The sequence below is a fragment of the Arthrobacter sp. MW3 TE3886 genome, from assembly GCF_041262145.1.
Classification (GTDB): domain Bacteria; phylum Actinomycetota; class Actinomycetes; order Actinomycetales; family Micrococcaceae; genus Arthrobacter.
This window is the reverse complement of record NZ_JBGCAN010000001.1, coordinates 795,770-1,257,142: the sequence shown is the minus strand read 5'-3', so window position 1 is coordinate 1,257,142 and position 461,373 is coordinate 795,770. Positions and strand designations below refer to the sequence as shown.

Genomic DNA, 461,373 nt, shown 5'->3' with positions numbered 1-461,373 from the left:
AACGGCAATCAAGACCAACGAGAGCAACGGCTCCTTTGACCTGCAGGCGCACCGCGGAGGCCGCGGCGAGTGGACCGAGGAATCCCTCGCCGCGTTCGCCAACTCGCTGAAGCTTGGCGTGACCACTCTGGAACTGGACACCCACCTGACCTCCGACGGCAAGGTGATCGTCTGGCATGACGACACCATCCAGGCGGACAAGTGCCGCGACACCGCGCCGGTGACTCCCGGCGACGCCGCTTTCCCGTATGTCGCTGACCGGGTGGCCGACCTGTCGCTCGCGCAGATCAAGACCCTGGACTGCGGGTTCACCCAGCTCAAGGGATACCCGGAGCAGGACGTCATCGAGGGCAACCGGATCGCCGAGCTTAAGGACGTCTTCCAGCTGGTCCGCGACGCCGACGCCAAGAAGGTCCGCTTCAACATCGAAACGAAGGTGGAGGACGGGAAGTCCGGCGGCGAGGGCATGGTGGCCCTGACCAAGGCCGTGGTCACCGAGATCTACACCGCCGGCATGGCCGGGCGCAGCACCGTGCAGTCGTTCGACTGGTCCTCGCTGAACCTGACCAAGAAGATCGCCCCGCAGCTGCCGCTCGTCGCCTTGTCCAGCGGCGACGCCTGGCTCGAGGTCGGCAAGCCCGGCGCCAGCCCCAACCTCGGCGGCGTCGACATCGACACCTACGGCGGCTCGCTCGCCAAAGCCGCGGCTGCCCAGGGCTACGACGTCATCTCGCCCGCCTTTAGTTCCGTCACCGCGGCCATGATCAAGGAAGCCCACGAGCTCGGCCTGCCCGTCGTCCCCTGGACCGTCAACACCACGGCGGACATGACGCGGCTGATGGACCTCGGCGTGGACGGCATCATCACCGACTACCCCACCCGTCTGCGCACCGTCATGGACCAGCGCGGCCTGAAGCTCCCCAAGACCTACGAGTTCAAGGGCTGATTCACTGATTTCCAGGGGCCCGCGTTCTGGGCTCTCGTGGGTACGCTGAAACCAGCTCCCGCCTTGAAGGCGGGGGCCGGTTCCGTCCGGGCCGTCCGTCGCCGCGATCGCTCAGTCGATGAGATGTCTCCGGCGAAACCACCCTTGACTTTTCTGCTGACCGTCGTCAGTCTTTTCGACAAGCTGTCCCGCCAGGCCGTGACGGAAGGCAAGCTGCTGCAGCTCGCAACGTGATTGGCGCGGCCAGCTGAGTCCGCTTCCGTGAGTGTCCGGGGGATGCCAGAGTTGAAGGATGAATGAGGCAAGCGGGAACGAGGAAACCGGGAACCGGGCAACCGGCGGGCTGGCCCTGAACCTGGAGTGCACGCTCGCCGCGCTCCCGGAAGAAGTCTTCAGGATGCTGACGGAGTCGACCGAAGTGGTGAAGTGGTGGGGTCCGCACGGCTTCGTCATCCCGCAGCCGAACTGAACCTCACGGAAGGCGGCCGCTACCGCTTCGCCATGACGCCACCGGACGGCGAAACGTTCCACCTCTCCGGCGAGTTCCTCGAGATCGATCCCCCCGGGGCCTAATTTACACATTCCGCTGGGAGGAACCGACGCCGGACGAACGGGACACCGTCGTCGACCTCTCACTCGGGAGTTCCGGCAAAGGCACGCACCTGATGCTCTCGCGGCAGCCGTTCCTGACGGAGGAACGGCTGGAACTGCACCGCAACGGATGGACCGAATCGTTCGAGAAATTGCAGGGGGTCCTAGCTACCCGCACCTGAAGCCCCGGGAGGAAACGAGGCCAAAGCGCCCTCTCCTCAAGTCAGGAGATTTGCAACTCCCGTTTGACGAACTTCACCAGGAGTTCGCGGGCCATGTCCACGGGTATGACAGATCCCCGGGAGTAGCACTGCACTGCCAGCCCATCCACCATGGCGGCCGTCTCGACCGCGAACCGGCGGGGATCAGCGCAACGAAACGCCCCCGCGCGAACCCCACGCTCGGTCACATCCTGCAGGGCGTCGCGCCAGGCCGTGTAGTGATCGTTCATCCACTGGCCGTACTGTTCGTCACGCGCTGCTGCGGACCAGAAGTCGAGCCAAATCAGCCAGTGCCGACGGGAGTTGGCGTCGGACCCGAACATTCCCTCAAGGAAATACAGGAGTTCCTTGCCCGGATCCCCGGATCCTTGAGCGCTTTGCTGCAAAGGAACATAGAAATCGGCTGTCTCCGCCTTCACCACTTCCATCAGCACTTCGTCGAGACCTTTGAAATGATAGGAAATTGTGCCGGGCGAAACTCCGCAAGCCTTGGAGATATCCCGGATCAGCACATTGAACAGCCCTTTGTCGGCTATTAGGTCGCGGGCGGCGTCCACCACCAATTGCCGGCGAACCTCGGTTGGGTGGCGCTGACGCTCCCCCGCCGTCTTGGCGCGCGGACGGTCAGAGTGATCCTGTTCGGCCGAGGCCATGTTGTGCTCGCTCTCCCGTAATTTAAGCGGACGTCCGGTCAATGTTTTTCTCAAAGGTTTTTTCAAAGAATACTTCTTCGCCCTTGAAGGCACGGACGGTATTGCAAAGTTGATATTGCTTAGCCGAGGCCGTCACCGTGGCATGAGTTTCGATCCGGACAGCCCAGTCATCCTTGCGCAGGCTGATCTTCCACTGTGATTCAGCCTTGGCGCTCAAGGGGTCATTATCCGAAATGAAATAGGATTCCAAAGCGTCCTCGCCGAAATGCAGCCCATCGGGATAGATCCGGTTTCCGCCGTAATTCGGATCCACGGTAAGAGTCCAGCCTTCCGACTGCGGCTCGTATCGAACTTCGCGTTCAGGCCGGGCCGGAAGCGCGGGGCCGGGTTGGATCGGCAGCGCTGGCGCCTGTTCCGCCTCCTGAAAGCGGACGTCCGTTCCGATGGCCGACAGATCAAGTGCATCCAGCGTCAGCTCGCTGGCAGCAGCATCGATGGTCACAGCTCCCCGGTCCCCGTGCGGCCAGATCCAGGGCCAGTACGTGGTTGACAGGGCGAGCCGCACCTTGTGCCCGGCCGGAATCTGCCACGACATGGCCACGAACTGGATATGCGCGTCCACAAATTCGCCGGGAGTAAGGTCGTCCGCCCGGTCCATCCCGTAACGATGTGCGAGGTTGATGGCTCCCCGGGTAATGAGCGTTGACGACCCGTCGGGCGCGACATCGCATAGCCGCGCAATAATATTCGCCCGCGCGGTTGAGGCGGCAACCCGCAATCCCAGGCGCGCAAAGCCGAAGAGATTGATGTCCTCATCCAGAACGCCGGTTTCGAAGATCACCGATCGCCCGTCCTCAGCCCGCTGGTCCGGCGGGAGGTCCGAGGCGTTGCCGAACGGGAACCAGCGGGCGGCGTCCGCGCCGTTGTGCTGGGGGGTGTCCACAACCGCGTGCTGGCGGTGGTCCAATGCAAGGCTGCGCAAGTCGGTAGCCAGGTTGAAAGTGGAGCGTCCGACGGCGGTCGAGGGCCAGCCTTCCAGACCCAGCCAGGAGCCGGCACGTTCCGGGTAGTTCGTGGCCGGTCGCACCGAGTCCTGGTGATAGGCCCGCAGTGCCGGTTCATCCATGATCTTGGTGTCGATGTCCTTGAGCCAGTAATCCCACCAGCGCAGCGTTTCCTGCAGGAAACCGATGGTGGGCCCGGGAGTGCGGGCGATGTCGGGGTACTGGTGGGACCACGGCCCAATGAGACCCTGCACGGGCGACTCGAGGTTTTCCAGCAACCGGAACACAGTATTCCGGTAGGGATCCGCCCAGCCCCCGACTGCCATCACCGCAGCGGTGATCTTGGAGTAGTCCTCATTAACAGACCCGTGACGCCAGTAATCGTCCCGTTCCTGATGATCCATCCAGATTTCGGAGAACGGCTGGAGGGCTTCCAGCCTCTCCTTCCACATGATCTCCCAATTCTCCCCAACCCGCCACGGCGCCGGCGGCCGGCACTGAAAGGCCAGCATGGTGCCCGCCCACGAGGTCATGTCGATGCCCAACATAGCCCCGCCGAAGTAATGAACGTCATCCGCAAAGCGGTCGTCGGTGGAGCAAACGGTGACAATCGCCTTCAGTGCTTCGGGCTGCTCGGCAGCGAGTTGCAGTGAATTAAAGCCTCCCCAGGAGATGCCGAACATTCCGACTTTCCCGGTGCACCACGGCTGGGCAGCCAACCACTCGATGACCTCGACGCCGTCGGCCTGTTCCTGCTCATGGTATTCATCGAGCATCACGCCTTCCGAGTCACCACATCCACGCATGTCGACGCGCACTGAGGCGTAGCCGTGGCCGGCATACCACGGGTGCCGCTGGGCATCGCGGGGCGCCGTCCAGTCTCCTCGGCGGTACGGCAGATATTCCAGCAGCGCCGGTACCGGCTCCGCAGCGCTGTTTTCCGGCAGCCAGATAGTCGCGGCCAGCTTGGTGCCGTCTTTGAGGGGGATGACAACGTTCTCCATCACACTGACGGTGTGGGGAAAGTCTGTGCGGATCAGCACGTCCGGTTTCCTTCCAAGGCTGGAGTTGATGTGCCAGCGAGCTCGGCCACGTCTGCGTGGCATTGAATATTGTGGCCGGCACTTACTGCGATGGTGGGCGGGGCGACGGTGTGGCAAACGTCCCGGACCAGGGGGCAGCGGCTGGCGAAGGGACACCCGTGCTCGGGCGGGGCGGCCGGAATTTCGTCTTGGATGTCCTTGGTCTTGGCCTCATGGTTATCCCCGAGCTCAATGACAGAGTCCAGGAGCAGTCTGGTGTACGGGTGGGAAACAAACCCGAAGATCTCCTCCACCGTCCCTTCCTCCACCACGCGGCCCAGGTACAGCACCACGACGCGATCGGCGATAGCCCGCACAACAGCGAGGTCGTGGGTAATGAACAGAAAGCCGAGGGATTTTTCCCGGCTCAAATTATCCATCAGCCGGAGGATGGATGACTGCACCGAGACGTCAAGCGCGGACACCACCTCATCCGCCAGTACTAGGGCAGGCGCTGCCGCCACGGCCCGGGCGATGCCTACCCGCTGGCGTTGGCCGCCGGAGAGCTGGCCGGGTAGGCGCTGCGCAAAGCCCGCGGGCAGGTCCACGTCCGCCAGGGATTGCTGCACGCTGGCGTCCTTGACGCCGAACAGATTGATGGGCCGCTGGACAGCGGTCCGGACGGTGTGGCGCGGATTCAGGGAAGTATCAGCATTTTGAAAAATAAGCTGTATGGCCTGCCTGAGGTTCTTGGGTCGGCCGGACACCGTCTTGGCCAGTTCGCCGCCATTCGCCAAGACAATCCGGCCTCCAACGGTTTTCTGCAGTCCGGCGATCGCATTGGCTATGGATGACTTGCCGGAGCCGGATTCGCCCACCAAAGCCACTACTTCGCCGGCGTTGACCATGAAACTGACATCCTTCACGGTGGCTCCGGTGCCGGGAACGTGCTTGCGGCGGTAGTCGATGCTCAATGACTCCACAGTCAGCACGGGTTGTGACATGCCCGGCGCCGTCCGTCGGTAGACGTTTTGGTCCTGGACTGAGTCGATGCCGGCATCGATAGCTGCATGGTCCATGCTGGGCGGTATGCCAGGGACGTCGATGCGCGGCACGCTCGCCAACAGCCCGCGGGTATAGGCGTGCCGGGGATTTTCCAGCACCTCTCGGGTGGCACCAGCTTCCACGATTTCGCCGCGCCGCAAGACAGCAACGTCGGTGCACATTTTGTCGATGACACCCAGGTCGTGGCTGACTATCACCATGGACATGCCGAGCGAATCCTGCAACTCCGTAAGCAGGTTTAGGATCGCGGCCTGCGTCACCACGTCCAATCCGGTAGTGGGTTCGTCGAGCACCAGCAGGGTGGGGTCGGCTGCCAGCGCGACGGCGATCCCGATCCTCTGCTGCTGTCCGCCTGAAAATTGGTGGGGGTAGCGGTCAAGGGCCTGGCTGGGATTGGGCAGGCGTACTAGCCGCAGCAGGTCTTCGGCACGCTGGCGCTGGGCGGCCTTGTTCCCCTTGAGTGAGTGCAGCGCCTCTGCGATCTGCTCATGGATTTTCATGGTCGGCGTAAGGGCGCTGCCCGCGTTTTGCGGGACCATGGCCACTTCGCGGATCCGGAACTGGCGGAGTTGTTTCGGCCGGAGGGCGAAAACGTCCTGACCGGAAACGCTGGCGGTCCCGGTGGCAACGAAGGAGCCGGCGCGCAGGGATCCCAGCAGTGCACCAGCGAGCGTGGACTTTCCCGAACCGGATTCACCCACGAGGCCCAGGACGCGGCCGCGGCCTAGCCTGAGGGTGATGTCCTTGAGGACGGGAATCTCGCGGTTGCCGGTCCGGTAGGAAATGCCCAGGTTTTGGATCTGCACCACGCTATCGGCGAAGTCCTCATCGAGGCCCTGCACCGATCGGCGACGGCTGTTGGAGGTTGTGGTCTCTGGTGTCATCAGCCCAACACTTCTTTCATACGGTCAACACCGAGGCTCTTGGCGAGCCCGTCGGCTGCAAGGTTTAGGCCGACGATCAAGGTGGCGAGGGCCACGATCGGGGACAGGGTGGCCAGTGGCACGACCGACATCAGGTTTCGGTTTTCCGCCACCATCAGGCCCCAGTCAGGCGTGGGAGGACTGGCACCGAAGCCGAGGAAGGATAGCGAGCTGATCAGCAGCACCACCCAGGAGGCGCGCATGGCGAACTCCACAAGGATGATGTCCAAGACATTCGGCAACACTTCGCGGGCCAGGACGGAAAACATTCCCTCGCCACGGGCTTTGGCAGCGGTGATGTAATCCTTGGGGAGCACATCCATGACCGTTGCCCGGACGATGCGTGTCACCCCGCCGGTATAGACCACCACTACCGCCAGGATGATTACCCACGGACCGGTCCCGAAGATGGTGACCACCACCAGCATGGACAAGATAGCCGGGACGGCAAGCACGGAGTCCAGTATCCGGGTGATGACGTCGTCCACGATGCCGCCGCGGTAGGCGGCGATGCCGGCGATGACGGATCCCAGCAGTACTGTCAGTGCGGTGGCCGCGAAGCTGACGGCCAGAGCGTACTGGCCGCCGAACAACGTTCGGGTGAGAGTGTCTCTGCCGAGCGCGTCCGTGCCCAGCAGGTGCGCGCCGGAACTCTCCTGCAGCGCGCCCATCGCGTCCGTGGCTACAGGATCGTATGCAGTCAGCAACGGCGCGAACAGCGCAAGCAGGATGTTCAGAATCACCAGCCCGAAACCGAAACTGGCAGAACGTGACTTCAGGATGGACCGGACCACCCGTGACATGTTCCCGGGCGGGGCCGATGCTGGGGCTGCCGTGGTGGTCATGGCACTCATTTGGCGCTCCTCGGGTAGCGCAGACGTGGATTAAGCAGGAACGCGGCAAAGTCGGCCAATAGATTGCATACCACGTAGGTCAGTGCGCTCATCACCGTGATCAACAGGATGGCGGGGAGATCGCGCGTCTGGACTGAACGGATCATCAGGGTGCCGATGCCCGGATAGTTGAAGATGCTCTCCACCACCACCACCCCGCCCACCAGCCACGCGACGTTCATGGCAATTACGTTAAGCGTAGGAAGCATCGCACTCGGCAGGATGTGCTTGAACACAATCCGTGGCGTGGAGTTCCCCTTCAGAATGGCGGTGCGGACGAACTCGCTGTCCATTACATCAATCACCGACGTGCGCATCATGCGGATGATGTAGGCCGCCAAGACACAGATCAGCGCCGCCGCGGGTAGCCACACGGAGGGCAGGATCTCGGCCAGCGAGGCGTTCTGGCCGGCAATCACGACGGCCGGAAAGATCGGAATGTAGATGGAGAACAGCAAAACGAGCACCGTTGCCACAACAAACTCCGGAACGCTCATCCCTACGAGCGCCAGCGTGGAAATCGAGATGTCAGGCCAGCGGTCGCGGGTCAGCCCGGCCACCAGGCCCAAGACCAGGGAAAGCAGGATGCCGATCACGATGGTTATCCCGGCCAGGATCGAGGTATTCACCAGCGCCGAACCTACTTCTGCCCCCACGCTGCCGCCGCTGACAAGGGAATTCCCGAAATTGCCCTGCAGCGCGTTGCCCAGCCAGCTGAGGAACCGTGAGACGGGGGGCTCGTCGAGCCCCAGTTGCTGGCGCATTGTGGCAACTGCCGCGGGTGTCGCGTTCTGCCCCAGCAGCTGGCTGGCCGCGTCTCCCGGCAAGGACTGGATGGCGCTGAAGACCAGCACCGTCGCCAGCAGAACCGTGAAGGCGGACCAGCCTACCCGCTTGGTAAAAAACGTCAGCATCAGGCCCGCAGCCCGATGTTGATGTAGTCGAACTCGAACCCGTGCTCGCTGTAGTTGACCACCTTCTTGCTCAATCCGGTGATCCGATCGGAGAAGAACGGGGTCAGTGAGCCACCGTCATCGACCAGGATCTTCTGCGCGTCCTGGTAGAGCGTCTTGCGCTTGCCGGCGTCGACCGTTGCACGGGCCGCGTCCAGTGTCTGGTCGAACAGTGCGTTGGAGTAGGCCGTCTCGTTGTAGGAGGAGCCGGTGCGGAATATCTGGTTGAGCAGCTGGTCGATCGGCCGCCCTGTGTACCAGTAGGTGGTCATCAGCGGCTTCTTCATCCAGACATCCGTGAAGTAGGAATCCGCGGGCGAGTTGGTTACCGTCAGGTTGATATTGGCGGACTTCATGGAGCTCTGCAGGGCCAGCGCGAGCGGGGACAGCACGGGGTCGTAGCTGGACGTGTAGACGGGCACGTCAAAGCTGTCGAAGCCTTTCGTCTTGAGCAGGGACTTCGACTTTTCCGGGTCATAACCCAGACCGTAGTCGAGGTAGTACGCCTCGGTGGGCGGCACCGGGTTGTTGTGCGCGATGGTTCCATTGCCCTGCACAGCCAGCTTGAAAACCTCGTCCGGGTTGTAGGCATGGGCGAAGGCACGTCGGATGTCAGCGTCCTTGAACTGCTCGCTGGTGTTCAGCATGGGAACCGGGTACCACTGCGCGTTCTTGACGCTGGACACAGTGGCCACGGACGACGCGGAAACCGTCTTGGCGGTGGCGAAATCCAGGTTGGTCTGGGCGATGAGGTCAACTTGTCCGGCCAGCAGTGCGTTTACGCGCGCCTGAGTGTCAGCAATGCTGGAGAACTCGATGCCGTCCAGCTTGGGCTTGTCGCCGAAGTAGTTCTCGTTTCGCAAAATAGCGCCGGGACCCGCAGCCGTGAAGCTCTTCAGCTTGAACGGACCGGTGCCGATGCCGCTGGCACCGATCGTCGCCGCGGACCCGGCGGGAATGATGTAGCAGTTGTAGCCGGTCAGAAGGCTGGCAAATTCCGCGTTCGGGGATTTGAGCGCAAAGACCACCGTGTTGGCGTTCGGGGCTGTGATGGAATTGCCGTCGACGAAGGGCGACAGCACCCCCGCTTGGGGCGATTTTGTGGCCGGATCCAGGATGTGCTGGATGGAGTAGATAACGTCCTGGGCGTTGAACGGCTTGCCGTCATGCCAGGTCACACCCTTTCGCAGCACAAACGTCCAGCTCAACGCGTCCGCCGACAGGCTCCAGGAATCTGCCAGATCCTTGACGATCTCCCCGGTGGGCGAGAGCTTGACCAGGCGGCTATAGAGGGCACCCAGGTATTCATAGGCGGACAGGGAGCTGGCCGGGTCCAGCGTTTCGGCCTTTGACGCAGGCGGCCGGGCGATGCGCAAAGTCCCGCCCTGGCGGGCAGTGCCGGTCGCAGTACCGGCAGCCGACGGCGACGGACTGACCCCGCACGCGGAGAGCAGTGCGGGCGCCAACAGAAGGGCCGAACCGGCGAAGAGGGTCCGCCGGGAAAGCTGCCCTGAGGATGCTTCGATCCTTGAATCCATCGTCCTGAATCCTTTACTTTTTGCTTTCGTGAACAAGCTAATTCATGTACTGTACGAATAAATCGTTCGGGAGAGCAATAGTTCGACGACAAATTAACAGCCCGGAAACAAAGGGCAATTCCGATCGAAAGGCCTGCAGTGACGGGTTGGTACAGAAGACCAGACGTGTTGATGGTCATTACATCTGCATTTACCTATGTGGCCACGCGGGAGGCTCTCAAGGTACTTTCGCCCCAGGACCTGACTCCGGTTCGGTTCCTGATGTCCGCCGGCATAGTGGGCACGTTCCTACTGATTCGGCGGCAACGGCTGGCCATGACACGCGCCGACGTCCCCCGCATGCTGCTCACCGGGCTTCTTGGCTACGCCGGCTACGGCTTCTTGCTCAATCTCGGCCAAGCAACCGTGCCGGCTGGCACCACCAGTCTGCTGTTGAACATATCTCCGGTTTTCGCCTTCATGCTTAGTTACCTGGTACTAAGGGAACGAACCACGGGACTTGGCTACATCGGCATCGTGACCGCCGTGCTGGGCGTCGCGGTGATTACGCTGGGGGACAGCAGCGCCGTCGGCTTCAACGGTGACGCCATGTACATCGTGACCGCCGCTTTGGTTCTGTCGGTCTTCCTCATTGTCCAGCAGCCGCTGTTCAAACGAATCCCCCCGGTTGAGGTGGTGTTCTGGGGCAGCGTCACCGGCGGTGTGGCAACCCTGCCCACCGCGACATTCACGGCTGATCCCAACGAGTTCACCCCGATGTTCTGGACCGCGCTCCTGGTCCTGGCCGGGGTATGCACCGCCGTTGCCTACGCCTTCTGGAACATCTCCTTGGCCCGCACGAGCGTTGCGGAAGGAGGCGCACTGCTCTATGTGGTCCCGGTGCTTTCCTTGCTTCTGGGCTGGGTCTTGCTCGGGGAAGTGCCCACCGTCGCATCTCTGGTGGGTGGGGCCGCGGCACTCACGGGCGTCGTGCTTCTTTCCCGGGCAACTCCCCCGGCATCCCAAATGAGTGAACTGAGGCCCGTCCCGTGACTCCGGAACAGACGCCTGCGTCCACGCAGCGCCCTCAATCCACCGGCTTGGGACCTGTCTCGGAGGTCATCATGGAGTTCATCATTCCCCGGCAGGCGGTTCTGGCCATGGAGTCCGTGGCGAACGCGGCATTCCACCTGGTTGGTGGGCGGCTTATCACCGTCTCGTTGTGGCGCCCTGCCATGCAGGATCTCGTACGCGTCTACTCCAACATGCCCGAGATCTACCCGGTGGGCGGAGTCTCGAGTGCGTTGGGAGCAGAATGGACACGGCGGTGTGTGGGACAGTTGGAATCCTTTCTGGCGGAAGATGAGCATGCCATCAATTCCGACGCCTTCGAACATCAGGACACGTTGGGGGCGCTGCAGTTGGAGGCCGCGGTGAATGCCGTGGTGGCCAAGGACGGCACTTTCCTTGGATGCCTGAACTTGCTGGGCAGCCGAGGCTCGTACACGGAGCAGAGTGTTCGCGATGCCGACAACCTGGCCGGCCAGTTGGCTGACATACTGACCGCGCTCCGAAGTCATCTGACTGGCTAGGCTCTCTGGCTACGGCACCGATCGCCAGCGTCAGAGCGCTGCTGGGGTACTCGCACAGCCGACTCGCCGCTTGCCAGGGCAACTTAGGATTCAACGTCGGCCGCTGCAATTGCCTTATCCGTGAGGATGGGCATCATCTCGAGTAGGGCGAGGGTCAGCCCTCCCATGATCCCGAACATGACCTGCAGGCCCACCGGGCCAGGATTCGGGGACGATGCTCTATCACGTGCGGCAACTGCTCTCCACGGGATTCCTTGAACCCGCCGAGGTCCGGACGGGAGAAAGTGGTGCGCTAGAGAAGTCGTATCGTTCCACCGGACGGTCCTGGAATCTGGACACCGCACTACGTGAAGCTGGCCCGGACGGGCCGCTGACACCGATCGAGGTGTTTCGGGAAGAGCTGACGGAAGCAGGACCGGACGCCCTCGCCAGCCTCCCACGCTTCGTCCTGCACCTCTCCGAGGCAGACGCTGAGGACCTCATCACGCGCATTCACGCCGTGCTGAGCGAATACACCGGCAGCGACCGGAAGCGATCGGACCAGCCCGCATACGGCGGCATCTTCGTCCTTCACCGGTCGCCAGACTGGGTCATCAGACTAGGTCTCGGCCCCTTCGCGAGAGACGCCCATAGCGCTACTTCTGCAGCACCGGGCTCGGCGACATCTCCGCGGCTTGGCGCAGGGCCTCGATCATGCTGCGCACATCCACGATGCCCTTGCCGGCGATGTCGAACGCCGTGCCGTGGTCCACGGAGGTGCGGATCACGGGCAGGCCCACGGTGATGTTGACGCCGGCCTCGATGCCCAGGACCTTCACCGGGCCGTGTCCCTGGTCGTGGTACATCGCGACAATCAGGTCGAAGTCGCCCCGGCCGGCCAGGAAGAACGCGGTGTCCGCTGGGAGCGGGCCGCGGGCGTCGATGCCGTCGGCCTGCAGCTTCTCGATGGCCGGGGTGATCTTCTCCGCTTCCTCGCCGTAGCCGAACAGGCCGTTCTCTCCCGCGTGCGGGTTGATGGCGCAGACGCCGATCTTCGGGTTGGCGATGCCGGCGCGCTGCATGGCGCTGTGCCCGCGCCGGACGGTGCGTTCCACCAGGCCGGGCTCGATCTTGTTGATCGCATCGATCAGGCCGATGTGCGTGGTCACATGGATGACCTTGACCTTGGGTGTGGAGAGCATCATGGACACTTCCTCGATCCCCATGAAGTGCGCCAGCAGCTCCGTGTGGCCCGGGTAGATGTGGCCGGCCTTGTGCAGTGCGGCCTTGTTCAGCGGCGCGGTGCAGATCCCCTGCACGTCCCCCTTCATTCCGAGCTCGCAGGCGATCCGGATGTAGTGGTACGCGGCGTTGCCGGCCTCGGCGGATTCAATACCCCAGGGCAGGTCGTGCGAGAGCAGTTTCGGGTCAATCACGTTGATGCGGCCCGGTTCGAACACGGCGTCGGCCACGTCCTGGATCTCCACGATGTCGGCCTGGACTCCGAGTGCCTTCGCACCAAGTTCCAGCCGGTACACGTCCCCGATGACGACGGGGCGGCAGTCCCGGTAGGCGTTTTCGGCCAGCAGCGCGCCCACCGTGACTTCGGGGCCGACGCCGGCGCCGTCGCCCATGGTGACGGCGATGACGGGGCGAGTGTCGGGTTTGGTGGCATTCAACTCGGTGGCATTCAAGACTGAATTCATGGTTTCTCCAGATATTGCGGAAGGGTCGAGTGGTTTTTGGGATGCAGTGCCGGCAGGTTCGCTGGTCCGGCGGCTTTGGATTGAGTGGTAGAGCTGAAGGAGGGCGTGGTCGTCGCCGAAGCTGCCGGGTTTGGTGCCCACCAGCCGGCCGTCGTCGGCGAGACTGACCACGGCACCGTGCTGTTCGGCGCCGAGCGGTTCCAGCGCCCGGATGCCGAGGCGCTCCAGCACCTCGCGGGCGGTCTCGCCGCCGGTCAGGATTAGATCGGGCAGGACGACGTCGAAGGCGGCGCCCGGCGACTGTGCGCCCGAAAGATGAGGGTCCAGGACGCCGGAAACGATTTGGCCCAGGCTACGGACGATCGAGCCGGCTTCGCGGGGATCCACTTGCTCGGCGACGACCGTCAGGGCCAAGGGTTCGCCAACGGCCAGAGCCTCCCGGACCGTTTGGATCTTCCGGGCCGTCCCGGGCTGCCGCAGTTCCTCCGGGCTCAGCCCGACGAGCGTAAAGCCTCCGGCCTGAAGCTCCCGCAGTTGCCTGCGTGCGGCCCCGGACGCTGAGCCGACGACGGCGAGCACCGGCCGGGCGCCAGAGCTTCCGGTAGAAGTAGAGGTACTTGAGTCCCCAGGGCCAGCCTGCGCGTTTCGCGCAGGGAACTGGATTCCTCTGCTCGCCCCAGCGCGCGCTCCTGGTCGTAAAGTCTGCGCGAGCACGGCAGCGATGCCGCCAGTGCCCACCAGGACAATCCCCCGGCCGCCGGCGGAATACTCCAACTGCGTCAGGGCATCGACCACGGCTTCCAGGTCTGCCTCAGTCTCGCCGTCGGCCACCACGGTCACGGCGTCATCGCCTGAGAACAACTGGCGGAGCCGTTCGGCCAGGTCCGGCGAGCGCACCGCGGTTAGATCCAGCGCCTGTGCGGAGCTTTGAGCCAGGACGTCTGCCACGCGGGAAGGCGGCGACGCCGATTCCGCGTGCCAGAGTCCGGTGTCGGCCAGCGGCACGCCGTCGGCGTAGGGACGTCCGTCCACCACGGTCCGCCCCAGCTGCGGGAGGGCACCGGCAACCAGCACGTGGCAGCCGAGGTCCGTCAGGGCCGCCACTTCAGCGCCCACGTTGCCGCGCCACAGCGAATCGATCTTCTTGAACAGCACGGGTGTACGCGCCGCCTCCCGGCTTCCAAAGACGCGTGCCACGGCGGCCGCCGCTTCCTCCGTGGAGGATGACCTGGAATGGGTGTCAACGACGACCACGTCGGAAGTCGCGGAAGCTGGTTCGAGCAGGATCCGCGTGTCGAACCCCTGCCGGGCAAAGCACTCCCCTACTTCAGCGGCGCCGGAAAAGTCATCGGCCTGTACGAGCACTGTTGCCATGTCCCCTCCTCCCTTGGATTGAGCTGGCACTTGAATTGGCGATTCAACTGGCATTTGAACTGGCCAGCGGGCAAGTAATGAAGCTGGTCATCGAGCTCTTCATCAAGCTCTCGATGTCCTCATCATGACACAACTGCGCGAATCGCGCTATGACTATTGCGCATAACGCGCATTCGTGGCAAGGTGATCCATGTAACACGGCGCAGGCCATCCGGTCCCCAGCCGTTCCCCGTTCTACCGAGAGGTCAACGATGACCGTTCTTCCTCAAGGAAGTGAGATTTCCCGGCGCCGCCTGCTGCAATTCGGCGGACTGGCCGGACTTCTCCTGGGCACAGGCACCGTCGCCGGATGTGCCGGCCCCACCGGCCTGCCGGGCCCCAGCACCCTGACGCTGGCGCTCAACCGGTCCCTGGTCAGCCTGGACAACAAACTTAACCAGTTCGACGCCGCCGTCACGGTCCAGCGCGCCGTACGCCAGGGCCTCACCGCCATCGGCCCCGAGACCAAACCAGTGCTGGTCCTGGCCGAAAGCTTCGTGATGACCTCGCCCACCACGTGGACGGTCCGCCTCCGCGAAGGCATCAAATACTCCGACGGCACGCCCCTGAAGATCGAGGACGTCGCCACGGCACTGAAGATGTACCAGCAGGTCCAGGGCTCCTTCGTGGCCGGCTTCTTCCCCGAATTCCCCACCGTGGTGCCCGTGGATGACCGGACGTTCCGGATGGAATCCAAGAAGCCCATCCCCATCCTGGATTCGCTCATGAGCATGATCCTGATCAGCCCCGCGGCCAAGAACAAGCCCCAGGAGCTGCAGGACGGCGTGGGCACCGGCCCCTACGTCGTGACCAAGTTCAACCGCGGCGCCGGCACTTACAGCCTCAAGCGGAACGAGAACTACTGGGGCCCGGCCCCCAAGGTGGACAACGTCGAGGTCAGGTTCCTCCCGGAGGAATCCAGCCGCGTCATTGCGCTGCGCAGCGGCGAGGTGGATGTCATCGACTCCATCACGCCCGACTCGCGCGAACAGCTGGCCGGACTTCCCGGCGTCGTCCTTAAAGAGGCATCCAGCCTGCGCCTGAACCAGATCTTCTACAACTTCCGCAAGCCGGCCGGGCACCCGTTGGCCGATGCCCGGGTCCGTGAGGCGCTCAGTTGGGCCATCAACGGCGAAGCGCTGGTCAAGGACGTGCTGGTGAACTCCGTCAGCCAGGCCGAGGGCGTCACCCCGTCCAGCCTGACCGGCTTCGCCAAGACCGGCACCTACATCTACGATCCGGAGAAGGCCAAGGCCAAGCTCAAGGAGCTCGGCGTCAACGACCTGACCCTGAAGATCATCTGGGAAACCGGCGAGTTCGCGTCCGACACCTCCGTGATGGAGGCCCTCGTGGAGATGTTCGGCAACATCGGCGTCAAGGCCCAGCTCCAGCAGTTCGAACCCGGCGGCAACATCCTGGCCTGGCGCCAGGGCAAGGAAGGCGACTGGGACCTGCTGGGCAACGGCTTCAGCAGCCCCACCGGCCTGGCCATCACCATGATGCAGGGCATGTACGCCGGTACCGCGGAGAAGGAAAAGACCCGCGACACCTACCAGGGGTATGTGGTGCCCGCTGTGCAGGCCAAGATCCAGGCCGCCGCCTCCGAAGTCGATCCCGTCCGCCGGCAGCAGCTGATGGACGTTGCCCAGCAGGCCATCTGGGAGACCTGGCCGTGCGCCTGGGCGTTCGTGCCCAAGTCCGTGCTGGCCCACCGGGAGCGGGTGGGCGGCCTCTCGCTGGCGCCCACCAACTCCTACCCGCTTGCTGACGTCCGGCTGGAGGCCTGAACCATGACCAAGTACATCCTCAAGAGGCTCGGGCAGGGCCTGCTGACCGTGTTCCTCACGGTCTCCACCGTGTTCGTCCTGGTCCGGCTCGCCCCGGGCGACCCTGCCGTGGCCTACGCGGGACCGCTGGCCACCACCGAAGAGCTCGCCAAGGTCCGGACGCAGTTCGGCCTGGACCTGCCCCTGATCCAGCAGTACTGGATCTTCCTGCAGCAGCTGTTCACCGGCAACCTCGGCACCTCGTACTCCTTCCAGGCCCCGGCCATTCAGGTGGTGCTGGAACGGCTGCCGTACACGCTGACCTTGGCCACCGCCTCGATCCTGCTCACCGCGGTGGTCGCCATCCCGCTGGGCGTCTGGATGTCCCGCAGGCCGGATACCAAGAAGGAATTCGGCGTCAACGTCCTGACCATCGCCGGGCAGTCCATGCCGGACTTCTGGACCGGCATCATGCTGCTCACCTTCTTCGCAGTGCTCATCCCGATTTTCCCGGCCTCCGGCTTCGCCACCTGGAGCGCGCTGGTCCTGCCGACCGTCACCATCGCCATCCTGCAGATTGCCCTGATCTCGCGGATGGTCCGGCGGGAAATGACCACGAATTTCGCCGCGCCCTACCTGACGGTGGCCCGTTCCCGCGGCGTCCGGAATTCCCTGCTGACGTGGCGCTACGCCATGGGTAACTCCGCCATCCCGGTCTTCACCGCCCTCGGCACCCGCTTCGCGGCCATGCTCAACGGCGTGGTGGTGGTGGAAGTGGTGTTCGCGTGGCCCGGCGTCGGCTCCCTGATTGTCCGGGCGCTGGAAACCCGCGACTACCCGCTGATCGTTGCCACCGTCCTGGTCACAGCAGTGCTGGCGGTTGGAGTCCAGCTGCTCATCGACCTCGCCTACCCCCTGCTTGATCCCCGCATTCGTCTTGGAAAGGCGGCCACCGCATGAGCCTCAGCGACACCGCATTGCCCCCTGCAGGAGGACCCTCGGACCTCCCCGCCGAGCCTCCGGCCAAAAAGTCCTCCCCCAGCGCCGTCACCAAGGAGCTGATCGCCAAGGCCGGCGCCACCCGCCGTCGGGCCGGCGCCAAGTTCAAGATCCGCACCGGCGTCATCTGCACGCTGCTGGTGGTCGTTCCCATCGTGCTGGCCGCATTCCTGCCGCTACCTGACCCCAGCCACCAGGACCTTGCCCAGCGCCTGCTTCCCCCGCTGTCCGAGGGACATCTGTTCGGTACCGACCAGCTGGGCCGCGACCTGCTTTCCCGGATCCTGCACGGCGGGCAGGTTTCGCTGACCATCGGCGTCCTGGCCGTGGTGGTGTCCGGCACCATCGGCATCATCTTCGGCGCGGCCGCCGGTTACTTCGGCGGCAAGCTGGACAGCGTGGTCTCCCGCCTGATCGAGGCGCAGATGTCCCTCCCGCTGCTGATGATGCTGCTCCTGGTGGTGGCCCTGTTCGGGGCGTCCATTCCGGTCATCACGTTCGTCATCGCCATCGCCCAATGGCCCGAGGTGGCGCGCCTGACCCGGTCCATGGTGCTCGTGGAACGCGAAAAGCCCTACGTCTCGGCCGCCCGGATCTTGGGCCTGCACCGCGTCCAGATCCTGATCCAGCACATCATCCCGAACGTCATCAAGCAGGCCACGCTGGTGGTGCTGCTCCTCCTGGCCCAGGCCGTGCTGCTGGAGAGCGCCCTCGCCTTCCTCGGTGCCGGCCCGCAGCGGCCGTTCGCCACGTGGGGGCGCATCATCTCCGACGGCCAGGACTACCTCACCACCGCCTGGTGGCTGGTGACGGTGCCCGGCCTGGTAATCGCGGTCATGGTGGTGGGCGTGAACCTGCTGGGCGACGGCCTCCGCGACCGTCCCCGCCGCAAGAAGAAGGGTGCTTGAGATGAACGCACTGCCTGTCAACGAACACGTTGAACAGCCGCTTTTGGAGGTCCGCGACTTCCAGGTGGAACTGATCACCGACGCCGGCATTGTCCGCGCAGTGGATTGCGTCAGCTTCTCGATCCACCGGGGCGAGACGGTCACGATCATCGGTGAGTCCGGTTCCGGTAAGTCGACGACGGCGATGGGCATCCTCAGGCTCCTGCCGGATGACCTCGCAGTACTCTCGGGAACGGTCCGGATCGACGGCGTGGACGTGATCGCCGACCCCAAGGCCATAGATAAGGTCCGGGGCAGGACGCTCGCGCTGATCCCGCAGGACCCCATGACGGCCCTGAGCCCCGTGCATTCGATCGGCAACCAGCTCTCCGAGGCCATTCGGATCGCGGGAGCCGCCTCCAAAGACCCGGGCGCCGTCCATGCCCGCGCCATCCGGCTGCTGGAACAGGTCCACATCCCCACCCCGGATGCGCAGCTGAAGAAATACCCGCACCAGCTCTCCGGCGGCATGCTCCAGCGCGTCCTGATCGCCATCGCGCTCGCCAGCGAACCGCAGCTGCTGGTGGCCGATGAGCCCACCTCCGCCCTGGACGTCACCGTCCAGGCCGGCATACTGGACCTGCTGCTCGAACTGCAGGAACAGCGCGGCATCGGCATCCTGATGATCACGCACGACCTCGGGGTGGCCCGGCTCATCTCGGACCGGATCCACGTCATGAAGGACGGCGCGTTTGTCGAGTCCGGCGAGGTCCAGCAGATCGTGGAGAACCCAGCCACGGAGTACACCCAAAAACTGCTCGCCGCCGTGCCCGTCCTGGGCCCGTGGGACGAATCGCCGGAGGCCACCGCCCTGACCAGCACTGGAGCCAGCAATGACTAAGCCGTTCCTGTCCGTCGAAAACCTCGTGGTGGACTACCACGTCTCGAAGGGAACCTTCCGGGCCGTGGACGATGTCTCCTTCTCGGTCGAGAAAGGCAAGACGATCGCCGTCGTCGGAGAATCCGGTTGCGGGAAGTCCACCATCGCCAAGGCGCTCATGCGCCTGGTGACCCCCAGCAGTGGCCGGATCGAACTGGACGGCACGGACCTGGCGCGGCTGAGCGAAGCCCAGCTCCGGCCCCTGCGCTCCAAATTCCAGATGGTCTTCCAGGACCCTTACGGTTCCCTCGACCCGCACCTCACAGCCCAGGAAATCGTGGCCGAACCGCTGAAGCTCCAGGGTGTCCGGTCGCGGGCCGAGCGGCACAAGGCGGCCGCCCAGCTGATCGATCAGGTGGGCCTGCCGGCCAATTCCCTGGAAAAGCACCCGTCTGAGTTCTCGGGCGGTCAGCGGCAGCGGATCGGGATTGCCCGGGCGCTGGCGTCCAAGCCCGAACTGCTGGTCTGCGATGAGGCCACGAGTGCGCTCGACGTCTCCGTGCAGGCCCAGGTGCTGCGCCTGCTCAAATCCATCCAGGAGGAAACCGGCATCACCTACGTCTTCATTTCGCACAACCTCGGCGTGGTGCAGGAGATCAGCGATACCGTGATGGTCATGCAGCGCGGCAAGCTCGTGGAGCACGGAACGACGGCGCAGGTGCTGACCGCGCCGAAGGAGGACTACACCCGCAGGCTCCGCCGTGCCGCCCTGGACCCGTCCACCATGAGCGGGCTGAAGCCGCGGCACCTGGTGTCCTCGCTGGCGCTGAAGACCGCCTGAGCACGCCGTTCATCCAACCGCCAGCGATCCCCCCGTCAACTCAACTCCGTCAATGCAACCGCGAGGAATCAACCAATGAGCATCCAGTCCGAAGGTACGCCAGTAGACGGCCTGAAGCTACCCATCTCCAGGCTCGTCCTGGGCACCATGACGTTCGGTGACACCGCCGATGAAGCCACCGCGGGGCGGATGGTGGACGAGGCGCTCGCCGCCGGCATCACCACCATCGACACCGCCAACGCCTACGTCGGCGGAGCCACCGAGGAGATGCTGTCCCGCCTCCTGAAGGACCGCCGGGCCGACGTCGTCCTCGCCTCCAAAGCGGGCATGCCGCATCCGGACCACGGCCAGCACGCCCCGCTGTCCAAGGAAGGGTTGCGCAACAGCGTGGAGGGCAGCCTCCGCCGGCTCGGCGTGGACAGCATCGACCTGTTCTACCTGCACCAGCCGGACCGGGCCACCCCGCTGCAGGAAACCCTGGGCACCGTGGCCGAGCTCGCCGCCGAGGGCAAAATCGGCGCCCTGGGCGTGTCCAACTTCGCCGCCTGGCAGATCGCCGACGTCATCCACGTGGCCGGCGAAGTGGGCGCACCGCGTCCGGTGGTCGCGCAACAGCTCTACAACCTCGTGGCCCGCCGCGTCGAGGAGGAATACCTCGAATTCGCCGCCACCCACGATGTTCACACCATGGTCTACAACCCCTTGGGCGGCGGGCTGCTGACCGGCAAGCACAGCTTCGACGCCAAGCCCTCCGAAGGCCGGTTCGGCGACTCCAAGTTGGCCGCCATGTACACCCAGCGGTACTGGGACAAGCAGCTCTTCGAGGCCATCAACGAACTGTCCCTCATTGCGCAGGAACTTGGCATCAGCCTGGCGGAGCTGTCCCTGCGCTGGCTCGCATATCGCAACGGCGTCGGCTCCATGCTGCTCGGCGGATCGAAGGTGGAGCAACTGCAGGCCAATATCTCCGCCGTGGCCAAGGGCCCGCTGCCGGAAGACGTCTCCGCCGCGTGCGACGCCGTCGGCGCCGGGCTCCGCGGCCCCATGCCCGCCTATAACCGCTGACATACGAAACCATTCCCCCGACTGAACTCCCTGACTGAAGGCAGAAGACACGACATGACATCCGAACTCGCTACCGAATTTGCCCGCAAGATCCGCGCCCGCGAGCAGGCCGTCGGCTACTGGGCGGTCCTGGACGCGCCCGTGGCGACCGAGCGCATCAGCCGGCTCGGCTATGACTACGTGGCGCTGGACGCCCAGCACGGACTGCTCGGCTACTCGGGCGTGCTGAACGGGCTCATGGCGATCGACGCCGGGCATACCGCCGTCGGCATGGTGCGCGTGGAGGGCAACGACTTCACCGCGATCGGCAAGGCGCTCGACGCCGGCGCGGTCGGCGTGATCGTCCCGCTCGTGAACACTGCGGCCGATGCCGCCGCCGCGGTCGCCGCGGCCAAGTACCCGCCGCAAGGCGGCCGGTCCTACGGACCCATGCGCTCGGCCCTGCGGATCGGCCCGGTTCCCGCCGACGCAAACGCGGCCACCCTGGTCTTCGCCATGATTGAGACCCCGGAAGGGCTGGCCAACGTCAAGGAAATCTGTGCAACGCCGGGACTGGATGGCATCTACGTGGGCCCCTCGGACCTTGCGATCGCCGTCGGCGCCGCCTACCCGGGCGACCCCGCGGTCGACGCCGAGTTCAACGCCGCGCTGGAGACAATCGCGGACGCGGCAGCGGCCGCAGGGGTGGCCGCGGGCATCCACACCCCGGCCGGTGAGGTGGCCGCGCTCCGGCTGCGCCAGGGCTACACGTTCACCACGATCGCCTCCGACCTGACCCACCTGGAGCAGGTTGCCAAGGCCCACCTGGCAGCCGCAACGGCAAAGGACTGACCTGTGACTTCAACAGATGTGCCCGCAACTGACGCTCTCCGCACCGGCTCGCCCAACACGCAGGCTCCCGGCTACTCCACCATCACACCCGACGGCGAGGTCAGGGAAGCCGGCGGCAGCCAGTACGCGTACCTGCCGGCACCCACCGTGCAGAGCCACGCCGCGAACCTCCTGACCCTCCCGGACGGCCGGCTCGGCTGCGTCTGGTTCGGCGGCACCCAGGAAGGCGTGCCGGACATCTCGATCTGGTTCTCCACCCTGGACCCGGGCAGCCGCCAGTGGTCGCCGGCCGAGCAGCTCTCTAACGACTCCGCCCGCTCGGAACAGAACCCCATCCTGTTCGCGGCCCCGGACAACCGGCTGTGGCTGCTGTACACCGCGCAGAAGGCCGGCAACCAGGACACCGCCGAGGTCCGCCGCCGCATCTCCACAGACAGCGGCCGCACCTGGGGCCCGGTGGAGACCCTGTTCCCCGCCAACGAGTCCGGCGGCGTGTTCGTCCGGCAGCTGCCCGTGGTGCTGCCGTCCGGCCGCTGGATCATCCCGATCTTCCGCTGCATCACCACCCCGGGCGAGAAATGGGTGGGCAACAGCGACGACAGCGCCGTCATGATTTCTGACGACGCCGGCGCCAGCTGGAGTGAGCATGTCCTCCCCGGCAGCCTGGGCTGCGTGCACATGAACATCCAGCCGGTGGCCGACGGCTCCCTGCTGGCCCTGTTCCGCAGCCGCTGGGCCGACTCGATCTACGAATCCCGGTCCACCGACGGCGGCACCACCTGGAGTGAGCCCGTTCCCACCGAGCTGCCGAACAACAACTCCTCCATTCAGTTCGTTGCCCTGACGGACGGCCGGCTGGCGCTGGTCTACAACCACAGCCGGGCCGAGGCCGCCACCGAGCGGCGGCTCTCGCTTTACGACGAGATTGACGACGACGGCCTGGCCGAGGAACAGGGGCAGATCACCGAACCCGTAATCACGGCAGGGCCGGAGACCGGCTCCGCTGCCGGAGCGGCTGCCGGCGAACGGAAGGCCTTCTGGGGCACCCCGCGGTCCCCCATGACGCTCGCGATCTCCGAGGATTCCGGCCGCAGCTGGCCCATCCGGCGCAACCTCGACGTCGGCGACGGCTACTGCCTGTCCAACAACTCCCGCGACGGCCTGAACCGCGAATACTCCTACCCCTCCATCCACCAGGGCCCGGACGGCGCACTCAACATCGCCTACACGTACTTCCGGCAGGCCATCAAGTACGTCCGCGTGGATCCCCAGTGGGCCTACGAGGGCGCAGGCACGCCAGGCGAAACGTCTGCCGAATTAGCCGGCCGGGCAGGCGACGGAGAGTAATAAAGGATGGAGAGCAGTAATGGATGGGGCGCAGTAATGACCGAAACAACAGCGGCCGCTGAGCTGACAACGGCGGCGCCGCACGCCGTCGTCACCGGCTGCAGCTCGGGCATCGGCAAGGCCATTGCCGTCCGGCTGCTGGCGGACGGCTGGCACGTGACCGGGCTCAGCCGCAGCGAACCCGCGCTGGGGCCGGGCTTCCAGTGGCGGCAGGCGGACCTCTCGGACCCGGCGTCCCTGGCCGAGTGCCTCGACGGTCTGGCCCCGGTGAATGCCTTGGTCCACGCCGCCGGCTTCCAGCGGACCGCCGTCCTGGGTGAACTGGACCCGGAGGCGTTGGCCGGGATGTTCACGGTCCATGTGGCGGCCGCGAGCAGCCTGGCCAACGCCCTAGTTCCCCGGATGCCGGACGGTGGCCGGGTGCTGCTGGTGGGCAGCCGGACCTCGACCGGTTCGCCCGGCAAGAGCCAGTACGCGGCCACCAAGGCCGCGCTGCTCGGCCTGGGACGGACGTGGGCGCAGGAACTGGCACCCCGCGGGATCACGGTAAACGTGCTGTCTCCCGGACCCACGGACACGCCGATGCTCGCCGACCCGGGCCGGTCCGGCACGCCGCCGATCCTGCCCGCACTCGGCCGGCTCGTGGACCCGGAAGACGTGGCAGCACTGGCCGGATTCCTGCTGGGGCGCCACGGGAAATCCATCACGGGACAGAACTATGTGATCTGCGGCGGCGCGTCCCTATGAACGGATGCGCGCCGGGTCCGCATAGCATGAGGACAGCGATGTACCGCTCGGTACAGCTACGGTTGCGCGAGCACCCGGTGAAGGAGAGCCAACGATGACTACCGCGAAAGCCAGGCGCGAAGAGATCTACCACCTCGCCGTGACCACGGGCCTGGCGTCCGTGGAAGAGCTGTCGCGGCATTTTGCCGTGACCGCCTCCACGATCCGGCGGGACCTGGCCCAGCTCAACGAGCAGGGAAAACTCGCCCGGACCTACGGCGGCGCCGTGGCGCTGGGCGCACACCCCGAGCCGTCCCTGCGCCAGCGGACCGGCGAGGCCTTCGAACAGAAACAGGCCATCGCCGCATGGGCGGCCGCCGAGGTCAAGGAGGGCGAAAGCATCCTGCTCGACGGCGGTTCGACCGTCGGGGCCATGGCGCACGCCCTCCGGGACAGGGAGAACCTGTCGGTCACCACGCCGGGCATCAACACCCTCCAGGAACTCGCCGATTCCCCGGGCATCCAGGTGGACTGCCTGGGCGGACGACTCCGCGGGCTCAGCCAGACCTTCGTGGGTCCCATCGCCGAGGCAGCCCTGGAGCGGATGAGCTTCGACCGGGTGTTCCTCGGCGCGGACGCCGTCACGGTGGACGCCGGCCTGTGCGAGGCCGACCAGGCACAGACGCGCCTCAAGGAACTGATGGCACGCCGCGGCAACACCGTCTACGTCCTGGCGGATTCCACAAAGCTCGGCAAACGCCCCTTCCATGCCTGGGTGCGGCTTCCCGCCCCCTGGGTCCTCGTCACGGACAACCGCGCGGACCCGGAGCAGGTTGAGCTCTTCAGGCAATCCGGCGTGACTGTCGAACTCGTTGACGTGGCGCCGGCGCAGGCCGCCTGACCGGACTTTCGACGTCGAACGGCTGTCCGCGTTTCCCTGTGGGGAACGTGGACAGCCATTTTTTGCGCGGTTTTTGTTGCGCGGTCCGGCCGCGAGCCCGCCGGCCCTGTTGTTGGTCGCCTGGTTCAGGCAACGGCCACGGCGCCGATCTGCTGCATGAGGCTCAGGTTGTCCGTGGTGCCCCAGTGCTCGGCCACTTTTCCGTCCTCGACACGGATGATGTCAGTGCAATCGAACTCGACGCTCTTGCCCGTTGCCGGGATGCCGGCCAGGTCCCCGCGATGCGTACCCGTGAGAATCACATGGCACGCCTCCAGGTTTCCGGCGAGCACCTTCGGCTCGATCTCCTTGACCTTAATGTCCGGGAACGCCGTCCGCATTGCGTTCACGAAGAACTTCACGCCATCCTTGCCCGCCGGCTGCCCGGGCATAGCCTCTTCGTGATCCACATAGCTGTCCGTGGCCAGCTCATCAACGAGGGCGAGGTTTCCGCTCTCAATGACTTCCTTGTAAAACCGCTCAATCAATCCAACACCTTCAGACATTTCCGACTCCTTGTAGGCGAGAGACCGGATTTGGATCCCCCCAGACCATTCCCCAGGAAGTCCACCTCTTCGGGCGGCCTCGGCAGGCGGAAAGCCCGCGCGGAGCGCCGAGATTACTGTGGAGATGCCAGTGGGGATCGGGCGAAACGCCTCGTTAAGGCAGAAGATATTCCGGGGTTTCGAGGGTGTCAAGATGCGCCGATTACCGCCGTTCCCGGCCAGGCGGCGACACGACAAACACCACGATGGCAGAGGGCCCTTCCGCCGCCGTCGGGCGTCACATACCTCCCGGACGCAACGGAACCGACTCATAAATGGTCCAGTGAGTCGGCCAAAAATCGTCCGTGTAACCGCCATGTTAAACCCCGTTTCGCACCCGTAAAATGCTCCTAACCCCCGGAAAATCAAGGGTTTTTGCCCCTGGCGACCCCCTAGCTTGGTACTTGGTTCGACCAATGAACCAATCAGCCGAGAGCCTCCAGGAGCATCCCTTGAACGTTTCCACCGCAGAAAAGCCGGCCACCGCCGGCGTCATGCCGGCGGGGTCTGGTGCCACCCCGCCCGCCGCCCGCCGCCGGCTGCTGCCTGTCCGCGGCAAACGCCCCGGCCCGGTCGCCGTCACCGTCCTGTTTTCACTGGGCTGGGTCTTCATGTACGCGGACCGCAACATCCTCTCCCCCGTGATGAGCGTCATCCAGGAACAGTGGGGTCTGAACAAGGGCCAGCTCGGCCTGATGTCCACCGTGTTCTTCCTGACCTATGCCCTGATGCAGATTCCCACCGGCTACCTCGCGGACAGGATCGGCCGCGTCAAAGTGGTGGTCGCCGGCTACGTGATCTTCGGCATCGGAACCATCCTCAGCGGCTTCGCCCCCGGCTTCATGGTCTTTCTACTGATGCGCGCCTTCACCGGGATCGGCGAAGGAACGTTCTACAGCCCGGTCTACGGCATCTCCTCCAGCTACATCTCCGACAAATGGCGCGGGGTTTCCGCCGCCCTCATCAACAGCGGCATGGCCGTGGGCATCTCGCTCGGCTTCATCGGTTCCAGCTACTTCACCTTCACGCTCGGCCTGCCGTGGCACGCATCATTCCTCATCTTCGGTGCCGCCACCTTGGCTGTAGCCTTCCTGATCAACTACTTCCTCGCCCCGATCGACGCGGAGCACAAGGCCCAGGCTGCCAAGACCGCCGAGTCAGAACGGAACGGCGCGGCCCCGGCCGCCAAGGAATCGAACAAGGCGCTCTTCACCCGCAACCACCTCCTCACCTACGTGCTGATCTTCTGCTCCCTCTACGGCTTCTTCTCGATGCTGACCTGGTTGCCTACCTACCTACAGCAGGCCCGCGACGTCGCCCCGTCCCAGACCGGCATCATCGCCTCGCTGGTTCCCTGGGCTTCCATCCCCGGCGCCATCCTGCTGAGCATGCTGGCCCGGCGCCTGAGCAACACGCGCCCGTTGATTGTTCTGCTGGCCGTCCTCGGCGGCGCGTGCCAGATCCTGGTCCCGTTGACCGGCGAATACTCCCTGATGATCGTGGGCTTGGTGGTGTACGGCCTGGTCGGCAAACTCGCCCTGGACCCGATCCTGATCGCCTTCCTGGCCGACAACACCCCGCGCTCCATGTACTCCCGTGCCTACGGCTACTTCAACTTCGCCGGGATGCTGTCCTCCATCTTCGCCCCCTACATCACTGGCGCCCTCGCCGACGCGACCGGGGCCCTGGAAGCCGGCTTCTACCTCTCCGCCGTCCTGCTCCTGGTCGGTGCGGTCGCCTTCTGCTTCACCAAGCCGGCGGCAGTGCTTGAGCCCGCCGTCACCTCCGACGTCGAGCCCGAACCGGCCCTTCAGGGCGGCAAGTAGCGCCCGACGTCGGCCCCGCCTGAGCGTTCTCCGCACCACCGCTTTCCGAACCACAGCGTTTTCCCACTGAAAGGCCGCACCGTGACCCCGAGTACCGAGCCCCGCCCCACCCTTCGGCGCAGCGCCCCGATGGGCGCGGAGGTGGCCGCCTACCTCGAACGTGAAATTGCCTCCCGGGGCCTGCTCCCGGGCGACAAGCTGCCCACTGAGCGCGAACTGGCAGCCAAGCTTTCGGTATCCCGGGGCACGGTGCGTTCTGCCTTGCAGGATCTGGAAAGCAAGCATTTGCTGGAACGGGCCCCCGGCCGGGGCACCCGGGTGGCAGCTCCGCCGGCTCCTGTCAGCGAGCTCTATGCCCGTCTCGCCGGCGTCGATCAAGCCCAGCAGGACGTGGCGGAGCTGCGCGGCTCAATGGAACCGCTGGTGGCCGAGCTGGCCGCCCTGCGCTCCAGCGCCGCGGACCTGATCCAGCTCCAGGACGTCCTTAGCGCCTCCAACGAACACCTCTCGCCCGAAGAGGCCCTGCGCCTGGACATCCAGTTCCACACCCTCCTGGCGCAGGCCGCCCGCAACCAGCTCATGGCCACGGTCCTCACGCTGACCGCCTCGTGGACCACCGAGGTCCGGCTCCGCTCGCACTCCACCCCCGAGGGACGGCGGAGTTCCATCGAGGGCCATCGCCACATCCTCGAGGCCATCCAGACCAGGGACGCCACCGGCGCAGGCATCGCCATGCGTGACCACCTGGCGGACGTCGCTATCCTCATCCGCGGCCACCAGCACTGACCACACCCCGGCCACCAGCACTGACACCGAAGAACCCGACCGGAGACCAACCGTGACCACATCCTTCATCCCGCCCGTCCCCACAGCCACGCCGTCCACTTCCCCACAGTCCACCGGCGCCGCGGTCCTGCAGCCGTGGGACGGCATCCGGGACGGGACGCACTACCTTCCCTCCGCCAAGGAGAACGTCCTCTGGGGAGCCCTCCCCTGCGCCGGCGACCGCCCGGTCCTCAGCATCGACCCCGGCGCCGACGTCACCATCGACACCATCAGCCACGAAGGAATCCTCGAAGACCAGGGCCGGGACCCCCTCGCCTTCTTCGGATCGCACGGTGTCAGCGGGCACCAGGTCCTGGCGGACGCCGTCGAACTCGCCGCCTCGGACATTCAGCGGCTTCCCGGCGGCCTGGGCCCGCACGTCGTAACCGGACCCATCGCCGTCAAGGGCGCCCGCCCCGGAGATCTCCTGAAGATTACGGTGCTGGAAACCACGCCGCGGGTGCCGTACGGCGTGATCTCCAGCCGCCACGGCAGGGGGTCGCTCAACGGCGAATTCCCGCTCGGCCCCGATACCTACAGCGCCTTCGCCACCGTCCGGGACACCGACGACGGAACGCCGTCCGGCTGGCTGCCCCTGCGCCCCGGCGCCGAACCGACCGTACATTTTCCGCTCAAGCCCTTCCTGGGCATCATGGGGGTCGCGGTGGACGGCGCGCGCCGGCCGCACTCCGTCCCGCCCGGCGCCCACGGCGGCAACATCGACATCAACCTCCTCACCACCGGCAGCTCCCTTTACCTGCCGGTCCAGGTGGCCGACGCCCTGGCCTATGTGGGCGATCCCCACTTCGCCCAAGGCGACGGGGAGGTCTCCCTGACCGCTATGGAGGCCTCGCTCCGGGTCAAGCTCCGGTTCGACGTCGTCCCGCAGGACGAGGCCGTCCGGAACTTCGGCGTCCTGGCCGGGCCGATGGCGCAAACCCCGGAGTTCCTGGTTCCCACCGGCATGGACGAGGACCTCGATACGGCGGTGCAGAACTGCGTCCGCGCCGCCGTCGCCCTGCTCCAGGCCCGCTACGGCATGGACGCCAGCCTCGCCTACGCCTACCTCAGCGCCGCCACGGACTTCAACATCTCCCAGGTGGTCGACGTCGTCAAAGGGGTGCACGCGCGCATCCGGGTTGAGGACTTCCGCCCGTGACGGCCCAGTGCCCGACGCCGCCGCAGCCGGCCGACGCGACCGTGTGGCGTGAAGTGGGCGCTCCCCTCCTGCCTGCAAACGGAACCGGGCCGCTGACGGGCATGTCCGTCGCGGTCAAGGACCTGTTCACGCTGGAAGGACATCCCATCGGCGCCGGCAACGAGGAATGGCTCGCCCAGAGATCGCCGGAAACCACGACGGCGCCCGCGGCCGCTGCGCTAATGACGGCCGGCGCCGTAGTCGCCGGCATCGCCCGCACCGATGAGTTCGCGTACAGCCTGGCCGGCACGAACGCGCACTATGGCACCCCGCCGAACCCAAAGGCACCGGATCGGATTAGCGGCGGCTCCTCGTCCGGGTCCGCGAGCGCCGTGGCTTTGGGCCAGGCCACCATCGGCCTGGGAACGGATACCGGCGGGTCCATCCGGGTGCCGTCCGCGTATCAAGGGCTCTTCGGCATCCGCACCACCCACGGCGCGGTGTCCAGAGAGGGTCTGCTTCCTGCTGGCGCCGTCCTTCGATACCGTCGGCTGGATGACCCGCGACGCCGCCACGCTGGCCGCCGTCGGAAGCGTTCTGCTGCCACAGCACGAGCCCGCCGCAGCGCTGGACGGAGCACCGTTTGCGGGGGCGCTGTTTGAGCCGGGCCTGCTTGCCTTGGCGGAGCCTGACGTCGTCCACGCCGTGGAGGATTCCATCGACGCGTGGGCCGGAGCAGCGGCCCTCCCTGCCTTGGACTGGGCCGGCCTACGGACGGACGAGCTCCCCGCCTGGCTCGCGGCGTTCCAGACCGTGCAGGGGTACGAGGCCTGGCAGCAGCACGGTCCGTGGATCAGCGGGCACTGGAGCGCGCTCGGCGCCGACGTGGCCGTCCGGTTCAGGACGGCCTCCCAGATCGAGCGGCACCAGGCCGAGGCTGCGCGGGACACGCTCCGGGCGGCCCGGCAACATATCCGGTCCGTGGTGGGCGGCGCGCTGTTAGTACTGCCGTCGGCGTCGTCCGTGGCGCCGCTGCTGGCCGAGGCGTCGCTCGGCGGCGAGGCCATCGAGCGGGTGCGCCGGTCCACCATGCAACTGACGTGCATCGCGGGGATCGCCGGGCTTCCTGCGGTGAATGTGCCGCTATCCACCGATGCCGGCCTGCCCTGCGGCGTGAGTATCGTTGGTCCTGCCCACCGCGACACCGAGCTCATCACCGTGGCGATCCGCCTCAGCGAGTCGCTCCTCCCTCACCGAAAGACGTCGAATGCTTAACCGCCTCAAGTCCGCCGAGCCTGCCCGGCTCCACTTGGTTCTCATGCTCGTGTTGACGTTCTCCACCGGCGTCATCGACGCCGTCGGCTACCTGGGCCTCGACCGGGTCTTCACCGGCAACATGACCGGCAACGTCGTGATTCTTGGCATGGCGCTGATCGGCGCCGACAATTTGCCCGTCGTCGGCCCGTCGATAGCCTTGGCCGGATTCGTGGTCGGCGCCGTTATCGCCGGGCGGGTCCTCAAGCCCGAGGCCGCTGGCTGGAGTAAGCGGACCACGGCCCTGCTCACCGCCGTCGGCGTCACGATGGCGGCCGTCGCCGTCGTACTGTTTGCCCATGCCCCGCACGCCGGCGACCCAGTCACCCTGATCATTACCGGAGCCCTGGCCATCGCGATGGGCTTGCAGGCGGCCACGGCACGTCACCTCAGCGTCAAGGACGTGACCACCGTGGTGGTGACATCCACGCTCACGGGCCTGGCCGCGGATTCACGCCTCGGTGGCGGAACCGGGGTGCACTGGGGCAGGAGGCTGGGGGCCGTCGTCCTCATCCTGGCCGGCGCAACGGCGGGCGCAGCCCTGCTCCACGTGCATGCCGGTCTTGGTGTCCTGCTGACAGCCGCGCTCACCCTAGTGGTAGCAGCAGCGGGCGGGTTCGCCCCGGCCTGGACCCAGGTTGGGGATCCGGCCGCAATCGAACCAGCTGCTTCAAACCACTGACCGCCTAGCGCCGGTCCCAAAAACATGGTGCCAACTGTTATTCCGGAAGGGCTCCGATCTGCTGCATGAGGCTCATGGTGTCCGTGCTACCCCAATGCTCGGCGATCTTACCGTCCTGGACACGGACGATGTCGGTCCCGCCGAATTCGACCGTTTTGCCGGTCGCCGCAAAACCCAGCAGGTCGCCCGTGTGGGTACCGGTCATCACAACATGGGCAGCCTCGAGGTTTCCATCGGAAAGGGTCGGTTCGGCTTCCTTGACCGCGATGTCGGGGAATGCGGTTCGGATGGTGCTCGCGAAGAACCGTGCGCCCTCTTTGCCGGGCGGCTGTCCGGGAAGCGCCAGTTCATGGTCGATGAAGTCGTCCGTGACCATTTCATCGACGAGGGCGAGGTTGCCGCCGGCGAGAACTTCCGAGTAAAAGCGATTGATCAACGTGATGGACATGGTGGGCTCCTTCAGGTGCAAGAGACCGTTGTGGCTGTCCGCCGGCACTGTCCATAGGCCCCGGCAGATGCGCCCGGGCTGAGCGCTGAAATTGATGGGAAACGGAGCGAATCGCCTCGTTAAGGCAGAAGATATTCCGGCACTTCGAGGGTGTCAAGATGCGCTGATTACCCCCGTTTGCGGCGCCCGCCCCGGCCCCGAATATTGTCACACCGGCCACGTAGTCTGCCTTCACGAGCATGAACCGTCCGGCAGGGGATGACATGGCTGACCCAAACCACGAGGCAATCGGCAGGGCACCTTCCCTGCCCGCGGCAGGTGCTTGGGTCCCCGAAGCGTCCGATCCGAACGCCGGCCGGCCGGAACAACTGCCCGCCCGCGGTGTCACGGACGACGCCGTCGCGGACTACCTGCGCCGGCTGGGCCAATACGATTTGCTCACCGCCGAGCAGGAAGTGGAACTGGCGCAAGAAATCGAGGCAGGGCTTTTCGCGGAGCGGCTTTTGGCGGAAGGCACATCGCGGGCCGGCCAGGACATAAGGGAGCTTCGGACCATCGTCGCGTTGGGCCAGCGTGCCGCCGACGCACTGCTCCACGCCAACCTCCGGCTCGTAGTGTCGATCGCCAAGCACTACACCCACCGGGGCCTCGACTTTCAGGACCTCATCCAGGAAGGAAACCTGGGACTGCTCAAAGCAGTCCGCAGGTTCGACTTCACTATGGGTTTCAGATTCTCCACCCACGCCACCTTGTTCATCCGCGGCGGCATCCTCAGGGCGCTGGCTGAACAGGCACGCCTCATCCGGCTGCCGGGGAACGTCGTCAACCAGCTGCAGAAGATGCGGTCAGCGCAACGGACGGCCGCCTTGACAGGGACCGTCTGCAGCAAAGAAGATCTCAGCCAACTGACCGGAATTCCGATCGGGAAGGTTGAGTGTCTGCTCTCCGTGGACCAGCCGGTCTGTTCCTTGGACTCGTGGGTGCCCGACGGCCGGGGCGGGACCGAAGCCCTCGCCGAACAGCTGTTGGATTCCTCCGACGTCGACGCAACCGATGCGCTCTTCCATCAACAGATGAAGGCGCAGGTATATGCCGTGCTCGGCACGCTCGAGGTCCGGGAAGCCCAGATCATCGCGATGCGCTTCGGCATGACGGGCGGGGCAGGGAAATCCCTGGACGCCGTCGCGAATGCGCTCGGCATGACCCGGGAACGCGTCCGCCAGATCGAGGTCACCGCGATGGAGAAGCTCAAACACCCGTCCCGGTCTGACGCACTGCGGCAGTATCAGTTCGACAGCGGGAGCCACGCTCGAGTTTCCCCGAAACGCTCCTCGTTCTGAACGTCGGGACTCGATGGTTTCCGGAAGTGTTGCAACTTCGGCGAACGAAGAAGGGCGGCCGGATAATCCGGCCGCCCTTCTTGTGAGCATTATCTGGTCTGGAGCACGTTCCAGAGGATCAGGGGTCTGTCGCGGATGATCTGAGTCAAAGTACTGCCCCCTAGTATTCGAAGAATTGGTGGATGACGCAGGCGCGGTCAGTCGCGCAGCGGGATTCCCCTGGCGTCGTTCCGGAAATAGGACGCGCCGGCGAAGATCATGATGCCCTCAACAAAGCCCCACAGCGCAACGAGGCCAAACGTGAAGATGCCGACGAAGATTGTCAGGAGAATTTGGACAATACCGATGGTGGTGTAGCCCAAGTAGAAGCGGTGGATACCCAGTCCGCCCAGGAAGATGCCCAAGAGCCCGGCGACAAGCCTGGACTTTGGCTGCGGGTAGCCGTAAGCCTGATTCGGCATCGGAGGCTGCTGGGAGGTCTGGGGGTACTGCATCTGATACTGCTGCTGGGCAGCGGGCGGGTACCCCTGGTTCTGCTGGCCCGGGTACGGCTGCGCCTGCGGCTGGGGATTCTGATACTGCGCGGGATACTGCTCCTGGTACTGCGGAGGGGCGACCGGCGGGTATTGAACCGGAGAAGCCGGCGCATACGGCTGCGTCGCCTGGACGGCACTATCGGCGGGATACGCCGCTTTGGCTTCGCCGCTGTTCGGCTCGGAGTGCTGCTGGGTCATGCTGGTGCCTTTCGATGAGGTGAAGATGCTGCCCGCGCCCGGGCGGCAGCTCACCGTCAAGAAACGGCATCCCCCCAAGAATCCACGAACCGGATTCATTCTGACGGAACTACTGAGAAATTCCGCTTCTTTGCGCTGTGAGTCATGGCATTGATCGAAAATGCTCCTGAATCGAGACGATCCTCCCGGCTGCCGACGTCGTTGGCGCCAGCAGCGCCGGACCTCAGCCCCGCCGCTCCCGCCACCGCAGCGACACCGCAAACACCACCGCACCCAGCCCCAGCATGACAAACACCATCAGCCCCCAGTTCGCTTGTGTGACCCCACTGCCGTAGAAGATGCCGATCAGCACGGTGGCCGTGATGGCGCCAAGGTAGCGGCAGGTCTGGAAGATCCCCGCGGCCACCCCGCGCTCCTCCGGCCGGGTGGACACGTACATGCCCTGGCTCGAGGCAATGGCGACCACGCAATACGGCACACCCAGCAGGGCGGTCAGCGCGAGCACCAGCGGGACGGCCAGGGACACCGTCAGGAGCCACATGGCCGCCGACGCGACGAGGAGCAGCACGACGCCGGCGATCAGCACCCGCCGCACGCCAAACCGGTCGATCGCGCGGACCGCGAACGGCGTCCCGACCACGGAGATCGCGGCGAGCGGCAGCATCAGCAGGCCCACGACGCCGGGATTGTAGCCGCCGGCGGTTTGCAGCAGCTGCGGCAGGCCGAAGAACGCGAAGTAGTAGACGCCGTTGAACAGCGCGAAGCCCAGGTAGACCAGCAGCAGCGGCCGGTTGCGGCCCAGCAGCCGCAGGTCCAGGAACGGCGGGCTGAAGCGCAGCTCCCGCCACGCGAACAGCGCCGCGAGGACCAGCCCGCCGCCCAGCAGCCACCACCGGTAGTCGGGCAGCACATTCAGCATCGCCATCATCACCAGCACCAAGGCACCGATGAAGGCCCCGATCCCGGGCAGGTCCGAGTCGCGCAGCAGCTCCGACACGCGGCCGCGTTCCCGGGCACCGTCGGCCGGGGCAAAGCGCCGGCCCACGAGGATCGCCAGCAGCGAGAGCGGGACGTTGATGAGGAACAGCGCCTGCCATCCCACCAGGCTCACCAGCAGGCCGCCCACCACGGGCCCGACGGCGGCCGCCGAGGTGTTCGCCATCTGGATCCGGCCCAGCGGCCGGGTGGACTTCACGTTCGCCTCCCGTGCCAGCGCGGCGACCATGACGACGGCGCTCGGGTACGCCGTCGCGGTGCCGAGGGCCATGAACGCCCGCGCCACGCAGAGCAACGCGAAGTTCGGCGCAAAGGGCGCGAGCGCACAGGTCACTGCCACCAGCCCCATGCCCAGCAGGAACAGCCGCCGCGGGCCGAAGCGGTCCGCGAGCCGGCCCATCAGCGGCTGGCCGGCCGCGGAGGTGAGGTAGAACGCCGTGATCACCCAGGTGACCGTGGCGACGTCGAGCCCGAAGTCCTCGCGCAGCACCACCAGGGCGACGGCGATCATCGAGGAGTTCAACGGGTTCAGCGACGTGCCGAGGCTGAGTCCGGCGACGGCCAGGCCTGCACGGGGAGAGTTGCTCACGGCAACAGTCTGTCCTACGACGCCAGCCGAAATCGAACCAGACGTCACGTGCCGCCGTCGTCGACCGGTTGGTGCGTGACGCCCCGGGCCAGGATCCGGCCGGGCTCCGGCGTCAGGGTTTCCGGGCGATGACGTCGAAGATGTGCCAGTGCTTGGGACCGCGGAAGGATTGGCCGTCGGCGTCGTAGACCTCGAACGTGAGGATATCCAGTCCCTCGAACAAGGCCCTGGCCTCGGCTTCGGTGTGGAAGTTCCATTCTGGAATGGCGGCCCAGGAGTCCCGCTCGCCGAACAGATTCACGGCAATGACGCCGGAAGGGCCCAGGGCCCCCAGCAGCATCCGCCAGACGCGGACGAACTTTTCCGGGTGAACGAAGGGCAGCGAATAGCTGGCCAGGATGAGCCCCGCCTCCGGGAGCGGCGGAAGGTCCTCGAACGGGCGCACCTCGACGTCCAGGTGCTCGGCGAGCGCCGCGGGCACTGTTGCGAGCAGCTGGTCCCGGGTGTCCGGCTGTGAATCCACGGCGAGGACCCGCCAGCCGCCGTCGAGCAGTGCCAGTGTTTCCTTGCCCGCGCCGCAGCCCAGATCGATGGCGCGGCGGCCGTTTCCCGGGCCGGCGAAGGCCATGGCGTCGAGGCACAGCGTGCGCACCCCTCGGGTTGCCTGGGCGGCGTTGTAGTCCGCCCAGATCTTGCTGTCCTCGAGTCCCTCCACGGATTCAGTGTTGCACCGGCGCGGCGGTGAAGCCACCGCCGCCGGAGAGGCCACGGCCCACCGCCGCGCGGTCAGCCCGCGATGTCACAGCACCTTGGAAAGGAACGCCTTGGTCCGGTCGTGCTGCGGATCGTTCAGGATCTGGCGGGGAGCCCCGGCCTCGACCACCACGCCGTCGTCCATGAAGACCAGGGTGTCGGCCACCTCGCGGGCAAACCCCATCTCGTGGGTCACCACAATCATGGTCATGCCGCTCTTGGCCAGTCCCTTCATGACATCGAGGACCTCGCCCACCAGCTCCGGGTCCAGGGCACTGGTCGGTTCGTCGAAGAGCATCAGCTTGGGGTCCATGGCCAAGGCACGGGCGATGGCCACGCGCTGCTGCTGGCCGCCCGAAAGGTGCGCCGGGTAGGCGTCGCCCTTGTCCCCCAGCCCCACGCGCTCCAGCAGTTCCATGGCCCTTGCCGTGGCAGCTGCCTTGGAAATCTTCTTCACCCGCATGGGCGCAAGAATGATGTTCTCCACCGCGGTCAGGTGCGGGAACAGGTTGAAGCGCTGGAAAACCATTCCGATTTCCTGGCGCTGGAAAGCGGCTTCCTTGAGCTTGAGTTCGTAGAGCTTCTCGCCTTTTTGTCGGTAGCCGACCAGCTGTCCGTCGACCGAAAGCCTTCCGCCGTCAACCACTTCCAGGTGGTTGATGCAGCGCAGGAACGTGGACTTACCCGAACCACTGGGCCCCACGATGCAGAGGACCTCCCCGGGGTCTACCTCCAGGCTGATCCCACGCAGGACCCTGTTGGATCCGAAATTCTTGGAAACCTTCTCCGCAAGAACCATTGGCACGCCCGTCATCCCTTACCTCCAAAATCTGTGCCGAGCGGTGTACCCGGCGCCCCAGGTCCGGCCGTCGGCGCCGGTTCGGGCGCGGTGGGCGCCTTGTCTGTCTTGGCCCGCCCGGTTCCGCGGGAGAACCGCTTTTCTATGAAGTGCTGCCCGACCATCAGGACGGAAGTGAAGAGCAGGTACCAGAGCGAAGCCACAATCAGCAGCGGGACCGGGGTGAACGTCACGGCCGAAATGCCGCGGGACACCCCGTACAGGTCAATGCTCAACGGGATCGCGGCCACCAGCGAGGTGGTTTTGAGCATTGAAATCACTTCGTTGCCGGTTGGCGGAATGATGATCTTCATGGCCTGCGGAACCACGACATACCGCATGGTCTGGCCCCAGGACATGGCCAGGGCCGTGGAAGCCTCCGCCTGGCCCTCGTCCACGGACAACAGGCCGGCACGCACGATTTCCGACATGTAGGCGGCTTCGTTCAAGGCCAGCCCGATCACGGCGGTGATGAACAGGTTTGTGAAGATCTCATTCGGGACGGTGACCCACGGCGTCGTGAACGGAATCCCCAGCGTGAACACCGGGTAGATCAGGGCCACGATGCCCCAGAACACCAACTGCACATAGACAGGGGTTCCGCGGAAGATCCAGATGTACAGCCAGGCAACGCTCTTGAGCACCGGATTTGGTGAGAGCCGCATGATGGCCAGCAGCAGGCCGATGACGATCGCGCCAATCATCGAGTAGATGGTCAGCCACAACGTTACCCACGCGGCCTGGCTGATCCGGCGGTCAAAAATGTACTTGCCCACATCCGGCCAGCCATAGTCCGGGCGCTGGGCGGCGTCCAAGACAAAGATGGCCAACCCGAGCAAAAGAACCACAGCAATCACGATCCGCCACGGGTGCCGCAGCGGGATCGCCACGATCGCCTCCGCCGGCGAGTTGTCCGTGCCCTGTCCGCTCCGGTCCCGAAGCTTCCTGTCAGGTTCCGACTCAATCATCCTGTCGGATTCCGGCTCGCTCATTTGCTATCACCCTTTGGCTGCCACGTTGAGAGTTGCTGTCTTGACGCCACCTGATTCGACGCCCCACTTGGACAGGATCTTGTTGTACGTGCCGTCGTCGATCAGAGCCTGCAACGCCTTCTGCAGGACCGGGGTAAATTCGCTCCCCTTGGCCACGGGCATCCCGTACGGCGCCACCTCAAAGGCGTCGCCGGCGGTCTGCAGCTTGTCCTTGGTCTTGGAGATCGCATAAAGAGTCACGGGCGAATCGGCGCTCATCGCATCGACCTGTCCCACCACGAGGGCGTTGGTTGCCTGGTCCTGCGCGTCGTACTTGAAAATGGTGATGGCCGGCTTGCCTGCATCCGTGCACGCCTTCGACTTGGCCGGCACCTCATGCGTGTCCTCATACGTGGTGGCCTGGACGGCGACCTTGAGCCCGCACGCGTTGTTCGGGTCCACATTCTTGCCCTTGGGGGAAGCCCACTGGATGCCGGCCGAGTAGTAATTCACGAAATCCACCTGCTTTTCGCGTTCCAGCGTGTCGGAGAACGACGACATTCCCATGTCATCCTTCCCTGCCTTCACGGCCGGCAGAATGTTATCGAAGGTGCCGATGTCGAAGTTGACTTTCAACCCCATAACCTTGCCCAGGGCATTGGTGAGGTCCACAGACCAGCCTGCCGGTTCGCCGTTATCGTCCTTGAACTCGTTGGGCGGGTAGTTATTGGCCATGCCGACGTTGAGCACGCCGGAGCTCTTCATTTTTTCCGGGAGCGAGGCGGCAATGGAGTCATTCTTTTGCACATCGATCGCGTCAGCGGTACCGGATGCCGAGCCGGTGGCGGCGGGTTCGCTGTTGTTGACACAGCCCGAGAGCGAGAGCGCCGTGGCTATGGTCAGAACGGGAAGAAGGTATCGGGTGCGCATGGTTTCCTTAGCTGTTCAGGGATTCTCTAGGCTCCCGCAACGCTGCGGGAGGGCACTGCGTGACTGCTTATTCAGAACTCATGAATTCGTGTTTTCCGACGCTCTCGTCTCAAGAAGGTCTCCGGAATGACGAATGTCCCGAAGAATTTCCCCGCCCCGGGTTTTCAACTCGGAAATGCTGGAGACGCCCACTAACGTCATCGTACGCCGCAGTTCGTCCCCGAAGATGTCAATGATGCGTCCGACGCCCGGTGAGCCGGCCGCCACCAGTCCGTACAGGTACGCCCGGCCGATCGAACAGGCATCGGCTCCCAGTGCCAGCGCCTTAAGAACGTCGCTCCCCCGGCGGATGCCGGAGTCCACGTAGATCTCGATCGAATCGCCCACCCGCTGGCGCGATTCCTGCAGGACGTCCATGGGGCTCAGCATGTGATCGAGTTGGCGGCCGCCATGATTGCTCAATTGGACGGCGTCCAGGCCAATACGGGAAGCCTTCGCGACGTCGGCCGGGTTGACGCAGCCCTTGAGCACGATTTTGCCGTGCCAGGCCTGCCGCAGGGCCTCGAGTTCCTTCCAGCCGCTGCTGGCATCCGAGTGGCCCAGGATGTGCTGCCACATGGTCGGGGTCACCACGGAGGAAGCGGCGGGGCTCTGCGGATCCAGGTTCGGGAAGCTGATGCCGTCCGACTTCAAGAAGTTGATCCACCAGGAAGGGCGCCGGGCGATGTCCGCGATGGTTGACAGCGTGAGCGCGGGAGGGGCGGTGAATCCGTTGTGGAGGTCCCGTTCCCGGGAGCCCAGTGCCCGCGTGTCGACGCCGACAATCAGGGTGTTGAATCCGGCTGCCTGGCAGCGGGCCAGTTTGTTCTTCATCGCCTGGGCGTCGGAGGTGAGCCCGAAGTTGAACCAGCGGTCAAGGGACGGGTGGCGCTCTGCGATGGTTTCCATGGGCACGGTACTCAGCCCGGCCAGCCCATAGGGGATGCGGGCCCGGTCCGCGGCGGCCGCGACGGCCAGCTCGCCCTCGGGATGGAACAGCCGGGTCGCCCCGGTGGGGGTCAAGGTCAGCGGCAAGGCGCTTTCTTTTCCGAGCAGGGTCGTGGTCGTATCGGGTCCGGACACCGGGCCCCAACTGGGCATGAGGGCCCAGGCATCGAAGACGGCACGGTTTCGGCGGAGCGTCACTTCGTCTTCGGATCCGCCGTCGAGATAGTCGAAAATCCCGGCCGGCAGGACCTTGCGTGCCGCTTTCCGGAATTCCTCCACGTTGTAGGCCCCCGCCAGCACACGCCGTTGGCGGGACAGGACGGGGGCCTTCACCTGGACGAGTTGCCTGGCTTCGCTGATTTTCAATGACGGCCTTCCGTTGAACTGTCCTGCGTTATGGTTCAGCGTAGGAAATGAAGCTCCGCATCACCATGGAGTTATCGACAAATTGAGGGGCCAGACATTAGTAGCGAATACCAAACAGCATCGTCGGCATCCCGGTGACGACACCGGAGGTGGAGACGCACGCGCTGCCCACGCTGGCCGACGTCGCCCGCTCGGCGGGCTCGGAAATCCTCAGCCTCGTGGAAATGCCGTCCGATGACCGGCAGATCGTCGCCGGCTCTGTTCTCTATGACTCGACGGCGCGGCCGGCCAGGTTCCCGGGTGCCGTGGCCCTGGCCATTGGTTTGTCCCTTTCCGGGAAGCGTCTGGGCGCGAAAGTGCGGGAGCTCAGCGACGCCGGGTACGTGGCGATCGTGTACAAATCCAACGGCACCTCAGACGAAGTCCTGCGCGCAGCCGCCCGGGACAACGGGATGGCGCTTTTCCGGGCCTCCGACTCGGTGCCCTGGAACCAGCTCGCGGAGATCATGGACGCCGCAGTGGTTCCGCACCGGCAGTCGGGGCGGACCCTGGTGGACATCCGGCCCGGGGACCTGTTCGACCTCGCCAACACCGTGGCGGCCCAGGCCGGCGGTGCCATCGCGATCGCCGATCCCGAGCAGACGATCCTGGCGTATTCGACCCTCCCGGACCAGCCTATTGATGAGACGCGCAGGAGTTCCATCCTGAGCCTGCAGGTGCCGCATTCGGTGGAAACGGACAACGATTACCGCCGGGTCCATGCCGCCACCGATGCGCTGGATGTGGCCACGCAGGATCCCTCGCTCCGGCGCACGGCCATCGCGATCCGGGCCGGCGACTCCGTTCTGGGCTCGCTCTGGCTCCTTGAACTGGCGGACCACCACAACGAGGACGCCAACCGGATCCTGCGCGAAGCCGCCAACGTGGCCGCGCTCCATATCCTGCACAAACGCACCACCTACGTCTCGAACCTGACCCGCCAGATCGATCTGGTCCAGCCGCTGCTGTTCGATCCGAAACGCGCCGAACTGGCGGCCATCAGGCTCGGGATCTCGGCGCCGTCGATCCGGGTTGCGGCCCTGGGCGTCTGGCCGTCCGAGGCCATCGCGGCCGAAACGCTGCAGTCCCGCCTCCGGCTCTTCGACACCATCCGGACCGCCTGCGCCATCCGGCTGCCCTCGGCCGTCTGCGGGTTCTCGGACAACATCGTGTACATCGTCCTGCCGCAAACCACCGAAACTTCACGCCAATTCCAGCGCGCCGCGATTCTGAAAATTGTGCAGAATGCGCGCCGGCTGCTCGCACGCCCGGTCCTGGCCGCGCTCGGCGCCGCGGCGACGATCGACCGGCTCGAGGACTCCAGGGTCAACGCGGAACTGGTCCTGTCCGAACTTGTGCGCAACGTCGCGGAAGGGCGCATCGCCGCCGATTCCGATGACATCGTGGCCGACGACGACTCCCTCGGCTCGCGTCTGCTGCTGCGCCAGTTCGTCTCGGCGCTGACGGCCGCCGGCCAGCTGCCCGGATCGCACGCGCTCAGTATCGCGGCGTACGACGAACAGCATAAGAAATCCTTCGAGGAGACCATCTACGCCTACCTCAGCTGCGGCGGAAACGCGATCGACGCCGCCAAGTCGCTGGACGTGCACGTCAACACGGTCCGATACCGCCTGTCCCGGGTAGAGCCGCTCTTCGGCATAGACCTCGACGACGCCGAAACGCGCCTGCTCGTGTGGCTGCAGTTGTGGGCACGGCACAACTAGTCGCCGTCGTTCACGCTTCAGGCCAGATCTGCCGAGGCTACGATCCCCCGCCGGCGGGCGGAGGAACGGCAGGCGGAGGAACGGCGGACGACGGCGTGGAGGGTTCAGGCGGCACCGGCGGCGCGGACACATGCCGGCCCCACGCCAGCTCGCGGAGCCGGACCAGGTCCAACGCCGGCTGGGCCGGCGGGACGCCCGGCCGCTTCCGCGGCACCAGGACCCGCAGCGCGCGCGGTTCGATGGTGCACCGCACCGGGGTGGTCATGATCAGGGCCTCGCCGTCCACGCCGACAGGGATCTCGGGCACGTCGGCGCCGACAACCACTTCCGCCGCGGTGCGCTGGATCAGGCCGTGTTTCGTCGCCCGGCGCAGCAGGCCCACAGCTTCCCGCGTGCTGGCGGCAGAGATCGTCACCGCACCGAGCACGCCGCGGTCCAGCCTGGTCCGGCGGCCCAAGCCCACGACGTCGTTGCTTCCGTAGGGCCCGTTGCTCACCAGCACCGCCTGCGGGCCGTCCACCGTGATGCCGTCCATCTGGGCGCGCAGGCGCGCGCCCTTGTCGCCCCTGATCAAGTCCGGGAGCATCTCCAGCACGGTCCCGGTCTTGTCGTCGCGATACTCCGGGCTCTGCACCACCTCGGCGTAGACGCCGAAGGATGCGTTGTTCACAAAGGTACGGCCGTTGATCTTGCCGAGGTCAACATGGAGCTCCGTCCCGTCGCGGAGGGCATCCAAGCAGCCCGTGGGGTCCTCCCGGTCCAGTCCGAGATCCAGGGCGAAGTGGTTGCGGGTACCGGCACTGATCACCAGGAACGGAAGGTTGTGCTCGGCCGCGATGCCGGCCACCAGTGCCTGGGTACCGTCGCCACCGGCGACGCCGAGCAGGTCGGCCCCGCGTTCCACGGCCTGCCGGGCGAGCGCGTCGACGTCCACCTGGCCCGGCCCCTCAAGAAGTGCCACCTCGGCGCCGAGTTCCTCTGCTTTCCGCCGGAGATCGAACTTCACCACTTTGCCCCCGCCGGAACGCGGGTTCATCACCAGGAAGGCATGCCGCCAGGTGGGTGCGGGGTGCTCGGCCATGGCCTTGCCCTCGCCCCTTTCGCGGAGGGCGGCGCGGGCACACACCAACGCAACAAACCCCAGCGCCAGGGTGAGGATGACCTCCCACAACAGGCCGGCCTGAATGAACAGGACCAGGACCACCAGCGGGGCGAGCACCGCCAGCCCCAGCGCACACCAGCGCATCACACCGCGGCTGATGAGGAACCAGTAGATCCCGGCCACGGTCACCACGAGGCCGCCGGCACCGGTCAGGAGCAGCGCAATGGTGCCCGCCAAACCCGCAGCCACCAGCGGGACGAGCGCCGCGCAGACGACCGCGGCATAGGCCGCCCTCGCCCACCAGCGCCGGGTTTGCGGGACCTCGTCGAAAGGGATGACAGTCATGTCCTGCTCCTTGCGGTAATCCGGCCCCTACAGTCGCTTCAACCGGTCTCCCCGCCTGCGGCTGGGCCGTCAGGTCTTGATTTTCGCCACGGTCATGAGGATCGCCGAGTCTTCCTCGGCCTCAAGGCTGTGCAGCCCCTCGGGCACGATCAGCAAGTCGCCGGTCTTGCCCTGCCAGGATTCGTTGCCGGCCCGCAGGCGCACACAGCCGCGGAGCACAAACACGGTAGCCTCGCCGGGGTTCTGGTGCTCGCTCAGCTGCGTCCCGGCCCTGAACGCCATCACGGTCTGGCGCAGAACCTTCTCGTGACCGCCAAACGCAGTGTCCGCTGCCCGTCCGCTGGGTGCCGCCACCGCGGCGGCCAACTGCTGCCGGGCAAGGGCATCGAGCGATATCTTCTGCATGGGGCCACCCTACTCAGAAACCGGGCCGCTGCCGAGGGCCATTCGCCCCGGACCGGCCACGATACAGGCCGCCGGAAAGCTTCAGCCCTAGTACGCCACGTCGAATCCGCCGAACTCCCCCGTCGCGGCCGAGACCGATTCTTCGACGCTTTCCACCCGGCCGGGCGCCTCCGGCGAGCGCAGCCAGCGCCGCAGCTCCAGCACCACGGACTGCGGCCCCTCGGCCACGATGCCCACGGAGCCGTCGGTGTTGTTCCGGACTGTGCCGCTGAGCCCCAGTTCCTCGGCCTTCCGGACGGTCCAGTAGCGGAAGCCGACCGCCTGGACCACACCGGACACCCGCGCGTTCAGCCGCACGGGCTCGCCGGAATCCGCCGGAAACTGCACAGGATGTTTGCCAGCCATGCTCCCAATGTAGCGCCCATCCGGGCACCCGGTTTCGTCACGCCCGCTTTCGTCTTACAGGCTGTGGGACTGCCGGCCCAGTCTCATCCGCCAGACACCAAGGGACCTTTGCCTCTTTCCCGGGGCGGCCGTCCGCGAAAGGCTGGCTTCCGGCACTGGAGCGATTTGTCGAAGACCCGGCAACAGCACAAAGAAGTGCTCTTACCCTCCATCGGCGGTCACCACTGCCAGACAAGGACAAGACAATGGCTGGACAGTTCGAAATCTTCACCGACGCGGAATCCAATGTACGGTTCCGGCTTCTCGCCGCCGACGGGACCGTGTTGGCCATTTCCACAGCATTCGACGACAAACGCCAGGCGGCAAACGGCATCATGGCCGTGCGCGAGTGCGCCGGCACCGGGCTGATCCGTGAGGCCAGCAGCAACCCGTGGACTGGGCAGCGCGGCGGTAGGAACGCCTCGCCGACATCTGCGGTCCGTGAACACCGTCATCTCCACCGGCACCTGCCCGCTGTCTAGCCCAGTTACTTCGCCGGTTCCGTCACGGCGCCAGTCCCCGTGCCCGTGCCCGCGCCGTTGCCGGTCGGACGCAGCGACGTGATCATCTTCCGGACATCCTGGTACTCCGCCGTGCTGGCGTAGAGCTTCGCCTTCTCCAGGTACGGCAGCCCGGGGTCCCCCGGCGTCGTGTTTTTCGCGGGGTCGTACGCCTGGCCGAACAGCGCGCCGCTGGGCGGCCAGAGGAAGAGCTGGAACATCGGACACGACGTGGGTCCGGTCTCCTCCGGCATCATGGTGATGCCATACGACGCGTAAGTGGGCGGCGAAGCCTCCTTCGCAGCGAAGTCACCCCGGGCCTCGAACACGTAGCGCGGCGGGCTCTGGTCCGCCGCACCGGGTTCGGCGAGCGCCTGCATCGGCTGGGAGTCGATGAGCAGGTAGGGCTGTTGATCGCCGCATTCGGCGCCCGTGACGATGTTCGTGCGCAGCGCAGCCATCTGCTTCCCGGCGGCGTTCACAACATCCACGAACTCACCGCCCAGCGGCGCCTCCCCCGCAGGGTCCCGGATCGCCCACGCGGCCGGATAGTCGAAACTCAGCGTCCCGTCCGACGTCGTGAATGTCTTCCAGCCGGACGACGACGGCGGGGCCGCCGTCGTTGTCGGGGTTGCCGCCGCGGTGCTCCCCGAAGCCGTTCCCGATGCTGTGTCCGTGGCTGACCCCGACGGCGTGGTCCCCTGTGTTCCCTGCGAAGAGTCTCCCGACTGGGTGTTCCCCGACTGGGTGCCTCCGGCAGGCGGGCCTGCGGACGTTGCCTCGCCCGCGGCGCCGGAGGTCGCAGGGGGCGCCGTGGGTGACCCGCAGCCGGCCAGCAGCAGGACCGCGAGCACCAGCGCTGAAACAACCGGAGCCGGAACCGCAACCAGTGTGAGCCGTCGCCTCGCCATGAGCCCGGGCCGGCCCTACTGCCCCGCCGGGCGCAGGGAGGTGAGCATCTTCCTGATGTCCTGGTATTCGGAGGTCTCCAGGTAGGCCTCCGGGGTGTCGACAAAGGGCTCGTTGCCCGGGGTGGTGTCGAAGGGGTTGTAGACGCCGCCGAACGACGCTCCGCTGGGCGGCCAGGTGAAGAACTGGAAGATCGGGCAGGCATCGGGCCCGGACGGCTTGGGCGCGGAGCTGATGCCGTAGGCCATGACGTTGGCTTTCGTGGGGTCCTTCTCGGCCGGATACAGCCGCAATTCAAAGATGAAGTGCGGTGTGACGCCCTGCTGGGCCAACGCCGGAACTTCCACGAAATCGAGCACCGAGTAGGGGATCCGTTGCGTGCATTCCGCGCCCGGGGCCACATTGGTCTTCAAGGTCGCCAGCGACTTGCCGCCCGCATTGAGGACCTCCAGGAACACGCCGCCGGGTGCGGCCTCGGCGCCGCGGTCCTTGACGGTCCATTCGGCGGGGTAATCGAACTCGAGCTTCCCGTCCGGGGTCTTGAAGATCTGCCAGTCCGCCGCCGTCGGCTCCTGCGTGCCCGGCGCCGACGGCGGCTCGGTCGGCGCGGGCATCGACGGCGCTGCTGCTGGACGGCGCGGACGTCAGCGGCGGCACGGTGGGCATCGACGGCGACGTCGGTCCCGGGCCCGCGGGCGCACCGCAGGCGCCGAGCAGCACCGCAACCAAGAAGCCGGCCGATGCTGCCGTGCCAAACGCCGCGAGTCGACGCATGTCACCCTCCCCCTGGGATTCAAGTGGTTCGACCATTGTGGAGCGTTCGTCAGCAAAATCAAGAGGCAAAAGTCCCGGAGTGGCGGGCGGACTGTGCTGGGCCGCGGCCGGACCGCGCGGACCGCACCGGAGACCTGCCGGAACCTGCCGGGCTCGTCGGCTCCGGCACCGGCGTGAGGAGACCCACGTTGACATCCGGGCGATTTCAGTTGCCCGTGGAAGCTTGCTAGAGCTTAAGTAATGCAAGAGTTCCTTACCCAAGCAATGCCGTTCCTGGCCATGGCCCTCGCCGTGGTTGCCGGCCTCGTCCTGTCCTGGCTGGTGCGCAAGATTGTGCTCCGGCTCAACCGCAGCAAGCCCGAACTGCGCGAGACGTCCCGCGTGGCCCGGTTGCCGTTGCGCTTGTCACTGTGCCTGATCGCCGTCCGGATCGCGCTGGCCACCAGCGGCGGGGAGCTCGAATGGCGCCACGGCCTGGACCATTTGCTGCTGATTGCGCTCATCGGTTCGCTGGCCTGGCTGGCCGTCGCCATGCTGCTCATCATCGAGGCAATGGTGCTCACCCGGTACCGGGTGGATGTGGCGGACAACCGCCGCGCCCGGCGGCTGCGCACCCAGGTGATCCTGGCCCGGCGGATCGGCGTCGCACTGATCGTGGTGGTGGCCCTGGGCAGCATGATGCTGACGTTCCCCGCGATCCAGGCGCTCGGCGCCGGGCTTCTTGCGTCCGCGGGCGTGATCTCCATTGTCGCCGGCCTCGCCGCGCAGACCTCGCTGGTCAACGTCTTCGCCGGCATCCAGCTCGCGTTCACGGACGCGATCCGGGTGGACGACGTGGTGGTGGTCCAGAAGGAATGGGGCCGGATCGAGGAGATCACCCTGACCTACGTGGTGGTCCACATCTGGGATGACCGCCGGCTGATCCTGCCCTCGACGTACTTCACCACCACCCCGTTCGAGAACTGGACCCGGCGGCAGTCCGAGGTCATGGGCACCGTGGAGTTCGACCTCGACTGGCGCGCTCCCGTCGAAGCGATGCGCGGCGAGTTGAAGAAGGTCCTGGCCGAGACGCCGTTGTGGGACAAGCGCGTGGGGATCCTGCAGATCACGGACGCCACCGCCGGCTTTGTCCGCGTGCGCATCCTGGTCAGCGCGGCCGACAGCGCCTCCCTGTTCGACCTCCGCTGCCTGATCCGCGAGGAACTGGTGCTGTTCCTGCAGCAGGACCACCCGACGGCGCTCCCCCACGTCCGCCTCGAATCGCTGCCGTCGGCACTGGCGGGTTCCACCTCCGGGAACGCATCCGACGCCGCCACGGGGTCCAAGCGCCCCGGCAAGGCTGCTGCTACGGCCGAGCACCCCCGGCACCCGGACCCGCACGACTCCCAGCTGTTCACCGGGTCCATCGAGGCGATCCAGCGCTCCAAGGCCTTCTCCGGTCCCGGCGAGGACGTCTTCGAGGACCGGGACAACGCCATCGCCTCGCAGAACTAGCGAAGGTCGGCGGCTGCGACCGGACAGGTCTTCCCAGCCCCCGCCAACTGGTCAATAATCAGACGTTGGCGGGTCAGCAACGCGCTGCCCCATTGTCTGCCGGACCAGCTGAGGAGTCCCCATGACGGTCGAAGAAGCCCCCACGGAAACACCGAAGGCGACTGCCGGCGACTGGTTCCAGCGCGCCGTCGTCTATCAGATCTATCCGCGCAGCTTTGCCGACTCCAACGGCGATGGCATCGGCGACCTCCGCGGCATCATCGGCAGGCTGGACTACCTCCAGCGGCTGGGGGTCGACGTCGTCTGGCTCTCCCCGATCTACACCTCCCCGCAGGACGACAACGGCTATGACATCAGCGACTACCGGAACGTGGACCCGCTCTTCGGCACCCTCGAGGAGCTCCGGGAACTGACCGACGGGCTGCACGCGCGCGGCATGAAGCTGGTGATGGACCTGGTGGTCAACCACACCTCGGACGAACACCCCTGGTTCGTGGAATCCCGGTCCTCGAAGGATAACCCGAAGCGCGACTGGTACTGGTGGCGGCCGCCGCGGGACGTCGACGCCGGGGCCTCCCCACGGCGCACGGCGGCGGAGCCGACCAACTGGGGATCGGCGTTCTCCGGGCCCGCGTGGGAGTTCGACCAGGCCAGCGGGGAGTACTACCTCCACATCTTTTCGAAGAAGCAGCCGGACCTGAACTGGGAGAATCCCGAGGTCCGGGCGGCGGTCTACGAGATGATGAACTGGTGGCTGGACCGGGGCGTGGACGGGTTCCGGATGGACGTCATCAACTTCATCTCCAAGGACACCTCGCTCCCGGACGGGCCGGTGGCCGACGGCAAGCTCTTTGGCGACGGCTCCCCGTTCTACATCGACGGCCCCCGCATGCACGAGTTCCTGCAGGAGATGCACCGGGAAGTCTTCGCGAACCGCACCGGCGAGCTGCTCACCGTCGGCGAAATGCCCGGCGTGACCGTGGCGGACGCCATCCTGTACACCGACCCCGCCCGGGCCGAGGTGGACATGGTGTTCCAGTTCGAGCACGTGGCACTGGACCAGGAGGAGGGCGACAAGTGGCGGCCCAAGAAACTCCTGCTCACCGAGCTGAAGCAGACCCTGGGCCGCTGGCAGGACGGCCTGGCCGAGACCGGCTGGAACAGCCTGTACTGGGGCAACCACGACCAGGCCCGCGCCGTGTCCCGCTTCGGCGACGACAGCCCCCGATACCGCGAGCTCTCGGCCAAAATGCTGGCCGGCATCCTGCACCTGCACCGCGGCACGCCCTACGTCTACCAGGGCGAAGAACTGGGCATGACCAACATGACGTTCGGCGCGATCAGCGATTACCGCGACATCGAGGTCCTCAACCACCACCGCGAAGCCACCACGCACCTGGGCCACACCGATGCCGAGGTCCTCGCCGCCCTCGCGCCGCTGAACCGGGACAACGCGCGCACCCCGGTCCAGTGGGACGCCTCCCGGCATGCCGGCTTCACCACCGGGGCGCCGTGGATCGCGGTGAACCCGAATGCCAACCACATCAACGCCGCCGCCCAGGTGGATGATCCGGATTCGGTCTACAGCTTCTACCGCCAGGTGATAGCGCTGCGGCATGCGGAGCCGGTTGTCTCGCACGGGAATTTCACCATGCTGCTGCCGGATGACCCGCACGTCTATGCGTTCACCCGGGCGCTGGCCGGGTCCGGTTCGGCCGTTTCTTCCGGCAGTCCCTCAGACAGTCAGCCAGCCGGCGCCGGGATCCCGGAGCTGCTGGTGCTGGGCAACTTCTCCGGCGAGGAGCGCGACGCGGACCTCGGGGACCAGGTCTGGGCTGACGCGGAGCTGGTGGAGCTGGTCTTGGGCAACTATCCGTCCGACGCCTCCGACGGCGGCTCTGCCGCGGGTTCCGCCGTGGGTGCGGCGCGCGATGGTCTTGCCGCGGGCGGAGTGCGCCTGCGGCCCTGGGAACTGCGGGTGTTGCGCCGGCGCCGCGGCGCCTGATCGAGGATCCTGAACGCCAGCCCAAGAAAGGAAGCCACGCATGACTATTCCCCCACCCCCAGGACCCGATCCGTTTCCGCCGGAACCCGGCCCCACGACGCCGCCGCCCGAGCCCGGAGACCCGTTCCCGCCGGAACCCGGTCCGGTCACGCCGCCGCCGGTTCCGGGACCCGAGCCGGTACCGGGCCCCGCGCCCACGCCGTCACCGGAACCGGGGCCGTTCCCGACGCCGCCCGGTCCCCTCCCGATTCCGGATCCCGGCCCGGTTCCGCCACGGCCGGACCCGACCAGGTTCTAGCGGCCGTCACCGCGCGGAGAGTCCGTGCAGGAACCGGCGAACTTCTGCGTTGAAGGCAACCGGCGCTTCGACGGCCGCCATGTGCCCGACGTCGGGAATCATCACCAGCGTCGAGCCCGGGATCCGCCGGTTCATTTCGTGGGCCACGCTCGGCGTCGAACGGACGTCCTCCGTGCCGTACAGCAGCAGGGTGGGCACCGCGATGGTGGGCAGGACGTCCCGGTAGTCGGCGTGGGCGTTCGCGTTCAGCAGTGCCCGCATGCCGCCCGGATGGAAGTCGGCCATGATCGCGCTGGTTTCCTGGACCGCCGCCGGATCGGCATGTTCCGTGAACAAGGTGGGCAGCCACGCGGGGATGAATTGCTCTGCCGGCTGCTCGAGTTCGGCGAGGACCTGGGCGTAGCGGCGCTCGACTTCCTCGGGCGGCAAGGATCCGGCCCAACCGGCATACGCCGAGACCAGCAGCAGCGAGGCGGGCACTGACGGGTGCGTCCGGTAGAGCTCCAGTGCAATGCCGGAGCCCATGGACAGCCCGAGGATGTGCGGCCTGCCGGGCACCGCTTCCCGCAGAAATCCTGCCAGGGCGTCGCCCAGGTCCTGTCCGGTGAAGCCCGGCGGCGGATCGTCCGAGCCGCCGCACCCCGGTGCATCCCAGGCGAAGACCGTGAAGTCAGCCGACAGGTCCTCGAACTGCCGCCGCCAGATGCGGCTGTCCTCGTAGGCGCCGTGCAGCAGGACCAGCGGCTGACCCTGGCCCGCACGCCGGTACCGGATGCGCAGGCCCGCAACCTCGACGGTCTCCATGAGGCAATGCTAGGTCGGACCGCCGCCGCTGGGCAGGTTCAGGCGGGGCAGGTTCAGGATGCGCAAAGCCGCCGCGACGCGCAAATGACCCTGCGACACCCGAATTCGGGTGTCGCAGGGTCATTTGCGCGTTGGCAGGAAGGTTGCGCGTCGGTGCTACGGCAGGACGATGTCCCGAGTGCGGTGATCGTACTGGATGACCAGGAGACCGCCGCCGTGGTGGACTTCGTGGTTGGGTCCGTCGAAGACGCCAAACGCACCGTAGTTTTCGTCCCAGGAGCGGTTCAACGCGATCTTGAAGGAGTAGAAGCCGGCAGGAATGTCCGCGGCGATCTTCCAGAGCTGATCCACCTGGTCCAGTTCCATCTGGACTTCGTCGTACTGCGGCGCCCAGTTGGCGGGCGCGCCCAGCAGAATGCTGAAGTCGCCGGCAACCGCGACGGCGTCCGGCTGCTCGATCGTGTCGACGCTGACAGCAGAGGCCGCAGCCGCCGGGGCTTCTGCCGGCGCTGCTGCAGCAGGCTGCGCGGCCTTCGCTGCGGGCTTGCGCTTGCGCACCGCCTTGGCCACGGGGGCCACGGCCTCCTCGATGAGCTTGGCGGCCTTGCCGGCAACCTTGGAAGTTTTCGACGGGGCTTCCTCGGCCGTGACGGCCGGCGTTGCTGCTGCCTTTGCTGCCTTCTCCGACTTTGCCGGCTTTGCCACGGGGGCAGTCGGCAGCGGCGTGCCCGCCGGAACGGGAGTGCCGGCGTCGAGCGCTGTAGCGAAAACGGCGGGCTCGGCGAACGCCACAGTGGCGCGCTGGCCGTCGTCGGTAATGGACCAGCCGGAGCGGCCCTTGACCAGCCAGCCTGCCTTGACCAGCTTGGCCGTGGCGGTGGTCAGCGTCTTGTGGCCGCGGGGAATGCCCCCGCTGAGCAGTTCGCGTTCGTGGTCGTTGAGGGGCACCCGTGCGATTGCCTCGCCCAGGACGGCTCCGGCGTTCAACTTCTCGCCCGTCCATACCTCCTCTGCCAGGACATCCAGCACGGCCTTGAGCCGAAGGTTGGTGTTTTCCGCGGTGTTCGCGCCCATGGGTCTCCTTTAGAAGCAATTGATCCACCTGCATTTTGCCAAGGAAATGTTAGTTTTTGCGAGCGGATCCGGTTAACTCTGTGTGTCGTGACCCACTATGACAGGGCTGGGCGGGGGTCGCGAGGGACCAACTCGGCCCTACCCGCGAGTAGAAAAGCAACGCGGGGTCACTTACCGCCCATGGAAGGGCCTTGGACCGGCCGTAAGTGACCCCGCGTTGTTCAGGGGTTACTCCTCGGCGCTCCATTTGGCGCCGGTCTGGGCCATGTAGGCGGCAACCGCTGCTTCGGTGGTGGGATAGAAGTGCTCCGGCTCGATTTCGCGGGTCAGTCCGTAGCGTTCGATCTTCTCCCGGGTCCTGTGCTTGAGCTCGGCGAACACCAGCGAGATGCCCTGCTCGTTCAGCTCGACGTCCAGATCGAGCAAGACGTCCGCGGCGGTGGTGTCCACGTCCGTGATCGGTTCGGCCGCGATGACGATCCATCGCGGTTTGGGGTCGGTATGGGCCAGGTGCCGGATGTTGTCGCGGAAGGGCCGGACGTTGGCGAAGAACAGCGGGGCGTCCCACCGGTAGATGACCAGGCCGGGCAGGTGTTTGGCGTCCGGGTGGACGTTGATGTCATGAAAGCCGTCATAGCCGGGCACCCGCCCGATCACGGTCTCGTAGGGCCACCACGCCCGGCGGAAGATGTTCAGGATGGACAGCCCCACCGCAATGCCGATGCCGGGCAGGACGCCCAGGAACGCGACGCCGAGGAAGGCGGCCATGCACAGGTAGAACTCGGTGCGCCGCTGGCGCAAGAGACGAATCGTTCCGGGAATGTCGGCAAGGGAGATCGACGCCGTCATCACCACAGCTGCCAGAGCCGGCTGTGGCAGGTTCCGGAACAGCCCGGGCAAGAACACCAGCATGAGGAGGATCAGCACGGCGCCCGTCACGCCCGTGAGCTGCGACTTCGAGCCGGAACGTTCTGCGACGGCGGTCCGGGATCCGCTGGTGCTGACCGGGAAGCCCTGGAAGAGGCCCGCGGCCAGGTTCGCGGCTCCGATGCCAATCATCTCCTGGTTGCCGCGGATTTCCTGTCCGGTGCGTGCGGCGAACGCCGTCGACGTCGAGATCGTGTCCGTCAACGAAACCAGCGCAATCCCCAGGGCGCCGGCGAACATCAGCCCGAGGTCCGCGACGTCCACCCGGGGGATGGTGAACGGCGGGAAGCCCCGCGGGAGTTCCCCGACCAGCGAGACGCCCTTGGCGGCCAGGTCGAAGATCGCCGTCGCCGCGATCGCGGCGACCACCATGACAAGTACCGCCGGGACCTTGGGCAGCCACCGCTGCAGGACCAGTATCAGCACAATCCCGCCGATGCCGACCGCCGCCGCGGCGACCACGGTCTCGCCGTTGGCCACGCCCTCGACGAATCCGACCAGGTCACCAATGAAGTTTTCGCTTTCGATCTTGAACCCGAAGAGTTTCGGGAGCTGGCCGACCAGGATGGTGATCGCGAGACCGTTCATGTAGCCGATCATCGTCGGCTTGGAGATGAGGTCGGCGATGAAGCCTAGCTTGGCCACGGACGCCAAAACCATGATGGCGCCGACCATGAGGGCCAGCATCGACGCGAGCGCGATCGCCTTCTGCGGGTCGCCGTCGGACGCGACAAGGGGCAGGACCGTCGCGGCGATCATGGGCCCGAGTGCAGAGTCGGGCCCAAGGACCAGGACACGGGACGGGCCGAAGACCGCGTAGGCGAGCAAGCAAAGGATGCTGGTGTACAGCCCGGTGATCGGGGGCAGCCCAGCCAGCTCGGCATAGGCCATGCCTTGCGGAACGAGCAACGTCGTCAGGACGACCCCGGCGATGATGTCCTTGCCGAACCAGTCCTTCTGGTACGTCGCGACGGCATCGAATCCAGGCGCCGCCCGGCGCAGCCAGCCCTTGCGCCGCTCGCGAGTCTTCGTCATAGCTGCACTCTGCCGCCCGTCCCCGCCCGGCACATCCCCCGGCAAGGGTGAACCGCGCCGGCCGGGCGCCGTCCCCGATGCCCAATCACTTATGGTGCCCAACCGCCGGTTTTGGCAACCACAGGTGACAGGGCAAGTGGAAATCGGAACCCGGCCCCCTGGCCCAGCGGGCCGTTGTGTCCCCGGCCCGATGGGCCTAGAGTTGCGGTCTGCCCACCGCGCGCTGTCCCGCCGCTGACCATGCACCGGATCGGGTGCCGGACTGGGCATCCCACCGTTCCCACTGTTCCCACTGTTCCCACTGAGGAGATATCTATGGAAACCCGCACGCTCGGTTCACTCACCGTCTCGGCCCTGGGATTGGGCTGCATGGGCATGAGCGAGTTCTACGGCCACGGCGAGGACAACGAGTCCATCGCCACCATCCAGGCGTTTCTCGACGCCGGCGGAAGCCTGCTCGACACCGCTGACATGTACGGCCCCTTCACCAATGAAGAGCTGGTGGGCCGGGCCATCGCGGGCCGGCGCGACGACGTCGTCCTGGCCACCAAATTCGGCAACGAACGGCGGCCCGACGGATCCTGGGTGGGCATCAACGGCTCCCCCGACTACGTGCGCGCCGCCTGCGATGCCAGCCTGCAGCGGCTGGGCGTGGACCACATCGACCTGTACTACCAGCACCGGGTGGACAAGACCGTTCCGATCGAGGACACCGTCGGGGCCATGGCTGAGCTGGTGCAGGCTGGCAAGGTCCGGCACCTGGGCCTGTCCGAGGCCAGCGCCGACACCGTGCGCCGGGCCCACGCGGTACACCCCATCACCGCCCTGCAGACTGAATACTCGCTGTGGGAGCGTGAGCCGGAGACCAAGGTCTTCCCGGTCCTCGCCGAGCTCGGCATCGGCTTTGTGCCCTACAGCCCGCTGGGCCGCGGTTTCCTGACCGGCCAGTTCCGCAGCCCCGAGGACTTTGCGGCAGACGATTTCCGCCGGCACTCCCCGCGTTTCCAGGGCGAGAACTTTGACCGCAACCTGCAGCTCGTGGACCGGGTCAAAGAGCTCGCGGACGCGAAGGGCTGCACCCCGGGGCAACTGGCGCTAGCCTGGCTGCTGGCCCAGGGCGAGCACATCGTTCCCATCCCGGGCACCAAGAAGGTCGACCGCCTGCGGGAAAACTTGGGCGCTGCCGACGTCGAACTCTCCGCCGAGGACCTGAACCGCCTGGACGAACTGGCTCCGGCCGGGGTGGCCGCCGGGGCGCGCTACCCGCACATGGATTCGATCGACGTCTAAGCCGACCGAAGCGGAACCAAGCAACGCGGGGTCACTTACAGCCCATCCCGGGGCGCCGGATGGGCCGTAAGTGACCCCGCGTTGCTTTGGTGGCTAGTGTCCGGACGCGGCGAGCTCGGCCAGCAGCTCGGCCTTGCGTTCCTCGCTCGCGAAGGAGGACCGGATCGAGTTCGCGGCCATCCGGACGCAGTCGAACTCGGACAGGCCGATCACCGATTTCAGCTGCGCGAAGTTGTCGTCCACGTAGCCGCCGAAGTACGCCGGGTCGTCCGAGTTCACGCAGACGTTCAGCCCCGCCGCGAGCATCGCCGGCAGCGGGTGCTCGGCCAGGGTGTCCACCGCGCGGAGCCGAACGTTGGACAGCGGGCACACGGTCAGCGGCACGAGCTCGTCCACGAGCCGTTCCACGAGCTCCGGGTCCTCCATGCAGCGGATGCCGTGATCGATCCGCTCGACTTCCAAGAGGTCCAGCGCGTCGATGATGTACGACGGCGGGCCCTCCTCGCCGGCGTGCGCGATCCGGTGCAGCCCGGCGTCCTTGGCCCGGGCGAAGAGCCGCTCGAACTTGGCCGGCGGGTTGCCCACCTCGGCGGAATCGAGCCCGATGCCGGCGATCGGGGCGCCCATGGCAAGCATCTGCTCCAGCACCTCGAGGGCGGATTCTTCGGTGAGGTCGCGCAGGAAGGCCGCGATCAGGAGGGTGGAGATGCCGAACTCTTCGCGGGATCCGGCCAGCACCGAGGCCACGCCGTTGACGCACGTCGCCAGCGGTATCCCGCGGGACAGGTGGGCCTGCGGGTCCAGCATGATCTCGGCATGCCGGACCCCGGCGAGCGCCGCCCGGGCCAGGTAGGCGCGGGTCATGTCGGCGAAGTCCTGCTCCGTCTGCAGCACGGCCATGTTGGCGTAGTACAGGTCCAAAAAGGATTGCAGGTCAGTGAATTCGTAGCGCGAGCGCAACTCGTCCAGGTCCGCATAGGGCAGTTCGATCCCGTTGCGTTCCGCCAGCGCGAAGATCAGCTCCGGTTCCAGGGTTCCCTCGATATGCAGGTGCAGCTCGGCGACCGGGAGTGCGTGGGGTTCGCCGGCCTCCGGCTCGTCCGGTTCTTCCGGTTCGTTCGGCTCTTTCTCGGCAAACCCTGCCCCGTCGTCGTGTGTTTCCATCCGGTAAGGATATGCCCGGTGCTCCCCCGAGCGGATAGAGTCGAACCAATGCAAAGTAAACAGCATGCTTCCCATTTGCCGCGCCCGGCCGGCCGGGACCTCATTCCTGATCTCGCTCCCGGCAATCCGACGGACGGTTTTGTCCGGGTGCGCGGCGCCCGGGAGAACAACCTGCGCAACGTGGACGTGGACGTGCCCCGCGACGCGATTGTCGCCTTCACCGGCGTCTCCGGCTCCGGCAAGTCCTCCCTCGCCTTCGGCACCATCTATGCCGAGGCGCAGCGCCGCTACTTCGAATCCGTGGCCCCCTACGCCCGCCGGCTCATCCAGCAGGGGCACAACCCCAAGGTGGAAATGATCACCGGGCTGCCGCCCGCCGTCGCGCTCCAGCAGCGCCGCGGGACGCCGAGTTCGCGGTCCACGGTGGGCACCCTCACCACACTGTCCAACTCGCTGCGCATGCTCTTCTCCCGCGCCGGCAGCTATCCGGACGGCGCCAGCCCGCTGGACTCGGACGCGTTTTCGCCGAACACGGCCGCCGGCGCCTGCCCGGAGTGCCACGGCCTGGGGATCGCGCACACCGTCACCGAGTCCTCGCTGGTCCCGGACACTTCGCTGAGCATCCGCGACGGCGCCATCGCCGCCTGGCCCGGGGCCTGGCAGGGCAAGAACCTGCGCGACATCCTGACCCACCTGGGCCACGACGTCGACACCCCCTGGCGGAAGCTGCCCAAGAAAGACCGCGACTGGATCCTGTTCACCGAGGAACAACCCGTGGTGGAAGTGACGCCCCAGCGCGACCGCGTCGCCAAGCCGTACAAGGGCCGGTTCTGGAGCGCCAAGAGCTACGTGCTGCATACGCTCTCCGATTCCAAGAGCACCACCATGCGCGAGAAGGTGCTGCGCTTCATGGAAACCGGCCCGTGCCCGGTCTGCGGCGGCAGTGGCCTGACTCCGGCCGCGCTCGCCGTCACCTTCGCCGGGCACACCATCGCCGAACTCAACGCCGTCCCCATGACCGAACTGGCGGACATCATCCGCCCCACCACCGAACTCACGGAGGCCGGGACCGCGTCCCGCAAGCAGTCCTCCGGCGAGGGCAACGAGGTGGCCGTCGCCATCACCCGTGACCTCCTGCAGCGCGTCACCGTGCTGCTGGACCTCGGCCTAGGCTACCTGGCTCTGGGCCGGTCCACGCCCACGCTCTCCCCCGGAGAAATGCAACGGCTCCGGATCGCCACCCAGCTCCGCTCCGGGCTGTTCGGCGTGATCTACGTGCTGGACGAGCCCTCCGCCGGGCTGCACCCCGCCGACGCCGAGCCCCTCCTCGCAGTCCTGGACCAGCTCAAGTCCTCCGGCAACTCGGTGTTCGTGGTGGAGCACAACATGGACATCGTCCGCCGCGCCGACTGGCTGGTGGATGTCGGTCCCCGCGCCGGTGAAGGCGGCGGCGAGGTGCTCTACAGCGGTCCCGTGGCCGGCCTCGCCGAGGTGGATGCGTCCGTGACCCGGCCGTTCCTGTTCCCGGACGGTTCGGCCGGTACGGCCGGTACGTCTGACGGTTCCGGCACTGCGGACGACGGCGATGCCCGCGGCAGCGCGGACGACGGCGGCGCTTCCGCCGCCAGCGGCACGCGCCGGGAAGCTGCCGGCTGGCTGGAACTGCGCGACATCAGCCGCCACAACCTGCGCGAACTCGACGCCGACTTCCCGCTCGGCGTGCTGACCGCGGTCACGGGCGTCTCCGGCTCCGGCAAGTCCACGCTGGTTAGCCAGGTTCTGGCCGAGGTGGTCGGCGCCAGGCTGCACCCGGAGCCAGACGTTGCCAAGGCCCCCGAGGACCTGGAGGCCGACGCCGGTGAGTCCACCGAGCTGCTCAGTGTCGGACCGGTCTCAGGCCTCGACCAGCTGGACCGGCTCGTCAAGGTTGACCAGAAACCGATCGGCCGCACACCGCGCTCCAACCTCGCCACCTACACCGGCCTCTTCGACGCAGTGCGCAAGGAATTCGCGGCCACGGACGAGGCGAAGGCGCGGGGCTTCGGCGCCGGCCGCTTCTCCTTCAACGTTGCCGGCGGCCGCTGCGAGACCTGCCAAGGCGAGGGCTTCGTCGCCGTCGAACTGCTGTTCCTGCCCGGCAGCTACGGCCCTTGCCCCGAGTGCGATGGCTCGCGCTACAACCCGGAAACCCTTGAGGTGACGTACCAGGGCAAGAACGTGGCGGAGGTGCTGGGCCTGACGGTCAACGCCGCCGCCGAGTTCCTCGAAGGGGTGCCGGCAGCGGCGCGCAGCCTGCAAACGCTGCGCGAGGTGGGCCTGGGCTATCTCCGCCTCGGCCAGCCGGCCACTGAGCTCTCCGGCGGTGAGGCCCAGCGCATCAAACTGGCCACCGAACTGCAGCGCGCCCAGCGCGGCCACTCCCTCTACCTGCTGGACGAGCCCACCACCGGACTGCACCCGGCCGATGTCCAGCTCCTCATGGCCCAACTGCACCGGCTCGTGGACGCCGGGAACACCGTCATTGTGGTGGAACACGACATGGATGTGGTGGCCGCGGCGGACTGGGTGATCGATCTCGGCCCGGCAGGCGGGGACGCGGGCGGCGAGATCGTGGCGATTGGGACTCCCGCCGCCGTCGCGCGCTCCACAGCGAGCCGGACCGCTCCGTATCTGGCCGCAATGCTCGGAAGCTGCTTCACGCGAACATGGTCGCAGGCGTCAGCGCGGACCAGATGATAACGGCAGAAGCAGCCAAAGTAACGTCTTGATAACGGACCGGGGCTGACTTAGCCTAGTGTCCATGCCCGGCAACCGGGTATTGCATGCCCGGTGCTACCACCACCAGATACTGCCCGACCGGTAGACACCGCTATGACCTCTATTGTCAGGGGCGGGCAGTGGCGTAAAAACGTCCGGGGACGGACCGAGCGCTGGTGGGCCTCAGGAGCATCTAAACCATGAAGAAATCAACCTATGGCACTGCCGCGCGCCGCGGCATCTCCCTGGTGGCTGTTTCGATTGCCGCCGTCGCACTGTCCGCCTCGGCCGCTAACGCGGCCGTACCAACCACAGCCCCTGCCTCCACGTGGGATTCACTGGCCCAATGCGAAAGTGGCGGGAATTGGGCCACCAACACAGGAAACGGATACGCGGGCGGGCTGCAATTCAGCGCCAGCACCTGGGCGGCCCATGGCGGCACGGGGTCCCCGGCCAATGCAAGCCGTGCGCAGCAGATCGCCGTCGCCGAGAGAGTGCAGGCCAGCCAGGGCTGGGGCGCGTGGCCAGCATGCGCCGCCAAGCTCGGCCTGCGCGGCGGCGCCGCGGCCCCGCAGAGCGCGGCCACAGCACAGCGGCCCGCCGCGATTCCCGTCGCAGCCAAGGCTCCCGCCAGATACGCCCCCAAGGCAGCCGTGCCTGCACCCCGGCACGCAGCACCGGTATCCGTAAGTGGCCAGACCTACACCATCCGGAGCGGCGAAACCCTGAGCACGATCGCCGCGAAGCTCAACATCGCCGGGGGCTGGCACGCGCTGGCCGACGCCAACACAGCGACCATCAGCAACCCCCATCTGGTGTTCCCGGGCCAAGTGCTGCAACTGCCCGCATAAGGCGTTTACGGCACGTGGCGTACAGCAAGCCACACAGCACGACGCCGGAGCGATCCCGCAAGGGGACGCTCCGGCGTCGTGGTGCTTCAGTTAGCCGTGGGTTGAGCCGTGCGTTGAGCCCTGCGGGCTCAGGCGGCCTGTGGGATTTCGCGGATAATCCGCACCTTCCAGGCGGCGTCGTCGCTCGTGTCCAGCAGGGCAACTGTGCCCATGGCCAGGTGCAGCGCTACCCGCTTGGCGGCGAGGAGCTCAAGGTAAAGGCTTTCGTTCATCCGAGCCGGGGCGTCAATGACGTACTTCACGGCGTCGCGGACTTTGCGGTAGTTGGCGCTGCGCTCGCGGTGCAGGTGCAATTCCAGCATCCTGCGCTGCTTGATCTTTGGCTCGTGACGGTTCAGCCAGGACACCGCGGCGTGGACGGCTACCACCAGGGTCAGTGAGATTACGTAGATCTCCCAGCCACTCGAGAGCAGGAACAGGGGCAGGTTGGCGATCGCTACGGCGGCGATGAAGAGGCGGAGGGCCACCAGGCGCCGCATGGTCAGGGCCACGGCAGCCATGGCCGCTCGGAACCCGCGCTGCTCGTCGCGTGCGGCGACCGGATCCAGCGTGAATTCCTCCAGCACCACTATTCCGTGGGCGTCGGGGCTGAGCATTTGTCCGTACTTGGGCACGAACGGCGCCGGTGCAACGCTTGCTGTTCGTGGCGCTGCGGTAAAGGGCAGTGCTGTGATGGGCTCCGTAAGCGATGATTCTGCAGAATTAGGCATGGGCGTGTCTTCCGTGGCGGCGGGAGTGGTTCATGTTATTTTAGCGGCTCTCCCGCACCCCTGTCTGCCCTGTTCCGTCATGTGAGCACGCTCACCGGCCCGCGCCAGCAATTGGCGCATTTGACCCGTGGCCTCAAACTGGAAAGATGCAGACTTTCCTCCCCTTCCCCGATTTCCAGCAGAGCGCCGCGGTTTTGGACCGTGTGCGGCTCGGCAAGCAGCGCGTCGAAGCGCTGCAGATCCTGCGTGCGCTGGTGATCCCGGAGTACGGCTGGCAGTCGCACCCGGCGATCCGGATGTGGATGGGGTATGTTCCTGCGCTGACAATGTACGGCCTGGCCATGGTGGATGAATGGACGGCCCGCGGCGGCGAGGACACCACGCGCGAGAAGATCATGGAGTTCGCCCCGCAGGCGGCCCACCCCGACTACGCCGCCAAGATCCCGATGCCGCCATGGCTGGGCAATGAGGATTTCCACCTCAGTCACCGGTCCCGGTTGATCGCCAAGGATCCGCGGTTCTATACAGAGGTCTTTCCGGGAACGGACCCGGACCTGGAGTACATCTGGCCCGAACCGAAGCACGAGTTGGTGCCCGAGGATCCCGCCGGGGACCGCATGTGGGTCCTGCGCCTGCCCCTGGGCGACACCGAGCCCGCACAGCTGAAGACCGTCAGCCTGCCGCCGGTTGGCCGCAGCAAGGCCCCCGCGGACGACGACTACCAGTTCGTCTACGCCGACTCGGGCTCCCGCCGTCCCGGCAAGGTGCGCAAGCTGCCCCCGAAGCAGCTCGTCAAGAAGCCCACCCGCAAGCGCCAGCAGCAGGAAGAGGCGTTCACCACCCTGCCCGGCAACTCCGTGGTTGCCATCCCGGTCAACGACGGCGCCGCCTTCGCCGTCGGCAAGGTCCTGGGCCGCCCGATCACGGTTGATGGCCAGTTCGCGCGCAACTTCCAGGTCGACGAGATCGTGGACCGCTCCGCCTTCGATTACCCTGCACTGATGCAGGACCCGCGGGCCTTCTTCCCAATCCCGGCGAGGTAGCCAAAAGGCAGCAGCGAACGACGCCGGGCGGGTCCCGGCGTCGTTCGCTTAGTTCGCTTCGTTCGCTGCGACCGCCGCGATGGCTCCGGCGGAGGCCGGTGGAGTGCGCCGGCACGTCGTTCGCCGGCACGCGGTTCAGCAGGTGACAGATTGTTGCAGTTCCGGCCCGGTCCAAGGGCCTACCCGGGCGGAGAAAGTGAACGTGTAGGTTCCCTTGCCGTTGCCCTTGCTGAGAACCTTGACCTCATGCGTGGTGTCCTCGGGGGCGATCTCGCTCACTGCCTGGGGCCCGGTGGGAGACGTCAACGTCGCCGTATATGCCGTGGCCCGGGCCACGGCGGCGAAACCCGTGAAACTGATGGCTGCACCCTTCTTCCCTTGGATGGTGGTGCATTCCAGCGTGCCGTTGATGGATGCCGGGGCCGGGACCGTGTAGGTGCCCACGTTCAGGGCGGCGGTGGTTCGGGCCGTGAACGCCGCGGAGGCCAGCCCGGGAGCCCCCAGCAACAGGGCCACCGCCAGAGGGGCGGCCAGCAGCCCGGACCGATGAGCCAACCACCCGGACGAGACCCGCGGGGCCGCCGCAGAGTGCTTGGCGAGGTTCACTGGTGGCACTTTCTCTCCGGGCAGTTAATCGTTGCTTCAACTCTGACAGCCGAGCTTCAACACCGGGCCGGGTTAAACTTCAACTTTTGCTCAAGAAAACCTGTTAGCCTGACCTCCAGTGTTACGCATGTGGCTTGTGTCACACCCCGTGACGCATGGGGTGGTTGCTACTCACGGGTCTCTTGGTCTTAGAAGCTGGGGTTATGTTGGATTCACAGAGTCAGCTCCGCGCTGTGGTTGTAGATGGCGACGACGACGTTCGACTCCTCATCTGCCGGACACTTCAGTTGCAGGGCTTCGCTGTTTTTGAGGCCGGTTCCGGAGCCGAAGGCCTCCTGAAGATCCAGGAACACCGCCCGGACCTTGTCACGCTGGAGCTGGACCTTCCAGATTTGGACGGCGTGGAGGTGTGCCGCCGGCTGCGCAAATTCTCCGACGCCTACGTCGTCATGATCACGGCCCGGTCGGACGAGATCGACGAGGTGATGGGACTGGAGATCGGAGCAGATGATTTCATTCGCAAGCCGTTCAGCCCGCGCTCAGTCCAGGCCCGTGTGACGGCAGTGATGCGGCGCCACCGGCCAACCGCGCAACGCCCCACGCCGCGGCGCCGCGCAACGGATTTCATGCCGGCCGCTTTCACACCGGCCGCGCCCGGCGACTCGGCGCACGGCGACACAGCGTCCGGTACGCCGGGGGCGCCCGGCGTTCCTGGGGCGCCTCCCCGCCGTCGTGCGAGCGACGGCGGCGCCGTGCCCCCGGTGTCCTTTCCGGCCGGCGCCGCCGCGCCCGCAGCGTCCGCAGCGTCCGCAGCCACAGGTTCCGGCTTCCGGCACTCAGATGCCAACGGCGTCCTCCGGCACGGCCCGCTGGTTGTCGAGGCAGAAGGACGGGTGGCGTCCCTTCATGGTGTCGAACTGGAATTGACGCGCACCGAATTTGATCTCCTGGAGGCCTTGGCCGGGGCACCGCGTCGGGTGTGGACCCGGAAGGCCCTGTTGACCCAGGTCTGGGGCAACGAATGGCCCCGGGAGGAGCACCTCGTGGAGGTGCACGTCGGCAACCTGCGCAAGAAGCTTGGCGACAAAGGCCGCGAACCGCGGTTCATCCGCACCGTGCGCGGAGTTGGCTACCGCATGGCGCCGGTGGCAGCAGCGGGCAATCCCGCCGACCTGCGCGGAATTCAGGATCACGCCTCCGCCGGTTAGCGAGGCTTCCGCCAGATCGCCGTCAGTACGACGACGACGAACAGGGCAGAGGCGCCGTAGAGGAGTACCGACTGGGCAAGCGGCTCACGCAACGCCCTGATGCCGTGGCCCAGATATGGCACGACTCCGGCCTGCGTGTAGACGTAGTCCTCAGACAACACCGCAGTCCACGGGTCGGGCCCGGGGTTGGCGTCACCCTTGGTCGTCACCGACGTCGCACCGGCGTTGTCCCGCTTGATGCTCGCCACCCGGTGGGTTTCAATCCGGTGATCGCCAATAGGGATGCTGTAGGTGATGACGTCGCCGACCTTCAGATCGGAGACCGGCGTCCTCACGCTGACGACGACGTCCCCCGGGTTGATCCCCGGCGACATGCTCCCCGTGAGCATGGTGGACGTCTGGTAGTTCAGGAAACGCGGCCCGACGGCGAGGAAGAGGAATACCAGGGCAGCGGCGACGAGAAGGACTGTGAGCAAGGCACTCCCGGCGGCACCAACCGCCTTGGACAACAGGCGCCCGCGGGCCGGCGGAACCGGTTGGGCTCGACGTCGTCCGCGGCTGGAAACGGAATGGTCCTGGACCGGACCGCCCTGCACGGGGCCGTCTGCTGACGGGAGGTCGGCGGAGTCCCTCGAATCTGCGGTGATTGCTGCGCTCACGGGACGGTACCTCCTGTCGGCGTTGCTGGTAAGGGTAAAACCGGGGGCTCAGTACGGCCGAGACCAGGCCGCACTGAGCCCCCGAGCATGGCCTACTTGGCGCCCGCCTGGCGGAAGGTGGCATCGAAACTGAACTTGATGGAGCTGTTCTTGCCCTGGAAGGTGTTGTCCGCCGAGGCCGGAACAGACATGGTGACGCGAAGGAAGTCGGTGCTGCCAGCAGTCAGGGACTTCAGCGTATTCGGCAGCGCATAGACCCCGACCACCCGGCGAAGGGACAGGACAGTGGTGGGAGCGCCAGCCGAGCACGTGTAGGTGAAGGACGGGGACGCCCCGGCTTCCGTCCACGCCACCGGACAGCTCTCAATCAGCAGCTGCAGGCCGTTCGTGGCGTCGGTGTCCAGGATGGACGACGTCGTGGCGGTGGTGGTGAGGGTAAGCCCCGTCAGGTTCTGGTCGCCATTGTTGACCAGGGTGACAGCGCGCTGCATCGAGTCGCCCGGAATGGTTCCTGTGGCAGCCACGTTGAGCCGGTCGTTGGTGCCACCGGCCAGGTTCACAGTGGCGGAATTGACCGCTGCGGAAGCTGACGTGCTGGCGGTGAAGCCACCGTAGGTACCCATCCCGGCCACGCCGGCGGCTGCGGCGAGGAGTGCTGCGGAAGCAAGAACCTTGCTGGAGGTGGAATTGAGGTTGAGACCCATCAGAGTTCCGTTTCGTGGGGCCGGCCGTGGCTGGCCGGGCAACGTATGTAGCATCCGCCAGCCCCCTGGCTGACCCTTACAACGATGCCCGGACACCTTCAAGGCAAGGCTGCAGCGGGCGACAAGATCACTTCAAGATTTCCTCAAGCCTGTCCGTGGCGCTTCCCGAAGGCTGGCAGACTGGCTTCATGACTGTTCTGCTGGCCGGTTGCGGCGATCTAGGCACCGAGGCCGGGCTGCGTTTCGCGGCGGCCGGCCACCGCGTGATGGGGTGGCGCCGCTCGCCGGAGAAACTCCCGGCCGCCATCGAGGGGGTCGCCGCTGACCTGGGCTCCGCCGAGCTGCCGCCCATCCCGGCGGACACCACCGCCGTCGTCGTCGCGATTGCCGCGGATTCCCCGACCGAAGAGGCTTACCGTGCCGCCTACGTGGACGGGCTGTCGAACGTCCTGGACGCGGTCCTCGCCTCAGGGGCAAGCGTCCGCCGGGTCCTGTTTGTGTCCTCGACAGCCGTCTACGGCGACGCCGGCGGCGGCTGGATTGATGAACGCACGACGCCGGAACCCGGCGGGTTCTCGGGCCGCATCATCCGCGAAGCAGAGGAACTCCTCCACAGCCGCCTGCGCGGCACCGGCATCACCCCCGTAGTGCTGCGGCTCGGCGGAATCTACGGCCCCGGCCGGACGCGACTGATCGACCAGGTGCGCAGTGGAACCGCCGTCATTCCTGCCGCGTCGCGTTTCACCAACCGGATCCACCGCGACGACGCCGCAGCCGCGATCGTCCATTTGTGCACCATGGACACGGTTCCGGCGCCGGTCTATTTGGGCGTGGACAATGAACCGGCCGAACTCGGCGACGTGCTGGATTTCCTGGCCACGGAGCTGGGTCTCCCCCGGCCGCCGTCGGAGTCCGCTGGTGCGGTTGCGGCTGGTGCAGCCGGTGCAGCTGCGGACGGCGCTTCGGCGTCGGGCGGCAAAGCGGCGGGCGGCGCTTCGGTGTCGGGCGGCAAAGCGGCGGGCGGCGCTGCGGCGTCGGGCGGCAAAGCGGCGGGCGGCGCTGCGGCGTCGGGCGGCAAAGCGGCGGGCGGCGAACCCTCCCGGGGTGGCAATAAGCGGGCCAGTAACGGGCTGCTCCGCAGCACCCGGTTTCGAGTTTCAGTACCCGAGTTTTCGAGAAGGCTACCGCGCTGTTCTCGCCGGGGTAGGCGCCCGGCACCCATAAAGTTTCGTTGTGAACGTCGCCGTCTATTTCTCTGAGGAGAACCATGGAAATTCAGCACATCATTGAGACGGCCGGCAGCCTCATGGACTTCGCCGGGGTGGCCGTCATGGTGCTCGGCGCCCTAGTGTCCGTTCCTATGGCGCTGCGCGGATTCCAGCCCAGGCGCCTGCCGGCGGGTTCCGCACCGCTGTCCTTCTACCGCTCGTACCGGCAACTGCTGGGACGCTCCATCCTCCTCGGGCTGGAGCTGCTGGTTGCGGCCGACATCATCAGGTCTGTCGCCATCACACCAACCTTCGAGAGCGTCGGCGTGCTGGCCATTATCGTGCTGATTCGGACGTTCCTGAGTTTCTCACTCGAATTGGAAATCTCCGGACGCTGGCCCTGGCAGAGTCAGCGCGAGGGTTCCGCTGCCGCGCCGGCGGCCAGCTGAACCCTTTCGAGTGTCGGCGGCTCCAGTTAGGCTCGGGGCATGACAGACAACGCGCGTTCTCTTGCCCCCAAAGCCACCGAACTGCTCCGTCTCCATCACGCACCGGAAATTCTTCAAGTCATCAACGTCTGGGACGCCATCACCGCGAAAGTGGTTGCCGATGTTCCGGGGACCAAAGCGTTGGCCACGGCCAGCCACTCCATCGCTGCGTCCCGCGGCTACGAAGACGGTGAGAACATCCCGCTGGACGAAATGATCGCCGCCGTCGGGGTGATTGCCGCCGCCACGTCGCTGCCCGTCAGCGCTGACCTCGAAGCGGGCTACGGCAATCCCGGCGAAACGGTACGCAAGGCCATTGGCGCCGGCGCCGTCGGGGCAAACATCGAAGACCAGATGCGCCCGCTCGCCGATGCCGTTGAACAGATGAGCGCTGTCATCCGCGCCGCCGAGGCCGAGGGCATCGACTTCGTCCTCAACGCCCGCACCGACGCCTTCTTGAAGGGCAAGGACCGGGACCCTGCCGCGGTGCTTGCCGACGCCATTGAGCGCGGCCGGGCCTTCCTCGACGTCGGCGCGACCACGGTGTTCGTGCCGGGCCTGCTGGACGAGCCGACTGTCACCGCGTTGGTGGAAGGAATTGGGTGGAACAAGGTCTCGGTCATCAATGTGCCCGGATCCCTGGCCCCGGCCAAATTGCAGGACCTTGGCGTGGCGCGCATTTCCTACGGCCCGTGGACCCAGCGCGTGGCGCTGACAGCCCTGGCCGATGCGACGGCGGCGCTGCTGGCCGGCGGAGCCCTTCCGGAAGGCACCCGGGCACTGAACTGACCTGCGTCCGCGAACCTTCAGCCGATGCCAGCTGACTCTCACCGTGCGTTCGATTCTCATGATGACGACCGACTCGTACCCTGCCGACCGACTCGTACCCTGCCGACCGACTCGTACCCTGCTGACCGACTCGTACCCTGCCGACCGAAGGAGGCTGATCCGATTGGGCGTTGATCCTTGGCCGGCTGCACCCGAGCTTCCGGCGCCAATCATCATGGACCAGCGGTGGCTGGAAGCCGTCTTCCTGCACTGGCGCATTCCTGCGGCAGTGGCGGCGCGGTTCATGCCACCGGGCGTCGCGCCCGATGTGTTCGATGGCTCCGCCTGGGTGGGGTTAATCGGCTTCCGCATGCAGGGTGCCGGAGTCGGCCGCGGCCCTGGCATCCCCTATTTCGGAAGCTTCAACGAGATCAATGTGCGCCTCTACTCCCGCGAGCCGGACGGCACCCGTGGTGTAGTTTTCCGCAGCCTGGATGCTTCACGTTTGGCGGTGGTCCTGGCCGCGCGGGCGGCCGGGATTCCCTATGTGTGGTCGCGGTCGAGCTACGTGGGCGCCGATGGGTTTGTGGGGCCGGCGTCGGTTGGGTATTCCGTCCGGCGTTTCCGGGGAGGCGCCCGGAGCGACTTCTCCGTTGTCCCGGACCCCGACGCCGCAGCCACCGACGCGCTGTCGATCCACCTCACGGCCCGGTTCGGTCTGCATTCACGGTTCAGGGGCAGGACCATCTATGTTCCCAACACGCACAGTCCATGGCCGCTGTACCGCGCACAGTTGGACGGTCTTGAGGACCAACTCGTGCGCGCCGCGGGAATCGAAGTGACCGGTCGACCCGAATCCGTGCTTTTCTCGCCCGGAGTTCACACGCAGTTTGGCCGGCCACGGGTCCTGCCCAGCACGACGTGAAACCTGCCTGATCGCCCGTCGATCCGCGGGCAGGTGGCGCCGCGATCTCAAAGTGATGACGCACGGTGCCCTCCTAAACACGGTGCCCTCCTAATATTGTCGGCGGTCGCAAATAGACTCGTTTCATGGAAGCCGTCAGGGATTTCATCAGGGATTTCAGCCCTTGCGGGGACGAGGCGCAGGGCACGGACCGGGGTGCAGCTACGGTCCGGCAATCCGGTATGGACGCCGCCGTGGCCGCGCTGCGGGCGGTGAGTTCGACGGCGGTGGAGGAGGCGGGCTCGTGGGGATTTCGGGCCGCGGCGGACTTCGCCGGCAGCGTGGAGGAACTCTCCCGCACGGTGGAGTATCTGCAGCTCGTCGCGGCCGCCGCCGTGGACCGGACCAGGAAGCAGTCCGCCGCCGCGGCCTCCGGGGTTGCGGCGGGGTCGGTCACGGCGTGGACCACGGGCTGGCGCGAGAGCGGCGGCGGATGGCAGACCGGAGCGGCCGGAACCTCCTTGGCCGCGGGGCCTGCCGGCGCAACCGGCGCCTTAGAGCCTGCCTGCGGGTCCGGTACCGCGGCGTCTGCCGGCGTGTCCGTGCCGGCGGTGCCGGGATCGGTGCTGGATGACGGGTACCGGAACACGGTGGAGTTCCTGCGGGCGCGGCTGCGGATCGGCGCCGCGGAGGCCAAGCGCCGGCTCTGCCTCGCCGACACGCTGCTGCCCCGGCAAGGACTCTCCGGCGGGCCCATGCCGGCCGTGCACCCGGAGCTCGGAGCCGCCGTCGCGGCCGGCGAGGTCGCGTCCCGGGCCGCGACAGTCATCACGCTCGCCCTGGACCGGGTCCGGCACGGCTGCCTCCCCGAGGCCGCGGCGGCGATGGAGCACGCCCTGACCCGCACCGCGGCCGAGAACGACGCCGACTTCCTTGCCCGGGTCAGCCGCAGCTGGGCCGAGGCGCTGGACCAGGACGGCGCCGAACCCTCCGAGGAACTGCTCCGCCAGCTCCAGGGCGCCTTCCTCCGCAAACCCCGCCACGGCCTGCAGCACCTGGAAATCTTCGCCACCGCGGACCAGTTCGAACACCTGATCACCGTGATGAACACCGCCACCAACCCCCGCACCGGCGAGGGCACCGCCTCCGGCCACACGGCACAGGCCGGACCGGGCGAGGCGGGCGAGGACGGGGCGGCGGCCGGTGAAGCCGCCGGGAACAGCCCTGCTGGCACTGACGCCGCCTGCGGCACGAGTGCTGCCGGCGTTGGCACTCCCGGGGCCGTCCGGGCCGGCACCGGCCCGGCGGACCAGCCCGGCCCGGCTGGTGAGCCCGCCACCGCGGAAGAGGACCCCTCGCTGCCGTCCCTGGACCTCCGCTCCCGGCCGCAACGGCTGCTCGACGGGCTGGTCGGCGCCTGCAAGGCGGCACTGGCAACCGGCGGGCTGCCCGCGGCCGGCGGGCTCCGGCCCCAGGTCATGGCCACCATCGACTACCGCGACCTGCTCACCCGGCTCCAGGACTCCTCCGGCGCCACAGCAGGCGCCCCGCGCCTCGGACCCCGCTCCCCGCACAGCACAGGGGCGCCGCAGCAGACCGGCTCGCTGCTGTTCACCGGCCCCGTCACCGCCGGCACCATCCGCAAAATCGCCTGCGACGCCGACATCATCCCCGTCCTCCTCGGCGGGAAGGGCCAGGTCCTGGACATCGGCCGCGCCTCCCGGGTCTTCCCGCCGCACATCCGCAAGGCCATCACCGCCCGGGACCGCGGCTGCGCCTTCCCGCAATGCACCATTCCCGCACCCTGGTGCGAGGCCCACCACATCACCTACTGGTCCCGCGGCGGAACCACCGGAACCGGGAACGGAACCCTGCTCTGCTCCCATCACCACCACGTGATCCACAAGGAACACTGGAACATCCAGATGCGGACCGGCATCCCCTGGTTCATCCCACCACCCCACCTCGACCCCGCCCAGACACCCCGCCGGAACAGATACTTCCGTCCCACAGATCCCGTGGTCGCCGCGTGACAGCGGCCCGGGTGGCCGGGTGGGCCGTGCGGCTCGGACGGCAACGGCCCCGACGATCGGGCGAGTCGTGCGGCTCGGGCGACAGCGGCCCGGCGGCCGTGCGGCTCGGGCGACAGCGGCCCGGGTGGCCGGGTGGGCCGTGCGGCTCGCGTGACAGCGGCCCGGACGGCCTGGCGGCCGTGCGGCTCGGCGGGCCGTGCGGCGCGCACATCCACGTCAGAGTAATGGCCCGGGGGCAACCCCCGGGGCCCTTAGTCCTACGATCCCTCAGCCCTACGAGCCCTCGGTCTTACGAGTTCTCCCGGGACGTGATTCCGAAGCTCGGAGACTGCAGTTCGGTGAAGTTCCCGACGCTGGCGCGCACGGTGCACTGGGGCGTGATCTGCAGGGCCGTCACGGTGAGTCCCGCGCTGTCCACTGCGAGCGCCCCGCCGCAGCCGTCGGAGAACCGTACCCCCTTCTCGCCGCCGCTCACCGCGGCGAGCATCTGCGAGGGCTTGCCCGACGCGGGACTGACATAGAGCGGGTTCAGCTCGTCGGCGCCGCCGGCCCACACTGGCACCAAGGTGATCTTCAGCGGGCTGGGAGTCACGACGCGCGCCGGGGTACGCACCTCCACGCCCTTCAGGCGCTGGACGGGATAGGCCGTGCCCTTGACGGCAGGGTCCTGCGTCGCGGCCGTCGTCGCCTCGGACCCGGCCCGCAGCCAGGCATCGAGGGCCTGCTGGTCCGCGGGCGACACTGACACCTTGGCGGTGACCTGGACTGCCCCTCCCGCCGGGACCTCCAACCCCGAGACCTTCCAGCCACATTCGACATCAAGGCCGGTGATCGAGGCCTGATTCCTGCTCACCGAAGCCCCGTCCCACGTGACCGCCGGGCACGCTTCCCCATCGGCCAGGCCCGGGATCACCTCAAGGAATTCACCGGATAACGGCGCCTTCTGCGCCGCGTACGACACAGTCAAGCGGATCTGACCGGAGGACGGCTCATAGGAGGCCTCCCGCGAGATTGTCAGGCCGGTCGGAAGCGCCGCGTCCTGCAGTTGCTTGGACATCTGGCCGCCTTCCGCGGTGGGCGGCAGTTGCTGACCTGAAGGGGCGAGGACAACGAACCCCACGACCATCGCGACGACGAGCAGGGCCGCGCCACCGGCGAGCAGCAGCGCTTTGCGGGTGCGCCAGAACGGGGTGGAGACCTGTTCCTCCAGCCGGGCCTCGGCCCGGGGCCGCACTTCCCGACGCGGGATTGGACGGGCGATGGTGGCGCTGTCCGCCTCCCCGAGCTCGGGAGCCTTCCCGGCGTGGTCAACTGGCGAGCCAGACGCGAAGGCCGTGAGGTCCTCGTCCGTGAAGGCGCCCCGGACGACGGTGGCCGAGCGTTCGACGGCGTCGAAGTCCTCCGGCGCCTCGGTTCGCGTGATCGGGCTGCTGCCGGCAAGGCGGGGTGCGAGACGCCGGAGCGTCGCCGCGGCCTCACTCGCCGTCGGGCGTTGGGCGGGGTCTTTGGACAGCAACCGGTCGAGTACGTTCCATACCTCGTCGTCAACGGGGATCCGTGGCGGACGCGAGGAAACGTGACGATACGCGACGCTGAAGTCCGTCCCCGGCCCGGCGAAAGGAGTGCGTCCGGCGAGGAGCTCGTAGAGCAGGACGCCCGTTGAGTACACATCGCCCGGAGGGCCGGACCGGCCCTGGCTGATGAGCTCGGGAGGCATGTAGTGCGGGGTGCCGATGAGACCGGTCGTCTGGCGAATCTTCTCGCCCACGACGTCGGAGATGCCGAAGTCGGAGACCCGTACGTCGCCCGCGCCACACTCGGGCCAGGGGCGGGCGAGGAGCACATTGTCCGGCTTAATGTCGCGATGCGTCACGCCTCGCGAGTGCGCGAAAGCCAGTGCGTCGAACACTTCGGCGACGACGTTGAACGCGTCCAGGGGACGCAGCGGGCCGGCCTCCTTCACCGCGTCACGCAGCGAGCCGCCCGCGACGTAGTCCATGACGATGGCCAACCGCGCGCCCTCCACCACCATGTCGCGCACGGTGACGATGTGCGAGTCCTGCAGGCCAAGCAGGACGGATCGCTCGCGGACAAACCGCTCCACGAGGGAGGGATCGTCGGCGTGCTCCGGGCGCAGGACTTTGGCGGCAAACGTCCGGCCGTCGACCGAGGTGACGGTCCAGACCTCGCCGACGGCGCCGGAGCCCACCCGTTCGCCGAAGCGGTAGGACGCTCCCAGAGCCTGCCCCGTCTGTGCGAATTGCATACCGTACTCTCCAACGCTATCGATTTGATTCCTCAAGGCCCCCCGCCGTCCACTCGTTCCTCGTAGGCGCTCGTAGCCGGGCTCAGCCCTCAGCGCTCATCGACTGGATCAGTGCCAATTGCCCGCCGACGCCGATGTATCCACGCCCGGCAGTCAGCGCCACGGGCGCCCTGCGCGGGAGTGCGGCGCCCAGCAGTTCGCCGTCGTAATCCACATCCGGTTGCAGCAGCACGCCCAGGCGGGATTTGCGGAGCGTCTTGGTCCAGTGACTGTATAGCCCGCGGAGATCCCCGGCCCGTCCGGCCGCGATGACGCACAACCCCGGCTGCCCGGAGGTCACGGCCCCCGCGATGGATTGATCGGCGTCCTCGAAGCGCTCTGCGTCGTCGATCAGCAGGAACACCGGGCCGCGCTCGAGGCGCAGGGAGGCGAGGAGGGCCGGCACATCATCCGTGCCGACGGCCATGCGATCCAGATCGGCGAGGGCCAGGGGCGAGCGGCGATCGCAGATGCCCCACACCTGAGCCGGCCCGCGGGAGGTGGCCGCGCCGCGCAGGGCTGCGGCCAGGGCCAGCAACAGCGTGGACTTGCCCGAACGGGCGGGTCCGGCGACGAGCGCGTGCTCGCCCTCGTAGATCTCCAGGAACGCAGGTGAGAGGTCCGCCTCCTGTATTCCCACCGGGATGAGCCAAGGTTCGGCCTCCAGCCGGGGTTCCACGCCTAGCTCCTGCATCGTGACGCTGGAGGGCAGGCGCCTGATTGCCGGGGTCTTCGCGGGCGCCTGCGCCCAGCTTTGCCGCACGCGATCCACCGCGGCCTCGATCCCGATGCCGGGGGTGGCGACATGCATCTGGAGCGACGTGCGCGGATCCACGCAGCGCCCAGGAAGCGCAGCGGGGATTTCCTTGCCCCGGACACCGAGCGAGGAGTAGTCGTAGGCGTCCGCCAGCCGGAAGAGCCACTTCTGCAGCGTCACCTCGTTCATGGCCGAGGGCACCGCCTTGGCGCGTGTGGTGGAGACCGCGAAGGACAGTCCCAGCGCCGGGCCGTCCGCGTATGCCCGATAAAGCAGAGCCAGCAGCTGCTGCCCTTCGAAGTCCTGGAACTCGTCCCGCAGCGAGGCCAGGCCGTCCAAGAGCACGACGGCGCGGCGGTGCCTGCCAGGGGCGGCGCGGCGGCTCTCGAGCTCGGTGTGCAGGTGCCGCAGGAAGCGGGCCTGCTGCTCCTTGGCGCCGGCCCCGGTTCCCACATACGCCACGGTGTGCGGCAGGCGTTCCAGGGCTTCGAGCTCACGGGAGCCCATGTCGAGGATCATCAGGTCCAGCTCGGCCGGATCGGCGTCCTTCGCCAGTGTCAGCGCGATCGAGGCCAGTGTGGTGCTCGTGCCGGAGCCGGCCACGCCCATGAGCATCAGGTTGCCCACGGACATGTCCCATCCCGCCGCGGACTGGCGCTGCAGCTCCGGCTCGTCCACGATGGCTACCTGGACGGTGGAACCTCGGACGGCGCCCACCATCGGCAGCAGCCGGGGTGCGGTGTCGTTGGAAGAGTCTGACGCTGCGGCGGGACGGCCGCCGTCCGGCTGGGGAAGATACCCCTCCAGCTCCACGCGCTCGCCCAGGGCCTCCGGCCAGACCTGCCGCGGCTGGGCGTACCCTGCCTCGGCGTTGGCTTCGACAACGGCGTCGATGAGGAGTTCGAGGTCGTCCACGGCCGCGGACCGTGGCGGCGCCGCCGCGGGCACGGGGACGCCGAACTGGCGGATCTCCCGCACGTCCACGGCGGGGCCGCCGCCGAGCTGCGCCCGTCCGGTCACGAGGGCTGTCTGCACGGGCGTGATGTCGTCCTGGCCCAGTTTCACAAATGCGCGGCCCATCTGGGCCCGGCCGATCGCCGAGGCGGCGGGCACACCGATGACGTTGTTGGAGTCGTCGCGGCTCTGCACGCGCAGGGCCACCCGAAGGTTGGTGTTCGCGAGGATGTCGTCGCTGACGACGCCCGCGGGGCGCTGCGTCGCGAGGATCATGTGCACACCCAGGGTGCGGCCCACTGCACCCACGCTGACGAGCGCCTTGAGCACGTCCGGGAAGTCCTTGGCCAGCATGGCGAACTCGTCGATCACGAGCAGCAGCCGGGGCATGGGCTCGGCCGGGTTCGTGGCCAGATAGGCGTTCAGGTTGTCGATGCCCTCGCCGGCCTCGGCGAAGACCCGCTGGCGGCGTTCCATCTCCGCCTCCAGGGCGCGGAGAGCCCGGTCGGCGAGCTGCTCGTCCAGATTGGAGATTGTGCCGATGGTGTGCGGAAGGCGTTCGCATGCCTTGAAGGCGGCTCCGCCTTTGAAGTCGACGAGGATAAAGTTCAGGCGGGTCGGATCGTTGCGTGCTGCGAGCCCGGCCACGAGCGAGCGGAGGAACTCGGATTTGCCGGAGCCGGTGGTGCCGCCCACCAGGCCGTGCGGGCCGTCCTTGACCAGGTCCAGGGTCAGGGTGCCGTTCTCCCCTGTGCCGATCGGCGTGGACACGCCCGTGGGAGCCTGCCACAGGCGACGGATCGTGGTCGAGTCCGGGCGGTCGTAGCCGAGGAGTCCGGGCAGCCGCACGAGCGGGGGCAGCGAGGCCCCGGGCACGCTCAGCTCCGGATCATCGAAGTGCGCCACCCGCATCGCGCAACGCAGGGCCTCCTCTTGGTCCAGGCCCGCCAGGATGACGTCCTCCACACGGGTCAGGTCCTCCGGCTGGTCCACAGTGGCCGCGGCGTCTGCCCCGACCCTGATGATGGTGGTGCAGGTGGCCGGCAACTGCTCCTCCGAGGTCGCGATGACGATGCCCGCCACCCGTGAAGGGCGCTGCTGCGGGTTCACATGGACCCCGGGTACGGAGCGGCCCGTGCCGAGCAGCGCGCGTGCCGGCGCATCCCTACCCTCCGTGAGCACCTCGGAGTCCAAGACCACCAGCATCGCTGGTGTAGGCAGCTCCTGCACCGTGTCCTTGAGCGTGCGCAGCATGGCCAGGCTCGTCTCGCGGTGCGCGGACATCCACCGCTCGCCCGTGCTGCTGCCGGCCTGGCGCGTGTGCGGCAGCCACGAGGCCCACTCCCACTCGTCAGCTCGCCCGGCGTCGCAGAAGACGCCGATGGTCAGGTCGGCTGGACCGACGTGCACCGCGGCCTGGGCCAGGAGCGATCGCGCGAGCGCCAGAGTCCCCTCCCGGGGCCCGACGATACCCACGACGCCGGCGTCGGTCAGGTCTACGAGCACGGGCGCGGCCTGCAGGCGCGCGGCCGCGAGGGAGTCCTTCACCTGCTCATCCAGCCGCGATCCGGCTGTGCGGTCCACCTCGGGCTTCCAGGGGACGTCACCGGTGCCGGCGTGCAGGGCCAGGAAGTCGTCGGCGTCTGCGCGGCGCTGCCACAAGGACGTGGCGGGGAGTGCGGGGCGCCGGACTACGGTCGCGGGATCGGGGATCATCCGATGGCGTCGTGCGGTCTCCGTCGCTGCGGCTGCGCGGACCTGCTGCTCGAATCCCTGGAGCGCGCCGGCGAAACGCTCGTCCTCTTCCTTGAGGCCCCGGGCGTAGCGGCGCTTTTGTTCGAACCACATGCCCACAGCCATGACCGGACTGAGCATGGCGAACATCGCGAAGCGCAAATCCCGCAGGATCAAGACCATCGCCGCCGCCATCACGAGGGGCGCGAGCACCGTGATGTAGCTGAACTTGCTGGCTGGCGGCACGTCCTTGCGGCTCGGCGGGACCAGGGGCTCGCCCGCCGGGGCCTGCCCGGGGCGGGGAGGCCGGTTGAAGGGCGCTGTCGCCGCCGGTGTGAGGTTGTGCAGGCTGCCGGGTGCCGGGGCGGGCGTCTCGTCCAGGGACCGGCGCAGGAGGAGCACCGTGCCGCCCGCCGTGATCGTGGCGGTTTCGGTGACCAGGACCCCGTCCTCCCCCACCGGCTCGCCATTGACGAGAGTGCCGTTCGTGGATCCGCCATCGAGCACCCGCAGCCCGTCCTCCTCCCGGCGCAGGCGGCAGTGGTCCCATGACGCGCTTTCGGTGGGAAGGCTCAGATCGGCGTGAGGGGACCGGCCGATGAGCATCTCTCGCCCTTGCGGAACGTCAACCACGCCGCCGGTGCGCTGGCCGCCGGCGAGCGTCACGCTCCATCCGCGCACGCGCTGCGGAATCTGCCACGGCGCCCGCGAGACGCGGCTGCCCTCCAGGAAGATCAGTTCTGAGACGGGGGTGGAACCACGCACCTCGGCCTCGTTCACGAACACGGCCTCATCCGGTGCCAGGCGCGGGCCACCGGCGGCCTCCACGAGGTCTGTCAGCGTCGTGGCGGGCGCGGCGTGAGCCACGTCGCACTCAAAGCGACGCTCGTCCAGGTCGATCAGCACACGCACCGGGGCGCTCCTTCAGTGGTGGATGGTCCCGGCCTGCTCAAGGGCGAGCCGGGGGCAGGTGGTCAGGGGTTTGCCGGCGCCGGCACCCAGACGAGCCGCGGAGCGGCCTCGTCCGGCGGGCGCAGGCCCAGGTCCTGAGGGGAAGCGTAGACCGGGATTGCCTCCGCGGTCAGCGCCGCGGAGCGCGAGAAATCCAGCTCCGGCCCGGCGAGGCCGTCACCAGGGCCAAACGACATGGCGCGCAACGCCGGGCCGACTTTGGACGGCTCGCCGCTTCCAGCCGACGCGGCCGCCCTGACGAGGGCGACGACGGCGTCGTGGCTGCGTGCGTCCGCTGCCCATGCGTCGGCGGAGAACGGGGCATCGCCCGTCAGGTTCTGGACCTTCGGGTCGCCGGACGCCAGGCGCACGGCGGACAGGAATGCGGACATCCCCCGCCCTTGGGCGTCCTTCTGGAGCGCCGTGGCATCGCCGCCGGCCGGGGCAACGCTGACCAGCTGCCCGGAGGCGGCGCCGTCGAGTTCGGCGAGCGTGGAGGCGAAGGCCGGGGCGGTGGCGCCGTCCGGTATGACGACGGGGACGGACACGTCGCGGGACTGTAGGGCCTGAACCAACCGGGCCAGCCGCTGCGGGGTGGCGGCCGAGACGACCACGGCGTCCGCGGGCTCGGCGACCCTCGTGGACTCGGCGCCTGCGGGGGCGTCTTCGGCAGGCGGGCGCAGCTGGGCGCCTGTTTGGATGGCGGCCTCCTGTGCCAGGCCCGTCACGTCGTCGAAGCTGTCGAGGTTCAGCGTCTGGGAGATCCCGACCGAGGCAGGGACCTCGCCGCCGTCCCCGACGAGCAGCACCCTGTTCTTGCCGTTCAGCGCGGTGCGAAGCCCGGCCGCGACGGATGCGCCCGATGGCCCCGTGGTCCAGGTGGCCTGCGCGGGGTCCGACGGTTCGGCATAGGGCAGAATCACCGGGAGGCCGAGCTCCTCGGCGGTCTTGGCCGCGGCCCGGGCCTGCGCCCCTGCGGTCGCCACGATGACACCCGACGCCCCCTGCTCGGCGAGCGCGCGGACGGCGGCGCGCGCGCCGTCCTCCGTGCCGCGGTCGTTTTGGGCCGAGAGGGCGACGGCGGCGCCGCCCTGGGCGAAGCGCTGTGCGGCGACGATTGCGCCCTGTGCTGCGCGGTTGTACTCGGAGCCGGGCTCGCCGGACTGGCCCAGCGTGAGGACGACGCCGATGGAGAAGTCCTTCGGCAGGCCCTCGGCTTTCAGCGCAACGGGAACCGTCGCGGCTACCGGATCGGGCCGCGAAGCCTCCTTGGGACGGCTCAGCGCCAGGGTCGTCAGGGCGATCGCAGCCGCGAGGACGACAGTGATGCCGGCGACGATCAGGGTCGTGAGCCTGGTGTGGGAGCTCATGCGGCGCCGCCGATCTTCAGTGTGTACAGGGTCTGCGACGTGGCGCCGGCCGGCACCTCGAGGTGGAACGGTGGCAGTTCGTCGACCGCGGTGAGTGAGGCCTTGAACTGTGCCTGGCGCAGCAGCAGCCCCGCCACGTCCCTGGAGCGGATGTTGGCATAGCCCTCAGCGTTCTGTGATGCCAGTGCCAGCTGATAGTCGGCGGTGTCGGCCTTGGCGGCGCTGGTGGCCATGGAGCCAAGCAGGCCGGATCCGTTCACCGAGCGGTCGCCCAGGTCGAGCATCACCTTGGTCAGGCTTGAGGACAGGAGGGCGCTGGCGCCCTCGACGTCGCGGGTTGAGCCGGAAGTGCTGGAGGCGATGTTCGCGAGCGAGGACTGGGTGCTCTTGTCCAGGGACGCGGCCAGTGCGTCGCTCTGATCCAGCAGTTCATCCCGCTGCTTGTTCACCGTGCCCTCGGCGTCGTTCACGACCTCGTCCGACGTGGACTTCAAGCCGGAGATGGACCGGTTGAACGCCGTGGTTACAGCTTCGGAGCCCGCGTCGCCGATCTCGGCAACCTGGCGCACTTGCTCGTCCACGGTCTTGTAGACCTCGGCGGCGGTCTCGGCCGAGACATCGCGGAGGGACTGCTTGATCTTGTCGCCGAGCCCGTCCTGTTGCTCCTTGAGCTTCGCGAGCGTCGAGCCGACCCGGCCGGAGGAGTCGATCGCCTCGCCGAGCGCGGCGTCCAGGGCAAGAAGTTCGCGCTTGTTGCTGTTGATGTCTCCCGTGGCGGCGCCGTCGAGGGCCTTCGTGGCTTTGTTGATTTCGTCCAGCTTGGCGTCGATGTCGTCGATCGTCGTCGCCAATGTGGTGAACGCCTGGCCGATCTCCTCGTCCGGGGCGGTGGTGTCGGTGGCCGCCAGGACCGCGTCCCAGGCGGCCGCCTGGGACTCCAGCCGATCGTCCAGCGGGTCCTTGAACCCCAGCGGCGGGCGCAGGTCCTGTGCCGGGTTTCCGTTTTCATCCGTGGGCTCGCACGGTGCGGACGTCAAGTAGGAACGCAGCCGCTCCGCTTGCTCGGCGGACAATCGGCCATCGCGGGGCAAGCCGCCGTCGGCCATCTTGCACAGCTCGTCGGCGAGCCGCTGGGTTTGCTGCGTCATCGAGCCGTTCAGCAGCGAGCGGTCACCCAACTCGCCCCGGGCGTCCTGTGCGGTCTTCTTGATGTCGCCCAGCTTTTGCCGCAGGCCGTCGATGCTGGCGCGGACCGCAGCGGCAGCGTCCCGGGTCGCGGCGACGGAGGCCCGGGCGGACTTGATCGCCTCATCCACGTTTGCGAGGGCAGTCTTGTAGTCTTCGGTGGTCTCGGCGCCGTCGAGGACCGCAGCGAAATCGGCGCGCACCTTCTCCAGGGTGACGGCGGCGGCCTCCTGATCCTTGATTGCGCCCTCGACCATCTGCGGCTGCAGGTCCGCCACGAGCTCGTCGCCCTTCTTCACCAGGCCCAGCAAGGCACCGGTGACGGTCACGGCAGAGCCGTAGAGGGAGCATGTCATCGAGCCCTGCTCCGCACATTCCTCCGCGGTAGGGTCCTCGGGGCCCATGGTGGCCTTGATGGCGCCCGCCACGATATCCCGGCAGCCAGCGCTCACCTTCGCGTAGGCGTCGAGCTGCGAGGCCATGGTCTGGATGCTGGAGTAGACCGTGGCCGCCTTCCCCGATTTGGGCACCTCCGCGGTGCAGCCGTCACCGTTGATGGGAGCCGTCGCGGGCACGGCCGAAGTGTCGCCCAGCATCGCGTCCACGGCGGCGACGGTCACCTTCAGCTGGGACGCAGTCGTGGACTGCGTTGACTTCGTCGCGGTCTCCAGGTCGGCGCCGAGAGTCTTCAACTGTTCCTTCAGGTCCACCATGGTCGCGGCCAGGGCCTGGGAGTTATCGCGCAGCTCGCCCGCGGTCTTCGCGCCCAGGGTCTGCGAGGTCACCTGCAGGTTCCGCCGGACCTCGGTGATGGTGGATCCGGCCTTGGTTAACACGGTGTTGACGTCCGAGACCAGCGAGATGGTGCGGCGTTGCAGCCCCATCTCGGAGCCCGTGCCGGAGGAGAACGCGCCGGCGAGCACGCCGTCCGCGCTGAGGTCGGTGTTGAGGCCCGGCTGGACCGCCACGTCGAAGGCAGGGACCTGAAAGTCCCTGACATCGGCAACGAGGCGCAGCGTGGTGCTCGCCCCGGAACGCGGCGGGGCCAGCACGGTTGCCCACTGCACCACGGTGGCACCGTCCTCGGTGCTGCTCAGGACGCCGTTGGTGCCGGTTCCGCCGTCCGCAGAGCCGGCCGTGACGTCGTCGGCCCGTACCCCGGTTAGCTTCGTTGAGGCGGCGATAGTCAGCGGGGCGCCCACCAGGGCGGTGTCGGAGCGGGTTTGGCCCGCGGCATCGTACTCGATGACCCGCGGCTTGACCGTGAGGTTCTCCAGTGTCAGGTCGATCTCGACCGGCCCGGTGTGGCCTTGAAGCTCGGTGAGGTCCGAGCCGGACTTCTCGCCGGCCCGGTACTGCAGGCTCACTCGCACCGGCAGTTCGCCCACGGCCTGCGCGGCGTCGTACTTCGTGTCCGCTGCGGAGGAGTCGCCGGCCGCGGACACGGAGATGGTGGTGCCTTCGATCGTCTCGACCCCGGCGGCCGGGGACATGCCCACGCGCACGCTCTGCAGGAGCTTGACCGGATTGGACACCGACTCCGGCTCGGGGGCCGGGCCGCACGACGTCGTCGCGATCAGCCCCAGGGCCGCAAGGAATACGCCCAACGCCCGGCCCGGCGCGATGAGGCGCCCGGGCGTGTGCTGGTGCGTGTTAGTCCGTCTGGGCATGATCGTCCCCTCTTCCGTTCATGGTGCCTTCAGCATGATACGGGGTTTGGCTCACGAATGGACTAATCGCGATTTGCACGTGTCATGCGCGTGACCCGGGTTGTCATGTCCGGTCCCCCTAGTTTTTCTTTTTGTTGGATTTATTGGCTGGTGTTGGTAGCGTCGGCACCGTCCGGTCGCCGGCGGTGCTGTGTCCGGCGGAGAAGCGGTTGTCTCTTGGGAGGAATTTCTATGTCGCGTGTGTTGTCTACTGAGCAAGCCAAGGCTGCCATTGGGCAGGTGCAGTCGATCATTAACGGTGGTTTCACGGATCAGATCTCGGCGCTGGATGCGCAGGGAAGGGTTTTGTCGGATCCGAACGTTTGGGATGGTCCTTTGGCTGCGCAGTTCCGTGGTTCGACCTGGCCGGAGACGAAGGCTGCTCTGGATAAGGCCCGGGAGGAGCTGGAGCAGTTGCGGGGGCAGTTGCAGAAGATCTCGCAGGACATCTTCTCCGCCGGCGGCGGCGCCTGAGTCTGTATTTGCTTGCGTGAAGGCCGGGTGACGGCGCCGCTCTGGTGAGTGGTACGGTCACCCGGCCGATGCACGGTTTGGTGGTTTGTCTTTCTGTTCCGGTTCTTGTTCTGTGGGGGGCTTTGGTTGTGACCGAGTTCGTTGAGATGCCGCTGTTGCCGGCTTCGGATGCTTCTGATGGTGGGCGGTTCAGTTACGCCGTGGCCGGGTCGGTGAGGTCGGCGTTCGAGTCGGCGGCGTCAAGGCTTGAGGAGCAGTCGGGCTCGCGGGCATCGCACGTCGCCTCGGCGAAGGAAGACTTCAAGGGGCACTTCTCGGAGGTTTTCGAGGCCAACGCTGCCACGGCGAGGAATGATGCGAACGCGCTGGTGTCGGCGTTGCGTACGGTGGCCGGCTACGTAGGGCAAATGATCGACGCCGGGCATGAGGAGGACGCCCGGCGCGACAGAAACAACGAGTGGGTCCGGCGGCACAATGACCGGAATCTGCTCGAGCAGGCCGGTGATTTTTTGTTCGGTGAGGAAGAACGGCCGAACGCGGCACCGGGGAAGGCTCCGACATTCGCCCCGGCCGATGCCAGGACGGGATCGCGGAATACCCCGGCACCCGGCGGCGGGTACGGGGGCGGGACGTCCTCGGCGCGTCCGGCTCTTCTGCGGTCCTTCGCGGCGAACTCCCGCGGCCTGGATGACGGATTGTCGTCGGCTCCCGGCACCTTGGAAGATCACATTGCCTCGTTCGGGTCCAGTTGCTACTGGGGATCGCTTGATGCTTCAGGGGTGCTCGCTGCTTACCGGGAGTATTTGAGGGCCAACGAGAACGACGCGAAGTGGGCGGTAACGGTCGCGGACGCGTTTGCGGCCGCCGGGGGCGAGGGAAACATCTCGACTCTCTCGGACGCGGCCGTGAATGAGGCGTTGGCAGCGGCAGGCGTGAGCGCGAACCGGTCCGGGCTGGTGATCGATCCGCCGACGGCGGCGGGCGCGATGGCCACCAGCGGGTACGCGAATGATCCCGTGAACACCGCGACCGGAAACTTCATCGAGCCAGAGTCAGATCTGGGTTTCGCCGGGGTTTCCTCGAATCTGTTCTTATCCCGGATGTACAACTCGCTGGCGTCGGGTTTGGAGATGCCCGGGGTGTTCGGTCCGGGGTGGGCCTCGGTTCTGGATCAGTACCTCACGGTCTCGGATGAGGGCTGCCGGTGGGTGATGGCCGACGGACGGGCGGTCGATTTCCCCCGAGAGGGCGCCGGCTGGGGCCGCGGGGTGGGCGAGAATTACTGGCTCACCGCAGAACCTGTGACCGCGGCTGACCTCAGGGAGTTAAGCTCCCTGCCGGACGGTACGTCCGAGGCCCTGGTGGTCCGGGACAATCAGGGTGCCTGGTGGGCTTACAGCCTCGCCGGCGTGTGGCTCGGTGCCGGGTCAGGGCCCGGGCGGACGGTGTCGGTAGTCCGGGAAAGGCCGGGCGACGGCACAGGCGCCGGCAGTGCCGGACTGGTGACGCGGCTGGCACACGTGCGGGGACGTTTCCTTGACGTCGAGTACGCGGACGGGCTCGTTGCCGTTGTGCGGGCCTCGGACGGGCGCCGGGTCGAGTACGCGTACGACGCCGCTGGCAGGCTGACGCGTGTCGCTACCGAACTGGGGGCGCGCACATACCGGTGGAATGAGCAGGGCCTGATCGAAGCCGTGGTCTCGGCCGCGGGTGTTCTCGAGGCGGAGAACACCTACGACGAACACGGCAGGGTGGTCCTGCAGGTCACGCAGCATGGGCGCCGGACCAGGTTTGCGTATCTGCCGGGCCGGGTCACGGTCGTTTCGGATGAGGACGGTACCCGGTCGAACTCGTGGATCGCCGATGCGAAGGGCCGCCTGGTCGGCGTGCTCGATTCTCACGACCAGCGGCAGTCCATGGCTTATGACGGCCACGGAAACCTGGTTTCCTTCACGGAGCGCGACGGGACCGTCACGGTCAATGCCTACGACGGGCGGGGCCGGAAGATCCGGACCGTTACCCCGGAAGGCGCGGACCTCACCTACGGCTGGGATGAGCAGGACCGCATCACCACCCTGGTGACGGAGTCCGGGTCTGTCGTCTCGTATGAGTATGCCGACGAGGTGTCGCGGGACCCCTCGGTGATCCTGGACCCGCTGGGCGGGCGCACCGAGCTGGAGTGGCAGAACGGGCAGCTGGCCCGGGTGGTGGACCCGGCCGGGGTGGCGGTCGACTTTGAGTACGACGAGTTCGGGGACCTGGTCGCGACCCGGAATGCTGCAGGGGACGTCGCTCGGATCGTCCGTGACCATGCGGGCCGCCCGGTTGCGGCGCTCAGCCCGTCCGGGGCGGAGACCCAGTGCAGCTATGACGCTGCGGGCGTTCTGGTGCGGCGTGAAGACCCGGACGGCGCGGTCTGGACCTTCGAGCACGACCACGCGGGGCGGACGACGGCGTTCGTCGCCCCGGACGGCGGGCGGACCGAACTCGAATACGCCGCCAACGGTGAACTGGTCCGGACAATCGATCCATTGGGCCGGGCCATCGAGCGGGTGTTCGATGAGCTGGGCAACGTCACCGGCGCGGTACTGCCCGACGGCGCCCGCTGGGGCTTTGTCCATGACACGCTGTCCCGGCTGGTCGGGATCACGGACCCCGCTGGTCACAACTGGGTGCGGGAGTACGACAAGATCGGCGCCCTGACCGCCGTCGTCGACCCCACCGGGGTCCGCACAGACGCGACCGCGGACCGCAAGGCCGGGACGGCGACCCTGACGGATGCGTTCGCGTCCTCAACGTTCAGCTTCGATGAGTACGGGCGCCCCACCCGGGTTGAGTCTGGGGACGGCTCCGCGGAGCTGGTCTCCTATGACGCCGCGGGCAATCCGGTGGAGCTCGTCGATGGCGAAGGCGGCCTGACGGTCCTGGGCCGGGACGTGGCCGGGAAGATCACCTCGATCACCTCCCCTAACGGCGCCGTCACCAGGTATGAGTACGACGGCTGCGGGCGGCCCTGGAAAACCACGGACCCGCTTGGTGCGGTCACGGAACTGGCCTACGACGCGGACCAGCGCGTCACCGCCCGGACCCTGCCCACGGGTGAGGTGGAGACGTTCGGGTACGACCGTTGCGGGCGGCTCCTGTCCCGCCGCTCCCCCGGCCAGGGCGTGTCCCGGTACGGCTACGACAAGGCCGGGCGGCTGACCTTCTCCCAGGACCCCTGGTACGGCACCCGCCGGTTCAAATACAACACCGCCGGGGAACTGACCGAAACCGTCAACGGCGTCGGCGGACGGACCCGGTTCGAGTACGACCTCCGCGGCCGGCTGGTCCGGATCACCGATCCCCTGGGCGGGGTGACCACCCGGACCTACACGGCCACGGACCAGGTCGATTCCGTCACCGACCCGCTCGGCCGGGTGACCACCGCGACCTACGATCCCGCCGGCCGGCAGCTGTCCCAGACCGATCCGGACGGGCACACCACCACCTGGACCTACGATTCGGCCGGCCGGGAATCCTCCACCTCGGTCGACGGGAAGCTGCTTGCCGCCGTCGAGCGTGACCTGATCCGCCGCCGCATGATCATCACCGACTACACGGGTGCCGACGGGCTGGCGGTGGAGCACGAGCTGGCGTTTGACCGGCGCGGGCAGCTGACCTCCCGCACCCGCGGCAGCCGGGGAATGTCCTGGGAGTACGACGCCGACGGGAACCGCACCGGATTCACCGACGCGCACGGAACCACCACCACGTTCGTCCGGGACGCCGCGGGCCGGGTGACCGCCGTCAGCAACCCACGGCTCGGGAAGGCCGTGTTCACCCACGACGCCTCGGGCCGTATCACCTCCGCCACCGCCGGGGAACTGGTCCAGGAATGGGGCTACCGCTACGGGAGCCTGTCCGAGCACAGCCGCACGGACCGCGCCGATCCTCTCTCGGCCGATGCCACCCTGATCGGCCGGGACGGGGACGGCCGGATCACGGCCCTGACCCGCGCCGGTGCCGGGACCCGCTACGGCTACGACGGGGCCGGGCAGATGGTCTCGGCCGCCACTACCCGGAATGGAGACCCGGAGGCTTCCGCTCCGGCTGCGGTGCCGGCTTTGGTTTCGGAGTGGGTGTACGACGCCGGCGGGCGCCTTATCCGGGAATCCGCACCGGGCGGGTCCCGGACCTATGCGTACGACGCCGCGGGGCAGCTCCTTGCCGTCACGGATGCTGACGGCACTAGGACGGAGTACGTCCACGACGGGCTGGGGCGCCGTACCCGGCTGATCCGCCCGGACGGGTCCTGGACCGAGTACGCGTGGGGTCAGAGCGGCCAGCTGAAGAGCGTTGCCGACCGCACTTCCGACGGCATGGAAACCTCCCGGCATGAGCTGTGGGTGGATGCCCTGGGCGAGCTGGCTGCCATCGATGGTTCGGAGCTGTGGTGGGATACCGCCAACCCGATCCCCACCCTCGCCGGCATCGGCGGTGACCAGGTCCTTTCGCTGCCAGGTGGTGTCACCGGTATCGCGGACGCCTGGATAACGCCGGGCTGGCGCGCCGCCCGGCCCACCGACCAGACCGATCCCTGGGCCGTCCTCGGCGCGCCGGCAGTCCCTGGCCCGGGTCCGGGTGGCACTGCCGGTGGTGGTGCCGCTGGTTTGGGTGCGGTGTCCGGGCTTGCCGGTGTGCTGCCCGCCGGGATCACCCTGACCGGCAACGGCGGCCTGGACATCGCTGGCCTGGAGTGGCTCGGGGCACGTGCGTACGACCCCGCTACACGTGGTTTCCTCTCCACCGATCCTCTCTCCCCCGTCCTCGGTGCGGGATGGGACGGCAACCCCTACGCCTACGCAGGCAACAATCCCCTGAACACCACCGACCCCACCGGACTGCGCCCGCTCACCGATGACGAGCTGAAGGCCTACGACGGCTCCGCCCGAGGAGCGTTCGCCGCGGCAGGGAACTGGATCAACGAAAACAAGGAATATATCGCCGCCGCCGTATTAGTCGCCGCCGGCGTTGCGCTGATGTGCACCGGGGTGGGTGGCCCGGTGGGGCTCGTCCTCCTCGGTGCAGCATCCGGGGCATTGGTCAGTGCAGGTGCGTCAATTGGGATGCAGAAGGCCACGACTGGAACAGTGGACTGGGGACACGTCGGCCGCGATGCCCTTATTGGTGGCGCGGCTGGTGCTGTTGGCGGCGGTGCGGCCCTCGCGGCTAAGGCACTAACTGCGTCGGCGCCGGTCGGTAGGGTGGCGACCGCATTTGGTGCCAGTAGGGTCGGTACCGCAGTGTCGAGCGCCAGTTCAAGAGTCGGATCCTTCGTGACCTCGGGAATTTCCCGCGTCAGCTCGGGGGCCGGGAGCTATGTGTCGGGGTTGCCGGGCCAGCAGATGGTCAGGTCTGCAGTCACCAATGGAATATCCGGGGGTGCAGGCAACACCGGAATGTATTTTGTGACGAATCCCCAGAAAGACTGGACAACAAGGGGTGCCCTCGGTGCACTTACCAACGGCGTCGTCAGCGGGGCCTTGGGGTCTCAAGGCGGTCATCTCACCGGTTCTCTGACGAGTTCAGCGTCGAAAGCAGTCCAAATCGTCGTAGGCGGAGGAGGATCTCTGGCTGGCGGCTCTGTTGATAGTTTGATCAGTGGGGATTCCTATCAATTCACCGAAATGGTATTCGATGCCTCTGCGGGTTCGCTTACTTCACGCTTTCCGGGGGCTTCCGACCTGAACCCGAACCCGGGCTGGATGACCCATTCGTTCGCTGCCTACGGTGGCGCCCACGTTGGAGCTATTGTTGAAAGCGTGAAAAGTGTAAGCGGAGAACTTATAAATCAAGGAACTGGAGCTAAGCCGTGGTGAGTAATGGAATGAGTTCCGGCACTGGCAAAGATGAGCCGCAGGTTGCACTCAGCGATGAAGACCTCCTCTTGGGCAGAAAAGCCGCCAAGTATATGAATGTTCTTTGTGCAGTTGGCATTGCAGCTTGTATCGGCATTGCTCTATTCGTTTTCGCAAATGTTCCATGGGACACTCGAATGCCTTACGACGGAAAATACAATAGAGCTGGCACAGGGATTCCCATGCAGATTGCCATGCTTCCTATTGCAATTGTAATTATAGGTCTATGGCGGTCGGCGCGAAAAGCTGATTCACACGAAATGAACAAAGCATCTCGTGCGGTGTCATATACTCTCGGAACAGCTATCGTTCTGGGCGGGATTCTGGGGCAGTGGGCCATGGGGCAATCAATTCTGGTTTCTGGCGGGTATCTTCCCGGCTAGGGCGTGCCTCCCAATTGGTTCTCGTCTGCTTTGGCATGCTGGATCCGTATGGGCGGCCGCTTCGTGACTGAATATCGGTCGAGGATCGGTGATGCCTCGGACCGAAGGGTGCATACGCCTGGAGTCAACTCGCTGCAGCTTGTATCGGGATCGCTATTTTCGTTTTTATGAATGTTCCATGGGACACCCGAATGCCGTATGACGGAAAGTACAACCGGAGCGGGAATGGGATTCCGATGCAGATCGCAATGCTTCCCATTTTGGTTGTTCTCTTTGGTTTTTGGCGGTCTGGGAAGAAACCTTATGCGCATCATATGGGCAGAGGGTCGCGAGTCGCCTACCACATCCTGGCGCCGGCGATCATCATGGCTTGTGGCGTTGGCCAGTGGTGACGGGCCAATCAATTCTGACTAACGGTGGATATTTCACTGGGTAGTGCACGTCGGGTTCCTGTGAATTCCGATTCCGGAGTGATGGCGGACTCTGGTGCGACTTTTGCGGGACCTGGAACGGCATGGCCAGTTTCAACCAGACAAAGACCGCGGGCCTGTGCGGTGGCGCCTTTGGAGGTGGCCCGGTCGGCTTCGGTGGCGACCTTCCGCAGAGCAGACCCGGATGGTGAGCAAAACAAGCCCAGAAAGTGTGGTTGTTGTGGGAAGAAACGCTGAGCATCCGGTGAGGAATGCCCTGATCCTTAGCGGCGTGCTGTTGAGCGCCACGGTCGCGGTGATGCTGGTAGGACCTCAGGACCACGTGCCACAGGAGGTCGTTGCATTACTCGCAGGTCTGGCCGTGGGTGTGTGGTTGCTGCGTTTCTCGCCGCCCTGGCGATGGCTTGCCATGCTGGTTTTGGCGCTGTCCCTCGTCCTCTGTTTGGTGTTGGGCCCAGCCGGAATCGCCTGGTTCGGTGGGTTTATTTCGGGCACTCAGGCAGGACTGGCCTGGCAGCATGCGAGGAAAGCATATGGAAAAGACGCTGCCGGTTCACGATAGGGCAACTGGGGTCACCAGGAAGCGTCATTCCCTGATATTTGCTGCAAGGGGCCTGTTTTAGGCCCGTGAGCGGATCGCCGCCCCCTCTTGGCTTCGCAAATTTACGCGCGTATCGTTGACTATCGCTGTATATCGTTCACGGTTTTCCAGAGGAGAGCATGATGCGCAGTTCTTACCCGGCAGGCGGATTTCGCGGCAGCAACGTAGACAGCATGTGGCAGGCCGTAGAGGAGTTGCGTTCGAGGTTCGAGAAGCGCTCGGGTTCCAGGGCGGGGCGCGGCGAGGTGCGCTCGGCTGTGCTGGCACTGCTCGCTGAGCGGCCGATGCACGGCTATCAGATTATTCGTGAAATCGAGGAGCGCAGCGGCGGCACTTGGAAGCCCAGCGCTGGCTCCGTCTATCCAACCCTCCAGCTGCTGGCCGACGAGGGCCTTATCCATGCTGAGGAATCCAACGGCCGCAAGATTTATTCCCTGACGGACGCGGGCCGCGAGGAGATGGCGGGTGCCGGCATGTCAGCGCCCTGGGAATCGGCTGGTCCGGAGTCGGGCTCGGGGTTCGCGGCGCTGCCCAAGGCAGGCGTCGAGCTCGCGCAGGCCGCCGCCCAGGTGGGACGCACCGGAACGCCGGAGCAGGTGCAGGAAGCCGTGGCAGTGCTCGATGAAGCACGCCGCCGGCTGTACGCGATTCTCGCCAAGGGCTGACGGGGGTGAGATCGGTTCGCCGGGACCGGGCAGCTCCGGTACCCGGCGCCCGGGACTACCGGGCCCGTTACCGCCGCATCCTGCGCTTCGCCGCATGGCATCTCGCGGTTACCTGGTGGTTTGAGCTGCTCCTCCCCCGCGTCGGGCTGGTGAAGATTGCCGAGCGCACCAGGGCGAAGAGGATGCGGCGCTTCGCGCAGCGCTTCCATGCGCTGGCGGTGGACCTCGGCGGGCTCATGATCAAAGTCGGACAGTTCCTGTCCTCCAGGCTCGATGTCCTGCCGCCCGAGATCACCAAGGAACTCGAGGGGCTGCAGGACGAGGTGCCTCCGGTTTCGTTCTCCGCGATCCGCGCCCTGGCCGAAGCTGAGCTGGGTGCGCCGCTGGAGCAGTTGTTCGCCTCGGTCGAGGAGACACCGATCGCAGCAGCGTCCCTCGGGCAGGCGCACCGCGCGAGGCTTGGCCCGGGCGACGCCGCCGACACCGGGCTCGACCGCGTGGTGGTGAAGGTGCAGCGGCCGGGCATCAACGCCATTGTCGACGTCGATCTGGCGGCACTGCGCAAAGTGGGCGGATGGCTCAGCCGCGTGCGCCTGGTGTCCGATCGTGCCGACATGCCCGCCCTGGTCGAGGAGTTTGCGCAGACCAGTCTTGAGGAGATCGACTACCTGAATGAGGCCGCGAATTCTGGGCGGTTCGCTGCTGATTTCGCCGACGACAGCCGTGTGGAGGTGCCCGACGTCGTCTGGGAACGGAGCACCCGCCGCGTTCTCACCCTGGAAGACGTCACGGCGATCAAGATCACGGACTCGGAGGCACTGCTGGCGGCGGGCATCGATCCGGCCCAGGTTGCCCCTGTATTTGCCTCGGTCATGTTCGACCAGATTTTTGCGAACGGCTTTTTTCATGCCGATCCGCACCCGGGGAACATCTTTGTCACGCCGGTTACCGATTCATCCACGGAGCGCCCCTGGAAGCTGACCTTCATCGACTTCGGCATGATGGGCGAGGTTCCGGCGAGCACACGCAGCGGTCTGCGGAAACTGCTCATCGCGGCCGCTTCGCGTGACGGCAAGGGCTTGATGTCCGCGATCAGCGACGTGGGGGTATTGGTGCCCTCGGCCGACACGGTCGAGCTTGAGCGGGCGATGACACACCTCTTTGCCCGCTTTGGCGGGATGGGCTTCGCCGAGCTTCGCGAGGTTGACCCCCGGGAGTTCCGTGATTTTGCCGTGGAGTTCGGTGACGTGGTCCGTTCATTGCCGTTCCAGATGCCGGAGAACTTCCTGCTCATTATCCGGGCGATGTCACTGACGTCGGGTGTGTGCAGCTCGCTGGACGCCCGGTTCAATCTGTGGGACTCGGTCGAACCCTACGCGGCGCAGCTGCTGCGCGACGAGCGCGGCAACATCGTGCAGGACGTTGCCCAGCAGGCCCTCGATGCCGCCGGGATGGCGCTGGGTCTGCCGAAACGCCTGGACGGGCTGCTAACCCGGCTTGAGGACGGTTCACTGTCGGTGGCAAATCCGCGCCTTGAGCGGCAGCTGGGACGGCTTGACCGCACGGCACAGCGATCGGCATCGGCGCTGATCTTCGGCGCCCTGCTGGTTTCCGGCTCCGTGGTCCGCGCGGATGACATGGTGCTCAGCAATGTCCTGATGATCGCGTCGGTGCTTCCGCTGCTGCATGGGCTGTGGGTGGGGCGCAGCGGCCTCTGATCGAGCCGGCAACGGGGTTTTCCCCCGCCCGGACACCACAGGGTTCCGCTGCCGGGGGATATCATCAAGCCGTGAAGGAAGGCCCGCCTTTTCGTCCAGCGAACCCCACCCAAACCCCCGGCCCCGTCCCCACAGGGCCCAATCCCGCTTCCTGGAAGTCCTCGATCCTGAACTGGGGCGGCGCTCTCGCGGCCGCCGCCCTGACAGTGATCCCCCTCTGGATGGTGCTCAGCAACCCGGCCGTCCTCGGCGGGCACCCCGCCCTGCCGGCTCTCCTGGTGGCCGCCATCGCATTGGGGATCCTTTGGGCGCTGCTTCTGGTCAGACGCTGGTTGTTCGGCGGCAAACAGCAGCGTAGCGGTGATATTTCCACCTGGCAGTTGGTCCGCGGGATCGCAGGCAGGCTCACAGTCCTCGGTTTGGTGGCGGCGCTGATGTGGCTCAGCCCGTTCCCCCACCAACCCGACCGCGAGAAGACGGTCCCGGCCAATGGATCCAGCGCGACGGCGCCAGCCGGGTCAAGGGTTGCAGAAGACGCCACTTCGATCACCCTTGCCCCGGCGGGTACAGCCACCACGGGGCTCGTCTTCTACCCCGGCGCCAGGGTAGACGCGCACGCCTATCAGGACCTGTTGCAGCCGCTCGCGGCCGCGGGTCACCTAGTCGTCATCCTGAAAGTACCCCTCGGCGTCTCCCTGTTGGACACCAACCAGGCCCGCGCAGCCATGGACCGGCATCCCGAAGTCGCCTCCTGGGCCGTCGGTGGCCATTCATTGGGCGGAGTGAGTGCATCATCCTTCGCGGCGTCGAATCACGACGTCGCCGGGCTGCTGCTCTTTGCTTCGTACCCCGCAGAAACCATGACGGACGCGCAGGGCCTCTCGGTGCTCTCCATCTCCGGCTCAAACGACGGCCTGAGCACCCCGGACAAAATCGCGGCGTCGAGGTCCCTGCTCCCGCCAACCACCACCTACGCAACGGTTGTGGGCGGCGTGCACGCGTTCTTCGGTGACTACGGTGAGCAGCCCGGGGACGGCGACGCGGGCATCAGCCGCAACGAGGCGCAGCAGCAGATCGTCGCCGAGTCGCTGCGCTTCATGGACCGGCTCAAGGCTTCCGGCTGACAGAAGAAGCAAAACCACGGCCCCTCCGAAGCCGCACGCATTCACCCCACCCGCCAGGTGAGCGCCGCAACTGCTACCGGCCCGCCGCGTACCCCTGCGCACCACGCGGATTCGCGGCAGCCTGCAGGACCCCGGTCTCGGGATCCCGCACGACGGCGGACAGCCGCCCCAGCGCCCAATCGCCGGCCCGGGTGACCACATGCCCGCGCCGCTCCAGACCTTCGATGACGTCCGCCCCGAGCCGGTCCTCGACGACGGCGCCGCCGGGTTCCCAGGTGCGCGGCCAGAATGAGCCGGGCATCGACGTCGTATGGAAGGTCGGCGCGTCGATGGCCTGCTGCGGCGAGTACCCGCCCACGATGGTCCGCAGCAGGTACGGCAGCTGCCACTGGTCCTGCTGGTCGCCGCCGGGCGAACCCAGCGCGGCCACCGCGTAGCCGTCCCGCAGCACGAGAGTCGGCGTCAGCGTGGTGCGCGGGCGTTTGCCGGGCGTCAGCGTGGACGGCGTGCCGGGCTCCAGCCAGGTCATCTGCAACCGGGTGCCCAGGCAGAAACCCAGCTCCGGGATCGCCGGGGAGGACTGCAGCCAGCCGCCGGACGGAGTCGCGGAGACCATGTTGCCCCAGCGGTCCACGACGTCGATATGGCAGGTATCACCGCGGGTCTCCCCCGTCGGCGCCACGGTGGGCTCGCCGACGCCCAGGCCCGCCGCGGACGCATCCCCTGCGAGCGCCGGCGGCGTGTAGTCGGTGCGCAGTGGTGGCCTGTATGGCTCCCGCCCGGGCACGGTGCCGGGCCGGAAGTCGTGGGACGCCCGCTCCGTGATCAGGGCCCGGCGGCCGGCACAGTAGTCCTCCGACAGCAGGTAGTCCAGCGGCACGTCCGTGTCGCCGTAGTACGCCTCCCGGTCCGCGAGCGCAAGCTTTTGCGCCTCCAGGATGGTGTGGGCCCCCATCTCGGTGGACGGATCAAGGAACCGGTCCTCGAAACCGGACAGGATGGCCAGGGTCTGCAGCAGCGCCGGCCCCTGGCCCCAGGGCCCGGTCTTGGCGATCGTGTGGCCCCGGAACTCGACGGTGGCGGCGGCCTCATACCCGGCTTCGAATCCGGCCAGATCGTCCAGGGCGAGCACTCCGCGGTGATCCGTGCCCGAGGAATGCCGGTGCGGGGACTGAACCGAATCCACCATGGCGCGGGCCACGAACCCCTCCCGCCACTCGCGGCGGGCCGCATCAATTCCCGCCTCGCGGGTGGATGCCTTAACTCCGGCCTGCACGAGCCGTTCCAGGGTGCGGGCATAGGCCGGGTTCCACACCAGCTCACCCTCAACCGGGATTCGGCCGCCCGGCATCCACAGCTCAGCCGACGTGGGCCAATGCGCCTCGAACAGCGCGGACACGGCCGCGATGGTGGTTCCGACCCGGCCGAGCATCGGGTGCCCGTCCCGGGCGTAGCCGATCGCGAAGTCCAGCACCGCGTCCAGCTCCCACGTCCCGTGGTCGCGGAGCAGCAGGAGCCAGGCGTCCACGGCGGCAGGCACCGCGGCGGCCAAGGCACCCGAGCCTGGAACGAGGTCCAGGCCTTCGGCCAGGTAGTGCTCCACGGTGGCCCCGGCCGGCGCCGGGCCCTGCCCCATCAGGACTATGGGCTGCTCCGGCCGGTCCGCGGTGACGAAGATCCCGGTCATGTCTCCGCCGGGCCCGTTGAGGTGCGGTTCCACCACATGGAGTACAAACGCTCCCGCCACCGCGGCGTCGAAGGCGTTCCCGCCGCGCTCCAACACGGACTGGGCCGCCGCCGTCGCAAGCCAATGCGTGGACGCGCTCATCCCGAAGGTGCCCTGCAGCGTGGGGCGGGTGGTGAACGCTTCCGGGCGCGTGAACGGAACACTCACCGCGCTAGGACGACCACCGAACATTTCTGTCACCACGGTGTCAGCCAAACAGGGCCGCCACGCGGGTGAGGGTCTCATAGACGCCATAGGCGAGCGGCACGCCGACAAGCGCCCAGGCGATGACCAGCTTCCCGGTGGACGGTGTTACCGGTGTCTGTGCACTACTCATTTCAGCCCTCCAAGGCAGGTTCTTCGGACCGGACGCGGCCAGGACGTGGTTCGTGGAATCGTGCGTCCACCGGCGAGACCAGCAGGTTCGCCACGAAGCCGATCACCAGCAGCCCCACCATGGTCAGCAGGGCGGGCTGGTAGGACGCGGCGTTGAGCGCGCCGGGCTTGCCCTGCGCGTCCAGGAAAGCATTGACGATCAGCGGCCCGGCGACGCCCGCCGCGGACCAGGCCGTCAGGAGCCGGCCGTGGATGGCCCCGACCTGGAAGGTGCCGAAGAGGTCGCGCAGGTAGGCGGGGGCCGTCGCGAACCCGCCGCCGTAGAAGGAGATGATGACGAACGCGAGGGCCACGTAGAGGACGGTAGACGTCGAGCCGGCCAGCGCCAGCACGGTGTAGAGCAGCGCGCCGACGCCGAGGTAGACCATGTAGATGCGCTTGCGGCCGGTGACATCGGAGGTGGCGGACCAGGCAAAGCGGCCGGACATGTTGCCGATCGAGAGGAGCCCCACGAAGCCGGCGGCCACCGCGGCGCTGGCCAGGGACGTGCCGTCGGGCTGGCGGAAGAAGTCCTGGATCATCGGGGCGGCCTGTTCAAGGATGCCGATTCCCGCGGTGACATTGCAGAACAGGGCGATCCAGACGAGCCAGAACTGCCTGGTCTTGACCGCATTCCGGGCCGAGACGTTCTCCGTGGTGACCAGCGAGGCGGCCTTGACCTTTGCGGGGTCGAAGCCTGCCGGTTGCCATCCCTCGGCCGGGACTTTGATGGTGAACGCGCCGAACATCATGTAGGCCAGATAGACGACGGCGAGGGTCAGGAAGAGCTTGCCCACCGATTCGCCACTGGCCACCCAGCCCTTGGCCCCGGAGTTGGGATCGTACATCTTCAGCAGGGCCGTGGAGACCGGGCTGGCGATCAGGGCGCCACCGCCGAACCCCATGATCGCCATGCCTGTGGCCAGTCCGGGCCGGTCCGGGAACCATTTGATCAGGGTGGAGACCGGGGAGATGTAACCGATCCCCAGGCCAATGCCGCCGACGACGCCGTAACCGAGGTAGACGAGCCAGAGCTGGTGGCTGAAGATGCCCAGGGAGCCGATCAGGAAGCCGCTCGCCCAGAACGCGGCGGAGGTGAACATTGCCTTGCGGGGACCGTTCCTGTCCACCCAGGTGCCCATGATGGCGGCCGAGAGGCCCAGCATCACGATCGCGATGGAGAAGATCACGCCGATCTCGGTCAGGCTCGCGCCGAAGTGCTTCACCAGCGCGGTCTTGTAGACGCTCGTCGCGTAGGCCTGGCCGATGCACAGGTGCACCGCGAGGGCTGCCGGGGGTACGAGCCACCGGTTAAATCCGGGCGGGGCGATGGTTCGTTCGCGGTCCAGCCAGCCCATAAGTACTCCCCTGCTCGTCAACGACATCGGTGTCCAGCACATTGCGGAAACGGCCCCCTGCCAGGGCCTCTGACCGAGCTTCCGGCAGAGGGCCGTTGCCTCCGGCAATCATGGTGCAAATCGTCAGCAAACGTACTAGTTATGCGCCAAGCGGTAGGGAATCCGCGACCAACGGTAGGAGTGGTGCGGCAGCCGCGCCCCTGGGAGCGCTACTTGGCCAGGCCGGCCTTCCGGAGCGCCTCCGCCATCGCCGTGTTGACCGGCGACGGCGCGGGGGCCGGCTTCTGCGGTTGCCTGCCCGGCGTCCGCCGGTCGGGTGCCGGTTTCCCGGATGACTGCTTTCCGGCCGGCTGATTCGCCGGCTGATTCAACGGCTGTTTCGACGGCGCCTGCGACGCCGGCTGCCGCGGACGTTCCGGCCGCGAGTCCGCACGACCGCCAGCCGCACGACCGCCCGCCGGGCGATCTCCGGCCGCACGTCCGCCAGCGGCGCGACCGCCGGAGGCTGCCGGTTCGTCGTCGAGCCTGAGGGTGAGCGAGATGCGCTTCCGCTCCGGATCCGCCTCGAGCACCTTGACCCGGACCACCTGCCCGGATTTCACCACCTCGCGGGGGTCGGAGACGAAACGGTTCGCCAGTGCCGACACGTGCACGAGCCCGTCCTGGTGCACCCCGACGTCGACGAACGCGCCGAATGCCGCCACGTTGGTCACCGTTCCCTCCAGCACCATGCCGGGCCTGAGGTCGGAGATCTTCTCGATGCCTTCCGAGAACGCTGCCGCCGCGAAGGCCGGGCGCGGGTCGCGGCCCGGCTTCTCGAGTTCGGCGATGATGTCCTGCACTGTGGGCAGACCGAAGGAGCCGTCCACAAAGTCCTGCGGGTTCAGCGCCGCATAGCTTCCCGGGGCCGGCGCTTTGCCCGCGGCCGCCTTGATTTTCCGGGCCACCGGGTAGGCCTCCGGGTGCACGCTGGAGGCGTCCAGCGGCTCCGCTCCCCCAGTGATCCGCAGGAAGCCGGCGCACTGCTCAAACGCCTTGGCGCCCAGCCGCGGGACCTTCTTCAGCTCGCTGCGTTTGGTGAAGGGCCCGTGCTCGTTCCGGTATGCCACAATGTTCTCGCTCAGCAGCGGCCCGACGCCGGCCACCCGGCTCAGCAGTGCGGGCGAGGCGGTGTTGACGTCAACGCCCACCGCGTTCACGCAGTCTTCGACCACCGCGTCCAGGCTGCGGTCCAGCTTCGCGGCCGTGACGTCGTGCTGGTACTGCCCGACGCCGATCGATTTCGGCTCGATTTTTACAAGCTCCGCGAGCGGGTCCTGCAGCCGCCGGGCGATCGAGACGGCACCGCGCAGGGACACGTCCATGCCGGGCAGTTCCGCCGCGGCGAGCGCCGACGCCGAATACACCGACGCCCCGGCCTCGGACACCACAATTTTCTGCGGCTTGTTTTCTGACCCGGCGGAGAGTTGCTTGAGCAGTTCGGCGGCGAGCTTGTCCGTCTCCCTTGAGGCGGTGCCGTTGCCGATCGCGACGAGTTCCACGCCGTGCTTCGTGGCGAGGCCCACGAGGGTCCGCAGCGCCTCGTCCCATTTCCGGGCCGGGGCGTGCGGGTAGACGGTGTCCGTCGCGACCACCTTGCCGGTGCCGTCCACCACGGCGACCTTTACGCCGGTGCGCAGTCCCGGGTCCAGGCCCAGGGTGGCGCGGTTCCCGGCTGGCGCGGCGAGCAGCACATCGCGCAGGTTCGCGGCGAACACCCGCACGGCCTCGTCCTCGGCGGCGGCGAACATCCGGCTGCGCAGATCTGCCGTCAGCCGGGCCAGGACCCGCGAGCGCCAGGCCAGCTGAGCGGTCTGCAACAGCCAGGCATCGGCGGGCCGGCCGCGGTCGGCAACCCCAAGGAACCTGGCCACGGCGGCTTCGTAGCGGCCGCGCGCCGCGGTGAGGGCGGCGTCGTCGTTCGGATCAGCCTCGGCGAGGTCCAGCTCCAGCGCGCCGTCCTTTTCTCCTCGCAGCAGCGCCAGGACACGGTGCGAAGGCATTCCGGCCGGCTGCTGGGAGAACTCGAAGTAGTCCTTGAATTTCTTGCCCTCGGCTTCCTTGCCTTTCTTCACCCGGGACACCATCCGGCCCTGGGTCCACAGCCGCTCCCGGAGCGTGGCGGCCAGGTCGGCATCCTGGGCGACGCGTTCCACCAGGATGGAGCGGGCGCCGGCGAGCGCTGCGGCCGCGTCCCCGATCGAGTGTTCGGCGTTGAGGAATTTGGCGGCTTCGCGGTCCGGGTCCAGTTCCGGGCGCTTGAGCAGGGCGTCGGCGAGCGGCTCCAGCCCGGCTTCACGGGCGATCTGCGCCTTGGTGCGCCGCTTGGTTTTGAACGGGAGGTAGATGTCCTCCAGCCGCGATTTCGTGTCGGCGCCGACGACGGCGGCCTGCAGTTCCGGGGTCAGCGCACCCTGGGCGGCGATCGCTTCGAGGATAGTCCGGCGGCGGTCCTCGAGCTCGCGCAAATAGCGCAGCCGCTCCTCCAGCTCGCGGAGCTGGGTATCGTCCAGCGTCCCGGTGGCTTCCTTGCGGTAGCGGGCGATGAACGGCACGGTGGACCCGGCGTCGAGCAGCTCCACGGCGGCCTTGACCTGCCAGGGCTGCACGCCGAGCTCGCCGGCGATCTGGGCGGCGATGCCGGACTCCTGCGTTTCTGAGGTGCCTGCCTGCGGCATGCCGGTCTGTGGTGAGCCGGTCTTTGGTGAGCCGGTCTTTGGGGACGGGCCGGAGGCGGGCGAGACGGGTGAGGCGGGGCGCTGCGGGTGTTGGGTCACCCTGCCATTTTGCCTTACACCGGTCAGCGGCCGGGCTCGCCCGGAGGAAGAAGGGGCTCCTGCACGTCCTGAACAACCTCGTTGCGGCGCAGGAACCACGGCTTGAACGGCGGATCAAAGCGGGCGAACCGTGGCGGCCCCACGGCCTTCAGCCCTGCTAGCTTCAGTGCCTCTTGGAGGCCGTCGTTTCGCCGTCGAAAGGCCGACTCCGACCCGCTGCCCGAGAACCGAAGGGCGGCCGCCAGGGATCCTGGCAGGGCCCGGACTCTGACGTCGGGGTTCGCCGGGACCGGCGCCGTCTCCGCTGTCACCCCAGCCGGGAGCACAAAGGCAACGACGAAATCAGCGGGCTCTGCGCTTCCCGGCAGCGGGCCGCTTTGCAGAACCGGGGCGGTCATCGCCACCTTTTGCGACGGCCCGGGTTCCTGGATCACCGGGGCCGTCATCGCCAGCTTCCGTTGCGCCGTGTTGCTGCCGCTGATGTAGTTGAACAGGTGTCGGAAGGCGGCATTTCCGGCGCGGTCGAATGTCGCGTTGACCTCTATTTCCGCCACAGCGTACGGAGGATAGCGGCGCAGCTCGAAGTGCGCGTAGCGCTGGACCAGCTCATAGGGTTGCTGTTCGGTCATAGTCCTCAGACCCTACGCCGGTCCTACGACAGGAACCAGCGGTACCTAGCCTCTTTACAGGTGCCTGGTACCCGGTTCCTGGCTGGTGCTTGATTGTCAGAGGGCTTTGATAGCTTGAATAGCGGAGGTCAACAACAACGGGGGCACCAACAACGGGGGCACAGTGTTTTTTCTTGAACCTGAAGTACCGGGGTCATCACGGGACCTGGTCTACTCCGCGAGCGACCTCGTGGTGGCCGCGAGTTGCGAGTTTCAGCTGCTGCGGAAACTCGACGAGAAGCTGGGCCGCTGCCCCAAGGCGGTCTTCGACGAGGACGAGATGCTCCAGCACGCAGCGGTGTTGGGTGACCTCCACGAGCGCAAGGTCCTTAACGGTTTCGTTGCGGAGTTCGGTCCCTGGGATCCGGCCACCGGGCACGGCGTGTACGACGTCGCTACTGCCTCCACGATGGACCGCGCCACGTTGGCGGCCAAGCACGCCGAGTCCATCGGAGCGCTGCGCGCGGGGGCCGACGTCGTCTTCCAGGCCGCATTCTTCGATGGGCAGTTCCACGGCCGCTCCGACTTCCTCGTGCGGCAGGGCAGACGGCAGCTATGCGGTGTTCGACACCAAACTGGCCCGCCACGCGAAGGTCACCGCCTTGCTGCAGCTGGCCGCCTACGGCGAGCAGCTGCTGAAGGCCGGAATCCCGGTGGATCCGGCGGTAACACTCGTTCTTGGCTCGACGGTGCAGCTGGCCGACGGCGGATTTGACTACGTGCGAAGCCACCACAAACTCTCCGAGATCCTGCCGGTTTTCCGTGAGCGCCGGGATCGTTTCCTCGCGTTGACCGCCGAGCACATCGCGCAGCCGGGAACAGTGGGCTGGGGCGCGCCCGGTCTCACCGCCTGCGGACGCTGCGACTACTGCCAGGAGCAGGTCAAAGCCACCGATGATCTCCTTCTCGTGGCCCGAATGAACTCCGTGCAGCGCAAGAACCTCCACGAACGTGGGATTTGGACAGTCACTGACCTGGCGCAAGCGACGCTGGCCAAGCCCACCACTACGCTCCTGCGCCTGCAGGAACAGGCACGGATGCAGAGCGGCGTTGGCCCTGCCGACGGAGCAGTCTGCTACCTCAAGGACGGCGAAGAGCACACCATCCGCTACGGCGTCCTGCCCGGGAACACCCTGGCCGAGCTGCCCCCACCGAGCCGAGGCGATATCTTCTTCGACTTCGAGGGCGATCCGCTGTGGCAGGATCGCGCCACGGGGGTGTGGGGGCTGGAGTACCTGTTCGGCGTGATCGAGGCGCCCACCGAGCCCGGCGGCGAAGGCGTGTTCAAACCGTTCTGGGCCCACAGCCGGAAGGCGGAGAAGCAGGCGTTCCTCGATTTCCTGGACTATGTCGAGAAACGCCGCCGGGAGCACCCGGACATGCACGTCTATCACTACGCACCATATGAAAAGACGGCGCTTCGAAAACTCTCGGTGATGCATGTTGCCGGGGAGGACATCGTGGACGAGTGGCTCCGCGAAGGCCTTCTGGTAGACCTGTACCAAACGGTCCGGAACAGTATCAGGATCTCCGAGAACTCGTACAGCATCAAGAGGCTCGAGCCGCTCTACATGGGGACGAACCTTCGAACCGGCGACGTGAAGGACGCCGGCGCCTCCGTGATTGCCTACGCACGGTTCTGCGACGCGAGGGACAATGAGCGGCCCGACGAAGCGGCCACAATCCTCGCCGGGATCTCCGACTACAACCAATACGACTGCCTCTCCACCCTAGAGCTCCGGAACTGGCTGCTCGGGCTGGCCAAGGAACGCCGGCTGACGCCGGACGCCCCGGAGACGGGCCCCGCCGGGTCCGGCCCCGTCCGGACTGGCGCCGCGTCCGGCGCGGAGGAATTAGCGGAGGATGGCCCCGACGGCGGCGGCTCGGCAGGAGCCGATGCCGCGCTTGACCCGGCTGAGCTGGCACTTTTGCAATTCGCTGAGCCGGGCAGCGGCTTGTCCGAGGACGACCGTAAGGCCGTCGCCATGCTGGCCGCGGCCGTGAGCTACCACCGCCGGGAGCGCAAGTCGTTCTGGTGGGCGCACTTCGACCGGTGTGAGCACGGTCCGGACACACACGAACGGGACCGGAACGTTTTCCTCGTCGAATCCGCGGAAATCCTCGACGACTGGCAACAGACGGGGACCAAGCTTCCGGAGCGGCGGGTCAAGCTGTCCGGCTCCGTGAGTCCCGGCTCGGACCTCCGCGAGGGCAGCAAGTGGTTCCGCATGTATGAGCTGCCTCTTCCCGCCGGGTTGGAGGGTACCGGCAAGAACGGCACCGGACGGAGCGGATGGTTCGGCACGGAGGTCCTGGAGCTGGGGCATGAGGACGGCAAGGACACCGTCATCATCCGGGATCGGCTGCACCGGAAGATCCCGCCCCACAATGATCTCCCCATTGCGCTGACGGAAGACCAACCCCTCGCCACCAAGAGCCTCGAGCAAGCACTGGCAGCCCTCGCTGACACGGTGGTCGCCGGCCTGGGGTCCGGATCCCTCCCCCGCCATCCTGCGCTTGACCTCGTCCGGCGTCAGCCGCCGAGGCTGGCCGCCGGAGCTTCGCTGCCGCAGCCTGGCGTCGGACCGGACCGCTTCATTGAAGCCATCACGGCGGCGGTGCTGGCCCTTGACCACTCCTACCTGGCAGTGCAGGGTCCACCCGGGACGGGCAAGACCCATGTGGGGTCCCACGTCATCGCCCGGCTCGTGGCCCGCGGATGGAAGGTCGGTGTCGTCGGCCAGTCCCACGCGGTGGTGGAAAACCTGCTGAAGACCGCCGTCACCAAGGCCGGAGTCGACCCGGCGCTGGTGGCCAAAGACGTGAAGCACAACGACGCCCTGCCGTGGGCCCGCCGTACCGGCAAGGACGTTGCGGAACTGCTGGGTGCATCTGGAGGCGCCCTCGTCGGCGGCACGGCGTGGACAATGACCGGCGCCACCGTCCCGGCCGGCTCCCTGGATCTCCTGGTGATCGACGAGGCCGGCCAGTTCTCGCTGGCCAACACCCTCGCTGTGGCTCAGGCGAGCAGCCGGCTGCTTTTACTCGGCGACCCGCAGCAGTTGCCGCAGGTCAGCCAGGGCAGGCACCCCGAGCCGGTCGACGAGTCGGCGCTGGGCTGGATTTCGGCAGGCCACGCCACGCTGCCGCCCGAGCTTGGCTATTTTTTGGCCGACTCATGGCGGATGAACTCCGAGCTGTGCCTGGCCGTCTCGGAATTGTCCTACGAACGCCGGTTGCGTTCCGCCCCGTCCGCGGACCTGCGCCGTCTGGAGGGTGTGCCCGCGGGGATTGAGACGGTGATGGTGCCGCACAGCGGGAACACGACATCGTCGGCCGAGGAGGCTGCCGAGGTCGTCGGGCAAGTGCGCCGCCATTTGGGCCTTTCCTGGCACACCGCTGACGGAGCCCGGCCATTGGAGGCATCCGACATTCTGGTGGTGGCCGCCTACAACGCCCAGGTCAACGTCATCCGCGATGCCCTGGACGCCGCGAATCTCTCCGGCGTGCGGGTGGGGACCGTGGACAAGTTCCAGGGTCAGGAGGCCGCGGTCGTTATTGTATCCATGGCGTGTTCTGCGGTGGCCGAGGCCCCGCGGGGCATGGAGTTCCTGCTCTCGCGGAACCGGATCAATGTGGCGGTGTCCCGCGGCCAATGGCGTGCCGTGATCGTCCGCGCACCCGAACTGACCAACTACCTGCCCACGCATCCGGAGGGCCTGGAGCAGCTCGGCGGCTTCATCGGCCTGTGCCAAAGGTCAGTCAGCGCGTAGCTGTCCTCACCCAGTAAGGGGACATGCTCATTCCTCCGTGGCTACCCAAGGGGACATGCTCATTCTTGGCCTCGAGCAACGGACATCATGGCATCGTGCCCATCACTCGCGGCCAGGGCGGGACATGTCCACTCTTCGCCAGCCACCCCACGGAACATGCCCATTCCCCGGCAGCCACCCCAGAGGACATGCTCATTCTTCCGTAGCATGCGGGACGTGCTCATTCTTGGCCTCGAGCAACGGACATTAGGGCATCGTGCCCATCACTGGCGGCCAGGGCTGGACATGTCCACTCTTCGCCAGCCACCCCAGAGGACATGCTCATTCTTGGCCTCGGGCAACGGACATCAAGGCATCGTGCCCATCACTGGCGGCCAGGGCGGGACATGTCCACTCTTCGCCAGCCACCCCACGGAACATGCCCATTTCTCGCCAGCCACCCCGTGGGACATGCTCATTCTTCCGTGGCATGCGGGACATGCTCATTCTTGGCCACGAGCAACGGACATCATGGCATCGTGCCCATCACTCGCGGTCAGGGCTGGACATGTCCCACGGTGGCGGGGTCCGTCGCGGGGAGGCCTTCGGCCAGCAGCAGCGCCTCATCGAGCACGCGGCCGAAGTTCACCGGATCGTGCGCGAACCTGCCCAGGAACAAGCCGGAGACGCCCTCAAGGGTTGGCAGCAGTCCCGGTTTGGCCGATCCGCCGTAGATGACCGGCAGCCCTGGCACGCCGGCGGCGGTGAGCCGGTCGCCGAGCTGCTGGACGACGTCGGACACGTACGCGGCGGCGGCGGGCTCGGCCGCGCCGATGGCCCAGACCGGTTCGTACGCCACCACCAGGCGCCCGGCGAGGTCCCAGTCGCCGTCGACGGCCGACTCGATCTGGCGGTACACAAAATCCGCTGCGGCCGCCGGCTGCCCGCCGCCGCGCTCCCCCACGCACAGCAGCGGGGTGAGCCCGGCCTCGGCCGCGGACCGGACCTTGCGGGCCACCATGGCATCGTCCTCGTTGAAGTGCCGCCGGCGCTCGGCGTGGCCGATCTCCACGAGCCGGACGCCGAGTTCCGCGAGCATGGATGGGGCCACTTCCCCGGTCCAGGGCCCGTCCGCCCAGCCGCAGTTCTGCGCGCCGAGCAGCAGCTGCGAACCCGTCAGGAGCCGGGCCGCCGCGGGCAGGACGGGGAAGGACGGAATGACAAACGGGACAACCCGCCCGGCCGCGAGGGCCGGGCGGGTGTCCACTTCGTGCTGCAGGCGTTCCAGCCAGTCCAGGCTGTCCCGGTAGCCGAGGTACATCTTGGTGCTGACCCCCACCAGGATGCGGGTGCTGGAGGTCTGGCTGCCGGGGCTCTGCTGCATGTGTTGGTGCTTTCTGCTGGATCCAGTGGATGGGCGCCGGACGTCGCGCTGGAAGGGAGGCCGGGGGCCTTTACTGCTCCAGCAGCTCGTCGGCCTTGTTCTTGAAGCGGCGGGTCGCGAACATCATGGCCGCTGCCAGGAACGGGAGCACGCCGAGGGCGTAGACGCCCATGGTCCCGGTCTCCGAGGCGGTGATCTGGTTGACCGAGGTACGCAGGATCGGCGCGACGAAGCCGCCGAGGTTTCCGAGCGAGTTGATCAGGCCGATCCCCGCGGCCGCGGCCGTTCCGGTGAGGAACGCCGTCGGGTAGGACCACGCGATGGGGCCGATGGAGAGGAACGAGCACACGGCGAGGGTGATGAAGATGATGCCGAGCGCCGGAATGTGGTTGGCGCCGGCCCACGCGGAGCCGAAGATGCAGAGTCCGGTGGAGATGAACAGCCCGGTGCCCCAGACCCGGCGGCGGATCACGGTGTTCGCGGCCTTGCCGATGAAGTAGCAGGCGAAGATGCCGAAGAACCACGGGATGGCTGCCATCAGGCCGACGGCGATGCCCACCTTCTGGCCGGTCAGCTGGGCCACCTGCTGCGGCAGGTAGAAGGTGACGCCGTAGACGGCGATCTGCAGGCAGAAGTAGATGATGGTGAAGTACCAGACCTTGCCGTTCTTCATGGCGGCCAGGACGCCGTGCGGGCCGGACTCTTCCTTGACGGTGTCTTCCAGGGCCATGACTTCCAGGAGCGCGTTCTTCTCGTCCTTGTTCAGGAACTTGGCGTCCTGCGGGCTGTTGATCAGGAAGAAGTAGGCGGCGATGCCGGCGATGACCGCCAGCATGCCTTCGACGAAGAACATGACCTGCCAGCCCTGGACTCCGGGGACCTGGTCGCCGATGTTGATCAGCCAGCCGGACAGCGGGGCGCCCAGCATCTGGGAGAACGGCTGGGCCAGGTAGAAGATGGCGAACATCTTGACGCGGACCTTGTTGGGGAACCATGCGGCCAGGAACATGATGACGCCGGGGAACAGCCCGGCCTCGGTGACACCCAGCAGGAAACGCAGGATGATGAAGGACGTCTCGCCCTGGACGAACGCGAAGCAGGCCGAGACGATGCCCCAGGTGATGGCGATGCGGGCCAGCCACACCTTGGCCCCGAACTTGGTCAGGAGCAGGTTGCTCGGGATTTCGAACAGTGCGTAGCCGATGAAGAAGATCCCGGCGCCCAGCGCGTAGGCGCCGGCGGTGATGCCTTTGTCGACGCCCAGGGCAGCCTCGGCGAAGCCCACGTTGGTGCGGTCCAGGAAGGCGACCACATAGAGAATCACCAGCATGGGCATGAGCCGGCGGGAGGCCTTGGAGATGGCCGATTTAAGGACCGGCGTCTCCAGGAGGTCCCGGGTGGACGTTGTTGTTACGGACATAAAAACTCCTCGTCGAGCAATCAGCGGTGTAACTCAGTGGTGTATGTCAGTGGGGTGAATCAGTGGCGTGGAGAGCGGCCGGATCAAGCCAAAGCCAGCCAGGCCAGCCACGCCGGATCCGGCCAGGCCAAAGCAGGCCAGGCCGGATCCGGTCGGAGAAAGCTAGCGCGAAAAAACCATCATCAGGACGCCGGCCACGCAGGCCAGGATCCCGACGGCCAGGTAGATCTTCCGTCCCTTGCTCCAGGCTGCGAATCCGGAGGCGGGGGTTTGGCTGTGTTGTGCCACGAGGCTTCTTCCTTAGTGCATGTAGAGTCCGCCATCCACATTCAGCGTCTGGCCGGAGATGTAACCGGCGTCCTCGCTGATGAGGAAGGCGATGGCCGCTGCGATGTCCCGGGTGGAGCCAACGCGGTTGACCACGAGGTCTTTGGTGAGTTCGTCCTTGCGTTCCTCGCTGAGGGTGCCGCCCATGATGTCGGTGTCGATGGGGCCCGGGGAGATGGCGTTGACCGTGATGTCGTATTCGCCCAGTTCACGGGCCGTGGCCCGGGTCAGGCCGATCACGCCGGCCTTCGCCACGGAGTACGGCGTCTTGGAGAACGTGCCGCCGCCACGCTGCGCGGAGACCGAGGAGATGTTCACGATGCGCCCGATCCTGTTCTTCACCATGGATTCTGCGACGCGGCGGGTGGCGTAGTGGACGCCGTTGAGGTTGATGTTCAGCACCCGGTCCCATTCCGCGGCGTCGAGTTCCAGGTACGGCACCGGAGAGCTGACGCCGGCCACGTTGGCGAGCGCGACGATCTGCGGCAGTTCCGCCTCGATGGCGTCGATTGCCGCGCGGACCGAACCCTCGTCGGAAACATTGGCGCCGGCGCCGAAGGCCTTGACGCCGTGCTCGGCTGCCAGTTCCTTGGCCGCCGCCTTGCAGAGTGCGTCATCGAGGTCGATGATGCCGATGTTCCAGCCCTGGGCCGCCAGGTAGCTGGCGGTGGCGCGGCCGATGCCGCGCTCGGACACGGCGCCGGTGATGATGGCGGTGCGTTCTGTGGGGAAAGTGCTCATGGGTACTCCTTGATGAAGACGGGAACGGGAATTAGCTGATGGGGGCGGGGCCGAGCTCGTCGATGAGCTTCTGCATGGCCACGTACGCCTTGTTCCGGTAGGCGATCAGTTCCGGTGTGCGCTCTGCCGGGACGTTCAGGAAGCCCGCACCGGTCTTGGTGCCCAGCTTTCCGGCCTCCACCAGGTCGGTGAGGATTTTCGGGGTGGCGAACCGTTCCGGGAAATCGGTCTGCAGCGACTTGTAGCAGAAGTTGTAGACGTCCAGTCCGGCCATGTCGGCGATCGCGAACGGCCCGAAGAACGGCAGCCGGAAGCCGAAGGTCGTGCGGACCAGGGTGTCGACGTCCTCCGCGGTCGCGATCTCCTGCTCCACCAGCTGGGCGGCCTCGTGGAACAGGGCGTACTGGAGCCGGTTGAGCACGAATCCGGTGACGTCCTTGACGACGGCGGTCTGCTTGTTGGCCGCGTGCACGAGATCGCGGACGGCGCCGACCGTGGCGGCCGAGGTGCCGGCGTGGGGGATGATTTCCACACCGGGGATGAACGGGGACGGGTTGGAGAAGTGCACGCCCAGGAAGCGTTCCGGGTTGGTGACCGGCTCGGACAGGTCGGCGATGGAGATCGTGGACGTGTTGGACCCGATAATCGCGTCCGGGCGGGCGGCCGCGCTAATGCGGGCGAGGGTCTGGTGCTTGATCTCGATGACCTCGGGGACGGCTTCTTCGATGAAGTCGGCATCCGCCACGGCCTCCTCGATGTCCTTGGCGGCCCAGAGGTTTTCCTTCAGGATGGCGGTGGCGCCTTCCGGGAAGAGCCCGGCGGCCACGAATTCGTCGGATTCGGCCAGGAGCCGCTCGTAGTTCTTCTGGGCCACTTCCGCGGACACATCCGCGAGCGCCACCCGGGCGCCGCCGAGCGCCAGGACCTGCGCGATCCCGCCGCCCATGTAGCCGGAGCCGACGACGGCGATCTTGCGGGCGGCGTTAATGGCGGCTGCGGTTGTTGTTGATTCGGTCATGTTCAGACTGCCTTCGTGTATTCGGGTTCGTACGAGCAGATGGCGTCCACCTTCGCGGCGGAGGAGGAGTTTTCGTCGAAGCGGTGGCTCAGCCATTCGCCCACGAGCTTCTTGGCCAGTTCCAGCCCGATGACGCGCTGCCCGAGGGTGAGCACCTGGGCGTTGTTGCTCAGGACGGACCGCTCCACCGAGTAGCTGTCGTGGGCGGTGACGGCGCGGATGCCGGGGACCTTGTTGGCCGCGATCGCCACGCCCAGGCCGGTGCCGCAGATCAGCAGCGCCCGGTCGGCGTCGCCGTCGGCGATCTTGCGGGCCGCGTCGACGGCGACGTGCGGATACGCGGTGGAGTCGTTGGCGCCGACTCCCACGTCCTGGACGGACGCCACGCGGGGGTCGGCTTCGAGGAGCGCCTTCAGCGCGTTCTTGTATTCGACGCCGGCCTCATCGTTGCCGATGACCACGCGCCAGCCTGTTGCTGTGCTCATGCTTGTGCTCCTTGTTCCGCCGGCTCGGGGTTGCCGGGCCGGGATGCTGTGTCTGCGGTGTCGGTGTGGGTGGATATCCGGGTGGCGATGAGGGCGAAGGACACCGCGCCGGGGTCGGGGTGGCCGAGGCTCTTCTCGGCGAGCGGGCGGGCCCGGCCTTTGAGCGGACGCAGCCCGGCGGTCCGCTCTGCGGCGGCTGTGGCGGCGGACGCCGCCGCGGCGAGGGAGCCGGCCACCGGTGTGCCGGCGTCGAACGCGGTGAGGAACGCGTCCTGGAACGGCAGGAGGGCGTCCACCATGGTCTTGTCCCCCGGCTCGGCCTTGCCGAGCGCGGTGATGGCGTCCACGAAGGCCGTGACCGCGGCGGCCGCGTCCTCGCCGCTGTAGCTGTCCTGGTTGCCCAGGGCCTGTCCGGCGGCGATGATCGCCGAGCCCCAGAGCGCGCCCGAGGTGCCGCCGGCGCGTTCGCTCCAGGCCTCCCCCGCAGCGGTCAGGACCCTCGACGGCGAGGCGCCGCCGTCGTTCGCGGCAGCCTGTTCGGCCGCGGTGACTGCCGCGTCCACGCCGCGGCGCATGCCGATCCCGTGGTCGCCGTCGCCGGCGATGGCATCGAGCCGGCCCAGTTCTTCCTCATGCTCGACCACCACGTCCCGCACCTGCCCGAGCAAGTCGGCGGCCAGTTGGCCGAGGGCTGCCGCCGCAGCGGTGGGCCGTTCGACGTCGGCGGTCTCCTCGGCGTCCGGACCGGCGAGTTCGCGGCGGGCGCGGGGCGCCAGGTTTCCCTTGCGGAACGCCGGGGTGTCGGCCGGGGCGGCCCAGTACTGCTCGAGTTCCTCGTCCAGCCACAGCAGGGTCAGGGACAGTCCGGACATGTCCAGGCTGGTGACGAGCTCGCCGCATTCGGGTTCGACGACGGTGAGCCCGGCGGCGGTGAGGAGCTTTTCGATCTTGCCGAACAGCAGGAAGAGTTCGTCGTACTTGACCGTGCCGAGGCCGTTCACGATTGCGACCACGCGGGTGCCGGCGTCGTCCGGTTTGTCGGCCAGGAGCCGGGTGACCAGGAGTTCGGCCAGTTCGGAGGCGGTGGGCATGGGGTGATCGGAGATCCCCGGTTCGCCGTGGATGCCCAGGCCCAGGGACATGTGCCCCGCGGGGACCGAGAACAGCGGGGCCTCCGCGCCGGGCAGGGTGCAGCCGTCGAAGGCCACGCCGAGGGAGCGGGTGCGGTAGTTGGTCCGGATGGCCAGCCGTTCGACGTCGTCCAGGCTCAGTCCCGCCTCCGCGGCGGCGCCGGCGATCTTGAAGACTGTCAGGTCCCCGGCGATGCCGCGGCGCTTCTCGATCTGGTCCAGCGGGGCGCTGGCGATGTCGTCGGTGACCAGGACGGTGCGGGTTTCGATGCCCTCGGCGTTGAGGCGCAGCTGCGCCTGGCCGAAGTGCAGGACGTCGCCGGCGTAGTTGCCGTAGCTCAGCAGGACGCCGCCGCCGGCGTTGGCCGCCTTGGCCACTCGGTAGACCTGGCCGGCCGCGGGCGAGGCGAACATGTTGCCGCAGGCCGAGGCGGTGGCCAGTCCCGGCCCGACGAGCCCTGCGAATGCCGGGTAGTGCCCGGAGCCGCCGCCGACCACCAGGGCCACCTGACCGGCCGGGACTTCGGTGGAGCGGACGACGCCGCCGTCGACTCGGGCCACGTAGCCGCGGTTGGCCGCAACGAAGCCGTCCAGTGCCTCATCCGCGAAATCAGCGGGATTGTCGAAGATCTGGGTCATGGTTCCTCATTGAATCCGTGTTGGAGAACTAATGCTGTGGGTAAAGAGCTGGGGTGAAACTGGAGTGGTGCGGCCGCCCCCAAATGGTTTGACGGCCGCACCACGCACCGGTGCCGGCGCTCCTTCAGCGCCCGTTCAGCGCCCGTTCAGACGCTGAGTTCAGATGCTGGCTTTTCAGATGCCCGGTCAGACGCTGGCGAGTGCCGTGGCTGCCGGCAGCTGCCGGCCCTGGGCCACCTGGCTGGTGCCGAGGGCATAACCGTCGGTCTTCGGCAAGACCTGGCGGCGGAGGTAGTCCTGGTTGCTGGCCGTGACGCTGAGGCCGTCGCCGCCGTAGTGCTCGGTGCAGAGGATGCCCTGGAAGCCGACGGAGAGTGCGGTCTTGAACGCCTCGCGGTAGTTGATGAGGCCGCTTTCCATCGGGGCCGGCATCGCGACGTAGGTGTCCCGGGCTACGTCCTCGTCGCGGATGTAGTTCTTCATGTGCCAGTAGTTGGAGTACGGGAGGGTCTTGGCGACCATTTCGCGCCAGTCCTCGATCGGGCGGTGCAGCCGGATGAGGTTGCCGATGTCCGGGTTGATGCCGACGTTGGCCAGGCCGATGTCCTGGACCAGCTGGACCGAGGAATCCGCGGTGCCCAGGTACGTGTCCTCGTACATTTCGAGCGAGAGCAGGACGCCGACCTCGGCCGCGTGCTGGCCAAGTTCGCGCAGGCGGCTTACGGCCTTGCCCCAGGTTTCCTTATCCCCCACCGGGTCCTTGTACCCTTCGACGGTCCAGAACCAGAGCTGCTTCTGCTGCTCGGCGGTGATGGCCTGGTGCAGTCCGAACGAGACAACCTCGCAGCCCAGCTCGGCGGCGGCCTCGATGGTGCGGTGGCTGTACGCCAGATTGGCTTCCCAGTTTCCTTCCTCGATGACACTGCGGCGGATGGCAGAGATGACAGGGATACCGATGCCGACGTTGTCCGCGGTCTGCTTGAACTCGGCAAGCCGGGCGGAGCTCAGGTCGCCGGGGCGGACCCAGCTGTCTGTGAGGTCGGCATTGGCGAAGCCGGCGTCCTTGACCTCGGTGAGGACCTCGGCCCAGGCGGAGGCGTCGGCGTCGTTGATGTGGTTGCCCTGCGCATCGGTTCCCGGGAACTGCAGGAGCGCTGCTGTGATGGGCCAGTTTTCGGCTGTATAGGCCATGGGGTTCACTCCTTCGTGGAATCCTGTTTCCTATAGGATTTACTATCTGAGGGGATGTTGTCAAGGTCACATCCCGGATTACGCCCCTTTCGCGGCGAAGGCCGCGGTTGCGAAGACCTCCGGATTTAGGACGTTGGCAGGGCGCTCCCCCGCCGCGACCGCCAGGATCGAGGCAATGGCGCTGGCCGCGACGTCCCGTGTGAAGTCCTCGGTCCAGCACAGGGAATGCGGGGAAAGCACGACGTTGTCCAAGGTCAGGAGCTCGTCGTCGGGAAGCAGGGGTTCCGGCTCAAAGACGTCGAGGCCGGCGCCGGCGATCCGGCCGTCCCGCAGGGCGTCCCGGAGGGCATCCGTGTCCACGAGTTTTCCGCGGCCGATATTGATCAGGTAGGCGCTTGGCTTCATCCGGGCCAACTCAGCGGCGCCGATCAGTTTTTCGGTCGCCGGTGTCAGCGCGGCGCAGAGCACGACGTAATCCGAGCGCTCCAGGAGCTCATTCAGGCCCAGCAACTCGACGCCGAGTCCGGCGGCCTCCGCGTGGCGGCCGCTGCGGTTGTTGCCCACGACTTTCATCCCGAGCGGGGACAAGAGGCGGGCGAGCTCAGCGCCCACGCTGCCGAAGCCCACGATGCCGACCGTCTGGCCCACGAGCGGCGCGCCGCGGTAGTGCTCGCGTTGCGCCCAGTCAGAGGTCCGGGTCAGCCTGTCCTTGGCCAGGAGCTTGTGCGAGAGCGCCAGGAGCAGCGTCAGTCCCGCCACTGCCAACGGCCGCCGGATGGCATCCGGGGTGTTGGTGACAACGATGCCGGCGCGGGTGCAGGCGTCCAAGTCGATGGTTTCGTAGCCGGCTCCGAACCGTGCAATCAGCCTCAGGTCCGGGGCATGGTCCACGGTGCGTGAATCGAAGGCAATGTGTCCCAGGGACAGCACGGCCTGGACCCCGGCGAGGTCGGCCAGCGGAACCGGATCCGTGTAACTGGGCAGGACGCTCCAGCTGATGCCGTGCTCGCTGAGCCGCTGCAGCCCTAAATCCCCGTGAATGGAGCTTCCGTCCGGCCGCGCGGCGTCGGCCGTGACGGCCACGGTGAACGGCGAGCGGGCGGTTCCCGCAGTGGCGGTTCCCGCCGTGGTGGTTCCCGCCGCCGGGGCGGCCGCCGTGGTGGCGACCGCCGTCGTCGTCAATGCATTTGTTGCTGTGCTCATGCGTCGGTTCGGCTTTCTGTCTGCGTTGCTGCGGTCTTGTCCTTGATGGGTTCGCGGACCAGCACTGTGTAGGCCACTGCGGCCAAGGCCGCGATGATGCCTCCGATCACGAACGACGGCGCGTAGGAACCGGTGGCATCGGCGATCACACCGGTCAGCAGCGGGGCAAAGGCGCCGCCGAAGTAGCCGCCGAAGTTCTGGATGGCACCGACGGAGGCAACCTGTGAGTTGTCCACGATGTCGCCGGGCATGGCCCAGGCGGCCGCCTGCATGGTGGCCACGAAGCCCAGTGCCACGGTCATGACAGCGATGGCGAGCGGGAGGGAATCCACGAACGGGATGAGGCAGATCAGGATGCCGGCGGCAATCGCTGCTACGGACATCACGTGGCGCTTGGCCAGCAGCGGATCACGGCCTGCCTTCTTCGAGTAGCGCGTCATGACCCAGCCGCCGGTGATGCCGAGGATGGCTGCGCCGAGGTACGGGACAGCCGCGAGCCAGCCGGAGCTGGCGATGCTGGCACCGCGTTCTTCCTGCAGGTAGAGCGGCAGGAAGACGATGAAGATGTTCCAGATCCAGATGACGCAGAAGAATCCGGCCATCATGCCCCAGATTTGGCGGTGCTTGAAGAGTCCGAGCCACGAAACCTTCTTGGCAGTCAGGAGCTGGGTGGTGCGCTGGCTTTCGATGTAGTCCAGTTCCTTCGCGCTGATGCGCTTGTGCTCTTCGGGAGCGCGGTAGTAGAGGAAAAAGGCCAGTGCCAGCACGAGGCCTGCGACGCCGAGGAAGAGGAAGATGGCCTGCCAGCCGAACGCGAGCATGATGGCGGTCAGGACGGGCGGCGCGATGGCGGGTCCCCATTTGGAACCGCTGTCCCAGATAGCGGTGGCCTGCCCGCGCTCGGCCCGCGGGAACCAGTCAGCGGTCAGCTTTGCCGACGCCGGCCCGTTGGGGGCTTCGGTGATGCCGAGCAGGAAGCGGAAGGTGATGAACTGCCACATCTTGGTGCCGACGGCCATCAGCGCGGTCGCGATGCTCCAGCCCGCGATTGCGAGGAAGTACATCCGTCGGGCACCCAGCTTGTCCACGAGCCAGCCCGCGGGCAGCTGGGCAAATGCGTAGGTCCAGGAGAACACGGTGCCCAGGAGGCCAATGTCCGTCCGGGTCATGCCGAACTCTTTGATCAGCTGCGGCGCGGCGATGGAGATCGCGCTGCGGTCCATGTAGTTGATGATGCCGGCGGCCAGCGCCCAGCCGAGGATCCACCACCGCAGATTCTTGATGGTGCGGCGTGTTGCGGATTCCTTGGGCCCTGCGGCCAAAGTTTCTGTTTGCACTCTTCACTCCCTTGTGACTCCCAATGCCGGCACCGTAGCCGTCACAATCGAAGATCCTATAGGGTCTTCGATCAGCTGTGAAGAGGGTCACAAAAAGATGGCACAGGAGCCGGTTGCGCTGTTCCGCGGTGTTGGGCCCGCGTGCGTCAGCCTGGGAGGGAGACCTATTCCGCGGGAGCGTCGGCGATGGCGCGGCCGCGCACCTTTTGCACGTGCTCGGCCATGGCGGCTGCCGCCTTCTCAGGGTCGCCCGTCGCGAGGGCATCCAGGACCGCCTGATGCTCGGCGATCGCGTGGTCGGCGTCGGTGATGCCCACTCCCCCGAACAGGCGGAACCGCTGAATCTGTCCGCCGAGGGCGGCGTAGGCGGCCACCATGAACTGGTTGCCCGTCTGCTCCGCGATCAGCCGGTGGAACCGTTCATCGGCCTCGAGGTAGCCGCGGAATTCGGCAAAGGACGGCCCGCGCGGGGCGTCCTTGAGATCGGCGACTGCCCGTTCCAGTTCGGCCAGGTGGCCGGGCGTCAGCCGGGCACACGCCAGGCGGGCGTTGACGGGTTCGATCGCGAGGCGGGCTTCCATGAGCTCGGCGAAGTCTTCCCGGGTGAACACCGGAGCAACCCGGTAGCCCTTGAGGGCCACGCGGCGCACCATTCCGGTGTGTTCCAGCCTGGCGAGTGCCTCCCGCACGGGGGTGGGCGAGACGTCGAGTTCCCGGGCGGTCCCGTCGATGCTGACCGCAGCCCCGGGTTCCAGCCGGCCGTCCATCAGAGACGCCAGAAGTTCTTCATAGACGTGGTCTGCCAGGACCTGCCGGCTGACGGCGCGGCCGGCGGGGCGCCCCTCAGAGTGGCTGCCGGTGGAAGCGAATTGCATCTTCAGATCCTATAGGAGCGGGTGCGGCGAGATCCCTCCGGGACATGCCCATTTGCCGCCGCCACCAATGGACATGCCCCTCGCTGCGCGTCATGGGCCCACGGGGACATGCCCAATCCCGGCACCAGCCACGGGACATGTCCAGTGGCCCGTTCGTCCAAGGAGCCTGTCCGGTGGCCCCGCTATGCAGGACGGGACATGCCCACCCGCACATTCCAGCGAGGAACATTGTCCAGCCTCTGGCCAAACCAGCGAGCGACATGCTCATTGTTAAGCGCGATCAGTGGGCAGAATGGCATTCTGCCCACTGATCATGGCTGCGGCTGGGCATGTCCCGTGGTCATGATGCGCCGCGAGGAACATGCTCTTTCGTGCACCTCACCGCTGAGCATGTTCCGTCTCGGATCTGCCCTGCGAGGGACATGCTCATTGTTAAATGCGATCAGTGGGCAGAGTGGCATTCTGCCCACTGATCGTGACTGCGGCTGAGCATGTCCAGCCGAGCGTGCGCTGCGACTCGGTGCTGCGACTCGGTGCTGCAACTCGGTGCTGCAACTCGGCGCGGCGCGGCGCCGCGACCCACCGCGCGCAGTTGGCCCTAGTTCTGGTAGGCCGGGTAGTCGGTGTAGCCCGTGGCGCCGTCGGCGTAGAACGTGGACGCGTCGGGCTCGTTGACCGGCAGGCCTTCGCGCCAGCGGCGGGCGAGGTCCGGGTTCGCGATGGCCGGGCGTCCGACGACGACGGCGTCTGCGTGGCCGTCGGCAACCAGCGAGATAGCCTCATCCCGGGTGGTGATGACGCCGAATCCTGTATTGACGAGGAAGGCTCCGCTGAAGCGTGAACGCAGGTCCTGGACCAGTTCGCCGGTGGGGTCCTTGTGCAGGATGCTCAGGTAGGCCAGGTTCAGCGGCGCAATAGCATCCACCAGCAGGCGGTACGTCTCGCGGACGTCTGCGGCGTCCAGTTCGGTGACCCCCTGGACGTTGTGCTCCGGTGAGATCCGGATGCCGACGCGTTCGGCGCCCACGGCCTCAACCACAGCCTTCACAACCTCGATCACGAAGCGCGCCCGGTTCTCCGGGGAGCCGCCGTAGAGGTCGTCACGCTGGTTCGATGACGGCGCCAGGAATTCGTGCAGCAGGTAACCGTTGGCGGAGTGCAGCTCCACGCCGTCGAACCCTGCCTCGATCGCGTTCCGCGATCCCTGGACAAATTCCTGGAGGATGCCGGGCAGTTCGTCGGCGGTCAGGGCGTGCGGCACGGGGTGCGCCTGCTTGCCCTTGGACGTGCGGGTCTCTGCCTCGACGGCGATGGCGCTCGGCGCAACCACTTGGTGGCCGCCGGTGATGTCCTCATGCGAAACCCGGCCACCGTGCATGATCTGCGCGAAGATCCGGCCGCCTTCGGCGTGAACGGCTTCCGTGACCTTCTTCCAGCCGGCAATCTGGTCCGGGGTGACGATGCCGGGCTGGCCCGGGTACGAGCGCCCGGCCGGGCTCGGGTAGGTGCCCTCGCTGACGATCAGGCCGAGCGAGGCGCGCTGGCGGTAGTGCTCGGCAACCAAGGGCCCCGGGATACCTTCCTGGCCGGAACGGAGACGGGTCAGCGGCGCCATGACGAGTCGGTTGGGCAGTTCCAGCTCGCCGAGGGTCATCGGGGAAAACAGCATGCGCAATTCCTTTCGCAGTAAATGGGTTCACTGGCGGCAACTGCGAGGCGTCTGCAACTATTCCCTGGTGAGACTCGGATCACTACGGGTGGACGATGATCTTCACCGCGGTGTCGTTGTGGTTGATCAGCGTGTCGAACCCCTTGTCCACCAAGTCGTCCAAGGCGATCCGCCCCGTGATGAAGGGCTTCAGGTCGACTTTTCCTTCCTGGACGAGCTTGATGGCGGCTTCGTGGTCGCCGCAGTAGGCGATGGTGCCGCGCAGGTCGATTTCCTTGAGCACCACTTTCTGCATGTCGACCGTGGCCGGGTGCCCCCAGATCGAGACGTTGACGACGACGCCGGCGGGCCTCACGACGTCGAGCATGGTGTCCAGCACCGCATTCACGCCGGCACATTCAAACGCCGCGTCGGCCCCCGCACCGCTCGTCAGTTCCAGCACGCGCGCCTTGACGTCGTCGGCACTCGGGTCGAGCACGTGATCCGCGACCCCGGAGGAAGCCGCCTTGTCTTTGCGGGCGGCCGACAGCTCGGTAACGATCGTGGTGACGCCGACGCCCTTGAGGACCGCGGCGGTGAGCAGGCCGATGGGTCCGGCACCCCCAACGACGGCGACGTCCCCGGCTTTGACGCCGCTCCGTCCTACGGCGTGATAAGCCACCGCAAGGGGTTCGATGAGTGCGGCCTCGTCCAGGGGGATGTCGCCGACGGGGTGCACCCACCGGGTGTCGACGACGATCTTCTCGCTCAAGCCGCCACCGCCGCCCGCCAGGCCGATGAAGCCCAACTTGGTACACAGGTTGTAGTGGCCGCTGAGGCAGGGACCGCATTCATTGCAGACGTAGTACGGCTCCACGACGACGTTGTCTCCGACGGCCAGACCGCTGACGCCTTCCCCCAGTTCTTCGACGGTGCCGGAGAACTCGTGGCCGAGGGTGACCGGGGCGGCCTCGTGGGTGAGCCCGTGGGGGTGGCCCGGCGGCGGGGTGAAGATGGGTCCTTCCAGGAATTCATGGAGGTCGGTGCCGCAGATGCCGCACCAGGCCACGGCGATCTTCACCGTTCCCGGACGCAGCTCCGGCTCTTGAATGTCTTCGATCCGGAGATCCTCGCGGGCGTGGAATCGTGCTGCTTTCATGGTGTTTCACCTTCGCAGTCCAGGACCGTGGATGCGCCCGGTCAGGCGCATCCACGGAATAAAAGTTGGATTTTCACAGGGGGCCGTAGCCCCAGTCTGGTGGCCGTGCCAGAGATTGTCACGACCCGCGTAAGTCAGCGCGTGCGGTTAGCGTGCGTGGTGCGTGGGCTGCAGCTCGAAGACCGGCGTCGGCAGTCCTTCCATCCTTGCCTTGAGCTGCAGGGCAAGATAGTTCGAATAGTGCCGGCTCTGGTGAAGGTTACCGCCATGGATCCACAGGTTGTCCACGTTGGTAGGCTTCCACATGTTGCGCAGCTCCCCCTCCCACGGCCCCGGATCCTTGGGCGTATCCGATCCGAACCCCCAGCACTTGCCGACGGCGTCCGCCACCTCGGGCGAGACCAGATCAGCCAGCCAGCCGTTCATCGACCCATAGCCGGTGGCGTAAATAATGACGTCGGCATCCAGCTCCGTTCCGTTGGCCATCACGACGGAGTTGCCGGTGATCTTGCTGACCTGGCCATTGGCCAGCTTGACCCGGCCGTCGATGATCAGCTGCGAAGCGCCGACGTCGATGTAGTAGCCGGAGCCGCGCCTCAGGTATTTCAGGAACAGGCCGGAGCCGTCAACGCCGAAGTCCAGGTCAAAGCCGGCAGCCTCGAGCTGGGAGTAGAAGTCCGCGTCCCGGCGGGCCATCTCCGCATAGACCGGGATCTGGGCTTCGGGCAGAATCCGGTACGGCAACGAGGCAAACAGCAGGTCGGCTTTCTCCGTGGTGACGCCGTTGGCCAGGGCCTCTTCGGAGTACAGACCGCCGAGGGCCAGATCCATGAGGGATTCACTGCGGGCAATATGCGTCGAGGACCGCTGGACCATGGTGACATCGGCGCCGTGTTCCCAGAGATCGGCGCAGATATCGTGAGCCGAATTGTTGGAGCCGATGACCACGGCCTTCTTGCCCGTCCAGTCGCCGCCGCCCGGGTGCTTGGACGAGTGGTACTGCTCCCCCAGGAAGGACTCGGCGCCGTCGAACGTGGGGACGCTCGGGTACCCCGACACTCCCAAGGCGAAGACGAGCTGCTTCGGGCGCAGGGTGACCGGTTCGCCGTCGCGCATCACCTCCACCACCCACTCCTGGGACGTTTCGTCGAAGCGGGCGCTGGTGCACTCGGTCTTGGACCAGTAGTTCAGTTCCATGATCCGGGTGTAGTTTTCCAGCCAGTCGCCGATCTTGTCCTTGGCAGCGAAAACCGGCCAGTCGTCGGGGAACTTCATGTAGGGCAGGTGGTCGTACCAGACAGGATCGTGCAGGTGGAGGGATTTGTAGCGGTTGCGCCAGGAGTCACCCGCGCGCTCGTTCTTTTCGATGATGATGGTGGGTACTCCGAGCCTGCGCAGCCGCGCGCCCAGACCGATCCCGCCCTGGCCGCCGCCGATGATGACGGTGTAGGGCTGGTCTTCGTAGCCGAGCCGCGCCTCCTGCTCTTCCTTCAGTTCCAGCCAGGATTTGCGGCCCTTGGTGATCTCGTGGGCGACACCCTTGTCCCGGTTGGGACCCTTCCTTTCCTCAAAGCCCTTCAGTTCCTGCATGGTGGTGAGCAGGGTCCAGCATTTGCCATTCCTGAGGCGCAGATGGGCGTAGCCCCGGGCTTGGGCGGTCTCGAAGTTCACCCAGGCCTCGGCGTTGGCCACATCGCCGGTGGCGTCCTCGGCCAGGGTCCAGTTGCTGGGCTGCACCTCGTCCAGGGTCGCCTCGAGCATGCGCTGGATGTCCTCTTTGCCCTCCAGGGTCTTGAGGTTCCAGGTGAAGGAGACGAAGTCGCGCCAGTACGAATCGTCGTCGAAAAGTTCCAGTGCGGCGTCCGTGTTGTGGCTGCGCAGTGCCTCATCGAACTGCGCCAACCACGCCCCGACGACGCCGTTTGGTGTCTCAGGCATGATTCCTCTTTTCATTGCTGACAGTGGGTCGCTCCCGTTGCGTGCCGCGTAGACCACGCAGTGACCCGCATCACAAGTAAAAGTCGCTGGGGGTTACAATCGGGTTACACGGAGCTCTCAAGCTGTCGGCAGGCGCGCAGGTTGGCCGGCGGCGGCAGGGACCCAGCCGGGTGCGACGATTCGAGGGCGAGTTGAGAGAATGAGCATGCGGCAGGGCAACGGCTCCATCACGCATCCCTCGGACCTCAGGTTTTCCGCGCCGGCGGAGTATGCCCGAATCCTCCGTGCGGCGCACGAGACCACGATTTCGGGCACTCCGGATCCGCGCCTCTCGCCGTCGCTTATCAAGTCCTGGCAGCGTTCCCTGGCGCTAGGCATCAATCCGGACCAGCACCGGCCGCTGCACCGGCATGAAGTCTCCGAGGCACGATCCCTCAGCGCCGGCCATCGGCTGGCTGCGGTGATGCCCGCGCTGTCACAGCTTCTGGCCGATGAGACCGTGACCGGGCGCCATCTGCTGATCGTGACCGACCACGAGGGCGAAGTGCTGTGGCGCGTCGGCAGCAAGCAGGCCTTGCGGCTCGCGGACTCGCTGGAGTTCGTGGAGGGCGCCGACTGGTCCGAGTCCGGGGTCGGCACCAACGCCATCAGCGAGGCCTTGGTAACCGGTGCGCCGGCGCAGCTCTTCTCGGCCGAGCACCTCGTGCGGACCCACCATGACTGGGCTTGCACCGCGTCCCCCATTCGCGACCCTTTGACCGGCCACGTCGTCGGCGTTCTGGACGTCTCCGGCCCGTTCGAATCGGTGACGCCGGACAGCCTGCGGCTGGTGCGTTGCGGAGTGCGGCTCGCAGAGGAACTTCTGAAATCGGCCCCGTTTCCCGACGGCGGCGCCGGGCGCTCGGGGCAGCGGGCACCGGGCGGCGAGCGGACGGCGCGCGACGGCGGCGCCCGGTCACAGATCATGCTGCGGCTCTTGGGGGACGCGCCATCCGCGGCGGTCGACGGCGGCATCAGCCGCCCGCTGACGGTGCGCCGCGCCGAGATCCTGGCCCTGCTGGCCTCGCGTGACCAGGGCTGGAGTGCCGAAGAATTGGCGTATGAGATCCATGGTGATGCGGGCACCGGTGCGGCGATCCGGACCGAGATGCACCGGATCCGCGCCATTCTGGGCGATGTCCTGGAAGCGAACCCCTACCGGTTCTCGTCAACCGTCAACGTCGTGACGGACGCTTCCGTCGTGGCCGGTCATCTGCGGGACGGTCGGGTTGCCGAGGCGTTCGCGGCGTACCCGGCAAAACTGCTCACCCGTTCGGTCAATCTGGCGATCGGGTTCATGCGCGACGAGCTCAACTCAGCCGTGGGAGCGTCCATACGGTCAAGTGGTGATGCCCGGCTGATGTTGCAGTGGTGCACGAGCGACATGGGGTCCTTCGATGCGGCGACTGCGGCTGCCGTGGCTGCGCTGATAGGGCCGGACGACCCGCGTTGCCAGCTCGTGAATGCCCGGATGGAACGGGTGGACCGGGAGCTGCGAGCCTAGCTACGGGGCAGGAGGCGGCGGGGCGACGCCGGGGCAGCCTTGGCCTTGGGGATTCTGCAGGCACGTGTCTGCGTAGTTCCTTGTGATCGTCCGCCAGACACTGACTCTCTGTGGCGGCGAGCTGAATTGTCCTTGGCCGGGGATGGGCAGCGGCGGGCCGCCATTCACGGAGTAGGTTCCCTGGAAGTGGGTGGTCAGAACCACCGGGAAATCGCCGGTCTGGGTATACACGTGACTCGTCAAGGTCTTCTCGCCCCAGCGGTCCTGCGGCAGCGGCCCGCCGGCCGCCGTTTGCGGGCCGAGAGAGGTGCCGTCGCCATAGCTCCAGGCGTACTGGACGGGCTTGGCGGTGACATGGACGGACTGGGCCAGGATCGTGATGTCGAACTCCTGATCCGCGGCGCTGGCGAAGAAGTTGGTCTCGGCTCCCCGGAGTGTGTTGGGGCTGGGCTGGGCCGTGGACGTGCCCGCAGATATTGGAAGCCGCTGGAACTCCCGCTGGATCATTGCGGCAATTCTGGGCAGCAAGTCCGCCGGCCTGGGATCGAAGAGGCACGTTGGGCCGGAGTGAAATGACCATGTCGGGTTGGGCACGCCAGCCGGCGCTTTTAGCCAGACCACGGGAATGCCGGCCTTTCCGTCAGGACCGCTGGAACAGTCCACTGCGGCGGCGAGACAGTCGGCGTCAAAGTCGCCTCCGCCCAGGTGGCACTGGAGTTCGTATTTGTACTGGAAGGGGTCGGCAGATACAGATCCGGGTTTATTCCGGACGAACGTTTTCAAAGCACTGTCCCATGCCCATCCGTTGACGTTGAGACTGTCTGGATGCCAATCTCCGAAGATGTCTGGATCATCGGCACGCGCGGCGTTCACCCCAAAGACTGCGACTAAACCCATCACGACCAATAGCATTTGCGCGATTCGCGACATCTTGGACAGTCGCATCCTTCACGCCACGATTCTGCCGACATCAACAAGGCTCCATGCGCCGTTTTTGAAGGCTACAAACAGCAGATTTCCGGTGTCATCAGGTTGCGGATCACGGCGAGCTATTGAGCCGTCCGCCCGCACATACGTCAATGGCGTCTGGTGGGCCTGAACCACAACTTGGTACGTGGCCTCAGCGCTCTTAGTGAATTCTGTACTTATGGAGGGCGTCGATATTTTTCCTCCCACGAGCCACCGCCCCTCCGAATGCCATGCTTGGATCACATCTTTGGCCTTTTCGCATGGTTCACATGCCGACGAGGTCACAGTCCCTAGAATCTTCAGATCGCCTGATTCATACCCGTAGCTGAGAAGGCTGAACCAATAGCTGGCGAAGGCCATTGCACCTTCCTTCGTCTCCGCCTTCGCAGCCTCCGGCAACTCCGGCACTGGCACGTTCCGCGCCTTGCCGGTCGCGTCGGCGGGCTTGTAGCTGGCGGTAGGTGTGGGAGTTGCGCTCGGGGTGGGCGACCCGGCGGGGTTTTGCGAAGCAGTAGGTGGAGATCCAGGAGGAGGGGTTGAACCCCCGCTGCACGCTGTGACCGACATCAGGGAGATCGACAACAAGGCGACCGCACAGGCTCGCCAGGGACCGGAAAGCAAAGTGCGCGTTGTCATGGTCAGCTACTCCCCCGATAGAAAATCAAGACGATTGAAGCCAATTTGTGGCTTAAGGGTAACCGAGATCACATTTTGCTGGTCAAGATTATCCACAGGCATCATGTGCCCGCCCCGCATACCGGCAGACCCCCGGCAGACCACCCCGGCAGTTCTTTGCCAGTCCTTTAGCCCCTAGCCATTTCACTCGGGAGGACAGAACAATGAAGCCATGATGTTCGAACACGAAGATGGCAATCCGATTCTCAAACTGGACGACGATCAAGCCTGGGCATTGATTGAGGGCACCAAGCACGGCAGGCTCGTGGTCACGGTGGCCGGCGAACCCGACATCTTCCCGGTGAACTACGCGGTCGGCGGCCGGAAGTTGTTTCTCCGCACCGCCCCGGGAAACAAGCTGGCCGAGCTCACCATCAATTCGAAGGTGCTCTTCGAAACGGACGGCATCCTGTCCGAGGAAGCATGGTCAGTAGTCCTGCGCGGCACTGCGCGCGTCCTCGACCAATCAGCCGATATCGCCGAGGCCGACGCCCTCGGGCTGAAACCGTGGGTTCCAACGTTGAAGGACTTCTACGTGGAAATTACGCCGACGTCCCTCAGCGGCCGCCACTTCCAGTTCGGCGAACACCCGGAGCGGGAGATCTAGCGCCCGACGGCGACTACCGGCCCGCCGACGCCGGTCCACCCCAGACGCCCGGCCCGCCGACGCCGGTCCACCCCAGACGCCCGGCCCGCCGACGCCGGTCCACCCCAGACGCCCGGCCCGCCGACGCCGGTCCACCCCAGACGCCCGGCCCGGCTACGTGCCGGCCGGCGCCTAGACCTTGCACCCGCCTAGACTTAAATGATGGCGGACAAGCTGACTCCGGAGCGGCGCAGCTGGAACATGTCCCGGATCCGGGGCAAGAACACCAAGCCGGAAATGCTGGTCCGCAGGCTGCTGCACGCGAAGGGTTACCGCTACCGCCTGCACGGCACCGCGGCCGGCGGCAAACTCCCGGGCAACCCCGACCTCGTCTTCGCCGGCCGGCACAAAGTCATCTTCGTCAACGGCTGCTTCTGGCATTTCCACGACTGCCGGGTGGGCCAGCACGCGCCCCAGGCAAACGCCGAGTTCTGGGAAACCAAGCGCACGCGCACCCGGAACCGCGACGCCGCCCAGCGGCTTCAGCTCGAAGGCGATGGCTGGGAAGTCCTCACCGTGTGGGAGTGCGAGCTGAAGGATCGATCGGCGTTGGAGCTCCGCCTCGATGCTTTCCTTCAAGGCCGTCTCCTCCAGGGCCCCTTCCGCCAAGGCCCGGCCCGGGACGAGCCCTCCTGAGGACCTGCTGAGCAGCAACGCCCCGCGTGTCGCGCGGCTTACCTCCGGTGCAAGCTGAACAGCCTCCGCTAATATTCGACTCCGGGGGCGATAGGCATTATTCGGTCAGTACCAACGCGTACTGCAAACACGGGAGAGCGCACGATGCCGCACTTGCTGATGTCCAACGACCAGCCCGAAACGGCTGTTGCGCCAACAGATTCCAGTCCCACAGATTCCAGCCCCGCAGTTTCAGATCCCACAGTTCTGCCGTTCCGTCGCGTCGGCCACACGAGACTCCGCGGCGTCCGGCCCCGCCAGTTCCGCGGAGCGAACCCGGATCTGGAGCCGCTGCGCCGGCAGGCGGCCTCGATCATTGATGAGGTTCTGGCCGGTACCAACCCGGAAGAAGCTGAAGTGCGGGAGAAACTCCAGTGGCACGTCGCTAACAACCCCGGCCAGCCGGAAAAGGCGCTCCTGGAGCATTTGCGGACAGTGGCCGACCAGGAGGAATCCGCCTAGCCGGCGGACCTGTCGATACTGGCCTGCCGGAGCACTTCGCCCCAGGACTGCTGGGCAAGATCTGCCACGGCGGCCAGGATTTCCGACGGCGGCAGCGACAGATCCAGCGGGAACTCGACAATGTCGATGTCGGTATTGAGAATCCGGCGCAGCTTGATTTCCCCGGCTCCCGGGTAAACGATCCACGCCGTCGGCACCCGCAAGGATGTGCAGTAGGCCAGCATCCGGTAGTGGTCGCCCGAGAGGGACGCGCCGACGTCGGCCGCGGCCTTGTACTTGGCGTCGTACACCATCACGGGCCGGCCGCCGAGGAAGTGGACGGCACCGGGCCGCACCACAATGCGGTCCGAGTCGCGGACGGCCTCGTTCAGCAGTGCGTTGTAACGCAACCGCATTTCTCCGGGGTAGGCGGCCATGGCTTCGCGGAGGGCCGTCCCCACGAAGTCCTCGAACACCTTTGCCATGTCCACCACGAACGACGCCGACTGCTGCTTGCCGTCGCCGGCCTCCGCCGAGGCGTTCCGCAGGATCAGTTCGGCGAGCCGGAGAGCGGCGTGGTAGCGGGTGTTCATCCGACTGGGCCGCCACTGCGGCAGCGGGGCGCCGGACTGAAGGCGCGTCACGGCGTCGAGCTTTCCCTTGAGCTGGCGCAGGCGGCTCAGGACCTCCGGCCGCACCCGCGGCACCTGGGACATCCGCTCCAGCGCGGCGCGCAGAATCCGGTTCTCCGCGATGTCCTCGGTGAACTCGTCATAGGAGACTTCCAGCGGAACCAGCATGCCGGGACGGCGGGAAATCTGGTCCGACATCCGGATCCGGCCCTTGACGGTCCGGAGGGATTCTTCCACCATGAGGTACCCCTGCAGCACGCCGCGGCTCAGCGCCCGGTCCGCGAGCTGCGCCAGGGATTCGGCCAGGGCGCTCCAAAGGTCGGTATGCTCCACCGCGGCGACGGAATCGTCCCGGAACCCTTGGTCCCCCGCGTAGCCGAGCAGGAACAGCAAACGGCTCAGCCCGAGCCGACCCTTCGGCCGCACCTCCAGCTGCACAGCGGGGGTGCGCACCGACCCGACGGTGCCCACCGGTTCGATCCGGTACAGTCCCATGCCCATCGGCGAGGCCTTCGCCAGGCCGCTGGCGTTGACGTAGGCGGCAGTGTCCGGATCAAGCCGCTCCACGACGCCGACGGAGAGTTCGTCCAGGACAATGTGCCGGCAGTTCTCCGCGGCGCCGCCGCGCCCGGATGAACCGGGTCGGGATGAGCCGCGCCCGGATGAACCGCGCCCGACCGTCCCGCGGTCCGAGGCCTTGCGGTCCTGCGCTACGGCGTCCCCGGCCAGCCTAGGCATGTGCCAGGCGGCCCAGGAGTTGTTCCAGTCCGAACCGTTCCTCGAGCTGGGCGCGGTTGAGCTGGCCGTGGTAGTGCTCCTCCAGCAGCGGCATGAGCTCGTACTTCCAGATTCTGCGCAGGCCCTTGGGCGTCTGCGCGGACTTCTTCATGAAGTAGGAGGGCCCGATCATGAGGTCGCGGTCCCATTCATCAATCGCGTCGTTCAAGGCGTCAAGCAGCAGGGCGGGCGTCGTGTCCAGGTCGCGGGCCTCGAGGAATCGCAGCAGCGAGCCCTTCACGGGTTCCGTCTTCGGGTGCAGCTCGATGAAGGAGAACCGCCGCCGGATGGCCGCGTCCATCATCGCGATGGAACGGTCCGCGGTGTTCATGGTGCCGATGATGTACAGGTTGTCCGGCAGGGTGAAGGGCTCGTTGGGGCTGTACTGCAGGTAAATGCGGTCATCGCGGTATTCGAGCAGGAAGTACAGCTCGCCGAACACCTTGGCGAGGTTGGCCCGGTTCATCTCGTCGATGATCAGGAAGTACGGTTTGCTCTCGTTGCCGGGTTTGGCCGCTTCCTCGGCGAGCCGGCGCAGCGGGCCCGCCACGAGCTTGAAGGACACCTGGCCCTCGTCCGTCTTGTCCGGGCGGAAGCCCTCGAAGAAGTCCTCATAGGCGTACGACGGGTGGAATTGGACCAGCTTGACCCGCTCGTCCGTGGTGTCGCCGGCGAGCTCGGCGGCGAGGTGTTTGGCGAGGTAGGTCTTGCCCGTCCCCGGCGGACCGTAGAGCACCAGCTGCCGGTTCTCCTCGAGGAGTTCGGCGATTTCCTGCAGCGGCTCCAGGTCCATGTGCAGGGACGCGGCGAACTCCTGCGTCAGCGGCCGGAACCCGTCACAGACCGGTTCGACGGCGGCATCCGGCGCGGCGCCGTCGCCGTCCTCGGCTTCCGCTTCAGCCGGCAGCAGCGCCTCAAGCGCCTGGATCACGCGGGTGATGTCCACGATGTTGCCGGAAGTGGTCAGCTGGCGCTGCACGTGGCGGGGCAGCCCCGTGGCGTCATGTTCCTCATCGAACCAGCGGACCTTGCGGCGGAGCTGGCGGTTGTCTTTGGCATGCTCAGGTTCGCCGAGGACAACGCCGATCCGGACCTTGCCCGAGCTCTGGTAGAGCGCGAGGTCGCCCGGTTTCATGACGGTCAGGAAGGCGAAGACTGCGGTTTTGGTGTCCTCACGCTCCACATAGCCGAGGTGCTTGTAGTCCTCGTCAACCGCGTTCTGGACCAGCCCCGCGGTGACGCCGGGGTCCAGCAGGCGGAGGTGCTCGACGTCGAGCGTCACCGCTTCCTCGTCCCGCCACTCCCCCAGCAGCTCGGCGTTGTCGTGGTGGGTGCGCAGGAGCCAGGCGCGGCGGCCGGGGTCGCCGACCTTCCGCCACTGGCTCACCAGCTGGCGCGAATACCAGTCGATCCGCTGCCCGGCCTGCTGGTCCAGGTGCAGGCGGATCCGGTGGATGTCCGCCGAAATGTCCTCGTCGCTGTCCCCCTTGGCCCCGCCCACCAGGGAAGCGAAAGCGTCGCGGATCTCCTGCCGTTCGACGTCGGCCACCACAGGTTCGAAGTAGCTGGGCCAGACCAAAAACTCAATGCTGCGGCGGATGGCCGGCTGGTCATCTGGGGTCCCGGCGACCAGCCGGTGGAAGGCCAGCGGATCCTTGACCGCGGCCTGGACGACGTGGGCCGGCCGCTGTGCGACGTGCTGCACGAAGCGGCAAAGCCATTTCAGGTGGTCCCAGATGGTCCAGTTGAATTCCGCGGTGCGGTCCCGGATCACGCCGTGGTCCGTCATGCCCGCGTAAAGCTCGTCGGGGAGTTCCAGCGCAGGCTCCAGCCACGACGCCGCCTCGGCGACGCGCGCCCGCTTGACCTTCAGCGACTTGACCTCGTGGGCCAGCGGCAAGGACTGGAGGAAGAGCAGCTCCACGGCCAGTTGCTTCGCCCCGCGGCTGGCGTCTTCCAGGTTCTGGCGCAGGTTGGTCATCATCGGCGCCTTGGGATCTGGAACGCCCCGTTCGAGGCGTTCCAGCAGCTCTGCGGCAGCCTGGACCGACCAAGTTTTGGTTCGGCCGTCCAGGGGGGACGCCTTGCCGAGCAACCCCGGGCCCAGCACAAACCACGCCGCGTCTTCAATCTCCTTGGAGATACCGAGGGCGCGGTGCAGGGCAGGCTTCTTGGTTGGGGTCATACGTTCAATTTACAGGCTTAAACTGAACGCGCCCATTTAACGCCGCCCCCTAAACTACCGGCCAGTAGATTATGGTCGGGCGGGCAGCAGACCCGATTTCGCGCCGGGCCCGCGCTTCACGCCGAAGGTGAAATACGTGGCCGGACCGATGAAATTCACCAGAGTGGCAAGCCGCCACATGGCCTTGCTGCCGCGAATCTGCGCAGCCGGGCGTCGGCTGATGTCCGTCTGGGCCGCGACCAGCAGCGAGAGTTGGACGATGGCAGCCGAGATGGTTCCGAACCGTGCCATCGGCGAGAGTTCGTTCCACTTCTTCTTGCGTGTGTGCTTCTTGTGCATGTTCTGGCCCATGTTCACAACGACCACGCCTCCTTATGCGTCGGGATTGTTCATTCTAGGAGCCGGGCCGAGCACCGGGGTAGAGGCTATTGGACCGGGTGGGCGCGGGTGTAGGGGGCCATCCGGTCCTTCTGCTCCGGCGTCAGCCGCAGCACCCGGCCGGTTGCTTCGTCCACGAAGGCAAGATGGCTCGTGGCCCGGACGCAGTCCTCCCGCGTGACGGGATCCTGCACCAGGTAGTGGATGTCGAAGCTGGCGCCCTTGACCGCCCCGATCCACAGCTGGACCACGGCGGGCACGTTCCGGTATTCAAGGGTCCTGACGTACCTGATTTTGTGCTCGACCACGAGTGCCAGCGTCCCTTCCGGAATTTCATTGAAGAGCGGCACCAGGGGTTCGGTTCCCGGCAGCCCGGGACCCCTGGGCGGGCCGAAGGCGGCGATCCGTGCTTCTTCGAGGATCCGGACAATCTGCACGTTGTTGATATGCCCGTAGGCATCCATGTCGCTCCAGCGCATCGGCACCTCCACCTCAAGGCGCCGAGGCTCCGTGGCTGTGTTCTCCCCAGCGGGGCCGTCCCCAGCGGGGCCGTCCCCCGCGGGGCCGTTCCCGGCGGCTGTGCCCTCCCCGGCGGGGCCTGCGGCGCTCAGCTGTGCACCGCCGTCGCGTCCTCCGCGGAATCCGCCAAGGCGGCGTCCGCGTCCTCGCCGGCGAACTGGGACATGTACAGCCGGTAGTACGCGCCCTGCAGGGCCAGCAGTTGGGCGTGCCGGCCCTGTTCGACGATCTGCCCGTCCTCCATGACAAGGATGGTGTCCGCGTCCCGGATGGTGGAGAGGCGGTGGGCAATGACGAAGCTGGTGCGTTCCGTCCGCAACGCCGCCATGGCCTTCTGGACCAGGGCTTCGGTACGGGTATCCACGGAACTCGTGGCCTCGTCCAGGATCAGCAGCGACGGGTTCGCTACAAAGGCCCGGGCGATGGTGATCAGCTGCTTTTCGCCGGCACTGACGTTGTTGCCCTCTTCGTCGATCACCGTGTTGTAGCCGTCCGGCAGCGCCCGGACGAAGCGGTCCACGAACGTGGCCTTGGCCGCCGCCATGATCTGCTCTTCGGTGGCGTCCAGCTTGCCGTAGCGGATGTTCTCGTAGATGGTTCCGCCGAACAGCCAGGCGTCCTGCAGCACCATACCGACCTTGGCACGCAGCTCTGAACGGCTCAGCCGGGTGATGTCCACACCGTCCAGGGTGATGCCGCCGGCGTTGAGTTCGTAGAAGCGCATCACGAGGTTGACGAGGGTGGTCTTGCCCGCCCCGGTCGGTCCCACGATCGCGACCGTGTGACCGGGCTCGGCCGTGAAGGACAGGTCCTCGATCAGCGGCTTGTCCGGCGTGTAGCTGAAGGTGACGTGCTTGAACTCGACGTGTCCGTCGGTCTTGGCCGGGAGGTGCTCGGTGGCGGTCTCGGCGTCCTGTTCGTCGGCGTCGAGGAATTCAAAGACGCGCTCGGCGGAGGCGACACCGGACTGCAGCATGTTGGCCATGCCGGCCATCTGGCCCAGCGGCTGGGTGAATTCGCGCGAGTACTGGATGAACGCCGTGGCGTCGCCCAGGCTCATGCTGCCCGAGGCCACCCGCAGCCCACCGACGACGGCGATCCCCACATAGCTGAGGTAGGAGACAAACTGCATGACCGGCATGATCATGCCGGAAACGAACTGGGCCCCGAAGCTGGCCTTGTAGAGTTCCTCGTTGCGCTCGTCGAAGCGGGCCAGCATGTCCGCGTCGCGGCCGAACACGCGGACGAGGTCGTGGCCGGAGAACGATTCCTCGATCTGGCCGTTGAGCTCCCCGGTGTTCTTCCACTGGGCGGCGAAGAGCTTCTGGCTGCGGGCGCCAATGATGCCGGCGGCCACCCCGGAGAGCGGCAGGGCGACGAGCGCGATCAGGGCCAGCTGCCAGGACACGATAAACATCATGATCACGATCCCGATGACCGTCAGCGCCGAGTTCACGAGCTGGGCGAAGGCCTGCTGGAGCGCCTGCTGGATGTTGTCGACGTCGTTCGTGACGCGGGAGAGGATGTCGCCGCGCTGGCGGGTATCGAAGTAGTTCAGCGGCAGCTTGTTGAGTTTCTTCTCGGTGTCATCGCGCAGCGTGCGGACCACGCGCATGACCAGCACGTTGAGGACATAGCCCTGGAGCCACAGGAAGATGTTGGCGACGAAGTACATCACCAGCACCACGCTGATGAGGAACGCGAGCTTCTGGAAATCGATGCCCGCGCCCGGCACGACATCCATCTTCGAGAGCATGTCGGCGAAGTTGTCCTGGCCCTGGGAGCGCAGTCCTTCAATGAACTGCTCCTTGGTGGCCCCGGCCGGGAGCTGCTTGCCGACCACTCCGGCGAAGATCACGTCCATCGCCTGGCCCAGGATCCTCGGGGCAATAACGTTGAGGACGACGGCGACCGTCACCATGGCGAGCACGGCGATGATGCCGGCGCGCTCGGGTTTCAGCAGCCCCATGAGCCGTTTGGCCGAAGGCCAGAAGTGCTGGGCCTTCTTGGCCGGCACGGCGCCGAACATGCCGCCGTCGGCCTCGCCGGGCGTGTACTCCTCCTCGAGGAAGTCATCCTCGATCAGGTCGGTTGCGTCCGTCCCGGCTGCTGCCTGGTCGGCTGCGGTGGCCGAAGTGGTGGAGACTTTCTCGTTGGTGCTCATGCCACTGCCTCCGCGCTCAGCTGGGATTCGACGATTTCCTGGTAGGTGCTGGAGCTTTCCAACAGTTCCTCATGTGTTCCGCGGTCCACGATCCTGCCGTTGTCCAGCACGAGGATCTGGTCCGCATCGGCGATGGTGGAGACGCGCTGGCCGACGATGATCACCGTGGCATCGGCCGTCTTGGCCTTGAGCGCCCGGCGGAGCCTGGCATCGGTGGCGACGTCGAGGGCCGAGAACGAGTCGTCGAACAGGAAGACCTTGGGTTCGGTGACGAGGGCGCGGGCGATGCACAGCCGCTGCCGCTGGCCGCCGGAGACGTTGGTGCCGCCCTGGGCGATCCGCGCTGCGAGGCCGCCCTTCTTTTCGCGCACGAAGTCCGCGGCCTGGGCGACGGTCAGGGCCTCCCACAGGTCCGAGTCCGTGGCCTCGGGCTTGCCGAAGCGGAGGTTGTGCTCAATGGTTCCGGAGAACAGGTAGGGCCGTTGCGGCACCATGGCCACGCGCTGCGTGATCTCGGCCCGGTCCAGCTGGGTGACGGGGACGCCGTCGAGCAGGACCTCGCCCGACTCGGCATCGTAGAGCCGCGGGAGCAGGGCCAGCAGGCTGGATTTGCCGGCTCCCGTGGAGCCGATGATCGCCACTGTCTGTCCGGGCTCGGCCGTAAAGCTGATGTTACTGAGCACGGGCGCCTCGGCACCGGGGTAAGCGAAGGTCACGTTGCGGAATTCAACGCGACCGGCCTTGGCCGCCGGCGTCACCGGGGTGAGCGCTTCATGGATGGAGGGTTCGACGTCGAGTACTTCACCGATCCGGTCGGCGCAGACCGAGGCGCGGGGAATCATCATGGCCATGAAGGTGCCCATCATGACGGCCATGAGGATCTGCAGGAGGTACTGGAGGAAGGCAGTCAGCGAACCGACCTGCATCTCGCCGGCGTCGACGCGCTGGCCACCGAACCAGAGCACGGCGGCCGTGGAGATGTGCAGGATCATGCCGATGGCGGGGAACATCAGCACAAACAGGGAACCGATTTTCAGCGAGACGTCGGTGAGGTCCTTGTTGGCCGCGCCGAAGCGCTCGGCCTCGTGGGGTTCGCGCACGAACGCCCGGACCACCCGGATGCCGATGATCTGCTCGCGGAGGACACCGTTGAGCCGGTCGATCTTCTCCTGCATGGAACGGAAGAGGGGCATCAGGCGGACCACAAGGTAGCCCACCACGACGACGAGCAGGGGCACGGACACCCAGACGAGCCAGGACAGGTTGAGGTCCTCGCGCAGGGCCATGAAGATTCCGCCGATGCACATGATGGGCGTGGCCACCATGAAGTTCAGCGCCATGAGCATGAGCATCTGGACCTGCTGCACATCGTTGGTGCCCCGGGTGATCAGGGTGGGGGCGCCGAAGACGTTGACGTCCCGCGCCGAGAAGCTGCTCACCTTGCGGAACACGCCGCGGCGCAGGTCCCGGCCGAACGCCATCGCCGCCTTCGAGCCGAAGTAGACGCCGGCGATCGCGGTGGCCACCTGGATCAGGGCGACGCCGAGCATGACGCCGCCGGTCCGCCAAATGTAGTCCGTGTCGCCGCGGGAGACGCCCTCGTCGATGATCTGGGCATTGAGGCTGGGCAGGTACAGAGCCGCGATGGTCGAGGCCAGCTGGAAGATGACCACAGCCGCGATGTATGGCAGATACGGCTTGGAATAGCGCCGCATGAGGGTAACGAGCATGCCCACGAGTCCTTTAGGAAGGCCGGACGATACGAAGACCGGAAATGAAGTGAGTTGAAAAGCTGATTGAAGACTATCCGTTGGGGCCGACAGCCTTGGCCACCCAACTCTACGAAATCCCCTGCCCGGGTGGAACACGGGACGCTGAAGATCATCCAAACGGTGTAGTTTAGCGGCGGCCGCTGCCTCGCACGCAACCGTCTTGCCGCGCAAAGGGCCCCGCTGCCGCCCCTGGGGGCAGCCGCGGGGCCTCTGCGGTCCGGTGCTGCGAGCCGGCGCTATTGGGTGCGGTGCCGGCCGTGGGTGGCGATGTAGTCGGCAGCCGCGCGCTGCATCTTACGCTGCTTGGCGAGCTGCCGGCGCAGTGCCGTGAGCTCCTCGGCAACCCGGGCCTGTTCGGCGGCGACGGCACGCTGCTCGGCGGCCTGCTCGTGCACGGCGCGCAGCGCGTCCGCCAGCAGCAGCTGCTGCTCCGCGAGCAGCTGCTGGGTCTGGAGCATCACAGGTACGACGTCGGCGGCCTCGGGCCGGTCCTCGGCCACCAAGGTCCGGGTCCGCTGGCGGGCGGCGTCGGGGAAGCGGGATTCGGCGCGCTCCCGGCTGAGCACCTCGATGAATTCCCGGTCCAGGTCCACGATGCCGGTTCCGCCGGCGGACGGAGCTGCCACGGCGGCATCGGTCCCCGTGTTCCCGGTGTCACGGGTTTTCCCGGTGGTTCCGGTGTTCCCCGTGTTGCCCGGCGTCGTCGCCGCGGCACCGGCCATAGCGAGATCCGGGGCGTCCGCTGTGAGTTCGGCGGGTTCCGGCCGGACGTCGACGGTGCGGCGCAGCGGGCGTTCCTTGATGAACAGGATGGCCACCAACGCCACGAGGCCGACAACCGCAGAGATCAGGAAGACCTCGGCGATCGCGTCACCGTAGGCGGCCCGCATGATGTCGCGGATCGGTGCCGGCATGTCTTTGAGGTCCATGCTGGCCCCCGCGGACCCGGCGGGAACCTGGATCCCGGCGGACGCGAGCCCCTCCACGACGAGCTCCTTGACCCGGTTGCCCAGCACTGCGCCGAGGACCGAGACGCCGATCGCCCCGCCGACGGACCGGAAGAAGGCAACAGAGGCACTGGCCGTGCCGATGTCCTTGGCCTGGACGGTGTTCTGGACGGCGAGGACGAGGTTCTGCATCAGCAGGCCCAGGCCGACGCCGAGGATGGCGGTGTAGATACCGGTCAGCCACAGGTCAGTGGTGTGGTCCATACTGCCGGCCAGGCCCAGGCCGCCGATCAGCAAGATGGCACCGGCCACGAGGTACCGCTTCCACTTGCCGGTGCGGCTGATCAGCATGCCGGAGGCAACCGACCCGATCAGGTTGCCGGCGATCATGGGCAGCGTGAGCAGCCCGGCCTCGGTGGGGGTGGCGCCGCGTGCCACCTGGAAGTACTGGCCAAGGAAGGTCGAGGAGCCGAACATGCCCACGCCGACGGCCACCGAGGCGAGGATCGCGAGGGCGGTGGTCCGCTCCGAGATGATCTTGAGCGGGATGATCGGCTGGGCTACCCGGGATTCCACCAGCACCAGCAGGCCCAGGAGCAGGACGCCGCCGCCCACCATGGCCACCGTCTGCCACGACCACCAGTCGTAGTAGTCGGGGTTGCCGGCGAAGGAGACCCAGATAAGCAGCAGGCTGACACCGGAGGTCAACAGGATGGAGCCGAGCCAGTCGATCTTGGCGGGGCGCTTGACGTGCTGGATCTTCAGGGTGACCTGCAGCAGGATCAGCGCGACCACCGCGAGCGGGACGCAGACGAAGAAGGTCCAGCGCCATCCCAGCGGGCTGTCGACAATGAAGCCGCCAAGCAGCGGGCCGCCTGCCGTGCCCACGGCCATGACGCCGCCCATGTAGCCGGAGTACTTTCCACGGTCACGCGGCGGGATCATGGAGCCGATGATGGCCTGGGCAAGGGCGGTGAGCCCGCCCATGGCGATGCCCTGGATGACACGGGCGGTCAGCAGCAGCGGGATGGTCTCGGACAGGCCGGCCATGACGGAGCCGGCCACGAAGATCACGATGCTCAGCTGGACGAGGACCTTCTTGTTGAAGAGGTCCGCGAGCTTGCCCCAGATCGGGGTGGTTGCCGCGTTGGCCAGGAGCGCGGCGGTGATCACCCAGGCGAAGTCCGTCTGGGTGCCCTTGAGCTCGGACATGATGGTGGGCAGCGCGTTGGCGACGATCGTGCTGCTCAGGATGGCGGTGAAGAACGCTGCCAGCAGCCCGGTGAGGGCCTCCATGATCTGGCGGTGGGTCATCGCCACAGGTTCTGCGGCGGTCTGGGATGCGCGGGATGCCCCCTGCGCAAGGTCGGACGGGGCCGGGGACGGCCCTGTGGCGGCGGCGTGGCTAGCCATATATCTACTCCTCAACAATTTCGGTCGTCTTCGTGGGTCCGGCCGTCGTTGCCCGGGCTGAGGTCCTGAGGGACTCAGCAAGTTTTTCGAGGGTGCGCGCCGTCAGTTCGACGTCGTCCTGGCTCCAGTCCCGCAACAGGTCCTGGATGGTGGCCGTCCGCTGGTCCTCGATGACACGCAGCTTCTCCGTGCCGGCGGCGGACAGGGCGATCAGCTGCGCGCGGCCGTCTTCCGGGTCCGGCCGGCGGACCACATAGCCGTGCTCTTCGAGGTCGGCGATGTGCCGGCTGAGGACCGGGGCGCTGACGCCGAGCCGCTCCGCAAGATGCGTGGCACGGGATTCGCCCTCCCCCACAAAGCGCAGAACGCCCTGCAGCGCCACTCCGGTGTCCTGCCCGCGCAGGCTGGCGGCGGCAACGCAGCGGACCGCGCGCTGGAGGTCGAAGATCTGGTACACGAGTTTGGCTGCAGCGTTGGATTCAACTGACATGATGGACACCCCTCTTTTGTTTGCCCAAGGCAACTATATACGAAATTGGTTACTTCGGGAAACTAACTCTCTCGTGGGAGGTGCCGCGCGGCCCCGAAAGGGCGCTTAAATGCCGAACGCGGACCGGCCGGGCCTGCCCCTCGCGTGAGGGGCAGACCCGGCCGGGTCCGCGCTGTGCACTGCTGATTCTGAAGTGCTGCTACTGAAGTGCTGTTACTGCAATGCTGCTGTGTTGTTGAGGTCCCGGCTAGGTTGCCAGGTGGGTGGGGCCGAACATGTGGAGCAGGGTTTCGACGACGACGACGTTGGGGCCGTCCGCGGCGAAGCCCGCCCTCAGGGCGTCCCCGACGCCCTCCGGGGCCACCCGGACGGCCGGGACGCCGAAGGACTCTGCCAGTTTGACGAAGTCGGGCCGGGCGAGCTCGGTGGCCGTGGCCTTGCCGAAGGCGCCCACCATGTATTCGCGCAGGATGCCGTAGCCGCCGTCGTCCACAATCAGCCAGGTGACCGGGACGTTGTGCTGCTTGGCGGTGGCGAGCTCGGAGATGGAGTACATCGCCGAGCCGTCGCCGGAGACGGCCAGCACTCTGGCGTGTCCGGCAGCTGCGCCGGCGGAAGTGCCGGTGGTTTCGAGCCCGACGGCGCCGCCGATCGCCGCGGGGAAGCCGAAGCCCAGCCCGCCGGCGCCCTGCGCAGAGTGGAACTGGCCCTCGCGCGCATCCCAGCAGCTCCAGCCCCAGTAGGCCGAGATGGTCATGTCCCAGAACGTCTGCATGGCCGCGGGAACGGCCTCACGGATGTCGGCCATGAACTTCAGTTCCTTGCCGAGGTCCTGGGACTCGAGGCGGGCCTTGACCTTGGCCAGGGTGTCCTTGACGAGCACCTCGGGAGCCGTGCCGTGCCAGTCCGCGCGTTCGCCGTGCGGTTCGGTCAGGGCGGCGTCGAGGGCGGCCAGGGCCTGGCCGGCGTCCGCCCGGATGCCCAGACCCGGACGGTTGGACTCCAGGACGCGGGGTTCGGCGTCGATCTGGATGATCCGGCCGCGCGGTTCAAAGGTGAAGTAGTTGGAGGTGACCTCGCCCAGGGAGGAACCGATGACGATCAGCACGTCGGCGTCCTCGAGCACCTCCGTCATGTACTGGTCCTCGATCCAGGACTGCAGCGAGAGCTCATGGTTCCAGGGGAACGCGCCGTTGCCGCCCGGGGTGCAGATCACCGGCGCCCGCAGCTTCTCCGCAATCGAGAGCAGCGACTTTTCGGCCCGGCCGCGGCGGGTGCCGCCGCCGGCGATGATGGCGGGACGTTCCGCCGTCGAGAGCCATTTCACGGCTTCGCGGACCAGTTCCACGCGGGGCGGGTTGTCGGCCGCTTCGGCGAGGGCGTCCTCCACGGGAGGCACCATGATGGGGTCCAGCAGGACGTTCTGCGGGATTTCGAGCCACACGGGGCCCTGCGGCGAGGAGATCGCCTCGGTCCAGGCATCCTGGATGGCCGAGGGGATGCCGGAGGCGTGCTGGATCAGCCGCTGGGATTTGGTGACGTTCGCGGCCGAGGCCTTCTGGTCATCGAGCTGGTGCAGCATGCCCTTGCGCCGGGCGCCGAGGCCCTCGAGCGGGATCTGGCTGGCCACGACCACCATGGGAACGCCGGTGGCGTAGGCCTCCTGCAGCCCGGCCAGGGACGTCAGCGCGCCCGGACCGGTGGACAGGAACAGCACGCCGACCTCGCCGGTGGCGCGGGAGTAGCCGTCCGCGGCGAACGCCGAGTTGTTCTCGACCCGGGAGGAGACGAAGTGCAGGTTCCCGCGGCCCATCGCATCGAACAGGCCCAGGGCGTGCTGGCCCGGGATGCCGAAGACCGTCTTGGCGCCGAGCGCCTCAAGGGTCTCGACGACGAGGTCCCCGCCGTTGCGCACGCCGGTCATCGTGATGCCACCGGCGAAGCCACCGGGGAGCCGAAGCCGGCGGTGCGGCGCGATTCCTGGCCGAGGGCCTGGGCCGCGTAGCCGTTCGGGGCGCCGAAGCGGTCCCCTTCGACGGCGCGGTCCGCCATCAGCGTCACGAGTTCGTAGGCGACGTGGCTTGCCGCCACGCCGGTGATCTCGGCGTGGTCGTACGCCGGGGCAACCTCGACGACGTCGGCACCGACGAGGTTCATGCCGCGGAACCCGCGGATGATTTCCAGCAGCTCGCGGCTCGTGATGCCGCCGGCTTCCGGCGTGCCGGTGCCGGGGGCGTGCGCGGGGTCAAGGACGTCGATGTCCACCGAAATATAGAGCGGGCGGTTGCCGATCCGATCCCGGACCTTGGCGACCGTCTCCAGGACGCCCTGGTAGTAGACGTCGGCGGAGGTGACGATGCCGAAGCCGAAGCGGTGGTCGTCGTCGAGGTCCTTCTTGCCGTAGAGCGGGCCGCGGGTGCCGATGTGGCTGATGGCCTCGGTATCCAGGATGCCTTCCTCGACGGCGCGGCGGAAGGGTGTGCCGTGGGTGTACTCGGCGCCGAAGTAAGTGTCCCAGGTGTCCAGGTGCGCGTCGAAGTGCAACATGGCGATGGGCCCGCCGGCGCGCTCGGCGGCGGCGCGCAGCAGCGGCAGGGCGATGGTGTGGTCGCCGCCGAGGGTCACCAGCTTGCTGCCGGTCGCCGTCAGGTCCAGGGCGTTCTGCTGGATGGTTTCGATGGCGTCGTTGATGTTGAAGGGGTTGACCGCCATGTCGCCGGCGTCGGCAACCTGGATGTTCTCGAAGGGGCTGACGTCCCACGCCGGGTTGTACGGGCGCAGCAGGCGGCTGGCCTCGCGGATGTGGTTGGCCCCGAAGCGGGCGCCGGGGCGGTAGGAGACGCCGGTGTCGAACGGCACGCCGACCACCGTGACGTCTGCCTTGGCCACCTGGTCCAGGCGCGGCAGGCGGGCATAGGTGGCAGCCCCGGCGTAGCGTGGGACGCGGGATGAATCGATGGGGCCAAGGTTGCCATTGGCCTCGATGCGCAGCTCTTCCAAAAGAAGCCTCTCCTTCGAGGATTGACCGACGGTTGTGACACCCATCATACACTCGAAGTTTCGTATTGCGCATCATTTGTTTACCAACCGCTTCACGCGATGGCCGAGGCGCCCCGCTCCCCTGTCCGGACGCGGACGGCGTCGCGCACCTCGATAATCCAGATCTTGCCGTCGCCGAAGCGGCCCGTGCGCCCGCCCTCTTCAACGGCCGCCATGACGGCGCCGAGGGCGTCCTCTTCGACCAGGACTTCCAGCCGCACTTTGGGCAACAGGTCCGAACTGTATTCGGCGCCCCGGTACACCTCGGTATGGCCCCGCTGCCGGCCGTAGCCGCTGGCCTGGCTCACGGTCAGGCCGTTGACTCCGGCCCGTTCCAGGGCCGCGCTGACGGCGGCGACCCGCTCCGGCCGAACAATGGCCGTGACGAGCTTCATGACGACACCCTGCCGCGGACGGCCTCACCTTCGGCCCCGGCCTGGGTCTCGGCCTGGGCTTCGGCCTGGGTCCCGGCGTGGGCGTGGGCCGCGGCACCATCAGTCCGGGCATGCGGGTCACCGGGGTGGAAGCTGCCGCCGACCATGAGGAGTTCGTAGGCTGTTTCGGCGTGCTCCGTCACGTCAATGCCGGAGAGCTCGTCGGCCTCGGAAACGCGCATGCCGATGCTCTTGTGGATCGCGAAACCAATCAGCGTGGTCATGGCGGCGCTCCATGCCGTGACAATCAGGGCGGTGAGAATCTGTGGCCAGAACTGCGCCAGGCCACCGCCGTAGAAGAGGCCGCCGGCCGTCTTGGCGGACGGCAGCGCGAAGAATCCGAGGGCCAGGGTCCCCCACAGGCCGCCCACGAAGTGCACAGCCACGACGTCCAGGGAGTCGTCGAGCCCGATCTTGAACTTCAGCCCGACGGCGAGCGCGCAGACGGCTCCGGCGATTGTGCCGATCAGGATTGCCCCGACAGGGTCGACGAACCCACAGGCCGGGGTCACTGCCACGAGTCCCGCGACGGCACCCGAGGCGGCTCCGAGCGAGGTGGCATGCCCGTCGCGCAACCGCTCCACGAGCAACCAACCCAGCAGGGCGGCGCAGGTGGCAAGCAGCGTGTTCATCCAGGCCAGGGCGGCCGTGGCGTCGGCAGCGAGTTCCGAGCCCGCATTGAACCCGAACCAGCCGAACCAGAGCAGCCCTGCGCCGAGCATGACGAAAGGCAGGTTGTGCGGGCGGATGTTGGGGTCTTTCATGAAGCCGAGCCGCTTGCCCAGAACCACCGCCAGCATGAGCCCGGCTATGCCGGCGTTCATGTGGACCACCGTGCCACCGGCGAAGTCGAGGGCTGAGATCTTGCTGCCAATGATGCCGGTGGGCCCGAACAGGCCGCCGCCCCAGACCCAGTGCGCGATCGGCGCGTAGACGAGCGTGACCCAGAGGGCGGCAAAGAGCAGCCAGGGTCCAAACCTGACGCGCTCGGCCACCGCCCCACTGATCAGCGCGACAGTGATGATGGCGAACGTGGCCTGGAAGCCGACAAATATCATGTCCGGCAGTCCTGGCGCTTTGGTGCCGATGCTGGTGGTCAGCCCGCTCAGGCCGAAATTAGTGAAGGGATCCCCAACGAATCCGCCCAGCGCATCCGGGCCGAAGGCCAGTCCGTAGCCCCACAGGGCCCAGACGACGCCCACCACGCCCATGGCGCCGAAGCTCATCATCATGATGTTGAGGACGGACTTCATCCTGACGAGCCCGCCGTAGAAGAACGCAAGTCCGGGGGTCATCAGGAGGACCAGGGCGGACGCCGTGAGCATCCACGCGGTCGATCCGGGGTCAAGGACCTGCGGATCTACTGCCATTCCTACTGCAAGCACAGAGAACTTCATAGCGGGAGCCTTCCTCGAGTGCCGGCGCTCCGAGGGCGCCGATTCGGCGAGACCATGTCACCTTGGGACAGTTGTACGTCCCCCCGCGGATGACGCTACCCACGGCGTGTTTCGGGAAGGCTTTCCGATTCTTGCCGGCACGTTACGCGGTGGCTCTGGGCATTAATTTGCCGTTTCCGGCAGATTGCCGGAATGTGACGTACATCTCACCAAGGGCCCGGGGGTCAGTTGTACTTGAGAGTGAGCAGCAGGCGCTTGAGCTGGATGTACTGCTCCGTGGTCATCCAGGCCTTGGCAGCGTCGACGGAGGCAAACGCCGGGCTGCCGAAGAGCACCTTGGCTTCCGCCCCGCCGTTTGCGAAGCTGACATAGGCGGAGCCGGAGTCAGCGACCCCGGGCGCGAAGTCACGTTCCTTGCGGACGCTCATGTGGAAATCGGACTGGTCAGCAATGGAATCGAATGCGAAGCCGAAGGCCAGCTGTTCACCGTCCACATCCTTTAGCCCCGGCACCGGAGCGGTGTCCAGCACGGTACGGGCCACCGGGCCGGAGGCGTTGCTGGCACTGGTGCTGCTGATGATGGAAGCCAGTTCGTTGCCGGTGGCGTCGGCGATGACCGCCTGCACGCCCCGCAGCTTGGTGGCGTCCTCGGGTGAGCCCACCAACCGGATGGACCAGCCGTTCGGGTAGGAGAAGGAAAGGTGCCCGTCCGGGAAAGTGAAGGTTTTCACGCCGGCCACGGCACTGGCCGTCGGCGTGGCCGCGGCGGGGGTGCCGGAGGCGCTGGAGGTCGGCGCGGGCGTGGCCGAAGCGGCGGTGGACGCGGCTGTGGCGGCCGGGCCGGATTCCTGCTGCGCCGGGGCCGCAGTTTCGCTGGCGGGGCCGCTTGCCGTTTCGCCGGCACGCTGGCCCGCTGCGGCGCAGGAGCTAAGGCCAAGGGCAACCGCGAGCGCGGCGGCCAGGGCCAGGGACAGAAAGACGTTGTTGTTGCGGTTCATGGATCCCCCAGTTGATGACGCGAGCGGCTTGCGCCCGTCCTGTGGTGCCGGATTGCGCCGTGTGGATACGTTCATGGTGGTTATTGTTGCGGTCCTGCCCTCAGCGGCTGGCGGCGGGTACCAGCACCCACAGCACCTCGACGGCGTCGTCGGTGGGATTGACCCAGGTGTGGGGTTCCCGGCCGGGGAACGTTACAGTGTCTCCGGTGCTGAGCTCGAATTCCTCATTCGTGAGGATCAGGCGGATGCTTCCCTTGACCACATGCAGGACGTCGACATCGCAGTCCACAGCATAGAGTTCGGACTCGCCGCGCCCGCGCGGCTCGATCACGGCCTGGATGATCTGGACGCGGCGCTCGGACCGGGCGGTCAGCAGCCGCTCGACGATCCCCTCGCCGCCGAGGGAGATTCGAGGACCCTCATTCTGCTTCGTGAGGTGCGTTTCGGGGGCGGCAAAGAGGTCGCCAATGGAGATGGAAAGAACCTGGCACAGCGTTACCAGGGAGGCAACCGAGGGCGAGGTCAGGTCCCGCTCGACCCGGCTGAGGAATCCCTTGGTGAGCCCGGTGGCGTCTGCGACCTGTTCAATGGTGAGCCGCTGGGACTGCCGGGCGGCGCGGATCCGCGAACCGATGGCAACGGGAACATTGCTCGGTTCAACTGGTAGTGCCTTCATTTAGGAACCTTTCACGGCCGGCCGCTTGGCCCCATTATTGGAGCAATCCTAGCGGGAGCGGGCCTTCGTGACGCGGAGGCGGCGGCACCACGCCCTGCGCCTTGACTGTTACCGGAGTCACAGCATACTCTTCTGGGCAACATGTGTTGCCTATAGGGCAAAACCGGAGGTTCCGACGGAAATCCTCCTCTATCCACGTCACGCAGCAGCAGCCTTGCCGACCATTCTGTTGAGGCCCGGCAAGCCCGCATCCGCTGCCAACCCGCTCCAAGGAGCCTTTAATGGACGCAACTTTCGTCAACATCGCAATCGTGGTGGTGTACCTGGCCGCCATGCTGGCGTTCGGGTGGTGGGGCAAGTCCCGCACCAAGAACAATAGCGACTTCCTCGTCGCCGGCCGCCGCCTCGGCCCGTTCCTCTACACCGGCACCATGGCCGCCGTCGTCCTGGGCGGCGCGTCGACCGTCGGCGGTGTGGGCCTGGGCTACAAGTTCGGCATCTCCGGCATGTGGCTCGTCGTCGCAATCGGCGCCGGCGTCCTGCTGCTGAGCCTGCTCTTCGCCAGCACCATCCAGAAGCTGAAGATCTACACCGTCTCCCAGATGCTGACCCTGCGCTACGGCAGCAACGCCACGCAGACCTCGGGCATCGTCATGCTCGCCTACACGCTGATGCTCTGCGCCACCTCCACGGGCGCCTACGCCACCATTTTCGTGGTGCTCTTCGGCTGGGACCGCGCCGTCGCGATCGCCGTCGGCGGGGCAATCGTGCTGGTGTACTCGACCATCGGCGGCATGTGGTCCATCACGCTGGCCGACCAGGTCCAGTTCGTCATCAAGACGGTCGGCATCTTCTTCCTGATGCTGCCGTTCACGCTCAACGCCGCCGGCGGCCTCGACGGGATCCGCAGCCGGGTGGACGCCACGTTTTTCCAGATCGACGGCATCGGCGCCCAGACGATCATCACGTACTTTGTGGTCTACACCCTCGGCCTGCTGATCGGCCAGGACATCTGGCAGCGTGTGTTCACCGCCAAGACGCCTGAAGTTGCGCGCTGGGGCGGCGCGACAGCCGGCATCTACTGCATCCTCTACGGCGCAGCCGGCGCCCTGATCGGCCTCGGCGCCCGGGTGGCCCTGCCGCAGATCGACGTCAAGGCCCTGGGCAAGGACGTTGTCTACGCCGAGGTCGCCACCCACCTGTTGCCCATCGGCATCGGCGGCCTCGTGCTGGCCGCCGCCGTCGCTGCCATGATGTCCACCGCCTCCGGTGCCCTGATCGCAGCCGCCACCGTGGCCCGCGCCGATGTGCTGCCGTTCGTTGCCGGCTGGTTCGGCAAGACCGTCAACACCGATGACACCGACAACCCGGAACACGACGTCAAGGCCAACCGCATGTGGGTCCTGGGCCTGGGCATCGTGGCAATCGTGATCGCCATCGTCACCAAGGACGTTGTCGCGGCCCTGACCATTGCCTACGACATCCTTGTCGGCGGCCTGCTGGTGGCCATCCTCGGCGGTCTGGTCTGGAAGCGCGGCACCGGCGTCGCCGCCGCGGCGTCCATGGCGGTCGGCTCGGTCATCACGCTCGGCACCATGATCATCCTGGAAGTCAACGCCGAGGTTCCGCTGGACGGCATCTACGCCAACGAGCCGATCTACTACGGCCTGGCGGCTTCCGCGGCCGTCTACATCGCCGTGTCGCTGCTGACCAAGCCGACGGATCCCGCGGTCATGCAGAACTGGCGCCGGCGTGTCGCCGGCGGCGCGGCCGAGGAAGACAAGGCCCCGGCCCTCACGCACTAGGGCCCTCACGCACTAGGGCCCTCACGCACTAGGGTCTTGACCGGTCCGGGTCCTGACCGCGAGTTGCAGGTCGACGGCGGCGCTCCCCACGCGGGGGCCCCGCCGTCGGCCTTTGGGCCATTTATTCGGCTTCGGGCTATCTAACGGGCCGCGGGAGAATCACTCGTTTTCCTCAGTGGCAAGGAATTCTTCCCCCTCCAGGGGCACCACCGGCGTCTCGTCGCCCAGGAAGTCGTCCGCGTCCAGGGGAACGAGCCGATCGGCCTCTTCGAGAAGCTCCTCGTCCTCGGTCTCCGCGGCATCACTGACGGGCGCGTCCTCGGCGTAGTCGTAGGCGGGATCGGACTCGAGGGAGTCCCGGGCCGGCTGGATGGGATGTGATGCGGTGCTGTCCATGGTGCAACCTCCATGCGGCTTCGGCGGCGGCAGGGCCCCGGGGAGCCCGCCCTGGGTTTCATTCGAACACCGCGGACCCGGGCGGTCAAGGGCTCACAATTGCGGCCGGAAAGCGGCTGCGGGCGGCCCCGCCACGCAGGGCAGTTACGGCCTCCCTAAACTTTCCGCTGAGGATGGCCAGCCGGAAAGGCGCGGAAATACCGGGTACTCTGGAGTCGCAATGGGGCCGGACCATGCCCGACCAAACCCAGGAGTTCTTCGTGTCTCAGCACACCGAATCGGACCGCAACGATTCTTCGCAGCACCACCCGACACAGCCCTCCCCGGTCCCCGAGACGGACCCGCGCCCCGCCCCGCCGCACGCCTCCCCTGCCCCGGGCGAGGCTCCCCGTACCGCACCCGCCGTCAGCGCGCCCAGCCCGGAGCCCGGAACAGACCCGAGCGCGGCGCCCAGCGCGGCCGCCGGAACAGACGCGAGCGCGGCGCCCAGCGCAGCGGACATCAAGCGCTGGCGCCAGTATCTGGCCGATGAACGTGCCGAGGCGGCCGTCTACCGGGACCTGGCGCAGAACCGTGCCGGCGAGGAACGCGCCATCCTGCTGGCGCTGGCCGAGGCCGAGGGACGCCATGAGGCGCACTGGCTCCAGTTGCTGGGCGATCATGCCGGCAAGGACCGGCATGCCTCACTCCGGAGCCGGTTGTTGGGCTTCCTGGCCCGGCATTTCGGCTCGGTCTTCGTCCTGGCCCTGGCCCAGCGGGCGGAGAGCCGCTCCCCGTACGCCACCGAATCGTTCGCCACCCCAGCCATGGTCGCCGACGAGCAGATCCATGAGGAAGTGGTCCGCGGGCTGGCCACCCGGGGCCGCAACCGGCTGGCCGGAACGTTCCGCGCCGCCGTCTTCGGCGCCAACGACGGCCTGGTCAGCAACCTGTCCCTCGTCATGGGCATGGCGGCCTCGGGCGTGGGAAGCCAGGTAGTGCTCCTCAGCGGCGTCGCCGGGCTGCTGGCGGGCGCATTGTCCATGGGGGCCGGGGAGTTTATTTCCGTCCGGTCGCAGCGGGAGCTCCTCGCCGCGACCCGTCCCACCCAGATCACGTTGGCGGCGGCGCCGCTGCTCGATATCGAGCACAACGAACTCCTGCTCGTCTATCTGGCCCGCGGCATGTCCCGGGAGGCCGCTGAGCACCGCGTCGCGGAGCGGATGGGCCTGCTGGACTGCGACTGCGATCCCAGCCTGTCCCTGCGGCCGGAACTGCCCGAAAGCGAGGACCAGCACGAGGCGGTCGGCACCGCCTGGGGCGCGGCGGCGTCGAGCTTCTGCTTCTTCGCCTCCGGCGCGATCGTGCCCATCATTCCTTTCCTGCTGGGCATGACAGGGCTCGCCGCACTGGTGGTTTCCGCGGCCCTCGTCGGCGTGGCGCTGCTGCTCACCGGCGGCGTCGTGGGCCTGCTCTCCGGCACGTCGCCTGCCACCCGTGGCCTGCGCCAGCTGGCCATCGGCATGGGTGCCGCCGGCGTGACGTACCTGCTGGGCATGGCCTTTGGCGCCGTGGTTGGCTAGTGGACGGTCCTGAGTTTCGGGACCGCGGATCACGGCACAGCCGGCCAGCCACCGCGCTGCGGATCGTCAGGAACCTGGCCGCCGCCGCGGTGATCGCCGGCGGAGCCTTCCTCACCGCGGGACTCGTATACGGCGATCCCCGGTTCACGGGTCTCTTCGAGGTCACCCGCGGAACGGGGAACAACGCGGGGCACAATTCAGGAAGTGACGTGCACGCACAGCCGCAGGCTGGCCAGGCTTCCGGCCAGCCTGCCGTGCCGGCCGGAGGAGACCGGACGGATACTCCCCCGCCCGGGCTCGAGGAGCAGGACCAGCCCCTCGGCGTGCCCCGGAAACCGGAGGCCGCCAGCACTTCGTACAAGTTCCTCGCAACGAATGACGACGGGACTCCGGTGGGTTACTCGCCGTGCCGCCCGCTGCACTATGTCATCAATGCCGCCCTGGCCCCGCAGGGTGCCGAGCGGCTCGTTGAGGACTCGATCCGGACGATCTCGGAGGCCACCGGAATCACGTTCATCAATGACGGCCCCACGTCCGAGGCCCCCTCGCCCACCCGGGCGCCCTACCAGAAGGACCGCTACGGGGACCGGTGGGCGCCGCTGCTAATCGCCTGGACCACACCGGAGCAGGCACCGCAGCTCAAAGGCCCGGTGATCGGCACGGGCGGGAGCACACACTTCAGTTTCGGCGACGGTCCCAAGAGCTTCGTCACGGGCAGCCTGGAACTGGATGCGCCGCAAATCGCGGAAGACCTGGACCGCGCCGAGGGCGCGGCCTATGCCACGGCCGTGATCCTGCACGAGCTCGGCCATGTGATGGGCCTGGAACATGTCGATGACCCGGCCCAGCTGATGTACCCCGAGATCGGAGCCCCGGACGGGCTTGCCGACGGCGACCTGAACGGACTCTACGAGCTCGGCCACGCCCAGTGCCGCAAGGATCTCTGACCCGCTAGCGCTCCAGCGCCTCAAGGGCTTCCGCGACCGAATCGACCAGGAAGATCCTTCCCTCCATCCGGCGCCCTGACGCCAGGCTCTGTAAGAGGGGCCACGCCGGGAACCGCCGCAGCCAGTGCTCGTACCCCACCAGGACCATGGGGGTGACGGTTTCCGGAGCGGCGTAGTAGTTCTCGCAGGCGTCCTGGAAGATCTCCTGGACGGTGCCGCCGGAACCCGGCAAAAAGAAGATGCCGCCGTTGCACAGTTCCAGCAGGATGGCTTCCCGGATGGCATTCGCGAAGTATTTGGCCACGTGGGTGGCGAAGAAGTTCGGTGGTTCATGACCGTAGAACCACGTGGGAATCCCCAGCGACGGCATACCCTCCGGGTGGCGTTGGGCGACCGCCGCAGCCGCCCGCGCCCAGGCGGACACCGAGGGGCGGAAGGACGGCACCGCCGCGAGGTCGGCCAGGGCCCGCCGGAAGTCCGGCTCGGGGGCTTCGCTGAGGAAGGCGCCCAGGTTCGCGGCCTCCATGGCCCCGGGGCCGCCGCCCGTGGCTACCACCCGTCCGCTCCGGGCCAGCATCCGGCCCAGCAGTGCGGCTTCCTCAAATACGGCGGTGCCGCGGCGGGCAATATGGCCGCCCATGACCCCCACCATCGTGCGGCCGGCGCGGAGATAGGTGCCGGCCAGCTCGTCGAGGGCCACGCCGATCGAATGGTCATGCAGGGCGGCGGCCAGTGTCGCATCGAGCCGGCGGCGCTGACCCGGCCGGATGCTCCACTGGTACACCCGCGCGTCGAGCGTGTCCTCATAGGGCGACGCGGCGATCCCGGCATAAAGTTCCTGCGGCGTGTACAGCTGCCCGCGGTAGGGGTTGAACGGCACCGCCGTGAGCCGGGGAAAGATGAGGGCGCCCCGGCCGCGCAGCAAATCCTCCACACCCTGATCGAACCTGCAGCCCAGGAAGACCGCGCCCTGGGCCTCCAGCGCCTCCAACTGTGTCCGGCGGCCCCGCAGATCCAGGGACTGGACATGCCAGCCGTGCATGCTGCGCGCCCCCGCCGCGACCAGCCGGTCGAAACCGGCAACGCTCTCGACCTCCAACGTGCGGGGGCTGGGGTAAAGGCTGCGGGCGGCGCTCATGGAGCCAGCCTAGACCGTGGCCGGGCCGCCGCTGCGGATAGACCTCGCCGCCGCCCTAACCCCGGATCCCTCCCCCGTCACCTGGCGCTCCGGCGGCCTCATCGCGGGAATGAAAGTGGCTCTCGTCATGTCCGATACACCCGGAAGGACCGGCGGTGCCTGCTTTCCGGGTGTACCGGTGTGCGGCTCCGCCGGCCCCCCCTGCTGCCAGCCGGTCCATGATCCGGCGGCCCGCCGGCGGCGGCCATGCCGCCGGACGATTTTCGTTTATTTCAGCGGCGCCATGACGAACCGGTTGGGGAGCGCCCGCGTGAAGGCGTTCCTGATCTGCGGATCTGTCGTGGTTCTCCAGTCGACCACGGGATTTCCGGGCTGGTTTTCCTGTTTGGAGAATTCGAACCAGACGGCAAGTTTGAGCTGGGGGAACTTGGCCCGCAGTCCTGGGTCAAAGAGCTGGTTCCACCAGGTTTCCTTGATCGCCAGGGCCGGTGCGCCGTCGCTGCGCGAGGTGTTGTAAAAGGCTCCCGTCTCGGAGATCGCGAACGGCTTGTCGTGCCCGGCCGCGTACGTGGCGTAGAAGTCCGGCAGAGCGGTTTCGTCCACACGGCCGCTCTTGTACGTCCCGGAAATCTTGGCGGCGAGCTTTCCCGGTTCCGGGATGGTGTTCTCTCCCCAAGGATAGGCGTTGCCGAAGTGATAGACGGACAGCCCGACCCAGTCCACGGCGTCGTCCCCTGGCCAGTACGGGGCGTAGGGGTCATCGTCCATAGTGAGTTTCCCGTCGTGGTTGGTGTCCAGGACCTGGAAGTCCGGGCTGCCGGGCTGGACTCCGTGCGATCCACCTTCGAAGGGGTAGCCGCCGGCCTCGTTCGGGGACCAGAGCATCCCCGAAGCGGGGGCCTTGTGGACGGCGGCGGCGACCTGGCGGAACTTCTCGATATAGGCCGTGGGCTGCTGGGCCCACGGATACCAGGAGCCGTTCATCTCATGTCCGAACCGGACCATGACCGGCACGCCCTTGCGGTTCCAGGCTTGGAGGTCTCGGGTCAGGTCCGTCAGGGACTGCGGGGTGACGGCGCTGAGGTCCTTCCTCGGTTCGAGGGTGAGCATGAGCGACGAATGGTAGTCGGCGAGGTCTTGGACCTCGTTGCCGATTGATGCCTCGTCGGAGGCCCCGAGCGGAAAGTTCACGTAGCTCCCGTAAAGCGCGGGTGTGGCTCCCAGGCGGGCCGCGTAATCTCCCACCGTGTCGAATTCGGAATCCAACTGGATGCCGAAGTCGGTCCGGCCATCCACGGGAACGGGGAACCCGGCGGATGTCTCATTGAAGATTGCTGTGAGTCCGCCCGCGCTCAATGCGATCGCTGACATCAGGAGTGTGAGCTGTCTGAAGATTGTGGGCTGAACCATTGCTTACTCCTCTGGGCCTTCGGTTTTCAGGATGATGAACGTCACCATCAGGGCAACTTCGGTCAGGATCGCTGCGGCGATCACGACTGACAGGAAGACCGGGTGCATGGCGACGTGCACGGCCATCGCGAGGGGCACGAGGATGTACGCTGCCGCGACCGCCAGCGCGGCGAAGAGTAAGGCGGCACAGCTGACCTGTGCCCTGAGGACGGCCCGGCGCCGGGCCATCGGTGCCAGCAGATGGACCACTTCCAGGGGTGAGTGGAGGTGCGTCTCTAACAGGAAGTTATTCTCGACACCTGTCTGCGCGCTGCTCATGAGGACTGATGTGCTGTGTTCCATGGCTATACACCGCTCCTGATGCTTTGAAGGTCTGCTGTCTTGGTCTTGGGGGTGGGAACCCAATTGACTTCCCGTTTTCCGCCGGTCCACTCGAGCACGGCCCAGAGCGCGGCGGAACTTTCAATGAATCCCGCGACGGGGGCGATGACGAGGGCGCGGGCTATCTCCGCGGCGCGGGTCCACCGGTCCAGGCCCGCGTCGGCGACGTTGTGCCAGGCCCCGATGAAGACCGAGCCCATCCACATGATGCCCACCAGGGAGAGCCAGACGCTGCCCCCGGCCGGCAAGGGCGCCTCATCGTCCAGCAGCAGCGACTTCATGGCGAGAACCAGAAACATCGGAAAGATGAGCGCGGACAGGCCGCCGACGACGGCCCCGAGCGCGAAGGTGCCGATCCGGTAGCGGGTCCCCCACACCAGGCCCGTTCGGGTTCTCCAGGGCAGCGACGCGAACAGCGGGTTGCGGCTCGTGGCAGTCAAGCCCTGCAGAACACCGAATATCCAGCGGTAGCGCTGCTTGAAGGCGCTGTGGACGGAGAAGGGAGGTTGTTCGAGCATGACGCATCCATGCCAGCCGAACACGTCCTTCCCGTACCCGGTGAACGCTTTCATGCCGAACACGTAGTCCTCGGCGATGAACGGCTGCCCGTCCAAACGCCCGATGTCCCAGCCGATAGCATTCTCCAGCGACTCCTCGATCACCAGGTTGGACCCATGCAGATGCAGGGGTGCCCCGGATTCCATGACATGCCGACACTCGTAGCATCCGATCGGCCGGTTGGCTTCCATCGCACGGCAGAGCGCGGAAGCCCGCATGTACTCGAGGGGGTAGTAGATGGGGCCTTCGAGGATTGACTTGTCGGTCGTGGCCAAGCAGTCGATGAGCTTGCGCAGCTCCGACGGAACCATGACGGATTCCTCGTCATAGTGGACGATGAATGTCCGTCCCGGCTTCCGGTTCCATAGGGCGCGTCGCTTCTCCACGACATAGTGCATGCCTCGGGCCTTCATCATGGTTCCGTTAGGAGTTTCGTAGTCCCGCGGCACCACCAGGACATCCACGGTGACCGGGGAACCGTGAAAGGCCGTCCGGAGGCTTTCGGACTGGTCCGCCGATTCGGTCACCACTTCAACAGAAAGGAACCGGCCATAGAATGCCGGGTCCTCCAGAGCCAGCGCGACGACGTTCCGGATTCCCCGCGCAATCACCTCAGTGCTACCCTCCGACCCACGCGTGGTGATCTGAATTTTGACAAAGGGCACATCGAGGGTGCGGAGGGCGCCGGTTGACACTGAGTCGCCGCGCCGGTAGCGCCTCCAGCGGAAGAGGAAACTCCACCAGTAGAAGGCCATCCGCACTCCGATGATCGAAACACCGACGAACACGACAGGGCCGAGGATGGACAGGACAGGGCTAATCGAATCGGGCATGGGGCACCGTTCCAGTGAGTTGGCAGCATTGCAGGGGAATGAGGAAGACGCTCAGATGCACCGCTACCGGATGGCCGCCGGTCCGCGGGGATCGATATCGCACGGGGAATCGATGAACGCCAGAAACAAGAGAGCGGCCCGACAACTTTGGACCCCGGAGGTCTCGACCGGGAACCTAGTATCGGGACTCGCTCCGACTCTGTTAGCCGGCCGCTTCCTCAATGCCTCGACCCTACGGACGCCGAGGTCACGCCCACACGAGTAGCGACTACTCGAAAAATTTGCTTCAACTACCCGCCACGTAACTTCGCCTGGGCGCCACGGTTTGGTGGTGACACCTATTTCGGGCCCGCGGCTACTCCCACGGAAGCCGGCGAGGCCCTGAAACGCAGGTAGCACACGGCTAACCCCTAGGGTCGGTTACTTGGAGCCGTCGCGGCACCGCCGCCGCCGCGTACACGGGAACCCTGCCCGCGCCCGTGCAGAAGGCCGCCCAGATCATCACCGGCGTGCCCGCTGCTTCCGCCGCGGTGACCACCCAGACAGCCGCCACTAACGAAGCCACGCCCACAGCCGAGGCAACGGCCGATACCGCAGAGAAGACGACTGCCACGGACAGCTCGTCGGCAACCCCAGTGGGGCCGGACGCGACGGGACCGGCCGCTGACGGGCTCTGCCAGTCCTCACCCACGGCGAACTGGACACCTCATCCACGGCCTACAAGTCCCTCGCGGTAGCAGCCGATGGGCAGGCCGTCATTCCGTTCGCCCCCAACTGCCCGTCCAGGCCGTCGTTCCGTCCGCACCGCAGCAGGCTGCGACCGGCACGGCGCACAAGCCCGCTGCGGCTGGCCGCCCGTAGCAAGGTACTACCTACCTTGTTGCAGTTCGAGAAGTGCGTCGGGGCATTTCCCTGGCAGTAGCGGGGCGCATGAAGACAGAAGAGCCCGACCAACAGGCTCTTGTGCCGATCGGATAAGTTAGCTGCCGGGGGTCGTTCGTGAAGGCATCGGCGACAGACACAGCCGATCTGGCACCCACAGACCGGTCTTCGCTGTTTAGCGATGCATACCGGGAGTACTCACCTGGTGTCTGCGACTATTTGCGAACCCGCGGGATGCAAGATCCAGAGGCCGTGACCCAGGACGTGTTCGTCGCCCTCTACCCACGGCCTGGGGACGTCCGCGGCGGCCCGTTCGGGCTGCGTGTCATCGGCGAATTGTCCATTGAGTCCACCGCCCGGATTATGAACAAATCACCCGGCGCCATCAAGCAACCGCAACGCCGGGGAAGCGGAATGAACCACCCGGCCGATGTGGAGCTTCTCGGGCCGGCACTGATGCATGTCCGAAGTACCGCCCACGGGCCGCAGCCGACGCCCTCGGGCGAACTCGCCGACCTCCTCGCGGCCGTGGCGAGCGGAAAGCCGACGGACAGCGGCACCGTCTCCAGCCTCGCAGCACACCGCGGGAAACGGCACACGCGGTTGGTTATCGCCGCGGCGGCCCTCTCCCTTTCACTGGGAGCCGGCGCAACGGCGGCCGTGGCGAGCCCGGATTTCCGCGATACCGTCCAGAAAACCATCGCCACCCTCGTCGACCCCTCCCCAACCCGGACGCCCCTGACCCGGCCCGAGGGCTCGGCCAAAAAAACAGGAGCTCCCCGTTGCGCTATCACTGGTGGCGGCCATTCCAGGGCCAAAGATGATAGCGCAACGGGGAGGGTGGGAGGGTGCGTGCAGATTAGGAGACCTGGAGGCCGCCGTTGATGTCGTAGGTGGCCGCGGTGATGTAACCGGCGTCCGGGCCGAGCAGGAAGGCGATCAGGGCCGCCACTTCCTCGCGGCTGCCGACCCGCCCCATCATGATGCCCTCCGACATCTGCGCCTTGCGTTCCTCGCTCAGAGTGCCGCCCATGATGTCGGTGTCGATGGGGCCGGGGGCGATCGCGTTGACCGTGACCCCGAACTCGCCTACCTCGCGGGCCAGGGCGCGGGTGAATCCGATGATCCCGGCCTTGGAGGCGCTGTAGGCAACCTTGGAGTAGGTGCCGCCGCCCCGCTGTGCCGAAATCGAGGAGATGCTCACGATCCGGCCGAGCTTGCGCTCGATCATGCCCTTGAGCACGCGCTGGGAAACGATGAAGGATCCGCGCATGTTGATGGCGAAGACCTTGTCCCATTCCTCGACCGTGGTGTCCATGAACGGCGTCGGGGAACTGATGCCGGCCAGGTTGGCCAGCGCGACGATCGGGGGCAGCGAGCCCTCGATCTCGGTGATGGCCCGGTCAACGGACGCGGCGTCGGAGACGTCCGCACCGACGCCGATGGCCTTGACCGCACGGTTGGAACCGATCTCGGCGGCAGCGGCGCTGGCGTCCTCGGCATTGATGTCCAGGATTGCGATGGACCAGCCCTCGCTGGCCAGGCGGTCCGCGGCGGCACGGCCGATGCCGCGGGCTGACGCGGCTCCGGTCAGGACCACAGTGCGTTCAGTGGGGAACGGGGTAGTTGATGTCATGGTGAAGATTCCTTCAGGGGTTCGGATCAGGATACTTTGGCCGGGTCGACGGCGGCAGCCGCTGCGACCGCGGGGTCAAGGCCGGCGTCGCCTTCGGGGCGCCGGCGGGCGTAGAGGTAGGTGGCCACGGCGGTGAGGCACAGGCAGAGGGACAGGAACAGCAGCCCGCTCTGGTTGCTTCCGGTGGCGTCCTTGAGGAGGCCGACGGCGTACGGGGAGATGAAGCCGCCGAGGTTTCCGAGGGAGTTCACCAGGGCCAGTCCGGAAGCGGCAGCCGCACCGGTCAGTGCCGCGGAGGGCATCGAGAGGAACGGGGCGATGGCCCCGTAGATCCCCATGGCCGAGACCGTCAGGCCGATCATCGCGAGGAAGGGGTTGACCGGCAGCAGGTAGCCGGCGGCCAGGAGTCCGACGCCCGCGAGCACCATGCTGACCGAGGCGTGCCAGGCACGCTTGCCGGTCCGGTCCGCGCGCTTGCTCCAGAAGTAGACGAATACTGCGGCCACGGCATAGGGGATGAAGACGATGAAACCGATCTCGGCCGTGGAGAACTTGCCGAGGGCCGCGACGATGGTGGGCATCCACAGGCCCAGGCCGTAGATTCCGCACACGAGGCCGAAATAGAGGGCGGAGTAGACCAGGGTGCGCTTGTCCTTGAGCCCGGCCAGGAAGTTGTGCTTGCCCGACTGGGACTTGGCCGCCAGTTCGGCGTCCATGGTGGCCGTGAGCCAGTTGCGCTCGTCGGGCTCGAGCCATTTGGCGTCCCGCGGCCGGTCCGTCATGAGGATGGGCGTCAGCAGGCCGAGGGCGATCGCCGGGATGCCTTCGATGATGTAGAGCCACTGCCAGCCCTGGAGTCCCATGATGCCGTCCATCTGGAGCAGGAGCCCGGATACCGGGGCGCCGAGCGCGTTGGATACAGGCTGGGCAAGGATGAAGATGCCCAGCACGGTGACGCGCTGCGCGGCGGGGAACCACAGCGTCAGGTAGAACAGGATCGCCGGGAAGAATCCGGCCTCGGCGGCACCGAGCAGGAACCGGATGATGTAGTAGGTGGTTTCACCGTTCACCAGGCACATGGCGGTGGCGAAGATGCCCCACGTGATCAGGATGCGGGCCAGCCATTTCCGGGCTCCGAACCGGTACATGCCGGCGTTGCTGGGAACCTCCAGGAGGGCGTAGCCAAGGAAGAAGATGCCGGCGCCCAGTCCGTAGGCAGCGGAGTTCAGGCCGATGTCCTCGCTCATGGTGAGTTTGGCGAATCCGACGTTGTTGCGGTCCAGGTAGGCAACGAAGTAGAGCAGGACAATCAGGGGCATGACGCGGCGGCGGACCTTGCGGAGCGTGCGGTCGCCCAGTTCGCCGAGTCCGAAGGACTTGGGGGCTAATGAAGTCATCATCGACCTTCTTATGTGTTTTCCTGCCCTGCGGCTGTGCCGGGTGAGGAAATCGGTGGATTGGGGTGGTCATCCTGCCCGCTTGGAAGCGCGTGCTGCAGGATACTTGTTGAGTCAGATGTCAGACATCTGATTCAGGAACTAGGCAAAATCTTAGGATGTGATTCGGATTACGTCAAGAGTAAGGAGGTGGACGTCAGGACTTGGCGCCCCGGACGTAGCGTTCGTAGTCCGCATTGGTCTGGTCCATGTGCTCATCCATCGCCTGCCGCGAGCGCTCGGCGTCGCCGCTCAGGATGCTGTCCAGGACCCGCTGGTGGTAATCGATGGCATGCTGCTGGATCACCTCGACGGCCGATGTTTCGCGTCGGGTCACGTACAGCAGCTGGCCCAACTGGGCGAACAGGGCCCGCACAAAGGGGTTGCCGGACGCCTTCAGGACGGCGTCGTGGAAGCCAATGTCCGCCTCCACGAAGCGGTCCAGGTCCCCGGAGTCGTGGAAGCGCTTCATGTCCGCGATGCACTCGCGCATGCGCTCGGCCTGCTCCGGGGTATAGCGTTTGGCGGCGAGCGCGGCCGCCCCGGTCTCCACCATCCGGCGCATCTCGATCAGTCCCACCGAGACCTGGTCGGCCGCATTGCCATGCGAGGCCGCCTTGAAAATCGCGTCCAGGCCGGTCCAGTTGTCCGTGGGATTGACGAAGGTTCCCCGGCCGGCCTTCACATAGAGGATGTTTTGCGCGCGGAGCGCTTTGAGGGCCTCACGCACGGTGAGCCGGCTGACGCCGTAGGCCTTGGCGATGTCGGCCTCGGGCGGAATCGGGTTATGGGGCTGGAGCTTGCCGTCAAGGATTTCGGTCAGCAGGCCGTCGACGAGATCGTCGACCAGTGTCCTGCGGCCCATCCCAGTTCCCACCTTCAGTCTCGTTTCGTGCTGCCATCCACATTACCCATGTCCGGGTGCGCAGCCATGTAGGCGTCGAGCTTGGCCAGCGTCTGTTCCAGGTTGGCCGGATGGCGGCGCAGGTAGCCGGCCAGCCGGAGCAGGCTCTTGCCGCGGACCCGGCGCGCGTCCCATTGCTCGGTGACCAGCGTGCCCGCGGTGCCGTCCTTGCCCGTGGATGGTTCGAGCAGATAGCGCCACACATGGCCGTAGAAGTGCCGCCACGCAATCCGGTGGCCTTCCTCGAATTCGCAGACGGTATTGAGGATCTTGTAGTTCACCCGCATGTTCATTTGCATGCCGAACCTCGCGCGGAGGTACAGCCGCCGTGGCCCGCGCGGCTGGGCGCCCTTCACCGTGTCCGAGCCGTCGATCACGCTGTGCAGGGCAGGCGTGGCGAGCACCTCGAAGATGGCCTCGGGGGCGGCGGCAATGTACCGGCTGCGGGACACGAGATAGCGGGGATTCATCTAGTAATCCTAGTCCGCGATCGTGTTGCAGAATGAGGCATGCAGACTTCCCGCAACCCCCTCCGCGGCCGGCCGCGCATCGGCGTTCCCGTCCGCCTCAGCAGTTCCGCCGATCCCGACCCGCGCGTGGCGGAAGCCAACGCATTGTTCGAGTACATCGTGGAGCTGCTGCGCGAGGGCGGCGGCGAACCGGTGCTGCTCGACGCTTTGGGGCCCGACGACGGCGGCCTCGCCGCGGCGCTGGCCTCCCTTGACGGCGTCGTCCTTCCCGGCGGCGGCGATCTCGACCCCGCCCTCTATGGCGAGCTGCGCGGCGACGTCTGCTACGACGTCAGCCCTGCCCAGGACGCCCTGGATCTCGCCGTGGCGCGTCTTGCGATCGACGCCGGGCTGCCTGTGTTCGGCATCTGCCGCGGGCATCAGCTGCTCAATGTGCTCTACGGCGGGACGCTCATCCAGGACATGGCACCGGGGACGGTGGCGCACCGCGAGCCCGCGCCGGTGCACGGGGCCGGACCGTGGGCCTGGCACGAGGTGGGGGTGCGGGCCGGCTCCAGGGTGGCCGCCCTCTACGGCGGCGGTTCGAGTGCCGTGAACGTGAAGATCGCCTCCGGCCACCATCAGGCCGTGGCCCGGGTGGCCGGAGGGTTGCGGGTGACGGCCGTGGCCGAGGACGGGACTGTCGAGGCGCTCGAGGATCCGGAGCGCTGGGTGGCCTCGGTCCAGTGGCACCCCGAGGCCCTGGAACTCCCGGCCGGGGAGCGGCTCGCGCCGTTCCGGGCCTTCGTCGAGGTGTGCCGGGCCCGGCCCTGACCGCTCAGGACCGGCAACCCCCGGGCCGTGGTCAGCTGGCGACGCTCACCGTCACCTTGACCGGGGCACCGGTGGCCAGCGATTCCTGGGCGGCATCGGCAACCCGGGAGGCCGCGACGGCGTCTTCCGGGGTGCAGGGATTCTCCCGGCGGCCAAGGATCAGTTCGACGAACGCCTCCATCTCGGAGCGGTACGCCGTCTCGAACCGCTCGGCAAACGTCCGATGCGGCTTCCCCGCGGGGAACGTGATCCCGGCCTCGGCGGAGGCCAGCGCCGTCTTGTCGTCCAGGCCCACTATCAGGGAGCCGCGGGAGCCCTGGATTTCCAGCCGGACATCATGGCCCGCCCCGTTGTAGCGGGTGGCCGAAACCGTTCCCACGGTGCCGTCGTCGAACGTCACCAGCGCGAGGGCCGTGTCCACATCGCCGGCTTCACCGATCGCCGGATCCCCGTTGTTGGAGCCCTTGGCGAAGACCTCGACGATTTCGCGGCCTGTGAGCCAGCGCAGGATGTCGAAATCGTGGACCGAGCAGTCCCGGAAGAGCCCGCCGGAGCTGGCCAGGAACTCGACCGGGGGCGGCGTCATGTCGCACGTGACGGCACGCAGGGAATGGATCCAGCCCAGCTCGCCGGCCTGAAAGGCGCGGCGGGCTTCCAGGTACCCGGCATCGAACCGGCGCTGATGCCCGATCTGCACCACGCCGTTCCGGTCCCGGATGTAGTCGAGCACCGGCAGGGCGTCGGCCACGTTCAGGGCCACGGGCTTTTCGCAGAAGACCGGGATCCCGGCGTCCACGCCGGCCTTGATGAGCTCGGGGTGGGTCCCGGTTCCGGTGGCGATGACCAGGCCGTCCAGCCCCGAGGCCAGCAGCGCCTCGACCGAGGGCAGGAATTCGGCACCGAGACCGCTTGCCACCGTCCGGGCGTGCTCTTCGGCGACGTCGGTGAGGCGGAGCCGGACACGGATCCCCTGCGGGTTCAGGACCTCGTTGAGGGCGGCGATGTTGTTGGCGTGCATGACCCCGATCCGCCCGACGCCGACGAGTCCAAGGATTACGTCTTTCATACTTCCACTCTCAGGTTTGGTGCGGGCACGGTGAACGCCGCACGGAAGGCCTCCAGGGCCGCATAACTGTCGCCACTGGCCCACGCTTCCATGCCCACGGTCCCTTCGTAGCCTGCGTCCGCGAGCGCCCTGGCGACGGCCGCGTAGTTGATTTCCCCGGTTCCGGGTTCGCAGCGGCCCGGAACGTCCGCCACCTGGATCTCGCCGATGTATGGCAGGGCGGTCCGGACGAGCTCGACCAGGTTCCCCTCCCCCATTTGGGCGTGGTAGAGGTCCAGCATGAGCCTGGCGTTCGGGTGTCCGGCGGCCTGCACGAGCGCCAGGGTGTCCTTGGCCCGTGCCAGCGGGATGCCGGGGTGGTCCAGGATGGTGTTGAGGTTCTCGAGGCAGAACGTCACCCCGTACTTCTCACCGAGCTTCCCGAGCCGTTCCAGGGTCCGGGCGCCGGTGGCCCACATCTGGCCGGTGGCCCGGTAGACCGGGCGGGCCGCGTGGCCGTCGATGAGTTCCGCCGGGTGGACCACCAGCCGGCTGACGCCAAGTTCCAGGGCGGTGGGGATCAGGGACTCGGCGGTCCGCACTACCTCGTCCGCCGTGTCCGGGTCCACGAGGCTGCCGGAGCTGTATCCGGTCATGGAGGAGAACACCGCCCCGGTGGCCTTGAGCGCGCCGATGTCCTTGGGCCGCGAGTCCCAGAGTTCGACGTCGAAGCCGGCCTCGTGGAGCCGGCGCACCCGCTCCGTGAACGGCAGGTCCGTAAAGACCATCTCAGCGCACACGGCGAGCCGCATCAGAGGACCACGCTCTCGTTGACGGCCACCGTGTTGACCGTTGCCGGGGTCCCCTGCTTGACGGACTCGATGCAGGCCAGCGCCATGGCCAGTGCGCGCCGGGCGTCACTGGCTCCCGGAGTGAGAGTGAAGGGCTTCGGCTCGGGCGCGGTACGGTCACGCCGGGCGCGCACGGCGTCGGCGAAGTCCACCAGCTCGTCCGTGTAGGCCTGCCGGAAGAGCTCGACGTTCAGCCGTGGGGTGTCGGCGGACATCCCCTCGGCGGTGAACCGGCGGGCGGCGGTTTCGGTGGCGCGGCCGGCCTGGACCATGCCCTTGGAGCCGAAGACCTCGCCGCGGATGTCGTAGCCGTACAGTGCACTGAAGTTTGCCTCGGCGACGGCGATCGCGCCGTTGCTGTAGCGGATGGTTACGATGGCGGTGTCCAGGAACCCATGGTCCCGCAGTCCCGGCTCCACAAGCGCGTCGGCAACCGCATAGACCTCCACAGGTTCGGCGCCTTCGTTGAACCAGTTCAGGGTGTCGAAGTCGTGGATCAGGGTTTCGAGGAAGATGGTCCACGCAGGGATCCTTGCGGCGTGGCCGATGCTCCCGGTGCCCGGGTCCCGGGTCAGCGAACGCAGCAGTTGCGGCTGCCCCACGATTCCGGCGGCGAGGTCCTTCTTGGCCGCCTGGAAGTCTGCGGCGTACCGGCGGTTGAAGCCGATCTGGAAGTGCACCCCGGCGGCGGCGACGGCGTCAAGGGCGGCGCCGAGCTCCTGGAGCCCCTGACCGGCGGGCTTCTCGCAGAAGACGTGCTTTCCGGCCGCTGCGGCCTGGCCGATCAGGGAGGAATGGAAACGCGCGGGGCTGGCGATGACGACGGCGTCAATCGCCGGGTCGGCCAGGAGGTCGGCGGCGTCGGCGGTCACCTTCGTGGTGCCCAGGGCGTCGGCCAGCGCCCCGGCGGATTCCAGGTTCGGATCCGCGATGGCGGCAAGGACGGCGCCGGGGACCCGGCGGGCAATGCTCTCGGCGTGGAAGGCGCCCATCCAGCCCGAGCCGATGAGTCCGATCCGCACCGGCAGGGCGGCGTCGGACGGGGTGCGGTTGAGGTAAGCCAAAGGCTTGTCCTTTCAGGAGTGGGGCGGCCGTTACTGGTAGGTCGTGCCGGTGGTCTGGGCGACGTCGGCGACTTCTCCCTGGACTTCCTTGACGATGTCGCCGTGGCCGCCGAGTTGTTCGAGTTCGTGGGCGAGTTCGGCGAGTTCGGCGCCGCCGGCCATCTGGGCGGTGAGTTCGTCCAGGGTGATGTCTTTTTTGTCGTAGTAGCCGATTGATTTGCCGCGTTTGAGCAGCAGGAACCGGTCCCCGACGGGGAAGGCGTGGTGCGGGTTGTGGGTGATGAAGATGACCCCGAGGCCGCGATCGCGGGCCTGCAGGATGTAGCGGAGCACCACGCCGGACTGCTTCACGCCCAGGGCCGCGGTGGGCTCGTCCAGGATCAGGACCTTCGCGCCGAAGTACACGGCCCGGGCGATCGCGACGCACTGGCGTTCACCGCCGGAGAGCTGGCCGATGGGCTGTTCGACGTCGCGCAGGTCGATGCCCATCGCGGCGAGTTCCTTGAGCGTGATGTCCTTCATCTTCTCGACGTCCATGCTCTTGAACGGGCCGAACCCGCTCGTCAGTTCCGAGCCGAGGAAGAAGTTCCGCCAGATCGGCATCAGGGGCACCACCGCGAGGTCCTGGTAGACGGTCGCGATGCCGACGTCGAGGGCGTCCCGGGGGGAGCTGAACTTCCGTTCCTCGCCCATGACTTTCAGGACCCCGGCGTCGTGCTGGTGCAGGCCGGCAATGATCTTGATCAGGGTGGACTTGCCCGCGCCGTTGTCGCCCAGGACGCAGGTGACGCGGCCGTTGTCCACGGCCATGGTGACCTCGGAGAGGGCGATGATGTTCCCGTAGTGCTTCCCGACCCCGTCGAGGGAGAGCAGGTGCACCGGGGTGTGGGTGAGCGGGTCTTTTTCGTTCTGCAGCAGGGTCTGCTGGTCGATCTCTTTGGCATTCATGGTTCCGGGCCCCTTTTACTTCAGTTCCGCGCGGCGCTTGACGATGAGGTTGACGATGGTGGCCAGCAGCAGCATCAGGCCCAGGAAGAACTTGAACCAGTCCGGGTTCCACTGCGCGTAGACGATGCCCTTGTTGGCCATGCCGAAGATAAACGCGCCGATCGCGCCGCCGATCGCCGAGCCGTAGCCGCCGGTGAGGAGGCAGCCGCCGATCACCGCGGCGATGATGTAGAGGAACTCGTTGCCCACGCCCTCACCGGACTGCACGGTGTCGAAGGCGAAGAGGTTGTGCATGCCCAGGATCCAGGCGCAGAACCCCACGGCCATGAACAGGCCGATCTTGGTGGCCTTGACCGGCACGCCCACGGCGCGGGCCGCGTTCGCGTCCCCGCCGACGGCGAAGATCCAGTTCCCCACCCGGGTCCGCATCAGCACCCAGGTCGCGACCGCGACGAGCGCAAACCAGTAGAACACGGTGATTTTGATGTCGACGTTGCCGATGGTCACCGAGGACGCGAAGACCGCCCGGGCAGAGGCGAAGCCGTCCATGTTCGAGATCGAGGGCGAGGACACCGAGCCGCCGATCAGCCGGGTCAGGCCCAGGTTCAGGCCGGTCAGCATCAGGAACGTCGCGAGGGTCACGATGAAGGACGGCAGCTTGGTCTTGATCAGGATCCAGCCGTTGATGAACCCGACGGACAAGGACACCACCAGGGCCAGGCCGACGCCGACCCAGACGTTCGTGGTGAAGTACCAGCTGAACAGCGACGCGGTCAGCGCCGAGGTGATCACGGCGACGCCGGTGGAAAGGTCAAACTCCCCGCCGATCATCAGCAACGACACCCCCACGGCCATGATCCCGATCGTGGAGGAACCGTACAGGATGGTCGCCAGGGCACCGGGCTGGGTGAAGGTCGGGGACACCAACGCGAAGAAAATGAAGAGGACGATCGCGCCCACCAGGGCACCGACCTCGGGACGTCCGAGCAACTTCTGGAACGGACTGCGCTTGGCGACGCGCTCATCGGGCGCCGCTGACTCTGTCTTGGTCTGGGTGACGGTCATGATAATTCTCCTAGCTGCCGGGCCGGCCAGGGCCGGCCCGGCCAGCGGACTGTTAGCGGATACCCTGCTCGGCGAACTTCAGAACATCAGCCGCATTGGACTTGTCAACGATCGCGGGTCCCGTCAGGACGGGCTGGCCGCCGCCGATCTTGAATCCGCCGCGCTTGGTCTGCCAGATGGCGTCAACGGCTCCGTAGCCCTGCAGCCATGGCTGCTGGTCCACCGTGAACAGCACGCTGCCGTCGTCGATCTTCTGGGCTAGTTCCTTATTCAGGTCGAAACTGGCAACCTTGGCCGAACTTCCGGCGGTCGCCACGGACTTCAGGAGGGTCAGGGTGATGGGAGCGCCCAGCCCGATGATGACATCAGCATCCTTGGATGCCTGCAGCTTTGCGGTCGCCGTCGACTCGACCGACGTCATGTCCGCACCGTTGACGTAAAGGATCTCCGTTCCGGGCACCTTGGCCTTCACACCGGCACACCGGGCTTCCAGGCCTACGTGGCCCTGTGCCTGGATGACGCAGACGGGGTGCTTGTAACCCTCGGCAGCGAGCCTTGTGCCCACGGCCTGACCGGCGAGCTGCTCGTTGGAGCCGAAGTGGGTGAAGGCTCCGAGTGCCTGGGAGACCCCTTCTCCGGCGTTCAGGCTGACAATCGGGATGCCCGCGTCAGCGGCCTTCTTCAGCGAGTCTTTCAGCGCGTCCGGAGTGGCCAGGGTGACAGCGATGCCGTCCACCTTCTGGTCTATGGCCTGCTGGATCAGCTGTGCCTGCCGGCCGGCTTCCGGATCGCCGGTGTACAGCAGTTCCACGTTGTCCTTAGCCGCCGCTTCCTCGGCACCCTTGCGGACGGTGTCCCAGAACGTGTCACCGGCTGGAGCGTGGGTGATCAAGGCGACCTTAATCCGGGGCGTCGAGGCGACTTGGCCTCCGCCAGCCGCATTGCCTGAGTCTGCGGGCTTGCCGCCGGTGCTGGAACACGCGCTCAGGGCCAGCATGGGTACAACGGCAGCCACGAGGGTTGCCTTCCGCCACGAGAACTTGGTCACGATCAATCTCCTTTGATTCCGGGCCACGCCGGCCGCTTCATCGCGTCGGTCCATGAGCCATCTACAACCGATCATGGTGACTCCAATCACAGTTGTCAATAGTTTGTCCTGACATTAGGATGTTTTGACGTAGCGCTACGCGATGAAATGACCGAATTCGCGGGCTCCACCTGCGCAAAGCGGTCAGCCCGACTCCCACCCCCGCGGCCCCAGACAACACCCCTTGGCTCCCTTCGGCAGCCCTGCTACCATCAGAAAAAGGCAGTATGTCCTATCAAGCGAACATGCGCCTGACATACGCGGAAAGACCGGCACCTCGGCCACCGCGGAGCACAAGGGAGCACGCCCAGTGGCGAATCAACTGAATCTGCAGATCGACCGCTCGTCACCGATACCCCTGTACCACCAAGTGGTACAGGGCATCGAGGCCGCCATCCACACCGGGCTGCTGGAACCTGGCAGCCGGCTGGAAAATGAGATCGACCTGGCCGCCCAGCTCAACCTGTCCCGCCCCACGATGCGCAAGGCCATGGATGAGCTGGTCCGCTCCGGCCTCCTGGTCCGCAAGCGCGGCGTGGGCACCCAAGTGGTGTCCAGCCAGGTCCGCCGACCGCTGGAACTCTCGAGCCTCTATGACGACTTGAGCAACAACGGCAGCAAGCCCACCACCGATGTGCTGAGCTTCTCTCATGAGGAGGCGGACGCCTCGATCCGGAAGGCGCTCCAGCTTCCCGCCGGCGCCAAGGTCTACCACTTCACCAGGCTCCGGAAAGTGGGCGGCAAACCGCTGGCCCTGATGGAGAACTGGGTGCGCGACGACATCACCGCCCTTGACGAGGCAAGCCTTGCGTCGCAGGGCCTCTACGGCATCCTGCGCAACGGCGGCGTGAACTTCCGCCTCGCCTCACAGCGGATCGGCGCCATGATCGCCAACGACTACCAGGCACCGCTGCTCGAAACCACCCCGGGCTCCGCGCTCGTCACCATGGAGCGCACAGCCGTGGATGACACCGGGCGCATGGTGGAAACCGGCCACCACGTCTACCGGGCAGATTCTTACAGCTTTGAGATGACGCTGGTTCAACGATAGGCGTTCACACCACGGCATCAGCGGGCGTCCAGAACTAGGCGCCTCGCGCAAGGCGTCCACCGACGAGCGCTCACCAACGAGCGCCACCGGCTCCAACAACGCACACATGCGCGCCTCTCCGGCGCGACAACGAAAGGGCAGCTTCCATGGCCAACTGGGTCTATCCGCTCGGCACCGCAGCCGAAGGCAAGTGGGACATTTCCATTGGGACGTCCGATTCCGGGCTGGAGGTGGACGGGTGGGCACATACCGGGCTGAAGGTTGCCACGCTGGCGGCCGGCGGCGGCGTAGTGCTGGACGCCGCGGCGGAGGAACGCATCGTAATCCCGCTCAACGGTTCGTTCGTGGCGACCGTGGACGGGCAGGACTATCCCTTGGCCGGCCGGGACAGCGTCTTCAGCGGCCCCAGTGATGTGCTGTACACGGGAGCCGGCAGGGCGGTGGCCATCACCTCGGCCGCCGGCGGACGCGTGGCAGTCGCCACCGCCCCGGCCAAGGCCGCCTACCCGACCCGGCTCATCACGGCGGCCGAGACGCCGGTGGAGCTGCGCGGGGCGGGCAACTGCTCCCGCCAGGTCCACAACTTCGGCACCCCCGCCGCGCTGGAGGCGGACCGGTTCATCGTCTGCGAGGTCCTCACCCCGGGCGGCAACTGGTCCTCCTATCCCCCGCACAAGCACGATGAGGAAAAAGACGGCGAGACCAACCTCGAGGAGATCTACTACTTCGAAACCCGCGTGACGCCCGGGGCCCCGCAACGCCCGGGCGCCGACGACGCCATCGGCTACCAGCGCGTCTATGCCTCCGACGAGCGGCCCATCGATGTTGCGGCCGAGGTCCGGACCGGCGACGTCGTCCTGGTGCCGTACGGCTGGCACGGGCCCGCCATGGCCGCCCCCGGTTACGACTTGTACTACCTCAACGTCATGGCCGGCCCGGGCCCCGTCCGCGACTGGCTCATCAGCGACGACCCGCACCATGGCTGGATCCGCCAGACCTGGGAGGGCCAGGACCTGGACCCGCGGCTGCCGTTCGGCCGGTAGGCCGGTAGGCCGGCTGCCGTTCGGCCGGTAGGCCGGCTGCCGTTCGGCCGCTAGGCCGGCTGCAGCTCAGACTCGCTGTCCTTCTCGGGGCTGTCGACGTCGGCCGGCCGGCCGGCGTCGTGCTTCTTCGCAGCAGCTGCGGCGAACGCCATCACCACCAGGCCCAGCAGGGTGATCCCGGCACCGGCCCAGATCGGCGAGGTGTAACCCAGGCCCGCGGTGATCGTGACGCCGCCCATCCACGCCCCCAGGGCGTTGCCGACGTTGAAGGCGCCGATGTTGGCGCCGGAGGCCAGGGTGGGAGCGCTGCTGGCGTACTTCATGACGCGCATCTGCAGCCCCGGAACGGTGGCGAAGCCGAAGCCGCCCAGCAGCACCATGGAGGCGATGGTCACCGGCTGGTTGCCCGCGGTCAGGGCGAAGAGCACGAGCACCAGCACCAGGATGGCGAGGACCACCACCAGGGTGCGGTCCACATTCTTGTCCGCAGCCTTGCCGCCGAGGGTATTGCCGATGAAGAGCCCGACGCCGAAGAGGATCAGCAGCCACGGGACCGTGGTGGCGGAGAAACCGGTGACCTCGGTGAGGGTGAAGGCGATGTAGGTGAAGGCGCCGAACATGCCGCCGTAGCCGAGGATGGTCACGAGGATGGAGAGCCAGACCTGCCCGGACCGGAAGGCGCGGAGTTCGCCGCGCAGCCCGCCAGAGGCAGAGCCAGCGGCAGAACGACCGTCAGATTCGCCTGATCCCGTCTTCGGCACAAGGGCCAGAATGCCGGCCAGGGCGAGGACACCGATCACCGTGATGGCCCAGAATGTGGAGCGCCAGCCCGCAGCTTGACCCAGCATGGTGCCGAACGGGACGCCCAGCACATTTGCCGCCGTCAGGCCGGTGAACATGATCGCGATCGCGCCGGCTTTCTTGTTGGGCGCCACCATGCTGGCGGCCACCACGGCGCCGATGCCGAAGAACGCGCCGTGCGACAGAGCGGCAATGATGCGGCCGATCATTATGACCGGGTAATCCGGCGCGAGCGCCGAGACGAGGTTGCCGGCGATGAAGAGCACCATCAGCACGGCCAGCACGGGCTTGCGTTCGAAGCGAGTCACGGCCGCGGTGAGGCCCAGCGCCCCGACCACGACGGCGAGCGCGTAGCCGGAGATGAGCCAGCCCGCGGTGGCCTCGGTGACGTGGAAGTCTGCGGCCACTTGCGGCAGCAGGCCCATGATGACGAACTCGGTGAGTCCGATGCCGAACCCGCCGAGGGCGAGGGCTATCAGGCCAACAGGCATGGAGGTGCTCCTTACAAAGCTGTACGGGATGGGGGTATGGCGCGTAAGCTAGTAGTTGCAGACGCGTTATTTATTGTTGCACAAGCAGATACAGCGCGCAAGCAACTATTATTTAATGTGCCCGTCACCACCCCGCCGGGCACGCGAGTTGAAGGGAAACACCTGATGGGCATCAAGGACGACGCCGTCGAGGTCCGGGCGCAAGGCTGGCGGACCCTGGCGGCCCTGCACGGGCTGATCGAGGCCGAGCTGGAGCGTTCCCTGCAGGCCGAGGCCCAGCTCTCCGTCGTGGAGTACACCGTGCTGGATGCGCTGAGCCGGCAGGACGGCTGGCACATGCGGATGCAGCAGCTGGCCCGCGCCACGGCGCTGAGCGCCAGCGCCACCACGCGCCTGGTCAACCGGCTCGAGGACCGCGGGCTGCTGACCCGGATCCTCTGCGCGGATGACCGCCGCGGGATCTACACCGAGCTCACGCCCAGCGGCATCGCACTGCTCGAGCAGACCCGGCCGGTTCACGACGCCACGCTGGAGCGGGCGCTGGCCGAGGCCCAGGAAGTCCCCGAACTGGCACCGCTGGTTGACGCCCTCCCCCGGCTGCATGCCGGAGTCTGAGGCCACAACGGAAAAGCGCTAACGCACGAAAGCCCCGCCCGATGACGTCGCGGGCGGGGCTTTGTGGTGGAACGACTAAGCGTTGACAGGCTGCTTGACGGCCGCCTGTTTGAAGAAGTGTTCCAGGTCCTCCAGGCTCTTTCCCTGGGTCTCCGGAACCACGCGCTTCACCCAGACGATGGCTGCCAGCTGGATCGCGACGAAGATGAAGAACGTCACCGAGACGCCAATCCAGGACACCATCTGCGGGAAGAAGAACCCGATCAGGAAGTTGATCATCCAGAGCACGAAGACACAGATGCCCATGCCGATGCCGCGGACGTGCAGCGGGAAAATTTCGGCCATCGTCAGCCACGTCACCGTGCCAATGCAGGACTGCATCGAGGCCAGGAACGTCACCATGAATAGCAAAACGAGATAGCCGCGGAGGGTGCCCTCCGGGATGAGCATGGAGATGACGCCGATGGCCAGCAGGGACGCCGCCGTGCCGGTCAGGCCGGCGATCAGCATGGACTTGCGCGGCAGCCGCGACATGAGGGACATCCCGACGACGACGGCGACCACCGAGGTGACACCGTTGACGACGTTGGCAATGAGGGCGCCCTGGTCGCCGAAGCCCGAGCTGGAGAGGATGGACGTGCCGTAGTACATGATGGCGTTGACGCCGCTGATCTGGTTGATCACGGCCATGCCGAGTCCGACGACGAAGATGCGGCGGATCCACGGAACCGTGAGGTCGCGGAAGGTGCCGAGCTTGGATTGGTAGTCTTCCCGCGCGGCCTGCCGGACTTCGTCGAACTCGGCGGAAATATCCTCCGTGGCGCGTGTCCGGCGCAGCACCTCAAGGACTTCACCGAAGCGGCCGGCCGACGCCAGCCAGCGTGGGCTTTCAGGCAGCAGCAGCATGCCGAACCACAGGACGACGGCCGGCAGCGTGGCAATGACGAGCATCCACCGCCAGACGTGGGAGGCCTCCGGGAAGGCGTTGCCCAGCACGGCGTTAAACGTGAAGGCCAGAAACTGTCCCGTGACAATCATGAGCTCGTTCTGCGTCACGATTCGTCCGCGCTGGGCTGCCGGGGACATCTCCGCGAGGTAGACCGGAACGATCACCGATGCCCCGCCGACGGCGAGGCCCAGCAGGGTGCGGGAGGCTATGAGCATCTCGGTGCTCGGCGAGACGGAGCAGGCGATGGTGGCCACGGCAAAGATCAGCGCGAGCCCCATAATGGTCCTGCGCCGGCCGAAACGGTCCGAGAGCCGGCCCGCCGAGATGGCGCCGAACGCCGCGCCGAAGAGCAGGGTGGAGGTCACGAGCCCCTCGGTCAGCGGGGTGAGGCCGAGGTCCCGCTGCATGAACGGCAGGGCGCCGTTGATGACGCCGGTGTCATAGCCGAAGAGGAGGCCGCCAAACGTGGAGAAGAACGCCACGCGCCGCATGAAACCCTTGGGATTCGAGGCGCCGGCGGTTCGGGCCGCGGTTTCCCCGGCCGTGGGTACCCGGGCCGCGGCTTCCCGGGCCGTGGAGTCGGCCTCGGACGGAGCTGAGCTGGTCAGTGTGCCGTCAGGCTTCGTCATAGGCTCGCCTTCTCGATGCGCTGCGTCATGGTCTCCAGCTGGTAGCGGGAGACCTCCGCGGCGTTGTCGTCCTCGGCGAATACGCTCGAGACCATCACCGTGTCGTCGCGGTCCAGGAAACCGATTTCCTTCAGGCCGCCGAAGAACTCGTCCCAGTTGACGTCGCCGTCGCCGATCTTCAGGTGCTGGTGCACGCGGACGGGGTTGCCGGGCGGGTTGGTGATGTAGCGCAGGCCGTGTGAGGCGTGGTGGTCCATGGTGTCGGCGACATGGACCAGGCGCAGCTTGTCCCCCGCGGCCCGCATGATCTCCAGAGGGGCGTTCTTCATGTGGAAGCTGTGCGAGGCCACATAAACCAGGCCCACGTTATTCGAGTTCAGCCCGCGGATCACCCGGATCGCGGCCAGGCCCTCCTCAACGAAGTCATCCGGGTGCGGATCGATCAGCAGGTCGATCCCCTCCCGCTCGATGATGGGGAGCAGCTCCTCCATGGAGCGGTAGAAGGCCCGTTCGGATTCCTCGGCCTTCTCCGGCCGGCCGCTGAACTCGGTGTTCATGGTGCCTACGCCCAGGTCCACGGTGATCTGGATGGCGCGCTTCCAGTAGCGGACGGCGGCCTCGCGGGCGTCCTCGTCCGGCCCGGACCAGCGCAGCACGGGCAGCACCGAGGCGATTTCGATCCCGGCATCCTTGCAGGCCGCCTTCAGCTGGCCCACCAGTGCGTCGTCGGCCTTCGGGTGGTTGTAGAAGGGGATGAAATCGGCGTGCGGGGTCATCTGCATGTACTTGTAGCCGAGGTCGGCCACCACGCGCGGGAACTCCAAAAGTCCGTGGCTGTGGTGGAACGGCGTGGGGTCAAGGGCGATTTTCACGTTGAACACTCCATTGTGGATCTGGTGGGCGTGCGGGCGGCCGGCGCCCCGAACTTGTCAGGAGGGGGCGCCGGCCGGCAGGGTCCCTAGCGGTAGAGGGCGGGCTTGGCGTTGAGCTTCACGGCGACCTTTTCGCCGTTCTTCTGCGCCTCGACGCCGGCCTCGCAGCAGGCGGCCGTGGCGTAGCCGTCCCAGGCGGTGGGGCCGCCGATCTCACCGCGCAGGGCCGCGTCCACCCAGGACTGGATTTCGACGTCGTACGCTGCCCCGAAACGCTCCTCGAAGCCGGGGGTGACGTTGCCGCCCCAGTGGCCATTGCTGCGGGTGTAGGGGCCCTTGTCCCCGCCGATGCTGACGATGCCGTCCTCGAAGGAGGCCTGGGTGGCCACTTCGTAGCCGAACTTGGCGTTGACGTAGATCTCGACGTCGGCCAGCACGCCGGACTCGGTCTCGATCAGGACGTGCTGCGGGTCGTGCTGCCCGGCCGGGGCGTTCCGCGTGGCTTTACCGAGGCGGACCTGGACCGAGGTGATTTCCTCGCCGGTGAAGTACCGGATGGCGTCGAACTCGTGGACCACGGAGTCGTTGATCAGCATCTCGTTGGTGAAGCCCGGCGGGGTGGTGGGGTTCCGGTGCTGGTGGTGGAGCATGAGCAGCTCGCCGAGTTCGGAGTCGCGGATGATGTTGCCCAGGGCGGCGTATTCGGCGTCGAAGCGGCGCATGAAGCCGACCTGGATGCGCTTGTGGCCGAGCTTTTCTTCGGCTTCGACGATCTTCCAGGAGGATTCGGCATCCGGGGTGAGCGGCTTCTCGCAGAGGATCGGGATGTCCTTGGCGATCGCCTTGAGCAGGATGTCCTCGTGCAGGAAGCCGGGAGTGGCGATCAGCACGGCGTTCACGTCGCCGTTGTTGAGGGCTTCCTCGGCGTCGGCCAGGGCGACGGCGCCGGGGATGCCCTCGATGGCGGCCTGGGCGCGGGCGAGGTCGACGTCGACGACGGCGGCCACTTCGGCGCCGTGGATGCGGGTGTTGAGCCGCTGGATGTGGTCTGCGCCCATACGGCCGGCGCCGATGACAGCTACGCGGAGGGTCTTGGTCATGATCTTGTCCTCAGTTCTAGTTGACGGCGGTGCGGGAGCCGCAGGAGAGCAGGTAGTTCCGGGTGCGCTTGGCGATCGGCATCGGGACGTCGAAGGCCACCGGGTACATGTCCTGTTCCACAATGCCAAAGATCGGCCGGTTGAGCGCCTCCACGGCTTCGATGACGGCGCGCAGGTCCGGCAGGCCGTTTGGCGGTTCGGTCATGACGCCGGCCAGGTTGGCGGCCGCCCAGGTCATGTTTTCCTCGTTGACCTTTTTGAGGATGTCCGGGTTGATCTGCTTGAGGTGCAGGTAGCCGATCCGGTCCGGGTAGTTCTTGATCAGGTCGAGGCTGGAGGCGCCGCAGTATTCGGCGTGGCCGGTGTCCAGGCAGAGGTTGAGGTACTGGGCGTCCGTGGCGGCGAGGAGAGTCTCGATGTCCGCCTGGGCGCCGACATGGGAGTCGGCGTGCGAGTGGAACTGCTGCTTCAGGCCGAAGTCCTCCAGCAGGGTCTTGCCCAGGCGGTTGTGGCCCGTGAAGAGGTCACTCCAGGCCTTTTCGGTGAGCGTGCCGCTTTCCACGGCCTCGCCGGTGACGTCGTCTCGCCACATGGCCGGGATGACCACGATGTGTTCCCCGCCCATCGCGGCGGTGAGTTCGGCAACCTTGCGGGCAGGTTCCCACGCGGTTTCCCACTGGTCCAGGCCGCGGTGAAAGGCGGTGAACACGGTGCCGGCCGAGATCTGCAGGTCACGCTGCTTGAGCTCTTCGGCGAGGCGGGCCGGGTCGGTGGGGAGGTAGCCGTAGGGGCCCAGCTCGATCCACTTGTAGCCGGATTCGGCCACTTCGTCCAGGAAGCGTTCCCACGGGGTCTGCTGCGGGTCATCCGGGAACCAGACGCCCCAGGAGTCCGGCGCGGTGCCGATGATCAGCTTGTTCTCTGTCATTTCCATTCCTTCTCATCGATTGCTCCGCAGGTGCCCTTTTGGACGCTCAAAACGGCGGTTGCGGAGCAGTCGATCGTGGTTGTTGGGTGCCGGTGGGTGGGCCCACGCCGCCAGGGTTCCCTGGCCGAGCTTGCGAGGCGAGGGTGCCGGTGGGGACTAGTTGGACGGGAAGTTGTAGGAGGCTCCTGAGGCGTGCGTGGGTTCGGGCCAGCGGGAGGTGACCACCTTGCCGCGGGTGTAGAAGGAGACGCCTTCGGGGCCGTAGATGTGCTTGTCGCCGAACAGCGAGGCCTTCCAGCCGCCGAAGGAGTGGTAGGCCACCGGCACGGGCAGCGGCACGTTGATGCCGATCATGCCCACCGTGACGCTGCGCTGGAACTTCCGGGCCGCGGCGCCGGAGGAGGTGAAGATGGCGGTGCCGTTGCCGTAGGGGTTGGAGTTGATCAGGGCGATGCCGGCGTCGAGGTCCTCCACCCGGACCACAACCAGGACGGGGCCGAAGATTTCCTCGGTGTAGGCGGTCATTTCGGTCTTGACGTGGTCCAGGACGGTGGGGCCGACCCAGAACCCGTCCTCGTGGCCGGGGACCACGAGGTCGCGGCCGTCCACCACCATGGCGGCGCCGGCGGTTTCGGCCTCGGTGACGATCTTCACGATGCGTTCCTTCGACGCCGGCGTGATGACCGGGCCCATTTCGGCGTCGGGCACGGTGCCGTTGTTGACCTTGACGGCCAGGGCACGCTCCTCGACCTTTTTGACCAGCAGGTCGGCGGCTTCGCCGACGGCGACGGCGACGGAGATGGCCATGCAGCGTTCCCCGGCGGAGCCGAAGGCGGCGGCGGCGAGGTGGTCGGCGGCGTTGTCGAGGTCGGCGTCGGGCAGGATGATCGCGTGGTTCTTCGCCCCGCCCAAGGCCTGGACGCGCTTGCCGTGCGCGGTGGCGGTCTCGTGAACGTACCGGGCGATCGGGGTGGAACCGACGAAGGAGATGCCGTCCACGTCCGGGTGGGTCAGGAGTCCGTCGACCGTTTCCTTGTCGCCGTGCAGGACCTGGAAGACGCCGTCGGGCAGCCCGGCCTGCTTCCACAGCTTGGCGAGCAGCATCGAGGCGGAGGGGTCGCGCTCGGAGGGCTTGAGAATGAAGGCGTTGCCGGTGGCGATCGCCATCGGCGCCATCCACAGCGGCACCATGACCGGGAAGTTGAACGGCGTGATGCCGGCGACCACGCCGAGCGGCTCGCGGAAGGAGAACACGTCAATGCCGGTGGAGACCTGGTCCGAGTAGTCGCCCTTGAGCAGCTGCGGGATGCCGCAGGCGAACTCGATGACCTCGAGGCCGCGGCCGATCTCGCCCTTCGCGTCGGAGAGGACCTTGCCGTGTTCGGCCGTGATCAGCTCGGCAAGCTCGTCGATGTGGGAGGCGACGAGTTCGCGGAACTTGAACAGCACGGCGGTGCGCTTGGCCAGGGAAATGTCGCCCCAGGTGTCGGCGGCGGCGCGGGCGGCGGCGACCGTGGCGTCCAGGTCCTCCCGGTTGGCCAGCCGCAGCTCTGCGGAGACGGCGCCGGTGGCGGGGTTGTAGACGGGCTGGGTGCGGGTGCCGACGCCTGCGGTTTCGGCGCCGTTGATGAAGTGGCTGATGGTCGAGACGGTCGTCGTTGACATGGTGATGGACTTCCTTGGTCTGTGGCTTGTTCGTTTGCTGGTGATGAAGGGGGTCAGCCGAGCAGCTTGCGCTGGCGGCTCTTGTGGTCGGCGTAGGTCTGGAAGGCCTGCTTCGTGGAGTCGAGCTCGGAGACCTGGGAGACCGGAACGTCCCACCACGACTCGGAGCTGGGGGCATCCAGCAGCGGGTCGGATTCAACGTGGATGACGATCGGGCCGCCGCGTTCGGGGGCAGCCTTGGCGTCGCGGATGGCCTGCTCGAGCTCGGCGATGACCTTCTCCCCCGGTTCGATCCGGATCACCTTCACGCCGAGGCTTTCGGCGTTCAGGGCCAGGTCGACCGGGAGCCGGTCGCCGTCGTCGAAGCTGTGGTGCTCCTCATCCAGGGCCCGGTACTGGGTGCCGAAGCGCTGCGAGCCGAGGGACTCGGAGAGCGAGCCGATCGAGGCGTAGCCGTGGTTCTGGATCAGGACCACGATCAGCTTGATCCGCTCGGCGACGGCGGTGACGAGTTCGGTGTGCATCATCAGGTAGGAGCCGTCCCCCACCATCACGACGACGTCGCGCTGCGCCCCGCCCTTCGCGGCTTCGGCGAGGGCGGCCCGCTTGACGCCGAGGCCGCCGGGGATTTCGTAGCCCATGCAGGAGTAGGCGTATTCGACGTGGTAGCCGAACGGATCCCGGACGCGCCACATCTTGTGCAGGTCACCGGGCAGGGACCCGGCGGCGCAGATGACGACGTCCTGGGCGTCCATGGCGCGGCTGGTGGCACCGATGATTTCGTTCTGCGCCGGCAGCGGGGTGAAGCGCGTGTCGAAGGCCGCGTCCACCGTGGCGTTCCAGCGGGTCTTCTCGTTCGCGATCCGCTGCTCGAGGTCCGCGCCGATCCGGTAGCCGCCGAGGGCCTGGTTCAGCTTGACCAGGGCCTTGCGGGCGTCCGCCACGATCGGCAGTGAAGTGCCGTGCTTGTAGGCGTCGATGGCGGCGACGTTGATGTTGATGAATTTCACGTCCGGGTTCTGGAACGCGGTCCGGGACGCGGTGGTGAAGTCCTCGTAGCGGGTGCCGATGCCGATGATGAGGTCCGCCCCGGCGGCGATGGCGTTGGCCGCCGTCGTGCCTGTTGAGCCGATCGCGCCGAGCGAGAACTTGTGGTCCCACGGCAGCACGCCGACGCCCGCCTGGGTGTTGCCCACCGGGATCCCGGTGAGCTCGACGAACTTCGCGAGTTCCTCGTTGGCGTAGGCGTAGAGCACGCCGCCGCCGGCTATGATCAGCGGGCGCTTGGCGGCGCGGATCGCCTCGGCGGCGCGGCGGATGTCCTCGTCGTCGGCGTCGGGACGGCGGATCCGCCACTCGCGCTCGGCGAGGAACTCCTCGGGCACGTCGAAGGCCTCGGCCTGGACGTCCTGGGGCAGCGAGATCGTGACCGCGCCGGTCTCGGCCGGGTCGGTCAGGACCCGCAGGCCGTGGTGGAACGCGGAGAACAGCTGCTCGGGCCGGGAGACCCGGTCGAAGAACTTGGACAGCGGCCGGAAAGCGTCGTTGACGGTGATGTCGTAGGCTTCCGGGCGTTCGAGCTGCTGCAGCACCGGGTCGGCGGCGCGGGTGGCGAAGGTGTCGCTGGGCAGCAGCAGCACGGGGAGCCGGTTGGTGGTGGCCAGCGCCGCGCCGGTGAGCAGGTTCGAGGAACCCGGGCCGATCGAGGTGCTGATCGCGAAGGTCTGGCGGCGCCGGGTGTGCCGGGCATAGCCGACGGCCTGGTGCGCCTGGGCCTGTTCGTTGCGGCCCTGGTAGTACGGCATGATCGTCGGATCGAGCTGCTGGTACTGCTTCAGGGCCTGGCCGACGCCGGCAACGTTGCCGTGGCCGAAGATGCCGAACGTGCCCGGAATCAGGCGTTCCCGGAAGTCCTGGCCGCCGATCGAATCGACGGTGTACTGCTTGGACAGGTATTCGACGACGGCCTGGGCGACGGTCATTCTGCGTGTTCCTGATGCAGTGCTCATTCCCATGGGAAACTACTCCGATACTTCTGTGGTGCGGGTGGATTCTGAGGCGGCGTGGTGCAGCAGCGACGCGGCGGTCGCCACGGCGCCGGCGACGTCGCCGTCCTGCGGGTAGAGCAGGGTCCGGCCGACGGTGAGGCCCTGGACGCCCGGCAGGGCCAGGGCGGCCTGCCAGCTGGCGAACACCTCGTCCTGGCCGGCGTCCGGGTCTCCGCCGAGGAGCACGGTGGGCATGGTGGTGGACGCCATGACGCGTTCCATCTCGGCCACGACGGGCAGCTTCATCCAGGTGTAGGCGCTGCTCGCGCCGAGGCCTTCGGCGATGGCGACTGACTTGATGACGGCGTTGGTGGAGAGGTCGTTGCGGACCTTGCCGTTCTCGCGGACGGAGAGGAACGGTTCCACCATGGCGATCAGCCTGCGCTCGGCGAGGGAATCGATCGCCCGCGCGGTTGCTTCGAGGGTCACCACCGTGTCCGGGTCGCCGAGGCAGATGCGGGTGAGCATCTTTCCGCCGTCGGCGCCCAGGGCCTCGAGCGCGGCCGCGGTGTGGCCGGTGAAGCGGTCATCGAATTCGTTCACGAGGCCGGAGAGGCCGCCGCGGTTCATGGAGCCGAAGAGCAGCTTGCCCTCGAGCGCGCCGAGCAGGAGCAGATCGTCCATGATGTCCGGCGAGGCGAGGACGCCGTCGACGTCCGGGTTGGCCAGCGCGATCTGCAGGCGGTCCAGGAGCTGGCGGCGGTCGGCCATGGCCACGGGATCATTCCCGACGGCGAGCGCGCCGCGGGCCGGGTGGTCGGCGGCCACAATGAAGTTCTGCCGGTGGGCCCGGACACCGGGGTGGCGGCGCCGTGCCTTGGCGGCGCGGGCGATCGCTTCCGGGTCTTCGAGCCGGATAATGCTCAGGTGCTCGTAGCGGCGGGGATCATCGTTCACCGCACGGGCGGCGACGGCTGGGTTTGCACTCACAGTGCTGCTCCTTCGGTGGCGTAGGTACCCGGCAGCAGGCGGCCGCGTTCGGCGAGCAGGCCCGTGACTTCGTCCGGCGTCGGCATCGCGTCCGCGCAGGACAGGCGGGACGCGACGAGGGCGCCGGCGGCGTTGGCGAAGTCGAGGACCTGGGCGAGCGGCCAGCCCGAGAGCAGGCCGTGGCAGAAGGCCCCGCCGAACGAGTCGCCGGCACCGAGGCCGTTGACGGTTTCCACGGGCACCGGGGCGGAGACCACACGCTCGGTGCGGGTCTTGGCCATGACCCCTTCCGGGCCCAGCTTCACGACGGCGATTTCGACGCCGGCGGCAAGCAGCCGGTCCGCCTGTTCGTCCGGGGTGCCCTCGCCGACGGCGACGGCGCATTCCTTGTCATTGCCGATCGCCACGGTGACGTGCGGCAGGATCTTGGCGACCTGCTCCCGGGCTTCCTCCTCGGAGGCCCAGAACATCGGCCGGTAGTCGAGGTCCAGAATGGTGAACTGGCCGGGCTTCAGCCCGGTGCGGGGCCGCGCCTCGTGGGCCTTGAGGTGCGCGGCGCGGCTCGGCTCCTGGCAGAGACCGGTGACGGTGGACCAGAAGATGCCCGCGTCCCTGATGGCGCCCAGGTCCAACTCCTCGGCCTTGATCTGCAGATCCGGGGCCGTGGGGAAGCGTCCGTAGAAGTAGAGCGGAAAGTCCTCCGGCGGCTTGATCGCGCAGAACGTGACCGCGGTGGGCCATTCCTTGACCGGGGTGACGAAGGAGTCGTCCACGTTGAACTTGCGCAGTTCGCGGTGCAGGTATTTGCCGAAGGCGTCGTCGCCGGTGCGGGTGATGACGGCGGTGCGGCGGCCGTGGCGGGCAGCGGCGACCGCCACGTTGGACGGTGATCCGCCAAGGTACTTTCCGAAGGACGTGACATCCTCCAGATCCACCCCGATGTCATTCGGGTAGATATCAACGCTGATGCGCCCGATCGTGAGCAGTTCGTGGGTCACGGTGATCGCGGACCTTTCTGGTGTGAACTCGGTACCTTTGCGCAGCCTGAGCTTCGGTGCTTAGGGGGCCGGCGTGAGCCGGGCCACAACCACTACTTTGCCTCAGAATCCATGTACTGTCAAAGGTTTGTACTGACATATTTACAACATGACACAGGAGCACCAAATGCCGCCCCGCGCGGGTGTCGCTGCGGCGCAAGCGCCGGAACCACCCCGGTAGTTACTTGGCGGGAATGCCGAGCTCACCCGTTATGTACTGGGCCTGGCCAAAACCGAAGGACCAGTCCCCCGCCGTGTTCTCGACATATCCGATAAAGACGTCCTCGCCGGCGACCCCCGCGGCGGCCAGCTTGTCCGCAATGGCGGCAAACAGGGACTGCTTGGCGGGCTGGCTGCGCCCGGCCTGGGTGAAAATCTGGATCATCACCACGTCCGGCGTCCGCTCGAAGCCGAGCCCGGCATCCTGGGCGACAATCTGCCCCGCGGGATGCTCGGTCAGCACGTGGAAGTAGTCCCGCTCCGGGATGCCGTATTCGGCCACGATGGCGGCATGGATTCCCTGGCTGAGCCCGCGGAGCTGCTCCGGGGTGCGGCCTTGATTGACGTCGATTCGCACGAGAGGCACTCGCATCTCCTTCAGTAGTTTGTCCTGACATACTAACAAACTAAATTTAGGCGGTGCAAGGATTTTCCGCGTGGACACAGCAGCGCGGGGTCACCTGGCGCCCATCCCGGGGTTCGGGACGGCGCCAGGTGACCCCGCGCTGGGGTATTGCGCTTGCCGGAGCGGCAGGCCGGACTAGCCGGTAAAAGCAGAACTCCGGGCCGTGCCGTCGTAGCCGCCGGCGGGCGGTTTCAGCCCGTAAATTCCGCCGATGGTCGGTGCGACGTCCACTGTCCTGGCGGCCTCGGAGGACACAACACTCTTGGCCACCAGCGGGCTGCCTCCGGAGACGAAGAACGGAATCGGCTCCGTGGCCGGGTGTCCGTGGTTGCCCGGGATGGGGTTAGAGGCAACGTAGGGGTCGGAGAAACGCCAGCCCGCGCGGCAGTAGGCCACCAGGTCGCCGGCTTCGGCCCCCAGGCGCAGCTCCCCCGGCCTGTTCACCGAGAACACCCCCTCATGGGCGCCGACCAACTGTTCGACGGCGGCCAGTCCGGCCGCACGGTCGGCGTCGGCGCCGGTCCAGTAGAGCAGGTCCGCCCCGCCGTTCTGGGCGATTTTGACGTTGGACTGCAGTTCCGGACGGGACTGGAGGATCAGGTCGATGGAAATGACATTGCTCGGGACCGACCAGTCCATCGAGTGGTCGGCCAGCACCATCACTACGCTGGAGTCCCATTTACCGGCGCTCTTGAGGTGGTCGATAAAGCGCCCCACCTGCACGTCGGTGTCCGCGAGGGCAGTTTCACGTGCTGCCCGCAGCGTGGTTCCCGAAAGGTCGGAGTGGCCGACGCGGTCAATGTCACCCAAGTTAGTGAAAACGAAGTCGGGGTCGGGCCCGCTCACCATCGCCAGAAGGGCGTCCATTGTGGCGGCGTCCGGCGCGTGTCCGGTTACCGGAAGCACTGGCTGGGGTTCCCAGCGGTAGCTGGCCCGGGCACCGAAGACGCCGTACAGGTACTTCTTGCTGAGCACCGACCCGGTGGTAAGCCCGCGTTCCTGCAGCCGCTCCAAGAGAGTCGGGAAGTGCAGGTCGGTAGAGCGGTCGAGGTCTCGGACCACGCCTTCGGCGCGGTCGAAGATGGCGTTGGCCGGAACTCCCGAGCGGTCCGGGCGGACCCCGGTCATCATCATGACATGGTTGGGTATGGTCTCCATGACCGGCAGGGAGCGTGCCGCCGGGAAATTGCACCCTGCGGCCCGCAGAGCGGCGAGCCTCGGCGTCAGGGCGGGTGTGATCTCGTCCGGGCGGCAGCCGTCCACCACGAGTACGTAGCTCCTGGTCCGGACTGCGGCAGGGGCGGCCCAGGTGGTGCCCGGCGCTGCGGAAAGGACGACGGCGGCACCGCCGGCGGCGGCGAGTTGCAGGAACTGCCGGCGGCCCGGTGTCAGGCGGTAAGTGGCGGAGCGACTCACTGAAGGCCTCCTTGCATCCGAGTGACTTTGCCGGAGGTGGACTGCACTTGGAATGACGTGGATCGCGCGGCCTGGGACCCCGGGTCCGTTCGCTCCGCGAGGACGTACCAGTCCATCCGGACGCCGGCGGGCGTCACCTCGAGGACTGAGAAGCCGTGCGAGTCGAAGTCCAGATACTTCACGTGCGGGTTGGCTGCCTTGATGGCGTTCTCAACGCCGACGGATCCGGTCCGGGGCGGAACGTTGAGGATGTCATCGAGGTTGTCGCTCGTGACGGAGGTGCAGACCAGTTCCGCGGCCACGGAATCGCCGGTGGCCGGGTAGCTGGCCGGATCCGCGGGGATGTCGCAGGCCCAGCCGGAATGGATGTCGCCGGTGAGGAACACGGTGTCCTTGACGGCGTTGTCGCGCAGGTGGCGGACCACGCGGTTGCGGTCGGCCTCGTAACCGTCCCACTGGTCCACGTTGTAGGGCACGCCATTGATGCTTGTCCCGCCCATCAGCTTCTGCACACCAGCCAATTCAGCGGTGCTCAGGGTCGAGGGAACCCGGACCGGGGCAATCATGACGGGGTTGCCGACGAGCTTCCATTGCGGACCATCGGACTTAAGGTTGCCCAGCAGCCAGTCCATCTGGGCGGTGCCGGTGATGGTGCGGGCGGGGTTGCTGATTGAGGAGTCCGCGCCGCTGGCCGCCTGCTGGTCACGGTAGGAGCGCAGGTCAAGCATGGCCAGGCTAGCCAGCGAGCCGAACTCCAGGCGGCGGTAGATTTGGCCACCGGGCTCGTAGCGGACGGGCATCCACTCGGCGTAGGCCTGGTGCGCGGCGGCGAAGCGCTCGCTCCAGGCGCCTTCGACGCCTGGAGTGTGGTTTTCGGCGCCGCCCTGCCAGGCGTCGTTGGCCGATTCGTGGTCGTCCCAGGTAACGATAAACGGGGCCGCAGCGTGCAGGGCCTGGAGGTCCGGGTCGGTCTTGTACTGGGCGTGGCGTCGGCGGTAGTGCTCCAGGCGGGTCATCTCGACGGCCGGCTCGTGCGGCCGGACCACGACGTCGCGGGCCTGGTAGTCGCCGGGTGCGTATTCGTAGAGGTAGTCACCCAGGTGGAGGACGGCGTCGAGGTCGCCGCGCGCGGCCAGATGGCGGTAGGAGGAGAAGTAGCCAGCCTGCCAGTTCGCGCAGGAAACCACCCCGAATGTCAGCCGGTCCACCGCTGCCCCCGCGGCCGGCGCGGTTCGCGTGCGGCCCACGGGTGAGGTCTCCTGCCCCAGGGTGAACCGATACCAGTAGTTCGTGGCGGGCAACAGCCGGCCCGCAACGACCTTGACGGTATGGTCGCGGGCCGGGCCGGTGGAGGCAGTACCGCTGGCAGCTACTTTCGTAAACGCTTGATCGGCGGATATCTCCCAGCGGACAGAGACGTCCGGACCGGAACCGCTGCCGGGGAGCGATTCCGGGGTGGGCGTGACGCGGGTCCACAGCAGCACGCTGCCCGGCATGGGATCTCCTGACGCGATCCCGTGGCCAAAGAGGCCGATTGGGGAGGCTGAAAATGCGTTCTCGGAGGTGCTGGCGGCCATGGCCCCGGCAACGGCGGCGACCCCCGCTGAACGCAATACTTGACGACGAGAAAAGGTAGTCATGCGTTCCAGTATGTCCACGCCCGGCCGGCCAAAAATCGATTTTTGCGCCCCATTGGCCGGACGTTCGCCGAGAGTTCACCGCGGCGCGGTGCCCCCTTTCGCCACGGGAGCGATACCGTCCTTGCCTTGCCGCGGGTCCCGTCTTATCCTTAAACAATCAAATGGTTGATCAATCTATGGATTGATTAGCCGAGCGACGAGGAGGTCCCACCCCATGGATTCCAGCGACGACGGTGAGCTCGACGCGGCCTTCCTGGCCCTCGCCGATCCGGTCCGCCGCCGCATCATTGCCCGGCTCAGCCGGGGCCCGGCTACCGTCAACGAACTGGCGGAGCCCTTCGCGATCACCAAGCAGGCGGTCTCGAAACACATCCAGGTCCTCGAGCAGGCGCAACTTGTCACGCGCACCCGTGACGCCCAGCGCCGGCCCGTGCACCTGAACCCTGCACGGCTGGAAGCGCTCACTGCCTGGATCGACCAGTACCGGCTGGTCCGCGAGGGGCAATTCCGCAGCCTTGACGCCGTGCTTGAAATCCGCGCCGCCCAGAGCGGCACTCAGGCAAAGGATGCATCATGAGCAACGCACTGAAACTGACAGTCCCCGAAGGGCTGCCCTTCATCGACTTTGAGCGCGACTTCGACTTTCCCGTTTCCGAGGTCTTCAGGGCGCACAAGGACCCCGAGCTCGTCGCCCAGTGGCTCGGTCCGCGGCGGATGACCATGGCCATTGACCACTACGACTTCCGGACCGGCGGCAGCTACCGTTACACCCACACCGCACCGGACGGCAGCGCGTATGTCTTCAGCGGCGTCTTCCACACTGTCCGCGAGAACGACTTCGCCATCCAAACCTTCGAATTCGACGGCTACCCGGATGTGGTGAGCATTGAGTTCCTGACCTTCGAAGATCTCGGCGGCGGCCGTTGCCGCCTCCGCGCCCGGGCGGTCTACCCCAGCATGGAGGCTCGCGATGGCATGGCGCAGTCCGGAATGGAGGGCGGCATGATCGAAGCCTACGAGCGGCTCGAGGAAGTCATCAGCGGGGCCAAGGTCTAGGACGCAGCCTTAAACAAGCAACGCGGGGTCACTCCGCGCCCATCCCACCGAGTGGAATGGGCCGTGAGTGACCCCGCGTTGCTGTGGTGCTGTGGTGCTTCGGACCTAGAGGGTCGCGAAGACTTCGCGCAGGAGCTTGGCGGTCTCGGACGGGGTCTTGCCGACCTTGACGCCGGCAGCCTCGAGGGCTTCCTTCTTGGCCTGGGCGGTGCCCGCGGAACCCGAGACGATGGCGCCTGCGTGGCCCATGGTCTTGCCTTCCGGAGCGGTGAAGCCGGCCACGTAGCCGACAACCGGCTTCGTGACGTGGGCCTTGATGTAGTCCGCGGCACGCTCTTCGGCGTCGCCACCGATTTCGCCGATCATGACGATCGCCTTGGTCTCCGGGTCGGCCTCGAAGGCTTCGAGGGCGTCGATGTGCGTGGTGCCGATGACCGGGTCGCCGCCGATGCCGATGGCGGTGGAGAAGCCGAGGTCGCGCAGCTCGTACATCATCTGGTAGGTCAGGGTGCCCGACTTGGAGACCAGGCCGATGGGGCCCTTGCCCGTGATGTTGGCCGGGGTGATGCCGACGAGGGCCTCACCCGGGGTGATGATGCCGGGGCAGTTCGGTCCGATGATGCGCGTGACCTGCTTGCCGTTGGCGTCAACCTTGGACTGGGCCAGTGCCCAGAACTCAGCGGAGTCCTGGACCGGCACGCCTTCGGTGATGACGACAACCAGGCCGATGCCGGCCTCGATGGCTTCAACGACGGCGTCCTTGGTGAAGGCCGGCGGTACGAAGACGATGGAAACGTCAGCGCCGGTCTCGGCCATGGCTTCCTTGACGGTGCCGAAAACGGTGATCTCGGTGTCGCCGTGCAGGACCGTGGTGCCGGCCTTGCGGGCGTTGACGCCCGCCAACAACGTTGGTGCCGGCCTTGAGCATCAGGGCGGTGTGCTTGGTGCCTTCGCCGCCGGTGATGCCCTGGACGATGACTTTGGAGTCCTTGTTCAGATAAATAGACATAGTCGAGTCCTTCTACTTCGCTGCGTTGGCGAGCTCGGCAGCCTTGTCGGCGCCCTCGTCCATGGTGGCGGCCAGGGTAACCAGCGGGTGGTTGGCCTCGGCCAGGATGCGGCGGCCTTCCTCAACGTTGTTGCCGTCGAGGCGGACGACCAGCGGCTTGTTCGCGGAGTGGCCCAACTCGGCCAGTGCACCGACGATGCCCTTGGCGACGGCGTCACAGGCGGTGATGCCGCCGAAGACGTTGACGAAGACGGACTTGACCTGCGGGTCGCCCAGGATGACGTCGAGGCCCGCTGCCATGACCTCGGCGGACGCTCCGCCGCCGATGTCCAGGAAGTTGGCGGGCTTGACGTTGCCGTGGTTCTCGCCGGCGTAGGCAACGACGTCGAGGGTGGACATGACCAGGCCGGCACCGTTACCGATGATGCCGACTTCGCCGTCCAGCTTGACGTAGTTGAGGTCCTGCGCCTTGGCCTTGGCCTCGAGCGGGTCAGCAGCGTCCTTGTCTTCAAGGTGAGCGTGCTTGGGGTGGCGGAAGTCGGCGTTCTCGTCGAGGGAGACCTTGCCGTCGAGGGCAACGATGTCGCCGGCGCCGGTCAGGACCAGCGGGTTGACCTCCACGAGGGTGGCGTCTTCCTTCTTGAAAACGTCCCAGAGCTTCAGGATTACGCTGGCGACCTTGCCACGCAGTTCCTCGGCGAAGCCTGCAGCGGCGACGATTTCGTCGGCCTTGGCCTGGTCGATGCCCACGGCCGGGTCGATCGAGATCTTGGCCAGGGCTTCGGGGCGCTCAACGGCGAGCTGCTCGATTTCCATGCCGCCTTCAACCGAGCACATGGCCAGGTAGTTGCGGTTGGCCCGATCCAGAAGGACGGAGAAGTAGTATTCCTCGGCGATGTCTGCGCCCTGGGCGATCATCACCCGGTGGACGGTGTGGCCCTTGATGTCCATCCCGAGGATGTTGGTGGAGTGTTCAAACGCTTCGTCAGCGGTCTTCGCGACCTTGACGCCGCCGGCCTTGCCGCGGCCTCCGGCCTTGACCTGCGCCTTTACGACAGTTACGCCGCCGATTTTCTCGGCAGCTGCCTTTGCTTCTTCAGGGGTGTGCGCCACGATGCCAGCAAGCACGGGTACACCGTGCGCCTCGAACATATCGCGCGCCTGATATTCAAACAGGTCCACGGTTTAGTGTCCTTCTACGTCGAAGTAGTTTCTGTACAGCCGGACCCCACGTACTCGCGGTTACCGGGCTGCGGAATAAACGCACCCTGCGACAAGCTTGGAAACGAGCCACACGGCGCAATGCTCCTTTGGGAACTCTAGTCCTTCGATCGGACCAGCCCGTTCCAGAGTACCGGTTATGTGAGTAAGGACACTATTCTATGGAGCGTAGAAAAACCGCTAGATTACGGGGTTTTTGGGGTGTTCGACGGCGCTCCGAAGGCCGGCGCGGCCCTGCCAGACGCGCGTTCGTAACGTACGGCGAACGCCCGTGCATCCGGCAGCGTGGGGTGCCGGCGGACCGGTCTCCGGGTTCCGCTCCCGGCTCCCGCCAGGTCTTCGGCCGAACGTCCAGCTGTGCGGTCAGCTAGGCGTCCAGCTTGGTCAGCGGCGCATAGCGCAGCAGCAGCCGCTTCTCGCCGACGTCGAACTTGACCTTGGCGACCGTCTTGTCCCCGGCACCCTCGACCGCCAGGACGGTCCCGTTGCCGAAGCTGGTGTGGTTGACCTTGTCCCCGACGCTGACGGCGACGACTTCCTTCTGCGGCTGGACCCTGTTCTTGGCCACGGCGGCGGGAACATCGGCGTTGAATCCGGCGGACGGGCTGGCCGCGGCACCGCGGGCGGTTCCGGCACCCCAGAACGATCCGCCGTAGCGGCTGGACCCGATCCCGGCACCGCTCCCCCAGCCTCCGCTCTGGCGGCTGGCGCCCTCCCGCTTCCACTCGACAAGCTCGGCCGGGATCTCCTCAATGAACTGGCTCGCGGGGTTGTACTGGCTCTGGCCCCACATGCTGCGGACTTCGGAGCGGGTCAGGTACAGCCGCTTGCGGGCGCGGGTCAGGCCGACGTAGGCCAGCCGGCGTTCCTCGGCCAGTTCCTTGGGATCCGTGGCGGAGCGCTGGTGCGGGAACAGCCCGTGTTCCATGCCGGTGAGGAACACCACCGGGAATTCCAGGCCCTTGGCGGTGTGCAGCGTCATGAGGGTGACGACGCCGAGCCGCTTGGCTTCTGCGACGGCGGCGGCTGTGTCTTGGGCGTCACCGCCGGGGGCGTCCGGGATCTGGTCGGCGTCGGCCACGAGGGAGACCTGCTCCAGGAAGGCGCCGAGCGAGCCTTCGGGGTTGTCCCGTTCGTATTCCCGGACGACGGCGACCAGTTCGGCGAGGTTCTCCACCCTGGACTCGTCCTGCGGGTCGGTGCTGGACCGCAGCCCGGCAAGGTAGCCGGTCTGTTCGAGCACGGCTTCGAGGGCCGCGGCGGCGCCGGAGCCGGAAGCGACCTCGGCGAGGTCGTCGAGGAGTTTCACGAAGCCCAGCACGGCGTTGACCGACCGGGTCGCCATGCCCGGGGCCTCGTCGGCGCGCCTCGCGGCGGCCATGAACGAGGTGCGCTCACGCTCGGCGAGGGCGGCGACGGCACCCTCGGCACGGTCACCGATCCCGCGCTTGGGTTCGTTGAGGATGCGGCGGAGGTTGACGTCGTCGTCCGGGTTGACCAGGACGCGCAAGTAGGCGAGGGCGTCCTTGATCTCCTTGCGCTCGTAGAAGCGGGTGCCGCCGACCACCTTGTAGGGCAGCCCCACGCGGACCAGGACGTCCTCGATCGAGCGGGACTGGGCGTTGGTGCGGTAGAAAATGGCGACGTCGCCGGGGCGCAGATCGCCCTCGTCCTGGAGCCGGTCGATTTCCTTCGCGATGAACTGGGCCTCGTCGTGTTCGTTCTCGCCGACGTAGCCGACGATCTTCTCGCCGTCGCCCTCGGCCGTCCAGAGCCGTTTCTCCGGCCGGTTGGGGTTGCGGGAGATCACCGAGTTGGCGGCGCTGAGGATGGTCTGGGTGGAGCGGTAGTTCTGCTCGAGCTTGATGGTGCGGGCGTCCGGGTAGTCCTTCTCGAACTCCACGATGTTGCGGATGTCCGCGCCGCGGAAGGCGTAGATGGACTGGTCTGAATCGCCGACGACGGTGAGCTCGGCGGCGTCGGGGCCTTCGCCGACGATCTCGCGCACCAGGGCGTACTGGGCGTGGTTGGTGTCCTGGTATTCGTCCACGAGGACGTGCCGGAAGCGGCGCCGGTAGGAGTCGGCGAGCGCCGGGAAGGCCCGGAACATGTAGACGGTCTCGGCGATCAGGTCATCGAAGTCCATGGCGTTGGCCTGGCGCAGCCGCTGGGTGTAGCCCTTGAAGACCTCGGCGACGGCCTGCTCGAAGGGGTCGTTGTAGTTGGCGCTGGAGGAGTAGCTGTCGGCGTCGATCAGCTCGTTCTTGAGCGCGGAAATCTTGTGCTGGATGGCCTTGGGCGCGAAGCGCTTGGGGTCGAGGTCCAGGTTCTTGGCGACAAGGGTGATCAGGCGCAGCGAGTCGGCGGAGTCGTAGATCGAGAAGTTGGAGTTCAGCCCGACGTTCTTGGCCTCGCGGCGCAGGATCCGGACGCAGGAGGAGTGGAAGGTGGAGATCCACATGGTCTTGGCCCGGCCGCCGACCAGCGCCTCGATCCGTTCCCGCATTTCGGCCGCGGCCTTGTTGGTGAAGGTGATGGCCAGGATCTCGCCGTGGTGCGCCCGCCTCGTGGCGATCAGGTAGGCGATCCGGTTACTGAGCACACGGGTTTTGCCCGAGCCGGCCCCGGCCACAATCAGCAGGGCGCTGCCGGCGTGCTTGACTGCTTCTTCCTGCTGGGGGTTCAGCCCCTCGAGGAGTTCGCCGGCGTTCGGAAGCTGCGGGCGGTCCCAGCCGCCGTCGGGCCCGTCGCCGTGTGCGCTTCCGCTGTGCGGGGCGCCGTGCGGGCCTCCGTGCGGAGCGAAATCCGGCCCTGAATCCAGGCCCGCCAGACCGGACCCGGCCCGCGCTTTAGTGCCTGCCGCCGCCTTGGAGGCAGCTTGGAAGGGTCCGTCGGCGTAAGGGTCAAACAACATATCCATGGTGTATCTAAGTCTAGGCGGTGGCGCTGACAGCCGTGTCCGCCCTCCGGGACATGCCCTCCCCTGCCCGCGCCCAGTGGACATAATCCCCTTGTGCCCACTCCTGGCCGCGAAGAATGGACATGCCCCGCGGAAGCTGCCCTGGAGAAGACCCGGGTTGTTCTGAAGACCGCCGAGGTTGTTCTGAAGAATGGGCATGTCCCACGGACACGGCCGCGCGGAACGAGCATGCCCTCCGCCACCCGTGGCCAATGGACATACTCCCCTTGTGCCCAGTCCTAGCCGCGAAGAATGAGCATGCCCCACGGAAGCAGCCCTGGAGAAGACCCGGGTTGTTCTGAAGACCGCCGAGGTTGTTCTGAAGAAGGGGCATGTCCCACGGACACGGCCCAGCGGAACGAGCATGTCCTCCGCTACCCGTGGCCAATGGACATACTCCCCTTGTGCCCAGTCCTAGCCGCGAACAATGAGCATGTCCCACGGTCACCGCAGTGAAAAATGAGCATGTCCCCCGGGAGTTCCGGCAGGCGGGAAGCTAGCCGACGCCCCCGGAGCTGAGCGCGGCGCGCAGTTGCTGGACCGCCGTCGCGCCTCCCGCGATGAACCAGTCCAGCCCGTTGACGCGCACGACGTCGGTCGCGCCGCCGGCCGCCTCTACGATCGCCTTGCCGGGCAGCCAGTCCCACTCGGGGCAGCTGTGCTGGAACCAGCAGCCGAGCTCTCCGTCCGCGACCCGGCCGAGGTCGCAGGAGCCGGACCCGAACATGCGCAGCGCGGCGGCCGACGTCGCTGCCGCGTGCCAGGGCATGGCACACATCGGATCGGCCAGCCACGTCGGGTGGATATAGGTTGCCGCGCCGAGGTCGGACAGCGGCGTGTCGGAGCGTCCGGTGCCACCGGACGCAGCGGGCAGAAAGGCCACCAGTTTTTCGCCGTTGAGCGTCGCCGCCCGGGACGTCCCGCCCAGCCAGAGTTTGTCCTCCTCCGGCTGGAAGATGGCGCCGAGCCCTGCACCGGAGGAATCCTTGAGGGCAATGGCCGAGCACCAGTACGTGGATCCATGCAGGAAGTTGAAGGTCCCGTCGACGGGGTCAATGACCCAGGTCCGGCCACTGCTGCCCGCCACGGAGGCGCCCTCCTCGCCCAGGACGGCGTCATCGGGCCGGCACCGCCGAAGCTGTTCCAGGACATAAGACTCGGCGGCGTGGTCAGCGGCCGTGACCACGTCCGAGACAGAGGTCTTCTGCCGGCCCTCAAGCCCCGCCTGCCGCATCAACAGCGCCAGCGTGCCGGCCTCGCGGACCAGGGCCTCGGCCAGTTGGTAGTCATCCAGTGACGGGTCGAGTTCTGCGGTGCTGTGCCGGCCGAGCCGGTGTTTTCCTAGTTCGGTCACGCGTCCCAGACTATCGGCGCCCGTTGGCAGTGAACAGCCGGTGCGGACAGCCGGGCTGACGGCGGCGCGGAGGGGCGTGCAGGGCGGGCGATAATGGAGTCATGGCCAAGACACCCGCGCAGCGGATCAAAAAGCACGGCGCCAACGCGGCGGTCCCCCAGCACCATCTCCCTCCGGTGATCAATCCGACCACCAGCCGGACACCGCAGAAGGCACAGAGCAACAGCAACCTGATTGTCATCGCCGGAGTCGTGGCCAGCCTGTTCCTGTTCTGGTATCTGCACCTGCTCACCCTCAACCAACTCATGCAGTTGTCGGGCGGCCAGGCAATGCCCGACTCGTTGGTCGGCGGCTTTGACCTGGGATTCGTGGAGCAACTGCGCGCGGCCATGGACGCCGATGCCCGGGGCCAGCTGAACTATGTCCACAAGACGGCCGGCATGCTCTTCCCGCTGATCTTTGGCTTCACCTGGCTGCTGCTGATCGGAACCAACGTGGCCCGGAAATCCCTGCGCTGGGCGCTGTGGTCGCTGCCGCTACTCTTTGCAGCGGTCCGGCTGTGGGGCAACTCGGTGATCGACGAAATGATGTCCGCCGACACCCTCGACGGCGGTCAGGTCGCCCTGGCCTCCGGTCTCACCGTGGCCGGCTGGGTACTTCTGGCGCTGAGCGTCGTGGCCGGCGTCGCCGCCGTAATAGTTGGCCGCAAGGCAGCCGCAGCTTCCCCCACCCCGGGACATGTCCAGCCCTGATCCGCGCGGCAGGGCTATTTCCCTGCACCCGGCTTTGAACCAGGGACATGTCCATACTTGGCCGCGGCGGCGGGGCTAGTTCTCTATTCCCGGCTTCGGACGCGGGACATGTCCAGCGTCCGGCCCGGCCGGAGGACATCTTGCCATTATGTCCAGCCCTCAAGTCCAGCGGAGGGCATGTCCTCTTCAGCGCGAAGTCAGGGTACTTCGTTCAGGAACTCAAGGGCTTGCTCCGCACGTTGCGAGGCTCCCGCCTTCTCAAAGTAGTCGGCGGCTTGCAGTAAGTATTTGCGCGCTTCGACCCCGTTCCCCAAAGCGGCATGCGACCGTCCTAGAAGCAGATAGGCCTCGCCCAGTATTTGCGGCGACGTCTTTTCGGGGACCGGGAAGATGTCGTCGAGAGTATCGACCGCCGATTTCTGATCCCCTGCCAGGAAATTCCAGTGGCCGCGGTTCAGCTTGAGCAATATGTGATCTTCCTCAGTGCCGCCAATAACATCTGTGGCTAGTTCCGCGCGTTCAATGCAGCGTAGGGTGTCCGCATCCGCGACATCGGCGGCGAGCCGCATGGCAGCTGAAGCCTTATTGAACTTTGCCCAGACGGTCAGGTTCCGGGCCGGTGAAAAGGTGGCAGCGGCGAGCTCGTGATAGTGCAGCCCCTCGGCGACTTTGCTGCAAAGGAACGCGACGTTTCCAATGACCCAATAGGCCTTGCCCACCAACTGGTCATCGACTTCGCCCGAAATAATGTCGGCCATGACAAGGCTTTCCGCCCACGCTTCGTCAAGCCTCCCGCTATCAGCAAGTGCCGCAATGAGAGCCTGCCGGGCCTTGACCGCAATTTCGACGTCGTCTTCGCCGTCCATGAGGTCCGCTGCGATTCTCGCCTCATCGGCGGCCTCTTCGAGCAGACCCATGCCCCGTCGGGTCAGGGCCAGAAGGATGTGTACCTGGGCCTGAAGCTGCCGGTTCCCCTCCCAGGGTTCAGCAATCAATGTGCTGGCGAGTTCTGCGCAAGCTTCGATTTCTCCGGCGGCAATGAGGCTTTCGGCCCGGAACAACGTCATGTGCCACCACGACGACGTATCACCTTCGGCACTGGCAATATCCGCGGCCGCCTGCGCGGCGTTCGCGGCCTCGCTGAAGTCGTGACTGGACCGGAACTCGCGCGCCTGCAGCTCTGCAGCGGCGTACGAGGGTGAAACGGAACTTTGTTGCATGCCTCAATTATCCGTTGCCGCGGGAGCGGAAACGAACAAACCGCGCAAGCAAGACCTGCGCAATATTGCCTCAGGACTTCCGAAGCTTCGCGCGAATAACACGAAACCACTCGTTGCGGAGCGAATCGTTATACAGCGGCGTGTCGTTTGGCCCTATACTAAATCTGCACCACAAGTCACATGAGTCACATCAGCCTCTTACGTATCAGGAGTCCTAATGAAGAAGACCCTCGCAACACTCCTCGTCGCCGGTGCGCTGGCTGTCGCGGGAATGTCCGCCTCCGCAGCGATTTCTGCTGCAGCTGACACCTCCGGACACAGCTCAGTCGCCGCTATCGGCTGGTGGCCGGACTCCACCAAGAAGTAACGGAGACTGCATTGACAGGCGGCGGGTGTCGGAAGTGATTCCGGCGCCCGCCGTCAGTGTTTAATCTTCGTTCACCCCGCCCAACATCCACCGGGGCCGGAGCTACAACAGCTTTCCATTCCCCGCAAACAACGCCACGATCTCGCCCGCCGGCGCAGGCCTGCCAAAGTAATAGCCCTGGCCGCTGCCGCAGCCCATCTCTCGCAAGACTTCCGCCTGTTCCGCCGTCTCTATCCCCTCGGCCAGCGCCTTCAGGCCGCAGGCGTGGATGAGGTGCAGCACCGCGGCGACGAAGTCCCGCTGCTGCTCGTCGTCGCCAAGGCCGCTGATCAGGCTGCGGTCGATCTTGACCACGTTCACTGGCAGCTTCCGCAGGTAGCTGATGGAGGAATAGCCGGTCCCGAAGTCATCGATCTCAAGCTGCACGCCGAGCCGGCGGAGGCCGTTGAGCGAATACTGGTCGACGTCGCCGCCGTTGACCGCCATGGACTCGGTCAGCTCCACGATCAGGTTTGATGCATCCACGCCGGTCTCCCTGAGGATGTCCCGCACATGTTCGATCAGCTCGAGGTTTTGCAGTTCGGTGGTGGAGATGTTGACCCGGACGTTAAAGCTGCTGTCCACCTGCAGGTCCTGCTGCCATTTCCGCAATTGGCGCACGGCATTGCGCAGCACCCAGTGGCCCAGGTCCACGATCATGCCGGTTTCCTCGGCCAGGGGAATGAACTGGTCCGGCATGAGCAGACCGCGCTCGGGGTGGTTCCACCGGACCAGCGCCTCCACGCCCTCGATCCTGCCGGTCGCGAGGTCCACCACCGGCTGGTAGTGCAGGGTCAGCTGGTCCTGCCGGATGGCCTCGCGCATTTCCGTAATCATGACGCTCTGCAGCCGGCGCGCGTACAGGAGGGCGGGTTCGAAGACTTTGATGCTGCTGTGCTGCTGCGCCTTGGCCGCGTACATGGCCGTGTCGGCCTCCATGACCAGGTCATCGACGGACTGGCCGGGTTCCGCGATCCGCAGGCCGATGCTCGTTCCGCACGTGACTTTCAGGTCCCCGACGTCGAGGCTCTCGCTGAGGGCCTTGAGGATCCTGTTCGCCACCCGGCGTGCCCGGACCAGATTGGACTTCGGCAGCATGACGGCGAATTCGTCGCCGCCAAGGCGCGCCACGGTATCCGTTTCGCGGACGGCGTCCTGGAGCCGGCGTGCGATGGCCCGCAGGACGTCGTCGCCGGCGCTGTGCCCCAGGGTGTCGTTAATGCCCTTGAAGGAATCGAGATCCAGAATCAGGAGGGCCGGCGGCATCTCGCCGCGCGAGGATTCCGCCAGGGCATGGCTCAGGACCGAGTTCAGTGCCGTCCGGTTGGCGAGCTGGGTCAGGGGGTCGGTCAGCGCCATGCGTTCGAGCTCCACCTGCGCCTCGCGCAGCATGGCCGTCCGGCTTTCGACCCGCTCCTCCAGCTCCTGGTAAATGGTCTGCAGGTCATCGGCCATCAGGTTGATGCCGGCGATGACGGCGGCGACGTCGTCGCGGGCTCCCGAATGCGGGATCCGGGTGCTCAGATCGCCTCCGGCGATCCGCACGATGCCCTCCACGAGGGCGTGCAGCCTGGGGTCCGGTGCTTCATTCTTCACGGGTGTACTGCCTTAGCCACTCGACAGCCGCGGATTCTGAGGTGAAGAACTGGGCCGGGATGGTCTCGCTTCGGGACCGCAGCAGGTAGTGGGCAATGACCCGGTCCACCGGGCTCTCCCCCACCAGGGCGAACGCCGTCGCCGCTATGGAACCGCTGTAAACCTGGCGGGCCTCCATGCTGACACCGACGACGCCGGTGATCACCAGGAGCACCGGCAAACGCCGACCCGCGGCGAGCGTGCGGACGATATCACCGGCGATGCGTGCCTCCGGACCCTCGATCTCCTGGTTGGCGGGCAGCAGGACCTCGATGATTCCGCCGTCGATCATCCGCACGCCGATGCTCCGGGCGGCACCGCCGTCGGCAGGCGCCCCGTCGGTTGCCCGGGCCGCGGCCACCGCCGCCGCCCCCAGGAGGGCGCCGGCTGCCGCTGCCGTGTCCGGCAGCCCCTCCGGAAGCCGTCCTTCGGGCCCGGCCAGGGCCTCGAGCGTCATCGGACCGCAATTCGACGGCGGCGGTCGGCGGAGCCCCGGAGGTCACGGTTCAGCCGTCGGTCGCCGTGATAGAGAATCGTTTCCCAGTCGACTTCCTCAGCTGTCTTGGCTATCACGGGGCTCTCCTTCTCTTTCTTGGGCCTGGGACTGACATACAGCCAGTTAACCACCCCGAGGAAGACATCCACGGCGGAGTTGAAGACTCCGATGTAAGCGCGGATCGCGCCCGCAGCCAGGATGGCGTTGACGGAGGCGAAGGCCACGTTGCCCCAGTTCCCCACTTGCGCGTCCCGCCATACGGTCAGCAGCGAGAAGGCGACGATCGCGTACGGCGTCAGGACGTAGATCGCCGGGGCGGCGGTGCGGTCCTTGACCTTGGGCGTGCGGGCGAAGGGAATCTTGTCGCCTGTGACGGCCTGCTGCAGCGATTTCAGCACGCCCGCCAGGTTGACCGGCAGCAGCACGAGGTTGAAGCCGTAGATCCGGAGGATGTCACTGAAGCGGTGCCCGCAGTCGCGCAGGTCGCTGCCCATGGCCAGGAAGTACGGCAGGGCGGCGATGAACACGATCGGGCTCAGCAGCCGGCTGTCGTAGGGGTACGCCAGGAGGAAGACGAGGCCAAAGCTGGCCCACGCGATGGACGCCATGTAGTTCACCCGCAGCAGCACCTCCCGGAACAGGATCGCGCGGCGCTCGGACCGGTGCTGGCGGAGCTGGACCCACAGTTTGGGCAGGATCAGCAAGCCGCCGTTCGCCCAGCGCCGGCGCTGGACCACGAGGGAGCCGAAATCCGGGGGTGTGGCGCTGTAGCTGAGCCGTTCCGGATAGTTCACCAGGGTCCAGCCGTGCTGGCCGAGATCGATGCTGGATTCGGTATCTTCGATGACGGTTCGGTCCTGGATGTAAGTCCGGACCTCGAAGCCGCCGGAGGTCTCCACCTCGACGATGTCCTCCAGGGCGCGTTTGCGGATGACGGCGTTGGCGCCCACCCAGAAGGTCGCACCGTAGTAGGTCATGCCCTGGTGGAGGATGTGCTGGAGGTCAGTGGTGGCTCCGGCGACCCGCTCGATGCGGGTGGGGGCCCCACGGAAGGAGGAGTACGGCGTCTGGGTGACCGCGACGCGCTCGTTGCCCGCCGATTCCAGGAAGTAGACCAGCCGGAGGCAGTAGTCGCGCAAAAGCAGCGAGTCGGCGTCGAGCGTCAACAGATAGGTCGTGTCCGGGACGTCCATGATCTCGCCGTCCAGGTCAGGAACGACGCCGGCGCCCACCTTGCGCAGGACCACGCCGTCGGCGGTGGTTTCCTTCTGCCAGGTGTGGCCCATCAGCGAAATGTAGGCGTTGAGGTTCATGGCCTTGTTCGCCTCGTGGGAAAGGCTCGCGTACTTTTTGCGTTCAAACGTTTCGGTGGAGACGTTGAAGATCCAGGTCAGCCGGAGGTACAGCTCTTCGATCCGCGTGCGCGGCGGCGAGGTCTGCTGGGCCAGCGCAGCGTTCAGTCCCAGGAGCACCAGCCTCAGCTCGCGGGCCAGGCCCATCAGGACGAGGTCGACGAAGAACTCGTCGACGTGGTCCTCCACTGTTTCGGCAGCGGCCATCGCTTCGAGCCATTCGGCGGCTGCCTCATATTCGGCGATCAGCAGGGCCACCTCGGCCGCAGTACCGCGCCCGTGCGCCTTTGCCCGGCTGCGGAAATCGGCCAGGGCAGTGTTGAAGCGCGCGGCCGGGACGCTGAGCTCTGCGGCGATCTCGTCGGTCAGCGCTCGGGTCTTGTCCAGCCGGACCCGGTCACCCAGGTCCGAGGGATGCGGCGGGTCATCGAGCAGCAGCACCACTTTGAGATCCGGGAACTCCTGCAGCGCCGCGGACCACAGCGTCGCCCGCACCACCTGGGGCTCTTCGGCATAGGAGGGCACCAGCACGGTGACGCCCTCGGAGTACTCGGCGAAGTGCCGGTCCAGCTCGCCGCGCGGCACCCTGGCATGGTCGCGGAACCGGTACAGGGCGCCCTGCCGGGCCATCAGGTACATGAGGGCGGAAAACGTCAGAAATGTTACGACAATGAGGTAGGAAACCGTCTCAAACTGAAACCTGAAACCCGCATTGGGATTGTCAGCGAGTTCTTTCAGAATAGTGGAAATGACGTACGTTACCCAAGCCGCCAGCGTCGTGAGAATTCCCAGGCGGCCAAGGATTATTTTGCGCCGGGATGGTCTCGGATGAACAATTGACAGCGGCTCGGAACGCCGCTCTGCCCCCCATTGACGGCGCCGGACCGCACCTTTTTGTTCGGTGGTCGCGCTTTCCGAATCCAAGCGCGGCAAGACAAGCTGATCTGGCATTAGTCCCCATAAGACTGCAAAGTCGGCATATTGGCGCGCGCCTACGGCAAAACCCGCACGCCGCACCGGAATGTTCCGGTGAGTGCCCTTATGATAATGCAAGGTCAGAGGCTTGCCGGACATCAGACACCCCGGAAATTTCACGAGCTGATGCCGGCTGCCGGCGCGTGCCCGGCTGCCCAACGAAAGACGCACAAGGGGGACCCCGTGTCCGAACGATTCCCAGGCCGCAAACTATCAGTGGTCCGGCTGGGTGTACTCATCGGCGCCGTGGTGGCGGCCGCCGCCGGCGGCGTTGCCGCATGGGGCAACTTCCAGGACGTCCGGGCGGCCGAGGCCATCCCGTCCGTTTTCTCGGGATACGTCGATGTCACGGCGACGCCCCGGTACGCATTCGAGGACCCGGCGTCCAAGGAAGCTGAAAAGGTCGTGCTGTCCTTCGTGGTGGCTGATCCCAAGGATCCGTGCTCGCCTTCCTGGGGGGCCGCCTACTCCCTCTCGGACGCCGCCGCTTCGCTGGACCTGGACCGGCGGGTGGCCCGGCTTCAGCAGCTCGGCGGCACCGTGGCGGTGTCCTTCGGCGGGCTGGCCAACCAGGAGCTGGCCGTTGCGTGCACCGATCCCGCACAGCTCAAGTCGGCTTACCGGACCGTCGTCGACCGCTATCAGGTCAACAGCATCGACCTCGACGTGGAAGGCGAGGCCCTGTCCGACCCCGCGGCCCTTCAGCGGCGCTCGGTGGCCATCGCCGCGCTCCAGCAGGACCGCCAGCGCGAGGGCAAGTCCCTGAGCGTCTGGCTGACGCTGCCGGCGGATCCCAACGGCGTCACGGCGGCGGGCAGCGACGCCGTCCAGAAGATGATCACCGCGGGGGTCGACCTTGCCGGGGTGAACGCCATGACCATGGATTACGGCGGGAGCATGCTGCCGGGCCGGTCCATGTACGAGAACGCTGTGTCCGCCGCGGAAGCCACCCATCAGCAACTGACCGGCCTGTACCGGGCCGCCGGCACCGAACTCGGCAGCGGAACGGTGTGGCGCAAGGTCGGCCTGACGCCGATGATCGGCCAGAACGACGTCGCCGGCGAGATCTTCACGCTCAAGGACGCGCAGGAACTCAGCGCCTACGCCAGTGCCCGCGGCATCGGCCGGCTTTCCATGTGGTCCCTGAACCGTGACCGCACCTGCAGCCAGAATTTCCCGGACGTCACGAAGGTTTCCGATGGCTGCAGCGGCGTGGACCAGGGAAGCTCATCCTTCGCCACGATCCTTGGCGCGGGCGTCATGGCCAGCCCGTCGGCTGCGCCGTCCGCCGCGGCGGCGCAGACGCCGGTCCCGGCCGTCAGCGACAACCCCTCCACCAGCCCGTACCCGGTGTGGTCCGAGGCCACTGCCTACACCGCCGGGGAGCGGATCGTGTGGCATTCGAACGTTTACGAGGCCAAATGGTGGACCCGCGCCGACACCCCGGATAACCCCGTCCTGCAGGGCACCGCGACCCCCTGGCGCATTATCGGTCCGGTCCTGGCCGCTGACCGGCCGACGCCGCAGTTGACGGCACCGGCCGGGACTGCCCCGGCCTGGCAGCCGGCCACCGTCTACCGCAAGGGCGCCCGGGTGCTCTTCGAAGGCCGGGTGTTCGAAGCAAAATGGTGGACCCAGACCGACAGCCCCGAAGCTGCACTGCAGGGATCGCCGGAGTCGCCGTGGTCAAAGCTGCGGGACGAGGAACTGATGAAGATCATGGCCCAGGCGACGGCGACCGCCGCCCCGGCTCCCAGCGCGACGGCGCCGGCGCCCTAAGGGCACTCCCCGACGGGCCAGAGGGCCCGGGCCCTGGCCCGGCCCCTGTCGCGCGGCCCTGGGGCCTGAACCGCCGGCCTGCCCCACCGGCCCGCCACAGCCGGCCCGCCACCGCCAGCCCGCGACAGCCGGCCCGCCTCAGCGGGCCTGGGCCTGGGCCTTGGCCCGGGCCCGGGCGAGCTTGCGCACCGTGCGTTCATGCTGGACCCGCTGGGCGATGACAAGACCGGCCGCGGCGACGCCGACGGTGATGGGATAGCCCATGAGCCGCTCCAGGGTGCCGGGTTCCGGCACGTGCATGTCCGTCAGCCCGCCTGCAATGAGCGCCGCCAGGGACACAACCCCGCAGCCCAGGATGAACCACCCGAGCGGCGTCTGCCGGAGCCAAAGCCAACCGAGGACCAGGAGTGCCAGTGCCCCGGCGGCGAAGTACATCAGGGCACCGGCCACGTGCCAGGCCGATCCCGCGTCCTCGGGCACCAGCCCCACGATGACCGTTCCTGCCCCGGCCGTGCCGGTCAGCAGCCGGGCGGCGACCGCTGCCACCACCCCCGCGCCCCAGCGCGCGCGGCCGTGCGCCCGCCCCGGCACCCGGCCGCGCCTGAGGGGCACTCCGGTCCGCGCGGCGCAGCACAGGAGCGCCGAGCCGAGCAGCAGCGCGCCGACCATCATGCCAAGGCCTTGGACCACAAACGACGCGTTCATCAGCAGGTGCGCCGGCGAGCAGACGTCCCGGCCGGAGAACTCTCCACACGCCACGGCGCCGAGGTCGCTGATGTAGCCCGTGCGGCGGCTGTATGGCTCCGCTCCCGCCCAGGCGCCGATCACAGCCGCCTCGGCCACGAAATACTGCAGCACGCTCAGCTTCGCCAGGGCCCCGACGTAAAACCTGGTCGCGGCCACATCGGGGTAGTAGAGGGCTCCGGCGGACAGCTCGGCGGTTCCTGCAGTCATGCCAAGAGCGTAGTACGCGCGCTCACCTTGTATGCTTATATCCGTGTCCGACCGGACCGGCCCCGGCCGCCCGCGGATACCCGCCCTCGTAGCTCAGTGGATAGAGCACGGCTCTCCTAAAGCCGGTGTCGTTGGTTCGATTCCAATCGAGGGCACTTGAACATTCCTGCCCCGGACGAAACCCCGGACACGGGTCCGGACTTTGACCTCCGCGCCTACCTGCGCGGCTCCTGGTCCGTCGACCGCACCCTGCTGGACCGCAAAACCGGGATCAGCGGAACCTTCACCGGCGTCGTCCGCTTCACCGCCCACGACGACGGCGGCCTGTGGTGGCGTGAAGAAGGCACCGTGCGCTGGGCACCCGTGGACGGCGCACCGTTCACCGGCCCGGCGAGCCGGGAATATCTGCTGCGGCCCGCGGACACTCCCGAGGTCCTGGACGTGTACTTCCCGGACGGCCGCCCCTTCCACCGCATGGGCTTCGCCGGGCAGGCCAACCAGGACGAGCACTGGTGCGACCCAGACACCTACCGCGTGACGTACACGTTCCGCGGACCGGACCAATGCGGCTACCGCTGGGATGTCACCGGCCCCGCCAAGGACCAGCTGCTGGAGTCCGTCCTGCACAGGCTGGAAGCAACACCAGGAGCAGGACCAGGCCCAGTTCCGGATCCAAGGCCAGGCGTAACGCCGGACGCGGCGCCCGATGCAGGGCGCGCCGGATGAACCCGCGCATCGTCGTCTCCGCGGTCTGCGTTTTCGATCGCTCCGGACGTCTCCTGACCGTCCGGAAACGGGGCACGGACAAGTTCATGCACCCCGGCGGCAAACCCGAGGCCGGCGAAACGGCGGCCCAGGCGGCGGCGCGCGAGCTCCAGGAAGAAGTGGGGATCGTGCTGGCCCCGGACCGGCTGGACCTGCTGGGCTGCTGGCTGGCGGATGCCGCTAACGAGGCGGCCACCCAGATCGAGGCCACGGTCTTCACGGCGCCCGGGGTGTGGAGCGCCCGGCCGTCGGCGGAAATCGCCGAGATCCGCTGGCTGGACCTGTCCGCCGAACTGCCGGCCGACCTCGCCCCGCTGCTGACGGACCATGTGCTGCCGGCCCTGTCCGCCAAGCCGTCCGCGGGCTAGGACCGTACCGGCCAGAGGCCTCCAACACCAGCCTCCAACACCGGCCACCAACACCGGCTCAGTAGCCGGGCACGGCCTCCTGGGCGACCGCGCTGGCCTCAGAGAACTGCGTCCGGTACAGCTCCGCATAGCGGCCCTCGGCGGCGAGGAGCTCCCGGTGGGTACCGCGCTCCACGATCGAGCCGTCCTCCACCACCAGGATCGCGTCCGCCGCACGGATCGTCGAGAGACGGTGGGCGATCACGACGGCGGTACGGCCTTCGAGCGCGGCGCCCAGCGCCTCCTGGACGGCGGCCTCGTTGGTCGAATCCAGCGCGGCGGTGGCTTCGTCGAGGATGACCACCCGCGGCTGCGCGATCAGCAGGCGGGCGATTGTCAGGCGTTGCCGCTCGCCGCCGGAGAGCCGGTAGCCGCGCTCCCCCACCACGGTGTCCAGCCCATCGGGCAGGGACCGGATCATGTCTTCGAGCCGGGCACGCCGCAACGCATCCCACATCTGCTCTTCGGTGGCCTCCGGGCGGGCCAGGCGCAGGTTGGAGGCGATGCTCTCGTGAAACAGGTGACCGTCCTGCGTCACCATGCCGAGGGTCGCGCGCATCGAGTCGAACGTGAGGTCGCGGACGTCCACGCCGGTGCCGGGTGTGGTGCCGCCGAAGCGGATGGCGCCGGAGTCGACGTCGTACAGGCGCGACAGGAGCTGCGCAATGGTGGACTTGCCCGCTCCGGAGGAGCCGACGAGGGCCACTGTCTGGCCCGGTTCCACCCGGAAGCTGATGCCGTGCAGCACTTCCTCGCCACCGCGGGTGTCCAGGGTCAGCACGTCCTCCAGGGAGGCCAGCGAGACCTTCTCCGCCGAGGGGTAGGCGAAGCGGACGTCGTCGAACTCCACCGAGAGCGGACCCGGCGGGGAGGCCACCGCATCCGGCTTCTGCTGGATGAGCGGCTTGAGGTCCAGGATCTCAAAGACGCGCTCGAAGCTGACCAGGGCGCTCATGACCTCCACCCGCGCGCTCGAAAGTGCCGTGAGCGGCGCGTACAGGCGGGTGAGCAGCAGCGCGAGCACGACGACGTCGCCCGCGGCCAGCTGCCCCTCGAGCGCGAGCCAGCCGCCCAGTCCGTAGACCAGTGCCAGGGCCAAGGCAGAGACCAGCGTCAGCGCCGTGACGAAGGTGAACTGCAGCATGGCGGTGCGGACGCCGATGTCCCGGACGCGGCCGGCCCGGAGGGCGAACTCGCGGGATTCCTCGTCGGGGCGGCCGAAGAGCTTGACCAGCGTGGCACCGGGCGCGGAGAAGCGCTCGGTCATCTGGGTGCCCATGGTGGCGTTGTGTTCGGCGGCTTCGCGCCGCAGATCGGCCAGTTTGGAGCCCATCCGGCGGGCCGGGATCAGGAAGATCGGCAGCAGGATCATGGCGAGCACCGTCACAAGCCACGATTTGTTCAGCATCACCGCGAGGGTCAGCGCCAGGGCCACGACATTGCTGACCACGCCGGAGAGCGTGCCGGCGAAGGCCGACTGCGCGCCAATGACATCGTTGTTCAGCCGGCTGACCAGGGCCCCGGTCCGGGTCCTGGTGAAGAAGGCGATCGGCATTTTCTGGACGTGGTCGAAGACCTTCGTGCGCAGGTCCACGATCACGCCTTCGCCGATCGTCGAGGACAGCCAGCGCGTCACGAGGCCCAGGCCCGCCTCCGCCACCGCGACAATGGCGATCAGGATGGCCAGCCAGATCACGGTTGAGGCCTCCGCGTGGGCGATGATCTCGTCAACCACCTGCCCGGCGAGGACCGGGGTGGCGACAGCCAGGAAGGCCATCACGATGGACAGCAGTACGAAGGCGATCAGCTTGCCGCGGTGGGGGCGGGCAAAACTGAAGACGCGCTTCAGGGTCTCTTTCGAGAACGGCTTGGACCCGTTGGAGGCGCGGGTGATGTTGTAGAGGGAGCTCCAGGCGACCCGGTCCATGCTCATTTGGTGTTGCCTTTCGGGGCATCGGCGTGCAGCTCGGTGACGACGCCGTTCTCGACGTTCCAGCGCACGTCCAGGCGGACGTTTTCCAGCAGCCGGCGGTCGTGTGTGACCAGCAGCAGCGCGCCGTCATAGCTGTCGAGGGCTTCCTCGAGCTGTTCGATGGCGGGCAGGTCAAGGTGGTTGGTGGGTTCGTCCAGCACCAGCAGGTTCGCGCCGCGGGCCTGCAGCAGCGCCAGGGCGGCCCGGGTCCGTTCCCCCGGGGAAAGGGAGTCCACGGCCCGGTTGGTGTGATCGGCTTTGAGGCCGAATTTGGCCAGCAGGGTGCGCACCTCGGCCGGGGTCTGGTCCGTCAGGACGGCCTCGACGGCGTCTGCGAGCAACAGGTCGCCGGCCAAGAGGCCGCGCGCCTGGTCGATCTCCCCGACGGCCACGGACGCGCCCATGGAGGCGTCACCGGAGTCGGGCTGCTGGACGCCGAGCAGGAGCCGGAGCAGGGTGGACTTGCCGGCGCCGTTGGGACCCGTGATCCCGATCCGCTCGCCCGCGTTCAGCTGAAGATTCACCGGCCCCAGGGTGAAGTCGCCCTGCACCGCGACGGCGTCGCGCAGGGTGGCGACGACGGCACTGGAGCGGGGTGCCGCCCCGATGCTGAACTGCAGCTGCCATTCCTTGCGCGGCTCTTCAACTTCTTCGAGCCGGGCAATGCGGGACTCCATCTGCCGGACCTTCTGGCCCTGCTTCTCGGAGGACTCTGTGCTGGCCGCCCGGCGGATCTTGTCATTGTCCGGGTTCTTCTTCATGGCATTGCGGACACCCTGGGAGCTCCACTCGCGCTGGGTGCGGGCGCGGGAGACGAGGTCCGCCTTGGTGTTCGCGTACTCCTCGAAACGTTCCCGGGCGTGCCGGCGGGCGACGGCGCGTTCCTCCAGGTAGGCCTCGTAGCCGCCGTCGTACACCGCCACCGAGTTCTGGGCCAGATCCAGTTCCACGATGGTGGTGACGCAGCGGGCCAGGAACTCGCGGTCATGCGAGACCAGGACGGCGCCGCCGCGCAGGCCCTGCACGAAGGCCTCGAGCTTGGCCAGGCCGTTGAGGTCCAGGTCGTTGGTGGGTTCGTCCAGGAGCACGATGTCGAACCGGCTCAGCAGCAGGGCGGCGAGCGCCACGCGGGCCGCCTGGCCACCGGACAGGCCAGTCATTCCGGCGTCCGGGCCCACATCGAGGCCAAGGTCCGCCAGGACGGACGGGATCCGGTCCTCCAGGTCGGCGGCACCAGAGGCCATCCAGCGGTCGAAGGCCAGGGAGTAGGCGTCGTCGGAGCCCGGAGCGCCGGAGCCCAGCGCCTCCGCGGTGGATTCCATCTCCAGGGTCGCCTGGGCGCAGCCGGTGCGCCGGGCGATATAGCCCGCGACCGTTTCGCCGGCAATCCGTTCGTGCTCCTGCGGCAGCCAGCCGACAAAGGCGTCGGCGGGGGCCAGGCTCACTGTGCCTTCCTGCGGACCGTCGACGCCGGCCAACAGCCGCAGCAGGGTTGATTTGCCGGCACCATTGGCGCCGACCACGCCGACGACGTCACCGGGCGCTACGGTCAGGGACAGCTTCGAGAAGAGTGTGCGGTGATCGTGTCCACCGGAAAGGTCCTTGGCAACAAGGGTTGCAGTCATTACTTCATCCTCTCACTGCGGCCCAAAACGGACCGTCCCGACTGGGGAGAAACTGCGCGTCCCGACGGGACCGAAACCAGCCGGGCATAGAAGAACCCGCCGGTCCGGACTTGGGGGGTGTACGGACCAGCGGGTTCGACCATTTAGCATAGTTGAATTAGCACCTCACGTAAAATCCCAGCCCACTCCGTGACGCCCCCGTCACCGCCCGCCCCGATCGACGCTGCCCGACCGCATGCCAGTAGCCATACTGCCCGCCGACTCCGCAGGAAGCCCTAGATGCCACTACCCGCAAAGGCGTTCCAACTCTGGCTTCACCGCGTTGCCCCGTCCGCGAGCACGGCCGATCTCTGCAGAATCTCGGGGATCAAGCGCACCACCTTCGCGCAGCAGCTGGTGCGCGGAAAGGTAGCCGAAACCACTCTGGTCAGCATCAGCCGGGCCCTTGGCTTGAGCCCGCTGGCGGAGCTCGCGTCCTTCGAGCACTACGTGGAGCTGGCCGCCCCGCCGCAGCCGCCCACTCCGGCCGAACTCGTCAGCCAGGTTGCCACCATGGACCTGTTGCGCGCAGTCATTTCCCGGTCCTCCCCTGCCTACGGCGGCTATGGCGACCAGGGCAGCTCAATGACTCCGGCGTTGAGCCCCGCCCCGCACGCCACGTCTGTCCGGAACTGGGTGGATGCGATTGACGACGGTGAGTTGCGTCACCGGGTTTCGGCTGCCACCGGCGTGGCCCCGCAAAATTATTCGGCCCAGCTCACGGCCAACCGGCTCTCCCCGGAGCTGGCGGTCGCGACCGCCCGCGCGGCGGGCGTAGGCTTCACGGGCGGGCTCGTCGCCACGGGCCTGCTCACCGAGGCCGAGGCCGGCTGGACGCCAGGGGCGAAGCAGGCAGCCTTGGATGCCCTTTCCGACGGTGAACTTAGTTCCCTGGCCGGGGAGCGACTTCAGGCGCTCGGGAAATCGCTGCGGCGCCACGAGCAGGAGCAGGCACAAACAGAAAAGATTTGGGAGAACCTCGGATGATCGCGATCCTGCAGTGGACCACGCTGGCGCTGTGCTGCGTCGTCACGCTTGTCCGCGTGCCCAGCGTTCTCCGCGGTGAAAACCGGTCCCTGTTCTGGATCTTTGCGCTCATGACCCTGGCGATCCTGCTCAGCATCGATGCCCCTTATCTGGCCGTGGACCAGGTCCTGGGAGGCATGAACTTCGCCAACCTGGTGCTGCGCTTCGTCATCTTCGGCGGCATCTTCTTTCTTGGAATCCGGTTGGCCCGGGGCTTCAGCGCGTGCGACGCCCTGAAGCTCATCACCGGCCCCATTGGAATCGCGATCGCCGCGGCCGCCTCCCTTGCGGTGGTGGCGGTCTTCCTCATGATGGACACGGCCGGTTCCTCGGCGGGGCTGGTCGCCGTGTTCGCCAAGGACGGCCACAATGCCGCCCTGGTGGAGTATTACGGGGCCGCCGGCCGCCTGTACCCGGCATTCATCACCGCGGCCCTGTTTCCGGCCATGCTGCGGACCCTGCGCAGCGGACTCCCGGCCCTTGTGCGCTCCAGCGCCGCGTTGCTGGCCCTGGGCACCGTGGCCATCTGCCTCAGCCTGCTTTCCCCGGTCATTCCTTCGTCCCTGGGATTCATGAAGTTCGTCTTCAACTACTCGGCGGTCCTGTGCCTGGTCCTGGGACTGTCCCTGATCCGGCTGGCCAAGACACTTGCGAAGCGGGCGCCGAAGAAGCAAGCTGGCATGGCCTGACCATCTTGGGGATGAGCAGGAAAGCGACGTGGGGGAACCCGGAATGATTGCAATCCTCCAGTGGGGCACGCTGATCACTTGCACCGTGGTGCTCCTTCTCCGCGTTCCGGATGCGATCCGGGGCCGGAACAGGGCCGTTTTCTGGATCCTGGTGCTCGCAACCCTGTGCAGCCTGCTCTCCGTGACCGGCCCCTATGAGGCGATCGACGGGGCGCTGGGGGGTTGGAACCTCACCCATCTCCTCCTGCGGTTCCTCGTGTTCGCGGCCGTCCTGCTGGTGGGTCTGCGCGTGGCGACGGGCCTGGAGGATGGGCGCGGCTACCGCTTCATTGCGGGCCCGGCCGGCCGCTGGGCCCTGGCGCTCAGCGCCGTCGTCGTGGCGGTGACCTTCTTCCTCATGGACACCCGCGGGTCCTCGTCGGGCCTGCTGGGCATCGAGGACAAGGGCGGGCAGAATGCAGTCCTGGCGCCGTTCTACGCCGCGGCCGGCCGCACCTATCCTGCCTTTGTCTCCCTCGCCCTGCTGCCCGCGTTGCTGGCCACCGCCAGGAGCCAATTGCCGCGGCTCGTGCGTGCGGGGGCCCTCCTGACCTGCCTCGGCGCCCTCGCCACCGCGTTCACCGTGCCCGCCTCCTTCGCCCCGGAAGACTGGCTCCTCGCGCAGCAGACGGTCAACTATCTGGCCGTCGTGGGCTACGTCCTGGGCCTGGGCCTGTTCTGGGCGTCGGGGCTCGTTGCGAAGAAATCTGGTGACATTCGCGCAACATTCCGTAAGAACGAAACCTAGGGCATTCACAAAATCATTAGATCGTGAAAGAATCATGAATGTGTGAAAGCGGCAACCGCTTCGTGTACGGAAGTCAGCCGTGCGAAGCAGAGGCAGTCGTCCAAGCGCCATTGGGGGGATGAGTGGTAGCGGTCCGGAAGGACCGCTCCCACTCAGCCTGTTTAAGGGTATTTCCGGGTGTTCCGGACAGTGTCGTCCGGATGCCCCGACAGCGCCGGCCGGATGCCCCGCGGGAAAGGCGTGTCAGGCGGCCCGGTCTTTCAGCGCACAAACCTCAGCGTGACCAGCTGGAAGGGCCGCAGGGTAAGCTCGGCCGAATCGCGGCCTGCCGTCACTCCCGGGGCGTCGACGGGCCGTTCCAACAGATCCACGGCGTGCAGCCCGCGGACCGGGAAATTGGCCTTCACCGCGCCGTTGGACCGCTCCCCCAGCGCTTCGTACAGCCGGACAATCACATCTCCGGAGCCGTCTTCAGCGAGTTTGACCGCTTCAATGACAAGGGCCTGGTTGACGATGGTGACCAGCGGTTCCACCCCGTGCGCCCCGCGCACCACCCGCGGCGCCAGGTTGGTGCGGTAGCCCTCTTCGACGGCGTCCGCAATCGTGGCACCCGGACGGACCGTGACGTGCAACTCGTGCCTGCCCTGGTCCGCGCCGGGATCCGGAAACTTCGGTGCCCGCAGGAGTGAGAGCCGCACGGTGGTGGTGGTGCCGCCGTCGCCCTCCCGGACGTTGCGGGTGACGTCGTGGCCGTAGCTGGAAGCGTTGGAGATCGCCACCCCGTAGCCCGGCTCGGCGACGTGGATCCAGCGGTGGGCGCAGATTTCGAATTTCGCGGCCTCCCAGGACGTGTTGACATGGGTGGGGCGGAACACGTGCCCGAACTGCGTCTCCGCCGCCGACCGGTCCGCCCTGACATCCAGCGCAAAGCCCAGCTTGAGGAGCTTCTCGCTCTCCTGCCAGTCCACGACTGTGGTGATCGCAAGCGAGTCTGCACCCGCCGCGAGCGTAATCTGTTGGGTCACGGCAGAGGACCCGGCCATCCGCTCCACCACCACGACGGCGTCCGGGCTTTCGCCCTGGAGGCCGCGCTCCAGTGTCACCGACCGCGCCTCAACCAGACGGACGACGTTCCTGCGGTAGAAGGCGTCGATGTCCCACGCGTCCCACTCATTGGGCGTGTCCCGGTGCAGCTCCAGGAGGTTGCCGGCCTCGCCGGGAGCAATCGCCTCGCGTCCGGTGGCGCGGTCCGCGAGGGAGACCAGCAGTCCGTTGGCATCCACCACGGCCCGGATGATGCCATTGTCCAGGATGTAGCCGCCGCCGGCCTCGGTGACCTCTACCGGCCGCCCGGGCCGGACCGGTTCGGCAGCGGCCAGGGCCGGCACGCCCAGGCGCTCGTGCGGGGCCGCGTTGAGCAGGAATTCCCGGCTGCCGGCGCCGAGGGCCGCCGCCGCGGCGTTCGTGATGATCGCTTCCAGCCCCCGTTCGACGGCGGCGTAGTTCCGTTCGGCGTCCTGGTGGACCCACGCGATGGAGCTCCCCGGCAGGATGTCGTGAAACTGCTGCAGCAGGACCAGCCGCCAGAGGCGTTTGAGCTCCGCAGCCGGGTAGCTGTGCCCGGTCCGCACAGCCGCGGTGGCACTCCAGAGCTCGGCTTCCCGGAGCAGGTGCTCGCTGCGCCTGTTCCCCAGCTTGGTCTTGGCCTGGCTGGTGTAGGTCCCGCGGTGCAGTTCCAGGTACATCTCCCCCACCCAGACCGGCAGGGGCTCATACTCGGCCTGGGCCTGGCTAAAGAAGCTGGCAGCCGAGCCGATCCGCACCTTCGGGGATCCTTCCAGGTCCGCCGTGCGCTCCGCTGCGGCCAGCATCTCGCGGGTTGGGCCCCCACCGCCGTCGCCGTACCCGAACGGAACCAGCGACGTGCCTCCGCGTCCGTGGTCCCGGTAGTTCCGTTCAGCGTGCGCCAGGTCCCGGGCGCTGAGGTCGGAGTTGTAGCTGTCCACCGGCGGGAAATGGGTGAACACCCTGGTGCCGTCGATTCCCTCCCAGTTGAAGGTGTGGTGGGGCATCCTGTTGACCTGGTTCCAGGAGATCTTTTGGGTCAGGAACCAGCGGCTGCCTGCGGCCTTGATGATCTGCGGCAGGGCCGCGGAATACCCGAAGGTGTCCGGAAGCCACGCCTCCTGGCAATCGACGCCGAATTCGGCCAGGAAGAAGCTCTTGCCCTCGAGGAACTGCCGTGCCATGGCCTCGCCGCCGGGCATGTTGGAGTCGGATTCGACCCACATCCCGCCGACGGGAACGAACCTGCCGGCCCGGACCTTGTCCCTGATACGCCCGAAGAGCTCCGGATAGTACTCCTTCATCCACGCGAGCTGCTGGGCGGAGGAGCACGAAAAGACGAACTCTGGATTCTCGTCCATCAGCGCGACGACGTTGGAGAACGTCCGGGCGCACTTGCGGATGGTTTCCCCGGACCGGCCACAACCAGGCCGAATCGATGTGGGCGTGGCCCGTGGCCACGAGCTGGTGCGCCGAGGCATAGGCCGGCCGGGACAGGACATCAGCCAGGGCGGCCCGTCCGGCCACCGCGGTCCCGGCAACGTCGTCGGGGTCCATGATGTCCAGCATGCGTTCGAGCGCCCGCAGGATGTCGTGGCGGCGTGGCAGGTCCATGGGCAGCTCGTGCATGAGCCCGCTGAGCGTGAGGATGTCCTGCTGCAGTTCCCAGACTGCCTGGTTGCGTTCGGCGATGGCGATCCTGCCGAGGCGGTACTTCGGCTCGCTGCCCGACGTCGCTTTGTCGCCGTAGGGGGTGGCGGCGAATGTCCAGTTCTGGGACAAGTCCGGGTTGGCCGCGGCTTCGACGTAGAAGTCGACGGCCATGCCACTGCCCAGGAGCTTGAGCGGGATGTACTGGTTCCGTGGCGAGATCGCCTTGATGATGGTCCCGTCGGACCGCCAGGCAATGCCTTCGCACTGGAAGCCCGGGAGGTCGCCGCTGAAGCCGAGGTCCACGAGGATCTCCACCGAGGTGCCGGCCGAGGTTCCCCAGGCGTCCGGCACTTCACCCCGGAGCCGGAGCCACTTGGTGCTCCAGGGCCGGCCCCAGGCCGCGCCGTGTTCCTGGGGTGTGAACTCCTGCCGCAGGGCCTCGAGCACCGGTACGGGTTCGTCCGGCGCGTCCCAGCTGCTCAGTGTCAGCGGCACGCTGCGCGGGTAGACGGCCGGGCCGATCCGGTCACGCAGAAAGCGGTCCAGCCGGACTTCCGTAAGACGGCGGTCGTCGTGCAATGTGATCCTCTTCAGCGCTGGGGGGTCCGATCGATTTCCAATCGATGGATAAAACTTACGCCGCGGAGAACCTGTTGGCCAACTGTTGCCGCTAGCCGGCCGCGGGAGCCGGAACCGCGACGCGCTGCTGGCCCGCGTACACGTTCAGGCTGGTCCCGCGGCTGAATCCGGCCAGGGTCATCCCGCTGGCCTCGGCGAGCTCGACGGCCAGGCTGGAGGGGGCACTGACCGCGGCGAGGACCGGGATTCCGGCGAGGGCAGCCTTTTGGACCAGCTCGAACGATGCCCTGCCGGACACCTGCAACACGGTGCCCCGGAGCGGGAGCAGGCCTTCGCGGAGCGCCCAGCCCACCACCTTGTCCACCGCGTTGTGCCGGCCCACGTCTTCGCGCAGGCACAGCAACTCGGCCGAGCCGTCGTCGGAGATCCTGAAGAGTCCTGCGGCGTGCACGCCGCCGGTGACCTCGAAGACCTCCTGGGCGGACCGGAGGGCATCCGGGAGGGCCGCCAGCGTTTCCACGGGGACGGTCAGCGGATCCTGTGCCGGGCTGTAGTGCGAGGACTTCCGCACGGCATCGATCGAGTCCGTCCCGCAGATGCCGCAGGAACTGGAGGTGAAGACGTTGCGTCCCGTCTCGGGCCGTACGACGTCGGGCCGGAGCTGCGCCTCCACCACGTTGAACGTCTGCATGCCGTCGGCGTCTTCGCCGGCGCAGAACCTGAGCGAGACCAGCTGTTCGGGAGCCCAGATGATCCCCTCCGAGACGAGGAAGCCGGCGACGAGGTCGAAGTCATTTCCCGGTGTTCGCATGGTGACGGAGAACGACATGTTGCCGAGCCGGATTTCCAGCGGTTCCTCGACGGCAAGGACGTCCTCCCGGTGCCGGACCGGGAATTCGAGGGCCTGCGGGGACCCGTCCAGGACGATCTTGTGCACCTTGCGGCGCTGTGTCACACGACCCATCCGGTGCTCCTAAGCAACATGTTGTGCCGCTGTTTGAATCTTGCGGCAGTTTGAATCTTTGGCTGGTTCCATCATTGTAAGTGTCTGATCCTGATGGCGTGTCCCGCCCTGACGCCGGCGCTGCGGGCCAGGACTCAGCCCAAAAGGGCACTCCAGTCCACCGGCCCGTCGCTGGCCGCGGTCTTCCTGGCGGTCCGCTTCGCCGCCGGCTTCTGCGCGGCGGCCGCTGCCGAAGCGTCAGGCAGCGGCGCACCCCACGGGAGGGCGAAGGCGGGGACCAATTCCCCCAGCTGCACGCCATGGGGCGGGACCACCAGCACACCGTCGGCGGCGGCCAGGCCCCGCATCATTCCCGGACCGGTGTGCTGCGCCGGCGATGCCATGCCATAGAGCAACCGGAAGGGCATGAGCCGGGTCCGGCCCGGATCGGCGTCAATGGTCGAGCCGCAGGGCACCTCGCTCAGCGGGGGGACCGCGCCGTGCCCCAGGGCTGCGAGCAGTGGGGCCCCGATCGTGGACAGCGCCATCATGGCCGCGAGCGGGTTTCCAGGCAGGCCCAGGATGTAACGGCCGTCCGGCAGCTCGGCCAGCACGGCGGGGTGGCCCGGCCGCATGGCGATTCCGTCGATCAGCAGGCGGCCGCCGAGTTCGGCGACCGAGCGCCGGAGGTGGTCCGTTCCGGAGCGTCCCGTGCCGCCGGTGGTGATCACGACGTCGGCGGGCAGGTTTTCACCGGCCGGATCGGTGTCCTCCAGCGCCGCGAGCCATTCGGCGTAGGTGTCGCCAACTTTCACTTCTTCGGTGCAGATCCCGCCGAGCATTCCCACCACGGCGGCCAGTTGGGGTCCGAAGGTGTCACGGACCTGCCCTGGTGCCGGCATCCCGCTCGTCACGACCTCGGAGCCAGTGAAGACGAGGCGCACCACGGCCTTGCCGAGCACGGGAAGGGTATCGCTTCCGGCCAGCGCGGCGAGGGCAAGATGTGCGGGGTTCAGGACCGTGCCGCGCTTGATCAGGACGTCCCCGGCGGCGGCTTCCTCTCCGGCCTTCCTGATGTGGTCGCCGTTGCGTGGGTCCCCTGGTTTCGCGGTGCCGCCCAGCTTCAGGACGGGCAGGCCGTCCTCGTCGGCACCGATGATGCCGCTTTCGCTGCGCAACACCGCCCTGGCCCCGGGCGGGATGAGCCCGCCGGTGGCAATCGGGCTGGCCTGATGCGGTGCCAGCCGCTGGCCAGGTTCGGCCAGGATCCAGGGGCCGCTGCCGTTGACGGCCCAGCCGTCCATGGCGGAAGAAGCGTAATGGGGCATGTCCTGCTGAGCAACGACGTCCGCCGCGAGGGTCCGGCCCAGCGCGTGCCGCAGCGGGACAGGGGCGGCCGGGATGGGAACGGCGCAGTCGAACGCGAGTTGCCGGGCCTCCTGCCACGTGTGGGCCAGGTGTCTGTGCGGCTCCGCCGCGGTGTCCTCGTCCGCCGCATCCTGGCCCGCTGCATCTTGGTCCGCGGTGTCCTGGTCCGCTACATCCTGGTCAGCGGTGTCCCGGCCCCCTGCATCCTCGCCCGCAGTGATGCGGGGATCGCCGAAGTCATCTCGGACTCCGCCTCCACCGCCATCTCTGACCCCATCTCCACCGCCGTTTCTGACTCCGTCTCCACCGCCATCTCTGCCAGGGGCAGTGGGTCCGCTGCCGTCCGGGGCCGCAGCCGTCATGCCCCGGAAGTTTCGGCGGCTGCGTAGTCCTTGGCGAGCCGGCGGGCCACGGCCATCGCGGCCTCCATGGACACGGAGTCCGTGGCCTGCCCGGAGCCCGAGGCCAGTCCGGCGGCAAAGCCGGCAATGAACGTAGTCAGCGGCGCCGCCGGGCGCACCACGGAATGGGCGGCCACGCCGGCCAGGGCGAGGACCTCATTCACGTCAATCTCAACGTCGTCCAGCTCCAGGGCCTGGAGCAGGGCACGGCACCAGTCTTCCAGCGTTTCATCCTGGCTTTTCACCGTTTGCCTCCATGGTCGAGTTCAGCTGCGCAGAGCCGGGCCGGAGCCCGGACCGCCGTCGGGAATCCTGCCGGATACCCCTAGTGCGGACGCGTCATCCCAGGTATCGACGTCGTCGGTGGAACCCGGGGGAACGCGAACTTCCCGCACGTCCAGCCTAGCAAGAAGGGCGAAGACCGACGCGTTTTCCAGCCTGTTCCGGGACGCGGCGTCGGCGACGGAACGTTGTAGCACGGCCGTGCTATAAAAGCCCGCGAGCGGCTGCTTCCGGCCGTCGGCCGAGACTGCCATGACGCCGTCGGGCCCGTCCCGTTCCGGAGTACCTGCGGCAGGCGCGGCCAGCGCCTCGGCCAGGGCGCGGACCGCGTCGGCGGACCGCGGCATGTCGCACGCCAGAACCAGGGTAAAGGGCGCGGCGGCTGCGCGACGGCCTGCGCGGTCGGCGGCCAGGGCAGCCAGGCCCGCGGCGATGGCTGCGGCCGGCCCCGCGAAGGGCGGGTCCTCACGGCAGGTCAGGACGCCGCCGGGCAGGCCCCCGGGGTCGGGTCCGACGACGACGGTGCGCACCGCCGCGCCCGCTGCCCGCAGTGACCGCTCCAGGAGGGTGGCGCCGTCGAAGATAAGCCCGGATTTGGGCACGCCGCCTAGGCGGGAGGCCCGTCCCCCGGCGAGAATGATGGCATCGAACTCCATCGCTTCAGCGTAGCGCGGCGCCGGCCGCCGCCGAGCAAGCCGTGACGTGCGCCGGCAGCAATCCCACCAGTTGACCAGGCAGCAGGCCAGGAGGCGGGTCAGGCAGCCGATTCAGGCAGCAGGAACGGATCCCAGGCCGGCGTCGGCTTCTCGAGTTCCTTGATCTGCCAGATGGCGCCCTTTGGCGGGCCCGGAACAAAACCGATCTTCCAGCCCATCTCCGCCGGCGTATGGTCGCTCTTGGCGTTGTTGCACCGCAGGCAGGCCGCCACCAGGTTCTCCCAGGAGTCGGCTCCGCCCCGCGACTTGGGCTGGATGTGGTCGATGGTGTGGGCAGCCTTGCCGCAGTACGCGCAGCGGTGGGCATCCCGGCGCAGCACGCCGCGGCGGCTCACCGCAGTCATCGTGTTGTACCTGGGCCGGATGTAGCGGTTCAGCAGGATCACGGACGGGCGGCCCAAAATGTCCTGGGGGCCGACCACAGGGTCGTCCCCTTCGGCCACCACGCTGGCCTTTCCGGTCAGGACAAGGACGAGCGCCCGGCGGAAGGTGATGACCGCCAGCGGTTCATATCCAGCATTCAGAACGAGAGTGCGCATCCGCATACCTCTTCACGGCCGCACCCGCCAGCGGCACGAGGGCCGGCTGCCCTCTGCATGGTCGGGCTATGGATCGACAACACAAGAGTAAACACTCAAGTGCCGGATCACCGAATATTTTTTCGCCGGCGCAGTCCCCGGCGCGGAAAGTTCACTGCGCGGCAACGCAAAAGACCCCCGCCTGCAGGCGGGGGTCTTTCGAAAAGCTGGGGTTCGTGCTTAGGCGCCGACGCGGATGAATACCGGGCCGGAGCCGACGTTTACGCTGTACAGCGCGGTGGTGCCGCCGTTCCAGCCGCCGTGCACTGCCATGCCGTTGCCGACGTAGACCGCGATGTGAGCCATGCCCACGCCGCCGTTCTGGTAGTAGGCGAGGTCGCCCGGGCGTGCCTCGCCGGCGCTCACGGTGCGGCCCAGGGACAGGTAACCTGCCGGCCAGCCGTGGTAGTGGATGCCGGCCGCGGCCAGTGCGTTGGTGGCGAGGGCGGTGCAGTCCTGCGCCACGCCGATCTGTGCGTAGGCAGCGGCGGCGATGGTCGCGCCAGCGCCGCTTCCGATGCCGGCCGGAGCCTGGGCAGCGACGCCGCCGCTGACGCCAAGCTCGGTGCCGCCGGCGCGGGAGGCCGTAGCGTCCTGGACCTTCACGACGGGCTTGGGTGCCTCGACTACGGGAGCCGGCGTGGTGGTCACTGCGGGCTTCTCGTAGGAGATCGCGATGGTGGAAGCGGCCGAGATGGTGGCCGGAGCTGCGGACTGGACTTCCAGGGCCGAAGCGGAGGTGGATTCGCGCTGAACATTGGTTTCAGCAGCGTTGGCTGCGATTCCGCTGGTCAGGACCAGACCGGAAGCTGCGGCGATGACCGCGGCCTGACGGCCCACGCCGCCGGCGTTGTCGCCGACAGCCTTAGCAATAACAGCCAGCGAGTTGGTCTTGGTGACCTCGGCGCGGTGCCGTGCAACGTTTGCACGAGTAGTCATTAAGTTCTCTCTTTCGTGATCCTTGGACCGCGCGCTTTCGGGCACGGGCTGAGGACGCTCCGGCATCTTGGGGGTACGCCGGATCGCCCCGAAATGGGTTACTTAGCGAAGGGTGTACTGCGAAGACGCGCCAAAAGCGGAAACTGCATGCTGTCCGGGCTCGGTAGAGATTGAGCCTGCGGAACGTGATCCAATCCGGACGCCGGCAAGGGCGTCACGTGATGTGGATTCCAGCGGGCTCGACAGAGCCTCGCCGGTGCGCATGCGCGCAGAATTGTGGCGTGAAGACACGAAAGTAGCCTCTCCCAATGCCTACGAGGTGAGCTGTCGGATTCGGATGGGAGTCACCCGGCCGCGCTGCTTCCTGGGAAGCTTTGCGACTTAACCCCAAGGCCTTCTTTCGAAGGCCAAAATTGGTTCCCCCGCCCCTGCCAGACGATGTAATGCGAACGGACCTTGAGCGGTGGCAGAGCTAGGCAATCCACTCAAGAGCGCCAACTTCGGAAAAGTTGGCGTGCTTCAAACCCTACAGCAGTCCGGATTCAATGTCACATTCAGATCACGGCGTGTCACGGGAACTTGAGAGCAGCCCATCGTCTTGTCTAGAGCCAGCCGAGCGGATCAACGACGTCGCCGTTGACCATCACTTCAAAGTGAAGGTGGCAGCCCGTGGAGGCGCCGGTGGTCCCACTCATGGCGACGACGTCACCGCGGGAAACCTTCTGGCCAACCTGGACCGAGGCCGAGGACAGGTGGTTGTACGTGGTCTCCAGGCCGTTGCCGTGATCGATGACCACGCGGTTTCCGCCGCCGAAGGGATGCCAACCGTTGAAGGTCACGGTGCCGCTGGCGGCCGCGTGGACCGCCGTGCCGCACTGGGCGGCGAAATCCTGGCCGCGGTGGAACTCCCCCGCGCCCCCAGTGATGGGGCTGACGCGGTAGCCGAAGGGTGAGGCCGTGACCAGCTGGTCCAGCGGCGCACCAAGGGTGCCCGCCGATGCCGCGCGGGTGATGGTGCCCACAGACTGGGCGCTCAGCAACTGCTTGAGCTTCCCGTCCGGATCACCCTTCGTGGTGACGGCCGTGCGGTTGAAGTCAACCTTTGCGGCGGCGGCAGCCGTGACATCCGGCTGCACGGCAGCGGTGAGCGCGCCGGATCCGCTCGGATTCGAAGCCATCACCGGGCTCGTGACGGGAACCGTCACGGTGAGAACCAGACCAGTCGCGGCCAGCGCGATCCCGGCTTTCTGCCCGACTCCGCTGGCCGCGGCAAAGTCCGTAACCTGGCGGAACGGGCTGCGCCGGTGACGCCGTTCATCGCGGTGCACGTCACGCGGGCGTTCGGCCGTGTGAGCGACGACGGGCCGCGGCTCCGGAGCGGGACCGGTCGCGCGGCGACGGCCCCTGGCGGTCTGGGTGGTCAAGAACGGTTCCTCTCTGGATGGCCTGCGGAGTTAGCTGTCGGATTCGGGTCAGAGAGATCAAAGACCCGGTCCGCCGTTGCAAGCGGCCAGGCACAGAGGCATCCCCATGGGATCCTTCGGTGGAAGCTGCTTGCCGCTGACGGACTTCACCCCAAGGCTGCCGAAGTAGCAGCCGAAAGTGGTTCCCCCGCCCCTGCCAGGAGGTGGTTCTGCGACTGATCCGCTGGCAGGGCTCGGCTTCGGATCAGGTAACGCTTTGGTATCGGTACTGGCCACTAACTATAGGTGATTAAGCCGCCCGGTAATAAATCCGTAATCGCAATTGTGCACAACTCATGGGTCGTCCCATGACCGGCGCGGAGTGGCGGGTCAGGCGACTGTTACAAAGACGTGTGCGGCTACCTCGGGCGGCAGCTCCAGGGCACCTTCGATATCGGGGACGCGGACCGAGATGTACTCCCCCACCCGCTCCAGCGAGACCAGCGCGCCTGGCCTGATTCCGCCCTCGTCGAGCTGGGCCAGAAGCTCCGGTTCCACCTGGATCGGCTCCGCGAGCCGGTTGACCGTAACCCGGGAGCTCACACCGTAGCCGGCCATGGCCTCCAGCAGGTTCACGGCCCTGTCCACGGGGGCGCCGTTGGGCACGCCGCCAAGATCCGCAAGCCCTGGAATCGGGTTTCCGTAGGGTGAGACTGTCGGGTGGTCGAGCATCTCGAAGATTCTGCGCTCGACGCGTTCGCTCATGACATGCTCCCAGCGGCACGCTTCCTCATGGACGTAGGCCCAGTCGAGCCCGATCACGTCCGCGAGGAGGCGTTCGGCCAGACGGTGCTTGCGCATGACGCCGATTGCGCGTTTCCGTCCGGTTTCCGTCAGCTCAAGGTGCCGGTCGCCGGAAACAACCACCAGCCCGTCGCGCTCCATCCGGCCGATGGTCTGGGACACAGTGGGACCGGAGTGGCGGAGCCGTTCGGCGATGCGGGCGCGGAGGGCAACGATGTTTTCTTCTTCAAGTTCCAGAATGGTCCGAAGATACATCTCCGTGGTATCGATCAGATCCGTCATTCAGCTCAGCTCCTCGAGCGCAGTCCTAGCGTCATTCCCACCGTACCGCGTGCGGGCTGCATGCAGGATGCGCCCTGGCGGGAACCGCCGTACGTTCGCATGCCAGCCTAGCCTATTTTGAATTACTCCGGATAATCTTTCGATCGGGCTGGAGCTATTGCCTCAGCCCCAGCCGGCCAGCCGTCCCCTGGTGTCTCAATGACCGGACTATGACAGGCCTTTTTCCGTATCGCCGGGAGCTGTCAGGCAAAATAGAACAGGCAGTATGAAAAGGGGTGTCCGTGGTGGCCATCCCTCCCGCCACCTCCCAGCCACGCTACGAACCAGCCGAAAATTGGAGCCACTGTGAGCGACACCAGCATCACGATCCCCGCCAACCTCCTGCCCAAGGACGGACGGTTCGGCGCCGGCCCGTCGAAAGTCCGGCCGGAACAGATGGATGCCCTGGCCGCGGCCTCGTCGAAGCTGTTGGGGACCTCGCACCGCCAGGCACCCGTGAAGAACCTGGTCGGCTCGGTCCGCAACGGCCTCAGCGAATTCTTCCGGGCACCGGAAGGCTATGAAGTGGTGCTGGGCGTCGGCGGATCCACCGCGTTCTGGGACATTGCCAGCTTCGGGCTCGTGGAGAACAAGGCGCAGCACCTGTCCTTCGGCGAGTTCGGCTCGAAGTTCGCCTCCGCCACCAACAAGGCACCCTTCCTTGCCGAGTCCTCCATCATCAAGGCAGAACCCGGCACCCGCCCCACCGCCCGGGCGGAGGCCGGCGTCGACGTCTACGCGTGGCCGCAGAACGAGACCTCAACCGGCGTTGCCGCACCCGTCCAGCGCGTGGCCGGCGCCGACGAGGGCTCGCTGGTGCTGGTGGACGCGACCTCGGCCGCGGGCGGGCTGGACGTGGACGTGGCGGAGGCGGACGTGTACTACTTTGCGCCGCAGAAGAACTTCGCATCCGACGGCGGCCTGTGGCTGGGCCTGTTCTCCCCGGCTGCGCTTGAGCGGGCGGCACGGATCAAGGCCGGCGGCCGCTGGATCCCCGATTTCCTGGACCTCCAGACGGCGATCGACAACTCCCGGCTGAACCAGACCTACAACACCCCCGCGCTGGCCACCCTGGTGACGCTCGATGCCCAGGTGCAGTGGCTCAACGCCAACGGCGGCCTGGACTTCGCCGCCGGCCGGACCGCGGACTCTGCCGGCCGCATCTACCGCTGGGCCGAGGCGTCCGGATACGCCACGCCGTTCGTGGCCAAGGCTGAGGACCGTTCCAACGTGATCGCCACGATCGACTTCGACGAATCAATCGACGCCTCGGCCATCGCCAAGGTGCTCCGCGCCAACGGCGTCGTCGATACCGAGCCGTACCGCAAGCTGGGCCGAAACCAGCTGCGCATCGCCACCTTCGTGGCGATCGAGCCCGACGATGTCTCGGCACTGCTCGAGTGCATCGACTTCGTCGTGGCGGAACTGAAGAAGTAGCCCTGCGTCCGGCGTCGTCACGGCCGCACAGAACCCAAACCGTGACGGCGCCGTCGTCGTTTCAGGCCCGTCCGCCCGGCTGTGCCTCCGGCCGCGCGTCCCGGCCGGCACCGGCCGCGCCCGTCCCGCTTTCGACGCGGAAGTACCGCAGCCCGCGGGCGCGGCGGTTGAAGTGGAGCCGCAGGTGCTTCGCGCGGATGATCCACACCAGCCCGATCAGGGCCGCCAGCAGGCCGGCGCCGGCCGCGACCGCCATGGACCAGCGGGGGCCCGCGGTGTTTGCCACCCAGCCGACGAGCGGCGCACCAAGGGGAGTTCCGCCCATGAAGATCGCCATGTAGAGGGCCATCACCCGGCCCCGCATCACGGGCTCCGTGGTGGTCTGGACGTACCCGTTGGCGCTGGTCATCATGGTGATCGCGAACAGCCCCACGGGCACAAGCGCGACCCCGTACCAGAAGTAGCTCGGGGCCATCGCTGCGATGCCCGAGGTCACGCCGAAGGCGGCGGCCGCCCCGAAAATGACCCGCAGCCGTGGCTTGCCGCGGCCGGCGGACAACAGTGCCCCGGCGACGGAACCGATGGCCATGATCGAATTCATCAAGCCGAAGGCCCCCGCATCGAGGCCGAATTCCGTCCCCACCATGGCCGCGATGAACAGGGCGAAATTCAGCCCCAGGGTTCCCACGATGAAGATCGCCACCAGCACCACGACCAGGTCCGGACGGTACCTCACATAGCGCAGCCCCTCCCGGATCCTGCCCTTGCCCGCAGGTGCACGCGGCAGCCGGCGCAGCGACGACGACGGGATTTTCGCCAGGCTGAGCAACAGGGGCACGAAGGTGAGTGTATTGATGAGGAAAACCCAGCCGGGCCCGACGGCGGCCGTGAGCACGCCGGCGACGGCCGGGCCGATCATCCGGGCAACGTTGAAGGACGCGCTGTTCAGGGCCACCGCATTGGGCAGGTAGTCGTCCTGGACCAGCTCCGAGACGAAGGTCTGCCGGACGGGGGCGTCCAGGGCCGAGACCACCCCGAGCATCAGGGCGAACGCGTAGACCTGCCAGAGCTGCGCCGCACCTGTGACCACCAGGATGCCCAGCCCCGCGCTCAGCAGCGCCATGGCGGACTGGGTCAGCACCAGGAGCCGCTTGCGGTTGAACCGATCGGCGACCAGCCCGGCCACGGGTGCCAGGAAGAGCTGCGGACCCAGCTGCAGGGCCATCGTGATCCCCACCGCCCCGGCATCGTGCGCCGTCAGGTGGGCGAACACCAGCCAGTCCTGGGCGGTGCGCTGCATCCAGGTGCCAACGTTGGAAATAAGGGCGCCGACGAACCAGATCCGGTAGTTCAGGATGTGCAGGGATTTGAACGTGGACATCAGCCCCAGCCCTCCCCAGACACTCTCCCGGACGCTTCCAACCGCTAGTCGGCCTCGCCCGCGGAGCGTTCCCGCTCGTCGTCGTTCGGTTCGTCGTCGTTGGCGTCGTCGTCGTTCATCGCAGCTGCGTCGGCGTCGGCGTCGGCAGCATCCGGCTGGTCGGCGTCGGACACCTGCGACGGCGCCTCGGAACCGGACGGCGTCTCGGCCTCGTCAGCCTGCGCGTCTTCCGGGCGGACCCGCTCGGCCCAGGGAACCCAGGCCGGCGCCAGGATGGAGTCCTCGGAGGGCAGGAGACCGAGTTCGTCCACCGTGACCACCTTGGACCGCGAGTTGCGGGTCAGCACGGCGTACCACTGCCAGCCGCCGTAGCCGGGCAGCCTGGATTCGAAGAGGTGGGTCACCAGGCGGTCGCCCTCGCTGCGGGCACCGATGTGCTCGCCGATCTGCTCGGCGGGGGCAATGCCCTCCACCGCGGCGCGGGCGACGTCGACGGCGGCGGCCAGGAAAGCGTCAGGCTTGCCGGTGCGCCAGACGGGCACGCCGGCGCGCGGGCGGATTCCCTGCTTGGGGCCGGTTGCTTTGGCCCCGGCGGGCGCTGTGGATCCGGCATCCGGCGCCGGCAACTGATCAGGTTCCTGAGTCATCAAAAGCCTTATACGTCCAGCTCGTCGGCAACCTTACGGAGGGCCGCTGCGATCGCCTTGCCCTTGTTGCCTTCCGGGTACTTGCCCGCAGACAGGGTCCCTGAGAGGTTGTCCAGCACGCTGACGAGGTCCTGGACCAGCGGGGCAAGGTCCCGGGCACTGGGCCGCTTTGCCTTGGCGATGGACGGCGTCTTGTCCAGCACGCGCAGGCCCAGCGCCTGGGCACCCTTGCGCCCGTCGGCTACACCAAATTCAACACGCGTGCCGGCCTTGAGCTCCGTGATGCCTTCGGGCAGCGCGGACTTGGGCAGGAAGACTTCCTGGCCGTCCTCGCCCGCGAGGAATCCGAAGCCTTTTTCCTTGTCATACCACTTGACCTTGCCGGTAGGCACGTAATCAACCTTCTTCGTTCTGCGGGGACACGGCCGGCGGTCACCGCATCCGCATGGATACGCGGGTTCAGGGTATGACTGCCCGGACCGTGTTGGTCTGTATCTTTCAAGGTTATCCTGCCTGGTTCACTTTAGCGGCTTGAGGCGCGGGCGATGCCGGACTGTTAGCGTTGCCCACATGACACTGACGCGTTACCGGCGGCCCCTGATGATCGCAGCGGCCACCCTTGCTGTGCTGTCCCTGGTTGCCGTCGCCGCTGTCATGGCCATGGCCTTCAACAATGCCGTGGCGCCCGCCTGGATTACTTCGACGGCCCTCTACGGCCTCCCGGTGGCCTTCCTGCTCATGCTGGCGCTCGTTGTAGACGCGGTGGCAGCACGTCGCCGCCCGCGCGGGCCCGGCGAAAGGTAACGTTGGAGCGATGTCCCTCATCCGCGCGCTCAGCAAGGAACTTCAGGCACGAAGCGACGAATCGTTGCGGGCCCTGTTCTCCGCGCGGCCGGACCTGATTTCTCCGGGCGTTCCGGACTTCGCCGCCCTCGCCGCCCGTGCCAGCGGACGTGTCAGCGTGCAGCGGGCACTCGAACGGCTCAACCGCCCGCAGATGCAGGTCTTGGAAACCCTGCACCTGTGCACCAACGCCGATACCGGGCACAGCGCGTCGGCGGCGATGCTGAAGAAACTGATCAACGGCTCCTCGGTTGCCGCCGTCGACCGGATCCTCCATTCCCTGCAGGAACTGGCCCTCGTCCACCGCGCCGATCCGCCGCACGGCGCGACTCCCGCCGCCGCCAAGCAGCGCCACTACCTTCCGGTCGGCAGCCTCAAGGACGTGATCGGCATTTACCCTGCGGGGCTGGGCCGCAGCTACACCGAACTTGTGCGGCTCCAGCCGGCTTTTGCGCAGCGCGTGGTGCAGCTGGTGGGGGAACTGCACCGCGGCGGGGCGACCATCTCCCCCGCCACGACGCCGATGGAAGCCGCCCTGTCCCTGCAGCACTGGACGGCAACACCGGAATCGCTCCAGCAAATCCTGGCCACCGCACCGGATCGGACCGCAGCCCTTCTGGCCCGCTTCGGGAACTGGGCCATGGGCGCCGTTCCGCAGGCGCAGCGCCGGGCGTCCGTGCTGCACGAAAGCGCCGACGTCGGCCCCGTGGACTGGCTGCTGGCGCGCGGGCTGCTGGTGCCGCTGGACGCCGCCCACGTCGAACTGCCGCACAGCGTCGGGGTGTCGCTGCGCGGCGGGTATGTCATCGAGAACTTTTCGCTCGCGCCGCCCGTCCCCCGGCTGGGCCACACAAGCGCGGGGCTGCGCCGGAACGCCGCGTTGGGTGCTATCGCCGAGACGCTGCGGCTCGTGGGCGAAGTGCTCTACACCGTGCGCGAACAGCCGCTGGCGACGCTGCGCAGCGGGGGCGTCGGGGTCCGGGAGATGAAGCGGCTGGCGGATTCGCTGCGGATAGACGTGCACGAGACGGGCGTCCTCGCGGAGCTCTGCGGAATGGCGGGTCTGCTGCGGCTGGACGTCGACAGTTCTGCGTGGGTGCAGCCGCCGCAGCTGGAGTGGCTGTCGCTGCCGCGCCAGGAGCAATGGCTGTGGCTGGTCAACGCCTGGCTGGCCAGCGAGCGCGCGCCGTCCCTCGTGGGCCAGCCGGTGAATGCTGCCGCGCCGGGCCCGGCCGGGCACCGGGGCCCGGCCGGGACCACCATCAATGCGCTCTCTGCCGAGGCGCAGCGGCCGGACGCCCCGGTGGTCCGCAAACGGGTCCTGGAAATTCTGCACGAACTCACCCTCGAGGCCGCGGCGCCCGACGGGCAGGCCCCCGTCCTCGATGCCGCCGCAGTGCTGGAGCGTGCCGAGTGGACGCAGCCCCGGATGGCCAGGCGCTTCAGCTCGCTGATCCGCGGCATCCTCGCTGAGGCCGAGATGCTCGGCCTCATCGGCTCCGGGGCGCTCAGCCAGCTGGGCGCCGCAATCGCCGCCGAGCAGCCGGATGATGCCCTGGGGATCCTGGGCGAACACCTGCCCGCGGCCCTGCAGCATGTGTTGCTGCAGGCGGACCTGACGGCGGTGGCGCCGGGCTACCTCGACCCCGAACTGAGCGAACGGCTCCTGACCATGGCCGCGGCCGAAGGGCAGGGACCGGCCACCATTTACCGTTTCTCCGTCACCTCCGTGCGCCGGGCCCTCGACGCCGGCCAGGACGCCGCGGCGATGCTGGACTTCCTGCGCCAGCATTCGGCCACCGCCATCCCGCAGCCCCTCCAGTACCTCATCGAAGACACCGCCGCGCGCCATTCCCGGCTCCGGGTGGGGGCCGCTGCCAGCTTCGTCCAGAGCGAGGACGAGGCCGCCCTGCTGGAGCTGCTCAACGCCCCGGCCGCCGCCGGCCTCGGGCTGGTGCGCATCGCGCCCACCGTGGTCGTCTCCCACGCCGCGCCCCGGGAAACCGCCCAGGTCCTCCGGGGCCTGGGCCTCGCCCCCGTCCTTGAGGAAGCTGCCTCCGCCGTCGTCCGGCTGCGCCGCAGCACCCCTGCGCCCGGCAGCGGCCGGCCGGTCTACACCGCCCCGCGGACCGCCCCGCCGGAGGCCGACATCGAGGCCCAACTGGCCGTGCTGCGCGCCAACGGGTCCCGGGCGCCCGGCTCCGGCGCCAACCCGCCGGCGGCCCCGGGCAGCGAGGAGGCGACCCAGCTGGGGCTCGAAACCCTGCTGAAGGCGATCCGCCTCAGGCAGCGGGTCATCATGAACGTCGTGGACAGCATGGGGAATGCCACCCGCGAGACCGTTGTTCCGGTAGCAGTGAATGGCGGGCGGGTGCGGGTGTTCGATCCGGACAAGGAGATCGAGCGGGTCCTGTCCATCCACCGGATTATCGACGTTGAAGCTACAGAGGAATTGTTCCAGTGAATGACGGGCCCCTGATCGTCCAGAGTGACAAGACCATCCTGCTGGAGGTCGACCACGAACTCGCAACGGAGGCCCGGCACGCCATCGCGGCGTTCGCCGAACTGGAACGGGCCCCCGAGCATGTGCACAGCTACCGGTTGACGCCGCTGGGGCTCTGGAATGCCCGGGCGGCCGGGCTGGACGCCGAAAAGGTGCTGGACACCCTGCTCACGTACTCCCGGTTCCCCGTGCCCCACTCCCTGCTGATCGACATCGAAGAGACCATGTCCCGGTACGGCCGGCTCCGGCTGGAGAAGGACCCGCAGCACGGCCTGGTCATGCGCACCTCCGACTACCCGGTGCTCGAAGAAGTCAGCCGCGCCAAGAAGATCGCCCCGCTGCTCGGGCCACGGATCGACGGCGAAACGGTGGTGGTGCATTCCTCCCAGCGCGGGCAGCTCAAGCAGCTGCTGCTCAAGCTGGGCTGGCCGGCCGAGGACCTGGCCGGCTACGTGGACGGCACCCCCCACCCCATCATGCTCAACGAATCCGGCTGGAAGCTGCGGCCCTACCAGCAACTGGCCGCGGAGAACTTCTGGGCCGGCGGCAGCGGCGTCGTCGTCCTTCCCTGCGGTGCCGGCAAGACGCTGGTCGGGGCGGCCGCCATGGCCACCAGCTCCACCACCACGCTGATCCTGGTGACCAACACCGTCGCCGCGCGGCAGTGGAAGGACGAGCTGCTCAAACGCACGTCGCTGACCGAGGAAGAGATCGGCGAGTACTCCGGCTCCGTCAAGGAAGTCCGGCCGGTCACGATCGCCACCTACCAGGTCCTGACCACGAAGCGCGGCGGGCTGTACCCGCACCTGGAGCTCGTGGACGGCAACGATTGGGGCCTGATCATCTACGACGAGGTCCACCTGCTGCCCGCGCCGATCTTCCGGATGACGGCAGACCTGCAGGCCCGCCGCCGGCTCGGGCTGACCGCCACGTTGGTGCGCGAGGACGGCCGGGAGGGCGAAGTCTTCAGCCTGATCGGTCCGAAACGCTACGACGCGCCGTGGAAGGACATCGAGGCCCAGGGCTACATCGCCCCGGCCGATTGCGTGGAAGTCCGGGTGGACCTGCCTCGGGACGAGCGGGTGGCCTATGCCATGGCGGAGGACGCCGACAAATACCGCCTGTGCGCCACCTCCGAGACGAAGACCCGGGTGGTCGAAGAACTCGTCGCCGAACATGCCGGGGAGCAGCTCCTGGTGATCGGGCAGTACATCGACCAGCTCGACGAGATCGGCGAGCGCCTGGGCGCGCCGGTGATCAAGGGCGACACGTCGGTGAAGGAACGCCAGCGGCTCTTCGACGCCTTCCGAGCCGGCGAGGTGCAGACCCTGGTGGTTTCCAAGGTCGCCAACTTCTCCATCGACCTGCCCGAGGCGTCGGTCGCGATCCAGGTCTCCGGTTCGTTCGGTTCCCGCCAGGAGGAAGCCCAGCGCCTGGGCCGGCTGCTGCGCCCGAAGAAGGACGGCCGCTCCGCCCGGTTCTACTCGCTCGTGGCCCGGGACACCCTGGACCAGGATTTCGCCGCGAAGCGGCAGCGGTTCCTCGCCGAGCAGGGCTACGCCTACCGGATCATGGACGCCAAGGACGTCGGCACCGCGGGCTAGCGGGTGCGGGGCGCGGCCATGCAACACACAACGTCCATTCAGAAAACTCCCAGAGTCTGGGAGCATCATGGGAACATGAAGAAGAACGGTCCCGAAGCCAAGCTGCTCGTCGTCGATGACGAACCGAACATCCGCGAGCTGCTCTCCACGTCCCTGCGCTTTGCTGGTTTCGAAGTCGTCTCGGCCGGCAGCGGACGCGAGGCACTGGCTGCTGCTGAGTTGCACTCCCCCGATCTGGCGGTGCTGGACGTCATGCTGCCGGACATGGACGGCTTCACCGTCACCCGCCGCCTGCGCGCCGCCGGCAAGCACTTCCCCGTCCTGTTCCTCACGGCCAAGGACGACACCGAAGACAAAGTCACCGGCTTGACCGTGGGCGGAGACGATTACGTCACCAAGCCCTTCAGCCTCGACGAGGTGGTGGCCCGCATCCGCGCCGTACTCCGGCGCACGCAGCCCCAGGTCGACGACGACGCCGTGATCCGGGTCGATGACCTCCAGCTCGACGACGACGCCCACGAAGTCCGCCGCGGCGGCACCGTGATCGAGCTCTCGCCCACGGAATTCAAGCTCCTGCGCTACCTCATGCTCAATCCGAACCGGGTCCTGTCCAAGGCCCAGATCCTCGACCATGTGTGGGAGTACGACTTCAACGGTGACGCCTCGATCGTGGAGTCCTACATCTCCTACCTGCGCCGCAAGGTGGATATCGATCCCGACGCCCCGGCACTGATCCAGACCAAGCGCGGCGTCGGCTACGTTCTGCGGACTGCCGAGAAGCGCTGACCTTGCTGTACCGCTGGAAATCGGCGTCGCTGCGCTCTCAGCTCGTGGCCATCATGATGGCACTCATGCTGGTGGCCCTCACGGCCACCGGGGCGGGCACACTGACGCTGCTGCACAGCTTCCTGCAGGGCCAGGTGGATGACAAGCTCCGGGCCGCCGTCGAATCCGCGCGCCAGCAGCAGTCTTTCAGCCAGCTGCAGGAGACCAACTCCACCGTCCCCACCGACTACTCGCTGATGCTCTTCAGCCCCGGTCTTCCGCCCTACACATTCGGGGGCGACAAGGAATCCCACCCCGCCATCAGCACCTTTTCCTCGGTCGAGGCCCGGGAACGCCAGCAGATGCCCTTCCAGGTCCGCGGATCCGAGGGCGGCAACTGGCGGGTCGTGGCCGTCAGCGTGGTGGACAACAACAACCGCGGCGCCGTCGTCGTGATCGGGCTGCCGCTGGACCCCGTGGACTCGGTGATGGAACATGCGGCCCTGGTGGTGGTGGGCGTGGGCCTGCTGACGCTCGTACTGGCGTTCTTCATCGCCACGTGGACCGTCTCGCGGTCCTTCCGGCCGCTGGCGCGGGTGGAGAAGACGGCCGCCGCGATCGCCGCCGGAGACCTGTCCCAGCGAGTGGAAGTGGAGAACCCGGGCACGGAAGTGGGCCGGCTCGGGAGCTCGCTCAACGCCATGCTCGCGCACATTGAGACCGCCTTCGCCGCCCGGATGGCGTCCGAGGCGCGGATGCGGCGCTTCGCCGCCGACGCCTCGCACGAACTGCGCACCCCGCTGGTGACCATCCGCGGGTTCTCCGAGCTGTACCGGCATGGGGCGCTGTCCACTCCGGAAGACGTGGCCACTGCGATGGGGCGGATCGAAAGCGAAGCCAAACGCATGGGTGCCATGGTGGAAGACCTGCTGCTGCTGGCCAGGATCGATGAACAGCGCCCGCTGCAGCAAAAACCCGCAGACCTGCTGCTGCTGGCCAACGACGCCGTGGTGGACACCCAGGCCAGCGACCGCAGCCGCACCATCACCCTCACCGGACTTGACGGCGCGGCCCCCGCCGCCGCCCCGGTGCTGGGCGACGAAGCCAAACTGCGCCAGGTGGTCAGCAACCTGGTCGGCAATGCCCTGCGCTACACGCCGGAGGGCACCCCGGTCGAAATTGGCGTCGGGGTCCGGACCGCACCGGACGGAACACGGCAGTCCGTGATCGAGGTCCGGGACCACGGGCCGGGCGTCCCGGATGATGAGGCGGCCAGGATTTTCGAGCGCTTCTACCGGGCCGACACCTCCCGGACCAGGGAGACCGGCGGCAGCGGACTTGGCCTGGCGATCGTGGCCGCCATCGTCGGCTCGCATTCCGGTTCCGTGCGGGTCGGGAAGACCGACGGCGGCGGTGCCACGCTGGTGGTCAGCATCCCGTTCCTGGACGAAAACGCCACGGAACGGTCCACAGCAGACTTATCCACATAGGAGCCGACGGCGGTGTCCGGCCGGCGCGCCGCCCGCCTACGCTCGAGGTGTCCGGAAGATCCGGACGAGGCAGCCGCTCCCCGCCAGCCCTCACCGCAGGCCCACCGCTGACGGTCACCGTGCTCCGCCGGGCCGCGGCCGCCTCCCGAACATTTCGAGAGGCATTTCCATGAGCATCATCTCCGTCGATACGGAACTCCTCCAGCTGAAGTCCGCCAACGTGCAGGCCACGGTGGAGCGGATCAGCGCGGACGTCCACGCCATGAAACGGGGGCTGGACGAGCTCCAGGGCAGCTGGCGGGGCTCCGCGGCGACCAATTTCCAAACCCTGGTGGCCGAGTGGACGCTGACCCAGGGCAGGGTCGAGGCTTCCCTGGCGTCCATCAACCTCGCACTGAATTCCGCTGCCGCCACCTATGCGCAGGCGGAACTGGGCAACGCGCAGCGCTTCACGTGAGCCGCACGCGCCCTCAGGCCTCGGGTGTGCCCTGGTGGAAGCGCAGACGCCATTGGGCGCCTTCAAGGACCCACAGGGAGCTGCGCAGGGCTGATCCCTCGCGCGTGTGGCTGCGGTAGGTCAAGAGCATGGTCTTCTCACCCAGCCGGTCCGCGCCCAGCAGCTCCAGCTCCCCGGCTCCGCCCGGGTTGTCCTCGAGTGACATCATCATGGCGTCGCGGGTCCAGATCCGGCCGGAGCTGCCGATTTCGGTGAAGTCCGGATGGAGCAGGACGCCCGTGCGGCCCAGGTCCGCCCGGGTTTCGGGGCGGAGCAGTTCCCGTTCGAGGGACTCGACGACGGCTTCGGCGCTGGCCTCCGCCAGGTCCACGGCAGGTTCTTCTTCGAGTTCGCTGAAGAGGTCCGGCTCGTCGTAGGTCCCTGGCGCGCCAAAGAGTTCCTGCTGGCCGGAAGGCGCCGGGGCTGCCTGCGGCCGGGTCGCGGCCTGCGGGGCGGCGGGCTGTGGTGCGGGGGTCTTGGCGGCCTGCGCGGCCGGTGCGGCCGGCTGGGCTGCCGGCGGCTCCGTGGAGGCCGGCTGGCCTGCCGGCTGTGTCCCGCCCTGCTGCGGCCCGAACCCGGGGCCCTGGCGGACGGCCACGCCCTGCTGGTACGCCGTGGCCGCTGCCCGGGCGCGGACGTCTGCCGCCTCGTTGAGCTCGTGGCCCGCGTGGCCCCGCACCCACTCGAAGGTGTACTTGCGGCCCACGAGCGCCTGGTCGATGTCCTTGAGGAGGTCCACGTTCAGCACCGGTTTGCCGTCGGCTTTGCGCCAGCCCTTGCGTTTCCAGCCGGGCATCCATTTGGTCACGGCGTTGATGACGTACTGGCTGTCGCAGAGGATCAGCAGGTCTTCCCCGGGCATGTGCGCCGTTGCCCGGAACAGGTCCAGCACCGCCATCAGTTCGCCCTGGTTGTTCGTGCCGTGGGGCCATCCGCCGGCCCGCCAGCAGTCGTCGTTTACGTACCAGGCCCAGCCGGCCGGGCCAGGATTTCCTAAGGCCGAACCGTCGGCCGCTGCTGTAATCGTCACTGACCTATCCTGCCAGAACCCGCCGACGCCCACCGACGCTCCCTTGGACGGGGACCGCGCTTAACGGGCAACGGCGGCCCCACCCGAAGGTGGGACCGCCGTCGTCGAACAGCCGGTGATGGCTGGCGCGGGTGGTTAGAAACCGCCCATGCCGCCCATGCCGCCCATGTCGTCGCCGCCGCCCATCGGGGCGCCAGCCTTTTCGGGCTTGTCGGCTACAACGGCCTCGGTGGTGAGGAACAGGCCGGCGATGGAAGCCGCGTTCTGCAGGGCAGAGCGGGTTACCTTGACCGGGTCGTTGATGCCGGCGGCCAGCAGGTCGACGTACTCGCCGGTGGCGGCGTTGAGGCCGTGGCCTGCGGGCAGGCCGCGGACCTTGTCCACGACGACGCCGGGCTCGAGGCCGGCGTTGAAGGCGATCTGCTTCAGCGGGGCGTCGATGGCAACGCGGACGATGTTCGCGCCCGTTGCCTCGTCACCGGAGAGCTGCAGGTTCGCGAATGCCTTGGCGCCGGCCTGGATCAGGGCAACGCCACCGCCGGCGACGATGCCCTCTTCGACAGCTGCCTTGGCGTTGCGGACGGCGTCCTCAATGCGGTGCTTGCGTTCCTTGAGCTCGACCTCGGTTGCGGCGCCGGCTTTGATGACTGCAACGCCGCCGGCCAGCTTGGCCAGGCGCTCCTGCAGCTTCTCGCGGTCGTAGTCGGAATCGGAGTTCTCGATCTCGGCGCGGATCTGGGACACGCGGCCGGCGATCTGGTCGGCGTCGCCTGCACCCTCGACGATCGTGGTCTCATCCTTGGTGACAACAACCTTGCGGGCCTTGCCAAGCAGTTCGAGTCCGGCGGTCTCAAGCTTGAGGCCGACTTCCTCGGAGATGACCTGGCCACCGGTGAGGATGGCGATGTCGGCCAGCTGCGCCTTGCGGCGGTCGCCGAAGCCCGGAGCCTTGACGGCGACGGACTTGAAGGTGCCGCGGATCTTGTTGACGATCAGGGTGGCCAGGGCCTCGCCCTCGATGTCTTCGGCAATGATCAGCAGCGGCTTGTTGGACTGCATGACCTTTTCCAGGACAGCAACCAGTTCCTTGACGTTGGAGATCTTGGAGTTGACGATCAGGATGTACGGATCCTCAAGGACCGTTTCCTGGCGCTCGGCGTCGGTGACGAAGTAGGCGGAGATGTAGCCCTTGTCGAAGCGCATGCCTTCGGTCAGCTCCAGCTCAAGGCCGAACGTGTTCGACTCCTCGACCGTGATGACGCCTTCCTTGCCGACCTTGTCGAGGGCTTCGGCGATCAGGGCGCCGATCTCGTTGTCGCCGGCGGAGATGGACGCGGTCGCGGCGATCTCTTCCTTGGTCTCGATTTCCTTGGCGGAGGCCAGGAGCTCGACGGTGACGGCGTCAACAGCCTTCTCGATGCCGCGCTTGAGGGACAGCGGGTCAGCGCCGGCCGCGACGTTGCGCAGGCCTTCCTTGACCAGGGCCTGTGCCAGCACGGTTGCCGTGGTGGTGCCGTCGCCTGCGACGTCATCCGTCTTCTTGGCAACTTCCTTGACCAGCTCGGCGCCGATCTTCTCGTAAGGATCGTCCAGCTCGATCTCCTTGGCGATGGAAACACCATCGTTGGTGATCGTGGGGGCGCCCCACTTCTTTTCGAGGACGACGTTGCGTCCCCGCGGGCCGAGGGTGACCTTGACGGCGTCGGCGAGGATGTTCAGGCCCCGCTCAAGACCGCGGCGTGCCTCTTCATCAAATGCAATGATCTTGGCCATAACGGCAGTAGTCCTTTCGGGACAGTCGTTAAGAATGAACCTTCGCTGTGGTGCCCGCGACGGACGATCCCTACCCCGCGGCCTCTGTATGCCGCCAGGTCCGGGATCTCACCCCAGCAAGGTGTTTCTTTAGCTCCTGGACCGGCTGCCCCACTTCGCGGCCGGACGGACCGGGCGTCGTGTTAGCAGTCAGTGCGCTGGAGTGCTAACACAATAATTAGCACTCCCCCGGGGAGAGTGCAAGCAGTGCCCGGCCCGAACCGCACGCCACGCGGGCACAATACGCTACGAGCGATCAGCCGCCGCTGCTGCTCGCGGCTTCCGTGCCGCTCACCGTGGGCAGGTTGTCCTCGCCGTAGGTGGAGACCATGTAGTTCGCTTCGGTGATGTCGCCGTGGGAATCAAAGTTGATCCGTCCGGACTGGCCGTCATAGTCCGGACGCTGCCCCGCCCGGAGGACCCCGATGCAGTCCTGGTAGCTGGTGCACGACTTGCCGGGCGGCTGGCTGCCGGCCGCGCCCGGTCCGCCGGCTGCCGGGGTTCCGCCGGAGACCGCGACGAGGGACGCCGCGATGGAGGTTCCGGCGTCGTCCTCTGCCTCGGCGGCGGCGACGGCGGCCAGGACGACGGCGTCGTACGTCTCGGCGGCAAACACCATGTCCTTCAGCCCGGGATCAACGGCCACGAGGTCCGCCTGGAAGGTGGCGGAGGGGAACACTCCGGGCAGGATCCCGCGTGCGCCCTCAAGCGCCCGGGCGCCCAGGCCGGAGCCATACTTGTTGACTGCTCCGTCGCTGAGGACCAGTTTCTTGCCGGCGAGGCCGGCGTTGTTCAGCTCGGCGATGGCGCCCTGGGCGCCGTCGCGCGCGACCAGGACGACGGCATCGGGGTTGGCGGCCCTCGCGGCGGCGGCAGCCTGCTGCGCCTGTCCGGGAGTGAACTCCGCGTCCGCCACGACTTCCAGCCCGGACTGTTTCGCCGCACCGCCGACGGCGGCGGCGACGTCTTTGCCGTAGTCGCCTTCCTCGTGGACCACCGCCAAGGTCTTGGCGCCGCCGTCTTTGACCAGCTTGGCGAGGACGGATGCCTGGGCGATGTCGGCCGCCGAGGTGCGGAAATAGTAGCCGCCGCTCTTGTAGTTGCTGAGCGCGGCGGCGGTGTTGGCCGGGGAGATGACAGCTACCTTGGCGTTGGCCAGCACGTCGACGGCGGCCGGGGCACGGCTGGAATCGGTCGGGCCGATCACGACGTCGGCCTTGGCGGCAACCAGCGCCTTCGCCTGGGCGGCGGTGTCCGTGCTGATGGTTTCCGGCAGCAGCTCCACCGGTTTGCCTTTGTGCCCGCCGGCAGCGTTGATCTCCTTGACGGCAAGTTTGGCCGCTGCGAGCTGCGAGGCGTTGAGGAAGTTCTGCTTGCCCGTGTTGTCCAGGACCAGGCCGATGCGCAGGGTGCCGTCACCGCTCGCGTCGGCGCTGGCCACACGGGCACTGCCCGCCGGGCCCAGGCAGCCCGTCAGGGCCAGGGCCGCTACTGTGGCCGCCACCAGGGCGCGGCCCAGCGGCAAAGTTCCTCCCGGGCGCCTCGCCGCGTTCCGCGGGGCGTTCGTGACGGCAGCCAGTGCCACTAGGCCGGCCGGACGCTTTCAGCCTGCGGGCCCTTTTCGCCCTCGCCGACTTCCAGTTCCACCCGCTGGCCCTCGTCCAGGGCGCGGTAGCCTTCCCCGACGATCGCGGACCAGTGCACGAAGACGTCGTTCTCGGAACCGTCCACGGTGATGAAGCCGTAGCCCTTTTCGGCGTTGAACCATTTGACGGTTCCCAGTGCCATGGTGTCCACACTTTCAGCTAGCTTGCGTGCGGCCCACCTCGATGTGCGCCGCGGACTGCGAAGAGAAATCCGCAGATACTGTACCCACAGCGTCCCCCAGGAACGCCGGCGGCGGGCAGGGCCGCCGCCTAATAGTTATTGAGGCGTAACCGGATTTGGCTACTGGTAGCCCGGTCCGAGCACGACGACAAGGGGCATGTTGAACTCAGCGGAGTCCACGAGGGTGTCGATGCCGAGGAGGGTTCCGAGTGCCTCCGCGTTGTCCTTCTGCTCGACGCCGCTGTAGAAGATCACCGACGTCTGCTGCGGCACACCGCCCCAGTTGCCTGCCTCGCCCAGGACCCAGCCGTCGGAGGTGACGGTGCCGCCGACCCGGGTGGCCAGGCCAGCGGTGGTGGTCGCGTTGTAGACCGTCACCGGCTGCGTCTTGTCCACGGCGGCGGCTGTGGCGCTGGGCGTCGCTGAAGGCGATGCCGCCGGCGCCGCGGCGGATTCCGTGCCGGCCGGCTCCGGGCTCGTCGGCGCGGGGCTGGGGCTCACGGGGCTCGAGGCGGACGCGCTGCTTCCGGCAGAGGCGGACGCGCTGTCTCCGGCAGTCACGGCCGCGGCCTGGCCTGCGGAGAAGCCGAGCTTCGGCAGGATCAGGAAGGCCACCAGGCCGATCGCCAGGGCTACGCAGCCGGCTGCCAAGATGGGCGCCAGGCTCCGGCGCCGTGATGCTGCGACGGCCCGGTGGACTCCCTGCCGGGTAGAGGTCTCCGGGACCCGATCAAATTCATCCCGAGCGTATTTGGTCATGGTAAAACGACGTCCTTGCTGATTTCATACGGGGTGCCCGAGGCCGGAATGGACGCAACAGGACGTGCGCATCCGGCTGCTCGTGACGCGACTTTACGAATCTGTTCCCAGACGACGGGCAGTGCGGGCACGTTGGCGTGATGTACGTAGTCTACGCAATCTCTTGACCAGCATGGGATCGTGGGCCAGCGCATCCTCGGTATCGATGAGGGCATTGAGGATCTGGTAGTAGTGCGTGGCGGACAGATCGAACAGCTCGCGGATGGCCTGTTCCTTGGCCCCGGCGTACTTCCACCATTGCCGCTCCAAGGCCAGCATCTGTTGGTCGCGGGCGCTCAGCGCAGACTCCGCGGACACCCCGTCCAGGCCCGCACCGGCGGTGGGGAAGACAGCAGAATCCCCCGCGAGCACGTACTCTTGCGCTGTTTCGGCCACGACACACTCCCTGGCTGGATCCGGTAAAAAGTCAGTCCCCATGCTACGGCCGAATGACAGGGTTGTCATTCGGGCTGGCGCCGAAACGGACGGCAGCTGGGGAAGAATGGGTGCTGTGTTTGATTCCGAGTTTGACTCCGCCAGTGAACCCGACGCTTTGTTCGAGCTGGAGCCCGCAGCCGCCGACGCCCTGAGCTTCGCGGACCTGGCCCGCCGGCCGCTGGACGCGCTGGTTGCTCCGGACTGGGCGGAGACGCTGGCGCCGGTGGAGGCGCAGTTGCGCGAAGCCCTGGCCTTTGTCGCGGGTGAAGTGGCCGCCGGGCATGGCGTGTTGCCCTCGCCGGCGAACCTGCTGCGGGCTTTCCGGCAGCCGCTGGCCGGAGTCCGGGTGCTGGTGGTGGGCCAGGACCCGTACCCGACGCCGGGGCACGCCGTGGGGCTGTCCTTCGCCGTGGACGGCGCCACCCGGCCGATCCCCCGCAGCCTGGCAAACATCTACAAGGAACTTCAGGCCGATCTCGGCTTCCCCCCGCGAGTCCACGGGGACCTCAGCCGCTGGGCGGAGCAGGGCGTACTGCTGCTCAACAGGGTGCTCAGCGTCCGTGCCGGGGCGGCAGGCTCGCACCGGAACAAGGGCTGGGAGGCCGTCACGGCGGCGGCCATCCGGGCAGTCGCCGACCGCGCCTCCGCCTCTGGTACGGGCCATGCCCCACTGGTGGCGATCCTGTGGGGGAAGGATGCCGAGTCGGTGCGGCCGCTGCTGGGGTCCGCCGCCGTGATCACCAGTGCCCACCCCAGCCCGCTCTCGGCCTCGCGGGGCTTCTTCGGGTCCCGGCCGTTCAGCCGGGCCAACGCCCTGCTGCTGGAACAGGGCAACGGGACGGTCGACTGGGAACTGCCGCCGCTGCCGTAACAGGCCTCCGCGCAAAGCTCCCGGCGGGGGTTCTTGGTTAGGCTTAGCTGCATGACATCCGTCCCCGCTGCCACCACCGCCACCCGGAATTCGCGCCCCCAGACCGACCTGACGGTCCTGCGCAGGGAGCAGCTCTCCCCGCACATGGTCCGGATTATCGCCGGCGGCCCTGGCTTCGCCGGGTTCGTCAACAACGACTACGTGGACCGGTACGTCAAGATCGTGTTTCCGCAACCCGGCGTCGAATACCCGGAACCGCTGGACTTGTGGGCCATCCGGGAAACCATGCCGCGCAGTCAGTGGCCGCACACCCGGACCTACACGGTCCGCTGGGTGGACGCGGCGGCGCAGGAACTGGCCATTGACTTTGTGATCCACGGCGACGAGGGCCTCGCCGGCCCCTGGGCGGCCTCGGCCCAGCCCGGCGATCGCCTGACTTTCACCGGCCCGGGCGGCGGGTATAACCCGGATCCGGCCGCGGACTGGTACCTGTTCGCCGGCGATGAATCAGCGTTGCCGGCCATCGGCGCAGCGATCGAATCCCTGCCGGAGGATGCCCGCGGCCTGGCCCTGCTCGAAGTGGACAGCGAGGCCGACGTCCAGGACATCGCCGGGCCGGCCGGCGTCGAACTGCGCTGGCTGCTGCGCGGCGGCGCCCCCGCCGGTGAGAGCGGACTGCTGGTCACGGCGGTGCGCGACGCCGAGTGGCCCGAGGGCCAGGTGCACGTCTTTGCCCACGGCGAGCGGGGCTACATGAAGGGCCTGCGGGACGTCTTCTACGTGCAGCGCGGGCTGGAGCGGGCCCAGGTGTCGCTCTCGGGCTACTGGGCCAGGGGCCGGGTGGAGGACGACTTCCAGGCGGAGAAGAAGCTCCCCATCGGCAAGATCTAAGCTGCAAGATCTAAGCTGCAACGTCTGACGCCGCAAGAGCTAGCGGCGGCGGGCCCTGCGCCGTTCGTTGCTCGCCAGGCTCCGCGTCAGGGGCCGCGCCAGAGTGTCGCCGAGCACGATACCGGCTGCGACACCGAGCACGATCGCCCCGGCGTTGAGCATCCCGCCGGCGCCCATGAGAATCTCCGATTCCTCGATGGTCAATACATACATGGACCGGAATATAGTGAGCCCGGGGAGCAGAATCAGGGCTGCGGGGACGGCCACCACCAGCTGCGGGGCGCCCATCCGGAGGGCCACGACGCGGGCCAGCAGGCCGATCACCACGGCGGCCAGGGCGGGGGCGAAGCGGGACCCGATGCCCAGGGCGTCGCCGCCGATGAGGACCAGATAGCCCACCACGCCCACGGCCGCCGTCGGCAGCAGCAGCTTCCAGCTGGTCTGTTCCGTAATGCCGATCATCAGCACCGCGATGGCGATCAGGATGACGATCACCCACAAGTCATACTTGGGCGGGAATGTCTTGGTGACGTCTATGGGATCCATGCCGGTCATGTCCCCCACGACGAACCCGACGGCGATGCCGGCTACCAGCGCCCCGAAAGTCAGCATGGTGGACAAAAACCGGCCGGCCGCCGTGACCGGGAAGCCGTTGATCGCATCCTGCACCGAGGACACGAGGCGTCCCGTCGGCAGGAGCAGCAGGATCCCGCCGACCACCACGATCTCGGGGGCAATCTGCACCCCCAGCGGGGTGCCGAAGCGCCACAAGAGCAGGGCGATGATGGTCACCAGGAACGAACACGAGGCAGTGATGAAGAAGTCCGGCGTACGCCAGCGGCCCAGCTGGCGGGCCAGCAGGCTGACCAGCAGATTGGAGAGGAACGCGACGATTGAGGCGCCCGGCCCGCCGCCCAAGACACCGACGAAGACGGCGGAGAACACGCCGAATGCCACCGTGACCATCCACCGCGGGAACGGCTTGGGGCTGCGGGTGATGTCATCGAGCCGTCGCGCGGCTTCCTCGCGGCCGACGCCGCCCGCCACAATGTCCGTGACCAGCTGGTGCACTTGCGAGAGGCCGGCGTAGTTGTTGGTCCAGGACCGCACCACGCGCAGCAGTGAGATGGGCGTCTGGTCCTTCGGGGCATAGTTGATGGCCACCGACTGGTTGGTGATGTCCACTTCGATGTTCTTGAGCCCCAGCGCGGCAGTGATGGCAATGATGCTGGTCTCGACTTCCAGGGCGCCTGCCCCGTACCGGAACATGGACTCTGCCAGCTTCAGGGCGAAGTCGATGGTCTTGCGGGCAGCGGCGTCCACCCCGCCGACCTGGATCATCGGGTTGGCGTAGGGGCTGCCGGCGAGCCGGTCCACAATGCTCATCGGCGCAGTGGGCGGGTTTTCGCCTTGGACCAGGCGGCGCAGCATCCTCTTGGCGGCGGCGTTCTGGCGAACCTGCATGGCCGACATTGGCTGCGTCCGGGGCAGGCCGTCCGTGGATGGCCTGCGGTGGCCGTCGTTTCCGTTGTTCATTCCGGCCTCCTCACTGTCCTTGACTGACCTTGATTGTCTTTGGCTCGGTTTAGTAAAACTGCTGGCCCGTGCGCCGGGTGTAGACCTGGCGTGCCACGCGCTCCCCCGCCGCCATCCAGGCCTTGTACTTCAGCGGGCTCAGGACCTGGTCATAGCAGCCGACAAAGTCGGTCACCGTCTTGCTGAAGCTGGTTTTGAAAAGCCCCAGCCCATGGAACGGGTTCGACGTGTCCTTGAGCTTGTCGCTCGGCGGCGTGCCGCAGAAGTCGTATTCGGTGCAGCCGAGGTCCTTGACCTGGTTGATCGCGGTCCACTGCACAAGGTGCGAGTCACCGTACTGGCCACGTTTCTGCAGGGAGCCGCCGTCCTTGTACGTTCCCTTGCGGCCGTAGTTGATCACGAACGCGCCCACCGAGGGCACGCCGTTTTCGTACACGAAGAGCAGCCTGCCCTGGTCCCGGGCCAGGAAGTTGGTCCAGAACTGGCGGTAGTACTCGTACTCGCGCACCCGGACCTGGGACTTGGCTTCCACCGTGGTGGTCATCAGGGCATACATGGCCCGGAAGTTCTCTTCCGTGGGCTCGACATTGTGGACTTCCACGCCCTCGCGGATGGCGCGGCGCACGGCGTTGCGGCCCCGGGAGTGCAGGTTGCGCAGCAGCTGGTTTTCCTCGGGCGCAATATCGAGCAGCGCCGTGGAGTCGTTCGGCTGCAGGTTGTGGGTCTTGACCAGGCCGGCCCCCTCAAGGATCCGCGCGGCGTCGTCGGACAAGACAACGTCCGGTTCGATCTTGATCGCGAACACGCCCAGCTTGGCCCGTTTGACGAAGTCCGCGTTCGCCGCGACGATCCCGGGGATGTCCTCGACGGACGCCACGTCGGGTCCCTTGATCAGGTACCAGAGCTTGCCGAGCACCGGAAAGGACTTCTCCAGGACCAGGTTGTAGCTCGTGTAATCGGCAGACTCGTACACCAGGTGCAAGGGCTTCCAGCCAAAGTGCTGCTTGACCTCGGCGAAGGCTTCCGATTGCAGGAGATTGCCGCCGTTGGGGTTCGCGGTGACGTGGGCATCCCAGTTGGCAATCTCTTCGGCAGAGGCAAAGCGGGCAGTGAATTCTCGCAAGGGTGCGGTATCCAATCATTGCGGTACGAGCTTCGGCGGCATGCGGACATGCAGCCCCAAGTCTATCGGTCCGCACCCTGCCGCCGGGCCGGTTCAGGCGGTTACGCTGGTCTCATGCAGGCTCAGCAACAACCGCTGGAAGGACGTCCCGGGACGCCAGGCCGCCGCTCCTCGCGGGGCGCGGGCAGCGGCTTCTCCCAGGTGGTCGCGCTGCTGCTGTTCCTCGGCGCGTCGGCGCTCGTTGCGGGCCTCGGCGGCCTGGCCACGGCCAACCACGTCAACGGCTGGTACGCGACCGCCGACAAGGCCCCTTGGTCCCCGCCGAACTGGGTTTTCGGGCCCGTCTGGACGGTACTGTACGCCGCCATGGCCGTTGCGGCGTGGCTCGTCTGGCGCAGCCGCGCCCCGGGGTCCAAAGCGGCCCTGACAGCCTACGGCGTGCAGTTGGGGCTGAACCTGCTCTGGACGCCGGTTTTCTTTGCCCTGTATCCGGCTCTAGGGACGACGGCGCTGTGGATCGCGTTCGGGATCATCGTGGCTTTGGCCGTGGCCGTGGCCGTGACGGTGGTGCTCTTCGGGCCGATCAGCCGGACGGCAGGACTGCTGATGCTGCCCTACCTGTCGTGGATCGTGTACGCGTCCTCGCTGAACCTCTGGGCGGCGCTGCACAACTAACGCCTGCACAGCTGGGCCGCACAGCCGGAGCAGCCGGCCAGCGCCAACTCAGCCCCGGCCGGCGGCGGTCAGCTTCCTAGCACTCCACGACGTTGACGGCGAGGCCGCCCATCGCGGTTTCCTTGTACTTGGAGCTCATGTCGCGGCCGGTTTCGCGCATGGTCACAATGACCTCGTCCAGGGAGACCCGGTGCGTGCCGTCACCCCAGAGCGCCATCTTGGCGGCGTTGATGGCCTTGGCGGCGGCGATCGCGTTGCGTTCGATGCACGGGACCTGCACGAGCCCGCCGATCGGATCGCAGGTCAGGCCCAGGTTGTGTTCCATCGCGATTTCCGCGGCGTTCTCCACCTGTTGGGGGGTGCCGCCCATGACTTCGGCCAGGCCGGCGGCCGCCATCGAGGACGCCGAGCCGACCTCGCCCTGGCAGCCGACCTCGGCACCGGAGATCGAGGCCTGCTCCTTGTAGAGCACCCCGATGGCGCCGGCGGTCAGCAGGAACTTGACGATCGTCTCGTCGCGGTCGGCCTGGGTGGCCTTGTCCATGCCGGGGGCGAAATGCAGCGCGTAGTAGAGCACGGCCGGGATGATGCCGGCGGCGCCGTTGGTGGGGGCGGTGACCACCCGGCCGCCGGAGGCGTTTTCCTCGTTCACGGCCAGGGCGATCAGGTTGACCCATTCCTGCCAGTACTTCGGGTCCCGGAAGTCGGGGTCCTGACCGCGGGTTTCCTTCATCAGCCGCTCGTGCCAGTCCGGGGCGCGGCGCCGGACCTTCAGCCCGCCCGGCAGCAGCCCGGTGCGTTTGAGGCTGACCTCGACGCAGCCCTCCATCACGGAGTAGATGTGCAGCAGCCCTTCGCGGATCTCGGCCTCGGTGCGGGAGGCGCGCTCGTTGACGAACATGATCTCGCCGATCGAGAGGCCCTTGGACTGGCAGCGGCCCAGCAGTTCCGCGGCCGTGCGGAAGGGCAGCGGCAGTTCCTTCTTGGATTCGTCGAGCTCCTTCAGCGCCGCGTCCTCCTCGCCCTCGCGGACAATGAAGCCGCCGCCCACGGAGAAGAACGTGGCCCGGTGCAGGGTTTCGCCCGCGGCGTCGGAGACAGTGAACGTCAACCCGTTGGTGTGCCGGGGCAGGATGGTCAGCGGCCGCAGGACCATGTCCTTCACCCCGTACGGCAGGGCGACGGATCCGGCCAGCTGCAGCGTGCCGGTCTCGGCGATCGCGGCCAGCCGGTCCTCCACTTCCTCGGGCAGGATCTGCTCGGGATGGAAGCCTTCAAGTCCGAGCAGGATGGCCGTCATGGTGCCGTGGCCGTGGCCCGTGGCAGCGAGGGAGCCGTAAAGGTCCACCCGCAGCGACGCCACCTCTGCCAGCTTGCCGAGGGACTTGAGTTCTTCGGCGAAGACGGCGGCGGCCCGCATGGGGCCCACGGTGTGCGAGCTGGACGGCCCAATTCCGATGGAAAAGAGATCGAAGACTCCAACAGCCATTGTCGGTTCCTAACTAGGTCTTTCTGTGGCCCGGCAGAGGGTCCTGCCGGAAGGCGGTACGGGCGCCGGTAGGCGGTGCGTTCCACCGGTAGGCGGTGCGTTCCGCCGGTAGGCGGTGCGTGCCGCCGGAGGCACGACGCCGGGCGGCAGCTTGTGGCGGCGGCCCGGCGTCGTGATCTGCACTGCGTCTACTTCTGCACTGCGTCTACTTCTGCACTGCGTCTACTTCTGTCATACGTCGCTTAGGCGAGGTTATCAACCGAGGGGTAGAGCGGGTGGGCGGCGGCGAGGGCCTGAACCCTCGAGCGCAGACCGGACAGGTCCGCGCCGGCGTCGGCGGTCAACGCCTCAGCGATGATATCGGCAACCTCGGCGAAAGCCGCCCCGCCGAAACCGCGGGTGGCCAGCGCGGGCGTGCCGATCCGCAGCCCCGAGGTCACCATCGGCGGCCGCGGGTCGAACGGCACCGCGTTGCGGTTGACCGTGATGTCGATCGCCGCGAGGCGGTCCTCGGCCTCCTGCCCGTTGAGCTCGCAGTCGCGCAGGTCCACCAGGACCAGGTGCACGTCGGTGCCGCCGGAGATCACGTTGATCCCCTTCGCGGTCACGTCCGGCTGGACCAGGCGGCCGGCGAGGATCCTGGCGCCGGCCAGGACCCGCTCCTGGCGCTCCCTGAACTCCGCGGACGCGGCGATCTTGAAGGCCACGGCCTTCCCGGCGATCACGTGCTCCAGCGGGCCGCCCTGCTGGCCGGGGAACACCGCCGAGTTGATCTTCTTGGCGATGTCGGCATCGTTGGAGAGGATAATGCCGCCGCGCGGACCGGCCAGGGTCTTGTGCGTCGTGGAGGTGGTCACATGCGCGTGCGGCACCGGGGACGGGTGCAGCCCGGCCGCCACCAGCCCGGCGAAGTGCGCCATGTCCACCATCAGGTAGGCGCCCACCGAGTCCGCGATCCGGCGGAACTCCGCGAAGTCGAGCTGGCGGGCATACGCCGACCAGCCGGCCACGATCAGCGCCGGCTTGTGCTCCAGGGCCAGGCGCTCGACCTCGGCCATGTCGATCCGGTGGTCCTCTTCCCGGACCTGGTACGGAATGACGTTGTAGAGCCGGCCGGAGAAGTTAATCCTCATGCCGTGCGTCAGGTGCCCGCCGTGCGCCAGGTTCAGGCCCATGATGGTGTCCCCGGGCCGGATCAGGGCATGCATCACCGAGGCGTTGGCCTGCGCCCCGGAGTGCGGCTGGACGTTCGCGTACCCGGCGCCGAACAGGGCCTTGACCCGGTCAATCGCGAGCTGCTCGATCACATCAACGTGCTCGCAGCCGCCGTAATAGCGCTTGCCCGGGTAACCCTCGGCGTACTTGTTCGTCAGCACCGAACCCTGCGCCTGCATCACCGCCCTGGCCGTGTGGTTCTCCGACGCGATCATCTCCAGCCCGTCGCGCTGGCGGGTCAGCTCGGCGTCGATCCTCGCGGCGATCTCCGGATCCAGCGCCGACAGGTCCGCGTCCAGACTCGGGGAAACAACCTGCTCAAACGTGGTTACCTGCGCCGCGCTCACAGTTCGCCACCGTTCTTGGACGCGTACTCCTGGGCCGAGAGCAGCGGGCCGTCCGATTCGGCGGCCACTTTGAAGAGCCAGCCGGCACCGTACGGATCGCTGTTGATCAACGCGGGATCATCGACGACCGCCGCGTTGATTTCGGTGACCTCGCCCGTCACCGGAGCGTACAGGTCCGAAACGGACTTAGTCGACTCAACCTCGCCACAGGTCTCCCCCGCGGTCACCGTCGACCCGACCTCCGGCAGGTCCACGTACACAATGTCGCCCAGGGCATCAGTGGCGACAGCGGAGATGCCGATGGACACAACGTTTGATCCGGCGTTGCCGGAATCCCGCGCAACCCACTCGTGCTCGTCGGAGTACTGCAGTTCAGGGGCAACTTTTGCCATGTGTTTTTCCTTTACGTTTGAAAAGTCGTGGGCTAAATCAATTGTGGCTGGGATGCCTACCGACCGTGGCCGGGTTGGGTGGCGGATGAGCGAATTCCTCCCCACCATCTCCCTAACCTCGCAAGCTCGGTCAGGGAACCCTGATGGCGTGGGCCCACGCGTGCTCGGTCGCGAGGGCGCCCGCTGAGCGGACGCGACGCTCCCTTAGACGCACGCTTCCGGAATCCCCTCACCCGCCGCTATTCAGTTCAGTTTTCAGGGCCAACGGTTCCTCGGAAGAAACTGTGGCCTTTCGATATCTTCCAGAGCCGGGCTGCTCCTTGGCCTCAAGGGTGTCATCAAGCTCAACCCCCAATGATCGAGCTTGCGTGGCACACCGTTGGGACAAGCCAACCCGCGGCAGGCGGTTCATCCCCCAGCACCTTTGGCTTTCGAAGGCGCCCGCAACGACGCTTGGAACTCGAGGTGAGTTGAACCCGAGGTGAGCTGCAGGGCCCCTTCGGGCCCGACATCCGGGAGCATGCGTCTAAGGGAGCGTTACGTCCGCTCAGCGGGCGTCTTCGCGACCGAGCATGCAGAGGATGCCGGGTCCGACGGGCTGACGCAACCACAGTCACGCAGCCCCCGGGACAGCTTCGGCTACTTTTGGCGCTTGTAGAACGGCAGTGCGACCACTTCGAAGGGCTCGGCCTTGCCGCGGAGGTCGATGTCCAGTGCGGTGCCGGGTTCGGTGAATTCGACGTCGACGTAGGCCATCGCGACCGGGTAACCGAGGCTCGGGCTGGGCTGGCCGGAGGTGACTTCGCCGACGACGTTGCCGTCCTTGAGGACCGGGTAGTGGCCGCGGCCGGCCCGGCGCCCGAGGCCCTTGAGCCCGACGAGCTTGCGGCCCGTGGTGGTGCCGGCGCCGGCTTCTTTCTTGGCGGCGAGGGCGGCCTTGCCGATGAAGTCGCCTTCCTTGGACAGCGCCACGACGGGGCCCAGACCGGCGGCGAACGGGTCGCCTTCGAGCGAGAGCTCGTTGCCGTAGAGCGGCATGCCGGCCTCGAGGCGCAGCGAGTCGCGGGACGCGAGCCCGGCGGGGGTCAGCTCGCCGTCCTCGGCGATGGCGACGAGTGCCTGCCAGAGGGCGGCGGCGTCGTCGTTCGCGACGAAGATCTCGAAGCCGTCTTCACCGGTGTAGCCGGTGCGGGCCAGCAGGAGGTCCTGGCTGGCGCCGCCGAACATGAACGGGACGTCCACTGCGGCGTAGTACTTCAGGTCGGTGACGAGTTCGTGCTGCGCGGCGGGGACCAGGCGGAGCAGGATTTCCTGGGCCTTGGGTCCCTGCACGGCGATCAGCGAGGTTTCGGCGGACGCGTCACGGACGGTGACGTCGAATCCGCCGTTTTTTCCGGATCCGGCCCGCTCGGCGAGGGCCTCGGCGACTACCTTGGCGTTGCCGGCGTTGGGGACCACGAGGAACTTCTGGTCGCCCCGGCGGTACGTGATGAGGTCGTCGATGATGCCGCCGTCCTCGTTGCAGATCAGCGAGTACTTGGCCTTGCCGATCGCCATCGCGGAGATCTTGCCGACGAGGGCGTAGTCCAGGAAGGCTGCGGCGTCGGGGCCGGTGACCCAGACTTCGCCCATGTGGGAGAGGTCGAACAGGCCCGCGGACTTGCGGACGGCGTGGTGCTCGGCGAGTTCGGAGCTGTACTTCAGGGGCATCTGCCAGCCGCCGAAGTCCGTGAAGGAGGCGCCGAGCTTCTTGTGCTCTTCGTAAAGTGCCGTGTAGTTCTCAGTCATCGTTGGCTGTCCCTAGTTGTTAGAGGCGGAGTTGGCGGAGTCGTCGGAGTGGGCTGCTGTGTCTTCTTCGAAGGCTTCGAGGGGTGGGCAGGAGCAGATCAGGTTGCGGTCACCGGCAGCGCCGTCGATCCGGCCGACCGGAGGGAAGTACTTGTCCTGCCTGAGCGTGTGGACCGGGAAGACGGCCTGTTCGCGCGGGTACTCGCGGGTCCAGTCGGTGCTGATCACGGCGGCAGCGGTGTGCGGGGCGTTGCGCAGCGGGCTGTGCTCCACGGTGAAGTCGCCGTGGGCCACCTGGTCGATCTCGGCGCGGATGGCGACCATGGCCGTGATGAAGCGGTCGATCTCGCCGAGGTCCTCGGATTCGGTGGGCTCCACCATCAGGGTGCCGGCCACCGGGAACGCCAGCGTGGGGGCGTGGAAGCCGTAGTCGATCAGGCGCTTGGCCACGTCCTCGGCGGTCACGCCGGTCTTGGCCGTGAGTTCGCGCAGGTCCAGGATGCACTCGTGCGCCACCAGGCCGCCTTCGCCGGTGTAGAGCACCGGGAAGGAGTCGTTCAGGCGGGCCGCGATGTAGTTCGCCGCCAGCAGGGCCGACTTGGTGGCCTCGGTGAGTCCGCGGCCGCCCATGAGCTTCACGTAGGCCCAGGAGATCGGCAGGACGCCGGCCGAGCCGTAGCGGGAGGCGGAGATCGGGGTGCCGTCGGCGCCGTTGGCCGGGTCCGCCGCGTTGCCCGGCATGAACGGTGCCAGGTGCGCCTTGGCTGCGACCGGGCCGACGCCGGGTCCGCCGCCGCCGTGCGGGATGCAGAAGGTCTTGTGCAGGTTCAGGTGCGAGACGTCGCCGCCGAACATGCCCGGCTGGGCCAGTCCGACCAGGGCGTTGAGGTTGGCGCCGTCGATGTAGACCTGGCCGCCGGCGGCGTGGACCGCGTCGCAGACCTCGCGGACGTCGGCGTCGTACACCCCGTGCGTGGAGGGGTAGGTGATCATGATGCAGGACAGGGCGTCCTTGTGCAGCTCGATCTTGGCGGTCAGGTCCGCGTGGTCGATCGTGCCGTCGGAGGCGGTGGCCACGACCACGACCTTCATGCCCGCGAGCACCGCGGAGGCCGCGTTCGTGCCGTGCGCGGACGCCGGGATCAGGCAGACGGTGCGCTGCTCATCGCCGCGGGAGAGGTGGTAGCCGCGGATCGCCAGCAGCCCGGCGAGCTCGCCCTGGGAGCCGGCGTTGGGCTGGATGGAGACCTGGTCGTAGCCGGTGATCTCGGTCAGCTGGGCCTCGAGGTCCTCGATCAGTTCACGCCAGCCGGCGGTCTGGGATTCCGGGGCGAAGGGGTGGATCGAGGCGAACTCCGGCCAGGAGATGGCTTCCATCTCGGCCGTGGCGTTCAGCTTCATGGTGCACGAACCCAGCGGGATCATGGTGCGGTCCAGGGCCAGGTCACGGTCCGAGAGGCGGCGGATGTAGCGCAGCAGCTGGGTTTCGGAACGGTGGGTGTTGAACACCGGGTGCTGGAGGTAGTCGGAGGTGCGCGCCACGGCGGGGTCCAGGCCGAAGCCATCAGTCGAGTCAGTCACGGACGCGCCGAACGCGGCAATGACGTCGGCGACGACTTCCACGGTCGTGGCCTCGTCGGCGGAGATGCCGACGGTGTCGGCGTCGATGGCGCGCAGGTTGACGCCCTTGGCGTCAGCGGCCGCGATGATCTCAGCTGCCCGGCCCGGCACGGAAACGGTGATGGTGTCGAAGAAGGAGGTGTGCAGCACGTCCAGGCCGGCGGCCTTCAGGGAGGCGGCGATGGTCTTGGCGTGGACGTGGACCGACTCTGCGATTGCCTTCAGCCCGTCCGGGCCGTGGTAGACGGCGTAGAAGGAAGCCACGATGGCCAGCAGGGCCTGGGCGGTGCAGATGTTGGAGGTGGCCTTCTCGCGGCGGATGTGCTGCTCACGGGTCTGCAGGGCCAGGCGGTAGGCGGGAACGCCGGCGGAGTCCTTGGAGACACCCACGAGGCGGCCGGGCATAGAGCGCTCGAGCCCCTTCTGCACGGCCATGTAGGCCGCGTGCGGGCCGCCGAAGAACAGCGGCACGCCGAAGCGCTGGGCGGAGCCGACGGCGATGTCCGCGCCCTGCTCGCCCGGGGACGTGATCAGGGTCAGGGCCAACAAGTCCGCTGCCACGGTGACCAGGGCACCGCGTTCCTTGGCATCGGCGATCACGGCGGTGTGGTCGAACACGCGGCCGGAGACGCCCGGCTGCTGCAGGACGACGCCGTTGATGACGCCGTCGGGCAGGCCCTTGGAGAGGTCAGCGACCTCGACCTCGAAGCCGAGCGCCTCGGCGCGGCCCTTGACGATCGCGATGGTCTGCGGCAGGCAGTCGGCGTCGAGGACGGTCTTGCCGTCGTGGGCGGCCTTGTTCTTGTTGGCGCGGCGCATCATCAGCACGGCCTCGGCGACGGCGGTGGCTTCGTCCAGCAGGGAGGCGTTGGCGATCGGCAGGCCGACGAGGTCCTGGACCATGGTCTGGAAGTTCAGCAGCGCCTCGAGCCGGCCCTGGGAGATCTCCGGCTGGTAGGGCGTATACGCGGTGTACCAGGCCGGGGCCTCAAGGATGTTGCGGCGGATCACCGGCGGGGTGAGGGTGTCGTAGTAGCCCTGCCCGATCATCTGCACGGCGGTCTTGTTCTTCGACGCCAGCTTGCGCAGCTCGGCGAGGACTTCGACCTCGCTCAAGGCCGCGGCGAGCGCGAGGTCGGCGTCCTGACGGATGTCCTTCGGAACGGCGGTGTCCACCAGGGCGTCGACGGTGTCGTAGCCGACAGCCTTCAGCATGGCGTCGACGTCGGCCTGGCGGCGCGCGCCGATGTGCCGGTCAACGAAGGACGTGGAGGCTGGGGTAACAGTCACAAGGAACTCCATAACTCAGGCGGCGCAGGGTACGCCACATTGATTCGGGTTCCTCCCCGCTCTGTATTGGACCTGAGAGTTTCCGCGCAGCCTGCGTTTCAAGGCTCCGCTTGCACCGTCGGTGAGCACAGCATGTCCGGGACACGCCTGCTACTTTCCAGAGATGCCTTGCCGCGGCGGTACGTGGGCCTGAGAGATTCCTGGGGAGGGTTTGCTCCTACGGCGCCTGCTTGTACCTACTTGCAGGACTCTCCCGCCGCAGATCAAAGGCGTATTCAATTGGGGGTGACAACAGTCACAGCTCTCATTGTCCTATGCCGGGCGCGCGTCCGCAAACTCCCTCCCGGCGGCGGACCCAGGTTACGGCCATCGAGCCGCCCGCCGGGAAATCCGGCGGCGCGAATTCGCCGGAAACGTCCGGGGTCGCGGCAACCTTCCGGCGACCTCGGCGGGGGCGTCAGCCGCGCAGGCGCTCGACGGCGGCCAGCAGGCCCTGGACGTCCGCCTCGACTTCCGGCAGGGGCCCGCCGGGGCCCCGGGTCAGCATCGCGTTGAAATACAGCCCGTCCCCCATATACAGGACGGCCTTCGCCATGGCGGGCCCGACGTCGGCGGCCAGCAGTTCCAGCCAGCTCGCCTGGCCGGCGGCGAAGCGGCGGAGAGTTTCCCCGTGTGCCACCTCGGCGAGCCGCGTGGCCGCCACGAAGACCCGGTCCATGGGCGTGTCCGCCCACACCGAGGACTTGATGAAGTATGCCGCCGCCCCCTCGGGGGCTGCCGCCATGGCCGCAACATCCGCGGCCAGAAGCCGGTCCAGCCGTTCCAGCAGGACCGCGATCATCGCCTCCTTGGTCGGGAAGTGGTAGAGCAGGCCGCCCTTGGAGACGCCGGCCCGGCGCGCGACGGCGTCGAGCGTCGCGGCGCGTTCGCCGACTTCGATGAGCAGGGATTCAAAGGCATCGAGTACGGCCTCGCGGGCGACGGGTTTCCTGGGCATGCCTCCCATCATGCCTGTCCGACCGCGCATTTCTTAACTGTACCGTCCAGACGGTATAGTTACGTTCATGAGCATCACATCGATCACCGCAGCCACCAGCACTCCGGCGACCACCGCGCCCCGGGCACCGTGGCGTGACTGGGTGGCCCTGGCCCTGCTGATGTTCCCCGTCCTGCTCGTGGCCGTGGACAACACCGCGCTCACGTTCGCCCTGCCGGCCATCGCCAGCAGCCTGACCGCTTCCGGCGTCGAACTGCTCTGGATCGTCGACGCCTATCCCCTGGTCCTGGCCGGACTCCTGGTTGCGATGGGCTCCCTGGGCGACAGGATCGGCCGGCGCCGGCTGCTTTTCGTCGGCAGCGCGGGTTTCGCCGCCGTGTCGGCAGTGACGGCGTTCGCGCCGAGCGCCGAATGGCTGATCGCCGGCCGCGCCGGGCTTGGCCTGTTCGGCGCCATGCTCATGCCGTCCACACTGTCGCTGATCCGGAACATCTTTCCGCAGCCCAACCGGCGCAGGCTGGCGGTGGCGATCTGGGCCGCAGGCTTCTCCGGCGGCGCTGCCCTCGGCCCGATTGCCGGCGGCTGGCTGGTGGAACACTTCTGGTGGGGCGCCGTCCTGCTGGTTGCGGTGCCGATCATCCTGCCCCTGCTGCTGCTCGGCCCGGCGCTGATCCCGGAATCCCGCGACCCGCAGCCGGGCCGGGTGGACGTGCCCAGCATTGTCCTGTCCCTGCTGGTCATGGTGCCGGTGGTCTACGGGATCAAGTCCCTCGCCACCCACGGGCCTGCTCCCGAGGCCTTCGCGAGCATCGGAACCGGCCTGCTCATGGGGTACGTGTTCATCCGGCGGCAGCGTAACCTGGCCAGAGGCCACAGCACAGTCCACAGGACAGACCGCAGCACCGCGCCAATGCTCGATGTCAGCCTGTTTGGCAACCGGATCTTCAGTACGGCCATCGTGGCCAACGTCCTGGCGCTGTTCTCCTTCAATGGCTTCATTCTCTTCCTGGCCCAGCACCTGCAGCTGCTGGAAGGCCAGTCCCCCTCGGCGTCCGGCGTCGCCATGGTCCCGGCCCTCATCGCCACGGTCGCAGCGGGGCTGCTCGTGGTCCCGCTGGTGCGCAAGGTGCGGCCCGGCTTTGTGGTGGCCGGCGGCCTGCTGCTGAGCGCGGCGGGCTATTTCCTGGTGGCATTCGGCGACCACAGCCAGGGCCCCTCGCTGCTCCTTGCCGCCCTGCTGGTGCTCTGCCTGGGGGTGGGCGCCGCGGAGACGATCTCCAATGACCTGATCCTGGGCGCCGCGCCCGCCGACAAGTCGGGGGCCGCGGCCGCCATCTCCGAGACCGGCTACGAAGTGGGGTCCCTGCTGGGAACGGCGATCCTCGGCTCAATCCTGACTGCCTCCTACCAGGGCAATCTCCGGCTCCCCGCGGGCGTGTCCGAGCTCGCCCCGGCCGCGGCCACCAGCCAGGCCGGTGAAACCCTGGCCGGCGCTGTGGATCTGGCCCGGATGCTGCCGGCGCCCCTGGCGGAGGCCGTGACGGCGGCCGCGCGCACCGCCTTCGACTCGGGCGTGCACGTCACGGCGTCAATTGCGCTGGTCCTGATGTCCGGGGCCTGCGTCCTGGCCGCCGTCGTCCTACGGTCGGTGCCGAAGGCCAAATAGGGCTCAGCGGCCGGCGTCAGCGTCACGGGTTTCCGCCGGTTAAACACGAGCGTCCGGCGCCGGGAGGATACCCGGCGCCGGACGCTCGTGTTTTAGGGTCGGCCTGGTGGGAGCCGGTCCCTACTTGCTGTCCGGAGTAGTCACGCTGGCCGTGGCCCGCATGGTCTCGGCATTCACCATCCAGGCATACTGCTCAAACTTGGCGATGAACTCGTGCAGCAGATCCGCGGTGGTGGGATCTTCCTCGTCCACTTCGTCATGGACCTTGCGCATGGTGCCGACGGCCGCCTCAAGCGCGGCGACAATCCGCTCGATGGCGTCCTTCGTGTTGATCAGGCCCGCCGGGAACTCGGCCAGTGCGGTGGACTTGGAAACCGTGGAGCTTCGGCCGTCCGGGAGGGCGTGGAGGGCACGCATGCGCTCGGCGAGGTCGTCCGCGAATCCCCGGGCGGCGTCGATGATCTCGTCCAGCTGGAGGTGAAGGTCCCGGAAGTTGGTCCCGACGATGTTCCAGTGCGCCTGCTTGCCCTGAACGTGGAGTTCGATCAGGTCCACCAGGACTGCCTGCAGGTTGGTCGTCAATGTCGGTGATGCTTTCATGAATCCTCCTCGATAGAACCGGTGCCGTGCGGGGCCGCGCGTGCCGCTTGCTGGCACCCCGGCCGATGCTTTCGACGCTACCGCAGGGCGGCGCCGGGCCGCGACGGTTCAGGGAGGAATTTCTCGGTCAGCTTACTAAGTCGGCTTACTAACCGTTCTTGGGGCGGTTTAGACGGCCTCGTTGAGGATGGGCCCCCGGGGGAACACGGCCCGCGTGATGCCGCCGGAGGTGGATTCGGACAGCTGGGTGAGGTAGTCGTTGCGCCGCCTCGGGGTGATCCTGGACTGGGGCTGGAACGGCTGCTCGGGGTCGTCGGCGTAGTGGGCGGTCAGGCCGTCACGCATGAGCCGGATGGCCTCCGAACGCTGCTGGGACACCGCTGCGTGCGTGGATCCGAGTTCCGCGGCGAGGTCTTTGACCGTGCGGTCGCCGAAGTAAATCTCCTCCACCACGTAGCGCATCCGTTCCGGGAGGGACTTCACGGCGGCCCGCAGGTACTGGAGCCGTTCATCCGCGAGCACGGAGTGTTCCGGCGTCAGGGTTTCGGCGGCCAGGGTATCCACGACTGCCTCGTCGAGGGGCGTCAAGGTGCGTGAGGCATCCGCGAGCGCGGCCTCCACAACGCTCTGCTGGACACCCAGGGCAGAGGCGATCTCGTCCACAGTGGGGGTGCGGCCCAAGGCGGACGCCAGGGTTTCCTGCACGGACATGGTTTCCTTGATCCGCCGGCGGGCGGATCGGGTGGCCCAGTCGCTGGCCCGCATCTCGTCCGCGAAGGCACCAAGGATGCGCCGGCGCGCGAAAGCGCCGAACGGCACCCCGAGGCCTGGATCGAACGAATCGGCCGAGGTGATCAGGGCAATAGCGCCGGCTGAAGCCAAATCATCGCGAGAAAGGTGTGACGCCTTCGAGCACAAATCTGAGACGAGATACCCCACCAGCGGAAGGTGCTGCGTGACCATCTCGTTGCGTTCCACGCGATTCAATACTGTGTCCCCCCATGAGACCGGATCCGAAGGGTCCTCGACCCTTAAAACGCCGAGAGCCGCACCCAAAACCGACCGGTGCTCCCCCCATAGGAGTCAGCGTTCGCAAGTAGGGCGCAGCACCCATGGAGGAAACCTATCACCTGTTCCAAGATCTGCGTGTACCCTCAGGGAAAAGCTGTGCGAAAAATGCGGTGACCGCCCCGAAGCTGTGATTCACAGGGCGGAAAGAGAATGGGGCCCATGAGCGCAAGTGATCTCTCCGCGGCACTGTGGCAGGAGCGGCGGCAGCTGGAGCTGCTCCTCTTCAGGCTGGAAACGCAGCGTCTGCATGTCGTGGCCGGGAATCTGGAATGGCTCAACTTCATGGCCTCCGAGATTGAAACCGTGCTGGACCGCCTGCGCTTCGAGGCCCTGGCCCGGAGCGTCGAATCTGCTACCGTGGCGGCCGAATGGGGTTTGCCGGCACAGACCACGCTCGTCGAACTGGTTGCGGCCGCGCCCGCCGGGCCCTGGCCCGAGATCCTGCGCGAGCATCTGGACGCCCTGCACACACTCCTGGACCGGCTCAGCGAGGCTTCCAGCGTGAACGAGGAGGCACTGCGGAGCCTCCCGATGCCGGGACGCCCCGGCCCGGCGGGCGCGGCCGGGCTGCTGGACCAGTTGACCACGGGCGGAAACCTGGAGCGGTCCTTGGCTGTGGTCAGGCGTTCAGCCCAGCCGCTCCTGGCCCAGTATCTCGGCGGGGACCACGTCTGATCCGGAGCGGGTCCTCAGCCGTCGGCGGGAGTTGCGCGCGGCGGCATGAGTCCGCGCAGCGCATCCTCGGCGTCCGGGCCCGCTTCCGCCGCCGCGAGGTTCGCCGCCGCGATGGCTTCAATGACTTCCCGGCGCTGGATCGGCACACCCCGGGGCGCCTCAATGCCTATCCGAACACCGTCGCCGCGGCCTTCCAGAACAGTGATGACGATGCCGTCGCCGATCATGATCTGTTCGCCCGGCTTGCGTGTAAGTACCAGCATCCTCTCAATCTACCCTTCAGCCCGGGGAGCATCGTACGATTCCCGCCGGTTCTGCCATGTCGGTGCCGGCCCGGCGGGGCGCCCGTCGATCCAGCCCACGGGCAGTGCCAGTCCGTTGACGCTTTCAGGTGACCCGGTCTCCGACGCACCCACCACCGCCACAGCGGTCACGTTGAGCCGGGCGGACAGCACACCGACCCAGCGCGCCGTGTCCTCGTGCTTGCGTCCGGCGTCGACTACTACCCAGACCTGGTCGGCGGAGAGCGCCGCCACGGACTGCACCCGGGCCAGGGCGTTGCGGGCTTTGCCCAGTCCGAACGCGACCAGGACGGTGCGCTCCGTCACCACGGCGTGGGCGCGCGCGGCCGTGGCGCTTTGACGTCCGTCGACGTGCAGGTGGCCATAGGCGGAGAGCTCGCCGGCGGTCCGCACATCGGCACCCCCGGACGCCATGGACATGGCCAGGGCGGCATCCATCGCGTCCTCCCCCAGCCCGACCAGGACCACGAGATCGCCGACGCCGGTCAGCGGAGCCGGAACCGGGGCATCCGCAGCCCTGCCCCGCCCGGTGGCGGGCGCCGGTTCCGCCGAGTTACCGGCGGCGGGGGCCGGGTGCACGGGGGTCCCGACGGCGGCCGGCCCGGCGGCGGGCGCCGGTTCCGCCGGGGTCCGGAGCCCGGCGCCGAGCTGTTCCAGCAGCTCGGCGAAGTCCGGCGATTCGGTGGACACACCGGCAGGAGCGGGCCGGTGCAGGCTCCGCTCAGCGGCGTCCGCTTCTTCCAGGAGTGCGGCGATGGCGGCGCCCTGCAGGTGATGGGACGGGGCGGCGGGCCGTGCCGGCCCTCCGTCGAGGCCGGCCGGCGCTGAGCTCCGTGCCGCCGGCGGGGCTGCCGGCGGGGCCGATGCTGCCGCCGCGGCTCCGGCGTCGTACTTCCCGGCGGGGGGCACGCCGCCCGTAACAGTGCCCGCGGAAGCCGCTCCGGCGGCGGCCTCCCTGGCGGGACCACCAGTTACCGGGCCGGAATCGGTCCCGGCCAGGATGTCGGCGTCGGGCACTACCTCACCGGTGACGACCTCGTGCTTGGACTGGATCTCGATCATGGCCTCGTAGCGGTCCTGGGCGAAGAGCCCGGCGATTCCGGGGCTGCTGACGCGTTCGGCGGACACGATCCGGGCCGCCGGACCGTACAGCTGTTCTGCTTTGCGGCGGATTTCCTCGAGCGAGGCTCCCTTAAGCCGATAGCGGTTCGGCATGGCGCACCACTCCTACTGTTTCGATCCGGACGTTGGCGGAGGTCACCTCGCGGTAGGACAACACGGGCACGGATCCCGGCTGCGCGCCGACGAGGCGGTAGATGGCGGGCCGGAGCGCGGGGGCGCAGACCAGCACGGCCTGGCGGTTGGCGGCGGCCGCGGCGTCGACGGCGGACCGCACCGAGCGCAGCACGGCGTCGAGCCGTTCCTGGCCCATGACGATCTGGCTGCCGCCCTCGGCGGGCCGCATGTCCTCGAGCATGTGTTGTTCCAGGACGGGGTCGATCATGATGACGTTGAGCACCGGGCCGTCCATGAACTTGGCCGTGAGGGCGGGGCCCAGGGCCTGCCGGGCCGCTTCCACGAGCGATTCCGGATCCGTGGAAATCTTGGCGCGGAGCGTGAGTGCCTCGTAGATCCGGGCGAGGTCATTGATGGGCACCTGCTCATCCAGCAGGCCCTGGAGGACGCGCTGCAGCTCGGCGAGGGAGAGTAGCGCCGGGGTCAGTTCGTCGACGGCGGAGGGGCTCTGCTTGCGCACGCCCTCGGTCAGCACGCGGACGTCCTCGCGGGACAGCAGCCGGGCAGCGTTCGACGCGACGATCGAGGAAAGGTGGGTGACCAGGACGGAGACCCGGTCGATGACCGTGGCCCCGGTCATTTCGGCGTTGTGGCGCATCTCCCCCGGAATCCATTTCCCGGCGAGCCCAAACACGGGCTCGATCATCGCCGGGCCCGGGAGCGAGTCCAGGTTCTCGCCCAGGGCCAGCATCTGGCCGCTGGGGGCCGTGCCGCGGCCGGCTTCCACGCCGGCAATCCGGATGGCGTACGTCGCCGGCGGCAGGTCCACACTGTCCCGGGTGCGCACCGGCGGGATGACCAGGCCCAGTTCCATGGCGATCTTGTGCCGCAGGGACCGGACCCGGGCCAGGAGGTCATCGGAGGCGCCGGAGACCATGTCCACCAGGTCAGGTGCCAGCAGGATCTCCACGGGGTGGATGCGCATGTCTTCCAGCAGCTTCTCGTTGGGATCCTGTTCCGGGAAGTTCAGCGCGGTCGACTCAGCCTCCCGGGCCGTTTCCGCAAGCTGTTGGCTTGCCGCGGTCCGGCGGGAGGCGATGAACAGGCCGGCCCCGACGACGACGAACGGGATCGGCGGCATGCCGGGGATCAGTGCCATGGCGACGGCGGCGACGCCGGCGATCATGAGCGCGTTCGGTGACTGCAGCAGTTGCGTGGAGGCAGTCCGGCCCATGTCCGACTCGGCGTTGGACCGGGTCACGATCATGCCCGTGGAGACGGCCATGAGCAATGCCGGGATCTGGGTGACGAGCCCGTCGCCCATGGTCAGCAGGCCGTACGTGTTCAGGGCGTCGCCGATTTCCAGGCCGCGCTGGACCATGCCGATGGCGATGCCGCCGACGAAGTTGATGATGATAATGATGATGCCCGCGATCGCGTCGCCCTTGACGAACTTCGAGGCGCCGTCCATGGCACCGTAGAAGTCGGCCTCGGCAGAGACTTCGGCGCGCCTCTCCCGGGCCTGGGTGTCGGTGAGGAGTCCGGCGTTGAGGTCGGCGTCGATCGCCATCTGCTTGCCGGGCATGGCGTCGAGGGTGAAGCGCGCGCCCACCTCGGCCACGCGCTCGGCGCCCTTGGTGACCACGACGAACTGGATCACCACGAGGATGAGGAACACGACGGCGCCGATGATCATGGAGCCGCCGACCGTCACCTTGCCGAAGGCTTCAATGACCTGCCCGGCGTAGCCGTTGCCCAGGACCAGGCGGGTGGACGCGACGTTGAGGCCGAGCCGGAACAGCGTCGCCACCAGCAGCAGGGACGGGAACACCGAGAAGTCCAGCGGCTTTTTGACGAACATGCTGGTCAGCAGGACCAGCAGCGCCAGCAGGATGTTGCAGACGATGAGGAAGTCGAGCAGCGGCGCGGGTACGGGAACCACCAGCAGGAGCACGATCCCCACGATGCCGATGGGCACCACCAGCCGGTTCAGCCTGTTGTTCATGGTGCTGTCCTTTCACAGACGCTGATTCCCGAAGTTTTCGTGCCGTGTTTCACGCTCTGGTGCCTGCCGTGTTTCATACGGTGGCCACCGTGGCGGCCATGCGGTGCATCCCGGCGGCGGCGCCCCGGGCCTTGAGCGCCATGACGAACGCGAGGACGCCGGCCACCGCCCGGTAGAAGTCCACCGGGATCTCGTCCCCCAGCTCACAGGCCCCGTGGAGAGCCCTGGTCAGCGGGATGTCCTGGACCATGGGCACGTTCTTTTCCTCGGCCTCTTCCCTGATCCTCGCAGCCACGTGGCCGGCGCCCTTGGCCACCACGCGGGGCGCGGACTTGCCGGGCTCGTATTTGAGGGCCACCGCCACGTGCGTCGGGTTGACCAGGACGACGTCGGCGTCCCCGATCGCAGCGATCATGCGGTTGCGGCTCATGGCCATCTGGCGCGCCCGGCGTTGGGACCGGATAAGCGGATCGCCCTCGCTGTTCTTGTTCTCGTCCTGGACTTCCTTCTTGGACATCCGGGTCTTCTTGCGGTTGCGCCGCATGACGACGAAGAAGTCGGCCGCGGCCAGAACGATTCCGGCGGCCACCGCGAACTGGACCAGGGCGGCTATCCCGCCGGCGGCGGCCTGCACCACCCCGGCGACGGGCAGCCCGCCGGCGGTCAGCAGCACCGGAACCAGTCCCTGGACGACGGTGTAGAGCACCAGCCCCACGACGCTTGCCTTGAGCAGCGCCTTGAGCCCGCCCCACACGGCCTGGGCGCCGAACAGCCGCTTGATCCCGCCGAGCAGGTTGAAGTGTTCGAATTCGAGCCTGAATTTCTTCAGGTGCACACCGCCCTGGAGGGCCGAGCCGGCGAGGACGGCCAGGAACACGACGATCAGCAGGGGTCCAACGATCCCGGCAATGGACGCGAAGCCGGCTTCCAGCGCCCGGACGGCTTTGCCGGGGTCGGGGGCGGACACGATCCCGCGGATGCTGAAGAGCTGGTCCGTGGCGGCGTTGGCGGCCCGGTCCACCGTGCTGGGCAGCATCAGCGCCGCGGCGCCGACGCCAAGCCAAGCGGTGAGGTCCTGGGAACGGGACAGCTGGCCCTTGGAGCGGACCTCCCGCATCCGTTTCTCGGTGGCTTGCTCGGTCTTTTCCTGTGAATCCGCCATCAGCCCACCCCCAGCACGGCTTTGGCCGCCTGCCCGGCGAGGCTGGAAACGATCCGCGGCAGGGCCAGGAACATGAAGCCGGCCAGCGTCAGGGTGAGCAGGATCTTCAGCGGGAAGCCGAGGGAGAAGGCGTTCAGCGCCGGCGCCACACGGGTCAGCAGGCCGAGCCCGACGTCGGCAAGGAACAGCACCACCAGGAGGGGGCCGGCGATCTGCACGGCGGCGAGGAACATGCCGGACACTGCCGCGATCATGGCCTGTACCGGCTGGGAAAGGTCGATCCCCCCGGCCAGCGGCAAGGCAGCAAAGCTGCCGGTGAGGCCGGTGATGACCAGCTGGTAGCCGTCGGAGGCGAAGAGCAGGGCCAGCGCCGCCATCTGCAGGAGCCGGGTGAACTGTGCGCCGTTGACCATCATTTGGGGGTCGTAGGCCTGGGCCATCTGGAACCCGCTGAACAGGTCGATCAGGCTGCCGGCGGACTGGATGGCGGAGAAGACGACGAGGACCAGGAAGCCCAGGACCAGCCCGGTGACCAGCTCCAGGACCACACCGGTGAGGAACCCGGCGGTGTCCCGGGGTGTGTAGCCGCCGGCCAGGCGCTGCGTCACCGCCAGGCCCAGGCCCAGGCCCAGCATGGCCTTGACGCGCCCGGGAATGGCTTGGTGCGAGAAGGGCGGTGCCACGACCAGGAAGGCGGTCATCCGGACCGTGGCCAGCAGCAGGACTTCAAGCCAGGCCGGGTCGATCGGGATGCCCACCTCACAGGCCTCCGAGCAGGGACGGAATCTTCGCGAAGAGGTCGTTGGTGAAGGCGACCATCTCCGAAATCATCCAGTGTCCGCAGACAATCAGGGCCACGGCCACCGCGGCCGCCTTCGGCACGAAGGACAGGGTCGCTTCCTGCAGCTGCGTGATGGACTGCAGCAGGGAGATGGCCAGGCCCACCACCAGCGCCGTGACCAGCACGGGGGCGGAGAGTTTGGCGGCCACGATCATGGCCTGGAGGCAGATGTCCAGGACCGCGTTGGCGTTCATCCTGAACCCGCATAGCTCTGGACGAGCGCGGTGATGATCAGGCCCCAGCCGTCGACGAGCACGAAGAGCAGGATTTTGAAGGGCAGCGAGATCATGACCGGCGGGAGCATCATCATGCCCATGGACATCAGGGCCGCGGACACCACGAGGTCGATCACGAGGAACGGGATGAAGATGACGAAGCCGATGATGAACGCGGCGCGGAGTTCGGAGATCATGAACGCCGGGATGAGGGTCTGCAGCGGGACGGCCTCAGGAGTGGCCGGGTTCTCGGCTCCGGCGGCGCGGGACATCAGGGCGATGTCCTCCTCGCGTGTGTGGGCGAGCATGAAGTGCTGCAACGGACCCGACGCGGCGCTGACCGCCCCGTTGAAGTCCAGTGTGCCGTTGAGGTAGGGCTGGATGCCGAGGGTGTTCATCTCGTTGATGACGGGCCACATCACAAAGATCGAGAGGAACAGGGCCAGCCCGGCCAGGACCTGGTTCGGCGGGATGGAGGGCAGGGACAGCGCGTTGCGGGTCATTGCCAGGACCACAAAGATCTTGGTGAAGGACGTCATCATCAGCAGCAGCGAGGGCGCAACGGCCAGGAGGGTGATGCCGATCAGGGTCAGGACGGCGGTGGAAGGTTTCCCGTCCATCCCGTTGATCTGGATGTTGACGTTCCCGCCGTCGGGAGTGGCGGGGTCGGTCGGCGGCACCGGCGCAACAGGGTCGATGGGTGCGGCGTGGCCTGCCGAGGCATTGAGCCACAGCAGGAGGACGGCAAAGAGCACGGCGGCGAGCCCCAGGGCCAGGAGCCTGAGGGGCCTTGCGCCAGCTGTTCGCGGGCGGGTGGTGCTGGTGGGGAGCGGGAAGATCAATTGCGGCGTCCGCTCCTGAGCGCGGCGGCAGCCTGCTTCCAGGTGGAGCCGGCCAGGATGGAGCCGTGCAGCGGCGGATGGCCCGCGGCGCCGCCGGCGCTGCCACGGCCGGCGTGGCCGGCGGCCGGCGGGTTCCGGTGAAGGGAGCTGCGGCGGGACGGCGGCAGGTCCCGGACACCGTCCGGACCGTCGGCGAAATCGTCGGCGTCGCCGGCGTCGCCCGAACCGTCGACGGCGGCCCTGGCCTGGCCGCTGAAGTGATTGCCGGCGAGCGGGCTGGCGTCAGCGAGTATCCGGGCGAAATCCCCGAGGCCGCGGCTGGTGCCGGGGACCGGGACTTCTTCGGGTTCGGGCGGGATGTCGCCGGTGTGCAGGACGTTGACGGCGTGCTCGGTGACGCCCAGTAGGAAGCGCTGCCCGGCGGCGTCGACCACCACCACGGAGGCTTTTTGTCCCAGGCTCTGCCGGCTGACGATGGTCAAGGCGCGGTCGGCCCGGCGCCGTCCGGTGCCCTTGCCCAGCCGGCGCTGCAGGAACCACATGAGGCCAAGCACCGCGCCCAGGGCCACGACTACCCGCAGCCCGAGGATCAGTGCATCCATTCAGCTGAGCCCCTCGGCGACGTCGAGGATCCGGGTGATCCGCACCGCGTAGTCCTGGTCGAGGACCACAACTTCGCCGTGCGCGATCAGGCGGCCGTTGAGCAGGACATCGGCCGGGGCGCCGGCGGAGCGGTCCAGTTCGATGATCTTGCCCGGTTCCAGCGACAGCACGTCCCGCACCGACATCCGGGTGCGTCCGATCTCCACGGTCAGGGCCATTTCGATGTTGTTGATCCGGCCGAGCCGGCCGGCCACGGTGTCTCCGCCGGCGAACAGGTCTCCGCCGCGTTCCTGGCTGTTGCCGTGCTCGCGGAGCCGGACGGCAAACCAGGCCGCGGCGTTGCTGCCGTCGGAGAGTTCAAAGACGGCCGTGTCGGGATCCGAGAGGAGCCCGGAGACGTCGGATTCACGCAGGTCGGACAGGACACCGGCCCCGAAGACTGAGCTGGCGCTTTCCATCGCGGGGCGCAGCACGTCGGTCACGGAGACGTGTCCCAGCTGGGAGCCTGCGCCGGCGGCCTCGTCAAGGAAGGTGCGGTCGCTGAGCATGAGGGCGAGGTCGGCGGTCACCGCGCCGACGAAGGTCGCCGTGACCGCCTGCCGTGCGTAGGCCGCCGCGGACCGGGCGGGAACCAGGGCGACAACCTTCAGGGCCACCGGGCTCGGCAGCTCCTCGACGAGCCGCTCCGCCGACATTTCGTGCTTGGTCAGGGTGATGCTCATCGTTGGTTCTCCTCGATTGTGACAATTACTGCGGCCGCGCGGGAGCCGTTGCGGGCCGGGGCGGCAGTGGCCAGCCGGGTTCCGTCCAGGGTGAGGTCAAAGGGCCGGTTTTCCAGGTGCGGAAGGGTCAGGACGTCACCGACGGCGAGGCCCAGGACCTGGCTCGGGGTAACGAACGACGTCGAGAGCCGCACCGAGAGTTCCACCGGGACCTGCTCCAGTTGGGCGCTGACGCGGGCGGCCGCGTCTTCGCGGGAGTCGGTCGGGTTGACCTTCTTCAGCCGCCCCAACAGGATGCCGGCCGGAACGGCCAGGGTGGCGGGGGCGTTGACGTCGCCGACGCTCATGGTGAAGGAGGCGACGATCATCAGTTCGCTGGGTGCGGCGGCCTGGGCGAACTGGGAGTTGTATTGGATGGTGTCCACCCGGACGGCCTCGCTGAGCAGCGGGCCCAGGGAATAGCCGAGGTCTTCGAGGGCCTCGTCCATGAGGCCCTTGATCAGCGCCTGCTCGATCTGGGTGAACTTGCGGTCCGGCATGGGCGAATCGTTGGAGGCGCCGAGCATGCGGTTGACCCAGCCGAGGGCGGCCGGGCCGGGGAACTGCACCACGAGCTTGGAATCGTGGGCCTCCACGGTGCACAGGACCATGGCGGTGACGGCGGGCAGCGAGGCGGCGTACTCGTCGTAGCTGAGCATGCTGACGTCTTCCAGGCGCACCACGGACTTGACCCGGACCTTGGCGGTGAGCTGGGTCCCCCACTGGCGGGCGAAGGTTTCGAAGGCGAGCTCCAGCACCCGGCTGTGTTCGCGCGCGAGCGTCGCGGGACGGCGGAAGTCATAGACGCTGACGGTCCGCTCCCGTGCCACTTCCCGCTCATCCAGAACACTCACGGTTGCCACTATCGGCAAGGGAAGCCGCGGCGTAAGCCATCCGCCGCAGGCAAAAACTCAGGCAAAATACTGCAGGCAAAAACACAGGCAAAGAACGCGGCAGTCCGCCGTAGCCGGGAACGGCTATTTACCGCTGAGTTTCAAGGCCTCCGGAATCAGTGCCCGGACGACGTCGGGCTTGTCGGAAACGACCACGATGTCCACCCGGCGGTTCCGCTCCATCAGCGCCGGTGTGGAGTCGTCGTTGACCTGGCGGGCGGAACCGAACGCAACGGCACCGATGGTGGCGGGGGCTATGCCGCCGCGGTCCACCATGTACCGCAGGACGTTGACGGCGCGCGCCGAGGACAGTTCCCACGTCGAGGGGTAGGCCGTGATGCCGTTCGCGGCATGGCCCTCGACCATGATTTCCATGCCGGCCGGCTTGAGCACCGGTGAGATGACCTGCAGCACCCGGGAGGCCCGGGAGGTGAGCTCGGGCCGGTCCGGTTCGAAGAATGCCTGCGATCCGACGAGTTTGACCGTCAGGCCGCGCTGGTCGATCTGGAACTCGACGTTCTCGCTCAGCCCGGCGGCCGCCAGGCCGGCCTGCATTTTCTGCTGCAGCGCCTTGAGCTTATCCACTTCCTTGATCGCTTCAGCCATGTTCTCGGGGGATGCGGTGGCCGCGCCCTTGACGGCGGCGAACGCCTCAAGGTCCTCCTTCACGAGTTCCGGCGGCACCACTGTGCCCGACGCCGTGTCCACCGTTTCCGTCGCGACCGCGCCGAATCCCGTGGCCAGGGAGTTGCGGAGTTTTTCAAACTTGTTGGCGTCCACCGTGGACATCGCGAAGAGGACGATGAACATGCACATCAGCACGGTGACCATGTCCATGTAGGACGCCATCCAGCGTTCGTCGACGTGGTGTTCTTCCGGCTTCTTCCGCCCGCGCCGCCTGGGGCTCACGCGGCCTCGTCCATCCTGTCGGACTTGTCAGCGCCGGTCTTCTTGCCGGTGCTCTTGAGCTGGTGCTCGGGGACCATGGCGCGGAGCCGTTCGGCCAGCAGGAGCGGCTGGGCGCCGGACTGGACCGACAGCATGCCTTCCATGAGCAGCGTCATCCGTTCGATGTCCAGTTCCGAGAGCCGGGCCATCCGGGCGCTGAAGGGAAGCCAGATGAAGTTGGCGGACAGCAGGCCCCACAGGGTGGCGACGAAGGCTGCCGCGATCATTGGGCCGAGGTGGTCCGGGGTGGACAGGTTTTCCAGGACGTGGGTCAGGGACACCACGGTGCCGATGATGCCCACGGTGGGGGCGTATCCGCCGAGGCTCGCGAAGAATTTGGAGTTGGCGTGATCGCTCCGGGACTTGGAGTCGATCTCGTCCTCCATGAGCATCCGGAGGTCCTCGGCGTCGGTGCCGTCGGCGATGTTCTGCAGGGCACGGGCCAGGAAGGGGTCCTTGACGCTGGCCGCTTCCTCTTCGAGGGACAGCAGGCCCTCGCTGCGGGCCTTTTCGGCGAAGCGGACCATCTGGTCAATGCTTTCCTGCGGCTTGGCGGTTTTGCCGAGGAACATCTTGGGGAGGGCTTTGAAGGCCTGGACGACGTCTTTGAGGGTGTTTCCGGCGATCCCGACGGCGAGCGTGGCGCCGAAGACCAGGATCATGGGGGCCGGGAGGAGTAACGCCGACAGGCTGGCGCCCTCGAGCGACACCATGGCGATAACGGAGCCGAAGGCGAGGAGCAGTCCGATGACTGTTGCGGGATCCATCGTTACTTTCTGGGTTGTGCGGGCGCCGTGGGGCCGGCGCCGTCGTCGTAGGGGTCATCGTCCGGGTCTTCAGTCCGGACCAGGCTGAGCGGATAGCCGGTGATGGCCGGAAAGTCCCGGGCTTTGCTCAGGATGTACGCCCGGTACTCCGCGATGAGCTCGACCACTTCGGCGAGGCTTTCGAGCACCACATAGGCGGCGCCGTCGAGCGTCACCAAGTGCGTATCCGGGCTCTCGTGGATGCGTTCAATGAGGTCCGGATTGACCGCGAAGCGCGTTCCGTTGAGGCGTGTGACGACGATCATGGGCCGATTCTGCTCTGTGAGGGGAAGGGTGTTCTCCTCCGTACTGTCGGCAGGCCGGGCCCCTTCGTTAGGCGCCGTCGTCAGGCGCTGTAGCAGAGTGCCGGTTCCCCGGCGCGGCCGCCGCGGCAAGATTCCCCGTGCCAAGGCCGCCGCCCGGTATTAGGGTGGGAGCTGACGGGGCCACCCGGCCCGCCCCGTTGGACGCCTGCCCTGTTGCAATTTGCCCGGTGCGGTTCGTCCCTTGCAGTTGGTCCAGTGCCAGGAAACGACGGCCGCCCGCCTCATCAGGAAGGCCAGCCATGGCGCCATTTCCGGATTTTGAGCAGCCGTTGAACCCGTTTCCCCGCTACGCAGCCATGCGGGACAGTGAACCCGTTTTCCAGGACCAGGAGACCGGCGTGTGGCACGTGTTCCGCTACGACGACGTGCAGCGGGTCCTGTCCGAGCACGCCACGTTTTCTTCCCGGATCGGCGGGGACAACCCCTCCGAAACGGGCCAGCTCTTCGCCGCCAGCCTGGTCAACACGGACCCGCCGCGGCACCGCCAGCTGCGTTCGCTCGTGACGCAGGCGTTCACGCCGCGGGCAGTCGAAGCGCTCGCCCCGCGCATCTCGGAACTGACCGACGAGTTGCTGGACCCGGTGGTTGCCCGCGGCGCCACCGACCTGATCGAACAGCTCGCCTATCCGCTTCCGGTGATCGTGATCGCCGAGCTCATGGGCATTCCGTCCTCAGACCGGGACCGGTTCAAGCAGTGGTCCGACGTGATCGTGAGCCAAACCCGCCCGGGCGCCGATGAGTCCGTCCACACGGCAGCCAACCGTGAAATGGCGGAGTACTTCATGGGCATGATCGAGGAGCGGCGGCACCGGCCGGGCAATGATCTGATCAGCGCGCTCCTCGCGGCCGAGATCGACGGGCAGAAACTCAGTCCCATCGAGTTGCTGGGATTCTGCAGCCTGCTGCTCGTGGCGGGAAACGAGACCACCACCAACCTGATCGGCAATGCGGTGCTGTGCTTCACCGAATCGCCGGGCACAGCGGAACGCCTCGTCGCCGAGCCGGCCCTGCTCCCGCACGCCATCGAAGAGGTGCTGCGCTACCGCTCCCCCGTCCAGTCCATGTACCGGCTCTCAGCCGTCGACACGACCGTGCGCGGCCGCACCATTCCGGCAGGCTCGCCGATCGTTGCCTGGATCGGCTCGGCGAACCGCGACGGGGAGCAGTTCCCGCGCCCGGACGAGTTCGACGTCGAACGCTCACCCAACCGTCACCTCGCCTTCGGGCTGGGCATCCATTTCTGCCTCGGGGCGCCCCTGGCACGGCTGGAGGCCAGGATCGCGCTGGAGGCCGTGCTCTCACGGCTGCCGGGGCTTGCGGTTGAACCCGACGCGCAGTTGGAGCGGATGGAAAGCATGATCGTCTACGGGGCGAAACAGCTCCCCGTGACCTGGCAGGCTGCCTGACGCCGAGCGCGGCGTCAGGGGCGATCGTGACTGTCGTCAGCGCCCTCGAGGGCGGCCCCGAACCATGTCGGCAGGTGGTGGACCAGGTCCTTCTGGTCCGCGCCGATCCATGCGACGTGGCCGTCCGGTCGGAGCAGGACCGCGGGCGCGTCCAGTTCCCCGCTGACGTCCGCGACGTGGTCGATCCGATCCGCCCATCCTGTGACGGAGAGTTCGCCGGTCTGGTCCAGCAGGAGTCCGCGGCCTTTTCGGGTGAGCTCGTAGAGACGGCCCCGCGACAGAGGGATGTCGCGCAGTCGTCTGCCGAGCAGCTCGGGTCCTTCGCCGAAGTCGTAGCGGATCCCGATCGCGGTGATCTTCTCGGCCAGGAAACGGCTGACGTCCTCGAAGTCCATCAGCTCGGTCAGCAGCCGGCGCACGGCCTGCGGGCCGGGCTCGGTGGACAGCAGCTCGCTCTGGGCGCGGGTGACGGTCAGCACGCTCTCGGCGACCGGGTGACGCTCGGCGTAGTAACTCTCCAGCAGCCCGTCCGGTGCCCACCCGTTGAGCTCGGCGGCGAGCTTCCAGCCGAGGTTGAAGGCGTCCTGGATGCCGAGGTTCAGTCCCTGCCCTCCCAGCGGCGGGTGGACGTGCGCCGCGTCGCCGGCGAGAAGAACCCGGCCCACCCGGTATCGTTCGGCAAGCCGGGTGGCGTCGCTGAAACGGGACAGGGAGCGTGGTGAGTGGACGCCGAAGTCGGTGCCCGTGAACGCCCGCAGCTGCGTCCGGAACTCCTCCAGGGTCGGCGGCACGGAGCGGTCTTCGGCCACGGCCGCCGCGGGCACGACGGCGCGGTACAGGCCGTTTCCGGCGGGGCCGATGCCGAACCCCTTGTGGGTCTTGCGCACCTCGTCCGCTACCTTGGCCAGCTCGTCCGGCGGCGCGGTCACCTCCACCTCGCCCAGGAGCCACTCGGTCGTGGCCGGCTCGCCGGGGAAGCCGATGCCGAGCAGTCTGCGCACCAGGCTGCGTCCGCCGTCGCAGCCGACCAGCCAGCGCGAGCGCAGCCGTGAGCCGTCAGCGAGCTCGACGCTCACCGCGTCCTGGTCCTGTTCGACCCCTGTCACCTCGCAGCCGCGGCGGATCTGGGCGCCGAGCTCCCCGGCGCGCTCGGCCAGCAGGCGATCGGTGACCGGCTGGGGGATGCCAAGGACGTAGCCGTGTGCGGTGTCCAGGTTCGCCGGCGGGGGCTTGTCGATCCCGGCGAAGCGTCCGACGCCGCCGGGATACTGCTGCCCGTGGGCGAGGAACCGGTCCAGCAGCCCGCGCTGGTCCATGATCTCGATGCTGCGCGGGTGCAGGCCGAGCGAGCGGACCGCCTGGCTCGGCTCCGCGTCCCTCTCCAGCACGAGCACGTCCACGTCGTGCAGCCGCAACTCGCTGGCCAGCATCATCCCCGTCGGGCCGCCGCCGCTGATGATCACGTCGAAAATGTGGAACCCCAATCCCAGAAACTCACTTACCGGATTGCCCGGCTGCGCCCCGCCCCTGAAATGCGGGGGTGAGCCCGATCAGTACTCGCCCTTGATCACGAAGTAGGAGCCGCGGATAACGCCCGCCAGCTTCGATTTTTGGCGGGCGAACTTGAAGCGGGGCGCCAATTCCTCCGGAATTTCCATGCCGTCGGCAAGTTTGAACCCGACCGCTCTCTTCCCGCCGCTCTCGATGCTGTACATGACGTTGACCGACAGTCCCGATTCGTAGAAAACGTAGGCCATCCGCAAACCGTCGACTTCGAAGGCGGTCGCTTCCAGCGGGTTGGATCCGATCACGATGTCACGTTCGTCCCGGAGGATCCGGCTCACCCGGTCAACCACGTCAGGAACTTCGCTTGCAGGGCTCATCGTGAAGACGTGGCCGTACTTATTCCGGTAATAGCGGGCCTCGTTGGCGCGCAACCCGGCGAGGGCCTCGGCGACCGGAGACGCTTCCAATCCGACAGTAGAAACGGCCTCGAAGTCAACGACGTACGGCATGTACCCTCCTGGACAGACGTGTTGGGACCAATGCTAACGCGACGACGTGCTGCACGGATGACGGAACGTACGTGCCCTTTTGTGGGTGTGATCCAAGGAGACAGCTCCGGGTCCGGCAATACCTGAAACCCAAAGCTGTCCCCCGAATCCTGAAGGGGCGATCAAGACTTCCCTGATCAGCGCTTGAGCTGGGTCAGTTCCTGGAGGACCTCGTCCGAGGTGGTGATGATGCGGGCGTTGGCCTGGAAGCCACGCTGGGCGACGATCAGGTTGGTGAATTCCTGGGACAGGTCCACGTTCGACATTTCCAGCGAGCCGCCGGTCAGGCTGCCAAGGCCGGGATCGCCCGCAGCACCGAGCTGCACTCCGCCGGAGTTGCCGGTCGCGACGTAAGAGGAGCCGCCGGCCTTCTCCAGGCCGCCCGGGTTGGTGAACTTGGCGAGGGCGATCTTGGCGAGGACCTGCTTGATGCCGTTGCTGAACGACCCGATCAGGGAGCCGTCGCTTCCCAGCGTGTAGGACTCGAGCTTGCCGACGGGGGCACCGTTCTGGCCGCTGATGGTCAGCGAGCTCATGGCGGCGTAGCCGGAGACCTTGGAGACGTCGATGGTGATGCCGTTGACGGTGAAGTTGCCGCCGGCGGTGGGCTTGCCGTTCGTGTAGGTCACGGATCCGGTGGCTGTGGTGCCGTTGTCGTCAGCGGCGATGTTCCAGGTGCTTCCGGCCTTGGTGAAAGTCATTGACACGCTGCGTTCGGTGCCGGCGGCGTCGTAAACCTTGACGAGGCGGTCCAGCTTGGTGCCGTCGGCGGCGTCGCTGGGCAGGTTTCCGTCCAGCGTCACCGTGTCGGTCCTCTTGGCCACCATGGTGTTGGGGTTCAGCGTGATGTCGCCGACGGGGCCACCCGCGTTGATCACACCGTTGGTGGCGGTCCAGCCCTGGAGTATGCCGCCGTCGGGGCTTACCAGCTGGTTGGCCGCGTCCGGGCTGAACGCGCCGGCGCGGGTGAAGAGCTGGCTGCCGCCCTTGCTGGTGACGAAGAAGCCGTCGCCGGAAATCATCAGGTCGGTGGCCCGGCCGGTGCTCTGCGAAGAGCCCTGGGAGAAGTTGGTGGTGACACCGGCAACCCGGACGCCGAGACCGATCTGGGCGGGGTTGCTGCCGCCGGTCTCAGCCTGCGGGCCGGTGGCGCCCTGCTGCAACTGGGACAGGGTGTCCTGGAACTGGGTGGAGGAGGCCTTGAAGCCGGCGGTGTTGACGTTGGCGATGTTGTTGCCGGTGACATCCAGCATGGTCTGGTGGGCGCGGAGGCCCGAGATTCCGGAGTACAGCGAGCGGAGCATGGGAACTGCCTTTCTACGGGTGAAGAAGTGGTTAGGAAGCGGCCGGAGCAGTAAGCCCGGTGATGGAGTCGAGGGGAACGGAAAGATCGCCGATCGTGACGGACGGGACCGATCCCGCATAGCTGACGGAACTGGCGACGCCGGTCCCGGTGGTGCCGTCCGCGAGGGTGTAGCCGACCGAGTGTCCGATCAGCTGGGCCGCCGCCGTCCGCATCTGGAGGGAGAAGCCCTCCTTGCTGTTGGTGGTCAGTTCGGTCATTTTTTCCATCATGGAGAGCTGGAGGGTCTGGCTCATCATCTGGTTGGTGTCCATGGGCGCGCTCGGGTTCTGGTTCTTGAGCTGCGTCACGAGCAGGGACATGAACACGTTGGCATCCATGGTCTGCGAGGGCGTCCGCACGGCAGAAGCCTGGGTGGCCTCCCCCGCCGCTGTTACCGGCTGGGATGCGATCGGCTGAATGGTCATAAGTCGCGTTCCTTCGTGTCAGACAAGAATGTCGAGGGTGGTCTGGGGGCCGTTCAACAGCCTGGCGGTGCGGATGGCCTGATCATCGGCCAGCGCATCCCAGCGGTTTCCGGGCCGCGGCTCGGCCGGCCCGTTCCGGCCGCCCGGGCCGGAGCCGCTGCCGCCGGGGTCCCGGCCGGCGGCGAACTGGCCGCCGGTACCGGCCCGGTCCTGGCCCGTGCCGTGCTGGGCACCGTGCTGTCCGAACCCGGGGCCGCTGTGATCGGAGAGGTCAAGGCTGGCCCCGAATCCGGCGCCGTGGAGTTCCCTGCGGAGTTCGGGCAGGATTCCGCGGACCGCTTCACGTCCCGCCTCCCCCGGGGCGAACAGCTCAATCCGCACGCCCGCGGCGTCGATCTGGGCCCGGACCGTCAGCGGACCGAGATCTTCCGGGCTGACCTTGAGCGTCATGATGTGCTGGCCATGGGGTGCCCCCACGAGGGTGAAAAGCGGTTTGGCCAGTTGGGGCTGGAGGGGTGCCGCGGCTTGGGGTGCCGGCGCGGACACCGGCTGGAACGCCGGCTGGGCAGCAATCTGGGCAGCCGGCTGGGGCACGGCCTGGGCGACGGTTGGCGCCGCCACAGTTTGCTGGACGGGTATTGCGGCGGCCGCAGGGGCTCCGCTTTCCGGATCGGACGGAGCCTGTGCGGCGGTGGGCCCGGGTGCCGCGGCGGGGTCCGCCAGGACGCCGGCGTGCACCGGCGCAGGTGCGGGTGCAGGTGTGGCTGCCGGTGTGGATGCGGTTTCGGGTGCGGTGCCGGGAGACGTGCTGCCGGAGGGTGTGGTGCCGGCCTGGGCGCTGCTGGACGGGGCAGTACCGGGGGCGGGGGTCGGCGCCGACGGCGCTTGTCCGCGCGCGGACGCGGCGACGGCGGCGACGGCGGCGACGCCCGCGTCGTTGAGCGCCGGCGCGGGCACGGCCGCGGCGGTGGCCGCCGGCGAAGCGTCAAGCACGGGACCAAGTCCCTGGGCGGTCTGTGCCGCCGCTGCCCCGCTCGGTGCTGCCGACGCGGCCGACGCTGTGGCGGTGGCCTGCGCCGGCGCTGCCGGGGTTTGCCCTGCCGGTGCAGCCTTGGGCGGTACCGCGGACAGCGGCGCTGCGGCAACTGTAGCCGGTGCGGTGTTCACGGCATTGACGGGCGCAGCCGTCAGGGCAGGATCCTGCCCAGTCCGGCCGGCGGCCGCATTGGACCCGTCGGATGTGTCGGCAAAGGCGTCTGCGCCCGCGGTCTGCGAGGCCACAACGGCGCTCGGCTTACCGTCCGGCATGGTCGCAGCGGGCACGGCGGCCGGAGTGTGGCGCCGCCAGGCGGCCAATCCCGGGGTCGCGACGGCCGGGGCCTGCGCAGCGGCGGCTAGGGTGTGCGCGGCGGCGGCCGGCACTTCGTCGGGAAGAACCGCCGAGGTCGCGGACGCAGTGGCGTCCGGTGCGGCAGTGCGGGAGCCGTCGTTGCTGTCCGCCGCCGGGGCAACGGCAGGTGCCGACTGTCCGGGCAGCGCAGTCTGACCAAGTTGCGCAACCTGGCCAACCTGCCCAAACGAGACAAACTGGGCCGGCGGGAAGTCGGCCGGGGCGAACTGGGCCGGGAGGAATTCGGCCGTGCCGTACTGGGCTGGCTGGAATTCGGCAGGGGCGAACTGGGCCGCAAGGCTGGCGCTGCCGGACGAAACGGCGTCGGTCCCCGGTACGGCCGCGGAAGCAGCATCGGCCGGCGGAGCAGGGGTCGCGGCGGTGCCGGTCTTAGAAGCACTGTCCGTGTCGCCGTCGTGCTGCGGCGTTTCGGCCGCCGCGTCGTCGGGCGCCGGCACGGCCTTCGCGGCGCCGGGCTCTGCCGCGGTGCTGTTGCCTGCTGCACCCTGGACGTCATTGAGGACCGAGTCGAAGGACGCGGCGGCTGTGTTTGCGTTGTCGTTGCCGGGCCGCGGGTCCGCGCCCTGCCGGGCCGCCCGGACCGGCGCCGCCAGCGCGGCCGCAAGCTCCGTCGATGCCGCCTTCATGATGCCGCCCCTGCGGGAACGATGCGCCGGATGGAGGTCAGGTTGGACTGCTGCTCCCAGGCATCGCGGATCTGGACGGTTTTGCCGGGCACGGGCGCGTCGATCGCCTTGCCGTTGCCCAGGTAGATGGAAATGTGGTTGCCGCCGAAGCTCACCAGGAGGTCCCCGGGTTTCGCTTCGGCGAGGGACGCCACCGGGGTGCCCTGGCGCATCTGGTCGCTCACCACACGGGGAAGCTCCACGCCGAGGTCCTTGAAGACCCGCTGGGTGAAGCCGGAGCAGTCCATGCCGGTGGCCGGGTTGGTGCCGCCCCACACGTAGGGAACACCGATGTACTTCTTCGCCACGGCCACCACGTCATTGCCCGTCGCTGACCCACCGGTGTGTACGGATCCGGCTGCCTGGGCGCCGGTCAGCGCCGCGGTCCCGGCCGCCGCAGCGCTACCCAGTCCCGATGTGCCGCCAAGACCCAATGAGGTGCCCAGAGAGGCGCCCAGAGAGGCGCCCAGGCCGAGGCTGTCCGTGAGGGAGGCGGTGTCCGTTGCGCCGCTGCCGCCCAGTGCCGCGGCCAGTGCCTGGGTGAACGTGGCGGAGTCGCCGGTGCCGGTTGCGGTCGCGAGCGAGGCCGCAGCCGCAGCCTTGGCCGCGGCGGCGCTGGTTTCGGTGGCCGCGGGCCGGCTCAATTCCGCGATCATCGACTGGATGCCCTGCATCCGGCCGATCGCCTCGGTCATGCTCATGGCTTCACCTGCTGCTCATCGCGGTGCCAGAGCGTCGAGGCAATCTCGTCCAGGGCCGACTGTTCGGCGCGCAGGTCCGCGGAGTTGACCTCGGCGTCGTGCCGGGCTTGCAGTTTTTCCAGGCCCACGGACCGCGTGCGGGCAGCGATGAACTCGGCGCGGGCGTTGGCTTCGTCGGCCTCGGCCAGGTGGGTGAGGTTTTGCAGGTCCGCGAGCATGCTGTGCGCGGACGACCGGGCCGCGGCGACGGCGCGCAGGGAGGCCGAGCTGGAGATGGGGTCATCCGTGGCGGCAAGTTCGCGGCGGGCGGCGGCTTCGCGGACCCGGACGGAGCTGGAACGTGAGCGGGCGCGCGCCAGCCCGGTTGCCGCCTGGTCCTGCTGGAGCTGGCGAAGGCGCAGGAGGCCGGCCAGTGAGAATTCGCGGTTCATGCTGCTGCTCCCAGGATCGAAGTGAGGTGGCCGAGCCGTTGCCAGGACTCGGGGTGGGCCGTGGATTCGTCCATCGGCTGCTGGAGGAATCCGCTGACGGCGTGCTCGTGGTTCAGCGCTGCGTCCACCAGCGGGTTGGTCCCGGCCTGGTAGGCGCCGACGTCGATCAGGTCCTGTGCCGCCTTGCGAGCCGCGAGGACCCGGCGGAGTGTGGCGGCGGCGTCGAGGTGCGGCCGGGAATTGACCTTGCTGGCCACCCGGGACACGGATCCGAGCACGTCCACGGACGGGAAGTGCCCGGTGACGGCGAGTTTGCGGTCCAGCACCACGTGGCCGTCCAGGATGGAACGGGCGGCGTCGGCGATGGGCTCGTTGTGGTCATCGCCGTCCACCAGCACGGTGTAAATGCCGGTGACGGAGCCGGTTTCGGCCGTGCCGGCGCGCTCCAGCAGCCGCGCCAGGATGGAAAAGGTCGACGGCGGGTAGCCGCGGGTGGCAGGGGGCTCGCCGGCCGAGAGGCCAATCTCGCGCTGCGCCATGGCCACCCGGGTCAGGGAGTCCATCATGAGGACCACATCCTGGCCCTGGTCGCGGAAGGACTCGGCGATGCGGGTGGCGGTGAAGGCTGCGCGCATGCGCATGAGGGCGGGTTCGTCGGAGGTGGCGACCACCACCACGGAGCGGGCCAGGCCGGCGGCGCCGAGGTCGTCTTCGAGGAACTCGCGGACTTCGCGGCCGCGTTCGCCAACGAGGGCGATCACCGAGACCTCGGCGTCGGTACCGCGGGCAATCATCGAGAGCAGGGAGGATTTGCCGACCCCGGAGCCGGCAAACAGGCCCATGCGCTGGCCCTTCCCGAGCGTGGTCATGGTGTCCAGGACGCGCACGCCGGTCTGCAGCGCGGTGTCGATGCGGGCGCGTTTCATGGCGTTCGGTGCCTCGTTGTCGATCGGCACGCGCGGCCCGCTGAGCAGCGGACCCTTGCCGTCGATCGGGCGTCCCAGGCCGTCCAGGACCCGGCCAAACAGGCCCTGCCCGGTGGGAACCAATACCGCGCTGCCTTTGGCGCGAACCGGGTCACCGGCAGCCACGCCGGCCAGCCGGCCCAGCGGCATGCAGCGCACGGAGCCGTCCAGCGCCGCGACGACTTCGGCGTCGAGGCCCGGGTTCTCTCCCACGGTCACGAGGTCACCCAGGGCGCAGTCCAGACCCGACACTTCCAGGCCCAGCCCGATGACCGAGGTGACGACGCCGACCCGTTGCGGGGCGGCCGCGGCCAGCGCGGCGGCATAGTCGGCGCCCGTGGGCCGCCACTCGGCGATCATGCCTGGCCCCGGTAGGCGCCGGCGTCGAATTCTGCGTGGCCGGACTCTCCCAGCACTGTGTCTCCCAACACTGTGTCTCCCAACAAGGCGTCTCCCGGCAGGGCTTCTGCCGACGCTGCCTCTCCCAGCAGCGCCGCGCGGGCACGCCCCAGGGCTGTGCGGAGGCTGGCGTCGAACCAGCCCTGCTGGTATTCGACCTTCGCGTCGCCGCGGCCGAGGGAGGGGTCCGCGATGAGCGGCAGACCGGCGGGCAGTTCCTGGCCTTCCCGGCTGAGGACGTCAATGTCCGCCGGGTGCAGCCGGATTGCCAGCACCGTGGCGGAGTCATTCCCGGAGAGGGCGCGGGCCAGGGCGGCCCGGGCGGTCCGGGTGCCTTCGGACAGTTCGTAGCCGAGGATGGCCTCGGCCAGTTCCAGCGCCGTGCGGGCCAGGATTTCTTCGGCATCCTGCAGCGCCTGCACGTTGCGGTGCGCAAAGTCTGTCCTGGCGACGGCGAGGGCGCGCACGGCACGGTCCAGGTCCTGCTGTCCGGCGGCCAGGGACGCAGCCTGTTCGGCGGACATCCGGTCCCGCCAACGGCGCTGTTCCTTCGCGGCGGCGCGCACCCCGGCGGCGTAGCCCGCGGCGTGGCCTTCGGTGTAGCCAGCCTGCTCGGCGGCCGGGCCGTTGGCCCGCAGCGACGGGAAGACGACGCGCGCCGGGGCGTTGTCAGTAGACATAGTCTTCTTCGTCCCCGCGCTGGATGGTGATCTGGCCTTCGGCCTCGAGTTCGCGGATGGACCGGACGACGGCGGCACGGGCCTCTTCGATCTGCGAGGCCCGCAGCGGTCCCAGGGCGGCGATCTCGGATTCGAGGATTTCCAGGTTGCGCCCGGAGACGTTCGTGGTGATGGTTTCCAGGACCGGCTCGGAGGCGCCCTTCATCGCCATCGCCAGGACGGCCGCGTCGAGTCCGCGCAGCACCAGCTGCACGTCGCGGCGTTCCAGCTTCACGATGTCGTCGAACGTCACCATCTGGGCCCGGATCTCCACCGCGAGGTCGGGATCGAGCAGGTCCAGGCCGTCCAGCACGGATCGTTCCGTGCCGGCGTCGGTCCGGTTGATGATCTCCAGCAGCGGCTGGATGCCGCCCACCACCTTCGAGGCCTGCTGGGATACGGCGGCGCCGCCGCGGAGTTTGAGGGTGTCGGCGACAATCCCGATCGCCTCAGGCGCGCCGGATCCCATGGTGGCGATGCTGAGGGCGACGTCGGCCCGCAGCGAGCCGGGCAGCCCGGACATCACGGCCGAGGCCTTGCGCGGGCTGAGGTGGGCGAGGACCAGGGCGATGGTCTGCGGCAGTTCGCCGTCGATCAGGGCCAGGATCTGCACGGGTTCGATGTCCTCGAGGAACTCGAAGGACTTGCCGGCCATGTTGACGGTCAGGCGGTTGATGAGCCCGGCGGCCTTCTCCGAGCCGAAGGAGGCCTCCAGCAGGCCCTCGGCGAGTTCCCGCCCGCCCCGGGCCTGGCGCGTGGTTGTCAGCGCGGCCTGGTGGAAGTCCTTCATGATCTGCTCGGTGACGTCCGAGTCCACTTTCCGGAGCTTGACGATCTCGCCGGCAATCTCCTCCGCCTCGGTGTCCGTGAGCTGGGCCATGACCTTGGCGGCGTTCTCGGGGCTCATCTGCATCAGGACGACGGCGGCGCGCTGGGTGCCGGTCAGGGGCGTATCGGTTGCTTTCATGCCGGTTGCCTGTCATCCATGAGGCTGCGCAGGTAGTCGGCGGCCCGTTCCGGGTTGGCGGCGACCATGTTGTCGATTTCAAACCGGCGGCGCTCGGATTCCAGCTGCTCGGTGCTCGGGCCCGGAAGCGGGGGCAGGGCGGTGATCGGGATCGCCGACGTCGCCGGCGGAAGGGCCACCACGGGCGGGGCCACCGGCATGATCTCCAGGTCCAGGCGTTCGCCGAGGTCCACGGGCTCGCGCTTCTGGCGGCGCCGCAGGATGATGGTGACCACCAGGGCCAGGATCAGCAGGCCGAGCAGGATGCTGCCTGCGGTGACGAGGGTTCCGAAGAACGCGGCCTGCTTTTCGGCTTCGGCGTTGGCCTGGGCCTCGGCGAGCGCCTTGGCGGCGTCGTCGGCGGCGGCGGTGCTGAACGGCACAACCTCGACCGTGACCACATCGCCGCGCGCGGTGTCGGCCCCGGCGGCGGAGGTGACGAGGTTCTTCAGCGAGGCCAGGTTCAGGCCGCCGGCGGCAGCCTGGCTGACGGCCACCGAAATGGTCTGCCGCTTGATGGCACCGGCCGGGATGACCCGGTCCTCGGTGACCTTGTTGACCGCGTTGTTCTTGGTCTCGGTGGAGGAATCGAAGTTGCCGTTGCCGCTCGTGCCGCCGGGAACAGCGATGTTGTCCGGGGCCGAGGACGCCCGCGGCGCCTCCCCCGGTTCCGGTGTAGGTCTCGGTCTTGGACGATTCACTGAGCGGCAGGGCACCCTCGGCGTTGGAGAAGGTCTCGCTCTTCTGCTGGGCCGATTCGCCCGTCACGTCGGCGGCAACGGCGACCGTGGAGTTGCCCGGACCCACCACACGGTCCATGACGGCCCGGACGGCGTCGGAGGTCCGCTGCTGGTAGTCGCTGGCCTGCTTGGTGGACGATCCCGCGGTCCCGCCGCCGACGGTGGAGAGCACGTTGCCCTGGGAATCGACCACGGAGACGTTGGAGGGCTTGAGGTTTTCGATGGCGGCGGAGGTCAGGTGGACGATTGCCTGCACCCTGTCGCTGGACAGGGTGGCGCCGGCGTCGGTCTCGATGAACACCGAGGCGGTGGTGTCCGGGGCCTTGGACACAAACACTGTCTTCTCGGGGATGGCGAGCCGGACGGCGGCGGTCTTCACGCCGTCCATGGCGGAGATGGTGCTGGCAAGTTCGCCTTCGAGGGCGCGCTTGTAGGTGACGGACTGCTGGAACTCCGAGGACGTCACGCCCATCTTGTCCAGCAGGGAGTACCCGGTGGCGGCGGCAGTCGGCAGGCCCGCGGCCGCTGCCTTGAGGCGCTCGTCGTAGACCTTGTCCTGCGGCACCAGAATGGTGGATCCGCCGTCGCTGAGCTCGTACGGAACGTTGTCCTTGCGGAGCTGTTCGACGATGCCGTTGGCGTCGGTGGTCTGGAGGCCGGAGAACAGCGGGGTCAGCACGGGGCGGGTAAGCCAGGCGGACAGGGCCACAATGCCCACCACCAGCAGGGCGGCGCCAATCACGGCGATGGTGCGCTGGCCGGCGGTGAAGCTCTTCAAGCCCGCGCCGAAGCGCTGGAAGAAAGCGGTAATCTGCGGAGGCATCAGGCCTGCATCCTCATGATCTCGTTGAACGCGTCAACGCCCTTGTTGCGCACGGTGGCCATGAGCTCGAGCGTCACCTGGGCGCGGGTCGCGGCAAGCGTGGCGTTGTGGATGTCATCCAGGTTGCCGGTCACGGCGGAGACAGCCAGCTGGTTCGACGTCGACTGCAGCTGCTGGAGGTTATCCACCGCGCCGGTGAGGGAAGCGGCAAAGGCGGAGCCGTCAGTGCCGGCAACGGGGGCCGCTCCGGCGCCTGTCACATAGTTTGTCGGCAGGACGCCCTGGACGGGTGCGAGGGGGGCGACAGTCATTAGGAGCGTCCAATCTCAAGGGCGGCCATGTAGGTCTCGCGGGCGCGATCCACCACCTGCGCGTTGGCCTGGTAGCCGCGCTGGGCAATGATGAGCGCACCCATCTGTTCGGCCATGTCGATGTCCGGGTACTTCACGTTGCCGTTGGCGTCCGCCAGCGGGTGGTCCGGCTGGTAGACGATCCTGCCCTCGGCGTTGCCGAGCTGGGTGCTCTTGACGTACACGCCCGAGCCCTGCGAGCCCTCTGCGGCCTCAACATACCGGGCCTGGAAGGCGGGGCCGGAGGTGGCGGAGGCGTTGTTCATGTTGGCGAGGTTGTCCGAGACGGCATCGAGCCACTTGCGGTGGACGGTGAGGGCGGAGCCGGCGATGCCGATTGCGTCGAAGGTCATCAGCTGGTCCTCAGGGCGGAGCGCACGGCGGTGAATTCGGTGTTGACGGCGCGGGCAGCGAACTGGAACCGCAGCACGGTGTCGATGTTGGACAGGGTCTCGGTGTCCAGGTTGACGTTGTTGCCGTTCAGCTGGGTGGGCTCCAGGGATTCCGCCGTGGTTGCCTGGACGCGGCCGCTCCCGGACTGCACCGACGCAGCGAGGGCGTCCTCGAAGCTGACCCGCTTCGCGTGGTAATTCGGCGTGTTGACGTTCGCGATGTTGTTCGCGATGGTCCGCTGGCGCAGTGCCAGCCCGTCCATGGCGCTGGCCAGGGCGGCGGAAGTCACGGATTCGAGCACAGAGTCCTGCCTGGGAAAGGTGGGGGTGGCCGATCCGTGGCCGGTAATCGAGCGATCCGTGCTCTTACAGTGGTTATCGGCACTGCTCAGCGCCGCGTTAGGTGAAATCAGGAGAGGATTTCAGATGTTTTGGAACCCGGGATTCCTAGCCGTTGACATCCAGGTACAGGGCCCCGGCGGACTCCCCCACACCGGGCACGGACGAGACCGCCTGCAGCTGCCGGGCGACGCCCAGCCGCGCCTCTTCCAGCCGGAGGGCAACGCGTTCCTGGGCCGCTGCCAGGGCGACGGCGCGGCGCCGGGCGGTCGCGGGCAACGGCCCGGTCATCGACGGCGGAGACCAGCGCTTTTCCGGCCGGGGTTCCGCCACCGATCCCGCGGGCGCGGACAGCGGGCCCAGCGGATCTTTCAGGGTCCGCTCGGCGGCCTGCACCGCCATTTCAAGTACATCCAGGACGGCCATCCAAGCTGCCAGGGTGGTGTCTTCAGGGATCTTGCCGGGAAGGGATGAAGCGGCGTCGTTGGATCCGGCTCCCCCTAGGCCGATATCCGAGTATGCCTGTTCAGCCAAAGCCGAGACTCCCGCCGCCTGTTCCGGGCCCGGCGTTCCAGGCCCCTGCTGCCGGGAAACCGGCTGGAGCTGCGGCGGGAAACGCCGCGGGGGTTGCGGGCACGGGTGCCGCGGCAGCGGCCTCGTGCCAGGTCTGCCGCAGGGGCTCCAAGAGTTCGATCGCTTCCCGGGTCAGGGCCGCGTCCCGCTGGATGTTCGCGTTGATCAGTGCCGTGGAGACGTAGTTGTAGACCCCCAGCAGCCCGCTGGCGCCGTCCCATGCGTCGACCTTGAGGGAGGAGGACAGCTCGGACACGATGGCCTGGGCGTGCAGCAGGTTTTCCGATGCGGTGGCCCAGTCGGCAGCGTGCTGCGCCGTTTCCGCCCGGCCCAAGTCCAGCAGGAGCCGGTCGTAGAGCATGGTGAGCAGGCGTGCCGGCGGAGCCGACAGGACCGAGTCCGCGAGGTACTGGTTCCGCTGGCCGGCACTGCCGTATCCGCCGCCGAAGGAGGTCAGAGTCATGATGAAGAGCTTCCTGAAGAGAGTCCTGCGAGTTGGGAGGACAGCCAGGACGACTGCGCTTTCATGCCGCTGAGAGCGACCTCCAGCGCGGAGTAGGTCCGCTGCAGGGTGGTCCGGCGCATCTCCAGGCGGTCGTCCCAGTCGGCGATCTGCTCGGTGTAGTCCTTCGCGGCGGTCTGCTGTCCCTTGATCTTGGTGCTGAGCAGTCCAGTGGCGGGATCGGAGGCCTGCCTGGCAGCGTCCGCCACGCGACCGGCAATGGTGGCCACGGCCGCCATCGTTCCGGCCGGGTCCTTCGCCAAGGCATCGCCGAACTTGGTGGCGTCGAATTCCATCGACCCGGTCTTGGTGACGCTGATGCCAAGCTCAGACGGCGACTTTCCGTTCAACGGCTGGGACGCCGCGGCGAGGATCGCGGCGTTGACATTGCGGATGGTGCTGTCTCCGGTGAACACGCCGCCTGAGGTGACGGGGTTGCCGGCGGCGTCGGTGCTGCTGACCACGGCGCTCTTGGTGCCGATCTGTGCCAGGACTGCGTTGACGGAGCTGACCAGATCAGAGGCGGCCTTGCTGATCTGGGCGTTGTCACGGGCAACTGTGACCCGTGTCGGAGTGGTAGAGACCTCGGAGACGGTGATCGAGACCCCGCTGAGGACATCCGCGAAGGTGTTGGTGGCGGAGCTGAGCGTCGCTTCGGCAGCTGTTCCCGCCCACAGCTTGATCTGCGCGTCCTGCGCAGGCTGCACTTTGGTCAGGCCGGCGGTGCCGTCCGGATCGGCGATGCTGAACCCGCCGGCGACGCCGGTCTTGGACGAGGCAAACTGCAGTCTGTACTCGCCGCCGCCCACGGAAACTTTCGATGCGACAATGCCGGCGCCGGAGAGGTTCACGGCGGAAACGACGTCGTCCAGGGAGGAGGTGAGCGGGGTGACTGTGATGGCCTGGCCGCCTTCACCGGTGACCGTCATTGTGGTGTAAGGCCACGCGGCGAGGTTCTTGCTGACGGAGACCTGCGTCTGGGCCAGCTGCGAGACCGTGAAATCAACCGCACCGGGTTTCGCCCCGGTACCGACCGTGGTGGTGACTTTGGCGGAGCTGCTCGAGGCGGAATACAGTTCCAGGCTCTTGGGGTCGGAGAGCTTGCCGGCTTTGGTTGCGAGGTCCGCGACGGCGGTATTGAGTCCTTGCAGGGCCGAGATGCGGGTTTGGACAGTTGCGGCCTTGTTCTTGATGAGGCTTTGCGGGATTGCTTCCACGGCCATGAGGGAATTGATCAGGGCTGTGGTGTCCAAACCGCTGGAAAGTCCGTCAATAGAAAGTCCCATGCCTACAACTCCTTAGAACAATGGCTGGCTGAATCAGTAATGGCTGGTGGTACTGCACAGCGCCCGGGGAGAAGAATTCTCTCCCCGGGCGCCACGTGCAGTCTGAACTACCTAGCGGAAGTCACCGGAGTGATCGCTTCCCGCAGGGGTTTAGCGCAGGAGCTGCAGTACACCCTGGTTGGACTGGTTTGCCTGGGCCAGCATTGCGGTGCCGGCCTGGGACAGGATGTTGTTGCGGGTGAACTTGACCATTTCCTCAGCCATGTCCGTGTCGCGGATACGGGAGTTGGAAGCCGTCAGGTTTTCCTTGGCCACGTTGATGGTCTGTACGGCGGACTCGAGGCGGTTCTGGGTGGCACCCAGGTCTGCACGAGCCGTCGAAACGGACTTGATCTGGGCATCGATCAGGGTGATGGAAGCCTGCGCGTTGGCCGCGCTGTCGAACTTCAGACCACCGGTAAGGGCGGTGCCGGTGGAGCCACCCGTCGCCAGACCCGCTGCCGGTGCCGCCGTCGTGGAGACGGTGCCGCCGTCCAGGGCGGTGACGACGATGCCGGTGCCCGCACCGTTGGCGTCCTTGGTCACTGCAACGGTGAAGTTGGCAGCGAAGTTGGCGTCACTGCGCAGGGCGCCGGCGTACTCTTCCACACTCTGGAAGCTAGCGGCGGATCCGTCGGCAGTATCGGCGAGCACCGCGGTGGTGACCGTGGTCTTCACGCCGGCCGCAGTGGTGCTCTCGAACGTTGCAGCAGCCGTGGTCAGCGAACCGACTGTAGCGGCGAAGGAGGAGCCCGTGGTGGTCAGGCTTCCGCCCGCGAGCGCGTTGGCGATGGTCTTGACGTTGGCGCCGCCGAGGTTGACGTCGATCTGGCTGTTGGCGTCCGAGTTGGCGCCAACCTGCAGGGACATCTTCGCCTTGGAGCCGTCCAGCAACTGTGCGCCGTTGAAGTTCGTCGAACCGGCGATGCGGTCCAGTTCCTTCACGAGGCTGTCAGCTTCGGTTTTGATGGCACCGCGGGACTCGGAGCTGTTGGTGTCGTTCGCGGCCTGGACACTCAGGTCGCGGAGGCGCTGCAGGATGGAGTGTGCCTGGTTCAGGCCGCCTTCGGCGGTCTGGACTGCACCGATGCCGTCCTGGGCGTTGCGAGCGGCGACCGTGAGGCCACCGATCTGGGACTTCAGGCCCTCGGAGATTGCCAGGCCGGCCGCGTCGTCACCGGCGCGGTTGATGCGCAGGCCGCTGGAAAGCTTTTCCAGCGACTTGGACAGGTCGGTCTGGGTGTTGCTGAGGCTGCGGTAAGCGTTGTTCGCAGCCATGTTGGTGTTGATCTGCATTCCCATGATGTTTCCTCCATGATTGGGACGATGTGCGATGGCCCATCCGTGGGCCTTCAGGAGTAGTTATCGCCATTTGGCCAGCACGCGTAAGGAAGATTCCAAAAAGAGTTTCCAGTTCAACGCCGGGCCACTCCTGACTGTTATCAGCCTTATTGCCGCTAACGAATCCCGCGCCCCTGCCGATAGTTTCTACGAACCCTGCTGGAGGCTGAATCGTCCGCACGATGAAATCGACGCCCCGGCACCACCGCACCAGCCATTCGCACCATTCACAGATGAGGGAGCCGTCCGGACCATGGCCATCCACGAACTTTCAGCCCTGCTGTGGCGGGAGCGTGAACTCCTGGACGTTCTCACCTTCAAGCTGGAGGAAGAGCAGTTGCTGCTCACCGCCGGGAAATCCCGCTGGCTGCCCCACGGCACCAAGGAAGTCGAGCAGGTCCTGGAACACCTCTCCAAGGCGAGCCTGGCCCGCACCATCGAAGCCGCCGTTGTGGCCGAAACCTGGGGGCTGCCCACTGACGCGTCCCTCGGCGAACTCGCCGCTGCCGCGCCGGAAGGCGCCTGGTCCGAGATCCTCACGGCTCATCTGACGGCATTGACCCACCAAACGACACTGATCAAGGAACTGCGCGACTCCAACGAGCAGTATCTGCGCACCGCAGTCCGTTCCACCCAGGAATCCCTCGCCGATCTGCGGCCCACCGCTGCGGCCGGCACCTATGACGCCCAGGGTAAGACCGGGGAAACTGCAGCCTCGCGTATTTTCGACAAGCAATTCTAAGGAAGCGACCATGAGTACCTTCGGCGCCCTGAACACCGCCTACCGTGGCTTGACCGCCGCCCAGCAGGGCATGAACGTGGCCGGGCAGAACATTGCCAACGCCGCCACCGAGGGTTACACCCGGCAGCGCGTTCAGCAGTCGTCAATCGCGGCTCCCGCGCAGGGCCTGTTCGGCTCGGGCCGCCCCGAGGCCGGGAACGGCGTCTCCGTGGACGGCATCGCACGCTTGGGCAGCAGCTTCCTTGACTCGGGCGTCCGATCGACGGCGGCCCAGTCCGGCTACGCCAGCGCCCGGTCCTCGGCGCTCCAGGGGATCGAAGGCATGCTGCAGGAACCCGGCGAAAACGGCATCTCCACCGCGCTCCAGGGCTTCTGGTCGGCCTGGCAAGGCGCCGCCAACCAGCCCAACGACTCCGCCGCCAAGGGACTGGTCCTGCAGGCCGGCAACGACCTCGCCACCAAGGTCTCCTCTTCCTACCGCTCCCTTGAGGACCAGTGGAGCAGCGTCCGTGGCCAGGCCCAGGGCGCCGTAGACGCCGTCAATGCCGCCGCCACGCAGGTGGCCGCCTTCAACACCAGCATCCGCTCAACCCTCGCCGCAGGAGGATCCGCCAACGAGCTGATCGACGCCCGGGCCAAGCTCACCGAGACCATCTCCCGGCTGACCGGCGGCACCGTCAGGGAACAGGCCGACGGCACTGTGGATGTCCACGTCGGCGGAAACGCCCTCGTGATGGGCAGCTCCGTCCGGGCCCTCGCCCTCTCCGGAAGCCAGACGTCGGACAAGCTCGGCACCGCCGTGCAGCTTGAGTGGGCGGACCGGCCGGGCGCGGCAATCGCCGTCGCCGACGGCGAGATCGCCGGCGCGTTGTCCGTCCTGGCCCCTGCAGCGAACGGCGGTGCCATCGATTCGGCCGCGCAGTCACTGAACAAGTTCGCCGGCGACCTGCGGGACGCGGTCAACGCCCTTCACTTCGGCGGACGGACCTCAGACGGTACTTCATCGGGCAACTTTTTCGACCCGGCGGCCGCGGGCCCTGCTGCCCTCGCCCTGGCCGTTGTGCCCAAGGCCGCCGCGGAAGTCGCGGTCGGCGTGGCGGGTGCGGGGAACCTGGACGGCAGCCTCGCCGACAAGATCTCACAGCTTGGCACTGGGCCGGGGTCTCCGGACAGCGCCTGGGCAAACATCGTCACCGGGATCGGTGTGCAGTCCCGCGGCGCCCAGCAGCATGAAGCGTTGAGCTTGGCAGCGGAGATCTCCGCGCAGTCCAACCGCGCCTCGCAGGCGTCCGTCAGCCTGGACGAGGAAAACGTCAGCCTGCTCACCAACCAGCACGCGTACCAGGCCGCGGCCCGCGTCATGACGGCTGTGGATGAAGCCCTGGACGTCCTGATCAACCGCACCGGACTGGTAGGAAGGTAGACATGCTGAACCGGGTAACAAACCTGACCATGAGCACAACCGCCCAGCGGACCCTGCAGGCCCAGCAGTCCAAGCTGGCCCAGCTGCAGGAAAAGGCCACCACGCTGGACAAGATTTCGCGTCCTTCCGACGATCCTGCCGCCACCGCGCAGGCTCTCGATACGCGCGCACGGCTCGCCGCCAACGCCCAGTACGGCAGGAACATCGACGACGGCGCCGGCTGGCTCAACGCGGCCGACTCCGCCCTCAGCCAGGCCACCAACGTCATGAACCGCATCCTCGACCTCACGGTCCAGGCCGGCAACGGGGCACTCAACCAGGCGGGCAAGGACGCGATCGCCGTCGAGCTCGAAGGGCTGAACAAGGATCTGCTGTCAACCGCCAACAGCAAGCACCTTGGCCGCAACATTTTTGCTGGAAGTTCTGACGCGGCCACGGCCTTCAGCCCGGCCATCCCGGCCGACCCGACGGTTCCGGGTGACACCGGGACTCCCCCGGTCTTCAACGGCGTCGCCGGCGGTTCAGTGGAACGGCGCATCAGTGCCGACAGAACCGTCCAGGTCGACGCGGACGGCGCCGCGATCTTCGGCAGCGGCTCCGGCTCCGTCTTCGACGCCGTCACCAAGACCATCGAGTCCCTGCGCAAAGGTGAGGATGCCACTGTGAACCTCACAAACCTGCAAGCGTCTTTCAAGAACATCGTCAGCGGGCGTGCTGAAATAGGAACACGGCAGGTGCAGCTGGAACGCGCCGGCAACGTCAACACCGAACTGGAGGCCACCTTGGATGCACAGAAGATGGGCATTGAAAAGGCAGATCTCGGCAGCGTCATCATGGACCTGAAGCTTCAGGAAACCAACTACCAGGTGGCCCTCGCGGCGACGGCCCGGGTGCTTCAGCCCACCCTGATGGACTTCCTGCGGTGAGCACCCCGGTCATGGACACTCCGGTCGCCAGCCTGCCCCTCTCTTTCACCGCACCCATGCCGGGATTCGAGGAGCTGCACGATTTCGCGTTGCGGAGCGTCGAGGGCGCGGCCGGCCTGTACGCCCTGGAGGCAGGTTCGAGCCCGGTGCGGCTGTTCCTGGCCGACGCCGCCGTGTTTGCACCCAGCTACGCTCCGCCGGTCCCGGCGGCATCGCTGGAGGCCCTGGAACTCGACGAGCGGGAGGCCGCCCAGGTCCTGGTCGTGGTCAACCACTCCCCCGGTTCCACGACCGTCAACCTCATGGCTCCGATCATTCTGAACCGCGCCACAGGACGCTGCACGCAGCTTGTGCTGGACGGCCGGGACTTCCCGCTCCGCGCCGAACTCAACTCCCTCTAGTCGGCCGCCCGGCAAGCGCGCGGCCCTGCCCTGCGCCTCTCCAGCTTCACGAGCTTCACCGGCTTCACCAGAAGTGCGCCACGTCCACTACGAGCCGCGACCCGGCGTCCGGCCCGGGCAGGGTCAGGACCCGGAACGGCAGCCGGGCGCGTACCCCCAGGCCAATGGTCGAATAGCCCTCGAAGCTGCCCGCCCACGCCACCTGCCGGAAGGTCTGGTAGCCGGCCACGTCAGCCAGTTCATTCTTGTTCGGCGGGTTGTAGGTGGGATTGCCGGCGTCGTCATATGCGGGTGCATTGACCGTGAGCTGAATGAAGGCCTGGCCCCGCAGCGGGACCGGCAGGCCGGACCCGTCCTGCACTACCCCGGGTACGTAGCGGACGCTGTAGCCGGCCACGGGGCCGTTGAGGTCAATGACCAGCCGGTCAAAACAGTAGTGCTGACCGGTCCGGACGTTCACCACCTTGGCCTGGCTCATGGCGGGATCCGCTTTGGCCAGCGACCCCCAGGCCTGTCCGCAGTAGGGGTCCGCGGCGGCAGGCGCCGGCGCAAGAATCCCGAGACCGACGGCCATCAGCACTGATGCGAGCAACGCGCGGAACTTCCGCGACTGGGTCTTCTGCAACTGGGTCTTCTGCAACCCCGCCACCCCCTCGTACTGCCTGGGCCCTTGGGCTGGCGGAACGGTCAGCGCAGGTCAGACGCTTCCAGCGTAGGCGGCCCCGACCCGGCGGGCGAGGTCCTCCACGGTTTCGGCGCCCAACCGTTAGCGTGGCCCGTTGCTGATCACAGACGGATTTCACGGACACAACCAGTGAATATCGTTCACGAACAGATAACGCCGCCAGCCCCGGGCCAGGCCGGGAACGGCGAAGCGCCGGCACCCTCGCGGGTCCGGCGCTTCTTACGGCCTGGCTGTTGCTTGGAAGGTTTTAGCCTTCGCAGTCGCGGCAGTACTTCATGCCGTTCTTCTCAAGGGCCACCTGGGACCTGTGACGGACCAGGAAGCAGGAGGAGCAGGTGAATTCATCGGACTGCTCCGGAACAACAATGACCGTCAGCTCTTCGCCGGACAGATCCGCACCGGGAAGATCGATGCCCTCAGCGGTGTCATTCTCATCGACGTCGATCACGGCGGTCTGCGCGCCGCCGCCGCGGGACGCCTGAAGCGCCTCCAGCGACTCAGCGGGAGATTCTTCTTCTGTCTTGCGTGGGGCGTCGTAATCGGTAGCCATATCGGGGTTCACTTTCGTTGCTGCGCAGCGCCATTTCAGGCACCTCAGTGAAGCAGTTTAGGACATTATGCATGGAGTTGAGCAATAGTGTGGCCTATCAGACACAATGAGTCGGACAGGCCCTGGAAAACCGGTGCAGCGGACCCCTGCGGCGAGTCTCCGAGCTTCGAACGGGCAGTTCAGGTGCGGCAGTTCAGGCAACCGGCCAGACCACCAGGGTCTGCCATTTCGCCGGGTCGGGTTCGACGCCGGGATCGGTGAGGTAGTACTCCCACATCGCCACCCCCGGGTTCGCGCCGTCCTGCCGCATCCGCGCCATGATCGCGCTGTAGGTGTGCTGCAGTGATTCGTAAGGGCCGATGTGCATCGCCTCGTAGCCCTGGCCTGCGGGGAGGATCCCGGCGATGACCGCAGTGTCCGCGCCGCCGGGATTCGTGAAAGGTGCGGCGAGCGGAAACCCCGCCTCGACGTCGACGACGTCGGTCGGCGTGCCGCGGTACAGCGCGAACGGCGGTCCGGCCAACTGGACGTGCTGCTCCTGCACCGCACCCATGACGGCGGAGAAGGCACGGCCGAAAAATTCCCGCAATGCATCCATCGGGACTGTCTCACGCACCACCGCAGTGGGCTGTTCCTTGAGTTGGGCGGCCCTGATGTCCGGAGCCGACCCCGGGTTCGTTTGAGTCATACCCCAGACTCTGCCGGGTCCAATCCACGGTCTAGGGCCTTACGGCCCGCACCCCCGGGGAGGTCCGCGCCGCGGGTTGGCAGCGGTCCGGCCGCCGGTCCCGGGACGCCGCAGGTTGCACCGCGAATAAATAAATGAACTTTATTCATATTAGGTCTTGCCCCGCGCGCCCGTCACCCTCAAACTAAATGAACACTGTTCATTAATGTGACGCCCGTCTCACTGGAGTAGCCATGATCGAAATCACGTCCCTCGACACCCCGCCCTCCCTGGCCCGCACCGCCTCGTCCCCTACCGCGCCGTCCAGCACAACGCAGTCCAGCCGGCCCGCGCTGCGGGGTCGGCGTCGTGCAGCATCGCTGGCATCCTGACGCCGAAGCCCTGCACGCAGAACTGGACGAAGGCATCGGGCGGGCGGCCCGGCTGGGAGCCGCCGTCGTCTTCCTCCCCGAGCTCACACTGTCCCGCTACCCCGCGGACACGCTTCCCGAAAATGACGCCGCCCGGGGCGGGACCACGCGCCCGCGGCCCTCGGACATCGCCGAGGACCTTTTCACCGGCCCCACGTTCCGCTTCGCGGCGGACGCGGCCCGGAAACACGGAATCTGCGTCCACGCCTCGCTCTACCAGAAGGCGGAGAATCCGGACGGCACTGACGACGGCCTGGGCCTGAACACCGCCATCCTGGTGTCCCCCGGGGGCGAACTCCTGGCCCGCACCCACAAGCTCCACATTCCCGTCACGGCCGGCTACTACGAGGACAAATTCTTCCGCCAGGGCCCGGACGGCGACGACGCCTACGAGGTCCATGCCCCCGACGAACTCGGCGGCGCACGGTTGGGCATGCCCACCTGCTGGGACGAGTGGTTCCCGGAGCTGGCGCGGATTTACTCCCTCGGCGGGGCGGAGCTCCTGGTCTACCCCACCGCCATCGGCTCCGAGCCGGACCACCCGGACTTCGACACCCAGCCGCTGTGGCAGCAGGTCATTGTGGGCAACGGCATCGCCAACGGGCTGTTCATGGTGGTCCCCAACCGCTGGGGCAGCGAAGGCACGCTGAACTTCTACGGTTCCTCCTTCGTCTCCGACCCCTACGGCCGTATCCTCGCCCAGGCACCGCGGGACGAATCCGCAGTGATTGTCGCGGACCTCGATCTCGACCAGCGCCGGGACTGGCTGACGCTCTTCCCCTTCCTGGCCACCCGCCGCCCGGACACGTACGGGCGCCTGACCGAACCGGTACGCGCCGACGCCCCGCTCGGCTCCGACACCAGCAAGGCCAACGCATGAGCGCCTGGCGGATGCCGTCCGAAACGGCACCCCAGGACCGGGTCTGGATGGCGTTCCCCACCGGCGGCTACACCCTGGGCGACACAGAGGCAGAAGCCCACGCCGCCCGCTCCGTCTGGGCCGCCGTCGCGAACGCCGTCGTGGAATTCGAACCGGTCACCATGCTGGTGGCGCCGGCGGATGTGCAGACCGCGGCGGACTACCTCCACCCGGACATCGAGGTGGTCCCCGCCGCCCTGAACGACGCCTGGATGCGGGACATCGGCCCCACGTTCGTCCTCGACGACGGCGGCCGGCTCGGCGCCGTCGACTGGGTCTTCAACGGCTGGGGCGGCCAGGACTGGGCCGCCTGGGACAGGGATTCGCTCGTGGCGGCGGACGTCGCGGCCCGCTCGGGAGCCAGCCACCTCGTCTCCGCGCTGGTGAACGAGGGCGGCGGCATCCACGTCGACGGGGAAGGCACGGTCCTCGTCACCGAGACGGTCCAGCTCGACCCGGGCCGCAACCCCGGGCTCGGCAAGGCCGACGTCGAGGCCGAGCTGGCCCGGACCCTCGGTGTCAGCCACGTCGTCTGGCTTCCCCGCGGGCTGACCCGGGATTCGGAACGGTTCGGCACCCGAGGCCACGTCGACATCGTCGCGGCCATCCCGTCCCCCGGCACCGTGTTGGTCCATTCCCAGCAGAACCCGGCACACCCCGATTTCGAGGTCAGCCGGGACATCATCAGCCACCTCGCCACCACCCGGGACGCGGCCGGCCGCGAATGGAACATCATCGAGGTCCCCGCCCCGGAAACCCTGACGGACGAGGAGGGTTTCGTCGACTACAGCTACATCAACCATCTCGTGGTCAACGGCGGCGTCATCGCCTGCACCTTCGGCGACCCGATGGACGAAAAGGCCTTGCGCATCCTTGGCGACGCCTACCCCGGCCGCAGGGTAGTCGGCATCGACGCCCGCGAGCTCTTCGCCCGCGGCGGCGGCATCCACTGCATCACCCAACAGCAACCGTCCGTCCCCCAGAAGACAGGTCAGCCATGAGTCAAACTATCGGCCGCGAAGACGGCATCACTACCGCGCCCGACGTCGTCGATCCGGCCGGTTCCAAGCACGGCATCACGGGCAAGGGACTCAGGGGCGGCCAGCTGGGCCTGCTCGCCGTCGTCGTCCTCGGCATCTCCTCCGTGGCCCCCGCCTACAGCCTGACCAGTTCGCTGGGACCCGCCGTCGGGGCCGTGGGCCTGCAGCTGCCGGCGATCTTCATTGTCGCGTTCATCCCGATGATCCTGGTGGCGTTCGCCTACCGTGAGCTCAACGCCGATTCACCGGACAGCGGCACCACCTTCACGTGGGCCACGAAGGCGTTCGGCCCGTTCGTCGGCTGGCTGGGCGGCTGGGGCCTGCTGGCCGCCAACATCATCGTCCTGTCCAACCTGGCCGGCGTCGCGGTGGACTTCTTCTATCTCTTCCTGGCCCAGATGTTCAACAATCCCGAACTCGCGGACCTGACCTCCAACACGGCCTTAAACATCGTGACGTGCCTGGTGTTCGTGGCACTGGCCGTCTGGGTCAGCTACCGTGGCCTGCACGCCACCAAGCTGGTGCAGTACACCATGGTCGGATTCCAGGTCCTCGTCCTGGGCATCTTCGTCGTCATGGCACTCACCCACGCTGCCTCGGGCGACTCGGGCACCGCGATCGCCTTCAGCTGGGACTGGTTCAACCCGATGAAGATCGGCAGCTTCGAGCAGTTCGCCGCCGGCATGTCACTGGCCGTCTTCGTCTACTGGGGCTGGGACGTCTGCCTCACCGTGAACGAGGAAACCAAGGGCGGCAAGGGCACCGCCGGCCGGGCAGGAACCACGACGGCGGTCGCCGTCCTGGCCCTGTACCTCGTCGCGATCGTGGCCACCATGATGGTTGCCGGCACCGGAACCGACGGCATCGGCCTGAACAACCCGGACAACCAGTCGAATATCTTTGCAGCGCTGGCTTCTCCCGTCATGGGCCCGCTGGCCATCCTGATGTCCCTGGCCGTGCTCTCCGGCACCGCGTCGTCCCTGCAGTCCACCATGGCCTCCCCCGCCCGCAGCCTGCTGGCGATGGGCCACTACGGGGCGCTGCCGCCGCGCTTCGCTTCCGTCAGCAAGCGGTTCGGATCCCCCGGTTTCGCCACGGTGATTGCCGGTGTGATCTCCGGCGGCTTCTATGCCGTCATGAAGGTGGTCAGCGAGAACGTCCTGAACGACACCATCATGGCCCTGGGCCTGATGATCTGCTTCTACTACGGCCTCACGGCGTTCGCCTGCACCTGGTACTTCCGGCACAGCCTGTTCTCCAGCGTCCGCAACTTCTTCATGCGGCTGCTGTTCCCGGTGCTGGGCGGCCTGGTCCTCACCGTGGTCTTCTTCCAGACCGCCGTGGACAGCTGGGCACCGGAATTCGGCAGCGGCTCGGAGGTCTTCGGGGTGGGCCTGGTGTTCATCCTGGGGATCGGCATCCTCGCCCTCGGCGTCGTGATCATGCTGGTCGCCGCGAAACTGCATCCGGGCTTCTTCCGGGGCGAGACGATCCGGAAGGACACGCCCGCGCTGGTGGTTCCGGAGTAGCCTCCCAGCGGCAATGGACGGCGCACGGCTTTGCCCCCTGTTGCGGGGGCAAAGCCGTGCGTTTGCTGCGAATAGGGCCGAACGAATCTTCCTAACACCGATACGACGGCGTAGCGTGACTCGCGTCAGATCCTGGTCTCGACCCGCTTCGCATCGAGAGAAGGAATACAATGGAACGCCGGACATTTCTCGCCTTACCGCTGGCCGCCCTGACTCTTCCGGGCGTCCTTTCCGCGGCCCCTGCCTCCGCGGTGGTTCCCCGGCCCCTGGCGCTCAAGGGCGCAGCCCGCGGAGGCACAGACGCACTGGCGCTTCGGCAGATCCGGGACCTCAACGCCAGCTGGTACTACTCGTGGGGATCGACATATACCGTCACCACCAACCCAGGATTCGTCCCGATGGTCTGGAGCGGAAAAGCCCTGATCCGGAATGATTCTGTCGGCGAGGTGATCCGCCAGCTTCCCGTGACGAGGACCAAGAACCTTCTCGGCTTCAACGAGCCTGACTATTCCAGCCAGGCCAACATGTCCGTTGACGAGGCCATCCGTCTATGGCCCCTGCTCCAGTCCACCGGCCTGAGACTGGGGTCCCCGTGCACCGTCAGCGCGACCAGCCCGTGGCTGGATAAGTTCATGACCAAGGCGGCCAGGGCCAACCTGCGCGTGGACTTCATGACGATGCACAGCTACGGCTGGCCAAATGCTGAGAGCTTCCTTTCGAAGGTCCGGAATCTGCACGACAAGTATGAAAGGCCCGTGTGGGTTACCGAATTTTCCGTCGCGGACTGGTCTGCGACCCCCTCGCGCCCCTCCCGGTACACCCGAAGCGAAGTGCACAGTTTCATGCGGGCTGCTGTCGCCGGGATGCGGGCGATGCCGTTCGTTGAACGGTTCGCGTGGTATGCCAAGGGGCCCTCCGATCCGTGTTTGGGCCCTTCGGCCCTCTACCAAACGAACGGCCAACTGACAGTAGCCGGCAGGATCTACGCATCGCTCTAAGCCGGTGGGGCCCTGCACCTATTGATGGGACTACTGGTATTGATGGGACTACTGGCCAGTTCAGTAGTCCGGGTAGAGCTCCGCGGATGCGGTAACGGGGTTGAGGGGCTCGGCAATCATTTCCGGGTCGCCGAGGGCCGCGTCCGCGAGCGCTTCGCACGTCGAGAAGCGGACGTCGCCGCGTTCCAGCGCCGTTTCGATAACCGTCCGCAGGGCTTCCAGCCGTCCTGCCCGTCCAGTGAGAAACGGGTGGCACGTGAGCATGAATAGCGCTCCGTGACGTCGCATTGCGTCGATCTCGTGAATCCACATATCAGCGACCACCAGAGGCGACTGGATGATTTCACCGATCCTGGGTTCAGGAAGGAAGGCATACTGCTCCCAGTCGTCCAGGCTCCAATGCGGGGGAAGCTCCGCAACCGTTCCTGCGGGGGTTTCAATGAGATACGGCACGTCCGCGTCCATCAGGCTGGAATCGTATTTGAGCCCGTACTCAGCTACGAGCGTCGGCGTCTGCCAAGAGGGCTCCCACAGCGCGGCGCGGTGCCCCTTTGGAGTAATGCCGAAGCGCCCGAGTGAGGCAAGCGCCAGGTCGAAGTCGGCGCGTTCATCGTCGAAACTCATGTTCACCGCGGTCCGGTGAGTGTGTGAGTGGTGCGCGATCTCGTGCCCCGATTCCAGGACCTGTTCAACCATGCGGGGATATCGTTCCGCAGTTACCCCTGGAATGAAGAATGTCGCCGGCTGCTGGACCTCTTCCAACATTTGGAGAATCCGGGGAACCCCCACTTTGGGTCCAAACGCCTGGTGCGTCATCGCCATCGCGTTCCCGGCATAGCGGCGGCCGGCCGCCAGGATGGGGGACTCGGCGTCGACGTCGAACGTCAACGCGGCAACGCACGCCGCCCCCTGCCTCCATCCTCCCTTTACAAGGTCAGAAGTCATGGCCGGAGAGCCAGTCTGCATAATCGCCGAGGGCCCGCTGCAGCGGCCAGGCCGATTCGTAGCCTAGGTCCGTGGCCGCGGAAGCGATGCTGAAGTGGCCCTGCAAGTCCAAGGTTGGATCCGTCCCGGGCCCGATCTCCACGGTGGCGTCCGGGAACGCCAATCGGACTTCTTTGACGACGTCGCTCAGTGTCCAGTATTCGCTGCCGGAGATGTTGTAAGCCAGGGGCCTGGCTGAGGCTGTTTGCGGTGCCTGGACTGCTGCCAGCGCGGCAAGAGCGACGTCGCGGACGTAGACCAGGTTGTAGCGGTGATCGGCACCGTGGTCGAGCGAGAATGAACCGTCACGGACCACGCCGCGCATGATGTCCCGCATGACTTCGTCCATCCGGTTTCCGGGTCCGTAAACCTGGCCGATGCGCAGGGAGATAACGTCGATGCCAAACCTGTAGCCGTAGACCTGGCCGAGCCATTCCCCGGTAACCTTCGTTACGGCGTACGGCGTCGTGGGATTTACGGGCTCCGATTCGAGAACCACTGGCGCTGAGGTTTTTCCGTACACGCACTCGGAAGAGAAGAAAACGATCCGTTTGACGCCGTGGAGCCGTGCCGCCTCGAAAACCGCCACAGTTCCCTCGACGTTGGCAGCAAAGGTTGCCAAGGGAAAGCTCAGCGAATACGTCGGGTGGGATATTGCGGCGGTATGGACGATGGTGTCCACGTCGTGCTCCTTGAGAACCTCGAGGAGACGAGGGATATCGAAGAGCTCGCCCTGAACGGACATGACATCTGGGCGCGGCGCCTCGAGGAAGTCCCGGTTGTAGCTGACGGTTTGATGACCGGCGTCGGAGAGTTCGTTGACTATGTGGCGGCCGGTGAATCCGGCACCACCTGTGACCAGGACAGAGCTCATGTGATTTTGCCTTTCAGCACATGTGTTGGATGGGGGTCAATGCCCAAGCGGGAAGGTTGTCGTTCGACCACCGTCGACCACCAGGTTTGTTCCCGTGACATACGAGGACTCAGGACCCAGTAGCCACAGCGCCGCGGCTGCAATCTCCTCCGGCAGGGCGAATCGGCCAAGCGGTACTGAAGCTTCGTCTCGAGCTCTCTCTTCTTCGTTCGCGAACTCGGCCGCGAGCATAGGCGTATCCGTCGTGCCCGGCGAGAGTGCGTTGACCCGGACGCCGGCGGGAGCTAGTTCGGCGGCCAAGGACCGCATCATCGAAAGCACGCCGCCCTTGGTGGCGGTGTACGCGGAGTAGCCCGTCTGGCCGACCAGTGACAGCTCGCTGGCAGTGCAGACCAGCGATCCGCCGCCGCTGGATGTGAGCGTTCGCGCCGCTGCCCTGGCGAAGTGGAAAGTGCCGGTCAAATTCACCTGGATCAGCCTTTGCCACAGCTCGTCGGACGTTTCGGCGATCGGCGCCACGCTGGAGATCCCTGCAGCGTTGAAGGCACCGCTCAGTGGTCCGAGTTCAGCTTCGGCCTGGGCGAAGGCGGTATCGACCTGCACGGACTCAGCCACGTTGGCTTCGATGAAGATCACAGCGCCCGTCAGCTGGCGTTTTGCATCATCAAGCAACCGGTCAGGCAGCCCTACTGCCGCAACTTTGGCACCGTGCGCCAGAAGGGCTCGAGTGGTCGCGAGACCGATGCCGGAGCTGGCTCCGGCGACAAGGTAGGCCCTGTCCTGAAAATGGCTCATGTCGTCTCTTCCCGCGTCGAATTGGTGGTTAGCCCACGAGGGCCCGCGTGTGGTCGTTGAGGAACATCCCGCGGGGGTCGAATTCCCGGCGGATTTGGATGAAGGTGTCGAGCTCCGGGTAGAGACGCTCCAGGCGGCTTCTGGTCATGAAGTGGATCTTGCCCCAGTGTGCACGTGGCTCGAATTCCTGCAGCACCGCATCGGCGTCCCGGAAAAAGGGCCAGTAGTCGGTCCCAGGTTCGGTGGTCAGCGTGATGACGGTGGTGTCGCGTCCCTGGAACTGTGACATATAGCCCTCGTCGGCTTTCACCCAGCGGACCTCAACGGGGTACTTCTGATCGGAGTGCTTGGTGCGGATCAGGTCCTGGACAGCCTCGACGGCCGCCAGGCCGTGTTCGCTGGGAACGAAGTACTCGAGTTCGTGGAACGGTGTGGTGAATCCGCCCGGGTAGATGCGGTACGACCGGTCCAGCCGGGCGCCCTCCGTGCCGGAAATTTCGCGCTCGTCCTGGACGTCGGCGATGTTGTACCGCTTGGTGTAGCTGCGGTTTGCCATGCTCTGGCCCGGCGATCCGGGCAGGTCCAGGAGCTCACAGGAACCGTTGTCCGGGCACCAGAGGAACGAGTAGTGCCTGTTCCCGTCGATATCGGCCTGCCAGGTTGCCGCGGTCTCTGCCCAGGTGGGATACGTGATCTGCTCCTGCAGGTAATAGCGGTCCTCGACCGCCAGTTCGACCTCCAGGAAAATTCCGAGGGTCCCGAGGGCGACCTGGGCTGCCCTGAGTTCGCGGGAGTTGCCCCTCACCGATTTCGACGATTTCGCCGTAGCCGTTGATCAGCCGGACCCAGCGAAGGGCTGATGAGAAGCTGCCCAGGTTCTTTCCGGAGCCGTGCGTGCTGGTCGCCAGTGCCCCGGCGATCTGCTGCTTGTCGATGTCGCCCTGGTTGCCCAGTGCCAGCCCCTGCTCCCACAGCGGATCGCCAAAGGCGTTGATGGTGGTGCCGGCCAGGGCCCGTGCGCGGCGCCGCACGAGGTCGGTTCCGGTGATTGCCGAGAGTGCGGACATGTCCATCAGGACGCCGCCCGTCTGAACAAGCGGAGAGGACGAATGCCCTGAGCCGACCGCGCGTACTGGCAGGCCTTCCCGGATGGCGAACCGGACGGCGTCGAGGGCCTCCTGTTCATTCCGCGGCCGGACGGTGAAGGCTGGCGTGGCGCTCTGGTTTCCGCCCCAATTGGTCCACGTTACGTCGGTTCCGAAGGGAGCGGACGGCGTTGCGGCACGGGCGGACGACGCGGTGTGGTGATGATTCGTGGTGGTCATTGCTGAGCTCCGATGCTGGTCTTAAGGCTCATGCGCCGTGGTTGATCATGACGTGCTTGGTGCGGGAGTAATCGTCCAAGGCATACAGCGAGAGGTCGCGGCCGTAGCCGGATCCCTTGAATCCGCCCCAGGGAACCTCGCAGGCCAACACCAGGTGCGAATTGACCCAGACGGTGCCGAAATCGAGTTGCTTCGGAACCCTGAGCGAGAGGCTCGAATCCCGCGTCCATACCGAGGCGGAAAGGCCGTAGGGACTCTCGTTTGCCCGGGTGATGGCCTCTTCAGTGGAGCGGAAGGACTCCACGGTGACCACGGGGCCAAAGATTTCGTGGGTAGCAATATGCGCCCCGGCCGGGACGTTGCTGATTACGGTGGGTTCAATGAAGTAACCGGGGCCGTCCAAGGCCGAGCCGCCGATGGCCACCTGAAGCCCCGCAGCCTTTGCCTCGGCAAGAGCTTCCTTGACGCGTTCGAAGTGCGGGCGCGAAATCATGGGACCGATTTCCACGTCCTCCCCTGCGCCCGGAGCGCCGACGACGAGCGTGCTGACTTCGCCTACCAGGTGTGCGGTGAACTCCTCGGCCACGGACTCGTGCACGAGCACCCGGCAGGCGGCGCCGCAGTCCTGGCCCGCATTCCAGAAGCCGGCGTTTCGCACGCCGGCGGCGGCCGCGCGGAGGTCGGCGTCGGGGAAGACGACAACCGGGGCTTTGCCGCCGAGTTCCAGGTGGACGCGCTTGACAGACTTGGCCGCGGTCTCCGCCACTGCCTGTCCGCTGACGACGCTACCCGTCAACGCAATGAGCGCCACATCAGGGTGTTCGGAGAGTCGCTGCCCGACGGTTCGGCCTTTTCCTGTCACGACGTTGAGGATTCCATCGGGGATGCGTCCGGCGACAAGCTCTGCCAGCTTCAGCGTCGAGAGCGGCGTCTGTTCCGAGGGCTTGAGGACGATGCTGTTTCCGGCGGCGAGGATGGGCGCGATCTTCCAGGCAGCCATCAGCAGCGGGTAGTTCCAAGGGGTGATGACGCCGACGACGCCGACGGGTTCCCTGAGGATGACCGAGGTGTGTCCGGTGGCGTAGTCGCCGCCTGCCATGGAGGTCAGTGTGCGGGAAGCACCGGCCATGAATCGGAACGTATCGATGGTGCTGGAGACATCGTCCTCCGCGACGGTTCGCGGCTTACCGGTGTTGGCGGACTCGATGATTTCGAAGGCTTCACGGTTGGCTTCAATGATGTTGGCGATCAGGGAGAGCACCTCGGAGCGTTCCTTCGGTGTCGTGGTACCCCAGGACTTTTGGGCCGCCACGGCTGCTTCAACCGCAACGTCCACATCCGCGGCCGTGCCGGCCTGAACCGACGCGATGACCTGTTCCGTGGTGGGGTCCACGACGTCGATCAGCCGGGTCGCGGAACCGAGGACAAACGATCCACCGATGAAGTGCCCCGTCGGAGGCAAAACGGGTGGCAAGAAACTGGTGCTGCTTTGCTCCGCTGCAGAGCGTCGGACTGTGAACCGCTCGAGGTCAGTGAGTGTCATGATTTTTTGCCTTTGTTTCTGCGCCGATCGCGGCGCCGGGAGTCTGGTGTGGGGGTGGGCGGTACGTGCCCGGGATGCGCGGAGCGTGCGTTACGCCCGCTCCGCCTCAATCAGGTCAGTTGCGAATGCGGGAGACTGAAAGGGGGCGGCTTCCGGCGTTTTCCGGAACACACGTGCCGCGAAGTAGTACAGAGGTGCAACAACCACCAGACCGACAATCCAGGAGAGGTCCACGCCGTTCATCGCTGCGGCGGCGGGTCCTGTGAACATCGCCGTGGCCGAGAACGGAACCTGGATCAGTGCGCCGGCAACGTAGGCTCCGATCGCAACCCAGTTGAACCTTCCGTAAACCCCGCCGTCGCGCTTGAAGAAGTCTTCAACCCGGTACTCGCCGTGCCGCAGGAGGTAGTAATCGACCAGGTTGATGGCCGTCCAGGGAACCAGGACGTACATCAGGAAGGAGAGGAAGTTCGTGTAGAAGAAGATGAAATTGTCGCGGGCGAACAGCGCGATCAAGAGGGCGAGGGTGAAGATGAGGATCGCCGCTATGGTTCGGGTCTTGGCGTGGGGCAACCAGGCCGGCCTGAACGTCTGCCCAATGGTGAGGGTGCACAGGACCCCGCAATAGAGGTTCATCGCGTTTGACGCCGCAACGCCGAGGCAGAAGATTCCGATGATCACCATGGTCCAGGGCCCGAGCATGGCTCCCAGGCTCCCGACTATTTCGACGCTGCTGCCATCGTTGATCAGGGCCAGTGCGAGCGTTCCCACCAGGGCTCCCAAGACCATCGGGAAGAGTGTTCCCAAGACGCAGCCTGAGTAGGAGGCCCAGAACGCCGGGGCCGAACCGGTGCCCTGGGGCATGTAGCGGGAGTAGTCAGAGACGTAGGGAGCGTAGGCGAGCTGCCATAGCGCGGAGACCGAGATGGTGGCCATGAAGCCGACCCAGTTGAAGTTTCCCTGGTCCATGAAGCTGGCCGGCAATCCGTAGACCGCCAGGATCCAGACGAAGGCCAGCACCAGCGCCAGACCGGCCACGACGCTCAAGAAGCGTGCATAGGCGTGGATGAGCCGGTAGCCGAAGATGGTGGCCACGACGCTCACGACGCCAATGACAATGATGCCCGCATCAACGCTGATGCCCGGGGTGACGGCGGCCAGTGCTTGGCCGCCAAAGACGAGGTTCGCCGCGAAGAAACCGACGTACATGATCACCACGATGACCACGATCAGCAGCGCCCCGTACGAACCGAACTGGCCGCGGGTCTGAATCATCTGCGCCACGCCCAGCTGCGGGCCCTGGGCCGAATGCAGTGCCATGAAAATGCCACCGACGAGGTTCCCAACGATGATTCCGACGATTGCCGGCACAAAGCTGAGCCCGAACACCGTCGTCGCGAGTCCCCCGGTCACGATTGTCATGATCATGATGTTGGAACCGAACCAGATGGTGAAGAGGTCCCGTGCTTTTCCGTGGCGTTCGTGGGCCGGGATGGGTTGAATGGTCTTGTCCTCGAGCCGGGGTACTTCGGCTGTGACGGCGTGGGTGGGTCGAGCGTTCATGATGCGTTCCTGGAGTTCATGGGAACCTCTTTGTTCTGTCCCGGCGCTTCGTCGAGCACGGGATCTGATGTATCAATCATTCGTGACTTTTGTCACAGTGGTAATCCGGCGATTGAATAGTTGCCGTAGACCTGTTCATACATATGTATAAATCAGGTGCGAGAGCCCAGCAGTTATGGTTCAGACGGTGGCCGCTTGCAGCTCCTCGGTGACGTTGGCGGTGGCCTTGCTGCGGTTCACCATCAGTGCGAGGAGGTCAAAGACGAGCGTCGCCGCGGCGACTGTGGTGATGTCTGCGTGGTCATAGGCCGGAGCGACCTCGACGACGTCGGCGCCCACGATGTTGATGCCATTCAGTCCGCGGAGCAGCGCCAGCAGTTCGCGGGAGTGGAGCCCGCCCATTTCCGGAGTGCCGGTCCCCGGGGCGTAGGCCGGATCCAGGACATCGATGTCGATGGAGACATAGACCGGGGTGTCGCCCAGCCGCTCCTTGACCCGCTGGATCGCGGCCGGAACCCCGATGACGTCCAGGTCCGAGCAGCGGATGATCTGGAAGCCGAACTCGTGGTCGCGAAGGAAATCGTTGCGGTCGTAAACCGGGCCGCGGATGCCGACGTGCATCGACTTGTCCTCGACCAGGAGGCCTTCCTCGAAGGCCCGGCGGAAGATGGTTCCGTGCGTGACCGGCTGGTCGAAATAGGTGTCCCAGGTGTCCAGATGTGCGTCGAAGTGGAGCAGTGCCACGGGGCCGTGGACCTTGTTCAAGGCCCGCAGCATCGGGAGCGCAATGGTGTGGTCGCCGCCGATGGAGATGAGCCTCTTGCCGGAGCCGGCGTCGCCAAGGAGCGGGAGGGCCTGCTCCTCGATCTCGCGGACTGCGCGGGCGATGTCGTAGGGGGTGCAGGCGATGTCGCCGGCGTCCACAACCTGGGCTTCGTAGACGGGCTCGACGTCGAGCTCCGGGTGGTAGCCGGGGCGCAGGAGCCGCGACGCTTCACGGACAGCAGCCGGACCGAAGCGGGCCCCTGGACGGTAGGAGGTACCGCCGTCGAACGGGACACCAACGATCGCAATGTCATAGTCCGGGACGCGGTCAATCTGAGGAAGCCGGGCAAAGGTGCCCAGGCCCGCGTAGCGGGGAACTTTTGTTGCGTCGACGGGGCCGATTGGCTTGTGCGTGGTCATGACTGGGGTCCTCCGGTTGCTCTGGTTTCAGTCGGCCTGGCAATTTCTTCCTGCGCCGGTTGAGGTCTATGCCTTAACTATTAGTGATCGGCGTCACGCGGTATATCCGCCGATTGACTACAAACAGCCGAGAGGCTTATACATATGTATAAGCGGCCTGGGGACGGCCTCCGGACTCATGAACAGGAACCGCGCATGGCGATCACCGTGGCCGAACTGCTTGCCGAACCCCAGCTGGGATTGAGCCTTCTGGCGGGCTCCGCCGGCCTGGGCAACCGGGTCACCTGGGCCCACACCTCGGACCTCCCGCGCCTGTGGGAATGGGTCACCGGCGGCGAGCTCATGATGACTAACGGGCTCTCCATTCCGGCCGATCCCGAGGGGCAGGTTGAGCTTGCCGAGGCACTGGTCAACGCAGGTGCGAGTGCCCTGGCGATCGGCGAGCAGATGCATGCCCCTGAACTCTGTCCCGAGTTCCTCGAAGCCTGTGACCGCTTGCCGTTGCCGGTCATCAGCATCCCCTACCCGCTTCCGTTCATCGCCATCGCACGTTCGGTCGCTGAGTCTTCGTTGCTTGAGGAGTCCCGCAGGCTGCGCCAGACGGCCCGTATTTATGACCTGCTGCGGCTGGCGGGTCCATCTGAGGACAACTGGCTGGGACTGATCCTGGGTATCGAAGCTGAACTCGACGCCAGCCTCTTCGTCATTGATCGACGGTGCCTGCACGCCTGGCACCCCGGAGGCCAGCCGCTGCCGCCGGGCCTCAGGCGGCAGCTGGAACCGCTGACCAGCAAGTCACCGGTGGCAAGCAAGAAGTTCCAGTGGCATCGCTTGGGGGAAGGCCACCTTCTGATGATGGATATTCCGACTCACGCCAATGCGCTTCTGGTGGTGCTGCCGAAATCCGAACCGCTCCCGGACGCGGTAGTCCTGCTCCATGCGGCCACAGTCCTGGGACTCGAGCTGTCGCGGACGGTGCTGTCCCTCGAGAACCAGCGCCGGCTGGGTGCGGAGTTCCTTTTGCAGGCCTTTGACGGGCGCCTGGGCATAGCCGACATTGAAAGCCGGCTGCCTGAGTTCGGAATTCCGTCACGGGAATTCCTCATCATCTCCATGTCCAGCGACGACGGTGAGCGCCTGGCAGGGATCCACGTTGATCTTTGGCGACACGGCTACCCGACGGCGTGCCAGCGCAGATTCGACACAATCCATTTGGCCGTCGCAACAGACTGCACCGATGATCTGCTGCGACACACGGTTCCCTTGGACGTCAGGATCGGAATCAGCCGGCCGTCCACGGCCGCTGGTGTGCAGAGAGCACTTCAGGAATCAATGTGGGCACTTGGGACCGCATCAAGCACCGGCGAGCCGTTGGTCCGCTATGCCGAGGGACCTTCGTGGCTAGGGCTTACCAGCTTTGAGGAAGGCAACGCCCTGGTCCAGCGGCTCCTCGGACCCATTTTCGAGTACGAACAGCGGGAAAACGGGGACCTGATCGTCACGCTCAAGACGTTCCTCGACACGCAACGGTCCTGGCAGAAGACGGCGGCCGCCCTGTTCGCGCATCGGCAGACCATCATCTATCGCATCCGAAAGATCAGTGAGCTGACAGGCCTTGATATGACCGAAACCTCCACGCTGGCGCAACTGTGGTTTGCCCTGCAGATCCATGAAGCCATGGACCTGCACGACAATCCGCGGCGCCTGCCGTCGGCTGAGGTCAGCACTCCACGACGTTGACGGCGAGGCCGCCCATGGCGGTTTCCTTGTATTTGGAGCTCATGTCCTTGCCGGTTTCGCGCATGGTGACGATGACCTCGTCGAGGGAGACCCGGTGTGTGCCGTCGCCCCAGAGCGCCATCTTGGCGGCGTTGATGGCCTTGGCGGCGGCGATCGCGTTGCGTTCGATGCAGGGGACCTGCACGAGCCCGCCGATCGGGTCGCAGGTCAGGCCCAGGTTGTGTTCCATCGCGATTTCCGCGGCGTTCTCCACCTGCTGGGGCGTGCCGCCCATGACCTCGGCCAGGCCGGCGGCCGCCATCGAGGACGCCGAGCCCACCTCGCCCTGGCAGCCGACCTCCGCACCGGAGATGGAGGCCTGTTCCTTGTAGAGCACCCCGATCGCGCCCGCGGTCAGCAGGAACTTGACGATCGTCTCGTCGCGGTCGGCCTGGGTGGCCTTGTCCATGCCGGGGGCGAAGTGCAGGGCGTAGTAGAGCACGGCCGGGATGATGCCGGCGGCGCCGTTGGTGGGGGCGGTGACCACGCGCCCGCCGGAGGCGTTTTCCTCGTTCACGGCCAGCGCGATCAGGTTGACCCATTCCTGCCAGTACTTCGGGTCCCGGAAGTCGGGGTCCTGGCCGAGGGTTTCCTTCATGAGGCGTTTGTGCCAGTCCGGGGCCCGGCGGCGGACCTTGAGCCCGCCGGGCAGCAGCCCCTCGCGTTTGAGGCTGACCTCGACGCAGCCCTCCATCACGGAGTAGATGTGCAGCAGCCCGTCGCGGATCTCTTCCTCGGTCCGGGAGGCGCGCTCGTTGACGAACATGATCTCGCCGATCGAGAGGCCCTTGGACTGGCAGCGGCCCAGCAGTTCCGCGGCGGTGCGGAACGGCAGGGGCAGTTCCTTCTTCGATTCGTCGAGTTCCTTCAGCGCCGCGTCCTCCTCGCCCTCGCGGACGATGAAGCCGCCGCCGACGGAGAAGAACGTGGCGGTGTGCAGGACTTCGCCGTCGGCGCCGGAAACCGTGAACGTCATGCCGTTGGTGTGCCGGGGCAGGATGGTCAGGGGGCGCAGGATCATGTCCTTCACCCCGTAGGGCAGCTGCACGGAGCCGGCCAGCTGCAGTTTCCCGGTTTCGGCGATCGCGGCGAGCCGTTCCTCGACTTCCTCGGGCAGGATCAGCTCGGGGTGGAAGCCCTCCAGGCCGAGCAGGATCGCGGTCATGGTGCCGTGGCCGTGCCCGGTGGCGGCCAGGGAACCGTACAGGTCCACGCGCAGCGACGCCACCTTCTCCAGGTCTCCGGAGGCTTTGAGTTCCTCGGCGAAGACGGCGGCGGCCCGCATGGGCCCCACCGTGTGCGAGCTGGACGGCCCTATTCCGATGGAAAAGAGGTCGAAGACTCCAACAGCCATTGTCGGTTCCTAACTAGGTCTTGCTGTGGCCCGGCAGAGGGTCCTGCCGGAAGGCGGTGCGGCCGCCGGTAAGCGGCAGTGCCGCCGGAGTCACGACGCCGGGCGGCAGCTTGTGGCGGCGGCCCGGCGTCGTGATCTGCACTGCGTCTACTGCTGCACTGCGTCTACGTCTGTACTGCGTCTACTTCTGTCATACGTCCCTTAGGCGAGGTTATCAACCGAGGGGTAGAGCGGGTGGGCGGCGGCGAGGGCCTGAACCCTCGAGCGCAGACCGGACAGGTCGGCGCCGGCGTCGGCGGTCAACGCCTCGGCGATGATATCGGCAACCTCGGCGAAGGCCGCCCCGCCGAAACCGCGGGTGGCCAGCGCGGGGGTGCCGATCCGCAGCCCCGAGGTCACCATCGGCGGGCGCGGGTCGAACGGGACCGCGTTGCGGTTGACGGTGATGTCGATCGCCGCGAGGCGGTCCTCGGCTTCCTGACCGTTGAGCTCGCAGTGGCGCAGGTCCACGAGGACCAGGTGGACGTCGGTGCCGCCGGAGATCACGTTGATTCCCTTCGCGGTCACGTCGGGCTGGACCAGGCGCTCGGCGAGGATCCGGGCGCCGGCGAGGACACGTTCCTGGCGTTCCCTGAACTCCGCGGACGCGGCGATCTTGAACGCCACCGCCTTCCCGGCGATGACGTGCTCGAGCGGTCCGCCCTGCTGGCCGGGGAACACCGCCGAGTTGATCTTCTTGGCGATCTCGGCGTCGTTGGACAGGATGATGCCGCCGCGCGGACCGGCGAGGGTCTTGTGCGTCGTGGAGGTCGTCACGTGCGCGTGCGGCACCGGTGAGGGGTGCAACCCGGCCGCGACGAGCCCGGCGAAGTGGGCCATGTCCACCATCAGGTAGGCGCCCACCGAGTCCGCGATCCGGCGGAACTCCGCGAAGTCGAGCTGGCGGGCATACGCCGACCAGCCGGCCACGATCAGCGCCGGCTTGTGCTCCAGGGCCAGGCGCTCGACCTCGGCCATGTCGATCCGGTGGTCCTCTTCACGGACCTGGTACGGGATCACGTTGTAGAGCCGGCCGGAGAAGTTAATCCTCATGCCGTGCGTCAGGTGCCCGCCGTGCGCCAGGTTCAGGCCCATAATCGTGTCGCCCGGCCGGATCAGGGCATGCATCACCGAGGCGTTGGCCTGCGCGCCCGAGTGCGGCTGGACGTTCGCGTACCCGGCGCCGAACAGGGCCTTGACCCGGTCGATCGCGAGCTGCTCGATCACATCAACGTGCTCGCAGCCGCCGTAATAGCGCTTGCCCGGGTAACCCTCGGCGTACTTGTTCGTCAGCACCGAACCCTGCGCCTGCATGACAGCCCTGGCGGTGTGGTTCTCCGAGGCGATCATCTCCAGCCCGTCCCGCTGACGGGACAGTTCGGCGTCGATCTTCGCGGCGATCTCCGGATCCAGCGCCGACAGGTCCGCGTCCAGACTCGGGGAAACAACCTGCTCAAACGTGGTTACCTGCGCCGCGCTCACAGTTCGCCGCCGTTCTTGGAAGCGTACTCCTGGGCCGAGAGCAGCGGGCCCTCTTCAGCGACCGCCACCTTGAAGAGCCACCCGGCGCCGTACGGATCGCTGTTGATCAGGGAGGGATCATCGACGACCGCCGGGTTGATTTCGGTGACCTCGCCCGTCACCGGAGCGTACAGGTCCGAAACGGACTTAGTCGACTCAACCTCGCCGCAGGTCTCCCCCGCGGTCACCGTCGACCCGACCTCCGGCAGGTCCACGTACACAATGTCCCCGAGGGCGTCCGCGGCCACGGCGGAAATACCAATACCCGCGGGGCCCGCCCCATCTGTGGCAACCCACTCATGCTCGGCCGAATACTTCAGTTCAGCAACTACTTTGCTCATCTCAAATCCTTCTTTCTGCTGGTTCGTAAAGCTTGTTTGCCGTCGGCCCCGAAGGGCCAAAAAGGCGACCCGAGGGGACCTACTTTTGGCGCTTGTAGAAAGGCAGTGCGACCACTTCGAAGGGCTCGGCCTTGCCGCGGAGGTCGATGTCCAGTGCGGTGCCGGGTTCGGTGAATTCGACGTCGACGTAGGCCATCGCGACCGGGTAACCGAGGCTCGGGCTGGGCTGGCCGGAGGTGACTTCGCCGACGACGTTGCCGTCCTTGAGGACCGGGTAGTGGCCGCGGCCGGCCCGGCGTCCGAGGCCCTTGAGCCCGACGAGCTTGCGGCCCGTGGTGGTGCCGGCGCCGGCTTCTTTCTTGGCGGCGAGGGCGGCCTTGCCGATGAAGTCGCCTTCCTTGGACAGCGCGACGACGGGGCCCAGGCCGGCGGCGAACGGTTCGCCTTCGAGGGAGAGCTCGTTGCCGTAGAGCGGCATGCCGGCCTCGAGGCGCAGCGAGTCGCGGGACGCGAGCCCGGCGGGGGTCAGCTCGCCGTCCTCGGCGATGGCGACGAGTGCCTGCCAGAGGGCGGCGGCGTCGTCGTTCGCGACGAAGATCTCGAAGCCGTCTTCACCGGTGTAGCCGGTGCGGGCCAGCAGGAGGTCCTGGCTGGCGCCGCCGAACATGAACGGGACGTCCACTGCGGCGTAGTACTTCAGGTCGGTGACGAGTTCGTGCTGCGCGGCGGGGACCAGGCGGAGCAGGATTTCCTGCGCCTTGGGTCCCTGGACCGCGATCAGTGAGGTCTCTGCGGACGCGTCCTGAACGGTGACGTCGAACCCGCCTTCTTTGCCGGAACCGGCCCGCTCAGCGAGGGCCGCGGCGACTATCTTGGCGTTGCCCGCGTTGGGGACCACGAGGAACTTTTGCTCGCCACGGCGGTAGGTGATGAGGTCGTCGATAATGCCACCGTCGGTGTTGCAGATCAGCGAGTACTTGGCCTTGCCGATGGCCATCGCGGAGATCTTGCCCACGAGGGCGTAGTCCAGGAAGGCTGCGGCGTCGGGGCCAGTGACCCAGACTTCGCCCATGTGGGAGAGGTCGAACAGGCCAGCGGAGTTGCGGACGGCGTGGTGCTCTGCAAGTTCCGACTCGTACTTGAGCGGCATCTGCCAGCCACCGAAGTCCGTGAAGGCGGCGCCGGCTTTTTTGTGCTGCTCGTAGAGAGCGGTGTAGTTCTCAGTCATTGGTTCAATCCTCTAGTTTTCGAACGCTGCGGTGTTGTCTTGGAAAGCTGCTGGGCTTTCCTCGAAGGCCTCGAGGGGTGGGCAGGAGCAGATCAGGTTGCGGTCGCCGGCGGCGCCGTCGATGCGGCCGACGGGCGGGAAGTATTTGTCCTGCTTCAGGTGGAGGACCGGGAACGCCGCCTGCTCGCGCGGGTATGCGCGGTTCCAGTCAGAGCCGACGACGGCGGCAGCGGTGTGCGGTGCGTTGCGCAGCGGGCTGTGCTCCACGGTGAAGTCGCCGTGGGCCACCTGGTCGATTTCCTTCCGGATGGTGATCATCGCTTCAATGAAACGGTCGATCTCCACCAGGTCCTCGGATTCGGTGGGCTCCACCATCAGGGTGCCGGCCACCGGGAACGCCAGCGTGGGGGCGTGGAAGCCGTAGTCGATCAGGCGCTTGGCCACATCCTCGGCGGTCACGCCGGTCTTGGCCGTGAGTTCGCGCAGGTCCAGGATGCACTCGTGCGCCACCAGGCCACCCGCGCCCATGTAGAGCACCGGGAAGGAGTCGTTCAGGCGGGCCGCGATGTAGTTCGCCGCCAGCAGGGCCGACTTGGTGGCCTCGGTGAGTCCGCGGCCGCCCATGAGCTTCACGTAGGCCCAGGAGATCGGCAGGACGCCGGCCGAGCCGTAGCGGGAGGCGGAGATCGGGGTGCCGTCGGCGCCGTTGGCCGGGTCCGCCGCGTTGCCCGGCATGAACGGTGCCAGGTGCGCCTTGGCTGCGACCGGGCCGACGCCGGGTCCGCCGCCGCCGTGCGGGATGCAGAAGGTCTTGTGCAGGTTCAGGTGCGAGACGTCGCCGCCGAACATGCCCGGCTGGGCCAGTCCGACCAGGGCGTTGAGGTTGGCGCCGTCGATGTAGACCTGGCCGCCGGGCGGCGTGGACCGCGTCGCAGACCTCGCGGACGTCGGCGTCGTACACCCCGTGCGTGGAGGGGTAGGTGATCATGATGCAGGACAGGGCGTCCTTGTGCAGCTCGATCTTGGCGGTCAGGTCCGCGTGGTCGATCGTGCCGTCGGAGGCGGTGGCCACGACCACGACCTTCATGCCGGCCAGCACCGCGGAGGCCGCGTTCGTGCCGTGGGCCGAGGCCGGGATCAGGCAGATGTTGCGCTGCACGTCACCGCGGGAGAGGTGGTAGCCGCGGATCGCCAGCAGCCCGGCGAGCTCGCCCTGGGAGCCGGCGTTGGGCTGGATGGAGACCTGGTCGTAGCCCGTGATCTCGGTCAGCTGGGCCTCGAGGTCCTCGATCAGTTCACGCCAGCCGGCGGTCTGGGATTCCGGGGCGAAGGGGTGGATGGAGGCGAACTCCGGCCAGGAGATGGCTTCCATCTCGGCCGTGGCGTTCAGCTTCATGGTGCACGAACCCAGCGGGATCATGGTGCGGTCCAGGGCCAGGTCACGGTCCGAAAGGCGGCGGATGTAGCGCAGCAGCTGGGTTTCGGAACGGTGGGTGTTGAACACCGGGTGCTGGAGGTAGTCGGAGGTGCGCTCCACGGCAGGGTCCAGGCCAAAACTGCCCGTAGAGCTGCCCGCATCTCCGATCAGCCTCGCGCCGTAGGCGGCGACAATGGAAAAGGACGACATGACCGCCTGCATGGTCTCGGTTGTCGTTCTTTCGTCGATGGAAACCCCGACGAGATCGTTGTCGATCAAGCGCAGGTTAATGCCCTTGGCCGCGGCGGCTGCGATCACCTGGTTGGCTTTCCCCGGCACCGAAACTGTCACGGTATCGAAGAAGCTCTTGTGCAGCACCTCAATACCCGCAGCCTGGAGGGACACGGCAAGCCAACGGGCATGGCTGTGTGCCGTTTCCGCGATCGCCTTCAGCCCGTCGGGGCCGTGGTAAACGGCGTACATCGAGGAGACGATGGCCAGCAGGGCCTGGGCGGTGCAGATGTTGGAGGTGGCCTTCTCGCGGCGGATGTGCTGCTCGCGGGTCTGCAGGGCCAGGCGGTAGGCGGGAACGCCGGCGGAGTCCTTGGAGACACCGACGATGCGGCCCGGGAGCGTGCGTTCCATGCCTTGACGCACGGCCATGTAGGCCGCGTGCGGGCCGCCGAAGAACAGCGGCACGCCGAAGCGCTGGGCGGAGCCGACGGCGATGTCCGCGCCCTGCTCGCCCGGAGGAGTAATCAGGGTCAGGGCCAACAAGTCCGCTGCCACGGTGACCAGGGCACCGCGTTCCTTGGCGTCGGCGATCACGGCGGTGTGGTCGAACACGCGGCCGGAGACGCCCGGCTGCTGCAGCACGACGCCGTTGATGACGCCCTCGGGCAGGCCCTTGGAGAGGTCAGCGACCTCGACCTCGAAGCCGAGGGCCTCGGCGCGGCCCTTGACGATCGCGATGGTCTGCGGCAGGCAGTCGGCGTCGAGGACGGTCTTGCCGTCGCGGGCACCTGCGTTCTGTCCTGCGGCCTTATTTGCCCTGCGCATCAGCAGCACGGCCTCGGCAACCGCAGTGGCTTCATCCAGCAGGGAAGCATTCGCGACCGGAAGGCCGACGAGGTCCTGGACCATGGTCTGGAAGTTCAGCAGCGCCTCAAGCCGGCCCTGGGAGATCTCCGGCTGGTATGGGGTGTACGCGGTGTACCAGGCCGGGGCCTCAAGGATGTTGCGGCGGATCACCGGCGGCGTCACCGTGTCGTAATAGCCCTGGCCGATCATCTGCACCGCCGTCTTGTTCTTGGACGCCAGGCGGCGCAGCTCCGCCAGCACCTCGACCTCGCTCAGCGCGCCGCCCAGGTTGAGCGGCCTTTGCTGGCGGATGGAGTCGGGCACGGCAGTGTCCACGAGGCCATCAACGCTGTCGTAGCCGATCGCCTTGAGCATGGTGTCGATGTCGGTCTGGCGGCGAGCGCCGATGTGACGGTCTGCGAAGGCAGAGGGATGGGAGTGAACGGTCATATGGAACTCCAGGGTCGGGCCGGCCCGCAGGACACGGCTGTGGATCACGTTCCTCCCCGCTCTGTCGTGGACCTGAGAGATTCCGCAGACACGGGCCTGCTTGCACCGTCGGTGAGTTCGCCCTTCGTGGTGAAGAGCGAGCTACTTTCCAGAGTTGCCTCGTCGCGGCGGTACGTGGGCCTGAGAGATTCCTGGGGAGGATTTGCTCCTACGGCGCCCGCATCAGTTTGCTTGCAGGACTCTCCCGCCGCAGATCAAAAGCGTGTCGCTTGTGCCGTGACCGGGGTCACAGCGATGTTGTCCTTCATCATCCGGCAGGGCCTGAACGGCTGACTACAGCAACCTGGTTAATTTTGTCGATACCCTTTATCCATATGTATGAAAGCCGCTCCGGTGGGCGGACTTTGGACGATTGTCTAGACACACTGGCAAAACCGCACAGTTCATTCGTAGACGGGACCGGGGCCAAGCCTCGACCATGGAGTTGCCCGGAAACACCCCGCCCGTCCAGCCCAGAAGGAGCTCTACTGTGACACTGGCACCAGAAGGCCGGAAGATGCTGCGCATTGAGCAGCGAAACGCGGCCACACCGGTGGAACGGAAGCCGGAATGGATCAAGGCCAAGGTCCAGATGGGCCCCGAGTTCGTCCAGCTCAAGAACCTCGTCAAGAAGGAGGGCCTCCACACGGTGTGTGAGGAGGCCGGCTGCCCCAATATCTTCGAATGCTGGGAAGACAAGGAAGCCACCTTCCTGATTGGCGGCTCCGAATGCACCCGGCGCTGCGACTTCTGCCAGATCGACACCGGCAAGCCCTCCCCCGTGGACATGTTCGAGCCCACCAAGGTGGCCCGCTCGGTCCAGGCCATGCAGCTGCGCTACGCCACCGTCACCGGCGTGGCCCGCGACGACCTCGCCGACGAGGGCGTCTGGCTGTACGCCGAGACGGTCCGCAAGATCCACGAACTCAACCCGGGCACCGGCGTCGAACTGCTGATCCCCGATTTCTCCGGCAAGCCCGAGCACATCGAGGCGATCTGCGACTCCAAGCCCGAGGTCTTCGCCCACAACGTCGAAACCGTGCCCCGGATCTTCAAGCGGATCCGCCCGGCGTTCCGCTACGACCGCTCCCTGGACGTCATCACCCAGGGCCGCAAGCTCGGCATGGTGACCAAGTCCAACCTGATCCTCGGCATGGGCGAGACCCGCGAGGAAATCTCCGAGGCGCTGCGGGACCTGCACGAGGCCGGCTGTGACCTGATCACCATCACCCAGTACCTCCGCCCCTCCGAGCGGCACCTGCCGGTGGACCGCTGGGTCAAGCCGCAGGAATTCGTGGACCTGCAAAATGAAGCCGACGAGATCGGCTTCCTGGGCGTCATGTCCGGACCCCTGGTGCGTTCCTCCTACCGCGCCGGCCGGCTCTGGGCCACCGCGATGCGCAAGAAGGGCCGGGAAATCCCGGCCGAACTCGCCCACATCGAAAGCTCCGGAAGCACCCGCCAGGAAGCCAGCTCGCTGATCGGCGCCCACGCCGGCGCCTGACATCCATAGAGGATCAAGAATGTTTCCCACACGACTTGAAATCATTCCTTCCGAGGGAATCGCCGAAAAGATCCAGGCGGCAGTGCCGCTGACCACGACGCTCACCATCACGTGTCTGCCTCACCACGGGACCGGGCGGACCATGCGCACGGCCGCCCAGCTCAGTTCGCTCGGCTACACCGTGGTGCCGCACATCGCGGCCCGCAGCCTGGCGGGCCGCTCCCAGCTGGCCGGCATCATCCGGGAATGTGGTGGGTCCGGCATCTCGGAAGTGTTCGCGGTTGGCGGTGACGCCCCGCAGCCCGCGGGTCCCTTCGCCAATGGCGGCGAGCTGCTGCGCGAGATCGCGGACATCAGCGGCGGCCAGATGGCCGTTGGGATCGCCGGGTATCCGGAGGGTCATGCCGGCATCGGCCCGCTGCAGCTGCTCGAATCGCTGTTGGCCAAACAGGAACTTGCCTCTAACGTCGTCACCCAGATGTGCTTCTCGGCGGAGAGTATCCATAGCTACACGGCGATGCTGCGGCGCGAGGGGGTCACGCTTCCGGTCCTGGCTGGGGTTGCCGGGGCCGTGCAGAGAACCAGGCTGATTGCACTGGCAACGAAGATCGGCGTCGGAACGTCCGTGCGGTTCCTTAGCGGGAAACGACCGCTCGCCCGCCGCCTCCTGAGCGGCGAACGCTACTCGCCCGGCACACTCATCAACGAGCTGACCGCCCAGCCCGTTGTCGACGGCATCCATCTCTATAGCTTCAATTGTTTTGACGAGTTACCCGGTACGGTCGCCGCTTCGTCGACGGAACTCTCCGCCACGACCAGCCACGGAAACACGCATGTGTGATACGCCGTTCCGGCCCGCAACCGCCAACAACGTTAAGGGCAGCAGGCGCGTCAAGCGCGGCATGGGCGAGGCCATGGTCGGCATCAACGTCGACGAGATCCCACAGCTGCACCGCCTCGCCGAGAGCGGCTGGTAGCGTTCGGGCGAACATCGGCGACGTCCGCGCCTAACCCTCTTGGCTTAATAAGAGAGACTGCAGAGGCTCCAGAAACGAGGCGCCCTGGCGCCGAGTTTGTGGAGAAGCAGCCGAACGCGGACGGCGCTGATCCTCGGCGTGCTATTCCCCGCGCCTTGTTGGCGGCTAAGAGGCTGCTCGGGGCGCGGGGCCCCTTTTACGCACGCTGCCGGATCACACCGCCCTTCGCTGGACGCTCCTGATTGACGACGCCGGGCGGTCACCTTCTTGGGTGGCCGCCCGGCGTCGTTGGTTTTCCCCGTCGGCTGCTCCGTAGACGCCCTTTTGAGCGTTCAAAAGGGCGTCTACGGAGCAGTCGATGAGGGGTCAGTCGATGAGGGGTCAGTCGAGGCCGCGGCGCATCGCGCCGGCACCGAACGTTCTCACCGGCCAGAAACCCTGCGCCCGAGTGCTTGCGGTCGCGCTGTTGGTCTTCGGCGGTGGCCTGACATCGGCAACCGCGGCGCCGCCGGCACCGACGGACACGGCGGTCGCCCCCACTCCGGAGAACGCCAAGAAGGCCGAGCGCATTTCGCGTGAGGTCGGGTCCTCGGCCAACCCCAAGGCTGCCGAAAAGGCGCTCAACGCTTCAGACCGGGCCCTCCTCAAAGCCTTCAATACCGTCACCCGCACCGAAGTCCTGCCAGAAGTCACGACACCCGCGGCCGGACCCGGAGCAGGTTCGACGCCGGTCACGGCCGGCACCGGACCGACCATGACGCTTATGGCGGCCAGCGGCTGCTGGAACGTCTCGCGGTCCTCCGTCGCGAGGAATGTCTTCGGATCCTGGCTGTACACGCTGACGGTCAGCGGCGGCTTCTGCACCAACGGGTCATACGTCTACTCCAAGTGGTTCAACGGGTCCTGGGGCGAGACGTTCTGGATTGGTTGGCGCGACGGCGGACAGACGTACAGCAACTCCGTCATTGCAGGCGGGTCGGCTAGAATCGTCGGACAACGCGTCTTCATCTACGGCGTGGGCGGCTGGGACGTTCAGTCCTCATACCCCTGTGTGAGGTTGTTCGGCTACTGGAACGGATCAACGGGAGCGGATACATCATGCAACCCCTGGTAACCCCTAAAGCCGGCCGCATCCCGGCATGGACGTATTTCCTGGTCGCCGCAGCAGCCCTCATGCTCATCCCGGTGTTTCCCATAACAGGTGTGTCGGCGGCGCTGTCTGCGACCGGCCTGATCCTGGCTATCCGTGAGACACCGGGCCGGAACCGGATCATCGCCATCGTGCTGGCATCGGTTCTGCTGGCGGCGGCAGTCGGCATCACTCTGCTGTCGCTGCAGGCCGGTGTCATTGAACCGGGTCCTCCGATAGTCGAACCCCGGTAGATTTCTCAGTAGGAAGGCCCCGCTGTCAGTTGACGGCGGGGCCTTTCTGCGTCCGCACCCGGATGTCCTACTGCAGGTAGGCCGGGCGGGGCCGCTCGTGCGAGTTCCGGCCGCCGGCGGTCGCGACGGCGCCCAAGACAAAGTCGCGGAATTCCCGGTCCGGGTCGGACTTACCGACGCCGATCAGGCCACCGTTCGTGCCCGTCAAGAGCGACTCCATGCCCATCATGACGATCTCGGTGACCCTGTCGTATTCCTTGCCCATGTCGGCCAGGGCCTTGGTCGGACGGGGACCAGGCAGTCCGGGCTCGTGCCGCCAGCTTCGCACCGCTTGACGTACTTCCTCCATTTCAGAGTCGTTCAGCCCGACGGGCTTCTTACGGCGTCTGCCCAAGCGGTCGACCTCGGCCACTGGGTTCCCTCCGGCATAAAAATCGTGCCGAATGGCATACGACATGATCTGCTTCAGCACCGTCTTGGCCAAGCGAGCGTTCGTGTAACCCTTCCCATCCACGACGAGCGAGGGAAAAAAGTGGTCGCAAGTAGACGTTCTGATTTCATTGACTTTCAGGGCACCAAGGTGAGGCTGAATGAGACGTTGGACGACGCCTCCGTACTGGTCCCACGTCTGCCGGCGAATTCCGCCGCTAAAGGCAGGTGTGACCATATTTCCGTTGGCATCGACGACTACTGGCGGGACCTCGATGAAGCGTCCTTCTTGGCGCTCACACTGCCCCATGCCCCCACGGGCAAGCTAGACCTGCCCATCAGGCTGCCGCCTTCGAGATTTGGTCGATCCATGCCTCGACCGCCGCACGTTCGTAACGGACGGCACTATAGAACTTGACGGTTGGGGGGCCGAGTCCTGAAGACCGCCAGTTCCGGAGGGTTTTCTGTGCGACCCGGAGCCAGTCGGCCACTTCCTCGGTGGTCATGTATTGAACCGGCTTGCCTTGGTCCGTATTCGGTCCCAAGGACTTGCTGCTTATCTGCATATTTTCTTCTATGCGGCCACGATGGCGACGGGGGTCATCGGTACTTTTCCAAAGCGTGTTGTAAGCGTGTCGCGCCCCGTTTTCGCGCACAAGAAACCCCTCCGTTCCGGGAAAAATCACCGGAAAGGAGGGGTTCGTGGGGCCCCCTGTCGGATTCGAACCGACGACCCCCGCTTTACAAGAGCGGTGCTCTGGCCAACTGAGCTAAGGAGGCATTCCTGCTTCCTGACACAACTCCGGGCCACAAAATGGCGCGGATGTCAGGACGCTAGACAAGATTAGCCCACCGACGCCCGGTGAGAAAAACCCAGAGAAAACGCGCAACGCCCCTCCCGCACAGCGAAGGCCAAAGCGACGGCCACAGCAAAGACCAAAAGCGAAGGCCAAAAGCGAAGGCCCGGCCCCGGAACGATCCGGGGCCGGGCATTCAACCACGGCCACCTACTGCGGCCTTCAACGGCATGTGCCGTGGACGGTTACTTCTTGGCGTCGACTGCGGCCTGCAGGTACTGGTCGAACGGGGTCTGCGCGCTGTCGCCGACGCCCCACTGCTTGCCTTCAACGAACACAGTGGGCGTGCCGGTTATGCCGATCACCGTTGCCTCCTGGGTAGTGTGCTTCACCCACGGGCGGTAGGTCTTGCCATCCACGCACTGGTCGATGCTCTTGGCCCCGACGTCGGTGGCCAGCGTCTTCAGCTCGTTGTCGGAGAGTCCGGCGCTGCCTTCGGCCGGCTGCTTGGCGAACAGCAGGTCGACGAAGGCCGAGTACTTCTCCGGGGATTCGTTGACCACGCAGGCTGCGGCGTTGGCCGCGCGGGAGGAGTAGTTCGTGGTGGACCGGCTGTCAAGGAATCCGAGCGGCCGGTACTCCACGCTGATCTTGCCCTCGTTACGCAGCTTGGTGAGCGTCTCGTTGTACTGCGCCTCGAAGTTCTTGCAGACGGGGCAGATGAAGTCGATGTAGAGGACCACCTTGACCGGCTTGCCGGCCTCAGCCTCGGCGCCCGGGGCCGTGACCGGGGACGGCGGCGTGGCCGGAGCGGACGGAAGATCGGACAGCTTCACGGTTGCGGGATCGGTCTTCGCAACCTCGGTGTTCGCCAGCAGGGTGACACCGCCGTGGATGTTGCCGTTGGCCGGAGTGGGTCCCTCATCGGCAACCGGGGCGTTGTTCTTGATGTTGGAGGTGACAACCAGCGCGACAATCACGATGATGGCGACGACGGCGGCAACGATGCCCCAGCCGATCAGCAGCTTGTTGCGCTTCTCCTTCTTCAGCTGCGCCTCGCGGATCTCGCGGGCTTTCTCGCGCGCCGCGGCAGTGCGCTCTGCCTTAGACAGTCGGGGTTCGTTTGCGGGGCTCATTTGTTCCTCGGGTCGTTCGGCCAGGGACGGTCCACTCAGTGGCAACGTCATCATTTTAGGGGAGAAACCCGAGAACTTGCGCTTTCAAGTTTCCTTCCGCCTGCCCAACGGACGAATAGCCCGGAAGATTCCGGGCGGCTAGGGTTGATGGAGAGCCACGAGCGGACCCCAGGGGGCACCAATGCAAGCAACGGACAGCGCCGGCCACGGCACACAGAGCACCACTGAAGCGACGCGGCCGGCAGCCGACGGCGCCACCACCGGCGCCGCGGCGGGGGATCAGTTCGACTTCATGGTGGTGTCCAACCGGCTGCCCGTCGACCGCTGCTCGTCCGACGAAACCGGCTGCGAGGACGGCTGGCGCCGCTCCCCCGGCGGACTCGTCACAGCGCTGGCCCCAATGATGACCAAGACCGACGGCGCGTGGGTGGGCTGGCACGGCGCCCCCGATGAGACGGTCAAGCCTTTCAGCCACGGCGGCATTGACCTGATCCCCGTCCAGCTGAGCACCGAGGACATTGAGCTCTTCTACGAGGGCTTTTCGAACGCCACGCTGTGGCCGCTCTACCATGACGTGATCGCCCCGCCGGAATTCCACCGGACCTGGTGGGATTCCTACCGGAAGGTCAACCGCAGGTTCGCCGACGCCGTCATCCGCCATGCGGCGGAGGGTGCCACCGTCTGGGTGCAGGACTACCAGCTCCAGCTGGTTCCCAAGCTGCTCCGGGAGGCCCGGCCTGATCTGAAGATCGGATTCTTCAACCACATCCCGTTCCCGCCGCCGGAGATCTTTGCCCAGCTCCCGTGGCGCCGCGCGATCATCGACGGCCTGCTGGGCGCGGACCTGGTGGGCTTCCAGCGCAGCAGCGATGCCGGAAACTTCATGCGCTCCGCGCGGCGCTTCCTGGGCGCGAGCGTCAAGCAGCAGCAGGTCCATGTCAGGGGCGCCGACGGCGAGACCACCCACATCGCGAGGGCCCAGGCGTTCCCTATCTCCATTGACGTCAAGCAGATCAGCGAGCTGGCGAAGAAGCCGGAGGTTATCGAGCGGGCGCAGCAGATCCGCCGGGACCTCGGCAACCCCAAGACCATCCTGCTCGGCGTCGACCGCCTCGACTACACCAAGGGCATCCGGCACCGGCTCAAGGCGTACGAGGAACTGCTGCAGGACGCCAAGGTCACCGTCGAGGACGCGACCCTGATCCAGGTGGCCAGCCCCAGCCGGGAGCGCGTGGAGCAGTACCGCCTGCTCCGCGAGGAGGTCGAGGGCACAGTGGGCCACATCAACGGCACCTTCGACACCATGGAGAGCACGGCAGTCCGCTACCTGCACCACAGCTACCCCATCGAAGAGATGGTCTCCCTGTACCTGGCCGCGGACGTCATGCTGGTCACCGCCTTGCGCGACGGCATGAACCTCGTCGCCAAGGAATACGTCACGGCCCGGACAAACAACGACGGCGCCCTGGTACTGAGTGAGTTCGCCGGCGCCGCCGACCAGCTCAAGCAGGCCCTGCTGATGAACCCGCACGACATTGACGGGCTCAAGGACACGATCATGAGGGCCGTCAACATGCAGCCGGCCGAGGCATCGCGCCGCATGCGGGCCATGCGCAAGCAGATTCTGGACCACGACGTCGACCTCTGGTCCTCCGACTTCCTGAAAGCCCTCGCCGAAAAGGTTGTACGCGATGACTCCTGACGCCGCCGGTACCAACGACCCAGACACCAACACCCCAGACACCGCCCGGCTCTCGCTCGCCCCTGAGCTGCTGGCGGCCGTGCGCCGCGTCGCCGGCACCGAGCACCTGCTCGTGGCGATGGACTTCGACGGCACCATGGCGCCGCTCGTGGACCATGCCGGCGACGCCCGGGCGCTCCCGCGCTCCGCGGCCGCCTTCGCGGCGCTGACGGAACTCCCCCGGACGACGACGGCGCTCATCTCCGGCCGGGCGCTGGACAGCCTGCGGGCCGTCGCCTCCCCGCCGGAGGAGACGCTGCTGATCGGCAGCCACGGCGCAGAGGTCTGGATGGGGCCCGGCTCCTCGCAGCTCATGCTCGACGAGGCTCAACGCGAACTCCTGGCCGAGGTCCGCAAGGAGCTTGAGGGAATCGTGGAACAGGCCCCGGGGACCCTTTTGGAGGACAAGCCGGCCGGCGTCGTGCTGCACACGCGGCTCGCGGCAGACGACGTCGCCGAGGACGCCGTCGCCGCGGCGCGGGCGGTCCTGCAGGACCGCAGCGGCGTCTTCCTCAAGACGGGCAACCGCGTCCTGGAGACCTCAGTGGTGAACGCCTCCAAGGGCGAGGGCATTGCCTTCCTGCGGCAGGCCACCGGAGCCACGGCTGTGGCCTTCGCCGGAGACGACACCACCGACGAGGACGCCCTGGCCAGCCTCGTCCCCGGCGATCTCGGCGTAAAAGTGGGGCTCGATTTCACGCAGGCCGAGTTCCGGGTGGAGGCGCCGGTCCACATCTGCGAACTGCTGGAGGCACTGCTGCGTGAGCGGAAGAAGTCCGTCGACTCTGGGAGCTAAAGCGGGCTCACCGAGCGGTCAACCGGGCGTCGGTCACGACTGAAGTTCGTAGCCGATCAGCCAGTGCAGTCCGTAACGGTCGACGACCTGGCCATCTGTTGCGCCCCAGGGCTTCGGGGCCAGGGGGTCGATCACCCTGCCGTCAACGGCGAGCGTGTCGAACCACTCGTGGAGAACTGCCGGTTCGGCGGTACCTAGCAGCGAGAGCATGAGGCCCTCGAACCGGACGCTTTTCTCTCCCGCTGCCGCATCCGAGCCCGCCAAAGCGACTGCGCCGTTCAGCTGTCCGTGGGCAATGGCGTCCGGCGGGCCGTCGCTGCGGTTGAACTCTTCGTACGTGAACAAGGCAAGCTCTCCGCCGAAGAGGTCGGCGTAGAAGCCCAGTGCTTCACGCGCCGTGCCCGGGAAACTGACATAGATCTGCAGTGCCGTCATGCGCACAGCCTACACACCCATTTCTGGCGCCACGTGACGGACCCCACGTGTGACATCCGTAACATTTTGGCCCAAATGCCATAAATCTGACATACTCTGTATGTGATGTGGCGCACAACTACCGTGCGGCGTCATTGGATACTCCTCGGCTTCGGCCGAGGAGTATGCGCACGATAACCCAAAATTGAATTAACAACTGCATAAAACGACCATTCACTACGGATCGTCCGGCACGTACCTGCCGGTGAAGGGATTGATAACTGTGGCTACAGTTACTTTTGACAACGCAACACGCTTGTACCCGGGCACCGAGAAGCCCGCTGTTGACAAGCTCAACATTGATATCGCCGATGGCGAATTCCTGGTCCTCGTTGGACCCTCCGGCTGCGGAAAGTCGACCTCCCTGCGCATGCTCGCAGGTCTCGAGGACGTCAACTCCGGCCGCATCCTCATCGGCGACCGCGACGTCACGGACGTCCCGCCGAAGGATCGCGACATCGCCATGGTGTTCCAGAACTACGCCCTGTACCCGCACATGACCGTGGCGGACAACATGGGCTTCGCGCTGAAGATCGCCGGCGTCAGCAAGGAAGAGCGCGCCGAGCGCGTCCGTGAGGCCGCCAAGCTGCTCGACCTCGAACCGTACCTGGACCGCAAGCCGAAGGCCCTCTCCGGCGGCCAGCGTCAGCGTGTTGCCATGGGCCGCGCCATTGTGCGTAACCCGCAGGTCTTCCTGATGGATGAGCCGCTGTCCAACCTGGATGCCAAGCTGCGCGTGCAGACCCGCACCCAGATCGCGTCCCTGACCCGCCGCCTCGGCGTCACCACGGTCTACGTGACCCACGACCAGGTCGAGGCCATGACCATGGGTGACCGCGTCGCCGTGCTGAAGGACGGCCTGCTGATGCAGGTCGACACCCCGCGCAACCTCTACGACAAGCCCAAGAACGTCTTCGTGGCCGGCTTCATCGGCTCCCCCGCCATGAACCTGCTCGAACTCCCCGTCGTCGACGGCGGCGTGCAGTTCGGCGGAACCGTTTACCCGGTACCGCGCGACGTCCTCGAGGAAGCCCACGGCCAGACCGTGACCCTCGGTTCCCGCCCGGAAGACCTGGAGACTGTTGCCCAGGGTGAAGGCCTCCAGGTCGAGGTCGACGTCGTCGAAGAACTCGGCGCCGACGCCTACGTCTACGGCCACACCACGCTCGACGGCCAGAGCCACGACATCGTGGCCCGCGTTGACGGCCGCCGCCCCCCGATGAAGGGCGAGTCCATCTGGGTCCGCCCCCAGTCAGGCCACGTACACCTGTTCGACACCAAGACCGGCCTGCGCCTCGGCGACTAGCCCCACCGGTTCCCTAACCTCGCTTCGCTTCGGTTAGGGAACCCTACCGGCGTGGGCCCACCCACCGGTTCGAATGACGGCGGTCCTCCCCACTGGAGGGCCGCCGTCGGGCGTTAACTGCCCCACTTTAGGTGCGGCCCGCCAAATACGGAAGAATTGATATATGAGCGAGGAAAACAGTGCCCAGTGGCACGACGAGCCCACCGACTATGGTCAGATCGGGAAACTGCCCCGGTATGAGGCCGCCAGCGCCAATGACGACAAGGCCTCGATGGTGTCCAGCTCGCTGAGCATCACGGCCGCCGCCACCGAGCCCGAGCTGCTGGACCTGCCCTGGCACATTGCCCTCGAGGACTGGCCGGCAGAGTATCTGGCAGCGCTCCCCCGCGGCATCTCCCGGCACATTGTGCGTTTCGCCCACCTCGGCGGCTCCGTGATCGCCATCAAGGAAACCTCCGAGCACGTGGCCCGCCACGAGTACCATATGCTCCGCAAGCTCGCCCGGCTGGACGTTCCCGGCGTGGAGCCGGTGGCCGTCATCACCGGACGCACCACCCCCGAGGGCCGGCCGCTGAACCCCGTGCTGGTGACCCGGCACCTGAAGTTCTCCATGCCCTACCGCGCGCTCTTCTCCCAGATGCTGCGCAAAGACACCCTGACCCGGCTCATCGACGCCCAGGCGCTGCTGCTGGTCCGGCTGCACCTGATCGGCTTCTACTGGGGCGACGTCTCGCTCTCGAACACCTTGTTCCGCCGCGACGCCGGCGCGTTCGCCGCCTACCTCGTCGATGCCGAGACCGGCGAACTGTACCCGGATTTGTCCACCGGCCAGCGCGAGTACGACCTCGAAATCGCCCGCGTCAACATCGCCGGGGAGCTCATGGACCTGCTCGACGGCGGCCTGATCGAGGAGAAAGTGGATCCGGTGGCCACCAGCGAGCTGATCATGGACAGCTACCGGCGGCTGTGGACCGAGCTGACGGCGAAGGAGTCGTTTGAGATCGGGGAACGCTGGCGCGTGGCCGCCCGGATCCGGCGGCTCAACGAGCTGGGGTTCGACGTCGAGGAATACGCGATCAAGACCACGCAGAACGGCTCCACCATCCAGCTCCAGCCGAAGGTCGTCGACGCCGGGCACCACCAGCGCCGGCTGCTGCGCCTGACCGGCCTGGACGCCCAGGAAAACCAGGCCCGCCGGCTCCTGAACGACATGGATTCATTCCGGGCCGACAACAACCCGGGCATGGACGAGGAATACAGCGCGCACCTGTGGGTCAGCCAGATCTTCGAGCCGATCGTCCGGGCCATCCCCCGCGACCTCTCCGGCAAGCTTGAGCCGGCCGAGGCGGTGCACGAGGTCCTGGAGCACCGCTGGTACATGTCCGAGAAGGAGAACCGGCACATCCCCCTGGCGGAGGCCGTCCAGTCCTACATCGACAACGAACTCCGTCACCGCCGGGACGAGGCTGCGATCATGCTCAACCCGGACACGGGATTGCTCAAGATCCTTGAGGTGGAAACCGAGGAATCGCGGTACGGCGCCGACGAATCCGTGGACGAATACCCGGACTCCGACGACTAGGCCGCGCGCCGGGCAGGTTGTGGCACGCCCGGTTTAAATCGCGTCAGCTAAATCGCCTTGCCCGGGTTCAGGATCCCGGCCGGGTCGAAGAGTTCCTTGATCCGGCGCTGCAGTTCCCGCACGGGTTCCTTCTGCTCCAGGCCAAGCCAACGCAGCTTGTACTGCCCGATCCCGTGTTCGCCGGTGATGGTGCCGCCCATGGCCAGGGCCACGGCAATCGACCGGTCCAGGGCGGCGCCGAGGCGGGCCATGGCATCGGGGTCCACGGTGTTGTCCACCCGGTCGACCCAGAAGGTGGGGTGCAGATTGCCGTCGCCGGCGTGTGCCACGACCTTGAGCTGGACCCGGTGCTCCGCCGCCATGGCTTCGAGCTCGGCGACGTAATCCACCAGGCGTGAGCGCGGCACGGCCACGTCCTCGCCCACCCGGTATTCGTCGTCCACCTCGGTCCCGCGGCTGTTGCGGCGCAGTTCGACGAGCTGTTCGGCCTCCGCGTCCGCCTCCATGGTCACCACCGCTCCTCCCGCGACCAGGACCGGGCGGATGGCCGCGGCTTCCGCCGCCGCGCCGAAACCGTCGGTCTGGATCAGCAGCAGGGCTGCCCCGCGCGCGGCCAGGTCCGAGCCGTGGAGGTCATCGAGCTGGGCGAGCGAGCCGCCGTCGAGCAGTTCCATGATGGCCGGCTGCACGCGGGCCCGGCCCACGGCGAGGACCCCGGCCGCGGCGCTGCGGAAGTCCGGGTAGAAGGCGGCGATGGTGTGCACGTCCCGCGGCAGGTACTTCAGCCGCACGGTGACACCGACCACGATCCCCAGGGTCCCCTCCGAGCCGACGAACAGCCCCGTGAGGTCATAGCCGGCGACGCCCTTGAAGGTCTGGTGGCCCGTGTGGATGAGGGAGCCGTCCGCGAGGACGACGTCGAGCGCCAGGACCGAGTCCCGGGTCACCCCGTACTTCGCGCAGCGCAGCCCGCCGGCGTTGGTGGCCACGTTGCCGCCGATGGTGGACATCTTGAAGCTCGCAGGATCCGGGGCGTACATGAGCCCGTGCACGGCGGCGGCCGCGTTCAGGTCGGCGTTGATGACGCCGGGTTCCACGACGGCGGTCTCGTCGTCCGGGTTCAGGTCCAGGATGCGGTTCATCCCCTGGAGCGTGAGCACCACGCAGCCCGCGCTCGCGTGGGCGCCCCCGGAGACCCCGGTCCCGGCTCCGCGCGCCACGAGCGCGACGCCGAGGGCGGCGCAGGCACGCACCGTTGCCTGCACGTCGGCGACCGATTCGGCGCGGACCACGGCCTGCGGGAGCTGATAGTCCAGGACGGGGGCCTGGTCCACGGCATAGGCGGCCAGCGTGGTCGCGTCCACGGCAATTTTCGCCGCGCCCAGGGAAGAGGTCAGCTCATCGATGATGCTGCGCATGCGGTCTCCAGTTCGGTCGAATCCGGATCCCAGTCTATGTCCGCGGGACGGGCACGCGGGTCCCGGGCAACACCCACGCGGCGGCCGCCGGCCCTCGGGTGCAGATCAGGGCGGTTCCGCCGGCGTCCTCCGACCTGATCTGCCCGCCCGGTTGCCCCGGCGACGGGATCAGTGCCACGTCGACGTCGGCCGTCGCGTAGGCCGGCCGCCCGGCAAGGGCAGCCAGCTGGGCCGCCGCGAGTGTTCCGGGCTCCAGTTTCACTTCGGCGGCCGCCCGGGCCACTACCACCAGCACGGAGCTCCGCGCGGTTTCGCGAACAAACGCCAGGGCATCCCCGCGGGCGTGCAGCCACCGCACACCGCCGCCGGTGAGCGCGGGCTGTTCCCGGCGCAGTGTGCTGAGCGCCGTGTAATCCGCCCGGAGGTCGCTGAGGATGCGGCCGGGGTCGTTCCAGGGCATGGGCGTGCGGGAGGACTCCCCGTTGTCGCCTTTGAGGCCGAACTCGTCCCCGGCGAACACCACGGGAACCCCCGGCAGGGTGAACATCAGCAGCGCGCCGAGCCGCTGGCCGCCGTCGATCATCACCGTGGCGGCGCGTGCGGTGTCGTGACTGTTCAGGGCGTTCATGTTCTGCTGCCGGACGTCCCAGCTGAACGCGGCGGCGAGGTCCAGATGGGTGGCCAGGAAATCCTCGGCGGCGGTCCGGTTCGGCCCCGGCAGCGGGGTTCCGAAGAAGTTGACGTGTCCGGCGTCGCCGGCCAGCCAGGACCACAGTGGCCGGGTGAAGTTGGAGTAGGTCATGGCGCCGTGCCAGTGCTCGCCGCTGAAGTCAGGGGCGGCATCGTTGGTGGCCTCGGCGAGCAGCGCCGCGTCCGGGTTGATCGAACGGACCCGGCCCGCGATCAGGCGGGCGACGTCCTGGTTGAGATCGGTGCCGCCGAGCCGGCCGGTCATATTGCCGACGTCGATCCGCCATCCGTCGAGGTTGAACGGCGGCCGGAGCCAGCGTGCCACGGGGGAATCGTCGTCCAGGACGAATTTCTCGCGCAGGCCCTGAGACGACCAGTTCAGTTTGGGCAGGGATCTGACGCCGTACCAGGACTCGTATTCCGTGTGCTCCGCGTTGAAGTAGTAGTATCCGGACTCCTCAGAGGCCGGGTCGGCCAGGGCCCGTCGGAACCATTCGTGGGCATCGCCGGAATGGTTGGCCGTGAGGTCGCCCATCACGCGCAGGCCGCGCGCGTGGGCGGCTTCGACGAGTTCCACGAGGGCCTCGTCCCCGCCCAGCAGCGGATCCACGCAACTGAAGGTGGCGGCGTCGTAGCGGTGGTTGGAACGGGCCGGGAAGAACGGCGTCAGGTAGATGACATCGGCCCCGAGCTGCTGGATGTGGTCCAGCCGCTCGGTGATGCCGCGGAGGTCCCCGCCGTAGTACTGGTACGGGGTCTGCGGGCCGGAGCCGTCCACCTCAGTGGAGTCCCAGTTGCACGGCACGGCCCAGTCCGGAGCGGGGCGCTCCGGGACCGGACCTGACGCGGACAGGTTTTCTGCGGACAGGTTTTGCGCCGGCAGGTTTTGCGCCGGCAGGTTTTGCGACGGCAGGTCTTGCGCCGAAAGCGCGGAGCGGGCGAAGCGGTCCGGGAAGATCTGGTACATCGTTCCCCGGCGCAGCCATTCAGGTGCGGGCCGGAAGGTCGTGATCCGGAAGTCGGCGTAGTCGGACACATCCCGGCTGAATAACCCCTGCGCGTTCAGGCTCCAGTACCGCAGGCTGCCGGCGGTCCCGGCTGCCCCGACCCCGCCGGCTGCCGTGGCCCCGCCGTTTGCGGCCCCGCCCGTGGCGGCACCGCTGGCGTCCGGGACTTCCAGCAGGAACCGGTACCGGGCCACCGGGTTGGTCGCCACGGTGGCAGCCTCCCACCAGGCCCAGCCGTCGGCCTCGCCCAGGGGCCGGGCGGGGTCGTAGCGGGGTTCGCCGTCGTGGATGGACCGCAGCCAGACCCGGGCGGCCCGCCCCCAGACGGCGGGGACGCGGAGCCGCAGGCGGAGCTCCGCCCCCTGCTCGACGTGCCCGGGCGCGTAAAGGGCCGAGCCGTCATGGTGCGGAAGCGGGCCCGCGCTGCCCGGCAGCTCCATGCCTAGCCCTTCACCGAGCCCTGGGTGAGGCCGCTGACGATATAGCGTTGCAAGTACAGGAACAAAGCCATCACGGGGACGGCGGACAGCACCGCCCCGGCGGCAAAGACGCCCCAGTTTTCCGAGCGCTGCTGCGCTACAAAGGAGTACAGCCCGACGGCGAGGGTCTGGCTGTCCGGGTCCGTGAGCACAACGGAAGCGATTACGAACTCGCCGGAGATGGCGATGAACGTCAGCAGGCCCACCACGGCCAGGATCGGGGTGACGAGCCGCATGATGATGCCGAAGAAGATCTGCGCGTGGCTGGCGCCGTCGATCTTGGCCGCCTCGTCCAGGGACTGCGGCACGGTGTTGAAGAAGCCGTACATGAGGTAGGTGTTCACGCCCAGGGCCCCGCCGAGGTACACCATGATCAGGCCCAGCTGGCTGCCCAGCCCAAGGGCCGGGATGACCTCGGAAATCCCGCTCAGCAGCAGGAAGATGGCCACAACGGCGAGCAGTTGCGGGAACATCTGCAGCAGCAGCAGGCTCAGCAGGCCAATCCGGCGCCCGGTGAAGCGCATTCGGGAGAACGCGTACGCCGCCATGGCGCCCAGGAACACGGTGGACGCAGAGGTCACGCCGCCCACCACCATGGTGTTGACGAACCAGCGCGCGAAGGGGCGCGAGGGGTTGTTCAGCAGTTCGGTGAAGTTGCCGAAGTCGATCCGGCTGAACAAGGCGTTGGATCCCACCAATGTGCCGGTGGAGTTGAAGGCCGCGGAAAGCACATACAGCAGCGGGAAGACCGCAAAGATGGTGACGACGATCCCCACCAGGTGCCGCCAGCCCTTGTCCTTGAGCCAGGCGCCGAAGGACTTGCGCCGCCGGAGGACCTTGGGCCCGCCGGCGGTGTCGCCGGTGCCGTTGCGGGGTCCGGCACCGTCCCTGTCGCGTGCTTCTTCGGCCGTCCGGTCGCCGGAGGCAAGGCGCTGCGGCTGGTCAGTGGTGGAGACGACGCGTGCTGCGGGCCCGTTCATGAGTTCACTTCCTCAAGTGCCTTGGTCTGCTTGAAGCTGATGGCCGAAACAGTGGCCACGATGATGAAGATGATGATCGCCAGGGCGCTGGCCAGGCCGTAGTCACGGCCGGTGCCCTGCCCGAACGCCACCTTGTAGACGAGCGTGATCAGGATGTCTGTGGCCCCGATGTCCCGGTCCGTGTCCGCGAACCGCGGGCCGCCGCCGGTGAGCATGAAGATCACATTGAAGTTGTTGAAGTTGAAGGCGAAGGATGAGATCAGCAGCGGCGCGATCGAGACCAGCAGGAGCGGCAGTTTGATGGAGCGGAACACCCGCCAGGGGCCGGCGCCGTCCATCCTGGCCGCCTCGTCCAACTCCGTGGGCAGGGACTGCAGGGCCCCGGTGCAGACGAGGAACATGTACGGGAAGCCGAGCCAGAGGTTGACCACCAGCACGCTGATCTTGGCCAGGACCGGGTCCGTCAGCCAGCCGATCGTGGCCCCGCCCAGCAGGGTCTGGTTGAGCCAGCCGAACTGCGGGTTCAGGATGCCGGACCACACCAGTCCGGACAGGAATGCCGGGAAGGCGTAGGGCAGGATCATGAGGATCCGGTAGATCTTCTTGCCTCGCAGGTCCTCGCGGTTGAACGTGATCGCCAGGAACAGTCCCAGGGCGAAGGTCAGCGCCACCGAGGCGACGGCGAAGGTGAAGGTCCACAGGATGACGCCCAGCAGCGGGCCGCGGAGGCTCGGATCGGTGAAGGCGCGCGCGAAGTTCTCCATGCCGACGTCGATCTTCCAGCCCGTAGTCAGCGTCTCTCCGCTGTCCGTGGCGAACGCTCCCTTGCCGTTGTCCCGGTAGACGGAACCGGTGTCCGTGTCCGTGAAGGTGCCGGCGTCGGCGTCGTACTTCAGGGCCGGCTTGAACTGGTAAGCGGAGCTGCCGTCAGCGGTCCGCAGGGTACCGTCAGCGGGATCGGCGGAGACCGGAACGGTGATGCCCAGGATCTGCTGCTGGTTTGCGACGATCTCCTGGAAGTTCAGGGTCCGGTAGCCTGCCAGGGCGTTGGCCTTGCCGGTGGAGTCCGTTCCCGCGCCGGAGACCTGTTCCAACGGCGTGCCGGTGCTCCCCAGTGAGGTCTTGCCGTCCGGGTCCGTGAACAGCAGGTAGAAGGAGCCGTCCTTGGACAGCACGGCTGCCTTGTAGGCCGGCGAGTCAGGGACCCGCTTCTGCGCCGTGAGCTGGATGGCCGCGATCGCGTCATCCTTGGTGCTGTTGTGCCCGTCGCCGTAGTTGGTGAAGGCAATGTAGCCGCTGAAGAGCACCACGAACACCTGGAACACGAGCAGGAACAGCACGCCGGGCGCGAGATACTTCGCCGGCAGCCCGCCCTTGCGCAGGTAGATCCAGTTGATCGCTGCCACGACGACGGCGGAAACAGCCAGCGCGCCCCAGGACTGGCTGAGGAACAGCATCATGAGCACGTAGACGGCGACGGCATCCACGATGCCCAGCAGGACGATCTTGGCGATCGTTCCCTTGGTGGTATCGGGGCCGAAGGTTCGGCGGCGGGAGCCGTTTCGTTTCCGGGAGGGGGTCCTGGCGGGGCCGCCGGGAGCTGCAGGGGCGGAATCGCCGGCCTGGCGGAGTTCGGTGTCTGTCATGGATGTGTTCGGTCCTCGGAAGAAAGCTGGGGTGGTGCAGGAACGGGCCGGGCGGCATGCTCTGCCGCCCGGCCCGGGCTGTGCGGTGCCGCGGACCCTCAACGGGATCCGCTGGAACCGCGCGAGGGCTAACCCGCGATCTTGGCCTTGATGCTGGCGGCCATCTTGGCCCAGTCAGCGGCGGGATCGCCCTGGCCCTTGATGAGGGCGAGCTCGGTGGCTCCCCAGTCAGCCCAGACGGCACTCATTTCCGGGATGGCCGGCATCGGGACGCCGGCGGCGCCGATCTTGCCGAAGGCTGCCACGACCGGATCGCTGGCGGCCTTCTCGAACGAGGCCTTCAGGGCCGGCGGACGGCCTCCGGCCTTGTACATGGAGTCCTGTGCTGCCTCGGTGGTGAGGTAGTTGGTGACGAACTCGTTGGTGGCCAGGGCGTTGGCGCTCTTGGCGCTGATGAAGAAGCCGTTGACGCCGATGAACGGCTGGGCGGGCTTGTCGCCGGCGGTGGGCAGCTCGTCGACAGCGAACTTGATGCCCTTCTTCTGCACGTCCGGCACGTTCCACGGGCCGGTCAGGTAGTACGGGGACTCGCCGGCCAGGAACTTCTCCTTGGCGATGTCGCCGGTGATGTTGGAGTTGATGATCTTCTCTCCGGCGTCGCCCCAGGCGGCCAGCTTCTTGGCGAACGCGACGCCGGCGGCGTCGCCGATCAGGAGCTGCTTGGGATCGTAGCCGCCGTCGGCAGCCTTGCCGAAGACCTCCGAGCCCATGGAGGACTGCAGCGGGTACAGGTGGTAGGGGTCGCCCTGCTTCGGGTCCATGCCCACCAGGAACGGGAATTTCGCTTTGCCGTCGGCCACGGCCTTCTTGCCGTTGGCGATGACCTCATCCAGGGTCTTGGCACTCTGGGGCACGAGGTCCGTGTTGCGCAGCAGGGCGATGTTCTCGATCGCGTACGGAACACCGTAGACGGAGCCGTTGTAGGTCATGGCCTTGACGGCGGAGTCCTGGAACCCGGCCTTCTTGTCACCGAGCTCCACGGGCGCGATCACGCCGTTCTGGACGAACTTGCCGACCCAGTCGTGCGGACCGACGATAAGGTCCGGGCCCTTGCCGGTGGGGACCTGGGTGATGAAGTCGTCGCGGACTGCGGCGAAGTCCTTGACCACGAGCTTGACCGCGATGCCGGTATCGGCCTGGAATTTGGCCGTGATGTCCTTCAGCGCGGGTGAACGCTCGGCATCGACCCACATGGTGATCGTGCTGGCCCCGGAAGCCTTCAGGTCCGGCTTGGCCGTCGCGGTGGCCGGCGCGGTGGCTGCGGCGCCGCCGCAAGCGCTGAGGGCCAGCGCGGCCACTACGGAGATCGCGCCTGCGGTGAATACCCGCCGGCTCGTCCCGTTCGTGAGGGTGTTCTGCACCTTCATTGGTGTCCCTTTCATAAAATCCTGCATCCACGCGTAAGGCCCTGGAATTCCATTCCAGAGCCCCGTGGCATCGTCGGTGATGTGGCTCACAGCTGCAAGCGCTTCCAAAGTACATGCTCGGCGGCGCTTTGAAAAGTCAGGCTACCGGCCGGTAGTGGGACCAGCCTCCTGCGGCTGGGGTGCGACGCGCCACGATCCGTCGCTCAGGTTTCTAGCTGTCGTCGGCCGTCAGGCCGCACTCCCCTCCCGCGATAATCCAATTGCTGGCCAAACACGCGGGCTGGAATGTGGCTGGAAGCGTTTTCATTTTGGGTGCGCGGGACTTACCATTACGGTCATGTCCGTAGATGCAGCTCTCTTCTCCCCCGCCGCGATGGCCGGCACCCCCACCGGTCCCCTGACGGGCCCGTTGACCCCGGTGCACGCCGCTGACCACCTTCCCGGCTGGTGGCGTTCCGCCGTCATTTACCAGGTGTATCCGCGTTCGTTCCGGGACCTGAACGGCGACGGCGTCGGCGACCTCGCCGGTATCACGGCCGAGCTGCCTCGCCTCGCCGAACTCGACATCGACGCCGTCTGGCTGTCCCCGTTCTACCGGTCACCCCAGCGTGACGCCGGCTACGACGTCAGCGACTACTGCGACGTCGACCCCCTGTTCGGCACGCTGGACGATTTCGACACCATGATGGCCGAGGCCATCCGGCTGGGGCTGCGGATGATCGTTGACCTGGTGCCCAACCACTGCTCGGACCAGCACCCGGCTTTCCAGGCCGCCCTCGCCGCGCCGGCCGGCAGTCCCGAACGGGACATGTTCATTTTCCGCGACGGCCGCGGCACGTTCGGCGAGGAGCCGCCGAACAACTGGCAGTCCCACTTTGGCGGTTCGGCCTGGACCCGGATCACCGAACCCGACGGCGCGCCGGGCCAGTGGTACCTGCACCTGTTCGATTCCTCCCAGCCGGACTTCAACTGGGACAACCGCGCCGTTCACGAGGAATTCGAGCGCGTCCTGCGCTTCTGGCTCGAACGCGGGGTCTCCGGGTTCCGGGTGGACGTGGCGCATGCCCTCGTCAAGGCCCCCGGCCTGCCCGAGTGGGGCGGCCGCGCCGACGGCAACAGCTGCGACGGATTCCCCGGACACGACGCACCGATGTTCGGACAGCCCGCACTTCATGAGATCTACCGCCAGTGGCGGCGGATTCTTGCGGAGTACGGCCCCGACCGGATCCTCTGTGCCGAGGCTAATGTGGACCCGCTTCCCCGGCTGGCCGATTGGGTCCGTCCGGATGAAATGCACCAGGCCTTCAACTTCCCCTACCTTCACGCAGGACTTGACGTGCACCGCATGCGCAACGTCATCACCGAGTCGCTGACGGCGCTGGACGCCGTCGGTGCCCCCAGCACCTGGGTGCTCTCCAACCACGACGTCGTCCGCCACGCCACCCGTTTCGGGTACACGGGTCAGGCGCCGCGTGACGGCGACGGAATCGGCACCTGGGATCCGCAGCCGGATGAGGACCTCGGACGGTCCCGGGCGGCTGCCGCGTCCATGTTCATGCTGGGACTGCCCGGCGGCGCCTACCTCTACCAGGGCGAGGAACTCGGTCTCCCAGACGGGATCGACATCCCGGACACCCGGCGGCAGGACCCCACCTTTGCCCGCACCGGCGGTGAGCGGCTTGGCCGCGACGGCTGCCGGGTCCCGCTGCCCTGGCGGGCTGGCGAGCTCCATGCCGGGTTCGGCGACGGGCAGGACCCCTGGCTGCCGCAGCCGGACAGCTTTGCCGGACTTGCGCGTGATCTGCAGGCCGCGTCGCCATCGTCGCATCTGAGCCTCTACAAGCGGATGCTGGATCTCCGGCGCGGGCTGGAACTCGGCCACGGCTCGCTGTCCTGGTACGAGGACCTCTGCACGGACACGAGCCTGGCCTTCCTCAACGGGACCACGCTGGTGCTGCTCAACACGGGATCCGAACCCCTGGACATGCCGGCCGGACGGGTGCTGTTGCGAAGCTCGACGAGGCCCGGGTCCGGCTACGCCACGGAGGACATGTCCAGCACCGGTGATCAGTTAAGCTCAGGTGAAACAGTTTGGCTGGAAACCTACATAGAGGACACGGAGGGGTAGAAATGCCCGGCATCAAGGACGTCGCGGAACGGGCCGGCCTCTCCATCGCTACCGTTTCGCGCGCCTTGAGCGGCAAGGGCAACGTCTCGCCGAGGAGCCGGGAGCGTGCCCGGGCCGCCGCCGCCGAGCTCGGATTCGTCCTGTCCTACCACGCCTCGAGCCTGGCCTCTGGACGCAACCACAACGTCGGCGTCGTTGTGCCCTCGGTCCACCGGTGGTTCTTTTCCTCGGTCGTCGAAGGCGTCTCGGCGACGCTGCTGGATGCCGGCTACGACCTCACGCTGTACAACGTCAGCGAGGGGCAGGAGCGCCGTCACAGCGTGCTGAACGACTTCCTGCTCCGCAAACGCGTGGATGCCGTCATCGCGGTGTCTTTGGAGCTCTCCGAAGCGGAGATTGACCAACTGCTGGCCATCCACCGCCCAATCGTGGGAATCGGCGGTCCGTTGCCCGGGGCGTCGACAATCCGCATCAATGATTCCGGCATCGCGGAGGCCGCGGCCCGGCACCTGATCCAGCTTGGTCACAGCCGGATCGCCCACATGACCGGGGACGCCGCCTACGAACAAGACTTCCGCCTGCCCGGGACGCGTCAGGCCGGCTTCAAGAAAGCCATGCGCGATGCGGGACTGGCGGTCCGGCCGGAGTGGCAGGTCTCCGCCGATTTCACGATTCAAGGCGCATATGCCAGTGCCCGCCAACTGCTCGGTGGATCGCCGGAGCGTCCGACGGCCGTCTTTGCCGCCTCGGACGAAATGGCGATCGGCACGATCCTCGCCGCCCGGGACTTCGGCCTGCGGGTGCCGCAGGATCTCTCTGTCATCGGCATCGACGGCCACGAGCTGGGTGAGGTCTTCGGACTGACCACGATCGACCAGGACGCTCGGGGGCAGGGCGCGTTGGCCGTCAGGCGTCTGCTGGCGGGACTCAACGGCGACGCTGACTCATCGGCGGCGGACTCCGAATACCCTACACAGTTCGTGATCCGTTCCAGCACTGCCGTTCCGCCGGTAGACCAGGCACCACTGCGGGGCTAAGGTCCGCGCCAGCCGTCCCGGAACGGCCGCCGGCCTGAGCGCCAGCCTGAGCGCCAGCCTTAATGCCTGATGGTACGGGCGCGCCGGTCTCAGGACGTTCAGGGGTTGGGGCCGACCGCGCCGGCACCACCCATGAACCGAACGAAGCGGTCCAGGACGGCGGGCCAGCCTGCCGCGTACTCTGCCCGGGCCGCAGCGGGGTCCTCGGCGCCTTCCCAACCGCTGTGAACCAGGCGGAGCTCTGTCCCTTCGCCCACCGCCCTGAACGCCACCCGGAGTTCGGTGGACCACATGGCAGTGGTTCCGGGGTGCCAGCTGGCGTGGAAGGAGAGCGGCGGCTGCCAGTCGTCAATCGATCCCCACACCGCCGTCCTGCCGTCATCCGAGGACTCCATGATCAGGTTCTCCTCGAACTCGACATAGGAGCCCGCGCCGTAGACGCTGTGGTCCTCGAGCGGCCACCAGAGGTGCGTGTGTTCCGTAAATCCCATGAAGGCCCGGGCGACTGCGCCCGGCACCACGACGCTGACGACGACGGGATCGAGTTCGTCCGCCGCTGCGGGCTCCGGTGCGCCGGACGGGGCATGGCTGAAGAGGTTATCCATGGGCAACAACTCTACCCGCGTGGCCTTCTTCCCCGGATCCTGGCCTGGACTCGGCAGCGGCCTAAAGGGGGTTTAAATGCGGGAGGACCCCAACCTGGTGGTTGGGGTCCTCGACCTGAATGGTGTTCCGGCGGTGACCTACTCTCCCACACCCTCCCGGGTGCAGTACCATCGGCGCTGTGGGTCTTAGCTTCCGGGTTCGGGATGGGACCGGGCGTTTCCCCCACGCTATGACCGCCGTAACCCTTGCTCCGCCACGCACCCGTGTGTTGGGGGTGGGGAAAACTAGTGGTTACAACATCTGTGGTGTTGTTATTTGGTTGTGGTTTTGTTCCTCAAGCAACGGGTTTGTTGTTTGGGAACCACATAGTGGACGCAAGCAGTCTTGTTTCTTTGTACCACCCCTGGGTGCAAACCCCTTTTGAAGGTGGGTTTGCGGGGTGGTGTGTGGTGTAAGTTATCGGCCTATTAGTACCGGTCAGCTTCACGAGTCGTTAGTCCTCGCTTCCACATCCGGCCTATCAACCCAGTGGTCTGGCTGGGGGCCTCTCACACGCAAGGTGTATGGAAATCTCATCTCGAAGCGAGCTTCCCGCTTAGATGCTTTCAGCGGTTATCCCATCCGAACGTAGCTAATCAGCGGTGCACTTGGCAGTACAACTGACACACCAGAGGTTCGTCCGTCCCGGTCCTCTCGTACTAAGGACAGCCCTTCTCAAATTTCCTGCGCGCGCAGCGGATAGGGACCGAACTGTCTCACGACGTTCTAAACCCAGCTCGCGTACCGCTTTAATGGGCGAACAGCCCAACCCTTGGGACCTACTCCAGCCCCAGGATGCGACGAGCCGACATCGAGGTGCCAAACCATGCCGTCGATATGGACTCTTGGGCAAGATCAGCCTGTTATCCCCGAGGTACCTTTTATCCGTTGAGCGACGGCCATTCCACAATGTACCGCCGGATCACTAGTCCCGACTTTCGTCCCTGCTCGAGATGTCTCTCTCACAGTCAAGCTCCCTTGTGCACTTACACTCGACACCTGATTGCCAACCAGGCTGAGGGAACCTTTGGGCGCCTCCGTTACTTTTTAGGAGGCAACCGCCCCAGTTAAACTACCCATCAGGCACTGTCCCTGACCCGGATTACGGGCCGAAGTTAGATGTCCAAAGTGACCAGAGTGGTATTTCAACGATGACTCCACCCGAACTGGCGTCCGGGCTTCAACGTCTCCCACCTATCCTACACAAGCCACTCCGAACACCAATACCAAACTATAGTAAAGGTCTCGGGGTCTTTCCGTCCTGCTGCGCGTAACGAGCATCTTTACTCGTACTGCAATTTCGCCGAGTTTATGGTTGAGACAGCGGGGAAGTCGTTACTCCATTCGTGCAGGTCGGAACTTACCCGACAAGGAATTTCGCTACCTTAGGATGGTTATAGTTACCACCGCCGTTTACTGGGGCTTAAATTCTCAGCTTCGCCTTGCGGCTAACCGGTCCTCTTAACCTTCCAGCACCGGGCAGGAGTCAGTCCGTATACATCGTCTTGCGACTTCGCACGGACCTGTGTTTTTAGTAAACAGTCGCTTCCCCCTGGTCTCTGCGGCCCCGATCCCCTCCCACCAGCAAGTGGTGTTCAAGGTTGGGGCCCCCCTTCTCCCGAAGTTACGGGGGCATTTTGCCGAGTTCCTTAACCATAATTCTCTCGATCGCCTTAGTATTCTCTACCTGATCACCTGTGTCGGTTTGGGGTACGGGCGGCTAAAACCTCGCGTCGATGCTTTTCTCGGCAGCATAGGATCACCGAATCCCCCCATACGGGGGTCCCGTCAGATCTCAGGCATCATGAACGGCGGATTTGCCTACCGTTCGCCCTACATCCTTAGACCGGGACAACCATCGCCCGGCTCGGCTACCTTCCTGCGTCACACCTGTTAATACGCTTGCCTCCCAGGATCAGGTCCCGCGCTCCACCAAAACCCTTCCACCACAAGGGCGGTCAGGCAGGTTTCGGGCGGTTAGTATCCCCTGTTCAGCATGGGCGGTTTTTCGCCGGTACGGGAATATCAACCCGTTGTCCATCGACTACGCCTGTCGGCCTCGCCTTAGGTCCCGACTTACCCAGGGCAGATTAGCTTGACCCTGGAACCCTTGATCATCCGGCGGACGGGTTTCTCACCCGTCTTTCGCTACTCATGCCTGCATTCTCACTCGTGTAGGCTCCACCGCTGGTTTCCACCGCGACTTCACTGCCCACACGACGCTCCCCTACCACTCCAGACGCCTGAACCAACCCCACAAGGGAGCGGCTGGGCTATTGTCTGAAATCCACAACTTCGGCGGTGTACTTGAGCCCCGCTACATTGTCGGCGCGGAATCACTTGACCAGTGAGCTATTACGCACTCTTTTAAGGATGGCTGCTTCTAAGCCAACCTCCTGGTTGTCTTCGCAACTCCACATCCTTTCCCACTTAGCACACGCTTAGGGGCCTTAGTTGGTGGTCTGGGCTGTTTCCCTCTCGACTATGAAGCTTATCCCCCACAGTCTCACTGCTGCGCTCTCACTTACCGGCATTCGGAGTTTGGCTGACGTCAGTAACCTTGTAGGGCCCATTAGCCATCCAGTAGCTCTACCTCCGGTAAGAAACACGCAACGCTGCACCTAAATGCATTTCGGGGAGAACCAGCTATCACGAAGTTTGATTGGCCTTTCACCCCTACCCACAGCTCATCCCCTCCATTTTCAACTGAAGTGGGTTCGGTCCTCCACGACGTCTTACCGTCGCTTCAACCTGGCCATGGGTAGATCACTTCGCTTCGGGTCTAGATCACGCCACTGCAACGCCCTATTCAGACTCGCTTTCGCTACGGCTTCCCCACACGGGTTAACCTCGCGACGTAACACTAACTCGCAGGCTCATTCTTCAAAAGGCACGCCGTCACCCCTACACAGCAAGCTGCGGAGGCTCCGACGGATTGTAAGCACACGGTTTCAGGTACTGTTTCACTCCCCTCCCGGGGTACTTTTCACCTTTCCCTCACGGTACTGGTCCGCTATCGGTCATTAGGGAGTATTTAGGCTTATCAGGTGGTCCTGACAGATTCGCACGGGATTTCTCGGGCCCCGTGCTACTTGGGATACTTCACCAGGCGGTGCACAACATTTCGGTTACGGGGCTCACACCCTCTACGGCCGGCCTTTCAAGACCGTTCACCTATGCCAGCACTCTCACCTTCCCAGCCCGGCAGAGCTGGAGTGGGAAGTCCCACAACCCCGACCATGCAACGCCCGCCGGCTATCACACATGGAACGGTTTAGCCTGATCCGCGTTCGCTCGCCACTACTGACGGAATCACTATTGTTTTCTCTTCCTGCGGGTACTGAGATGTTTCACTTCCCCGCGTTCCCTCCACGCACCCTATGTGTTCAGATGCGGGTCACCAGGCAGCTCGCGCCCCTGGCGGGGTTTCCCCATTCGGACACCCTGGGATCACAGTCCGGTTATCGACTCCCCCAGGCTTATCGCAGATTCCTACGTCCTTCTTCGGCTCCTAATGCCAAGGCATCCACCGTGTGCTCTTAAAAACTTGACCACAAAAGATCAAGGAGTAATTTTCGAGAGAACCACAGAAACCACACCATCACCACAGCAACACCCAAAAGGGCACCACCGCAGCAACAGCACAGATCCAGGTTCATATTCTTGGAAATTGCTTCTTATAAAAGATGCTCGCGTCCACTATGTAGTTCTCAAACAACAACCCCGTACCACACACCCCACACACACAACCCCAAGGGGCCGAAACATGCATGCTCGGTGCAGCCAGGAAACCAGAAACACAAGTCCCACACCCCGCACCCCGCGCACCCTCCCCGAAGGGAAGAGAACGCGGCCCGCAGGCCATGGTCCTGTTGTCTCAGGACCCAACAGTGTGCCAAACACTAAACCGCTGATCCCCTCTCCCGCACCGTTCCAGGACCACCGCCGCAAAGGGCGGGTGTCCGTACTGGGTGCCGGCGAAGAACCGGCGGCCGCTATTTGTTGATATTCCACCCGTGAGCACCCGCCGCAGAACTAGCGTCTGCGCAACGGGCGTACTCCTGACAACCCCACCACACGGACATAACGCCCGGCGAGGTGGTTGTAGGTGCTCCTTAGAAAGGAGGTGATCCAGCCGCACCTTCCGGTACGGCTACCTTGTTACGACTTAGTCCCAATCGCCAGTCCCACCTTCGACAGCTCCCTCCCACAAGGGGTTAGGCCACCGGCTTCGGGTGTTACCAACTTTCGTGACTTGACGGGCGGTGTGTACAAGGCCCGGGAACGTATTCACCGCAGCGTTGCTGATCTGCGATTACTAGCGACTCCGACTTCATGGGGTCGAGTTGCAGACCCCAATCCGAACTGAGACCGGCTTTTTGGGATTAGCTCCACCTCACAGTATCGCAACCCTTTGTACCGGCCATTGTAGCATGCGTGAAGCCCAAGACATAAGGGGCATGATGATTTGACGTCGTCCCCACCTTCCTCCGAGTTGACCCCGGCAGTCTCCCATGAGTCCCCGCCATTACGCGCTGGCAACATGGAACGAGGGTTGCGCTCGTTGCGGGACTTAACCCAACATCTCACGACACGAGCTGACGACAACCATGCACCACCTGTGAACCGGCCCCAAAGGGGAAGGACTGTTTCCAGCCCGGTCCGGCCCATGTCAAGCCTTGGTAAGGTTCTTCGCGTTGCATCGAATTAATCCGCATGCTCCGCCGCTTGTGCGGGCCCCCGTCAATTCCTTTGAGTTTTAGCCTTGCGGCCGTACTCCCCAGGCGGGGCACTTAATGCGTTAGCTACGGCGCGGAAAACGTGGAATGTCCCCCACACCTAGTGCCCAACGTTTACGGCATGGACTACCAGGGTATCTAATCCTGTTCGCTCCCCATGCTTTCGCTCCTCAGCGTCAGTTAATGCCCAGAGACCTGCCTTCGCCATCGGTGTTCCTCCTGATATCTGCGCATTTCACCGCTACACCAGGAATTCCAGTCTCCCCTACATCACTCTAGTCTGCCCGTACCCACCGCAGATCCGGAGTTGAGCCCCGGACTTTCACGGCAGACGCGACAAACCGCCTACGAGCTCTTTACGCCCAATAATTCCGGATAACGCTTGCGCCCTACGTATTACCGCGGCTGCTGGCACGTAGTTAGCCGGCGCTTCTTCTGCAGGTACCGTCACTTTCGCTTCTTCCCTACTGAAAGAGGTTTACAACCCGAAGGCCGTCATCCCTCACGCGGCGTCGCTGCATCAGGCTTGCGCCCATTGTGCAATATTCCCCACTGCTGCCTCCCGTAGGAGTCTGGGCCGTGTCTCAGTCCCAGTGTGGCCGGTCACCCTCTCAGGCCGGCTACCCGTCGTCGCCTTGGTGAGCCATTACCTCACCAACAAGCTGATAGGCCGCGAGTCCATCCAAAACCACAATAAAGCTTTCCACCCCCCACCATGCGATGAGGAGTCATATCCGGTATTAGACCCAGTTTCCCAGGCTTATCCCAGAGTTAAGGGCAGGTTACTCACGTGTTACTCACCCGTTCGCCACTAATCCCCGGTGCAAGCACCGGATCATCGTTCGACTTGCATGTGTTAAGCACGCCGCCAGCGTTCATCCTGAGCCAGGATCAAACTCTCCGTTGAAGTAAAACAGACACAACATGCGCCCCCGGGAAAACGGGACACACACGCTGCACAAAATTTGAAACCAGCCAAATAACACCAGACCACACCACGGGGTGGCGGGCCCGGCAAATTCAACCAATTCAATACAATAAATTGGTATCAACAAACTTGGCACACTATTGAGTTCTCAAACAACAGACACACCCGGCACCACCACAACCATTTCGGTCGAGGATCGCTCCGGAGCAACTTTTCAAACTTACCCGGCCGCTTCACCCTAGTCAAATCGGCGATCCAAACTCAGTCTTGCCATTGGCTTCTGGGTCTTGGTGGCCGTTCAACTCCGGGGAGCAGCGCGGAAATAAACTCTACCACCACTTGGCCCGGCTGACAAAGCCGCCCTGAAGGCGGTGCAGAAAAGCCCGGAATCAAGGGGATTCCGGGCCTCTCGCAGACACCCCTCGACGCGCGCCCGGTGAGGTGTCCGGGCGTTGCGCCTAGCCCAGCGGCTTGAAGTACGCGGCCCCGAGCGGAGGCAGGGTGACGGTAAGCATGGCCGGCTGTCCGTCCAGGCCTTCCTTCGTCGCGATCAGGGTTCCGGTGTTCTCCACCCCGGAACCGCCGTAGGTGGCGGCGTCGGTGTTGAGCACTTCCTGCCACTCACCGGCCGACGGGACACCGAGGAGGTAGTCCGTGTGCGGGCCGCCGGAGAAGTTCACGGCGCAGACCAGCGGGTTGCCGTCGGCGTCGCGGCGGATGAACGTCAGCACGTTGCGGTCGGAGTCTCCCCCGTTGATCCATTGGAAACCTTCGGGCTGGTTGTCCTGCTCGTACAGCGCCGGCGTGGAACGGTACAGCTCATTGAGGTCCTTGGTCAGGAGCTGCATGCCGTTGTGCGCCGGGATGTCCGCGAGCCACCAGTCCAGGCCATACTGCTCCGACCACTCCGCTTCCTGGCCGAATTCGGTGCCCATGAAGATCAGCTGCTTGCCCGGGTGGGCCCACTGATATCCCAGGAACGCGCGTAGGTTTGCCAGTTGCTGCCACCGGTCCCCGGGCATCTTGCGCAGCATGGAGCCCTTGCCGTGCACAACTTCATCGTGGCTGATCGGCAGCAGGAAGTTTTCGGTGAAGGCGTAGACCATGGAGAACGTGATGGTGCCGTGGTGCCACCGCCGGTTGTACGGGTCCTCGGCCATGTACTTGAGCGAGTCGTGCATCCAGCCCATGTTCCATTTGAGGCCGAAGCCCAGGCCGCCGCCGCTCGTGGGCGCCGTGACGCCCGGGAATGCGGTGGATTCCTCGGCGATCATGACCGCGCCGGGGTGGGTTTTGTAGACCGTGGCGTTGACCTCCTGGAGGAAGGAGATCGCTTCGAGGTTTTCGCGGCCGCCAAAACGGTTTGGCTGCCACTGGCCCTCTTCGCGGGAGTAGTCGAGGTAGAGCATGGAGGCGACCGCGTCCACGCGGAGCCCGTCGATGTGGAACTCATCGAGCCAGTACAGCGCGTTGGCAACCAGAAAGTTGCGCACCTCCCTGCGGCCGAAGTCGAAGATCAGTGTTCCCCAGTCCGGGTGTTCGCCCAGGTTCGGATCGGCGTGCTCGTACAGGGCTTCGCCGTCAAACCGGGCCAGGGCCCACTCGTCCTTGGGGAAGTGCGCCGGGACCCAGTCCAGGAGGACGCCGATCCCGGCTTGGTGGAGTTCGTCGACGAGGTGGCGGAATTCGTCCGGGTGCCCGAAGCGCGAGGTCGGCGCGAAGTACGAGGTGACCTGGTAGCCCCACGAGCCGCCGAAGGGGTGCTCGGCCACGGGCATGAACTCCACGTGGGTGAAGCCGAGCCACTTGACGTATTCCACGAGTTCCTTGGCCAGTTCGCGGTAACCCAGCCCCACCTTCCAGGAGCCGAGGTGGACCTCGTAGACGCTCATGGCCGAGTTGTGCGGATCGCGGGCGGCGCGGGCCTGCATCCACTCGGCATCCTTGAAGACATACGAGGGCTCCACCACCCGGGATGCCGTCAGCGGCGGGACCTCGGTGCCGAAGGCCAGCGGGTCCGCCTTTTCCACCCAGTATCCGTGCCGGGTCCTGAGTTCAAACTTGTAGCACGCCCCTGCTACAACCCCTGGGATGAAGACTTCCCACACACCGGTGGAACCGAGGGAGCGCATGGAGTGTTCGCGGCCGTCCCAGCCGTTGAAGTCACCCTTGACGCGCACTGCCTGCGCATTCGGGGCCCAGACGGCGAAGGACACGCCGTCGACGTCGCCCAGCGAGGACTTGTAGTGCTGCACATGCGCGCCCAGCACATCCCACAGGCGCTCGTGCCGGCCCTCACCGATCAGGTGCAGGTCCACTTCACCGACGGTCGGCAGGTAACGGTAGGGGTCGTCCATGACCTGGGGCTCGTGGTCCTTGTAGGTCACCTCGAGCCGGTAGTCCGGCACATGGCCGCGCTCGAGCGGCTCCATCACGGCCACCCAGACGCCGCTCGCTTCGTGCGTCATGGGCGTCGAGCCTGCGGTCGTCACGACCGACACCGCTTCCGCCAGGTGCTTGACCGTCCGGATGGTGACGTGGCCGTGGTCATCAAGGTGGGCGCCCAGGACCGAGTGGGGCGCGTGGTGTTCGCCGCTGGAGACCCTCGCAAGGGTCTCGCCATCCACAGGCAGTGGCGTGCCCGGCCGATCGATACGTGCTGATCCTGTCATTTTTATACCTTCCGCTGCGGCTTCGGCGGCGACGCCGGAACCTGTACTGCCGAGGAGACGACGCGATGCGTTCACCGGGATGGAGAGCCAGTCCGGCCTGTTCCGTAGTTCGTAGATGACTTCGTAGAGGGCTTTGTCGAGCCACAGCGCCACAAAGAGCGGCGAGTCCCGGTCGATGCTGCCGGGAATGACGTCGGCGTAGCCGGCCAGGAAGGCCTCAGCGCAGTCGTCCACCCAGGTTCCGGGCACCACGGCACCGGGGTTTTCGCGCACGGCGGCGCCGGCGGCGTAGTCGAAGGACCGCAGCATTCCAACAACGTCGCGAAGGGCGACGTCGGGGAAGTTGCGCTCGGAGATGGGGCGCAGGGGCTCGCCCTCGAAGTCGAGGATGGCCCAGCGCGGGGGGACCCCCGGCTCGCCCGGGACCATGCTGCCGGGAACCTGCAGGATCTGCCCGAGATGGAGGTCGCCGTGGATACGCTGGAGCGGCCCTGCACTGGTGCCCTCGAGCCGGCCGAGGAGACCGTCCAGCGCTTCCTCGTAAGGCCCGACGGCCTGGCCGGCCTGGGCCCAGGACTGGCGGACGCGCTCGGCTACTCCCGGCGCGATGTCCTGCCCCGGCGCAGATTCGGCGGCTGTGCCCAGGGCCTCGGCGAGCCTGCGGTGCACGGTGGCCGTCGCCGCGCCCAGCGCGTGGGCTTCGGCAGTGAACCCGATCCCCCGGCTGGCCGCGTCCACGGCGAGCCGCCAGGCATCGAGTCCGCCGGCGAGGAATTCGTGCGCCACAGCAAGCTCGCCGGAGGCGAGACGGACAGTGGCGGGACGGACAGTGGCAGGACCGGCGGTACCGGGCTGGCCCGCTCCGGCTGCAGCCGCCGGCGTCTCCCACTCGCCGGACACCCAGCCCAGGGTGGCCGGAACCTCCGAGGTGTGCCCTGCAGTCAGCGCCGCGCCGATTTCAACCTCGGGATTGTGGCCCTCGGACAGCACCCGGAAGAACTTCACGATGGCGACTGTGCCGCCGTCGTCGTCGTCCACGATCACCGAGCTGTTCGATTGCTCGCCGGAGAGGACCTTGACCTTGCCTGTTCCGGACGGCAGGCGGTAGCCGGACTCCACCAGGTGGCCGGTGGCGTTGCCGGAGGGCGTCGTTCCGCCGTGTCGCATGAGCTCCAGCCAGGCGGCGACGAATGAGGCGTCATGGACGCCGTCGTAGACCCACTGGTGGGCGGCATCAGCGCGGGTGCCGGGCAGTTCGCCGATCAGCGCGCGCTCTGCCCCCGGCAGGGGTTCTGGCCGGAAACTGAGCGGCACCTGGACGACGTCGGTGCGGCTGCCGCCGGGCGTGGGGTAGGACACCGCGAGCAGCAACACCTCGAACGTGGCCGCACCGGCTGCCCCGCCGGCGGGTTCCAGGCGCAGGCCGCCCGCTGGTTCGAAGGTGAACTCGGCGGTCTTGACAGGGAACCACCGCTGGCGCGGCAGCCATGCGCCGAGCAGTCCGCTCAAGGCCGGGGCAAGGGCTGGTCGAGTCATCTCAGCCCTCGATGGACAGGACGGGCATCGCCTGCGTGAACGGGGATGCCGGGTTGGAGGCGGCGGAACGGATCCGCAACCAGAAGAAATCGTGGCTGCCCAGGGTCAGCGTCAGCGTTCCGTCATCGCCGATGGCCGGGAAGGCCTGGCCGCCAAAGACGTCCCGGAGGCCACGGCCGGCGAAGTTCGGCACCCGCAGCGTGGCCGCCACGGGGTGCTGTGAGAGGTTGAAGGCGCAGAGGATGGTCTCGGCGTCCTCGCCGGCGGCGTTGCCTTCCGGGAGTTCACGCAGGTAAGCGAGAACGACGTCGTGGTCAGCCTCCACATGCTTGAATCCGCCAAGCCCGAAGGCGGGGTGGTTCTTGCGGACGCTCAGGATCTGGCGGGTCCAGCGCAGCAGGGACCCCGAATGTGCGGCCTCGGCCTCCACGTTCGCCATGCTGTAGTTGTAGACCAGCGACTGGATCACCGGCAGGTACAGCTTGCCCGGGTCAGCGCTGGAGAACCCGGCGTTCCGGTCCGGGTTCCATTGCATCGGGGTGCGGACCGCGTCACGGTCCTCGAGCCAGATATTGTCCCCCATGCCGATCTCGTCCCCGTAGTACAGGAACGGGCTGCCTGGCAGGGACAGCAGCAGGGCGTTGATCAGCTCGATCTCGGAGCGGGAGTTATCCAGCAGCGGGGCCAGCCGGCGGCGGATGCCGATGTTGGCGCGCATGCGCGGATCCGGCGCGTACCAGCCGAGCATCGCGGCGCGTTCGTCGGAGGTGACCATTTCCAGCGTCAGTTCGTCGTGGTTGCGCAGGAACGTGCCCCACTGGGCGCCCTCGGGAATATCAGGCGTGTCCTTCATCGTCTCGATGATGGGGGACGCCTTCTGGTCCCGCAGCGCGTAGTACAGGCGCGGCATGATCGGGAAGTGGAACGCCATGTGGCACTCGGGTTCCTCTTCGGTGCCGAAGTACTCCACCACTTCGGCGGGCGGCTGGTTGGCCTCGGCGATGATCACGCGGCCCGGGTAGCTTTCATCGACCATCCGGCGCAGCTGGCGGAGGAATTCGTGGGTCTGCGGCAGGTTCTCGCAGTTGGTGCCCTCCTCCTCGAACAGGTACGGGATGGCGTCGGCCCGGAAGCCGTCGATGCCCTGGTCCAGCCAGAACCGCACGACGTCGAAGAGCGCGTCGATGACCTTGGGGTTCTCGAAGTTGAGGTCGGGCTGGTGGCTGAAGAACCGGTGCCAGAAGAACTGCCGGCGGATGGGGTCGAAGGTCCAGTTGGATTCCTCCGTGTCCACGAAGATGATGCGGGCGTCTTCGTACTTCTCGTCCGTGTCGCTCCACACGTAGAAGTCGCCGAACGGACCGTCGGGGTCCTTCCGCGACTCCTGGAACCACGGGTGCTGATCGGACGTGTGGTTCAGCGGAAGGTCGATGATCACCCGGACGCCCCTGGCATGGGCCTCGGCCACGAGCCGTTTGAAGTCGCTGATGGTGCCGAACTCGTCCAGCACGGAATTGTAGTCCGAGATGTCGTAACCGCCGTCGCGCAGCGGTGACTGGAAGAACGGCGGGAGCCAGAGGCAGTCCACCCCGAGCCACTGCAGGTAGTCCAGTTTCTCGATCAGGCCGTGGAAGTCGCCCGAGCCATCTCCGTTGCCGTCGGCGAAGCCCCGGACGAGGACCTCGTAGAAGACCGCCTTGCGGTACCAGAGGGGATCGTGCTGGAGGCCCGGGGCATTCAGTTCGAAGCTCCCCCTCGGGCTGAAGTGCTGGCTCGGGTTCTGCGGGCTGAAACTCACTGGCACTACCTCCGGATGCTAAGAATGTGAACGGGCTCGACGTGCGGGTCCAGGCGGACGTAGTTGTATTCCCCCCATTCCCAACTCTCGCCGGTCAGCAGGTCATCAACCATGAAACGGCCGTTGTGCGTGAAGTTCTCGGGGTCCAGTTCCAGCGCCGGCAGGTCCAGGGACACCGTGCTCTCCCGGGTGCCGTGCGGGTCCACGTTGACGACGATGATCAGGGTGTCCTTGGTCCCGTCCGCGAGGTTCTTGTGCTTGGAGTACACCACGGTGGAGCTGTCCGAGCTCTGGTGCACCGTCAGGTTCTGCAGGTCCCCCAGGGCCGGGTGCGCGCGCCGGATCCCGTTGAGCCGGGTCAGGTACGGGGCCAGGCTACGGCCCGATTCTGCCGCCGCGTCCCAGTCGCGGGATTTGTACTCAAACTTCTCGTTGTCGATGTATTCCTCGGCGCCGGGACGCGCCACGTGTTCGTAGAGCTCAAAGCCGGCGTAGACGCCCCAGATGGGGCTTGCCGTCGCGGCCAGGGCGGCACGGATTTTGAAGGCCGCCGGGCCGCCGAACTGCAGGTATTCGGTAAGGATGTCCGGGGTGTTGACGAAGAAGTTCGGCCGGAAGTAGGCCGCCGATTCGTGGCTGACCTCCTGGAAGTACTTCTCCAGTTCTTCCTTGGTGTTCCGCCAGGTGAAGTAGGTGTAGGACTGCTGGAAGCCGGCCCGGCCAAGGGCGTGCATCATGGCCGGGCGGGTGAACGCCTCGGCGAGGAAGACGACGTCGGGGTGCTTCTTGTTAACCTTGCCGATCAGCCACTCCCAGAACCACACGGGTTTGGTGTGCGGATTGTCCACCCGAAACACCTTGACCCCGTGGCTGACCCAAAGCATCACAACCCGGAGAATTTCGTTGGACAGCCCCGCGGGGTCGTTGTCGAAATTCAGCGGGAAAATATCCTGGTATTTCTTTGGCGGATTCTCCGCGTAGGCAATACTGCCGTCGACGCGCGTGGTGAACCATTCCGGGTGGCTTTGCACCCACGGGTGGTCCGGCGCAGCCTGCAGGGCCAGGTCCAAGGCCACCTCGAGTCCCAGTTCGCCGGCCCGCGCCACGAAGGCGTCGAAGTCCTCGAATGTGCCCAGGTCCGGGTGGATGGCGTCGTGGCCGCCCTCGTGGGATCCGATGGCCCACGGCGAACCGGGATCGTGGGGTCCGGCGATCAGGGTGTTGTTCGGTCCCTTGCGGTGCTGGACGCCGATCGGGTGGATCGGCGGCATGTAGATGATGTCAAAGCCCATGGCGGCGACGGCGTCGAGGCGCTGAGCGGCGGTGCGGAAGGTGCCGGAGGTCCATTCCCCCGTGTCGTGGTTGCGCACGGCGCCTTCGGAGCGCGGGAAGAATTCGTACCAGGCGCCGGACCCGGCAAGCTTTCGCTCCACCAGCAGCGGGTAGGGCTCGGACACCGTCACAAGTTCGCGGATGGGCTGGCGTTCGACGACGGCGGCGACGTCGGCGCCGAAGCCGGCGGCGAGGCGTTCCTCGGGTGTCCGGGAGGTGTCTGAGAGGACGACGACGGCCATCCGCAGCGTCCTGCGGTCACCGGAGGGGCGGGAGGCGTCTTCGGAGGCCTCCGCCAGCAGGGCGGCACCTTCGGACAGCATGAGCTCGACGTCGATGCCGGCCTCCACCTTGACCTCGGCGTTGTGGTGCCATGTGCCGTAGCGGTCGTGCCAGGCCTCGATGACGAAGGACCAGTTGCCGGTGGCGGGCGGGGTCAGGAGGCCTTCCCAGCGGTCCGTGCCCATTCCCCGGGGTCCGCGCGGCGGGGCGAGGCGGACCCGCTGCCGCTCTTTGCCGCGGGGGTCGAGCAGGACGGCGCTGACGCCGAGCTGGTCGTGTCCCTCCCGGAACGCAGTGGCTCCTACGACTATGGTTTGGCCCTCGACTGCTTTGGCGGGAAACTTTCCGCCCTCCACCGAAGGCTGCACGGCGGTGATCGGAAAGCGGCCAAATCGAAGGCCATCCGTGATCAGGGCCTTGGGCTTTTGCTTGGACACGGCGCTGGTTCGCGAGTTATTCGTCACAGCCTCGACGTTATCTACAAAACGGCCAGAATGCTAAGGCCTCGAACGTTTTGCGGAGGTTTCCGGTTCTGGCGGACCGATATTCGTCATTTACCGGAAAGAATCTTAAAGCGGTTCCGGGGCACCGACTTGTCCGTTAGTGTTTCGCTGGTGAAGGCAATCCGCAGATTTACTGTCCGAACCGTTCTTCCGGAGTCGATCCGGCCGCTGGCCCGGCTCGCCACCAATCTCCGGTGGTCCTGGCATCGGCCTACCCGGGAGCTTTTTGAGGGGCTCAACCCCGGGATCTGGGCGGAGAGCGCCCACGACCCCGTGACTTTCCTAGGCCTGGTCAGCCGGGAAGAGCTGCAGCGCCTCGCCGCGGACCAGGACGTGGTGCGGCGTGTGCACGCGGCAGCCGACGACCTCGACCGGTACCTGGAACAGCCGCGCTGGTACCAGAGCCTGGGCGACGGCGCGCCGGCGTGCATCGCGTACTTCTCGCCCGAATTCGGCATCACCGAGGTCCTGCCCCAATACTCGGGCGGCCTGGGCATCCTGGCCGGGGACCACCTGAAAGCAGCCTCGGACCTTGGCGTGCCGCTGATCGGCGTCGGCCTCCTGTACCAGGCCGGCTACTTCAAGCAGTCGCTCTCCCGGGACGCCTGGCAGCAGGAAACGTACCCTGTCCTCGACCCCGACGGGCTGCCCCTGACGCTGCTGCGCGAGGCCTCCCCGGACGGCAACGGCAAACCGGTCCAGATCTCGCTGCCGCTTCCCCAGGGCCGGCGCCTGCTGGCGCACGTGTGGCGGGCCGACGTCGGACGCGTGCCGCTGCTGCTGCTGGATTCCAACGTTCCGGGCAACGACGAAGCCGCCCGCGGCATCACCGACCGCCTCTACGGCGGCGGCGGCGACCACCGGTTGCAGCAGGAACTCCTGCTCGGCATGGGCGGGGTCAAGGCGCTGCGGGAATTCCAGCGGCTCACGGGCGTCCCCGCGCCGGAGGTCTTCCACACCAACGAGGGCCACGCAGGGTTCCTCGGCGTCGAGCGGATCCAGGAACTGATGTCCGGCGCGGCGCCGCTGAGCTGGGACGAAGCCCTGGCCGCCGGGCGGGCGTCCACGGTGTTCACCACCCACACGCCGGTGCCGGCAGGGATCGACCGCTTCGAAATCTCCCAGATTCAGCACTTCTTCGAAGCCGGCCTCGCCCCGGACGTCCCGGTGGCCAAGATCCTGGACCTGGGCCGCGAGGACTTCGCCGACGGCAACCCGTTCGTGTTCAACATGGCCGTGATGGGGCTGCGGCTGGCCCAGCGGGCCAACGGTGTGGCCAAACTGCACGGCGTGGTCTCACGCGGGATGTTCTCCGCCCTCTGGCCGGGCTTCGACCACTCCGAAATCCCCATCACCTCCGTCACCAACGGCGTGCACGTCCCCACCTGGGTGGACCCCCGCATCTCCGCGCTGGCGCGGGACCAGTTCGGCGCCGAGGCGGAGGCGCAGGGCCGGTGGGACCTGGCCTACAACGTCACCGACGAGGACCTCTGGGCGTTGCGGCGCGAGATGCGGGTGTCCCTGGTGGAGGATGTCCGGCGCCGGCTCCGGGCCGCGTGGAAGAAGCGCGGCGCGGCCGACGCCGAGCTGGCGTGGACGGACTCCGTCCTGGACCCGGACATCCTGACGATCGGCTTTGCCCGCCGCGTGCCGACCTACAAGCGGCTGACCCTGATGCTGCGCGACCCGGAACGGCTCAAGGCGCTGCTGCTGCACAAGACGCACCCCATCCAGCTGGTCATCGCCGGGAAGTCGCACCCGGCGGACGACGCCGGCAAGAAGATGATCCAGGACCTCGTCCGGTTCACCGACGACCCCGCCGTCCGGCACCGGATCGCGTTCCTGCCCAACTACGACATCGCCATGGCCCGGACCCTGTTCCCCGGCTGCGATGTGTGGCTGAACAACCCGCTGCGCCCGCTGGAGGCCTGCGGCACGTCCGGCATGAAGGCCGCCCTGAACGGTTCGCTGAACCTCTCGGTCATGGACGGCTGGTGGGATGAGATGTACGACGGCGAGAACGGCTGGGCGATCCCGACCGCCAACAACGATGCCTCCCCGGAAGAACGCGACGACATCGAGGCGGCGGCACTGTACGAGCTGCTCGAAACGCAGGTGGCACCGCGCTTCTACGGCCTGACCGTGTCCGACGCCGCCGGCGCTGCCGGACCGTCCCAGCCCGGCCCGCAGGCGGTTCCCACGCACTGGGTCTCGATGATCAAGCACACCATGTCCCACCTGGGCCCGGCGGTTTCCGCGGAACGGATGCTCCGGGACTACGTCAACGTCCTGTACCGGCCCGCCGCGATCGCGGGACGCCGCGCTGTGGCGGACAACTATGCACAGGCCAAGGCCCTGGCAGCGTGGAGCTCACGGGTCCGGGCCGCGTGGCCGCATATCCAGGTCGAACACGTCGACTCGGTGGGGGTCTCCGAGGATCCGCAGATCGGCGATCTGCTCCAGGTCAACGCGTATGTGGCGCTGCGTGAGCTCTCACCGGAGGACGTCTATGTTGAGGTGGCCTACGGCCGGGCCGAGGACACCGACGAACTGACGGACATCACGGTCGCGGAGCTGAAAGCCGCCGAAGACCTCGGCAAGGGCCGGCACCTCTTCAGCGGCACGCTGGTGATCGACCGTTCGGGGTCCTTCGGCTACACCGTGCGCGTGCTCCCCAAGAACGAGGCGCTGGCCTCCAAGGCGGAACTGGGCCTGATCGTCAACGCCTGACCGTCAACGCCTGCCGTCATGTTCCAGCGCCTTTTTAGAGGCAGACGGCAATGACGTCCAGGCTCTTGCCGGCGTAGCCTTCGGCGTCCTGCAGCGTTTCGCAGATCACGGCGAAGGAGCGGTCCGCCCGGAGCGCGGCAGGCACCTGCCAGATAAAGGTGACGGGAGCCTCGCCGTCGTCCGTGACGGCATCCGCGACGTCGTGCAGCGAATCGTGCAGGGCATCCAGGTCCGTGCCGTAGTCCTCGGGGACGTCCAGGAGTTCGCCGAACGTGTCCAGGACCGCCTGCTTGGTGTCGGCGGCGGGGACCACCAGGGCGCGCCGGCCGGCGTCTCCGATTTGCGCCGTGAGTTCGTCGATGGTCCAGGTCTCTGCCGAGTAAATCTTCATGGGGTCCTTAGTCTCGAATTAATTAGGTGCGGTAGATATTGATCGTGTTGGCCTGGACGAGGTCGCGCTCACCGGAGGCGACGCGGGCGCCCTGACGCCGGTCATGGAGTTCGGACGTGGTCACCCGGAGTTCGAAGAGCCGGTGCCCGGTGCCGTCCTCGTTGCTCAGCCGCGGCAAGGTGACCTTGACGTCGTCGGCGCCGCCGTTGACCACCACGAGGCCGTCGACGTGCCCGTCGTCGGACCCGAGCAGGAGCTGGATCACCCGGTGGCCGGGGTCATGCCACGTGTCTGCTGACATGGGCTTGCCGTCCACATCGAACCAGTGGAAGTAGGACTGGTTGTCACGCGCCGGGTAATCATGCGGCTGGCTGGCCAGAAACTCCTTACGCAGCCGGATGACGCGCTTGGTGGTGCGCAGCATCGCATGGGATTCCGTGGTGCTGGTCCAGTCGATCCAGGCGAGCGCATTGTCCTGGCAGTAGGCGTTGTTGTTGCCCTGCTGGGTCCGGCAGATCTCGTCCCCGGCGGTGATCATGGGTACGCCCTGGGAAATCATCAGGCAGGCCATCAGGTTCCGCCTGCTTTGGGCGCGCCGGGCGAGGATGTCGCCGTCTTCGGTGGGGCCCTCGAAGCCGTGGTTGTAGCTGCGGTTGTCGCCGTGGCCGTCCCGGTTCTGCTCGCCGTTGGCCTCGTTGTGCTTGCGGTCGTAGGCCGTCAGGTCGGCCAGGGTGAAGCCATCGTGGGCCGTGATCAGGTTCAGCGAGGCCAGCCGGGACCGGCCCGAGGACTCGAACAGCCGGGCGGAACCGGAGAGGGCGTCCGCGAGGCGGGCCACCGGGCCGCCGCTGCCGCCGCCGTCGATCGCGGCGCGGTCGGCGAGCCAGAAGCTGCGGACGGCATCGCGGAAATGATCGTTCCAGTCCACCCACCCGGCGGGAAACCGGCCGGTCTGCCAGCCGCCGTAGCCCACGTCCCAGGGTTCGGAAATCAGCTTGACGCCGGACAGGACCGGATCGGCTCCCACGGCGACGAGGAAGGGGTGCCGCGGATCGAATTCGTTGGCGCTGTTGCGGCAGAGCGTGACGGCAAGGTCGAAGCGGAACCCGTCGATGTGGAACTCGCTCACCCAGTAGCGCAGGGAATCCAGCACCAGCTGCACCACGCGCGGTTCGCCGAAGTTCAGGCTGTTGCCGCAGCCCGTGGTGTCCACGTACCTGCCGTGGCCGTCGTTGCGGTAGTACTGCATCTCGCCCAGGCCGCGGAAGCTCAGGGTGGGACCGTCCGTGCCGCCCTCGGCGGTGTGGTTGTAGACGACGTCGAGGATGACCTCGAGCCCGGCGGCATGCAGCAGCTTGACCATGCCCTTGAACTCGTCCTGGACCGCGTGGGCGCCGGCGGCCTGGGCTGCCTCGGTGGCGTAGCCGGGATGCGGGGCGAAGAACGCGGCCGTGTTGTAGCCCCAGTAATTCGTCAGCCCGAGCTGCTGCAGGTGCGGCTCGTCCACGTGGAAATGCACGGGCAGGAGCTGGACCGCCGTGACGCCCAGCGAGATCAGGTGCTCGATCATGGCCGGGTGGGCCATCCCGGCGTAGGTCCCCTGCAGGTCCTCCGGAATATCCGGATGCAGCTTCGTCTGCCCCCGCACGTGGGCCTCGTAGACGATGGTGTTGCGCCACGGAACCCGCGGGCTGCGGTCCAGGCCCCAGTCAAAATCGTTGCCGACCCGGACGCTGGTGATCAGACCCTCGCGTTCGTCGACGGCCCGGCCGTAGGGGTCCATCAGCAACGGCTGCTCGCCGACGGCATCGAAGTCCGTGCCGGGCATGGACAGCGGGAGGGCCTCATGTTCAGGGGATGCCCGGAAGCCGTAGCGCGAACCGGCGGGGATGCCCTCAACAATTCCGTGGTGGACGCCGTCCGTGAAGTTGGGCAGGGTCTTCACCTGCCAGGTTCCACCGGGCGGCTGATATGCGATCTCCAGGGTGGTCACGCCGGGCGCGTAGACGGCCACGTTGGCGAACGCGCCCCGGGGATCGTCCACTGCCGGCGACCCGGTATGTGGAACGCTGATCCCCAGCGGAAACGCCCGCGAAGCGTCTACGGTGGAAGCGGTATCTATGTAAGACATAACCATTGCTTAAAGCTTAGCCGGGCCAGACAAATGGCCCCCGTTTTCGTTTTCATGACGTTTTGCAGTGTACGGACCGCCGCACTGCATACTGTAATGGAGCGCCGAGTTGGAGGTAATTGTGCGCGTTGCACTAGCCCAAATCATTACCGGCCGTGACTTGGCCGCAAACCTGGACCTCGTGGACGCCTACGCGCGCCAGGCCAAGGCCGGCGGCGCGGACCTGGTGGTGTTCCCGGAAGCCACCATGCGGGCCTTCGGCAATTCGCTCCTGGATATCGCCGAGCCGCTGGACGGCCCGTGGGCATCCCGCGTCCGCGCCCTCGCCGCGGAGCTCGGCCTCGTGATCGTCGCCGGCATGTTCACTCCCGGCACCGCCGGCAACGGCGCCAAGGTGCGAAACACCCTGCTGGTCACCGGCCGCGGCCTCGAGGCCAGCTACGACAAGATCCACCTGTTCGATGCTTTCGGTTTCGCCGAGTCGGACACGGTTGACGCCGGTACGGCCCCCGTCACCTTCGAGCTCGACGGCGTGACGTTCGGCCTTGCCACGTGCTACGACGTCCGTTTCCCGGACCTGTTCACGGAAAACGCGGACCGCGGCGCCGAAGTCAACATTGTGTGCGCCTCCTGGGGCTCGGGCCCCGGCAAGGCCGAGCAATGGAAGCTCCTGGCCCGCGCCCGCGCCCTGGACTCCACCACTGTGGTCCTCGCCTGCGGCCAGGGCGACCCCGTCAGCGTGGGTCACCCGGTCAAGGGGTCCGCCCCCACTGGCGTCGGGCACTCCGTGGTGGTCTCCCCCATGGGCGACGTCCTCGAAGAGCTCGACGGCGCCCCCGGCCTCCTCTTCGCCGACCTGGACACCGCCGCCGTCCAGGAAGCCCGCACCAAACTCCCGGTCCTGGCCAACCGGCGCAAGTTCTAGGCGGCACCAGCCGTTCGTGGTTACCTTCGCCGAGGTCACCTTCCGCGTTCACCGGCGCCGTTTCCATGGTCACCTCCGCGGGCACCGGCGCCCTGCCGTCGCTTAGACACCTCCCGCCGCCTACTTCAGCAACAGCAACGCGGGGTCACTTCGCGCCCATCTTGGGGCCTCGGATGGGCGCGAAGTGACCCCGCGTTGCTGTGGTCGTTCTCGCCTTAAACGGAAACGCTCCCCCACAAGATGTGAGGAAGCGCTTGTCGTTTACTAATAAAGGTGAGCGAGGTTCATCGCCGGAACCGGGGTTTTACTTGGCTGCGCGCTGGCGGGAGATTTCGTAGAGGGAGATGCCGACGGCCATGGAGGCGTTGAGGGATTCCATGGCGGAGTCGATCGGGATGGAGACGATCTGGTCGCAGTTTTCGCGGACCAGGCGGCTCAGGCCCTTGCCCTCGGAACCGACGACGATGCACACCGGTTCGGTGGCCAGGGTCAGCTCGGGCAGCGAGACGTCGCCGTCGCCGTCGAGCCCCAGGACGTAGATGCCCATGTTCTTGAACGCCTTGAGCGTGTTGTTCAAGTTGGCCGCGCGGGCGACGGGGACGCGGACGGCTGCACCGGCGCTGGTCTTCCAGGCCGAGGCGGTGACGCCCACGGAGCGGCGCTCCGGGACGACGACGCCGTGGCCGCTGAAGGCCGAGACGGAGCGGATGATCGCGCCGAGGTTGCGGGGATCGGTGATGCCGTCGAGCGCGACGAAGAGCGGGGCGTTGGCTACGTGGCCCTTCTTCCAGGCCGCGAGGGTTTCTTCGGCGAGCTCGTACGCGTCCTGGTATTCGTACGGCGGGATCTGCAGCACGAGGCCCTGGTGGATGGCGTCGTCGGTCATCCGGTCGAGCTCGGGCTTGCCGGTTTCCATCAGCGGGATGCCGCGTTCGGCGGCCAGCTTCAGGGATTCCTTGACACGGTCGTCCATTTCGATGCGGACGGCGACGTGCAGGGCCTTGGCCGGGATGCCGGCGCGCAGGGCTTCGACCACCGAGTTGCGTCCGGTGACGACCTCTTCGGTGGCGCGGCCCTTGGGACCGGAGCGGCCCGTCCGGGCGGCGGCGCTGGTGGTGCGGCTTCCGCTGGCGCGCTTGGCCTCGGAGCGTTCCGAGAGCTGCTTGTTCTTGAACGCCTTGTGGTAGGGGCGGTCCTCCGCCTTCGGCGTGGGGCCCTTGCCCTCCAGAGCCTTGCGGCCGTGACCGCCGGTTCCGACGGTGGGGCCCTTCTTCAATTTGACCGACCGGCGACCGTTGTTGGCCATGATTTCCACCCCTGCTTGTTACGTACTTCGTTGATAAGTCTGACCTCCAGTCTACTGACTCGAGTAAAATCCACGATTTCGGGGTGGCCCGGGAGGGACGTCAGGCGGGGTGGGAGGCTCCGTTCAGCCGCGCTTGAGGCTCCAGCTCGCCCCGTCCGGGCCGTCCTCGACGACGACGCCGGCCGCGGCGAGGGTGTCCCGGATGGCGTCCGACGCCGCCCAGTCCTTGGCGGCCCGGGCGTGGGCCCGCGCCTCCAGCTGAGCCTCGACCAGGACGCCAAGGGCGGTGTTGGCTTGTTCGTCGGCCGCCGGCGTTGCGGTGGCGTTGAGGCCGAGGACATCCAGCATGGCGGTGACGCTGGCCAGCGCCTGACCCGCGGCGTCGAGGTCGCCGTCGGTGAGCGCCGTGTTGCCGGCCCGGACGGTCTCGTGGAGCACTGCCAGTGCCTGCGGGACGTTAAGGTCATCGTCCATGGCCACCCCAAAAGGCTCCGGGACAGAACCAGCGGATGCATCCGGCCCCGGGTCAGGGAGGACGCGGCTTGCGCGGCTGAGGAAGCCGTCGATCCGCTCGACGGCGGCGGCTGCTTCCTGCAGCGACGTCGGCTGGTAGTCCAGGACCGAGCGGTACTGCGCCTGTCCGAGGTAGTACCGGACAACGCGCGGCGGGGCGATCTCGAGCATTTCCGTCGGGCTGACGGTGTTGCCGATGGACTTGGACATCTTCTCGCCGGCGTAGGTGACCATGCCGTTGTGCATCCAGAAGTTGGCGAAGCCGTGGCCCGCCGCCTGGGACTGCGCCATCTCGTTTTCGTGGTGCGGGAAGCGCAGGTCCAGGCCGCCGCCGTGGATGTCGAACTCGGTGCCGAGGTATTTGGTGACCATCGCGGAGCATTCGAGGTGCCAGCCCGGGCGTCCGGCGCCCCACGGCGAAGCCCAGCTCGCCGTCGTCGGCTCCCCATCCTTGTAGCCCTTCCACAGCGCGAAGTCGCGGGGGTCCCGCTTCCTGTTGCTGAACTGAGGTTCGACGTCCGCGGCGCCCTGCATGTCGTCGAGTCGTTGGCGCGTCAGCGAGCCGTACTTGGACCACGAACGCACGTCGAAGTAGACGTCGCCGGAGTCGTCGAGGGCCGGGTAGGCGTGGCCGCGGTCGATCAGCTGCTGGATGAGGGCGTGCATTTCCGGGATGTGGCCGGTGGCGCGGGGCTCATAGGTGGGGCGGGAGACGCCCAGGGTGTCGTAGGCCTTCAGGAATTCCTGCTCGTAGCGGTAGGCCAGGGCCCACCATTCCTCGTTGCGGAGAGCCCCGGGCTCGTCTTCGAAGTCGGGGCCGAAGGACGCGGCGGACTTGGCCAGGATCTTGTCATCAATGTCCGTGACGTTACGGACGGCCGTCACCCGGAAGCCGCGGTACTGCAGCCAGCGGGTCAGCTGGTCGAATGCGATGGCCGAGCGGATGTGGCCGACGTGCGGCATGCCCTGCACGGTGGCTCCGCAGTAGTACAGGCTCACCTTGCCGGGTACCAGGGGGACGAAGTCGCGGACTTCGGCGGATGCAGTGTCGTAAAAGCGCAGGGTCACCGCTCCAGATTAGCTGATGGCGCTCCGCGGCCTGACCCGAGGCGTTGCCGGCGGGCCGGCCGCCGGGGACCACCGGCCCGGCGACCTACTTGGCGACCTACTTGCAGTATTGCCCGATCTTGTTGATCTGCTCGGTGAGCTGGGCTGTCTGTTCGTCCGTCTTGGTTCCCGTGGGGCTCGCCGCAACCTGCTTCATGATCTCGGCCATCTGCTGGATCGGGGCGCCCACCTCCGGCGCCACCTTGTCCGCGACCTCCTGGTAGTGCTGGCCTATCTGCCCTGCCTGCTCCTTCGCGCTCCCGGAGGGCACAAAGGTGTCGGTGTTGAGGAACTTACAGCTTTCCTCGACACTGAGCCTCGGAGTGGGGCTAGGCGTCTGGGGCGTCGTCGTGGAGGCGGCACAGCCGCTCAGCATGGTCCCTGCCACGAGTACGACGGCGGTCAGCAGCTTCTTCACGGGAGGTCTCCTGGCGGTTCGGAACGGGTGTCTCGGTTTGGCCTTCCCCTCAAGCGTAGGGGAACGCGGCCTGCGGTGCTTAGCCTGCCGGGTAGACGAGCGCTGTTGCCACGGCCGAGATCCCCTCGCCGCGGCCGGTGAACCCGAGCCCGTCGCTCGTGGTGGCCGTGACGCTCACCGGCGCCGCGGCAGCGGCGCTAAGGACCTGCTGGGATTCCTCCCGCCGCGGGCCGAACTTTGGCCGGTTGGCCACGAACTGGACGGCGATGTTGCCGATTTCGAATCCGTGGGCGCGAACTATCCGGGCGGCCTCGGCCAGCAGGGTCACGCCGGACGCCCCGGCATATTCGGGCCGGTCCGTACCGAAGTGTGTGCCCAGATCCCCGATCCCGCAGGCCGAGAAGAGCGCGTCGGCGGCGGCGTGCGCCACGGGGTCGCCGTCTGAATGGCCGGACAGCCCCCGTTCCCCCTCCCAGAAGAGGCCGCCGAGCCATAGCGGCTGCGGCTCGTCCTCGGCGGCGAAGGCATGGACATCGATTCCGATCCCGGTCCTGGGAATGACCGGGGGAAAGGCCGGCGGGTTGGTGGACATGCTCATCCCTCCACCCAGCGTGCGCCCAGGGGGCCTTCGAGGAGGCCTTCGGCCAGGATCAGGTCCAGGGGCGTGGTGATCTTCAGGGACTGGCTGGCGCCGCGCACCGCGTGGACGGGGACACCGATGAGCTCCACGAGCATCGCGTCATCCGTGACGAGGGCGGCCTGGCCGGCGTCGAACCCGGCGGCAGCCTCGTGGGCGCGCTTGAGGGTGCTCAAGGCGAATCCCTGCGGTGTCTGCACGGCGCGGAGCGAATCCCGGGGCGCCGTCCCGGTGACCAGTTCGGGGGCCACCGCGGCGCCGTCGCCGGTGGTCGGTTCGACGGTCTTGACGGTATCGACGACCGGTATCACCGGAATGACGGCCGAGGCGCCGGCGCCGAGCGCCGCTGCCACGCGGTGGAAGACGGCCTCAGGCGTCAGTGCCCGGGCGGCGTCGTGGACCAGCACCGATTCGGTATCGGGCAGGAGGGCCGCCATCGCGGCGCGGACTGAATCGGCGCGGTCCGCACCGCCGTCGACGACCGTCACGACGGGAATCAGGACGCCGTGGCCCGACGCCGCGCCGGCGTGCCCGGCCGCGAGTTCCTGCGTGAAGGCCTCGCACAGCGCCCGCAACTCGGCGTCTCCCGGAGGGAGCGCAATGCAAATCTGCCGTGCGATCCCGGCTGCCGCCACGCCGCGAAGGGCGTGGGTGAGGATGCTGTCCCCGCCGAGGGGAACTTTTGCTTTCGGCATGCCGTAGCCCAGGCGCTGGCCGGAGCCGGCGGCCACAACAATGACCGCTGTGGCGGGACCGGCCGGTGACGTATTCGTCGGTGCAGTATCCATGGGCACAAGACTACGTCCCCGCGCCTCAGACCATCCCGTTGCGCTATCAGTCGTGGCTGTCTTGGAACTCAGGGGACCCCAAGTGACAGTGCAACCGAGGGGCGGCGGCTGAAAGAGGGCAAAAAGAAGCCCCGGCGGCTGACGCCACCGGGGTTCGATTCTTATCTGCGCCGGCCCTGCTGGGGGCCGGCCCTGTGCTAGGAAGCCAGGACCTCGTCGAGAACGCTTGCAGCCTTCTCTTCATCAGTCTTTTCAGCCAGTGCCAGTTCCGAAATCAGGATCTGACGGGCCTTGGCCAGCATGCGCTTCTCTCCCGCGGAGAGACCCCGGTCGTGATCACGGCGCCAGAGGTCGCGGACGACCTCTGCTACCTTGATGACGTCACCGGAAGCAAGCTTTTCCAGGTTTGCCTTGTAACGACGCGACCAGTTGGTGGGTTCTTCAGTGAACTCGGCCCGCAGCACGTCGAACACGTGCTCCAAGCCTTCCTTGCCCACTACGTCCCGAACCCCTACCAGGTCAACGTTTTCTGCTGGAACTTCAATGGTCAGATCACCCTGAGCCACCTTGAGCTTGAGATACATCTTCTCTTCGCCCTTGACGGTACGCATCTTGATTTCTTCAATTTTGGCTGCACCGTGGTGAGGGTAAACTACTGTCTCGCCGACCTCAAAAACCATGTGGACATTCCCCTTTCCCGCAGACCAGTTTATCACGATTAAGGCATACAACTGGCATCAAAAGGTGCCCGGAACCGCATGAATCCGGGGAAAATGGCCTCAATCCACCCCCTCAAACCCCTTGACGAATGCGGATAATAGTGCCTGCGGCCCTAACTGCCAAGAGGTTTCCGGCCCCCGCCAAGCCGGGTCCCGTCGCCGGAGGGGCAGTCTTGGCGGCACTTGTGTGTAGTCGCCGAATCCTTGTTTGCGGCCGATTGCGGCTAGGCTATGGCTGAATAATGTTCCAAGACTCTCAAGGAGTGCGTGACGTGCGTTTCACTGCGATGAACCGGGGCCAGCGCGGCAAGCTGGCAATGGCAACGGTTGCACTTGGCATCGGCCTGTTGTCCCTGACCGGCTGCGGCTACATCAACGCCCAGCAGACCACGGAGCAGTACTCGGCCTCGGACGGAACCCGGACTGATCTCGGGGCGCTGCAGCTGCGCAACTTCATCATCGTCTCCGATGGCGAGGACAAGCCGGGCCGCGTGATCGGCGCCGTGTACAACACGTCCTCCAACGACGTGGTGCTGACCATCAAGGGTGCGGAGGGCTCGCAGACCCAGGTTCCGGTCAAGAAGAACTCCTACACCATGCTCAACGACTCCTCCGACGCGGTGATCCTGGACCCGGCCGGCGCCAAGCCGGGCGCCGTCATCGACGTCACCATCTCCGAGAACGGCACCAACAAGGACGCCAAGTTCACGGTTCCGGTCATGGACGGCACGATCGTCGACTACAAGACGTACCTGCCGACGCCGGAGCCCACCGACTCCAGCACGGCCACGTCCACCGAGACGGCAACCTCGACTGAGACGGCCACGCCGACGCCAAGCAGCACCGACGGCCACTAGCCTCAAGGCCTGAGGACACGCAAAAGGAGGGGCACCTGCAGGTGCCCCTCCTTTTGCGTGTCCCCTGATGTTCAACTGCGCCGGTCTTCCAGCTGCCCGGCGCACTGGCGGCCGGGCAGCTTCTTCAGACCCTTTAGGGCTCCCTTTAGGGCTCGAACTTGTAGCCCAGCCCACGGACGGTGATCAGGTACCGCGGCGCGGAGGCATCCGGCTCGATCTTGCTGCGCAGCCGCTTAACGTGGACGTCGAGGGTCTTGGTGTCCCCCACATAGTCGGAGCCCCAGACCCTGTCGATCAGCTGGCCGCGGGTCAGGACCCGGCCGGAGTTCCGCAGCAGCATTTCCAGCAGCTCAAACTCTTTGAGCGGCAAGGCGATCTGCTCGCCCCCGACGCTGACCACGTGGCGTTCGATGTCCATCCGCACGGGACCGGCCTGCACCGTGGTGGAGACAAGTTCCTCCGGCTCGCTCTGGCGCCGCAGGACGGCCCGGACCCGGGCCACGAGCTCCCGCGAGGAGTAGGGCTTGGTGACATAGTCGTCGGCGCCCAGTTCCAGCCCCACCACCTTGTCGATTTCCGAGTCCTTGGCCGTCAGCATGATCACGGGCACCCCGGAGCGCTGCCGGAGTTGGCGGCAGACCTCCGTGCCGGACTGGCCGGGCAGCTGCAGGTCCAGGAGCACGAGGTCGGCGCCGTTGCGGTCGAATTCGGTGATGGCGTCCAGTCCGTTGTCCACCACCTCGACCTCGAACCCTTCTTTACCCAACAGGTAGGACAGGGGGTCGCTGAAGGACTCCTCGTCCTCGACAATCAGAATCCTGCTCAAGCGGTAGCTCCTTGCTCATGGACGCCTGCGGCGTCACGTCGTTGCGGTCTGAGGTCCCGGCTGGGCTTTTGGGCAGCGGGCTTGCCCGCTTCGGGGGCGTCGGCGTCGTCCTGCCCTTCTATCTCGGGAAGCCGAATGGTGAACGTGGAACCCTGCCCGAGCCGGGACCACAGGGTCACCTCGCCGCCGTGGTTGGAAATGACGTGCTTGACGATGCTCAGGCCAAGTCCGGTGCCTCCGGTCTGCCGCGAACGGGCAGCATCCACACGGTAGAAGCGTTCGAAGACACGTTCCTGGTCCTCGGCGCTGAGCCCATCGCCCTGGTCCGTCACCGAGACCGCCACGAGGCCGTCCTTGGCCCGGATGCCCACACCCACCTTGGTGTTCTCCGGGGAGTAGCGGATGGCGTTGTCGATCAGGTTGCGCAGGGCGGTCACGAGGAGGTCCTGGTCGCCGTAGACCATGGCATCGGCGTGTCCGCCGACCACGAGCTGGATGTTCTTGCTCTCGGCCGGCAGCTGGGACCGGTCCACGGCCTCGCTGACGACTGTGTTGATGTCCACCGGGCGGCCCTGCTGCGCGACGTTGGCGCCCTGGAGCCGGGAGAGTTCGATGATGTCCTGGACCAGGGCCGCGAGCCGGGTCGATTCCTTGTGCATGCGCTTGGCGAACCGCTTGACCGCCTCGGGGTCGTCAGCGGACGACTCGAGGGCCTCGGCCAGGAGGGAGATCGCCCCGACCGGGGTCTTCAGCTCGTGGGACACGTTCGCGACGAAGTCGTTGCGGACTTCCTCGGTGCGGGTGAATTCCGTCCGGTCATCGGCCAGCAGGAGGACATATTCCTCCGTGATGACGGCGGCCCGGACCTGGACAACGATCGTTCCCTGGCCGAGCGGGCCACGCGGCAGCTCCAACTGCTCTTCGAGGATGACGCCGTCCCGCCGCACCTTGGCCGTCAGGTCCAGCAGCTGCTGGTGCACCACCGTGTGCCCGCGGACCAGGCCGTAGGCGTAGGCGGCCGGGCTGGCACGGACCACGCCGTCGATCGCATCCACCACAACGAAAGCGCGGCCGAGGACGGCGAGCACCTCCGCGGCGCCCTCGGGCAGCGAGGGATCCTCGACGTCGACGTCGACAATGTGCCGCTGCTGCTCACTCACCCGGAACGCGAGTACGCCGAACATGCCAAACGAGAGGCCGATCAGGCCGGCGATCACGCCGATGAGCATTGGATCCACGGCTCCAGCTTATGCTCTGCCACGTGGCCGAAACCGAAATCTTCTGCGATTCGGGCGCCGGTTCAGCTAACGTTCACCTATTGGGGCGTAACAGTTCACCGGACACTGCAAGAGTTGACAGTTGGAGCGCCGGTAGGTGAACCGAAATAGGCCCGCCACTTCGATTGCAGGCAATATTTCCGAGGAAAGGACGCACACGTGCGTAAGGTTTTTCAGGAGGAGCTCGCCCAGGTAAGGGAACAGCTCGTCGAGATCTCAACGCTGGTCACAGAGGCCATCGACAAGGCCACGACAGCTTTCCAGGGCGCCGATATCGACCTCGCCGAGGACGTGATTGCCGCCGATGCCCGCATCGACTTCCTGCAGAACAGCCTCGACGAGCGTGCCATCGACATCCTCGCCCTCCAGGGCCCGGTGGCGAGCGATCTGCGCATGCTGGTTGGTTCGCTCCGGATGAGCGCCTCGCTCGAACGCATGGGCGACCTCGCCCGCCACTTGGCGCAGCTGGCGCGTCTGCGCTATCCGGCGTCGGTGGTCCCGGACCAGCTGCGGGAGACCTTCAAGGCTTTCGCCGAACAGGACCTGCTGATCGCCCAGAAGCTCACGGAGCTGCTGGCAACCCGCGACCTCGGCGTGGCCCGGGAGATCATGAAGGCCAACGGCGCCGTCAACGACCTTCACCTGAGCGTTTTCCAGGCGATCGCCCGCAGCGACTGGCAGGAGTCGCCGGCCACTACGGTGGACGTTGCCTTGGCCAGCCGCTACTTCGAGCGCTTCGCGGACCACGGCGTCTCCGTGGCCCAGAAGGTCACGTACCTGGTGACCGGCGCGTGGCAGCCGAGCACCATCGAACACAACTAACTCCGGCCAACCGCGCCTGATCCAGCCGCCGGTACGACTGCGCTGATAGCAACCGCACTGGCCCAACTGCGCTGATACAAAACGACGGCGTCCGGTCACCTTGGGGGTGGCCGGACGCCGTCGTTTGTGCTCAGTGCCCTGCTCAGTGCCTAATCAGGCGGGAGCCGGTTACTTCTTGCCCTGGTTGGCTACTGCCTTGATGGCCTCGGCGGCGGCCTCGGGATCGAGGTAGGTGCCGCCCGGGTTCAGCGGCTTGAAGTCCTCATCCAGCTCGTAGACCAACGGGATGCCGGTGGGGATGTTCAGGCCGGCGATGTCCTCGTCGCTGATCCCGTCAAGGTGTTTGACGAGGGCGCGGAGCGAGTTGCCGTGGGCGGTGACCAGGACGGTCTTCCCGGCCCTGAGGTCTTCCTTGATGTCAGATTCCCAGTACGGCATGAGCCGGATCAGGACATCCTTGAGGCATTCGGTGCGCGGGACGGCGTCGCCGAGGTCCGCGTAGCGCGGGTCCCCCACCTGGGAGAACTCGGAATCGTCGGCCAGGGGCGGCGGCGGGGTGTCGTAGGACCGGCGCCACAGCATGAACTGCTCCTCGCCGAATTCGGCGAGCGTCTGGGCCTTGTCCTTGCCCTGCAGCGCGCCGTAGTGGCGCTCGTTGAGCCGCCAGTCGCGCTTGACGTCGATCCAGCCGCGGTCGGCTTTATCCAGGGCCAGGTTTGCAGTGTTGATGGCCCGCTTCAACCGCGAGGTGTAGAGGATGTCGGGGAGGATGTTGTTTTCCACGAGCAGCTCGCCGCCGCGCACCGCCTCGGCACGGCCCTGGTCATTGAGGTCAACGTCCACCCAGCCGGTGAACAGGTTCTTGGCATTCCAGTCGCTGTGGCCGTGGCGCAGCAGAATCAGCTTGTAAGTCATGGTTTTCATCCTAGCCGAGCGGTTGGCGGCGGCGCCGAGCGTTACACCGTGCGCGTTTCAAAGCGTGCTTCAGGGCAACGCGGGGTCACTTCCGGCCCATCCCGCGGCCCACTACGGGACACAAGTGACCCCGCGTTGGAGGATAGGCTTGGGCGGTGGTGCAGAAGGCTGAACGGGTGCTGGCCCCCCGAAACCAGGGCGGAACGAGAAGCGGCGCGCGCGGCGGCAGGCCCGTGGGCAACGTGACCCGCGGAACCACGAACCCCAACCGGATGCGCCGCGTGGACCGCTGGCTGACCGGGCCGCAGGGCTGGCGGCTGCGGGCCGCGGCCGATCCCCTCGCCGTTGACCTCGGTTACGGCGCCTCGCCGGCCACCGCCGTCGAACTCTTCGAACGCCTCGCCGCGGTCCGCGCGGACGTACAGATGGTGGGGATCGAAATCGAACCGGAGCGCGTCCGGCAGGCCCACGCCCTGGAGCGCCCGGGCCTGAAGTTCCAGCTGGGCGGCTTCGAGCTGCCCGTGACCGGAAAACCCGTGTTGGTCCGCGCCTTCAACGTGCTGCGGCAATACGAGGAAGCCGACGTGGCGGGCATCTGGCGGCTGGTGCAGGACCGGCTGGCCCCGGGCGGGCTGTTCATCGACGGCACGTGCGATGAAATCGGGCGGCGCGCCGCCTGGGTGGCGCTCGACGTCGAGCGGCCGCTGAGCCTGAGCCTGTCCTTGCGGTTTGGCGCCTTCGCGCTGCCCTCCGACGTTGCCGAAAGGCTGCCGAAGGCCCTGATCCACCGCAACGTCCCCGGCGAGAAAATCCACGCCTACCTGCAGGCGATGGACAAAGCCTGGCTGGAAGCGGCGCCGCTGGCGGCCTTCGGAAACCGGCAGCGCTTCGGGGCGATGTGCCGCGCACTGCTCGACGCCGGCTGGCCGATCCAGGACGGCCCGTCCCGCTGGCGAATGGGCGAAGTGACGGTCGACTGGGAAGCCGTGGCCCCGGGACCTTAGGCGGTCAGGCCGGTGGGCCCACGCCGGCGGGGTTCCCTGAGCGAGCTTGCGAGCTTAGGGGGCCGGTGGGGATTACCAGGGGCCGTAGGGGCCCATGTTGCGACCCCGGCCGGCGTCTTTGACCGCGGGACGGACGTCGGCGAGGTACACGGACGCGGCCGTCACGGCTGCAAGGCCGAAAATCCCGAGCGAACTGGCACCACCGCCGCTGCCCAGCTGCGCGAGCAGGGAGAACAGGCCCACGGCGAACGCGCCGCCGGTCAGGGCCAGCCAGAAGGTCTTGGTCCGCTTCGATACGGCCTCGAACGCGTTGGCCTTGTGCCGGAGGCAGTCGAAAAACGCCCATGCCTCCAGGGCAAAGGCCACGACAGCCAGGACCAGGTAAACCCCGGATTCGACAAAGTAAATGAGTATGCGTCCGTCCACTCCCCCAGCCTAGCCGTCCAGAGTGCCCAATGCCTGCTCCAAATCGGCCCAAAGGTCTTCGACGTTCTCAATACCCACGCTCATCCGGACCAGGTTGTCCGGCACGCTCTCCGGCTCGGCGGCGTGCCGGCGCCGGCGTTCGATCAGGGATTCCACCCCACCCAGGGACGTCGCGGGGAGCCAAAGCTGCAGGGCCCGGATCATGCGGTCCGCGGCTTCCGCGCCGCTGAGGCCACCGTCCTGCCCCGCTACCGGAGCCACCTCGATGCACAGCACAGAACCGAACCCCTTCATCTGCGCCTTAGCCCGCGCGTGGCCGGGGTCCGAGGCCAGCCCGGGGAAGCGGACGCCGGCTACCTTCGGATGGCCGTCGAGCCGCTCGGCCAGGATCTGGGCCGAGGCCTGCGAACGCTCGATCCGCAGCGCCAGGGTACGCAGGCCGCGCAGCGCCAGCCACGCCTCGAACGGCCCGGCGATCCCGCCGTGGATCGTGCGGTGGTGCAGCAGGGCTGCGCGGAGACCGGCGTCGGAGGTCACCAGCGCACCGAGCACGACGTCGGAGTGGCCAGAGAGGTATTTGGTCACCGAATGCAGCACGACGTCGGAGCCCAGGCTCAGGGGCTGCTGCACCAGGGGCGTGGAAAAGGTGTTGTCCGTGACGACGATGGCGCCGGCCTCGTGGGCCGCGGCGGTCAGGGCCCGCATGTCCGCGACGCCGAGCATGGGGTTCGTGGGGCTCTCCAGCCAGAGCATGCTGGCGGCGCGCCCGCCGGCCGGGGCAACCGCCGCAAGTACGGCGTCGGTGTCCGCGATGTCCACCGTCCGCAGCTCGAGGAACCCCTTGGCCGCCAGTTCGGTGGCCATCGTGACCGATCCCGCGTAGCTGTGCGACGGCATCACGAGCACGCCCTGGGCGGGCACCAGGGACAGGGCCGAACTCACGGCGGCGAGTCCCGAGGCGTAGAGCAGGCCCGGCAGTTCCGCGCCTTCCAACTGGCCCAAAGCCTCTTCAAAGGGGTCCCACGTGGGGTTGGAATACCGGCCGTAGCCGCGGTCGCCGTCGCCCAGCGGTCCCGTGCCGAAGTAGGTCGAGGACAGCACCAGCGGCGGGTTGACCGGTTCGTCGCGGGTGCGCGGCGGGCGCCCTGCCGCCACAACCAGGGAATCCGGCGAAAGCGTGGCGGCCTGTTCTTCAGTAAGACTCATGAGGACAGGGTACGTGGGCGCCCGGCAGGGTACCCAAGCCGTTACGCCGCAGACGATGCGCAGACTAGAGTGTCGGGGATTGTCGGTAGTCTAGAACCGTGACTACCCAGAGCCCCGGAGCGTCCCCTCGACAGTTGTCCGGTCAGTTGCCCGGACTGTTTATTGCCTTCGAGGGCGGCGACGGCGCCGGCAAGTCCACGCAGGCGGCTGAACTCGCCAAAGCGCTGGAATCCGGCGGCTTCACAGTGCTGCGGACCCGCGAACCGGGCGGCACGGCGATCGGCGAGAAGCTGCGTTCCCTCGTGCTCGATCACGGCCACGGCCACATCGATGCCCATACCGAGGCCCTGATTTTCGCGGCATCCCGTGCCGCGCACGCGAGCCAGGTCATCCGGCCCGCCCTGGAACGCGGCGAGATCGTCCTCACGGACCGGTACATCGACTCCTCGGTCGCGTACCAGGGCGCCGGCCGAGGCCTCGGAACGCAGGCGGTCCGGGACATCAACGCCTGGGCAACATCGGACCTGCAGCCGGACCTGACCGTACTCCTCGACGTCGAACCCGCCGTTGGCCGGCAACGGCGCACCGCCGGCGAGGCCGCCGAAGACCGCCTCGAGTCCGAGGCCGACGAATTCCACGCCAAGATCCGGACGGCCTTCCTGGACCTTGCCTCGGCCCGGCCCGAGGCGTATCTGGTGCTGCCCGCCCGCCTGCCCGTCGCCGAACTCGCCGCCCGGATCCTCGAGCGCGTCGAATCCCTGCTGGCCGTCACCCAAAGCAGCACAGCATGAGCGTCTGGGACGACCTCCAGGGCCAGGACGCCGTCGTGGCCCAGCTGCGCCAGGCGGCCCAGAACGAAGGGCTCACGCACGCGTGGCTTTTCACCGGCCCGCCCGGCTCCGGCCGTTCCAACGCCGCGAAGGCGTTCGCCGCGGCCTTGAACTGCGACCAGGAGGACGTCAGCCTGCGCGGCTGCGGCGAGTGCCCGGCGTGCCTGACCATCCTCGGAGAAACCCACTCCGACGTCGCGTTCGTGCGCACGGAGAAGGTCACCATCACGATCGATGAGGCCCGCGAGCTCGTTTCCACCGCAGGGAACCGGCCGTCGTCGGGCCGGTGGCGGATCATCGTGGTAGAGGACGCGGACCGGATGGCCGAGCGGACCACCAACGTGCTGCTCAAGGCCATCGAGGAACCCACGCCCCGCACCGTCTGGATGCTCTGCGCGCCCTCCCCCGCCGATGTCCTCGTGACCATCCGCTCCCGCTGCCGCCCGGTCGCGTTGCGGCTTCCGCCCGCCGCAGCCGTAGCGGCCCTGCTGGTCAAGCGCGACGGCGTGGACCCGGCGGTTGCCGAGCGTGCCGCCCGTGCGGCGCAAAGCCACGTCGGGATCGCCCGCCGCCTGGCCCGGGACCCGGAGGCCCGGGAGCGCCGGCTCGAGACGGTGCGGTTCCCGCTGTCCCTTCGCGGCGTCACGGCGGCGGTCATGATGGCCGAGAAACTGGTCAAGATCGCCACCGAGGAAGCCAACAGCTCCAACGACGAGCGCGACGCCGCCGAGAAAACCGCGCTTCTGGCCACCCTCGGGGCGCCCGAAAGCGGCACACTGCCGCCGGCCATGCGGAGCCAGGTCAAGCAACTCGAGGACGACCAGAAGCGCCGCGCCAAGCGTTCCGTCACCGATTCCCTTGACCGCACCCTGACGGACCTGTTGTCCTTTTACCGGGATGTCCTGATCATCCAGATGGGGAACGCTGTGGAACTCGTCAACGTTGAACTCAGAAGCGAACTCGAAGACTTCGCCTCCCGTTCCACCGCCGAAGTGACCCTTGCCCGCATGGACGCCATCAACAAGGCCCGCACGCGAATCACCACCACCAACGTGGCCCCGCTGCTGACGATCGAGTCCATGGCTTCCAGCCTTATTTGATGGTCCCTGCCGCTCAACGACATCAACGCTTTCGTTCCTAGCCTCCAAGGAGAACCGCATGAAGCCTGCTCGACCCCAGCCCGCTAGATCCCGATCCCTGGCGATCGGCATGCGGGCCGTCGGCGCCGTGGCCCTGGTCCTAACGCTGGCCTCGTGCACCCTTTTCGGCGGCGGGGGCGAGAGCGGGTCCAGTGCACCGACCTCGGGGGCAGCGGGGCAGGCGGACCCGTCGATAGTGGCGGCGGCGCCGGCCGAACTGCGCAGCTACTACTCCCAGCAGGTCGACTGGAAACCGTGTGAGGGCAGCTTCGAGTGTTCCAAGATCAAGGTCCCGCTGGACTACAGCAAGCCCGACGGCGAGCGCATCGAGCTGGCCGCCATCAAGCTCGCCACGACAGGTGACAAGAAGGGCACCCTGATGGTCAATCCGGGCGGCCCGGGCGGCTCGGGGTACGACTTCGTCAGGGACGCGGCCAACACCAACATTTCGGACAAGGTCCGGTCCGCCTACGACATCGTGGGCTTCGACCCCCGCGGGGTGAAGCGCTCCGCCCCGGTCACCTGCCTGACGGACAAGGAACGCGACGCGTCCCGCGCCAAGACCTACGCCTTGGATACCGACGCCGGACTGGACGCGGCCCTGGCCGACAACAAGGCCATCGCCGCCAAGTGCGTGGAGAAGACCGGCCCGGTTCTGGCCCACATCGACACCGCCAGTGCCGCGAAGGACCTCGATATCCTGCGCGGGGTGGCCAACGACTCGAAGCTGAACTACCTCGGCTACTCCTACGGAACTCTGCTGGGCTCCACCTACGCGTCGCTGTTTCCGGACAATGTGGGCCGGCTGGTCCTCGACGGTGCCGTTGACCCGTCGTTGAGCGCCGAGGAACAGACCAGCGGCCAGGCCGTGGCCTTCGAAAAGGCCCTGCACGCCTACGTCGCCAAATGCCAGCAGACGTCCGGATGCCCGCTCACGGGAAGCACCGAGGAAGGCATCCAGCAGATCCGCAATGCCATCGCTGCCGCGGAAGCCAACCCGTTGCCGGCCCAGGACGGCCGGAAGGTCTCGGGGTCGACGTTCGTCAGCGGCCTCATCATCCCGCTCTACAACGATGACAACTGGCCGATTCTCACCCGGGCGCTCGCGACAGCCCTAGCTGGCGACGGGACCGGCATGCTGCAACTTGCCGACTTCGGCGCCGACCGCGATCCCAGCGGCACCTACACGTCAAACAGCACCTTCGCCTTCAATGCCATCAACTGCCTGGACTACCCTATGGTGTCCGACACCGCGTCCATGCGGGCCGAAGACCAGAAGCTGCGCCAGCTGTCGCCCACGTTTGGTTACTACTTCGCCTATGGCGGCAGCAATTGCAAGGACTGGCCGTACAAGAACGTCCGGACCCCTGCCCCAGTCGAGTACAAGGGCTCGGCCCCGATTGTCGTCATTGGAACCACCGGCGATCCGGCTACCCCCGTGGAATCGGCCAGCTCCCTGCGCAAGCAGCTTGGGAACGCCTCGCTGCTGACCTGGAAGGGCGAGGGCCACACGGCTTACGGCCGCTCCAACAGCTGCATCGGCACCGCCGTCGATGACTATCTGGTGGACGGAAAGGTCCCGGCGGACAACACCGTCTGCTAGGTCCCCGACGGCGCCGCAAGGCGGCTTCCGTCGCTCATTTTGACCCGGACGCCGGGACTCTATTACAGTTGTCTCTTGCATGATCCGCCCGGTTCGCCGGGCATTCATGTGGTTGCTTCCTTAGCTCAGTTGGTAGAGCGTCTCACTCGTAATGAGAAGGTCGCCAGTTCGATTCTGGCAGGAAGCTCGGGAAGAACCCCGTATCACCGCTGACTCAGCGGTGATACGGGGTTTTTTATTGGTTTCGGCTAGATGGCCGTGTGAAGTTAGGGCGCGGGCGCCTTCGCTACTTGCAAGCGGCGAGGATCCCGGCGATGGCCTCGTGCTCGGGACGGGTCATCCACAACCTGTACTTGGCCTTCACAGCCGTCTGGCGGGCGACGTATTCACACCGGAACGCCTTGTTGGCGGGGAGCCAGGCATCGGCCGAGGAATCTGACTTCTGCTGGTTCGCGGGGCCGTCGGCGGCCATCAGGTTCAGCGGATCGTTGGCGAGCTGGAGGCGCTGGCTTGCGCTGATCTGCTGGGCGCCGGTCTGCCAGGCCAGGGACAGTGGGATGAGGTGGTCAATCTGGACGTCGGCGGAGTTCTCGCCGCGGGTGAAGTTGATGGTCTTGCCGGTGTATTTGTCGGCAAGCTTGCCGGAGGCGATGACGCAATCCCTGGTGCCCGGCTTGGTCGTCACCTCGGTGAGGTCACGGCGGAGCATGTCGTTGCGCGTGTCGCAGCCGTTGTGGTCCACATCTGACCAGGCGGGACCGAACTGCCCGCGGCTGTAACCGGTCTTCGGGGCCTTGCCCTTCACCGGAATGGACGCCAGCTGGGCTACGGCCGCGGCGGCCTCGCCCGGGTGCGCGGAACCAATGGCGGGAGCTTGGGACGCCGCTGCGCTGTGCACGGCGTCTGCGACTTTGGCGCCAGCGTGGGCTGCGGCATCACAGCCGGCGAGGGAGCCTGCGAGGAGCAATCCGGTAAGGACGGTCAGGGACTTCGTGGCGGCGGAGCGGGAGATGTTAATGCCAATCATGAGTGCGGCGAAAATGACCAGATTACCCGTACTCCGTTTCGCGGCCGCGCAGGCCGAGCATGGAGTCGCTCAGACGGCACAAAAAGGGGACCCCCGGAAGTCAACGATTTCCGCGGGTCCCCTTGGATCAGGCGCCGGGACTGGTACGCCGAACGTCCTCGCGTGCCCGGCTACTTCAGGGTGAGCACCGGGTTGACTGGAGCCTTCAGCGAATCCACCTGCAGGCCCACGGACAGTTTCTGGCCGGCGGCCACCTTGGTGGCCCAGTCCGAGCCGCTGCAGGTTACCGACACCTTGGGGAGGACCGTGCACGTGATGCCCCAGGAGTTGGCCACCCGGGTGACGTTCGGATCGGGCCAGCTCACGCTCCAACCGGACGCCGCCCGGAGGCCTGTGACCTCAATATTGGCCACGTAGCCGCCGGTCCACGAACTGCCGAGCTTCCAGACCGCGCTGATCGGCGCGCCCGACGTCGGCGCGGGAGATGCCGTTGGCGACGGCGTCGGGGTCGGCGTCGGCGTCGGCGTCGCAGTGGCGGTGGCGGTCGCAGTGGCAGTGGCGGTCGCAGTGGCAGTGGCGGTCGCAGTGGCAGTCGGCGACGGCGTCACGGTCGGCGTCGGCGTGCCCGTCAGGATGGGCGCGAGCGCGGCGAGTTTGGCGGCCTCCGGGGTGCGCCAGTCCGCCTGGACAAGTCCGCCGGTGATGCCGCTGTTCGGGTTGAACGACCAATACGCGAAGCTCATGGAATTGGTCCCCAGGTAGGAGACGATTTTCTCCATCCACTGCTTGTCCGAGGTGGTTTGCAGCGCCGTCCCGAACTCCCCGAGCAGTACCGGGGCGATGCCCTGCTTCTGGATGTAACCCCAGTTGGCATCCCACACGGCCGGCAGGTTGTTGGGATAGCTGGGGTCGCTGAACCACTTCTGCGCAAACAACGACGCCGGGTAGTCGTGCGGGGAATAGACCACCCGGTTGGGCGTGGCCAGCGTGACCGGCTTGTTCTTGACGTCGGCCAGGCCGCCGCCCCACCAGGTGGAGGTGCCGTTGCTCTGGTTCTCGATGCCCTCAACGATGATCAGTAGGTTGGGGTTGGAGGCCAAGACGGCGTTGCCGCCGCGGGTGGCCGCAGCCTGCCAGTCGGTGGCGGCGGCGCCGCCCCACGTCGCCGCCCCGGCCGGCTCATTGTGAAGGTCGGCGCCAATGACAGTGGGATCGTTCTTGTAGCGGGCGGCGAGCATCTTCCAGTCAGCAATCCACCTCGACTCAGGGTAGGCGGAGGTGTACCAGAGCGGGGACTGGTCGGCAGAGGACGGCCGGTGCCGGTCCAGGATGATCTGCAGGCCGTTGGCCTTCGCGCGGGCGATCACCGTGTCCATCAGGACCAGGGGCGTCTTGCCCTCCAGCGCGTAGGCGCGGTTGGCCCAGTAGTTCAGGTTGCCCTTGATGGATGTCGCGGCCAGGCACTCGTTGGAGAACGGCAGGCGGACGGTGTTGAATCCCATCGATTTGATGTTGGCCAAGGCGTCGTCGATGGTCAGGGTCCCCCAGAGCCCGTGCGGCATGCAGTCCGGAGTTTCCATGCCAAACCAGGACGCGGCCTTGATGGTGTGCGGGGCGTTGTTCGAGTCCAGGATCCTGCCGCCGGAGGTGTGCAGCCAGCCGGTGGGCGGCGGCGTAGTGGCGGCGGTGGCCAGGGGAAGCGAGGCCGCGGCGACGCCGGTGAGGGCCAGTCCGGCAGCCACAGCGATGCCCATAAGTGTGGCAGTCACGCTCGGGCGTCTTCCCCCGACGTGGAGTGGCGGATTCGAAAACGGTTTCACAGTTCCTCCGTGAGAGTGGCGTGCGGGTGCGGCCTGGTATTGGTGCGGCTCTTGGCGCGTGGGGCTGCAGCAAGGATGCAGAGGGCACCTTCCGGCCGGTGCCGGAAGGTGCCCTCTGGCCGGGTCTTAGCGGTTCGCGGCCGCCGAGCCCATGATGACAACGATCAGGATGACGGCCAAGGCGATCGACACATAGCCGATGACCAGTGCGGCGATGGCCAGGCCGCGGCCGCCCTCACCGGTGGTCTTGATCTGGTTCAGGGCGACGTGACCCAGGATGATGCCGAGCAGGCTGATGAAAAAGGATGAGACCAGCGCTGCGATTGCAAGTCCATTTGTCTTCGCGGCAGCGGGTGCGGGCGCGTAGCCCTGGTACTGGGGTGAGCTCATGGGTGTGTTGCCTTTCAGTCCGTCAATGTGGGTCCCCCCGTCCCGCACAATGCGGATCGGCTCTCAAAAAGTACCAAGCTGCCGCCAAGAAAGAACCCCTTTGGCCAATATTTCCTTCTGCGCCTCGACGCGACTGCAGGGCCCTGACCTGCGTATTGTCTTTTTCCGGGCCGTCCGTCAGCCTTAGGGAATGGAACGGCCCGGGCGCAGGCGGCCAGCCAGCCAGCAACTCCCGGCGCCGCCGCCAGGAGTCCAAACCGAGAATTGGCGGCACCGGCTGTGGGGCCCGGTTGTCGGCTTCGGCCTGGTCAGCCTGGCCGCGGACATGGTGTCCGACGGCGCCCGCCCGCTGGGGGGTCCCCTGCTGGCCCAGCTCGGTGCGTCCGCGCTTTTCGTCGGCCTCGTGACCGGCGCCGCGGAGGCCGCGTCCCAGGGGCTCCGGCTGGTGTTCGGCCCCTGGGCGGACCGCACCGGGAAGTACTGGACTTTCACGATGGCCGGCTATGTGCTCACAGCGGTGTGCATCCCGCTGCTCGCGTTGACGCCGTTCGCCGGGACCGCCGGGATGGCCCTGGCGGCCGTGCTCATCATCGGGGACAGGGTTGGCAAAGCCGTCCGCAGCCCGGCGAAAACCGTGCTGCTCGCCGCCGTCGCCGGGCCGGTTGGCCGGGGCCGCGGCTTCGCCGTCCACAAGTCCCTCGATCTGGCCGGGGCGCTTTTGGGCCCGCTGCTCGTCTCGGCGGTGCTGGTTGCCACCGGCTCACTGTCGGCAGCCTTTGCGGTGCTTGTCATTCCGGCGGCGGCGGCGGTGGCGATTCTCGTTTGGCTGCGTCGCCGCGTCCGGGATCCCGGCGCGGACAAGCCCGCGCCCGACGCCTCCGGCGTGCCGGAGGCGTCCCGCGGGAAGCCCGCCGGGCGGCCGCCGTCGGCGTTCTCCAGCGTCTTCATCTTGTTCGCCGTGGCCGCATTCTTCTGGAGCGCCGGGCTGGTGGCCTTCGGCGTCATCTCCTATCACCTGACGACCGACGTGGCGGTCCCCGTCTCGGTGGTTCCGCTGCTGTACGCCGGCGCCATGGGGACCGCCGCCGTCGGGGCGCTCGCCAGTGGCGTCATTTACGACCGCGCCGGTGCGGCCGTGCTCCTGGCGCTGCCCGTGCTGATTATGGCGGTGCCGGTGCTGGCCCTGGCACCGAGCGCCGGACTCGTGTTCGCTGGCGTCCTGGTCTGGGGCGCCGCCACGGGCATCCAGGACTCCACGGTCAAGGCGCTGGTCGCCGATCTGGTGCCCCAGCCCCGGCAGGGCACGGCGTACGGGGTGTTCGCGGCGTTCGAGGGGGCCGGCGCGTTGGCGGGCGGGGCCCTGTACGGGTCACTCTACGGCGCGCGACCGGCGCTTATCGCTGCCGTGGCCGCACTCCAGGCGACGGCCCTTGTCCTGCTGTTCGTCACGCTGCACCGGGTCCGGCACGCGTCACCTGGCCTTGGGCCCGCGGATGGGCGGAGCTAACGCGCCCAGACCGAGGCCGCGCCGGAATGTCCCGTGATGATGCTCTGGTAAATGAAGAAGGCCCCCGCCAGGGCGCCGGCAACCAGGACGACTCCCCGGACAATCCGGTTGCTCCGAAGTCCGCCGAGGAACGCCAAGCGCCGTCCAAAGGGCTCGTAAGTGACTATCAACATTGCCGCGACCAGGATGAAAAAGATCACGGAAACCACTTTGAGCACGTCGCCTTGCTGGGCGTGCTCGTGGGCCAGCGCCGACGCCGGACGGATTTTCTCCAACTGCTCCCCTGCCTGTGCGGTCAGGAGTGTCACTGGCACCAGCCCCAGTGACAACACGCCCAGGGGCCAGGCCAGGTAAGCCCACCAGCGCCGAGCCACGGCATAAATGATGGCACCGAGACCTGCGATCGGCGCAAGGACCACTACGGCGTGGACCAGCAGGACATGGGCCGGGAGCCCACCAATTTCGATCACGTGAATCTCCTCCAGAACGTGAGGGCACCGGGTCTGATGACGGGGCCGCGAACCCGTGGCGGGGCCGGACTCCTATGATTCTTGCATGGGATCGCGGGAACTAGCGGGCATTGCCGGGCCGCTCTATGCATTGCCCTACGGGGAGTTCGTGGCTGCAAGGACGGCCGCGGCCAAAGAGGTCAGTTCCGTGGGCGTCACCGCCGCCGAGCAGCGTGCCTTGGCGGCCGAAGTCCGTGCCCTGCCCAAGCCGTCGGTGGCGGCATGGGCGGTGAACATGCTGGCCGCGCACAGCCCCGAAATCCTGCGCGAGGTCGCTGGACTGGGAACGTCGATGCAGGAGGCGCAGGACGCCCTGAATGCAGCGGACCTCCGCCTCCTCGCCCAGCAGCGGCGCCAGCTCCTCGCCAGCGCGGTAAAGGCGGCGCACGCCCTGGCGGCCCAGCACGGACGGGCCATCAGCGCCACCGTCGCGACGGAAGTGGAGCAGACCCTGCGGGCCGCCACCGCCGACCCGGGCGCCGCAGCCGCTGTGCAAAGCGGCTGTCTGCTCCGGGGGCTCTCGGCGGACGGGGTCGACGTCGTTGATCTCACCGGCGCCGTGGCTGTCCCGGGGAGCCATGCCGCCGCGGCGGCCGGTACTGGAGCCGTGCCGGCAACGGCCGGCGTCCGCGGGACCGAACCGGCGTCCGCCGGCCGCGGGACCGAACCGGCGCACCGGACCGCACAGGGCGGCGGAACTGCCGGCGGAAAACCGCCAACGGAACAGCCCCGCCTCCGGGCCGTCGGGACAGCCCGGGTGACGCCCACGCCGTCGGCGGTGGAACGGGCACGGGCCGGCCTGGAGGCAGCCAAAGTGGCCGCCGCGGAGGCCGACGAGGAAGCAGGCCGCGCGGCCGCGGAGCTGGCCGAGGCGACGGCGGAAACCACGCTGCTGGCCGATGAGGTGCGCGGACTCAGGCGGCGTCTGGACACGGCAGAAGCCGGGCTCAAAACGGCCCGGAAGCGTCACGAGCTGGCAGCGGCCCTGGCGCAGCAGACGGCACGGGCCGCCGACCGGCAGCGCCGCAAGGAAGTCCTGGCGCGGGAGCGGGTGCTGCGGCTCGGCAACACGCCGGAGGAGTGAAGTCTTAGTGTCGGGGGTCGGTTGCACACTGGAATCATGGAGAACAACCAGAATTTCCAGCAGAGTTTCCACCAAGAGGCGGATTTCAACGACGCACAGGACGGCGTTCTGTATTTCGCGGTCACCTACCTGGACACCGATTGCGGCCGGATCCGCACCGAGAGCTTCGATGACGCTGCCGCCGCGGACCGCTTCGCCAGCCGGTGCGTTGCCGGCGAAGACGGCTGGGCCGTGGTCGATGCGATCCCGGCGAAAGAGCGCCGGGCCGCCGCCTGACTCGGTAGTCCTTCCAGGCCGGCGCCTGGGTCCGGGCCCTCAGTCTCCGAGCGCGCGGGGTTGGCCGGTCACGGTCACTGTCCCGGATGGCGGTAGGGGGCCGGACGCTCGAAGGGCCTCCACCCCGTGCGGGGTGAAGGCCCTGCGCAAACGCCGGCTGGCAGCCGGCGTCGCGGGAGTTACTTAGGCGAAGTCGGAGACGGCCGGATCCGGACCGATCCGGCCGGCGTCTTCGGCGGAGCGGTCAAGCCCGTTGATGGCCTGGATGTCGGTCTCGTCGAGGCTAACGTCCAGGGCCGCGTAGTTCTCGCGGATCCGGGACTCGGTCACCGACTTCGGAATAACCACGTTGCCGATGGCCAAGTGCCACGCGATGACAACCTGGGCCGGGGTGGCGCCGTGCTTGGCGGCAATCTCGGCAATGACAGGGCTCTCGAGGAGCTCGCCGCCCTGGCCCAGCGGCGACCACGCCTGGGTGAGGATGCCCTTGGACGCGTTGAATTCGCGCAGGTCGGCCTGGCTGAAGAACGGGTGCAGTTCGACCTGGTTGATGGCCGGAACCACGCCGGTCTCATCGATCAGGCGCTGCAGCCCCTCCTTGGTGAAGTTGGAGACGCCGATGGTCTTGACCCGGCCCTGCTTCTGCAGCTCGATGAGGGCCTTCCAGGTGTCAACGTATTTGTCCTGCTTGGGCTGCATCCAGTGGATCAGGTACAGGTCCAGGGTTTCGAGGCCGAGGCGCTCCATGGATTCCTCGAACGCCTTCAGAGTGGACTCGTAGCCCTGATCCGCGTTCCACAGCTTGGTGGTGATGAAAATTTCCTCGGGCTTAAGGCCGGAACGCTCAATGGCGCGGCCCACGCCTGCTTCGTTGCCGTAGATCTTTGCCGTGTCGATGTGGCGGAAGCCGGCCTCAAACGCCTGGACAACCACCTTTTCGGCCACGTCATCTTCAACCTGCCACACCCCGTAGCCAAGCTGGGGGATGGTGTTGCCGTCATTGAAAGTCAGTTCCGGTGAAAAAGTCATATAAGTATCCTGCCAACTTCGGCGCCCTCCGGCCAGCGGCAGGGCGCCGCTAAGCTAGGCGCGTAACCGGGAATACCCTGGATTTCAGGGAAATACAGGGAATATCGGGAACGCCGGCCACGCCGGGACGGTCCTGCGCAAAGACCAATCCGCGAAGCGGCTCAGGCCGGCGTCGGTCCGCTGCCGTCGGCCTCGGCAAGCCGCCGCTCGGCGTCGTGGACCTGTTCCAGCACGGAATCGGCGCGCCGGCGCACCGACGCGGCACCCGCCGGGACCCGCCCCACGGCGAGCCGGAGCATCGCGGCCGCCTCGGCCGTCATGGCCAGCGAATTGCCTGCCGTCGACAAGGCCCGGTGAACGCCTGCCAGTGGTCCCGGAATATCCAACCCGTTGCTGGGAAACCGTCGCTGGGCCTCCACGCAGACCACCCTGACCCGGGGCGCGAGCGCGGAGAGTTGGTTGGCGATCTCGACGAGTTCGCCGTACAGCGCCTCGTCCTCGACCCCCTCGAGGACCTGGTGGTAGCGGTCAAGTCCGCGGTTGAACCGGTCATGGGCGCGCCGCCAGAGCCCTTTGCCGAGTTCGGCGTCGTCCCTGCGGCCCTGCAGTGCTGCGCTGAAGAAGCCCAAGGTCGCGCTAAAGGTACTGGCCCGGACCGTGGTCCGAGTCCATGGGTTCGGGCGGCTCCGAGGGATCAGCACCGCGACGCGGTGCTGCGGCCCGGACCGGTTCGCCGTTCTCCCCGATGATGACGCCCGGCGCGATCACTGTTCCGGGGGGCAGCTGGCGCAGCTGCATCTGGGCGTAGGCGTGCTCCCTGGCGGCGTGCTGCGCCGCGATGGCCGTCTGGATGCCGTGGAAGAGTCCCTCAAGCCAGCCGACCAGCTGGGCCTGGGCTATCCTCAGTTCCGCGTCGGAGGGGGTTGCGTTCTCCGGAAAGGGAAGGTTAATCCGTTCGAGCTCCTCAACGAGCTCCGGGGCCAGGCCGTCCTCGAGTTCCTTGATGGAACGGTCGTGGATTTCAGCCAGCCGGACGCGGGCCGCGTCGTCCAGCGGCGCGGACCTCACCTCGTCCAGCAGCTGCTTGACCATCGTGCCGATCCGCATGACCTTCGCGGGTTGGTCCACGAGGTCCTGAAGTTCGCTGCCCCGGGGCGGCCTGGGCCCGGCACTGGATCCATCGGCGCGGCCGGACGGCACTGCAGCCGGTGAGGCCAAGGGCGTACCGGGCAGGGCGTCATCCAGGGGCGTGCCTTCGACGGGCACGTCGTCCGCAGTTTGGGCGCCGGACTGAGTGTCGTGCTGATCGCTCATGGCTTCATACTCTCACGCGCCCGGCGGCGCGGACCCGGCGTCCGCCGGAAGCGGAAGGGGCGGCGCCGGACACTCTCGTGCCCAACACCGCCCCCTCCCCCGGCCCGAGCGGCACCCGCTCCGCAACACAGTTCAGCAGCACCGCCCTTGCGGGTTGGTGTCCTGCCGGTCGGTCTTCTCACGCCAAAACTCCCGCTCGGTGAGGGGAGGGCCGGTGTGTCCAGAGGCCTCATGGTGCTCCAGGTACTTCTCGTAGGCGTCGGCGCCCAGCACCCCGCCGAGGTACCCGGCAAACCCGCGGAAGCCGGCGAGGACCGCGTTCACGCCCGGCTCCGCATCAGTGGTGTCCGGACTTTTCGAGCCGCTCTCCGGCCGGGAGCTGGTTCCACGCGGCCGCGAGGTCACGCTCCGCCGCCGTGGGGACAAACCCTGCCGGGGCGAAGACACGGGAAGCCTGCGCGGGGTCTTCGTGCTCGGCGTTGGGCAGCCCCGCGGCCGTGTTCCGCAGGGCCTTGATGGTTGCCATTACTGCAGTGATGATGACGATGATGCTCAGCACCACGAAGACGATCGAGAGCCATCCCTGGATCATCGTGTTGCGGACCACGGCCTCCATGGCGGCCTGGGTCTTGGCGGTGCCGAAGGAGGTCTTGCCGTCCGCCAGCGCCTTGGTGAAGGCAGCATTGTTGGCGAAGTAGCCCACCGCCGGAACGGGCGAGAAGATCTTGTAGAAGCTCGCCGTGATGGTCACGACGGCGGCGAACGCCAGCGGCGCCGCCACGATCCACAGGTACTTCGGGGCGGTGCGTTTGGCAGCAATGGCCAGGCAGACCGAGAGGGCGATGGCCGCGAGCAGCTGGTTGGCGATCCCGAACAGCGGGAACAGGGTGTTAATGCCGCCCAGCGGGTCGGTGACGCCCATCAGCAGGACCGCGCCCCAGGCGGCCACCATGATGGCAGTGCAGAGCCAGGCGCCCGGGCGCCAGGAGTGCTCCTTGAACTTCGGAACGAAGTTGCCGATCGAGTCCTGGAGCATGAAGCGGGCAACGCGGGTGCCGGCGTCGACGGCCGTGAGGATGAAGAGGGCCTCGAACATGATGGCGAAGTGGTACCAGAAAGCCATCATCGCGGTGCCGCCGATGAACTGCTGCATGATGTGGGCAAGGCCGACGGCGAGGGTGGGCGCCCCGCCCGAGCGCGACACGATGCTTTGCTCCCCCACGTCCTTGGCCGTCTGCGCGAGATCACCGGCCGTGATGTTGACGCCGGACAGGCCCAGGCCGTTGACCCACGCGGCCGCGGTCTCGACGGTCCCGCCGGTAAGCGCCACAGGGGCGTTCATGGCGAAGTAGATGCCGCGGTCAATGGAGATTGCGGCCACGAGGGCCATGATGGCCACGAAGGACTCCATGAGCATGCCGCCGTAGCCGATCAGGCGCGTCTGGCGCTCCTTCTCGATCAGCTTCGGCGTGGTGCCGGAGGCGATCAGCGCGTGGAACCCGGACAGTGCGCCGCAGGCGATTGTGACGAACAGGAACGGGAAGAGGGCGCCGGAGAACACCGGACCGTTGTCCCGGCCGGCGAACTCGCTGAAGGCCGGCACGGTAATTTCGGGGCGGACCACGATGATGGCCAGGGCCAGCATCACGATCACGCCGATCTTCATGAACGTGGAGAGATAGTCGCGGGGGGCCAGGAGCAGCCACACGGGCAGGATGGCTGCGATGAAGCCGTAGACGATGAGGCCCCACGCGATGGTGACCTTGTCCAGGTGGAAGAACGCGGCACCCCATTCGGTGCCCGCCACGGCACCGCCGCCGATGATGGCGGCCATGAGCAGCACGAAACCGATCAGGGACACCTCCATGACCTTGCCCGGCCGGATGAAGCGCAAGTACACGCCCATGAAGAGGGCGATCGGGATGGTCATGCCCACCGAGAAGACGCCCCAGGGGCTCTCGCCGAGGGCGTTGACAACCACAAGGGCCAGGATGGCGACGATGATCACCATGATGAGCAGGGTCGCGACGAGGGCGGCCGTGCCGCCGATGACGCCGAGTTCCTCGCGGGCCATCTGGCCCAGGGAACGGCCGCCGCGGCGCATGGAGAAGAACAGGACGAGGTAATCCTGGACGGCACCGGCAAGGACGACGCCGATGATGATCCAGATCGTGCCGGGGAGGTAGCCCATCTGGGCCGCGATGACCGGGCCCACCAGGGGGCCGGCGCCGGCGATGGCGGCGAAGTGGTGGCCGAAGAGGACGTTGCGGTCCGTGCGGACGTAGTCCTTGCCGTCGGCCTTGTATTCGGCCGGGGTGGCCCGGCGGTCATTGGGCTTGGTCAGGTAACGCTCTATGACCTTGGAGTAGAAGCGGTAGCCGATCAGGTAGGTGCAGACCGACGCAAAAACAAACCAGATGGCGTTGACGGTCTCGCCGCGGACGATTGCGAGCATGAACCAGGCGACGCCGCCCAGCAGCGCGATGGCCGCCCACAGCGCGATCTTGGCGGGCGTCCAGGTGCGGTCCGCAGCGTCGCGGACGGACTCATCCACCGACGTCGGCGGGAGGGACGGGTCCGGAACGACCCCGTCGTCGAGTTGTGCGGTGCCGTGCGTGCTGGCGCCTCGCATGCTCCCGTGCGTGCTGTCGCCTTGTGTGCCATCTGGCATTGTGCCCATGTCTCCTCCTTGAGAAACCCAACGGGCAGTCCACCGGTACAGAACTGCCCCCCGCACCCTACCAATGCGGGCGGCCCCGGGCGGCAGTCCTGCGCCCGGCGGTGGGGATTGCGCGACGAGCGGTCGGCCGGGCTACGCCTGGAGGTTGCTGAGCTGCAAGAGGCGGGCCTCGCAGAGGTCCAGCCAGCGCACTTCGGCTTCGGTCTGGAAGATGAGGGAGTCCAGCACCAGGAGCCGGGCGGTGTCGGCCGGGCGCTGGAGTGCGGCCGTGTCGCGGCGGGACTTGGTGTAGTCCTGCAGCGCCCGGATGGATACCGCCCGCTGTGCCTGGATGATGGCGCCGACGTCGGTCCCGGGAATCGTCAGGCCGAGGGCGAGCTTGATGGCCAACTCGTTGCGGGGCGGATTCGCGCGGGACACCGGGGCCATGAACCAGGCGCCGACTTCAGTACGGCCGGCCGTCGTGATGCTGTAGATGACGTGGCCGTCGCCGTCGCCGCCGTCTTTGCGGACCAGCCCGTCGCGTTCCAGCCGGTCCAGGGTGGTGTAGACCTGCCCGATGTTCAGCGGCCAGGAGGATCCGGTGCGGTCCTCGAATTCGGTCCTGAGCTGGTAGCCGTAGCGCGGGCGGTCCTGCAAGAGGGCGAGGAGACTGTGACGGATAGACATGGCGCCCCCGGAATCGCGAAGTCACGAAAATCACACAGCATACACGCGCCCCAAGACGCGTGTATACCGCGTATGGACCTACGTTATCGTCATTGTTGCCCCGGCCGCAAAACATTGCATGCTCCGACCGGAATAAGTAGGCCCCGACCTGCGGTTTAAGCCGGATCCGGCTTCCCGCTACATGACCAGCAGGACCTTGCCCACGTGGTCGCCGGAATCGAAATAGGCGTGTGCGGCGGCGACCTGGTCCAGCGGGAAGGTCTTGGCCACGAGGGGCCTGATCCTGCCGTCGGTCAGCATCGGCCACACGGCGTCACGGACGGCGTTCATGATCACGGTCTTTTCCTCGACCGGGCGGGGACGCAGCGCGGTGGCGATGATGGCGGCCCGCTTCCGCAGCAGCTGGCCAAGGTCCAGTTCCGCCTTCGCGCCGCCCTGCAGCCCGATCACCACGAGGCGTCCGTAGTCGGCGAGCGCGTCGATGTTCTGTTCGAGGTACTTGGCCCCGACGACGTCGAGGATGACGTCCGCGCCTTTGCCGCCGTTTTGCGCGCGCAGGCTCGCCGGGAAACTCTCCTCCGCGTAGTTGATGGCGATGTCCGCCCCGAGGAAGGCCTTGGCGGTACCGACTTTTTCCGCGTTCCCGGCCGTCGTGGCAACCCGGGCGCCCATGGCCTTGGCAAGCTGGATGGCCATGGTGCCGATGCCGCCCGTGGCTCCGTGGATGAGGACAGTTTCGCCCGGCTGCAGCTGCGCCGTCATGATCAAGTTGGAATAGACCGTCGCCGCGACCTCGGGCAACGATGCCGCCGTGACCAGATCCACGCCGTCGGGGATCCTCAGGACCTGGCCCGCGGGCACGGCCACCTGCTGGGCGTAGCCGCCGCCGGCGAGCAGCGCCACCACCTTGTCCCCCACGGAAAACGCCTTGGTCACGCCCGGACCGAACCCTGCAATCCGGCCGGAGACCTCCAACCCGGGGATCTCGGAGGCGCCCGGGGGCGGCGGGTAGAAGCCCCTGCGCTGCTGGACGTCGGCACGGTTAAGGCCCGCGGCCACGACGTCGATCAGCACCTCGCCGGGGCCGGCCACCGGGGCCTGGACCTCACGGACCTCCAGGACCTCGGGTCCGCCGGGCTCTGAGATATAGACAGCCTTCATGGAGCACTCCCGATTCCTAACTGGCTCCGCGCACGTTCGCCGCGATCGCCAGGTCCGATCAACATCACTCCCCAGAATATGGCGGGGAGCTGCACACGGCCGCAAGCGCACCGTGTTTATGGTTTTTGTGGCAGCCGACTGCCTATGAAAGACTACTCGTTAGGGAAGGTTGTCCGAGCGGCCGATGGAGCTGGTCTTGAAAACCAGTGTGCGGTAACCCCGTACCAAGAGTTCGAATCTCTTACCTTCCGCGGGAGCGCAGATCTTGCGCGGTTCTAGAGGCCGGCCCGGGGCGATCGAAAGATCGTTCCGGCCGGCCTTACTCGTCTCACGGGCGCGGCGTGAACCTCCTCACCGGGCTCAGAATCATCAGCCTGGCAACGGGGAACGGCGGGCTCTTAAGGCGCTGCTCATCAGCCTGAACTACGTTTAAGGCAACTCTGGCGCCGGGTAACATGCTCCCTGGCGGGCACGGAACGTGCCCTCCCGTCAGCTGGTTGCCCGGCGCCGTTCGATGGTGGCGTCTTCGCCTACACTCCAGCTGGCCAGGAGGTGCAGCCGTTCCGCTGAGGGCGAGCCCGGCTCGGCGGTGTAGACCAAGAGGACCAGTCCCGGCTCCGCGGTGATCGCAAGTTCCTCGTAGGCCAGCGTGAGTTCGCCGGCCACGGGGTGGTGAAAGCGTTTGGTGCCGGAACCGTGGGTGCGCACATTATGGGCGCCCCACAGTGTCCGAAACGTCTCACTGCGGGTCGACAGTTCGCCGACCAGGTCCTGCATGGTGCGGTCGTGGGGGTCGCGGCCGGCTTCAGCGCGCATGATGCCGACGCACATCTCAGCGAACAAGTCCCAGTCGGGGTAGAAGTCGCGCGAGGCGGGGTCGAGGAACTGGAACCGCGCCAGGTTCGGGGTTCGGCCGCCGTCCCCGAGCACCGGGGAGTAGAACGCCCGGCCCAACGCGTTCGTCGCGAGCAGGTTCTGGTACGGGTCGCGGACGAATGCGACGCCCTCGGTGATCGCTTCCAGCGCCCACTGCAGGCTCAGACGCGACCCGGCCTGGACGGTCGCGCGCCTGCGCGACCGTCCAGGGGCCGGGATGCCGTCTGCGGCGCGGGCCAGGTCGAACAAGTGCGCACGCTCGGTGTCGTCAAGCCGGAGGGCACGGGCGATGGATTCGAGCACGGACGAGGACGCACCGGCGATCGAACCGCGCTCCAGCTTGGCGTAATACTCCACGCTGACGTCGGCGAGGACCGCAACCTCGCTGCGCCTCAATCCAGCCACCCGTCGGTTCGAGCCTGCCACAAGGCCCGCTTCTGCCGGCGTGAGTCGTGCACGGCGCGACATCAGGAACTCACGCACTTCACCCCGGTTATCCATGCATCAAGGGTAAATCGCTGCGGCCGCACAAGGGGTTCCCTCCCGGTACACGTCTCACCGGGGACTCCCCCGCCCGCGAAAATCGGGCTTGACTGGCCGGAGGGTTGAGCAGTGCTTCCCGGCCTGCGGAACGGTTGACGCCGTCGGGCGGGGCGCCACTTCCTGTGGCTGCGCAGCCGCGCTTGACCAACCCCAACGCTGAGGCATTACCGCCACGCACGAAAGGAACCGCATGACGACCGCCCCCACCCGGACACCGGCACAGGAAGCCAGTGCATTAGGCGACGGCATACGAGAGGACAGCTCACGAGAAGACCATGCACGGCAAAGACTGCCCCTGACCGCACTCGTGGTCCTGGCCGCCATGGGATTTATCCTCGTCGCCACCGAGACGATGCCGGCCGGCCTGCTTCCTGTCATTGCCGCCGGCCTCCACACGGGCGAAGGCACGGTGGGTCTGCTGGTCAGCGCGTACGCCCTTGGAACGGTCGTTGTCACCATCCCCGCGATCATGCTGACGCGTGGCATGCGACGAAAGCCGCTCCTGCTTGGCGGTATCGCCGGTCTCGTGCTTGCCACCACGGTCACCGCAGTCTCACCCGATGTGACGTTGTCACTCGTGTCACGATTCGTTGCGGGCGCGTTCTCGGGAATCATCTGGGGAATGCTCGCCGCTTACGGGCGCCGCATCAGCCCGCCCCGGTACGCAGGGCTGTCCTTGGCCATCGTGTCCACCGGTGCGCCCCTCGGATTCGCGTTCGGCACCCCACTCGGCGCCTGGATCGGAACAGCTTTCGATTGGCGCTGGTCTTTCGGTGCCCTGTCCGTCCTCGGGGTCATCGTGGCTGCGCTGATCCTCGGATGCGTCCCCGACGCCGCCGGCCAACCGCCAGCGTCACGGCTCCCGCTGGGCCGGGTGTTCAGAATCCCCGGCGTCGCCATCATCCTGGCCGTCATCGTCGCCTGGATGATCGCCCACAGCACCATCTACACCTACATCGCCCCCTACCTCCGGGCCACCGACACCGGCCTCTCCGCCAGCCTGGTCCTGCTGGTCTACGGCATTGCGTCCGTCGTCGGGGTCGCCGTCACCGGCGCGCTGCTGGACCGCCATCCGAGGCCCCTCCTTCACCTCAGCGTCACCGTGTTCGTCGCTTCCGGACTCATTCTGCTGATCGGACATGCATCGGCAATGGCCATCCTGATCGCCGCCGCGCTCTGGGGCCTTACCTTCGGCGGCGCTTCAGCCCAAGTCCAGGGACCCCTCACCACCGCCGGAGGCGACAACGCCGACGTCGCGAATGCATTCCTCCCGGTAGCCTTCAACCTGGCCATCTTCGGCGCGGGCATTCTCGGTGCGCTCCTCCTGACGCCATTCGACGGGCTGGTGCTCCCGGTCGTCATGATCGCCCTCGGCATCACTGCCCTGCTGCTCACCCTGTACGGCCGGCGCTCGGCATTCCCGCGCCGGCTCTGACCGGCTATGCATTGAAACTGTCGGTGCCCCGTCATAGTCTCTCTGTGTCTCCACCCCGTCGCCACCACAAACCAGAGTCCGGCGGCCGCACGTCAACGGCCGCCACAGAGAGCAGGAGCTTCCATGCCCACACCCGAGCACTCCAACGGCGCGCCATGTTGGATCGACCTCATGACATCCGATGCTGAAAAGGCCAAGTCGTTCTACGGTGCGCTGTTCGGCTGGACGTACCAGACCGGCGACGAAGCAAAATACGGTGGCTACATCACTGCCTGGAAGGACGGCAAGTCCGTCGCCGGCCTGATGCAGAAGCAGGAAGATCAGGCCGCGTGGCCGGACATGTGGTCCACGTACCTGCGCTCGGAGGACGCCGCTGCCACCGTCAAGGCTGCAACGGAACACGGCGGCCAGGTCTACATGGCGCCCATGGACGTCCCCGAACAGGGCAGCATGGCCATGATCGCCGACGCCACGGGCGCGTCGGTCGGCGTGTGGCAGCCGGCTGAGATGAAGGGCTATGAGCTGGAGGCCGAGCCCGGCGCCCCGGCGTGGCACGAGCTCCACGCCAAGGACTACGCCGGCGCCGTCAAGTTCTACCAGGACGTGTTCGGCTGGGACACCGACGTCATGAGTGACACCCCGGAGTTCCGCTACACCACCCTGGGCGCGGGCCCGGCGGCCAAGGCCGGGATCATGGACGCGTCGGCCTACCTCCCCGCCGAGGTCCCGTCCAACTGGCAGGTCTACTTCGCCGTGGACGACGCCGATGCCTCCATCGAGACGGCAGTGTCCCTCGGCGCCAAAGTGATTGACGGGCCGGACGACACCCCGTTCGGCAGGCTCGCGACGCTGGCTGACCCCACCGGCGCGATGTTCAAGATCGTGGCTGACACCGGACGGGGTGGGCAGTCCGCCACGGACGCCTAACTGCCTAACCGGCAAAGACCCCGAAGCTCTTCCCACCTAATTACAAAAATTGTTGTAGGAAATACCGGCCGGACCCTTCCCCAAGGGCTACTGGCCGGTATTCTGCTGTGGAGCGTCCGGTGGAGGCACCCGGACACCGCTCACCCGCATCACCAGTCACCATTGCCCGGGGCTTTCGAGCCGCTCCGGGAAGGCTGCGGCGCGTCCCGCTGGGGGACGTCCCGCCGAATGCACGTGTAGTCCATACGTTGTTCATTCACCCCTGTTTGGATGGGCCCGGCACGACTTGACCAGGAGTTCTGGCCGGCCACTGTCCGCTGCACCCTGCGGACGCCCTGCACCCTGCCCTTTACCCGGGGCACCCTAATGAGAGTCAGAGCGGATGAAACAAACACCCTGGAAAACAGCGCTGGGCACAGCACTGTCGGCGGCGCTGATCGCAGCCCCACTGGCGGCCGTGCCGGCTAATGCCACGGAACCCTCGCCGGCGGCGACCGGAACCTCGCCGGTGGTCATCAACGAGGCCTACCTCAGCGGCGGCAGCGCCGGCGCGGCCTTCAAGAACAAGTTTGTCGAGCTGTACAACGGCTCCGACGCGCCGGTCTCGCTGGAGGGCTGGAGTCTCCAGTACCGCTCAGCCCCAGGCACCGGGGCACCGAGTTCGGTGGCAGCCCTGGCCGGCAGCATTCCCGCCAAGGGCTACTACCTGCTCAAGGGCGGCAGCAACGGCACGGCCGGCGCCGACCTGCCGGCTGCCGACGCCACCGCCACCGGCTTCAACCCTGCCGGCGGCGGCGGCACGATCGTGCTGGCCAAACAGGCCGCCGCGCTCAACCCGCTGCCCACGGGCTCGGTGATCGAACCGGCCAACGTCGCGGACCTCCTCGGCTACGGCACCTCCAACACCTTTGAGGCCCAGGCAGCCGCTGCGCCGTCGGGCAACACCGACGTCAAGAGCCTGAACCGCAGCAGCGGCGCGGACACCAACAACAACGCCGCTGACGTCACCCTCAACGCAGCCATCACGCCGAAGACCGCCAATGGAGCCGCGGGCCCCGTGGACCCGCCGGTGGACCCACCCGTGGACCCGGGCACTCCCCCCGCCAGCAAGACCATCGCCGAAATCCAGGGCACCGGTGCCGCGAGCCCGCTGGCAGGATCCTCCTTCACCACGCGCGGCCGCGTCACCGCGACGTTCCCCACCGGCGGCTTCGCCGGCTACTACGTCCAGACCCCCGGCACCGGCGGCGATCTCACGCCCGCCAACCACGCGGCGTCGGACGCGGTGTTCGTCTACTCGCCGTCCACGGTCGACTCCGTCCGGATCGGCGACTACGTCGAACTCACCGGTGCCGTCAGTGAATTCTTCGGCATGACGCAGCTGACCGTCGCCGCGGCGGCCGATCTGAAGAAGCTCACCGAGGCCGCCCCCGAGGTCAAGGCCACCGGCTTCGCCCTCCCCGCCGACGAAGCGTTCCGCGAATCCCTGGAGGGCATGCTGCTGACGCCGCAGGGCCCGGTTACCGTCGCGGACAACTTCTCACTGAACCAGTACGGCGAGATCGGCCTGGCCGGCGGCACCACCGCGCTGGAACAGCCCACCGCCGTCGCGGCCTTCGGCTCCGCGGAGTACACCGCCACGGTCGCGGCGAATGCCGCCCGCGGCATCAAGCTCGACGACGGCGCCACCACGAACTTCCTCAAGGACGCCGCCACCAAGGCCCAGGTGCTCCCATACCTGACCACGGCCGATCACGTCCGGGTCGGCGCGCCGGTGACGTTCAAAACCAACGTGGTGCTCAGCTACGCGAACAGCGCCTGGAAGTTCCAGCCCCTGACCCAGCTGACGGCGGCCAACGCGGACACCGTGCAGCCGGCCAGCTTCGGCGCCACCCGGGCCGAGACCCCCGCCGCCGTGGGCGGCAACCTCAAGCTCGCCTCCTTCAACGTACTGAACTACTTCCCCACCACCGGCGACCAGGTGGCCGGCTGCACCTTCTACCCGGACCGGGACGGCAACCCCATCACAGTCAAGGGCGGCTGCGATGTCCGCGGCGCCGCGAACGCCGAGAACCTCAAGCGGCAGCAGGACAAGATCGTCGCCGCCATCTCCAAGTCCGGGGCCGACGTCGTCACCCTGATGGAGGTCGAAAACTCGGCCCAGTTCGGCAAAACCCGGGACGACGCGCTCGCCAAGCTGGTGGACGCCCTGAACATCGCCACACCGGGGATCTGGGACTACGTCCGCACGCCCGCCAACGCACCCCCGCTGGCCGACGAGGACATGATCCGCACCGCGTTCATCTACAAGTTGGCCGCCGCCGAACCAATCGGCGAGTCCATCATCCACAACGACACGGTCGCTTTCGCCAGCGCCCGCAAGCCGATGGCCCAGGTCTTCAAGCCCGTGGGCGCCGCGGATGACAAGAAATTCATCGCGATCGCCAACCACTTCAAGTCCAAGGGTTCCGCCGCCACACCGGAGGACACCGACAAGGGCCAGGGCGCCTCTAACCTCGCCCGCACCGCCCAGGCCAAGTCCCTGCTGGCGTTTTCCGACGATCTGCAGAAGTCCAAGGGCACCGACAAGGTCTTCCTGATCGGCGACTTCAACTCCTACGCCAAGGAGGACCCGATCAACGTCCTCACGGGCGCCGGGTACGTCAACCAGGACGAGAAGGCGACAAACGCCGACGGTTCCGCCAAGCATTCCTACCTGTTCGGCGGCCTCGTGGGCTCACTGGACCACGTCCTCGCCTCGCCGGCGGCCAACGCCGCCGTCACCGGCGCGGACATCTGGAACATCAACTCCGTGGAGTCCGTGGCCCTGGAGTACAGCCGCTACAACAACAACGTCACCGATTACTACGCTCCGGACCAGTTCCGCGCCAGCGACCACGATCCGGTGGTGGTGGGCCTGGACTTGCCCGTCACCCCGGCCAGCATGGAGCTGAACTTCCTGGGCATCAACGACTTCCACGGCCGCATCGACTCCAACACCGTGTTCTTCGCGGGGACCATCGAGAAGCTGCGCGCCGCTGCCGCCCCGGGCGCCACGGCGTTCATTTCGGCCGGCGACAACATCGGCGCCTCCCTGTTCGCCTCGGCCATCGCCAAGGACCAGCCGACCATCGACGTGCTGAACGCGCTGGAGCTGCGCACTTCCGCGGTGGGCAACCACGAGTTCGACGGCGGCTGGGCTGACCTGCGCGACCGCGTCACCGCCGGCGGGACCAACGCCAAATTCCCGTACCTGGGCGCCAATGTCTATGCGAAGGGCACGACCACCCCGGCCCTGCCGGAATACACGGTCCTGGACATGAACGGCGTCAAGGTCGCCGTGATCGGCACGGTCACGCAGGAAGTGCCGTCCCTGGTCACGCCGTCGGGCATCGCGGACCTTGAGTTCGGTGACCCCGTTGACGCGATCAACCGGGTCGCGGCAAAGATCAAGGCGGACAAGCTCGCCGACGTCATCATCGTGGAGAACCACGACGGCGCCGGATCAGGCGCACCCGACGGCGCCACTTTGGAGCAGGAAATTGCCGCCGGCGGCCCCTTCGCCAAGATGGTCCAGAAGGTCACCCCGGATGTGGCGGCGATCTTCAACGGCCACACCCACAAGCAGTACGCCTGGGACGCCCCCGTCCTGGACGCGGCGGGCCAGCCCACGGGCAAGACCCGCCCGATCGTCCAGACCGGAAACTACGGCGAGTTCATCGGCCAGATCCAGCTGACCATCGACACCAAGACCATGGCGGTGACCGGGTACAAGTCCGGCAACGTCCAGCGCACCACGAGTGCCGCGCAGCCCGCGGCCGATCTCGTGGCCGCCTACCCGCGGGTCGCGGCCGTCAAGGCCATCGTGGACAAGGCCCTGGCCGACGCCGCCGTGGTGGGCAACCAGCCGGTCGGCAAGGTCACCGCGGACATCACGACGGCGTTCGCCGGTTCCCCGGCCGTGCGCGATGACCGGTCCAGCGAGTCCACCCTCGGCAACCTGGTGGCGGACTCCCTGGTTGATGCGCTGAAGGCGCCGGACCTCGGCGCCGCCGAAATCGGCGTCGTCAACCCGGGCGGCCTGCGCAACGAGCTGTACTACGCACCCGACGGCACGATCACGTACGCCGAGGCCAACGCGGTGCTGCCGTTCGTGAACAATCTGTGGACCACGTCCCTCACGGGCGCGCAGTTCAAGACCCTGCTGGAGCAGCAGTGGCAGACCAACCCGGACGGCACCGTCCCCAGCCGCGCCTACCAGCAGCTGGGCCTGTCGAAGAACGTGAACTACACCTACGACGCCGCCCGTGCCGCCGGTGACCGGATCACCTCGATCCGGGTCAACGGTGCACTGATCGACCCGGCGAAGTCCTACCGGATCGGGACGTTCAACTTCCTGGCCACCGGCGGCGACAACTTCCGCATCTTCAAGGAAGGCGCCGGTACCAAGGACTCCGGACTCGTGGACCGCGACGCGTGGATCAAGTACCTGCAGGGCCACAACCCGGTCTCGCCGGACTTCGCCCGCCGCTCCGTGGCCGTTGTGAACACGACGGCGGCCGAGGTCAAGGGCGGCGAACCCATCACCCTGGCGGTTTCGAAGCTGGACCTCACCTCGCTGGGCAGCCCGGTGAATGCCTCGCTGCGCGCCGAATTCACGGATGCTGCCGGCACCGTGACGGCCCTGGGCACGGTACCGGTGACCGCCGGCGCCGCCACGGTGAGCGTGTCGGTTCCCGCCGGCGCCGCCGCAGGCACGGGCACCCTGGTGCTCACCGCCGTCGAATCCGGCACGGTGGTGAAAACGGCGGTGAAGGTCGCGGCCAGCGTCCCCGTCCCGCCGAAGTGCACGCCGCCGGTCAAGCCGACCAGGCCCGGGGATGTCGTGGGCCAGGTGAACTACGGGACAGCCATGGCCGCCTACCGGAAGTGCCTCAAGGGCTGATGCCTTAGCCCGGACGTCCTGGTCCCGCACCACGGCACATGCCCTCCCCTGGCCCGCAGCACTGGACATATGCACCAAGTGTCCACTGCCCGGCCCCACGGGAGGGCATGTCCACTCGTGGAGACATACGGGCCACAGGGCATGCCCACCCCTGGCCCGCAGCACTGGACATATGCACCAAGTGTCCACTGCCCGGCCCCACGGGAGGGCATGTCCATTCTTGATGGTCGGGCGAGCGGAGGGCATGCCCTCCCATGCCCATTTTCTGAGCGGCGTGCGGGGCGGGCTAGTGGTCCAGGATGTCGCGGGCGATCTCGTCGGCGTCGCGCAGGGTGCGCTGGCCGCTGCGGTAGACCGGGCCGGTCTTCGGCCGGGCCTCGGCGGCGATGGCCGTGCCCCATTGCGTGGCGGAGAGCTGGAGCCCGAGCACGTAAAGCCCTGGTGTAACGGACCCGTTGGCACCCAGCGGGCGGTAGGGATGCGGGACGACGTCGAGCCCGGTGGTCTGCACCGGGGTCCCCTCCACGGTCATCATGAGGCGCGGCCGCACCAGCCCCTCGGCGAGCAACTGTTCCAACAGGGGCGAGGAGTTGACGGCCACGCGGTTGGCCGGGGCCAGCGCCTCGATCATCGCTGACGCGGACACGGCGCCCGCCACTGCGTTCTCCATCCGCGCCCTCACTGCACCGGCATTCGCCGTCCCCGAGGCGGCACCGATCACGCCGGCACTGCCCACAAAACCGCGGACACCAGCACCGCCCGCGGCGGTACCACCGACGCCGGCAGGCTCCATTGCGGCACCTTCGGCCCCGCCGTCGGCGCTTTCATCCGTTCCGCCGCCCACCCACGGCGAGGCCGCGGTGAATGTCCGGGCCCGGCGATTCACGCCGAACTTGGGGTCCGGGCCCACGAAACGCACGATTCCCGCCCGTGCCAGTGCCGCGAGCTGCGCGGAGCGCAGCGCCGGCGGCCCGCTCGCCAGGCCTTCCACGAATGATTCGAACCAGCCCCGGAGGCCCGCGACCCAGGATTCGTCCGTGATGCCGCTATCGGCCACGGCGGTCTTGAGGACTGCCCGGCCGTGGTGCAGCGCGCCGATCGCCATTTTCACGGGGTCGTCCTCGCCAAGGGCCGAGCGCCGGGCGTCGTCGAGCAGGTAATCGACGACGGCGGCGTCCAGTTCGGCTCTGGAGTCGAACGAGCGCCCGGCCAGGGGCGCCGCGAGGCCGAGCAGGTCCAGGCGGTGGGCGGCCCGGACATGGACGGCAATCACCGATTCCGCGGTGTGCTCCCACTTGGCGGTCGAATGCGCGTGCGGCCGCAAGGACTCGTCCAGGGCGCGCAGGAACTCGGCCGGTTCGGTCAGGATGGCATCGGGCTGCGAGCGCGCGAGCGTGGAGTAGTAGGCCCAGACCGCGTCCCGGTGCAGGAGCGGCCAGAGGTCGTAGTCGAAGGAGGGCCGGATTCCGGAGCCGGCGAACTTCGCGACCGCGTCCTCGGTGCAGTAGCGCAGCCGTACCGTCCCCGGGTAGTAGCCGGTGAGTGTCGCCTTCGCCCGGTAGGGGGTGCCGCGGCGTGAGGCGGCGATGATGAGCGGTTCGCGGCCGGACGGCAGATACGTCAGTTCACCGTTGTCCTCGCCGGCAACGAACCGGCCGCCGCGCCCTTCCGTCAGCTGTCCCATCACGTCAAAGAAGTTCAGGCCCATGCCGCGCACCAGGACCGGTTTGCCGGCCGGCACCCGGGACCAGTCGACGTCGGCGGGCGCCGCCGGCGGCACGTACAGGAGGCCGAGTTCTTCCGCCGCGGAAAGCAGCTCCCGCTGTTCAGGGTTCAACCGCGCGTCGAGGTGGCCCACGGCCAGCACCACGGAGTCGACGGTAAGCACGGTGCCGTCGACGAGCACGACGTCGAACCGCACCGAAGCTTCCGCCGCAGCGGCCGGCCCGGAGGCGGCCGCAAGCACGGAGGCGGCGGCCGGCCCCCCGGCGGCGTGGCGGACGGACGTCGCCGTGGCCGCGTGGAAATCCACGCTGACGCCGGCCGGCAGCACGGTGAGCAGTTCCTCGAGGGTGGACCGCAGGTAACGGCCGTAAAGGGCCCGGCTGGGGAAGTCCGCCTCGCCGAGCCGGGAGACCTCGGCCCGTTCCTCGTCTGTGAGCGAAGGGTGCGGGTGGGCCTGCTGGCGTTCGCGCCACTGGTCGAACGTGTGCCCGGCCAGGGGCGGCGCGAGTTCGGGGTCCTCGGGGACCACGGTGGGATAGAAGGACTGCGTGTTCATCAGGTACAGCCGCGACTGTCCGGGCTGCCAGACGTGCCCCGGGCCCGCCGGATAAGGGTCGACCACGTCGATGTGCAGGGTGCCCGCGGAGCCGGCGGAGGCCCAGTTGGCGAGGAGCCGTTCCAGCACGCTCGTGCCCCGGGGACCGGCGCCTATCACTGCCGTCCGGATGCTTCGAGATATGCCCACGGCATCCAGCGTATCGGCAACCCGGCCGCCGGCTTGCCCTCCGTGTGACTTGCCACTGCCGCACCGATGTTCTTGGATGGGAAAATGACCACCACAGAAGCTGACCACCCGTCCGCGTCCGGCGAGACCACCGGCGCCCTCCCGGCTGGAGGGACTTCCCCCGAACCCGTCGACGAGAACATCTGGCTGGAGGACATCTACGGCCAGGAGCAGCTGGCGTGGGTCCGTGAACAGAACGCGCGCACCGAGGAGCTCCTCGAGGATGCCGACTACGCCGACCTCGAAGGCCGGATCCTGGAGGTCCTCGATTCCACCGACCGGATCCCCATGGTGGGCAAGCACGGCGAGTGGTACTACAACTTCTGGAAGGACCGGGACAACCCGAGGGGCTTGTGGCGGCGCACCAGCTGGGACAGCTACCGGGCCGGGACCCCCGCGTGGGATGTCCTGCTGGATGTCGACGCCCTCGCCGCCGCCGAAGGCCAGGACTGGGTCTTCCACGGCGCCAACTTCCTCCGCCCGGCCCCGGGTGAACCCCACCGGCGGGCCCTGCTGGCCTTCTCCCCCGACGGCGGGGACGCGAACCGCCACCGGGAGTTCGACGTCGAGGCCCGCGGCTTCGTGGACCCGGCCGACGGCGGCTTCGACCTCCCGACCGGCAAGGGCAACGCGTCCTGGCTGGACGGGGACACCCTGCTGGTCGCCACCACCGCCCAGGACCTGCCGCGGACCACCTCGTCCTATGCCCGCACCGGGGTAAAGCTGCGCCGCGGCGGCTCCCTGGCGCAGGCCGAGCAGATCTTCGACATTCCCGAGGACCACATGATGGCGATCGTGGCCCACGACTCCACTCCGGGCTTCGAACGCACGTTCGCCGTCGACTGGATCAGTTTTTTCGAGAAGAACACCTCGGTGCTGCGCGATGGTGCGTGGGTGCAGCTCGACGTGCCGGCAGACGTGAACCTGAGCTCGCACCGCGAATGGCTGCTGTTCCGCCCGCAGCGTGACTGGACCGTCAACGGCACCACCCACCCGGCGGGCTCCCTGCTCGCGGCCGGGTTCGAGGACTTCCTCGCCGGCTCCCGGGACCTCGCCGTGCTCTTCACGCCCGATCGGCACACCTCCCTGCAGTCCTGGAGCTGGACGCGGGACTTCCTGCTGCTGAACCTGCTCCGGGACGTGTCCTCGGAAATCCACGTCCTGGATCCGCGGCGTCCGGGCACGGACGCCGCATGGGCGGCCACCGTGCTGGACGCCTGCCCGCCGCTGCACGACGTCAATGCCTTCGCGGTGGATGACGAGGACGACGCCGAGGGCACGGACGACGACGGTACCGGCGGCGCCGCCTCGGTCGCCGAGGGCGAGGCGCCGGGCGCCGGGAACGACTTCTGGCTGGTGGCCACCGGCTTCACGACGCCGACCACCCTGACCCGCGGGACACTCACCCGCGACGGCGGATCGGTAACCAGCACGCACGAGGTAATCCGGACCTCGCCGTCGTTCTTCAACGAGGACGACTACGAAGTCCAGCAACACTTCGCCGCCTCCAGCGACGGCACGAAGATTCCGTACTTCCAGGTGGCCGCGAAGGACCTGGTGCTGGACGGCCAGAACCCGACCCAGCTTTCCGGCTACGGCGGCTTCGAGATTTCGCGGACGCCGGCGTACAGCGGCGCGATCGGCCGGGCGTGGCTGGAGCGGCGCACCGCTGAGTCCGGCGGCGCCGAGGGCGAGGGCACGCACCGCCGCGGCGGCGTCTACGTGGTGGCGAACATCCGCGGCGGCGGCGAGTACGGGCCGGACTGGCACCGCGCCGCCCTGCAGGGCAACCGCCACCGGGCGTACGAGGACTTCGCCGCCGTCGCGAAGGACCTGATCTCCCGCGGCGTCACGTCCCGTCAGCGGCTCGGCTGCGTGGGCGGCTCCAACGGCGGGCTGCTGGTGGGCAACATGCTCACGCAGTACCCGGAGCTGTTCGGCGCCGTGTCCTGCGGGGTCCCGCTCCTGGACATGCGCCGGTACACCAAGCTGTCCGCGGGCTATTCGTGGATCGGCGAATACGGCGACCCCGACGTGCCGGAGCAGTGGGAGTTCCTGAAGACGTTCTCCCCGTACCACCTGCTCAAGGACGGTGTGGACTACCCGGAGACGTTTATCTGGACGGCGACCTCGGATGACCGGGTGGGCCCGGTCCAGGCCCGGAAGATGGCGGCCCGCATGCAGGCCATGGGCATCCCCAATGTCTGGTTCCACGAAGCCCTCGAGGGCGGCCACGCGGGGGCCTCGGACAACCGGCAGGCCGCGGCCCTGCAGAGCCGCAGCCAGCATTTCCTGTGGCGTGCCCTGGCCGGCCGGGAGGCCTGATCCCCGCCCCTGCCGCCGACGGCAACGCGGGGTCATATCCGGCCGATCCGGCGCCCCGTCATGGACCGGAAGTGACCCCGTGTTGTTCTGGAGCGGCCGTTTTGCACTGCGTGGCACCTTCTGCGTATCCTTGGTTGGCTAGTTAATAGCAATTGGAGACGTGCCAGAGCGGCCGAATGGGCTTCACTGCTAATGAAGTGTGGGGCACAACTCCACCGGGGGTTCAAATCCCCCCGTCTCCGCGTTTGGCCCCGGTCCTCGGACCGGGGCCTTTTGCGTTCCCGGGCAGGCCACGACGACTCGACGCAGTTAAGACGTCGTTCGTTCGCCTTGGTCTGCCCCCGGCAGTCACGTCCCGCAGCCCAGCCCGTCCGGTGGCCGGACGCCTCACGCCCGCCGGCGGATCCGGATGGCAGGATAGGCCCATGTCGAGCAACCCCATGAGCATCAGTGCGTTTGACGCCATCATCGTCGGCGGCGGCCACAACGGCCTGGCCGCGGCCGCGTACCTGGCCAAGGCCGGGCGCGACGTCCTGGTCCTGGAAAAGCTGGAACACCCCGGCGGCGCCGCGGTATCCGCGCACGCGTTCGACGGCGTCGACGCCCGCCTCTCGCGCTATTCGTACCTCGTCAGCCTCCTGCCCCGGCAGATCATCGACGACCTCGGCCTGCGCATCACGCTGGCGCGGCGGCGCTATTCCTCCTACACCCCGGACCCCGCGGACGGCAGCCGGGCCCTGCTGGTGGACAACGGGGACGAGGCCGCCACGGCCGCGTCGTTCGCCGCCGTCGGCGCTCCCGACGGCGATTTCGGCGCCTTCACCGCGTTCTACGCCGCCTGCCGGAAGCTCACGGAGGCTCTCTGGCCCACCATGACCGCGCCGCTGCTGGCGCGGTCCGACGCGCGGGCCCTCGCCGCCCGGGCCGGGGCCGACGCGGCGTGGGAGGCCATGATCGAACATCCCATCGGACAGGCGATCAGCCGGGAACTGGGCAGCGACCTGGTCCGCGGTGTGGTCCTGACGGATGCGCTGATCGGGACCTTCGCCCGGGCTGACGATGAGGACCTGCAGCAGAACATCTGCTTCCTCTACCACCTGATCGGCGGCGGGACTGGGGACTGGGACGTGCCCGTCGGCGGCATGGGCGCGGTCTCCGGCGAGCTGGAACGGGCCGCGCGCGACGCCGGCGCGACCATCCTGACCTCCGCGGACGTCACGGCCGTCCGGCCCGGCGGCACCGTGGACTACCGCCACGGAGGGCAGGACCACTCGTCTTCGGCCCGGTGGGTGTTGTCCAATGTGGCACCGGCGGTCCTCGACCGGCTACGCAGCCGGCCCGCCACCGTCAGTTCCGCGGGCGCCGTCACTTCCGCGGGCGCCGTCACTTCCGCGGGCGCCGCTGCCGGCCCCAACCCGAATCATCGCCGCGAGGGCGCGCAGGTCAAGGTCAACCTCCTCCTCAAACGCCTCCCCCGGCTCCTGGACGGATCCGTCAGCCCCGAGGCCGCGTTCGGCGGGACGTTCCACATCAACGAGACCTGGTCCCAGCTCGCCGCCGCCTACCGCGCCGCGGCCGCCGGGTTCGTGCCCTCGCCGCTGCCGTGCGAAATCTACTGCCATTCGCTGACCGACCCCAGCATCCTGTCCCCGGAGCTGCAGGCCGCCGGCGCCCAGACGTTGACGGTCTTTGGCCTGCACGTCCCGGACCGGCTGGTCACGGCGGAGAACAACGAGGACCGCCGCGCCGAACTGCAGGCGGCTGTGCTGGCCTCCCTGAACTCCGTCCTGGCCGAACCCATTGAGGATCTGCTCCTGACGGATCCGGACGGGCGGCCCTGCATCGAAACCAAGACCACCCTGGACATTGAACGCGCGGTCGGGATGCCCCGGGGCAACATCTTCCACGGCGGCCTCGACTGGCCGTTCGTGGAGGACGGCGAACCGCTGGACACCCCGGCGCGCCGCTGGGGCGTGGCGACGGACGATCCGCAGATCCTGCTCTGCGGCTCCGGCGCCCGCCGCGGCGGCGCCGTCAGTGCCATCGGCGGACACAACGCCGCCATGGCCGTGCTGGAATCGGAACCGCCCCTCCGCAATGGGTGATCCTGCGCAATGGGTGAACCGGACCGTGGAGAAACGCGCATGAACGCCGCCCCGCGCGGGGCGGACCCGGCCGGGGTCGGCTGGAGCCCGCGGCTGGCCCTGCTGGTGGCCGCGACGTTCTTCATGGAATTCCTCGACGGGACCGTCCTGACCACGGCCATACCCAGTATCGCCGCCGATTTCTCGGTGCCGCCCGCCGACGTGAACATCACCATGACGGCCTACCTGATGACGGTGGCGATGGGCATCCCGCTCAGCAGCTGGCTCGCGGAGCGGCTCGGTGCCCGCCGGGTGTTCTGTCTCGCCATCGCCATCTTCACGGCGGCGTCCCTGCTGTGCGCGCTCAGCCAGGACCTGACCATGCTGACCCTGAGCCGTGTCCTGCAGGGTGCCGGCGGCGCCATGATGGTCCCCGTGGGCACGCTGGTGGTGCTCCGCGGCACCCCGAAGAAGGACCTGCTGCGGGCGACGGCCTTCCTGGTGTGGCCCGGGCTGCTGGCCCCGGTCCTCGCCCCGCTGGTGGGCGGGGCGCTGACGACCTACCTGTCCTGGCACTGGATCTTCCTGGTCAACCTCCCCCTGGGCCTGGCGGCCTTCCTGGCCGCGCTGCGCCTGGTCCCCGCAGTGGGCGGGGACAGCACGCGGCGCCTCGACTGGCTCGGCCTGGCCCTGACAACGCTCGGGGTGGGCTCGCTGCTGGTCGGGCTGGAACTCATCGGGGGCCGGGACGCCGGGCTGCTGGCGGCCGCCGGCATCGGGGCGGGCCTGCTGTTCCTGGCCGCCGCCGCTGCCTGGATGCGGCGGACCAGCACGCCGTTGTTCAATCTGTCCGTCTTCGGCGCGCGGACGTTCCGTGCGACGGCGACGGGAGGCTTTGTGTACCGCCTGACCATCAGCGCGGTGCCGTTCCTGCTGCCGCTGATGTTCCAGGCCGGTTTCGGCTGGGACCCGCTGCAGGCCGGGGCGATGGTGTCGGCCGTGTTCATGGGGAACATCGGGATCAAGCCCGCCACGACGCCCCTGATCCGGCGTTTCGGGTTCAAACCCGTCCTGGTGTTCGCCTCACTGGCCTCCGCAGCCACCTTTGGGCTGTGCGCGCTGCTCGACGCCGGCACGCCGGAGCCGCTGATTGTCGCCGTGCTGGTGGCCAGCGGGGCGTTCCGTTCGATCGGGTTCTCGGCCTACGCGTCCGTCCAGTACGCCGACGTCCTCCCGGCACAACTGCCGTCCGCCAACGCCGTCTCCGCGACGCTCGTGCAGCTCGCCACCGCGGCCGGGATCGCGGTCGGGGCGCTCCTGCTGCGGGTTTTCGAGGCCGGCAGTGAGGCAGCATCCACCGGGGTCGCCGGGGATCCGGCGGCACCGTACCGGGCGGCGTTCCTGGCCATCGCCGTCCTGATGCTCCTGAGCACCCTGGACAGCCTGGCCCTCCCCCGCAACGCCGGCGCGGAGGTCAGCCGGCCTGGCCCAGCACCAGGGGCAGAACGGCGCCGGCGCCCGCGAGCCTGAGGGCCCGCCCTGACACGGTCAGGGTCCAGCGGCTGTCCACGAGGTCGTCCACGAGCATGACGCTCTGGCCACGGATTCCGGCCAGGGCCTCCTCCAGCTCCGGCCCCACCACCAGGCGCTCCCAGACGCCGGCGAGCCGGTACGCGCTGTTCCCGCCGCGGCCGCCGGTGGGCCCGCCGTGACTGAGCTGCAGCTGGCCAAGATACGGGATGCGGCCGATCTCGGAGATCCCTCGGGCCAGGGAATCCACCAGCAACGGCTTCCCGCGGGAGGGCAGGCTGATGATCGCGGCAGGCCGGCCGGCCCCGCTCCAGCCCGGGGTGCGGGCATCTCCCGTGCCCCACTCCCGGAGCACCTGGACGCAGGCCTGCAGCATGCCGGGGTCCACGGGCCGGTCGGGCGCGCCGGCGGCGAAGGCCTCCCGCAGGGCCCCGCCCCAGCCTAGGTCCGTCAGGCGCGCCAGCACCCGGCCGTCGGCGAGGGCCTCTTCCGGTTTGATCTTGCCCTTGACCGGCACGCCCAGGCGGTCCATGCCGCTGGGCCACTGCAGCCGCGGTTCCAGGACGACGCCGGCCCGGCGCAGCGTCTGCCCGGCGGTCTCCGTGGCGTCCTCGGCGATATCGGCCCGGAACCAGCGGCCCGCGCAGTTGTCGCAGCGGCCGCAGGCGCGGGCTGTTTCATCGTCCAGCACCGAGGTGATGTATTCCATCCGGCACCCGGCCGTGTCCTGGTAGATGACCATGGAGTCCTGTTCATCCACCCGGGCCTCGGCGATCCGGCCGTACCGCTCGGCGTCGTAGTTCCACGGCTGTCCCGTGGAGCGCCAGCCTCCGCCGACGCGTTCGACGGCGCCGTCCACCGCCAGGACCTTCAGCAGCAGCTCCAGCGGGGTGCGGCGCAGGTCCACCCGGGCCTCGAGCGCCACTGTGGACACCGCCGTGCCTGCTTCGGCGAGGGCGGTCAGGACCGCGGCGGCCTTCTCCTCGGACGGCATGGATGCGGTGGCGAAATACTGCCAGATGTCGCGGTCCTCGGAACCCGGCAGCAGCAGCACGTCGGCGTTCGCCGCGCCACGCCCGGCGCGGCCCACCTGCTGGTAGTACGCCACCGGGGACGACGGCGCGCCAAGGTGCACCACGAAGCCGAGGTCCGGCTTGTCGAAGCCCATGCCGAGGGCCGAGGTGGCCACGAGCGCCTTGACCTGGTTGTCCTTCAGGAGCTGCTCGGCGCGTTCCCGGTCTGCGGGGTCCGTGCGGCCGGTGTAGGCGAGCACCTCGTGTCCCGCCTCGGCCAGCAGGCGTGCGGTGTCCTCGGCGGCCGAGACGGTGAGCGTGTAGATGATGCCGCTGCCCTGCAGATCCTGCAGGTGGGTCAGCAGCCAGCCCAGCCGTTCGCGGGAATCGGGCAGGGTCAGGACACCGAGCCGGAGCGAGTCCCGGCCCAGGGCGCCCCGGATGGTGAGCACGTCCTTGCCGAGCTGTTCCTCGATGTCGTGCACCACCCGGGAATTGGCCGTGGCGGTGGTGGCGAGCACCGGGACGGTGTCCGGGAGCTGCGTGATGAGGTCAGCGATGCGCCGGTAGTCGGGCCGGAAGTCGTGGCCCCAGTCCGAGATGCAGTGGGCCTCGTCAATCACCAGCAGCCCGGTCCGGCGCACGAGCTCGGGGAGCTGGTTTTCCCGGAAGGACGGGTTGGTGAGGCGTTCCGGCGAGACCAGCAGGACGTCCACTTCGTCGGCGGCGAGCTGCTCGCGGACGGTGTCCCAGTCCAGCTGGTTCGCGGAGTTGATCGCCACCGCCCGCACCCCGGCCCGCGCCGCGGCGGCGACCTGGTCCCGCATGAGGGCCAGGAGCGGGGACACGATCAGGGTGGGCCCGGCGCCGCGGCGGCGCAGCAGCAGGGAGGCGACGAAGTACACGGCCGATTTCCCCCAGCCGGTGCGTTGCACCACCAGGGCCCGCCTGCCGCCGTCGACCAGGGCCTCAATGGCCTCGAACTGGCCGTCATGGAACTCGGCTTCAGGATGGCCCACGAGTTCCCGCAGTACATTCTGGGCCTGTTCCCGGGTCGAGGATGTGGTGCCGGCTGGGGCGGTGCTGGAAAGGGCGTTCTGGTTACTGGCCATTGCTTCAGTATCCCAGCCCCCTCCGACAGCCATGAAGCCGGTTCCCGCAATGTGCACAATTCCGGGTGCGGACAGGCCGGCACGTCAGGGCCGCAACGTAAGATAAGACGCGTGACTACGGACAAGACAAAGACTTTTGACCTCTCGACCTCGTTCAAGGCCTACGATGTGCGCGGAATCGTGGGGCAATCCATCACCGCGGAGATCGTCGAAGCCGTCGGCGCCGCCTTCGTCGACGTCCTGGAACTCACCGGGCAGACCGTGCTGGTGGGCGGGGACATGCGCCCCTCCTCCCCCGAGTTCGCCAAAGCCTTCGCCAACGGCGCAGCCACCCGCGGCGCCAACGTCCAGCTGCTGGACCTGATCTCCACCGACGAGCTCTACTACGCGTGCGGGGCCCTCAACGCCGCCGGCGCCACGTTCACTGCGAGCCACAACCCGGCCGAATACAACGGCATCAAGATGGCCAAGGCCGGCGCCGTGCCGATCTCCTCCGAAACCGGGCTCATGGAAATCCAGGCCCGCGCCGAGGAGTACCTCAACGCCGGCGCCATCCCCGCGGCCGGCAGCACTGGCCTGATTGGCGTGCAGGACGTCCTCAAGGGCTACGCGGAGTACCTTCGCAGCCTGGTGGACCTGCGCGGTTCCCGGCCGCTGAATGTTGTGGTGGATGCCGGCAACGGCATGGCCGGCCTCACCACCCCGGCCGTGCTTGGCGATGCCCTGCTGCCCAAGCTTCCCCTGGAGATCGTGCCGCTGTACTTCGAGCTCGACGGGTCCTTCCCGAACCACCCGGCCAACCCGCTGGAGCCGGAAAACCTGCGCGACCTGCAGGCCGCCGTGATCGAACACGGCGCGGACATCGGGCTGGCCTTCGACGGCGACGCCGACCGCTGCTTCGTGATCGACGAAAAGGGCGAGCCCGTCTCGCCGTCGGCCATCACGGGCATGGTGGCCCGCCGCGAAATCGCCCGCGCCCAGGGCCTTGGTGAAGACACGCCCACCGTCATCCACAACCTGCTGACCTCCCGCGCGGTTCCCGAACTCGTCGAACGCCACGGCGGCCGGCCCGTCCGCACCCGCGTCGGGCACTCCTTCATCAAGGCCGTCATGGCCGCGGAAGGGGCCATCTTCGGCGGGGAGCACTCGGCCCACTTCTACTTCCGCGACTTCTGGAATGCGGACACCGGCATGCTGGCCGCCATGCACGTCCTGGCTGCCCTGGGCGAACAGGAGGGCCCGCTCTCCGAGCTCGGCCGCGAATACGAGCCGTACCGGTCATCCGGCGAGATCAACTCGGAAATCGAGGACAAGGCCGCCGCCGTCGAGCGGGTCCGGAAGGACTTCCACGACGAGGACGTCGAGGTCGACTACCTCGACGGCAGCACCTTCATCGCCACCGACGGCAGCTACTGGTTCAATCTGCGCCCGTCCAACACCGAACCGTTCCTGCGCCTCAACGTCGAAGCCACGGACACCGCCACCATGGAACGCGTCCGCGACCGCGTCCTGGCGCTGGTCCGGGGCTAGCCGTGGCAGCCCACCCGGAAGAATCCGCCAACACCGGGTCCTGGCGCGAGTCCGTGCCGGACGCCAGCGCCACGGACCTGGAGAACCTGCTCGGCACCGGCGTCGGCGCCGCGCAGGAGCAGCTGGAACGCAACGGCGGCTTCCTGCCGTTCGCCCTGGTGGTGCAGAACGACGGCGAAGTCCGGCTGGTGGCCGTGACACCCGCGGACGCGAGCGACGGATCGGACGCCGACTTCGACGCGGACGCCATGATCCGGGACCTGCATGAGCTGCTCCGGCAGCACCGGGAGGAATTCCGGGCCGCCGCCGTCGTCTGCGACATCACGCTGCTCGAGGAAGACTCGGACGCCATCCACGTCGCGGCAGAGCACCAGGACGGCTCCCTGTTCGCCGCCGTGCTGCCCTACGCCGCGAACGCCGGGACGCACGAACTCGAGTTCGGCCAGCTGGCCGCCGATACCAACGAGCCCGCCGTCTGGGTGGACTAGACCGCCCTAAGGCTGGGGATATGAAGATCAATGCGTTCGCCGATGTGAGCCTGCGCGCTCTGCTGGTACTGGCGGCCGCTCCGGACGGCGGCCGCCTGACCACCCAGAGCATCGCCGACGCCGTCGGCACGCCGTACAACCACGTCAGCAAGGCGATGGCGAAACTGCGCGCACTGGGCCTGATCGACGTCGAACGCGGCCGCAACGGCGGATCCCGGCTGAGCAGCGCCGGCCGGACCGCAACGGTCGGCCAGCTGCTGCGGCAACTCGACACCCGCCTGGACCCGGCCGACTGCATCGCTACGGGCGGTACGTGCCCGCTCATCACCGAATGCCGGCTCCGGGCCGCGCTGGCCCGGGCCCGGGAAGCCTTTTATGGCGAACTCGACGGGATCGTGATCGCGTCGCTGCCGACCTCCCGGCAGATGGCGCCCGTTTTTGCGGCGATCGGGCTGCGCCCGGGGCTCTGAGCGGCCCAGCAGTCCGGCCCGCATCCCGCGGAAATCCGGCCCAATCTGGGGAAAACCTTTGGTTTGGCGTCCAAATGCCCGTCCTGGCGAGCCTGCCCATTGACGTCAAGCAGGCATGAGATGACAAAGTACCCCTAGGGAACGTCACCAAGCCGGTATTTTTTGTCTTTCCGGCCAGTCGAAGGGCCGCTGATGAAAAGTATCCGCTGGTTTAGCTCTGTCGGCGCCGCGGCGCTCCTGCTCACGTTCATCACGGCCCCCACCGCCCTCGCGGTGCCGACTGTGCTGGCGGTGGAGAGTGCGGCCGATACCTACACGTCCTCGTCGGCGCCCACCACGGACTTCGGCACGAGCGGCTCGCTCGCGGTCTACGGCTCACCGGATGCCACGGCGGTGCTCCGGTTCCAGTTCCCGCCAGCCCCGGCCGGGCAAACCCTGACCCGCGCGATCCTGCGCCTCCGCACCACCAGCCTGGCCTCCGCCGGCTCCGCCAACACCCTCAACATCCGCTCAGCGGCCGACTCCTGGTCCGAAACCGGCACCCTCTACGCCAACCGCCCCGCGGTATCCGGACCCACCCTCGGATCCCTGCCCGGCGGCACGGCCGCCAACACGGCCTACGACATCACCCTGGACACCAGCCTGATGGCCGGCTGGACCGGATCCCGGACCCTGGCCCTGACCGGCACCGGCACCGACAGCTCCTGGTTCTGGTCACGCCAGGCCTCCGCCACGCTGCGCCCCACCCTCACCCTCACCTACACGGACGCGGCCCCGCCCGACACCACCGCCCCGGGCGCGCCCGGTGCCCTCGCCGCCACAGTCACCGGAACCGCCGTCGCCCTGTCCTGGACCGCAGCAACCGACAACACCGCCGTCACCGGCTACACCATCCACCGCTCCACCACGGCAGGCTTCACCCCAGCCACCACCACCAGGATCGCCGACACCACCGGACTCAGCTACACCGACACCAACCGGCCCGCCGGAACCTGGTACTACCGCGTCACCGCCACCGACGCCGCCGGAAACACCGGCACCGGCTCCAACGAAGCCACCGCCACCATCCAACCCCCGCCCGACACCACCGCCCCGGGCGCGCCCGGGGCCCTGGCCGCCACAGTCACCGGAACCGCCGTCGCCCTGTCCTGGACCGCAGCAACCGACAACACCGGTGTCACCGGCTACACCGTCCACCGCTCCGCCACGGCAGGCTTCACCCCAGCCACCACCAGCAGGATCGCCGACACCACCGGACTCAGCTACACCGACACCAACCGGCCCGCCGGAACCTGGTACTACCGCGTCACCGCCACCGACGCCGCCGGAAACACCGGCACCGGCTCCAACGAAACCACCGCCACCATCCAACCGGCCGCTCCGCCGACGGTGCTGGCGGTGGAGAGTGCGGCCGATACCTACACCTCCTCGTCGGCGCCCACCACAGACTTCGGCACCAGCGGCTCGCTGGCGGTCTACGGCTCACCGGATGCCACGGCGGTGCTCCGGTTCCAGTTCCCGCCAGCCCCGGCCGGGCAAACCCTGACCCGCGCGATCCTGCGCCTCCGCACCACCAGCCTGGCCTCCGCCGGCTCCGCCAACACCCTCAACATCCGCTCAGCGGCCGACTCCTGGTCCGAAACCGGCACCCTCTACGCCAACCGCCCCGCGGTATCCGGACCCACCCTCGGATCCCTGCCCGGCGGCACGGCCGCCAACACGGCCTACGACATCACCCTGGACACCAGCCTGATGGCCGGCTGGACCGGATCCCGGACCCTGGCCCTGACCGGCACCGGCACCGACAGCTCCTGGTTCTGGTCACGCCAGGCCTCCGCCACGCTGCGCCCCACCCTCACCCTCACCTACACGGACGCGGCCCCGCCCGACACCACCGCCCCGGGCGCGCCCGGTGCCCTCGCCGCCACAGTCACCGGAACCGCCGTCGCCCTGTCCTGGACCGCAGCAACCGACAACACCGCCGTCACCGGCTACACCATCCACCGCTCCACCACGGCAGGCTTCACCCCAGCCACCACCACCAGGATCGCCGACACCACCGGACTCAGCTACACCGACACCAACCGGCCCGCCGGAACCTGGTACTACCGCGTCACCGCCACCGACGCCGCCGGAAACACCGGCACCGGCTCCAACGAAGCCACCGCCACCATCCAACCCGGTGCCGCTGGGACGGCGACCGTGCTGGCTGTCGGCGACATCGCCTGTGCCCCCGGCGCAGTTGTCACCACGTCGGCGTGCCGCCATGGCGACGTCGCCGCGGTGGTCACGGCCCAGTCGCCCGACAGGTTCATCGCCCTTGGGGATCTGCAGTACCAGAACGCCACTCTTGCCGAGTTCATGGGGGCCGGCGGCTACAACGACTCGTTCGGCGCCCTTAAGGGCATCACTTCTCCGGTGCTCGGCAACCATGAATATCTTGACAACACCCGCGGCTATTTCGACTACTTCTATGGCCCCGGCGTCACCACGGGCGGCTTCGGGTCCCGGCCGGACGGCTACTACTCGACGACGATCGGGGCCTGGACCTTCATCGCCCTGAACAGTGAGTGCGGGCCCGGCGGGGTGGCGGGTGGATGCGGGGTCGGCAGCCCGGAATATTTGTGGCTGCAGGACCGTCTCACGAATTCCCCGACCGCGTGCACCTTGGTGGCGGCGCACCATCCGCGCTGGTCAACGGGCGTGAACCACGGCTCCTACCCGGAACTGGGACCGATGTGGGACCTCATGGCCAGCCACGGTGTCGACGTCATGATCTCCGGGCACAACCACGTCAGTGAGATCTTCAAGCCGATCGGCGCGTCCGGCTCAGGCACGGTTCCGGCGCTCTCCCCGACCGGGATCCGGTCCTTTACCGCAGGCGCCGGCGGGGCGGATCTCCAGGCGTTGTCGGCGAACACCGATCCCCTCCTGACCGCCATGGTGGCCCGGAGCCGGAGCGCCTTCGGGCCGCTCAAATTGACCCTGAACGAGACGTCCTACTCCTGGCAGTTCCTCCCGCTTCCCGGCATGACGTTCACGAACATGGGCACAACCGGTTCCTTCTCCGGCAGCGACACGTGCCACTGACACCGCCCATTCACACCGGCCGCCACGCCCGGGATCCCGCCGATTTGGCACAGATTTCTACGCAGTGTAGAACTGAGGCATAGATATTTGTATTTCAAATGCAAGTATCGCCGCGGGCCCGGTTGAAGACGCCGGGCCACTACCTCAGGAGTCAACATGCTCTCGGACAAGTCCTTCCCGGTCATCGAGGCCACCCTGCCGCTGGTCGGTTCCCGGATCGGGGAGATCACCCCCAAGTTCTATGCCCGCCTCTTCGCCGCCCACCCCGAGCTGCTGGACGGCCTGTTCAGCCGCTCCAACCAGCGCTCGGGCAATCAGCAGCAGGCCCTGGCCGGAAGCATCGCCGCCTTCGCCAGCCACCTGGTGAACAACCCGGACACCCTGCCGGAGACCGTGCTGTCCCGGATCGCGCACCGCCACGCTTCCCTCGGCATCACCGAACCGCAGTACCAGGTGGTCTACGAGCACCTCTTCGCCGCCATCGCCGAGGACCTGGCCGAGGTCATCACCCCGGAAATCGCCGAGGCCTGGACCGAGGTCTACTGGCTCATGGCCGACGCCCTCATCAAGCTCGAGAAGGGCCTCTACGCGGCCCAGGCGAACGCCAAGATGTGGACCCCCTGGAAGGTTGCCGCCAAGACCCCGGCCGGCACCGGCTCCATGACCTTCACCCTGGAACCGGCAGACGACACCCCCATCACCGCGGCGCTGCCGGGCCAGTACGTCAGCGTCAAGGTCACCCTTCCGGACGGGCTCCGCCAGGTCCGCCAGTACTCCCTCTCCGGCGACGCCGGCACCAGCCGCAGCTTCACCACCAAGCTCGACGACGGCGGCGAGGTCTCCCCCGTGCTGCACAACAGCGTGGCCGTGGGCGACGTCATCGAAATCTCCAACCCCTACGGCGAAATCACGCTCAAGGAGGGCGACGGCCCCGTGGTCCTGGCCTCGGCCGGCATCGGCTGCACGCCCACGGCATCCATCCTGCGCTCCCTGGCCGAGTCCGGCTCGGACCGCCAGGTCCTGGTCCTGCACGCCGAAAGCACCCTGGACAGCTGGGCGCTGCGCTCCCAGATGACCGACGACGTCGAACGCCTGGACGGCGCCGATCTGCAGCTCTGGCTCGAGCAGCCCGAAGCCGGTTCCAACGCGGGCTTCATGACCCTGCGCGAGGTGGACCTCCCGGCCAACGCCTCGCTGTACCTGTGCGGCCCGCTGCCGTTCATGAAGAACATCCGCAACGAGGCCATCAGCGCCGGCATCCCGGCCACGAAGATCCACTACGAGGTCTTCGGCCCGGACATCTGGCTCGCCAGCTAAAACACTCATCGGTTGGAGTTCGACGGCGGCCCCGCACCTCGTGAAGGTGGGGGGCCGCCGTCGTCAAGCGGTGCCCGCGCAGCCGTCGCAGGGCGCGTCACCCCGCGGCGGGCGCCCCGGTGATCGCGTGGCCGAAGCGCAGGAGGTTCCCGGGGTCGTACGTGGACTTCGCGGACCGCATCCGCTCATAGACCGCAGGGGACCAGGCCCGGGCCCGGTCGGCCTCGTCGCCCGGTGCGCCATGGAAGTTGACCAGGGTATAGCCGGTGGAGTGGGGAGCCATCGCGGCCAGAATCCCGCCGATGGAGGCCGATACGGCCTCGGCAAGGGGCGGGATGTTGAACCCGACGAGGAAGAGCAGGAAAGCCGCGTCCCGCCCCGACACCGCATCCGGCAACGCATCCGGCACGGCAGCAGTCCGGGCCAGCGCGCCGCCGAGCGGCCGGACCTCCACCAGCAGCAGCGGGCAGTCCGAGCCTTCCCCGGTGAGCTCGAGCAGGTCAGCCACAGTCTCTTCGCCGAAATCCTTCAGGAGCGCACCGCCGTCCATGAAGGGCAGCGGGTCCGCCGGGTCCATGTGGATCTGGTCGACGTCGAGGTAGCTCATGGGCCCGGCCGTGTCCATCAGCGGGGTCGAGACCGCCCGCATCGGGGCAAGCAGCGCGTCGCCGGCCTCGCGGTTCCCCAGGAAGGCAAAGCGCAGGTGCACGACGAACTGGTTGCGCAGCGGCTCGGGAACGAAGTCCATGTCCGGAAGCCGCAGCAGGGAGACCGAGGGTGAGGCATCTTCAGGCAGCGTGGGCAGCCAGTGACGGAAGGCAGCCAGGACGGTGGCCGCATCCGCTCCGGGATAAATGATGCCGCCGCCGTAGAAGTCACTGAACGGAAAGAGGCTGAACTCAAGGGCGGTCACGATCCCGAGGTTGCCCTTGCCGCCGCGCATCAGTGCAAACAGCTCGGCCTCGGCGTCGGCGTCGATCCGCCGCAGCGCGCCGTCGGCGGTGACAATTTCCATGCTGCGGACGTGGTCCGCCGCGAAGCCGTGGGCGCGGCCGAGCACGGGCAGCCCGCCGCCGAGCGTGTAGCCGACGACGCCGACGTCGGTGCTGGAGCCATGCAATCCGAGGAGCCCGTGCGGCACGCTGGCCTCCAGGACAGTGCGCCACTTCACCCCCGCGCCGACGCGTGCGGTGCGTTCACCCGGATCGATCTGCAGGTCCTGCAGCCGGCGCGTGTTGATGAGCAGGCCGCCATCGATCGCCGATTCGGCGCCGTGCCCGGTGGACTGGACGGACACGGGAAGCCGGCGCTCCGCCGCCCATTTCACCGCGGCCGCGACGTCCCGGACATCTGCGGCACCCAGAACGACGTCGGGCCGGTGCACCGTCGCGACGTTGAAGGCGAACGTCTCCTCCGCGAATGCGGGGCTGTCCGGCAACGCGACCGGACCGCTGACAGCCCTGGACAAAGCATCGATGTCGTCATTGACAAGCATGAGGAACTCCTGAAATCTCGCTGACCGCGAGCAGGTCGGGGGCGCGGCCGCACCCGCCCGGAATGCCCCCAGCGCACGCTCCAACCGGCGGCCGGCCCGGCTGATGGAATGCGGACAAGCCTAGGGATCTGGCCGGACGCGGCCTAGGGACCTAAGTCCCGGCGTCACGGACGGCAACGAAAACGGCGGCCCCGCATCTTCCGGGAAGATGAGGGGCCGCCGTCGTTAGGGCGCTGTTATAGGTGCTGTTGGACCGGCTGCTACTGCTCGGCGGCCATGCGCTCCTTGAGTCCTGCGAGTTCGGCGCGCAGTGCCTCGGGCAGCGAGCTGCCGAAGTTGGCGAACCACTCCTCGATCGAGGCCAGCTCGGTGGTCCACTCCGCGGGGTCGACACGGACGGCCTCTTCAACCTGGGCCGGGGTCATGTCCAGGCCCTTGAGGTCGATCGCGTCAGCGGTGGGGACGAACCCGATGGGGGTCTCCACGGCGTCGGCCTTGCCCTCGAGGCGTTCGATGGCCCACTTCAGGACCCGGGCGTTGTCGCCGAATCCGGGCCAGGCGAAGCCGCCCTCGGAATTGCGGCGGAACCAGTTGACCAGGAAGATCTTGGGCAACCGCTCCGGGTTGGCCTTCGCGGACAGGTTCACCCAGTGGTTCAGGTAATCGCCTGCGTCGTAGCCGATGAAGGGCAGCATGGCCATCGGATCACGGCGGACAACGCCGACGGCACCCGCTGCCGCGGCAGTGGTCTCCGAGGACAGGGTGGAGCCCATGAAGATGCCGTTGGACCAGCTGCGCGCCTCGGTGACCAGCGGGATGGTGGTCTTGCGGCGGCCGCCGAACAGGATCGCGGAAAGCTCCACGCCGTCCGGGTTGTAGTACTCCTCGGCCAGCATGTCGATCTGGTCGATCGGCGTGCAGAAGCGGGAGTTCGGGTGGGCGGCGGGCGTGTCCGAATCCGGGGTCCAGGAGTTACCCTGCCAGTCGGTCAGGTGCGCGGGCACCTCGTCGGTCATGCCCTCCCACCACACGCCGCCGTCGTCCGTCAGGGCGACATTGGTGAAGATGCTGTGGCCCTTGGCGATGGCGCGCATCGCGTTGGGGTTGGTGCCCCAGCCGGTGCCCGGCGCCACGCCGAACAGGCCGGCCTCGGGGTTGACGGCGCGGAGCTCGCCTTCCTTGCCGAACCGCATCCAGGTGATGTCGTCGCCGAGGGTTTCGACCTTCCAGCCCTCAATGGTCGGATCCAGCAGGGCGAGGTTGGTCTTGCCGCAGGCCGACGGGAAGGCGGCGGAGATGTAGTAGTTCTTCTGCTCCGGCGAGGTCAGCTTGAGGATGAGCATGTGCTCGGCCAGCCAGCCTTCGTCGCGTGCCATCACCGAGGCGATGCGCAGGGCGTAGCACTTCTTGCCGAGCAGGGCGTTGCCGCCGTAGCCGGAGCCGAAGGACCAGATGGAGCGCTCCTCCGGGAAGTGGACAATCCACTTGTCCGGGTTGCAGGGCCACGGGACATCGGCCTGGCCGGGGGCCAGCGGGGCGCCCAGGGAGTGCAGTGCGGGGACAAAGAACGCGTTGGTCGCGGTGATCTTGTCCAGGACCTTGGTGCCGATGGTGGCCATGATGCGCATGGAGGCGACGACGTAGGCACTGTCCGTGATCTCGACGCCGAACTTCGGGTCCTCGGCGTCCAGGTGGCCCATCACGAAGGGGATCACGTACATGGTGCGGCCGCGCATGCAACCGGAAAACAGGCCGCGCAGCTTTTCCTTCATCTGCGCCGGGGCCATCCAGTTGTTGGTGAAGCCGGCGTCGTGTTCCTTCTCGGAGCAGATGAAGGTCTGCTCTTCGACGCGGGCCACGTCGGCGGGGTCGGAGAACGCCGCGAAGGACTTGGGGAAGAGTTCCTCGTTCAGCCGGGTCAGGGTGCCGGCGGCAACGAGCTCGTCGGTGAGCCGCGTGTTCTCCGCTTCCGACCCATCAACCCAGTAGATCCGGTCCGGCTGTGTCAGTTCAGCCACCTCTTCTACCCATGCCAGCAGACCGGCATGTGTGGTGGGTGCCTTTTCAAGCAACGGCAGTCGCGCCAGATCTCCCATTACGGTTCCCTTCCTCGGGTTCAGTGGTGTGTCCTAAATGCTAGGGCTCGGCAGGGGGCCCATTCCGGGCCCGGACATGGGATGACCAGGGCGGAATAAATCAAAAACCGCGGAAATTCAAGGAACTGGCCGGCCACCATCCCTCCTTTTTGTGACTAAGGTCACGTAGACCGGTCTAGTCGGCTAAATTACACCCGCTTCGATTTGTAACTGGGCCCGGCCTCGCGTAAAGTAATTCGAGGTTCGGGGAGCGAGAAGTTCTCCAAGAGCCGAGAATGCGCCCATAGCTCAGCTGGATAGAGCGTCTGTCTACGGAACAGAAGGTCAGGGGTTCGAATCCCTTTGGGCGCACAGATAAAGATCCGCCCCGGTTCGCCGGGGCGGATCTTTTGCTTTAACCACCGGGTGCCTTAGGCGCCACGGCACCGGGTTAGGCTCCGCCGGTTGCTGGGCCGGAGCGGCCCAGCAGCAGGGATCAGGACGTGGTCCGGACGATGATGTTGCGGATGTCGTCGAAATGCGTGCTGAGCCGCTCGGAGGCGAGGGCCTTGTCCGCCGTTGCGACAGCCTCATAGATCCCCCGGTGCACTGCGGCCGTTGCCTGCAGGTCGACGGCGTACGGTCCGCCGAGTTCGAGGTGGATCCGGCGGTAGACCTTCCAGAAGACGTCCATCAGGCTGATCAGCAGGTCGTTGTTCAACGGCTCGAAAAGCCTGCGGTGGAACTCCGCGTCGGCCTCTATGAAGGGCTCCCCCGCGGCAGCCAGGGCTTCCATCCGGTTCACGGACTCCTCCACGGCGGCCAGCTGTTCGGCGCTGATCCGGTCCATGGCGGCGCCGACCAGGCCCGATTCAAGTGCTTGCCGGACCTCCACGAGCTGCAGGGCTTCCTCGCCCTGATGGCGCAGCGACAGCCGGGCCCGGAAGGTGAGCCCGTCGGTCAGGGCCTCGAAATTGCTCGGCGCCACGAACATGCCGAACCCGTGGCGGATCTCAATGACACCCAGCGCCTGGAGCGCCTTCAAGGACTCGCGCAGGGTGTTGCGGCCGACGCCGAGTGCCGCCGTAAGTTCGTTCTCGGTCGGCAACGGGTCGCCGGGAACCAGGTCGCGTTCCAGGATCAGGTCCAGGATGTCCGACTGGAGCGCCCGGAGCCGGGCCTGGGCGCTGAACCTCGCCAGCGGTATGGCCGGGCCTGTTGTCATGTTGCGTGCGGCCATGGCCGCCTCCTCCCCCAAATATGGTCCCAACAGTATCGACCGTACCCCGTCCTGCAAAGGGTTCGGCCCGGCACATTACGCCGGAACCCCGCACCGCCGGAGCCCGGCGCTCCCCCGGATCCGGCCATGGCCCCGGCGTAGGCTGGTGCCATGACGGCACAGATTGAGCGGGAATTCGATGTCATTGTGATCGGCGCCGGGGCTGTGGGCGAGAATGTGGCGGACCGCGTGGTCCGCGGCGGCCTGACAGCAGTGCTCATCGAGGCGGAGCTGGTCGGCGGCGAGTGCTCCTACTGGGCCTGCATGCCGTCAAAGGCGCTCCTGCGGCCGGGCACTGCGCTGCATGGCGCGCAAACGGTCCCCGGCGCCCAGGAAGCAGTCACCCGCACCCTGGATCCGGCAGCCGTGCTCAAGCGGCGGGACTACTTCACCTCGAACTGGCAGGACGACAGCCAGGTCAAGTGGGTGGAGGACACAGGCATCGAACTGATCCGCGGCCACGGCTGGATCACCGCTCCGCGGCAGGTCGAGGTGGCCGGGCTGGACGGCAACGGCTACGCGCTCACGGCCCGGCACGCCGTGGTGGTCGCCACAGGCTCCGCCCCCAACCAGCCGCCGGTCGAGGGGCTTCACGACGTCGAGTACTGGACCACCAGGGAGGCGACCTCGGCACGCGCGGTCCCCGCGCGGCTTGCGGTCCTCGGCGGCGGCGTTGCCGGCGTCGAACTCGCCCAGGCCTATGCCCGCCTTGGCTCGTCCGTGACTCTCGTGGCCCGCGGCGGGCTCCTGGGCGTTTTCCCGAAGCAGGCCGCAGACCTGGTCGCTGCCGGCCTGCGCGCCGATGGCGTCGACCTCCGCCTGCACACGGGTACGCGGAGTGTGCATGAGAACGACGACGGCTCCCTCACCGTCGTGCTCGACGGCAGCCCCAAGGACGGCCCGGGCGCCGGCCCCGCTGCCGGCGCGGCCCCCGGCGCGACTATCACGGCGGACAAGCTGCTTGTCTCCACGGGCCGGCACCCCGCCCTTGAGGGGCTCGGCCTGGACAGCGTCGGCCTCACGGCACCGGAGGGCGGGACCCTGCGGCTCACCACCGATTCCACCGGACTAGTCCACCACGCCACCGGGAACGATGTGTCCGGTTCCCCGTGGCTCTATGCTGCGGGCGACGCCGCCGGACGGGCGATGCTGACGCACCAGGGCAAGTACGGGGCGCGGGCCACCGGAGACGCCATTGCCGCCCGGGCCAAGGGGGAACTCAGCGGCGAGCCGGCACCGTGGAGCCGCTTTGCCCAGACGGCCTATGAGCACGCGGTGCCGAACGTGGTGTTTACCGATCCGGAACTGGCGAACGTCGGCCGGACCATGGCGCAGGCGGAGAAGGACGGCTTCCGGGCCTCCGCCGTGGAACTCCCCATCCAGGTGGCCGGCTCCTCCCTGCACGCCGAACACTACGGGGGGTGGGCGCAGCTTGTCATCGACGAGGACCGCAAGGTGCTGCTGGGCGCCACGTTCGGCCGGCCCGGATGTGGCTGAACTCCTGCACGCAGCCACCATTGCGGTGGTGGGGGAAGTGCCGCTGGACCGGCTGTGGCACGCCGTGCCCTCCTATCCGACCATCAGCGAGGTCTGGCTCCGCCTGCTGGAGGAGTACGGCCTCTGACCGGCCGGGGATGAGCCGCCGGCGCCGCGGCCCCGCGGCACCGGCTGAGGCTGCGGCCGCAGGCGGCGGCACGTCTCCTTCATCACACCGCCCGCATTCTATTTGAACTGACTGGTCAGTTTAGTTAGCCTTGAGTGGACATCGTTTCTGCGAAAGGCCCGCTTTGCTCTGCGTACACCAGCTCTCCGTGACCGGCCGGCGGGATGACCTGCTGCCGCCCACCTCGCTGGAGGCCGCACGCGGTGGCCTCCTGCTCGTCGAAGGTGTCCGCCAGGACCAGCGCACCGCCCTGGCCCTGGCCCTGAGCGGGCGCATGAAGCCGTCCGCCGGAACCGTGGGCTGGGACGGAAGTGCCCGGATCAAGGACCTCCGGCAGGCAAGCAGCGTGGTCGACTCCCCCGGCGTCAACGAGCCCGAACAGCACCTGAGCGTCCGCGACCTCGTCACCGAGGACCTGGCCCTGGTGCCGCGCCGCCACCGGGGCGCCGCGCGCAGCACACCCTGGCTCAGGCTCAACGGGTTCGAAGACATCGCCTCGCTGTGGACCGAGCAGCTGCCGGCGGGCCGGCGGATCGAGCTGCTCACGGCGCTTGCCCTCGCCAATCCGGACACCGGCCTCCTCGTGGTCGACTCCCCCGATCGGCACAGCGGCGACACTGCCGACTGGCTGCCGCGGCTGCAGGAACTGGCGCACGACGCCGGGCGGCCGCTCGCCGTCGTCGCCACCGTCACCCGGATCCCGGAGCGCTGGTCCGGGCCCGCCGCCATGATCGGCAATGCACTCGAGCACCAAAAGCTCGCGCACGAAAAGCTCGCATCCGAAACCCTCCGAACAGAACCCCTCTCCCCCGAAACCGAGGACGCAAAGTGACTGTGCTGCGGCTGGCCCGCTCCGAGCTCAAACGAATGACCGGCGGGCTGCTGCCCAAGCTGACCATCCTGGCCCTGGCCCTGGTCCCGCTGCTTTACGGCGCCGTGTACCTCTACGCCAACTGGGATCCGTACGGCAAGCTGAACCAGATCGATGCCGCCCTGGTGGTCCAGGACTCCGGTGCCACGGCCGCCGACGGCACGCGGCTGGAGGCCGGCCGGAAGGTCGCCGAGTCCCTGGTGGATGGCCACGTCTTCAACTGGAAGACGGTCGCCAGCACCGAGGAAGCGGACCAGGGCGTCAGTAACGGAACGTACGCGTTCGCCCTGAAAATCCCGCAGGACTTCTCCGCGAACCTGGTCTCCCCCGGCAGCTTCGACGCCGCCAACCAGGCCATGCTCAACGTCACCACCAACGATGCCAACAACTATCTCCTGAGCACCATCGTGGACAAGCTGACCACCGCGGTGCACACCACGGTCGCCAAGGAGGTGGGCGAGGAGACCGCCAACCAGCTCCTCACCGGATTCGGCACCATCCACACGCAGATGCTCAAGGCCTCCGACGGCGCGGGCCAGCTCGCCGACGGCGTCGCCCGGCTCCACGAGGGCACCGTGACACTGCACCAGGGCACCGGCGAGCTCAAAACCGGTGCCACCGAGCTCTACAACGGCGAGCTCAAGCTCCGCGACGGCGCCGCTTCGCTCAGCGCCGGGGCCGGCCAGCTCAGCAGCGGCCTCACCCAACTCAAGGACAAGACTGCGGCCCTGCCCGCCGACGCACAGCGGCTGGCCGACGGCGCCGCGCAGGTGGCGGCCGGCAACGCCGCGCTCAACACCGCGTTTAACAACACAGTGCAGGCCATCCCCGGGCAGCTTGCCGCCGCGCAAGAGTCCGCGCAGCAAGCCGCCGCGCAGGCCCAGCGCAGCAGGGTGGTGGCCTCCACCTCCCGCCTGGTCGCCGCCGGCGTCCTCACCCAGGAGCAGGCCGACAAGGTAGTGGCCGACGTCGACGCCACCCCCGCGCCGCCCGCGCCGCCCGCGGCTTCCGCAGCTTCAGCTGCGGCGGCTGCCTCCGGCGCCAAGCTGCAGGCCGCCGCGGCGCAGGTCCAGAAGCTGGCCGACGGTTCCGCCGCCGTCAGCGCCGGCGCGGCTCAGCTGGCGGGCGCCGCGCCCGCCCTCAGCGACGCCGTCGCCAAGGCCTCCGCCGGGGCGGACCAGCTCGCCGACGGTTCTGCGGCCCTCGCCGCCGGCCAGCAGAACGCCGTCGACGGTGCGGGCAGGCTCGTGCAGGGTGCGCAGAAACTCGACGACGGCGCGGCGCAGCTGGAGAGCGGTGCGGCGACCGCCTCCGACGGCGCGGGAACACTCGCCGCGGAACTCGCCAAGGGCGCCGGCAAGGTCCCCAACCCCGACGATGCCCAGAAGAACAGCCTCTCCAAGGTCATGGCCGATCCGGTGGCCGTCAGCAATGTCTCGCAGGCCAAGGCCGGGTCCTACGGCGCCGGGCTGGCACCGTTCTTCCTGACACTGGCCCTGTGGATCGGCATCTTCATGCTGGTGCAGGCGATGCGCCCGGTCACCCAGCGGGCGCTGGCCTCCAATGCACCGGCCTGGAAGATTGCCGCAGGCGGGTGGCTCCCCTTCCTCGCGGTCTCCGCCGTGCAGGCAAGCCTGCTGACCCTGGTGGTGGACGTGGGGCTCGGACTGGACCCCGCCCACCCGGTGCTCATGTGGTTCCTCATGCTGGCGGCTGCGATGGCGTTCAGCGCAATCATCCAGGGCGTGGTGGCGCTTTTGGGCTCGCCCGGCAAGCTCGTGGTGCTCATCCTGCTGGTGTTGCAGCTGGTGTCCTCCGGCGGCACTTTCCCGTGGCAGACCACGCCCGAACCGCTGCACGTGGTCCACCAGATCCTGCCGATGGGCTACGTGGTCAGCGGCATGCGGCACCTGATTTACGGTGCTGACCTGGCACTGATCCTGCCCACCATGCTGGGTCTGGTTGGCTACACTTTGCTGGGACTGGCAATGTCGACCGTTGCCGTCCGAAAGAACAAATTCTGGACGCTCAAGACGCTGAAACCGGAGATCGCCGTATGACCACCAGCCCCAGCGGCGGCAGCCTGACAGGTTCCGGGGACGCCGGGAAGAAGCTCCGCCCTGCCCGCACGAACGCCACAAAACAGAAACTGTTCGAGGCGTCCATGGAACTGATCGGCGAGCGCGGCGCGGCGGGCGTGACAGTGGACGAGATCGCCACGGCGGCCGGGGTGTCCAAGGGCACCGTGTATTACAACTTTGGCAGCAAGTCGGACCTGATCGCCCAGCTGCTGCGCCACGGCGTGGACATCCTCCTGGCACGGCTCTTGAGTGTCCGCGACGACTCCGCCGATCCCCTCGCCGCCATGGAGGAGGTGATCGGCCAGGCCATGGACTTCATGGCCGAGTACCCGTCGTTCGCCCGGCTTTGGGTCAGCGAAAACTGGCGCACCCCCAGCGAATGGCAGGACACCTTCGCCGAGCTCCGCGGGCGCCTGCTCGCGGTGATCGGCTCTGCCATCGACAGCGTCGCCGCCGTCTATCCCGTGGATTCCGGCGTATCCCGGGGCAGCCTGGAAACGGCAATCTTTGGGGCCTGCTTCGTGGTGGGCCTGGACCGCCAGACGTACAACCCGGAGCGGACCAGGGAGCAAAGTGTGGCCGCAATCATGGCCTCCATGCGCGGCTACGTCGTGAAGCAGCCGCCCACTCAGGCATGATTGTTCACATGCGTCACATGGGTACCAGTGGGAAAGTCGCCATCGGAGCGTTCCTCACTGCCCTGGCACTTCTGGTCCTGACCGGAATCACCCTGCACGAGTGGGTGCTGGTGTGGTTCGTCGGGGCTGCCGCCACGGCCTATGTGGCCTGCGTGGCGGAGGTGGTGGTCAGGCGCCGGCACAAGACTTTGGCCGCGAGCGGGGTCGGCAGCATCCTCTTCATCGCGTTCGGGGTCGCCTTCCTGCGCCAGTGGGGGCTGGCCTTCAACCCCGATCCCGATGCCCTGTCCACGCGCGTCGATTCCGAGCATCCGGATTTGTACTTCTATCTGGCCGCGGCCGCCGGAGCCGTCACCTTACTGTTGCTGTTCGCCGGCACTGTCCTGCCCGGCAGGAGCCACGGCCGGCGTTCCCCGGGCCGGGCTCCGCGGCGCCGCCCGGCGCCCGTCGCGCGAGGCGCGGGGTCCAGGTCCGCGAACCCGCGGCCTTCCGCGCCGCGTCCGACGCCGAGAGGCACCGCCGCCCGTCCGGCGATTCCGCGGGCGGCTGCCCGGCCCGCGGCCAAGTCGCCGGCCAAGCCCGCGGCGAAGGCGCCAGTCAAGCCCGCGGCGAAGACTCCGGCCAAGGCACCTGCCCCCAAATCACCGGCCCGGGCCTCCGCCCGCCGCTGAGTTCCGCGCACCGCCACCCTGACCGCGGAGCGGCTCAGCTCAGGAGTTTCCGCCCGGAGGCAGCTCAGGGGTTCGGCTCAGAGGTTCGGCTCAGAGGTTCGGCTCAGAGGTTTCGCGGCCTGTCTTCCCGGGGGGCCGCATCCGGGCCCGGGGTGGTGTCGGTCCGGGTGACGTCCTCGCGGCTGCGCTGGTCGGCCGACGCTTGCTCGCCGGACGCTTGCTGGCCGGGGACGGGGGTGCCCGCTGCTGGCTCGGCGGTGGCCCGCTCGGCGCGCAAATCCCCACGGGTCGGCATTTGCGCGCTTTCGGCTTCGCGTTCGGAGGTGACCACGTCAGGGTCCACTTCGTCGGCTTTGCGCAGTTGCTCCTGCGCGCCGGAGCGGACGCTTTCGGCCTCCTCCTTGCGGTTGCGGGCTTCCTGCCGCAGCCGCTCGGCCTCGAGGTCGGCCTCTTGGGCGTCGGCCTCGGCACGGGCCGCCTTGGCCTCGCGTTCCCGCGCAGCGAATTCGTCGGCCTTGGCCTGTTCACGCATCTCGGCGGCGCGGTTCCGGTCCGCGGCCACCTTGCGCTTGCGGCTGACCATGACCGCCACCGCCACGATCGCTAGCACCACGACGATGCCGACAATAATTCCTATGAGCTGCCCTGAATCCACGTTGATCACCTTTTCTCCGGGTTGCAACAGATGCCCCAAAACCACTGGAAAAACCACATGACTAAACAGCATCAGTAAAGCGCAGATCGGCGCCGGTTGCTATGGATTCCGCAGCCCTCACCGGGCGGACCTGCGGTTATTTGGCGCGGGGGACCTTGAAGTGGGTCAGCTTGGCGTCCTGGCCGTCCAGTTCCGCCCAGGACTTTTCCGTTTCCAGGATGGTCAGTCCGCTGGTCGGATAGCGCGTGGCGGCATCCATGTAGGCATCGTGGTCGGAGTCTCGCGACGCCAGATGCATGGCAAGGTCCTGCACACCGGGCATGTGTGAAATCACCATGAGGGTGGTCACGGTGTCCGGGACGTGGTTGATGACGGCCAGCATGCGCAAGGCGGAGGCGGCGTACAGGCCGTCCTCGAGCTTGGGCGTCGGCGCCTTGTCCCCGAGGGCGTGGCACACCCACGTGCAGGTCTGGCGGGTCCGCAAAGCGCTGGAGCAGAGGATGAAATCAGGGACCACGCCGTGCTTGAGCAGCCACTTTCCGGCGACGGGGGCGTCCTTGTGGCCGCGTTCTTCGAGCGGCCTTTCGTGGTCGGCAACCCCGCCGGGCCAATCGGACTTGGCGTGCCGCATGATCACCAGCCGTTTGATGTGATGCGCGCTCATGCCCCAATCCTAGTGCGGTGGCTGGCCCACGGGCGCGCATCCCACCAGCGTTCGCTCAGTCTTCAAGGACAAAGGTCACTTCCAGCACGACGTGCCAGGCAACGACGGCGCCGTCGCTGATTTCGACCTTTTGTTCCTTCACCCATGCCCCCGTGACATTGCGAAGGGTCTTGTTTGCCCGGTCGATGCCCTCCTTGATGGCAGCATCAAACGAGGTCTTGGAGTTCGCGCTCAGGGTAGTAATCCGTGCAACAGACATGTTTTCCTCCCAATAGTCGGCTCAACGGTCCGAGACTACGCCGGACCCCCGAAAGGCAACAGAGTCCACCCAAAACCACCCGCGGCGGCCTCGGAGGCAGTAAAGGACAACCCAGCCGCGGAGGCACATACCCGTCAGCGAGCCCACCCAAAGTCCCGTTCCGGAGAGTGAGGGCGCTGTAGCGCAGCGGCACATCCCGAAAGCGCGCAGGACGGTGTTTTGCGTAGTGCCGCATCGCCGACTGAGGAACGAAGGAGGTGTCTAAGGCACGGCAAAATGCCGTGCTGCGCGCGTCAAACGGGCACCGCGAAAGCGAAAGCGCCCGCCCCCTACAAGTAGGGAACGGACGCTTTACGGCAAGGAAGAAGCTAGATCGAGTATTCCGGAGCGGCCCAGACAACCACTTCGGGGTGCTCGTAGAACCGGTAGCCCTGGCCGCGCACGGTGCGCACGGTGTTGGCGAGGCGGCCGAGCTTGGAACGCAGGCGGCGGATGTGGACGTCGATGGTCCGCTCGTTCGGGACCTCTTCGGCGTTCCGCCACAGGCCTTCGAGGAGCTCGTCGCGGCCAACGGTGCGGGTGCCGTTCTCCACGAGGTAGTTCAGGAGCTCGAATTCCTTGAACGTCAGGTTCAGGGATTCGCCGTCGAGGTGCACCTCGCGGCGGGCGAGGTCGATCAGCACGCCGGAAGGCCGCGGATCCTGCGGCTGCTGCAGGCGGGCGGTCTCGGTGCGCTGGCGGGCCCCTGCGGTGGGGTCGCCGAAGGTCGAGCGGACGACGTCGAGGGCGGAACCCGGTGCACTGGCCGGCGCGACGGCGACGGCGGCGTAGCTTTCGGCGCCGGCCACGAGCGACTGTGCGTAGGCCCGGATTTCCTGGGCAAGCTTGGCGATGGAGGTGCCGGCCGCAGCCGCGGTTTCCTCGTCGATGCCCATGTACAGCACGAAGCCGCGGGCGACATTGTCACTGGGAGCCGGACGGACCGGGCTGCCGGCACCCGGGGCGATCACGGGGGTGGGCGCCGTGGCGGGGGCGGGCGGAACGGCACGGAGCTGGCCGTAGGAGTCAGGGTTGTAGCCCTGCGCTGCATATCCGGGGGCGGGGAAGCTGCCCGTGGATCCGGCGGGGGCGAACGCGGAGCGGCCGCCAAAGCCCTGGCGGATCCCGGAGGCCTGGCCGGCCTTGCTGGCGTTACGGACGGAGATGTGGACGTATCCGGATGCAACTGACATGGAATGCTTACCTCAATGTGAATGGCCGTCATCGCGGCTCGAATGCTTCTTTCCCCGCAATGAAATTGGGGAGGGGCGCCCGACTCTGGGCTGGGGGCGAATGCCTAGAAACCTTTAGGGGTGTAAAAGTTAGGCGTGCATTCGACAACAGCGCATCTCGGTACCAGCGGGTGTGCTGATCCAGGAAGCTGCGGCTGCAGGTGCTGTTGAGTTCTTGTTCACAATTGAAGTGTGCAACGTAACAATGTAAACGTGCAAGTAACAATGGACCCCGGATTCCACATAGTGAGACAGATCAAGGATTTGTAGCGCAAGTCACAATTCTGCAGCGGCAATAAAATAACAAGTGTTTTACCGACCGGGAGGTCAGGAAGTGTTCTTTGCCGAATGTTATTCGGCCTCAAGGCGCAAAGCCGCGGAAATCATTCACAGCACGGCAAGTTGGGCAAACCGGGTCTGCCCACCGTTCCCTGCGCGGGGGTCCACGAAGTGGGCAGCCGGCATTGCCGCCGGCCAGGCACGGCGGCAATGCCGGCTGCGGCGATCAGTTCGACTGGCCGGTGGCCGTCGCCGCCACCACCATGACGGAGGCCGCCGTGTAGCCGGAACCTTCCTTGGCCGACACGATCCGCACCGTCCCGCCCGCGACGATGTCCGCCACGCTCAGCTGGGTGCCCGTGCCGCCTGCCTGCTGGCGCCGCTGTTGCAGATTACTCACCACCACGTCGCTGCCCAACGCATAGCTGCGCGTGAAACCGTCGCTGCTCTTGACCGTCACGGAGGAAGAGCTGACTTCGCTCACTGTGCCCAGCTGCTCGGCCATCGTCGTGTAGGCGCTTCCTTGCAGCACCACGTATTCGGCATGCACGGCCGCCGAAAGCCCGCTGCCCATCCCGCCGGCAGCGAAATCGCCGGGACCGCCCTGTCCCGGCATGCCCCCTCCCCCGAAACCGCCTTGCGCGGAACCGTCTTGTGGGGAACCGTCTTGTGCGGAGCCGGGCACGCCCGGGGCGAAACCCTGGCCGCCGGCTCCCCCGGCCGCCGCCCCGCCGGCGGCACCAGTGGCTGCCGTGGCACTTGAGGTCAGGGCATAGACGCCCGCCCCGGCGCCGACAGCCAGGACAGCCGCGGCCCCGGCGACGGCGAGCCCCCGCTTGAGGGTCCAGGGCTTCGACGCCGAGGCTGTCTTGGCGGAAGTTCCCGGCGCGCCCCAGCCTGTGGCCGCCGCAGTCGCAGGAGGCTCCTGCCGGGGCATGCCCCAGGCCGGTTCCGACGCTGGAACCGTCCAGACCGGGGGCGCGCCCCAGCCGGCAGCTGGGCCCACTGCCGGCTGCCCTGTGTCGGAGTGCCCGGCGTCGGAGTGCCCGGCGTCGGAGTGCCCGGCGTCGTGCTGCCAGGCAGCGCGGGGCGCCGTCACGGGCGCGGGCGCCGTTGTTGCGCCGGTTGTGGGCGCGGGGGCGGGTACGGGGGCTGGTCCGGAACCGGCTCCGGGACGCTGACCGCTCATGGTGTTTCTCCTTCGGGTGCGGATCGGTGTTCACCCCAGAGTGGTGAGCGATCCTGTGCCTGGGCTGTGCGGGCCGACAGCCCGGCCTGTGACGTTCGGGCCTGACGGGAAAGGGCGGATTGAGCGCGGCCGTCGCCGCCTGTACGGTCCCGCAACGGCGTCCAGCTCGCTAGGCTGGGATTCACAGGTGCCGCACAGGGTCCCCAAAGCCGCGCCTAACCGGCAGATCGGAGAGTTGTCCCATGGCCACTTCGCACTCCATGACCAACAACCTTCCCCAGCTCACGCATCCGGACGGCTCCCCCATCCGCGCCCTCGTGGTGGATGACGAGCCCAGCCTCTCCGAACTCATGAGCATGGGCCTGCGGATGGCCGGATGGTCCGTGGCCGTGGCCGAGGACGGGCCCGGCGCCGTCCGGCTGGCCAAGGAGTTCCGCCCGGATGTGCTGGTGCTGGATGTGATGCTGCCCGGGTTCGACGGCGTCGAACTGCTGAGCAGGATCCGCGCGTTCGCGCCGGAGGTGCCGGCGCTGTTCCTGACGGCCAAGGATGCCGTCCAGGACCGCATCACCGGGCTGGCAGCCGGCGGCGATGACTACGTCACCAAGCCGTTCAGCATGGAAGAGGTGCTGCTGCGCCTGCACCGGCTGGTCCAGCGCTCCGGGGTGGCCGCCATGGACACCGCCGAGCTCGTGGTGGGAGACCTCGTGCTCAATGTCGACACCCGCGAAGTCACCCGGGCCGGGGAGGAACTGCACCTGACCGCCACGCAGTTCGAGCTGCTGCGCTACCTCATGGAAAACCCGAAACGGGTCATCAGCAAGGCCCAGATCCTGGACCGCGTCTGGGACTACGACTTCGGCGGGCAGGCGAACATCGTGGAACTGTATATTTCCTACCTCCGCAAGAAGGTCGACGCCAACCACGCTCCCATGATCCACACGGTGCGCGGAGCCGGGTACGTCCTGAAACCGGCGGACTGATCCGTGCCCTCACTTTCTGGCATGACCCGCGTCCCCGGACGCGACTGGCGCAACCCGTCCACGTGGCATTTGCGCACCAGGCTGGTCCTGGTTGCCATGGCGCTGCTCGTGGCCATCTGCGGCGCTGTGGGCTTGTTCAGCTACGCCTCCATGGACCTCTTCCTCACCCGGCAACTCGACACCCAGCTGGACCAGGCCTCCCACCGTTCGAGCGAGTTCGGCCGGCCCTCCTCGGACGATTCGGGCAGGCGCCCCGACCCCCTCGAAGCCCGGGGACAGGGCGTCGGGACGCTTAACGCCCGGATACTGGACGACGAAGTCAGTAGGGCCGGCTTCCTGGCCGGGGACGGCGCGGTCAAGAGCCTCTCCCCCGCCGACAACAAGGTTCTCCTGACCCTCACCCCAAACGGTGTGCCCGTGGACCGGACCCTTTCGGCCGGCGCCTACCGGCTCACGGCCGCGCGTGCGCCATACGGCGACGTGATTGTGACCGGACTCCCGCTGGCAGAAAAGCAAAACACCCTGACCTCCCTGGTCTGGACCATGGTGGTGGTGTCCGCAGGCGGGCTCGTGTTGATCGGGCTCGCCGGCACGGCCCTGATCCGGCGGACCATGAAGCCGCTGGAACAGCTCTCCGAGGTGGCCACCAAGGTCTCCCGCCTCCCGCTGGACGCCGGCGAGGTGGCGCTAGGGGTGCGCGTCCCGACGTCGGCGGCCCATCCCGGAACGGAAGTGGGCAGCGTGGGCTACGCGCTGAACAAGATGCTGGACAACGTCTCCAACGCCCTCGAAGCGCGGCAGGAGAGCGAGATGAAGGTCCGGCAGTTCGTCGCCGACGCCTCGCACGAACTCCGCACCCCGCTTACGGCCATCCGCGGCTACACGGAGCTGATGCGAATGACCGAGCATTTCACCCCCGACGGCGAGAGGTCCCTCGCCCGTGTGCAAAGCCAGTCCGAGCGGATGACCACGCTCGTGGAGGACCTGCTGCTGTTGGCGCGTCTGGACGAGGGGCAGCCGCTCAAGATCTCCGACGTCGACCTCACCCAACTGGCCATCGAGACGGTCAGCGATGAGAAAGTCATGGCCCCGGACCGCATCTGGCAGCTCGAACTTCCGGACGAGCCCTTGGTGGTGCGCGGTGATGCGACCCAGCTTCACCAGGTCCTCGCCAACCTCCTGTCCAATGCGCGCAAGCACACCGAACCCGGGACCAAGGTGGTCACGGGCGTCATGCGCTCGGCTGACGGCAGTGCCGTGGTCACCGTGACAGACAATGGCAGCGGCATCGCCCCGGAATTTATCGGCCGGGTCTTCGCCCGCTTCGCCCGGGCCGACGCCTCACGCACCAATCCGGCGTCGAGTCCCGCAGCCCTCCCCGCCAGTTCGGTGGTCGCGACGGCGGGGGTCGGGTCCGGGGCCGCCGCACGCCCGCCTTCCGGCGCCGTTTCCGGCAGCCGCGGCGGCCAGGGCACGGCGACCGCTGCGCCGACTTCCGAAGGCACCAGCGGGTTGGGCCTGTCCATCGTCCAGTCGATCGTGGAGGCCCACGGAGGAACCGTCGAGGTCACGTCCCGGCCAGGGCGCACTGAGTTCGCCGTGCGGCTGCCCGCCGCGCCGCCGTCGGCATAGACGGCGCGGCCGGCGCCGCAAGGACCCGGGACCGGACGTCTGGTCAATCCGGCGCAACCCGCCACCCCGGCCCTGTGATTCCTGTTACCAAAATGTGACTTAAGCGGTTGGGTCCTGTAGCGTCTTTAGAGTGCGCCGCCATCGGTGCCGCATATCCGGACGGACGCCAAACTCTGCCGCTTCCCGGATTCCGCTGGACCAGGCAGAGGCGGGGGACCCAGAGTTCCCGGGCATTCTGCATTCATGCGCCCTCGGGGTGAAGCCGACACGTGATATTCCGTGCGGCCGGATGACCTCATCCGAACCCGACAGCTAACTCCGCCGGCGTTGAGAGGCCACCATGACTGAATTCCAGGTACAAACGCGCCCTGACGGCGATTCGCATTCCCGCTCAGTTGGCGCAGCTAAGTCGCGCCACCGCGCCGAACCGGCCAAACGGGCATCCGCCCTGTCGCGGTTCGCCGCCGGACTCGGTACAACCGGCCGCCGTGCCGCCGTCGTCACCGCCGCGTGCGCGCTGCTGCTGGGTGGCGGCGCCGCCAGCCAGGCGGCAGAGCCGGGCGCCCACACGGCGAACGTTGCGAGCCAGACGGCCACGATCGCCGACCCGCTGGCCAAGCTCAACTTCGAGCGGGTCCAGGTGGCTGGGCCGACCGCTCCGGCGGAAAAGAACGTGGCTCCCCAGATCTCCGAGGTTAAGGCAGCCGAAGCGCTGATCCCCGCCCCCGCTGCTCCCGCACCTGCTCCGGCTCCCGCGGCAGCTCCCGCTCCCGCTCCCGCACCCGCACCCGCACCGGCACCCGCACCGGCAGCCGCTCCTGCCCCCGCACCGGCACCGGTCGCAATTGACGACCCTGCCGGGGCCCAGGCCTACGCCGCGTCCCAGCTGGGCCGCTATGGCTGGGCACCTGGCCAGATGCAGTGCCTGCACAAGCTGTGGACCAAGGAATCTGACTGGAAGACCACCGCGACGAACGCCAGCAGCGGCGCCTACGGCGTGGTCCAGTCCCTGCCCGCCACGAAGATGGCGAGCGCCGGCGCCGACTACATGACCAACTACCGGACCCAGATCAACTGGGGCCTGAACTACGTCAAGTCGCGCTATGGCTCCCCCTGCGGCGCCCTGAACTTCCACTACGCACACAACTGGTACTAAACCGGCACTAACCGGCCCCGCCAAGGAGGCCCCGGATCCACACGGATCCGGGGCCTCCTTGCGTCTCCACGGCCGGAGCAGCCCGACAGCCCAGACTTCCACAGCCCCAGCACAGCTTGACCCTAAAGCCCTCATATGGGCCGCCGGGAAAGTTGAGCCATGACATTCACAGACCAGGCCACAGGAACCCTGCCCCGCACCGCGGGGACGCCGGCCGGCCCGGCGGCACCCGAGACATCCCCGGGGCTTGCGCTGGCCGACGCGCCCGCTCCGGACCCGTTCGCCGGGGCGCTTACCGGCCCCGGCGCCCGGCGCACAGCCATCGATACGCGCGCCAGCACGCCCCTGCTGGACGTCACTATCCCGGTCTTCAACGAGGAGCGGGACCTCGAAGCCTGCCTGCGCCGGCTCCACGCCTACCTGCTCGGCGCCTTCCCGCACTCCTTCCGGATCACCGTGGCGGACAACGCCAGCACCGACGGAACGCTCAAGGCCGCGGAACGCGTAGCCCGCGAGCTGCGCGAAGTGAAGGTGGTCCATATGGCGGAAAAGGGCCGCGGAAACGCACTTCGCAAGGTGTGGCTGGCCTCGCCGTCGCCGGTCCTGGCGTACATGGATGTGGATCTTTCCACTGATCTGGCGGCCCTCGGACCGCTCCTTGCCCCGCTCATCTCGGGGCACTCCGACCTGGCGATCGGGACGCGGCTGACCCGCAACTCCCGCGTGGTCCGCGGTCCCAAGCGGGAATTCATCTCGCGCAGCTACAACTTCCTGCTCCAGGCCCTCATGGGCGCCCACTTCAGCGATGCACAGTGCGGCTTCAAGGCGATCCGGTCGGACGTGGCCCGGCAACTGCTCCCCCACACGCTGGACAACGCCTGGTTCTTCGACACCGAGCTGCTGGTCCTGGCAGAAAAGTGCGGCCTGCGCGTCCACGAAGTCCCGGTGGACTGGACCGACGACCCCGGATTCCAGCGTGGACATCGTCCAGACCGCCCTCGCGGACTTGCGCGGCATGGCACGGTTGAGCCGGGACCTGGTCTCGGGCCGGATCCCGGTTCCCGACCTGCGCGCCGCCCTGGCCCGCGGACCGCTGCCGGCCGCCGCCCGGGCCCAGGAACAAAGCCCCGGTGGAAGCCTCTTCGGACAACTCGTCCGCTTCGGCAGCATCGGGGTGGCCTCCACCCTGGCCTACCTGGCGATTTTCCTGCTCTGCCGCGGGTTCATGGACCCGCAGCTGGCAAATTTCCTCGCGTTGCTCACCACCGCCGTGGCCAACACCGCCGCCAACCGGCGCTTCACGTTCGGCATCCAGGGCAGCAGCCAGGCCGCACGCCACCACTTCGAGGGACTGCTGGTCTTCGGCATCGGGCTGGCCCTGACCTCTGGCGCACTCGCCCTCGTTCACGCCGAGTCGGGAGCAGCACCGGACCGCTGGCTTGAACTGCTCACGGTCACCGCCGCCAACCTGGCCGCCACAGCCGTGAAGTTCCTGCTGTTCCGGCTGGTGGTTTTCCGCCACAGGCCCACCACTGCCGTTCCTGCGCCCGGCGCCCCCGATCCTTCCCTCCCCCGCACAGAAAAGGCCAAGTAAATGACGGCAACCGTCAGCCCCACCACCGGAGCCGAGAGCGGCTCCCAGGCCGGCACGCCACCCGCCGCCGAGGCGCAGCCACACCCGGTTCCCGGAGACGGCGGGACGGCGCCCCAGCCGCCCGCGTCCCAGGCCCCGGCAGCGCAGGGGCGCCGGGACCGGCTGCTGTTCGGACCGCAGCCCCGCTGGGTGCGGCCCTCGGCAGCGCTGCTCCTGGTGGTCACCGCGGCGTTGTACCTGTGGAATCTTGAGGCCACCGGCTACGCCAACTCCTTCTATGCCGCGGCGATCCAGGCCGGGACCAAGGACTGGACGGCACTGCTCTTCGGCTCCCTCGACGCCGGCAACGCCATCACAGTGGATAAACCGCCGGCCGCCCTCTGGATCCCGGCCCTCGCGGGACGGATCTTTGGTTTCTCGGCCCTGAGCATGCTCATTCCCCAGGCGCTCATGGGGGTGGCCGCCGTCGGGCTTCTCTACCTGACCGTCAAGCGGGTGTCCGGGCCGGCCGCTGGCCTGCTCGCCGGCGGCGCCCTGGCGCTGACCCCGGTGGCCGCCCTCATGTTCCGGTTCAACAACCCGGACGCGATGCTCACCCTGTGCCTGGTGCTGGCGGCTTACCTCACCACCCGCGCCATCGAGAAGGCCGGCTGGAAGTGGCTCGCCGCGGCCGGCGCGGTGATCGGCCTGGCGTTCCTGAGCAAGATGCTGCAGGGCTTCCTGATCGTTCCCGGGCTGGCCCTGGCCTACCTGTGGGCGGCGCCCACCACCCTCGGCCGCCGGCTCCTGCACCTGCTGGCCGCCGCCGCCGGGATCGCCGTCGTGGCCGGAAGCTACATTGTGCTGTTCCAGCTGACCCCGGCCTCGGTCCGGCCTTACATGGCGGGGTCGGAGACCAACAGCTTCCTGGAACTGACGTTCGGCTACAACGGCCTGGGCCGGATCACCGGATCCGGCGGCGGGATGCCGGGCGGCAACGCGGGGGGTCCCGGCGGCACCGGCAACGTCGGCTTCGGCGGCGCCGCCGGGATCACCCGGATGTTCGGGACCAGCTTCGGCGGCGAGGTGTCCTGGCTGCTGCCGGCGGCCCTGATCCTGCTGGTGGCCGGGCTGTGGTTCACCCGGCGCGAGGCCCGGACCTCAAAAACCCGTGCGGCGCTCCTGCTGTGGGGCGGCTGGCTGGTCATCACGGCCGGAATCTTCAGCTTCATGAGCGGCACCGTGCACCCGTACTATGCCGTGGCGCTGGCCCCCGCCATCGCGGCGCTGGCCGGCATCGGTTCCCTGGCACTGTGGCGGGGCCGGGCCTACTGGCCGGCCCGGGTTGTCCTGGCCGTGACGGTGCTGGCCACCTCGGTCTGGTCCGCCGTGCTCCTGGGCCGCGATCCGGCCTGGCTGCCGGGGCTCCGGGTGATCATCGTGGTCCTAGGCGTCCTCGCCGCCGCGGCCCTGCTCCTGCGGGCGGACGGCATGGCGGCTCTCCCGGCACGGTTCCGCAAGGCCGCCACGGCCGGCGTCGTGATCCTCTGCCTGCTCGCCGGCGGGCTCGGAAGCACCGCGTGGACGCTGGCGACCGTCGCCCAGCCGCATTCCGGTTCGATCCCGACCTCCGGCCCCACCGCGTCCGCGATGGGCGGCGGCTTCGGGGCCGGCCGGGCCGGCAGTGACGGCGCGGGCAGTGACGGCATGGGCGGCGGCCCCGGCGGGGAAACGTCCTCGGCGGAGCTGACCGCGCTGCTGCAGTCCTCCGGCGCCAAGTGGTCCGCGATTGTCTCCGGCGCCACCCAGGCCGCGAGCCTGGAACTCGCCACCGGCACCAGCGTGATCGCGCTCGGCGGCTGGAACGGCGGCGACCCCTACCCGACGCTCGCACAGTTCCAGGCGATGGTGGACCGCGGCGAGATCGGCTACTTCATTTCCGGCGGCATGGGCGGCATGGGCGGGGGCCGCGGAGGCAACTCCGAGGTCGCCACCTGGGTCGCGGCCAACTACCAGGCCCAGACCGTGAGCAACGCCACGGTCTACAAACTGGGAGCGTAGGCCGCCATGACTGACACCCTGAGCCCGGGCCCCGGCACGGCGCCGGCCGGCACGCCGGGGCCGCCGCAGCCGCAAGTCCCGGAAGGCCGTCGGCGACTGGAGCGCCCGGCCGCCGGCGGCACCCGCGCCGTCCCTCGCGCCCGGGCGCTGCGGCAGCGGCTGGAACTGGCGGCGCTGCTGCTGGCCACGGCCGTGCTGTACCTGTGGAACCTCGGCGCCTCCGGCTGGGCGAACGCGTTCTACTCCGCGGCGGCCCAGGCCGGGTCCCAGGATTGGACGGCCTGGTTCTTTGGCTCGTCCGACGCCGCCAACTCCATCACCGTGGACAAGCCGCCGGCGTCGCTGTGGGTGATGGGGCTGTCGGTGCGGATCTTCGGGCTGAGCTCCTGGAGCGTCCTGGTGCCGCAGGCGCTCATGGGGATCGGCACGGTCTGGCTCCTCTATCTGGCCATCCGCCGGGCCGCGGCCCCCGCCACGGCCGACGCCGGTCTGGCCCACCGCGCGGGGCTCCTCGCCGGTGCGGTCATGGCGCTGACGCCAGTGGCCGTGCTGATGTTCCGGTTCAACAACCCCGACGCCCTGCTGGTGCTTTTGATGACCGCGGCCGCCTACGCCGTGTTGCGGTCCATCCAAGACGCGCGCGTGCGCTGGCTGCTGTTCGCCGGGGTGCTGCTGGGCTTCGGGTTCCTCACCAAGCAGCTGCAGGTCCTGCTGGTTGTCCCCGGCTTTGCCGTGGCCTACCTGCTCGCGGCGCCGGCAGCGGCGGGCAGGCGCGTTCTGCACCTGCTCGGCGCCGGGGCGGCGATGGCCGTCGCCGCCGGTTGGTGGCTGGCCGCCGTCGAACTCATTCCGGCGGCGGACCGCCCGTACATCGGCGGCTCGCAGAACAACTCCATCCTGGAGCTGACGCTGGGCTACAACGGCCTGGGCCGGCTGAACGGGGATGAAACCGGGAGTGTGGGCGGCAGCAACGGCTGGGGCACGCCCGGGCTGTTCCGGCTCTTCAACAGCGAGTTCGGCGGCCAGATCGCCTGGCTGCTGCCCTCGGTGCTGCTGCTCGGAGCGGGCCTGCTCTGGCTGGGCCGCCGCGCGCCGCGCACCGACCCGGTACGGGCTTCAGTGATCATCTGGGGCTCTTGGGTTGCCGTCACCGGGCTGACGTTCAGTTTCATGGCCGGGATCATCCACCCGTACTACATGGTGGCGCTGGCGCCCGGGATCGCCGGGCTCGCCGGGCTCGGCGGCGTCCTGCTCTGGCAGCGGCGGAACCAGCCCGTGGCGGCGGCCGTCCTCGCGGTGGCGATCGTGGCGGCCGGGGCCATGGCCGCCGAACTCCTGGTCCGCACGGCGGCGTACATGCCGTGGCTGCGCTGGGTGGCGCTCCTGGGCGCGCTCGCCGCCGCCGGCCTGGTGCTGGCCGCTGCGGCCCCGGGGGCCCCGGGGGCCACGGGGGCCACGGGGGTCGCGGGGGTGAAGGGCAGGGGCATGATGGCATCCAGGACGGTGGCGCGTACGACGGCGGCGCTCGCCGTCGCCGCCGCCCTCGCCGGGCCGCTGGCCTACTCGCTGTCCACCGCGTCCACGGCCCACAGCGGCTCGATTGTCAGCGCCGGGCCGGCCGTGTCCGGCCGGGGCGGGGCCGGGATGCCGCCGGCCCTCGGCGGTGCGGCGGGAGGCGGCTTCGGCGGTGCCACAGCGGCAAACGGCAACGGGACTGGCACCGGCACGGGCATCGGCCGCGGCCAAGGAGCGGGCGGAATGGGCGGCCTGCTCGGGGCCAGCACGCCGTCGGCGGCGCTCGTGACCGCGCTGCAGACAGACGCCGGGGCTTATACGTGGGCCGCCGCCGTCGTCGGATCCAACAACGCCGCCGGCTACCAGCTGGCGACGCAGCTCCCGGTGATGGCCGTGGGAGGGTTCAACGGCACGGACCCCGCGCCGACCCTGGCGCAGTTCCAGCAGTACGTGGCCGACGGCAAGATCCACTACTTCATCGCCGGGCGCCTCATGCAGGGCGAAAGCGGAGCCAACGATGCCGCACAGATTGCCGCCTGGGTGCAGGACAATTTCACGGCCCAGACCGTGGGTGGGACCAGCGTGTACCTGCTGGCAGGCTAGACCGGCGGCGCCGTGTCCGGCCGGGCGGCGTCGTCGTCGTCGCTAGAACGGCGTCGCCGTCGCTAGAAGGTGAAGGACAGGGTGCGCAGGCCGGCGCCGGTGACGTGCGTGGTCACGGTGACCGCGGAGTAGTCGGGAATGTGGAGGACACCGTCCGGCAATTCGCCGGCGTTGGGTCCCACCGCCACGGTCCGGACGCCGGCGGCGACGCCCGCGGCGATGCCGGCCGGGGCGTCCTCGAACACCACCGCGTCGGCCGGGGCGACACCCAGCAGGGAGGCCGCCCGGAGGTATCCCTCGGGGTGGGGTTTGCCCCGCATGACATCCTCCGATGTGACCGAGACGGCCGGGACGCCGATCCCCGCGGCTGCCATCCGGACCTCGGCCAGGTCCCGTGACGCGCTCGTCACCAGCGCCACGGCATCCGGCGGCAGGCTCGCCAGCAGCTCCGGGGCGCCCGGCACCGGAACAATGCCCCGGGTCTCGGCCAGCTCCATCCGGCCGAGCTCGGCCGCGAGGGCCAGGATGTCGGAACCGGCCGGGGCAAACCTGCGGACCGTGTCCATGGCCTGGACGCCGTGGGAGGAGCGCAGGATCTCGCCGATGTCCAAGCTGTAGCGGGCCGCGAACGTGGTCCAAACCTGCTCCACGATGCTGGTGGAATCCACCAGCGTGCCGTCCATGTCGAACAGGACGGCGCGCGCGGTCAGGGTGGTGGTGCTGGAACGGGATGGAAAGCTCATGCCTCCATCCTGCCGCATGGCCCCGCCCAACCCGTTGGCCGGCGGCCTGCCGCGTGCAGCCTGCCGGGGTCAGCCGTTGGGCCGGTGGGGGATGTACTGCACCGCCCATTTGTTGCCGTCGGGGTCGGCGAAGTGGACAAAGTGCCCCCAGTCCTGGACGTCGACGTCGCTGACGTCCACGCCGTTGTCCTTGAGCTGCTTGTGCGCGGCCTGGATGTCGCTGACCACAAGCTGCAGGCTGGGGGCGGTCCCGGGCGGGGCGTCGTTGAGGCCCTCGCCGATCGCAATCGAGCAGCCGGAGCCCGGCGGGGTCAGCTGGACGAACCGGAGGCCCTCCATGGGCCGTTCGTCGTAGTCGGCGTTGAAGCCCACCTTGTTGACGTAGAAATCCTTGGCCCGGTCCACATCGGACACCGGCACAAACACGAGTTCAAGTTTCCAATCCATGGCGCACAGGCTAGCGCGGTCCGCGGCGACGCGGAAGGGATTCTCCGTGTTGCGCCTCGGCGGCGCCGCCCCTAGCCGGCGATGCCGTACAGGCGGTCTCCGGCGTCGCCCAGGCCGGGCACGATGTAGGACTTCTCGTTGAGCTTCTCGTCGATCGAGGCCAGGACGATCGTCACGTTGGCTTCGGACAGTTCTTCCTCCAGCTTGGCCAGGCCCTCCGGGGCGGCGAGGAGGCAGATGCAGGTGACGTCGGAGGCGCCGCGCTTGAAGAGGAACTTGATGGCCTCGCGCAGGGTTCCGCCGGTGGCCAGCATGGGATCGAGGACGAAGATCTGCCGGTCCGTGAGGTCCTCCGGGAGGCGCTCGGCGTAGGTGATGATGTCCAGGGTCTCTTCGTCGCGGGCCATGCCCAGGAAGCCGACCTCGGCGGTGGGGACCAGCTTGGTCATGCCCTCGAGCATGCCTAGCCCGGCCCGGAGAATCGGGACCACCAGAGGAGTCGGCTTGGTGAAGGCGGTGCCGACGGTGGTGCTGACGGGCGTCTCGATGGTCACCGGTTCGGTACGGACGTCACGCGTGGCCTCGTAGGCCAGGAGCGTGACGAGTTCCTCGGTGAGCTGGCGGAAGACCGGGGACGGGGTGTTCTTGTCCCGCAGAACGGTGAGCTTATGGGCGACCAGCGGGTGGTCCACAACGAGAGTGCGCATGGGTCAAAACTATCACCCGGATGATGAGGACCGTCCCGCTGGGCCGGGGGTATCGGCGTCGTTCGCGTCGGTCTGTACCGTGCCGCCGGCGGGGCCGCCGGCAGTGGCGCCGACGGCGCCGTCATGGAGGTGCGCGGGATGCTCGAAGGTCGGCGCGTCGCCCGCGTGCTCCCGGCGCCGCAGCGCATGGAAGAACCGGTGCGCCATGATCACAATCCCCACCCAGGCCAGCCCGATGACCCAGCCGACGATCACGTCGGTCAGCCAGTGATGGCCCAGATAGACCCGGCTGAGGCCCATCGCAACGATGAAGATCACACCCGCGGCGATCAGGCCGATCCGGGCGCTGGTCCGTTTGATCTGCAGGCAGGCCAGGTACACCACGAGGGCGATTACCACTGTGGTGTTCAGCGTGTGACCGCTCGGGAACGACGGCGAGGTCTCGTAGGGCGGCACGGCGTCGGCATGGTCCGGGCGGACGCGGCCGATCATTTTCTTGCCCAGGGTTGTGGCAGTCACCGACGCGGCGGCCGCGCCACCTATCAGGATCAGCGGCCGCCAGCTTCGGGAGGTGAAGATCAGCAGGGCCGTCAGGATGCTGCCCAGGATGGGCATCCCGATGCCCCCGCCGATGTTGGTGAACCCGGTGATAAAGGCGTCCAGGCCGGGGCTGCGCAACTGTTCCATGAACGCCAGGGCCGGCTTGTCCAGGTTCGCGAGGCCGGCGTCGTCCACCACGTTGTCGTAGACCTCGGCACTCACCAGCACCAGGATCACCACCACCACGCCGCCCACCAGCATGGTGATCCAGAGGGCCGCGTACGGCACCACCCATTTGCCCCAGCGATGCGCCAACCAGTTCTCTGTTCCGGTGGTCACGGCCGTCTCCCGACTACTTGTCTACATTAACTACTTGCCTACATTAACTACCTGGCCGCACAGCCGAGCTGCACAGCATGCTTAGGGTCGAAACTATCATTGACCCATGACTGCCCCTGAGCCCCGCCATGCCGAATGGATGAGCCTTGCCCTGGCCGAGGCCCGGAACGCACTGGCCACCGCGGACGTGCCGATCGGCGCCGTCGTGATCGGACCGGACGGTTCCGTGTTGGGCGCCGGGCGAAACGAACGCGAGGCCTTGGGGGACCCGACGGCGCACGCCGAGATGGTCGCCATCCGGGAGGCCGCCGCGCGGTTGCGGGCGCACCGGGCGTTGGAAGGCAAGGGCGACGACGGCTGGCGGCTGGAGGATTGCACCCTGGTAGTGACGCTGGAACCCTGCGCGATGTGCGCGGGAGCGATCGTCCTCGCCAGGATTCCGCGGGTGGTGTTCGGGGCCTGGGATGAGAAGGCCGGCGCCGCCGGTTCCGTGTTCGACATCCTCCGCGAGCGCCGGCTCAACCACTGGGTGGAAGTCATTGCGGGCGTCCGGGAGCAGGAGTGCGCCGCGCTCCTGCGGGAGTTCTTCGCCGGGCACCGCGCCTGATCCGTTCCGGCTAACTCACGCCGCTAGCTAGCCGTACCGGCAGCCGGGGACCCTGCCTCGGCGGCTTCTGCAGCTGCCGCGAGTCCATCGATCCGCTTCTGCCGGGAGACCGGCGAGTCCAGGCTGAAGGCCCGGAAATCACCGAGGTCCTCGCGGATCCAGGCTTCCACCTCGGCGATCCGCTGCGTCACGGCGGGCGTCGGGCCGTGAAACAGCCAGGGCACGATCCTCTCCTTGGCGGGATCGTACTGCCAGAGTCCGATGATCCGGCCGCGGTCCAGGATCGGGTGGTCCGGGAGATCGGCCTGCAGCGCGAGCGACCCCAGCGCCGGCTTGTGCAGGTCCTCTTCGGCCAGCAGGTCCGCCGCGTTGCGGCGTAGCAGGAATAGGGAGTCCGTTCCGGCCAGCAGCTGGATCTGTTCCCCCGCCGGCTCCTCGAAGGCGGCGAGGCTGCCGACGTCCTCCGGCAGCATCCACAGCGGGTCGCCGCCGGCGGTGGCCAGTGCGGTGGGCACCTCGACGGCGCCGACGGCGGCGAGCGCCGCCTTGCTTTGCGCCACGGTGAATCCCGTGAACCACTGCGACTGTTTGAACGTGGCTCCGCCGGTCCAGCCCAGGTAGCGGCGGATCAGCTCGGTGCGCGCGTCGTCGTCGTCAAGATCGCTGGGCGGCAGGCCCCAAGGCTGGTAGGCGTAACGCTGCTGGTCCAGCCGCCCGTTCGCCGGGATCCGGCGGATCCGACCGTCCGACTGCAGGATCCCCAGGGCGGTAGGCAGCGTGGTGGTGGCGCCCTTCTTCTTGCCTTCCTCCCCCAGGTTGCGCACTGAATCGCCGAGCTCGTCCTTGAGCTGCCGCGGATCCATGGGCCCGTCCGCTTCGGCGAGGGTGTGCAGCACCTGCTCTTCCAGAAGCGTGATCTCACCGCGGTCCACGCCGAGCCGGCCGACCACCTTGAATGCCGACTCGGCCGCATCCCGGCCCAGCTGAAGCGCCCAGGCAAAGTCCTCCCGGCCCAGGACGTACGTGCAGCCGCGGGCGACGGGAAGTTCAAGGATCCGGTGGGCGAGGACGTCGGCGTCCACCTGTTCGCGACGGATGCCGGCGCGGGCGAAGAGCGTGAGGTAGGGGTTGGCGCCGCCCACGGACCGAGCCCAGCCTGCCCGGGCGAGGACCTGCTCCGCCGTGCAGCCGGCCAGCGAGCCGTCCAGGCCCTGCCGGTGCCAGGACCATGCCCGGAGCCGCTCCGCGGTCAGGCTCTGCGGCTCCGGCAGATTCACGGGCTTTTCTACCGACGGCGATTGCGTGGCGACAGGGTGGGTGCTCATGGGCTCATTCTCCAACAGCTTCTCTGTCAGCGGTATCAAGAAGCCGTATCAACCCGCGCCGTCTGGTTTCTCGGTGGCCCCGTTTCATCGGTTTCTGTGGTTTCCACTGCTTCCGCGGGTTCCGTGGGCTCCGTGGGTTCCGTCGACAGGAAGCCCAGAACGGTCCGGGCGGCGGCATCCCAGCCGGGCAGCCGGCCCCGGGCGGCCGCTGCCGCCTCCCGCCAGCGGTCCCTGAGACCGGGATCGTCCAGCCAGCGGCGGAGCAGGTCCGCCAGCGGGGCGGGGTCCGTTCCGAGCCCGACGGCGGCTCCCGGCAACCCGGGCCCCGGAGTGCCGGGCGGAGTGTCAGGCGCCGGCGAGTCCGGCGCGGCAGTGCCGGACAGGGCGCCGGCGGCGAGCGCCTCGACGGCTCCGGTGCCCTCGCGCACCACCACGGGAATGCCGCGGGCCAGCGATTCGGTGACCACCAGGCCGTAAGTTTCGGCCCGGGAAATCAGCAGGCTGAGATCGGCCGCATCCCATTCAGCATCCAGTGCCGGGCCCCGGAGCTCGCCCGGGATGCGGACCCTCCCGGCCAGGCCGAGGCGTTCCACGGAGTTCCGGAGCTGCGCGGCGTAGGCAGAATCGGCGGTGTCCGAGCCGATGAGGGACGCCGTCCAGGGCACATCCGTGAGCCGGGCGAGCGCGTCCAGCAGGAGCGACTGGTCCTTGTTCTCCAGCAATGCCGCCACGGCGACGAGGTGCGGTACGCCGGCGGACAGACTGCCGGCCGCCAGCGGGGCGGGCGCCGTCCCGGGCAGGGCCACCCGTAAGCCGTCGAGCCCGTGGCGGGCGCGGATGCCCGCCGCGGCCGAACTGCTCGTGCAGATGACGCCGGCGGCGGCCCGCAGAGCCCTGCGTTCGCGCTCCGGGTGGTCCGGCAGGGGCATATGCAGCAGGATCCACACCCTGTTCCCGGCCGCAGCGGCCGCTTCCAGTTCGTCGGGCGCGCCGCAGGCCAGGAGGCTATCGACCACCGTCACTGTGCCCAGGGCTGCGGAACCGGCAGTTGCGGCACCGGCAGATGCGGGGGCCCCGGTCCTGGCCGGGCCGCCGTCGGGCTCCGCGTGCAGCAGCCCGGCCAGGCGCCGCCGGTCCCCCGCGCTGCCTCCCGGCCAGTCGCCGTCGAGCGGACAGGTTTCCACCGCGGCACCGAGGGCCGTCAATTCGGCGGCGAGCGCCGCGTTGTAGACGTTGCCGCCGGAGTTGTGCCGGACGTTGCCGGGCACCACCAGACGGATGCGAAGGCTGGCCGGCGGCATCTGCGGTGCCTAGCGGGCGTCGAAGTCCAGCGAGTAGCTGGCCCAGGCATCGGGGGTCTCGCGCAGGGTGACGTCCAGCCCGGCGAGGTCGCTCCCGTCCGTGCCGACGCGGATCTGGGCGGCGACGGCGTCGGCGATGTACCGGGCGAGGGCTTCGGTGGTGCTCAGCTTGCCGGAGAAGTCCGGGTGCTCGTCGAGGTTTTTGTAGTTCAGCTCGTCCAGGACCTCGTCCACTGCGTCCCCCGCCGCGCCGATGTCCAGCACGATCGCGTCGTCGTTGAGTTCACGACGGCGGAACGTCACCTCCGTGACGAACGTGGCCCCGTGCAGGCCCTGGGCCGGGCCGAAGACTTCGCGCGGAAGGCTGTGGGCGATCATGAAGTTGCGGCGGACGGTCAGACTAAACACGGGCTACCTCGTGGCTTCGGTGGGCTGGTCGGTGGATTTGAATTCGGTGGGCTGGGTTTCGACGGATTGCGCGACGCTGGATTGGGCTTCGGTGGACGGGTATTCGATGACGTGGCAGAGGGCATCCAGGGTCCCGTCGGCGAGCCGCTGGACGGTGCCGGGGAGCTGCGCGAACGACGAGGATCCGGTGAGGAAGACGTCAAAGACCGGGTCCTGCAGCAGGGACACGGCGAGCGCGAGGCGCTCGGCGTTGGTGCGGCGGTGCCTGCGGGCGCGGGCCACCATCCCCACCTGGCTGGCCCGGATGGACAGGCGGCGGGCATGGAAGTCCTCCCCCAGCGGGAGGGTGACCAGCCGGTCGGCGTACCAGGACATTTCGATGATGTCGCCTTCGTCGCCCACCAGCTGCAGGCTCCGTTGCAGGCCTTCCTGGGACGCGGAGCAGTGGATCACGATGTCGCAGTCCGGGAGGGCGTCCTCGGGGTGGCTGAAGTCGACGCCGAGGGCGGCGGCGAACGCGCGCTTGGCCGGGTCGACGTCGATCAGCTGCAGCCGTGCGAGCGGAAAGCCGGCCAGGAGCCTGGCCACCATGCCGCCGACGAGTCCGGCCCCGATCACGGCGACGCGGTCGCCCAGGCGGGGCCCGGCCTCCCAAAGGCCGTTGATCGCGGTTTCCACGGTGCCGGTGAGCACCGCGCGGCGGGCCGGGACGCCGTCGGGGATCACCGTGAGGGATTCGACCGGGACGATGAAGCGGTCCTGATGCGGGTAGAGGCAGAAGACAGTCTTCCCGGCCCCAGCCCTCCGGTCCGGCCTCGACCACCCCCACGGTGAGGTAGCCGAACTTCACCGGGTACGGGAACTCCCCCGCCTGGTTGGGGGCGGCCATGGCACCGGCGACGCATTCCGGGACGCTCGCGTGGTGGACCACCAGCTCGGTGCCCTTGCTGATCCCCGAATACAGGGTCCGGACCAGCGCCTCGCCTGGTCCGGGGGCGGGCAGGTCCTCGCCCCGGAGCTCGCCTTGTTCCGGGCCGACGGTCCAATAGGCGGTGGCGGTGGTGTGCCGTTCAGAAGTAGTCATTGTGCTTACGAATCTAGTGCCCGCACTGTTCGCCGGGAAGGGTGCGGGGTTCCGGCGAGTCGGCGGGCCGGTGCCGTTGGGGCTCGTTTTGTGGATGGGTGCCTTGCTCCGGTACCCTAGTCAGGTTGGTGACGTGTCCGAGCGGCCGAAGGTGCAACACTCGAAATGTTGTTTGGTGTAAAAGCCAACGTGGGTTCAAATCCCACCGTCACCGCCAATGAAAACCCCCGGGAAACCGGGGGTTTTCTGCATTCTCAGGAGCTTCGTGGTGCATTTTTGGTGCATGTTTCGAGGAATTGCGGTCGCGACGGGATGCCAATGCACGCGCATGAGCCGTGGCGACTGTCCCAGCGGCGGCGGCAAGATCCTTCACCTCAGAGATGGAAGCTCCATCTGGGCCAGCCTCGTCACGGCTTCGGGAGTCACCCGGCCCCGTTCCTTATCCAAGGCCACCCTCAACTGCGCGGCCAGAATGTTGCGCCGCACATGGAGAGCCATTTCTCTCAGAGACGCCGGATCCGTCCGGAGCTTCCCTTCCGGGGTTCTCAAAGTATCGAATGGGGACGGCAGCCTCGGCGGCCTCAGCTGCGCCAGTCGCGCCACTGCTTCCGCAGTCTCTCGCCCACGGATCTCGTCTAGGGTGACACGGAGTTGGAGTTCCTTGTGCAATGGCGAACGTCATGCAACAGTGCGCCCATGAATGAATCCGCTGCCAAGGTCGCGCGAAAACTCAGCACAATTCCAGTTCGTGTGTCTCGCCAAATGACCCCCACCGAGTATCAGGTGCGCGTGGCCGAGGTCCTCAACCTTTTTGACATCGAGGCAGTGGGTGACGAAACGGGTGTGCATTACGGGGGCGAGGGCGTTGCGCTGGAAGATCAGCCTCTACTCGCGGCCATTCGCGTACTCGTTGGAAGGCGATTCGGCGTCCCGGATGATCTACATTAGGCCGACAGTAGGTGTCCTTCGGATCTGGTGTCGCGTTCCTGGGTTTTGGTCCAGACGAAGGGGTGGCATCGGTCTTTCCAGCCGTCACACCGGTTCTGAATCAAACTGCCATATTCACCTGGCTTGAGCCGTAGGGGTTCCGCCGGGTTCAACCCCGCAGTTATACCGAGTACTTGGCGGTTCTAGGTTTTTCCCTAGAACCGCCAAGTACTCGGTATAAGGGGCAATAATTTGGGGACAGGGAGTGTCTCAGGGCGGCGCTGATTTGGTTGACGATGAGGCGGCACACCTGACCGCCGCCGGCAGCAAACGCAGCCCCTTGCCGCCAATCTGTAGCCCGCGCAGATCGCGCGTCTTCAACAACATCCGCACAGTTGGCAGGCCAACGTTTAGCTCCTCGGGCACCTGTTCAATGGTCAAGAACCTTGGGCGCTTTGGGGCTTCAATCTCACTCATCGGTGAGCGTGTGGGCGCATACCAATCTTGCCTAGCGAACCTGCCCCTGGTGTCGGCGGTGCCCAGAACATCTGCGCGGAATCCGTTGGGGAAACGGCTGCCGGGATTCCTGCCCGCCTTGGCCGGGCGCCCTTGATGGCAGTGTGGCCCGTGTGGTTATACTCATGGCTTGGGGGCGCCTTAGACGGTGTATGTCGGAAGCGTTCAGCAGCCAAAAACTATCTGCCAACCACCGACAGGAGGTGCGGGGAACCGTGCCAGCATTGAAACGATCGATCTTCCGTAAAGCGGCAGCCGCTGCCGCCCTATCCGTTGCCCTGGGAGCCGGAGCGCTCACCGCGGCGGCCCCGGCCAGCGCCGCGACCTGTCCAACGGAATTCAATCGCTGTCCCGCCTCATGTGCCGACACTACCGCGAGTTGCACAGCCGGCGTGTCCACCGTGTACGTCACCGCAGGAACAATCCTGGGGGCGAACAAGTACGGCTGGCCCACGGGCACCAAACTGGAATACCGCTGGTTCAGGAACGGCGAAGTCTTCGCGGGCGGTTGGCATGACACCACCAAGGTCTGGCCAGGCAAAGGCGATAAGTACGTCGTCCGCGTCAAGGGCACGTTGAACGGCCAGGTCAGCTACCGGTTCAGCAGGACGTACACCGTCCGCTAACCTCCACGCACAGAGGGCCCCCGTCAGCTAACCAAGCTGGCGGGGGTTTCAGGGTTAACCGTAAACTACCCGAAAGTCCTAGCGAACTTGCCCCTAGCTGACGGCGGCACGGTCAGTGTCTACGCCGTCGCGGAACGCTGGAACCCCTCTTACGTCCTCGTGGGGTGGGCTGATGAAGCGCGGCACGGGCATTGGGCCTGGATCCCTGCCGGCAACGTGGAGCGCGTGACCGATTCGGACTGGGTTATTGAGGAGTATCGGCGGTGCCCCGAACATCTGCGCGGAATCCGCTGGGGAACCCGTCTGCCCGGATTCCTGCCCGCGTAGGCAGGGCGCTCTTGATGCCAGTGTGACCCGTGTGGTTATACTCATGGCTTGGGGGCGCCTTAGACGGTGTATGTCGGAAGCGTTCAGCAGCCACAAAGTATCTGCCAACCACCGACAGGAGGTGCGGGGAACCGTGCCAGTATTGAAACGATCGATCTTCCGTAAAGCGGCGGCCGCTGCCGCCCTATCCGTTGCCCTGGGAGCAGGAGCGCTCGCCGCGGCGGCCCCTGCCAGCGCCAACGGAGGCACGCCCGCCTCCTGTGCCCAAACTACAGCGCCTTGCACAGCCGGCGTGTCCACCGTGTACGTCACCCCAGGAACAATCCTGGGGGCGAACACGTACGGCTGGCCCAAGGGCACCAAGCTGGAATACCGCTGGTTCTTGAACGGCAAAATCTTCGCGGGCGGCTGGCATGCAACCACTAAGGTCTGGGGGCCGCCGGCCGTGGACAGCAAAGGCGATAAGTTCGTCGTCCGCGTCAAGGGCACATATGGGGGAAAGATCAGCTATCGGTTCAGCAGGACGTACGTCGTCCGCTACTAACGACCACACACAGAGAACCCCCGTCAGTCACCACGGCTGGCGGGGGTTTTGTCGTTCCAAGGGGCTACTGTCCGGTCCGTGGTGAAGATAGATGTTGAAGCGGTTGGCGCGATGCTCGATGAGATGCTGGCGGTCCCCAGCCGCTCGCCATTCGAGGAGCTGGAGCCCGATTACGAATTCCTGGATGCAGTGACTCGCCTATAGCCCGCCATCAACCTGACCGTGGGCACATTCTGGGCACATTTTGGGCACAGCGGCTGTGAAGTGGCTGACGTCGAGTGCTGCAAATACCCGGAATCGAGGCGGCTGAGATTCTGGTCAACCAGGCCGAGACCGACATTGAGACCCACAATCCGGCCCATGCGCCCCGGTGAGGAGACCCTCGGGGACCAACCGCCGGAGGCATTGGCGGGGATGCCATCACCTGCTAGGCTCCCCAGAATCCCCACTCGACCGCACGCACGTCGCAATCACTCAGGAGGTTCGCGGTGCCGGACACCACCTGCCACATGTCGATCTCGCTGGACGGCTTCGTCGCCGGGCCGGACCAGAGCCGCGAGAACCCTCTGGGCAAGCGGGGGCTGGAGCTGCACGGCTGGCACATCGGCGACCCGCGAGCCAACGATGCCGACAAGGTCGCGAACGACTGGCTCATGCGACCGCGGGGCGCCTATGTGATGGGTCGGAACATGTTCGGCCCGATCCGCGGGGACTGGGATGAGGAATGGACCGGGTGGTGGGGAGCCGAACCGCCGTACCACGCGCCGGTGTTCGTGCTGACCCATCACGGACATGACCCGATCCAGATGGACGGCGGGACCACCTTCCACTTCGTCACCGAGGGCTTCGACGCGGCCTACTCCGCAGCGCGCCAGGCCGCCGGGGACAACGGCGTGGACATCGCCGGTGGGGCCTCGACCGTCCGGCAGGCACTGATCGCCGGCGTGATCGACGAGCTCACCCTCGATATCGCACCGGTTCTGCTCGGTTCGGGGGAGCGCATCTTCGACGGGGTTGAATCCTTCGGTTTCGAACCGGCCGAGGTGCTTCACTCACCGCTGGCCACCCATATCCGCTATCGCCGCGTCGGCTAGCTCTGTCCGCGCTGCCGGCCTCCCGCGCAGCAGGACGGTCGTTCACCCGGCTTGGGGTAGTAGGTGGCGACGGCGAGACGGTCGGCGGACCAGCCCCGTGCTGTGGCGGGTGGACCTCGGGCCTCACTACCAGAGAGGTGCGCCGTGCAGAGCAGGAAGGGAATGAGCAGGGGCCGCAAGGTATGGCTCGGCGTGCTGGTAGGAACGGTCGCCACTGTCATCGCTTTCTTCCTCTGGGCATCGTGGAAGAGTGATCAGATCGTCGCTGAGCTCAAGTCGATTGCCGACCGCCTCCAACCAGAGCTGGGATGGGAGCCTTTGAGGACCCAGAAGCCGGTGGGCAGCGCGCTGTGCATCCCGCTCGATGGACCTTGTTCCCAGTACGCATACCGTTGGGACACTCACCAGAAGTACCGGGAGGGTGACCTGGAGAAGTACATCCAGCAGGTGGGTTTGATGCCACAGGAGTACAAGCCATGCGTCCGTGAGCAGAGGATCAATGCAGGCGGACTGGACTGCCGGGGCATTGGAGTCGTCGACGGCTGGAACATACGCATTACGGTCACTGACTACGGTCAGGACGACACCAACATTGTGCAGATCGTGGTCAACAAGTACGGCTACTGATCCTGGTTTTTGTGTTCGAGGTTCCGGCGAGCGCGGACAAGCGCTCAGGTCTCCTCGTCGATCTGCTCCATCTCCAGGCACGCGTCCTCGTAGGACACATCGCCGTTGCGGAATGCCTGCTCGAGTTCTTTGGCCCTGCTGCGTGAATAGGCCGCGCCCAGCCTGCCCGTGATGCCGGCCTCCAGATAGTCCAGGCGCGCGTGCGTGGGCCGGTGGCCTTGGGCGACCAGGTGCCGGCAGATCGCAGTGCGGAACCAAACGCCAGGGTGCATCAAGCGATATGCGTAGGCTCTGGGATCGACTAAGTACATGCCTCCATGGTTCATCTCCCCGCTGAGAAGACCATGAGTTTCTTCTGGGTGATCTGGGCAAACGACTTCCCGGTGCGGTCACAGACAAACCGGGAGGCCCTGCTCCCCTGAGCACAAGGGAAGCAGGACCCAGTCTCCCGCCTACCCGCGAACAATCACCACGTCCAGGGTCCGCGGGCCGTGGACTCCTTCGACGCGTTCGAGTTCGATGTCGCTCGTGGCGCTGGGGCCGCTGATCCAGGTCTGCGGGCGGGTGCCGTCGAGCCGGCGGAGGGCCTCCGGCAGGATGGCGGTGATGTCCCCGGCGCTGACGATGCAGATGTGGCGGTCCGGGACGAGGCTGATGACCCTGCGGCCCTGGTCCGGGCCCGCGTCGAGGATGATGGTGCCGGTTTCGGCGACCGCGACGGCGCTGCCGGTGACGACGGCGTCGATCCCGTCGAGCTCCTCGACACTCAGCCGGTGCCCCGGGCCGTCGGTGACGCGGCGGCCGGAGCCGGCGTCGTGCGCGTCCGTCTCCGCGAACAGCGCCTGGTCCAGACCGTGGGGCACGGCGTAGCGGCCGGTTCCCTCGAGGAGGACCGCGAGCCGCTGCGGCACCGCGGTGGCATCTTCGACGAAGACGTTCGCCTTGTAATCCAGGAGCCGGTCCGTCAGCAGTTCGATGAGCTCTTCCTCGCCCAGCTCGGAGGCGCGCCGGTAGTCGCGGGGCACCTCCGGTACCGCCGGTGCGTCCCGGAGGGCCGAACGGATCCGGTCCAGTATTTCTGCGCGCGCGTTCACGGGTTCTCCTTCGGGCCGGGGGCCTCGGTGCCGGCAGCCGGGGCGGCCCCTGCACCAGGTCCGGCAGCCGGGGCTCGGTGTTCCTTGTCCCACCATTGCCGGAAGGACTGCCCCGGCGGTGCGGGGATGTCCCGGCTCTGGGTCCAGCCGGCGGCGATGCCCGGCAGCTTGGTGATTTTCCGGTCCGGTCCGGCGGCAAGCCTGCCCAGTGGCAGCGCTTTTTCGACGAGACCAAGGTTCCTGCCGGAGGACAGCGCCCAGGAGGCCGCCTTCATCCCAACGTCCATCTGGCTCGGCAGTCGCTTCTTTCCGCGTTTGCTGTCCACGTCCTCGCCGCGCAGGTGCACCAGGATGTCCGGGATGTTGATCTTCACCGGGCAGGCGTCGTAGCACGCCCCGCACAGGGAGGAGGCGTAGGGCAGGGAGTTGTTTTCCTCGGCCGTGATCCCGGTCAGCAGCGGGGACAGGATCGCGCCGATCGGTCCCGGGTAGGTGGAGCCGTAGGCGTGCCCGCCGGTGCGTTCGTAGACGGGGCAGACGTTCATGCAGGCGCTGCAGCGGATGCAGTGCAGCGCGGAGCGGCCCATCTCGTCGGCCAGGGCGGCGCTGCGCCCGTTGTCCAGCAGGACCAGGTGGACGTTCTGCGGCCCGTCGTCGGGCGTTACGCCGGTCCACAGCGACGTGTACGGGTTCATCCGCTCCCCGGTGGAGGACCGCGGGAGCAGCTGCATGAAGACTTCGAGGTCCTCCCAGCCCGGCAGCAGTTTTTCGACGCCCATGACGGTGATGAGCGTTTCCGGCAGCGTCAGGCACATGCGTCCGTTGCCTTCGGATTCGACGACGGCGAGGGTCCCGGAGTCCGCGAGGGCGAAGTTCGCGCCGGACACGGCCACCTTGGCGCTGAGGAACTTGCGACGCAGGTGTGCCCGGGCGGCCGCGGCGAGGCGTGCCGGCTCGTTGGTCAGCTCCGGATCCACGCCCTCCATTTCGCGCAGGAAGATGTCCCGGACCTGGCTGCGGTTCTTGTGGATGGCCGGGACCAGGATGTGGCTGGGCTTGTCGTGGTCCAGCTGGACGATGAGCTCGGCGAGGTCGGTCTCGAACGCCGCGATGCCTTGTTCCTCGAGGTATTCGTTGAGGCCGATTTCCTGGGTGGCCATCGACTTGACCTTGACCACCTCGGTGGCGCCCTGGTCGCGGATGAGGGCGGCCACAATCCGGTTGGCTTCGCCGGCGTCCCGGGCCCAGTGGATGGTCCCGCCCCGGGCGGTGAAGTTCGCCTCGAACGCCTCGAGCAGCTCCGGCAGCCGAGCCATGACGGATTCCTTGATCGCCCGGCCGGCCTCGCGCAGCTCCTCCCAGTCGGGGAGTTCGGACACGACGGCCAGCCGCTTGTCCCGGATGGTCCGGGTGGCGTGGCCGAGGTTGGCCCGCAGCTGGGGGTTGCCGAGCTCGCGGCGGGCGGCCTTCGGAAACGGTTCGTGTTCGTGCAGGTTGCCGATGCCGAAGACCGGCAGGGACGGCATCCCCAGGAATGTGCCGCTCATCGTGCGGTCCTTCCGGTGGTGAGGCGGACGTCGCCGGAGACGGCGGCGGGATTCTCGAGGGTGCTGGCCAGGATCTCGGCGAAGTGCATCGTGGTGACGCCGCTGCCCTGCCGGGACAGTCCGCCGCCGATATGCATCAGGCAGGACGCATCGCCGCCGGCGCAAAGGTCGGCGCCCGTGCCGCAGATGTTGGCGGTCTTGTCCGCCAGCATCGCCGAGGACACGTCCGCGTTCTTCATCGAGAAGGTGCCGCCGAAGCCGCAGCACTGCTCGGCCTCGGGCAGCTCGGCCAGTTCGATGCCGCCGACCGAGCGCAGCAGGTCCAGTTGCCGGTCGCCGAGCCGGAGCAGGCGCATGCCGTGGCAGCTGGGGTGGTAGGTGATCCGGTGCGGGAAGTAGGAGCCCAGCTGCGCGGCGGCGTCCGTGACGCCCAGGACATCCACCAGGAGCTGGGAGAGCTCGTAGGTTTTGTGCCCGACGGCGGCCGCCCGGGCTTCCAGCCCGGCGTCCCCGCAGCGGCGGGCGACCATGGGGTGCTGGTGCTGCACGGAGGCGACACAGGAGCCGGACGGTGCGACGGCGACGTCGTACTCATCTTCTTCGAAAGCCTTCACATGGTTGGCGACGACGGGCAGCGCCTCCTTGAAGTAGCCGCTGTTGACGTGCATCTGCCCGCAGCAGGCCTGCCCGGCGGGGAAGATCACCTCGTGGCCGAGGCGTTCCAGGATGGACACCGTGGCGCGGGCCGTGGCCGGGTACATGGCGTCCACGATGCACGTGGCGAACAGTGCGATTCTCACAGGGCACCTCCGCTGGTGACAGGGCTGGCGGCGGCCCGGGCTGAGGGCACGTACTCCGCCGGGTGCTGGGAGGCACGCACCACGGCGCGCAGCTCGGCCAGCCCGCCGCTGAGCACGCCGGCGGCGCGGGCCTGGACCAGGACGTTGCCCAGCGCCGTGGCTTCCACGGGTCCGGCGATCACGCGTTTGCCGGTGGCGTCGGCGGTGAGCTGGCACAGGAGCCGGTTCTGGGATCCGCCGCCCACAATGTGCACGACGCCGGCCCGGACGTCAGCGAGCCGTTCGGCGTCGGCGATGGTCCGGGCGTAGCCGGCGGCAAGGCTGTCCAGGATGCACCGCACGATGTGCGCGGGATGCTCCGGCAGGACAGTGCCGGTGCTGCGGACCGCGGCCCGGATCCGTTCGGGCATGTTGTCCGGGGCGATGAAATAAGGGTCGTCGGCGTTGATGACCGGCCCGCCGGGCGGAAGACTCGCGGCCGCGTCGAGCAGTTCCACCAGCCCCGGCCGGTAGCCTTCGGCGGCCCAGGTGCGCTGGCATTCGCTGAGCAGCCAGAGGCCGCCGACGTTGCGCAGGTAGCGGATGGTGCCGTCCACGCCGCGTTCGTTGGTGAAGTTCGCGGCCCGGCTGGCCTCGGTCAGGACCGGGTGGGACAGTTCGACGCCGACCAGGGACCACGTGCCGGAGGAGACGTAGGCGAAGTCGGGCCGGTCCGCGGGCACGGCGGCGACGGCCGAGGCGGTGTCGTGCGAGCCGGCGGCCACCACCTTCGTGGCGGCGGGCAGGCCGGTCCGTGCCGCGGTCTCCGGCAGCAGGGTGCCGAGGATCTCGCCGGGCTGGATCAGCGGCGGGAACAGGTTCCGGGGCAGGTCCAGGGCGGCGAGGAACTCCGTGGCCCACTCCCCCGCGACGGCGTCGAAGAGCCCTGTGGTGGAGGCGTTGGTGGCCTCGGTGCGGCGCTGGCCGGTCAGCAGGAACCCGATGAGGTCCGGGATCAGCAGCGCCTGCAGCCCCTCCAGCGCCGGCTCCGTGGCGAGCTGGTAGATGGTGTTGAAGGGCAGGAACTGCAGCCCGGTGGTGGCGTAGAGCCGGGCCGGATCGAGCTTTTCGTGGACCCGGGAGATGGCGGCACGGGACCGGTCGTCGCGGTAGCTGAACGGCGCCGCGATGAGTTCACCGGCGTCGTTGACCAGCCCGTAGTCCACCGCCCAGGTGTCGATCCCGATGCTGGCGATGCTCTCGCCGCGGGCCTCGGCCGCCGTGGCGGCCGCCGCGAGCCCGGCGAGGACCTCGGCGAACAGCGCGTCGAAGTCCCAGCGGAGGCCGCCGTCGAGCTCCTTGACCCCGTTGGGGAACCGGTGCACGGTCTCCAGCTCGGCCCTCGCCCCACCGGGACTGCCCGCGACCCGGCCCAGGATGACCCGGCCGGAGGACGCGCCAATGTCGATTGCGACAAAAGCACTGCCGCCGGACAGGCCGCCGCTGGGCGCGGTATCCGCTGGTGCTGCGGTGCTCATCGCAGGAAGGCCGCGGCCACGCCGGCGTCCACGGGGATGTGGAGCCCGGTGGTGTGGGAAAGCTCGCTGCCGGTGAGCACGGCGGCGGCGTTGGCCACGTTTTCGGGCAGGACCTCGCGCTTGAGCAGTGTGCGCTGGGCGTAGTACTTGCCCAGCTCCTCTTCCTGCACCCCGTAGACGGCGGCGCGCTTGGCGCCCCAGCCGCCGGCGAAGATCCCGGAGCCGCGGACCACGCCGTCGGGGTTGATGCCGTTGACCCGGATCCCGTACTCGCCCAGTTCCGCGGCGAGGAGCCGGACCTGATGGGCCTGGTCTGCCTTGGTGGCGGAGTAGGCGATGTTGTTCGGGCCGGCGAAGACGGAGTTCTTGGAGGAGATGTAGATGATATCCCCGCCCATCTCCTGGCCGATCATCACCTGCGCGGCGGCCTTCGCCACCAGGAAGGAGCCCTTGGCCATGACGTTGTGCTGCAGGTCCCAGTCCTTTTCCGTGGTTTCCAGGAGCGGCTTGGAGATGGAGAGCCCGGCGTTGTTGACCACCAGGTCCAGTCCGCCGAAGGCCAGGACGGCTTCCTGGATGGCGGCGGCGATCTGGGCTTCGTCGGTGACGTCGGCCTGGACCCCGATCGCGACGTCGGCGCCGCCGAGTTCCGCGGCCACGGCCCGGGCGTTGTCCAGGTTCAGGTCTGCGATGACCACGCACGCGCCGTCGGCGGCGAAGCGGGTGGCGATCGCCTTGCCGATGCCCGACGCCGCCCCGGTCACCAGGGCGATCCGGCCTGCGTGGGATTTCGGCTTGGGCATCCGGGCCAGCTTGGCTTCCTCCAGGGCCCAGTATTCGATCCGGAACTTCTCGGCTTCCTCGATCGGGGCATAGGTGGAGACGGCTTCGGCGCCGCGCATGACGTTGATGGCGTTGAGGTAGAACTCCCCCGCCACCCGGGCGGTCTGCTTGTTCGCGCCGAAGGAGAACATGCCGACGCCGGGCACCAGCACGATCGCCGGGTCCGCGCCGCGGAGGGCCGGGCTGTCCGGGGTTGCGTGCCGGTCGTAATACCCCTGGTAGTCCTCGCGGTAGGCAGCGTGGAGTTCCTTCAGCCGGGCCACGGAGTCTTCAACCGGGGCGTCGGCGGGCAGGTCCAGCACCAGCGGCTTGACCTTGGTGCGCAGGAAGTGGTCCGGGCAGGACGTGCCCAGGGCCCCGAGCCGCGGGTGTTCGGCGCTTTCCAGGAACTCCAGGACGGCGGGGTGGTCGCTGAAGTGCCCGAGCTGCGGCTTGTCGGTGGAGGCGAGTCCGCGGATCACGGGGGCCAGGGCGGCGGCCTTCGCGCGGCGCTCGGTCTCCGGGAGGGCGCCGTAGCCGGGCAGCTTGGGACCGAACGGTTCGTTCTTGCCGTGGTCCTTGAGGTACTGCTCGGCCTGTTCGATGATCCACAGCGAGTTGGCTTCGGCTTCCTCGCTGGTGGCGCCCCAGGCGGTGATGCCGTGGCCGCCCAGGATGGTGCCGACGGCCTGCGGATTGGCGTCCTTGATCGCGGCGATGTCCAGGCCGAGCTGGAAGCCGGGGCGCCGCCACGGCACCCAGGCCACTTTCTCGCCGAAGATCTCCTTGGTCAGGGCCTCGCCGTCGGCGGCCGTGGCGATGGCGATCCCGGAGTCCGGGTGGAGGTGGTCCACGTGCGCGGCGCCGACCAGGCCGTGCATGGCGGTGTCGATCGACGGCGCGGCGCCGCCTTTGCCGTGCAGGCAGTAATCGAACGCGGCCACCATGTCGTCTTCACGCTCGACGCCGGGGTACACGTTTTTGAGCGCCTGCAGCCGGTCCAGCCGCAACACGGCCAGGCCCTCGGCCTTCAGCGTGCCCAGGTCCCCGCCGGAGCCCTTGACCCACAGGAGCTCGACGTCGTCGCCGGTCACGGGGTCCTTTTCGGTGCCCTTGGCGGAGGTGTTGCCGCCGGCGAAGTTGGTGTTCCGCTTGTCCGCGCCGAGGCGGTTGGAACGGGAGATCAGTTCTTCAACAGTCGTGTTGGTGGTGTTCTGCATATTCATGCTCATGCGCCCCATCCGGCCTGGTGGCCGCCGACGCGGTCCTCGTTGATCTTCTTCTGGTAACCGCTGGCCTTGAAGGCGGCCATCGGGTCCGCGGGCAGGCCGCGGGATTCACGCCACTGCGCCAGGGCGGGGCGGACATCGGTGTAAAAGGCATCGTTGAAGATGCCGTTGGCGGCCAGGACGTCGCCGCTGCGCTGGGCCTCGGCCAGCGCGTCGGTGTCGATCAGCAGGGCGCGGGCGGTCATTTCCTGGACATTGAGCACGGACCGGATCTGGCCCGGGATCTTTTCCTCCAGGTTGTGGCACTGGTCCAGCATCAGGGCGACGTTTGACCCGTCACCGAACCCGCCGCCGCGGATGACCTCGTGCATGATCCGGAAGAGCTGGAAGGGATCCGCCGCGCCGACGATCAGGTCGTCGTCTGCGTAGAAGCGGGAGTTGAAGTCGAAGGAGCCGAGCTTGCCCAGGCGCAGCAGCTGCATGACGATGAATTCGATGTTGGTGCCGGGGGCGTGGTGGCCGGTGTCCAGGCAGACAAAGGCTTTTCTCGCCCAGGGCCAGGGTCTGGGCGTAGGAGGTACCCCAGTCCGGAACATCGGTGTGATAGAACGCCGGCTCGAAGAACTTGTACTCCAGCACCAGGCGCTGCTCCTCGCCCAGGGCGGCGTAGATTTCCTGCAGCGACTCGGCCAGGCGGTCCTGCCGGCCGCGCATGTCGTCCTGGCCCGGGTAGTTGGTGCCGTCCGCGAGCCAGATTTTCAGATCCCGCGAGCCCGTGGCGTTCATGATCTCAAGGCACTCGAGGTGGTGGTCGATCGCGCGGCGGCGGACGGCCGGGTTGGAGGAGGTCAGGGAGCCGAACTTGTACTCGTCGTCCTGGAAGGTGTTGGAGTTGATGGTGCCGAGTCCCACTCCGAGGTCCGCCGCGTACTCTTTCAGGGCCGCGTAGTCATCCACCTTGTCCCAGGGGATGTGCAGCGCCACGGTGGGCGCCAGGCCGGTGAGTTCGTGGACTTTCGCGGCGTCGGCCAGCTTCTCGTGGACCGTGCGCGGGGTGCCGGGGGTGCCGAAGACCTTGAAGCGGGTGCCGGAGTTGCCGTAGGCCCAGGACGGGACCTCGATGGCGAGTTCCCCGAGGCGGCCGAGGGCCGTTTCTGTGGTGTTCATGATTGTTCCTTTTGCGGTTGGTGGTTGTCCCCGGCGGCGTTGGCTGCGGACAACTGGTCCTCGAGATTGAAGATTTCGGTGAGCTGGAGGAAGCCCTGGTCCGGCGCTCCGGCGAGGTCGTCGAAGAAGCCGCCCATGTCGGCCTGCCAGCGGGCGTTGACGTCAGTGGCTGCCATCCGGGCCTGGGCTTCGGTCAGGCTGTCCGTTTCGAAATAGCCGATCAGGAGCCCGTCGGGCCGGAGGAAGAGTGAGTAGTTGTTCCAGCCCGAGGCCTTGAGGGCCCGGAGCATCTCCGGCCACACGGCGGCGTGCCGGCGGGTGTATTCCCCGATCAGCGCGGGCTTGACCTGGAGCTGGAAGCAGACGCGTTGCGTGCTCATGAGAGCACCACGTGGCGGTGTTCGATGCCCAGCAGGGATGCTGCGGCCTTGATGTCGGCGGCGCGGTGGCCGACGCACAGGGCCCAGTGGTGGCCGATTCCGGTCTGGCTCCAGACGTCCACCCAGAGCCCGGGGTCCCCGCCGAAGTCCACCCGGGAGGTCGTGTTGCCGATCTGCAGGTGCGGGCCGGGAACCACCTCGCCTTCGGACGTGACGAACACGTAGCTTCCGTCCGGATCCTGGCCGAGGCCGAAGGTGGTGACGGGGCCGTGGCGAACATCGAATTCGACCGAGACGCCCCAGCCGCGTTTGCCGTGGTAGATGCCGAGTCCGCGCAGGAGCGGGTCCTGGGCGGACACGGCGAGGTGGGCCGGGCCGTCGTGTCCCATTTCGACCACGTTGTCCAGGAAGTTCAGGGCCTGGATCTCGGTAAATGACCCCCCGGCGCCGATCGCCTGGGCCGCCAGCATGGCAATGGAGGTCCGCAGCTCGAACTCGCCGGCCATCGGGATGCCCCGGGCCGTCAGGATGGAGGAGCCCAGGATCATCCCGGCGCCGAGCCGTTCGTGCTGTTCGCCCGCCAGTCCGCGGTGATAGTAGGCCACGGAGTCGAGGTCGAAGTCCTCCACCAGGCGGTCCAGGCCGACGGACACCTTCGCGCCCCACGCGAAGTCGTCGTCGTTCACGGAGTCATCCACAACGAAAAGTTCGCGGGCGAGCCCCAGCCGTTCGGTCACCTCCGCCTCCGTGACGGCGTTGACCCGTTCGCGGAGGTCGTCGAATTCCAGCACCTCCACGTGGGAGCCGAAGGTGGTGGACACGGTGGTGAGGTCGGTGGCGACATCCAGCATGCCCGGATAGAGGTGGCCCATGAGCCCGTGCCGGGCATTGCGGAGCCGGGCGCGGACGCCGGCGGCGTGGACCCACGCGGTGATCCGCTCCCAGGCGGACTCCTGCTTGAGGTGCCCCGAGACTGAGCGGAACTCGATCCCGGCCCGGCGGAAGACGTTGGCGACCTCCGGCACCGGGCACTGGCCGCAGTAGGCCAGCCACTTGCCGGTGTCAAAGTTGGCGTGGTCCATCGCTTCGGTTGGCTGCAGGTCGATCACCAGGACGGGGGTCTTCGCGCGCTGGGCGATGGGCAGGACCATGGAGGACGTCAGGTACGTGGTGAGGAAGATGACGATGAGATCGCAGTCGGCGACGCGGAGCTTTTCGCCGGCCGCGGCAGCTTCCTGCGCATCGGAGATGAAGCCGGTGTCGACGACGTCGGCGTCGAGCTCCCGGAAGCGGCCGGTGACGTAGCGGACGGACTCCCGCAGCTGCGGCAGCAGCTCCGGGAACTGGGGCCAGTAGGCGCCGAGACCGCCGGAGACCAGCCCGATGCGGGTGGGGCGGCGCCGGTGCGGTTGCAGCAGCCGGTCTGCCGGTTGTTTCTGGTTCATGGGGGGGGCCTTCCGGCATGAAATGGGGATCTGGGGCTCCGGAATGCGGTTTCCGGGCACGGCTGTGGAGAAGGCGCCGTGGGCCCGGTGCTGCGGCACCGGCGAAGTGGAACGGGGTGGGTGGAAGGGACGAGGTGCCGGGCAGGCTGTCGGCGGCCCGCCCGGCCGCTCGGGATGGGTCAGGAACGGATCAGAAGTTGTACTTGTCGATGTTCTCGGCGTTGAAGACCGTCGGCGGGCCGACGATCACCAGGCCGCCCTTTTCGACTTTGCGTTCGCCAAGCTCGCCGGCGGTGAAGGTATCCCCTTCGGCGCCGGTGATCTTGCCCTCCTGGAGGGCCTTGCCGGCGAACGCGGCAACGTAGCCAAGCTGTGCCGGATCCCAGAGGGCGAACTCCTTGACGGTGCCGTCCTTCACGAAGGGCCGCATTTCATTCGGGAGCCCCAGCCCGGTGAGGGCCACCTTGCCCTTGTACGCGGACGTTGAGAGGTACCGGGCGGTGGCGGCGATGCCCACGGTGGTCGGGGAGATGATGCCCTTCAGGTTCGGGTGGGCCTGCATGAGGCCCTGGGCTTCCTGGAAGGACTTGGTGTCGTTGTCATCGCCGTAGACCTTGGCCACAAGCTTGATGTCCTTGTACGCGGGATTGGAGGCGAGCTCCTCCTCCATGTACTTGATCCATTCGTTCTGGTTGGTGGCGTTGGCGGTGGCGGACAGGATGGCGATCTCGCCGCTGCCGCCGATCTGCTCGGAAATCAGCTTGGTCTGGATCAGGGCAACGTCCTTGGCGACGACCTGGCTGATGAAGACGTCGCGGCAGTCGGGGTTGGTGTCCGAGTCGAACGCGACGATCTTGGCGCCGGCGGAGCGGGCTTCGCCGAGGGCCGTGCAGACGGCGTCGGGGTCATTGGCGGCAATCGCGATCACATTCGTGCCGGCCTGCGTCTCGGCGTTGATGAACGAGACCTGGCTGGAGGCGGAGGCTTCCAGCGGGCCGACGACCTGTGAGGAGGCGAATCCTGCCTCGGTGGCGCCCTTCTTGCCGCCGCCGAGGACAACGTCCGTATAGGGGTTGTTCAGCTGCTTGGGGATGAAGGTGATCTTCTGGTCCCCGCCGCCTGCCGAGGGGCTGCTGGTATCGGTGGAGGATGCCGAGCCGCTGTTACAGGCTGTCAGCGCCAGTGCGGCCACGGCGGTGATGGCCACCATGCTTCCCAGTCGGCCGGTCCGGCCCTTGTTCTTGCGGTTCAACATCATTGTTCTTCCCTTTTCCTTCGTGCGGTCGGTACAGCCGGTCCCATTCGGGCGCGGTTTGTGGTGGTGTTGGTGGGCAAATTTCAGGTGGCCTTGCGGGTGAAACTTCGGCGGACGCGACGGGTGTGCCGCCATTGCTTGATGGCGGAGCCGATGCTCGGCGCCACCACGGAGAGGATCAGCAGCAGGCCGGTCACCGTGATGAGGACGACGTCGGACACCCGGGCCAGGCGAAGGGCGTAGTTGAGCGTCCCGATCAGCAGGACGCCGGCGATGACGCCGGGGATGGAGCCCTTGCCGCCGAAGATCGACACGCCGCCGAGCAGGACGGCTGCGATGACGGCCAGTTCCAGGCCGGAGGCGTTGTCGCTGCGGGCGCTCGTGTAGCGCAGCGTCCAGTAGATGCCGGCCAGGGCCGAGACGGCGCCGGATCCGACGTAGAGCCAGAACTTGCTGCGGGCCACGTTGATCCCGACGAAGCTGGCGGCTTCCTTGCTGTAGCCCATCGCGTAGAGGCCGCGTCCGAACGGCGTGAGGTGCAGCAGCACGCCGAAGAAGACCATCACCACGACGACGCCGATCATCACCGTGGGGATGCCGGTGCCGCCGAGTTTGGAGGTGAAGAACGCGGTCAGCGCCTTCGGGAAGTTGGCCACGGCGTTGTCACCGATGATGACCAGGGCCAGGCCGCGGAACAGCGCCAGGGTGCCGATGGTCACGGCCAGGGAGGGCAGGCCCAAGACGGCAATCAGGAAGCCGTTGAACATGCCGGCGGTAATTCCGGCCAGCAGGCTGATCGCCAGGACCAACCAGATGTCCATCCCGCCGGCCCAGAGGACGCCCATCAGGGCGCTGGTCAGGCCGGCGGTGCTGGCCACGGACAGGTCGATTTCGCCCGTGATGATGATCAGCGTCATCGGCATGGCAATCAGCAGGACAGGGATGACGTCCAGGAGCAGGAAGCCGGTGGTGACCGGCGAGGCGAAGCGCGGGATGGCGATGGCCGCGTAGATCAGGAATGCAACCAGGGCGTAGATGGTGATCGCGTCCCGGCCGGTCAGGATCCGTGCGGCGCCGGTCCGGCCCTTCGGCTCGCTGGCCAGCGGCTTGGTGCTGTCGGCCACGGGAGCCGGCGCCGTGCTGGTGGTGGAGGTGGTTTCAGACATTGCGAGCCTCGCTAATCCGCAGTTTCTTGGCTGTGCGCAGGCTGGCCACGCGGTCGATGATGATGGCGGTGAGGATCAGCACGCCCACGATCGCCTGCTGCCAGAATTTGTCCACCCGCAGGGCGGTCAGGGAGCTGGTGATGGTGGTCAGGAGGACGGCGCCGAGGGCGGCCCCGGTCACCGATCCGCTGCCGCCGAAGATGGCCACGCCACCGACGACGGCGGCCGCCACGACAGTCAGTTCCATGCCGGTGCCGGTGGTGGCGCCCACGGAGTTGAAGCGGCTGGCGTAGAGCACGCCGGCCAGGCCTGCGAGCGCGCCGTTGGCCAGGAAGGCCAGGAACACGCGCTTGGAGACCTTGATGCCGAAGGCGGTGGCCGCGTCCGGGTCCGAGCCGATGGCGTACAGGTCACGGCCCGGGCGGGTGCCGGACATGTAGATGGCGACGGCGATCACAACGACGATGGCCAGCAGGGTGATCACGGGGAACCCCAGCACCGTGTTCACCGAGAGGGCGCCGAACTCCTCCGGGCGGTCGCCGGCGAAGAACTGCTTGCCGCCGGCCCAGGCGTTGTTCAGGCCGCGGAACACGTACAGCGTTCCGAGCGTGATGACCAGGGCAGGCACTTTGGCCAGGGTGACCAGGGCGCCGTTGAAGGCGCCCAGCAGTGCCCCGAATGTCATGCCGATCGCAAAGACGGCGATGATCGGCATGTCGGGCACGGCCGAGAAAAGGGAGCCGGTGCCGAAGGCGACCAGCCCCAGCATGGAGCCGACGGAGAGGTCGATGTTCCTGGTGATGATCAGCAGGGTCTGCCCCACCGCCAGAATCATGATGATGGTGGCGTTGAGCAGCAGGTCCTTCACGCCCTGGGCGGTGAGGAACAGCGGGTTGATCAGGTACGTGACGAGCACCAGAAGCGCCAGCGCGATCAGCACAGGGAGTTCGCGCATCCGCAGAACCGAGGCGACGGCGCTCCGGGCGCCGGCGGCGGGTGCCGGCGCCGGTGCGTTCTTGTGGTCCAGAGCTGAGCTCACAGGGTTCCTCCTGCGGAAGACGTGGCGGCGTGCATGACCGATTCGGGGTTCGCATCGGCGCGGTCGAGTTCGGCGGTGATCCGGCCTTCGCGCATGACCAGGACGCGGTCCGCCATGCCGAGGACCTCGGGCAGTTCGGAGGAGATCATCAGGATCGCGATCCCACGCCCGGCGAGGTCCGAAATGAGCCGGTGGACCTCGCTCTTGGTGCCGACGTCGATGCCGCGGGTGGGCTCGTCGATGATCAGCAGCCGGGGGTCCGTGGCCAGCCATTTCGCGAGCACCACTTTTTGCTGGTTGCCGCCGGAGAGTGTGGAGACGGCGTATTCCTGCGAGCCGGTCTTCACCTGGAGCCGTTTGCTCCACTCTTGGGCGGCGCGCCGCTCGGCCGCCCCGTTGATCAGCCCCGCCGTCGTGTACTTGTTGCGCAGCGTGAGCGTGACGTTCCGGGCCACGGACAGGTCCATCACCAGGCCCTGCTTGCGGCGGTCCTCCGGGACGAAGCCCATGCCGGCGGTGATGGCCACCTGGGGATTGCGCGGCTTGAGCGTGCGTCCGTCGAAGGTGATGGCGCCGGCGTCGTAGGGGTCGATTCCGAACACGGCGCGGGCCACCTCGGTGCGGCCGGCGCCGACGAGGCCGGCCAGGGCAACGATCTCCCCGGCGCGGACCTCGAAGCTGATATCGCGGAACACTCCGGCGCGGCTGAGACCGTCCACTTTCAGGACGACGCCGCCGATCTCGGCCGGGGTCTTGGGGAACAGGGCGCCAATGTCGCGGCCCACCATCTCGCGGACGATCTGGTCGACGGTGACGTCGGCCGTGCGGTGGGTGGAGATGTACCGGCCGTCCCTCATGACGGTAATGCGGTCGCACAGGTCAAAGACCTCGTCGAAACGGTGCGAAATAAAGAGGATGCCGGTCCCGCGGTCCCGGAGGCTCCGGGCCACGGAGAACAGCCGGTCCACCTCGACGCCGCTAAGGGCTGCCGTGGGCTCGTCCATCACCAGGACTTTGGCGTCCAGCGAAATGGCTTTGGCGATTTCAATGATCTGCTGGTCCGCGATGGACAGGCCCTCGGCGATGCGGGTCGGGTCGATCGGCACCCCAAGCCGCTCGAACAGCCTGTGCGCCTCCCTGACCATGGTCGCCTTGCTGATGAGCCCGAAGCGGCCCTTGGGCTGGCGGCCGATGAAAATGTTCTCCGCGACGCTCAGGTCCGGGAAGAGCGTCGGCTCTTGGTAGATGACGGAGATTCCGGCGTCCTTGCTCTCGGCAACGTTGCGGAACTGGACGGTGTGCCCAGCCACCTGGAAATCGCCGGAATCGGGGTGGTGCAGGCCGGCGAGGATTTTCACGAGCGTGGACTTGCCGGCGCCGTTCTCCCCGACCAGTGCGTGGATCTCGCCCGCCTCGATGTGGATGGTGCCGTCGGCCAAGGCGACCACCGGGCCAAAGGTCTTGGCTGCGTGGGAGAGCGAGAGAACCGGAACCTGCTCCCCCTCGGAGGGGCCGGACCGGGAACTGTGTGTCTGCTGCATAAAATTAACCGCACCTTTGGGGCTTAGTGAACTGTGCCTAGTGAACACGCAATGAATCGTTTCATAACGAGTTGTGATTTGAATCATAGGGTCTTCAAATCAACACGTCAACTGGCGCCAGGCGTTCCCGGCGCGGCTTTTGATTCGTTTCAATAAAAGGGTTCAAAACAGGCCCGAACGGGTATCCTGAGGACAGTAGTTTCGCCAACGGGCGCCCGCCCCACAGGCTGCGGCGCCCACTCCAGGAGCACAGGAAAATGGTTTCAGCGAGCGTCAAAGACGTCGCGGCACTGGCCGGCGTCTCGGTGGGGACGGTCTCCAACGTGCTGAACCGGCCGCAGAAAGTTTCCGCGGAAGTCACCCTCAGGGTCCAGTCCGCCATCGACAAGCTCGGCTTCGTCCGGAACGACGCCGCGCGCCAGTTGCGCGCGGGCATGAGCCACAGCATCGGCCTGGTGGTCCTGGACGCTGCCAACCCCTTCTTCTCGGATCTGGCCAGGGGCGCGGAGGACCGCGCCGCCGCGGAGAACTTCACCGTCCTCGTCGGCAACAGCAACGAGGACGAGGGCCGGGAATCGGCCTATCTGGATCTCTTCGAGCAGCAGCGCGTGCGGGGCGTGCTGCTGTCCCCGGTAGGCAATGTGATTCCCCGGCTGGAGCAGCTCCGGCGCCGGGGCATCCCGACGGTGCTCGTAGACCGGCAGACCGAGAACAAGAGCTTCTCCTCCGTGGCCGTGGATGACCTGGCGGGCGGGGAGATGGCTGCGGCCCACCTGTTGTCGCTGGGCCGGCGGCGGATCG

Annotated in this window: 382 protein-coding genes, 7 tRNA genes, 3 rRNA genes, 12 pseudogenes and 5 riboswitches (2 of these 409 only partly in view); of the genes and pseudogenes, 147 read left to right on the top strand and 257 right to left on the bottom strand. The window is 67.3% G+C overall.

Going from position 1 to position 461,373, the window contains the following annotated elements; genetic code table 11:
- The 3 genes and pseudogenes from ABH915_RS05745 to ABH915_RS05735 all read left to right on the top strand — a co-directional run.
- Nucleotides 1-946, top strand: the 3' portion of a protein-coding gene (locus ABH915_RS05745; RefSeq protein ID WP_370118769.1) for a glycerophosphodiester phosphodiesterase family protein. 128 nt of this gene lie to the left of the window's left edge; 946 of the gene's 1,074 nt are visible here — the last part of the coding sequence; the start codon falls outside the window, past its left edge; the stop codon is at nucleotides 944-946.
- A 292-nt stretch (nucleotides 947-1,238) separates the two neighbouring features.
- On the top strand, nucleotides 1,239-1,415 hold the full coding sequence (locus ABH915_RS05740) for an SRPBCC domain-containing protein (RefSeq protein ID WP_370118766.1): 177 nt from the start codon (nucleotides 1,239-1,241) through the stop codon (nucleotides 1,413-1,415).
- Nucleotides 1,416-1,447: 32 nt separating this feature from the next.
- Nucleotides 1,448-1,719: pseudogene (locus tag ABH915_RS05735) on the top strand (SRPBCC domain-containing protein).
- A 41-nt stretch (nucleotides 1,720-1,760) separates the two neighbouring features.
- On the opposite strand, the gene ABH915_RS05730 reads toward ABH915_RS05735, so the two are convergent.
- From ABH915_RS05730 to ABH915_RS05705, 6 genes are read right to left on the bottom strand one after another with little or no spacing between them, the layout of a single operon-like run.
- Nucleotides 1,761-2,477: a TetR/AcrR family transcriptional regulator gene (locus ABH915_RS05730; RefSeq protein WP_370118763.1), complete on the bottom strand. Its 717-nt coding sequence runs from the start codon at nucleotides 2,475-2,477 to the stop codon at nucleotides 1,761-1,763.
- Nucleotides 2,434-4,458, bottom strand: coding sequence for a CocE/NonD family hydrolase (locus ABH915_RS05725; RefSeq protein ID WP_370118761.1), 2,025 nt, complete (start codon nucleotides 4,456-4,458; stop codon nucleotides 2,434-2,436). Before ABH915_RS05725 ends, ABH915_RS05730 begins: the two co-directional genes overlap by 44 nt.
- On the bottom strand, nucleotides 4,452-6,386 hold the full coding sequence (locus tag ABH915_RS05720; RefSeq protein WP_370118759.1) for a dipeptide ABC transporter ATP-binding protein: 1,935 nt from the start codon (nucleotides 6,384-6,386) through the stop codon (nucleotides 4,452-4,454). The genes ABH915_RS05725 and ABH915_RS05720 overlap by 7 nt, the downstream gene beginning before the upstream one ends.
- Complete coding sequence (locus ABH915_RS05715) at nucleotides 6,386-7,279, bottom strand: ABC transporter permease (protein WP_370118756.1); 894 nt, start codon at nucleotides 7,277-7,279, stop codon at nucleotides 6,386-6,388. Before ABH915_RS05715 ends, ABH915_RS05720 begins: the two co-directional genes overlap by 1 nt.
- Nucleotides 7,276-8,232 (bottom strand): ABC transporter permease, encoded by a 957-nt coding sequence (locus ABH915_RS05710; protein WP_370118753.1) that lies wholly within the window; start codon nucleotides 8,230-8,232, stop codon nucleotides 7,276-7,278. The genes ABH915_RS05715 and ABH915_RS05710 overlap by 4 nt, the downstream gene beginning before the upstream one ends.
- The gene (locus tag ABH915_RS05705) at nucleotides 8,232-9,809 is read right to left on the bottom strand and encodes an ABC transporter substrate-binding protein (protein ID WP_370118751.1); all 1,578 of its coding nucleotides are present in this window, start codon (nucleotides 9,807-9,809) and stop codon (nucleotides 8,232-8,234) included. Before ABH915_RS05705 ends, ABH915_RS05710 begins: the two co-directional genes overlap by 1 nt.
- Before the next feature lie 171 nt (nucleotides 9,810-9,980).
- On the opposite strand from ABH915_RS05705, the gene ABH915_RS05700 reads away from it, so the two are divergent.
- Entirely contained in the window at nucleotides 9,981-10,841 is an 861-nt protein-coding gene (locus tag ABH915_RS05700; RefSeq protein ID WP_370118749.1) for a DMT family transporter, read from the top strand.
- Between the two features lie 71 nt (nucleotides 10,842-10,912).
- Nucleotides 10,913-11,380 (top strand): hypothetical protein, encoded by a 468-nt coding sequence (locus tag ABH915_RS05695; RefSeq protein ID WP_370118746.1) that lies wholly within the window; start codon nucleotides 10,913-10,915, stop codon nucleotides 11,378-11,380.
- A gap of 635 nt (nucleotides 11,381-12,015) precedes the next feature.
- Here the strand turns inward: ABH915_RS05695 and pdxA are convergent.
- The gene (pdxA, locus tag ABH915_RS05690; RefSeq protein ID WP_370118743.1) at nucleotides 12,016-14,439 is read right to left on the bottom strand and encodes a 4-hydroxythreonine-4-phosphate dehydrogenase PdxA; all 2,424 of its coding nucleotides are present in this window, start codon (nucleotides 14,437-14,439) and stop codon (nucleotides 12,016-12,018) included.
- 251 nt (nucleotides 14,440-14,690) lie between these two features.
- Between pdxA and ABH915_RS05685 the strand changes: the two genes are divergently transcribed.
- From ABH915_RS05685 to ABH915_RS05640, 10 genes are all read left to right on the top strand, one after another.
- On the top strand, nucleotides 14,691-16,265 hold the full coding sequence (locus tag ABH915_RS05685; protein ID WP_370118740.1) for an ABC transporter substrate-binding protein: 1,575 nt from the start codon (nucleotides 14,691-14,693) through the stop codon (nucleotides 16,263-16,265).
- Nucleotides 16,266-16,268: 3 nt separating this feature from the next.
- On the top strand, nucleotides 16,269-17,204 hold the full coding sequence (locus tag ABH915_RS05680) for an ABC transporter permease (protein ID WP_370118737.1): 936 nt from the start codon (nucleotides 16,269-16,271) through the stop codon (nucleotides 17,202-17,204).
- Nucleotides 17,201-18,151: an ABC transporter permease gene (locus ABH915_RS05675; RefSeq protein ID WP_370118735.1), complete on the top strand. Its 951-nt coding sequence runs from the start codon at nucleotides 17,201-17,203 to the stop codon at nucleotides 18,149-18,151. The genes ABH915_RS05680 and ABH915_RS05675 overlap by 4 nt, the downstream gene beginning before the upstream one ends.
- 1 nt (nucleotide 18,152) lies before the next feature.
- Nucleotides 18,153-19,031: an ABC transporter ATP-binding protein gene (locus ABH915_RS05670; protein WP_370118732.1), complete on the top strand. Its 879-nt coding sequence runs from the start codon at nucleotides 18,153-18,155 to the stop codon at nucleotides 19,029-19,031.
- Nucleotides 19,024-19,851, top strand: coding sequence for an ABC transporter ATP-binding protein (locus tag ABH915_RS05665; RefSeq protein ID WP_370118729.1), 828 nt, complete (start codon nucleotides 19,024-19,026; stop codon nucleotides 19,849-19,851). Before ABH915_RS05670 ends, ABH915_RS05665 begins: the two co-directional genes overlap by 8 nt.
- A gap of 75 nt (nucleotides 19,852-19,926) precedes the next feature.
- Nucleotides 19,927-20,916: an aldo/keto reductase gene (locus ABH915_RS05660; RefSeq protein ID WP_370118726.1), complete on the top strand. Its 990-nt coding sequence runs from the start codon at nucleotides 19,927-19,929 to the stop codon at nucleotides 20,914-20,916.
- A 54-nt stretch (nucleotides 20,917-20,970) separates the two neighbouring features.
- A complete protein-coding gene (locus ABH915_RS05655; protein ID WP_370118724.1) occupies nucleotides 20,971-21,747 on the top strand; it encodes an HpcH/HpaI aldolase/citrate lyase family protein in 777 nt (258 codons plus the stop codon).
- An 18-nt stretch (nucleotides 21,748-21,765) separates the two neighbouring features.
- Nucleotides 21,766-23,094, top strand: a complete 1,329-nt coding sequence (locus ABH915_RS05650) for an exo-alpha-sialidase (protein ID WP_370124946.1) — start codon at nucleotides 21,766-21,768, stop codon at nucleotides 23,092-23,094.
- Between the two features lie 36 nt (nucleotides 23,095-23,130).
- Nucleotides 23,131-23,841: an SDR family NAD(P)-dependent oxidoreductase gene (locus ABH915_RS05645; RefSeq protein WP_370118721.1), complete on the top strand. Its 711-nt coding sequence runs from the start codon at nucleotides 23,131-23,133 to the stop codon at nucleotides 23,839-23,841.
- 94 nt (nucleotides 23,842-23,935) lie between these two features.
- Nucleotides 23,936-24,721: a DeoR/GlpR family DNA-binding transcription regulator gene (locus ABH915_RS05640; protein WP_370118719.1), complete on the top strand. Its 786-nt coding sequence runs from the start codon at nucleotides 23,936-23,938 to the stop codon at nucleotides 24,719-24,721.
- 125 nt (nucleotides 24,722-24,846) lie between these two features.
- Here ABH915_RS05640 and ABH915_RS05635 read toward each other — a convergent pair whose 3' ends face one another.
- On the bottom strand, nucleotides 24,847-25,266 hold the full coding sequence (locus ABH915_RS05635) for an ester cyclase (RefSeq protein WP_370118717.1): 420 nt from the start codon (nucleotides 25,264-25,266) through the stop codon (nucleotides 24,847-24,849).
- A gap of 491 nt (nucleotides 25,267-25,757) precedes the next feature.
- On the opposite strand from ABH915_RS05635, the gene ABH915_RS05630 reads away from it, so the two are divergent.
- The 6 genes from ABH915_RS05630 (at nucleotide 25,758) to ABH915_RS05605 (ending at nucleotide 31,090) form a co-directional block, all read left to right on the top strand.
- Entirely contained in the window at nucleotides 25,758-27,131 is a 1,374-nt protein-coding gene (locus ABH915_RS05630; RefSeq protein ID WP_370118714.1) for an MFS transporter, read from the top strand.
- Between the two features lie 81 nt (nucleotides 27,132-27,212).
- Nucleotides 27,213-27,917, top strand: coding sequence for a FadR/GntR family transcriptional regulator (locus ABH915_RS05625; RefSeq protein WP_370118711.1), 705 nt, complete (start codon nucleotides 27,213-27,215; stop codon nucleotides 27,915-27,917).
- A gap of 52 nt (nucleotides 27,918-27,969) precedes the next feature.
- Nucleotides 27,970-29,115 carry an acetamidase/formamidase family protein gene (locus ABH915_RS05620; protein ID WP_370118708.1) on the top strand — a complete coding sequence of 382 codons (1,146 nt, stop codon included), beginning with the start codon at nucleotides 27,970-27,972 and terminating at the stop codon, nucleotides 29,113-29,115.
- The gene (locus ABH915_RS05615; RefSeq protein WP_370118705.1) at nucleotides 29,112-29,756 is read left to right on the top strand and encodes an amidase family protein; all 645 of its coding nucleotides are present in this window, start codon (nucleotides 29,112-29,114) and stop codon (nucleotides 29,754-29,756) included. Before ABH915_RS05620 ends, ABH915_RS05615 begins: the two co-directional genes overlap by 4 nt.
- Nucleotides 29,650-30,369 carry a hypothetical protein gene (locus ABH915_RS05610; RefSeq protein ID WP_370118703.1) on the top strand — a complete coding sequence of 240 codons (720 nt, stop codon included), beginning with the start codon at nucleotides 29,650-29,652 and terminating at the stop codon, nucleotides 30,367-30,369. Before ABH915_RS05615 ends, ABH915_RS05610 begins: the two co-directional genes overlap by 107 nt.
- Nucleotides 30,362-31,090, top strand: a complete 729-nt coding sequence (locus ABH915_RS05605; RefSeq protein WP_370118701.1) for a YoaK family protein — start codon at nucleotides 30,362-30,364, stop codon at nucleotides 31,088-31,090. The genes ABH915_RS05610 and ABH915_RS05605 overlap by 8 nt, the downstream gene beginning before the upstream one ends.
- Nucleotides 31,091-31,127: 37 nt before the next feature.
- Here ABH915_RS05605 and ABH915_RS05600 read toward each other — a convergent pair whose 3' ends face one another.
- On the bottom strand, nucleotides 31,128-31,538 hold the full coding sequence (locus ABH915_RS05600) for an ester cyclase (RefSeq protein WP_370118698.1): 411 nt from the start codon (nucleotides 31,536-31,538) through the stop codon (nucleotides 31,128-31,130).
- 263 nt (nucleotides 31,539-31,801) lie between these two features.
- On the opposite strand from ABH915_RS05600, the gene ABH915_RS05595 reads away from it, so the two are divergent.
- Nucleotides 31,802-32,878: an RNA polymerase sigma factor RpoD/SigA gene (locus ABH915_RS05595; protein WP_370118695.1), complete on the top strand. Its 1,077-nt coding sequence runs from the start codon at nucleotides 31,802-31,804 to the stop codon at nucleotides 32,876-32,878.
- A 197-nt stretch (nucleotides 32,879-33,075) separates the two neighbouring features.
- On the opposite strand, the gene ABH915_RS05590 is transcribed toward ABH915_RS05595, so the two are convergent.
- From ABH915_RS05590 to ABH915_RS05560, 7 genes are all read right to left on the bottom strand, one after another.
- A complete protein-coding gene (locus ABH915_RS05590) occupies nucleotides 33,076-33,612 on the bottom strand; it encodes an NINE protein (protein WP_370118692.1) in 537 nt (178 codons plus the stop codon).
- Between the two features lie 223 nt (nucleotides 33,613-33,835).
- Nucleotides 33,836-35,197, bottom strand: coding sequence for an MFS transporter (locus ABH915_RS05585; protein ID WP_370118689.1), 1,362 nt, complete (start codon nucleotides 35,195-35,197; stop codon nucleotides 33,836-33,838).
- A 112-nt stretch (nucleotides 35,198-35,309) separates the two neighbouring features.
- Nucleotides 35,310-35,912, bottom strand: coding sequence for a trans-aconitate 2-methyltransferase (locus ABH915_RS05580; RefSeq protein WP_370118686.1), 603 nt, complete (start codon nucleotides 35,910-35,912; stop codon nucleotides 35,310-35,312).
- An 84-nt stretch (nucleotides 35,913-35,996) separates the two neighbouring features.
- On the bottom strand, nucleotides 35,997-36,764 hold the full coding sequence (locus ABH915_RS05575; protein ID WP_018773900.1) for an amino acid ABC transporter ATP-binding protein: 768 nt from the start codon (nucleotides 36,762-36,764) through the stop codon (nucleotides 35,997-35,999).
- Entirely contained in the window at nucleotides 36,761-37,780 is a 1,020-nt protein-coding gene (locus tag ABH915_RS05570; protein WP_370118683.1) for an amino acid ABC transporter permease, read from the bottom strand. Before ABH915_RS05570 ends, ABH915_RS05575 begins: the two co-directional genes overlap by 4 nt.
- 6 nt (nucleotides 37,781-37,786) lie before the next feature.
- On the bottom strand, nucleotides 37,787-38,689 hold the full coding sequence (locus ABH915_RS05565) for an ABC transporter substrate-binding protein (RefSeq protein WP_028277463.1): 903 nt from the start codon (nucleotides 38,687-38,689) through the stop codon (nucleotides 37,787-37,789).
- A gap of 78 nt (nucleotides 38,690-38,767) precedes the next feature.
- Entirely contained in the window at nucleotides 38,768-40,042 is a 1,275-nt protein-coding gene (locus tag ABH915_RS05560; protein WP_370118680.1) for an alpha-hydroxy acid oxidase, read from the bottom strand.
- A 134-nt stretch (nucleotides 40,043-40,176) separates the two neighbouring features.
- On the opposite strand from ABH915_RS05560, the gene ABH915_RS05555 reads away from it, so the two are divergent.
- Nucleotides 40,177-41,805, top strand: a complete 1,629-nt coding sequence (locus tag ABH915_RS05555) for a PucR family transcriptional regulator (RefSeq protein ID WP_370118678.1) — start codon at nucleotides 40,177-40,179, stop codon at nucleotides 41,803-41,805.
- A 37-nt stretch (nucleotides 41,806-41,842) separates the two neighbouring features.
- On the opposite strand, the gene ABH915_RS05550 is transcribed toward ABH915_RS05555, so the two are convergent.
- The 3 genes from ABH915_RS05550 to ABH915_RS05540 all read right to left on the bottom strand — a co-directional run bounded on the left by ABH915_RS05550 (nucleotide 41,843) and on the right by ABH915_RS05540 (nucleotide 44,062).
- A complete protein-coding gene (locus ABH915_RS05550) occupies nucleotides 41,843-43,252 on the bottom strand; it encodes a diacylglycerol kinase family protein (protein WP_370118675.1) in 1,410 nt (469 codons plus the stop codon).
- 69 nt (nucleotides 43,253-43,321) lie between these two features.
- Nucleotides 43,322-43,657, bottom strand: a complete 336-nt coding sequence (locus ABH915_RS05545) for a cupin domain-containing protein (protein WP_026538519.1) — start codon at nucleotides 43,655-43,657, stop codon at nucleotides 43,322-43,324.
- Nucleotides 43,658-43,744: 87 nt separating this feature from the next.
- On the bottom strand, nucleotides 43,745-44,062 hold the full coding sequence (locus ABH915_RS05540) for an acylphosphatase (protein ID WP_370118672.1): 318 nt from the start codon (nucleotides 44,060-44,062) through the stop codon (nucleotides 43,745-43,747).
- 245 nt (nucleotides 44,063-44,307) lie between these two features.
- Between ABH915_RS05540 and ABH915_RS05535 the strand changes: the two genes are divergently transcribed.
- Nucleotides 44,308-44,583, top strand: a complete 276-nt coding sequence (locus tag ABH915_RS05535; protein WP_370118669.1) for a YegP family protein — start codon at nucleotides 44,308-44,310, stop codon at nucleotides 44,581-44,583.
- Nucleotides 44,584-44,588: 5 nt separating this feature from the next.
- Here the strand turns inward: ABH915_RS05535 and ABH915_RS05530 are convergent, their stop codons facing one another.
- Together ABH915_RS05530 and ABH915_RS05525 are read right to left on the bottom strand one after the other, a co-directional pair.
- Nucleotides 44,589-45,512, bottom strand: a complete 924-nt coding sequence (locus tag ABH915_RS05530) for a hypothetical protein (protein ID WP_370118666.1) — start codon at nucleotides 45,510-45,512, stop codon at nucleotides 44,589-44,591.
- 15 nt (nucleotides 45,513-45,527) lie between these two features.
- Entirely contained in the window at nucleotides 45,528-46,124 is a 597-nt protein-coding gene (locus tag ABH915_RS05525) for a hypothetical protein (RefSeq protein WP_370118663.1), read from the bottom strand.
- A 400-nt stretch (nucleotides 46,125-46,524) separates the two neighbouring features.
- On the opposite strand from ABH915_RS05525, the gene ABH915_RS05520 reads away from it, so the two are divergent.
- Nucleotides 46,525-47,778 carry a mechanosensitive ion channel family protein gene (locus ABH915_RS05520; RefSeq protein WP_370118660.1) on the top strand — a complete coding sequence of 418 codons (1,254 nt, stop codon included), beginning with the start codon at nucleotides 46,525-46,527 and terminating at the stop codon, nucleotides 47,776-47,778.
- A gap of 121 nt (nucleotides 47,779-47,899) precedes the next feature.
- Nucleotides 47,900-49,783 carry an alpha-glucosidase gene (locus ABH915_RS05515; protein WP_370118657.1) on the top strand — a complete coding sequence of 628 codons (1,884 nt, stop codon included), beginning with the start codon at nucleotides 47,900-47,902 and terminating at the stop codon, nucleotides 49,781-49,783.
- A gap of 304 nt (nucleotides 49,784-50,087) precedes the next feature.
- Here ABH915_RS05515 and ABH915_RS05510 read toward each other — a convergent pair whose 3' ends face one another.
- From ABH915_RS05510 to ABH915_RS05500, 3 genes are all read right to left on the bottom strand, one after another.
- Nucleotides 50,088-50,885 carry an alpha/beta fold hydrolase gene (locus tag ABH915_RS05510; protein WP_370118655.1) on the bottom strand — a complete coding sequence of 266 codons (798 nt, stop codon included), beginning with the start codon at nucleotides 50,883-50,885 and terminating at the stop codon, nucleotides 50,088-50,090.
- Between the two features lie 156 nt (nucleotides 50,886-51,041).
- A complete protein-coding gene (locus ABH915_RS05505; RefSeq protein WP_370118652.1) occupies nucleotides 51,042-51,959 on the bottom strand; it encodes a glycosidase in 918 nt (305 codons plus the stop codon).
- A gap of 228 nt (nucleotides 51,960-52,187) precedes the next feature.
- The gene (locus ABH915_RS05500; RefSeq protein WP_370118649.1) at nucleotides 52,188-53,921 is read right to left on the bottom strand and encodes a SulP family inorganic anion transporter; all 1,734 of its coding nucleotides are present in this window, start codon (nucleotides 53,919-53,921) and stop codon (nucleotides 52,188-52,190) included.
- Nucleotides 53,922-54,236: 315 nt separating this feature from the next.
- On the opposite strand from ABH915_RS05500, the gene ABH915_RS05495 reads away from it, so the two are divergent.
- Nucleotides 54,237-55,211: an aldo/keto reductase gene (locus tag ABH915_RS05495; RefSeq protein ID WP_370118646.1), complete on the top strand. Its 975-nt coding sequence runs from the start codon at nucleotides 54,237-54,239 to the stop codon at nucleotides 55,209-55,211.
- Nucleotides 55,212-55,304: 93 nt separating this feature from the next.
- On the opposite strand, the gene ABH915_RS05490 is transcribed toward ABH915_RS05495, so the two are convergent.
- Nucleotides 55,305-56,375: an adenosine deaminase gene (locus ABH915_RS05490; RefSeq protein WP_370118643.1), complete on the bottom strand. Its 1,071-nt coding sequence runs from the start codon at nucleotides 56,373-56,375 to the stop codon at nucleotides 55,305-55,307.
- 48 nt (nucleotides 56,376-56,423) lie between these two features.
- Between ABH915_RS05490 and ABH915_RS05485 the strand changes: the two genes are divergently transcribed.
- Together ABH915_RS05485 and ABH915_RS05480 are read left to right on the top strand one after the other, a co-directional pair.
- Nucleotides 56,424-59,111 (top strand): ABC transporter, encoded by a 2,688-nt coding sequence (locus ABH915_RS05485; protein ID WP_370118640.1) that lies wholly within the window; start codon nucleotides 56,424-56,426, stop codon nucleotides 59,109-59,111.
- A gap of 221 nt (nucleotides 59,112-59,332) precedes the next feature.
- Nucleotides 59,333-59,983, top strand: a complete 651-nt coding sequence (locus ABH915_RS05480) for a transglycosylase family protein (protein ID WP_370118637.1) — start codon at nucleotides 59,333-59,335, stop codon at nucleotides 59,981-59,983.
- 128 nt (nucleotides 59,984-60,111) lie between these two features.
- Here the strand turns inward: ABH915_RS05480 and ABH915_RS05475 are convergent, their stop codons facing one another.
- Entirely contained in the window at nucleotides 60,112-60,639 is a 528-nt protein-coding gene (locus tag ABH915_RS05475) for a hypothetical protein (RefSeq protein WP_018773880.1), read from the bottom strand.
- Nucleotides 60,640-60,899: 260 nt separating this feature from the next.
- Here ABH915_RS05475 and ABH915_RS05470 point away from each other — a divergent pair, with 260 nt between their 5' ends.
- Nucleotides 60,900-61,796, top strand: a complete 897-nt coding sequence (locus ABH915_RS05470) for an MSMEG_6728 family protein (protein ID WP_026538533.1) — start codon at nucleotides 60,900-60,902, stop codon at nucleotides 61,794-61,796.
- 135 nt (nucleotides 61,797-61,931) lie between these two features.
- Here ABH915_RS05470 and ABH915_RS05465 read toward each other — a convergent pair whose 3' ends face one another.
- The gene (locus ABH915_RS05465; RefSeq protein WP_370118634.1) at nucleotides 61,932-62,411 is read right to left on the bottom strand and encodes a hypothetical protein; all 480 of its coding nucleotides are present in this window, start codon (nucleotides 62,409-62,411) and stop codon (nucleotides 61,932-61,934) included.
- Nucleotides 62,412-62,605: 194 nt separating this feature from the next.
- On the opposite strand from ABH915_RS05465, the gene ABH915_RS05460 reads away from it, so the two are divergent.
- Entirely contained in the window at nucleotides 62,606-63,610 is a 1,005-nt protein-coding gene (locus ABH915_RS05460; RefSeq protein ID WP_370118631.1) for a response regulator transcription factor, read from the top strand.
- Here ABH915_RS05460 and ABH915_RS05455 read toward each other — a convergent pair.
- Entirely contained in the window at nucleotides 63,607-64,269 is a 663-nt protein-coding gene (locus tag ABH915_RS05455) for a signal peptidase I (RefSeq protein ID WP_370118628.1), read from the bottom strand. The genes ABH915_RS05460 and ABH915_RS05455 overlap by 4 nt on opposite strands.
- A 92-nt stretch (nucleotides 64,270-64,361) precedes the next feature.
- Nucleotides 64,362-64,973, bottom strand: a complete 612-nt coding sequence (locus tag ABH915_RS05450; RefSeq protein WP_018773874.1) for a TasA family protein — start codon at nucleotides 64,971-64,973, stop codon at nucleotides 64,362-64,364.
- Between the two features lie 188 nt (nucleotides 64,974-65,161).
- Between ABH915_RS05450 and ABH915_RS05445 the strand changes: the two are divergent.
- The 5 genes and pseudogenes from ABH915_RS05445 to ABH915_RS05425 all read left to right on the top strand — a co-directional run bounded on the left by ABH915_RS05445 (nucleotide 65,162) and on the right by ABH915_RS05425 (nucleotide 70,374).
- Nucleotides 65,162-66,197: pseudogene (locus ABH915_RS05445) on the top strand (SDR family oxidoreductase).
- Between the two features lie 43 nt (nucleotides 66,198-66,240).
- Nucleotides 66,241-66,630, top strand: a complete 390-nt coding sequence (locus ABH915_RS05440) for a DUF1622 domain-containing protein (RefSeq protein ID WP_018773872.1) — start codon at nucleotides 66,241-66,243, stop codon at nucleotides 66,628-66,630.
- Between the two features lie 39 nt (nucleotides 66,631-66,669).
- On the top strand, nucleotides 66,670-67,458 hold the full coding sequence (locus tag ABH915_RS05435) for an isocitrate lyase/phosphoenolpyruvate mutase family protein (protein WP_370118624.1): 789 nt from the start codon (nucleotides 66,670-66,672) through the stop codon (nucleotides 67,456-67,458).
- Nucleotides 67,459-67,672: 214 nt separating this feature from the next.
- A complete protein-coding gene (locus ABH915_RS05430) occupies nucleotides 67,673-68,362 on the top strand; it encodes a YqjF family protein (protein ID WP_370124945.1) in 690 nt (229 codons plus the stop codon).
- A gap of 125 nt (nucleotides 68,363-68,487) precedes the next feature.
- Nucleotides 68,488-70,374, top strand: coding sequence for a DUF222 domain-containing protein (locus ABH915_RS05425; RefSeq protein ID WP_370118621.1), 1,887 nt, complete (start codon nucleotides 68,488-68,490; stop codon nucleotides 70,372-70,374).
- Nucleotides 70,375-70,663: 289 nt separating this feature from the next.
- Here ABH915_RS05425 and ABH915_RS05420 read toward each other — a convergent pair whose 3' ends face one another.
- From ABH915_RS05420 to ABH915_RS05405, 4 genes are all read right to left on the bottom strand, one after another.
- Nucleotides 70,664-72,640 (bottom strand): serine/threonine-protein kinase, encoded by a 1,977-nt coding sequence (locus ABH915_RS05420; RefSeq protein ID WP_370118618.1) that lies wholly within the window; start codon nucleotides 72,638-72,640, stop codon nucleotides 70,664-70,666.
- 82 nt (nucleotides 72,641-72,722) lie between these two features.
- The gene (locus ABH915_RS05415; protein ID WP_370118615.1) at nucleotides 72,723-77,036 is read right to left on the bottom strand and encodes an FtsK/SpoIIIE domain-containing protein; all 4,314 of its coding nucleotides are present in this window, start codon (nucleotides 77,034-77,036) and stop codon (nucleotides 72,723-72,725) included.
- A gap of 62 nt (nucleotides 77,037-77,098) precedes the next feature.
- Complete coding sequence (locus ABH915_RS05410; protein WP_370118612.1) at nucleotides 77,099-78,445, bottom strand: hypothetical protein; 1,347 nt, start codon at nucleotides 78,443-78,445, stop codon at nucleotides 77,099-77,101.
- Nucleotides 78,442-81,300, bottom strand: coding sequence for a hypothetical protein (locus tag ABH915_RS05405; RefSeq protein ID WP_370118609.1), 2,859 nt, complete (start codon nucleotides 81,298-81,300; stop codon nucleotides 78,442-78,444). Before ABH915_RS05405 ends, ABH915_RS05410 begins: the two co-directional genes overlap by 4 nt.
- 231 nt (nucleotides 81,301-81,531) lie before the next feature.
- Between ABH915_RS05405 and ABH915_RS05400 the strand changes: the two genes are divergently transcribed.
- The 7 genes from ABH915_RS05400 (at nucleotide 81,532) to ABH915_RS05370 (ending at nucleotide 92,635) form a co-directional block, all read left to right on the top strand.
- A complete protein-coding gene (locus ABH915_RS05400; RefSeq protein WP_018775865.1) occupies nucleotides 81,532-81,813 on the top strand; it encodes a hypothetical protein in 282 nt (93 codons plus the stop codon).
- Nucleotides 81,814-81,941: 128 nt separating this feature from the next.
- On the top strand, nucleotides 81,942-87,674 hold the full coding sequence (locus ABH915_RS05395; RefSeq protein WP_370118605.1) for a DUF6531 domain-containing protein: 5,733 nt from the start codon (nucleotides 81,942-81,944) through the stop codon (nucleotides 87,672-87,674).
- A complete protein-coding gene (locus ABH915_RS05390; RefSeq protein WP_370118602.1) occupies nucleotides 87,668-88,096 on the top strand; it encodes a hypothetical protein in 429 nt (142 codons plus the stop codon). Before ABH915_RS05395 ends, ABH915_RS05390 begins: the two co-directional genes overlap by 7 nt.
- A 615-nt stretch (nucleotides 88,097-88,711) precedes the next feature.
- The gene (locus tag ABH915_RS05385) at nucleotides 88,712-89,089 is read left to right on the top strand and encodes a hypothetical protein (RefSeq protein ID WP_370118600.1); all 378 of its coding nucleotides are present in this window, start codon (nucleotides 88,712-88,714) and stop codon (nucleotides 89,087-89,089) included.
- Nucleotides 89,090-89,250: 161 nt separating this feature from the next.
- Nucleotides 89,251-89,793, top strand: a complete 543-nt coding sequence (locus ABH915_RS05380) for a PadR family transcriptional regulator (RefSeq protein ID WP_370124944.1) — start codon at nucleotides 89,251-89,253, stop codon at nucleotides 89,791-89,793.
- 5 nt (nucleotides 89,794-89,798) lie between these two features.
- The gene (locus tag ABH915_RS05375) at nucleotides 89,799-91,511 is read left to right on the top strand and encodes an ABC1 kinase family protein (RefSeq protein WP_370118597.1); all 1,713 of its coding nucleotides are present in this window, start codon (nucleotides 89,799-89,801) and stop codon (nucleotides 91,509-91,511) included.
- A 71-nt stretch (nucleotides 91,512-91,582) separates the two neighbouring features.
- Nucleotides 91,583-92,635 (top strand): alpha/beta hydrolase, encoded by a 1,053-nt coding sequence (locus ABH915_RS05370; RefSeq protein ID WP_370118594.1) that lies wholly within the window; start codon nucleotides 91,583-91,585, stop codon nucleotides 92,633-92,635.
- A gap of 73 nt (nucleotides 92,636-92,708) precedes the next feature.
- Here the strand turns inward: ABH915_RS05370 and ABH915_RS05365 are convergent, their stop codons facing one another.
- The 5 genes from ABH915_RS05365 to ABH915_RS05345 form a co-directional block, all read right to left on the bottom strand.
- On the bottom strand, nucleotides 92,709-94,553 hold the full coding sequence (locus ABH915_RS05365) for a gamma-glutamyltransferase family protein (protein ID WP_370124943.1): 1,845 nt from the start codon (nucleotides 94,551-94,553) through the stop codon (nucleotides 92,709-92,711).
- A gap of 16 nt (nucleotides 94,554-94,569) precedes the next feature.
- Nucleotides 94,570-94,698, bottom strand: coding sequence for a hypothetical protein (locus tag ABH915_RS05360; RefSeq protein WP_269210556.1), 129 nt, complete (start codon nucleotides 94,696-94,698; stop codon nucleotides 94,570-94,572).
- A gap of 1 nt (nucleotide 94,699) precedes the next feature.
- Nucleotides 94,700-96,094, bottom strand: coding sequence for an OFA family MFS transporter (locus ABH915_RS05355; RefSeq protein ID WP_370118590.1), 1,395 nt, complete (start codon nucleotides 96,092-96,094; stop codon nucleotides 94,700-94,702).
- Between the two features lie 209 nt (nucleotides 96,095-96,303).
- On the bottom strand, nucleotides 96,304-98,811 hold the full coding sequence (locus ABH915_RS05350) for a Tex family protein (protein WP_370124942.1): 2,508 nt from the start codon (nucleotides 98,809-98,811) through the stop codon (nucleotides 96,304-96,306).
- Nucleotides 98,812-98,933: 122 nt separating this feature from the next.
- Nucleotides 98,934-99,539: a heme-binding protein gene (locus ABH915_RS05345; protein ID WP_370118587.1), complete on the bottom strand. Its 606-nt coding sequence runs from the start codon at nucleotides 99,537-99,539 to the stop codon at nucleotides 98,934-98,936.
- A 163-nt stretch (nucleotides 99,540-99,702) separates the two neighbouring features.
- Here ABH915_RS05345 and ABH915_RS05340 point away from each other — a divergent pair.
- Nucleotides 99,703-103,351 (top strand): annotated as a pseudogene (locus ABH915_RS05340) (TM0106 family RecB-like putative nuclease).
- 535 nt (nucleotides 103,352-103,886) lie between these two features.
- On the opposite strand, the gene ABH915_RS05335 reads toward ABH915_RS05340, so the two are convergent.
- From ABH915_RS05335 to ABH915_RS05270, 14 genes are all read right to left on the bottom strand, one after another.
- Nucleotides 103,887-104,714: a triose-phosphate isomerase gene (locus tag ABH915_RS05335; protein WP_370118584.1), complete on the bottom strand. Its 828-nt coding sequence runs from the start codon at nucleotides 104,712-104,714 to the stop codon at nucleotides 103,887-103,889.
- 70 nt (nucleotides 104,715-104,784) lie between these two features.
- Entirely contained in the window at nucleotides 104,785-106,134 is a 1,350-nt protein-coding gene (locus ABH915_RS05330) for an MFS transporter (protein ID WP_018775882.1), read from the bottom strand.
- A 162-nt stretch (nucleotides 106,135-106,296) separates the two neighbouring features.
- Nucleotides 106,297-106,422, bottom strand: coding sequence for a hypothetical protein (locus tag ABH915_RS05325; RefSeq protein WP_018775883.1), 126 nt, complete (start codon nucleotides 106,420-106,422; stop codon nucleotides 106,297-106,299).
- A 12-nt stretch (nucleotides 106,423-106,434) separates the two neighbouring features.
- Nucleotides 106,435-107,202, bottom strand: coding sequence for an SDR family NAD(P)-dependent oxidoreductase (locus ABH915_RS05320; protein WP_026539080.1), 768 nt, complete (start codon nucleotides 107,200-107,202; stop codon nucleotides 106,435-106,437).
- Nucleotides 107,203-107,233: 31 nt separating this feature from the next.
- A complete protein-coding gene (locus ABH915_RS05315; RefSeq protein WP_370118578.1) occupies nucleotides 107,234-108,220 on the bottom strand; it encodes a 3-hydroxyacyl-CoA dehydrogenase family protein in 987 nt (328 codons plus the stop codon).
- A gap of 2 nt (nucleotides 108,221-108,222) precedes the next feature.
- Nucleotides 108,223-108,705 (bottom strand): ribose-5-phosphate isomerase, encoded by a 483-nt coding sequence (locus tag ABH915_RS05310; RefSeq protein ID WP_018775886.1) that lies wholly within the window; start codon nucleotides 108,703-108,705, stop codon nucleotides 108,223-108,225.
- Nucleotides 108,702-110,474: a dihydroxyacetone kinase subunit DhaL gene (gene dhaL, locus ABH915_RS05305; protein ID WP_370118574.1), complete on the bottom strand. Its 1,773-nt coding sequence runs from the start codon at nucleotides 110,472-110,474 to the stop codon at nucleotides 108,702-108,704. The genes ABH915_RS05310 and dhaL overlap by 4 nt, the downstream gene beginning before the upstream one ends.
- A gap of 186 nt (nucleotides 110,475-110,660) precedes the next feature.
- Nucleotides 110,661-111,665: a sugar phosphate isomerase/epimerase family protein gene (locus ABH915_RS05300; protein ID WP_370118571.1), complete on the bottom strand. Its 1,005-nt coding sequence runs from the start codon at nucleotides 111,663-111,665 to the stop codon at nucleotides 110,661-110,663.
- A 78-nt stretch (nucleotides 111,666-111,743) separates the two neighbouring features.
- On the bottom strand, nucleotides 111,744-112,868 hold the full coding sequence (locus tag ABH915_RS05295; RefSeq protein WP_370118568.1) for a 2-hydroxyacid dehydrogenase: 1,125 nt from the start codon (nucleotides 112,866-112,868) through the stop codon (nucleotides 111,744-111,746).
- The gene (locus ABH915_RS05290) at nucleotides 112,865-114,205 is read right to left on the bottom strand and encodes an MFS transporter (RefSeq protein ID WP_196802408.1); all 1,341 of its coding nucleotides are present in this window, start codon (nucleotides 114,203-114,205) and stop codon (nucleotides 112,865-112,867) included. The genes ABH915_RS05295 and ABH915_RS05290 overlap by 4 nt, the downstream gene beginning before the upstream one ends.
- 164 nt (nucleotides 114,206-114,369) lie before the next feature.
- Entirely contained in the window at nucleotides 114,370-115,080 is a 711-nt protein-coding gene (locus ABH915_RS05285) for a GntR family transcriptional regulator (protein ID WP_370118564.1), read from the bottom strand.
- Between the two features lie 598 nt (nucleotides 115,081-115,678).
- Nucleotides 115,679-116,749, bottom strand: a complete 1,071-nt coding sequence (locus ABH915_RS05280) for an alkene reductase (RefSeq protein ID WP_370118561.1) — start codon at nucleotides 116,747-116,749, stop codon at nucleotides 115,679-115,681.
- 82 nt (nucleotides 116,750-116,831) lie between these two features.
- Nucleotides 116,832-117,887, bottom strand: coding sequence for a 2,3-butanediol dehydrogenase (locus ABH915_RS05275; RefSeq protein ID WP_370118558.1), 1,056 nt, complete (start codon nucleotides 117,885-117,887; stop codon nucleotides 116,832-116,834).
- Nucleotides 117,888-118,034: 147 nt separating this feature from the next.
- Nucleotides 118,035-119,825 carry an NAD(P)-binding domain-containing protein gene (locus tag ABH915_RS05270; RefSeq protein ID WP_370118555.1) on the bottom strand — a complete coding sequence of 597 codons (1,791 nt, stop codon included), beginning with the start codon at nucleotides 119,823-119,825 and terminating at the stop codon, nucleotides 118,035-118,037.
- 205 nt (nucleotides 119,826-120,030) lie between these two features.
- Between ABH915_RS05270 and ABH915_RS05265 the strand changes: the two genes are divergently transcribed.
- Complete coding sequence (locus ABH915_RS05265) at nucleotides 120,031-121,368, top strand: GAF domain-containing protein (protein WP_370124941.1); 1,338 nt, start codon at nucleotides 120,031-120,033, stop codon at nucleotides 121,366-121,368.
- Here the strand turns inward: ABH915_RS05265 and ABH915_RS05260 are convergent, their stop codons facing one another.
- Nucleotides 121,369-121,875 (bottom strand): hypothetical protein, encoded by a 507-nt coding sequence (locus ABH915_RS05260; RefSeq protein WP_370118552.1) that lies wholly within the window; start codon nucleotides 121,873-121,875, stop codon nucleotides 121,369-121,371. It lies immediately after the preceding gene.
- 441 nt (nucleotides 121,876-122,316) lie between these two features.
- Nucleotides 122,317-122,904, bottom strand: coding sequence for a DUF6318 family protein (locus ABH915_RS05255; RefSeq protein ID WP_370124940.1), 588 nt, complete (start codon nucleotides 122,902-122,904; stop codon nucleotides 122,317-122,319).
- Between the two features lie 280 nt (nucleotides 122,905-123,184).
- On the opposite strand from ABH915_RS05255, the gene ABH915_RS05250 reads away from it, so the two are divergent.
- The 3 genes from ABH915_RS05250 to ABH915_RS05240 all read left to right on the top strand — a co-directional run bounded on the left by ABH915_RS05250 (nucleotide 123,185) and on the right by ABH915_RS05240 (nucleotide 124,795).
- Nucleotides 123,185-123,619 carry a pyridoxamine 5'-phosphate oxidase family protein gene (locus tag ABH915_RS05250; protein ID WP_370118549.1) on the top strand — a complete coding sequence of 145 codons (435 nt, stop codon included), beginning with the start codon at nucleotides 123,185-123,187 and terminating at the stop codon, nucleotides 123,617-123,619.
- Nucleotides 123,620-123,820: 201 nt separating this feature from the next.
- Nucleotides 123,821-124,294 carry a very short patch repair endonuclease gene (locus tag ABH915_RS05245; RefSeq protein ID WP_370124939.1) on the top strand — a complete coding sequence of 158 codons (474 nt, stop codon included), beginning with the start codon at nucleotides 123,821-123,823 and terminating at the stop codon, nucleotides 124,292-124,294.
- Between the two features lie 144 nt (nucleotides 124,295-124,438).
- Nucleotides 124,439-124,795 carry a hypothetical protein gene (locus ABH915_RS05240; protein WP_370118547.1) on the top strand — a complete coding sequence of 119 codons (357 nt, stop codon included), beginning with the start codon at nucleotides 124,439-124,441 and terminating at the stop codon, nucleotides 124,793-124,795.
- On the opposite strand, the gene ABH915_RS05235 is transcribed toward ABH915_RS05240, so the two are convergent.
- The 14 genes from ABH915_RS05235 to ABH915_RS05170 all read right to left on the bottom strand — a co-directional run bounded on the left by ABH915_RS05235 (nucleotide 124,792) and on the right by ABH915_RS05170 (nucleotide 142,595).
- Nucleotides 124,792-125,997, bottom strand: a complete 1,206-nt coding sequence (locus ABH915_RS05235) for a restriction endonuclease (protein WP_370124938.1) — start codon at nucleotides 125,995-125,997, stop codon at nucleotides 124,792-124,794. The genes ABH915_RS05240 and ABH915_RS05235 overlap by 4 nt on opposite strands.
- 139 nt (nucleotides 125,998-126,136) lie before the next feature.
- The gene (locus tag ABH915_RS05230) at nucleotides 126,137-128,368 is read right to left on the bottom strand and encodes an McrB family protein (RefSeq protein WP_370118544.1); all 2,232 of its coding nucleotides are present in this window, start codon (nucleotides 128,366-128,368) and stop codon (nucleotides 126,137-126,139) included.
- Between the two features lie 69 nt (nucleotides 128,369-128,437).
- Nucleotides 128,438-128,734 carry a hypothetical protein gene (locus ABH915_RS05225; RefSeq protein WP_018775902.1) on the bottom strand — a complete coding sequence of 99 codons (297 nt, stop codon included), beginning with the start codon at nucleotides 128,732-128,734 and terminating at the stop codon, nucleotides 128,438-128,440.
- Nucleotides 128,735-128,793: 59 nt separating this feature from the next.
- The gene (locus ABH915_RS05220; protein WP_018775903.1) at nucleotides 128,794-129,225 is read right to left on the bottom strand and encodes a thioesterase family protein; all 432 of its coding nucleotides are present in this window, start codon (nucleotides 129,223-129,225) and stop codon (nucleotides 128,794-128,796) included.
- 128 nt (nucleotides 129,226-129,353) lie between these two features.
- Nucleotides 129,354-131,429, bottom strand: coding sequence for an ABC transporter ATP-binding protein (locus ABH915_RS05215; protein ID WP_370118540.1), 2,076 nt, complete (start codon nucleotides 131,427-131,429; stop codon nucleotides 129,354-129,356).
- Nucleotides 131,426-133,159: an ABC transporter ATP-binding protein gene (locus ABH915_RS05210; RefSeq protein ID WP_018775905.1), complete on the bottom strand. Its 1,734-nt coding sequence runs from the start codon at nucleotides 133,157-133,159 to the stop codon at nucleotides 131,426-131,428. The genes ABH915_RS05215 and ABH915_RS05210 overlap by 4 nt, the downstream gene beginning before the upstream one ends.
- 278 nt (nucleotides 133,160-133,437) lie before the next feature.
- Nucleotides 133,438-135,462 (bottom strand): MDR family MFS transporter, encoded by a 2,025-nt coding sequence (locus ABH915_RS05205; RefSeq protein ID WP_370124937.1) that lies wholly within the window; start codon nucleotides 135,460-135,462, stop codon nucleotides 133,438-133,440.
- A 103-nt stretch (nucleotides 135,463-135,565) separates the two neighbouring features.
- Nucleotides 135,566-136,051: a MarR family winged helix-turn-helix transcriptional regulator gene (locus ABH915_RS05200; RefSeq protein WP_026266850.1), complete on the bottom strand. Its 486-nt coding sequence runs from the start codon at nucleotides 136,049-136,051 to the stop codon at nucleotides 135,566-135,568.
- Nucleotides 136,052-136,298: 247 nt separating this feature from the next.
- Nucleotides 136,299-137,975 carry a thiamine pyrophosphate-binding protein gene (locus ABH915_RS05195; RefSeq protein WP_370118535.1) on the bottom strand — a complete coding sequence of 559 codons (1,677 nt, stop codon included), beginning with the start codon at nucleotides 137,973-137,975 and terminating at the stop codon, nucleotides 136,299-136,301.
- Nucleotides 137,972-139,051: an agmatinase gene (gene speB, locus ABH915_RS05190; RefSeq protein WP_018775909.1), complete on the bottom strand. Its 1,080-nt coding sequence runs from the start codon at nucleotides 139,049-139,051 to the stop codon at nucleotides 137,972-137,974. The genes ABH915_RS05195 and speB (ABH915_RS05190) overlap by 4 nt, the downstream gene beginning before the upstream one ends.
- Nucleotides 139,052-139,143: 92 nt before the next feature.
- The gene (locus ABH915_RS05185; RefSeq protein ID WP_018775910.1) at nucleotides 139,144-139,485 is read right to left on the bottom strand and encodes a P-II family nitrogen regulator; all 342 of its coding nucleotides are present in this window, start codon (nucleotides 139,483-139,485) and stop codon (nucleotides 139,144-139,146) included.
- The gene (locus ABH915_RS05180; RefSeq protein ID WP_370118530.1) at nucleotides 139,482-140,921 is read right to left on the bottom strand and encodes an ammonium transporter; all 1,440 of its coding nucleotides are present in this window, start codon (nucleotides 140,919-140,921) and stop codon (nucleotides 139,482-139,484) included. Before ABH915_RS05180 ends, ABH915_RS05185 begins: the two co-directional genes overlap by 4 nt.
- Before the next feature lie 224 nt (nucleotides 140,922-141,145).
- On the bottom strand, nucleotides 141,146-141,994 hold the full coding sequence (locus ABH915_RS05175) for a hypothetical protein (protein WP_370118527.1): 849 nt from the start codon (nucleotides 141,992-141,994) through the stop codon (nucleotides 141,146-141,148).
- Between the two features lie 25 nt (nucleotides 141,995-142,019).
- A complete protein-coding gene (locus ABH915_RS05170) occupies nucleotides 142,020-142,595 on the bottom strand; it encodes a helix-turn-helix domain-containing protein (RefSeq protein ID WP_018775913.1) in 576 nt (191 codons plus the stop codon).
- A gap of 281 nt (nucleotides 142,596-142,876) precedes the next feature.
- On the opposite strand from ABH915_RS05170, the gene ABH915_RS05165 reads away from it, so the two are divergent.
- Nucleotides 142,877-144,400, top strand: a complete 1,524-nt coding sequence (locus tag ABH915_RS05165) for a sodium:solute symporter (protein ID WP_370118523.1) — start codon at nucleotides 142,877-142,879, stop codon at nucleotides 144,398-144,400.
- 159 nt (nucleotides 144,401-144,559) lie between these two features.
- Here ABH915_RS05165 and ABH915_RS05160 read toward each other — a convergent pair whose 3' ends face one another.
- Entirely contained in the window at nucleotides 144,560-144,796 is a 237-nt protein-coding gene (locus tag ABH915_RS05160) for a hypothetical protein (RefSeq protein ID WP_018775915.1), read from the bottom strand.
- 233 nt (nucleotides 144,797-145,029) lie between these two features.
- On the opposite strand from ABH915_RS05160, the gene ABH915_RS05155 reads away from it, so the two are divergent.
- Both ABH915_RS05155 and ABH915_RS05150 read left to right on the top strand, forming a co-directional pair.
- Nucleotides 145,030-146,358: a VIT1/CCC1 transporter family protein gene (locus ABH915_RS05155; protein ID WP_370118519.1), complete on the top strand. Its 1,329-nt coding sequence runs from the start codon at nucleotides 145,030-145,032 to the stop codon at nucleotides 146,356-146,358.
- Nucleotides 146,358-147,305: a matrixin family metalloprotease gene (locus ABH915_RS05150; protein WP_370118516.1), complete on the top strand. Its 948-nt coding sequence runs from the start codon at nucleotides 146,358-146,360 to the stop codon at nucleotides 147,303-147,305. The genes ABH915_RS05155 and ABH915_RS05150 overlap by 1 nt, the downstream gene beginning before the upstream one ends.
- Nucleotides 147,306-147,309: 4 nt before the next feature.
- On the opposite strand, the gene ABH915_RS05145 is transcribed toward ABH915_RS05150, so the two are convergent.
- The 4 genes from ABH915_RS05145 to ABH915_RS05130 form a co-directional block, all read right to left on the bottom strand.
- Nucleotides 147,310-148,443, bottom strand: a complete 1,134-nt coding sequence (locus ABH915_RS05145; RefSeq protein ID WP_370118513.1) for an LOG family protein — start codon at nucleotides 148,441-148,443, stop codon at nucleotides 147,310-147,312.
- 267 nt (nucleotides 148,444-148,710) lie between these two features.
- Nucleotides 148,711-149,853, bottom strand: a complete 1,143-nt coding sequence (locus ABH915_RS05140; RefSeq protein ID WP_370118510.1) for a glycoside hydrolase family 26 protein — start codon at nucleotides 149,851-149,853, stop codon at nucleotides 148,711-148,713.
- A 3-nt stretch (nucleotides 149,854-149,856) separates the two neighbouring features.
- On the bottom strand, nucleotides 149,857-150,195 hold the full coding sequence (locus ABH915_RS05135) for a hypothetical protein (protein WP_370118507.1): 339 nt from the start codon (nucleotides 150,193-150,195) through the stop codon (nucleotides 149,857-149,859).
- A 2-nt stretch (nucleotides 150,196-150,197) separates the two neighbouring features.
- Nucleotides 150,198-151,625: a glycosyltransferase family 2 protein gene (locus tag ABH915_RS05130; protein WP_370118504.1), complete on the bottom strand. Its 1,428-nt coding sequence runs from the start codon at nucleotides 151,623-151,625 to the stop codon at nucleotides 150,198-150,200.
- 1,134 nt (nucleotides 151,626-152,759) lie between these two features.
- On the opposite strand from ABH915_RS05130, the gene ABH915_RS05125 reads away from it, so the two are divergent.
- Nucleotides 152,760-153,392, top strand: coding sequence for a hypothetical protein (locus tag ABH915_RS05125; protein WP_370118501.1), 633 nt, complete (start codon nucleotides 152,760-152,762; stop codon nucleotides 153,390-153,392).
- Here the strand turns inward: ABH915_RS05125 and ABH915_RS05120 are convergent.
- From ABH915_RS05120 to ABH915_RS05105, 4 genes are all read right to left on the bottom strand, one after another.
- Complete coding sequence (locus ABH915_RS05120) at nucleotides 153,367-154,143, bottom strand: SDR family NAD(P)-dependent oxidoreductase (protein ID WP_370118498.1); 777 nt, start codon at nucleotides 154,141-154,143, stop codon at nucleotides 153,367-153,369. The genes ABH915_RS05125 and ABH915_RS05120 overlap by 26 nt on opposite strands.
- 26 nt (nucleotides 154,144-154,169) lie before the next feature.
- Nucleotides 154,170-155,543 (bottom strand): MFS transporter, encoded by a 1,374-nt coding sequence (locus tag ABH915_RS05115; protein WP_370118495.1) that lies wholly within the window; start codon nucleotides 155,541-155,543, stop codon nucleotides 154,170-154,172.
- Between the two features lie 193 nt (nucleotides 155,544-155,736).
- Nucleotides 155,737-156,444 (bottom strand): FadR/GntR family transcriptional regulator, encoded by a 708-nt coding sequence (locus tag ABH915_RS05110; RefSeq protein ID WP_018775920.1) that lies wholly within the window; start codon nucleotides 156,442-156,444, stop codon nucleotides 155,737-155,739.
- 14 nt (nucleotides 156,445-156,458) lie between these two features.
- Complete coding sequence (locus ABH915_RS05105; protein WP_026539103.1) at nucleotides 156,459-156,953, bottom strand: SRPBCC family protein; 495 nt, start codon at nucleotides 156,951-156,953, stop codon at nucleotides 156,459-156,461.
- A 39-nt stretch (nucleotides 156,954-156,992) separates the two neighbouring features.
- On the opposite strand from ABH915_RS05105, the gene ABH915_RS05100 reads away from it, so the two are divergent.
- Nucleotides 156,993-157,766 (top strand): gamma-glutamyl-gamma-aminobutyrate hydrolase family protein, encoded by a 774-nt coding sequence (locus tag ABH915_RS05100; RefSeq protein ID WP_370118491.1) that lies wholly within the window; start codon nucleotides 156,993-156,995, stop codon nucleotides 157,764-157,766.
- A gap of 31 nt (nucleotides 157,767-157,797) precedes the next feature.
- Here the strand turns inward: ABH915_RS05100 and ABH915_RS05095 are convergent, their stop codons facing one another.
- Genes ABH915_RS05095 through ABH915_RS05070 form a run of 6 tightly spaced genes read right to left on the bottom strand, consistent with a single transcriptional unit; the run spans nucleotide 157,798 to nucleotide 163,787 of the window.
- The gene (locus tag ABH915_RS05095) at nucleotides 157,798-158,832 is read right to left on the bottom strand and encodes a Gfo/Idh/MocA family oxidoreductase (protein WP_370118488.1); all 1,035 of its coding nucleotides are present in this window, start codon (nucleotides 158,830-158,832) and stop codon (nucleotides 157,798-157,800) included.
- A complete protein-coding gene (locus ABH915_RS05090) occupies nucleotides 158,829-159,623 on the bottom strand; it encodes a TIM barrel protein (protein ID WP_370118485.1) in 795 nt (264 codons plus the stop codon). Before ABH915_RS05090 ends, ABH915_RS05095 begins: the two co-directional genes overlap by 4 nt.
- Complete coding sequence (locus ABH915_RS05085; protein WP_370118482.1) at nucleotides 159,623-160,726, bottom strand: Gfo/Idh/MocA family oxidoreductase; 1,104 nt, start codon at nucleotides 160,724-160,726, stop codon at nucleotides 159,623-159,625. The genes ABH915_RS05090 and ABH915_RS05085 overlap by 1 nt, the downstream gene beginning before the upstream one ends.
- A 30-nt stretch (nucleotides 160,727-160,756) precedes the next feature.
- Entirely contained in the window at nucleotides 160,757-161,674 is a 918-nt protein-coding gene (locus ABH915_RS05080) for an ATP-binding cassette domain-containing protein (RefSeq protein WP_370118479.1), read from the bottom strand.
- Nucleotides 161,675-161,689: 15 nt separating this feature from the next.
- Nucleotides 161,690-162,739, bottom strand: coding sequence for an ABC transporter permease (locus ABH915_RS05075; protein WP_370118476.1), 1,050 nt, complete (start codon nucleotides 162,737-162,739; stop codon nucleotides 161,690-161,692).
- A gap of 52 nt (nucleotides 162,740-162,791) precedes the next feature.
- Entirely contained in the window at nucleotides 162,792-163,787 is a 996-nt protein-coding gene (locus tag ABH915_RS05070; RefSeq protein ID WP_370118473.1) for a substrate-binding domain-containing protein, read from the bottom strand.
- Nucleotides 163,788-164,136: 349 nt separating this feature from the next.
- Between ABH915_RS05070 and ABH915_RS05065 the strand changes: the two genes are divergently transcribed.
- Together ABH915_RS05065 and iolB are read left to right on the top strand one after the other, a co-directional pair.
- Nucleotides 164,137-164,877, top strand: coding sequence for a GntR family transcriptional regulator (locus ABH915_RS05065; protein WP_026538869.1), 741 nt, complete (start codon nucleotides 164,137-164,139; stop codon nucleotides 164,875-164,877).
- A 146-nt stretch (nucleotides 164,878-165,023) separates the two neighbouring features.
- The gene (iolB, locus tag ABH915_RS05060; protein ID WP_370118470.1) at nucleotides 165,024-165,920 is read left to right on the top strand and encodes a 5-deoxy-glucuronate isomerase; all 897 of its coding nucleotides are present in this window, start codon (nucleotides 165,024-165,026) and stop codon (nucleotides 165,918-165,920) included.
- Between the two features lie 50 nt (nucleotides 165,921-165,970).
- On the opposite strand, the gene ABH915_RS05055 is transcribed toward iolB, so the two are convergent.
- A complete protein-coding gene (locus tag ABH915_RS05055; protein WP_370118467.1) occupies nucleotides 165,971-167,212 on the bottom strand; it encodes an MFS transporter in 1,242 nt (413 codons plus the stop codon).
- A 165-nt stretch (nucleotides 167,213-167,377) separates the two neighbouring features.
- On the opposite strand from ABH915_RS05055, the gene ABH915_RS05050 reads away from it, so the two are divergent.
- Nucleotides 167,378-167,827: a MarR family winged helix-turn-helix transcriptional regulator gene (locus ABH915_RS05050; RefSeq protein WP_018776047.1), complete on the top strand. Its 450-nt coding sequence runs from the start codon at nucleotides 167,378-167,380 to the stop codon at nucleotides 167,825-167,827.
- A 75-nt stretch (nucleotides 167,828-167,902) separates the two neighbouring features.
- Here the strand turns inward: ABH915_RS05050 and ABH915_RS05045 are convergent, their stop codons facing one another.
- From ABH915_RS05045 to ABH915_RS04995, 11 genes are all read right to left on the bottom strand, one after another.
- Nucleotides 167,903-169,405, bottom strand: coding sequence for a sugar porter family MFS transporter (locus tag ABH915_RS05045; RefSeq protein WP_370118463.1), 1,503 nt, complete (start codon nucleotides 169,403-169,405; stop codon nucleotides 167,903-167,905).
- Complete coding sequence (locus ABH915_RS05040) at nucleotides 169,402-170,277, bottom strand: sugar phosphate isomerase/epimerase family protein (protein ID WP_370118460.1); 876 nt, start codon at nucleotides 170,275-170,277, stop codon at nucleotides 169,402-169,404. Before ABH915_RS05040 ends, ABH915_RS05045 begins: the two co-directional genes overlap by 4 nt.
- A gap of 86 nt (nucleotides 170,278-170,363) precedes the next feature.
- Nucleotides 170,364-171,377, bottom strand: coding sequence for a Gfo/Idh/MocA family protein (locus tag ABH915_RS05035; protein ID WP_370118457.1), 1,014 nt, complete (start codon nucleotides 171,375-171,377; stop codon nucleotides 170,364-170,366).
- 16 nt (nucleotides 171,378-171,393) lie between these two features.
- Entirely contained in the window at nucleotides 171,394-172,305 is a 912-nt protein-coding gene (locus ABH915_RS05030) for a sugar phosphate isomerase/epimerase family protein (protein ID WP_370118454.1), read from the bottom strand.
- Between the two features lie 156 nt (nucleotides 172,306-172,461).
- Nucleotides 172,462-173,970: a CoA-acylating methylmalonate-semialdehyde dehydrogenase gene (locus ABH915_RS05025; protein ID WP_370118451.1), complete on the bottom strand. Its 1,509-nt coding sequence runs from the start codon at nucleotides 173,968-173,970 to the stop codon at nucleotides 172,462-172,464.
- Between the two features lie 53 nt (nucleotides 173,971-174,023).
- On the bottom strand, nucleotides 174,024-175,952 hold the full coding sequence (iolD, locus tag ABH915_RS05020) for a 3D-(3,5/4)-trihydroxycyclohexane-1,2-dione acylhydrolase (decyclizing) (RefSeq protein WP_370118448.1): 1,929 nt from the start codon (nucleotides 175,950-175,952) through the stop codon (nucleotides 174,024-174,026).
- Nucleotides 175,953-175,991: 39 nt separating this feature from the next.
- Nucleotides 175,992-176,948 (bottom strand): deoxyribose-phosphate aldolase, encoded by a 957-nt coding sequence (locus tag ABH915_RS05015; protein WP_018776040.1) that lies wholly within the window; start codon nucleotides 176,946-176,948, stop codon nucleotides 175,992-175,994.
- The gene (gene iolC, locus ABH915_RS05010) at nucleotides 176,945-177,946 is read right to left on the bottom strand and encodes a 5-dehydro-2-deoxygluconokinase (protein ID WP_370118444.1); all 1,002 of its coding nucleotides are present in this window, start codon (nucleotides 177,944-177,946) and stop codon (nucleotides 176,945-176,947) included. Before iolC ends, ABH915_RS05015 begins: the two co-directional genes overlap by 4 nt.
- Nucleotides 177,947-178,166: 220 nt before the next feature.
- Complete coding sequence (locus ABH915_RS05005) at nucleotides 178,167-178,571, bottom strand: tautomerase family protein (RefSeq protein ID WP_026266873.1); 405 nt, start codon at nucleotides 178,569-178,571, stop codon at nucleotides 178,167-178,169.
- Between the two features lie 174 nt (nucleotides 178,572-178,745).
- Nucleotides 178,746-180,026, bottom strand: a complete 1,281-nt coding sequence (locus ABH915_RS05000; protein WP_370118440.1) for an alkaline phosphatase family protein — start codon at nucleotides 180,024-180,026, stop codon at nucleotides 178,746-178,748.
- Nucleotides 180,023-181,666 carry an alkaline phosphatase gene (locus ABH915_RS04995; protein WP_370118437.1) on the bottom strand — a complete coding sequence of 548 codons (1,644 nt, stop codon included), beginning with the start codon at nucleotides 181,664-181,666 and terminating at the stop codon, nucleotides 180,023-180,025. Before ABH915_RS04995 ends, ABH915_RS05000 begins: the two co-directional genes overlap by 4 nt.
- A gap of 214 nt (nucleotides 181,667-181,880) precedes the next feature.
- On the opposite strand from ABH915_RS04995, the gene ABH915_RS04990 reads away from it, so the two are divergent.
- On the top strand, nucleotides 181,881-182,243 hold the full coding sequence (locus ABH915_RS04990; RefSeq protein WP_018776035.1) for a helix-turn-helix transcriptional regulator: 363 nt from the start codon (nucleotides 181,881-181,883) through the stop codon (nucleotides 182,241-182,243).
- Nucleotides 182,240-182,722, top strand: coding sequence for an SRPBCC family protein (locus tag ABH915_RS04985; protein WP_370118434.1), 483 nt, complete (start codon nucleotides 182,240-182,242; stop codon nucleotides 182,720-182,722). The genes ABH915_RS04990 and ABH915_RS04985 overlap by 4 nt, the downstream gene beginning before the upstream one ends.
- Nucleotides 182,723-182,827: 105 nt before the next feature.
- On the opposite strand, the pseudogene sucD reads toward ABH915_RS04985, so the two are convergent.
- The 4 genes and pseudogenes from sucD to ABH915_RS04965 form a co-directional block, all read right to left on the bottom strand.
- Nucleotides 182,828-183,731 (bottom strand): annotated as a pseudogene (sucD, locus tag ABH915_RS04980) (succinate--CoA ligase subunit alpha).
- Between the two features lie 12 nt (nucleotides 183,732-183,743).
- Nucleotides 183,744-184,913, bottom strand: coding sequence for an ADP-forming succinate--CoA ligase subunit beta (gene sucC / locus ABH915_RS04975; protein ID WP_018776032.1), 1,170 nt, complete (start codon nucleotides 184,911-184,913; stop codon nucleotides 183,744-183,746).
- Nucleotides 184,914-185,319: 406 nt separating this feature from the next.
- The gene (gene pcrA / locus ABH915_RS04970) at nucleotides 185,320-187,872 is read right to left on the bottom strand and encodes a DNA helicase PcrA (protein WP_370118430.1); all 2,553 of its coding nucleotides are present in this window, start codon (nucleotides 187,870-187,872) and stop codon (nucleotides 185,320-185,322) included.
- 535 nt (nucleotides 187,873-188,407) lie between these two features.
- On the bottom strand, nucleotides 188,408-189,265 hold the full coding sequence (locus ABH915_RS04965) for an inositol monophosphatase (protein WP_370118427.1): 858 nt from the start codon (nucleotides 189,263-189,265) through the stop codon (nucleotides 188,408-188,410).
- 101 nt (nucleotides 189,266-189,366) lie between these two features.
- Between ABH915_RS04965 and ABH915_RS04960 the strand changes: the two genes are divergently transcribed.
- Nucleotides 189,367-190,017, top strand: a complete 651-nt coding sequence (locus tag ABH915_RS04960) for a hypothetical protein (RefSeq protein WP_370118424.1) — start codon at nucleotides 189,367-189,369, stop codon at nucleotides 190,015-190,017.
- 197 nt (nucleotides 190,018-190,214) lie between these two features.
- Here ABH915_RS04960 and ABH915_RS04955 read toward each other — a convergent pair whose 3' ends face one another.
- Nucleotides 190,215-191,237: a hypothetical protein gene (locus tag ABH915_RS04955; RefSeq protein WP_370118421.1), complete on the bottom strand. Its 1,023-nt coding sequence runs from the start codon at nucleotides 191,235-191,237 to the stop codon at nucleotides 190,215-190,217.
- A 217-nt stretch (nucleotides 191,238-191,454) separates the two neighbouring features.
- Here ABH915_RS04955 and ABH915_RS04950 point away from each other — a divergent pair, with 217 nt between their 5' ends.
- Entirely contained in the window at nucleotides 191,455-191,604 is a 150-nt protein-coding gene (locus tag ABH915_RS04950) for a hypothetical protein (RefSeq protein ID WP_018776027.1), read from the top strand.
- A gap of 102 nt (nucleotides 191,605-191,706) precedes the next feature.
- On the opposite strand, the gene ABH915_RS04945 is transcribed toward ABH915_RS04950, so the two are convergent.
- From ABH915_RS04945 to ABH915_RS04935, 3 genes are read right to left on the bottom strand one after another with little or no spacing between them, the layout of a single operon-like run.
- A complete protein-coding gene (locus ABH915_RS04945; RefSeq protein WP_018776026.1) occupies nucleotides 191,707-193,239 on the bottom strand; it encodes a bifunctional diguanylate cyclase/phosphodiesterase in 1,533 nt (510 codons plus the stop codon).
- Nucleotides 193,229-193,735, bottom strand: a complete 507-nt coding sequence (locus tag ABH915_RS04940) for a hypothetical protein (protein WP_370118417.1) — start codon at nucleotides 193,733-193,735, stop codon at nucleotides 193,229-193,231. The genes ABH915_RS04945 and ABH915_RS04940 overlap by 11 nt, the downstream gene beginning before the upstream one ends.
- Nucleotides 193,732-195,765 (bottom strand): glycosyltransferase family 2 protein, encoded by a 2,034-nt coding sequence (locus ABH915_RS04935; RefSeq protein ID WP_370118414.1) that lies wholly within the window; start codon nucleotides 195,763-195,765, stop codon nucleotides 193,732-193,734. Before ABH915_RS04935 ends, ABH915_RS04940 begins: the two co-directional genes overlap by 4 nt.
- A 519-nt stretch (nucleotides 195,766-196,284) precedes the next feature.
- On the opposite strand from ABH915_RS04935, the gene ABH915_RS04930 reads away from it, so the two are divergent.
- Entirely contained in the window at nucleotides 196,285-197,880 is a 1,596-nt protein-coding gene (locus ABH915_RS04930) for a chitinase (protein ID WP_370118411.1), read from the top strand.
- A gap of 138 nt (nucleotides 197,881-198,018) precedes the next feature.
- On the opposite strand, the gene ABH915_RS04925 is transcribed toward ABH915_RS04930, so the two are convergent.
- Nucleotides 198,019-198,834 (bottom strand): hypothetical protein, encoded by an 816-nt coding sequence (locus tag ABH915_RS04925; protein WP_370118408.1) that lies wholly within the window; start codon nucleotides 198,832-198,834, stop codon nucleotides 198,019-198,021.
- Between the two features lie 82 nt (nucleotides 198,835-198,916).
- Between ABH915_RS04925 and ABH915_RS04920 the strand changes: the two genes are divergently transcribed.
- From ABH915_RS04920 to ABH915_RS04910, 3 genes are all read left to right on the top strand, one after another.
- A tRNA-Arg gene (locus ABH915_RS04920) sits at nucleotides 198,917-198,989 on the top strand.
- Between the two features lie 64 nt (nucleotides 198,990-199,053).
- Nucleotides 199,054-199,560 carry a DUF6314 family protein gene (locus ABH915_RS04915; RefSeq protein WP_370124936.1) on the top strand — a complete coding sequence of 169 codons (507 nt, stop codon included), beginning with the start codon at nucleotides 199,054-199,056 and terminating at the stop codon, nucleotides 199,558-199,560.
- On the top strand, nucleotides 199,557-199,967 hold the full coding sequence (locus ABH915_RS04910) for an NUDIX domain-containing protein (protein WP_370118405.1): 411 nt from the start codon (nucleotides 199,557-199,559) through the stop codon (nucleotides 199,965-199,967). The genes ABH915_RS04915 and ABH915_RS04910 overlap by 4 nt, the downstream gene beginning before the upstream one ends.
- A 58-nt stretch (nucleotides 199,968-200,025) precedes the next feature.
- Here ABH915_RS04910 and ABH915_RS04905 read toward each other — a convergent pair whose 3' ends face one another.
- A complete protein-coding gene (locus tag ABH915_RS04905; RefSeq protein ID WP_370118402.1) occupies nucleotides 200,026-201,939 on the bottom strand; it encodes an ABC transporter ATP-binding protein in 1,914 nt (637 codons plus the stop codon).
- Nucleotides 201,936-203,603: an ABC-F family ATP-binding cassette domain-containing protein gene (locus ABH915_RS04900; protein WP_370118399.1), complete on the bottom strand. Its 1,668-nt coding sequence runs from the start codon at nucleotides 203,601-203,603 to the stop codon at nucleotides 201,936-201,938. Before ABH915_RS04900 ends, ABH915_RS04905 begins: the two co-directional genes overlap by 4 nt.
- A gap of 279 nt (nucleotides 203,604-203,882) precedes the next feature.
- On the opposite strand from ABH915_RS04900, the gene ABH915_RS04895 reads away from it, so the two are divergent.
- The 3 genes from ABH915_RS04895 to ABH915_RS04885 are packed head-to-tail and all read left to right on the top strand — an operon-like array spanning nucleotide 203,883 to nucleotide 206,144.
- On the top strand, nucleotides 203,883-204,629 hold the full coding sequence (locus tag ABH915_RS04895) for a hypothetical protein (protein ID WP_026538895.1): 747 nt from the start codon (nucleotides 203,883-203,885) through the stop codon (nucleotides 204,627-204,629).
- Nucleotides 204,626-205,357 carry a hypothetical protein gene (locus ABH915_RS04890; protein ID WP_370118396.1) on the top strand — a complete coding sequence of 244 codons (732 nt, stop codon included), beginning with the start codon at nucleotides 204,626-204,628 and terminating at the stop codon, nucleotides 205,355-205,357. The genes ABH915_RS04895 and ABH915_RS04890 overlap by 4 nt, the downstream gene beginning before the upstream one ends.
- Nucleotides 205,358-205,400: 43 nt before the next feature.
- A complete protein-coding gene (locus ABH915_RS04885) occupies nucleotides 205,401-206,144 on the top strand; it encodes a hypothetical protein (RefSeq protein ID WP_370118393.1) in 744 nt (247 codons plus the stop codon).
- A 260-nt stretch (nucleotides 206,145-206,404) separates the two neighbouring features.
- Here ABH915_RS04885 and ABH915_RS04880 read toward each other — a convergent pair.
- The 9 genes and pseudogenes from ABH915_RS04880 to ABH915_RS04840 all read right to left on the bottom strand — a co-directional run bounded on the left by ABH915_RS04880 (nucleotide 206,405) and on the right by ABH915_RS04840 (nucleotide 217,157).
- Nucleotides 206,405-209,441, bottom strand: a pseudogene (locus tag ABH915_RS04880) (alpha-mannosidase).
- A 91-nt stretch (nucleotides 209,442-209,532) separates the two neighbouring features.
- Nucleotides 209,533-210,405 (bottom strand): formate dehydrogenase accessory sulfurtransferase FdhD, encoded by an 873-nt coding sequence (gene fdhD, locus ABH915_RS04875; RefSeq protein WP_018776013.1) that lies wholly within the window; start codon nucleotides 210,403-210,405, stop codon nucleotides 209,533-209,535.
- 134 nt (nucleotides 210,406-210,539) lie between these two features.
- On the bottom strand, nucleotides 210,540-212,114 hold the full coding sequence (locus ABH915_RS04870) for a molybdopterin molybdotransferase MoeA (RefSeq protein ID WP_370118389.1): 1,575 nt from the start codon (nucleotides 212,112-212,114) through the stop codon (nucleotides 210,540-210,542).
- Entirely contained in the window at nucleotides 212,111-212,398 is a 288-nt protein-coding gene (locus ABH915_RS04865; protein WP_018776011.1) for a DUF6457 domain-containing protein, read from the bottom strand. Before ABH915_RS04865 ends, ABH915_RS04870 begins: the two co-directional genes overlap by 4 nt.
- A gap of 21 nt (nucleotides 212,399-212,419) precedes the next feature.
- The gene (locus ABH915_RS04860) at nucleotides 212,420-213,091 is read right to left on the bottom strand and encodes a molybdenum cofactor guanylyltransferase (RefSeq protein ID WP_370118385.1); all 672 of its coding nucleotides are present in this window, start codon (nucleotides 213,089-213,091) and stop codon (nucleotides 212,420-212,422) included.
- A gap of 98 nt (nucleotides 213,092-213,189) precedes the next feature.
- Complete coding sequence (locus ABH915_RS04855; protein WP_026266867.1) at nucleotides 213,190-213,690, bottom strand: HNH endonuclease; 501 nt, start codon at nucleotides 213,688-213,690, stop codon at nucleotides 213,190-213,192.
- A gap of 219 nt (nucleotides 213,691-213,909) precedes the next feature.
- Nucleotides 213,910-214,668 (bottom strand): NlpC/P60 family protein, encoded by a 759-nt coding sequence (locus tag ABH915_RS04850; RefSeq protein WP_018776009.1) that lies wholly within the window; start codon nucleotides 214,666-214,668, stop codon nucleotides 213,910-213,912.
- A 295-nt stretch (nucleotides 214,669-214,963) separates the two neighbouring features.
- Nucleotides 214,964-215,147: riboswitch (cyclic di-AMP (ydaO/yuaA leader) on the bottom strand.
- A 123-nt stretch (nucleotides 215,148-215,270) separates the two neighbouring features.
- Nucleotides 215,271-216,092: a M23 family metallopeptidase gene (locus ABH915_RS04845; protein WP_370118380.1), complete on the bottom strand. Its 822-nt coding sequence runs from the start codon at nucleotides 216,090-216,092 to the stop codon at nucleotides 215,271-215,273.
- Nucleotides 216,093-216,096: 4 nt separating this feature from the next.
- A riboswitch (cyclic di-AMP (ydaO/yuaA leader) is annotated at nucleotides 216,097-216,311 on the bottom strand.
- A gap of 150 nt (nucleotides 216,312-216,461) precedes the next feature.
- A complete protein-coding gene (locus tag ABH915_RS04840) occupies nucleotides 216,462-217,157 on the bottom strand; it encodes a metal-dependent transcriptional regulator (protein ID WP_370118377.1) in 696 nt (231 codons plus the stop codon).
- Between the two features lie 345 nt (nucleotides 217,158-217,502).
- Between ABH915_RS04840 and serC the strand changes: the two genes are divergently transcribed.
- A complete protein-coding gene (gene serC / locus ABH915_RS04835) occupies nucleotides 217,503-218,633 on the top strand; it encodes a phosphoserine transaminase (RefSeq protein ID WP_018776006.1) in 1,131 nt (376 codons plus the stop codon).
- Between the two features lie 61 nt (nucleotides 218,634-218,694).
- Here serC and ABH915_RS04830 read toward each other — a convergent pair whose 3' ends face one another.
- The 3 genes from ABH915_RS04830 to ABH915_RS04820 are packed head-to-tail and all read right to left on the bottom strand — an operon-like array spanning nucleotide 218,695 to nucleotide 221,053.
- The gene (locus tag ABH915_RS04830; RefSeq protein WP_370118373.1) at nucleotides 218,695-220,014 is read right to left on the bottom strand and encodes an MFS transporter; all 1,320 of its coding nucleotides are present in this window, start codon (nucleotides 220,012-220,014) and stop codon (nucleotides 218,695-218,697) included.
- A 44-nt stretch (nucleotides 220,015-220,058) separates the two neighbouring features.
- The gene (locus ABH915_RS04825; RefSeq protein ID WP_370118371.1) at nucleotides 220,059-220,661 is read right to left on the bottom strand and encodes a DUF3027 domain-containing protein; all 603 of its coding nucleotides are present in this window, start codon (nucleotides 220,659-220,661) and stop codon (nucleotides 220,059-220,061) included.
- A gap of 8 nt (nucleotides 220,662-220,669) precedes the next feature.
- Complete coding sequence (locus ABH915_RS04820; RefSeq protein WP_018776003.1) at nucleotides 220,670-221,053, bottom strand: cold-shock protein; 384 nt, start codon at nucleotides 221,051-221,053, stop codon at nucleotides 220,670-220,672.
- Between the two features lie 178 nt (nucleotides 221,054-221,231).
- Here ABH915_RS04820 and ABH915_RS04815 point away from each other — a divergent pair, with 178 nt between their 5' ends.
- The 6 genes from ABH915_RS04815 (at nucleotide 221,232) to ABH915_RS04790 (ending at nucleotide 228,323) form a co-directional block, all read left to right on the top strand.
- On the top strand, nucleotides 221,232-221,465 hold the full coding sequence (locus ABH915_RS04815) for a hypothetical protein (RefSeq protein WP_026538905.1): 234 nt from the start codon (nucleotides 221,232-221,234) through the stop codon (nucleotides 221,463-221,465).
- 10 nt (nucleotides 221,466-221,475) lie between these two features.
- Nucleotides 221,476-223,968: a helicase-associated domain-containing protein gene (locus tag ABH915_RS04810; RefSeq protein WP_370118366.1), complete on the top strand. Its 2,493-nt coding sequence runs from the start codon at nucleotides 221,476-221,478 to the stop codon at nucleotides 223,966-223,968.
- Nucleotides 223,965-225,611: a DNA repair helicase XPB gene (locus tag ABH915_RS04805; RefSeq protein ID WP_026538907.1), complete on the top strand. Its 1,647-nt coding sequence runs from the start codon at nucleotides 223,965-223,967 to the stop codon at nucleotides 225,609-225,611. The genes ABH915_RS04810 and ABH915_RS04805 overlap by 4 nt, the downstream gene beginning before the upstream one ends.
- A gap of 75 nt (nucleotides 225,612-225,686) precedes the next feature.
- Nucleotides 225,687-226,397 carry a response regulator transcription factor gene (locus ABH915_RS04800; protein ID WP_018775770.1) on the top strand — a complete coding sequence of 237 codons (711 nt, stop codon included), beginning with the start codon at nucleotides 225,687-225,689 and terminating at the stop codon, nucleotides 226,395-226,397.
- A 2-nt stretch (nucleotides 226,398-226,399) separates the two neighbouring features.
- Nucleotides 226,400-227,866, top strand: a complete 1,467-nt coding sequence (locus ABH915_RS04795) for an ATP-binding protein (protein ID WP_370118361.1) — start codon at nucleotides 226,400-226,402, stop codon at nucleotides 227,864-227,866.
- Between the two features lie 169 nt (nucleotides 227,867-228,035).
- Nucleotides 228,036-228,323 (top strand): WXG100 family type VII secretion target, encoded by a 288-nt coding sequence (locus tag ABH915_RS04790; protein WP_026538909.1) that lies wholly within the window; start codon nucleotides 228,036-228,038, stop codon nucleotides 228,321-228,323.
- A gap of 13 nt (nucleotides 228,324-228,336) precedes the next feature.
- On the opposite strand, the gene ABH915_RS04785 is transcribed toward ABH915_RS04790, so the two are convergent.
- The 6 genes from ABH915_RS04785 to ABH915_RS04760 form a co-directional block, all read right to left on the bottom strand.
- A complete protein-coding gene (locus ABH915_RS04785; RefSeq protein ID WP_370118357.1) occupies nucleotides 228,337-229,392 on the bottom strand; it encodes an RNase H family protein in 1,056 nt (351 codons plus the stop codon).
- 135 nt (nucleotides 229,393-229,527) lie between these two features.
- The gene (gene groL / locus ABH915_RS04780) at nucleotides 229,528-231,165 is read right to left on the bottom strand and encodes a chaperonin GroEL (RefSeq protein ID WP_018775774.1); all 1,638 of its coding nucleotides are present in this window, start codon (nucleotides 231,163-231,165) and stop codon (nucleotides 229,528-229,530) included.
- A gap of 295 nt (nucleotides 231,166-231,460) precedes the next feature.
- The gene (locus ABH915_RS04775) at nucleotides 231,461-232,729 is read right to left on the bottom strand and encodes an ABC transporter substrate-binding protein (protein WP_370124935.1); all 1,269 of its coding nucleotides are present in this window, start codon (nucleotides 232,727-232,729) and stop codon (nucleotides 231,461-231,463) included.
- Nucleotides 232,730-232,788: 59 nt separating this feature from the next.
- The gene (locus ABH915_RS04770; protein ID WP_026266832.1) at nucleotides 232,789-232,992 is read right to left on the bottom strand and encodes a cold-shock protein; all 204 of its coding nucleotides are present in this window, start codon (nucleotides 232,990-232,992) and stop codon (nucleotides 232,789-232,791) included.
- 159 nt (nucleotides 232,993-233,151) lie between these two features.
- Nucleotides 233,152-233,790: a LytR C-terminal domain-containing protein gene (locus tag ABH915_RS04765; RefSeq protein WP_026266833.1), complete on the bottom strand. Its 639-nt coding sequence runs from the start codon at nucleotides 233,788-233,790 to the stop codon at nucleotides 233,152-233,154.
- A 93-nt stretch (nucleotides 233,791-233,883) separates the two neighbouring features.
- Nucleotides 233,884-234,225, bottom strand: coding sequence for a DUF3263 domain-containing protein (locus ABH915_RS04760; protein WP_018775778.1), 342 nt, complete (start codon nucleotides 234,223-234,225; stop codon nucleotides 233,884-233,886).
- 106 nt (nucleotides 234,226-234,331) lie between these two features.
- On the opposite strand from ABH915_RS04760, the gene ABH915_RS04755 reads away from it, so the two are divergent.
- The gene (locus tag ABH915_RS04755) at nucleotides 234,332-235,138 is read left to right on the top strand and encodes a uracil-DNA glycosylase (protein WP_370118351.1); all 807 of its coding nucleotides are present in this window, start codon (nucleotides 234,332-234,334) and stop codon (nucleotides 235,136-235,138) included.
- A 51-nt stretch (nucleotides 235,139-235,189) separates the two neighbouring features.
- Nucleotides 235,190-236,029 carry a siderophore-interacting protein gene (locus ABH915_RS04750; protein ID WP_370118348.1) on the top strand — a complete coding sequence of 280 codons (840 nt, stop codon included), beginning with the start codon at nucleotides 235,190-235,192 and terminating at the stop codon, nucleotides 236,027-236,029.
- A 39-nt stretch (nucleotides 236,030-236,068) separates the two neighbouring features.
- On the opposite strand, the gene ABH915_RS04745 is transcribed toward ABH915_RS04750, so the two are convergent.
- On the bottom strand, nucleotides 236,069-237,565 hold the full coding sequence (locus ABH915_RS04745) for a threonine/serine exporter ThrE family protein (protein ID WP_370118345.1): 1,497 nt from the start codon (nucleotides 237,563-237,565) through the stop codon (nucleotides 236,069-236,071).
- A gap of 49 nt (nucleotides 237,566-237,614) precedes the next feature.
- Nucleotides 237,615-238,688 (bottom strand): lipid II:glycine glycyltransferase FemX, encoded by a 1,074-nt coding sequence (locus ABH915_RS04740; RefSeq protein WP_370118342.1) that lies wholly within the window; start codon nucleotides 238,686-238,688, stop codon nucleotides 237,615-237,617.
- 114 nt (nucleotides 238,689-238,802) lie between these two features.
- Here ABH915_RS04740 and ABH915_RS04735 point away from each other — a divergent pair, with 114 nt between their 5' ends.
- Nucleotides 238,803-239,363, top strand: a complete 561-nt coding sequence (locus ABH915_RS04735; RefSeq protein WP_370118339.1) for a TspO/MBR family protein — start codon at nucleotides 238,803-238,805, stop codon at nucleotides 239,361-239,363.
- Nucleotides 239,364-239,439: 76 nt separating this feature from the next.
- Here ABH915_RS04735 and ABH915_RS04730 read toward each other — a convergent pair whose 3' ends face one another.
- The 6 genes from ABH915_RS04730 to ABH915_RS04705 all read right to left on the bottom strand — a co-directional run bounded on the left by ABH915_RS04730 (nucleotide 239,440) and on the right by ABH915_RS04705 (nucleotide 248,501).
- Nucleotides 239,440-240,852: an L-serine ammonia-lyase gene (locus tag ABH915_RS04730; RefSeq protein ID WP_370118336.1), complete on the bottom strand. Its 1,413-nt coding sequence runs from the start codon at nucleotides 240,850-240,852 to the stop codon at nucleotides 239,440-239,442.
- 242 nt (nucleotides 240,853-241,094) lie between these two features.
- Nucleotides 241,095-242,414, bottom strand: a complete 1,320-nt coding sequence (glyA, locus tag ABH915_RS04725) for a serine hydroxymethyltransferase (protein ID WP_370118333.1) — start codon at nucleotides 242,412-242,414, stop codon at nucleotides 241,095-241,097.
- On the bottom strand, nucleotides 242,411-242,806 hold the full coding sequence (gene gcvH, locus ABH915_RS04720; RefSeq protein ID WP_370118330.1) for a glycine cleavage system protein GcvH: 396 nt from the start codon (nucleotides 242,804-242,806) through the stop codon (nucleotides 242,411-242,413). The genes glyA (ABH915_RS04725) and gcvH (ABH915_RS04720) overlap by 4 nt, the downstream gene beginning before the upstream one ends.
- Nucleotides 242,807-243,445: 639 nt before the next feature.
- Nucleotides 243,446-244,594 (bottom strand): glycine cleavage system aminomethyltransferase GcvT, encoded by a 1,149-nt coding sequence (gene gcvT, locus ABH915_RS04715; protein WP_370118327.1) that lies wholly within the window; start codon nucleotides 244,592-244,594, stop codon nucleotides 243,446-243,448.
- A 12-nt stretch (nucleotides 244,595-244,606) separates the two neighbouring features.
- Nucleotides 244,607-247,516, bottom strand: coding sequence for an aminomethyl-transferring glycine dehydrogenase (gcvP, locus tag ABH915_RS04710; protein ID WP_370118324.1), 2,910 nt, complete (start codon nucleotides 247,514-247,516; stop codon nucleotides 244,607-244,609).
- Between the two features lie 155 nt (nucleotides 247,517-247,671).
- Nucleotides 247,672-247,770: riboswitch (glycine riboswitch) on the bottom strand.
- Nucleotides 247,771-247,961: 191 nt separating this feature from the next.
- Nucleotides 247,962-248,501 carry a TetR/AcrR family transcriptional regulator gene (locus ABH915_RS04705; protein WP_026266834.1) on the bottom strand — a complete coding sequence of 180 codons (540 nt, stop codon included), beginning with the start codon at nucleotides 248,499-248,501 and terminating at the stop codon, nucleotides 247,962-247,964.
- A gap of 67 nt (nucleotides 248,502-248,568) precedes the next feature.
- Between ABH915_RS04705 and ABH915_RS04700 the strand changes: the two genes are divergently transcribed.
- The gene (locus tag ABH915_RS04700) at nucleotides 248,569-250,167 is read left to right on the top strand and encodes an MFS transporter (protein WP_370118320.1); all 1,599 of its coding nucleotides are present in this window, start codon (nucleotides 248,569-248,571) and stop codon (nucleotides 250,165-250,167) included.
- Between the two features lie 120 nt (nucleotides 250,168-250,287).
- Here ABH915_RS04700 and ABH915_RS04695 read toward each other — a convergent pair whose 3' ends face one another.
- On the bottom strand, nucleotides 250,288-250,767 hold the full coding sequence (locus ABH915_RS04695) for a Dps family protein (protein WP_026266835.1): 480 nt from the start codon (nucleotides 250,765-250,767) through the stop codon (nucleotides 250,288-250,290).
- A gap of 168 nt (nucleotides 250,768-250,935) precedes the next feature.
- Nucleotides 250,936-251,745 carry a sigma-70 family RNA polymerase sigma factor gene (locus tag ABH915_RS04690; protein WP_018775793.1) on the bottom strand — a complete coding sequence of 270 codons (810 nt, stop codon included), beginning with the start codon at nucleotides 251,743-251,745 and terminating at the stop codon, nucleotides 250,936-250,938.
- 252 nt (nucleotides 251,746-251,997) lie between these two features.
- Between ABH915_RS04690 and flgN the strand changes: the two genes are divergently transcribed.
- Nucleotides 251,998-252,513 (top strand): flagellar export chaperone FlgN, encoded by a 516-nt coding sequence (gene flgN / locus ABH915_RS04685; RefSeq protein WP_370118316.1) that lies wholly within the window; start codon nucleotides 251,998-252,000, stop codon nucleotides 252,511-252,513.
- 14 nt (nucleotides 252,514-252,527) lie between these two features.
- Here flgN and ABH915_RS04680 read toward each other — a convergent pair whose 3' ends face one another.
- The 13 genes from ABH915_RS04680 to ABH915_RS04620 all read right to left on the bottom strand — a co-directional run bounded on the left by ABH915_RS04680 (nucleotide 252,528) and on the right by ABH915_RS04620 (nucleotide 263,393).
- Entirely contained in the window at nucleotides 252,528-252,776 is a 249-nt protein-coding gene (locus ABH915_RS04680) for a carbon storage regulator (protein WP_018775795.1), read from the bottom strand.
- Nucleotides 252,777-252,785: 9 nt separating this feature from the next.
- The gene (locus ABH915_RS04675; protein WP_370118312.1) at nucleotides 252,786-254,030 is read right to left on the bottom strand and encodes a hypothetical protein; all 1,245 of its coding nucleotides are present in this window, start codon (nucleotides 254,028-254,030) and stop codon (nucleotides 252,786-252,788) included.
- On the bottom strand, nucleotides 254,008-256,056 hold the full coding sequence (locus ABH915_RS04670) for a flagellar biosynthesis protein FlhA (protein ID WP_018775796.1): 2,049 nt from the start codon (nucleotides 256,054-256,056) through the stop codon (nucleotides 254,008-254,010). The genes ABH915_RS04675 and ABH915_RS04670 overlap by 23 nt, the downstream gene beginning before the upstream one ends.
- Before the next feature lie 73 nt (nucleotides 256,057-256,129).
- Nucleotides 256,130-257,218 (bottom strand): flagellar biosynthesis protein FlhB, encoded by a 1,089-nt coding sequence (locus ABH915_RS04665; protein WP_370118308.1) that lies wholly within the window; start codon nucleotides 257,216-257,218, stop codon nucleotides 256,130-256,132.
- A complete protein-coding gene (locus tag ABH915_RS04660) occupies nucleotides 257,218-257,976 on the bottom strand; it encodes a flagellar biosynthetic protein FliR (protein WP_370118305.1) in 759 nt (252 codons plus the stop codon). Before ABH915_RS04660 ends, ABH915_RS04665 begins: the two co-directional genes overlap by 1 nt.
- A 1-nt stretch (nucleotide 257,977) precedes the next feature.
- On the bottom strand, nucleotides 257,978-258,253 hold the full coding sequence (gene fliQ / locus ABH915_RS04655) for a flagellar biosynthesis protein FliQ (protein WP_018775799.1): 276 nt from the start codon (nucleotides 258,251-258,253) through the stop codon (nucleotides 257,978-257,980).
- Complete coding sequence (gene fliP, locus ABH915_RS04650) at nucleotides 258,250-259,116, bottom strand: flagellar type III secretion system pore protein FliP (RefSeq protein WP_370118302.1); 867 nt, start codon at nucleotides 259,114-259,116, stop codon at nucleotides 258,250-258,252. The genes fliQ and fliP overlap by 4 nt, the downstream gene beginning before the upstream one ends.
- On the bottom strand, nucleotides 259,113-259,718 hold the full coding sequence (gene fliO, locus ABH915_RS04645) for a flagellar biosynthetic protein FliO (RefSeq protein WP_370118299.1): 606 nt from the start codon (nucleotides 259,716-259,718) through the stop codon (nucleotides 259,113-259,115). The genes fliP and fliO overlap by 4 nt, the downstream gene beginning before the upstream one ends.
- Nucleotides 259,719-260,441 (bottom strand): flagellar motor switch protein FliN, encoded by a 723-nt coding sequence (gene fliN / locus ABH915_RS04640; RefSeq protein WP_018775802.1) that lies wholly within the window; start codon nucleotides 260,439-260,441, stop codon nucleotides 259,719-259,721.
- Nucleotides 260,438-261,334, bottom strand: a complete 897-nt coding sequence (locus ABH915_RS04635) for a flagellar motor switch protein FliM (protein WP_155846934.1) — start codon at nucleotides 261,332-261,334, stop codon at nucleotides 260,438-260,440. The genes fliN and ABH915_RS04635 overlap by 4 nt, the downstream gene beginning before the upstream one ends.
- A gap of 123 nt (nucleotides 261,335-261,457) precedes the next feature.
- Nucleotides 261,458-262,282, bottom strand: a complete 825-nt coding sequence (locus ABH915_RS04630; RefSeq protein WP_370118295.1) for a flagellar motor protein MotB — start codon at nucleotides 262,280-262,282, stop codon at nucleotides 261,458-261,460.
- Nucleotides 262,279-263,088, bottom strand: a complete 810-nt coding sequence (locus ABH915_RS04625; RefSeq protein WP_370118292.1) for a motility protein A — start codon at nucleotides 263,086-263,088, stop codon at nucleotides 262,279-262,281. Before ABH915_RS04625 ends, ABH915_RS04630 begins: the two co-directional genes overlap by 4 nt.
- A gap of 2 nt (nucleotides 263,089-263,090) precedes the next feature.
- A complete protein-coding gene (locus ABH915_RS04620; protein ID WP_018775806.1) occupies nucleotides 263,091-263,393 on the bottom strand; it encodes a flagellar FlbD family protein in 303 nt (100 codons plus the stop codon).
- Between the two features lie 299 nt (nucleotides 263,394-263,692).
- Between ABH915_RS04620 and ABH915_RS04615 the strand changes: the two genes are divergently transcribed.
- Entirely contained in the window at nucleotides 263,693-264,859 is a 1,167-nt protein-coding gene (locus ABH915_RS04615; RefSeq protein ID WP_370118288.1) for a cytochrome P450, read from the top strand.
- A gap of 14 nt (nucleotides 264,860-264,873) precedes the next feature.
- Here ABH915_RS04615 and rox read toward each other — a convergent pair whose 3' ends face one another.
- The 19 genes and pseudogenes from rox to ABH915_RS04520 form a co-directional block, all read right to left on the bottom strand.
- Nucleotides 264,874-266,331 (bottom strand): rifampin monooxygenase, encoded by a 1,458-nt coding sequence (gene rox / locus ABH915_RS04610; RefSeq protein ID WP_370124934.1) that lies wholly within the window; start codon nucleotides 266,329-266,331, stop codon nucleotides 264,874-264,876.
- A gap of 78 nt (nucleotides 266,332-266,409) precedes the next feature.
- Nucleotides 266,410-266,874, bottom strand: a complete 465-nt coding sequence (locus tag ABH915_RS04605) for a phage tail protein (RefSeq protein WP_370118285.1) — start codon at nucleotides 266,872-266,874, stop codon at nucleotides 266,410-266,412.
- 176 nt (nucleotides 266,875-267,050) lie between these two features.
- Complete coding sequence (locus tag ABH915_RS04600; protein ID WP_370118282.1) at nucleotides 267,051-268,217, bottom strand: flagellar hook protein FlgE; 1,167 nt, start codon at nucleotides 268,215-268,217, stop codon at nucleotides 267,051-267,053.
- 31 nt (nucleotides 268,218-268,248) lie between these two features.
- Nucleotides 268,249-268,683, bottom strand: coding sequence for a flagellar hook assembly protein FlgD (locus ABH915_RS04595; protein WP_018775811.1), 435 nt, complete (start codon nucleotides 268,681-268,683; stop codon nucleotides 268,249-268,251).
- Nucleotides 268,684-268,701: 18 nt separating this feature from the next.
- Nucleotides 268,702-270,720, bottom strand: coding sequence for a flagellar hook-length control protein FliK (locus ABH915_RS04590; protein ID WP_370118278.1), 2,019 nt, complete (start codon nucleotides 270,718-270,720; stop codon nucleotides 268,702-268,704).
- Nucleotides 270,717-271,460, bottom strand: a complete 744-nt coding sequence (locus ABH915_RS04585; protein WP_370118275.1) for a C40 family peptidase — start codon at nucleotides 271,458-271,460, stop codon at nucleotides 270,717-270,719. The genes ABH915_RS04590 and ABH915_RS04585 overlap by 4 nt, the downstream gene beginning before the upstream one ends.
- A complete protein-coding gene (locus tag ABH915_RS04580) occupies nucleotides 271,457-271,891 on the bottom strand; it encodes a flagellar FliJ family protein (RefSeq protein ID WP_026538968.1) in 435 nt (144 codons plus the stop codon). The genes ABH915_RS04585 and ABH915_RS04580 overlap by 4 nt, the downstream gene beginning before the upstream one ends.
- Entirely contained in the window at nucleotides 271,888-273,216 is a 1,329-nt protein-coding gene (locus ABH915_RS04575; RefSeq protein WP_370118270.1) for a FliI/YscN family ATPase, read from the bottom strand. The genes ABH915_RS04580 and ABH915_RS04575 overlap by 4 nt, the downstream gene beginning before the upstream one ends.
- On the bottom strand, nucleotides 273,213-273,935 hold the full coding sequence (locus ABH915_RS04570; RefSeq protein ID WP_370118267.1) for a FliH/SctL family protein: 723 nt from the start codon (nucleotides 273,933-273,935) through the stop codon (nucleotides 273,213-273,215). The genes ABH915_RS04575 and ABH915_RS04570 overlap by 4 nt, the downstream gene beginning before the upstream one ends.
- Nucleotides 273,925-274,941, bottom strand: a complete 1,017-nt coding sequence (gene fliG, locus ABH915_RS04565) for a flagellar motor switch protein FliG (RefSeq protein ID WP_018775816.1) — start codon at nucleotides 274,939-274,941, stop codon at nucleotides 273,925-273,927. The genes ABH915_RS04570 and fliG overlap by 11 nt, the downstream gene beginning before the upstream one ends.
- Nucleotides 274,938-275,681, bottom strand: coding sequence for a flagellar M-ring protein FliF C-terminal domain-containing protein (locus ABH915_RS04560; protein ID WP_370118264.1), 744 nt, complete (start codon nucleotides 275,679-275,681; stop codon nucleotides 274,938-274,940). Before ABH915_RS04560 ends, fliG begins: the two co-directional genes overlap by 4 nt.
- Nucleotides 275,680-276,543, bottom strand: a pseudogene (gene fliF, locus ABH915_RS04555) (flagellar basal-body MS-ring/collar protein FliF); the annotation flags it as partial. The pseudogene fliF and the gene ABH915_RS04560, both read right to left, overlap by 2 nt.
- Nucleotides 276,543-276,854 (bottom strand): flagellar hook-basal body complex protein FliE, encoded by a 312-nt coding sequence (gene fliE / locus ABH915_RS04550; RefSeq protein ID WP_370118261.1) that lies wholly within the window; start codon nucleotides 276,852-276,854, stop codon nucleotides 276,543-276,545. The pseudogene fliF and the gene fliE, both read right to left, overlap by 1 nt.
- On the bottom strand, nucleotides 276,854-277,246 hold the full coding sequence (locus tag ABH915_RS04545; protein WP_370118258.1) for a flagellar basal body rod protein FlgC: 393 nt from the start codon (nucleotides 277,244-277,246) through the stop codon (nucleotides 276,854-276,856). The genes fliE and ABH915_RS04545 overlap by 1 nt, the downstream gene beginning before the upstream one ends.
- Nucleotides 277,246-277,587, bottom strand: coding sequence for a flagellar basal body rod protein FlgB (flgB, locus tag ABH915_RS04540; RefSeq protein ID WP_018775820.1), 342 nt, complete (start codon nucleotides 277,585-277,587; stop codon nucleotides 277,246-277,248). Before flgB ends, ABH915_RS04545 begins: the two co-directional genes overlap by 1 nt.
- Before the next feature lie 145 nt (nucleotides 277,588-277,732).
- On the bottom strand, nucleotides 277,733-278,158 hold the full coding sequence (locus tag ABH915_RS04535) for a hypothetical protein (RefSeq protein ID WP_051533238.1): 426 nt from the start codon (nucleotides 278,156-278,158) through the stop codon (nucleotides 277,733-277,735).
- On the bottom strand, nucleotides 278,151-278,660 hold the full coding sequence (gene fliS / locus ABH915_RS04530; RefSeq protein WP_370118253.1) for a flagellar export chaperone FliS: 510 nt from the start codon (nucleotides 278,658-278,660) through the stop codon (nucleotides 278,151-278,153). Before fliS ends, ABH915_RS04535 begins: the two co-directional genes overlap by 8 nt.
- A complete protein-coding gene (gene fliD, locus ABH915_RS04525) occupies nucleotides 278,657-279,985 on the bottom strand; it encodes a flagellar filament capping protein FliD (protein WP_370118250.1) in 1,329 nt (442 codons plus the stop codon). Before fliD ends, fliS begins: the two co-directional genes overlap by 4 nt.
- Before the next feature lie 150 nt (nucleotides 279,986-280,135).
- Nucleotides 280,136-281,326, bottom strand: coding sequence for a flagellin (locus ABH915_RS04520; RefSeq protein WP_370118247.1), 1,191 nt, complete (start codon nucleotides 281,324-281,326; stop codon nucleotides 280,136-280,138).
- A 292-nt stretch (nucleotides 281,327-281,618) separates the two neighbouring features.
- Here ABH915_RS04520 and ABH915_RS04515 point away from each other — a divergent pair, with 292 nt between their 5' ends.
- Genes ABH915_RS04515 through fliW form a run of 4 tightly spaced genes read left to right on the top strand, consistent with a single transcriptional unit; the run spans nucleotide 281,619 to nucleotide 284,857 of the window.
- The gene (locus ABH915_RS04515; protein ID WP_018775825.1) at nucleotides 281,619-282,107 is read left to right on the top strand and encodes a flagellar protein FlgN; all 489 of its coding nucleotides are present in this window, start codon (nucleotides 281,619-281,621) and stop codon (nucleotides 282,105-282,107) included.
- Between the two features lie 10 nt (nucleotides 282,108-282,117).
- Complete coding sequence (gene flgK / locus ABH915_RS04510) at nucleotides 282,118-283,530, top strand: flagellar hook-associated protein FlgK (RefSeq protein WP_370118243.1); 1,413 nt, start codon at nucleotides 282,118-282,120, stop codon at nucleotides 283,528-283,530.
- A 2-nt stretch (nucleotides 283,531-283,532) separates the two neighbouring features.
- Nucleotides 283,533-284,456: a flagellar hook-associated protein FlgL gene (flgL, locus tag ABH915_RS04505; RefSeq protein WP_018775827.1), complete on the top strand. Its 924-nt coding sequence runs from the start codon at nucleotides 283,533-283,535 to the stop codon at nucleotides 284,454-284,456.
- Nucleotides 284,453-284,857 carry a flagellar assembly protein FliW gene (fliW, locus tag ABH915_RS04500; protein ID WP_370118241.1) on the top strand — a complete coding sequence of 135 codons (405 nt, stop codon included), beginning with the start codon at nucleotides 284,453-284,455 and terminating at the stop codon, nucleotides 284,855-284,857. The genes flgL and fliW overlap by 4 nt, the downstream gene beginning before the upstream one ends.
- A gap of 64 nt (nucleotides 284,858-284,921) precedes the next feature.
- Here fliW and ABH915_RS04495 read toward each other — a convergent pair whose 3' ends face one another.
- The 3 genes from ABH915_RS04495 to ABH915_RS04485 all read right to left on the bottom strand — a co-directional run bounded on the left by ABH915_RS04495 (nucleotide 284,922) and on the right by ABH915_RS04485 (nucleotide 286,780).
- Entirely contained in the window at nucleotides 284,922-285,431 is a 510-nt protein-coding gene (locus ABH915_RS04495) for a hypothetical protein (RefSeq protein WP_370124933.1), read from the bottom strand.
- A gap of 358 nt (nucleotides 285,432-285,789) precedes the next feature.
- Nucleotides 285,790-286,092: a DUF4193 domain-containing protein gene (locus ABH915_RS04490; protein ID WP_018775830.1), complete on the bottom strand. Its 303-nt coding sequence runs from the start codon at nucleotides 286,090-286,092 to the stop codon at nucleotides 285,790-285,792.
- A gap of 193 nt (nucleotides 286,093-286,285) precedes the next feature.
- On the bottom strand, nucleotides 286,286-286,780 hold the full coding sequence (locus ABH915_RS04485) for a GyrI-like domain-containing protein (protein ID WP_370118238.1): 495 nt from the start codon (nucleotides 286,778-286,780) through the stop codon (nucleotides 286,286-286,288).
- 348 nt (nucleotides 286,781-287,128) lie between these two features.
- Between ABH915_RS04485 and ABH915_RS04480 the strand changes: the two genes are divergently transcribed.
- The 4 genes from ABH915_RS04480 to ABH915_RS04465 all read left to right on the top strand — a co-directional run bounded on the left by ABH915_RS04480 (nucleotide 287,129) and on the right by ABH915_RS04465 (nucleotide 291,676).
- Complete coding sequence (locus ABH915_RS04480; protein ID WP_370118235.1) at nucleotides 287,129-288,070, top strand: nitrilase-related carbon-nitrogen hydrolase; 942 nt, start codon at nucleotides 287,129-287,131, stop codon at nucleotides 288,068-288,070.
- The gene (locus tag ABH915_RS04475) at nucleotides 288,067-289,110 is read left to right on the top strand and encodes an agmatine/peptidylarginine deiminase (RefSeq protein WP_370118232.1); all 1,044 of its coding nucleotides are present in this window, start codon (nucleotides 288,067-288,069) and stop codon (nucleotides 289,108-289,110) included. Before ABH915_RS04480 ends, ABH915_RS04475 begins: the two co-directional genes overlap by 4 nt.
- Complete coding sequence (locus ABH915_RS04470) at nucleotides 289,107-290,678, top strand: APC family permease (protein WP_370118229.1); 1,572 nt, start codon at nucleotides 289,107-289,109, stop codon at nucleotides 290,676-290,678. Before ABH915_RS04475 ends, ABH915_RS04470 begins: the two co-directional genes overlap by 4 nt.
- Before the next feature lie 170 nt (nucleotides 290,679-290,848).
- Nucleotides 290,849-291,676: a glycosyl hydrolase gene (locus tag ABH915_RS04465; protein ID WP_370118226.1), complete on the top strand. Its 828-nt coding sequence runs from the start codon at nucleotides 290,849-290,851 to the stop codon at nucleotides 291,674-291,676.
- A gap of 60 nt (nucleotides 291,677-291,736) precedes the next feature.
- Here ABH915_RS04465 and ABH915_RS04460 read toward each other — a convergent pair whose 3' ends face one another.
- The 8 genes and pseudogenes from ABH915_RS04460 to speB (ABH915_RS04425) form a co-directional block, all read right to left on the bottom strand.
- Nucleotides 291,737-292,621 carry a polysaccharide deacetylase gene (locus tag ABH915_RS04460; protein WP_370118223.1) on the bottom strand — a complete coding sequence of 295 codons (885 nt, stop codon included), beginning with the start codon at nucleotides 292,619-292,621 and terminating at the stop codon, nucleotides 291,737-291,739.
- Entirely contained in the window at nucleotides 292,611-293,534 is a 924-nt protein-coding gene (locus ABH915_RS04455) for an NAD-dependent epimerase/dehydratase family protein (protein WP_370118220.1), read from the bottom strand. Before ABH915_RS04455 ends, ABH915_RS04460 begins: the two co-directional genes overlap by 11 nt.
- A gap of 36 nt (nucleotides 293,535-293,570) precedes the next feature.
- On the bottom strand, nucleotides 293,571-294,329 hold the full coding sequence (locus tag ABH915_RS04450) for an SDR family NAD(P)-dependent oxidoreductase (RefSeq protein ID WP_370118217.1): 759 nt from the start codon (nucleotides 294,327-294,329) through the stop codon (nucleotides 293,571-293,573).
- A 28-nt stretch (nucleotides 294,330-294,357) separates the two neighbouring features.
- On the bottom strand, nucleotides 294,358-295,134 hold the full coding sequence (locus ABH915_RS04445) for a D-arabinono-1,4-lactone oxidase (protein ID WP_370118214.1): 777 nt from the start codon (nucleotides 295,132-295,134) through the stop codon (nucleotides 294,358-294,360).
- Between the two features lie 61 nt (nucleotides 295,135-295,195).
- Nucleotides 295,196-295,654, bottom strand: a pseudogene (locus ABH915_RS04440) (FAD-binding protein); the annotation flags it as partial.
- Nucleotides 295,655-295,682: 28 nt separating this feature from the next.
- A complete protein-coding gene (locus ABH915_RS04435) occupies nucleotides 295,683-297,197 on the bottom strand; it encodes an aminobutyraldehyde dehydrogenase (protein WP_370118211.1) in 1,515 nt (504 codons plus the stop codon).
- A gap of 90 nt (nucleotides 297,198-297,287) precedes the next feature.
- Nucleotides 297,288-298,760, bottom strand: coding sequence for a cytosine permease (locus ABH915_RS04430; RefSeq protein ID WP_370118208.1), 1,473 nt, complete (start codon nucleotides 298,758-298,760; stop codon nucleotides 297,288-297,290).
- Between the two features lie 180 nt (nucleotides 298,761-298,940).
- On the bottom strand, nucleotides 298,941-299,945 hold the full coding sequence (gene speB / locus ABH915_RS04425) for an agmatinase (protein ID WP_018775842.1): 1,005 nt from the start codon (nucleotides 299,943-299,945) through the stop codon (nucleotides 298,941-298,943).
- Between the two features lie 195 nt (nucleotides 299,946-300,140).
- Here speB (ABH915_RS04425) and ABH915_RS04420 point away from each other — a divergent pair, with 195 nt between their 5' ends.
- Nucleotides 300,141-301,685, top strand: a complete 1,545-nt coding sequence (locus tag ABH915_RS04420; protein WP_370118205.1) for a PucR family transcriptional regulator — start codon at nucleotides 300,141-300,143, stop codon at nucleotides 301,683-301,685.
- On the opposite strand, the gene ABH915_RS04415 is transcribed toward ABH915_RS04420, so the two are convergent.
- The 6 genes and pseudogenes from ABH915_RS04415 to gcvP (ABH915_RS04390) all read right to left on the bottom strand — a co-directional run bounded on the left by ABH915_RS04415 (nucleotide 301,666) and on the right by gcvP (ABH915_RS04390) (nucleotide 309,154).
- Nucleotides 301,666-303,078: an L-serine ammonia-lyase gene (locus ABH915_RS04415; RefSeq protein WP_370118202.1), complete on the bottom strand. Its 1,413-nt coding sequence runs from the start codon at nucleotides 303,076-303,078 to the stop codon at nucleotides 301,666-301,668. The genes ABH915_RS04420 and ABH915_RS04415 overlap by 20 nt on opposite strands.
- Nucleotides 303,079-303,091: 13 nt before the next feature.
- Nucleotides 303,092-303,220, bottom strand: a complete 129-nt coding sequence (locus ABH915_RS04410; RefSeq protein ID WP_370118199.1) for a hypothetical protein — start codon at nucleotides 303,218-303,220, stop codon at nucleotides 303,092-303,094.
- A gap of 59 nt (nucleotides 303,221-303,279) precedes the next feature.
- Nucleotides 303,280-304,599: a serine hydroxymethyltransferase gene (gene glyA / locus ABH915_RS04405; RefSeq protein ID WP_370118196.1), complete on the bottom strand. Its 1,320-nt coding sequence runs from the start codon at nucleotides 304,597-304,599 to the stop codon at nucleotides 303,280-303,282.
- A complete protein-coding gene (gene gcvH / locus ABH915_RS04400; protein ID WP_370118193.1) occupies nucleotides 304,596-304,979 on the bottom strand; it encodes a glycine cleavage system protein GcvH in 384 nt (127 codons plus the stop codon). The genes glyA (ABH915_RS04405) and gcvH (ABH915_RS04400) overlap by 4 nt, the downstream gene beginning before the upstream one ends.
- A gap of 79 nt (nucleotides 304,980-305,058) precedes the next feature.
- On the bottom strand, nucleotides 305,059-306,207 hold the full coding sequence (gene gcvT / locus ABH915_RS04395; RefSeq protein ID WP_370118190.1) for a glycine cleavage system aminomethyltransferase GcvT: 1,149 nt from the start codon (nucleotides 306,205-306,207) through the stop codon (nucleotides 305,059-305,061).
- Between the two features lie 12 nt (nucleotides 306,208-306,219).
- Nucleotides 306,220-309,154: pseudogene (gene gcvP / locus ABH915_RS04390) on the bottom strand (aminomethyl-transferring glycine dehydrogenase).
- A 158-nt stretch (nucleotides 309,155-309,312) separates the two neighbouring features.
- A riboswitch (glycine riboswitch) is annotated at nucleotides 309,313-309,411 on the bottom strand.
- Between the two features lie 272 nt (nucleotides 309,412-309,683).
- Here gcvP (ABH915_RS04390) and lipA point away from each other — a divergent pair.
- The 5 genes from lipA (at nucleotide 309,684) to ABH915_RS04365 (ending at nucleotide 313,057) form a co-directional block, all read left to right on the top strand.
- Nucleotides 309,684-310,697 (top strand): lipoyl synthase, encoded by a 1,014-nt coding sequence (lipA, locus tag ABH915_RS04385; protein WP_370118187.1) that lies wholly within the window; start codon nucleotides 309,684-309,686, stop codon nucleotides 310,695-310,697.
- A 19-nt stretch (nucleotides 310,698-310,716) separates the two neighbouring features.
- Nucleotides 310,717-311,538, top strand: a complete 822-nt coding sequence (locus ABH915_RS04380; protein WP_370118184.1) for a methylenetetrahydrofolate reductase — start codon at nucleotides 310,717-310,719, stop codon at nucleotides 311,536-311,538.
- Nucleotides 311,531-311,674 carry a hypothetical protein gene (locus ABH915_RS04375; protein ID WP_370125058.1) on the top strand — a complete coding sequence of 48 codons (144 nt, stop codon included), beginning with the start codon at nucleotides 311,531-311,533 and terminating at the stop codon, nucleotides 311,672-311,674. The genes ABH915_RS04380 and ABH915_RS04375 overlap by 8 nt, the downstream gene beginning before the upstream one ends.
- A 448-nt stretch (nucleotides 311,675-312,122) precedes the next feature.
- Nucleotides 312,123-312,788 (top strand): hypothetical protein, encoded by a 666-nt coding sequence (locus ABH915_RS04370; RefSeq protein ID WP_370118181.1) that lies wholly within the window; start codon nucleotides 312,123-312,125, stop codon nucleotides 312,786-312,788.
- The gene (locus tag ABH915_RS04365) at nucleotides 312,773-313,057 is read left to right on the top strand and encodes a hypothetical protein (protein ID WP_370118178.1); all 285 of its coding nucleotides are present in this window, start codon (nucleotides 312,773-312,775) and stop codon (nucleotides 313,055-313,057) included. The genes ABH915_RS04370 and ABH915_RS04365 overlap by 16 nt, the downstream gene beginning before the upstream one ends.
- Nucleotides 313,058-313,124: 67 nt before the next feature.
- Here ABH915_RS04365 and ABH915_RS04360 read toward each other — a convergent pair whose 3' ends face one another.
- The 4 genes from ABH915_RS04360 to ABH915_RS04345 form a co-directional block, all read right to left on the bottom strand.
- A complete protein-coding gene (locus ABH915_RS04360; RefSeq protein WP_370118175.1) occupies nucleotides 313,125-313,451 on the bottom strand; it encodes a hypothetical protein in 327 nt (108 codons plus the stop codon).
- 373 nt (nucleotides 313,452-313,824) lie between these two features.
- The gene (locus tag ABH915_RS04355) at nucleotides 313,825-313,992 is read right to left on the bottom strand and encodes a helix-turn-helix domain-containing protein (protein ID WP_370124932.1); all 168 of its coding nucleotides are present in this window, start codon (nucleotides 313,990-313,992) and stop codon (nucleotides 313,825-313,827) included.
- Nucleotides 313,993-314,189: 197 nt separating this feature from the next.
- Nucleotides 314,190-314,266: transfer RNA gene (locus ABH915_RS04350), tRNA-Thr, on the bottom strand.
- 262 nt (nucleotides 314,267-314,528) lie between these two features.
- Complete coding sequence (locus ABH915_RS04345) at nucleotides 314,529-315,419, bottom strand: DsbA family protein (RefSeq protein ID WP_370118172.1); 891 nt, start codon at nucleotides 315,417-315,419, stop codon at nucleotides 314,529-314,531.
- Nucleotides 315,420-315,711: 292 nt separating this feature from the next.
- Between ABH915_RS04345 and ABH915_RS04340 the strand changes: the two genes are divergently transcribed.
- Both ABH915_RS04340 and otsB read left to right on the top strand, forming a co-directional pair.
- A complete protein-coding gene (locus tag ABH915_RS04340; protein ID WP_155846939.1) occupies nucleotides 315,712-317,121 on the top strand; it encodes a trehalose-6-phosphate synthase in 1,410 nt (469 codons plus the stop codon).
- Nucleotides 317,111-317,956 (top strand): trehalose-phosphatase, encoded by an 846-nt coding sequence (gene otsB, locus ABH915_RS04335; protein WP_018775849.1) that lies wholly within the window; start codon nucleotides 317,111-317,113, stop codon nucleotides 317,954-317,956. Before ABH915_RS04340 ends, otsB begins: the two co-directional genes overlap by 11 nt.
- 33 nt (nucleotides 317,957-317,989) lie before the next feature.
- On the opposite strand, the gene ABH915_RS04330 is transcribed toward otsB, so the two are convergent.
- A complete protein-coding gene (locus tag ABH915_RS04330; protein ID WP_370118168.1) occupies nucleotides 317,990-318,391 on the bottom strand; it encodes a VOC family protein in 402 nt (133 codons plus the stop codon).
- 262 nt (nucleotides 318,392-318,653) lie between these two features.
- Here ABH915_RS04330 and ABH915_RS04325 point away from each other — a divergent pair, with 262 nt between their 5' ends.
- Nucleotides 318,654-319,736 (top strand): ABC transporter ATP-binding protein, encoded by a 1,083-nt coding sequence (locus ABH915_RS04325; RefSeq protein WP_018775851.1) that lies wholly within the window; start codon nucleotides 318,654-318,656, stop codon nucleotides 319,734-319,736.
- Nucleotides 319,737-319,899: 163 nt separating this feature from the next.
- A complete protein-coding gene (locus ABH915_RS04320) occupies nucleotides 319,900-321,318 on the top strand; it encodes a DUF4032 domain-containing protein (protein WP_370118165.1) in 1,419 nt (472 codons plus the stop codon).
- Nucleotides 321,319-321,365: 47 nt separating this feature from the next.
- On the opposite strand, the gene ABH915_RS04315 is transcribed toward ABH915_RS04320, so the two are convergent.
- The 5 genes from ABH915_RS04315 to ABH915_RS04295 all read right to left on the bottom strand — a co-directional run bounded on the left by ABH915_RS04315 (nucleotide 321,366) and on the right by ABH915_RS04295 (nucleotide 328,965).
- A complete protein-coding gene (locus tag ABH915_RS04315; RefSeq protein ID WP_370118162.1) occupies nucleotides 321,366-322,736 on the bottom strand; it encodes an FAD-binding oxidoreductase in 1,371 nt (456 codons plus the stop codon).
- 34 nt (nucleotides 322,737-322,770) lie between these two features.
- Entirely contained in the window at nucleotides 322,771-324,873 is a 2,103-nt protein-coding gene (locus ABH915_RS04310) for a glycoside hydrolase family 13 protein (RefSeq protein WP_370118159.1), read from the bottom strand.
- A 2-nt stretch (nucleotides 324,874-324,875) separates the two neighbouring features.
- Complete coding sequence (locus tag ABH915_RS04305; protein WP_370118156.1) at nucleotides 324,876-325,892, bottom strand: sugar ABC transporter permease; 1,017 nt, start codon at nucleotides 325,890-325,892, stop codon at nucleotides 324,876-324,878.
- Complete coding sequence (locus tag ABH915_RS04300; RefSeq protein WP_370118154.1) at nucleotides 325,889-327,538, bottom strand: ABC transporter permease subunit; 1,650 nt, start codon at nucleotides 327,536-327,538, stop codon at nucleotides 325,889-325,891. The genes ABH915_RS04305 and ABH915_RS04300 overlap by 4 nt, the downstream gene beginning before the upstream one ends.
- A gap of 128 nt (nucleotides 327,539-327,666) precedes the next feature.
- The gene (locus tag ABH915_RS04295; protein ID WP_018775857.1) at nucleotides 327,667-328,965 is read right to left on the bottom strand and encodes a maltose ABC transporter substrate-binding protein; all 1,299 of its coding nucleotides are present in this window, start codon (nucleotides 328,963-328,965) and stop codon (nucleotides 327,667-327,669) included.
- Nucleotides 328,966-329,338: 373 nt separating this feature from the next.
- On the opposite strand from ABH915_RS04295, the gene ABH915_RS04290 reads away from it, so the two are divergent.
- Entirely contained in the window at nucleotides 329,339-331,093 is a 1,755-nt protein-coding gene (locus ABH915_RS04290; protein WP_370124931.1) for a glycoside hydrolase family 13 protein, read from the top strand.
- Between the two features lie 2 nt (nucleotides 331,094-331,095).
- On the top strand, nucleotides 331,096-332,130 hold the full coding sequence (locus ABH915_RS04285; protein WP_018775859.1) for a LacI family DNA-binding transcriptional regulator: 1,035 nt from the start codon (nucleotides 331,096-331,098) through the stop codon (nucleotides 332,128-332,130).
- A gap of 98 nt (nucleotides 332,131-332,228) precedes the next feature.
- Here ABH915_RS04285 and ABH915_RS04280 read toward each other — a convergent pair whose 3' ends face one another.
- From ABH915_RS04280 to ABH915_RS04250, 7 genes are all read right to left on the bottom strand, one after another.
- Entirely contained in the window at nucleotides 332,229-332,735 is a 507-nt protein-coding gene (locus ABH915_RS04280; protein ID WP_370118149.1) for an SRPBCC domain-containing protein, read from the bottom strand.
- A 125-nt stretch (nucleotides 332,736-332,860) separates the two neighbouring features.
- Nucleotides 332,861-332,977 (bottom strand): 5S ribosomal RNA (gene rrf, locus ABH915_RS04275).
- 205 nt (nucleotides 332,978-333,182) lie between these two features.
- A 23S ribosomal RNA gene (locus ABH915_RS04270) occupies nucleotides 333,183-336,328 on the bottom strand.
- A gap of 566 nt (nucleotides 336,329-336,894) precedes the next feature.
- A 16S ribosomal RNA gene (locus tag ABH915_RS04265) occupies nucleotides 336,895-338,421 on the bottom strand.
- Together the 16S, 23S and 5S rRNA genes form the textbook arrangement of a ribosomal RNA operon.
- Nucleotides 338,422-338,900: 479 nt before the next feature.
- Complete coding sequence (locus tag ABH915_RS04260; RefSeq protein ID WP_026539160.1) at nucleotides 338,901-342,650, bottom strand: 1,4-alpha-glucan branching enzyme; 3,750 nt, start codon at nucleotides 342,648-342,650, stop codon at nucleotides 338,901-338,903.
- 1 nt (nucleotide 342,651) lies between these two features.
- Entirely contained in the window at nucleotides 342,652-344,448 is a 1,797-nt protein-coding gene (gene treS / locus ABH915_RS04255) for a maltose alpha-D-glucosyltransferase (RefSeq protein ID WP_018774200.1), read from the bottom strand.
- Nucleotides 344,449-344,453: 5 nt separating this feature from the next.
- Nucleotides 344,454-346,526: an alpha-1,4-glucan--maltose-1-phosphate maltosyltransferase gene (locus ABH915_RS04250; RefSeq protein ID WP_370118145.1), complete on the bottom strand. Its 2,073-nt coding sequence runs from the start codon at nucleotides 346,524-346,526 to the stop codon at nucleotides 344,454-344,456.
- Nucleotides 346,527-346,676: 150 nt separating this feature from the next.
- Here ABH915_RS04250 and glgP point away from each other — a divergent pair, with 150 nt between their 5' ends.
- Nucleotides 346,677-349,295 carry an alpha-glucan family phosphorylase gene (glgP, locus tag ABH915_RS04245; protein WP_370118142.1) on the top strand — a complete coding sequence of 873 codons (2,619 nt, stop codon included), beginning with the start codon at nucleotides 346,677-346,679 and terminating at the stop codon, nucleotides 349,293-349,295.
- 34 nt (nucleotides 349,296-349,329) lie between these two features.
- Here glgP and ABH915_RS04240 read toward each other — a convergent pair whose 3' ends face one another.
- Nucleotides 349,330-349,686, bottom strand: a complete 357-nt coding sequence (locus ABH915_RS04240) for a barstar family protein (protein ID WP_026539163.1) — start codon at nucleotides 349,684-349,686, stop codon at nucleotides 349,330-349,332.
- A 22-nt stretch (nucleotides 349,687-349,708) separates the two neighbouring features.
- Complete coding sequence (gene glgX / locus ABH915_RS04235) at nucleotides 349,709-351,823, bottom strand: glycogen debranching protein GlgX (RefSeq protein ID WP_026266566.1); 2,115 nt, start codon at nucleotides 351,821-351,823, stop codon at nucleotides 349,709-349,711.
- Nucleotides 351,824-351,938: 115 nt separating this feature from the next.
- Here glgX and ABH915_RS04230 point away from each other — a divergent pair, with 115 nt between their 5' ends.
- Entirely contained in the window at nucleotides 351,939-352,742 is an 804-nt protein-coding gene (locus tag ABH915_RS04230) for a carbon-nitrogen hydrolase family protein (protein WP_370118138.1), read from the top strand.
- Nucleotides 352,743-353,046: 304 nt separating this feature from the next.
- Here ABH915_RS04230 and rlmB read toward each other — a convergent pair whose 3' ends face one another.
- From rlmB to ABH915_RS04200, 6 genes are all read right to left on the bottom strand, one after another.
- The gene (rlmB, locus tag ABH915_RS04225; RefSeq protein WP_370118135.1) at nucleotides 353,047-354,048 is read right to left on the bottom strand and encodes a 23S rRNA (guanosine(2251)-2'-O)-methyltransferase RlmB; all 1,002 of its coding nucleotides are present in this window, start codon (nucleotides 354,046-354,048) and stop codon (nucleotides 353,047-353,049) included.
- A gap of 123 nt (nucleotides 354,049-354,171) precedes the next feature.
- Entirely contained in the window at nucleotides 354,172-355,629 is a 1,458-nt protein-coding gene (cysS, locus tag ABH915_RS04220; RefSeq protein ID WP_370118132.1) for a cysteine--tRNA ligase, read from the bottom strand.
- 97 nt (nucleotides 355,630-355,726) lie between these two features.
- Entirely contained in the window at nucleotides 355,727-356,086 is a 360-nt protein-coding gene (locus tag ABH915_RS04215) for a hypothetical protein (RefSeq protein ID WP_018774208.1), read from the bottom strand.
- Between the two features lie 79 nt (nucleotides 356,087-356,165).
- Nucleotides 356,166-356,684 (bottom strand): 2-C-methyl-D-erythritol 2,4-cyclodiphosphate synthase, encoded by a 519-nt coding sequence (ispF, locus tag ABH915_RS04210; protein WP_370118128.1) that lies wholly within the window; start codon nucleotides 356,682-356,684, stop codon nucleotides 356,166-356,168.
- Nucleotides 356,681-357,511, bottom strand: coding sequence for a 2-C-methyl-D-erythritol 4-phosphate cytidylyltransferase (gene ispD, locus ABH915_RS04205; protein WP_026539169.1), 831 nt, complete (start codon nucleotides 357,509-357,511; stop codon nucleotides 356,681-356,683). The genes ispF and ispD overlap by 4 nt, the downstream gene beginning before the upstream one ends.
- Before the next feature lie 197 nt (nucleotides 357,512-357,708).
- The gene (locus tag ABH915_RS04200; RefSeq protein ID WP_026266570.1) at nucleotides 357,709-358,191 is read right to left on the bottom strand and encodes a CarD family transcriptional regulator; all 483 of its coding nucleotides are present in this window, start codon (nucleotides 358,189-358,191) and stop codon (nucleotides 357,709-357,711) included.
- A 326-nt stretch (nucleotides 358,192-358,517) separates the two neighbouring features.
- On the opposite strand from ABH915_RS04200, the gene ABH915_RS04195 reads away from it, so the two are divergent.
- On the top strand, nucleotides 358,518-359,087 hold the full coding sequence (locus ABH915_RS04195; protein ID WP_370124930.1) for a hypothetical protein: 570 nt from the start codon (nucleotides 358,518-358,520) through the stop codon (nucleotides 359,085-359,087).
- Nucleotides 359,088-359,232: 145 nt separating this feature from the next.
- Here ABH915_RS04195 and ABH915_RS04190 read toward each other — a convergent pair whose 3' ends face one another.
- Together ABH915_RS04190 and ABH915_RS04185 are read right to left on the bottom strand one after the other, a co-directional pair.
- Nucleotides 359,233-359,913: a response regulator transcription factor gene (locus ABH915_RS04190; RefSeq protein ID WP_018774213.1), complete on the bottom strand. Its 681-nt coding sequence runs from the start codon at nucleotides 359,911-359,913 to the stop codon at nucleotides 359,233-359,235.
- A complete protein-coding gene (locus tag ABH915_RS04185) occupies nucleotides 359,910-361,142 on the bottom strand; it encodes a sensor histidine kinase (protein ID WP_370124929.1) in 1,233 nt (410 codons plus the stop codon). The genes ABH915_RS04190 and ABH915_RS04185 overlap by 4 nt, the downstream gene beginning before the upstream one ends.
- Before the next feature lie 207 nt (nucleotides 361,143-361,349).
- Between ABH915_RS04185 and phoU the strand changes: the two genes are divergently transcribed.
- Entirely contained in the window at nucleotides 361,350-362,012 is a 663-nt protein-coding gene (gene phoU, locus ABH915_RS04180) for a phosphate signaling complex protein PhoU (protein WP_018774215.1), read from the top strand.
- A 168-nt stretch (nucleotides 362,013-362,180) separates the two neighbouring features.
- Here the strand turns inward: phoU and ABH915_RS04175 are convergent, their stop codons facing one another.
- Nucleotides 362,181-362,927 carry a phosphoglyceromutase gene (locus tag ABH915_RS04175; RefSeq protein WP_370118121.1) on the bottom strand — a complete coding sequence of 249 codons (747 nt, stop codon included), beginning with the start codon at nucleotides 362,925-362,927 and terminating at the stop codon, nucleotides 362,181-362,183.
- Nucleotides 362,928-363,082: 155 nt separating this feature from the next.
- On the opposite strand from ABH915_RS04175, the gene ABH915_RS04170 reads away from it, so the two are divergent.
- Nucleotides 363,083-363,931: a class I SAM-dependent methyltransferase gene (locus ABH915_RS04170; protein WP_370118118.1), complete on the top strand. Its 849-nt coding sequence runs from the start codon at nucleotides 363,083-363,085 to the stop codon at nucleotides 363,929-363,931.
- 72 nt (nucleotides 363,932-364,003) lie between these two features.
- Here ABH915_RS04170 and ABH915_RS04165 read toward each other — a convergent pair whose 3' ends face one another.
- Together ABH915_RS04165 and ABH915_RS04160 are read right to left on the bottom strand one after the other, a co-directional pair.
- Nucleotides 364,004-364,357 carry a DUF2516 family protein gene (locus ABH915_RS04165; protein ID WP_018774218.1) on the bottom strand — a complete coding sequence of 118 codons (354 nt, stop codon included), beginning with the start codon at nucleotides 364,355-364,357 and terminating at the stop codon, nucleotides 364,004-364,006.
- A gap of 9 nt (nucleotides 364,358-364,366) precedes the next feature.
- On the bottom strand, nucleotides 364,367-365,563 hold the full coding sequence (locus ABH915_RS04160; protein ID WP_370118114.1) for a PLP-dependent aspartate aminotransferase family protein: 1,197 nt from the start codon (nucleotides 365,561-365,563) through the stop codon (nucleotides 364,367-364,369).
- Between the two features lie 134 nt (nucleotides 365,564-365,697).
- Here ABH915_RS04160 and tmk point away from each other — a divergent pair, with 134 nt between their 5' ends.
- From tmk to ABH915_RS04140, 4 genes are all read left to right on the top strand, one after another.
- Nucleotides 365,698-366,354 carry a dTMP kinase gene (gene tmk, locus ABH915_RS04155; protein ID WP_026539174.1) on the top strand — a complete coding sequence of 219 codons (657 nt, stop codon included), beginning with the start codon at nucleotides 365,698-365,700 and terminating at the stop codon, nucleotides 366,352-366,354.
- Nucleotides 366,351-367,493: a DNA polymerase III subunit delta' gene (locus tag ABH915_RS04150; protein ID WP_026539175.1), complete on the top strand. Its 1,143-nt coding sequence runs from the start codon at nucleotides 366,351-366,353 to the stop codon at nucleotides 367,491-367,493. Before tmk ends, ABH915_RS04150 begins: the two co-directional genes overlap by 4 nt.
- Nucleotides 367,494-367,551: 58 nt before the next feature.
- A complete protein-coding gene (locus ABH915_RS04145) occupies nucleotides 367,552-369,135 on the top strand; it encodes an alpha/beta hydrolase (RefSeq protein ID WP_370118111.1) in 1,584 nt (527 codons plus the stop codon).
- 114 nt (nucleotides 369,136-369,249) lie between these two features.
- Nucleotides 369,250-369,322: transfer RNA gene (locus ABH915_RS04140), tRNA-Thr, on the top strand.
- 99 nt (nucleotides 369,323-369,421) lie between these two features.
- Here ABH915_RS04140 and ABH915_RS04135 read toward each other — a convergent pair.
- The 3 genes from ABH915_RS04135 to ABH915_RS04125 all read right to left on the bottom strand — a co-directional run bounded on the left by ABH915_RS04135 (nucleotide 369,422) and on the right by ABH915_RS04125 (nucleotide 372,372).
- Nucleotides 369,422-370,162, bottom strand: a complete 741-nt coding sequence (locus tag ABH915_RS04135; RefSeq protein ID WP_370118108.1) for an HNH endonuclease family protein — start codon at nucleotides 370,160-370,162, stop codon at nucleotides 369,422-369,424.
- A gap of 170 nt (nucleotides 370,163-370,332) precedes the next feature.
- Nucleotides 370,333-371,931 carry a cellulase family glycosylhydrolase gene (locus ABH915_RS04130; protein WP_370118105.1) on the bottom strand — a complete coding sequence of 533 codons (1,599 nt, stop codon included), beginning with the start codon at nucleotides 371,929-371,931 and terminating at the stop codon, nucleotides 370,333-370,335.
- Nucleotides 371,932-372,108: 177 nt separating this feature from the next.
- Nucleotides 372,109-372,372, bottom strand: coding sequence for a DUF4190 domain-containing protein (locus ABH915_RS04125; RefSeq protein ID WP_370118102.1), 264 nt, complete (start codon nucleotides 372,370-372,372; stop codon nucleotides 372,109-372,111).
- Between the two features lie 190 nt (nucleotides 372,373-372,562).
- On the opposite strand from ABH915_RS04125, the gene ABH915_RS04120 reads away from it, so the two are divergent.
- Entirely contained in the window at nucleotides 372,563-373,879 is a 1,317-nt protein-coding gene (locus ABH915_RS04120; RefSeq protein ID WP_370118099.1) for an MFS transporter, read from the top strand.
- Here the strand turns inward: ABH915_RS04120 and ABH915_RS04115 are convergent.
- Complete coding sequence (locus ABH915_RS04115) at nucleotides 373,876-374,349, bottom strand: hypothetical protein (protein ID WP_370118097.1); 474 nt, start codon at nucleotides 374,347-374,349, stop codon at nucleotides 373,876-373,878. The two genes, ABH915_RS04120 and ABH915_RS04115, sit on opposite strands and share 4 nt — an antisense overlap.
- Nucleotides 374,350-374,434: 85 nt before the next feature.
- On the opposite strand from ABH915_RS04115, the gene ABH915_RS04110 reads away from it, so the two are divergent.
- Together ABH915_RS04110 and ABH915_RS04105 are read left to right on the top strand one after the other, a co-directional pair.
- Nucleotides 374,435-375,472: a hypothetical protein gene (locus ABH915_RS04110; protein ID WP_370118094.1), complete on the top strand. Its 1,038-nt coding sequence runs from the start codon at nucleotides 374,435-374,437 to the stop codon at nucleotides 375,470-375,472.
- 36 nt (nucleotides 375,473-375,508) lie between these two features.
- Nucleotides 375,509-375,748, top strand: a complete 240-nt coding sequence (locus tag ABH915_RS04105) for a hypothetical protein (protein WP_370118091.1) — start codon at nucleotides 375,509-375,511, stop codon at nucleotides 375,746-375,748.
- A 183-nt stretch (nucleotides 375,749-375,931) separates the two neighbouring features.
- On the opposite strand, the gene ABH915_RS04100 is transcribed toward ABH915_RS04105, so the two are convergent.
- The 7 genes from ABH915_RS04100 to ABH915_RS04070 form a co-directional block, all read right to left on the bottom strand.
- Complete coding sequence (locus ABH915_RS04100) at nucleotides 375,932-376,777, bottom strand: aldo/keto reductase (protein ID WP_026539184.1); 846 nt, start codon at nucleotides 376,775-376,777, stop codon at nucleotides 375,932-375,934.
- Nucleotides 376,778-376,938: 161 nt separating this feature from the next.
- Nucleotides 376,939-377,406: a hypothetical protein gene (locus ABH915_RS04095; protein ID WP_370118087.1), complete on the bottom strand. Its 468-nt coding sequence runs from the start codon at nucleotides 377,404-377,406 to the stop codon at nucleotides 376,939-376,941.
- A 7-nt stretch (nucleotides 377,407-377,413) separates the two neighbouring features.
- Nucleotides 377,414-378,091 carry a bacterial proteasome activator family protein gene (locus ABH915_RS04090; RefSeq protein ID WP_370118085.1) on the bottom strand — a complete coding sequence of 226 codons (678 nt, stop codon included), beginning with the start codon at nucleotides 378,089-378,091 and terminating at the stop codon, nucleotides 377,414-377,416.
- Nucleotides 378,092-378,223: 132 nt separating this feature from the next.
- Nucleotides 378,224-378,415 (bottom strand): YbdD/YjiX family protein, encoded by a 192-nt coding sequence (locus ABH915_RS04085; protein WP_370118082.1) that lies wholly within the window; start codon nucleotides 378,413-378,415, stop codon nucleotides 378,224-378,226.
- A gap of 13 nt (nucleotides 378,416-378,428) precedes the next feature.
- Nucleotides 378,429-380,723: a carbon starvation CstA family protein gene (locus ABH915_RS04080; RefSeq protein ID WP_370124928.1), complete on the bottom strand. Its 2,295-nt coding sequence runs from the start codon at nucleotides 380,721-380,723 to the stop codon at nucleotides 378,429-378,431.
- Nucleotides 380,724-380,903: 180 nt separating this feature from the next.
- A complete protein-coding gene (locus ABH915_RS04075; protein WP_370118079.1) occupies nucleotides 380,904-381,440 on the bottom strand; it encodes a PadR family transcriptional regulator in 537 nt (178 codons plus the stop codon).
- A 177-nt stretch (nucleotides 381,441-381,617) separates the two neighbouring features.
- Nucleotides 381,618-382,601 (bottom strand): NAD(P)H-quinone oxidoreductase, encoded by a 984-nt coding sequence (locus ABH915_RS04070; RefSeq protein ID WP_370118076.1) that lies wholly within the window; start codon nucleotides 382,599-382,601, stop codon nucleotides 381,618-381,620.
- Between the two features lie 163 nt (nucleotides 382,602-382,764).
- Here ABH915_RS04070 and ABH915_RS04065 point away from each other — a divergent pair.
- Nucleotides 382,765-382,852: transfer RNA gene (locus ABH915_RS04065), tRNA-Ser, on the top strand.
- A gap of 238 nt (nucleotides 382,853-383,090) precedes the next feature.
- Here the strand turns inward: ABH915_RS04065 and ABH915_RS04060 are convergent.
- Entirely contained in the window at nucleotides 383,091-383,978 is an 888-nt protein-coding gene (locus ABH915_RS04060) for a helix-turn-helix transcriptional regulator (protein WP_370118073.1), read from the bottom strand.
- A gap of 232 nt (nucleotides 383,979-384,210) precedes the next feature.
- On the opposite strand from ABH915_RS04060, the gene ABH915_RS04055 reads away from it, so the two are divergent.
- From ABH915_RS04055 to ABH915_RS04045, 3 genes are all read left to right on the top strand, one after another.
- On the top strand, nucleotides 384,211-385,455 hold the full coding sequence (locus ABH915_RS04055) for an MFS transporter (RefSeq protein WP_370118070.1): 1,245 nt from the start codon (nucleotides 384,211-384,213) through the stop codon (nucleotides 385,453-385,455).
- A 123-nt stretch (nucleotides 385,456-385,578) separates the two neighbouring features.
- A complete protein-coding gene (locus tag ABH915_RS04050; RefSeq protein ID WP_370118068.1) occupies nucleotides 385,579-386,382 on the top strand; it encodes a VOC family protein in 804 nt (267 codons plus the stop codon).
- A gap of 382 nt (nucleotides 386,383-386,764) precedes the next feature.
- Nucleotides 386,765-391,327, top strand: coding sequence for an ExeM/NucH family extracellular endonuclease (locus ABH915_RS04045; RefSeq protein WP_370118065.1), 4,563 nt, complete (start codon nucleotides 386,765-386,767; stop codon nucleotides 391,325-391,327).
- Nucleotides 391,328-391,613: 286 nt separating this feature from the next.
- On the opposite strand, the gene ABH915_RS04040 is transcribed toward ABH915_RS04045, so the two are convergent.
- The gene (locus tag ABH915_RS04040; protein WP_370118062.1) at nucleotides 391,614-393,797 is read right to left on the bottom strand and encodes an FAD/NAD(P)-binding protein; all 2,184 of its coding nucleotides are present in this window, start codon (nucleotides 393,795-393,797) and stop codon (nucleotides 391,614-391,616) included.
- 84 nt (nucleotides 393,798-393,881) lie between these two features.
- On the opposite strand from ABH915_RS04040, the gene ABH915_RS04035 reads away from it, so the two are divergent.
- The 4 genes from ABH915_RS04035 to ABH915_RS04020 all read left to right on the top strand — a co-directional run bounded on the left by ABH915_RS04035 (nucleotide 393,882) and on the right by ABH915_RS04020 (nucleotide 399,775).
- Nucleotides 393,882-396,161, top strand: coding sequence for a prolyl oligopeptidase family protein (locus ABH915_RS04035; RefSeq protein WP_370118059.1), 2,280 nt, complete (start codon nucleotides 393,882-393,884; stop codon nucleotides 396,159-396,161).
- Between the two features lie 154 nt (nucleotides 396,162-396,315).
- A tRNA-Ser gene (locus tag ABH915_RS04030) sits at nucleotides 396,316-396,403 on the top strand.
- A 183-nt stretch (nucleotides 396,404-396,586) separates the two neighbouring features.
- A complete protein-coding gene (locus tag ABH915_RS04025; protein WP_370118056.1) occupies nucleotides 396,587-398,266 on the top strand; it encodes a phytoene desaturase family protein in 1,680 nt (559 codons plus the stop codon).
- A gap of 39 nt (nucleotides 398,267-398,305) precedes the next feature.
- The gene (locus tag ABH915_RS04020; RefSeq protein WP_370118054.1) at nucleotides 398,306-399,775 is read left to right on the top strand and encodes an MFS transporter; all 1,470 of its coding nucleotides are present in this window, start codon (nucleotides 398,306-398,308) and stop codon (nucleotides 399,773-399,775) included.
- On the opposite strand, the gene ABH915_RS04015 is transcribed toward ABH915_RS04020, so the two are convergent.
- Nucleotides 399,720-401,900 (bottom strand): ATP-dependent DNA helicase RecQ, encoded by a 2,181-nt coding sequence (locus ABH915_RS04015; protein ID WP_370118051.1) that lies wholly within the window; start codon nucleotides 401,898-401,900, stop codon nucleotides 399,720-399,722. The genes ABH915_RS04020 and ABH915_RS04015 overlap by 56 nt on opposite strands.
- 111 nt (nucleotides 401,901-402,011) lie before the next feature.
- On the opposite strand from ABH915_RS04015, the gene ABH915_RS04010 reads away from it, so the two are divergent.
- The 5 genes from ABH915_RS04010 to ABH915_RS03990 all read left to right on the top strand — a co-directional run bounded on the left by ABH915_RS04010 (nucleotide 402,012) and on the right by ABH915_RS03990 (nucleotide 408,795).
- The gene (locus ABH915_RS04010; RefSeq protein ID WP_370118048.1) at nucleotides 402,012-403,430 is read left to right on the top strand and encodes a phosphomannomutase/phosphoglucomutase; all 1,419 of its coding nucleotides are present in this window, start codon (nucleotides 402,012-402,014) and stop codon (nucleotides 403,428-403,430) included.
- A gap of 2 nt (nucleotides 403,431-403,432) precedes the next feature.
- On the top strand, nucleotides 403,433-403,918 hold the full coding sequence (locus ABH915_RS04005; protein ID WP_018774249.1) for a hypothetical protein: 486 nt from the start codon (nucleotides 403,433-403,435) through the stop codon (nucleotides 403,916-403,918).
- Between the two features lie 20 nt (nucleotides 403,919-403,938).
- The gene (locus tag ABH915_RS04000) at nucleotides 403,939-404,388 is read left to right on the top strand and encodes an Rrf2 family transcriptional regulator (RefSeq protein WP_370118046.1); all 450 of its coding nucleotides are present in this window, start codon (nucleotides 403,939-403,941) and stop codon (nucleotides 404,386-404,388) included.
- Nucleotides 404,389-404,580: 192 nt separating this feature from the next.
- Complete coding sequence (locus ABH915_RS03995; RefSeq protein ID WP_370118043.1) at nucleotides 404,581-407,478, top strand: DNRLRE domain-containing protein; 2,898 nt, start codon at nucleotides 404,581-404,583, stop codon at nucleotides 407,476-407,478.
- A gap of 156 nt (nucleotides 407,479-407,634) precedes the next feature.
- Nucleotides 407,635-408,795, top strand: a complete 1,161-nt coding sequence (locus tag ABH915_RS03990; RefSeq protein ID WP_370118040.1) for a globin domain-containing protein — start codon at nucleotides 407,635-407,637, stop codon at nucleotides 408,793-408,795.
- Between the two features lie 97 nt (nucleotides 408,796-408,892).
- On the opposite strand, the gene ABH915_RS03985 is transcribed toward ABH915_RS03990, so the two are convergent.
- Both ABH915_RS03985 and ABH915_RS03980 read right to left on the bottom strand, forming a co-directional pair.
- A complete protein-coding gene (locus ABH915_RS03985; protein ID WP_370118037.1) occupies nucleotides 408,893-410,290 on the bottom strand; it encodes an FAD-binding oxidoreductase in 1,398 nt (465 codons plus the stop codon).
- 260 nt (nucleotides 410,291-410,550) lie between these two features.
- Nucleotides 410,551-412,386, bottom strand: coding sequence for a phosphoenolpyruvate carboxykinase (GTP) (locus ABH915_RS03980; RefSeq protein ID WP_370118034.1), 1,836 nt, complete (start codon nucleotides 412,384-412,386; stop codon nucleotides 410,551-410,553).
- A gap of 277 nt (nucleotides 412,387-412,663) precedes the next feature.
- Here ABH915_RS03980 and ABH915_RS03975 point away from each other — a divergent pair.
- Nucleotides 412,664-412,737: transfer RNA gene (locus ABH915_RS03975), tRNA-Arg, on the top strand.
- Nucleotides 412,738-412,861: 124 nt separating this feature from the next.
- Here ABH915_RS03975 and ABH915_RS03970 read toward each other — a convergent pair.
- A complete protein-coding gene (locus ABH915_RS03970) occupies nucleotides 412,862-413,590 on the bottom strand; it encodes a FadR/GntR family transcriptional regulator (RefSeq protein ID WP_370124927.1) in 729 nt (242 codons plus the stop codon).
- A 165-nt stretch (nucleotides 413,591-413,755) separates the two neighbouring features.
- Between ABH915_RS03970 and ABH915_RS03965 the strand changes: the two are divergent.
- The 5 genes and pseudogenes from ABH915_RS03965 to ABH915_RS03945 all read left to right on the top strand — a co-directional run bounded on the left by ABH915_RS03965 (nucleotide 413,756) and on the right by ABH915_RS03945 (nucleotide 419,568).
- A pseudogene (locus tag ABH915_RS03965) lies at nucleotides 413,756-415,268 on the top strand (NAD(P)/FAD-dependent oxidoreductase).
- Between the two features lie 163 nt (nucleotides 415,269-415,431).
- Nucleotides 415,432-416,139 carry an ABC transporter ATP-binding protein gene (locus ABH915_RS03960; protein WP_370118031.1) on the top strand — a complete coding sequence of 236 codons (708 nt, stop codon included), beginning with the start codon at nucleotides 415,432-415,434 and terminating at the stop codon, nucleotides 416,137-416,139.
- On the top strand, nucleotides 416,136-418,238 hold the full coding sequence (locus ABH915_RS03955) for a YhgE/Pip family protein (RefSeq protein WP_370118028.1): 2,103 nt from the start codon (nucleotides 416,136-416,138) through the stop codon (nucleotides 418,236-418,238). The genes ABH915_RS03960 and ABH915_RS03955 overlap by 4 nt, the downstream gene beginning before the upstream one ends.
- Nucleotides 418,235-418,897: a TetR/AcrR family transcriptional regulator gene (locus tag ABH915_RS03950; RefSeq protein ID WP_370118025.1), complete on the top strand. Its 663-nt coding sequence runs from the start codon at nucleotides 418,235-418,237 to the stop codon at nucleotides 418,895-418,897. The genes ABH915_RS03955 and ABH915_RS03950 overlap by 4 nt, the downstream gene beginning before the upstream one ends.
- A 17-nt stretch (nucleotides 418,898-418,914) precedes the next feature.
- Entirely contained in the window at nucleotides 418,915-419,568 is a 654-nt protein-coding gene (locus ABH915_RS03945; RefSeq protein WP_370118022.1) for a hypothetical protein, read from the top strand.
- Between the two features lie 103 nt (nucleotides 419,569-419,671).
- Here the strand turns inward: ABH915_RS03945 and ABH915_RS03940 are convergent, their stop codons facing one another.
- The 5 genes from ABH915_RS03940 to ABH915_RS03920 all read right to left on the bottom strand — a co-directional run bounded on the left by ABH915_RS03940 (nucleotide 419,672) and on the right by ABH915_RS03920 (nucleotide 423,885).
- On the bottom strand, nucleotides 419,672-420,223 hold the full coding sequence (locus ABH915_RS03940) for a hypothetical protein (RefSeq protein ID WP_370118019.1): 552 nt from the start codon (nucleotides 420,221-420,223) through the stop codon (nucleotides 419,672-419,674).
- A 136-nt stretch (nucleotides 420,224-420,359) separates the two neighbouring features.
- A complete protein-coding gene (locus tag ABH915_RS03935; protein ID WP_018774262.1) occupies nucleotides 420,360-420,887 on the bottom strand; it encodes a histidine phosphatase family protein in 528 nt (175 codons plus the stop codon).
- A 55-nt stretch (nucleotides 420,888-420,942) separates the two neighbouring features.
- Nucleotides 420,943-421,146: a dodecin family protein gene (locus ABH915_RS03930; protein WP_018774263.1), complete on the bottom strand. Its 204-nt coding sequence runs from the start codon at nucleotides 421,144-421,146 to the stop codon at nucleotides 420,943-420,945.
- 368 nt (nucleotides 421,147-421,514) lie between these two features.
- Complete coding sequence (locus ABH915_RS03925; protein WP_018774264.1) at nucleotides 421,515-422,378, bottom strand: winged helix-turn-helix domain-containing protein; 864 nt, start codon at nucleotides 422,376-422,378, stop codon at nucleotides 421,515-421,517.
- A 544-nt stretch (nucleotides 422,379-422,922) separates the two neighbouring features.
- The gene (locus ABH915_RS03920; protein WP_370118014.1) at nucleotides 422,923-423,885 is read right to left on the bottom strand and encodes a hypothetical protein; all 963 of its coding nucleotides are present in this window, start codon (nucleotides 423,883-423,885) and stop codon (nucleotides 422,923-422,925) included.
- Between the two features lie 242 nt (nucleotides 423,886-424,127).
- On the opposite strand from ABH915_RS03920, the gene ABH915_RS03915 reads away from it, so the two are divergent.
- From ABH915_RS03915 to ABH915_RS03885, 7 genes and pseudogenes are all read left to right on the top strand, one after another.
- On the top strand, nucleotides 424,128-424,868 hold the full coding sequence (locus ABH915_RS03915) for a response regulator transcription factor (protein WP_026539210.1): 741 nt from the start codon (nucleotides 424,128-424,130) through the stop codon (nucleotides 424,866-424,868).
- A gap of 21 nt (nucleotides 424,869-424,889) precedes the next feature.
- A complete protein-coding gene (locus tag ABH915_RS03910; RefSeq protein WP_370118010.1) occupies nucleotides 424,890-426,500 on the top strand; it encodes an ATP-binding protein in 1,611 nt (536 codons plus the stop codon).
- A gap of 181 nt (nucleotides 426,501-426,681) precedes the next feature.
- Nucleotides 426,682-426,839, top strand: a riboswitch (cyclic di-AMP (ydaO/yuaA leader).
- A 1-nt stretch (nucleotide 426,840) separates the two neighbouring features.
- Entirely contained in the window at nucleotides 426,841-427,656 is an 816-nt protein-coding gene (locus tag ABH915_RS03905) for a hypothetical protein (protein ID WP_370118007.1), read from the top strand.
- 159 nt (nucleotides 427,657-427,815) lie between these two features.
- Nucleotides 427,816-428,451, top strand: a pseudogene (locus tag ABH915_RS03900) (glycosyltransferase); the annotation flags it as partial.
- Nucleotides 428,452-428,632: 181 nt separating this feature from the next.
- Nucleotides 428,633-429,250: a GtrA family protein gene (locus ABH915_RS03895; protein ID WP_370118004.1), complete on the top strand. Its 618-nt coding sequence runs from the start codon at nucleotides 428,633-428,635 to the stop codon at nucleotides 429,248-429,250.
- The gene (locus tag ABH915_RS03890; RefSeq protein WP_370118001.1) at nucleotides 429,251-431,290 is read left to right on the top strand and encodes a glycosyltransferase family 39 protein; all 2,040 of its coding nucleotides are present in this window, start codon (nucleotides 429,251-429,253) and stop codon (nucleotides 431,288-431,290) included.
- A gap of 6 nt (nucleotides 431,291-431,296) precedes the next feature.
- Entirely contained in the window at nucleotides 431,297-433,408 is a 2,112-nt protein-coding gene (locus ABH915_RS03885) for an ArnT family glycosyltransferase (protein ID WP_370117998.1), read from the top strand.
- Nucleotides 433,409-433,470: 62 nt separating this feature from the next.
- Here ABH915_RS03885 and ABH915_RS03880 read toward each other — a convergent pair whose 3' ends face one another.
- The 4 genes from ABH915_RS03880 to ABH915_RS03865 form a co-directional block, all read right to left on the bottom strand.
- Nucleotides 433,471-434,151 carry an HAD-IA family hydrolase gene (locus tag ABH915_RS03880; protein ID WP_370117996.1) on the bottom strand — a complete coding sequence of 227 codons (681 nt, stop codon included), beginning with the start codon at nucleotides 434,149-434,151 and terminating at the stop codon, nucleotides 433,471-433,473.
- Nucleotides 434,152-434,220: 69 nt separating this feature from the next.
- Nucleotides 434,221-434,598, bottom strand: coding sequence for a glyoxalase superfamily protein (locus ABH915_RS03875; RefSeq protein WP_026266579.1), 378 nt, complete (start codon nucleotides 434,596-434,598; stop codon nucleotides 434,221-434,223).
- Between the two features lie 71 nt (nucleotides 434,599-434,669).
- Nucleotides 434,670-435,305 (bottom strand): uracil phosphoribosyltransferase, encoded by a 636-nt coding sequence (gene upp / locus ABH915_RS03870; RefSeq protein WP_018774274.1) that lies wholly within the window; start codon nucleotides 435,303-435,305, stop codon nucleotides 434,670-434,672.
- Between the two features lie 12 nt (nucleotides 435,306-435,317).
- Entirely contained in the window at nucleotides 435,318-436,184 is an 867-nt protein-coding gene (locus tag ABH915_RS03865; protein ID WP_370117992.1) for a phosphatase PAP2 family protein, read from the bottom strand.
- A gap of 106 nt (nucleotides 436,185-436,290) precedes the next feature.
- Here ABH915_RS03865 and ABH915_RS03860 point away from each other — a divergent pair, with 106 nt between their 5' ends.
- Entirely contained in the window at nucleotides 436,291-436,791 is a 501-nt protein-coding gene (locus ABH915_RS03860) for a nucleoside deaminase (RefSeq protein ID WP_370117989.1), read from the top strand.
- Between the two features lie 23 nt (nucleotides 436,792-436,814).
- Here ABH915_RS03860 and ABH915_RS03855 read toward each other — a convergent pair whose 3' ends face one another.
- The 4 genes and pseudogenes from ABH915_RS03855 to ABH915_RS03840 form a co-directional block, all read right to left on the bottom strand.
- Nucleotides 436,815-438,116 (bottom strand): DNA glycosylase AlkZ-like family protein, encoded by a 1,302-nt coding sequence (locus ABH915_RS03855; RefSeq protein WP_370117986.1) that lies wholly within the window; start codon nucleotides 438,114-438,116, stop codon nucleotides 436,815-436,817.
- A 35-nt stretch (nucleotides 438,117-438,151) separates the two neighbouring features.
- Complete coding sequence (locus tag ABH915_RS03850; RefSeq protein WP_370117984.1) at nucleotides 438,152-439,417, bottom strand: glycosyltransferase; 1,266 nt, start codon at nucleotides 439,415-439,417, stop codon at nucleotides 438,152-438,154.
- A gap of 9 nt (nucleotides 439,418-439,426) precedes the next feature.
- Entirely contained in the window at nucleotides 439,427-439,825 is a 399-nt protein-coding gene (locus ABH915_RS03845; RefSeq protein WP_370117981.1) for a 6-pyruvoyl tetrahydropterin synthase family protein, read from the bottom strand.
- Nucleotides 439,826-439,828: 3 nt separating this feature from the next.
- Nucleotides 439,829-440,909, bottom strand: a pseudogene (locus tag ABH915_RS03840) (dehydrogenase).
- A 127-nt stretch (nucleotides 440,910-441,036) separates the two neighbouring features.
- Here ABH915_RS03840 and ABH915_RS03835 point away from each other — a divergent pair.
- Together ABH915_RS03835 and ABH915_RS03830 are read left to right on the top strand one after the other, a co-directional pair.
- Nucleotides 441,037-441,126, top strand: a tRNA-Ser gene (locus ABH915_RS03835).
- A gap of 479 nt (nucleotides 441,127-441,605) precedes the next feature.
- Nucleotides 441,606-441,857 (top strand): hypothetical protein, encoded by a 252-nt coding sequence (locus ABH915_RS03830; protein WP_370117978.1) that lies wholly within the window; start codon nucleotides 441,606-441,608, stop codon nucleotides 441,855-441,857.
- A 249-nt stretch (nucleotides 441,858-442,106) separates the two neighbouring features.
- Here the strand turns inward: ABH915_RS03830 and ABH915_RS03825 are convergent, their stop codons facing one another.
- Nucleotides 442,107-442,277, bottom strand: a complete 171-nt coding sequence (locus tag ABH915_RS03825) for a hypothetical protein (protein ID WP_370117976.1) — start codon at nucleotides 442,275-442,277, stop codon at nucleotides 442,107-442,109.
- A 467-nt stretch (nucleotides 442,278-442,744) separates the two neighbouring features.
- On the opposite strand from ABH915_RS03825, the gene ABH915_RS03820 reads away from it, so the two are divergent.
- The 5 genes from ABH915_RS03820 (at nucleotide 442,745) to ABH915_RS03800 (ending at nucleotide 445,570) form a co-directional block, all read left to right on the top strand.
- Complete coding sequence (locus ABH915_RS03820; RefSeq protein ID WP_370117973.1) at nucleotides 442,745-442,978, top strand: hypothetical protein; 234 nt, start codon at nucleotides 442,745-442,747, stop codon at nucleotides 442,976-442,978.
- 87 nt (nucleotides 442,979-443,065) lie between these two features.
- Nucleotides 443,066-443,305, top strand: coding sequence for a hypothetical protein (locus ABH915_RS03815; protein ID WP_370117970.1), 240 nt, complete (start codon nucleotides 443,066-443,068; stop codon nucleotides 443,303-443,305).
- 292 nt (nucleotides 443,306-443,597) lie between these two features.
- A complete protein-coding gene (locus ABH915_RS03810) occupies nucleotides 443,598-443,849 on the top strand; it encodes a hypothetical protein (RefSeq protein WP_370117967.1) in 252 nt (83 codons plus the stop codon).
- A gap of 488 nt (nucleotides 443,850-444,337) precedes the next feature.
- Nucleotides 444,338-444,943 (top strand): dihydrofolate reductase family protein, encoded by a 606-nt coding sequence (locus tag ABH915_RS03805; protein ID WP_370117964.1) that lies wholly within the window; start codon nucleotides 444,338-444,340, stop codon nucleotides 444,941-444,943.
- A gap of 144 nt (nucleotides 444,944-445,087) precedes the next feature.
- A complete protein-coding gene (locus ABH915_RS03800) occupies nucleotides 445,088-445,570 on the top strand; it encodes a hypothetical protein (protein ID WP_370117961.1) in 483 nt (160 codons plus the stop codon).
- 44 nt (nucleotides 445,571-445,614) lie between these two features.
- Here the strand turns inward: ABH915_RS03800 and ABH915_RS03795 are convergent, their stop codons facing one another.
- The 13 genes and pseudogenes from ABH915_RS03795 to ABH915_RS03735 all read right to left on the bottom strand — a co-directional run bounded on the left by ABH915_RS03795 (nucleotide 445,615) and on the right by ABH915_RS03735 (nucleotide 460,572).
- On the bottom strand, nucleotides 445,615-445,842 hold the full coding sequence (locus ABH915_RS03795; RefSeq protein ID WP_370117959.1) for a hypothetical protein: 228 nt from the start codon (nucleotides 445,840-445,842) through the stop codon (nucleotides 445,615-445,617).
- 180 nt (nucleotides 445,843-446,022) lie between these two features.
- Nucleotides 446,023-446,664: a lactate utilization protein C gene (locus ABH915_RS03790; protein ID WP_370117956.1), complete on the bottom strand. Its 642-nt coding sequence runs from the start codon at nucleotides 446,662-446,664 to the stop codon at nucleotides 446,023-446,025.
- On the bottom strand, nucleotides 446,661-448,211 hold the full coding sequence (locus tag ABH915_RS03785; protein WP_370117953.1) for a LutB/LldF family L-lactate oxidation iron-sulfur protein: 1,551 nt from the start codon (nucleotides 448,209-448,211) through the stop codon (nucleotides 446,661-446,663). Before ABH915_RS03785 ends, ABH915_RS03790 begins: the two co-directional genes overlap by 4 nt.
- A complete protein-coding gene (locus ABH915_RS03780) occupies nucleotides 448,208-449,011 on the bottom strand; it encodes a (Fe-S)-binding protein (protein ID WP_370117950.1) in 804 nt (267 codons plus the stop codon). The genes ABH915_RS03785 and ABH915_RS03780 overlap by 4 nt, the downstream gene beginning before the upstream one ends.
- Nucleotides 449,008-450,528, bottom strand: coding sequence for a rhamnulokinase family protein (locus ABH915_RS03775; RefSeq protein WP_370117948.1), 1,521 nt, complete (start codon nucleotides 450,526-450,528; stop codon nucleotides 449,008-449,010). Before ABH915_RS03775 ends, ABH915_RS03780 begins: the two co-directional genes overlap by 4 nt.
- Nucleotides 450,525-452,576, bottom strand: coding sequence for a bifunctional aldolase/short-chain dehydrogenase (locus ABH915_RS03770; protein WP_370124926.1), 2,052 nt, complete (start codon nucleotides 452,574-452,576; stop codon nucleotides 450,525-450,527). Before ABH915_RS03770 ends, ABH915_RS03775 begins: the two co-directional genes overlap by 4 nt.
- A gap of 2 nt (nucleotides 452,577-452,578) precedes the next feature.
- Nucleotides 452,579-453,746: pseudogene (gene rhaI, locus ABH915_RS03765) on the bottom strand (L-rhamnose isomerase).
- On the bottom strand, nucleotides 453,743-454,126 hold the full coding sequence (locus ABH915_RS03760) for an L-rhamnose mutarotase (RefSeq protein ID WP_026539233.1): 384 nt from the start codon (nucleotides 454,124-454,126) through the stop codon (nucleotides 453,743-453,745). Before ABH915_RS03760 ends, rhaI begins: the two are co-directional and overlap by 4 nt.
- Complete coding sequence (locus tag ABH915_RS03755; protein WP_370117945.1) at nucleotides 454,123-455,571, bottom strand: arabinose isomerase; 1,449 nt, start codon at nucleotides 455,569-455,571, stop codon at nucleotides 454,123-454,125. Before ABH915_RS03755 ends, ABH915_RS03760 begins: the two co-directional genes overlap by 4 nt.
- Nucleotides 455,572-455,761: 190 nt before the next feature.
- The gene (gene rhaS, locus ABH915_RS03750) at nucleotides 455,762-456,829 is read right to left on the bottom strand and encodes a rhamnose ABC transporter substrate-binding protein (protein WP_370117942.1); all 1,068 of its coding nucleotides are present in this window, start codon (nucleotides 456,827-456,829) and stop codon (nucleotides 455,762-455,764) included.
- An 80-nt stretch (nucleotides 456,830-456,909) separates the two neighbouring features.
- Entirely contained in the window at nucleotides 456,910-457,992 is a 1,083-nt protein-coding gene (locus ABH915_RS03745; protein WP_026539236.1) for an ABC transporter permease, read from the bottom strand.
- The gene (locus tag ABH915_RS03740; RefSeq protein WP_370117937.1) at nucleotides 457,985-459,031 is read right to left on the bottom strand and encodes an ABC transporter permease; all 1,047 of its coding nucleotides are present in this window, start codon (nucleotides 459,029-459,031) and stop codon (nucleotides 457,985-457,987) included. The genes ABH915_RS03745 and ABH915_RS03740 overlap by 8 nt, the downstream gene beginning before the upstream one ends.
- Nucleotides 459,028-460,572: a sugar ABC transporter ATP-binding protein gene (locus tag ABH915_RS03735; protein ID WP_370117934.1), complete on the bottom strand. Its 1,545-nt coding sequence runs from the start codon at nucleotides 460,570-460,572 to the stop codon at nucleotides 459,028-459,030. The genes ABH915_RS03740 and ABH915_RS03735 overlap by 4 nt, the downstream gene beginning before the upstream one ends.
- Before the next feature lie 257 nt (nucleotides 460,573-460,829).
- Here ABH915_RS03735 and ABH915_RS03730 point away from each other — a divergent pair, with 257 nt between their 5' ends.
- Nucleotides 460,830-461,373 carry the 5' portion of a LacI family DNA-binding transcriptional regulator gene (locus tag ABH915_RS03730; RefSeq protein ID WP_018774297.1) on the top strand. It continues 467 nt past the right edge of the window, so 544 of the gene's 1,011 nt are visible here — the first part of the coding sequence; the start codon lies at nucleotides 460,830-460,832; its stop codon lies beyond the right edge, outside the window.

Bases quoted from the DNA above. Each gene is read 5' to 3' on its own strand.
- ABH915_RS05740 (WP_370118766.1), top strand. From the start codon at position 1,239: ATGAATGAGGCAAGCGGGAACGAGGAAACCGGGAACCGGGCAACCGGC.
- ABH915_RS05720 (WP_370118759.1), bottom strand. From the start codon at position 6,386: ATGACACCAGAGACCACAACCTCCAACAGCCGTCGCCGATCGGTGCAG.
- ABH915_RS05715 (WP_370118756.1), bottom strand. From the start codon at position 7,279: ATGAGTGCCATGACCACCACGGCAGCCCCAGCATCGGCCCCGCCCGGG.
- ABH915_RS05710 (WP_370118753.1), bottom strand. From the start codon at position 8,232: ATGCTGACGTTTTTTACCAAGCGGGTAGGCTGGTCCGCCTTCACGGTT.
- ABH915_RS05705 (WP_370118751.1), bottom strand. From the start codon at position 9,809: ATGGATTCAAGGATCGAAGCATCCTCAGGGCAGCTTTCCCGGCGGACC.
- ABH915_RS05700 (WP_370118749.1), top strand. From the start codon at position 9,981: ATGGTCATTACATCTGCATTTACCTATGTGGCCACGCGGGAGGCTCTC.
- ABH915_RS05695 (WP_370118746.1), top strand. From the start codon at position 10,913: ATGGAGTTCATCATTCCCCGGCAGGCGGTTCTGGCCATGGAGTCCGTG.
- pdxA (WP_370118743.1), bottom strand. From the start codon at position 14,439: ATGGCAACAGTGCTCGTACAGGCCGATGACTTTTCCGGCGCCGCTGAA.
- ABH915_RS05685 (WP_370118740.1), top strand. From the start codon at position 14,691: ATGACCGTTCTTCCTCAAGGAAGTGAGATTTCCCGGCGCCGCCTGCTG.
- ABH915_RS05680 (WP_370118737.1), top strand. From the start codon at position 16,269: ATGACCAAGTACATCCTCAAGAGGCTCGGGCAGGGCCTGCTGACCGTG.
- ABH915_RS05675 (WP_370118735.1), top strand. From the start codon at position 17,201: ATGAGCCTCAGCGACACCGCATTGCCCCCTGCAGGAGGACCCTCGGAC.
- ABH915_RS05670 (WP_370118732.1), top strand. From the start codon at position 18,153: ATGAACGCACTGCCTGTCAACGAACACGTTGAACAGCCGCTTTTGGAG.
- ABH915_RS05665 (WP_370118729.1), top strand. From the start codon at position 19,024: ATGACTAAGCCGTTCCTGTCCGTCGAAAACCTCGTGGTGGACTACCAC.
- ABH915_RS05660 (WP_370118726.1), top strand. From the start codon at position 19,927: ATGAGCATCCAGTCCGAAGGTACGCCAGTAGACGGCCTGAAGCTACCC.
- ABH915_RS05655 (WP_370118724.1), top strand. From the start codon at position 20,971: ATGACATCCGAACTCGCTACCGAATTTGCCCGCAAGATCCGCGCCCGC.
- ABH915_RS05645 (WP_370118721.1), top strand. From the start codon at position 23,131: ATGACCGAAACAACAGCGGCCGCTGAGCTGACAACGGCGGCGCCGCAC.
- ABH915_RS05640 (WP_370118719.1), top strand. From the start codon at position 23,936: ATGACTACCGCGAAAGCCAGGCGCGAAGAGATCTACCACCTCGCCGTG.
- ABH915_RS05635 (WP_370118717.1), bottom strand. From the start codon at position 25,266: ATGTCTGAAGGTGTTGGATTGATTGAGCGGTTTTACAAGGAAGTCATT.
- ABH915_RS05610 (WP_370118703.1), top strand. From the start codon at position 29,650: ATGACCCGCGACGCCGCCACGCTGGCCGCCGTCGGAAGCGTTCTGCTG.
- ABH915_RS05605 (WP_370118701.1), top strand. From the start codon at position 30,362: ATGCTTAACCGCCTCAAGTCCGCCGAGCCTGCCCGGCTCCACTTGGTT.
- ABH915_RS05600 (WP_370118698.1), bottom strand. From the start codon at position 31,538: ATGTCCATCACGTTGATCAATCGCTTTTACTCGGAAGTTCTCGCCGGC.
- ABH915_RS05595 (WP_370118695.1), top strand. From the start codon at position 31,802: ATGGCTGACCCAAACCACGAGGCAATCGGCAGGGCACCTTCCCTGCCC.
- ABH915_RS05590 (WP_370118692.1), bottom strand. From the start codon at position 33,612: ATGACCCAGCAGCACTCCGAGCCGAACAGCGGCGAAGCCAAAGCGGCG.
- ABH915_RS05575 (WP_018773900.1), bottom strand. From the start codon at position 36,764: ATGACGGGCGTGCCAATGGTTCTTGCGGAGAAGGTTTCCAAGAATTTC.
- ABH915_RS05570 (WP_370118683.1), bottom strand. From the start codon at position 37,780: ATGAGCGAGCCGGAATCCGACAGGATGATTGAGTCGGAACCTGACAGG.
- ABH915_RS05565 (WP_028277463.1), bottom strand. From the start codon at position 38,689: ATGCGCACCCGATACCTTCTTCCCGTTCTGACCATAGCCACGGCGCTC.
- ABH915_RS05550 (WP_370118675.1), bottom strand. From the start codon at position 43,252: ATGACTGTCATCCCTTTCGACGAGGTCCCGCAAACCCGGCGCTGGTGG.
- ABH915_RS05545 (WP_026538519.1), bottom strand. From the start codon at position 43,657: ATGCAGAAGATATCGCTCGATGCCCTTGCCCGGCAGCAGTTGGCCGCC.
- ABH915_RS05540 (WP_370118672.1), bottom strand. From the start codon at position 44,062: ATGGCTGGCAAACATCCTGTGCAGTTTCCGGCGGATTCCGGCGAGCCC.
- ABH915_RS05535 (WP_370118669.1), top strand. From the start codon at position 44,308: ATGGCTGGACAGTTCGAAATCTTCACCGACGCGGAATCCAATGTACGG.
- ABH915_RS05530 (WP_370118666.1), bottom strand. From the start codon at position 45,512: ATGGCGAGGCGACGGCTCACACTGGTTGCGGTTCCGGCTCCGGTTGTT.
- ABH915_RS05525 (WP_370118663.1), bottom strand. From the start codon at position 46,124: ATGCCCGCGCCGACCGAGCCGCCGTCGGCGCCGGGCACGCAGGAGCCG.
- ABH915_RS05520 (WP_370118660.1), top strand. From the start codon at position 46,525: ATGCAAGAGTTCCTTACCCAAGCAATGCCGTTCCTGGCCATGGCCCTC.
- ABH915_RS05515 (WP_370118657.1), top strand. From the start codon at position 47,900: ATGACGGTCGAAGAAGCCCCCACGGAAACACCGAAGGCGACTGCCGGC.
- ABH915_RS05510 (WP_370118655.1), bottom strand. From the start codon at position 50,885: ATGGAGACCGTCGAGGTTGCGGGCCTGCGCATCCGGTACCGGCGTGCG.
- ABH915_RS05505 (WP_370118652.1), bottom strand. From the start codon at position 51,959: ATGGGCGCGAACACCGCGGAAAACACCAACCTTCGGCTCAAGGCCGTG.
- ABH915_RS05500 (WP_370118649.1), bottom strand. From the start codon at position 53,921: ATGACGAAGACTCGCGAGCGGCGCAAGGGCTGGCTGCGCCGGGCGGCG.
- ABH915_RS05495 (WP_370118646.1), top strand. From the start codon at position 54,237: ATGGAAACCCGCACGCTCGGTTCACTCACCGTCTCGGCCCTGGGATTG.
- ABH915_RS05490 (WP_370118643.1), bottom strand. From the start codon at position 56,375: ATGGAAACACACGACGACGGGGCAGGGTTTGCCGAGAAAGAGCCGAAC.
- ABH915_RS05485 (WP_370118640.1), top strand. From the start codon at position 56,424: ATGCAAAGTAAACAGCATGCTTCCCATTTGCCGCGCCCGGCCGGCCGG.
- ABH915_RS05480 (WP_370118637.1), top strand. From the start codon at position 59,333: ATGAAGAAATCAACCTATGGCACTGCCGCGCGCCGCGGCATCTCCCTG.
- ABH915_RS05475 (WP_018773880.1), bottom strand. From the start codon at position 60,639: ATGCTCAGCCCCGACGCCCACGGAATAGTGGTGCTGGAGGAATTCACG.
- ABH915_RS05470 (WP_026538533.1), top strand. From the start codon at position 60,900: ATGCAGACTTTCCTCCCCTTCCCCGATTTCCAGCAGAGCGCCGCGGTT.
- ABH915_RS05460 (WP_370118631.1), top strand. From the start codon at position 62,606: ATGTTGGATTCACAGAGTCAGCTCCGCGCTGTGGTTGTAGATGGCGAC.
- ABH915_RS05450 (WP_018773874.1), bottom strand. From the start codon at position 64,973: ATGGGTCTCAACCTCAATTCCACCTCCAGCAAGGTTCTTGCTTCCGCA.
- ABH915_RS05440 (WP_018773872.1), top strand. From the start codon at position 66,241: ATGGAAATTCAGCACATCATTGAGACGGCCGGCAGCCTCATGGACTTC.
- ABH915_RS05435 (WP_370118624.1), top strand. From the start codon at position 66,670: ATGACAGACAACGCGCGTTCTCTTGCCCCCAAAGCCACCGAACTGCTC.
- ABH915_RS05430 (WP_370124945.1), top strand. From the start codon at position 67,673: ATGGACCAGCGGTGGCTGGAAGCCGTCTTCCTGCACTGGCGCATTCCT.
- ABH915_RS05425 (WP_370118621.1), top strand. From the start codon at position 68,488: ATGGAAGCCGTCAGGGATTTCATCAGGGATTTCAGCCCTTGCGGGGAC.
- ABH915_RS05420 (WP_370118618.1), bottom strand. From the start codon at position 72,640: ATGCAATTCGCACAGACGGGGCAGGCTCTGGGAGCGTCCTACCGCTTC.
- ABH915_RS05410 (WP_370118612.1), bottom strand. From the start codon at position 78,445: ATGAGCTCCCACACCAGGCTCACGACCCTGATCGTCGCCGGCATCACT.
- ABH915_RS05405 (WP_370118609.1), bottom strand. From the start codon at position 81,300: ATGCCCAGACGGACTAACACGCACCAGCACACGCCCGGGCGCCTCATC.
- ABH915_RS05400 (WP_018775865.1), top strand. From the start codon at position 81,532: ATGTCGCGTGTGTTGTCTACTGAGCAAGCCAAGGCTGCCATTGGGCAG.
- ABH915_RS05385 (WP_370118600.1), top strand. From the start codon at position 88,712: ATGGTGAGCAAAACAAGCCCAGAAAGTGTGGTTGTTGTGGGAAGAAAC.
- ABH915_RS05380 (WP_370124944.1), top strand. From the start codon at position 89,251: ATGCGCAGTTCTTACCCGGCAGGCGGATTTCGCGGCAGCAACGTAGAC.
- ABH915_RS05365 (WP_370124943.1), bottom strand. From the start codon at position 94,553: ATGTTCGGTGGTCGTCCTAGCGCGGTGAGTGTTCCGTTCACGCGCCCG.
- ABH915_RS05360 (WP_269210556.1), bottom strand. From the start codon at position 94,698: ATGAGTAGTGCACAGACACCGGTAACACCGTCCACCGGGAAGCTGGTC.
- ABH915_RS05355 (WP_370118590.1), bottom strand. From the start codon at position 96,094: ATGGGCTGGCTGGACCGCGAACGAACCATCGCCCCGCCCGGATTTAAC.
- ABH915_RS05350 (WP_370124942.1), bottom strand. From the start codon at position 98,811: ATGCCGCAGGCAGGCACCTCAGAAACGCAGGAGTCCGGCATCGCCGCC.
- ABH915_RS05345 (WP_370118587.1), bottom strand. From the start codon at position 99,539: ATGACCGAACAGCAACCCTATGAGCTGGTCCAGCGCTACGCGCACTTC.
- ABH915_RS05335 (WP_370118584.1), bottom strand. From the start codon at position 104,714: ATGCAGCAGAGCCCCGGCAGCCAGACCTCCAGCACCCGCATCCTGGTG.
- ABH915_RS05330 (WP_018775882.1), bottom strand. From the start codon at position 106,134: ATGTCCGTAACAACAACGTCCACCCGGGACCTCCTGGAGACGCCGGTC.
- ABH915_RS05320 (WP_026539080.1), bottom strand. From the start codon at position 107,202: ATGAGCACTTTCCCCACAGAACGCACCGCCATCATCACCGGCGCCGTG.
- ABH915_RS05315 (WP_370118578.1), bottom strand. From the start codon at position 108,220: ATGACCGAATCAACAACAACCGCAGCCGCCATTAACGCCGCCCGCAAG.
- ABH915_RS05310 (WP_018775886.1), bottom strand. From the start codon at position 108,705: ATGAGCACAGCAACAGGCTGGCGCGTGGTCATCGGCAACGATGAGGCC.
- dhaL (WP_370118574.1), bottom strand. From the start codon at position 110,474: ATGACCCAGATCTTCGACAATCCCGCTGATTTCGCGGATGAGGCACTG.
- ABH915_RS05300 (WP_370118571.1), bottom strand. From the start codon at position 111,665: ATGGCCTATACAGCCGAAAACTGGCCCATCACAGCAGCGCTCCTGCAG.
- ABH915_RS05295 (WP_370118568.1), bottom strand. From the start codon at position 112,868: ATGAGCACAGCAACAAATGCATTGACGACGACGGCGGTCGCCACCACG.
- ABH915_RS05285 (WP_370118564.1), bottom strand. From the start codon at position 115,080: ATGCAATTCGCTTCCACCGGCAGCCACTCTGAGGGGCGCCCCGCCGGC.
- ABH915_RS05280 (WP_370118561.1), bottom strand. From the start codon at position 116,749: ATGCTGTTTTCCCCGATGACCCTCGGCGAGCTGGAACTGCCCAACCGA.
- ABH915_RS05275 (WP_370118558.1), bottom strand. From the start codon at position 117,887: ATGAAAGCAGCACGATTCCACGCCCGCGAGGATCTCCGGATCGAAGAC.
- ABH915_RS05270 (WP_370118555.1), bottom strand. From the start codon at position 119,825: ATGCCTGAGACACCAAACGGCGTCGTCGGGGCGTGGTTGGCGCAGTTC.
- ABH915_RS05265 (WP_370124941.1), top strand. From the start codon at position 120,031: ATGCGGCAGGGCAACGGCTCCATCACGCATCCCTCGGACCTCAGGTTT.
- ABH915_RS05260 (WP_370118552.1), bottom strand. From the start codon at position 121,875: ATGATCCAGCGGGAGTTCCAGCGGCTTCCAATATCTGCGGGCACGTCC.
- ABH915_RS05255 (WP_370124940.1), bottom strand. From the start codon at position 122,904: ATGTCGGTCACAGCGTGCAGCGGGGGTTCAACCCCTCCTCCTGGATCT.
- ABH915_RS05250 (WP_370118549.1), top strand. From the start codon at position 123,185: ATGATGTTCGAACACGAAGATGGCAATCCGATTCTCAAACTGGACGAC.
- ABH915_RS05245 (WP_370124939.1), top strand. From the start codon at position 123,821: ATGGCGGACAAGCTGACTCCGGAGCGGCGCAGCTGGAACATGTCCCGG.
- ABH915_RS05240 (WP_370118547.1), top strand. From the start codon at position 124,439: ATGCCGCACTTGCTGATGTCCAACGACCAGCCCGAAACGGCTGTTGCG.
- ABH915_RS05230 (WP_370118544.1), bottom strand. From the start codon at position 128,368: ATGACCCCAACCAAGAAGCCTGCCCTGCACCGCGCCCTCGGTATCTCC.
- ABH915_RS05220 (WP_018775903.1), bottom strand. From the start codon at position 129,225: ATGCGCTGGAGCGACATGGATGCCTACGGGCATATCAACAACGTGCAG.
- ABH915_RS05215 (WP_370118540.1), bottom strand. From the start codon at position 131,429: ATGAGCACCAACGAGAAAGTCTCCACCACTTCGGCCACCGCAGCCGAC.
- ABH915_RS05210 (WP_018775905.1), bottom strand. From the start codon at position 133,159: ATGCTCGTTACCCTCATGCGGCGCTATTCCAAGCCGTATCTGCCATAC.
- ABH915_RS05205 (WP_370124937.1), bottom strand. From the start codon at position 135,462: ATGACCCACCGCCAGATCATGGAGGCCCTCACCGGGCTGCTGGCAGCG.
- ABH915_RS05200 (WP_026266850.1), bottom strand. From the start codon at position 136,051: ATGTCAGTTGAATCCAACGCTGCAGCCAAACTCGTGTACCAGATCTTC.
- ABH915_RS05195 (WP_370118535.1), bottom strand. From the start codon at position 137,975: ATGACCGGCGTGCGCAACGGCGGGGACCTCGTCGTCGAGACCCTTGAG.
- ABH915_RS05185 (WP_018775910.1), bottom strand. From the start codon at position 139,485: ATGAAGCTCGTCACGGCCATTGTTCGGCCGGAGCGGGTCGCCGCCGTC.
- ABH915_RS05180 (WP_370118530.1), bottom strand. From the start codon at position 140,921: ATGAAGTTCTCTGTGCTTGCAGTAGGAATGGCAGTAGATCCGCAGGTC.
- ABH915_RS05175 (WP_370118527.1), bottom strand. From the start codon at position 141,994: ATGAACGTATCCACACGGCGCAATCCGGCACCACAGGACGGGCGCAAG.
- ABH915_RS05170 (WP_018775913.1), bottom strand. From the start codon at position 142,595: ATGAAGGCACTACCAGTTGAACCGAGCAATGTTCCCGTTGCCATCGGT.
- ABH915_RS05165 (WP_370118523.1), top strand. From the start codon at position 142,877: ATGGACGCAACTTTCGTCAACATCGCAATCGTGGTGGTGTACCTGGCC.
- ABH915_RS05160 (WP_018775915.1), bottom strand. From the start codon at position 144,796: ATGGACAGCACCGCATCACATCCCATCCAGCCGGCCCGGGACTCCCTC.
- ABH915_RS05155 (WP_370118519.1), top strand. From the start codon at position 145,030: ATGCCCGACCAAACCCAGGAGTTCTTCGTGTCTCAGCACACCGAATCG.
- ABH915_RS05145 (WP_370118513.1), bottom strand. From the start codon at position 148,443: ATGAGCGCCGCCCGCAGCCTTTACCCCAGCCCCCGCACGTTGGAGGTC.
- ABH915_RS05140 (WP_370118510.1), bottom strand. From the start codon at position 149,853: ATGGTTCAGCCCACAATCTTCAGACAGCTCACACTCCTGATGTCAGCG.
- ABH915_RS05135 (WP_370118507.1), bottom strand. From the start codon at position 150,195: ATGGAACACAGCACATCAGTCCTCATGAGCAGCGCGCAGACAGGTGTC.
- ABH915_RS05130 (WP_370118504.1), bottom strand. From the start codon at position 151,625: ATGCCCGATTCGATTAGCCCTGTCCTGTCCATCCTCGGCCCTGTCGTG.
- ABH915_RS05120 (WP_370118498.1), bottom strand. From the start codon at position 154,143: ATGACATCAACTACCCCGTTCCCCACTGAACGCACTGTGGTCCTGACC.
- ABH915_RS05115 (WP_370118495.1), bottom strand. From the start codon at position 155,543: ATGATGACTTCATTAGCCCCCAAGTCCTTCGGACTCGGCGAACTGGGC.
- ABH915_RS05110 (WP_018775920.1), bottom strand. From the start codon at position 156,444: ATGGGCCGCAGGACACTGGTCGACGATCTCGTCGACGGCCTGCTGACC.
- ABH915_RS05105 (WP_026539103.1), bottom strand. From the start codon at position 156,953: ATGAATCCCCGCTATCTCGTGTCCCGCAGCCGGTACATTGCCGCCGCC.
- ABH915_RS05100 (WP_370118491.1), top strand. From the start codon at position 156,993: ATGCAGACTTCCCGCAACCCCCTCCGCGGCCGGCCGCGCATCGGCGTT.
- ABH915_RS05095 (WP_370118488.1), bottom strand. From the start codon at position 158,832: ATGAAAGACGTAATCCTTGGACTCGTCGGCGTCGGGCGGATCGGGGTC.
- ABH915_RS05090 (WP_370118485.1), bottom strand. From the start codon at position 159,623: ATGCGGCTCGCCGTGTGCGCTGAGATGGTCTTTACGGACCTGCCGTTC.
- ABH915_RS05080 (WP_370118479.1), bottom strand. From the start codon at position 161,674: ATGAATGCCAAAGAGATCGACCAGCAGACCCTGCTGCAGAACGAAAAA.
- ABH915_RS05075 (WP_370118476.1), bottom strand. From the start codon at position 162,739: ATGACCGTCACCCAGACCAAGACAGAGTCAGCGGCGCCCGATGAGCGC.
- iolB (WP_370118470.1), top strand. From the start codon at position 165,024: ATGGCCAACTGGGTCTATCCGCTCGGCACCGCAGCCGAAGGCAAGTGG.
- ABH915_RS05055 (WP_370118467.1), bottom strand. From the start codon at position 167,212: ATGCCTGTTGGCCTGATAGCCCTCGCCCTCGGCGGGTTCGGCATCGGA.
- ABH915_RS05050 (WP_018776047.1), top strand. From the start codon at position 167,378: ATGGGCATCAAGGACGACGCCGTCGAGGTCCGGGCGCAAGGCTGGCGG.
- ABH915_RS05045 (WP_370118463.1), bottom strand. From the start codon at position 169,405: ATGACGAAGCCTGACGGCACACTGACCAGCTCAGCTCCGTCCGAGGCC.
- ABH915_RS05035 (WP_370118457.1), bottom strand. From the start codon at position 171,377: ATGACCAAGACCCTCCGCGTAGCTGTCATCGGCGCCGGCCGTATGGGC.
- ABH915_RS05030 (WP_370118454.1), bottom strand. From the start codon at position 172,305: ATGACAGAGAACAAGCTGATCATCGGCACCGCGCCGGACTCCTGGGGC.
- ABH915_RS05025 (WP_370118451.1), bottom strand. From the start codon at position 173,970: ATGTCAACGACGACCGTCTCGACCATCAGCCACTTCATCAACGGCGCC.
- iolD (WP_370118448.1), bottom strand. From the start codon at position 175,952: ATGACCGTCGCCCAGGCCGTCGTCGAATACCTGTCCAAGCAGTACACC.
- ABH915_RS04995 (WP_370118437.1), bottom strand. From the start codon at position 181,666: ATGACTACCTTTTCTCGTCGTCAAGTATTGCGTTCAGCGGGGGTCGCC.
- ABH915_RS04990 (WP_018776035.1), top strand. From the start codon at position 181,881: ATGGATTCCAGCGACGACGGTGAGCTCGACGCGGCCTTCCTGGCCCTC.
- ABH915_RS04985 (WP_370118434.1), top strand. From the start codon at position 182,240: ATGAGCAACGCACTGAAACTGACAGTCCCCGAAGGGCTGCCCTTCATC.
- pcrA (WP_370118430.1), bottom strand. From the start codon at position 187,872: ATGGATATGTTGTTTGACCCTTACGCCGACGGACCCTTCCAAGCTGCC.
- ABH915_RS04960 (WP_370118424.1), top strand. From the start codon at position 189,367: ATGGCCAAGACACCCGCGCAGCGGATCAAAAAGCACGGCGCCAACGCG.
- ABH915_RS04955 (WP_370118421.1), bottom strand. From the start codon at position 191,237: ATGCAACAAAGTTCCGTTTCACCCTCGTACGCCGCTGCAGAGCTGCAG.
- ABH915_RS04950 (WP_018776027.1), top strand. From the start codon at position 191,455: ATGAAGAAGACCCTCGCAACACTCCTCGTCGCCGGTGCGCTGGCTGTC.
- ABH915_RS04940 (WP_370118417.1), bottom strand. From the start codon at position 193,735: ATGACGCTCGAGGCCCTGGCCGGGCCCGAAGGACGGCTTCCGGAGGGG.
- ABH915_RS04935 (WP_370118414.1), bottom strand. From the start codon at position 195,765: ATGTACCTGATGGCCCGGCAGGGCGCCCTGTACCGGTTCCGCGACCAT.
- ABH915_RS04925 (WP_370118408.1), bottom strand. From the start codon at position 198,834: ATGACTGCAGGAACCGCCGAGCTGTCCGCCGGAGCCCTCTACTACCCC.
- ABH915_RS04910 (WP_370118405.1), top strand. From the start codon at position 199,557: ATGAACCCGCGCATCGTCGTCTCCGCGGTCTGCGTTTTCGATCGCTCC.
- ABH915_RS04905 (WP_370118402.1), bottom strand. From the start codon at position 201,939: ATGAGCATGGACCGGGTCGCCTGGAGCTCCCTCTACAACATCACCCGC.
- ABH915_RS04900 (WP_370118399.1), bottom strand. From the start codon at position 203,603: ATGACTGCAACCCTTGTTGCCAAGGACCTTTCCGGTGGACACGATCAC.
- ABH915_RS04895 (WP_026538895.1), top strand. From the start codon at position 203,883: ATGCCACTACCCGCAAAGGCGTTCCAACTCTGGCTTCACCGCGTTGCC.
- ABH915_RS04890 (WP_370118396.1), top strand. From the start codon at position 204,626: ATGATCGCGATCCTGCAGTGGACCACGCTGGCGCTGTGCTGCGTCGTC.
- ABH915_RS04885 (WP_370118393.1), top strand. From the start codon at position 205,401: ATGATTGCAATCCTCCAGTGGGGCACGCTGATCACTTGCACCGTGGTG.
- fdhD (WP_018776013.1), bottom strand. From the start codon at position 210,405: ATGGGTCGTGTGACACAGCGCCGCAAGGTGCACAAGATCGTCCTGGAC.
- ABH915_RS04870 (WP_370118389.1), bottom strand. From the start codon at position 212,114: ATGACGGCTGCGGCCCCGGACGGCAGCGGACCCACTGCCCCTGGCAGA.
- ABH915_RS04860 (WP_370118385.1), bottom strand. From the start codon at position 213,091: ATGGAGTTCGATGCCATCATTCTCGCCGGGGGACGGGCCTCCCGCCTA.
- ABH915_RS04855 (WP_026266867.1), bottom strand. From the start codon at position 213,690: ATGCGCACTCTCGTTCTGAATGCTGGATATGAACCGCTGGCGGTCATC.
- ABH915_RS04850 (WP_018776009.1), bottom strand. From the start codon at position 214,668: ATGACTACTCGTGCAAACGTTGCACGGCACCGCGCCGAGGTCACCAAG.
- ABH915_RS04840 (WP_370118377.1), bottom strand. From the start codon at position 217,157: ATGACGGATCTGATCGATACCACGGAGATGTATCTTCGGACCATTCTG.
- ABH915_RS04830 (WP_370118373.1), bottom strand. From the start codon at position 220,014: ATGTCCACGTTCAAATCCCTGCACATCCTGAACTACCGGATCTGGTTC.
- ABH915_RS04825 (WP_370118371.1), bottom strand. From the start codon at position 220,661: ATGACTCAGGAACCTGATCAGTTGCCGGCGCCGGATGCCGGATCCACA.
- ABH915_RS04815 (WP_026538905.1), top strand. From the start codon at position 221,232: ATGACACTGACGCGTTACCGGCGGCCCCTGATGATCGCAGCGGCCACC.
- ABH915_RS04810 (WP_370118366.1), top strand. From the start codon at position 221,476: ATGTCCCTCATCCGCGCGCTCAGCAAGGAACTTCAGGCACGAAGCGAC.
- ABH915_RS04800 (WP_018775770.1), top strand. From the start codon at position 225,687: ATGAAGAAGAACGGTCCCGAAGCCAAGCTGCTCGTCGTCGATGACGAA.
- ABH915_RS04790 (WP_026538909.1), top strand. From the start codon at position 228,036: ATGAGCATCATCTCCGTCGATACGGAACTCCTCCAGCTGAAGTCCGCC.
- groL (WP_018775774.1), bottom strand. From the start codon at position 231,165: ATGGCCAAGATCATTGCATTTGATGAAGAGGCACGCCGCGGTCTTGAG.
- ABH915_RS04770 (WP_026266832.1), bottom strand. From the start codon at position 232,992: ATGGCACTGGGAACCGTCAAATGGTTCAACGCCGAAAAGGGCTACGGC.
- ABH915_RS04765 (WP_026266833.1), bottom strand. From the start codon at position 233,790: ATGACCAAATACGCTCGGGATGAATTTGATCGGGTCCCGGAGACCTCT.
- ABH915_RS04755 (WP_370118351.1), top strand. From the start codon at position 234,332: ATGGGTGCTGTGTTTGATTCCGAGTTTGACTCCGCCAGTGAACCCGAC.
- ABH915_RS04750 (WP_370118348.1), top strand. From the start codon at position 235,190: ATGACATCCGTCCCCGCTGCCACCACCGCCACCCGGAATTCGCGCCCC.
- ABH915_RS04745 (WP_370118345.1), bottom strand. From the start codon at position 237,565: ATGAACAACGGAAACGACGGCCACCGCAGGCCATCCACGGACGGCCTG.
- ABH915_RS04735 (WP_370118339.1), top strand. From the start codon at position 238,803: ATGCAGGCTCAGCAACAACCGCTGGAAGGACGTCCCGGGACGCCAGGC.
- ABH915_RS04730 (WP_370118336.1), bottom strand. From the start codon at position 240,852: ATGGCTGTTGGAGTCTTCGATCTCTTTTCCATCGGAATTGGGCCGTCC.
- gcvH (WP_370118330.1), bottom strand. From the start codon at position 242,806: ATGGCAAAAGTTGCCCCTGAACTGCAGTACTCCGACGAGCACGAGTGG.
- gcvT (WP_370118327.1), bottom strand. From the start codon at position 244,594: ATGACTGAGAACTACACGGCACTTTACGAAGAGCACAAGAAGCTCGGC.
- gcvP (WP_370118324.1), bottom strand. From the start codon at position 247,516: ATGGAGTTCCTTGTGACTGTTACCCCAGCCTCCACGTCCTTCGTTGAC.
- ABH915_RS04705 (WP_026266834.1), bottom strand. From the start codon at position 248,501: ATGCCCAGGAAACCCGTCGCCCGCGAGGCCGTACTCGATGCCTTTGAA.
- ABH915_RS04700 (WP_370118320.1), top strand. From the start codon at position 248,569: ATGAGCATCACATCGATCACCGCAGCCACCAGCACTCCGGCGACCACC.
- ABH915_RS04695 (WP_026266835.1), bottom strand. From the start codon at position 250,767: ATGAAAGCATCACCGACATTGACGACCAACCTGCAGGCAGTCCTGGTG.
- flgN (WP_370118316.1), top strand. From the start codon at position 251,998: ATGAGCGCAAGTGATCTCTCCGCGGCACTGTGGCAGGAGCGGCGGCAG.
- ABH915_RS04680 (WP_018775795.1), bottom strand. From the start codon at position 252,776: ATGCTGGTACTTACACGCAAGCCGGGCGAACAGATCATGATCGGCGAC.
- ABH915_RS04675 (WP_370118312.1), bottom strand. From the start codon at position 254,030: ATGCCGAACCGCTATCGGCTTAAGGGAGCCTCGCTCGAGGAAATCCGC.
- ABH915_RS04670 (WP_018775796.1), bottom strand. From the start codon at position 256,056: ATGAACAACAGGCTGAACCGGCTGGTGGTGCCCATCGGCATCGTGGGG.
- ABH915_RS04665 (WP_370118308.1), bottom strand. From the start codon at position 257,218: ATGGCGGATTCACAGGAAAAGACCGAGCAAGCCACCGAGAAACGGATG.
- fliQ (WP_018775799.1), bottom strand. From the start codon at position 258,253: ATGAACGCCAACGCGGTCCTGGACATCTGCCTCCAGGCCATGATCGTG.
- fliO (WP_370118299.1), bottom strand. From the start codon at position 259,718: ATGGATGCACTGATCCTCGGGCTGCGGGTAGTCGTGGCCCTGGGCGCG.
- fliN (WP_018775802.1), bottom strand. From the start codon at position 260,441: ATGAGCATCACCCTGACCAAGCACGAAATGTCGGCGGAGCGGCTCGTC.
- ABH915_RS04625 (WP_370118292.1), bottom strand. From the start codon at position 263,088: ATGGATCCCGCAACAGTCATCGGACTGCTCCTCGCCTTCGGCTCCGTT.
- ABH915_RS04620 (WP_018775806.1), bottom strand. From the start codon at position 263,393: ATGATCGTCGTCACACGCCTCAACGGAACGCGCTTCGCGGTCAATCCG.
- ABH915_RS04615 (WP_370118288.1), top strand. From the start codon at position 263,693: ATGGCGCCATTTCCGGATTTTGAGCAGCCGTTGAACCCGTTTCCCCGC.
- ABH915_RS04605 (WP_370118285.1), bottom strand. From the start codon at position 266,874: ATGCCGTACGTCGTTGACTTCGAGGCCGTTTCTACTGTCGGATTGGAA.
- ABH915_RS04600 (WP_370118282.1), bottom strand. From the start codon at position 268,217: ATGCTCCGCTCGCTGTACTCCGGAATCTCGGGCCTCCGCGCCCACCAG.
- ABH915_RS04595 (WP_018775811.1), bottom strand. From the start codon at position 268,683: ATGACCATTCAGCCGATCGCATCCCAGCCGGTAACAGCGGCGGGGGAG.
- ABH915_RS04590 (WP_370118278.1), bottom strand. From the start codon at position 270,720: ATGAAGGCGGCATCGACGGAGCTTGCGGCCGCGCTGGCGGCGCCGGTC.
- ABH915_RS04585 (WP_370118275.1), bottom strand. From the start codon at position 271,460: ATGAGCATGACCGAGGCGATCGGCCGGATGCAGGGCATCCAGTCGATG.
- ABH915_RS04580 (WP_026538968.1), bottom strand. From the start codon at position 271,891: ATGAACCGCGAATTCTCACTGGCCGGCCTCCTGCGCCTTCGCCAGCTC.
- ABH915_RS04575 (WP_370118270.1), bottom strand. From the start codon at position 273,216: ATGATCGCCGAGTGGCGGCCCACGGGCGCCGACTATGCCGCCGCGCTG.
- ABH915_RS04570 (WP_370118267.1), bottom strand. From the start codon at position 273,935: ATGTCTACTGACAACGCCCCGGCGCGCGTCGTCTTCCCGTCGCTGCGG.
- fliG (WP_018775816.1), bottom strand. From the start codon at position 274,941: ATGAAAGCAACCGATACGCCCCTGACCGGCACCCAGCGCGCCGCCGTC.
- fliE (WP_370118261.1), bottom strand. From the start codon at position 276,854: ATGACTGTCGCCCCCCTCGCACCCGTCCAGGGCGTCCTGCCGACAAAC.
- ABH915_RS04545 (WP_370118258.1), bottom strand. From the start codon at position 277,246: ATGACCTTCGACGCAATCGGCATCGCCGGCTCCGCCCTCACCGTCCAC.
- fliS (WP_370118253.1), bottom strand. From the start codon at position 278,660: ATGACTCTGACCTCCTTCGGCGGCGGATACGGCAGTGCCGGCCAGCGG.
- fliD (WP_370118250.1), bottom strand. From the start codon at position 279,985: ATGGGACTTTCTATTGACGGACTTTCCAGCGGTTTGGACACCACAGCC.
- ABH915_RS04520 (WP_370118247.1), bottom strand. From the start codon at position 281,326: ATGGGAATGCAGATCAACACCAACATGGCTGCGAACAACGCTTACCGC.
- ABH915_RS04515 (WP_018775825.1), top strand. From the start codon at position 281,619: ATGGCCATCCACGAACTTTCAGCCCTGCTGTGGCGGGAGCGTGAACTC.
- flgK (WP_370118243.1), top strand. From the start codon at position 282,118: ATGAGTACCTTCGGCGCCCTGAACACCGCCTACCGTGGCTTGACCGCC.
- flgL (WP_018775827.1), top strand. From the start codon at position 283,533: ATGCTGAACCGGGTAACAAACCTGACCATGAGCACAACCGCCCAGCGG.
- ABH915_RS04495 (WP_370124933.1), bottom strand. From the start codon at position 285,431: ATGGCCGTCGGTCTCGGGATTCTTGCGCCGGCGCCTGCCGCCGCGGAC.
- ABH915_RS04490 (WP_018775830.1), bottom strand. From the start codon at position 286,092: ATGGCTACCGATTACGACGCCCCACGCAAGACAGAAGAAGAATCTCCC.
- ABH915_RS04485 (WP_370118238.1), bottom strand. From the start codon at position 286,780: ATGACTCAAACGAACCCGGGGTCGGCTCCGGACATCAGGGCCGCCCAA.
- ABH915_RS04475 (WP_370118232.1), top strand. From the start codon at position 288,067: ATGAGCGCCTGGCGGATGCCGTCCGAAACGGCACCCCAGGACCGGGTC.
- ABH915_RS04470 (WP_370118229.1), top strand. From the start codon at position 289,107: ATGAGTCAAACTATCGGCCGCGAAGACGGCATCACTACCGCGCCCGAC.
- ABH915_RS04465 (WP_370118226.1), top strand. From the start codon at position 290,849: ATGGAACGCCGGACATTTCTCGCCTTACCGCTGGCCGCCCTGACTCTT.
- ABH915_RS04460 (WP_370118223.1), bottom strand. From the start codon at position 292,621: ATGACTTCTGACCTTGTAAAGGGAGGATGGAGGCAGGGGGCGGCGTGC.
- ABH915_RS04455 (WP_370118220.1), bottom strand. From the start codon at position 293,534: ATGAGCTCTGTCCTGGTCACAGGTGGTGCCGGATTCACCGGCCGCCAC.
- ABH915_RS04450 (WP_370118217.1), bottom strand. From the start codon at position 294,329: ATGAGCCATTTTCAGGACAGGGCCTACCTTGTCGCCGGAGCCAGCTCC.
- ABH915_RS04435 (WP_370118211.1), bottom strand. From the start codon at position 297,197: ATGACACTCACTGACCTCGAGCGGTTCACAGTCCGACGCTCTGCAGCG.
- ABH915_RS04430 (WP_370118208.1), bottom strand. From the start codon at position 298,760: ATGAACGCTCGACCCACCCACGCCGTCACAGCCGAAGTACCCCGGCTC.
- speB (WP_018775842.1), bottom strand. From the start codon at position 299,945: ATGACCACGCACAAGCCAATCGGCCCCGTCGACGCAACAAAAGTTCCC.
- ABH915_RS04420 (WP_370118205.1), top strand. From the start codon at position 300,141: ATGGCGATCACCGTGGCCGAACTGCTTGCCGAACCCCAGCTGGGATTG.
- ABH915_RS04415 (WP_370118202.1), bottom strand. From the start codon at position 303,078: ATGGCTGTTGGAGTCTTCGACCTCTTTTCCATCGGAATAGGGCCGTCC.
- gcvH (WP_370118193.1), bottom strand. From the start codon at position 304,979: ATGAGCAAAGTAGTTGCTGAACTGAAGTATTCGGCCGAGCATGAGTGG.
- gcvT (WP_370118190.1), bottom strand. From the start codon at position 306,207: ATGACTGAGAACTACACCGCTCTCTACGAGCAGCACAAAAAAGCCGGC.
- ABH915_RS04380 (WP_370118184.1), top strand. From the start codon at position 310,717: ATGTTTCCCACACGACTTGAAATCATTCCTTCCGAGGGAATCGCCGAA.
- ABH915_RS04375 (WP_370125058.1), top strand. From the start codon at position 311,531: ATGTGTGATACGCCGTTCCGGCCCGCAACCGCCAACAACGTTAAGGGC.
- ABH915_RS04365 (WP_370118178.1), top strand. From the start codon at position 312,773: ATGCAACCCCTGGTAACCCCTAAAGCCGGCCGCATCCCGGCATGGACG.
- ABH915_RS04355 (WP_370124932.1), bottom strand. From the start codon at position 313,992: ATGACCACCGAGGAAGTGGCCGACTGGCTCCGGGTCGCACAGAAAACC.
- ABH915_RS04345 (WP_370118172.1), bottom strand. From the start codon at position 315,419: ATGAGCCCCGCAAACGAACCCCGACTGTCTAAGGCAGAGCGCACTGCC.
- ABH915_RS04340 (WP_155846939.1), top strand. From the start codon at position 315,712: ATGGTGGTGTCCAACCGGCTGCCCGTCGACCGCTGCTCGTCCGACGAA.
- otsB (WP_018775849.1), top strand. From the start codon at position 317,111: ATGACTCCTGACGCCGCCGGTACCAACGACCCAGACACCAACACCCCA.
- ABH915_RS04330 (WP_370118168.1), bottom strand. From the start codon at position 318,391: ATGACGGCACTGCAGATCTATGTCAGTTTCCCGGGCACGGCGCGTGAA.
- ABH915_RS04320 (WP_370118165.1), top strand. From the start codon at position 319,900: ATGAGCGAGGAAAACAGTGCCCAGTGGCACGACGAGCCCACCGACTAT.
- ABH915_RS04315 (WP_370118162.1), bottom strand. From the start codon at position 322,736: ATGCGCAGCATCATCGATGAGCTGACCTCTTCCCTGGGCGCGGCGAAA.
- ABH915_RS04310 (WP_370118159.1), bottom strand. From the start codon at position 324,873: ATGGAGCTGCCGGGCAGCGCGGGCCCGCTTCCGCACCATGACGGCTCG.
- ABH915_RS04305 (WP_370118156.1), bottom strand. From the start codon at position 325,892: ATGAACGGGCCCGCAGCACGCGTCGTCTCCACCACTGACCAGCCGCAG.
- ABH915_RS04300 (WP_370118154.1), bottom strand. From the start codon at position 327,538: ATGACAGACACCGAACTCCGCCAGGCCGGCGATTCCGCCCCTGCAGCT.
- ABH915_RS04295 (WP_018775857.1), bottom strand. From the start codon at position 328,965: ATGAAGGTGCAGAACACCCTCACGAACGGGACGAGCCGGCGGGTATTC.
- ABH915_RS04290 (WP_370124931.1), top strand. From the start codon at position 329,339: ATGGCCGGCACCCCCACCGGTCCCCTGACGGGCCCGTTGACCCCGGTG.
- ABH915_RS04285 (WP_018775859.1), top strand. From the start codon at position 331,096: ATGCCCGGCATCAAGGACGTCGCGGAACGGGCCGGCCTCTCCATCGCT.
- ABH915_RS04280 (WP_370118149.1), bottom strand. From the start codon at position 332,735: ATGGATAACCTCTTCAGCCATGCCCCGTCCGGCGCACCGGAGCCCGCA.
- ABH915_RS04260 (WP_026539160.1), bottom strand. From the start codon at position 342,650: ATGACTCGACCAGCCCTTGCCCCGGCCTTGAGCGGACTGCTCGGCGCA.
- ABH915_RS04240 (WP_026539163.1), bottom strand. From the start codon at position 349,686: ATGAAGATTTACTCGGCAGAGACCTGGACCATCGACGAACTCACGGCG.
- glgX (WP_026266566.1), bottom strand. From the start codon at position 351,823: ATGGTTATGTCTTACATAGATACCGCTTCCACCGTAGACGCTTCGCGG.
- rlmB (WP_370118135.1), bottom strand. From the start codon at position 354,048: ATGGCCAACAACGGTCGCCGGTCGGTCAAATTGAAGAAGGGCCCCACC.
- ispF (WP_370118128.1), bottom strand. From the start codon at position 356,684: ATGAGCATGTCCACCAACCCGCCGGCCTTTCCCCCGGTCATTCCCAGG.
- ispD (WP_026539169.1), bottom strand. From the start codon at position 357,511: ATGGATACTGCACCGACGAATACGTCACCGGCCGGTCCCGCCACAGCG.
- ABH915_RS04200 (WP_026266570.1), bottom strand. From the start codon at position 358,191: ATGGTTTTTGAGGTCGGCGAGACAGTAGTTTACCCTCACCACGGTGCA.
- ABH915_RS04195 (WP_370124930.1), top strand. From the start codon at position 358,518: ATGAACCGGGGCCAGCGCGGCAAGCTGGCAATGGCAACGGTTGCACTT.
- ABH915_RS04185 (WP_370124929.1), bottom strand. From the start codon at position 361,142: ATGCTCATCGGCGTGATCGCCGGCCTGATCGGCCTCTCGTTTGGCATG.
- ABH915_RS04175 (WP_370118121.1), bottom strand. From the start codon at position 362,927: ATGACTTACAAGCTGATTCTGCTGCGCCACGGCCACAGCGACTGGAAT.
- ABH915_RS04160 (WP_370118114.1), bottom strand. From the start codon at position 365,563: ATGAGTCTTACTGAAGAACAGGCCGCCACGCTTTCGCCGGATTCCCTG.
- ABH915_RS04150 (WP_026539175.1), top strand. From the start codon at position 366,351: ATGAGCGTCTGGGACGACCTCCAGGGCCAGGACGCCGTCGTGGCCCAG.
- ABH915_RS04145 (WP_370118111.1), top strand. From the start codon at position 367,552: ATGAAGCCTGCTCGACCCCAGCCCGCTAGATCCCGATCCCTGGCGATC.
- ABH915_RS04135 (WP_370118108.1), bottom strand. From the start codon at position 370,162: ATGATTGGCATTAACATCTCCCGCTCCGCCGCCACGAAGTCCCTGACC.
- ABH915_RS04125 (WP_370118102.1), bottom strand. From the start codon at position 372,372: ATGAGCTCACCCCAGTACCAGGGCTACGCGCCCGCACCCGCTGCCGCG.
- ABH915_RS04120 (WP_370118099.1), top strand. From the start codon at position 372,563: ATGGAACGGCCCGGGCGCAGGCGGCCAGCCAGCCAGCAACTCCCGGCG.
- ABH915_RS04110 (WP_370118094.1), top strand. From the start codon at position 374,435: ATGGGATCGCGGGAACTAGCGGGCATTGCCGGGCCGCTCTATGCATTG.
- ABH915_RS04105 (WP_370118091.1), top strand. From the start codon at position 375,509: ATGGAGAACAACCAGAATTTCCAGCAGAGTTTCCACCAAGAGGCGGAT.
- ABH915_RS04100 (WP_026539184.1), bottom strand. From the start codon at position 376,777: ATGACTTTTTCACCGGAACTGACTTTCAATGACGGCAACACCATCCCC.
- ABH915_RS04090 (WP_370118085.1), bottom strand. From the start codon at position 378,091: ATGAGCGATCAGCACGACACTCAGTCCGGCGCCCAAACTGCGGACGAC.
- ABH915_RS04080 (WP_370124928.1), bottom strand. From the start codon at position 380,723: ATGCGAGGCGCCAGCACGCACGGCACCGCACAACTCGACGACGGGGTC.
- ABH915_RS04075 (WP_370118079.1), bottom strand. From the start codon at position 381,440: ATGTCTATCCGTCACAGTCTCCTCGCCCTCTTGCAGGACCGCCCGCGC.
- ABH915_RS04070 (WP_370118076.1), bottom strand. From the start codon at position 382,601: ATGAAGGCTGTCTATATCTCAGAGCCCGGCGGACCCGAGGTCCTGGAG.
- ABH915_RS04060 (WP_370118073.1), bottom strand. From the start codon at position 383,978: ATGGATAACCGGGGTGAAGTGCGTGAGTTCCTGATGTCGCGCCGTGCA.
- ABH915_RS04055 (WP_370118070.1), top strand. From the start codon at position 384,211: ATGACGACCGCCCCCACCCGGACACCGGCACAGGAAGCCAGTGCATTA.
- ABH915_RS04050 (WP_370118068.1), top strand. From the start codon at position 385,579: ATGCCCACACCCGAGCACTCCAACGGCGCGCCATGTTGGATCGACCTC.
- ABH915_RS04045 (WP_370118065.1), top strand. From the start codon at position 386,765: ATGAAACAAACACCCTGGAAAACAGCGCTGGGCACAGCACTGTCGGCG.
- ABH915_RS04035 (WP_370118059.1), top strand. From the start codon at position 393,882: ATGACCACCACAGAAGCTGACCACCCGTCCGCGTCCGGCGAGACCACC.
- ABH915_RS04025 (WP_370118056.1), top strand. From the start codon at position 396,587: ATGTCGAGCAACCCCATGAGCATCAGTGCGTTTGACGCCATCATCGTC.
- ABH915_RS04020 (WP_370118054.1), top strand. From the start codon at position 398,306: ATGAACGCCGCCCCGCGCGGGGCGGACCCGGCCGGGGTCGGCTGGAGC.
- ABH915_RS04015 (WP_370118051.1), bottom strand. From the start codon at position 401,900: ATGGCCAGTAACCAGAACGCCCTTTCCAGCACCGCCCCAGCCGGCACC.
- ABH915_RS04000 (WP_370118046.1), top strand. From the start codon at position 403,939: ATGAAGATCAATGCGTTCGCCGATGTGAGCCTGCGCGCTCTGCTGGTA.
- ABH915_RS03995 (WP_370118043.1), top strand. From the start codon at position 404,581: ATGAAAAGTATCCGCTGGTTTAGCTCTGTCGGCGCCGCGGCGCTCCTG.
- ABH915_RS03990 (WP_370118040.1), top strand. From the start codon at position 407,635: ATGCTCTCGGACAAGTCCTTCCCGGTCATCGAGGCCACCCTGCCGCTG.
- ABH915_RS03985 (WP_370118037.1), bottom strand. From the start codon at position 410,290: ATGCTTGTCAATGACGACATCGATGCTTTGTCCAGGGCTGTCAGCGGT.
- ABH915_RS03980 (WP_370118034.1), bottom strand. From the start codon at position 412,386: ATGGGAGATCTGGCGCGACTGCCGTTGCTTGAAAAGGCACCCACCACA.
- ABH915_RS03970 (WP_370124927.1), bottom strand. From the start codon at position 413,590: ATGACAACAGGCCCGGCCATACCGCTGGCGAGGTTCAGCGCCCAGGCC.
- ABH915_RS03950 (WP_370118025.1), top strand. From the start codon at position 418,235: ATGACCACCAGCCCCAGCGGCGGCAGCCTGACAGGTTCCGGGGACGCC.
- ABH915_RS03945 (WP_370118022.1), top strand. From the start codon at position 418,915: ATGGGTACCAGTGGGAAAGTCGCCATCGGAGCGTTCCTCACTGCCCTG.
- ABH915_RS03935 (WP_018774262.1), bottom strand. From the start codon at position 420,887: ATGAGCGCGCATCACATCAAACGGCTGGTGATCATGCGGCACGCCAAG.
- ABH915_RS03930 (WP_018774263.1), bottom strand. From the start codon at position 421,146: ATGTCTGTTGCACGGATTACTACCCTGAGCGCGAACTCCAAGACCTCG.
- ABH915_RS03925 (WP_018774264.1), bottom strand. From the start codon at position 422,378: ATGTCAGTTGCATCCGGATACGTCCACATCTCCGTCCGTAACGCCAGC.
- ABH915_RS03920 (WP_370118014.1), bottom strand. From the start codon at position 423,885: ATGAGCGGTCAGCGTCCCGGAGCCGGTTCCGGACCAGCCCCCGTACCC.
- ABH915_RS03915 (WP_026539210.1), top strand. From the start codon at position 424,128: ATGGCCACTTCGCACTCCATGACCAACAACCTTCCCCAGCTCACGCAT.
- ABH915_RS03910 (WP_370118010.1), top strand. From the start codon at position 424,890: ATGACCCGCGTCCCCGGACGCGACTGGCGCAACCCGTCCACGTGGCAT.
- ABH915_RS03905 (WP_370118007.1), top strand. From the start codon at position 426,841: ATGACTGAATTCCAGGTACAAACGCGCCCTGACGGCGATTCGCATTCC.
- ABH915_RS03890 (WP_370118001.1), top strand. From the start codon at position 429,251: ATGACGGCAACCGTCAGCCCCACCACCGGAGCCGAGAGCGGCTCCCAG.
- ABH915_RS03885 (WP_370117998.1), top strand. From the start codon at position 431,297: ATGACTGACACCCTGAGCCCGGGCCCCGGCACGGCGCCGGCCGGCACG.
- ABH915_RS03880 (WP_370117996.1), bottom strand. From the start codon at position 434,151: ATGAGCTTTCCATCCCGTTCCAGCACCACCACCCTGACCGCGCGCGCC.
- ABH915_RS03875 (WP_026266579.1), bottom strand. From the start codon at position 434,598: ATGGATTGGAAACTTGAACTCGTGTTTGTGCCGGTGTCCGATGTGGAC.
- upp (WP_018774274.1), bottom strand. From the start codon at position 435,305: ATGCGCACTCTCGTTGTGGACCACCCGCTGGTCGCCCATAAGCTCACC.
- ABH915_RS03860 (WP_370117989.1), top strand. From the start codon at position 436,291: ATGACTGCCCCTGAGCCCCGCCATGCCGAATGGATGAGCCTTGCCCTG.
- ABH915_RS03855 (WP_370117986.1), bottom strand. From the start codon at position 438,116: ATGAGCACCCACCCTGTCGCCACGCAATCGCCGTCGGTAGAAAAGCCC.
- ABH915_RS03850 (WP_370117984.1), bottom strand. From the start codon at position 439,417: ATGCCGCCGGCCAGCCTTCGCATCCGTCTGGTGGTGCCCGGCAACGTC.
- ABH915_RS03830 (WP_370117978.1), top strand. From the start codon at position 441,606: ATGAATGAATCCGCTGCCAAGGTCGCGCGAAAACTCAGCACAATTCCA.
- ABH915_RS03795 (WP_370117959.1), bottom strand. From the start codon at position 445,842: ATGCACCCTGGCGTTTGGTTCCGCACTGCGATCTGCCGGCACCTGGTC.
- ABH915_RS03785 (WP_370117953.1), bottom strand. From the start codon at position 448,211: ATGAGCGGCACATTCCTGGGGATGCCGTCCCTGCCGGTCTTCGGCATC.
- ABH915_RS03775 (WP_370117948.1), bottom strand. From the start codon at position 450,528: ATGAGCACCGCAGCACCAGCGGATACCGCGCCCAGCGGCGGCCTGTCC.
- ABH915_RS03770 (WP_370124926.1), bottom strand. From the start codon at position 452,576: ATGAATATGCAGAACACCACCAACACGACTGTTGAAGAACTGATCTCC.
- ABH915_RS03760 (WP_026539233.1), bottom strand. From the start codon at position 454,126: ATGAGCACGCAACGCGTCTGCTTCCAGCTCCAGGTCAAGCCCGCGCTG.
- ABH915_RS03755 (WP_370117945.1), bottom strand. From the start codon at position 455,571: ATGAACCAGAAACAACCGGCAGACCGGCTGCTGCAACCGCACCGGCGC.
- rhaS (WP_370117942.1), bottom strand. From the start codon at position 456,829: ATGATGTTGAACCGCAAGAACAAGGGCCGGACCGGCCGACTGGGAAGC.
- ABH915_RS03745 (WP_026539236.1), bottom strand. From the start codon at position 457,992: ATGTCTGAAACCACCTCCACCACCAGCACGGCGCCGGCTCCCGTGGCC.
- ABH915_RS03735 (WP_370117934.1), bottom strand. From the start codon at position 460,572: ATGCAGCAGACACACAGTTCCCGGTCCGGCCCCTCCGAGGGGGAGCAG.